The sequence below is a fragment of the Clostridium hydrogenum genome (assembly GCF_021432385.1).
GTDB classification, from domain to species: domain Bacteria; phylum Bacillota; class Clostridia; order Clostridiales; family Clostridiaceae; genus Clostridium_S; species Clostridium_S hydrogenum.
This window is the reverse complement of record NZ_JAEACT010000002.1, coordinates 2,465,172-2,898,020: the sequence shown is the minus strand read 5'-3', so window position 1 is coordinate 2,898,020 and position 432,849 is coordinate 2,465,172. Positions and strand designations below refer to the sequence as shown.

Annotated in this window: 386 protein-coding genes, 32 tRNA genes, 3 pseudogenes, 4 riboswitches and 3 other annotated features (1 of these 428 cut by a window edge); of the genes and pseudogenes, 319 read left to right on the top strand and 102 right to left on the bottom strand. The window is 30.3% G+C overall.

What is annotated here, in order from left to right:
- Window positions 1–31: 31 nt before the first annotated feature.
- From CUEA01_RS13240 to CUEA01_RS13220, 5 genes are read right to left on the bottom strand one after another with little or no spacing between them, the layout of a single operon-like run.
- Window positions 32–1,627 (bottom strand): HAMP domain-containing methyl-accepting chemotaxis protein, encoded by a 1,596-nt coding sequence (locus tag CUEA01_RS13240; protein ID WP_234122085.1) that lies wholly within the window; start codon window positions 1,625–1,627, stop codon window positions 32–34.
- A 22-nt stretch (window positions 1,628–1,649) separates the two neighbouring features.
- A complete protein-coding gene (locus CUEA01_RS13235; RefSeq protein ID WP_234122084.1) occupies window positions 1,650–2,117 on the bottom strand; it encodes a chemotaxis protein CheW in 468 nt (155 codons plus the stop codon).
- Window positions 2,118–2,141: 24 nt separating this feature from the next.
- The gene (locus tag CUEA01_RS13230) at window positions 2,142–3,182 is read right to left on the bottom strand and encodes a protein-glutamate methylesterase/protein-glutamine glutaminase (protein ID WP_234122083.1); all 1,041 of its coding nucleotides are present in this window, start codon (window positions 3,180–3,182) and stop codon (window positions 2,142–2,144) included.
- A gap of 23 nt (window positions 3,183–3,205) precedes the next feature.
- Window positions 3,206–5,179, bottom strand: a complete 1,974-nt coding sequence (locus CUEA01_RS13225; RefSeq protein ID WP_234122082.1) for a chemotaxis protein CheA — start codon at window positions 5,177–5,179, stop codon at window positions 3,206–3,208.
- A 35-nt stretch (window positions 5,180–5,214) separates the two neighbouring features.
- A complete protein-coding gene (locus CUEA01_RS13220) occupies window positions 5,215–6,021 on the bottom strand; it encodes a CheR family methyltransferase (protein ID WP_234122081.1) in 807 nt (268 codons plus the stop codon).
- A gap of 229 nt (window positions 6,022–6,250) precedes the next feature.
- On the opposite strand from CUEA01_RS13220, the gene CUEA01_RS13215 reads away from it, so the two are divergent.
- The 3 genes from CUEA01_RS13215 (at window position 6,251) to CUEA01_RS13205 (ending at window position 9,541) form a co-directional block, all read left to right on the top strand.
- Entirely contained in the window at window positions 6,251–7,996 is a 1,746-nt protein-coding gene (locus CUEA01_RS13215) for an ABC transporter ATP-binding protein (protein ID WP_234122080.1), read from the top strand.
- Between the two features lie 25 nt (window positions 7,997–8,021).
- On the top strand, window positions 8,022–8,738 hold the full coding sequence (budA, locus tag CUEA01_RS13210) for an acetolactate decarboxylase (protein ID WP_234122079.1): 717 nt from the start codon (window positions 8,022–8,024) through the stop codon (window positions 8,736–8,738).
- Between the two features lie 203 nt (window positions 8,739–8,941).
- Window positions 8,942–9,541, top strand: a complete 600-nt coding sequence (locus tag CUEA01_RS13205; RefSeq protein ID WP_234122078.1) for a hypothetical protein — start codon at window positions 8,942–8,944, stop codon at window positions 9,539–9,541.
- A 35-nt stretch (window positions 9,542–9,576) separates the two neighbouring features.
- On the opposite strand, the gene CUEA01_RS13200 is transcribed toward CUEA01_RS13205, so the two are convergent.
- Window positions 9,577–11,169, bottom strand: a complete 1,593-nt coding sequence (locus CUEA01_RS13200) for an ABC-F family ATP-binding cassette domain-containing protein (protein ID WP_234122077.1) — start codon at window positions 11,167–11,169, stop codon at window positions 9,577–9,579.
- Between the two features lie 123 nt (window positions 11,170–11,292).
- On the bottom strand, window positions 11,293–13,191 hold the full coding sequence (locus CUEA01_RS13195; protein WP_234122076.1) for an ArnT family glycosyltransferase: 1,899 nt from the start codon (window positions 13,189–13,191) through the stop codon (window positions 11,293–11,295).
- Between the two features lie 327 nt (window positions 13,192–13,518).
- On the opposite strand from CUEA01_RS13195, the gene CUEA01_RS13190 reads away from it, so the two are divergent.
- The 3 genes from CUEA01_RS13190 to CUEA01_RS13180 all read left to right on the top strand — a co-directional run bounded on the left by CUEA01_RS13190 (window position 13,519) and on the right by CUEA01_RS13180 (window position 18,800).
- Window positions 13,519–15,714: a DNA topoisomerase III gene (locus CUEA01_RS13190; RefSeq protein WP_234122075.1), complete on the top strand. Its 2,196-nt coding sequence runs from the start codon at window positions 13,519–13,521 to the stop codon at window positions 15,712–15,714.
- A 166-nt stretch (window positions 15,715–15,880) separates the two neighbouring features.
- Window positions 15,881–17,008 carry a glycosyl hydrolase family 8 gene (locus tag CUEA01_RS13185; RefSeq protein ID WP_234122074.1) on the top strand — a complete coding sequence of 376 codons (1,128 nt, stop codon included), beginning with the start codon at window positions 15,881–15,883 and terminating at the stop codon, window positions 17,006–17,008.
- 76 nt (window positions 17,009–17,084) lie between these two features.
- The gene (locus tag CUEA01_RS13180; RefSeq protein ID WP_234122073.1) at window positions 17,085–18,800 is read left to right on the top strand and encodes an SGNH/GDSL hydrolase family protein; all 1,716 of its coding nucleotides are present in this window, start codon (window positions 17,085–17,087) and stop codon (window positions 18,798–18,800) included.
- Window positions 18,801–18,909: 109 nt separating this feature from the next.
- Here the strand turns inward: CUEA01_RS13180 and CUEA01_RS13175 are convergent, their stop codons facing one another.
- The gene (locus tag CUEA01_RS13175; protein WP_234121630.1) at window positions 18,910–20,217 is read right to left on the bottom strand and encodes an IS110 family RNA-guided transposase; all 1,308 of its coding nucleotides are present in this window, start codon (window positions 20,215–20,217) and stop codon (window positions 18,910–18,912) included.
- 258 nt (window positions 20,218–20,475) lie between these two features.
- On the opposite strand from CUEA01_RS13175, the gene CUEA01_RS13170 reads away from it, so the two are divergent.
- The 11 genes from CUEA01_RS13170 to CUEA01_RS13120 all read left to right on the top strand — a co-directional run bounded on the left by CUEA01_RS13170 (window position 20,476) and on the right by CUEA01_RS13120 (window position 35,051).
- Window positions 20,476–21,555, top strand: a complete 1,080-nt coding sequence (locus tag CUEA01_RS13170) for an alpha/beta hydrolase (protein WP_234122072.1) — start codon at window positions 20,476–20,478, stop codon at window positions 21,553–21,555.
- A gap of 54 nt (window positions 21,556–21,609) precedes the next feature.
- Window positions 21,610–23,124, top strand: a complete 1,515-nt coding sequence (locus tag CUEA01_RS13165) for a carboxylesterase/lipase family protein (protein WP_234122071.1) — start codon at window positions 21,610–21,612, stop codon at window positions 23,122–23,124.
- 244 nt (window positions 23,125–23,368) lie between these two features.
- Entirely contained in the window at window positions 23,369–24,280 is a 912-nt protein-coding gene (locus CUEA01_RS13160; protein ID WP_234122070.1) for a sugar phosphate isomerase/epimerase family protein, read from the top strand.
- Window positions 24,281–24,293: 13 nt separating this feature from the next.
- The gene (locus tag CUEA01_RS13155) at window positions 24,294–25,259 is read left to right on the top strand and encodes a D-2-hydroxyacid dehydrogenase (RefSeq protein WP_234122069.1); all 966 of its coding nucleotides are present in this window, start codon (window positions 24,294–24,296) and stop codon (window positions 25,257–25,259) included.
- A 360-nt stretch (window positions 25,260–25,619) separates the two neighbouring features.
- Complete coding sequence (locus tag CUEA01_RS13150; RefSeq protein ID WP_234122068.1) at window positions 25,620–26,189, top strand: sigma-70 family RNA polymerase sigma factor; 570 nt, start codon at window positions 25,620–25,622, stop codon at window positions 26,187–26,189.
- A gap of 11 nt (window positions 26,190–26,200) precedes the next feature.
- Window positions 26,201–26,899: a PH domain-containing protein gene (locus CUEA01_RS13145; protein WP_234122067.1), complete on the top strand. Its 699-nt coding sequence runs from the start codon at window positions 26,201–26,203 to the stop codon at window positions 26,897–26,899.
- A 522-nt stretch (window positions 26,900–27,421) separates the two neighbouring features.
- Complete coding sequence (locus CUEA01_RS13140; RefSeq protein WP_234122066.1) at window positions 27,422–29,212, top strand: methyl-accepting chemotaxis protein; 1,791 nt, start codon at window positions 27,422–27,424, stop codon at window positions 29,210–29,212.
- Between the two features lie 526 nt (window positions 29,213–29,738).
- The gene (locus CUEA01_RS13135; protein WP_234122065.1) at window positions 29,739–30,965 is read left to right on the top strand and encodes a sugar ABC transporter substrate-binding protein; all 1,227 of its coding nucleotides are present in this window, start codon (window positions 29,739–29,741) and stop codon (window positions 30,963–30,965) included.
- Between the two features lie 69 nt (window positions 30,966–31,034).
- Window positions 31,035–31,952 carry a carbohydrate ABC transporter permease gene (locus tag CUEA01_RS13130; protein WP_234122064.1) on the top strand — a complete coding sequence of 306 codons (918 nt, stop codon included), beginning with the start codon at window positions 31,035–31,037 and terminating at the stop codon, window positions 31,950–31,952.
- Window positions 31,953–31,956: 4 nt separating this feature from the next.
- Window positions 31,957–32,835 (top strand): sugar ABC transporter permease, encoded by an 879-nt coding sequence (locus tag CUEA01_RS13125; protein ID WP_234122063.1) that lies wholly within the window; start codon window positions 31,957–31,959, stop codon window positions 32,833–32,835.
- A gap of 260 nt (window positions 32,836–33,095) precedes the next feature.
- Complete coding sequence (locus CUEA01_RS13120; protein ID WP_234122062.1) at window positions 33,096–35,051, top strand: amylo-alpha-1,6-glucosidase; 1,956 nt, start codon at window positions 33,096–33,098, stop codon at window positions 35,049–35,051.
- A gap of 264 nt (window positions 35,052–35,315) precedes the next feature.
- Here the strand turns inward: CUEA01_RS13120 and pgmB are convergent, their stop codons facing one another.
- Window positions 35,316–35,963 (bottom strand): beta-phosphoglucomutase, encoded by a 648-nt coding sequence (pgmB, locus tag CUEA01_RS13115; protein ID WP_234122061.1) that lies wholly within the window; start codon window positions 35,961–35,963, stop codon window positions 35,316–35,318.
- Between the two features lie 251 nt (window positions 35,964–36,214).
- On the opposite strand from pgmB, the gene CUEA01_RS13110 reads away from it, so the two are divergent.
- Complete coding sequence (locus tag CUEA01_RS13110) at window positions 36,215–37,219, top strand: LacI family DNA-binding transcriptional regulator (protein ID WP_234122060.1); 1,005 nt, start codon at window positions 36,215–36,217, stop codon at window positions 37,217–37,219.
- 363 nt (window positions 37,220–37,582) lie between these two features.
- Here CUEA01_RS13110 and glgP read toward each other — a convergent pair whose 3' ends face one another.
- From glgP to CUEA01_RS13095, 3 genes are all read right to left on the bottom strand, one after another.
- On the bottom strand, window positions 37,583–39,205 hold the full coding sequence (gene glgP / locus CUEA01_RS13105) for an alpha-glucan family phosphorylase (RefSeq protein WP_234122059.1): 1,623 nt from the start codon (window positions 39,203–39,205) through the stop codon (window positions 37,583–37,585).
- Between the two features lie 47 nt (window positions 39,206–39,252).
- Complete coding sequence (locus CUEA01_RS13100; RefSeq protein ID WP_234122058.1) at window positions 39,253–41,553, bottom strand: glycoside hydrolase family 65 protein; 2,301 nt, start codon at window positions 41,551–41,553, stop codon at window positions 39,253–39,255.
- Window positions 41,554–41,658: 105 nt separating this feature from the next.
- Window positions 41,659–44,022 (bottom strand): glycoside hydrolase family 31 protein, encoded by a 2,364-nt coding sequence (locus CUEA01_RS13095; protein ID WP_234122057.1) that lies wholly within the window; start codon window positions 44,020–44,022, stop codon window positions 41,659–41,661.
- Between the two features lie 458 nt (window positions 44,023–44,480).
- Here CUEA01_RS13095 and CUEA01_RS13090 point away from each other — a divergent pair, with 458 nt between their 5' ends.
- Window positions 44,481–45,356 carry an AraC family transcriptional regulator gene (locus tag CUEA01_RS13090; protein ID WP_234122056.1) on the top strand — a complete coding sequence of 292 codons (876 nt, stop codon included), beginning with the start codon at window positions 44,481–44,483 and terminating at the stop codon, window positions 45,354–45,356.
- 354 nt (window positions 45,357–45,710) lie between these two features.
- Here the strand turns inward: CUEA01_RS13090 and CUEA01_RS13085 are convergent, their stop codons facing one another.
- The gene (locus CUEA01_RS13085) at window positions 45,711–49,883 is read right to left on the bottom strand and encodes an Ig-like domain-containing protein (protein ID WP_234122055.1); all 4,173 of its coding nucleotides are present in this window, start codon (window positions 49,881–49,883) and stop codon (window positions 45,711–45,713) included.
- Window positions 49,884–50,127: 244 nt separating this feature from the next.
- On the opposite strand from CUEA01_RS13085, the gene CUEA01_RS13080 reads away from it, so the two are divergent.
- From CUEA01_RS13080 to alr, 10 genes are all read left to right on the top strand, one after another.
- On the top strand, window positions 50,128–50,760 hold the full coding sequence (locus tag CUEA01_RS13080; RefSeq protein ID WP_234122054.1) for a YczE/YyaS/YitT family protein: 633 nt from the start codon (window positions 50,128–50,130) through the stop codon (window positions 50,758–50,760).
- 24 nt (window positions 50,761–50,784) lie between these two features.
- Complete coding sequence (locus CUEA01_RS13075; protein WP_234122053.1) at window positions 50,785–51,618, top strand: 5'-methylthioadenosine/S-adenosylhomocysteine nucleosidase family protein; 834 nt, start codon at window positions 50,785–50,787, stop codon at window positions 51,616–51,618.
- Window positions 51,584–52,594 (top strand): SPL family radical SAM protein, encoded by a 1,011-nt coding sequence (locus tag CUEA01_RS13070; protein ID WP_234122052.1) that lies wholly within the window; start codon window positions 51,584–51,586, stop codon window positions 52,592–52,594. Before CUEA01_RS13075 ends, CUEA01_RS13070 begins: the two co-directional genes overlap by 35 nt.
- A gap of 14 nt (window positions 52,595–52,608) precedes the next feature.
- Window positions 52,609–53,316, top strand: a complete 708-nt coding sequence (locus CUEA01_RS13065) for an SDR family NAD(P)-dependent oxidoreductase (RefSeq protein WP_234122051.1) — start codon at window positions 52,609–52,611, stop codon at window positions 53,314–53,316.
- Window positions 53,317–53,405: 89 nt separating this feature from the next.
- Complete coding sequence (locus CUEA01_RS13060; RefSeq protein WP_234122050.1) at window positions 53,406–54,308, top strand: 3'-5' exoribonuclease YhaM family protein; 903 nt, start codon at window positions 53,406–53,408, stop codon at window positions 54,306–54,308.
- Between the two features lie 284 nt (window positions 54,309–54,592).
- Window positions 54,593–55,690: a tyrosine/phenylalanine carboxypeptidase domain-containing protein gene (locus tag CUEA01_RS13055; protein ID WP_234122049.1), complete on the top strand. Its 1,098-nt coding sequence runs from the start codon at window positions 54,593–54,595 to the stop codon at window positions 55,688–55,690.
- Window positions 55,691–55,774: 84 nt separating this feature from the next.
- A complete protein-coding gene (locus tag CUEA01_RS13050) occupies window positions 55,775–56,200 on the top strand; it encodes an Lrp/AsnC family transcriptional regulator (protein WP_234122048.1) in 426 nt (141 codons plus the stop codon).
- 529 nt (window positions 56,201–56,729) lie between these two features.
- Complete coding sequence (locus CUEA01_RS13045; protein WP_234122047.1) at window positions 56,730–57,572, top strand: D-amino acid aminotransferase; 843 nt, start codon at window positions 56,730–56,732, stop codon at window positions 57,570–57,572.
- Window positions 57,573–57,590: 18 nt separating this feature from the next.
- Entirely contained in the window at window positions 57,591–58,691 is a 1,101-nt protein-coding gene (locus CUEA01_RS13040) for a DUF4392 domain-containing protein (RefSeq protein ID WP_234122046.1), read from the top strand.
- Between the two features lie 112 nt (window positions 58,692–58,803).
- On the top strand, window positions 58,804–59,925 hold the full coding sequence (gene alr, locus CUEA01_RS13035; RefSeq protein ID WP_234122045.1) for an alanine racemase: 1,122 nt from the start codon (window positions 58,804–58,806) through the stop codon (window positions 59,923–59,925).
- A gap of 177 nt (window positions 59,926–60,102) precedes the next feature.
- Here alr and CUEA01_RS13030 read toward each other — a convergent pair whose 3' ends face one another.
- From CUEA01_RS13030 to CUEA01_RS13020, 3 genes are all read right to left on the bottom strand, one after another.
- On the bottom strand, window positions 60,103–60,717 hold the full coding sequence (locus tag CUEA01_RS13030; protein WP_234122044.1) for a manganese efflux pump: 615 nt from the start codon (window positions 60,715–60,717) through the stop codon (window positions 60,103–60,105).
- Between the two features lie 65 nt (window positions 60,718–60,782).
- Complete coding sequence (locus CUEA01_RS13025) at window positions 60,783–61,559, bottom strand: TIGR03915 family putative DNA repair protein (protein WP_234122043.1); 777 nt, start codon at window positions 61,557–61,559, stop codon at window positions 60,783–60,785.
- Window positions 61,560–61,764: 205 nt separating this feature from the next.
- Window positions 61,765–63,051, bottom strand: coding sequence for a putative DNA modification/repair radical SAM protein (locus CUEA01_RS13020; RefSeq protein ID WP_234122042.1), 1,287 nt, complete (start codon window positions 63,049–63,051; stop codon window positions 61,765–61,767).
- Window positions 63,052–63,201: 150 nt separating this feature from the next.
- Here CUEA01_RS13020 and CUEA01_RS13015 point away from each other — a divergent pair, with 150 nt between their 5' ends.
- The 12 genes from CUEA01_RS13015 to CUEA01_RS12960 all read left to right on the top strand — a co-directional run bounded on the left by CUEA01_RS13015 (window position 63,202) and on the right by CUEA01_RS12960 (window position 77,385).
- Window positions 63,202–64,554 carry an MATE family efflux transporter gene (locus tag CUEA01_RS13015; RefSeq protein WP_234122041.1) on the top strand — a complete coding sequence of 451 codons (1,353 nt, stop codon included), beginning with the start codon at window positions 63,202–63,204 and terminating at the stop codon, window positions 64,552–64,554.
- An 18-nt stretch (window positions 64,555–64,572) separates the two neighbouring features.
- Window positions 64,573–65,385 (top strand): NAD(+) diphosphatase, encoded by an 813-nt coding sequence (nudC, locus tag CUEA01_RS13010; RefSeq protein ID WP_234122040.1) that lies wholly within the window; start codon window positions 64,573–64,575, stop codon window positions 65,383–65,385.
- A 466-nt stretch (window positions 65,386–65,851) separates the two neighbouring features.
- Window positions 65,852–66,316, top strand: a complete 465-nt coding sequence (locus tag CUEA01_RS13005; protein ID WP_234122039.1) for a ribosomal protein L7/L12 — start codon at window positions 65,852–65,854, stop codon at window positions 66,314–66,316.
- A 267-nt stretch (window positions 66,317–66,583) separates the two neighbouring features.
- A complete protein-coding gene (locus tag CUEA01_RS13000; RefSeq protein ID WP_234122038.1) occupies window positions 66,584–67,336 on the top strand; it encodes a DeoR/GlpR family DNA-binding transcription regulator in 753 nt (250 codons plus the stop codon).
- Window positions 67,337–67,350: 14 nt separating this feature from the next.
- Entirely contained in the window at window positions 67,351–68,157 is an 807-nt protein-coding gene (locus tag CUEA01_RS12995; protein ID WP_234122037.1) for a Cof-type HAD-IIB family hydrolase, read from the top strand.
- A 197-nt stretch (window positions 68,158–68,354) separates the two neighbouring features.
- Window positions 68,355–70,229: a molecular chaperone HtpG gene (gene htpG, locus CUEA01_RS12990; protein WP_234122036.1), complete on the top strand. Its 1,875-nt coding sequence runs from the start codon at window positions 68,355–68,357 to the stop codon at window positions 70,227–70,229.
- 663 nt (window positions 70,230–70,892) lie between these two features.
- Window positions 70,893–71,135: a hypothetical protein gene (locus tag CUEA01_RS12985; protein WP_234122035.1), complete on the top strand. Its 243-nt coding sequence runs from the start codon at window positions 70,893–70,895 to the stop codon at window positions 71,133–71,135.
- A 66-nt stretch (window positions 71,136–71,201) separates the two neighbouring features.
- A complete protein-coding gene (locus tag CUEA01_RS12980; protein ID WP_234122034.1) occupies window positions 71,202–72,248 on the top strand; it encodes a hypothetical protein in 1,047 nt (348 codons plus the stop codon).
- Window positions 72,249–72,638: 390 nt separating this feature from the next.
- Window positions 72,639–73,694, top strand: coding sequence for an AEC family transporter (locus CUEA01_RS12975; protein ID WP_234122033.1), 1,056 nt, complete (start codon window positions 72,639–72,641; stop codon window positions 73,692–73,694).
- Between the two features lie 26 nt (window positions 73,695–73,720).
- On the top strand, window positions 73,721–74,719 hold the full coding sequence (locus tag CUEA01_RS12970) for a 2-hydroxyacid dehydrogenase (protein WP_234122032.1): 999 nt from the start codon (window positions 73,721–73,723) through the stop codon (window positions 74,717–74,719).
- 441 nt (window positions 74,720–75,160) lie between these two features.
- Window positions 75,161–76,714 carry an ATP-binding protein gene (locus CUEA01_RS12965; RefSeq protein WP_234122031.1) on the top strand — a complete coding sequence of 518 codons (1,554 nt, stop codon included), beginning with the start codon at window positions 75,161–75,163 and terminating at the stop codon, window positions 76,712–76,714.
- The gene (locus CUEA01_RS12960; RefSeq protein ID WP_234122030.1) at window positions 76,711–77,385 is read left to right on the top strand and encodes a response regulator; all 675 of its coding nucleotides are present in this window, start codon (window positions 76,711–76,713) and stop codon (window positions 77,383–77,385) included. Before CUEA01_RS12965 ends, CUEA01_RS12960 begins: the two co-directional genes overlap by 4 nt.
- 352 nt (window positions 77,386–77,737) lie before the next feature.
- Here the strand turns inward: CUEA01_RS12960 and CUEA01_RS12955 are convergent, their stop codons facing one another.
- Window positions 77,738–79,063, bottom strand: a complete 1,326-nt coding sequence (locus tag CUEA01_RS12955; protein ID WP_234122029.1) for a glycosyl hydrolase family 18 protein — start codon at window positions 79,061–79,063, stop codon at window positions 77,738–77,740.
- Window positions 79,064–79,481: 418 nt separating this feature from the next.
- On the opposite strand from CUEA01_RS12955, the gene CUEA01_RS12950 reads away from it, so the two are divergent.
- The 7 genes and pseudogenes from CUEA01_RS12950 (at window position 79,482) to CUEA01_RS12920 (ending at window position 89,856) form a co-directional block, all read left to right on the top strand.
- Window positions 79,482–80,186, top strand: coding sequence for an ABC transporter ATP-binding protein (locus CUEA01_RS12950; RefSeq protein WP_234122028.1), 705 nt, complete (start codon window positions 79,482–79,484; stop codon window positions 80,184–80,186).
- Between the two features lie 2 nt (window positions 80,187–80,188).
- Window positions 80,189–82,639: an ABC transporter permease gene (locus CUEA01_RS12945; RefSeq protein WP_234122027.1), complete on the top strand. Its 2,451-nt coding sequence runs from the start codon at window positions 80,189–80,191 to the stop codon at window positions 82,637–82,639.
- Window positions 82,640–82,696: 57 nt separating this feature from the next.
- Window positions 82,697–85,780, top strand: a complete 3,084-nt coding sequence (locus tag CUEA01_RS12940; protein WP_234122026.1) for a DEAD/DEAH box helicase — start codon at window positions 82,697–82,699, stop codon at window positions 85,778–85,780.
- Window positions 85,781–86,229: 449 nt separating this feature from the next.
- Window positions 86,230–86,940 carry a PadR family transcriptional regulator gene (locus tag CUEA01_RS12935; protein WP_234122025.1) on the top strand — a complete coding sequence of 237 codons (711 nt, stop codon included), beginning with the start codon at window positions 86,230–86,232 and terminating at the stop codon, window positions 86,938–86,940.
- Between the two features lie 358 nt (window positions 86,941–87,298).
- Window positions 87,299–87,967 (top strand): annotated as a pseudogene (locus CUEA01_RS12930) (ABC transporter ATP-binding protein); the annotation flags it as partial.
- A gap of 123 nt (window positions 87,968–88,090) precedes the next feature.
- The gene (locus tag CUEA01_RS12925) at window positions 88,091–88,837 is read left to right on the top strand and encodes an ABC transporter permease (RefSeq protein WP_234122023.1); all 747 of its coding nucleotides are present in this window, start codon (window positions 88,091–88,093) and stop codon (window positions 88,835–88,837) included.
- Entirely contained in the window at window positions 88,837–89,856 is a 1,020-nt protein-coding gene (locus tag CUEA01_RS12920; protein WP_234122022.1) for an ABC transporter permease, read from the top strand. The genes CUEA01_RS12925 and CUEA01_RS12920 overlap by 1 nt, the downstream gene beginning before the upstream one ends.
- 370 nt (window positions 89,857–90,226) lie before the next feature.
- Here CUEA01_RS12920 and CUEA01_RS25160 read toward each other — a convergent pair.
- Window positions 90,227–90,349, bottom strand: a pseudogene (locus tag CUEA01_RS25160) (HTH domain-containing protein); the annotation flags it as partial.
- 549 nt (window positions 90,350–90,898) lie between these two features.
- Between CUEA01_RS25160 and CUEA01_RS12915 the strand changes: the two are divergent.
- Window positions 90,899–91,138 carry a hypothetical protein gene (locus tag CUEA01_RS12915; protein WP_407929240.1) on the top strand — a complete coding sequence of 80 codons (240 nt, stop codon included), beginning with the start codon at window positions 90,899–90,901 and terminating at the stop codon, window positions 91,136–91,138.
- Between the two features lie 128 nt (window positions 91,139–91,266).
- Window positions 91,267–91,510: a binding site (T-box leader), on the top strand.
- Between the two features lie 67 nt (window positions 91,511–91,577).
- On the top strand, window positions 91,578–93,437 hold the full coding sequence (locus tag CUEA01_RS12910) for an alanine--tRNA ligase (protein WP_234122021.1): 1,860 nt from the start codon (window positions 91,578–91,580) through the stop codon (window positions 93,435–93,437).
- 761 nt (window positions 93,438–94,198) lie between these two features.
- Here the strand turns inward: CUEA01_RS12910 and CUEA01_RS12905 are convergent.
- Window positions 94,199–94,516 carry a winged helix-turn-helix transcriptional regulator gene (locus tag CUEA01_RS12905; protein WP_234122020.1) on the bottom strand — a complete coding sequence of 106 codons (318 nt, stop codon included), beginning with the start codon at window positions 94,514–94,516 and terminating at the stop codon, window positions 94,199–94,201.
- Window positions 94,517–94,635: 119 nt separating this feature from the next.
- Here CUEA01_RS12905 and CUEA01_RS12900 point away from each other — a divergent pair, with 119 nt between their 5' ends.
- The gene (locus tag CUEA01_RS12900; RefSeq protein ID WP_234122019.1) at window positions 94,636–95,403 is read left to right on the top strand and encodes a DODA-type extradiol aromatic ring-opening family dioxygenase; all 768 of its coding nucleotides are present in this window, start codon (window positions 94,636–94,638) and stop codon (window positions 95,401–95,403) included.
- An 81-nt stretch (window positions 95,404–95,484) separates the two neighbouring features.
- On the opposite strand, the gene fba is transcribed toward CUEA01_RS12900, so the two are convergent.
- Window positions 95,485–96,348 carry a class II fructose-1,6-bisphosphate aldolase gene (gene fba / locus CUEA01_RS12895; RefSeq protein ID WP_234122018.1) on the bottom strand — a complete coding sequence of 288 codons (864 nt, stop codon included), beginning with the start codon at window positions 96,346–96,348 and terminating at the stop codon, window positions 95,485–95,487.
- A gap of 349 nt (window positions 96,349–96,697) precedes the next feature.
- Here fba and CUEA01_RS12890 point away from each other — a divergent pair, with 349 nt between their 5' ends.
- The 14 genes and pseudogenes from CUEA01_RS12890 to CUEA01_RS24945 form a co-directional block, all read left to right on the top strand.
- On the top strand, window positions 96,698–97,138 hold the full coding sequence (locus tag CUEA01_RS12890) for a MarR family winged helix-turn-helix transcriptional regulator (protein WP_234122017.1): 441 nt from the start codon (window positions 96,698–96,700) through the stop codon (window positions 97,136–97,138).
- Window positions 97,138–98,340 (top strand): MFS transporter, encoded by a 1,203-nt coding sequence (locus CUEA01_RS12885; protein WP_234122016.1) that lies wholly within the window; start codon window positions 97,138–97,140, stop codon window positions 98,338–98,340. Before CUEA01_RS12890 ends, CUEA01_RS12885 begins: the two co-directional genes overlap by 1 nt.
- A gap of 149 nt (window positions 98,341–98,489) precedes the next feature.
- Complete coding sequence (locus CUEA01_RS12880) at window positions 98,490–99,551, top strand: N-acetylmuramoyl-L-alanine amidase family protein (RefSeq protein ID WP_234122015.1); 1,062 nt, start codon at window positions 98,490–98,492, stop codon at window positions 99,549–99,551.
- A gap of 123 nt (window positions 99,552–99,674) precedes the next feature.
- Complete coding sequence (locus CUEA01_RS12875; protein WP_234122014.1) at window positions 99,675–100,340, top strand: response regulator transcription factor; 666 nt, start codon at window positions 99,675–99,677, stop codon at window positions 100,338–100,340.
- Complete coding sequence (locus CUEA01_RS12870; protein ID WP_234122013.1) at window positions 100,334–101,740, top strand: sensor histidine kinase; 1,407 nt, start codon at window positions 100,334–100,336, stop codon at window positions 101,738–101,740. The genes CUEA01_RS12875 and CUEA01_RS12870 overlap by 7 nt, the downstream gene beginning before the upstream one ends.
- 412 nt (window positions 101,741–102,152) lie before the next feature.
- Window positions 102,153–102,665, top strand: a complete 513-nt coding sequence (locus CUEA01_RS12865; RefSeq protein WP_234122012.1) for a hypothetical protein — start codon at window positions 102,153–102,155, stop codon at window positions 102,663–102,665.
- A 29-nt stretch (window positions 102,666–102,694) separates the two neighbouring features.
- Window positions 102,695–104,059 carry an ABC transporter substrate-binding protein gene (locus CUEA01_RS12860; protein ID WP_234122011.1) on the top strand — a complete coding sequence of 455 codons (1,365 nt, stop codon included), beginning with the start codon at window positions 102,695–102,697 and terminating at the stop codon, window positions 104,057–104,059.
- Window positions 104,060–104,323: 264 nt separating this feature from the next.
- Window positions 104,324–105,670 carry an extracellular solute-binding protein gene (locus CUEA01_RS12855; protein ID WP_234122010.1) on the top strand — a complete coding sequence of 449 codons (1,347 nt, stop codon included), beginning with the start codon at window positions 104,324–104,326 and terminating at the stop codon, window positions 105,668–105,670.
- Window positions 105,671–105,951: 281 nt separating this feature from the next.
- Window positions 105,952–106,653 carry a response regulator transcription factor gene (locus tag CUEA01_RS12850; protein ID WP_234122009.1) on the top strand — a complete coding sequence of 234 codons (702 nt, stop codon included), beginning with the start codon at window positions 105,952–105,954 and terminating at the stop codon, window positions 106,651–106,653.
- Between the two features lie 22 nt (window positions 106,654–106,675).
- The gene (locus tag CUEA01_RS12845; protein WP_234122008.1) at window positions 106,676–107,791 is read left to right on the top strand and encodes a sensor histidine kinase; all 1,116 of its coding nucleotides are present in this window, start codon (window positions 106,676–106,678) and stop codon (window positions 107,789–107,791) included.
- A gap of 13 nt (window positions 107,792–107,804) precedes the next feature.
- The gene (locus CUEA01_RS12840) at window positions 107,805–108,377 is read left to right on the top strand and encodes a hypothetical protein (RefSeq protein ID WP_234122007.1); all 573 of its coding nucleotides are present in this window, start codon (window positions 107,805–107,807) and stop codon (window positions 108,375–108,377) included.
- A 128-nt stretch (window positions 108,378–108,505) separates the two neighbouring features.
- The gene (locus tag CUEA01_RS12835) at window positions 108,506–109,282 is read left to right on the top strand and encodes a DeoR/GlpR family DNA-binding transcription regulator (protein ID WP_234122006.1); all 777 of its coding nucleotides are present in this window, start codon (window positions 108,506–108,508) and stop codon (window positions 109,280–109,282) included.
- A gap of 49 nt (window positions 109,283–109,331) precedes the next feature.
- Window positions 109,332–110,633 (top strand): UDP-N-acetylglucosamine 1-carboxyvinyltransferase, encoded by a 1,302-nt coding sequence (locus tag CUEA01_RS12830; protein WP_234122005.1) that lies wholly within the window; start codon window positions 109,332–109,334, stop codon window positions 110,631–110,633.
- 6 nt (window positions 110,634–110,639) lie between these two features.
- A pseudogene (locus CUEA01_RS24945) lies at window positions 110,640–110,795 on the top strand (sodium:solute symporter family transporter); the annotation flags it as partial.
- 36 nt (window positions 110,796–110,831) lie between these two features.
- Here the strand turns inward: CUEA01_RS24945 and CUEA01_RS12820 are convergent.
- Window positions 110,832–111,209 (bottom strand): L,D-transpeptidase, encoded by a 378-nt coding sequence (locus CUEA01_RS12820; protein WP_234122004.1) that lies wholly within the window; start codon window positions 111,207–111,209, stop codon window positions 110,832–110,834.
- 701 nt (window positions 111,210–111,910) lie between these two features.
- Here CUEA01_RS12820 and CUEA01_RS12815 point away from each other — a divergent pair.
- From CUEA01_RS12815 to CUEA01_RS12765, 11 genes are all read left to right on the top strand, one after another.
- Window positions 111,911–112,804: a D-alanyl-D-alanine carboxypeptidase family protein gene (locus CUEA01_RS12815; RefSeq protein WP_234122003.1), complete on the top strand. Its 894-nt coding sequence runs from the start codon at window positions 111,911–111,913 to the stop codon at window positions 112,802–112,804.
- A gap of 239 nt (window positions 112,805–113,043) precedes the next feature.
- The gene (locus CUEA01_RS12810) at window positions 113,044–114,429 is read left to right on the top strand and encodes an ABC transporter substrate-binding protein (protein WP_234122002.1); all 1,386 of its coding nucleotides are present in this window, start codon (window positions 113,044–113,046) and stop codon (window positions 114,427–114,429) included.
- Between the two features lie 182 nt (window positions 114,430–114,611).
- Window positions 114,612–115,079 (top strand): tetratricopeptide repeat protein, encoded by a 468-nt coding sequence (locus CUEA01_RS12805; RefSeq protein WP_234122001.1) that lies wholly within the window; start codon window positions 114,612–114,614, stop codon window positions 115,077–115,079.
- 195 nt (window positions 115,080–115,274) lie between these two features.
- Window positions 115,275–116,165 carry a carbohydrate ABC transporter permease gene (locus tag CUEA01_RS12800; protein ID WP_234122000.1) on the top strand — a complete coding sequence of 297 codons (891 nt, stop codon included), beginning with the start codon at window positions 115,275–115,277 and terminating at the stop codon, window positions 116,163–116,165.
- Window positions 116,166–116,169: 4 nt separating this feature from the next.
- Window positions 116,170–116,997, top strand: coding sequence for a carbohydrate ABC transporter permease (locus CUEA01_RS12795; RefSeq protein ID WP_234121999.1), 828 nt, complete (start codon window positions 116,170–116,172; stop codon window positions 116,995–116,997).
- 9 nt (window positions 116,998–117,006) lie between these two features.
- Window positions 117,007–118,161, top strand: a complete 1,155-nt coding sequence (locus CUEA01_RS12790; protein ID WP_234121998.1) for an efflux RND transporter periplasmic adaptor subunit — start codon at window positions 117,007–117,009, stop codon at window positions 118,159–118,161.
- Window positions 118,162–118,165: 4 nt separating this feature from the next.
- Entirely contained in the window at window positions 118,166–119,356 is a 1,191-nt protein-coding gene (locus tag CUEA01_RS12785) for an ABC transporter permease (protein ID WP_234121997.1), read from the top strand.
- A gap of 131 nt (window positions 119,357–119,487) precedes the next feature.
- Window positions 119,488–120,672 carry an HD-GYP domain-containing protein gene (locus CUEA01_RS12780; RefSeq protein WP_234121996.1) on the top strand — a complete coding sequence of 395 codons (1,185 nt, stop codon included), beginning with the start codon at window positions 119,488–119,490 and terminating at the stop codon, window positions 120,670–120,672.
- Between the two features lie 81 nt (window positions 120,673–120,753).
- A complete protein-coding gene (locus CUEA01_RS12775; protein ID WP_234121995.1) occupies window positions 120,754–121,056 on the top strand; it encodes an MTH1187 family thiamine-binding protein in 303 nt (100 codons plus the stop codon).
- Between the two features lie 212 nt (window positions 121,057–121,268).
- A complete protein-coding gene (locus CUEA01_RS12770; protein WP_234121994.1) occupies window positions 121,269–121,727 on the top strand; it encodes a ribonuclease in 459 nt (152 codons plus the stop codon).
- 128 nt (window positions 121,728–121,855) lie between these two features.
- The gene (locus CUEA01_RS12765) at window positions 121,856–122,134 is read left to right on the top strand and encodes a barstar family protein (RefSeq protein ID WP_234121993.1); all 279 of its coding nucleotides are present in this window, start codon (window positions 121,856–121,858) and stop codon (window positions 122,132–122,134) included.
- A 99-nt stretch (window positions 122,135–122,233) separates the two neighbouring features.
- Here CUEA01_RS12765 and CUEA01_RS12760 read toward each other — a convergent pair whose 3' ends face one another.
- Genes CUEA01_RS12760 through CUEA01_RS12740 form a run of 5 tightly spaced genes read right to left on the bottom strand, consistent with a single transcriptional unit; the run spans window position 122,234 to window position 126,522 of the window.
- Entirely contained in the window at window positions 122,234–123,298 is a 1,065-nt protein-coding gene (locus CUEA01_RS12760) for an ABC transporter substrate-binding protein (protein ID WP_234121992.1), read from the bottom strand.
- Entirely contained in the window at window positions 123,295–124,077 is a 783-nt protein-coding gene (locus tag CUEA01_RS12755) for an ABC transporter permease (RefSeq protein WP_234121991.1), read from the bottom strand. The genes CUEA01_RS12760 and CUEA01_RS12755 overlap by 4 nt, the downstream gene beginning before the upstream one ends.
- A complete protein-coding gene (locus tag CUEA01_RS12750; protein ID WP_234121990.1) occupies window positions 124,071–124,901 on the bottom strand; it encodes an ABC transporter permease in 831 nt (276 codons plus the stop codon). The genes CUEA01_RS12755 and CUEA01_RS12750 overlap by 7 nt, the downstream gene beginning before the upstream one ends.
- Window positions 124,898–125,950, bottom strand: coding sequence for a spermidine/putrescine ABC transporter ATP-binding protein (potA, locus tag CUEA01_RS12745; protein WP_234121989.1), 1,053 nt, complete (start codon window positions 125,948–125,950; stop codon window positions 124,898–124,900). The genes CUEA01_RS12750 and potA overlap by 4 nt, the downstream gene beginning before the upstream one ends.
- Window positions 125,951–125,982: 32 nt before the next feature.
- Window positions 125,983–126,522 (bottom strand): helix-turn-helix domain-containing protein, encoded by a 540-nt coding sequence (locus CUEA01_RS12740; RefSeq protein WP_234121988.1) that lies wholly within the window; start codon window positions 126,520–126,522, stop codon window positions 125,983–125,985.
- Window positions 126,523–126,756: 234 nt separating this feature from the next.
- Between CUEA01_RS12740 and CUEA01_RS12735 the strand changes: the two genes are divergently transcribed.
- From CUEA01_RS12735 to CUEA01_RS12725, 3 genes are all read left to right on the top strand, one after another.
- Complete coding sequence (locus tag CUEA01_RS12735) at window positions 126,757–127,584, top strand: DUF4037 domain-containing protein (protein WP_234121987.1); 828 nt, start codon at window positions 126,757–126,759, stop codon at window positions 127,582–127,584.
- Window positions 127,585–127,613: 29 nt separating this feature from the next.
- A complete protein-coding gene (locus tag CUEA01_RS12730) occupies window positions 127,614–128,444 on the top strand; it encodes an AraC family transcriptional regulator (protein ID WP_234121986.1) in 831 nt (276 codons plus the stop codon).
- A 98-nt stretch (window positions 128,445–128,542) separates the two neighbouring features.
- Entirely contained in the window at window positions 128,543–129,763 is a 1,221-nt protein-coding gene (locus CUEA01_RS12725; RefSeq protein ID WP_234121985.1) for a multidrug efflux MFS transporter, read from the top strand.
- Window positions 129,764–129,918: 155 nt separating this feature from the next.
- On the opposite strand, the gene CUEA01_RS12720 is transcribed toward CUEA01_RS12725, so the two are convergent.
- Window positions 129,919–130,485, bottom strand: a complete 567-nt coding sequence (locus CUEA01_RS12720) for a flavin reductase family protein (RefSeq protein ID WP_234121984.1) — start codon at window positions 130,483–130,485, stop codon at window positions 129,919–129,921.
- A 445-nt stretch (window positions 130,486–130,930) separates the two neighbouring features.
- On the opposite strand from CUEA01_RS12720, the gene CUEA01_RS12715 reads away from it, so the two are divergent.
- Window positions 130,931–131,272 carry a winged helix-turn-helix transcriptional regulator gene (locus CUEA01_RS12715; protein ID WP_234121983.1) on the top strand — a complete coding sequence of 114 codons (342 nt, stop codon included), beginning with the start codon at window positions 130,931–130,933 and terminating at the stop codon, window positions 131,270–131,272.
- Window positions 131,273–131,380: 108 nt separating this feature from the next.
- On the opposite strand, the gene CUEA01_RS12710 is transcribed toward CUEA01_RS12715, so the two are convergent.
- Window positions 131,381–131,914 carry a nitroreductase family protein gene (locus tag CUEA01_RS12710; RefSeq protein WP_234121982.1) on the bottom strand — a complete coding sequence of 178 codons (534 nt, stop codon included), beginning with the start codon at window positions 131,912–131,914 and terminating at the stop codon, window positions 131,381–131,383.
- 257 nt (window positions 131,915–132,171) lie between these two features.
- Window positions 132,172–133,257 (bottom strand): aspartate-semialdehyde dehydrogenase, encoded by a 1,086-nt coding sequence (gene asd / locus CUEA01_RS12705; protein ID WP_234121981.1) that lies wholly within the window; start codon window positions 133,255–133,257, stop codon window positions 132,172–132,174.
- 125 nt (window positions 133,258–133,382) lie between these two features.
- Here asd and CUEA01_RS12700 point away from each other — a divergent pair, with 125 nt between their 5' ends.
- The 6 genes from CUEA01_RS12700 (at window position 133,383) to CUEA01_RS12675 (ending at window position 137,547) form a co-directional block, all read left to right on the top strand.
- Complete coding sequence (locus CUEA01_RS12700; RefSeq protein WP_234121980.1) at window positions 133,383–134,270, top strand: LysR family transcriptional regulator; 888 nt, start codon at window positions 133,383–133,385, stop codon at window positions 134,268–134,270.
- Between the two features lie 696 nt (window positions 134,271–134,966).
- Window positions 134,967–135,566 carry a zinc dependent phospholipase C family protein gene (locus tag CUEA01_RS12695; protein ID WP_234121979.1) on the top strand — a complete coding sequence of 200 codons (600 nt, stop codon included), beginning with the start codon at window positions 134,967–134,969 and terminating at the stop codon, window positions 135,564–135,566.
- A gap of 167 nt (window positions 135,567–135,733) precedes the next feature.
- A complete protein-coding gene (locus tag CUEA01_RS12690; protein WP_234121978.1) occupies window positions 135,734–136,099 on the top strand; it encodes a hypothetical protein in 366 nt (121 codons plus the stop codon).
- On the top strand, window positions 136,092–136,703 hold the full coding sequence (locus CUEA01_RS12685) for a DedA family protein (RefSeq protein ID WP_234121977.1): 612 nt from the start codon (window positions 136,092–136,094) through the stop codon (window positions 136,701–136,703). The genes CUEA01_RS12690 and CUEA01_RS12685 overlap by 8 nt, the downstream gene beginning before the upstream one ends.
- Window positions 136,704–136,765: 62 nt before the next feature.
- On the top strand, window positions 136,766–136,987 hold the full coding sequence (locus CUEA01_RS12680) for a YdbC family protein (RefSeq protein ID WP_234121976.1): 222 nt from the start codon (window positions 136,766–136,768) through the stop codon (window positions 136,985–136,987).
- An 80-nt stretch (window positions 136,988–137,067) separates the two neighbouring features.
- The gene (locus tag CUEA01_RS12675) at window positions 137,068–137,547 is read left to right on the top strand and encodes an S-ribosylhomocysteine lyase (protein WP_234121975.1); all 480 of its coding nucleotides are present in this window, start codon (window positions 137,068–137,070) and stop codon (window positions 137,545–137,547) included.
- A 339-nt stretch (window positions 137,548–137,886) separates the two neighbouring features.
- Here the strand turns inward: CUEA01_RS12675 and CUEA01_RS12670 are convergent, their stop codons facing one another.
- Window positions 137,887–139,005, bottom strand: coding sequence for an AAA family ATPase (locus CUEA01_RS12670; protein WP_234121974.1), 1,119 nt, complete (start codon window positions 139,003–139,005; stop codon window positions 137,887–137,889).
- A 314-nt stretch (window positions 139,006–139,319) separates the two neighbouring features.
- Between CUEA01_RS12670 and CUEA01_RS12665 the strand changes: the two genes are divergently transcribed.
- The 15 genes from CUEA01_RS12665 (at window position 139,320) to CUEA01_RS12595 (ending at window position 153,543) form a co-directional block, all read left to right on the top strand.
- Window positions 139,320–139,628 (top strand): hypothetical protein, encoded by a 309-nt coding sequence (locus tag CUEA01_RS12665; RefSeq protein ID WP_234121973.1) that lies wholly within the window; start codon window positions 139,320–139,322, stop codon window positions 139,626–139,628.
- Window positions 139,628–140,167 carry a GNAT family N-acetyltransferase gene (locus CUEA01_RS12660; RefSeq protein WP_234121972.1) on the top strand — a complete coding sequence of 180 codons (540 nt, stop codon included), beginning with the start codon at window positions 139,628–139,630 and terminating at the stop codon, window positions 140,165–140,167. The genes CUEA01_RS12665 and CUEA01_RS12660 overlap by 1 nt, the downstream gene beginning before the upstream one ends.
- Window positions 140,168–140,460: 293 nt before the next feature.
- Entirely contained in the window at window positions 140,461–140,997 is a 537-nt protein-coding gene (locus CUEA01_RS12655; RefSeq protein WP_234121971.1) for a GNAT family N-acetyltransferase, read from the top strand.
- A gap of 291 nt (window positions 140,998–141,288) precedes the next feature.
- Complete coding sequence (locus tag CUEA01_RS12650) at window positions 141,289–141,555, top strand: CD3324 family protein (RefSeq protein ID WP_234121970.1); 267 nt, start codon at window positions 141,289–141,291, stop codon at window positions 141,553–141,555.
- Between the two features lie 89 nt (window positions 141,556–141,644).
- Window positions 141,645–143,264: an RNA polymerase sigma factor gene (locus CUEA01_RS12645; protein WP_234121969.1), complete on the top strand. Its 1,620-nt coding sequence runs from the start codon at window positions 141,645–141,647 to the stop codon at window positions 143,262–143,264.
- The gene (locus tag CUEA01_RS12640) at window positions 143,251–144,969 is read left to right on the top strand and encodes an ABC transporter ATP-binding protein (protein WP_234121968.1); all 1,719 of its coding nucleotides are present in this window, start codon (window positions 143,251–143,253) and stop codon (window positions 144,967–144,969) included. The genes CUEA01_RS12645 and CUEA01_RS12640 overlap by 14 nt, the downstream gene beginning before the upstream one ends.
- Window positions 144,966–146,690, top strand: coding sequence for an ABC transporter ATP-binding protein (locus CUEA01_RS12635; protein ID WP_234121967.1), 1,725 nt, complete (start codon window positions 144,966–144,968; stop codon window positions 146,688–146,690). Before CUEA01_RS12640 ends, CUEA01_RS12635 begins: the two co-directional genes overlap by 4 nt.
- Window positions 146,691–146,754: 64 nt before the next feature.
- Window positions 146,755–148,302 carry an FAD-dependent oxidoreductase gene (locus CUEA01_RS12630; RefSeq protein ID WP_234121966.1) on the top strand — a complete coding sequence of 516 codons (1,548 nt, stop codon included), beginning with the start codon at window positions 146,755–146,757 and terminating at the stop codon, window positions 148,300–148,302.
- A gap of 579 nt (window positions 148,303–148,881) precedes the next feature.
- Window positions 148,882–149,298 carry a GNAT family N-acetyltransferase gene (locus CUEA01_RS12625; RefSeq protein ID WP_234121965.1) on the top strand — a complete coding sequence of 139 codons (417 nt, stop codon included), beginning with the start codon at window positions 148,882–148,884 and terminating at the stop codon, window positions 149,296–149,298.
- Window positions 149,299–149,322: 24 nt separating this feature from the next.
- Entirely contained in the window at window positions 149,323–150,378 is a 1,056-nt protein-coding gene (locus CUEA01_RS12620; protein ID WP_234121964.1) for a serine hydrolase domain-containing protein, read from the top strand.
- 14 nt (window positions 150,379–150,392) lie between these two features.
- Entirely contained in the window at window positions 150,393–151,271 is an 879-nt protein-coding gene (locus CUEA01_RS25155; protein ID WP_234121963.1) for a GNAT family N-acetyltransferase, read from the top strand.
- Window positions 151,252–151,959 (top strand): MBL fold metallo-hydrolase, encoded by a 708-nt coding sequence (locus tag CUEA01_RS12610; RefSeq protein WP_234121962.1) that lies wholly within the window; start codon window positions 151,252–151,254, stop codon window positions 151,957–151,959. Before CUEA01_RS25155 ends, CUEA01_RS12610 begins: the two co-directional genes overlap by 20 nt.
- A 282-nt stretch (window positions 151,960–152,241) precedes the next feature.
- The gene (locus tag CUEA01_RS12605) at window positions 152,242–152,715 is read left to right on the top strand and encodes a GNAT family N-acetyltransferase (protein WP_234121961.1); all 474 of its coding nucleotides are present in this window, start codon (window positions 152,242–152,244) and stop codon (window positions 152,713–152,715) included.
- Window positions 152,716–152,914: 199 nt separating this feature from the next.
- Window positions 152,915–153,121 carry a helix-turn-helix transcriptional regulator gene (locus tag CUEA01_RS12600; RefSeq protein ID WP_234121960.1) on the top strand — a complete coding sequence of 69 codons (207 nt, stop codon included), beginning with the start codon at window positions 152,915–152,917 and terminating at the stop codon, window positions 153,119–153,121.
- Window positions 153,118–153,543: a DUF2178 domain-containing protein gene (locus tag CUEA01_RS12595; RefSeq protein ID WP_234121959.1), complete on the top strand. Its 426-nt coding sequence runs from the start codon at window positions 153,118–153,120 to the stop codon at window positions 153,541–153,543. The genes CUEA01_RS12600 and CUEA01_RS12595 overlap by 4 nt, the downstream gene beginning before the upstream one ends.
- A gap of 303 nt (window positions 153,544–153,846) precedes the next feature.
- On the opposite strand, the gene CUEA01_RS24940 is transcribed toward CUEA01_RS12595, so the two are convergent.
- The 6 genes from CUEA01_RS24940 to CUEA01_RS12570 all read right to left on the bottom strand — a co-directional run bounded on the left by CUEA01_RS24940 (window position 153,847) and on the right by CUEA01_RS12570 (window position 158,953).
- On the bottom strand, window positions 153,847–153,969 hold the full coding sequence (locus CUEA01_RS24940) for a hypothetical protein (protein WP_268906162.1): 123 nt from the start codon (window positions 153,967–153,969) through the stop codon (window positions 153,847–153,849).
- 90 nt (window positions 153,970–154,059) lie between these two features.
- Window positions 154,060–154,398, bottom strand: coding sequence for a hypothetical protein (locus CUEA01_RS12590; RefSeq protein ID WP_234121958.1), 339 nt, complete (start codon window positions 154,396–154,398; stop codon window positions 154,060–154,062).
- 52 nt (window positions 154,399–154,450) lie between these two features.
- Window positions 154,451–156,307 carry a hypothetical protein gene (locus CUEA01_RS12585; RefSeq protein ID WP_234121957.1) on the bottom strand — a complete coding sequence of 619 codons (1,857 nt, stop codon included), beginning with the start codon at window positions 156,305–156,307 and terminating at the stop codon, window positions 154,451–154,453.
- The gene (locus CUEA01_RS12580; RefSeq protein WP_234121956.1) at window positions 156,297–156,755 is read right to left on the bottom strand and encodes a hypothetical protein; all 459 of its coding nucleotides are present in this window, start codon (window positions 156,753–156,755) and stop codon (window positions 156,297–156,299) included. Before CUEA01_RS12580 ends, CUEA01_RS12585 begins: the two co-directional genes overlap by 11 nt.
- 102 nt (window positions 156,756–156,857) lie before the next feature.
- Window positions 156,858–158,162, bottom strand: a complete 1,305-nt coding sequence (locus CUEA01_RS12575; RefSeq protein ID WP_234121955.1) for a type IV secretory system conjugative DNA transfer family protein — start codon at window positions 158,160–158,162, stop codon at window positions 156,858–156,860.
- The gene (locus CUEA01_RS12570; protein WP_234121954.1) at window positions 158,159–158,953 is read right to left on the bottom strand and encodes a zinc ribbon domain-containing protein; all 795 of its coding nucleotides are present in this window, start codon (window positions 158,951–158,953) and stop codon (window positions 158,159–158,161) included. Before CUEA01_RS12570 ends, CUEA01_RS12575 begins: the two co-directional genes overlap by 4 nt.
- A 173-nt stretch (window positions 158,954–159,126) precedes the next feature.
- Here CUEA01_RS12570 and CUEA01_RS12565 point away from each other — a divergent pair, with 173 nt between their 5' ends.
- Window positions 159,127–160,560 carry a zinc ribbon domain-containing protein gene (locus CUEA01_RS12565; RefSeq protein ID WP_234121953.1) on the top strand — a complete coding sequence of 478 codons (1,434 nt, stop codon included), beginning with the start codon at window positions 159,127–159,129 and terminating at the stop codon, window positions 160,558–160,560.
- A gap of 101 nt (window positions 160,561–160,661) precedes the next feature.
- Here the strand turns inward: CUEA01_RS12565 and CUEA01_RS25345 are convergent, their stop codons facing one another.
- Window positions 160,662–161,444, bottom strand: a complete 783-nt coding sequence (locus tag CUEA01_RS25345) for a MerR family transcriptional regulator (RefSeq protein WP_234121952.1) — start codon at window positions 161,442–161,444, stop codon at window positions 160,662–160,664.
- 83 nt (window positions 161,445–161,527) lie between these two features.
- Here CUEA01_RS25345 and trxB point away from each other — a divergent pair, with 83 nt between their 5' ends.
- Genes trxB through CUEA01_RS12545 form a run of 3 tightly spaced genes read left to right on the top strand, consistent with a single transcriptional unit; the run spans window position 161,528 to window position 164,530 of the window.
- Window positions 161,528–162,706: a thioredoxin-disulfide reductase gene (gene trxB, locus CUEA01_RS12555; protein WP_234121951.1), complete on the top strand. Its 1,179-nt coding sequence runs from the start codon at window positions 161,528–161,530 to the stop codon at window positions 162,704–162,706.
- Window positions 162,707–162,721: 15 nt separating this feature from the next.
- Complete coding sequence (locus tag CUEA01_RS12550; protein WP_234121950.1) at window positions 162,722–163,048, top strand: thioredoxin family protein; 327 nt, start codon at window positions 162,722–162,724, stop codon at window positions 163,046–163,048.
- 54 nt (window positions 163,049–163,102) lie between these two features.
- Complete coding sequence (locus CUEA01_RS12545) at window positions 163,103–164,530, top strand: aryl-sulfate sulfotransferase (RefSeq protein WP_234121949.1); 1,428 nt, start codon at window positions 163,103–163,105, stop codon at window positions 164,528–164,530.
- A 494-nt stretch (window positions 164,531–165,024) separates the two neighbouring features.
- Here the strand turns inward: CUEA01_RS12545 and CUEA01_RS12540 are convergent, their stop codons facing one another.
- Complete coding sequence (locus CUEA01_RS12540; RefSeq protein WP_234121948.1) at window positions 165,025–166,587, bottom strand: GxxExxY protein; 1,563 nt, start codon at window positions 166,585–166,587, stop codon at window positions 165,025–165,027.
- A gap of 547 nt (window positions 166,588–167,134) precedes the next feature.
- Here CUEA01_RS12540 and CUEA01_RS12535 point away from each other — a divergent pair.
- Window positions 167,135–168,232 (top strand): heparan-alpha-glucosaminide N-acetyltransferase domain-containing protein, encoded by a 1,098-nt coding sequence (locus CUEA01_RS12535; protein WP_234121947.1) that lies wholly within the window; start codon window positions 167,135–167,137, stop codon window positions 168,230–168,232.
- A 111-nt stretch (window positions 168,233–168,343) separates the two neighbouring features.
- Window positions 168,344–168,949 (top strand): DUF3137 domain-containing protein, encoded by a 606-nt coding sequence (locus CUEA01_RS12530; protein WP_234121946.1) that lies wholly within the window; start codon window positions 168,344–168,346, stop codon window positions 168,947–168,949.
- A 42-nt stretch (window positions 168,950–168,991) separates the two neighbouring features.
- Here CUEA01_RS12530 and CUEA01_RS12525 read toward each other — a convergent pair whose 3' ends face one another.
- The gene (locus tag CUEA01_RS12525; RefSeq protein ID WP_268906161.1) at window positions 168,992–169,498 is read right to left on the bottom strand and encodes an AAA family ATPase; all 507 of its coding nucleotides are present in this window, start codon (window positions 169,496–169,498) and stop codon (window positions 168,992–168,994) included.
- A 178-nt stretch (window positions 169,499–169,676) separates the two neighbouring features.
- Between CUEA01_RS12525 and mntA the strand changes: the two genes are divergently transcribed.
- Window positions 169,677–170,099, top strand: coding sequence for a type VII toxin-antitoxin system MntA family adenylyltransferase antitoxin (mntA, locus tag CUEA01_RS12520; protein WP_234121945.1), 423 nt, complete (start codon window positions 169,677–169,679; stop codon window positions 170,097–170,099).
- A gap of 290 nt (window positions 170,100–170,389) precedes the next feature.
- Window positions 170,390–171,964, top strand: coding sequence for a hypothetical protein (locus tag CUEA01_RS12515; protein ID WP_234121944.1), 1,575 nt, complete (start codon window positions 170,390–170,392; stop codon window positions 171,962–171,964).
- Between the two features lie 238 nt (window positions 171,965–172,202).
- Here the strand turns inward: CUEA01_RS12515 and sufU are convergent, their stop codons facing one another.
- The 8 genes from sufU to CUEA01_RS12475 form a co-directional block, all read right to left on the bottom strand.
- Complete coding sequence (gene sufU / locus CUEA01_RS12510) at window positions 172,203–172,625, bottom strand: Fe-S cluster assembly sulfur transfer protein SufU (protein ID WP_234121943.1); 423 nt, start codon at window positions 172,623–172,625, stop codon at window positions 172,203–172,205.
- Window positions 172,615–173,838: a cysteine desulfurase gene (locus CUEA01_RS12505; RefSeq protein WP_234121942.1), complete on the bottom strand. Its 1,224-nt coding sequence runs from the start codon at window positions 173,836–173,838 to the stop codon at window positions 172,615–172,617. The genes sufU and CUEA01_RS12505 overlap by 11 nt, the downstream gene beginning before the upstream one ends.
- Window positions 173,831–174,922, bottom strand: coding sequence for a Fe-S cluster assembly protein SufD (sufD, locus tag CUEA01_RS12500; protein ID WP_234121941.1), 1,092 nt, complete (start codon window positions 174,920–174,922; stop codon window positions 173,831–173,833). Before sufD ends, CUEA01_RS12505 begins: the two co-directional genes overlap by 8 nt.
- A 14-nt stretch (window positions 174,923–174,936) precedes the next feature.
- The gene (sufB, locus tag CUEA01_RS12495; protein WP_234121940.1) at window positions 174,937–176,343 is read right to left on the bottom strand and encodes a Fe-S cluster assembly protein SufB; all 1,407 of its coding nucleotides are present in this window, start codon (window positions 176,341–176,343) and stop codon (window positions 174,937–174,939) included.
- Between the two features lie 12 nt (window positions 176,344–176,355).
- On the bottom strand, window positions 176,356–177,102 hold the full coding sequence (gene sufC, locus CUEA01_RS12490; protein WP_234121939.1) for a Fe-S cluster assembly ATPase SufC: 747 nt from the start codon (window positions 177,100–177,102) through the stop codon (window positions 176,356–176,358).
- 192 nt (window positions 177,103–177,294) lie between these two features.
- Window positions 177,295–177,711 carry a DUF523 domain-containing protein gene (locus tag CUEA01_RS12485; protein ID WP_234121938.1) on the bottom strand — a complete coding sequence of 139 codons (417 nt, stop codon included), beginning with the start codon at window positions 177,709–177,711 and terminating at the stop codon, window positions 177,295–177,297.
- Between the two features lie 47 nt (window positions 177,712–177,758).
- Window positions 177,759–178,295: a permease gene (locus CUEA01_RS12480; RefSeq protein WP_234121937.1), complete on the bottom strand. Its 537-nt coding sequence runs from the start codon at window positions 178,293–178,295 to the stop codon at window positions 177,759–177,761.
- Window positions 178,292–178,771 carry a permease gene (locus CUEA01_RS12475; protein ID WP_234121936.1) on the bottom strand — a complete coding sequence of 160 codons (480 nt, stop codon included), beginning with the start codon at window positions 178,769–178,771 and terminating at the stop codon, window positions 178,292–178,294. The genes CUEA01_RS12480 and CUEA01_RS12475 overlap by 4 nt, the downstream gene beginning before the upstream one ends.
- A 173-nt stretch (window positions 178,772–178,944) precedes the next feature.
- Between CUEA01_RS12475 and CUEA01_RS12470 the strand changes: the two genes are divergently transcribed.
- From CUEA01_RS12470 to CUEA01_RS12375, 20 genes are all read left to right on the top strand, one after another.
- Window positions 178,945–179,292, top strand: a complete 348-nt coding sequence (locus CUEA01_RS12470) for a PadR family transcriptional regulator (RefSeq protein WP_234121935.1) — start codon at window positions 178,945–178,947, stop codon at window positions 179,290–179,292.
- Window positions 179,293–179,367: 75 nt separating this feature from the next.
- A riboswitch (cobalamin riboswitch) is annotated at window positions 179,368–179,542 on the top strand.
- A gap of 360 nt (window positions 179,543–179,902) precedes the next feature.
- The gene (gene cobT, locus CUEA01_RS12465) at window positions 179,903–180,970 is read left to right on the top strand and encodes a nicotinate-nucleotide--dimethylbenzimidazole phosphoribosyltransferase (protein WP_234121934.1); all 1,068 of its coding nucleotides are present in this window, start codon (window positions 179,903–179,905) and stop codon (window positions 180,968–180,970) included.
- On the top strand, window positions 180,967–181,497 hold the full coding sequence (gene cobU / locus CUEA01_RS12460; RefSeq protein WP_234121933.1) for a bifunctional adenosylcobinamide kinase/adenosylcobinamide-phosphate guanylyltransferase: 531 nt from the start codon (window positions 180,967–180,969) through the stop codon (window positions 181,495–181,497). Before cobT ends, cobU begins: the two co-directional genes overlap by 4 nt.
- Window positions 181,494–182,240, top strand: a complete 747-nt coding sequence (gene cobS, locus CUEA01_RS12455; RefSeq protein WP_234121932.1) for an adenosylcobinamide-GDP ribazoletransferase — start codon at window positions 181,494–181,496, stop codon at window positions 182,238–182,240. Before cobU ends, cobS begins: the two co-directional genes overlap by 4 nt.
- On the top strand, window positions 182,231–182,809 hold the full coding sequence (locus CUEA01_RS12450) for a histidine phosphatase family protein (protein ID WP_234121931.1): 579 nt from the start codon (window positions 182,231–182,233) through the stop codon (window positions 182,807–182,809). The genes cobS and CUEA01_RS12450 overlap by 10 nt, the downstream gene beginning before the upstream one ends.
- Window positions 182,810–182,879: 70 nt before the next feature.
- Complete coding sequence (locus CUEA01_RS12445; RefSeq protein ID WP_234121930.1) at window positions 182,880–183,647, top strand: sirohydrochlorin cobaltochelatase; 768 nt, start codon at window positions 182,880–182,882, stop codon at window positions 183,645–183,647.
- A gap of 25 nt (window positions 183,648–183,672) precedes the next feature.
- Complete coding sequence (locus tag CUEA01_RS12440) at window positions 183,673–185,133, top strand: cobyric acid synthase (protein WP_234121929.1); 1,461 nt, start codon at window positions 183,673–183,675, stop codon at window positions 185,131–185,133.
- Window positions 185,130–186,077, top strand: a complete 948-nt coding sequence (gene cbiB, locus CUEA01_RS12435; protein ID WP_234121928.1) for an adenosylcobinamide-phosphate synthase CbiB — start codon at window positions 185,130–185,132, stop codon at window positions 186,075–186,077. Before CUEA01_RS12440 ends, cbiB begins: the two co-directional genes overlap by 4 nt.
- On the top strand, window positions 186,061–187,101 hold the full coding sequence (locus tag CUEA01_RS12430; protein ID WP_234121927.1) for a pyridoxal phosphate-dependent aminotransferase: 1,041 nt from the start codon (window positions 186,061–186,063) through the stop codon (window positions 187,099–187,101). Before cbiB ends, CUEA01_RS12430 begins: the two co-directional genes overlap by 17 nt.
- On the top strand, window positions 187,098–188,435 hold the full coding sequence (locus CUEA01_RS12425) for a cobyrinate a,c-diamide synthase (RefSeq protein ID WP_234121926.1): 1,338 nt from the start codon (window positions 187,098–187,100) through the stop codon (window positions 188,433–188,435). The genes CUEA01_RS12430 and CUEA01_RS12425 overlap by 4 nt, the downstream gene beginning before the upstream one ends.
- An 8-nt stretch (window positions 188,436–188,443) precedes the next feature.
- Window positions 188,444–189,046 carry a precorrin-8X methylmutase gene (locus tag CUEA01_RS12420; RefSeq protein WP_234121925.1) on the top strand — a complete coding sequence of 201 codons (603 nt, stop codon included), beginning with the start codon at window positions 188,444–188,446 and terminating at the stop codon, window positions 189,044–189,046.
- Window positions 189,043–190,107 (top strand): cobalt-precorrin-5B (C(1))-methyltransferase CbiD, encoded by a 1,065-nt coding sequence (cbiD, locus tag CUEA01_RS12415; RefSeq protein ID WP_234121924.1) that lies wholly within the window; start codon window positions 189,043–189,045, stop codon window positions 190,105–190,107. The genes CUEA01_RS12420 and cbiD overlap by 4 nt, the downstream gene beginning before the upstream one ends.
- A gap of 2 nt (window positions 190,108–190,109) precedes the next feature.
- Window positions 190,110–190,706 (top strand): precorrin-6y C5,15-methyltransferase (decarboxylating) subunit CbiE, encoded by a 597-nt coding sequence (cbiE, locus tag CUEA01_RS12410; RefSeq protein ID WP_234121923.1) that lies wholly within the window; start codon window positions 190,110–190,112, stop codon window positions 190,704–190,706.
- Window positions 190,693–191,244 (top strand): precorrin-6Y C5,15-methyltransferase (decarboxylating) subunit CbiT, encoded by a 552-nt coding sequence (cbiT, locus tag CUEA01_RS12405; protein ID WP_234121922.1) that lies wholly within the window; start codon window positions 190,693–190,695, stop codon window positions 191,242–191,244. Before cbiE ends, cbiT begins: the two co-directional genes overlap by 14 nt.
- Window positions 191,241–191,900, top strand: coding sequence for a precorrin-2 C(20)-methyltransferase (cobI, locus tag CUEA01_RS12400; protein ID WP_234121921.1), 660 nt, complete (start codon window positions 191,241–191,243; stop codon window positions 191,898–191,900). The genes cbiT and cobI overlap by 4 nt, the downstream gene beginning before the upstream one ends.
- Window positions 191,893–192,648 carry a precorrin-4 C(11)-methyltransferase gene (cobM, locus tag CUEA01_RS12395; RefSeq protein ID WP_234121920.1) on the top strand — a complete coding sequence of 252 codons (756 nt, stop codon included), beginning with the start codon at window positions 191,893–191,895 and terminating at the stop codon, window positions 192,646–192,648. Before cobI ends, cobM begins: the two co-directional genes overlap by 8 nt.
- On the top strand, window positions 192,645–193,595 hold the full coding sequence (gene cbiG / locus CUEA01_RS12390; RefSeq protein ID WP_234121919.1) for a cobalt-precorrin 5A hydrolase: 951 nt from the start codon (window positions 192,645–192,647) through the stop codon (window positions 193,593–193,595). The genes cobM and cbiG overlap by 4 nt, the downstream gene beginning before the upstream one ends.
- A 2-nt stretch (window positions 193,596–193,597) precedes the next feature.
- Window positions 193,598–194,317, top strand: a complete 720-nt coding sequence (gene cobJ / locus CUEA01_RS12385; protein WP_234121918.1) for a precorrin-3B C(17)-methyltransferase — start codon at window positions 193,598–193,600, stop codon at window positions 194,315–194,317.
- Window positions 194,314–194,997, top strand: coding sequence for a precorrin-6A reductase (gene cobK, locus CUEA01_RS12380; protein ID WP_234121917.1), 684 nt, complete (start codon window positions 194,314–194,316; stop codon window positions 194,995–194,997). The genes cobJ and cobK overlap by 4 nt, the downstream gene beginning before the upstream one ends.
- Before the next feature lie 197 nt (window positions 194,998–195,194).
- Window positions 195,195–196,679, top strand: a complete 1,485-nt coding sequence (locus tag CUEA01_RS12375; protein WP_234121916.1) for a methyl-accepting chemotaxis protein — start codon at window positions 195,195–195,197, stop codon at window positions 196,677–196,679.
- 29 nt (window positions 196,680–196,708) lie between these two features.
- Here CUEA01_RS12375 and CUEA01_RS12370 read toward each other — a convergent pair whose 3' ends face one another.
- The 3 genes from CUEA01_RS12370 to CUEA01_RS12360 form a co-directional block, all read right to left on the bottom strand.
- Entirely contained in the window at window positions 196,709–196,915 is a 207-nt protein-coding gene (locus tag CUEA01_RS12370) for a helix-turn-helix domain-containing protein (RefSeq protein ID WP_234121915.1), read from the bottom strand.
- Between the two features lie 11 nt (window positions 196,916–196,926).
- On the bottom strand, window positions 196,927–197,385 hold the full coding sequence (locus tag CUEA01_RS12365; protein WP_234121914.1) for a DUF2975 domain-containing protein: 459 nt from the start codon (window positions 197,383–197,385) through the stop codon (window positions 196,927–196,929).
- 151 nt (window positions 197,386–197,536) lie between these two features.
- Window positions 197,537–198,889, bottom strand: coding sequence for an MATE family efflux transporter (locus CUEA01_RS12360; protein WP_234121913.1), 1,353 nt, complete (start codon window positions 198,887–198,889; stop codon window positions 197,537–197,539).
- Window positions 198,890–199,061: 172 nt separating this feature from the next.
- Between CUEA01_RS12360 and CUEA01_RS12355 the strand changes: the two genes are divergently transcribed.
- Window positions 199,062–200,405: an aminotransferase-like domain-containing protein gene (locus CUEA01_RS12355; protein WP_234121912.1), complete on the top strand. Its 1,344-nt coding sequence runs from the start codon at window positions 199,062–199,064 to the stop codon at window positions 200,403–200,405.
- Window positions 200,406–200,427: 22 nt separating this feature from the next.
- On the opposite strand, the gene CUEA01_RS12350 is transcribed toward CUEA01_RS12355, so the two are convergent.
- Window positions 200,428–201,297: a hypothetical protein gene (locus tag CUEA01_RS12350; RefSeq protein WP_234121911.1), complete on the bottom strand. Its 870-nt coding sequence runs from the start codon at window positions 201,295–201,297 to the stop codon at window positions 200,428–200,430.
- Window positions 201,298–201,437: 140 nt separating this feature from the next.
- On the opposite strand from CUEA01_RS12350, the gene CUEA01_RS12345 reads away from it, so the two are divergent.
- The 15 genes from CUEA01_RS12345 to CUEA01_RS12275 all read left to right on the top strand — a co-directional run bounded on the left by CUEA01_RS12345 (window position 201,438) and on the right by CUEA01_RS12275 (window position 217,688).
- Window positions 201,438–201,665 carry a hypothetical protein gene (locus CUEA01_RS12345; RefSeq protein ID WP_234121910.1) on the top strand — a complete coding sequence of 76 codons (228 nt, stop codon included), beginning with the start codon at window positions 201,438–201,440 and terminating at the stop codon, window positions 201,663–201,665.
- A 371-nt stretch (window positions 201,666–202,036) separates the two neighbouring features.
- Window positions 202,037–203,740 carry a ribosomal protection-like ABC-F family protein gene (gene abc-f, locus CUEA01_RS12340; protein ID WP_234121909.1) on the top strand — a complete coding sequence of 568 codons (1,704 nt, stop codon included), beginning with the start codon at window positions 202,037–202,039 and terminating at the stop codon, window positions 203,738–203,740.
- 7 nt (window positions 203,741–203,747) lie between these two features.
- On the top strand, window positions 203,748–204,500 hold the full coding sequence (locus tag CUEA01_RS12335; RefSeq protein ID WP_234121908.1) for a hypothetical protein: 753 nt from the start codon (window positions 203,748–203,750) through the stop codon (window positions 204,498–204,500).
- Window positions 204,501–204,603: 103 nt separating this feature from the next.
- Window positions 204,604–204,705, top strand: a riboswitch (purine riboswitch).
- Between the two features lie 69 nt (window positions 204,706–204,774).
- Window positions 204,775–206,097: a nucleobase:cation symporter-2 family protein gene (locus CUEA01_RS12330; RefSeq protein ID WP_234121907.1), complete on the top strand. Its 1,323-nt coding sequence runs from the start codon at window positions 204,775–204,777 to the stop codon at window positions 206,095–206,097.
- A gap of 2 nt (window positions 206,098–206,099) precedes the next feature.
- On the top strand, window positions 206,100–206,672 hold the full coding sequence (locus CUEA01_RS12325; protein WP_234121906.1) for a xanthine phosphoribosyltransferase: 573 nt from the start codon (window positions 206,100–206,102) through the stop codon (window positions 206,670–206,672).
- A 913-nt stretch (window positions 206,673–207,585) separates the two neighbouring features.
- Entirely contained in the window at window positions 207,586–208,080 is a 495-nt protein-coding gene (gene tpx / locus CUEA01_RS12320) for a thiol peroxidase (RefSeq protein ID WP_234121905.1), read from the top strand.
- A 184-nt stretch (window positions 208,081–208,264) separates the two neighbouring features.
- Window positions 208,265–208,627: a GNAT family N-acetyltransferase gene (locus tag CUEA01_RS12315; RefSeq protein WP_234121904.1), complete on the top strand. Its 363-nt coding sequence runs from the start codon at window positions 208,265–208,267 to the stop codon at window positions 208,625–208,627.
- Between the two features lie 242 nt (window positions 208,628–208,869).
- Entirely contained in the window at window positions 208,870–210,054 is a 1,185-nt protein-coding gene (locus CUEA01_RS12310; RefSeq protein ID WP_234121903.1) for a sensor histidine kinase, read from the top strand.
- Complete coding sequence (locus tag CUEA01_RS12305; RefSeq protein WP_234121902.1) at window positions 210,041–210,697, top strand: response regulator transcription factor; 657 nt, start codon at window positions 210,041–210,043, stop codon at window positions 210,695–210,697. The genes CUEA01_RS12310 and CUEA01_RS12305 overlap by 14 nt, the downstream gene beginning before the upstream one ends.
- 96 nt (window positions 210,698–210,793) lie before the next feature.
- On the top strand, window positions 210,794–211,735 hold the full coding sequence (locus CUEA01_RS12300; protein ID WP_234121901.1) for an ABC transporter ATP-binding protein: 942 nt from the start codon (window positions 210,794–210,796) through the stop codon (window positions 211,733–211,735).
- 12 nt (window positions 211,736–211,747) lie between these two features.
- Window positions 211,748–212,896, top strand: coding sequence for an ABC transporter permease (locus CUEA01_RS12295; RefSeq protein ID WP_234121900.1), 1,149 nt, complete (start codon window positions 211,748–211,750; stop codon window positions 212,894–212,896).
- 1 nt (window position 212,897) lies between these two features.
- Window positions 212,898–213,983: an ABC transporter permease gene (locus CUEA01_RS12290; protein ID WP_234121899.1), complete on the top strand. Its 1,086-nt coding sequence runs from the start codon at window positions 212,898–212,900 to the stop codon at window positions 213,981–213,983.
- Window positions 213,984–214,167: 184 nt separating this feature from the next.
- On the top strand, window positions 214,168–214,722 hold the full coding sequence (locus CUEA01_RS12285) for an ECF-type riboflavin transporter substrate-binding protein (RefSeq protein ID WP_234121898.1): 555 nt from the start codon (window positions 214,168–214,170) through the stop codon (window positions 214,720–214,722).
- Between the two features lie 432 nt (window positions 214,723–215,154).
- Entirely contained in the window at window positions 215,155–216,861 is a 1,707-nt protein-coding gene (locus CUEA01_RS12280) for an ABC transporter ATP-binding protein (RefSeq protein WP_234121897.1), read from the top strand.
- Window positions 216,858–217,688, top strand: coding sequence for an energy-coupling factor transporter transmembrane component T family protein (locus tag CUEA01_RS12275; RefSeq protein WP_234121896.1), 831 nt, complete (start codon window positions 216,858–216,860; stop codon window positions 217,686–217,688). Before CUEA01_RS12280 ends, CUEA01_RS12275 begins: the two co-directional genes overlap by 4 nt.
- Before the next feature lie 291 nt (window positions 217,689–217,979).
- Here the strand turns inward: CUEA01_RS12275 and CUEA01_RS12270 are convergent, their stop codons facing one another.
- From CUEA01_RS12270 to CUEA01_RS12245, 6 genes are all read right to left on the bottom strand, one after another.
- Complete coding sequence (locus tag CUEA01_RS12270) at window positions 217,980–219,332, bottom strand: FtsW/RodA/SpoVE family cell cycle protein (RefSeq protein WP_234121895.1); 1,353 nt, start codon at window positions 219,330–219,332, stop codon at window positions 217,980–217,982.
- Window positions 219,323–219,664 (bottom strand): PadR family transcriptional regulator, encoded by a 342-nt coding sequence (locus tag CUEA01_RS12265; protein WP_234121894.1) that lies wholly within the window; start codon window positions 219,662–219,664, stop codon window positions 219,323–219,325. The genes CUEA01_RS12270 and CUEA01_RS12265 overlap by 10 nt, the downstream gene beginning before the upstream one ends.
- A 584-nt stretch (window positions 219,665–220,248) precedes the next feature.
- On the bottom strand, window positions 220,249–221,397 hold the full coding sequence (locus CUEA01_RS12260; protein ID WP_234121893.1) for a hypothetical protein: 1,149 nt from the start codon (window positions 221,395–221,397) through the stop codon (window positions 220,249–220,251).
- Window positions 221,398–221,571: 174 nt separating this feature from the next.
- Entirely contained in the window at window positions 221,572–221,733 is a 162-nt protein-coding gene (gene rd / locus CUEA01_RS12255; RefSeq protein WP_234121892.1) for a rubredoxin, read from the bottom strand.
- Between the two features lie 26 nt (window positions 221,734–221,759).
- Window positions 221,760–221,990, bottom strand: coding sequence for a glutaredoxin family protein (locus CUEA01_RS12250; RefSeq protein ID WP_234121891.1), 231 nt, complete (start codon window positions 221,988–221,990; stop codon window positions 221,760–221,762).
- Between the two features lie 13 nt (window positions 221,991–222,003).
- A complete protein-coding gene (locus CUEA01_RS12245; protein WP_234121890.1) occupies window positions 222,004–222,936 on the bottom strand; it encodes an NAD(P)/FAD-dependent oxidoreductase in 933 nt (310 codons plus the stop codon).
- 198 nt (window positions 222,937–223,134) lie between these two features.
- On the opposite strand from CUEA01_RS12245, the gene CUEA01_RS12240 reads away from it, so the two are divergent.
- The 6 genes from CUEA01_RS12240 (at window position 223,135) to CUEA01_RS12215 (ending at window position 228,901) form a co-directional block, all read left to right on the top strand.
- Window positions 223,135–224,250 carry a CapA family protein gene (locus CUEA01_RS12240; protein ID WP_234121889.1) on the top strand — a complete coding sequence of 372 codons (1,116 nt, stop codon included), beginning with the start codon at window positions 223,135–223,137 and terminating at the stop codon, window positions 224,248–224,250.
- Between the two features lie 122 nt (window positions 224,251–224,372).
- Entirely contained in the window at window positions 224,373–225,065 is a 693-nt protein-coding gene (locus CUEA01_RS12235; RefSeq protein WP_234121888.1) for a DUF624 domain-containing protein, read from the top strand.
- A gap of 329 nt (window positions 225,066–225,394) precedes the next feature.
- Window positions 225,395–226,552, top strand: a complete 1,158-nt coding sequence (locus tag CUEA01_RS12230) for an ROK family transcriptional regulator (RefSeq protein ID WP_234121887.1) — start codon at window positions 225,395–225,397, stop codon at window positions 226,550–226,552.
- Window positions 226,539–226,709 carry a hypothetical protein gene (locus tag CUEA01_RS12225; RefSeq protein ID WP_234121886.1) on the top strand — a complete coding sequence of 57 codons (171 nt, stop codon included), beginning with the start codon at window positions 226,539–226,541 and terminating at the stop codon, window positions 226,707–226,709. The genes CUEA01_RS12230 and CUEA01_RS12225 overlap by 14 nt, the downstream gene beginning before the upstream one ends.
- The gene (locus CUEA01_RS12220) at window positions 226,687–227,568 is read left to right on the top strand and encodes an ROK family protein (protein ID WP_234121885.1); all 882 of its coding nucleotides are present in this window, start codon (window positions 226,687–226,689) and stop codon (window positions 227,566–227,568) included. The genes CUEA01_RS12225 and CUEA01_RS12220 overlap by 23 nt, the downstream gene beginning before the upstream one ends.
- Before the next feature lie 271 nt (window positions 227,569–227,839).
- Complete coding sequence (locus CUEA01_RS12215) at window positions 227,840–228,901, top strand: PTS transporter subunit IIC (protein WP_234121884.1); 1,062 nt, start codon at window positions 227,840–227,842, stop codon at window positions 228,899–228,901.
- Between the two features lie 249 nt (window positions 228,902–229,150).
- Here CUEA01_RS12215 and CUEA01_RS12210 read toward each other — a convergent pair whose 3' ends face one another.
- Both CUEA01_RS12210 and CUEA01_RS12205 read right to left on the bottom strand, forming a co-directional pair.
- The gene (locus CUEA01_RS12210; protein WP_234121883.1) at window positions 229,151–231,151 is read right to left on the bottom strand and encodes a methyl-accepting chemotaxis protein; all 2,001 of its coding nucleotides are present in this window, start codon (window positions 231,149–231,151) and stop codon (window positions 229,151–229,153) included.
- A gap of 17 nt (window positions 231,152–231,168) precedes the next feature.
- Window positions 231,169–231,630, bottom strand: coding sequence for a MarR family winged helix-turn-helix transcriptional regulator (locus CUEA01_RS12205; protein WP_234121882.1), 462 nt, complete (start codon window positions 231,628–231,630; stop codon window positions 231,169–231,171).
- Window positions 231,631–231,934: 304 nt separating this feature from the next.
- Here CUEA01_RS12205 and CUEA01_RS12200 point away from each other — a divergent pair, with 304 nt between their 5' ends.
- Window positions 231,935–233,338, top strand: coding sequence for an amino acid permease (locus tag CUEA01_RS12200; RefSeq protein ID WP_234121881.1), 1,404 nt, complete (start codon window positions 231,935–231,937; stop codon window positions 233,336–233,338).
- Between the two features lie 627 nt (window positions 233,339–233,965).
- Here the strand turns inward: CUEA01_RS12200 and CUEA01_RS12195 are convergent.
- Window positions 233,966–234,442 (bottom strand): HAD domain-containing protein, encoded by a 477-nt coding sequence (locus CUEA01_RS12195; RefSeq protein ID WP_234121880.1) that lies wholly within the window; start codon window positions 234,440–234,442, stop codon window positions 233,966–233,968.
- A 1,391-nt stretch (window positions 234,443–235,833) separates the two neighbouring features.
- On the opposite strand from CUEA01_RS12195, the gene CUEA01_RS12190 reads away from it, so the two are divergent.
- From CUEA01_RS12190 to CUEA01_RS12180, 3 genes are all read left to right on the top strand, one after another.
- Window positions 235,834–237,141: a helix-turn-helix transcriptional regulator gene (locus CUEA01_RS12190; protein ID WP_234121879.1), complete on the top strand. Its 1,308-nt coding sequence runs from the start codon at window positions 235,834–235,836 to the stop codon at window positions 237,139–237,141.
- Between the two features lie 14 nt (window positions 237,142–237,155).
- The gene (locus tag CUEA01_RS12185) at window positions 237,156–237,332 is read left to right on the top strand and encodes a hypothetical protein (RefSeq protein ID WP_234121878.1); all 177 of its coding nucleotides are present in this window, start codon (window positions 237,156–237,158) and stop codon (window positions 237,330–237,332) included.
- Window positions 237,333–237,743: 411 nt separating this feature from the next.
- A complete protein-coding gene (locus tag CUEA01_RS12180) occupies window positions 237,744–238,409 on the top strand; it encodes a class I SAM-dependent methyltransferase (protein WP_234121877.1) in 666 nt (221 codons plus the stop codon).
- 174 nt (window positions 238,410–238,583) lie between these two features.
- Here the strand turns inward: CUEA01_RS12180 and CUEA01_RS12175 are convergent, their stop codons facing one another.
- The 3 genes from CUEA01_RS12175 to CUEA01_RS12165 form a co-directional block, all read right to left on the bottom strand.
- The gene (locus CUEA01_RS12175; protein WP_234121876.1) at window positions 238,584–238,829 is read right to left on the bottom strand and encodes a hypothetical protein; all 246 of its coding nucleotides are present in this window, start codon (window positions 238,827–238,829) and stop codon (window positions 238,584–238,586) included.
- 119 nt (window positions 238,830–238,948) lie between these two features.
- Complete coding sequence (locus CUEA01_RS12170) at window positions 238,949–239,881, bottom strand: GNAT family N-acetyltransferase (RefSeq protein WP_234121875.1); 933 nt, start codon at window positions 239,879–239,881, stop codon at window positions 238,949–238,951.
- Window positions 239,878–240,180, bottom strand: a complete 303-nt coding sequence (locus CUEA01_RS12165) for a YciI family protein (protein ID WP_234121874.1) — start codon at window positions 240,178–240,180, stop codon at window positions 239,878–239,880. Before CUEA01_RS12165 ends, CUEA01_RS12170 begins: the two co-directional genes overlap by 4 nt.
- A gap of 109 nt (window positions 240,181–240,289) precedes the next feature.
- Between CUEA01_RS12165 and CUEA01_RS12160 the strand changes: the two genes are divergently transcribed.
- Entirely contained in the window at window positions 240,290–240,712 is a 423-nt protein-coding gene (locus tag CUEA01_RS12160; protein WP_234121873.1) for a GntR family transcriptional regulator, read from the top strand.
- A 38-nt stretch (window positions 240,713–240,750) separates the two neighbouring features.
- Window positions 240,751–241,602, top strand: a complete 852-nt coding sequence (locus tag CUEA01_RS12155) for an aminotransferase class I/II-fold pyridoxal phosphate-dependent enzyme (RefSeq protein WP_234121872.1) — start codon at window positions 240,751–240,753, stop codon at window positions 241,600–241,602.
- A 125-nt stretch (window positions 241,603–241,727) separates the two neighbouring features.
- Here the strand turns inward: CUEA01_RS12155 and CUEA01_RS12150 are convergent, their stop codons facing one another.
- A complete protein-coding gene (locus CUEA01_RS12150) occupies window positions 241,728–241,907 on the bottom strand; it encodes a flagellar biosynthesis protein (RefSeq protein WP_234121871.1) in 180 nt (59 codons plus the stop codon).
- A 192-nt stretch (window positions 241,908–242,099) separates the two neighbouring features.
- Here CUEA01_RS12150 and CUEA01_RS12145 point away from each other — a divergent pair, with 192 nt between their 5' ends.
- The 14 genes from CUEA01_RS12145 (at window position 242,100) to CUEA01_RS12080 (ending at window position 257,658) form a co-directional block, all read left to right on the top strand.
- Window positions 242,100–242,612: a methyl-accepting chemotaxis protein gene (locus CUEA01_RS12145; RefSeq protein WP_234121870.1), complete on the top strand. Its 513-nt coding sequence runs from the start codon at window positions 242,100–242,102 to the stop codon at window positions 242,610–242,612.
- A 107-nt stretch (window positions 242,613–242,719) separates the two neighbouring features.
- Window positions 242,720–243,523: a tetratricopeptide repeat protein gene (locus tag CUEA01_RS12140; RefSeq protein ID WP_234121869.1), complete on the top strand. Its 804-nt coding sequence runs from the start codon at window positions 242,720–242,722 to the stop codon at window positions 243,521–243,523.
- A 72-nt stretch (window positions 243,524–243,595) separates the two neighbouring features.
- Window positions 243,596–244,720, top strand: coding sequence for a sensor histidine kinase (locus tag CUEA01_RS12135; RefSeq protein WP_234121868.1), 1,125 nt, complete (start codon window positions 243,596–243,598; stop codon window positions 244,718–244,720).
- Window positions 244,710–245,342 (top strand): response regulator transcription factor, encoded by a 633-nt coding sequence (locus CUEA01_RS12130; protein WP_234121867.1) that lies wholly within the window; start codon window positions 244,710–244,712, stop codon window positions 245,340–245,342. The genes CUEA01_RS12135 and CUEA01_RS12130 overlap by 11 nt, the downstream gene beginning before the upstream one ends.
- Window positions 245,343–245,458: 116 nt before the next feature.
- On the top strand, window positions 245,459–246,394 hold the full coding sequence (locus CUEA01_RS12125) for an ABC transporter ATP-binding protein (protein ID WP_234121866.1): 936 nt from the start codon (window positions 245,459–245,461) through the stop codon (window positions 246,392–246,394).
- Between the two features lie 11 nt (window positions 246,395–246,405).
- Window positions 246,406–247,509: an ABC transporter permease gene (locus tag CUEA01_RS12120; RefSeq protein ID WP_234121865.1), complete on the top strand. Its 1,104-nt coding sequence runs from the start codon at window positions 246,406–246,408 to the stop codon at window positions 247,507–247,509.
- Between the two features lie 2 nt (window positions 247,510–247,511).
- Window positions 247,512–248,657, top strand: coding sequence for an ABC transporter permease (locus CUEA01_RS12115; protein WP_234121864.1), 1,146 nt, complete (start codon window positions 247,512–247,514; stop codon window positions 248,655–248,657).
- 79 nt (window positions 248,658–248,736) lie between these two features.
- Window positions 248,737–248,838, top strand: a riboswitch (purine riboswitch).
- A gap of 270 nt (window positions 248,839–249,108) precedes the next feature.
- Window positions 249,109–250,401: an NCS2 family permease gene (locus tag CUEA01_RS12110; RefSeq protein ID WP_234121863.1), complete on the top strand. Its 1,293-nt coding sequence runs from the start codon at window positions 249,109–249,111 to the stop codon at window positions 250,399–250,401.
- 456 nt (window positions 250,402–250,857) lie between these two features.
- Complete coding sequence (locus CUEA01_RS12105) at window positions 250,858–252,267, top strand: amino acid permease (protein WP_234121862.1); 1,410 nt, start codon at window positions 250,858–250,860, stop codon at window positions 252,265–252,267.
- A gap of 179 nt (window positions 252,268–252,446) precedes the next feature.
- The gene (locus CUEA01_RS12100) at window positions 252,447–254,456 is read left to right on the top strand and encodes a methyl-accepting chemotaxis protein (RefSeq protein ID WP_234121861.1); all 2,010 of its coding nucleotides are present in this window, start codon (window positions 252,447–252,449) and stop codon (window positions 254,454–254,456) included.
- Window positions 254,457–254,714: 258 nt separating this feature from the next.
- Window positions 254,715–255,206, top strand: a complete 492-nt coding sequence (locus CUEA01_RS12095) for a peptidylprolyl isomerase (protein WP_234122169.1) — start codon at window positions 254,715–254,717, stop codon at window positions 255,204–255,206.
- A gap of 422 nt (window positions 255,207–255,628) precedes the next feature.
- The gene (locus tag CUEA01_RS12090) at window positions 255,629–256,279 is read left to right on the top strand and encodes a TetR/AcrR family transcriptional regulator (protein ID WP_234121860.1); all 651 of its coding nucleotides are present in this window, start codon (window positions 255,629–255,631) and stop codon (window positions 256,277–256,279) included.
- 21 nt (window positions 256,280–256,300) lie between these two features.
- Entirely contained in the window at window positions 256,301–256,702 is a 402-nt protein-coding gene (locus tag CUEA01_RS12085) for an FMN-binding protein (protein WP_234121859.1), read from the top strand.
- Window positions 256,702–257,658, top strand: coding sequence for an FAD:protein FMN transferase (locus CUEA01_RS12080; protein ID WP_234121858.1), 957 nt, complete (start codon window positions 256,702–256,704; stop codon window positions 257,656–257,658). Before CUEA01_RS12085 ends, CUEA01_RS12080 begins: the two co-directional genes overlap by 1 nt.
- A gap of 427 nt (window positions 257,659–258,085) precedes the next feature.
- Here CUEA01_RS12080 and CUEA01_RS12075 read toward each other — a convergent pair whose 3' ends face one another.
- From CUEA01_RS12075 to CUEA01_RS12060, 4 genes are all read right to left on the bottom strand, one after another.
- Window positions 258,086–259,777 (bottom strand): FMN-binding protein, encoded by a 1,692-nt coding sequence (locus CUEA01_RS12075; RefSeq protein WP_234121857.1) that lies wholly within the window; start codon window positions 259,775–259,777, stop codon window positions 258,086–258,088.
- A gap of 2 nt (window positions 259,778–259,779) precedes the next feature.
- Window positions 259,780–260,790: an FAD:protein FMN transferase gene (locus tag CUEA01_RS12070; RefSeq protein ID WP_234121856.1), complete on the bottom strand. Its 1,011-nt coding sequence runs from the start codon at window positions 260,788–260,790 to the stop codon at window positions 259,780–259,782.
- A gap of 455 nt (window positions 260,791–261,245) precedes the next feature.
- Window positions 261,246–262,715, bottom strand: coding sequence for a sensor histidine kinase (locus tag CUEA01_RS12065; RefSeq protein WP_234121855.1), 1,470 nt, complete (start codon window positions 262,713–262,715; stop codon window positions 261,246–261,248).
- On the bottom strand, window positions 262,715–263,401 hold the full coding sequence (locus CUEA01_RS12060; RefSeq protein ID WP_234121854.1) for a response regulator transcription factor: 687 nt from the start codon (window positions 263,399–263,401) through the stop codon (window positions 262,715–262,717). The genes CUEA01_RS12065 and CUEA01_RS12060 overlap by 1 nt, the downstream gene beginning before the upstream one ends.
- A 202-nt stretch (window positions 263,402–263,603) precedes the next feature.
- Here CUEA01_RS12060 and CUEA01_RS12055 point away from each other — a divergent pair, with 202 nt between their 5' ends.
- Window positions 263,604–264,371 carry a YdcF family protein gene (locus CUEA01_RS12055; RefSeq protein ID WP_234121853.1) on the top strand — a complete coding sequence of 256 codons (768 nt, stop codon included), beginning with the start codon at window positions 263,604–263,606 and terminating at the stop codon, window positions 264,369–264,371.
- Between the two features lie 103 nt (window positions 264,372–264,474).
- The gene (locus CUEA01_RS12050) at window positions 264,475–265,344 is read left to right on the top strand and encodes a DUF1002 domain-containing protein (protein ID WP_234121852.1); all 870 of its coding nucleotides are present in this window, start codon (window positions 264,475–264,477) and stop codon (window positions 265,342–265,344) included.
- 392 nt (window positions 265,345–265,736) lie between these two features.
- Here CUEA01_RS12050 and CUEA01_RS12045 read toward each other — a convergent pair whose 3' ends face one another.
- Genes CUEA01_RS12045 through CUEA01_RS12035 form a run of 3 tightly spaced genes read right to left on the bottom strand, consistent with a single transcriptional unit; the run spans window position 265,737 to window position 270,215 of the window.
- Window positions 265,737–267,521 (bottom strand): ABC transporter ATP-binding protein, encoded by a 1,785-nt coding sequence (locus CUEA01_RS12045; RefSeq protein WP_234121851.1) that lies wholly within the window; start codon window positions 267,519–267,521, stop codon window positions 265,737–265,739.
- Window positions 267,472–269,214 carry an ABC transporter ATP-binding protein gene (locus CUEA01_RS12040; RefSeq protein WP_234121850.1) on the bottom strand — a complete coding sequence of 581 codons (1,743 nt, stop codon included), beginning with the start codon at window positions 269,212–269,214 and terminating at the stop codon, window positions 267,472–267,474. Before CUEA01_RS12040 ends, CUEA01_RS12045 begins: the two co-directional genes overlap by 50 nt.
- Window positions 269,211–270,215, bottom strand: coding sequence for a LacI family DNA-binding transcriptional regulator (locus CUEA01_RS12035; protein ID WP_234121849.1), 1,005 nt, complete (start codon window positions 270,213–270,215; stop codon window positions 269,211–269,213). The genes CUEA01_RS12040 and CUEA01_RS12035 overlap by 4 nt, the downstream gene beginning before the upstream one ends.
- A gap of 491 nt (window positions 270,216–270,706) precedes the next feature.
- On the opposite strand from CUEA01_RS12035, the gene CUEA01_RS12030 reads away from it, so the two are divergent.
- From CUEA01_RS12030 to CUEA01_RS12000, 7 genes are all read left to right on the top strand, one after another.
- Complete coding sequence (locus CUEA01_RS12030; RefSeq protein WP_234121848.1) at window positions 270,707–271,687, top strand: glycosyltransferase family 2 protein; 981 nt, start codon at window positions 270,707–270,709, stop codon at window positions 271,685–271,687.
- Between the two features lie 30 nt (window positions 271,688–271,717).
- Window positions 271,718–273,226 carry a glycan biosynthesis hexose transferase WsfD gene (gene wsfD / locus CUEA01_RS12025; RefSeq protein WP_234121847.1) on the top strand — a complete coding sequence of 503 codons (1,509 nt, stop codon included), beginning with the start codon at window positions 271,718–271,720 and terminating at the stop codon, window positions 273,224–273,226.
- 90 nt (window positions 273,227–273,316) lie between these two features.
- Window positions 273,317–273,670, top strand: coding sequence for a hypothetical protein (locus CUEA01_RS12020; protein WP_234121846.1), 354 nt, complete (start codon window positions 273,317–273,319; stop codon window positions 273,668–273,670).
- 686 nt (window positions 273,671–274,356) lie between these two features.
- Window positions 274,357–275,544, top strand: a complete 1,188-nt coding sequence (locus CUEA01_RS12015; protein WP_234121845.1) for an acyltransferase — start codon at window positions 274,357–274,359, stop codon at window positions 275,542–275,544.
- Window positions 275,544–278,120: a sensor histidine kinase gene (locus tag CUEA01_RS12010; RefSeq protein ID WP_234121844.1), complete on the top strand. Its 2,577-nt coding sequence runs from the start codon at window positions 275,544–275,546 to the stop codon at window positions 278,118–278,120. Before CUEA01_RS12015 ends, CUEA01_RS12010 begins: the two co-directional genes overlap by 1 nt.
- Window positions 278,121–278,810, top strand: coding sequence for a response regulator transcription factor (locus CUEA01_RS12005; RefSeq protein WP_234121843.1), 690 nt, complete (start codon window positions 278,121–278,123; stop codon window positions 278,808–278,810).
- A complete protein-coding gene (locus tag CUEA01_RS12000) occupies window positions 278,788–280,596 on the top strand; it encodes a HAMP domain-containing sensor histidine kinase (protein ID WP_234121842.1) in 1,809 nt (602 codons plus the stop codon). Before CUEA01_RS12005 ends, CUEA01_RS12000 begins: the two co-directional genes overlap by 23 nt.
- A gap of 116 nt (window positions 280,597–280,712) precedes the next feature.
- Here the strand turns inward: CUEA01_RS12000 and CUEA01_RS11995 are convergent, their stop codons facing one another.
- Window positions 280,713–281,381, bottom strand: coding sequence for a DUF1905 domain-containing protein (locus CUEA01_RS11995; protein WP_234121841.1), 669 nt, complete (start codon window positions 281,379–281,381; stop codon window positions 280,713–280,715).
- Window positions 281,382–281,398: 17 nt separating this feature from the next.
- Window positions 281,399–282,268 (bottom strand): AraC family transcriptional regulator, encoded by an 870-nt coding sequence (locus CUEA01_RS11990; RefSeq protein WP_234121840.1) that lies wholly within the window; start codon window positions 282,266–282,268, stop codon window positions 281,399–281,401.
- Between the two features lie 399 nt (window positions 282,269–282,667).
- On the opposite strand from CUEA01_RS11990, the gene CUEA01_RS25295 reads away from it, so the two are divergent.
- Entirely contained in the window at window positions 282,668–282,874 is a 207-nt protein-coding gene (locus CUEA01_RS25295; RefSeq protein WP_407929254.1) for a jacalin-like lectin, read from the top strand.
- 222 nt (window positions 282,875–283,096) lie between these two features.
- Window positions 283,097–283,942 carry an alpha/beta hydrolase gene (locus tag CUEA01_RS11980; protein ID WP_234121839.1) on the top strand — a complete coding sequence of 282 codons (846 nt, stop codon included), beginning with the start codon at window positions 283,097–283,099 and terminating at the stop codon, window positions 283,940–283,942.
- Between the two features lie 320 nt (window positions 283,943–284,262).
- On the opposite strand, the gene gpmA is transcribed toward CUEA01_RS11980, so the two are convergent.
- Window positions 284,263–285,009, bottom strand: a complete 747-nt coding sequence (gene gpmA, locus CUEA01_RS11975) for a 2,3-diphosphoglycerate-dependent phosphoglycerate mutase (RefSeq protein WP_234121838.1) — start codon at window positions 285,007–285,009, stop codon at window positions 284,263–284,265.
- Between the two features lie 110 nt (window positions 285,010–285,119).
- Here gpmA and CUEA01_RS11970 point away from each other — a divergent pair, with 110 nt between their 5' ends.
- The 8 genes from CUEA01_RS11970 (at window position 285,120) to hcp (ending at window position 291,793) form a co-directional block, all read left to right on the top strand.
- Window positions 285,120–286,412: an MFS transporter gene (locus tag CUEA01_RS11970; RefSeq protein WP_234121837.1), complete on the top strand. Its 1,293-nt coding sequence runs from the start codon at window positions 285,120–285,122 to the stop codon at window positions 286,410–286,412.
- 79 nt (window positions 286,413–286,491) lie between these two features.
- A complete protein-coding gene (locus tag CUEA01_RS11965) occupies window positions 286,492–287,910 on the top strand; it encodes a tetratricopeptide repeat protein (RefSeq protein ID WP_234121836.1) in 1,419 nt (472 codons plus the stop codon).
- 103 nt (window positions 287,911–288,013) lie between these two features.
- Entirely contained in the window at window positions 288,014–288,331 is a 318-nt protein-coding gene (locus CUEA01_RS11960; protein ID WP_234121835.1) for a LiaF transmembrane domain-containing protein, read from the top strand.
- A gap of 128 nt (window positions 288,332–288,459) precedes the next feature.
- Complete coding sequence (locus CUEA01_RS11955; RefSeq protein WP_234121834.1) at window positions 288,460–289,011, top strand: sigma-70 family RNA polymerase sigma factor; 552 nt, start codon at window positions 288,460–288,462, stop codon at window positions 289,009–289,011.
- Window positions 288,998–289,297, top strand: coding sequence for a hypothetical protein (locus CUEA01_RS11950; protein WP_234121833.1), 300 nt, complete (start codon window positions 288,998–289,000; stop codon window positions 289,295–289,297). Before CUEA01_RS11955 ends, CUEA01_RS11950 begins: the two co-directional genes overlap by 14 nt.
- Window positions 289,294–289,671, top strand: coding sequence for a zinc ribbon domain-containing protein (locus CUEA01_RS11945; RefSeq protein WP_234121832.1), 378 nt, complete (start codon window positions 289,294–289,296; stop codon window positions 289,669–289,671). Before CUEA01_RS11950 ends, CUEA01_RS11945 begins: the two co-directional genes overlap by 4 nt.
- Window positions 289,658–290,098: a hypothetical protein gene (locus CUEA01_RS11940; RefSeq protein ID WP_234121831.1), complete on the top strand. Its 441-nt coding sequence runs from the start codon at window positions 289,658–289,660 to the stop codon at window positions 290,096–290,098. The genes CUEA01_RS11945 and CUEA01_RS11940 overlap by 14 nt, the downstream gene beginning before the upstream one ends.
- 102 nt (window positions 290,099–290,200) lie before the next feature.
- On the top strand, window positions 290,201–291,793 hold the full coding sequence (gene hcp / locus CUEA01_RS11935; RefSeq protein ID WP_234121830.1) for a hydroxylamine reductase: 1,593 nt from the start codon (window positions 290,201–290,203) through the stop codon (window positions 291,791–291,793).
- 56 nt (window positions 291,794–291,849) lie between these two features.
- On the opposite strand, the gene CUEA01_RS11930 is transcribed toward hcp, so the two are convergent.
- Entirely contained in the window at window positions 291,850–292,611 is a 762-nt protein-coding gene (locus CUEA01_RS11930) for a PHP-associated domain-containing protein (RefSeq protein WP_234121829.1), read from the bottom strand.
- Window positions 292,612–292,966: 355 nt separating this feature from the next.
- Between CUEA01_RS11930 and galU the strand changes: the two genes are divergently transcribed.
- Entirely contained in the window at window positions 292,967–293,869 is a 903-nt protein-coding gene (gene galU / locus CUEA01_RS11925; protein WP_234121828.1) for a UTP--glucose-1-phosphate uridylyltransferase GalU, read from the top strand.
- A 226-nt stretch (window positions 293,870–294,095) separates the two neighbouring features.
- On the opposite strand, the gene yfcE is transcribed toward galU, so the two are convergent.
- Window positions 294,096–294,638 carry a phosphodiesterase gene (yfcE, locus tag CUEA01_RS11920; protein ID WP_234121827.1) on the bottom strand — a complete coding sequence of 181 codons (543 nt, stop codon included), beginning with the start codon at window positions 294,636–294,638 and terminating at the stop codon, window positions 294,096–294,098.
- 876 nt (window positions 294,639–295,514) lie between these two features.
- On the opposite strand from yfcE, the gene CUEA01_RS11915 reads away from it, so the two are divergent.
- Both CUEA01_RS11915 and CUEA01_RS11910 read left to right on the top strand, forming a co-directional pair.
- On the top strand, window positions 295,515–296,951 hold the full coding sequence (locus CUEA01_RS11915) for a DEAD/DEAH box helicase (protein WP_234121826.1): 1,437 nt from the start codon (window positions 295,515–295,517) through the stop codon (window positions 296,949–296,951).
- A gap of 49 nt (window positions 296,952–297,000) precedes the next feature.
- Complete coding sequence (locus tag CUEA01_RS11910) at window positions 297,001–298,296, top strand: LysM peptidoglycan-binding domain-containing protein (RefSeq protein WP_234121825.1); 1,296 nt, start codon at window positions 297,001–297,003, stop codon at window positions 298,294–298,296.
- Between the two features lie 234 nt (window positions 298,297–298,530).
- Here the strand turns inward: CUEA01_RS11910 and CUEA01_RS11905 are convergent, their stop codons facing one another.
- Window positions 298,531–298,956 carry a putative ABC transporter permease gene (locus tag CUEA01_RS11905; protein ID WP_234121824.1) on the bottom strand — a complete coding sequence of 142 codons (426 nt, stop codon included), beginning with the start codon at window positions 298,954–298,956 and terminating at the stop codon, window positions 298,531–298,533.
- A gap of 121 nt (window positions 298,957–299,077) precedes the next feature.
- Here CUEA01_RS11905 and CUEA01_RS11900 point away from each other — a divergent pair, with 121 nt between their 5' ends.
- The 10 genes from CUEA01_RS11900 (at window position 299,078) to CUEA01_RS11855 (ending at window position 315,603) form a co-directional block, all read left to right on the top strand.
- Window positions 299,078–299,821 carry an ABC transporter ATP-binding protein gene (locus CUEA01_RS11900; RefSeq protein ID WP_234121823.1) on the top strand — a complete coding sequence of 248 codons (744 nt, stop codon included), beginning with the start codon at window positions 299,078–299,080 and terminating at the stop codon, window positions 299,819–299,821.
- A complete protein-coding gene (locus tag CUEA01_RS11895) occupies window positions 299,808–300,551 on the top strand; it encodes an ABC transporter permease (RefSeq protein ID WP_234121822.1) in 744 nt (247 codons plus the stop codon). The genes CUEA01_RS11900 and CUEA01_RS11895 overlap by 14 nt, the downstream gene beginning before the upstream one ends.
- A gap of 31 nt (window positions 300,552–300,582) precedes the next feature.
- Complete coding sequence (locus tag CUEA01_RS11890; protein WP_234121821.1) at window positions 300,583–301,386, top strand: MerR family transcriptional regulator; 804 nt, start codon at window positions 300,583–300,585, stop codon at window positions 301,384–301,386.
- Window positions 301,387–301,437: 51 nt separating this feature from the next.
- Window positions 301,438–301,666, top strand: a binding site (T-box leader).
- Window positions 301,667–301,746: 80 nt separating this feature from the next.
- On the top strand, window positions 301,747–303,501 hold the full coding sequence (argS, locus tag CUEA01_RS11885; protein WP_234121820.1) for an arginine--tRNA ligase: 1,755 nt from the start codon (window positions 301,747–301,749) through the stop codon (window positions 303,499–303,501).
- A gap of 146 nt (window positions 303,502–303,647) precedes the next feature.
- Window positions 303,648–303,874 (top strand) — a binding site (T-box leader).
- Between the two features lie 140 nt (window positions 303,875–304,014).
- Complete coding sequence (gene argS, locus CUEA01_RS11880; protein ID WP_234121819.1) at window positions 304,015–305,769, top strand: arginine--tRNA ligase; 1,755 nt, start codon at window positions 304,015–304,017, stop codon at window positions 305,767–305,769.
- 789 nt (window positions 305,770–306,558) lie between these two features.
- Complete coding sequence (locus tag CUEA01_RS11875; protein ID WP_234121818.1) at window positions 306,559–309,738, top strand: NPCBM/NEW2 domain-containing protein; 3,180 nt, start codon at window positions 306,559–306,561, stop codon at window positions 309,736–309,738.
- Between the two features lie 159 nt (window positions 309,739–309,897).
- Window positions 309,898–311,181 (top strand): ABC transporter substrate-binding protein, encoded by a 1,284-nt coding sequence (locus CUEA01_RS11870; protein ID WP_234121817.1) that lies wholly within the window; start codon window positions 309,898–309,900, stop codon window positions 311,179–311,181.
- Between the two features lie 270 nt (window positions 311,182–311,451).
- The gene (locus tag CUEA01_RS11865; RefSeq protein WP_234121816.1) at window positions 311,452–312,387 is read left to right on the top strand and encodes a carbohydrate ABC transporter permease; all 936 of its coding nucleotides are present in this window, start codon (window positions 311,452–311,454) and stop codon (window positions 312,385–312,387) included.
- Window positions 312,388–312,500: 113 nt separating this feature from the next.
- Window positions 312,501–313,331: a carbohydrate ABC transporter permease gene (locus CUEA01_RS11860; RefSeq protein WP_234121815.1), complete on the top strand. Its 831-nt coding sequence runs from the start codon at window positions 312,501–312,503 to the stop codon at window positions 313,329–313,331.
- Window positions 313,332–313,383: 52 nt separating this feature from the next.
- On the top strand, window positions 313,384–315,603 hold the full coding sequence (locus CUEA01_RS11855; protein ID WP_234121814.1) for an alpha-galactosidase: 2,220 nt from the start codon (window positions 313,384–313,386) through the stop codon (window positions 315,601–315,603).
- A 44-nt stretch (window positions 315,604–315,647) separates the two neighbouring features.
- Here the strand turns inward: CUEA01_RS11855 and CUEA01_RS11850 are convergent, their stop codons facing one another.
- The gene (locus CUEA01_RS11850) at window positions 315,648–316,538 is read right to left on the bottom strand and encodes an AraC family transcriptional regulator (RefSeq protein ID WP_234121813.1); all 891 of its coding nucleotides are present in this window, start codon (window positions 316,536–316,538) and stop codon (window positions 315,648–315,650) included.
- A 215-nt stretch (window positions 316,539–316,753) separates the two neighbouring features.
- Between CUEA01_RS11850 and CUEA01_RS11845 the strand changes: the two genes are divergently transcribed.
- The 4 genes from CUEA01_RS11845 to CUEA01_RS11830 all read left to right on the top strand — a co-directional run bounded on the left by CUEA01_RS11845 (window position 316,754) and on the right by CUEA01_RS11830 (window position 320,906).
- Window positions 316,754–317,365, top strand: coding sequence for a LysE/ArgO family amino acid transporter (locus CUEA01_RS11845; RefSeq protein ID WP_234121812.1), 612 nt, complete (start codon window positions 316,754–316,756; stop codon window positions 317,363–317,365).
- A gap of 20 nt (window positions 317,366–317,385) precedes the next feature.
- Window positions 317,386–318,834, top strand: coding sequence for an aminotransferase-like domain-containing protein (locus tag CUEA01_RS11840; RefSeq protein WP_234121811.1), 1,449 nt, complete (start codon window positions 317,386–317,388; stop codon window positions 318,832–318,834).
- A 388-nt stretch (window positions 318,835–319,222) separates the two neighbouring features.
- Entirely contained in the window at window positions 319,223–320,272 is a 1,050-nt protein-coding gene (locus CUEA01_RS11835) for a MerR family transcriptional regulator (protein ID WP_234121810.1), read from the top strand.
- Window position 320,273: 1 nt separating this feature from the next.
- Window positions 320,274–320,906 carry a GNAT family N-acetyltransferase gene (locus CUEA01_RS11830; RefSeq protein WP_234121809.1) on the top strand — a complete coding sequence of 211 codons (633 nt, stop codon included), beginning with the start codon at window positions 320,274–320,276 and terminating at the stop codon, window positions 320,904–320,906.
- A 386-nt stretch (window positions 320,907–321,292) separates the two neighbouring features.
- On the opposite strand, the gene CUEA01_RS11825 is transcribed toward CUEA01_RS11830, so the two are convergent.
- Window positions 321,293–322,441, bottom strand: a complete 1,149-nt coding sequence (locus CUEA01_RS11825; RefSeq protein ID WP_234121808.1) for an SH3 domain-containing protein — start codon at window positions 322,439–322,441, stop codon at window positions 321,293–321,295.
- A 754-nt stretch (window positions 322,442–323,195) separates the two neighbouring features.
- Window positions 323,196–323,708 (bottom strand): hypothetical protein, encoded by a 513-nt coding sequence (locus tag CUEA01_RS11820; protein WP_234121807.1) that lies wholly within the window; start codon window positions 323,706–323,708, stop codon window positions 323,196–323,198.
- 187 nt (window positions 323,709–323,895) lie between these two features.
- Here CUEA01_RS11820 and CUEA01_RS11815 point away from each other — a divergent pair, with 187 nt between their 5' ends.
- From CUEA01_RS11815 to pepV, 5 genes are all read left to right on the top strand, one after another.
- Window positions 323,896–324,663 (top strand): histidinol phosphate phosphatase, encoded by a 768-nt coding sequence (locus CUEA01_RS11815; protein WP_234121806.1) that lies wholly within the window; start codon window positions 323,896–323,898, stop codon window positions 324,661–324,663.
- Window positions 324,664–324,678: 15 nt separating this feature from the next.
- Window positions 324,679–324,864, top strand: coding sequence for a DUF896 domain-containing protein (locus CUEA01_RS11810; protein WP_234121805.1), 186 nt, complete (start codon window positions 324,679–324,681; stop codon window positions 324,862–324,864).
- A 33-nt stretch (window positions 324,865–324,897) separates the two neighbouring features.
- Window positions 324,898–325,890: an alpha/beta hydrolase gene (locus CUEA01_RS11805; RefSeq protein WP_234121804.1), complete on the top strand. Its 993-nt coding sequence runs from the start codon at window positions 324,898–324,900 to the stop codon at window positions 325,888–325,890.
- Between the two features lie 38 nt (window positions 325,891–325,928).
- On the top strand, window positions 325,929–326,411 hold the full coding sequence (locus CUEA01_RS11800) for a hypothetical protein (RefSeq protein WP_234121803.1): 483 nt from the start codon (window positions 325,929–325,931) through the stop codon (window positions 326,409–326,411).
- Window positions 326,412–326,663: 252 nt separating this feature from the next.
- Window positions 326,664–328,055 carry a dipeptidase PepV gene (gene pepV / locus CUEA01_RS11795; protein WP_234121802.1) on the top strand — a complete coding sequence of 464 codons (1,392 nt, stop codon included), beginning with the start codon at window positions 326,664–326,666 and terminating at the stop codon, window positions 328,053–328,055.
- 156 nt (window positions 328,056–328,211) lie between these two features.
- Here the strand turns inward: pepV and CUEA01_RS11790 are convergent, their stop codons facing one another.
- Window positions 328,212–330,131 carry an ABC-F family ATP-binding cassette domain-containing protein gene (locus CUEA01_RS11790; protein WP_234122167.1) on the bottom strand — a complete coding sequence of 640 codons (1,920 nt, stop codon included), beginning with the start codon at window positions 330,129–330,131 and terminating at the stop codon, window positions 328,212–328,214.
- A gap of 320 nt (window positions 330,132–330,451) precedes the next feature.
- Here CUEA01_RS11790 and CUEA01_RS11785 point away from each other — a divergent pair, with 320 nt between their 5' ends.
- From CUEA01_RS11785 to CUEA01_RS11750, 8 genes are all read left to right on the top strand, one after another.
- Window positions 330,452–331,084: a redox-sensing transcriptional repressor Rex gene (locus CUEA01_RS11785; protein ID WP_234121801.1), complete on the top strand. Its 633-nt coding sequence runs from the start codon at window positions 330,452–330,454 to the stop codon at window positions 331,082–331,084.
- A gap of 456 nt (window positions 331,085–331,540) precedes the next feature.
- Window positions 331,541–332,326: a short-chain-enoyl-CoA hydratase gene (locus tag CUEA01_RS11780; protein ID WP_234121800.1), complete on the top strand. Its 786-nt coding sequence runs from the start codon at window positions 331,541–331,543 to the stop codon at window positions 332,324–332,326.
- Between the two features lie 13 nt (window positions 332,327–332,339).
- Window positions 332,340–333,479 (top strand): acyl-CoA dehydrogenase, encoded by a 1,140-nt coding sequence (locus tag CUEA01_RS11775; protein ID WP_234121799.1) that lies wholly within the window; start codon window positions 332,340–332,342, stop codon window positions 333,477–333,479.
- Between the two features lie 18 nt (window positions 333,480–333,497).
- Complete coding sequence (locus CUEA01_RS11770) at window positions 333,498–334,277, top strand: electron transfer flavoprotein subunit beta/FixA family protein (RefSeq protein ID WP_234121798.1); 780 nt, start codon at window positions 333,498–333,500, stop codon at window positions 334,275–334,277.
- A 17-nt stretch (window positions 334,278–334,294) separates the two neighbouring features.
- The gene (locus CUEA01_RS11765) at window positions 334,295–335,305 is read left to right on the top strand and encodes an electron transfer flavoprotein subunit alpha/FixB family protein (RefSeq protein ID WP_234121797.1); all 1,011 of its coding nucleotides are present in this window, start codon (window positions 334,295–334,297) and stop codon (window positions 335,303–335,305) included.
- Between the two features lie 84 nt (window positions 335,306–335,389).
- Complete coding sequence (locus CUEA01_RS11760; RefSeq protein ID WP_234121796.1) at window positions 335,390–336,238, top strand: 3-hydroxybutyryl-CoA dehydrogenase; 849 nt, start codon at window positions 335,390–335,392, stop codon at window positions 336,236–336,238.
- A gap of 304 nt (window positions 336,239–336,542) precedes the next feature.
- Window positions 336,543–337,421: a DNA-3-methyladenine glycosylase family protein gene (locus tag CUEA01_RS11755; protein WP_234121795.1), complete on the top strand. Its 879-nt coding sequence runs from the start codon at window positions 336,543–336,545 to the stop codon at window positions 337,419–337,421.
- Between the two features lie 23 nt (window positions 337,422–337,444).
- The gene (locus CUEA01_RS11750; RefSeq protein ID WP_234121794.1) at window positions 337,445–338,182 is read left to right on the top strand and encodes a TVP38/TMEM64 family protein; all 738 of its coding nucleotides are present in this window, start codon (window positions 337,445–337,447) and stop codon (window positions 338,180–338,182) included.
- A 158-nt stretch (window positions 338,183–338,340) separates the two neighbouring features.
- Here CUEA01_RS11750 and CUEA01_RS11745 read toward each other — a convergent pair whose 3' ends face one another.
- Window positions 338,341–339,054 (bottom strand): TIGR01906 family membrane protein, encoded by a 714-nt coding sequence (locus CUEA01_RS11745; RefSeq protein ID WP_234121793.1) that lies wholly within the window; start codon window positions 339,052–339,054, stop codon window positions 338,341–338,343.
- A gap of 289 nt (window positions 339,055–339,343) precedes the next feature.
- Between CUEA01_RS11745 and groES the strand changes: the two genes are divergently transcribed.
- On the top strand, window positions 339,344–339,628 hold the full coding sequence (gene groES / locus CUEA01_RS11740) for a co-chaperone GroES (RefSeq protein ID WP_234121792.1): 285 nt from the start codon (window positions 339,344–339,346) through the stop codon (window positions 339,626–339,628).
- A gap of 33 nt (window positions 339,629–339,661) precedes the next feature.
- Window positions 339,662–341,296 (top strand): chaperonin GroEL, encoded by a 1,635-nt coding sequence (gene groL, locus CUEA01_RS11735; RefSeq protein WP_234121791.1) that lies wholly within the window; start codon window positions 339,662–339,664, stop codon window positions 341,294–341,296.
- A gap of 42 nt (window positions 341,297–341,338) precedes the next feature.
- Here groL and CUEA01_RS11730 read toward each other — a convergent pair whose 3' ends face one another.
- Entirely contained in the window at window positions 341,339–343,090 is a 1,752-nt protein-coding gene (locus CUEA01_RS11730) for a GGDEF domain-containing protein (RefSeq protein WP_234121790.1), read from the bottom strand.
- Window positions 343,091–343,415: 325 nt separating this feature from the next.
- Window positions 343,416–343,513, top strand: a riboswitch (purine riboswitch).
- Window positions 343,514–343,599: 86 nt separating this feature from the next.
- Between CUEA01_RS11730 and guaB the strand changes: the two genes are divergently transcribed.
- The 4 genes from guaB (at window position 343,600) to CUEA01_RS11710 (ending at window position 349,806) form a co-directional block, all read left to right on the top strand.
- Complete coding sequence (gene guaB / locus CUEA01_RS11725; protein ID WP_234121789.1) at window positions 343,600–345,057, top strand: IMP dehydrogenase; 1,458 nt, start codon at window positions 343,600–343,602, stop codon at window positions 345,055–345,057.
- Window positions 345,058–345,291: 234 nt separating this feature from the next.
- A complete protein-coding gene (guaA, locus tag CUEA01_RS11720) occupies window positions 345,292–346,824 on the top strand; it encodes a glutamine-hydrolyzing GMP synthase (RefSeq protein WP_234121788.1) in 1,533 nt (510 codons plus the stop codon).
- A gap of 580 nt (window positions 346,825–347,404) precedes the next feature.
- Window positions 347,405–348,958, top strand: coding sequence for an AAA family ATPase (locus CUEA01_RS11715; protein ID WP_234121787.1), 1,554 nt, complete (start codon window positions 347,405–347,407; stop codon window positions 348,956–348,958).
- Window positions 348,955–349,806 carry an HNH endonuclease gene (locus CUEA01_RS11710; protein WP_234121786.1) on the top strand — a complete coding sequence of 284 codons (852 nt, stop codon included), beginning with the start codon at window positions 348,955–348,957 and terminating at the stop codon, window positions 349,804–349,806. Before CUEA01_RS11715 ends, CUEA01_RS11710 begins: the two co-directional genes overlap by 4 nt.
- An 835-nt stretch (window positions 349,807–350,641) precedes the next feature.
- Here CUEA01_RS11710 and istB read toward each other — a convergent pair.
- The 4 genes from istB to CUEA01_RS11690 are packed head-to-tail and all read right to left on the bottom strand — an operon-like array spanning window position 350,642 to window position 352,389.
- Window positions 350,642–351,400 carry an IS21-like element helper ATPase IstB gene (gene istB / locus CUEA01_RS11705; RefSeq protein WP_234121785.1) on the bottom strand — a complete coding sequence of 253 codons (759 nt, stop codon included), beginning with the start codon at window positions 351,398–351,400 and terminating at the stop codon, window positions 350,642–350,644.
- Window positions 351,401–351,408: 8 nt separating this feature from the next.
- Window positions 351,409–351,819 carry a Mu transposase domain-containing protein gene (locus CUEA01_RS11700; protein WP_234121784.1) on the bottom strand — a complete coding sequence of 137 codons (411 nt, stop codon included), beginning with the start codon at window positions 351,817–351,819 and terminating at the stop codon, window positions 351,409–351,411.
- Between the two features lie 42 nt (window positions 351,820–351,861).
- Entirely contained in the window at window positions 351,862–352,104 is a 243-nt protein-coding gene (locus tag CUEA01_RS11695; RefSeq protein WP_234121783.1) for a hypothetical protein, read from the bottom strand.
- A gap of 21 nt (window positions 352,105–352,125) precedes the next feature.
- Complete coding sequence (locus CUEA01_RS11690) at window positions 352,126–352,389, bottom strand: hypothetical protein (protein ID WP_234121782.1); 264 nt, start codon at window positions 352,387–352,389, stop codon at window positions 352,126–352,128.
- 485 nt (window positions 352,390–352,874) lie between these two features.
- Here CUEA01_RS11690 and CUEA01_RS11685 point away from each other — a divergent pair, with 485 nt between their 5' ends.
- From CUEA01_RS11685 to CUEA01_RS24930, 10 genes are all read left to right on the top strand, one after another.
- Entirely contained in the window at window positions 352,875–353,099 is a 225-nt protein-coding gene (locus CUEA01_RS11685; RefSeq protein WP_234121781.1) for a hypothetical protein, read from the top strand.
- Window positions 353,099–353,254 carry a hypothetical protein gene (locus CUEA01_RS11680; RefSeq protein ID WP_234121780.1) on the top strand — a complete coding sequence of 52 codons (156 nt, stop codon included), beginning with the start codon at window positions 353,099–353,101 and terminating at the stop codon, window positions 353,252–353,254. Before CUEA01_RS11685 ends, CUEA01_RS11680 begins: the two co-directional genes overlap by 1 nt.
- Window positions 353,255–353,257: 3 nt before the next feature.
- Window positions 353,258–354,013 (top strand): peptidoglycan recognition protein family protein, encoded by a 756-nt coding sequence (locus CUEA01_RS11675; RefSeq protein ID WP_234121779.1) that lies wholly within the window; start codon window positions 353,258–353,260, stop codon window positions 354,011–354,013.
- Entirely contained in the window at window positions 354,010–354,099 is a 90-nt protein-coding gene (locus tag CUEA01_RS25150) for a peptidoglycan-binding domain-containing protein (protein ID WP_329603993.1), read from the top strand. The genes CUEA01_RS11675 and CUEA01_RS25150 overlap by 4 nt, the downstream gene beginning before the upstream one ends.
- A gap of 49 nt (window positions 354,100–354,148) precedes the next feature.
- Complete coding sequence (locus CUEA01_RS11670) at window positions 354,149–354,436, top strand: hypothetical protein (RefSeq protein ID WP_234121778.1); 288 nt, start codon at window positions 354,149–354,151, stop codon at window positions 354,434–354,436.
- 1 nt (window position 354,437) lies between these two features.
- Window positions 354,438–354,560 carry a hypothetical protein gene (locus CUEA01_RS24935; RefSeq protein WP_268906159.1) on the top strand — a complete coding sequence of 41 codons (123 nt, stop codon included), beginning with the start codon at window positions 354,438–354,440 and terminating at the stop codon, window positions 354,558–354,560.
- 137 nt (window positions 354,561–354,697) lie between these two features.
- Window positions 354,698–355,825 carry a hypothetical protein gene (locus CUEA01_RS11665; RefSeq protein WP_234121777.1) on the top strand — a complete coding sequence of 376 codons (1,128 nt, stop codon included), beginning with the start codon at window positions 354,698–354,700 and terminating at the stop codon, window positions 355,823–355,825.
- 612 nt (window positions 355,826–356,437) lie between these two features.
- A complete protein-coding gene (locus tag CUEA01_RS11660) occupies window positions 356,438–357,880 on the top strand; it encodes an ATP-binding protein (RefSeq protein ID WP_234121776.1) in 1,443 nt (480 codons plus the stop codon).
- Window positions 357,881–357,944: 64 nt separating this feature from the next.
- Window positions 357,945–358,115: a type II toxin-antitoxin system Phd/YefM family antitoxin gene (locus tag CUEA01_RS11655; RefSeq protein ID WP_329603977.1), complete on the top strand. Its 171-nt coding sequence runs from the start codon at window positions 357,945–357,947 to the stop codon at window positions 358,113–358,115.
- The gene (locus CUEA01_RS24930) at window positions 358,112–358,237 is read left to right on the top strand and encodes a hypothetical protein (RefSeq protein ID WP_268906158.1); all 126 of its coding nucleotides are present in this window, start codon (window positions 358,112–358,114) and stop codon (window positions 358,235–358,237) included. Before CUEA01_RS11655 ends, CUEA01_RS24930 begins: the two co-directional genes overlap by 4 nt.
- A gap of 783 nt (window positions 358,238–359,020) precedes the next feature.
- On the opposite strand, the gene CUEA01_RS11645 is transcribed toward CUEA01_RS24930, so the two are convergent.
- Complete coding sequence (locus tag CUEA01_RS11645; RefSeq protein ID WP_234121774.1) at window positions 359,021–359,791, bottom strand: GNAT family N-acetyltransferase; 771 nt, start codon at window positions 359,789–359,791, stop codon at window positions 359,021–359,023.
- Window positions 359,792–360,254: 463 nt separating this feature from the next.
- Between CUEA01_RS11645 and CUEA01_RS11640 the strand changes: the two genes are divergently transcribed.
- The 4 genes from CUEA01_RS11640 (at window position 360,255) to CUEA01_RS11625 (ending at window position 364,463) form a co-directional block, all read left to right on the top strand.
- Window positions 360,255–360,857, top strand: a complete 603-nt coding sequence (locus CUEA01_RS11640) for a TetR/AcrR family transcriptional regulator (protein ID WP_234121773.1) — start codon at window positions 360,255–360,257, stop codon at window positions 360,855–360,857.
- Between the two features lie 867 nt (window positions 360,858–361,724).
- Window positions 361,725–362,126, top strand: a complete 402-nt coding sequence (locus CUEA01_RS11635) for an FMN-binding protein (RefSeq protein WP_234121772.1) — start codon at window positions 361,725–361,727, stop codon at window positions 362,124–362,126.
- A 66-nt stretch (window positions 362,127–362,192) separates the two neighbouring features.
- Entirely contained in the window at window positions 362,193–363,356 is a 1,164-nt protein-coding gene (locus CUEA01_RS11630) for an MFS transporter (protein ID WP_234121771.1), read from the top strand.
- A 54-nt stretch (window positions 363,357–363,410) separates the two neighbouring features.
- On the top strand, window positions 363,411–364,463 hold the full coding sequence (locus CUEA01_RS11625) for an alpha-E domain-containing protein (protein WP_234121770.1): 1,053 nt from the start codon (window positions 363,411–363,413) through the stop codon (window positions 364,461–364,463).
- 167 nt (window positions 364,464–364,630) lie between these two features.
- Here CUEA01_RS11625 and CUEA01_RS11620 read toward each other — a convergent pair whose 3' ends face one another.
- Window positions 364,631–365,383: a 3'-5' exonuclease gene (locus CUEA01_RS11620; RefSeq protein ID WP_234121769.1), complete on the bottom strand. Its 753-nt coding sequence runs from the start codon at window positions 365,381–365,383 to the stop codon at window positions 364,631–364,633.
- A 417-nt stretch (window positions 365,384–365,800) separates the two neighbouring features.
- Here CUEA01_RS11620 and CUEA01_RS11615 point away from each other — a divergent pair, with 417 nt between their 5' ends.
- From CUEA01_RS11615 to CUEA01_RS11595, 5 genes are all read left to right on the top strand, one after another.
- Window positions 365,801–366,586 (top strand): electron transfer flavoprotein subunit beta/FixA family protein, encoded by a 786-nt coding sequence (locus CUEA01_RS11615; protein WP_234121768.1) that lies wholly within the window; start codon window positions 365,801–365,803, stop codon window positions 366,584–366,586.
- Between the two features lie 122 nt (window positions 366,587–366,708).
- Window positions 366,709–367,653 (top strand): electron transfer flavoprotein subunit alpha/FixB family protein, encoded by a 945-nt coding sequence (locus tag CUEA01_RS11610; protein ID WP_234121767.1) that lies wholly within the window; start codon window positions 366,709–366,711, stop codon window positions 367,651–367,653.
- A 162-nt stretch (window positions 367,654–367,815) separates the two neighbouring features.
- On the top strand, window positions 367,816–369,411 hold the full coding sequence (locus CUEA01_RS11605) for an L-lactate permease (RefSeq protein WP_234121766.1): 1,596 nt from the start codon (window positions 367,816–367,818) through the stop codon (window positions 369,409–369,411).
- Window positions 369,412–369,455: 44 nt separating this feature from the next.
- Complete coding sequence (locus CUEA01_RS11600; RefSeq protein ID WP_234121765.1) at window positions 369,456–370,895, top strand: FAD-binding oxidoreductase; 1,440 nt, start codon at window positions 369,456–369,458, stop codon at window positions 370,893–370,895.
- Between the two features lie 39 nt (window positions 370,896–370,934).
- Window positions 370,935–372,077: an acyl-CoA dehydrogenase gene (locus CUEA01_RS11595; protein WP_234121764.1), complete on the top strand. Its 1,143-nt coding sequence runs from the start codon at window positions 370,935–370,937 to the stop codon at window positions 372,075–372,077.
- Window positions 372,078–372,224: 147 nt separating this feature from the next.
- Here CUEA01_RS11595 and CUEA01_RS11590 read toward each other — a convergent pair whose 3' ends face one another.
- Together CUEA01_RS11590 and CUEA01_RS11585 are read right to left on the bottom strand one after the other, a co-directional pair.
- On the bottom strand, window positions 372,225–372,512 hold the full coding sequence (locus tag CUEA01_RS11590) for a hypothetical protein (protein ID WP_234121763.1): 288 nt from the start codon (window positions 372,510–372,512) through the stop codon (window positions 372,225–372,227).
- Window positions 372,493–373,746 carry a HEPN domain-containing protein gene (locus CUEA01_RS11585; RefSeq protein ID WP_234121762.1) on the bottom strand — a complete coding sequence of 418 codons (1,254 nt, stop codon included), beginning with the start codon at window positions 373,744–373,746 and terminating at the stop codon, window positions 372,493–372,495. The genes CUEA01_RS11590 and CUEA01_RS11585 overlap by 20 nt, the downstream gene beginning before the upstream one ends.
- Window positions 373,747–374,447: 701 nt before the next feature.
- Here CUEA01_RS11585 and CUEA01_RS11580 point away from each other — a divergent pair.
- From CUEA01_RS11580 to mgrA, 8 genes are all read left to right on the top strand, one after another.
- Window positions 374,448–375,500, top strand: a complete 1,053-nt coding sequence (locus tag CUEA01_RS11580; protein WP_234121761.1) for a DUF262 domain-containing protein — start codon at window positions 374,448–374,450, stop codon at window positions 375,498–375,500.
- Window positions 375,500–376,729, top strand: a complete 1,230-nt coding sequence (locus CUEA01_RS11575) for an AAA family ATPase (RefSeq protein ID WP_234121760.1) — start codon at window positions 375,500–375,502, stop codon at window positions 376,727–376,729. The genes CUEA01_RS11580 and CUEA01_RS11575 overlap by 1 nt, the downstream gene beginning before the upstream one ends.
- Before the next feature lies 1 nt (window position 376,730).
- On the top strand, window positions 376,731–377,618 hold the full coding sequence (locus tag CUEA01_RS11570; protein ID WP_234121759.1) for a hypothetical protein: 888 nt from the start codon (window positions 376,731–376,733) through the stop codon (window positions 377,616–377,618).
- Between the two features lie 207 nt (window positions 377,619–377,825).
- Complete coding sequence (locus CUEA01_RS11565; protein ID WP_234121758.1) at window positions 377,826–378,020, top strand: DUF6904 family protein; 195 nt, start codon at window positions 377,826–377,828, stop codon at window positions 378,018–378,020.
- A 108-nt stretch (window positions 378,021–378,128) separates the two neighbouring features.
- A complete protein-coding gene (locus tag CUEA01_RS11560) occupies window positions 378,129–378,350 on the top strand; it encodes a hypothetical protein (RefSeq protein ID WP_234121757.1) in 222 nt (73 codons plus the stop codon).
- Complete coding sequence (locus tag CUEA01_RS25290; protein ID WP_407929253.1) at window positions 378,332–378,610, top strand: DUF6904 family protein; 279 nt, start codon at window positions 378,332–378,334, stop codon at window positions 378,608–378,610. The genes CUEA01_RS11560 and CUEA01_RS25290 overlap by 19 nt, the downstream gene beginning before the upstream one ends.
- Before the next feature lie 135 nt (window positions 378,611–378,745).
- Entirely contained in the window at window positions 378,746–379,249 is a 504-nt protein-coding gene (locus CUEA01_RS11555; protein ID WP_234121756.1) for a putative ABC transporter permease, read from the top strand.
- A 91-nt stretch (window positions 379,250–379,340) separates the two neighbouring features.
- Complete coding sequence (mgrA, locus tag CUEA01_RS11550; RefSeq protein WP_234121755.1) at window positions 379,341–380,330, top strand: L-glyceraldehyde 3-phosphate reductase; 990 nt, start codon at window positions 379,341–379,343, stop codon at window positions 380,328–380,330.
- A gap of 76 nt (window positions 380,331–380,406) precedes the next feature.
- On the opposite strand, the gene CUEA01_RS11545 is transcribed toward mgrA, so the two are convergent.
- Window positions 380,407–380,934 (bottom strand): nitroreductase family protein, encoded by a 528-nt coding sequence (locus CUEA01_RS11545; protein ID WP_234121754.1) that lies wholly within the window; start codon window positions 380,932–380,934, stop codon window positions 380,407–380,409.
- 140 nt (window positions 380,935–381,074) lie between these two features.
- On the opposite strand from CUEA01_RS11545, the gene CUEA01_RS11540 reads away from it, so the two are divergent.
- The gene (locus CUEA01_RS11540) at window positions 381,075–381,440 is read left to right on the top strand and encodes a winged helix-turn-helix transcriptional regulator (RefSeq protein ID WP_234121753.1); all 366 of its coding nucleotides are present in this window, start codon (window positions 381,075–381,077) and stop codon (window positions 381,438–381,440) included.
- Window positions 381,441–381,555: 115 nt separating this feature from the next.
- Complete coding sequence (locus CUEA01_RS11535; protein ID WP_234121752.1) at window positions 381,556–383,004, top strand: MDR family MFS transporter; 1,449 nt, start codon at window positions 381,556–381,558, stop codon at window positions 383,002–383,004.
- 737 nt (window positions 383,005–383,741) lie between these two features.
- Here the strand turns inward: CUEA01_RS11535 and recQ are convergent.
- Together recQ and CUEA01_RS11525 are read right to left on the bottom strand one after the other, a co-directional pair.
- Window positions 383,742–385,880: a DNA helicase RecQ gene (recQ, locus tag CUEA01_RS11530; RefSeq protein WP_234121751.1), complete on the bottom strand. Its 2,139-nt coding sequence runs from the start codon at window positions 385,878–385,880 to the stop codon at window positions 383,742–383,744.
- Window positions 385,881–386,008: 128 nt separating this feature from the next.
- The gene (locus tag CUEA01_RS11525; protein ID WP_234121750.1) at window positions 386,009–387,367 is read right to left on the bottom strand and encodes an alpha-amylase family glycosyl hydrolase; all 1,359 of its coding nucleotides are present in this window, start codon (window positions 387,365–387,367) and stop codon (window positions 386,009–386,011) included.
- A gap of 205 nt (window positions 387,368–387,572) precedes the next feature.
- Here CUEA01_RS11525 and CUEA01_RS11520 point away from each other — a divergent pair, with 205 nt between their 5' ends.
- Complete coding sequence (locus CUEA01_RS11520; RefSeq protein WP_234121749.1) at window positions 387,573–388,517, top strand: ABC transporter permease subunit; 945 nt, start codon at window positions 387,573–387,575, stop codon at window positions 388,515–388,517.
- 106 nt (window positions 388,518–388,623) lie between these two features.
- Here CUEA01_RS11520 and CUEA01_RS11515 read toward each other — a convergent pair whose 3' ends face one another.
- Entirely contained in the window at window positions 388,624–388,785 is a 162-nt protein-coding gene (locus CUEA01_RS11515) for an alpha-amylase family glycosyl hydrolase (protein WP_329603992.1), read from the bottom strand.
- Between the two features lie 159 nt (window positions 388,786–388,944).
- Here CUEA01_RS11515 and CUEA01_RS11510 point away from each other — a divergent pair, with 159 nt between their 5' ends.
- Entirely contained in the window at window positions 388,945–389,889 is a 945-nt protein-coding gene (locus tag CUEA01_RS11510) for an ABC transporter permease subunit (RefSeq protein ID WP_234121748.1), read from the top strand.
- Window positions 389,890–389,964: 75 nt separating this feature from the next.
- Here the strand turns inward: CUEA01_RS11510 and CUEA01_RS11505 are convergent, their stop codons facing one another.
- The 3 genes from CUEA01_RS11505 to CUEA01_RS11495 all read right to left on the bottom strand — a co-directional run bounded on the left by CUEA01_RS11505 (window position 389,965) and on the right by CUEA01_RS11495 (window position 390,932).
- On the bottom strand, window positions 389,965–390,243 hold the full coding sequence (locus CUEA01_RS11505; RefSeq protein ID WP_234121747.1) for a spore coat protein: 279 nt from the start codon (window positions 390,241–390,243) through the stop codon (window positions 389,965–389,967).
- A gap of 21 nt (window positions 390,244–390,264) precedes the next feature.
- Window positions 390,265–390,474 carry a hypothetical protein gene (locus CUEA01_RS11500; RefSeq protein ID WP_234121746.1) on the bottom strand — a complete coding sequence of 70 codons (210 nt, stop codon included), beginning with the start codon at window positions 390,472–390,474 and terminating at the stop codon, window positions 390,265–390,267.
- 176 nt (window positions 390,475–390,650) lie between these two features.
- Complete coding sequence (locus CUEA01_RS11495; RefSeq protein WP_234121745.1) at window positions 390,651–390,932, bottom strand: STAS-like domain-containing protein; 282 nt, start codon at window positions 390,930–390,932, stop codon at window positions 390,651–390,653.
- Between the two features lie 158 nt (window positions 390,933–391,090).
- Here CUEA01_RS11495 and CUEA01_RS11490 point away from each other — a divergent pair, with 158 nt between their 5' ends.
- Window positions 391,091–392,443 (top strand): glucose-6-phosphate isomerase, encoded by a 1,353-nt coding sequence (locus CUEA01_RS11490; RefSeq protein WP_234121744.1) that lies wholly within the window; start codon window positions 391,091–391,093, stop codon window positions 392,441–392,443.
- Between the two features lie 671 nt (window positions 392,444–393,114).
- Here CUEA01_RS11490 and pulA read toward each other — a convergent pair.
- The gene (gene pulA, locus CUEA01_RS11485; protein ID WP_234121743.1) at window positions 393,115–395,259 is read right to left on the bottom strand and encodes a type I pullulanase; all 2,145 of its coding nucleotides are present in this window, start codon (window positions 395,257–395,259) and stop codon (window positions 393,115–393,117) included.
- Window positions 395,260–395,512: 253 nt separating this feature from the next.
- Between pulA and CUEA01_RS11480 the strand changes: the two genes are divergently transcribed.
- From CUEA01_RS11480 to CUEA01_RS11450, 7 genes are all read left to right on the top strand, one after another.
- Window positions 395,513–397,516 carry a triple tyrosine motif-containing protein gene (locus CUEA01_RS11480; RefSeq protein ID WP_234121742.1) on the top strand — a complete coding sequence of 668 codons (2,004 nt, stop codon included), beginning with the start codon at window positions 395,513–395,515 and terminating at the stop codon, window positions 397,514–397,516.
- A 64-nt stretch (window positions 397,517–397,580) separates the two neighbouring features.
- On the top strand, window positions 397,581–398,246 hold the full coding sequence (locus CUEA01_RS11475; RefSeq protein ID WP_234121741.1) for a lytic transglycosylase domain-containing protein: 666 nt from the start codon (window positions 397,581–397,583) through the stop codon (window positions 398,244–398,246).
- A gap of 52 nt (window positions 398,247–398,298) precedes the next feature.
- Window positions 398,299–399,027, top strand: a complete 729-nt coding sequence (locus CUEA01_RS11470; RefSeq protein WP_234121740.1) for a pseudouridine synthase — start codon at window positions 398,299–398,301, stop codon at window positions 399,025–399,027.
- Window positions 399,028–399,341: 314 nt separating this feature from the next.
- A complete protein-coding gene (locus CUEA01_RS11465; RefSeq protein WP_234121739.1) occupies window positions 399,342–399,641 on the top strand; it encodes a YerC/YecD family TrpR-related protein in 300 nt (99 codons plus the stop codon).
- Window positions 399,642–399,760: 119 nt separating this feature from the next.
- Window positions 399,761–402,031, top strand: a complete 2,271-nt coding sequence (pcrA, locus tag CUEA01_RS11460) for a DNA helicase PcrA (RefSeq protein WP_234121738.1) — start codon at window positions 399,761–399,763, stop codon at window positions 402,029–402,031.
- Between the two features lie 26 nt (window positions 402,032–402,057).
- Window positions 402,058–404,064, top strand: a complete 2,007-nt coding sequence (ligA, locus tag CUEA01_RS11455) for an NAD-dependent DNA ligase LigA (protein WP_234121737.1) — start codon at window positions 402,058–402,060, stop codon at window positions 404,062–404,064.
- A gap of 73 nt (window positions 404,065–404,137) precedes the next feature.
- Window positions 404,138–404,431, top strand: coding sequence for a hypothetical protein (locus tag CUEA01_RS11450; protein ID WP_234121736.1), 294 nt, complete (start codon window positions 404,138–404,140; stop codon window positions 404,429–404,431).
- A 35-nt stretch (window positions 404,432–404,466) separates the two neighbouring features.
- On the opposite strand, the gene CUEA01_RS11445 is transcribed toward CUEA01_RS11450, so the two are convergent.
- Window positions 404,467–404,706, bottom strand: coding sequence for a hypothetical protein (locus CUEA01_RS11445; RefSeq protein WP_234121735.1), 240 nt, complete (start codon window positions 404,704–404,706; stop codon window positions 404,467–404,469).
- A gap of 190 nt (window positions 404,707–404,896) precedes the next feature.
- Here CUEA01_RS11445 and CUEA01_RS11440 point away from each other — a divergent pair, with 190 nt between their 5' ends.
- Window positions 404,897–406,513 carry a peptide ABC transporter substrate-binding protein gene (locus CUEA01_RS11440; RefSeq protein WP_234121734.1) on the top strand — a complete coding sequence of 539 codons (1,617 nt, stop codon included), beginning with the start codon at window positions 404,897–404,899 and terminating at the stop codon, window positions 406,511–406,513.
- Window positions 406,514–406,605: 92 nt separating this feature from the next.
- Here the strand turns inward: CUEA01_RS11440 and CUEA01_RS11435 are convergent, their stop codons facing one another.
- Window positions 406,606–407,997, bottom strand: coding sequence for a hypothetical protein (locus CUEA01_RS11435; RefSeq protein ID WP_234121733.1), 1,392 nt, complete (start codon window positions 407,995–407,997; stop codon window positions 406,606–406,608).
- Between the two features lie 100 nt (window positions 407,998–408,097).
- On the opposite strand from CUEA01_RS11435, the gene CUEA01_RS11430 reads away from it, so the two are divergent.
- From CUEA01_RS11430 to CUEA01_RS11210, 45 genes are all read left to right on the top strand, one after another.
- Window positions 408,098–409,084 (top strand): AIR synthase family protein, encoded by a 987-nt coding sequence (locus CUEA01_RS11430; RefSeq protein WP_234121732.1) that lies wholly within the window; start codon window positions 408,098–408,100, stop codon window positions 409,082–409,084.
- Between the two features lie 62 nt (window positions 409,085–409,146).
- Window positions 409,147–409,794 carry an XTP/dITP diphosphatase gene (locus tag CUEA01_RS11425; protein ID WP_234121731.1) on the top strand — a complete coding sequence of 216 codons (648 nt, stop codon included), beginning with the start codon at window positions 409,147–409,149 and terminating at the stop codon, window positions 409,792–409,794.
- 32 nt (window positions 409,795–409,826) lie between these two features.
- Entirely contained in the window at window positions 409,827–410,297 is a 471-nt protein-coding gene (locus CUEA01_RS11420) for a YfcE family phosphodiesterase (protein WP_234121730.1), read from the top strand.
- 116 nt (window positions 410,298–410,413) lie between these two features.
- Window positions 410,414–410,489: transfer RNA gene (locus CUEA01_RS11415), tRNA-Pro, on the top strand.
- A gap of 5 nt (window positions 410,490–410,494) precedes the next feature.
- Window positions 410,495–410,568 (top strand) — tRNA-Gly (locus CUEA01_RS11410).
- Between the two features lie 6 nt (window positions 410,569–410,574).
- A tRNA-Arg gene (locus tag CUEA01_RS11405) sits at window positions 410,575–410,651 on the top strand.
- Between the two features lie 6 nt (window positions 410,652–410,657).
- Window positions 410,658–410,733: transfer RNA gene (locus CUEA01_RS11400), tRNA-His, on the top strand.
- Between the two features lie 5 nt (window positions 410,734–410,738).
- Window positions 410,739–410,813 (top strand) — tRNA-Gln (locus CUEA01_RS11395).
- A 19-nt stretch (window positions 410,814–410,832) separates the two neighbouring features.
- Window positions 410,833–410,908, top strand: a tRNA-Lys gene (locus CUEA01_RS11390).
- A gap of 2 nt (window positions 410,909–410,910) precedes the next feature.
- Window positions 410,911–410,993 (top strand) — tRNA-Leu (locus CUEA01_RS11385).
- A 14-nt stretch (window positions 410,994–411,007) separates the two neighbouring features.
- A tRNA-Gly gene (locus CUEA01_RS11380) sits at window positions 411,008–411,082 on the top strand.
- Window positions 411,083–411,085: 3 nt separating this feature from the next.
- Window positions 411,086–411,159: transfer RNA gene (locus CUEA01_RS11375), tRNA-Gly, on the top strand.
- A 7-nt stretch (window positions 411,160–411,166) separates the two neighbouring features.
- A tRNA-Arg gene (locus CUEA01_RS11370) sits at window positions 411,167–411,243 on the top strand.
- Between the two features lie 36 nt (window positions 411,244–411,279).
- Window positions 411,280–411,353, top strand: a tRNA-Gly gene (locus CUEA01_RS11365).
- Window positions 411,354–411,359: 6 nt separating this feature from the next.
- Window positions 411,360–411,435 (top strand) — tRNA-Lys (locus CUEA01_RS11360).
- Window positions 411,436–411,456: 21 nt separating this feature from the next.
- Window positions 411,457–411,532 (top strand) — tRNA-Pro (locus CUEA01_RS11355).
- Window positions 411,533–411,538: 6 nt separating this feature from the next.
- Window positions 411,539–411,612, top strand: a tRNA-Gly gene (locus CUEA01_RS11350).
- A gap of 7 nt (window positions 411,613–411,619) precedes the next feature.
- Window positions 411,620–411,695: transfer RNA gene (locus tag CUEA01_RS11345), tRNA-Lys, on the top strand.
- A gap of 6 nt (window positions 411,696–411,701) precedes the next feature.
- A tRNA-His gene (locus CUEA01_RS11340) sits at window positions 411,702–411,777 on the top strand.
- A gap of 5 nt (window positions 411,778–411,782) precedes the next feature.
- Window positions 411,783–411,857 (top strand) — tRNA-Gln (locus CUEA01_RS11335).
- Window positions 411,858–411,872: 15 nt separating this feature from the next.
- Window positions 411,873–411,948: transfer RNA gene (locus tag CUEA01_RS11330), tRNA-Lys, on the top strand.
- A 2-nt stretch (window positions 411,949–411,950) separates the two neighbouring features.
- Window positions 411,951–412,033: transfer RNA gene (locus CUEA01_RS11325), tRNA-Leu, on the top strand.
- Between the two features lie 14 nt (window positions 412,034–412,047).
- Window positions 412,048–412,122: transfer RNA gene (locus tag CUEA01_RS11320), tRNA-Gly, on the top strand.
- 5 nt (window positions 412,123–412,127) lie between these two features.
- Window positions 412,128–412,204: transfer RNA gene (locus CUEA01_RS11315), tRNA-Arg, on the top strand.
- A 37-nt stretch (window positions 412,205–412,241) separates the two neighbouring features.
- A tRNA-Gly gene (locus CUEA01_RS11310) sits at window positions 412,242–412,315 on the top strand.
- Between the two features lie 25 nt (window positions 412,316–412,340).
- A tRNA-Arg gene (locus CUEA01_RS11305) sits at window positions 412,341–412,417 on the top strand.
- 737 nt (window positions 412,418–413,154) lie between these two features.
- A tRNA-Pro gene (locus CUEA01_RS11300) sits at window positions 413,155–413,230 on the top strand.
- Between the two features lie 6 nt (window positions 413,231–413,236).
- A tRNA-Gly gene (locus tag CUEA01_RS11295) sits at window positions 413,237–413,310 on the top strand.
- Window positions 413,311–413,315: 5 nt separating this feature from the next.
- Window positions 413,316–413,391, top strand: a tRNA-Lys gene (locus CUEA01_RS11290).
- A 6-nt stretch (window positions 413,392–413,397) separates the two neighbouring features.
- Window positions 413,398–413,473 (top strand) — tRNA-His (locus CUEA01_RS11285).
- Between the two features lie 5 nt (window positions 413,474–413,478).
- Window positions 413,479–413,553, top strand: a tRNA-Gln gene (locus CUEA01_RS11280).
- 18 nt (window positions 413,554–413,571) lie between these two features.
- A tRNA-Lys gene (locus tag CUEA01_RS11275) sits at window positions 413,572–413,647 on the top strand.
- Between the two features lie 5 nt (window positions 413,648–413,652).
- A tRNA-Leu gene (locus CUEA01_RS11270) sits at window positions 413,653–413,735 on the top strand.
- A gap of 14 nt (window positions 413,736–413,749) precedes the next feature.
- Window positions 413,750–413,824, top strand: a tRNA-Gly gene (locus tag CUEA01_RS11265).
- Window positions 413,825–413,829: 5 nt separating this feature from the next.
- Window positions 413,830–413,906 (top strand) — tRNA-Arg (locus CUEA01_RS11260).
- Between the two features lie 349 nt (window positions 413,907–414,255).
- Window positions 414,256–414,561 carry a hypothetical protein gene (locus CUEA01_RS11255; protein WP_234121729.1) on the top strand — a complete coding sequence of 102 codons (306 nt, stop codon included), beginning with the start codon at window positions 414,256–414,258 and terminating at the stop codon, window positions 414,559–414,561.
- 15 nt (window positions 414,562–414,576) lie between these two features.
- Entirely contained in the window at window positions 414,577–414,729 is a 153-nt protein-coding gene (locus CUEA01_RS11250; RefSeq protein ID WP_234121728.1) for a hypothetical protein, read from the top strand.
- A gap of 229 nt (window positions 414,730–414,958) precedes the next feature.
- Window positions 414,959–415,948 (top strand): biotin--[acetyl-CoA-carboxylase] ligase, encoded by a 990-nt coding sequence (locus CUEA01_RS11245; protein ID WP_234121727.1) that lies wholly within the window; start codon window positions 414,959–414,961, stop codon window positions 415,946–415,948.
- A 263-nt stretch (window positions 415,949–416,211) separates the two neighbouring features.
- Window positions 416,212–417,711: an APC family permease gene (locus CUEA01_RS11240; protein WP_234121726.1), complete on the top strand. Its 1,500-nt coding sequence runs from the start codon at window positions 416,212–416,214 to the stop codon at window positions 417,709–417,711.
- Window positions 417,712–418,078: 367 nt separating this feature from the next.
- On the top strand, window positions 418,079–418,873 hold the full coding sequence (locus CUEA01_RS11235; RefSeq protein ID WP_234121725.1) for a PP2C family protein-serine/threonine phosphatase: 795 nt from the start codon (window positions 418,079–418,081) through the stop codon (window positions 418,871–418,873).
- A gap of 51 nt (window positions 418,874–418,924) precedes the next feature.
- Window positions 418,925–419,272, top strand: coding sequence for a P-II family nitrogen regulator (locus CUEA01_RS11230; RefSeq protein ID WP_234121724.1), 348 nt, complete (start codon window positions 418,925–418,927; stop codon window positions 419,270–419,272).
- Between the two features lie 205 nt (window positions 419,273–419,477).
- Window positions 419,478–420,443 carry a serine/threonine protein kinase gene (locus tag CUEA01_RS11225; RefSeq protein WP_234121723.1) on the top strand — a complete coding sequence of 322 codons (966 nt, stop codon included), beginning with the start codon at window positions 419,478–419,480 and terminating at the stop codon, window positions 420,441–420,443.
- A gap of 284 nt (window positions 420,444–420,727) precedes the next feature.
- A complete protein-coding gene (locus tag CUEA01_RS11220; RefSeq protein ID WP_234121722.1) occupies window positions 420,728–422,818 on the top strand; it encodes a glutamine synthetase III family protein in 2,091 nt (696 codons plus the stop codon).
- A gap of 155 nt (window positions 422,819–422,973) precedes the next feature.
- The gene (locus tag CUEA01_RS11215) at window positions 422,974–423,726 is read left to right on the top strand and encodes an EFR1 family ferrodoxin (RefSeq protein ID WP_234121721.1); all 753 of its coding nucleotides are present in this window, start codon (window positions 422,974–422,976) and stop codon (window positions 423,724–423,726) included.
- A gap of 4 nt (window positions 423,727–423,730) precedes the next feature.
- Window positions 423,731–424,654 carry a pyridoxamine 5'-phosphate oxidase family protein gene (locus CUEA01_RS11210; RefSeq protein ID WP_234121720.1) on the top strand — a complete coding sequence of 308 codons (924 nt, stop codon included), beginning with the start codon at window positions 423,731–423,733 and terminating at the stop codon, window positions 424,652–424,654.
- A 97-nt stretch (window positions 424,655–424,751) separates the two neighbouring features.
- Here CUEA01_RS11210 and CUEA01_RS11205 read toward each other — a convergent pair whose 3' ends face one another.
- Window positions 424,752–425,378, bottom strand: a complete 627-nt coding sequence (locus CUEA01_RS11205; protein ID WP_234122166.1) for a DedA family protein — start codon at window positions 425,376–425,378, stop codon at window positions 424,752–424,754.
- Window positions 425,379–426,209: 831 nt separating this feature from the next.
- On the opposite strand from CUEA01_RS11205, the gene pyrB reads away from it, so the two are divergent.
- From pyrB to lepB, 8 genes are all read left to right on the top strand, one after another.
- Window positions 426,210–427,133, top strand: coding sequence for an aspartate carbamoyltransferase (pyrB, locus tag CUEA01_RS11200; protein ID WP_234121719.1), 924 nt, complete (start codon window positions 426,210–426,212; stop codon window positions 427,131–427,133).
- 1 nt (window position 427,134) lies between these two features.
- Complete coding sequence (locus tag CUEA01_RS11195) at window positions 427,135–427,566, top strand: aspartate carbamoyltransferase regulatory subunit (protein WP_234121718.1); 432 nt, start codon at window positions 427,135–427,137, stop codon at window positions 427,564–427,566.
- A 12-nt stretch (window positions 427,567–427,578) separates the two neighbouring features.
- Window positions 427,579–428,766 carry a dihydroorotase gene (locus CUEA01_RS11190; RefSeq protein WP_234121717.1) on the top strand — a complete coding sequence of 396 codons (1,188 nt, stop codon included), beginning with the start codon at window positions 427,579–427,581 and terminating at the stop codon, window positions 428,764–428,766.
- Window positions 428,767–428,780: 14 nt separating this feature from the next.
- Window positions 428,781–429,647 carry an orotidine-5'-phosphate decarboxylase gene (pyrF, locus tag CUEA01_RS11185; protein ID WP_234121716.1) on the top strand — a complete coding sequence of 289 codons (867 nt, stop codon included), beginning with the start codon at window positions 428,781–428,783 and terminating at the stop codon, window positions 429,645–429,647.
- A 33-nt stretch (window positions 429,648–429,680) separates the two neighbouring features.
- On the top strand, window positions 429,681–430,421 hold the full coding sequence (locus tag CUEA01_RS11180; RefSeq protein WP_234121715.1) for a dihydroorotate dehydrogenase electron transfer subunit: 741 nt from the start codon (window positions 429,681–429,683) through the stop codon (window positions 430,419–430,421).
- The gene (locus CUEA01_RS11175) at window positions 430,414–431,310 is read left to right on the top strand and encodes a dihydroorotate dehydrogenase (protein WP_234121714.1); all 897 of its coding nucleotides are present in this window, start codon (window positions 430,414–430,416) and stop codon (window positions 431,308–431,310) included. The genes CUEA01_RS11180 and CUEA01_RS11175 overlap by 8 nt, the downstream gene beginning before the upstream one ends.
- Window positions 431,311–431,565: 255 nt before the next feature.
- Window positions 431,566–432,270, top strand: coding sequence for an arginase (locus CUEA01_RS11170; RefSeq protein ID WP_234121713.1), 705 nt, complete (start codon window positions 431,566–431,568; stop codon window positions 432,268–432,270).
- Between the two features lie 75 nt (window positions 432,271–432,345).
- A protein-coding gene (gene lepB / locus CUEA01_RS11165) for a signal peptidase I (RefSeq protein ID WP_234121712.1) crosses the window boundary here: on the top strand, window positions 432,346–432,849 show its 5' portion. 144 nt of this gene lie beyond the right edge of the window; the window shows 504 of its 648 coding nt (coding positions 1–504); it begins with the start codon at window positions 432,346–432,348; its stop codon lies off the right edge, out of view.

Genomic DNA, 432,849 nt, shown 5'->3' with positions numbered 1-432,849 from the left:
TTTCTTTTAAAACATAGCTTATTTTTTAAATTTAAAAATCATCATCCTCATCTAAAGGTATTATATTTTCAGGATTTAATGCCGCTTTTTTGTTTTTATTTAAATTAAGCTTTTGGGTAGTAAAAGCAGCATGGTTATTTTTAGGTTTATTCACTTGCTTACTTGAAGTAAATTGATTTTTATTTAAAGCATTTAATCCTTTTACCATTAATGTTAAATTTTCAACCACATTTTCAAGTGTAGTAGCTTGCATTGTTAATTCTTCTGCGGCAGAGGCACTTTCTTCTGCAGTTGCAGCATTTTGTTGCGTAACAGATTCCATTTGACTTATAGCTTTATTTACTTGTTCAATTCCTTGAGCTTGCTCTTGGCTTGCAGCTGTTATTTCAGAAATAAGGTCATTTAATTTATTAACTCTAGTAGAAATATCAACTAATGAATTATTTACTTTTATTGAAACCTCACCGCCACGGCTTGATAATTGAATATTTTTTTCAATAATAGTTGCTGTGTTTTTAGCCGCATCAGCACTTCTTTGAGCCAAAGTTCTTACTTCTTCAGCAACAACTGCAAAACCTTTTCCGGCATCTCCAGCCCTAGCAGCTTCAACTGCTGCATTAAGTGCCAATATATTTGTTTGGAAGGCTATTTCATCAATTACTTTTATTATTTTTGAGATTTCAGAACTAGAATCTTTAATCTCGTCCATAGAAGTCATCATATCTTTCATTTCAGTACTTGCAATACCAGCTGCCTCATTTGCCTGATTTGCAAGAATTGAAGCTTGTCTTGTATTTTCAGTGCTTTGCATTACCATAGAAGAAGATTCATCCATGGTCGCGGAAACTTCTTCAATAGAGGCTGCTTGTTCTGAACTAGCCTCTGCAAGCTGCTGACTTGATGCAGATAATTGGATTGAAGCACCTGCAATCATTTTTGCAGCTTGATCTAGTTTATCTGAATTTATAGCTAATGGTTTAGTAATAGACAAAAGAATTAAAATATTGACTATTAATAATGCGGCAATTCCTACACATAAAAATATTAAAACAGATGTTTTAGTAACAGTATAAGTTGAGCTAAGAGCTTGACCATTATCATTTGCAAGTTTTTGATTAAAAGAAACTAGGTTATTTAAAGCTGAACTAGCTTCATCAAAATTAGAGGTTCCTTGCCCAGTCATAAGCGCCATTGCGGCATCTGTTTTTAAATCTCTGCTTAATGAAATAACTTGAGTGCTTATGCTCATATAATTATCCCATTTTGTTTTAACGGTATTTATTATTGCTCTATCCTGGTCATTTGTAATTAAATCGCTGTTATATCGTTGAATAAGTTGTTGTATTTGATTATTTTTATCGCTCATCATTTTTTCTAAATTTGCCATTTCATTTTTGTCAGTTGAAATGATATGTCTATATTGTAGAACCTCATAATCTGAAGTCAGTGTATTTATACTGTGTGCGGTATCAATACTAGGTATGCTATTTTTGACTATATAATCGGCATTTGTGTATACTTTACCAGTTGAGATAATGGCAACTAGGCCCATTGCTAGGAACATTACAAATGAAAGAACTATGCTTAATATGATTTTGTTTTTTACTTTCCAAGTATTAAAATTCATGATTTTTTATCCTCCGTTTATTTTAAGATTTTTGAAGACTTTCTTTTTCTTTTGCTGATAACATTTTTGTAGGGTCTAAAATTAAAATAACTTTATCTTTTATTTTGCCTATTCCTGTTAAATAATCTTCATTTGTATTTCCTAAGCATGCTTGTGGTAATTCTATATCATTATTATTTAACTCTAAAACTTCTGATACTGCATCAACTATAAGACCTATCAATCTAATTTTATCTGAAAAATCTATTTCTATTACTATTATGCAGGTTCTATTATTGTATGTTTTGCTTTCATTTCCTAGTTTTAATCTTAAGTCCATTACAGGAATAATTTTGCCCCTTAAATTAATGATACCCTTTATGAACTTAGGCATGCTTGGTACATGAGTTATAGTGAGCAAACCTATTATTTCTTTAACATTTAAAATTGGTATCCCATAATATTCATCGCCAAGGGTGAAAGTAAGGAACTTATTTAGATTTAATGACATTTTTTCGCCTCCAAACTTAATGAATTATTTACTTAAATTATTTATTATATCATCAACAATATGATTCAATGAAACAACTTTAGCTACTGCGCCTATTTCTATGGCTTCTTTAGGCATTCCAAAAACAACACAACTTTTTTCATCTTGGGCAATAGTATAAGCTCCTTCATTTTTCATGTGTAAAAGTCCTGAGGCACCATCCTTTCCCATGCCAGTAAGAATAACTCCAATTGAATTTCTTCCTGCATATTTTGCTACAGAATCAAAAAGTATTTCTACTGAAGGCCTTTGATGGTAAACAGTAGAACCTTGATTAAGCTTTACATAGTACACTGCACCACTTCTATTGAGTTCCATGTGCATATTGCCTGGTGCTATTAGCGCTTTTCCAGGTGATAGTATCTCCATATCTTCTGCTTCTTTTACTTCTATTTCACAAAGGTCATTTAACCTTTTGGCAAAAGATTTTGTAAAATGAGCAGGCATATGCTGTACTATTATTATAGGTGGTGAATTTGCTGGAATTCTTTCGAGTATTTCTCTTAAGGCTTCTGTTCCACCTGTAGATGCACCAATTGCAATAACTTTATTTGTAGTTCTTATAAGGGATTTTTTATTTGGTTTTACTAGATTATTAATTTTATTTTCCTTTATACCTATTTTCCAATTTGGTATTTTGGAAACCGCTATTATTTTTTCTTTAAGTTGCTCTATCATGTCAGTAACTGAATAAGAAACTGATGGTTTTGCTACCACTTCCAATGCACCATATTCTAATGCTTTAAGTGCTACGTCTCCTCCTTTTTCTGCGAGGGAGCTTACTACAATTACTCTAATTGGATAATATTTTAATAGTTTTCTTAAAAAAGTTAATCCATCCATTCTAGGCATTTCTATATCCAAAAGTACCACATCGGGTTTTAAACTTACTATTTTATCTCTAGCAAAATAAGGATCTATAGCCGTATCAACTACTACTATATGTTCACTTTTAGAAAGCTCAATGCTTAACATTTTTCTTACCATTGCGGAATCATCAACTACAAGAACTTTTATTTTATTCATGGAACTTACCACATCCCTACGTATTAATTGATTTTGAACATAGTCTCTACGTCTAATATAAGCGATACAGTGCCATCTCCAAGTATAGCTACCCCAGAGGCATAATTAATTGATGCAAATTCAGTATCTAGAGGTTTGGATACAATTTCTTGCCTTGAAAGTATCTTATCTACAGGCAATGCTATAAATTTTTGATCCATTTCTAGAATAACTACTTCTCTTTTTGATGATAATGCTTCATTTGCATCTATCCCCAATAGTTCAAAGGCACTAATGACAGGTATAACGCTATCTCTTATACGAAGAGCATGAGTTTTACCTTGCATACCAACCCAATTATCAGAATTTACTATATAAAATTCCTTAATAAATAGAGTTGGTATAATGTAGCGTCCACCAGCAACTTCAATAATTGTGCCATTGAGTACAGAAATATTCATAGGTATTTTTACTATAAAAGTACATCCGTTTCCTGGAGTATTTATAAAGTTAATTTTTCCACCCATGTGTTGAATTGTTTCTTCCACTACATTCATACCTACACCTCTACCTGAGATGTTATTTATTTCTTCCTGAGTAGAAAAGCCAGGTTTAAAAATAAACTTTATAATTTCATCGTCACTATATTCCTTGTTTTCATCAGCCATATTCAATTCTATAGCTTTTTTTAGAATTCTATTTGTATCTATACCTCTTCCATCATCTGATGCTTCAATGTATACATAGCCTCTTTTGCTATAGGACTTTATAGTTATATTTCCTTCTTTGGATTTACCAAGTTTTATTCTTTCTTCTTCATCTTCTATTCCATGAGAGACACCATTTCGAATCAAATGCATTAAAGGATCAAATATTTTTTCGGCAGCACTTCTATCAATTTCTGTTTCTTCACCTTCGATTACTACTGAAATATTTTTGTTTAATTCTGCAGCAGTATCCCTTGCAATTCGATGCAGACGATGTAGTGTAGGTTTTATTTCTATCATTTTAAGTGATAGAGATAGAGCTTGAACTTCTTTAATTAATTTAGAACTCCTTGACAAAGTAGTTGACATTTTAGTGTCATTTCCTAATTTCTCATGAAGCTGCTGTTCAAACTGTGAATTTAAAATAAGAAGTTCACTCAGCATATCCATTAAGCTATCTACTTTGGCTATAGGTATTCTTATGAAGCTGCCTTCTTGTTTTTCATTAGATTTATCTTGCTTTATATTTTTTAAAGTCGAAGTGTTTTTAGCATTTTCTATGTTTGGTTTAAATTGATTTGCATTCACTTCAGTTACTTCAGAAACAGTTAATAAAGCATTAACCAAGTCATTTATTTCTTTATCCGTGATGATTAGAAGCTTAATAGTATTACCGTTAAAATCAGAAGAAGCATCCTCTAAATTTTCTTCTGGAGAATATTTGGGTGTTGATTTTATTATGGAACCATGATTGCTAGCAACCTCAAATATAAGCCATGCACGAAGAGATTTAAGTAAGCAGCCAGAGTCTATTTCTATATCTATTATGTAAGGCATAAATCCTTTTTTTATATTTTCAGATATAAGAGCTAATAAATTGGAATCAAAACTAAATGACTCATCATCTAAATTTAAAATATCATTTTTTTCATCGTTTTTTAACGAAATACAATTTAAGGCTTTAATTATTTCGGTAATATCTATGTTTTTGTCAGAATTTTCCGAAATTATAACAGATAAACAATCGTTCAAAAAATCATTGCATGAATACAGAATATTGATAATTTTATCTGTCATTTCCTTTTTTTCGCTACGTACATCTTGAAGAATATCCTCCATTGAATGCATTACTTTTTCTATATTGCAAAATTCCATAGCAGCTGAATTGCCTTTTATAGTGTGTGCTACTCTAAAAGCGCTATTAATTACATTTTCAGAAGCACCATTTTTTTCGATTTTCATTAACGCTTCATTTAAGTTCATTAGATTTTCTCTTAAATCTTCTATGTAGCTTTCAAGTATTTGATTCATGTCTTTCCTTTCAACTCCTTGTAGTTAGGGTTAAGTTACTTCATATAGATTGCAGGACCAAGATATTTATAATTGTGTGTTTTATTTAATAAGCTTTCTGAATGACTAATAAATAATAGACCTCCAGGTATAAGCTGATTGTAAAATTTGTCTGCTAATTTTTGTTGAATAGCATTATCGAAATAGATCATTACATTTCTGCAAAATATAATATCAAAACCTTTTTTGAAGTTATAATCATTCATCAAGTTAAAATGTCTATATGTAATACTTTCCTTGATTTCTTCATTAACGGAAAAGGTCTCACCAGTTTTGTGAAAATATTTTAGCAAGATTGATTTTGGGATAGTCTCACAAGTAGCAAAGGAATATTTACCTTTAATGGCTTCTGATAATATCTTACTATCTATATCTGTAGCTAAAATTTTTACATCAATTTTGTTTCTAAAGCATTCCTTAAAAAATATTGATAAAGTGACAGGTTCTTGACCAGAAGAGCAACCTGCACTCCAAATTCTTATTTCACCTGAATTTAAAATCCTAGGATTATTTTTAAGAATTGTTTTTAAATTTTGTTCTATAAAATCAAAATGCTCTTTTTCTCTAAAAAATTCAGTGGTATTTGTAGTTATGTCATTTACAAATTGTTGAAAGTATTCTGCGGAATCTTTTTTTTGCAGATAACTTAAATGCTCATCGTAAGATTTAAGTTTTTGTTTTGCCATAGATTTATCAATTTTCATTTTAAATGTTTCACGTTTATTTTGGCTTATAAATATCCCTACTTTTTTATATAGTAAATCAGAATATTTTTTAAAGTGCATATCACTAAAGCTATCCATTATATCTCCAATCTATTATATAATAATTATTTCATACTAAATTTTCGTAATCTATGCGTATATCTGTATAGCATTGAGATAAAGTTAACAATGTAATTTTATGCATTATAGTTTTAAATAGGAAGGCTTTGCTGAAAAATATTATTAATTAATACTCAATATCATTAAAGTGGAAAGGTGAAAAAAACTATGATATAATTAAGAGCATATTAAGGGGGGACTTTATTTTATGAATATTTGGAAAAAGTTTTTAAAATACTATAAACCATATAGTTTTCTTTTTTTTATGGATATGTTTTGTGCAATAATTGTTTCTGTTATTGATTTATCTTTTCCAATTATACTTAATTATCTTTCAAAAACCTTTTTCTTAAAAGATAAAAGTATTATTTTAAATACAATTGGATATATTGGAATAGGTCTTGTTGTTATCTATATAGTAAAATATTTCTGTCAATATTTTATAGCTTCCTGGGGACATATTATGGGAGCTAGAATGGAAAGTAATATGAGGGAAGATTTATTTAACCATCTTCAAATACTTCCATTTTCATATTATGACAAAAATAATACGGGAGAAATGATGTCAAAGCTTATATCGGATTTATTTGATATATCAGAACTTGCACATCATGGTCCAGAAAATATATTTATTTCTGCATTAAAAATAATAGGTTCCTTTATTATTCTTTTTACAATAAATGTAAAAATGACATTGATTTTATGTGCAGTTACAGCAGTTATGGTGATTGTTGCTGTAGTTCAAAATAAAAATATGAAAAGAATATTTATGGAGAATAGAAGAAAGATTGCAGATGTAAATACAAGAATTCAAGACAGCTTATCTGGTATTAGAGTTGTAAAATCCTTTGCAAATGAAAAGCTTGAAAAGAAAAAGTTTAGTAAATCAAATGATAAGTATTTAGAAACAAAGGTAGAAAGTTATACAGCAATGGGAAAATATATTGCAGGAAATTCTTTCTTTCAAGGTGCATTGTATATATCAATAATAGTTTCAGGCGGAATATTTATAGCAAATGGATCGCTTAAAATTACTGATTTAGCTATTTATGCGCTATATATAAACATATTTATTAATCCTATAGATGTTCTTATTAATTTTACAGAGCAATTTCAAAAGGGATATGCAGGTTTTAAAAGATTTATTGAGGTTATGGAGACACAGCCAGAAATTAAGGATAAAGAAGATGCAGTAATATTAGAAAATGTAAAGGGAAATATAGAATTTAAGGATGTATCCTTTAGTTATGACCAAAAAGAATATGTACTTGAACATATAAATATAAACATACAAGCTGGTAAAAATATTGCTTTGGTAGGACCATCAGGCGGAGGAAAAACAACTCTTTGCTCACTTCTACCAAGATTTTATGATGTAACCAATGGTGCAATAATAGTAGATGGACAGGATATAAGAGATGTAAAGCTTGAATCTTTAAGAAACTCTATTGGGGTTGTCCAGCAGGATGTATACATGTTTGCTGGAACCATAAAAGAAAATATAGGTTACGGTAAACCTGGTGCTACTGATGAAGAAATAATTGAAGCTGCAAAAGAAGCAAATATACATGATTATATAATGCAGATGGAAAATGGTTATGATACTTATGTTGGAGAAAGAGGAGTTAGGCTTTCAGGTGGACAAAAGCAGAGAATTTCTATAGCAAGGGTATTCCTAAAAAATCCTCCAATATTGATTTTGGACGAGGCAACTTCAGCCTTAGATAATGAAAGTGAAAGATATATTCAAAATTCTTTAGAAAAGCTTTCAAAAAATAGGACTACAATAGTTATTGCTCATAGATTAAGTACCATAAGAAATGCAGATGAAATAATAGTTATTAACAATGAGGGAATACAGGAAAGAGGAAATCACAGTGAACTTCTGAAAAAAGAAGGAATATACGCGTATTACTACAATATGCAATTTGAGGGACTGGATTCAGTGAGTTAACTTATATAGTGAAAGGTTGATAAAGATGAATGAAGATAAAATTCCAAATCACATATACCAAATGTCAACCATAAATGCATTAGTCTCAGGGTTGTATGATGGCTGTGTGTCATTAAATAAGCTTCTTAAAAAAGGTGATTTTGGTTTAGGAACCTTTAAAGATTTAGATGGAGAGTTGACACTTTTAAATGGTATTTTTTACAGAACAAGACCAGATGGAAGCATGTATGTATGTGATAAAAATGTAACAGCACCTTTTGCTGTGGTAACCAAGCTTGAAAATTATAGTACATATGATATAGAAAAATGTGCTTGTTATAACGAGGTAAAGGAAAAGCTAGATAGTTTAATTGAAAGTAAGAATATATTTTATGCTTTTCATATAAAAGGAGAATTTGATTATATAAAAACAAGAACTGTTGTAAAACAACAAAAGCCATATAGGCCAATGGCAGAAGTGGTTAAAACTCAACCAATATTTGAATATAACAATATTGAAGGAGATATTATAGGTTTTAGATGTCCAGATTATGTAGAAGGCTTAAATGTCCCTGGATATCATTTTCACTTTATAAGTAAAGATAGAAAAATTGGTGGGCATATAAGTGAATGTGCAATAAAAAGTGCAAAAGTAATTGTACAAAACTGTTCTTGTTTTAGAATGGAGCTTCCAGAAAACGAAACCTTTTATAATATGGAAGCTGTGGATAGAAAAGATGAAATAAATAAGGTGGAAAGTTAGTATTGAGCTATAAAAAAGTGTTGGAATAAAAATCCGCACTTTTTTTATAGTTTTTTCATATTTAATTTGTATTTTTTATAAACTAAGTAACAAGTTTATACTTTGTTAATTGTATCTTAATTTAATTATTGATTTATAAATATATTGATATGTTAAAATTATGGAGAATTATATAAATTAAGATATGCAAAGGAGAAATGAATATGAGCACAGTAAGTAGTACAACAAATTCATCAAGCTTGTATAATGTTCAAGCTAATTCACAGGTTCAAGATGCACAAAGAGTTCATCATCACCATCATCATAAGAACCAATCACAGGATTCAGATTCAATTCAATTGAGTAACCAAACTTCTCAAGTATCAAGCACTGATCCTACTTCTAAAACACCAGGGATACTTGATAGTTTGGTAGCCAATGGAACAATCTCACAAGATCAAGAAACTGCTATTCAAAGTGCCTTTGAGGCTGCGAGGCAAGCAAATTCCATATCGTCAGGAGCATATGGTAGCAGTGGCAGCAAACCAACTAATCCAATAAGTGGTTTAGTAGCTAATGGAACAATTTCTCAAAATCAAGCAGATTCTATTCAAAGTGCTTTTAAGGCTTCACACCATCATCATGTAGCGCAGACACAAGATACAGTCCAAGCTGTAGACGGCTCAACTCAAGATGAAACAGATAGTTTAATACAAGCATTGAATAGTTTATCTCAGTCATCAGATACTTCATCAAGTGATGCAGATGACACTTTACTACAATCATTAGAGGATTTACCTCAAATTGATGCAAATAATTACTAAAAATAAAAGTGCGAAAAGTTTTCGCACTTTTATTTTTAGTTTCTACCCATAGCTTCTAAATATTCATCATAAGTCATTCTCTTATCAATTATTCCGCTGTCAGTTATTTCTATAATTCTGTTTGCAATAGTATCAATAAACTGATGGTCGTGTGAAGCAAATAAAAGATTACCTTTAAAATCACGAAGTCCATTATTTAAAGCTGTAATTGATTCAAGGTCTAAGTGATTTGTTGGCTGATCTAAAAGAAGAACATTTGCGCTGCTTAACATCATTTTTGAAAGCATGCATCTAACTTTTTCTCCTCCGGATAACACGCTCGCTTGTTTTAAAGCTTCATCTCCTGAGAATAGCATTCTTCCAAGGAAACCTCTTAGGTAGCTTTCTGATTTTTCATCTGAATATTGACGAAGCCAATCTACTAAGCTTAAATCGACATCATTAAAGAATTCAGAGTTGTCCTTTGGAAAATATGAAGTAGTTATAGTTATACCCCATTTAAAGCTTCCGCTGTCCGGTTCCATCTCACCAGTTAAGATTTTAAATAATGTAGTTATTGCAATTTCATTATCTCCTACAAAGGCAATTTTATCATCCTTTGAAACGATAAAGCTTACATTGCTAAGAACTTTTTCTCCATCTATTGTTTTGCTTATGCCATCCACTGTAAGTATGTCATTTCCAGCTTCTCTTTCAGGTTTAAAACCAACAAAAGGATATTTTCTGCTGGAAGGTTGAATGTCGTCTAAGTTGATTTTATCAAGCATTTTTTTACGTGAAGTTGCTTGCTTTGATTTAGAGGCATTAGCGCTAAATCTTGCGATAAAGTCTTGAAGTTCTTTAATCTTTTCTTCCTTCTTCTTGTTTTGATCCTTTGCCATTTGGAGAGCTAATTGGCTTGATTCATACCAGAAGTCGTAGTTTCCAACATATAATTTTATTTTTCCAAAGTCAACGTCTGCCATAGTAGTACATACTTTGTTTAAGAAATGTCTATCATGGGATACTACTATTACTGTACCTTCAAAATTTATTAAAAATTCTTCAAGCCAGTTTATTGATTTTATGTCTAAGTGGTTTGTAGGCTCATCTAGAAGAAGTATTCCAGGGTTTCCGAAAAGAGCCTGTGCAAGAAGAACTTTAACCTTTTCAGCACCGCCAAGTTCAGACATCATTTTGTTATGATAAGAAGTATCTATGCCAAGACCTTGAAGTAAGGTTGCAGCTTCAGATTCAGCTTCCCATCCGTTTAGTTCAGCAAATTCACCTTCAAGTTGAGAGGCTTTAATACCGTCTTCATCATTAAAATCTGGTTTTGCATATAGAGCATCTTTTTCCTTCATTATAGAATAAAGTCTTTCATTTCCCATTATTACAGTTTCTAAAACTTCATAAGCGTCATATTGGAAATGGTCCTGCTTTAAAACAGACATTCTGGTGCCTGAAGGAATTGATACATCACCTGTATTTGGTTCAATTTCTCCAGATAATATTTTAAGGAATGTACTTTTACCAGCACCATTGGCACCAATAACTCCATAGCAGTTTCCAGGGGTAAATTTTAAATTTACATCTTCAAATAGTTTTCTTTCTCCATATCTTAAACTTACATTAGTTACAGTTATCACAAGATTGTCCTCCCTAAATTTAAATTTTAGTGATATATAATCAATTTTGATAAAATTCCGCAGTTAGTTAAGATTATATCATAAAAACGTGAGGAATTCATCTTGAACTTTTATTTTGTGAAACTAAATTTTAATTGAATGTTTTAAGCTTAAATAATAGAGTTTGGATGGATTTTTTGAAATGGAATTTGTATTTTGCCATTTATGGTTTGAAACAATTTTTCCAGTTCTTTTTATCCAATTTATTATAGCTTTATTATTTCCTTTAATAGCATTATTTTGTGAAGATAGTATTGCGTATTTAATTTTTCCAGCATAAACTAGCTTTTTAAATTTATTTAAAGAAATAATTTTATCATTACCACTAAAGCCTCCAAAGGTCATTATAGGCTTATCTGTTTCAAGTATTAAGCTTGAGGCGTAGGTAGTTGCGGAAGGTACAGCTACAAGGTATTTTTCATGAGCAGAATTTTTTTCTAAATAAACGGCTAATTTTGAATTAGGGTTTGCAGCAGCTTTATTTTTAAATGGATGCGGATTATGATAAAGTTCAAGCCCTGCGGAAGGACTTCCAGAGTTCATATTTAAAAATATTGGCGTTGCCGACCAAATAGTTGGAGCAATTAAAATTCCAGCGAAGGCAAAACTAGCAGCTAACTTTGCGTTTTTATTACTTAAGGTATTTAATACGAAAATTGTGGAAAATATTAAACAGATTACAGCAGTCAATAGCATAATAGGTATATATCCACTTGATTTTGTATGATTATAGTATAAAATGGTTATTTCAATTATAGCTGTTAAGATTATTGACAATGGGAAAATTAAAACTTTTTTATCCTTAAAATTAATCATATCAATTGTACCTATTCCAGTTAGAGCAGCAATAGCTGGTGCCATAGTGGTTAGATAGTAAGTGTGGAAAGAACCTTTTGAGAAACTGAAAAATATAAATTCAGTTAAGAACCACATAAAAAACAAAAGTAAACTCATTTTTCGTTCATTATCAATGGAAAAACCAAGTTGCTCTTTTAAGGCCGCAGCTATAAATCCTAAAATTGCCATAGAGATAAGAAAACCTATTTGATCCGAAATATCATTATTTCCAATAAGTCTTGTGAAACCTGTTTGAGATTCATTACCTAAGCCAGACAAATTTGCATTACTGATTTTTGCACTTTTTAATTTTACGTTTGCTTTTCTATGGCTATGAGATGACTTGAATATATTTCCAAGCTTTAGCCTATCAAAACCATTATGACCTAAAATAAGTTCAGTAACTGTATTGTTTGTACTACTTCCAATAAAAGGTCTATTTTTTGCAGGTACAGCATCTACAGCTAAAGCCCAAGATAAAGAAACTACAATAAGTACAGCAGTGGCTATACATAAATTGATGGTTCTTCTTTTTAGACTTAAACGTGAATAAAGAAAATAGCTTAAATACAATGCAGGAAGTATGAGATAAGCTTCGGACATCTTTACATTAAAGCCCACTCCAATAAAGAAAAAACTAAGCAGAAGAAATCGCAAGCTACCACTTCTAACTGCTTTTATAATAAATAAAACTGATAGTAGCAGGCATAAAACAAGATCATTATCTATGGTGTTATTTCTGCTGGCAGCAACGAAAATAGGGGTTACTGATAGGCAAAGTGCAGCGAGTAAACCTTTATTTGTTCCAAAGGTATTCTTTATAATATAGTAAATTAGAAATACTGAAATAACTCCGCATAAGGCTTGAGGTAAAATTATGCTAAAGCCAGAAAAACCAAGAACTTTAGCACTTACTGCTTGAAGCCAAAAGCCTATTGGAGGTTTATCAATTGTTACAAAGCCAGATGGATCAAAGGATACAAAAAAGAAATTTTTAAAATTTAAAAGCATGCTTTTTACACCTGCTGCATAATATGTATTGCCGTAACCCTCAATACCTAAGTTAAAAAAATTTAGTATAAAGGATAGTAATAAAATTAAGTATAGATATATCCGTTCTTTTTTTAGATTAATTTTAGCTTTCATTTAAAGCCCCCTTATAAGGCATCTTAAAGAAAATAACAAGTCCAACTTTCGGCTATTTTTGCGTAATACTTCGTCAATATAACACGCTAAGACAACCAGTATTAACGTGTTACAGTTCCTCGTATTACACAAAACTATCTCTCAATTTGCACTTATTATTTTTTTAAGATGCCAAAAATATTTAAACCAATAAAATTATAATCAATATTTTATACAGAATTTATTATGTAGCAATTATAAAACTGTTAATAATCTGTATATAAATTTCTAATTATGAGTTTTCATAGTAATGTGATATTATTATGAGAGTGAAAGGATGATAACATTATGGGAAAAATATTAGTTTTAGCAGAAAAACCTAGCGTAGGAAGATCACTTGCCAAGGTTTTACATGCAAATATAAATAAAGGAAGTTATTTAGAAGGAAATAAATATATAGTAACCTGGGCGCTTGGACATTTAGTTACTTTAGCTGATCCAGAGGCATATGGAGATAAGTATAAGAGTTGGAGCATGGAGACTTTACCAATGCTTCCAAAACAAATGAAATTGAATGTTATAGGAAAAACCTCAAAGCAGTTTTCAGAGGTTAAGAAGGTCATGAATAGAAATGATGTGGATGAACTTGTAATAGCAACAGATGCTGGAAGAGAAGGAGAACTTGTTGCAAGATGGATAATTGAAAAAGCTGGTTTTAGAAAGCCGATAAAACGTTTATGGATTTCTTCTCAAACGGACAAGGCAATAAAAGATGGATTTCAAAATTTAAAACCAGGCAAAGCTTATGAAAATTTGTATGCAGCAGCACAGTGCAGGGCAGAGGCGGATTGGTTTGTTGGATTAAATGTTACACGTGCCTTAACTTGTAAGTTTAATGCTCAGCTTTCAGCAGGAAGAGTTCAAACTCCTACACTTGCTATGATTGTTGAAAGGGAAGAGGAAATAAAGAATTTTAAGCCTAGAACTTATTACAGTATTTCTGGAAAAGCTAAAGGTTATACGCTTCATTGGCAGGATAACCACGGAAATTATAATACTTTTGATGAAAATTTAGCTAAAAATGTAGAGGCTAAAGTAAAAGGTCAAAAGGGAAGAATTACAGATATATTGCAAAGCGATAAGAAAAAATATTCACCAGCTTTATATGATTTAACAGAGCTTCAAAGGGATGCAAATAGACTATTTGGATTTTCGGCAAAACAAACGCTATCTATAATGCAGAGATTATATGAAAATTATAAGCTTTTAACATATCCAAGAACAGATTCAAGATATATTTCTGAAGATATTGTACCCACACTTCCAGATAGATTGAAAGCAATTTCCGTAGGCAAGTACAGTAAATTTTCTGCTGAAATATTGAGAGGAAGAATAAAAGCAAATAAAAGCTTTGTCGATAATAGCAAGGTATCAGATCACCATGCCATAATTCCAACAGAGGAAAGAGTATCTCTTTCACTACTTGGAAGCGAAGAAATGAAAATATATGATTTAGTAGTAAAAAGATTCTTAAGTGTATTATTGCCACCATTTGAATATACACAAACAACTATAAAGGCAGAAGTCAATGGCGAAACCTTTACGGCATCAGGAAAAGTTGTTAAAGCAAAGGGCTGGAAGGCTGTGTACGACAAGGAAGAGGATTTTGAAGATAGTAATGAAAATGGAATGAAGGATCAAATACTTCCTGAGGTTAATAAGGGTGATGAGGTTGTATTTACAAATATAGATATAAATAAAGGACAAACAAAGCCACCAGCAAGATTCACAGAGGCTACTTTATTGTCAGCAATGGAGAATCCACAAAAATATGTTCGTATGGATAAAGCAAGTTCAAAAACATTAGGGGAAACTGGTGGACTTGGAACAGTTGCAACTAGAGCAGATATAATAGAAAAACTTTATAACACTTTTTACGTTGAGAAAAAGGGAAAAGAAATGGTTCCAACCTCAAAGGGAAAACAGGTTGTAGAACTTGTACCAGAAGATTTAAAATCACCACTTTTAACTGCAAAATGGGAAACTGAGCTTGAAGCTATAAGCAAGGGAAAAGTTAATGGAAAATCATTTATTGAAAAGATGAAGGGATATGCATCAAAATTAGTAGATGATGTTAAGGGAAGTAAGGACAAATTTAAACATGATAATCTTACAGGAAAGAAATGCCCTAACTGTGGTAAATATATGCTTGAGGTTAGTGGAAAGAATGGTAAGATGCTTGTGTGTCAGGATAGGGAATGTGGTTATAGAGAAAATTTAAGCAGATTTACTAATGTAAGATGTCCAGAATGTCACAAGAAGCTTGAGCTTAGAGGGGAAGGCGAAGGTAAAATATATGTCTGCACAACCTGCAGCTTTAGAGAAAAATATTCTTCTTTCCAAAAGAGATTTAAGGAAAATGGCAACAGTAAATTAAATAAAAAAGAAGTTGCAAATTACATGAAAAAAATGAAGAAGGAAGCCGAAGCTCCAATGAATAATCCTTTTGGAGATTTGGCAGCATTGTTTAATAAAGATAAATAATATAAATAGGGCTTTCTCACTAAAAATTAGTGAGAAAGCTTTTTTGTGCTTGTTTAGTGTTAAATATTAGAATACATCAAATCTTCATTAGAATGCATCATTGTTTATTAGAAATTAGTATTCTATAATTTGCTTATATTACAAATTATATTATAGGAGATAAGATATGGAAAGAGGCGCATTTTATACAGGTAAGTATAGAAACATGTTTGCAGAAATAGGCATTTCGGAAGAGCAAATAAATAAAAAAATTGACAATGCTTTTAATCAAATGTTTTTTGATTCTAAAGAGAAAATATATTTTGAAATGGGTAAAGATATGGGATATATTGTTGATACCGGAAATAATGATGTTCGTACAGAAGGCATGAGTTATGGAATGATGATGGCAGTGCAAATGAATCGTAAGGATATCTTTGATAGATTATGGCTATTTTCTAAAACTTATATGCATCAAAGTGAAGGTAAGTTTCAAGGATATTTTGCCTGGTCGGTAAGTATTAGCGGGGTTAAAAATTCAGAAGGACCAGCACCAGATGGAGAAGAATATTTTGCTATGGCACTGTTTTTTGCAAGTAAAAGATGGGGAGATGGCAAGGTACCGTTTAATTATAGTGTTCAAGCGAGAGATATATTGCACCATTGTATACATCAAGCTGAACTAACTCAAGAAGGACAACCTATGTGGGATAAAGCTAACTACTATATTAAGTTTGTACCTGAAGCACCGTTTTCAGATCCGTCCTATCATCTTCCACACTTTTATGAGCTTTTTGCACTTATGGCAGATGATAAGGATAGAAATTTTTGGAGAAGAGCTGCAGAAGAAAGTCGTAAATATATTAACATTTGCTGTGACAGAAACACTGGAATGGCACCAGAATATGCTGAATTTGATGGTACTCCCAAAATATTATTTCACGACTATGAATTTTATTCAGACGCATATCGTGTGGCTATGAATATAGGACTATATGCAGCATGGTTTAATAGAGAGGAAGCATTAGGAAATATAATAGATAAGCTTCAAAGGTTCTTTAACAAAAATACTACTTTAGGAAAGTATAATGCCTATACCATAAAAGGAGAGCCATTTGATGAGCTTGCAATGCATCCTAATGCCATTATAGCAACTACAGCTGCTGGTTCTTTGGCTACCAAAAGTGAAGATAGTCTTCAATGGGTTAAAGATTTTTTTGAACTTCCTTTAAGAAAGGGAACTCGCAGATATTATGATAATTGTCTACATTTCTTCTGTTTACTTATGTTAGCAGGAAGATATAAAATTTATTGAAAATATATTATTGTGAAAGTTTATTTGGAATGTATTGCGTTATGAGGTAAATAAGAATTGTGTATGGAGGAAAGATATGAGCGATGATGAAAAATTAGGACCTAAAGCACCAAAAGATCCACAGAAAAAACGAAGTGGTTTTTATATTTTAATAGATACGATTTTAGAAGCTACTCAACGATTGGGAGCAAAACCAGCACAAGAAATTTATCTTGATGAAGGAAGATTAGCACATAATGCTAAATTTGTTGGTAGTGTTGAGAAAGAAAATATTTTAGAACTTCTAAAGGATTGTGAAGGGGTTCATAAATTAGTTCACAGCATAGGAGTGTCTGTAACAGCAGCTGATGATGTTGGAAATATAGATTTTGTACTTAAAAACTATGGAAAAAAGGACAGACTTAATGGTGGAACGTCTATTAAAATACCATGCACTAAGGATGGGACAGAAGTAATTCTTAAACTAGAGGATTATGAGTGGTCTAAGGATGATGAAGTTGTTGGTAATATGGCTTTTGAATTTGAAAAATCAGGATTAACAGCAAAGGTAACAGTAAAGTTCTATCTTAATGATGGGTATGAAGTTCAAGAAATTGAAATTGATCCTCCAGTAGAATTTGACAGTGATAATTATAGAAATATGATTTCAAAATCTCTTTTAAAGCTTGGGAATAACAGAAGACTTAAAGCGGCGATAGATAAGGCAAGGAATGGTGAAGATGTAACCGTTGCCTATATTGGAGGATCTATAACTGAGGGTGCTGGGGCAAAGCCAGCCCATACAGAGTGTTATGCTTATAGGTCATATGTTAAATTCAAAGAGAAATTTCAAAAAGAAGGCAGTGACAATGTTCATTATATAAAAGCTGGAGTAGGAGGGACACCTTCTGAACTTGGAATGATACGATATGACAGGGATATTTTAAGGGACGGAAGGGTAAAACCGGATATTGTGATCGTTGAATTTGCTGTAAATGATGCTGGTGATGAAACAAATGGAGTATGTTACGAGAGCTTGGTTTTAAATATACTTTCAGCAGAAAATAAGCCAGCAGTAATTTTATTATTTGCTGTGTTTGAAAACGATTGGAATCTTCAAGAGAGACTTTCGCCTGTTGGAGAATATTATAATCTGCCTATGGTAAGTTTGTCCGATGCTCTAGTTGAACAATTTAAGCTTACGAAGGAGGAAGGAAATGTCATAACGAAAAGACAATATTTTTATGATGTTTTTCATCCAACAAATTATGGACATGAGATAATGGCAGATTGCCTTAATTATTTATTTAACCAAACATCACAAAATCCTTATGATAGAGAAGAAAGTATTCTAAATAAAGAACCAGTTATAGGTAATTATTTTACAGGTATACGCCTAATTGATAAGAAGGATAATGCAGCTGGTGCAGAAATAGAACAGGGAAGTTTTTGTGAGGAAGATGCAGAACTGCATTATGTTGAAATAGATGATGAAGCTGTTGGAACACCAGAATTCCCATATAATTGGATGCATACACCGAAAACTGGAAATGAAAGCTTTGTCTTGAAAATTAACAGTCGTAGTTTGCTGCTAATATTTAAGGATTCTGGAAGAATGGATTTTGGTAAGGCAGAGGTTTATGTAGATGGAAAACATGTGCTTACTGCTGATCCACGAGTAGTTGGATGGACACACTGTAATGCCGTTATTTTATATCATGAAGAAAGTAGCAGAGAACACCAAGTAGAAATAAAAATGTTAGAAGACAGTAAAGATAAATATTTTACTATTCTTGGATTTGGATATAACTAGAAGTATAACTTAACGAGGAGTGATAAGAGTGAAAAATAAGTTGAATTTTGAGGCGACTTTAACTAAAGGTTCCTAAAAACCTGTTTTTTACAGTATTAAGAAATTAGTATTAGTTATCGTTGCATTTAACTAATAAGGAAGTGTCATATCCTTTAGATTCAAGGTAAGCAAAAACATTTGTATCATTTAGAGTTACTTTTTGCTGATTAAAATGCGGATCCATCAATTCCGTATAATCAGTTGGAGTAAAAGATTGTTTTTCAGAAATCATGTGGTAGATGCATACCATCATCATTCTGGCAATTGCGATAATAGCTTTTTTGTGTCCACGACGTTTTTTAATGCGTCCATATTTTATTGCAAAGTAAGGTTGCTTTTTACTTTTAATTGCAGCAAGAGCACACTGTACCATCATAGGTTTTAAGTAGACACCTGCTTTTGCAATGCGTACAGATTTTTTCTTGCCAGCAGATTCATTGTTAGCTGGGGAAAGCCCACACCAGGAACAAAGGTGTTTAGCATCATCAAAGATAGCCATATTAACACCAGTTTCTGCAAGGATTATTGTGGCACTAAGTTCAGTAATACCAGGCAGAGAAGAAATGAATTTTACAAATTCATAGTAAGGTTTAATGCGTACGTAAAGCTCTATCTCAGTTTGAGAAATCATATTATTAAGATATTCAAGATGAGATCTGGCAAGTTTTAATTTTTTAGCTTGATCAGTTTCTATATTGTACCCTTTGATAGCATTAATAATTTCGTCAGATTTTGCATTAGCACCTTTTTTAATAAGTTTGCGAATTGCTTTATCTTCAATAGTATCAGAAGTGTTTACAAGCAAATAGGTCATAATTTCTGTTGCTGTTCTACCAAAAGGATCAGACAAGATACTTGCAATTCCAATATTTGAGACAGTCATACAGTTTTGAATTCGGTTCTTTTCAGAAGATTTCATACAAACAAGTTTAAAGCGATAGCGAGCCAGCTCACGCAATTGACGAAAATCTTTTGGTGGAATAAAAGAACATCTGACTAAATCAAATTTATAAAGGTCAGCAATCCACTTGGAATCTTTTTTGTCTGTTTTTTTACCCTTGATTGCTTTGACATATTTGGGATGTGTTAAACACACATCAATGTCAGCTTCAAGATAATTAAAAATAGGAATCCAATACTTACCAGTGGATTCCATACAGACATGTTTGCAGTTATTTTGAATTAGCCAGTTGTGAAACTTCTGAATATCAGAGTTGATGGTAGTAAAGGATTTTTGTTTGTACTCAGATATTCTATTTTTATCAGTAGAGACAATAGTTGCAACGATAACATTTTTGTGGACATCAAGTCCACAGCATATGGGGTAAATAAGCCTCATAATAACATCACCACCTAAATAAAAAGGAAATAGCAACATTGACTGTCATCCTACGACTAAATAAACATGGTTTATTACCAATGATAAGAGTCCGGGCTCAATGTCCCACTTGTTTGTGCTTGAAAGGATGACGGCACATATAATTATACGGGGTCGAAATAAATTCGCCACTTCTCCTCCCGTGCTCTGTAGTATATTGCTATTCCATAAAAAATATTATACCAAATGGAGGATAGGTGCAACAGTTTTTCATAACTTGTTTGTGCCTTGAGCGAAGCGAAAGGAATGAGATAAATTATGAAAAATATTGATATAACGGCTGTACCTGAACAATATAAAAGGGCAACTAAAAAGGAGCAGCAGGGTACTTTAACTGAGGCTTCTTATAGTATGAGAAACTATATTAATGCTTATAGACAGTTTGTGACAAACCAGAATATTGACTCTAAAGAGGTTGGAAGAGAAACTGTAACTGGAGATGCTATAACAAAGATATGTAACGTATATTTGCCAGCAGGTTACAATGAAGCTGATAAGAATACCAAATATAATGTAATGTATTTACTCCATGGAGTAGGTGGAAATCGTTATGAATGGTTATATGGTTATGGTAAGGTTGATGATAATTTTGTTATATGCAATATACTTGACAATCTTATTGCAAATGGCGATATAGATCCATTAATAGTTATATTTCCCGAGGGTAGAAGTGCACATGATTGGGATGATTCTTCATTTAATGCAGTAGGTACTAATCTTCTTGGGTTCTATTATTTTGATTATGAACTAAGATATGATTTGATTCCATTTATTGAAGCACACTACAACACATATGCAGATATAAAAGGTACTTCATCTGAAGAAATTGCATATAGCAGAATGCATAGGGCTTTTGCAGGTCTATCTATGGGAGGAATGCAAGCTTTAAATCTAGGCATTGGCGGTTACAGGTGTGATTCTGTAGAACATACTGGAGAAAAGGATGGTTTTAAAAACGGTCTTAATGTTACTGTCTCAGCATTAGGAATGGAAGATTTATTTACCTATGTAGGCGCTTTTTCAAATGCACCTACATCTAGCGATGGTAAAGTATTAGGTAGTAGTTTAGCAACACGTGGTTACAGAATTAATTTACTTTATCTTACTTGCGGGGATAAAGATGGCGTAGCAGGTGAAATGGGTTATGCAAAAGCAATTGATGGTCTAAAGGAAGCAGCAGGCAATAATTTAGAAAACTATTGTGAAGTAATTATAAAAGACGGTGTTCATGATTCACATGTGTGGAACAACGGTGCATATAATTTTATTCGTTTGGCGTTTAAAAACAGTGAAGGACGTGTAAAGCAGTATGTTGTTAAAAGTATAATTAATTCCTAAGTTTAAAATGTTAAAATTAGACCTTAAGGCTCGTAAAGGGAAGGAAGTTTTATCATGTTAAGAACAGTGAAAATTAAAAATGGTTTAATTCAGGGGCTGCCAGCAGCAGATCCACGTATAACAAGCTTCAAGGGTATTCCATTTGCTGCACCACCTGTAGGAGAAAATCGTTGGCGTGCACCGCAGCCTGCAAAGGACTGGAAAGGGGTTTTAAAAGCCTTTGAATTTGCACCAACATCTATGCAAGCGCCTACAGTTATAGATGTAAATAATATATATACAAGGGAATGGTCAGTTGATCCAGAGCTACCTATGGATGAGGATTGTTTATATTTAAACGTATGGACACCAGCTTGTAGTCCTAATGAGAAGCTGCCTGTATATGTATGGTATTTTGGTGGTGGGCTTCAATGTGGAAGTACAGCTGAGATGGAGTTTGATGGAGAGCGTATTGCACGAAGAGGCATAGTTGTCGTAACAGTAAATTATCGTCTAAATGTTTTTGGTTTTTTGTGCCATCCTGAAATAACCGCTGAAGCACCAAAGGCTCCTGCAAATTTTGGAAACCTTGATCAACAGGCAGGGACGCAATGGGTTAAGTGTAATATTGCCGCTTTTGGTGGTGATCCTGATAACATTACTATAGGAGGGCAGTCTGCTGGAGGCGGAAGTGTATTGAGCCAACTTACATCACCTCAAAATGAAGATTTTTGTCAGAAAGCAATTATAGAGAGTGGCGTGATTACTGAGCTTTATCCTGGCAATCCAGTACCTAGAGGTAAGTATAATTTAGCTGATGCAGAGCAGGATGGGGTAGAATTTTTTAAATTTCTTGGAGTTTCTTCACTTGCTGAAGCTCGCAGACTTGATGCTAAATATATACGAGATAAAGCAGTAAAATATAATAAGTTTTGGGGAACAGTTATTGATAATTCATTTTGTGTTGGTGATGCCTTTGAACTTTTCATTGAAAACAAGCGTTTAATGGTACCTGTACTTTTGGGGCACACTTCTTCTGAATTTTTTAATAAACCACAAGTTAAGAATCTTGATGAGTTTAAGGATATGGCATCTAAAATGTTTTGGGAGGATGCCAATGAGTTTCTTGCACTTTGTAAAGCTCAAACTAGCAGCCTTGAGGAAATACGAAAAAATGCTACAGTTAACTTTGTAGAATATGCGGCACGTATTGTTGGAGAGGCAAATGCTGATAATAAGCAGCCGCTATATTATTATAATTTTGATGCAGAAATACCAGGCTGGGATAATCCAGGTACTTTTCACTCAGTAGACCTTTGGTTCTTTTTTGAAACTCTTTCTAAGTGCTGGAGACCGTTCGTGGGAAAGCATTATGATCTTGCTCGTCAGATGTGTAACTATTGGGCTAACTTTATACGTTCTGGAAATCCTAATGGAAAAGATTCCACGGGTGAAGATATGCCTAAGTGGGAAATCTATACTAAAGAAGCACCCTATGGAATGTTATTTAGAGATAAAGCTGAGTTTTTAAGAGAGCAGCCTAGTGAGCTTATGAAGTTTTTAGTTAAGCAATATTTCAAGAAAAAATAAAATGATTATTTTAGAAAATAAAGTTTTTTAATGATAGGTGAAATAAGTTATCTGTGAGGATTTTAAGATGAAAAATAAAACCTTCTGTATTCAAAAGTTGAATATAGGAGGTTTTATTTATGGATATATAGGAGCATTGATTAATTGAATATACTTGGCATTTTTGCTTTTTACATTTGAAGTTGCTTATCTATATTAAAATAAACTATAATAAACTTAAAAGAATTTAATGGGGGTATTACAAATGAATGAGTCAATACACGATTATATGAAAGTTGGATTAATACACTTTATGGCATATCCAGAATGCGGAAGTGGTGAAGGTCCAATAGAAGAAACTCTAAAAAAAATAGCTAAGGATGATTATTTCGATGCTGTTGAAATTACTTGGATAAAAGATAAAAATGTAAGGGAAAATGCAAAGAAAATATTAGAGGAATCAAAGCTTGCAGTAGCGTATGGTGCACAGCCAAGATTACTTACAACAGGACTTAATATAAATGATTTGGATGAAGAAAAAAGGCTGGAAGCAGTAAAAACCCTTAAAGAGGGAATTGACGAAGCCTATGAAATGAATGCAAAAGGCTTTGCTTTTTTAAGTGGAAAATATCCTTTGGAAAGAAGAGGAGATGCTTTTGAAGCATTAATTGCATCTACAGAAGAATTATGCGCGTATGCAAAATCAAAAGGCGATTTAAAAGTTCTTCTAGAAGTATTTGATTATGATATAGATAAAAAGTCTCTTATTGGCCCTGCAAAGCTTGCAAAAATGTTTGCAGAAGCAATAAAAGAGAAATATGATAACTTTGGGCTTATAGTTGATTTAAGTCATATACCGCTGCTTCACGAAACAATAGAGGAATCCATATTGCCAGTACAAGAATACATACTTCATGCGCATATGGGAAATTGTGTAGTTAAGGACCCGTCAATGGAGGGGTATGGTGATCAGCACCCTGGTTTTGGATTTCCTAATAGTGAATGTGATGTTGAAGAACTTACAGAATATTTAAGAATACTAAAGTTCATAGGTTTTTTAAATAAAGAAAATCCACCAATAGTGAGCTTTGAAGTTAAACCTTATAAAGATGAGGATACAAAGACGGTAATAGAAAATGCAAAGAGAGTATTAAATGAAGCATGGGCAAGAGTTTAAGGAGGTATTTTAGGTGAAAATTGTAGTGTTAGATGGATATGCATTAAATCCAGGGGATTTATCTTGGAAGGAAATAGAGGAACTTGGAGATTTTAAAGTATATGACAGAACAGAAAATACTGAAAAGGTAATTGAAAGATCAAAAGGGGCAGAAGTACTTTTTACTAATAAAACTATTTTGACAAAAGAAATTATAAATAAACTTCCACATTTAAAATATATAGGAGTTCTTGCTACAGGATATAATGTAGTTGATTTGGAGGCGGCAAAGGAAAGAGGCATTGTAGTTACAAATATTCCGGCGTATGGAACAGAGTCTGTTGTTCAAATGTCAATTGCACTTTTACTTGAAATATGTGATAATGTTGGGCTTCACAATGAATCTGTTAAAAAAGGTGAGTGGGAAAATAGTGAAGATTTTTGTTATTGGAAAAAGCCTATTATTGAGCTTGCAGGGAAAACAATTGGCATAATTGGATATGGAAGTATAGGAAAAGCTATGGGTAAAGCTGCAGAAGCTTTAGGTATGAAACTTCTTATTAATACACCACATCCAGATAAAGCACTTGAAAATGAAAATTTGAGGTTTGCAGATTTAGATGATGTATTTAGAAATTCAGATGTTATATCTCTTCATTGCCCACTTTTTGAAAATAATAAAGGGGTAATAAACAAAGCTAGCATTTCAGAAATGAAGGATGGAGTTATTATTATAAATACTGCAAGAGGTGGATTAATTGTGGAAAAAGATCTTGCCGATGCACTTGAAAGTGGAAAAGTATATGCAGCAGCTGTTGATGTTGTGTCTGGAGAGCCTATACATAAGGATAATCCATTGAAATTTGCAAAAAATTGTATTATAACACCTCATATTTCATGGGCTGCAAAAGAAGCAAGGGAAAGACTTATGAGTATTGCAGCAGATAATTTAAAGAAATACCTTGATGGAAATGCGGTTAATGTTGTAAATAGGGGATAAATTTAAGACTTAATATTTAAATATTGCTACCTAAATCAATTCACAATTCACGATGCACAATTCACAATGAAGGATGATTTTCTTCCGCTTTGCTACAGAAAATCTTAAATTTAATTTTTTTATTGCTTTCGCAATAGCACCATTTATGGTGCTAAGCGAAGCTTATAATATTTAAATTTAAGATTTGGCTGACGAAAGGAAGGCAAATCATCCTTCATTGTGCATTGTGGACTGTGCATTGTGAATTGATTAAGTTGGTTCGCAATAATTTTATATTATGTCTTTATTTTTTTATTACTTATATGACAAAAAAAGCCACATCTTGAAGTATATATAAGTGAAACCAGGAGGTGATTAAGCATGGAGATTAAGGATGAAGAAATTGTTGATGGAATATTAAAAAAAGATAAATATGCTTTAACAAAATTAATAGATAAGTATGGTTCTTTAATTTATAACGTTGTTCAGTCTGTTCTTAGGGAAAGTTATGAACATGAAAGCATTTATGAATGTGTTGATGATGTATTAATGTGTTTATGGCAAAATATAGACTGTTTTTCAAAGGAAAAGGGAAATTTTAAGTGGTGGCTTATTGCTGTTACTAAAAATAAAGCATTAACTTATAAAAGGAAAATTAAAAAGACAGGCAATGACATTGATGTAGAAAGTGCAACTGTTAAAGCCTTAGATGATGTTGAAGCTCAATATCTAAATAGTGAAAATAGAAGAGAAATTTTCAGTTTATTAAATAATTTAGATGAAAAGGATAAGGAAATATTTATAAGAAGGTATTTTAGAGGAGATGATGTAAAGGATATTTCTAGAGAGTTTAATATTAGTACAATATCTGTTTACAATAGGCTTAGTAGAGGACGAAGAAAATTAAAAAAGATTATAAAAGAAAAAAATATAAATTTTAAATTTGAATAGGGGCGATAATTATGGAATATAGAGATATTCTTATGTCATACAATGATATTTCATTTACTGATGAAGAGATAGAAAAGTATGAAGCTACAAAAGTTAAGGAAGAAATTCTTAAAAAAATGAAGGATAGAATAACTTGTGTTTATTATAGAATGAATTTTGATGAAGGTTTATCAAAATTAGAAAATGAATTTGATGAAGGAGAAAAATCTGAGTATATATTTACAGCTGAATCCTATGGTGTTAATGGTGCAAAGATATTAACTGGGTGCGTTGGAACAACAACTATAACAGCAGGTGTTTGGAATGATTGGGGAACAAGAGGAGTTATACTTTTAACCAATAAAAGAATTTTTATAATTCATGCAAATGATGCATTTCAATTTTTAAATGTTAAAGCTTATAAATTTGATGAGCTTGAATCCATAGAAACAAAACAAATACCTTTTGAAAATAAGGTTGTTGTGCTATCTATAAAACCCATTAATGAAAAAGAAGTTAGATTTAATTTGTATAGTGATAATTACATGTATCTAATAAAATATGTAATGAATAATGCAGCTAATGTTAAAATTTACATTGAAAGAAGTAAATTTAAGGATAAGGCTATAGCAGCTGCTTTATGGGGAATATTGATTACAATAGTTTTAATGGGATTTTATATTTCAATAAGCATTCTTGTACAGCATCCAGAATTTATATTTAGGAAATAGAATTTAAATAAGACATCTTAAAGAAAATAAGGTTTTAAAGCGGGAAAATTGCCTTGATTTTGCCACAATTTTAAGTGAATTTTACGGAGATTACATTAGCTCGTTCATGATATATTTATAATACAAAAAATAACTTATAGATGATAGACAACCTGAAATATTAAAATTGCTTATACAAAATTCATCCTGATAAATTACAATTTTTAGAGCAGAGTACAAAGTACAAAGTACAGAGTACAATGAAGGATGATTTACCTTTCGTTTTACTCAGGTAAATCTTAAACTTAAATGGTGTCAGCTTCGCTGAGCGCCATCAATGGCGCGATTGCGCAGCAATAAAGAAAATAAGTTTTCAGATTTTTTCGCAGCGATAGCGGAGAAAAATCCTCCTTCATTGTACTTTGTACTCTGTACTTTGTACTTTGGCTTCTCCTCGACAAATTGTAATTTGTCAGGATAAACTTGGAATTTAAAATTTCAATGTTCCAAGTTGTACATCTATACACATGGGGAGTGAAGCTAATGAAATTTTTTAGAAATTTAAAACTTACAAAGAAAATTGGATTGCTATCGTTTTCTTTTCTATTGTTTTTGGTCATAATTGGTGTTACTTCGATAATGCAAGTTTATAATGTTAATTCTGAAATTAAAGAATTAAATAATTCGAGAATGGTTCCAATTATAAGTTTAGAAAATGTAAAATCAGATATTGAATATATTAGAACCGAGGGAAGTGCTATAATGGATGCACAAGATAGTGCATCCATAAAGACTATAGAAAGTTATATAGCCGCTCGTGTAAAAACACTAAATAAAGAAATAGCTCAATATAAAAATAATCCTGAGTATAAAAATAATTCAGAGTTTAAAACTCTTTTGAGTGATTATAATAAATTTATAGCAGCAAAGGATACATATCTAAAATCGGCAGAGTCAAGAGTAAAAGAACAAAGCAGTTTTACAGGTAGTAGCACAGGTACGAGTAATAATGGTGGTAATGAAAAACCTCGTGAATCACTAAAAAAAGGAAATAGTGATGTAACTAATTTTGATAATACTAAGACAAAGTTGATTTCAGATTTTGATAAACTTGTAAATGTTCATGTGAAAGCTGCAGCGAATACTTATAATGAGAGCCAAAGTCTCTTTAAGAGAACCATTGTGGAAATAATATTAATTTTAGTGCTTAGCATATTTATAAGTTTAATTTTGTCTATAATTATAGCAAGAGAAATTGTTGCACCAGTTAAAAAGGTTACTTCAAAGCTAAAAGAAATTTCAGAAAATGATGGTGACTTAACTCAAAGAATAGGTTATGACAGTAAAGATGAAGTTGGTGAATTGAGTAAGAACTTTGACTTATTTATGGATAAGCTTCATGCAATAATTAAAGAAGTATCTATATCAGCTAAGACAATAACGGATTTAAGCGGGAATTTGAACAAAGCTACTTTGGAGACAGCGAAGTCACTAGATGGTGTCTCAGCAACGATATCACAAATAGCATCTAGTACTTCAGATTCAGCAGCTGCTGTAGAGGAAACCACAGCGGCACTTACAGAAGCAGCAGAATTTTCAGAAGCAACGTTAGAGGCAACTAGGAATACTGCGTTAAATAGTAAAAAAGCAGAAGAAGCAGCAGAGGAAGGTGCTGCAAAAATATCTCAAGTTGTAACTTCAATAAACGAAATAGCTTCTTCTTCAAGGGAAGTATCAAGTATGGTAGATGACCTTGATAAATCCTCTAAGAAAATAGGCGAAATTATACAACTAATAACAGGTATATCGGAGCAAACAAATATGCTAGCGCTAAACGCTGCAATAGAAGCAGCACGTGCTGGTGAAGCAGGTAAGGGCTTTAGCGTTGTAGCAGAAGAAATCAGAAAACTAGCTGATGGAAGTAATGATGCTGCGGCGCAGATAGCAGAACTTGTTAAAGAAAATCAAGTAAAATCATCAACTGCAGTTAATTTAGTAGGAGAAGTTGAAAGAAAAGTGACTAATGGAGTTTCTAGAGCATCTGAAGTAGGAACTGCTATAGAGAGTATAATAGAAAATGTACAAAGCATAGTAGATCAGATAGAGCAAATAAATGAGGCTAATGATAAACAGGCAAGGAGCTCTAAAGAAATAGAAAAGGTTGTTACAGGTATAGCTGATGAATCAAGTGAAATAGCTAGTGGTACAGAAAATATAAATTCAAGCGTGCAGGAACAACTTGCAACTATGGACGAAGTAGAAAAAGCTACAGATGAATTGCTGAAAATGTCAAAAAAATTAAATCAAATTACAGAGGGCTTTAAATTAGTGTGAAGTAAGTGTATTGCAGGATATTAAATAAAAAGGCTATGTTTTAAATAAGTGTTGATTTTCACACTTATTTAAAACATAGCCTTTAATTTAAATTATCCTACAACACACTTACTTCGCAGCATACAGTAGTTTACGGAAAATTGGGCTATTGTAGAAATAAGGATTATTTAATTAAGGCATCTTCATTTCCTAATATTATTTTATTAACTATTAGGCAGGTTTATTATTATGATTTGTAATTAATTATGTAATACCTTAATATATATTGAATATAATATGTTTTTTTGACAAGATTGAGAAAGCGGTTGCAGGCAAAAAATTGAATTTTAGTATGTGTATGAAAGTTTATTTGTAACTATGAACAAATAAAGTTTACATTTATTACATAAAAAACGTTATCATAACACAAAAAAATATTGGCAAAGGTATTGACTAATTAAAAAATTGAATATATAATAAGGTTGTATTGCAAACGGTTGCACATTTTAAACATATAAATATAAATATAATTCAAGGGGGAATTAAAATGAAAAGATATGCAAAATTACTTACTACAGTTCTTACTGCTGCAGTTATAGGTACAAGTTTAGTTGGTTGTGGTTCAAGTTCAACTGCCTCAGATTCAAAAAGTGGAGGAAAAACATTAACTGTTTGGACTCATTTAACTAAGGATGAATTGCCTGCAGTTCAAAAGGTTGCAGATGAGTGGGGAAAGAAAACTGGTAATAAGGTTAAAGTTGTATTAGATGCTGATTCAAATTTCAAAACATTTACAGAAGCAGCTCAAAGCTCTAAAGGACCAGATATAGGTTTTGGTTATCCCCATAACAATGCAGGAGTTTATGAAAAAGAAGGACTTTTGGACGAGGTTCCATCAGGAGTTATTAATGATAGTGACTATAAAGTTAAATCAGTTTTAGATGGTGTAACATGGAATGGTAAAAAGTATGGTGTTCCAATAGCTATGGAAACATATGCACTTTTCTATAATACTGATAAAGTTAAACAAGCCCCAACAACAACAGATGAACTTATTGCTGATGCTAAAGCTGATGGTGGTTTACAGTATGATGTAAACAATTTCTATTTCTCATATGCATGGATTTTAAGTAATGGTGGATATATATTTAAGAATGATAATGGTACATTAAAGACTGATGATATAGGACTTGGCAACGCAGGTGCTATAAAAGGATATCAATTTATTCAAGATTTAGTAAAGAAATATAATTTCATGAAGGGCGATATCAAAGGTGATGATGCTAAAGGAGCATTTACATCAGGAAAAACTGCCTTTTATATATCAGGAGCATGGGATGTTGCGGCTTGTAACCAAGCAGGAGTACATTATGCTATAGCAAAACTTCCACAAGTTGATGGACAGCCAGGTAAATCATTTATGGGAGTGCAGATGGCTTTTGTAAATAGTAAATCAAAAAATAAAACTGAAGCTTGGGATTTATTAAAAGCATTAAATGATAAGGCTTATGATATTGTTTATAAAGCAGGTAAGAGAATACCAGTAAAAACTGCAGATTTAGATAAGGATGAAATTAAAAACGATAAAAATACACAAGCATTTATTGATCAATTGCAAAATGCTGAACCAATGCCTAATATACCAGCAATGGATGCTGTATTTACAGCAACAGGAAATGATTTACCTTTATTATCACAAGGTAAGTTAACTCCACAAGCAGCAGCTAAAACTATAGTTGATCAATGTAAACAAGGTATTGCAGCACAACAGTAGTGCTATAAATTATAAAAATAGGGGGTAATTCCCCTGTTTTTATAAAAAATAACATGTGGAGGTGTTTTAATGAATAACTCAAAAAGTCAGCGTAGTTCTTATGGTTTTTTAGCTCCCGCACTAATAAGTATTTTTATTTTTACGGTTTTACCTATTGTTTATAGTGTTTATATGTCATTTACAAATTATTCGCTAAATACTGTTAACAACTATAAGCTTATAGGACTTCAAAATTATAAAAGTGTAATATCAGGACCTTTTAAGAATAGTTTTATACCAGTTCTTGGTTGGAACTTTATTTTTGCATTACTATCAACTGTGGGTCCTTTTATATTAGGACTTATACTTGCATTGATACTTGCTAATAAAAACATGAAAGAAGCTTTTATATACAAGGCAATATTAATTATACCATGGGCACTGCCAGTAACTATAGCTATTATGTCTTGGCAGGGATTATTTAATACACAATATGGTGCATTGAATTTGTTTTTGATTAAGCTACATATAATACATCAGCCAATAATGTGGTTGGCTAATAAATGGATGGCGAGAATAGCGTTAGTAATTGTTAATATATGGCTAGGATTCCCTTATATGATGAATGTATCAATTGGGGCTATTTCAGCTATTCCAGACGTATATTATGAGGCAGCAGAAATTGATGGTGCTAGTAAATTTACTCAATTTATAAAAATTACTTTACCTTCGTTAGCAGCTACTTCATATCCTCTTTTGATATCCTCTTTTGCATTTAACTTTACAAATTTCGGATCAGCATATTTGATTACAAACGGAAATCCTCAAAACCCATTGAATCAATTTGCAGGTTACACAGATATATTGGTGTCAGTAACTTATAAATTGGCTATAAATAATAATCAATTCGCCATAGGAGCTACTTTAGGAGTGTTAATATTCTTTATAATTGGTACAATTTCATATGTTCAAATGAGGCTTTCTGGCCAATTTAAGGAGGCTAATTAATATTATGGTAGAATTAAATAAGAAAGAAATAATAGAGTATAAAGCAAAACGTTTGAAACCTTCTGAATTAAGAAAGCTATGGCTTTCAAGAATTTTTATTTGGGTAATTATTGTAATGATTCTTTTTCCACTGGTAGCAGTAATTGCTGCTTCATTAGCTAAAGGTCAAGCATTTTCACAAGCAGGAAGAATATTTCCTAAAGAGATTACTTTTGATAACTATATTAATGTTATAAAACAAACTGATTTCTTAATCTGGGTTAAGAATTCACTATTTTTATGCGTATCAGTTTCATTAATTCAATTGGTTATTACAGCTCCCGCTTCTTTCGCTTTCTCGAGATTAAAGTTTTGGGGGCGTAGAAAGGGGCTTATGTCTTTACTTATTTTACAGATGTTTCCACAGGTAATGGCATTACCATCTATTTTGGCTTTGGCATTTAAATTAGGTTTTATGGATCACCTAGGAGCATTAGTTATTTTAATGTGTGGTGGAAGTGCATATAATATATGGCTTTTAAAAGGTTTTATGGATGGCATTCCAAAGGAGCTAGATGAGGCAGCATATGTTGATGGAGCTTCAACTTTCCAAACTTTTATAAAAATAGTGCTTCCATTAACTAAATCAATGTTAGTAGTAATATTTATATTTGCATTTATAGGTACTTATGGTGAATTCATTTTAACAAGTGCCTTAATGAAGGATTCTTCTGTACAAACTGTTGCTACTGGTCTTCAGCAATTTGTAAACAATAAATTCTCAACAAACTGGACAGAATTTTCAGCAGCAGCGGTTATGGCATCTTTGCCAATTATGATAGTATTCTCATTATCACAAAAGTTTATTGCAAAAGGACTTGTGGCTGGTGCTGTTAAAGGCTAAACTTATTAATTAGTGGTATTTTATATATTGAAAATTAATTAAATACAAAAGGATTGCGAATCAAAATCAATGCACAATTCACGATGCACAATTCACAATGAAGGATGATTTTCTGTTGTTACAGAAAATCTCAAAACTAATTAGTTGTAAGATTTTTCGTAGCATTAGCGAAGAAAAATCATCATTCATTGTGGATTGTGAACTGTGAATTGTGCATTGTTTAAGTTTAAGCTAATAGATTTATAAATGGGGTGATTTTAGTGCGATTTGGCAAAAATGAATTAAAGGATTTTCAAACAGCTATTTCAAAAGAATACTTAATTACTAATGGCATTGGTGGATATTGCAATAGCACTATTTGTGGGGCTAATATAAGGAAATATAATGCGTTGCTTGTAGCTGCTATAAATCCTCCTGTAGATAGGAGAGTGCTTTTATCTAAACTTGATGAAACTGTATTTTTAGATGGAAAAGAGCACGTAATTTATTCTAATGAAAACATGGAGCAAATTAAAGATGATGGGTATAAATACGAAACTAGCTTTGAGAGTAGACCTTTTCCAAAGCAAAACTTTGTTGTAGATGGAGTTTTTATAAGCAAGAAAATTACTATGAAATATGGTGAAAATACTACCGTTATAAATTACAACATAAGAAATAATAATAAGCCATTTAAAATGAAGATACAGGCTTTAATAAATAATAGAGATCACCATGCTAATACAAAATTAGGGTGTTTTAGATGTAAGCAAAAAACTTATGATAGAGGAACTGTCATTAGTTTTGATATAAATTCTTTAAAATTATATTTAAAATCAGATAAAGCGAGCTATAAAAGGGATGAAGAATGGTATATGGGAATGTACTATGATAATGAAAATCGAAGGGGACTTCCGGATTTTGATAATCATTTTATTCCAGGATATTTTGAAGTGAGCTTAAAGCCTTATGAAACTAGTGAATTTAGTATTATTGCTTCAACTGAAAGTATAGATGAAGTGGATGGAAGAAAGTATTTTGAAGCTGAGCTGGAGAGACAAAAATTAATTTTAAGTAAGCTCAAATTTAGAGACGAATTCAGTGAAATGCTGGCATTAGCCTCAGATCAGTTTTTAGTTAAAAGAAAATCTACAGGTACGACTACAGTTATTGCAGGATACCCATGGTTTACAGACTGGGGAAGGGATACTATGATAGCTTTGCCGGGACTTACGCTTTGCACAGGTAGGTTTAAGGAGGCAAAGGAACTTCTTTTGACTTTTTCTAAGTATGTGAAAGATGGGTTAGTACCAAATATGTTTCCAGATACAGATGTAGAACCTATATATAATACAATAGATGCATCTTTATGGTATTTTAATGCAGTGTACGAATATTTGAAGTATACAGATGACTATGAATTTATAAAGAATAATATTTTTGAAACCTTAAGTACAATAATGGATTCTCATATAAAAGGAACTAAATACAATATTGGCATGGATCGAAAGGATGGTTTGCTAAAGGGTGGAAATAAGGATACACAATTGACCTGGATGGATGTTAAAATAGAAGGCTTTGCAGTAACACCAAGACATGGAAAGGCAGTTGAAATAAATGCCTTATGGTATAATGCTGTGTGTATTTATAAAGACTTGTGTGAAAAGTTTAATATAAACTGTGAATTTTATGATGAATTGAAAAATAAGATAAAGAAGAATTTTGTAAAGAAATTTTGGAATGATAAGAAGAATTATTTTTATGACTATATTGATGAGGATATTTGTAATGATCAAATACGACCGAATGCAATAATTGCTTTAAGTCTTCCTTATTCTATGGTAGATGAGAATATGGCAAAAATGCTTATTTCAGTTGCCTTAGAGAAATTATATACACCTTATGGATTAAGAAGTTTAGCACTAGATGATAAGCAGTATACAGGAAAATATAGTGGAAATTTATTAGAAAGAGATTTAGCCTATCATCAAGGAACTGTTTGGGCATGGCTTATTGGACCATTTATTTCAGCCGTTAAAAAATGGTGCAGGGATGATGAATTATGTAATAAGCTTATTGAGCCTTTTTATGATCACTTGAGTGATTGCTGCATTGGAACTATATCGGAGGTGTTTGATGGAGATGCTCCATATAAGCCTAAAGCATGTTATGCACAAGCATGGAGTGTTGCAGAAGTACTGAGAGAGTACTTGGAAGTAAAAGGGGGAACGCACTAAACATTTAAATATGCAAATTAAAAGTATTGGAACCATTAAATTAGAGTACAAAGTACAGAGTACAGTGAAGGTTCATTTACCTTTCCTTACGTCAGGTAAATCTTAAACTTATATGTTGTCAGCTTCGCTGAACAACATTAATGATGCGATTGCGTAAGCAATCAAAAATAAGTTATAAGATTTTCCGTAGTGAAACGGAAGAAAATCATCCTTCACTGTACTCTGTACTCCGTCATCTGTACTCTGAATAATGGTTCGTAATGTTTAAAATTGTATTAATTCCAGTGTTTGGTTTTCAAAACCCTTAATTACCTTGTCAGCTTCGTGTAGAATAGAAGAAGAGCCTATGCCTATTACTTTCATATTGGCAGCTTTTGCAGCTTGTACACCGGCTTCTGCGTCTTCAAAAACAACACATTCTTCTGGAGATAAGTTTAGCTCTTTTGCTCCAAGTAAAAATACCTCTGGATCTGGTTTTGCTTTTGAAACTTTATTTCCGTCAATGATTGAATCAAAACAATCTTTTAGTTTTAAGTTCTCCAATATCAGCATGGAATTTTTGCTTGCTGAACCTAAAGAAATTTTTATATTACTTTTTTTTAGTAACATCAAAAAATCCTTTACACCAGGGAGAATTTCAGAAGTATCCATTTTAGATATGTATTCAACATACCATTTATTTTTTTTATCTGCCAACTTAAGTTTTGTATCATCATCAAAGTTTTTATTTCCTACTTCAAGAAGTATGTCCAAAGAACGCATCCTGCTTACACCTTTTAATTTTTCGTTTTGCTTTTCTGTAAAATTAAAACCTAATTCCGAAGCAAGACGTTTCCAAGCTAAGTAATGATACTTTGCAGTATCCACAATTACACCATCAAGATCAAATATACATCCTTTAATATGAGTCATAGTAAACTCCTCCTAACATGCCAAAATGTACAAACGGTTGCATGAAGTTAATGTATATATAATAATTATATGCAAAAAGTTGAATTATAGCAATGGAAAAGTTGAAAATATTAATAAAAAATAAGGTATTGACAACACAAAAATTATAATATAGACTAATTATTGGTGAAATCGATTGCTTAATGCGAATAGATTTTTTATTTATACGATTTAAATATAAATATAATTTTTAAAACTAAGGAGGTGAAAGTATGGCAGTAACTATAAAGGATGTTGCAAAACTTGCAAAAGTGTCGCCATCCACCGTATCAAGAGTATTAACTAACAATGCTAAAATTAGTGATGAAACAAAACAAAGAGTATTTGAAGCAATAGAGAAGCTAGATTATCATCCTAATGCAATAGCTAGAAGCTTAGCTAGTCACTCAACGAATACTTTGGGACTTATAATACCTAATGAAGCAGAGGATTTGTTTAAGAATCCATTTTTTATACAAGCAATGACAGGTATAAGTCTTTGTGCTCATGAAAGAGGATATTATATAATGTATGCATTTAGCAGCAGCGAAGATGAAGAATTATCGTTTATTAATAAATATACTCAAAGTAAGCTAGTTGATGGAATAATTCTTTTGACATCAAGAGCAGAAGATAAATGTATAAAATTTTTAAAAGATATTGAATATCCTTTTGTTGTAGTAGGAAGACCAGAAGATTCTGAAGGTGTCATGTGGGTTGATAATGATAATTTTAAAGCCATGTATAACTTAGTAGATGAGTTAATTACAAGAGGGGCATCTTCTGTAGCATTTATTGGTGCAGATAAGAAATTAAACATGTCTAAGGACAGATTAGATGGCTATAGGAGAGCGTTAATTGCACATGGTGAAAATATTAAGGAAAATATTATAGTAGAACAGAAAAGTTTCAATGAAAATGAAGGTTATGAAGCTATGAAGAAAATATTAAAGTGGCAAAAACCTTCTGCTGTTGTTACAACTGATGATTTACTTGCCTTTGGGGCTTTAAAGTACTTAAGAGAAATTGGAGAAGAATCAATTTCTGTAGTTGGATTTAATAATACGCCTCTATCAGCATATCAAAATCCACCGCTAGCTTCGGTAGATATAAATGCAGATAAGTTAGGGTATCATTCAGCGGAGCTTTTAATAAACTTCTTAAAGAATTCTTCAAATTCAGCTCAGCACTATATAATAGATACTTTTTTACAAGAAAGAGAATCAATTAAATTGTAAACGAGCAATCCTAAGATTCCATAAAAGCCAACACATCATAGAAACATTCTTTTAAAAATAGCTAAAGGAAGCCATATTTTAAATAAGTGTTATTTTCACACTTATTTAAAATATGGCCATAAAAAAATGCTCATGTACCAATTTTCCGTAGGTACGGAGGAAAATTTTCCTTGATTTCCGTTAGAGGTTAAGTAGTAGTGTTTTGAGACGATTTAAAAAAAATCCAATAAATCTTAGAGAGTAAATCTTAAAAGACTTAGAACTTTCAATTTGTTTGAACGATAGTGAGTTATTGAAAGCTCTTAGGATTTTAAGATTTACTCTCTTAGATTTATGGATTTTTTTTAATGTCTCAAGATACTACTACTTAACCTCGTACATCTTTGTGTAGTATTCGTCAAGCATTCTTTTTACAGAGAAGAAGTCTTTTGTTGAAAGAATACTGTTTTTCATCATATCAACCCATTTATCTCTATTTGAATAGTAAGTTGGGATTACTTCATTGATTAATGTGTTATATAATGCTTTTGAATCATGATTGTCAATGAAGTCTATATCTTCAGATTCAACTCCATCGCCGAATTGCCATCCGTTAACACCATGATTGCAAGCTTCTGGCCACCAACCATCAAGTATACTTAAGTTAAGAACTCCATTCATAGCAGCTTTCATTCCAGAAGTACCACTAGCCTCTAAAGGTCTTCTTGGGTTGTTAAGCCATATATCTGAACCATGAGTAAGCATTCTTCCAATAGTCATATCATAATTTTCTAGAAATACTACTGAGTTTGGATATTTTCTTGAGAATTTAACTAAGTTTTCAACTATTCCTTTACCTGTATCATCTAGTGGGTGAGCTTTTCCAGAGAAAACTATTTGAATTTTTCCTTCTTTAAGAAGAGGATCTATTACTTCACTGTTTGTAAATATCAAATCGCTTCTTTTATAAGGAGCAGCACGTCTTGAAAAACCAATTAATAAAGCATCCGCATCAAGTTTTACACCATTTCTCTCATAAACAAAGTCTATTAATGCTTTCTTATTTTTCATATGATTATTCCATAATTCGTCTTTATTTTGATTTTCAGCAGCAACAATCATATCATTGTCAACCCAAGTAGGCAAGTGAATAGCATTAGTGATACCTATTATTTCTGATCTACCTTCAATATCTTTCCACATTTTATTTGAAGTTTCCTTGTGAAGCTGAGCAACTGCATTAGATATTCTTGAAAGTCTTAAAGCTCCAACTGTCATATTAAATGGAGAACCACCAAGAGAAACTAACTGTTCAATAGTAAGACCGTTATTTGCACCCATGTACAACATTCTATCTATTGGATGAGATTCGTTTCCTTGAACTATAGGTGTATGTGTTGTAAATACTATTTCCTCTCTTGAAGTTTTTACAGCTTCGTCAAAGGCTGCACCTGCATCGATTTTTTCCTTTATTAATTCAAAACCTGCGAAAAGAGCATGACCTTCATTAAAGTGATAAACATCAACATCGATGTTGAGTGCTCTTAAAGCTCTTACGCCACCTATACCAAGAACCATTTCTTGTGCAATTCTATCTTCGCCGAAACCACCATAAAGTTGTCCTGTTATCCAAGTATCTTGATTTTCTGGAATATCAGTATCAAGAAGGTATAGAGGAGCAACTCCAAATTTATCAACTAACCATACCTTACATACAACATCTCTTTGACGAATTTTAACTGTTACTTTAACTCCAGTATCCTTTAAAAAGTCATATTTATAATTGTGATATGAATCAAATGCGTGATCATTTTCATCTATCATTTGATCTGAATATCCTTGTTTCCATTTTATACCTATACCGACCATTGGATAGTCATAATCCTTAGCACCTTTCATATAATCGCCGGCAAGTATACCAAGTCCTCCAGCATAAGTTCTCATTGAAGCATCTATAGCATACTCCATACAAAAATAAGCTACCTTTGGAAGTTGTTTGTTTGACATAATTTAAACACACCTTTCTAGAGACAAACCATTTGAAACGGTTTATCTTATTTATTTATTGTTATAGTTTCATTTTCATGTATTGTATATCTTTTATTTTTTACTAATAGTGAGAAAGTTTCTCCATTTTGCTGTTCTAGAGTTATATTAGAGGCAGAAACAGAAACTTTTATAAGATGATTTCTAAATAGTACTTTAAATGAATACTTAGTCCAGGCTTTTGGAATAAATGGGTTTAAGCTAAGAGTATTATCTTTTATTCTTAGGCCCCCAAAACCATGAACTATAGACATCCATGTACCAGCCATGCTTGTAATATGAAGTCCATCAACAGTGTCATTGTTATAATTATCAAGATCTAATCTTGCTGTTCTTAAGTATAAGTCATAAGCTTTATCTTCATAGCCTACTTCAGCGGCAATAATTGAATGTATGCATGGTGATAATGATGATTCGTGAACAGTTCTTTGTTCATAAAAATCAAAATTACGTTTTTTAACTTCAACAGAAAATTTATCATCTAATAAGTACAAACCTTGAAGTACGTCAGCCTGTTTAATAAAGCAAGAACGTAAAATTCTATCCCAGGACCATTTTTGATTTAGAGGTAAATTTTCAGGTGACAAGTCTTTTACAAGTATTTGTTCTTTATCAAGATATCCATCTTGTTGAAGGAATATGCCAAGTTCCTCACTGTATGGAAAATACATTTTATTAATTACATCTTTCCACTGTTCTATTTCTTCAGCTTTAAGGTTTAATTTATTTTCTAGATTTTTGTATTCGGCAGAATATTTATCTTTTAATAATTCAATTACTTTAATTGTATATTTAAGATTCCAAGTTGCCATAGTATTTGTGTACCAGTTATTATTTACGTTGTTTTCATATTCATTAGGACCTGTTACACCAAGTATCATGTATTTGTCCTTAAATTTATTATAAGTTGCTCTTGATGCCCAAAAGCGGCTTGTTTCAACAAGTACATCTAATCCATATTCAGCGAGGTAAGCCTCATCACCAGTGTAATTTACATAATTGAAAATTGCATAGGGGATAGCAGCATTTCTATGAATTTCTTCAAAGGTTATTTCCCATTCGTTGTGGCACTCTTCTCCGTTCATGGTAACCATTGGATATAAAGCACCTTTTAATCCAAGCTTTGCCGCATTTTCTTTGGCTTTATCAAGTTGATTGTATCTATAAATAAGTAAATTTTTTGCTATAGCTGCTTCACGTGTGCTTAAATAGAAAGGAATACAATAAGCTTCAGTATCCCAGTAAGTACTTCCACCGTATTTTTCACCAGTAAAGCCTTTTGGACCTATATTCAATCTAGAATCTTCGCCAGTATAGGTTTGATTTAGTTGAAATATATTGAATCTTATTGCTTGCTCAGCAGAAGGATCACCATCTATAACAATATCGCCTTCATTCCATATTTGCGCCCATTTATTTGAGTGTTCTTGTAAAAGTTCTTCGAAACCTATTTTACTGGCTTCTTTTACAAGTTCATAGGCTTTTAGCGTTAGGTTTTCTTTTTCGTAATATCTGCTGCTGGTAACAGCAACGTATTTGAAAATAGTTATTGTGCTTCCAGCTTTAACTGGAGTTGATAGCTTATTTGCAACAAACTTTTCTTCAATTTGTAGTGCAGGACTAAATTCAATTTCAGAACCATCTATGAATAAATTGTATTTCATAGCTGTAGTAACTTCGAAATCTAATTTTTTGGTTTTAAGTGTTAAATGTCCTAAAGTACTGTCCACGTTTTTGTTAATAACATTCCAAAATTTTTCATCATAGTTTGAGTCTTCGTTGCTTATATCGCCATTTAAATAAGGAGTAAAACTTATAGTGGCATCGTTATCAATAGGAGTAATGCTGTAAGAAATAGCACCTATTTCACTTCTTGCCATACTTAAAAATCTTTTTACTTCAATTTTAAATTTATTATTTGAAGTATCTTCTACTACAAAGCTTCTTAGAAGATATCCGTTTTTCATATTAAGTGTGCGCTTAAATTCACATACTTTTGATTTGGCTAAATCTAAATTTTCGCCATTAAGTTCTACTTTTATTCCTATGAAGTCAGCAGCATTAATAACCTTAGCAAAATATTCTGGATAGCCATTTTTCCACCAACCAACTCTAGTTTTATCTGGATAATATACGCCAGCAATGTAAGTTCCTTTTAAAGAGTCACCTGTGAAATCTTCTTCGAAATTACCTCTAATGCCCATTTTGCCATTACCGATACTCATTATACTTTCATATATTCTATTATTATCAAGATGTAAGCCTTCTTCGATGATATTCCATTCATCTATGGTTACATAATTAGTCATTAATTCACCTTCTTTATAATATTGAAATAATACCAAACAGTGCAAACGGTTGCATATATATAATATATCATGTATTTCAGAAGACTTCAAGTATAATATACATTTTTATGATAATATTTTTAATTCACCATTTTTAGCGGGAATAGAGAAACTAATTTTGCTTCCATCGGTGTTAAAATTGATAAATTCATCATTAAGTTTTATGGAAGTTGCATTAGTTGCATTGATGATAAACTTAAATGAGGTATATTTTGCACTATAATTTGATTTTAAACTTTCAATATTTATAGAGAAACAATTGCTGTTTTCTGTAGTAAATTTATATAAATTATATTCTCCATTTTTATAGTTAAAGCTTTCACCATCATCCTCATAATGCAAGTATTCGCCATTTCCAGGATATACATCTAATATTAATTCATCAATTTTATTTTCGCCTATATAACTTTGATCAGGGTAGTTTGGAATTACACTTCCAGCTTTAATATAAATAGGGCATATATCCAAAGGTGCTTCCTTAACGATAAATCTTTCACCTTCAAATTTTTCTTTTGTAAAGTAATCAATCCATTCGCCTTTTGGAAGATATACTGCTCTAAATTTTTTACCCTGCTCTAGTATTGGTGCTACTAAGATGTTTGAACCAAATAAGAACTCATCATTAATTTCGTAAGTGTTTTCATCAGATGGATAATGAAGAACTAAAGGTCTCATAACAGGAAGTCCACTTTGCTCGCCTTTCCACATTAAGTCGTATAAGTAAGGTATTAATTTATATCTTAATTTGATATATTTTCTTGATATATTTAAAGTTTCATCATCAAAAGCCCAAGGTTCTTGATCTCTTGATTGAGCGGTAGAGTGATTTCTAAATAATGGAGTAAAGCAGCCAACTTGATTCCATCTGCATAATAGTTCGGCAGTGCAATCATACCCAAAGCCACCTACATCTGCACCAGTAAAAGCAAGTCCACTCATTCCAAGATTTAAAAACATAGGTATAGACATTCTTAGATGTTCCCAAAGACTTTGATTATCTCCAGTCCAACCAGTAGAATACTTTTGAGTACCAGCATAGCATGCACGTGTTATAACAAAAGGTCTCTTTTTAGTAGAATTTTTTATTCCATCATAGGTTGCTTTTGCCATTAAATGACCATAAACATTGTGAATTTCACTGTGGTCTGTTGGATTACCATCATTTTTAAATTGAACATCTAGTGGTAGTGGTCCATTAAAGCTAGCGGGTTCATTCATATCATTCCAAATTCCAGAAACACCGTTATCCATAAGACTTTTAACATTATTACCCCACCAATTTCTAACTTTACTGTCAGAGAAATCTGGGAAAAGGGAATCTCCTGGCCAAACTGCATTAACATATGGAATTCCATCTTTATCAGTAGCAAAGTAATTATTTTTTAAACCTTCTTCGTATACGGAGTAGCCTTTATCTTTTTTTACACCAGGATCTATTATAGTTACTAGTTTAAAACCATCTTTTTTTAAGTTTTGTATCATCTCTTGTGGTTTAGGAAAAGCATTTCTATTCCAAGTAAATACTCTGTAGTCATCCATGTAATCAATGTCTAAATAGAGAGCATCACAAGGGATATCGTTGCTTCTAAGATTTTCAGCTATTTCCATGAGTCTGTTTTCAGGAGAATAAGACCATCTGCATTGGTGATAACCTAAAGTCCACATTTGTGGTAAAGGCGTTTTACCAGTTAGGTTTGTATATCTAGTAATTACCTTATCAAACTCTGGCCCAAATATAAAATAATAATCAAGGTTTCCGTCATCCGAGCCAAAATAGTAGTAGTTTGAATTTTCTTTTCCTAAATCAAAATAAGTTTTAAAGGTATTATCGTAAAAAATACCAAAAGCTGAATTTTTTCTGAGATTAATAAAAAATGGTATGCTTTTGTAGAGAGCTTTATGACTTTCTAGATGAGCACTTGGATCATCTGTATTCCACATTTCATAACCATAGCCTTTTTTATTTAAAGGACCAGTTTTATCTCCAAGACCATAAAATTTTTCTTCTCCAAGCATTTTTTTTATGATTTCAATTTTATGATTTCCATTTTGACTATCAACCTTGTGACCTTCTTTTTCAAGTAATTCGTAGCCGTTTCCTCTTCGCTCAAAAGGCTCTCTATTTTCTCTATAATCTTCACATAAAATATTTCCCATTTTATCATAGAAATCTACTTTAAAGTCATCAAAAATTTTTACAGTAAGCTTTTCTGTCTTAATTTCGATATGATTATCGCTATTTGTTGCAGTTATATCACATTTTTCTATGGTTCTATTTTCTATTGCTTTAGAATAATGATCATCATATTTAAGTGGAGAAAATACATTTATAATCGAAGGACTTAAAACTTCTATTATTGCATTGCCTGTTTCAAAATTAATAAATACTTTGTTTTCTTTTAGCTTAAAATTTAATATGTGTCCAAACATGCCTTTTCACTCCTTTGTTAATAGGTTATAATAACATTATATAGACATATTTTATGAAATACTCGTTATATTTTAACTATAAATAACACGATTTTGACTTCATATAATTTAAGATGAACTTTTCTATATATGAAATTAACTAAAATTAAACATTGGGAACCTTTATTCAGAGTACAGCTGACAGAGTACAGAGTACAGTTAATGAAGATTTTACTCCGCTTTGCTACAGAAAATCTTAAAACTTAGTTTTTGATTGCTTACGCAACCACGGTTCTAATGTTGCTCAGCGAAGCTGACAACATATAAGTTTAAGATTTACCTGACGTAAGGAAAGGTAAATCCACATTCATTGTACTCTGTACTCTGTACTTTGTACTCTGGTTTAAAGCTTCGCAATAATTTTAAACTACGAAAAATGAGATTCATCCCAGAAATTATATATTGAAGGGGAGATAATAGTGGATTTAGAAAAAAGCAAACTTAGAGAAAATACCGTACATGGCGATGCTATGTTTCCTTTAAATGTTTATATGAATCAGCAAATAGCTGATGGCAGGGATCTGCACTGTCATTGGCATGAAGAGGTTGAATTTATATATATAGAAGCTGGAGAGGCTATTTTTAATATAGATATGGAAACTATAAAAGCTAAAAAAGGGGAGTGTATACTAATAAATAGTGAAAGTATTCATTCTGGATATTCAATTGATAAAAAAAAATGTTACTATCAAGCAGTGGTCTTTAATTTAAATTTTTTAAGTGGAGAGCTTTATGATGTTTGCCAAAGCAAGTTTATAGATCCGTTATTAAAAAAGTTATATAAATTTCCAATGCTATTAACTAATTCATCTAATAATAACAAAATCATTGATGAAATTAAGCAAGTAATTGATTTTTACAATAAAAAGAATTATGGATCAGAAATTTTGATAAAGGCTTCTTTACTAAGGATAATTGGATTAATTGCAAACAATGGTGAATTAAAAGGAGAAATAAAGTCACCTAAAAATTATAAAATTGAACTTATAAAGAAAGCTTTAAGTTATATTCAATTAAACTATAGTGAAAAAATATATATAGAAAATCTTGCTGAAGAAATAAATATGAACACTTATTATTTTTGTAGGTTTTTTAAAGCAATTACTGGAAAAACTCCAGTAGAATATATAAATCATTTTAGGATAGAACAAGCAGTTAGAATACTAAAAAACGAAGACAGAAAGGTGTCTGACGTTGCACTTGATGTAGGATTTGAAAATTTGAGCTATTTTATAAAAAAATTTAAAGAATATAAGGGATATACGCCAGCTAAATTTAAAAGCTTAGATAGATAGGACTTAAATATTACGAATTAAATCAATTCACAATTCACGATGCACAATTCACAATGAAGGTAGATTTTCTGTAGCAAAGCTACAGAAAATCTTAAAACTTATTTTTTTATTGCTTACGCAATAGCACCATTTATGGTGCTAAGCGAAGCTTATAATTTAAGATTTACCTGACGCAAGTTTATTAATATACAAAGTTTTATTGCACTACTATTGAAAGTACTTCTAATAAGTTAAAGAACCTACATGGGCTTTACGCCCAAACCCCTAGTATGTGTATCCTTCATTGTGCATTGTGAACCGTGAATTGTGAATTGATTAAATTAGTTTGTAATAATTTTAAAATGTGAATTTAAGTTATTTGGTTGCTTTTTTACTAAATAGTACCATCCCGATTCCTCCAAGTAAAAGTAATAGACCACAAGTAGTAAGAGTAACTAAATCTATCATACTACCTGTTTTTGGCAATGTATTTGCTTGAATTGAAGTCTTATTTGAACTATTAGTTGAGCCACTATTAGATTTAGCGGAAGTACCAGTTGAATTTGAAGTATTGCTTAATACAGTTACCGAGCAAGCAGCAGATTTACCACCATCTACTGAAGTGGCTATAATATTTGAAACTCCTGGTGCTAAAGCTGTAACTTTTCCATTTGCATCAACTGTGGCTACTTTTGTATTACTAGATGTCCAGGTTACTTGGCCTTGAGCTGCGGTTTGCCATGGGTTTTGAGTTGCAGTTAATACACTAGTGTCACCGGGTTTTAATGTTAACGAAGTATTATTAAGAGTAACAGAAGTTGCTGGTGTATAATTGCCTACAGAAATCCATGAAAGAAAAGGATTATCCGTGGAACCTTTGGAATTCAATACACTAACGGATAAGGTGCCATCAGTTACCTGTATATTATAGAAGGATTTTTTTACTTTATTATTTTTCATTAGAAATCCAGTAAGCTCTGTTTTCCCATTAATAACTATATCTTCAAGTCTTCCATTACTATTCCATGGATCATAGAAGCCCATATCTATATTGTAGGAGCCATTTGGAAGTTCAAATTTATAGGTAATGCCTTTTCCTTCTGTAGTTCCACTATACTGTCTTAAACAATTGTACTTATCATTTCCAGGTGTATCCTCTTGATTTTGAGACCAAGTGTCACCATTATCAGATAGAACATATCCCCATTTTTTACCTGTGACTGAATCTGTGCCATAGGGCTGATCTTCGTTACTGTTTAACTTAGGAATATCTTCACCTGCTTCAAAAACTGTAGGATCACTATCTCCAGCATTAACAAAGTATAACAGATTATAGCCCTTTACTACATTTACTGTACAAGTTCCTGTTGTACTTAAATCTTGGAAACTAACTGCTTTTATTGTTGCTGTACCATAACCTACAGGTGTTAATGTGCCATCCTGTGATACCTTTACAACTTTTTCATCACTTGAACTCCAGGTAACTGTTTTTACTGACGCATTTGAAGGTAAAACGTTGGCTGTTAGTTTTAAGGAATCATTTAAATTCATATTTATATTTGAGTAATTTATATTTATAGAACTTACAGGAACAGCAGCCTTTATTGGGGCAACTGTTAAATCACAAGTTGCTATAGCAGATGGATTATCCAAGCTAGTTGCAGTAATTTTAGTGGTTCCTTCTTTTAAGGCTGTTACAACGCCATTATTAACTGTTGCAATAGTAGGATCAGTAGAAGACCATTTGACATCTTTATATGGGGCATTATCAGGTTTTATTGTTGGGGTTAAGGTTGCAGTTTGTCCTCTTTCAACGCTAAGCGTATTTTTATTAAATGAAATAGTATCAACTTTGGTATACTTTTCAACTTTAATCCATGAAATAAGAGGCTTATCTGTTTTTCCATCTAAAGTAACAGATGATCTTTGAGCTCTAACAGTTAAAGTTCCACCACTTGTAGTTGTAATATAATAATTGGGTACCATGCCGATGGTATTTGGACAAAGTGCTTTAGCTACCATAGTTCCATTAATTACTATATCCTCGAGTCTTTGCGAATGCTGCCAAGGATCGTAGAAACCCATGGTTACAAGATACTTTCCATCTGGTACGTCAAATTTATAGGTTAAGCCTCCTTGAGGAAGGGTTCCATCGTATTGTCTTTCGCAGCCATAATTTGATTCTACAGAAGCTTGTATATCTTGGGACCAGCCAATGCCCTCATCAATAATGTATCCCCAGTTATATCCAGTCAAGGAATCCAAGCTATACGGCTGATCTTCATTACCATTATTTGTACCTAAGGTTTCCCCAGGCTCTAGTGAGTAAGGGGTTGAATCACCGCAATTTACATAATACAATAAATTTGGGTTTGCTGGCATGGCAGGTGTTTCAGACAATTCGTTTGAGTTTGCACTTTCGATGCCGTTAGTTGTGGCACTTACTGATATATAGTATTTAGTACCATCGTTTAGACCAGTAATTGTGTATGAAGTATCTTTCACATTAGGAATAACCTTTGTATAGTTTCCTTGTGAGGTTCCGTATTTTATGTTATATGAAGTTGCACCATCTACAGCAGTATATTTAATCCAAAGGCTGCCGTCTCTTGAGGTTACCTGATTAAGTTGAGGTTTTGGCTGAGTTATATTATCTGTGCTGTTTTGAACGGCTACAGCGCGATCAATGGAAACAAAAGTTGCACTGGAAGCAGCATTTTTATTTCCTGTAACTCTAACACTTACAGTATGACTTCCAGGCGGCAGTAATTTGCTAGTGTATATTAGAGCATTATCTTTTCTAATGCTGGAATACAAATCAACATTTGTTTCTGCGCTGCCGTCAATTGATATACCTGCTATTCCTGCATCAGGAGCACAAGCACCATAAAGTTTTATTCTATTGCCATCAAACTTAAATTTGCAATAGCTGTCAGCTGTATTTGAGTAATGAGTATCATTGCTATAAGCACCATCTTGTGAACTATAGTATGACCATGAATTACTATAATTAAATTGATTATTGTTTGTTCCGATAACGTTATCATTGACTGTAGTTCCTACTTCACCCTTGTAAGAAGCATTGGAGATAACGTAGGTTGCTATAGATTTTGCTGGTAAAGTATCAGCCAAAGCTCCATTTTTTACAGCTACTCCATTTGATATATCGGCAAGGCTTTCTTTTGAGCTAGTTCTATATGCTTTAATTGTAGCTTGGGAAGTATCAAATTTTGAAAGATCAAAGTTTAATGGTTTATCACTTGTAGAATTATTTCTCGTTACTAATACAAGTTTTTGTGATGTTGGATCAATTGCTGCTACAACATCAGGATTATTAGCATCAATAATTTTGTAACCTGGTCTTATGAATTTACTAAATTGAGCTAATGCGTAATATTGTTTTGTTATATAATACTTTTCGGCATTATCGCCTGACCAATAAGCACGAATAAGTCCATAATTTAGATTGTTGTTTTCATTTCCTGCTTCATCATCAACAGACTGCCATATATCCCATCCGGAGACTTTCATATCCCTTAAATCTTTAAAGATGTAGTCTGAAATTGCAAGTCCACTATCAATATAATTAGGATCACATGGTCCAACGCTTGTACATATTTCATCCATATATAATGGTTTCCCTAAAGAGGCAGCTAAATCTCTAAGCTGTGTCCTGGAACTTCCGCTATAATCATGAGTATTAAATTGGCTAATTGCTGAAATTGTATCTTTTGAAGCACTTTTTATAGTTTGAAGTGAAACATCAATACTAGTTTCATCAAAACCTGAAAGTTTTGTATTAAGTCCTTTATCAGTAAGATCCTTGCTCAAATCTTTAAAGATTGTATCTTTTTCAGCTGGGCTATCAAAATCGCAGCCTTCTTGATTTCCATCCTTTTTCCAGTAGTTAGTGCTAGGTTCATTCATAGGCTCAAGTGTGTTGAAGTTAATACCTAAGCTTGTTTTAAAATGCTGTACAACATTTGTTAAGTAATCAGCGAAATTTTGGTATTGGTCAGGTTTAAGGTTACTCTTTCCATCAACATTTCCTGAGGATTGCCCACTTATTGTCATAAAATATGGTGCTGAATTTGAAAATGCCTCAGCCTTAAATTCATTAGCGGCTATTCTTTTTTTTGCCTCCTCAAGCACCCATCTTTGTCCAGCATCTTTTGTCCAATCGTATGTGCCATCAGGTAATTCATAGGATTCAATGTCGGCACCTAGTCGTAAGTTTTTATCCTTTGGGCTAGTTGCACCGCCGATATTATACCTTACCATATTTAATCCAAGTCCTTTATCTGGATTAAATATTAAGTCCATAATTTGATTTTTTGAATCAGTTTTCCATTGACCCATTAGCTTTGCCCACCATGCAAGGGATGTACCCCATCCATCCATTGTCTGATATTGCAAAGAAGGGTCAATTGAAACAATATTGGCACTAGAAGCATGAACTGTATTGTTAGTTAATGGTATGCCTTCAATAGAGGAAGAAGCAAAAATTAATGCTAAAGATATAGGTAATATTTTTTTTAATTTAAACATGTATTCCCCACCCACTTTTTTTATTAGTTTTAAAAGAACATTAATAAAAAATTTTTATGATTTCACCTCCTTCTAGAAAACGTTTTCTAAAATGACATAAAACTACTAGCAATTAAATTCAAACCTATTATTACATAATAAGTAAAAAAATACAATAGTAAACCATAAATAAAAAATTTTGTGATATAATCGTTATATAACTATAAAAAATCTAATTTTAAATTAAGAATCGAGGCAAAGGTATATGAAAAATTTTTACAGAGGATTAGTATATTGTATTGGTATGGTGATACTTTCATTTGGAATTATATTAAATACAAAAACAGGTTTAGGTGTATCACCTATTATATCTATTCCGTATAGTATATCAAAGATTTGGAAGGTGAATTTGGGAAATGTTACTGCTATCGTATATATATTATGTGTATTTGGTCAGATAGTACTTAGGGGAAGGAAATTTCGTATATTTGATTTGTTACAAATTCCTATGAGCATTGTAATTAGTAGAATAATTAATTTTTTCAATGATATTATAGTTATAAATTGTAACAATTTAATAGTAAATTTAATTTTGCTTTTTATAGCAATCCTTCTTACTGGAATCGGTGTTGTCATGACTGTTGAAACAAAATTTGTTCCCAACGCAGCTGATGGTTTCACACAAGCATTTTCAGCTAAGTTTGGTATAGGACTTGGACTTGCAAAAAATATTGTGGATGTATCTAGTGTCATAACTACAGTAACAATTGGTTTCCTATTTGCAGGAAAAGTTGTTGGAATTGGAATTGGAACCTTGGTAGCTGTGCTTGGAGTTGGACGTGCAATTGCCTTAGTTAAAGTGCTAGTAAAGAATAAAATTGCTGTACTTGCAAGTTAAGCTTATAAGGTTGGGGTGAAGAATATGACTTATTTTTTAACTGCTTTATATTACGAAGCAAAGGGGATAATTTCACATTATAAGATGAAAAAAGTTGTAGAGGCAATAAAGTTTCAAGTTTTTAAAGGTGACAATGAAATGCTTATTATTGCTGGTACAGGTGGCATAAAAGCTGTAGTTGCAACGGCATATTTATTAAATTGTTTTGGATATAAGGAAAATGATATGCTTATAAATTTAGGTATTTGTGGTGCAGTTAAAAATAACTTTGATATTGGTGAAGTAGTTTTATGTAATAAGCTTATTGACGACTTCTCTAATAGATCATTTTATCCAGATATTTTATTTAAGCATCCTTTTAAGGAAGGAAGCTTACAATCTTTAAAAGGAGTTATGGGACAGGCAAATAAAGAGCAAATAGAAGGAGACATAATTGATGAAGAAGGTGCTTTTGTATATCAGGTAGCTTCCATGTTTCTTAAGCCTCACAATATTCATATAATAAAAATCGTATCTGATGTTTTAAATCCAACTTCTGTTACAAAAGAGAAAATACAAAGTTTAATGGAAATGAAAATGCCACAAATATTTAATTGGCTAGAAAATAGGACAGCAGTAAAAACTGAAGTAAGTAATATTATTAGTTTAGATGAGTATAAACTTTTAAGCGTTTTGACAACAAAAATGAAGTTAACTACTGCAATGAATATGGAATTAGAAAAGTTATTTAAGCAATATAAGGTAAGAAATGGACACGTCATGGATGTAGTTAGAGGGTTTGCCAAAATTCAATGTGAATCTAAAAATGAAGGGAAGCGGGTTTTTGGAGAACTTAAGCAAAGACTTATGGAATTATAAATTTTCTCATATTTACGTAGAAAAGGAGGCTTTAAATTATAAGCTTTCTTCTAAAATTCTCGAGTTTTTTAACCAAAGCAGGTTAGTTGAAATTGATCACTATAAAGATGTATTTTGCAGAAGTCATCAAAATTTTGTATTGCAGAAAAATAGTCCTAACCTTATATTAGCAGTAAAAAGGAATAATTTTGTATACCATGGTTCAGAAATGTGTGACAGCTTCGGAAATGATAATTTTTATTACACCTCAGCTGTGATGAATTGCATTTATAATTGTGAATATTGTTATTTGCAGGGCATGTATCCATCTAGTAATATTGTTATATTTGTAAATATTGAAGACACTATAGCAGAAATTGAAAAAATGCTTAAAATTCATCCTGTATATCTTTGCGTTTCTTATGATACGGATTTAATGGCCGTGGAAAAGGTGACTGGATTTTTACATAGGTGGATGGAAGTTTCGAGGGAACATGATAATTTAAAAATAGAGATTAGGACTAAAAGTGCAAACTTTAAAGCAATAGAGGAAATAGCTTGTCTACAAAATGTAATTTTAGCATGGACACTTTCTCCACAAAAGGTTATAGAAGAATTTGAAATCAATACTCCATCACTAGCTGCAAGATTAAAAAGTATATGTGCCGCAATAGATAAAGGCTGGAAGGTAAGGTTGTGTTTTGATCCACTTCTTTATATACACAATTGGGAAAAGCTTTACATGGAATGTGTTGAAACTACCTTTAATACTCTTTTTAAAAGAAAAGTTTATGAAGTAAGCCTTGGAGTGTTTAGAGTTTCAAAGGATTACTTAAAAATTATGAACAAATTAAGGGTAAATTCTAAAGTATTGGCATATCCTTTTGAAACTTCTAATGGTATTTGCAGCTATGATGAAAAGCATATTTGTCAGATGGTGAATTTAGTTAAGAATGAAGTGAAAAAGTATGTACCTGAAAATAAAATATATGTATGAGGAGAAAATCAAATATGAAAGTTGCAATAGTAACAGGAGCATCTTCTGGAATAGGACTCGCAATAGTAAAGGTTTTATTAAAAAATAAGTATAAGGTTTATGGTTTTGCTAGAGATTTTTCTAAGACGGAATTCGAGAACTCAAGATTTATTAAGGTGGTTTGCGATATTACAAAAACTTCAATTTTAGAAGAAAAAGTTAAATATATAATTGACGTTGAAAAGGAAATAGGCATGCTGGTTAATAACGCAGGAGTTGGATATTTTGGACCTCATGAAGAAATAAATACTAAGAAGCTCCATGAAATGATAGCAACAAATTTGGAGGCTCCAGTAATTTTAACTCATTTGCTTTTAAGAAATTTAAAGAATAATTTTGGATATATAATAAATATATCTTCAATAACTGCTAAGAAATCAAGTCCAATAGGTTGTGCTTATTCAGCAACAAAGGCTGGTCTTAGCCACTTTAGTGAAAGCTTATTTGATGAAACACGAAAAGCTGGTGTTAAGGTGATTACTATTCATCCAGATATGACCAAAACAAATTTTTATGCTAATGCAAATTTTAGAGAAGGAGATTTAGAAGAAAGCTATATTACAGGCGAGTGTGTAGCAAATGCTGTAGATATGGTTTTGAATCAAAGGGAGGGAACGGTGCTTACGGATATAACTATTAGACCTCAAAAGCATATGATTACCAAAACATCTATAAAGAAATAAAGTGAGCTTAATTGGCAGAATAAGTTATAAATCATAAGTGACCTTTTTACACATAATAAACTAAATCAAATTTAATTGGAGGAGTAATTATGGGCAAAAAGGAAACTTTTTTGGCAAACATAAAAAGTAAAGATACTATAAAAATATCATTAATGGTAATGAAAATATTATATAGAGAAAATGATAAGCTTACCTGTATATTAGCTGATAGGAGTGGTGATATAAAAGCTTTTATACCAGGCAAAGGCGGCGATATTAAGCAGGGAGTTGTGATAATAGTTACAGGTGTTAAAGGTGCAAATTTCGATGTGAAAAAATACACGGTTGTTTCAAATTATGATATAGCAGATTATCTTCCAACAGTAAAAAGACCTATTGATGATATAATGAAGGATATTGAAACCTATACAAATCAATATATTATATCAAGAGAAGCAAAAGCTTTAAATGATTGCTTTTTTAAAGATGAAGCATTTTTGGATAAGTTTAAAAGAGGTATAGGTGGAGTTTCTATGCATCATAATTACATAGGTGGACTTGCAGAGCATACCTTAAATGGTATGGAATTAACAATCAGGCTTTGTGAAAAATATCAATGCAGAAGAACTGAAATGGCGGTGCTAGCAGCAAAGCTTCATGACATAGGTAAAATTTATGAATATGATTATAATGGTCCTTTTAAATATACTCTTAGAGGTGAGATGGAAGGTCATATTGTTATAGGCGTAGAAATGGTAGACGAAGCCATTAAAAAAACTCCTGATTTTTATTCAGAGGATTTTGTAAATAGGATAAAGGGCTGCATTGTCCAGCATCATGGTAAACTTGAGTATGGTTCACCAAGAGAAATGAATATGGAGGAATCCTTTATAGTAAATTATGCGGATTCTGTAGATGCTACTATGAATAAGATTTATCAAATAAAGGAGAAAACAGAACCAGGAAATTGGTCAGAATTTGATAGAAGAATTGAGAAAAAGCTTTATTTGTAGAATAGAGAAAACAGGGCAAAGTAAAGGGGATGTTGCACTAAAAAATATTTAGCTACAATCTAAAATTATTGCGAACTAATTTAATCAATTCACAATTCACAGTTCACAATGCACAATGAAGGTTGATTTGCCTTCCTTTTGTAAGGCAAATCTTAAATTATAAGCTTCGCTTAGCACCATAAATGGTGCTATTGCGTAAGCAATAAAAAAATAAGTTATAAGATTTTCTGTAGCAAAGCGGAAGAAAATCCTCATTATTGTAACAAATGATGGGGGGACACAGTATGCAAAGTAAAAATGAAGACTGGCTTATACAAGCTGAAAAGGTTTTTGACAGAATAGATAAGGAAGTAAGTTTTAATAAGTACATAATGCCTGTAAATTTAAGAGAAGAAAATAATAAATTTAAAGAAAACTATGTATCACAAAAGTTGTATAACCCTAAATATATATATCGTGATACAAGTGATATTGATTTTGAAGTTTTGTATAAAAAACTTAATGAGTTATATTTTCCATGCAGTGCTATAGGAAAGATATATGAAGAAGAAAAAAATGTAAAGTATTATAGTTTGAAGTTATTTGAGAATATTGGTAAGGAAGATATGGTTACTAATATCGGAAATAAAATGCATGGAATCCCTAATAAATCATACATAAAAAAAGCTGAAGAGTTTTTGAATTTGGCTTCAAAGGAAGAAGTAAAAGAATATACTGCAGAGGAACTATCAGAAAGGGTTGGAAAGTGTTTAGAGGCTTATGGATTTCAGTGGGAAATTAATATTTCATGTGAAATGCCTGCTAAGGTAAGTGTAAATCCTGTTAAAAAGATAGTATATATAAATGGAAATCAAAAGTTTTCTAAAGGCGATATAGGAAGGCTTTGCGTACATGAAATATCAACACATGTATTAAGGATGGAAAATGGCGCTTGCAGAAAATACGAAATATTTAAAAATGGAACACCAAATTCTTTGGCAACAGAAGAGGGACTGGCATTGTATAACGAAGAGATATCAGGAAATATGAACGCTGATATGTTAAAGCTATATGCTGCAAGATTCATAAGTGCTATAAATATGAGTAATATGACCTTCTACGAAATGGTAAAGGAGATTGAACCGCATATAGGATTAGACAATGCTATATATGTGGTTGCACGTATTAAAATAGGACTAGAGGATACGAGTAAACCTGGAGGCTTTGTAAGAGATTATGTGTATTTTCAAGGATATGTTGATGTGAAAAATGCAATAGAAAAGGACAGAGCAGTGTATGAAAAATTATATTATGGAAGTATAGGTTTGGAAGATATTAATGAATTAGAAGAGGATATACAAAAGGCTATTATTAGCAAAAAAATAATATTGCCTAATTACTAAGATGCTTTATTATGCTATAATTGTAATAAAAAATATAGGATTATTTGTGAAAGTATAAAATACATTAATGACTGGGGGATGCATATGGATAGCATGGACTATAAAATATTAGAGTGTTTAAAAGTTAATTCTAGAATTAAAGCATCAGCAATAAGTAAAGAAATTCACTTATCAGTCTCAGCCGTTATTGAACGTATTCACAAAATGGAAGAAAATGGAATAATAAAAAATTATACAATAGTACTAGATGAAGGCAAGATGGGCAATGATACAAGTGCTTTAATGGAAGTTAGTCTTGATCATCCGAAATTTCATGAATCTTTTACTAAGGCAATTAAGGAAAATAAAAATATAGTTTTTTGTTACTATCTAACAGGCGATTTTGATTTTATGCTTAAAATACTTTGTAAATCATCAGAGGAGTTAGAAAAAGTCCATAATCAAATAAAAAGCTTAGACGGTGTATCGAGGACAAAAACTTATTATGTTTTAAAAGATATAAAAAATTAAATCAAAGTACAAAGTACAGAGTACAAAGTACAATGAAGGAGGATTTACCTTTCCTTACGTCAGGTAAATCTTAAACTTAACTGTTGTCAGCTTCGCTGACAACAGGAGTGACACGATTGCGTAAGCAATCAAAAATAAGTTATAAGATTTTCTGTGGTTTTGCTACAGAAAATCATCCTTTACTGTACTCTGTACTCTGTCAGTTGTACTCTGAATAAAGGTTTTTATTGAGACATTTATTTTAATGTCTTTTTTTTATGCAATGAATTTCGGTATTTAAGGTATGTAATTTAAAATTAGTAAACAGTAAATTTTTCGAATTATTTAACTTAAAACCAAAAATATTTCTGTTATTTACTAAATAAAAAATAAATCATATCTAAATCAAAAAAAATATTGAAAAAAATTATTTAATAATATATCATAAGTTTAAATTACAAATTGATAATTTAATACATATATTTATGACATAAATTTAAAAACAAGCTGTTTAGATTGATGATTTTTTAATTTTAGGAGGTAATGGTAAATGAAAAATTTAGGATATTACAATGGGGAATTTGATTTAGTTGAGAACATGAAAATACCAATGAACGATAGGGTATGTTATTTTGGTGATGGAGTTTATGATGCAACTTACAGCAGAAACCATAAAATATTTGCATTAGATGAGCATATTGATCGTTTTTATAATAGTGCAGGTTTGCTAAGAATTAAAATTCCATATACAAAGGAAACATTAAAAGAATTATTAACAGAAATGGTTAAAAAGGTTGATTCTGGAGAACAGTTTGTATATTGGCAGGTTACAAGAGGAACAGGAATGCGTAATCATGCTTTTCCACCAGAAGAAGTAAAAGCAAATCTCTGGATAATATTAAAGCCGCTAAATATAAAGGATATGTCTCAAAAGTTAAAATTAATCACTTTGGAGGACACTAGATTTTTACACTGTAATATAAAGACTTTAAATTTGCTTCCAAGTGTAATTGCAGCACAAAAAACAGAAGAAGCAGGTTGTCAAGAAGCAGTATTTCACAGAGGAGATAGAGTGACTGAATGTGCTCACAGCAATGTATCTATTATAAAAGATGGAATTTTTAAAACGGCACCAACAGATAATTTAATTTTGCCAGGTATAGCAAGAGCTCATATTATAAAAATGTGTAAGAAATTTGAGATACCTGTTAATGAAACAGCTTTTTCCTTAAAAGAATTAATGGAAGCAGATGAAGTTATAGTTACAAGTTCAGGGCAGTTTTGTATGGCTGCGTGTGAAATAGATGGAAAGCCTGTAGGTGGAAAAGCACCAGAACTTATTAAAAAGCTTCAAGATGCACTACTTAATGAATTTATAGAAGCAACAAATTAATTTTAGGGGGGAAGAGGTATGAATCAGGAAGAGTTAACAATATTGAATATAGGTGAAAACCTAGACAATTTAATGAATTTAGATCCTAGAGGATATGGTGTGTGTAGAATTTTATATAGAGCTGCAAGAGATTATGCTAAAGAACCTTTGACTATTAATAGTGCTAAAAAATTAGTAGATACCTTAGAGGAAGGCGACATCGTATATATAATGACAGGTTTCGTTCTACGTCCATTTAAAAAAGCTGAAATGGATGGGATTGTAAGTACAATGCTTTTGGCTAGAGCTTTGGTAAAAGGTTTTAACGTAAAACCTGTGATTGTGTGCCCAGAAGATAATCTAGAAGCAGTAAATAATTTGGCATATGTAATTGGACTTCATTTTCAAGGGAGCATTGAGGAATTAAAAGAATATCCATTATCAATAGCGTGTATACCATTTACAAAGGATAAAGAAAAAGCAGAAAGCGAGGCAGATGAACTTATAGCAAAAGGAATTCCAAGTGCTGTTATAAGTATAGAGTGCCCAGGAGCTAATTCAATTGGCGTTTATCATAATGCCGTTGGTTTGGATGTAAGTGAACTTGAAGCAAAACAGGACATTTTATTTACTAAATTACAAAAAAAAGGTGTTTTAAATATAGCCATAGGAGACTTAGGAAATGAACTTGGCATGGGAACTTTAAAAGAACATCTAGAAGAATATGTACCATATGCAGCAAAGGGAGGCTGTAATTGTGGTTGTGAGGGAGGAATATTAGCAAAGGTAGCAGCAGATAATGTTATAACGGCAACCGTTTCAGACTGGGGATGTTACGGACTTATAGCAGCCTTGGCTTATTTAAAAAAGGATTTAAATATAATGCATACAAAGGAAATGGAAAAAGAGGCCATGATTACAGCATCTAGAAGTGGCATGATAGATATGTATGGAGATTTAATTCCAGCAATAGATGGATGTAATTTGGAGATGAATATGTCAATAGTAAGCTTAATGAGAGAAACCGTAGAATCTGCTATGAAATTAGAAAAAACTTGTGCTACTTGGTTTGAAAAGGTAATTGAACTTGGATTTTATGATGAAAATTTCAGTGATGAAAAATTAAAAGATATAATTTGAGGTATGGTGAAAAGTTTAATATGTTTATTAAATATAGAATGCACACCAGCAGAAATATTTAATTGAAAAATCTATTTATTTAAGTGATAGATAAAGGGGGCTAGGGGTGTATATGAAAGAGTATCTTAGAACTTATGCAAAAATAGATTTAGCGGCTATAGAACACAACATAAATGAGGTTAGAGGAAAAATAGAAAGCAATGTAAAAGTTATGGCAGTAATAAAAGCTAATGGTTATGGGCATGGAGCTGTAAGGCTAGGAAATTTTCTTCAAGATAAAGTTGATTATTTTGCCGTTGCAACTATAGAAGAGGCAGTAGAGCTTCGAGAAAATGGTGTACAAATACCAATATTAATTTTAGGATATACGTCAAAAAGTCAAAATGATAAGTTAGTTAAATACGATATAACTCAAACTATTTATAATATTAAAATGGCGGAAGAGTTATCAAAATGTGCAGCTAAGCTTGATAAGAAAATAAAAGTTCATATTGCAGTAGAAACTGGAATGAATAGAATTGGTTTTAAAGTGAATAAAGAAAGTATTTTTGATATAAAAAAAATTGCAGGTATGGAAAATGTAATTCTTGAAGGAATGTTTACTCACTTTTCCTGTGCAGATGAAGAGGATAAAAGTTATACTAAAATGCAGGAAGCAGCATATGATGAATTTTTGAAAATGCTTGAAGACGAGAAAGTAAATATACCTATCAAACATGTTTGCAATAGTGCAGGAATCATGGAATTTAAGGATCATCGTTTTGATATGGTTAGGAGCGGTATAATTACATATGGTTTGTATCCTTCAGAGCAAGTAGATAAAAATTCTATTAAATTAAAGCCAGCTTTAACCTGGAAGGCTCATGTAATAAATGTGTCTGAAGTACCTGCTGGAAATGGTATTAGCTATGGAAAAACTTATATTACAAAAGAAAATACTAAAATTGCAACAGTCTCTGTAGGTTACGCTGATGGATATATGCGTGGACTTTCTTCAAAGGGGAGAGTTTTAATTCATGGAGAATATGCTCCTATACTTGGAAGAGTTTGCATGGATCAAATGATGGTAGATGTGACACATATAGCTAATGTTCAAATTGAAGATGAGGTGACTTTAATCGGCAAGGAAGGCGAAAATATTATCACCGTTGAAGAATTAGCAAATATGGCAGGGAGCTTTAATTATGAATTTATTTGTAACATAGGCAGAAGGGTAGCAAGGATTTACGAATAGTTCATGTGCTTTGATAAAAAAACAGATACTGCTTAAAATCTACTTTTACAATTAGATTTTAAGCAGTATCTGTTTATATAGATAAACCATTTCAACTATTAAAATTCATGTGCACCATAATGCCAAGAAACCGGCATTTTGATACAAATTAATTTTGAAGTTTCAAGTGATTTATCTTTAATTGAATAATTCAATAATGCCGAGTAATATAAGAATTATACCCGAAATTAAAGGAGCGTACTTTCCTAAAACTTTACCAATTACATGATTGCCAAGGGCTTCTCCAAGTAGAATTGTAATGATGCTTAATATAAATGTAAAAATAACCGTAAAGCCGATACTAACCCCAGTTACACTTGCAGCTATGCCTGTGCCTAAGTTATTAAAAGTTAGTCCAAATGACACAAGCAGTGCTTCTTTAATATCTATATCACCGGATTTATCTAAATCTGATTTCTCAGCATATTCAATCATATCATCGATGTCTTTTAAAGAAAGTTCTTTTGATTTAGTATTATTTATAAGTTTTATTATACTTTCAATTGCGAAATATATTCCAAGTATAATAATGGCACCAGCACCTAAAAAGTTAGCTAGATTGTGAGACAAAAATCTTGATATATAGTATCCAACAGACATAGATAAAAATGTTCCTGTAGATGTAACAATAGCTATTATAAGATTTGCAACTTTTCCTATTTTTATTTTCTTTATTCCGTAAGCAGTACCTACAACTAAATTATCTAAGTTGGAGGATAAGCTAAATAGTAAAGCAGATAAAACTAGCATCATGTGAGTCTTCCTTAATTATTAGTTACATTACTAATATATGATGCTTTATATTTAAGGTTCACAATCTATTTTGAAGGAGGCAGTGATTTTTGCATATAGCCAAATTCTGTTAAGTAATTCCAGTATCTTTTAGGCATATGGCTCATTCGACATTTAGGATTATGGCGTCCTTGAATTTCAATGGTTTTATAGAAAAGTCTCCATAAATCTTGAAAGTGTCTTTCATCATCATTTAATTCTGGAAGTGTTAATTCTTCTATTGGTATAATGGTTGATCTATAAGGTTTGTATATAAGTGCCATGCTATGCGTTTTATCATAAATTAAAAAATGTTCTTCTGGGTATCTTTCAGAAAAATGCTGTACTAAAAGAGGAAGAACATAATTTTTGGGCTCTATTTCTGAAACTAAAGCATTGTTAAAAATAGAAAATCGGATAAATCCTTTAAATAAGTGACTTTCATTGTGCAAATTTTTAACAGCTTTAAACAAGGTATTAACAACATCATTTGATAACATATTTATGACGGAGGGACCATAGGTGTAGCCCATTCGCAAGAATAAAAGAATATAAAGTTCTTTTTGTGAAAGGCATGTTAAAAAAGCGTTTTGCATAAATTCAAGGGCGGAAGAACCTATTTTTTTAGGTATAGATACTAAAACTCTATTAGATTTTTGCAAATCTGTTGCAATTTTTTTTGTTGGAAAAAGTGTTAGAGTACCTGAATCAATTAAGTTAATATCACATGGAATTTCTTTTTTTGCATAACTTTCAAATACGCAGCAAAGTAATCCTTCGAAGCTTCCATCATATTCGTAAACTAAATTTGATTCTTTAATCATTTTTGTATCCTCCTAATTTTGTAAACGTAAAAAGCACAGAGTAGAGAGCAAAGTTAAGACTAGATTTATATATATCGAGGGATATTTAATTAGTACTTTTAGTATAAAAATAAAATCGTAGTTTGATTAAAAAATATGGATATAAGGCTTTGGGCATAAGCCAATTAGGTAATTAATCCTCGCTTTACTCTCTACTCTCTAATCTCTACTGTAACTTAAGATTATCAAAAAAGGATAGTTGTTTTGCTTCTGGTTCTGGTAAAGTATTATGTCTATACATACTTAAAGTTTTTTCTGATAGCATGGAACGTAAAACAGAATCTTGTGTAATTTTGAGTCCATATATAATTTTACCGCTGCAGGTTATAAAGTATTGTGCTCGTTTGAGAACTACCCCAAGTTTTTTCAGTCCGTTAAAATCAAGTTTAACCGAGCGTCTAGCTGTAATAATACGTTTGGCGCTATTTACACCAATACCAGGTACTCTAAGTAAATCATTGTAGGAAGCTAAATTTACATCTACAGGGAATTGTTCCATGTGGTTAAGTGCCCAGTTGCATTTTGGATCTATATATGGATTAAAGCTTTGATTTTTTTCATCCAAAAGCTCTTTTGCAGAGAAGCCATAGAATCTAAGCAGCCAATCAGCTTGATAAAGTCTATGTTCCCTTAAAAGAGGAGGCCTTGTGCTTATTGCTGGCAGAAGAGGATTTTCAGCTACTGGCATATAGGCTGAAAAAAATACACGCTTTAGTTTGTACTTTTTATAAAGACTTTCAGTTAAATTTAAAATTTGGAAATCTGTATCAGGTGTAGCACCTATGATCATTTGAGTGCTTTGTCCAGCGGGAACAAATTTTGGTGCAGACTTATATTTTACAATATCGGTTGAGTTTTCTTGTATTCGGCTTTGAATATGTCCCATAGGTGTTAAAATAGAATGTTTTGATTTATCTGGAGCGAGCAACTTTAAACTATTTTGTGATGGTAGTTCTATATTTACACTCATACGATCTGCAAGCATGCCAAGTCTATCAATAAGCATTTTATCAGCACCAGGAATTGCTTTTGCATGAATATAGCCTGAAAATCTATAATCTTCCCTTAAAATCCTAAGAACTTCGATCATTTGTTCACAGGTATAATCAGGATTTTTTAATATTCCAGAACTTAAAAAAAGGCCTTCAATATAGTTTCTTCTATAAAAATTAATTGTTAAATCCGCAAGCTCTCGCGGAGTAAATGATGCACGTGGAGTATCGTTAGAAATTCTATTGACGCAGTATTGGCAGTTGTAGCAGCAAGCATTAGACATTAGTACCTTTAAAAGTGAAATGCAGCGTCCATCTCCAGCAAAACTGTGACATATACCACAAGCCTCAGAACTTCCTATTCCACCTTTAGTTGCTTTTCTGTTAACTCCACTTGAAGTGCAAGCTGCATCGTATTTTGCCGCATCTGTTAAAATTTTTAATTTGTCAAAAACATCCACGAAAAACATCTCCTTTGTTGAAATTATAGCATAGAACATGTGTTCGTGTAAAGAAAAAATATGAAATAAATCCAAGCTTTAATTTATGCAGGAATTAATATATAATTATACATAGTCGTTAGCGTGTGCAAAATTGGATGGTGATTAAATATGGCTACGGATATGACAAAGGGAAATATTTCAAAGCATTTAGTTAAGTTTGCTGTGCCGTTAATATTGGGAAATATTTTTCAGTTAACTTATAATGCAGCAGATTCTATTATTGTTGGGCGATTTGTTGGCAAAAATGCTCTAGCAGCAGTTGGTACAGCAAGTCCTATTATGAATATTGTAATCTTTTTTATTGTTGGAATTTGTATGGGAGCTTCAGTACTAATGAGTGAATATTTTGGCTCTCAAAACATAAAAAAATTGAAGCGTGAAGTATCTACGACAATGTTAGCTGGACTAGTATTTACAATAATTATGATTAGTTTATGTTTTATTATAACTAGACCTATTTTACAACTGATACATACACCTAATGAAATAATTAATGATTCTGTGTTATATCTTAGAATAATTTTTTGTGGGCTTATTTTTACTTTTTTATACAATGTTTATGCTGCGGCATTGCGTAGTATTGGAGATGCGAAAACGCCATTGATATTTTTAATTATTTCATCTTTTTTAAATGTGCTTATGGATATAATTTTTGTAGTGTATTTAAAATGGGGAGTTCCAGGTACTGCAATTGCTACGGTTACTGCGGAAATGCTTTCGAGTGTTTTTTGCATTACATATGTTTACATAAAGGTTCCAATGCTTCGTCTTTCAAGAAAAGAATTTATATTGGACAAGACTCTCCTGAAAATCACAGTGAATTATAGCTGGGTTACTGCTATGCAGCAGACTTGCTTATATGTAGGAAAATTTTTAGTACAAGGCGCAGTTAATCCGTTGGGCGTAGATAGCATTGCCACCTTTAATGCCGTTAATCGTGTGGATGATTTTGCTTTTACACCAGAGCAAAGTATAAGCAGTGGAATGACAACTTTTTTAGCTCAAAATAGGGGGGCCAAAAAGAATGAACGTCTAAAAAGGGGCTTTTGGTCCGGAATGATAATAGAGACATTATATTGGTGTATTTTGGTTGGAATAGTGTATTTTTCAGCTAGAGGGCTTATGAAGTTATTTGTGCCAAACGATGAGGGGAATGTTATAAAATTAGGAGTAAACTATCTTCAACTTATGGCATTTTTTTACTTGCTTCCAAGCTGGACAAATGGTATACAAGGCTACTTTAGGGGTATGGGAGATTTAAAGATTACTTTAATGTCAACTTTTTTACAAATTGTTGGTAGAGTAGTACTTTCTTATTTGCTAGCACCTAAAATGGGTATTGTAGGTATTGCATTAAGTTGTTTAGGTGGATGGATTATAATGCTTGCATATGAGGTGCCACTTTGTATTAAGCACAGAAAAGCGTATTTTCGTATACAAAAAAATAATGTTGCAAGTTAATGAAAGGATTTAATAGAGATGAGTAAATTTAAAATATTAAATGATGTTTTTAGAAAAAGTGATGTTTATGATTTGTGTTTTGTATTTTTTAAAGGAAGTTTATTGTTAAAAAAGGTTGAAGACAATTTATACGTACCTAATTTTGATGAAATAAAAGACTTAAATATTATATATGAGAATAAGTTTTTTATAGGTGAACTTGGAAATAAATCTTGTTTTACTGTTGAGATTTCTGATGAAATTGATTTGGCACAGAATTTTAAATTTTTAGCTTTACGTGAAGTTGGTGCACTCATGGAAGAAGAAATATTTTTAGCAGCAGGAAGAGCAAGTGAAGTATTAAATTGGGATAGAACGCATAAGTTTTGTGGGAAATGTGGTAATAAAACAGAAAACAAAAAAGACGAGATGGCAAAAGTTTGCCCTAAATGTGGAAATGTTATGTATCCTGTGATTTGTCCTGCTATAATAGTTGGGATTATAAAAGGAGACAAAATACTTTTAGCTCATAATAAAAATTTTGCAAATAATAAGTACAGCTTAATCGCAGGCTTTGTTGAAGCTGGAGAAAATCTAGAGGCTGCTGTTAAAAGAGAAGTATTTGAAGAGGTTGGAATAAAAATAAAGAATGTTAGATATCATAAAAGTTCAGCTTGGCCATTTCCAAATTCTCTTATGCTTGGTTTTTTTGCAGACTATGAGTCAGAGGAAATAAAAGTTGATGGTGAGGAAATATTAGATGCTAAGTGGTTTAGCAAGGATAATTTGCCGAATATACCCTTAAAGTTTACTCTTGCAAGAAAGTTAATTGAGGAATTTGTGAAGCAATAATATTGCAGGACATTAAATAAAGGTCATAAATCTAAGAAGCTAATTGTTAAAATCCTAAGAAGTTTCAATAACTCGCTGGGCGCTCAGACAGATTGAAACTTCTAAGGCTTTTAACAATTAGCTTCCAAGATTTATTGGCCTTTATTTAAATTGTCCTACAACATTATTGCTTCATAAAAACATGGGCTTAAGGAAAGAACATAGAGTACAGATGACAGAGTACAGAGTACAGTGAAGGATAATTTACCTTTCGTTTTACTCAGGTAAATCTTAAACTTAAATGGTGTCAGCTTCGCTGAGCACCATCAATGGCGCGATTGCGCAGCAATAAAGAAAATAAGTTTTCAGATCTTTCGTAGTGTTAACGGAGAAAAATCGTCCTTCACTGTACACTGTACTCTGTCATCTGTACTCTGCTCTAAAAATTGTATATAGTTTCGTAAGTATTAATTAGGGAGGGATAATTATGGAAAATATTATTTTGATAGTTTTAATTTGTATACTAATGGCGTTAATTGCATATAGAGTTGTTAATAAACATAGGGAAAGAGGACAAATTCAAGTACCGATTAATAGTAAAAATGGCGAGAATATAGATAATACTAGTACTAAAAATCATGTGAATATAGATGAGAAAATTGGAAAACTTATTTTAGAGAAACAAATGATTAAAGCTGTAAAAGAATACAGAATTGCAACAGGAGCTGGTTTAATGGAAGCCAAAAATCATGTTGATGCTTTAGCCGTAGCAATTAAAGAAGGAAAGCAAGTTGTTTTAGATAAGCAGCCGAAAGGTAATAAGGACGAATTAGATGCTAGGTTAAGGAAACTTCTTTCTGATGGACAAAAAGTTAAAGCAGTTAAGGTATGTAGAGAGGCAACAGGATATGATTTACTAAAAGCTAAAAGATATGTAGAATCACTAAATTGAATGCGAAACTTAAAAGGTAGATTCCAAGATTTTGATACAATTACTTAAAAGTGTTGATTTATTACTTAAAAATGCTTATAATAAAATTATGAGGATGAAGAAGATACTGTTATTAAAAGGCTGGCTGCGTTAAGTTAGGAGTGTTACTTGCTGAACATGAAAAATACGAAGCATCAGCTTTTGTAAAGGTTTTAAGCTAAAGGAATTTTAAGTTTATCTATATATGCGTAATAAATTGAAGAATGATATTTATTCATGGGAGGTCCTATGTATCAGGAAGAAAGACTTTTAAAAATACTAGAATATTTAAACAAGAACAACAGTATGTCAATACACACTATTTGTGAAATGTTTGGGGTAGCTAGGGATACTGCAAGACGTGATATTGTAAAGCTTATTGAACAGGGGGCAGCAGTTCGAAGCCGTGGAGGTATTAGTCTTCCAGTTTTAAAAAATACAATTAAAAACTATAGAGAGAGGCTTGAAGCGTACTCTGAAGAAAAAAAGAATATTGCAAAAAGGGCATTGGAGTTTATTGAAGCTGGAGAACATTACTTTTTTGATGTTTCCACTACAGTAAGTTTTCTTGCACAATATGTGGATAAAAGTATTACAGTATTTACTCATTCTCTTGATAATATTGAAATACTATCTGAAAAAAAAGATGTAAAACTATATTCAATGGGAGGATGTTTTAATAAGGAAAATAGATTTTTTTATAATCCAGATTGCATGAATTATGTTAAGGGAGTAAAGTTTGATGTTGCATTTTTGGGGGCTGCAGCTATAACAGAGGAGGGAATTTTTTATGCTGATGAAGAGGATGCTTATGTTAAAAATCAAGTTTGCAAAAATTCTTCTAAAGTTATAGTGCTTGCCGAAATTGAAAAGTTTAACAAATTAAGTTACTTTAAGGGATTAAATTTGGATGAAATAGATATCCTTGTAACTGATAGTATGCCACCAAGTGAATTTGTTAATATTATAAAAAGTAACAATATTAAACTTGTTACAATATAGGGGAGATGAGTAAAATGGGAAATTTTAAAATGATATGTTTGGACATTGACGGAACGTTATTAAATTCAAAGCACGAGATTACACCAGAGACAAAGAAAAAAATTCAACTTGCTTCAAAGGAAAAGCAAATTCCTGTAATACTGGTTTCAGCTAGAATGCCGAAGGGAATATTATTTTTACAGAGAGAACTTGAAATAGAAGAACCAATTATTTGCTATAGTGGAGCTTTAGTCTTGGATAAGGGTGGAAGAGTAATATCAAAGAATTTTATATCAGTTTCAAATATCAAGGAAGTGCATAAGAAGGCTCAGGAGCTTGGAGTTCATGTAAGCTTATACAAGGATAATGAATGGTATATAGAAAAAATGGATGAATGGGCAAAGCAGGAAAGCGAAATAACTAATATAACTCCGATTATAGTGAATTTTCAAGTTCTAATTGAAAAGTGGAAAAATGAAGGCACAGGAGTAAATAAAATTTTGTGTATGGCAGAGTCAAATAAAATAAGTTTATTAAAGGAAAAAATCAAAACTGGTGATTTAAATGTATACCCTTCAAAGCCAACATACTTGGAGATTATGCCAAAGGAAGCTTCTAAAACTTCTGCAATTAATGTTCTTAGAGAAAAGTTTAACATAGAGCAGAGTGAAATAATGGCTGCAGGGGATAATTACAATGATACGGATATGATAGAGTATGCTGGACTTGGGGTTGCAATGGGTAATGCGCCACAGGAAGTTAAAGCTTGTGCTGATTTCGTAACTTTAACCAATGATGAAGATGGAGTAGCAAGTGCTATAGAAAAGTTTTGTTTATCCTAACAAATAATTAAATAAATTGTAAAAACATATTGACAAAGTAGAAATAATTGTTAAAATAAAATTAGCACTCAGTTATTGAGAGTGCTAACAAAAATAAAAATAGCCACGCTGAAATAAGGGCGGGGTTTGTTTAGGCATGTAAAAGCCTTATAAATAGAATACTCTTTACATTTTTTATAATGAAAGGAAATGATAAAATGGCTACAAAACAATTTAAGGCAGAGTCTAAAAGACTTCTCGATTTAATGATTAATTCTATTTATACAAATAAAGAGATATTTTTGAGAGAACTTATATCAAATGCAAGTGACGCAATTGATAAAAGTTATTATCGTTCACTTGTTGATGAAAATGTAAGTTTTAATAAAGAGGATTTTTATATTAGAATTTCTGCTGATAAAGAAAAGAGAACACTTACCATTACAGATACTGGTATAGGAATGACAAAGGATGAACTTGAAAACAATCTTGGTACTATTGCAAAGAGTGGCTCTCTTGCATTTAAAAATGAAAATGAAGCAAAAGATGGAGTAGATATTATAGGTCAATTTGGAGTTGGTTTTTACTCATCATTTATGGTATCAGACTTAGTTACTGTTAAAAGTAAGTCTATAAATTCAGAAGAAAGCTATAAGTGGGAATCAAAAGGTGTAGAAGGTTATGAAATTGAACTAACAGAAAAAGCAGAAGTTGGAACTGAAATTACATTAAAAATTAAAGAAAATACTGAAGATGAAAATTATGACGAGTTTTTAGATGAATATAAAATAAAAGCTTTAATTAAAAAATATTCGGATTTTATAAAATATCCTATTAAGATGTTAGTAAAGAAAAGTAAATTAAAAGAAGGCAGTGACAAGGAATACGAAGATTATTTTGAAGATGAAGTTTTAAATAGTATGGTTCCAATTTGGAGAAAAAATAAAAATGAATTGAAGCAGGAAGATTACGATCAATTTTATATGGATAAGCACTTTGGCTTTGAAAAACCATTAAAAACAATTCATTCAAGTGTTGAGGGGTTAACAAGCTATACTACATTATTATTTGTACCAGCTAGAGCTCCTTATGATTTTTATACAAAAGAGTTCCAAAAAGGACTAGAGCTTTATTCAAATGGTGTGTTAATAATGGAAAAATGTGCAGATTTACTTCCTGACTATTTTAGTTTTGCACAAGGATTAGTAGACTCAGCTGATCTTTCACTTAATATTTCAAGAGAACTTTTACAGCATGATAGACAATTAAAATTTATTGCTAAGAAAATAAAAGATAAAATTAAGAGTGAACTTTTATTAATGCTTAAAAATGATCGTGAGAAGTATGAACAGTTCTTTGAAAGCTTTGGAAAACAACTTAAATATGGAGTTTATTCTGATTATGGAGCTAATAAGGAAGTACTTCAAGACTTATTAATATTCTATTCATCAACAGAAAAGAAACTTGTAAGTCTTGATGAGTATGTTACTCGTATGAAAGAAGAGCAGAAATATATATATTATGCAGCAGGCGAAAGCATAGAAAAAATCGATAAATTACCACAAACTGAAATGGTAAAGGATAAAGGTTTTGAAATTTTATACTTCACTGATGATGTTGATGAATTTGCAATCAAAATGATAATGAAGTATAAAGAAAAAGAATTCAAATCTGTTTCTAGCAAAGATTTAGGATTTGAAGCAGATGAAAAAGAGAGTAAGAAAGAAACAGAAGAAAATAAAGAGTTATTTGATTTTATGAAAGAAGCTTTAGGCGATAAGGTAAAAGAAGTAAAAGCATCAAGTAGATTGAAAACTCATCCTGTTTGTCTTTCTAATGACGGAGAACTTTCTATAGAAATGGAAAAAGTACTTAGTATGATGCCTGATAATAACAATGTTAAGGCTGATAAAATTTTAGAGGTAAACACAAATCATGAAATGTTTACTGCAATTAAAGAAGCTTTTGCAAATGATAAGGATAAATTAAAAATGTATGCAAACTTACTATATAATCAAGCACTTTTAATTGAAGGACTTCCAGTAGAAGATCCCGTTCAATTTGCTAATGATGTTTGTAAGTTGATTAAATAATAAGGATATGTTTTAAATAAGTGTGAAAATCAACGCTTATTTAAAACATAGCAATAATAAAAAAGAGTCATACGACAAATTTGCTCGTATGACTCTTTTTTATTTTAAAATATATAAATATGATTTTTATAATTGAATTTAAATCAAAAAATACATCTAAAGACATTCATAATATCCTTTAGATGCATTTTTTTGCATAAATTTAGTTTTAAAGTTTCAAAAATCAAAAAATTTATGTTTTTAAATATAAATATATTTGGTATAATAGTATATATTGATATTTTATTAACAATAAAGGATTGTTATAGATGTACAACTTGAAATATTGAAATTGCAAGTGCCAAATTTATCCTCACAAATTACAATTTAACACAGAGTACGGAGTACAGAGTACAGAGTACAACGAAGGATGATTTTTCTACGCGAGTGTAGAAAAATCTGAAAATTTATTTTCTTTATTGCTTACGCAATCGCACAATACATGGTGCTCAGCGAAGCTGACAACATTAAGTTTAAGATTTACCTAAGAGAAGCGAAAGGTAAATCATCATTCACTGTACTCTCCTCGACAAATTGTAATTTAACAAGATAAATTTGGTAGAGTCAATTTTAACTTTTCAAATTGATTATCTTTAGATGTATAAAGGGGAAGGTGGAAATTAAATGAATTGCGGTGAGAATAAGATTTTACAAAATAGGAAAAAGAATATTATAGTATCATTCCTCAAGTATATTTCTAATATTTTTATAGATGCAATTATTATAGCAAATATTACTATACCATTTTTATATTTTAATTTTCATATGAGTGCAGAAGATTTATTAAAAAGTTCTATAGTTTTTATTGTGATTTTTTTAGCATATGCCTTGGTGCACTGGTTTAAAGTATCAAAAAACGAAGTTTAGTTCGCGGTTGTATGGTATATCTATATGTTAAGAATTGAAGAAAATAAATTGAAATGAGGCAGGCTTATGAATATCCATGAAGAGCTTAAAGAAGTAAGAAGAAAATTATTTAAGGAAATAGATAATGTAGATTCATCAATGTTATTGTATGAAGTTCAGTATAAAATAGCTATTGAAATAATTAATTCAGAAAATAGCTATAAAAAAACTTTTAATGAAGAGTATAAAGATCATGCTAATTTACTGAGAAACTATGCAGATACTTTTGTATGGTTAATGTTAAATCCATATATTATAAGAGAATTGTATGATAAGAATAAAAGTCCTCGATTGATTACTGGTATGGAAAATGAATTCCTTTATATCCTAGCACAAGCTAGAAAATATGCCGAAAATGGGAGAATGGTTATCATTTCAACAATCACCAATTGTATCAATACTACTGATTTAGTTATATGTGATAATCCGAGTAAACCGTTATTAATAACCTGTAGGAAAGATGAGACAAGTACAAAAGAAGATATTGATTATGTAGATTTATATAAAATACCAAATAAATTAATAAAAAATAAGTATTTTAATAAAGTATATAAAGAATCAGATAAAGAATATTCTTGGAAACAGGTCAATAAAGTTGTGAATAATGCTATAAAACTTGGTAGTGATTTTGAAATTGTAGATGATGGAGATGTTATGTGGTCTTTTAAATACCAAAGTTCAATGCCAGAAATGCCGGGTGAAATTATTAACAAAATAGGAAGCTATAGAACAATAGTTATTGGTTGTAATCTTAGAGCTATTGAAGAAACAGAACTTTTAATAGCTCCGCCGTCTTGCTGGCCTATTGATTTTGAATGTAAGTTTGCTTTAATGGAAGGCGATATAGTCATAATGCACTATATAGATGCAGATTGTTTTAAAGATGTAAATGATTCTCATTGTGTTATAAAAGAAGTAATATGTGATGAAAGAACACTAAGAGAAGATTGCTTTGTTGTAGAAAGTAATGGTGAAAGAAAAATATTATCTAGTATGTTTTTAAATAATGTTGTATATGGGTACTCTACTATAAGTAGTATGGCAAATTTAATTTGTGAAACTGTAAAAAAGTAGAGTTGCAGAATGGAAAAAATATTTTTGCGAAGAAACACTTATTTTAATGTTTATAATGTTAAAATTGGTGTTTTTTTTATTAAGCTATGTTTTAAGTAAGTGTTGATTTTCACACTTATTTAAAACATAGCTTCCTTAAAACGATAAAATTCACTTAAAAAACTTAAAAAACTATTAAAAAAGCTAGAAAAATTGAAGTTAATACAAAAAATATTATAAACTGAGACTGTTGAAAAAAAGACAAGTTTAAAATTTTATTGTGGTTTTGCGCAATGAAAAGTTAAAAAATCTACAAACTTAGGCTAATTAAAGATAAAACATATTGAAACTTCAAATGGTTTATCTTTAGTAAAAAAAACAAGAGGTTAATTTTTAAGGAGGACTTATCACATGAATATGGCTCAAACTATAGGGAAAATTGTGAGTAACCCAAGTATTGTTGGTGCAATTGCATCATCAATTTTAATTATCTTATTTGGTTACTATCTTAGGAAAAAGGAAGTATTTAATAATACAACTTCAAAAATTTTAAGTAATGTTGTTCTTACAGCGGCACTACCAGCATTGGCATATGATTCATTTATGCAGGATATTAATCAGCATAATTTAAAGCAAGGAATTAATCTTCTAATTTGGGGATTTGCAATTTACATAATATTAATAGCAATAACTAAAATTTTGTACATTAAATTTAAAGGCGATAAAAAAGAAGTTTTAAGAGTTCTTACTATATTTGGTTCAACTACATTCTTTGGTATTCCAATAACTCAAGCAGTTTATGGAGCAACAGGAGTAATGTATGCTTCAATTTTTAATATAGCTTACAGAGTATTCTTGTATTCTTATGCATACATAAAAATGTCAGGAATGAAAATGGACAAGAATAACTTTAAAAAGATGATTTCAAATCCTATTATTATAGCAACTTTTGCAGGTATAATTGTTTGGATATTCCAGGCATCACTTCCACAAGTGAATGTTGTTGAGAAGGGTAAGGCAATGCATTTTGCGTTCTTAAGAATAGACAAAACTGCTTTATGGTTATTTACACCTTTATCATATCTTGAAAAATTATGTTCACCACTTGCATGGCTTAGTGTTGGTGCAAAACTTGCTGAAATCCCTTTTAAGGATGCTATAACTTCAAAAGATTCTTGGTATTATAGTTTCATGAAAGTAATAATAGTACCAGCATTAAATCTTGTTTGTTTATATGTTTTAACTGTAAGCGGAATATTACATTTTTCATTTATAGCAGTAGCTACAATTGTAATTGCAATGGCAACACCAACAGCTACTGTGGCAGCGGCCTATGCCATAAGCTTTGATAAAGAGGCGGTTGCAACATCAAATTGTTCATTATTATCTACGCTAGCTAGTGTAGTGTGCATGCCAATATGGATTGTTATACTTGAAGTTATTAAACAATCACATATATTTATGTAAAATTTAGATTTTAGGAGGAAGATAAAATGTCAACTAAATTAGTTTGTTACGGAGTAAGAGATATAGAAGTTGCTTTTTTTAACAAGTTAAATGAATATGGATACGAATTGGAGTTAGTAGGTGAAAACTTAAATCATGATAATGTATGTAAAGCTAAAGGTGCTGATGCTGTAATAATCAGAGGTACTTGCACAGCAGATAGACAAAATTTAGAGTACTTATCCGAGAATGGTATTAAATACCTATTATCAAGAGCTGCTGGAATCAACAATATAGATTTACAAGCTGCAAAAGAATTTAATTTAAGAGTAGCAAATGTACCAGCTTATTCACCAAATGCTATATCAGAACTTGCTGTTACACTTGCAATGATGCTTTTAAGAAATACAGCATATGCTACTAACAGAACAAAAGAAAAAGATTTTACTGTGGATGCAAAAATGTTCAGTAAAGAAGTTAGAAACTGTACAGTTGGAGTACTTGGAGTAGGTAAAATAGGATACACAACAGCAAAGCTATTTAAGGGACTTGGTGCAAAAGTAATTGGATATGATGTATTCCAAAGTGACATTGCAAAAGAAATAGTTGAATTTAAGACTTTAGATGAAGTACTTGCAGAGTCAGATATAATATCAGTTCATTTACCTTATTTTAAAGATAAGAACCATCATATGATAAATGCAGAATTTGTAGGAAAGATGAAAGATGGCGCTGTACTTATAAATACTGCAAGAGGAGAATTACAAGACAACATGGCTATATTAAATGCAGTTAAATCAGGAAAACTTGCAGGATATGGAACAGATGTATTTGAAGGAGAAACAAGCTTCTTCTCTAAAAATTTAAAGGGAAGAGAATTGGAAAATAAAGCTGTAGAACAATTGCTTAGTTTATTTCCAAAAGTAATAGTAACTCCACACATAGGTTCTTTTACGGATCAAGCTTTAATTAATATGGTTGGAATATCGTATGAAAATATGCATGAGTTCATAACTACTGGAAAATGCAAAAATGAAATAGCTTAGTATGTATAATAGCATTGAAGGGTTACCGCACAGAAATTTATGGTGGTAACCCTATAATGCGTAGAAATAAAATAGGCTATGTTTTAAAAGAATGTTGATATGAGCTTATAACATTAATGGACACTAAGAATTGCTCGTTTATAATTTGCTACCCATTTATATGCATCGTCCTGATGCATAAATGGCTTTGACCGTCCTAGTCAAAATTACGCAAATTATAAACGAGCAATCCTAAGAGTCCATAAAAGTGAGCACATCACATCAACATTCTTTTAAAAATAGCTAAACTTACTAAACGAAGCTATGTTTTAAATAAGTGTGAAAATCAACACTTATTTAAAACATAGCCATAAAATATTAAAACTAAAAAATAACTTATGGTTATAAAGTACTAATGAAATAGGGGTAATATTCTGTTATAATTACTTTTGGTGATAAATTATGAAAAATAAATTTGAAAAAAAAGTAGTGCTAGGAGCAGTACTTATTGCAATGATACCAATTATTATATCTTATTATATATTCTTGAATGATAAGTTAAATTTAATAGAAGCAAGGATAAAGGAAAATTTATATAATACTGCCGTTTTAATTGGTCAAGATAAATTAGTTTGTGATAAACTTGTGAGCAAGCAAAATGATTTAAGTATTCAAAAACATGTAATGGCATATTTGGGAAAGCTAAATGATGTAGATGTAATCGTAATCTGTGACATGAAAGGTATAAAATATGCTCACAATGACATAAAGCAAGTGGGACAAGCATTTAGAGGAGATGATAGAAAAGATATATTAAAAACTCCAAAAGGGTATTATTCTATAAAAAAGGGATCACAAGGGACTACATTAAGAAGATTTGAGCCTATCTTAAAAAATGGGAAACAGATTGGCTTTGTAATGGTTGGAAAGTCTTATAAAGAGCTTGAGGATTTAGATAGAAGTACACGAAATACATATTTAGCGTTGTTTTTTTTGGTTTTTATTATAACTATAATTTTTGCTTTATATTTTGCAAAAAGGATAAAAAAATCTATGTTTAATATGGAACCAGAAGAAATAGCAAAATTATATAATGAAAAAAGAATTATTATAAATAGCATTAGTAACGGAATTATAGCCTTAGATGAAAAGGATAATCCTGTTGAGGTTAATAAAAGTTGCTTTAATTTATTTGGAGGATTTTCTGTATATAGTATTATAGAAAGATTAAAGCCATATTTAGAAAATCGAGAATCCTTTGAAATGAAGGAAATGTGGATACAAAATAAAAGAGTTTTTGTAACGCTTTACCACAATATGCAAGGAGATAAATATCTTGGTGCAGTTATAACATTAATAGATAAAGTTGAAATAAAGAGGATTGCTAAAGAAATAACAGGAATAGATGAAGTGGTAAAAGATCTTAGGGCAAATGTACATGAATTTAAAAATAAGCTTCATGTAATATTAGGACTTATAAATATAAAACAATATGATGAAGCAAAGAAATATATATTGCAAATGAAAGAAATTGATGAAGCTTTAAGTCAAAAATATTCAAACATAGATGATTTTTATGTAAGGGCAATGTTGAGTGGTAGGGGTGCCATTGCAAGGGAAAAGAAAATAAAATTTATGTTAAAGAAAAATTCATTACTCTATGAAGAGCACGGTGGCATATGTTCTGATGATTTAGTTACGGTGATTGGAAACTTTATTGAGAATTCCTTTGATGCATGTATCGCTAATGAAAATGAAATTAAAGAAGTTACTGTGTTTTTATCAGAAAATGCCGAAAAAATATATATAGAGGTTGAAGATAATGGAATTAAGATACCTGAATACATAAAAGCATACATGTTTGAAAGAGGTGTTTCTTCTAAAGCTGAAGGACGTGGAACGGGTTTATATTTAGTAAAATCAAGGGTAGAGCTTTATAAGGGAGAAGTATTAATTGAGGAGCAAGATGGTAAAAAGAAATTTATGGTTTCATTATTTAAGGGTGGTAACGTATGAGAAATGTATTAATTGTTGAAGATGATCCAATGGTTGCATTAATAAATAAAAATTATGTTAAGTTAATTAAAAATCTAAATTATGTAGGATGTTCAATTGAAGAAGATGAAATAATAGAAATATTGAAAAAAAAGAATATTGATTTAATTATTTTGGATGTATATCTTCCTAAAAAAAATGGATTAGAATTGTTAAAAAGTTTAAGAAATAAAGGATATCTTGTTGATGTTATTATGGTGACGGCGGCAAATAAGGCAGATGATATAAAAACAGCGTTTGCGTATGGCGCTGTAGATTATCTTGTTAAACCATTTGAATTTGAAAGATTCAGTGAAGCAATAAATAAGTATTTGATAAAAAGCAATGTACTTAATGAGGATGACGTTATTGCTCAGGAAAAAATTGACAACTTATCTTCATGTACAAATACCATACACTCAGAGGAGCTTCCAAAAGGTTTACAAAAAAAGACTTTAGATAAAATATTGGGAATACTAAATTCTTTACAAGGTGAAATTTGGACTATAAGCGAATTATCATCAAAATCAGGTATTAGTAACGTTACTATTAAAAAGTATATGGATTATTTGGAAAATATAAAAAAGGTAGAAAGTAGACCGGTTTATGGAAATATAGGAAGACCTGAGTATAAGTATGTTTTTTGTGAATAAGGATAAAACACGGTTTAGGGTTGCCGCATAAAAAAATATTTAACTACAATATAAAATTAATGAGAATCTTTATTTAGAGTACAGAGTACAGATGACAGAGTACAGTTAAGGATGGTTTACCTTTCCTTACGTCAGGTAAATCTTAAACTTAAATGTTGTCAGCTTCGCTGAACAACATTAATGCCGCTGTTGCGCAAGCAATAGAAAAATAAGTTTTAAGATTTTCTGTAGCTTTGCTACAGAAAATCATCCTTCACTGTACTCTGTACTCTGTCAGCTGTACTCTGAATAAAGGTTCGCAATGTTTAAAATTTGTATATTAAATAATTTTGTGCGACAGCCTCTTCTTAAATTATCTATTAAATTTTGTTTTAATGCTTGTCCAATAATCAGCATTTTCAAGTCCAAGTCTCCAAATAGCTATGCCAGATAAATTATAAGAATTTACGAGATCAAGTTTGTAATTTAAGCTTTGAGAATTTTCAAACCATACAGTATGGCTTATGCCTGAAGCATCTACATAAGTAAAATATGGAGACTGAGATACAGAATCCCATAATATAGTTGCACCATAAGTTAAAGCTAAATTATAAATGCTTGAAATGCCATAAGCTTTAGTTCCATTTGATGACCAATCGTAGCCATAAGCAGCAGTTCCAAGTAGTAGTTTGCTTTGAGGTATAACGGTAACAGCATATTTTATTACGTTTTGAACCCAACCAATTGAAGCAATTGGACCAGGAGTTCCACCAGGATAATGCTCATCATAAGTCATAAGCACAACTTGATCGGAATAATTTGCAAGTGCGGTATAGTCATAGGCACCGTTCCAAGCTGATGTTGGACTGTCACTTGTTTTTGCTGGAACTGCTATAGTTACATAAAAACCTTGAGCATGGAGTGCAGTATAAAGTTCATTCATAAATGTTGTAAGGTAACTTCTATCATAATAATATACGCCTTCAAGGTCAACGTTTACACCTTTATAACCATTAATTTTCATGGCATTTAAAATATTAGTTATTAAAGCTTGTCTATTTACTGAACTTTCAAGCAAAGTTTGAGCTATACTTCCATCAAAATTATTTGTTATCATTGCAAGAGTCTTGATATTGTTACTATTTGCATAAGTTATCTGATTAGTTGGAACAAGGCCAGAAATATTTCCATAAGCATCTGTTGTATAAGTATCTGTTCCAATTTCATCCAAAGTTGAAGTATTAGCTGTCATAGAGTTATATGAAGAAGTATCACCAGAGTAATAATAAGTTGTATATCCTAAAACTAATTTTTTAGAAATTGTTACAACTTGGGAAGTTGTGATGTTTATGTGTGTAGAATCCGGTGAGGTACCGTAAGAATTATAAGCTCTAACGAAGTACCAATATTTTGTGCTTGAAGCTAATCCCGTATCTTTATAGCTATTAGTTGAAATTGTAGTTATTAAAGAATAGTTGGAATCATAAGGAGTAGCTCTGTAAATTTTGTAACCTGAAGCTCCGGAAACTGTTTGCCAGCTTAAAGTAACTCCATTTGTTGTTATTCCAGAAGAAGTTAATAAAGTTGGAGCAGTAGGGGCAGAACCTGATTTACTAGGCTTAGCAAATACAAAAGTAGTGTTTAGCATAAATGTTATAATTAGGGCAATGATGGTAAAAAGTTTTTTACATGATTTCAAAATAACTCACCTCTTTTAATATAAAAATTGTAACCATAGTTAACTTTAATAAAGATAAACCATTTGAAACTTTAAAATTAATTTGTATCAAAATGCCGTTTTTTGGGTATTATGATGCAAATTGATTTTAGTAGTTGAAATGGTATATCTATATGTACTAAACCACCAATAAAATTGTAATTTAGTACATACAATTGAAAGTTAAAGGGTTTAATATATATATCGACAAAATATACCGATAATCGACATGTAATTTATGGGTGTGTTGATAAAGATTACATGGGTACAGCGCATATTTACAAAATAATAATTTTAGGTTATCTTTAAAAAGAGATATGTTTATGAAATATATAGTCATTTATCAATGAAAATTATATAAAATATCTTTAGTAAATATGTTTAAAAAGGGAGGCGCTTTATGTCCAGTTTTATAGAATTCAAAAATGTAAAAAAATCATATCAAATGGGAGAAGTTGAAATTAAAGCAGTAGATGGGGTTTCTTTTTCTATAGATAAAGGAGAATTTGTAATTGTACTTGGTGCTAGTGGTGCTGGAAAGTCAACGATACTTAATCTTTTAGGCGGCATGGATCAAGTTACAGACGGAGATATATATGTTGGTGGAAAGGACATAAGCAAATATAGCAAAAAAATGCTTACTAAGTATAGAAGAGAGGATATTGGCTTCGTATTTCAATTTTATAATTTAGTTCAAAATTTAAATGCCATTGAAAATGTTGAACTTGCGGTTGAAATATGTGAAAATCCAATGAGTCCAGAAAAAATTCTTAAAAATGTTGGTCTTGAAGGAAGAATGTTAAATTTTCCATCACAACTTTCAGGCGGAGAGCAGCAGAGGGTATCTATAGCGAGGGCACTTGCGAAAAATCCAAAACTTCTTCTATGTGATGAGCCAACTGGAGCGCTTGATTATAATACTGGAAAAGCCATATTAAAATTATTATCAGATACATCAAAGCAATATGGGATGACAGTTGTAGTTATAACACATAATTCAGCAATAGCACCGATTGCAGACAAGATAATAAGTGTGAAAAATGGAAAAGTTGCAAATGTGGAAAGAAATCTCGAACCTACTCCAATAGAAAGCATAGAGTGGTAATTATGAAAAAGACATTTTTTAAAAATTTATTTAGAAGTATAACAAAGACATTTTCTAGATTCTTGTCAATACTTATAATTATAGCAGTTGGAGTTGCTTTTTATGTTGGAGTAAGAGCAACTAGTCCAGATATGAAAAAGTCAGGCGATTATTATTTTGACAAAACTAATTTTATGGATTTTAAATTGGTCTCAACATTAGGCTTTACAAAAGATAGTTTATCAAGTATAAAAAATATTAAGGATGTATCAAAGGTAGAAGGATCTAAATCAATTGATGCGGTTATTGAAAAAAATAAACGTGATTTAATTATTAATGTTAATTCACTTCCTGTTAGCAATGGTATAAATCAGATTATTATTACTAAAGGAAGAAAACCGAATAATTATAACGAGGTAGTAGTTGAGGAAGAGTTTTTAAAGAAAAATAACTATAAAATTGGTGATGAGATAGTAATTAAATCTGGAAATGAAACCAATATAAATGATGAACTTAAAAATAATAAATTTAAGATAGTTGGAACAGCCGATTCACCACTATATGTATCTGAACAAAGGCAGATTAGTTCTGTTGGAGATGGAGTTGTAAGAGGATTTGTGTATATACTTCCTTCAGTGTTCAAAAATGATATATATACAGAAGTGTATGTTAAAACAAACAAAAGTGAAGATAAAAATAGTTTGGATAATAATGATGATTATAAAAAAGCAAATAAAGATATAGAGAACAGTTTAAAAAAAGTTTTGGGCAATATAAATAAAGAAAGATATGAAGGAATAAAAACACCAGAATTCTATGTGCTTGGAAGGTCTCAAAATATTGGGTATGAATCATATAGGCAGGATAGCAATAGAATTGATGATATAGGAAAAGTGTTCCCGCTAATATTCTTTTTAGTTGCGGCTTTAGTAAGCTTAACGACTATGACAAGGATGGTACAAGAAAATAGAATAGAAATTGGAACTTTTAAAGCATTGGGATATTCAAAAATGGCAATAATATCTCACTATTTGATATATTCATTGGCAGCAAGTATTTTGGGGACTATAGTTGGAGTGATAATTGGCTTTAGATTATTTCCACCACTTATAATGAATGCTTATGAATCACTTTATAAGATTCCATATTCAATGACACCATTTAATTTGAGGGTATCACTTATGGCTTCTTCAATAGCAATATTTTTTATAGGTTTGGCAGCAGTGGCATCAACAATAGAGGAGTTAAGAGAAGTGCCAGCATCGCTTATGAGACCTAAATCCCCTAAGGCTGGTAAAGTAATTTTACTCGAAAGATTTACTTTTATTTGGAAGAGATTAAAGTTTACAAGTAAAGTTACAGCAAGAAATATATTTAGATATAAGCAGAGATTTTTCATGACGGTAGTTGGAGTAGCGGCGTGTACAGGATTAATAATAACTGGATTTGGATTGAAGAGTGGAATAAAGGGATCTGTTGCAAAGCAGTATGACAATATTTATAAATATGATATGCAGGTTAACTTAAATACAGGTGTAGGCTATAATGAAAAGGATGAAATAGGTAGCAAAGTTATAAAGGATTCGAATGTAAAATCAATAATGTTTATGTCCTTAAAAAATGGAACAATAACAAATGATGGCACTGAAACAGATGCCTATGTAGTAATACCAGAAAATAAAAACAGCTTAGGTAAATACATAAATCTCACAATGAAGGGTAAAAAATTAAGTCTCGAGGATAATGGAGTAATAGTAACACAAAAACTGTTAAAGCTTGCTCACAAAAGTATTGGCGATGATTTAGACATAACTATTGATGGAAAAATAATTAAAGTTAAAATAGCAGATGTTACGGAACAGTATATTGGAAATTATGTATATATAAGTCCTAAATATTATGAAAAAGTATCTGGAGAAAAGCTTGAATTTGATGGCTTTTATGGAGTGTTAAAAAGTACTGCATATAATGCTAAGAATAAAACTTTAAAAGAGATATCGGATATAGGAAAAGTAAGTTCAGTAAGTTTTAAAGATAATGCACGTGAAGATGCAATTGAGAGTATGAAAAGCATAGATTCGGTAGTAGTAATATTAATAGTTTCTGCAGGTGTTTTAGCATTTGTTGTAATATATAATTTAACAAATATAAATATAAATGAGCGAAAAAGAGAGCTTGCAACTATAAAACTTCTAGGCTTTTATAATAATGAGTTAGCAGCATATATATATCGTGAAAATATTGTATTAACTATTATAGGGAGTTTGGTTGGCATTATATTTGGAATTATTATTTACAATTTTGTTATAGTAACCGCTGAAACAAATCAAATGATGTTTTTAAGAACAATTAACCCAATTAATTATGTATATTCTATTTTATTTACAATTGGATTTTCTGTTATAGTAAATTTGGCAATGTACAGTAGATTTGATAAAATAGATATGGTCGAATCACTTAAAAGTGCAGAATAGATATCTATAATAAAAGTAAAGTATATTATAAGAGTTTGAATAATGAGAGGTGGAAAAGTGAATTTAAAAGAATTAGAAGAAATAATTCTCCAATCCTCCTCTAATTTAATGAAAAAATGGGGCAGGGAACTTTTTTTAAGTGGAGAAGTTTTAAATATTAAAGGTAGAAAAATAGATAATATATATCATATATATGGAGAAACAGTAAATGATACTGATTTAATTCATTATAAAACTCATCTAAAAATAGATTTGTTAAATAAAAAATTAGTTGGTGCAACTTGCAGTTGTGATGATTTTAAGTCAAATTCTATAGGTACACAAATATTTATGTGTAAGCACTTAACTGCATCTGCATATAAATTTTTAAATTCAGTATATAAAAAGAGTGGAGCAAAAAAATCTTCACAAGATGAAAATGGGAAAGCTTACGTAGGGATAGACGTAAAGCTTAGTACTATACCAAGCAAAGAAGAAATGAAATTTGAGACTGAATTTAGAGTGGGGGAAGGACATAAATATTTAATCACTAATTTGAAGAAGTTTATTTTTGCTTTAGAAAATAAAAAAGTTTTTTCGGTTAATAATCAATTTATTTATAGTCCTTCAAAATTTGATATTTTGCCTAGTGATAAAAAGGTAATAAATTTCATAAAGAATTATTGTAAAAAAGAAAATTTAGAAAGAAAGCTTATAATTAAAACTAGCAATTTAAGAGAATTTTTAGAGTGCATTGATGGGAAAAAAATTCAATTTAAATATAACGGATTAGAGTATAAAGCCCAAATTATTAAGGCAGATTTACCACTTAGTTTTACTTTGAAAGCATTAGATGAAGGTTTGATATTAACTACTCATAAGAAACTACCTATTCCTTTAAATGAAAGCAAATCAGTTTGGTTTTTTAAGGATAGCCTGTATTTACCTTCAAAAAATCAAATTTTAAAATACAGTTCTTTATACGACAAATTTGTGGTAAAAGAAAAAATCGCATATAACAAAACATTTAAAAATTACAATGCTTTAATTTATTTACTAAGCAGTATATCAGAAGATATTACAATTACAGAAGGTGTTAAAAAATTTGCAGCTAGCAATTTGAATTTTAATTTTTTTATATATAAATTTACAGATAAAATATATTGTAAGGTTTATGGCATTTATAATGGGAAAAATATAAATATATTAGAAAAAAACAGCACTAAAGCACAGCCTATGAGAATTTATGATGATGAAAATAAAGTTATCATGAAACTTGAAAGATATAAATTTATAAAAAATGAAGATAAGCTTGTTTTTAATGGAAGCTATAAAGAGCTCATGGGTATTTTAATTAAAAAAGGTACGGGAATATATAGCCTTGGAAATGTGACTTTAGGAAGTGGTTTTGAAGATTTAAGAATATATGACAGTACAAATATTGAGGCAAATTTATATGAGGAAAATGGAAGCTTTAAACTAAACTACAGTATTGGCGATATTGATAAAGATGAGTTTCAAAATATATTCAATTCATACAAAGCCAATGACAAATTTTATATGAATAAAAACAACAAATTAATAGATTTTGAGGAAGCTGGAATAAAGGAATTCTTTGATTTTATTGATCTTTTTAGTATGGATAAGGATAATAATTTAAATATAGAAAGAAGCAAGGGACTATTTGCAGTACAAACTTTAAAAAAGTTAACAAACGAAAATTTTAAAGGCAGTGAACTTTTAAAAGATATTGAAGATAAAATAGGCAGAATAAATAGTGGTAAAATTAAGCTCCCAAAGGATTTAAAGGCTTCATTACGAAAGTATCAGCTTGATGGCTTTAAGTGGCTTAAAAATTTAAAAGAACTTGGATTTGGGGGTATTCTTGCTGATGAAATGGGACTTGGCAAGACAGTACAAACTATAGCTTTTCTTACCTCAGAGCTTGGCAAAAAAGCATTAATAATAACGCCTACTTCACTTATATACAATTGGAAATCAGAAATTGATAAGTTTGCACCTATACTTAAAACTTATGTTGCACATGGAACTAATTCATTTTGTGAAAGCCATGGTGAATATGATGTGATTTTAACCACATATGGTACCTTGAGAAATAACATTGAGAAGTATAGGAATATTAAATTTGATTATTGTATTATTGATGAGGCTCAAAATATTAAAAATTATTCTGCTGAAACTACTAAAGTTGTAAAAGAAATTAATTCAAAAATCAGATTTGCACTTACAGGAACCCCTATTGAAAATAATTTATTGGAACTTTGGTCAATATTTGATTTTGTAATGCCAGGATACTTATATTCTAAGGATAAATTTTGTGAAAAATTTGTAGCAGGTTCTGAAATTGAACTTGAGGACCTTAAACTTTTAATTAAGCCCTTTATTTTAAGAAGAACTAAAAGTGAGGTTATAAAAGATTTACCAGATAAAATCGAAAAGAAAATGCTTGTACCTATGACAGCAGCTCAGAAGCTAGTATATAATTCTTATTTAAAAAGTGTAAGGGAGAAACTAAAAGCTAAGAATGATAAGGGAATAGAAATTTTATCTTATTTGATGAAGCTTAGACAGATATGCTTAGATCCAGCTTTGATTTTAGAAGATTATAAAGGTGGAAGTGGTAAATTTAAAGTTGTAATTGAAATGCTTCAGAAGCAGGTTGATTCAAATGGAAAAACATTGCTATTTTCACAATTTACTTCTGTGCTAAAAGAGATAGCTAAAATGCTTAAAGAAAAAGGAATTGAATATTTATATTTAGATGGGGCTATACCTCCAAAGGAAAGAATTAGCTTAGCAAATGAATTCAATAATAGTAGCAAGCCCATTGTATTTTTAATATCCTTAAAGGCTGGTGGAACAGGTTTAAATTTAACAGCAGCAAATTTAGTTATTCATTTTGATCCATGGTGGAATCCTGCCGTAGAAAATCAAGCAACAGACAGAGCTCACAGAATTGGTCAAAAAAATGTTGTTCAAGTTGTTAAATTAGTTGCAAGAGAAACCATAGAAGAAAAAATTGTTTTGCTGCAAGAAAGTAAAAAGGAATTAATAGAAAATGTTATAACTGGTGAGTTACAGAATGGTGATGTTTTGAATAAATTTACAAAGGAAGAAATAATGGAACTTTTTGAAAGGTAATGGAGCTGGCACACTAAATTTATTTTATACACAATTATTAAAGATTGCGAACCAAAAGACAGAGTACGGAGTACAGAGTACAAAGTACAGTGAAGGATGATTTTCTTCCGCTTTGCTACAGAAAATCTTAAAACTTATTTTTTAATGCTTACGCAATCGCGCCATTAATGTTGTTCAGCGAAGCTGACAACATATAAGTTTAGGATTTACCTAACGTAAGGAAAGGTAAATCATCCTTAATTGTACTCTGTCATCTGTACTCTGTACTCTGAATAAAGGTTCGCAATAATTTTATGTTACGTATTAAATAAGCTTATTGCGGCAGTCACGTTAATATTTTGCAATTAAGATGTTATATAGAATTTGTAAAGAAATTTTATAATCGTATTGACTATATCCAACGTTGGTTATATAATGAAATTACACAAATGTTGGATAAAGGAGAAAAAATGATAAAAGCATTAATTTTATTTTATTTAAGTATAAAACCGACACATGGTTATGAAATACAAAAGTTTATTCAAGTAAGTGGGCTAGATAAGTGGACCAAAATTCAATCAGGCTCTATATATTATGCTTTAGCTAAGCTTGAAAAAGACAAGTGTATTGAACTGGCTAGAGAGGATAAGATTGGTTCTAGAATTAGGAAAATATATGGAATAACTGAAAAAGGCAGGGAAGAGCTTGAAATTGCTTTAAGAGAAGAATTAGGCAAGGAAATTGCAAGTGTGGGTTCAGATAAGCTTTTCATATACACAATGTTTAATAGGATAAATAAAGATGAAGTGAAAGAAATAATAAAAAAACATATTAAGGAATTAAAAAAGAAATATGACTATTGGACATATTGGAAAAATATGAAGATAAATAAAAATAGCATGGAAGCAGAGATTATATCCTTTGACATGAGTATATCTAGTCTGGAGTATCAAATAAAGTGGCATGAAGCAATATTAAAAGATGTTGACAGATATATAGATATAAGCAGTAAACAAGAACAAATAATAAAGGATATTGATTTTGGTGAACTTGATGAAAAAGCTGAAATTAATGATTTAGAAATTAACCAAAGAATACAAAGATTAAAAGAAGAAATCGTAAATAATCCCCAAAATGCAAAAGAAAAAATAGATGAGCTTATTTTGATGTTAAAAAAGTAATTCATAAATTATAATTGACTTAAATTTGTGTGGTATGTATGGATATCTAAATATTTCATGGGGTCTATAGATAAACCATTTCAACTATTAAAATTCATGTGCACCATAATGCCCAGAAGACGGCATTTTGGTACAAATAAATTTTAAGTTTCACAGTGGTTTATCTTTATAGGGTTACCGACTCAACTATTAAGTTATGCATGCCTCATAATGCCCAGAACATGGCATTTTGAAACATGTATAACTTAAGTTTCGGTGCGGTAACCCTTTATAAAGCCATATGAAATTTTATTACAGCATATATCCAATGTTGGATAGTAAATGTTGTATATATAATAATTTTTATGGAGGAATAATAATGGAGAAAATATTAGAAGTAAAAAATTTAAAAAAATCTTATGATGGAAAAGAAGTAGTTAAGGGATTATCATTTTATGTTAATGAAGGGGAAATTCTTGGATTTCTAGGGCCCAATGGAGCGGGAAAGAGTACAACAATAAATATTATATCAACAGTAGCTACTTCAGATGGAGGAAATATAGATTTTTATAGTAAAGATATAAAATTGAACATTGATAAGTTTAAAAATAGTCTTGGAGTTGTTCCACAAGATTTTGCATACTTCTCAGATTTAACTGCTTATGATAATGTAAAATTTTTTTGTTCTCTATATGGCTTTAAAGGAAAGGAGCTTAAGGAGGCTGTGAAAACTGCTTTAGAGTTTGTGGGGCTTTGGGAAAGGAGAAAGGAGTATCCTGACGCTTTTTCTGGTGGAATGAAAAGAAGGTTAAATATAGCGTGTGGAATAGCTCACAAGCCTAAACTGATTATAATGGACGAACCAACTGTTGGAATAGATCCACAATCAAGAAACAATATTTTGGAGGCAATAAAAAAGCTTAATTTTATGGGAACGACTATTATTTATACATCTCACTATATGGAAGAAGTTGAGGAGATATGTTCTAGGCTTGTTATTATAGACAAAGGCGAAATTGTAGGAGAAGGAAATAAGGAAAAGATAAAAGATAAGTACAGAAAAATTGGAAAAGGTACTCTGGAAGATATATTTTTATATTTAACGGGCAAAGAGTTAAGAGATTAAATTATCTCTGTTAAAAATCAGGAAAGTATATATAGGAGTGAGAAAATGAAAAATTTTATTGTTCTATTTAATTTTAATATAAAAAGAAGACTAAAGGACTCGTTTATAATTGGCTATAGTGTTATATTTCCAATCATGCTTATTGGAATTTTAGGATACATTACAAGTAAACTATTTGATAATAGAATTGGAATATCATCATTTAATTATTATGCATTAGTAATAATTCCGCTAACTACATTTATGGGTATAATAACAATGATGTATGTTGCAAGAGAAGAAAGTAATTTTAAAGTTTCATTTAGATTTATATCAGCTCCTTTGAGGAAAACGGAAATATTGCTTTCGAAAATAATAAGTGGAGCTGTATCCATGAGTTTATGGAACGTTATAGTTTTATTTATTGTAAAGTTTTTATTTAATCTGCAATTTAAAGGAAAGCTATTGAATGTAGCATTGTTATTGGCAAGTGAAAGTTTTATGTCAGTAGCTATTGGAATTTTTATTGGATTATGTTTTAAAAACTTTAATACAATAAAAAATATAATTAATATACCAATATGCCTATTTGGAATGCTTGGAGGTGCATTTTTTCCTGTTGGTTCACTTGGGAAAACTTTTGAAACAATAAGTTATATTTCACCCTTAATGTGGATTAATAAGGGACTTATTTCAATGATATATGATAATGATTATTCATTTTATTTTATGTCTATAATTATTACTTTAACGGTTGCACTGATATTTACCTTATTTTCAATTAAATTTTTTAAAAAGGAGGCATTTTTGTAATGGGGATATTGTTAATAATAAAAAACAACTTTAAAAGAGAAACAAAAAATAAATTAAAATTTGTACTATATATAATGATACCAACTGTAGCAATAGTATTAACTATTATTTCAAATTCATTTATGAAACCATCTTATACTTTTGGAATAATTGGCAATGTAAATTCAAAGGGCAATGTTAGAATAATAAAGCTTTTAAAAAATACAAAAGATATAAAAGTAGAAAATGCGGACAAAAAAAGCATACAAACAGACTTGATTATGGGAAAATATGCAGCAATACTTGATTTTAAAGGACAAAGTAAGGTTGTTTATTCGGAAAAAAATAGTATATACCTAGCTTCAAAAAAATTATTAAATTACTATTCAACTAGTAATCAGCCAATTAAACTTCAGAAATTTTCAAACGAACTATTTAAAAATCAAATGAGTACAGCCGAAAGGATAATGGGATTTATAATAATGTGTCTATTCATAACAACTACAATGACAGCAGTGATTATGATAAGGGATAAGGAAAATGGTATTTTAACACGTATCAGATATTCCACAAATAAGATTTCAAAATATATTTTAGGAAATTTAATATACAATTATATTATAACGTACACACAATTACTTGCATCTGCAGCAGTTATTAGAATATTTAATATAAATATAGGTATAACTATAACTAATTTTTTATTAATTAGTTTGCTACTGACATTTATTTCAACAGCTTTTGGAACTTTTATGGCAGCTGCATTTAAAACTGAACTCAAAGCAAGTATAACAGCATCCAGCCTAGCACTTCTTACTACTCTACTTGGTGGTGGATTTTTATCAGTAAATAACATGCCTAATGGACTTAAAATTATAAGTAACATTACGCCAACAAGATGGATAATTAAATTTACTACTTATATTGAAAGTAATGATACTCTTACAAAAGGTATTACATCTTTGATATTTCTAATAGGTTTTGGAACAATATTGCTATTATTATCAACAGTATTACAGAAATGTTACAACAGGGATTAGTATAGATATACCAGTTCAACTACCAAAATCAATTTGTATCATGATGCCTAGAAGACGGCATTTTGATACAAATTAATTTTGAAGTTTCAAGCGTTTTATCTCTAATAAGAGTTTCACGAACCTACATGGGCTAAAGCCCAAACCCATAGAATTTGTTCTGCAAGTTCAAATAGCCAAAGCGTCAGCGAGCAATTGAAACAGCTCCATTACGAAAAAATTAAATTATCTACTTTTGTAGAGTTAACGGAGAAAAGTATTCCTTGCCTTACCGTTTAGAAGAGAAGTAAGAATATTGAAGAGACGATTTAAATAAATTTTGATAAATGTTGATGTGAAATAAAGGAGTACTTTTGAGTTTCTATTTTATAGCCTATGGTGTTTTCTTAAGTAAATAATGTAAAAATAAGCTTGATGTTGCTAACTTATATTTTTTTTCGTATGAAATAGAATTAGTGTCTTTCATGAAGCTTTGCAATTCTTCTAATTTGATTCCTTGGCTCATCTTTGATCATATCCATATTTTTTATCCATCCTAAAAATATGTAACATATATACTGATTATCCCACAAAAAGCATGAAATATCCCCCAATCGTAGCACATATAAATCCCATTATCAAAGAGAAGAAATAACTATAAACTTTTAACATTAACTAATGAACAATGGAGAAAGCTTGTTCATTTTGCTTTTAAACATGATGTTGATAGTTGGTATAATGAATGGAATATTTTTGATAGAAATGGATTTTATATAAAAGTATATACAAATAAAAAGCATAAAAAATATGATAGAGGTTATCACGCTTTTTTTAATCGAGAACTTGATGAAGATACAGTTTTACATCCAGAGCTTGCAGCGAAGAATACTTGTATTACATGGGAGTTAGTTGAAGACTTACAAAATACATATCACAACTCAGGATTTTTATGTTATAAGGAAAAATATATATTATTTTATATTACTATATGATTAGGAAATTTTATTGAAAAAGTATGCTGTTAATTTTGTAGAATGAAAATTCTTTTGATAAAAATGATTTAGATATGAAGTTTATTTCTTTCAATAGTTCAAACCACGTTGAGACGGTTGCTCTTTTGTCCCAACAAAAACCGAATGATAGGATTGCGGTTGATTTTGACTTGGATGAGTTGGATGTGACATCAGCTGAGAGCAAAGCTACTTATGCTAAGATAAAAAATTATGTGTTGAAAGATCATGGATTGAAGGTTTTTAATCTTTATATTTCACAGGTGAAAAGGAAAAGGCGATTGTTGATGCGTTAAAACATTTTGGGATGATATAAATAACATCAAAGCTGATGTCAGAATGGAGAGACTTATTTTGTATAAAAAAACAGGAAAATTAAATTGACAGAGCAAGTTGAGTGTGATAGTATTGATTTAACTTAAAACAAAAGGCTATGATGAGGAATAGTAAGTATTAGGGATTTCACAGAGAGAAGATGGTTGGTGTGAATCTTCATTGATCTAATATTGAAGCAGTCTCGGAGCTGTGAACCGAACGGAAAAATCTTAGTAGGCTTCAACGGAATTCCACCGTTATTCAGGAAACAATATCGGATATATCCCGTATTGATAGAGTGCAGAGAAATCTGAAATTAGGTGGTAACACGGAAATGATAGTTCGCCCTAAGTTGACAATAAAAATGTCAGCTTAGGGCTTTTTTGTTTTGAGAAAATAAATAAAACGGAGGTATTAAAAATGGTGAAAATGACACCAGATGAGTTAAGAAAATCATATATTGATTTCATGAAAAGAATAGGGGCTAGTCAAGTACCTTCTTCTAGCTTGTTACCAGAAAATGATCCCTCAACATTGTTTACTGGAAGTGGAATGCAGCCTATGGTTCCATATTTATTGGGGGAAAAACATCCAATAGGTAATGAGATAACAAATATTCAGAAATGCTTAAGAACAGTGGATATTGATGAAGTAGGAGATACCTCGCATTTAACATTTTTTGAAATGATAGGTCGATGGGAATTTAAAGCAAATGAAAATAACTATAAGAATAAGCAAATCGATGCGATATGGAATTGGCAAATTAACGAATTGGGAATTGATCCTAATAGACTATATATCAGTGTTTTTAAAGGAAGTCAGGATTTGAATATAGAAAAAGATACGGAAGCAATTCAAATCTGGTCAGAAAAATTCAAATCAGTTGGTATAGAACCTATAATTGAAGATAATCCATATAAATATGGGACATCTAGAGGTGGTAAAATATTTTTATATGATGAAAAAGAAAATTGGTGGAGTAGATCCGGAAGTCCTTTAGATATGCCTGTTGGTGAACCAGGTGGGCCTGATAGTGAAATGTTCTATGATTTTGAACCAGATGGTGATTCACTGGAGCATCCTGCTTCTGATAGCGGGAGGTTTTTAGAGATTGGGAACAATGTATTTATGTGTTACAAAAAACAAGACACAGGTTTTGTAAAAATGAAGAATCCCAATATTGATTATGGAGGCGGATTAGAAAGAGTCGCAACAGCTCTTAATGATGATAGGGATATTTATAATACGGCGTTCTTCCTTAATCCTAAGAAAAAGCTAGTGGAGTTAAGTGGAAAAGATTATACTGACGATTTAAAGTCATTTAGAATCATACTTGATCATGTGAGAGCTGCTACTTTTCTAATCAATGATGGTGCGGAGCCGGCAAATAGTGACGCAGGGTATATAACAAGAAGGTTATTAAGAAGGGCAATTCGTGCAGGTAAAAAAATTGGTATACAAGGAAGTTTTGTGGGTGAGTTGTCTGAAGTTTATATAGATGAAGCAACAGCTTATGAAGATTTGATTAGTAATAAAAAGAAAGTTATCGAAATAGTAAATAAGGAAGAAAAACTTTTCTATAAAACATTGCAGCAAGGAGAAATTGAAATACAAAAGCATCTTAAAAATAATGGCAAAGTTACAGGTGCAGATGCATTTTATTTTTACGAAACATATGGTTTTCCTTTGGAATTAACGGAAGAATTCCTAACTGAAAGTGGATATAGCATGGAGAACAAGGCATCTTATGTAGAGGCAGCAAAAAAACATGCAGAAAAGAGTAGAACAGCTTCTGTGGGTAAATTTAAAGGTGGATTAGCTGACCAATCGACGGAAACAACAGCACTACATTCTGTAGCTCATTTATTACTTGCTGGATTAAGGAAAGTTTTGGGTAATCATGTTCATCAAAAAGGAAGTAATATTACTTCAGAACGATTAAGGTTTGACTTTAACCATGATGAAAAACTTACACCAGAGCAGATAGCACAAGTGGAAAAATATGTAAATGATGCAATTTCATCAAAAGCAGTTACCTATATTTCAGAGATGTCTAAAAATGAAGCGAAAGAGAGTGGTGTTGAAGGTAAATTTTGGGATAAATACCCTGATATAGTTAAAGTGTATACAATTAAAGACAACAAAGGGAGAGTTTGGAGTAGAGAAGTATGTGGAGGACCTCATGTAGAAGATACTACAAAATTAGGAAAGTTCAGTATTAAAAAAGAACAATCTTCTTCTGCTGGAGTTAGAAGAATTAAAGGAGTTATTAGTAAATAATATCTAAACGGCATGATAATTATAAAAATTATAAGTTTTTATTTGTAGGTGCAATAGGAAATATAGGTTATGCATGGAAGGAAATATCCCCAACAAGTCTACAAAATCCTACTGATCCTGATGCTACTTATAGAAAAAAATATGGTGATAACATTGGCTACGTTGCTAATATAGTTGAAGTAATTAATGATGAATCAAGCATTATTACCAACTATGATTTAAAGCAGAATATTTATAGTGATTCAAGTTTTTCTGATGATGTTATAAAAGCGTTAGCTGCTAAGAAAAAGGAAGATGAAAAAGTTCAAGTTATTACTGATGGTGCCTACTATGAACAAGAAAAAGCAGAAAGGGCACTTGAACTATGAAGGAGCATTAATCCTTGCCTTATCGTTTAGAAGAGAAGTAAGAATATTGAAGAGACGGTTTAAATAAAAATCAATAAATCATAGCATGTGTTATTACAAGTTCAAATTGCCAAAGCGTCAGCGAGCAATTGAAACAGCTCCATTACGAAAAATTCAAGTTTTTTACTTTTCGTAGAGCTAACGGAGAAAAGTATTCCTTGCCTTACCATTTAGAAGAGAAGTAACAGTATTGACGAAATGATTTAAATAAAAATCAATAAATCTTAGGGGGAAATTCGTAAAATACTTAGAAGTTTTAATTGTTTGAGCGCTAGCGAGTTATTAAAACTTCTTAGTATTTTACCAATTTCCCCCTTAGATTTATGAATTTTATTTAATATTTCGTCAATGCTGTTACTTCTCTTCCGTCCACTTAGAGGCCCATTTTTGAATTTCATCCATAGCCTTTTCTAAGTCTCTTCCTTTTTCAGTTAATTCATATTCAATTCTTACAGGCATTTCTGGATACACTTTTCTTATTATAATTCCTTGCTCTTCTAATTCCTTGAATCTTTCTGTAAGCATACGTGCACTTAAATTTGGTATAATTTCTTGAATATCAGAAAATCTTTTAGCGCCATTTAATAAAGAACGTATTATTAATCCAGTCCAACGTTTGCCTAATAATTCAAAAGCAGCTTCAAAACGTGGACATAGATGAAATTTTTCCATAGATATCAACTCCTATTACTATTGTAGCACATTTACTTGACAAAAGTAAGTTACTTATTGTATCATACTTACATAAAGTAAGTTTATTAAATATATTTTAATGATAGGGGAGGATTTATATGATTTCACCGATATTTGTAGCACATGGGTCACCAACAATAGTTATAGAAGATAATGAATATACAAGAACTTTAAAAGAATTTGGAAAAAGTTTAAAACCTAAAGCAATAGTTGTATTTACAGCACATTTTGAAGAAGAAACAACTACAATATCAGCAATTGATGATACTTATAATATGATTTATGATTTTTATGGCTTCCCAAGGGAATTGTATGAAATGAGGTATCCTGCAAAAGGATCAGTAAAAATAGCATTAAAGCTTCAAGATATGTTTAACAAAAAGAATATTAAAAGTAAACTTAATACTAAAAGAGGCTTGGATCATGGAGCATGGACAATACTAAAATTAATGTTTCCAGAGGCTAATATACCAGTAGTTCAAGTTTCGGTTAATCAGGGTTTAGCTATTGAGGAACAATTTAAAATTGGAGAGGCAATACAAGAACTTGGAAATGAAGATATCTTAGTGGTTGGAAGTGGGTCAACAGTACACAATCTTTCAGAACTTAAGTGGGAGGCTGAAAAACCAGAAAAATGGCCTGTAGAATTTGATGATTGGCTTATTGATAAAGTTAAAAGCAGGGATGAAAAGTCTTTATTTCAATATAGAAAATTAGCTCCACATGCAAAATTAGCTGTACCAAGGCAAGAGCATTTAATACCATTGTTTATAGCTATGGGAAGCAGCAAAAACGAAGAATTACCTAAGGTATTAAGTCGAATTTATGAGTACGGAACACTCAGTTATATTTGCCTTCAATTTTAAATATTGATAAATTATTAACAATAAAAATCATAAAAATAAAAAAGAAAGGACTAAAAAGTCCTTTCTTTTTTATTTTGTTAATTAAGCTCTGTTTACTGAACCAAACAATACCATTTTTTCTTTAACTTTAGCTTTGATTGCTTCAAAACCAGGAGCTAATAATTTACGTGGGTCAAAGCCTTTTCCTTGTTGATCTTTTCCAGCTTCGATGTATTTACGAGTAGCTTCTGCGAATACTAATTGACATTCAGTGTTAACGTTGATTTTAGCAACTCCAAGTGATATAGCTTTTGCAATCATATCATCAGGAATTCCAGTACCACCATGTAAAACTAATGGCATACTTCCTACAGTTTTTTCTATTTCAGCTAAAACATCAAAGTGTAAACCAGTCCAGTTTGCTGGATATACGCCGTGGATATTTCCTATTCCAGCAGCAAGAATATCAACGCCTAAATCAGCGATTTGTTTGCATTCAGCTGGATCAGCAACTTCTCCGCCACCAACAACTCCATCTTCTTCACCGCCGATAGCTCCAACTTCTGCTTCAACAGAAAGTCCTTTTGCATTAGCAGCTTTTATAACTTCTTTAGTTTTTTCGATGTTTTCTTCTATACCATAGTGAGAACCATCAAACATTACTGAAGAGAATCCAGCTTCGATTACTTTAAAAGCACCTTCGTAGCTACCGTGGTCTAAGTGTAATGCAACTGGAACTGTTATGTTTAAATCTTGCATTAATCCATTAACCATTCCAACTACAGCGTGATAACCACCCATATATTTTCCTGCACCTTCAGAAACTCCTAAGATTACAGGGGATTTATTTTCCTCAGCAGTTAATAATATTGCTTTAGTCCATTCCAAGTTGTTGATGTTAAATTGACCAACTGCATATTTTCCTTCTTTAGCTTTTTTAACCATTTCTTTTGCTGATACTAACATATATATACCTCCAAAAATAAATTTTTTTTAGCTAAGACATATTTTAACCATATTTATAAAAATATATAGAAAAAATTTTTTCTTTCTACATATGTATTATAATCTAAAATTGTTAAAAATGAAACATGTATTTATTGATAAATTAAAAATTATAGGTAAAATTGTAGTATTTATATACTAAGTTAAACTAAGTAAAAGCATTAAGTCCTATTTGGCAAGGTTTACATATAATAAAAAAATAAAAATATATCTAAATATCATAAATAGTTATATTTGACGGTTTTAATTAGCAATTGTATAATTAGTATGTAAATAATTGATATACTAATTATTTGAAAGGAGATTATTTATGTCACAAGATGAAGAAATTGGAATGCTAACAAATAAAACAAATAGAAAGATGCTGAGGTTTTTAAATTCAAAGCTTCAAAAATATGATATTACACCTGAACAATGGAACGTGCTTTTAAGTTTATCTAAAGAGGAAAAAGTTAATCAAAAGCAATTATCACAAAAAGTAGATAAAGATCAGGCGACATTAGTTAGAATTTTGGACATACTTGAGAAAAAAGAATTAGTAGAAAGAAAATCAAGTAAGGAAGATAGAAGAGCATTTTTTATAGATGTAACTGATAAGGGAAGAGAATTAGTTAACAGGCTTATACCTTTTATATCTGGTACATTTGAGCAAATGTTAAATGGCATATCAATAGAAGAAATTGATACATATAGAAAAGTACTTATGAAAATTAACGAAAATATTTTTAATGCAAATGAGGGAGAAAATTAATGAGTGAAATAAAAAACAAGTTGTGGTCAAGAAATTATATTATTGCTTTATTAACAAATTTATTTATGTATTTAGCTTTTTATTTACTGGCACCTACGCTTACAAGCTATTCTAAGCAAATTGGTGGAACTAGTTTTCAGGCGAGTCTTGTAGTAAGTGTATTTTCAATTACTGGTCTTTTATGCAGGTTTAGTACGGATGCCATATGCAATAAAATGGGCAAAAAGCTTGTAATATTTTTTGGATTGTGTATTTTAGGATTGACTACTTTGTCATATGTTTTTGTGCCTATAGTTGGGGTGATTTTATTTCGTGCAGTGCAAGGAGTTGGCTGGGGTATAGGATCTACTGCTATAGCAGCAGTGTTTTCTGAAATAGTCCCTGAAAAAAGAAGAGGAGAGGGAATGGGATACTATTCTTTATCAATGATTGTTTCAATGTCTGTAGCAACGGTTATTGCAATTATGGTAATGAATAAGTATAATTTTAATGTTATTGCAGCATTATCTATAACATTTGTGATAATTTCAGTTTTATTATTACAAGGGCTTGCAATTAATAAAGGAGAAAAAGTTAAAAATAATACTGTTAATAAAAAACCATTTTCTATTGCAGATGTATTTGAAAAAAAAGCTCTGCTTCCATCATTCCTTTGTTTTTTATTAGCCATAACATTTTGTGGAATTATGAGTTACATAATGATATATGGCAAAGAAATCAAAATGAATAATATATGGCTGTATTTCGCAGGCCATGTTGTTGCTATTCTAATAACTAGACCTTTTATAGGAAAAATACTTGATAAAAAAGGACATGCTGTGGTTATTTTACCGGGTGCAGTTTCTATGATAATTGGACTTATTATTTTATCTTATGTACATTCAATTCCTACATTAGTTGTTGCTTCACTATTTTATGGATTTGGGTACGGTGCAGTTCAGCCATCACTTCAAGTTTGGGCAGTAAACAGATCACCGGAAGATCGTAAAGTGGCTGCTAATGGAACTTTTTTATCTTCAATGGATTTAGGTTTCACCTTTGGAGCCATCATACTTAGCTTTATTGCAAATAGTAAAAGTTATGCCATGATGTATAGAGCATCTAGTATTTTTATGCTTATATTCTTAGCTGTATATGGATACAACTTGATTATGGCAAGAAAAACTGGAAATATGGAAGATGAAGAAGAACAGGCTAGTTAGAAATATATATTGTAAGATTAATTTTAAATGCTTTTTTTTATAAAAAATATATACTATAATGAGAATATGAAAAATAATATAAATACAAAAATTTAGAAATTGTATTTTGTTACCACAAAGATCATTAAGGGTGTAAAGGAGAAGAAAAAATGCATTTAAAATTATTTGACAATGGAATAAAGAAAAATTGTATAGTTGTATCATCCTTTATGCTCATTTTATTAATAATTTTAGCAGTAGCTGTCTCGGTTAATCATGGAAAAGAAAATAAAAAAGTTGGAACAGTAGTTTATGGAGATACCTTAAATGGTAAGGCAAATACTGTAAAGCTGCAAAAAGATAAAAATGGAAATGTAAACATAGAAGAAAATAAATTATTTAAAAAATATACAATAGTTGTTCCAAATACAAATAATAATGTACCATATAAGCAAACGAAAAATTATTTGCAGATTGATTTTGATAAGAGTGTAGAATTAAAGTTAAATTCACAAGTTAGCAGTAGTATTTCAAAAGACATATTTTTAACTAAGGATAGTGCTAAGAAGGAGTTAATTGTAGCAACAAAATATAAAAATAATAATTTCGTTGTTATAAATAATCAAAATACTGCGAATAAAATTGTTATATTAGTAAGTAAAGTGAAAAAACCATTCAATCGTAAAGTTGTATTAAATGCAGGACATGGTGGCATCGATCCAGGCGAGATTTTTGGAAATATTAAAGAAAAAGATATAACTTTAAAAATAGTGAAACTTATGGAAAGCGATTTGCAATATGCAGGTATACAAGTAGTTCTTACAAGAGATAAAGATGTAGCACAAGATCTTAATGATATAGGAGCTTTTGTTAATAAAGTTAAGCCAGATGCATTTATGTCAGTTCATATTAATGCTATGGATACAAATCGTAATAGTTATCAGGGAATAGGTGCTTATTATTATGATGAAAACGGCTTTCAAAGGGATGAAAGAATTAAATTTGCAGATACAGTATTAAAGCATACAGTTCACAAGGATGGGTGGATTGACGATGGAGTAGTTAGAGATAGGCTCAGGGTACTTAGGTTAAGTAAATATCCGTGTGTATTAGTGGAATGTGGTTATTTAACAAATGATAATGATAGAGCAAGATTATTAAATGATACAATACTAGGAAACTTAGCAAATAATTTATCAGAGGGTATAGTTGAATTTCTTGGTAAAAAATAAGATAAGCGTCTATAGATTTGAAGTATGGAAATCTATAGACGCCTTTTTAGATTAACGTTGTCTTAACATTGCTTATGATATTATTGGAAATAATTGTACATTTAAATAAGGATGGTGTGTTTCGTGCATTTATTAATAGTGGAAGATGATAAGGATTTATGCGATATATTAAAAAAAGGTTTGAAAAAATATGATTATAGTTGTGATATCTCTTATGATGGAGAAGAAGGCTTATATAATGCAGAAATAAATGAATATGATGCAATTATTTTAGATATAAATTTGCCTAAGATGGATGGCATTTGTGTTTGCAGGCATATTAGAAGCAAAGGAATAGATACCCCGGTGCTTATGCTAACAGCTAGGACGGATACGGATGACAGAGTTTTAGGTCTTGACAGCGGAGCAGATGATTATTTAGGAAAGCCCTTTGAATTTAAGGAACTACGAGCGAGGCTTCATGCGCTTATAAGGAGAAATTACAATAAAACATCAAATGAAATTATTATAAGAGAACTTAATATTGATACTAAGGCAAAATTAGTAAAACTGTCTGGAAATAAAATAGAATTAACTGCAAGAGAATACGATATACTTGAACTCCTCTGTTATAATTATCCGAGTTTAGTTTCAGCAGAAGAAATTATAGAGCATGTATGGGGCAGCGATGACAGCCAATTTTCAAATGTAATAAGGGTGCACATTGCAAATTTAAGGAGAAAGCTTAAACTAGAAAATGGAGAAAGTTTAATTGAAACCCTAAAGGGAAAGGGATATAAAATATGTTAAAAATAAAAAGTAGGATAGCACTTTTATATAGTATGCTTACGATATTTCTTGTTGTTATGTGTGCAGTTTTATTCTATGCAATTTTTAACGTTTATGCTAATAAGGAACCAATATTACAAACTGCAGAAAATTCAGTAACTGAAAAAAAATCTGTAACACAAGTTATAAAGCATCAAAAAAGTGGGCAAGCAACATCGGAGGATAATACTGTCCAAAATTATTTTAAAATTGTGTTTGATGAAAAAAACAATATTATTTATTCAGAAAAAGATATATTTTCTGATGGTCTATTAGAAAAGCTTTTAAAAAGAGAGCATATAACTAAAAATATAAGCTCTAAAAATGAAATTTCACTTAAAGATTTTTTAAATAAACATAATAGTGGCAAAGTAGAGGTATTAACAGATGATGACAATAGGGTAATAGGCTCAAAGATATTAAGTCCAGGGGAAGCTCGAGATATAGTTGGTGAAAATTATAGTAATAATCAGTTTAAAATAAGTTTAGGAGAATTTGAAAAAGCAATTCTAGAGGTACTTTATAAGAGGGCTGTTTATATAGCTATTGCACTAATATTAATAATTATAATTATTAATTTTATTTTAAGTAAAAAATATGCAGTTTTTGCCTTAAAGCCATTAATTCAATTTACAGGTAAAGTAAAGGAACAAAGTGAATTTAAAGGTATAAAGCTTATTGAAATGCCGGAGGTAAAGGATGAAATATATGATTTGACTTTTGCTTATAATGAAGCTATGAGCAAAGTAAAAACTTCCTATGAAAATTTGCAGAGATTAAATTCATATGCGTCACATGAACTAAGAAATTCTTTAGCTGTTTTGAGAGCAAAAATTGAAATGGATGAGAATACAAGTGAAATAACTTCATATATTGATAGACTTACTGGTGTCACAAACGATATATTGGCAATGTCAACATCGAAATTGTGCGATAATGGCGAAAAAGTAGATTTAGCATTGATTTGTGCTGAGGTAGTTGATGAGTATTCTCAGATTTTCCCAAATATAGAGTTAAAATTGCCAGAGGATGGAATAAACTTAGTTAGTGGAAAAGAAATGTGGATAGAGAGATGCGTTGTTAATCTTATAGATAATGCTATAAAATTTGCAGATAAAAATAAACAGAATAATAAAATAGTTATAGAAGTATCAGAGGATGATAGTACGGCTACTATTGAAGTATATGATAATGGAATTGGAATAGAAGAATCTAAAATGGCAGAAATATTTAAGCCATATTATGGAACAAATAGCCGTGTAAGCACAGGTATAGGACTTGCATATGTTAAACATGTTATGGATTTGCATGGAGGGAAGGTTACAGTTGAAAGTAAGCCTTTTGAATATAGCAAGTTTTTACTTGTATTTAAGAAAAATTAGATAAGGGGCTGTCGCACTAAGATTATTTAATACGTAATTTAAAATTATTGCGAACCTTTATTCAGAGTACAGAGTACAGATGACAGAGTACAGTTAAGGATGATTTACCTTTCCTTACGTTAGGTAAATCCTAAACTTATATGTTGTCAGCTTCGCTGAACAACATTAATGGCGCGATTGCGTAAGCATTAAAAAATAAGTTTTAAGATTTTCTGTAGCAAAGCGGAAGAAAATCATCCTTCACTGTACTTTGTACTCTGTACTCCGTACTCTGTCTTTTGGTTCGCAATATTTATTATTTGCGTATAAACTAATTTTGTGCGATAGCCCCTTATTAACGTTATCTTAATATTATTTCTAATAAAATTAAGATAATAAAATTTTTTCAAATAATTATATTGGAGGGGAAAGCGTGAAGTGCAGACATATTTTTAAAATTATCTTAATTACATCAATTCTTTTAATAACTATTAGTGGATGTTCAGTTTCAAATAAAAGTCGACAAGATAGTAGCAGCGCTGTAAATAAATCAAATGTACAACAAGATAGTAGCAGCACTGTAAATAAATCAAATGTACAACAAGATAAAGAAAGTAGTAACTTAGAGGAAAAACCTGATTTGGAAGGAAGAGTTTTAAGCATAGGTGAAAATGAAATTACAATTGCTAAGGCAAGTTATAAAGGAAATAATATTATGACATGCCCAAAGAAGGGAGCAGAAGTTAAGCCAAAGGATATGGAAAAAATTAAAATTACAGGTACTACTAAAATTATAGTTAGAAATTGTTATAATAATGGATTAAAGTATGAAGACAAAGCGGCAGGAAAAGAAGATATAAAAGAGGAGGACTTAATTGGCATTTGGGTTGAAAAAAATGACGAAGATTCGGCCAAGGACATATGTGTATATATTTTTAACAAGTAAGTTAAGCTGTGAAAGGAGTAAAAAAATAAATGAAGTTATTTAAAAGAAAAACAATAGTTATTGTTTTTGCAGTAATTGTTTTATTATTAGCTGGAGTATATCCAATGCTTCATAAAAAAAATGCAGTTTCGGAAACGTCAAACACCTTAAAAATATATGCTACAGGTAGCAATGGTCGTATTAGCAATCAGCTTCAATATACTATAGATGAATTTGAAAAAAAATATCCAAATATAAAAATTCAAAAGGTCTTATTTGATGTCAATGATATTGAAAAATATGAAAAAACCCTACTTAGTGATACTTTGGCAGGAAAAGGTCCAGATATATTGTATTTGAGTTCAAGTGATGCTAAAAATCTTCAAAAATCAGGAATGCTTGAGGATTTAAAACCACTTATAGAGAAAGATAAATCATTTAATAAAGGAGATTACAATACTAAAATTATAAATGCAGGCATGTATAATGGCAAGCTAACCTTGATGCCACTTGATTATTATGTTAATCAATATACAACTACAAAAGAACTTTTGAGTAGTAATAATATACAATTGACGAAAAATTGTTCGGAAAAGGATTTTACACAATCAATAAATTTAAATAATAGTAAAAAATTATTTTCAGCAGTTGGTTTAGATGATGAAGATAATATGTCATTAAGTAATTTTTTAGCTGGTAGTGGATGTGAATTTATTGATTATGAAAATAAAAAAGTGCATTTTGATACTCCTGAATTTAAACAATTAATAGAAGATTATAAAAAAATTTATAAAGCATCATCAAAGAAAGCAGCTGGAGAAGGAACTAGTGGTGATGAAGGACTTCAGGCACTTAAAAGTGGAGCAGCAATATTTTCAAACGATAGAATGGATAGCTTTAAAGATTTTTTAGCATCAGAATCTTTAATACAAGGAATAACGAAAGAAACAACTATTATTAATAATATGCCAATGTATGAAGGTGGAAACAAGGCAGTTGGTATTGTTGATTATGGCATGGCAATTAATAAGAATACAAAAAATAAAAATGCAGCGTATTTATTTTTAAAGTGCGCTTTATCCAAGGATGTGCAAACTAAAGCATCAAGGGCAACGGCTCTCATACCTGTAAATAATGAGGCTGTAAAAGCTTTGGAGGATGAATATAATAATACTGAAATTGGGAAGAGTTATGAGTATGATAAGAATGATATAGTGGTACAAAAACCATTATCAAATGATTTTCAAAGCTATATTAATAAAATAACAAATAATATTGAAAAAGGGACAATAATAGATGATTCGGTTAATAAACTGATGATGGAATGTTTAACACCATATTTTGAGGATAAGATATCATATGAAGATGCAATTAAAACTCTGGAAAATAAGGTCAAACTGTATATTAATGAATAGTAAGTTAAAATAAACAGGATATGCAGAATAGAACCGGACAAGAAAGATTGGCTGTCTGGTTCTAAAGGGTTACCGTACTGAAACTTAAGTTATACATGTTTCAAAATGCCATGTTTTAGGCATTATGATGGATATATAACTTAATAGTTGCGTCGGTGACCCTATATTTTTAAACTTTATTTTTCTTAAGATTTATTTAAAAATATTTTAAGTTAATTCATTTAAAGTTATCTATATAAATCTTAAGGAAAGAGGGAAAGAGTTGTGGGCAATAAAAAAATAATAGTGGGTGTGCTTATTGTGATTGTTATTGCAATAGGCGTGTATCCAGTAATTGGTCAAAAATTTTTAAAGTCAAGAGATCCAAATTCATTAACCATCTATGCGTTAGCTTATAATGGTAAGCTTAATTTTGATATAGAACCTATTGTAAATGTGTTTAAAGCTAAGTATCCTAATGAAAAATTAAATATTGTAAAATTTGATTCTGGAAGCGAATTCCAAAAGTACAATGAGAGAATTTTAAGTGATACATTGGCGGGAGAGGGCCCAGATATAATATATTGTGATACAGAATTTACTAATGCAAGAGCTTTCCAAAAGTCTGGATTGCTTGAAGATTTAAAGCCATATATAGAAAAAGATACAGGTTTCAACAAAGAAGATTATGACTCAAAGCTTTTAAATTCAGGAATATATAAAGGAAAATTAACGTTTATACCTGTAGATTATTATGTGCCAGCTTATATAACTACAAAGGAACTATTGGAAAAAAACAATGTAAAAATTGATAGCAACATGACTCAAAATAATTTTATAAAATCAGTAGACGATTATAGTGCTAAAGCCAAAAATACTAATGGAAAAACTCTTTTTGCAGCACCAATAGATGTAGGGCAGTTTATAGCAAGTAGTGGATTTGAATGTATAGATTATGATAATAAAAAAATGTATTTTGACAAACCAGAATTTAAAAATATAATGGAAAATTACAAGAAAATATATAATTCAACACCTAAACATTCTAATAATAGTAGTGGAGAAGAAGGAATTCAAGGAATAAAGAATGGCTCTACACTTTTTTCCACAGATGAAATTTCAACATGTGGTCCAGATATCTTTAATTCTGAAGCGGTAATAAAAGGTCTTACTGGACAAACTCAAATTATTAACAGTTTTCCCACATATGATGGTGGAAATAAAACAATTGCAATTGCGGGAGATTTAATTGGCATAAGTAAGAAAACAAAAAATAAGAAAGCAGCCTATAATTTTATAAAAATAGCTTTATCGGAAAAAACGCAGTCAGGAGATAAGGTTTATGCTCCTCCTATAAATAAAAAATCACAGTTAGATATAAAAAATCAATACTTAAAGAATTGGGTAGGAAAGCCAGATAGAGAAACAAAAGTGATATTGAAAGCACCATCAAAGGATTTTGACAATTACTATGACAAAATAACAAATAAAGTAGATGAAGTTAAAATTTTAGATAGTGATGTAGATAAACTTATAGAAAATTGTATGACATCATATTTTGAGGGGAAAGTTTCTTATTACAGTGCACTTAAAACTCTAGAAAATAAGGTTAAACTGTATATTAATGAATAGTAAGTTAAATGAAGAAAGGTATTTTGTGTGAGATATTAAATGAAAAATAAAAGAAATTATAGCATATTTATAAATTCGTTAATAATAAGCTTTTTAATAGCTATCTTAGGATGCATAGTTTTAAATAGTTTTGATACTTTTAATTTGAATTACAGATATCAAATTATACAGCCACCCAATAATAAAAAATGAATCTTTATAATTCTTAAGATTTATTTATTAGCATTTTAGACAAATTTTAGTTTATAATTATTATATGAACTTTTGTCTGAGGTGGTAAAATGAATGAAAAAATTTTAATTGTGGATGATGATAAAGAAATTCTTAATTTGATTTCAATATATTTGAATAATGAGGGTTACACGGTTATTAAAGCAACTGATGGAAATACAGCATTGAAGCTTGTAGAGGAAGAAAGACCTCAGCTTGTAGTTCTAGATATTATGATGCCTGGCATAGATGGGCTTGAGGTTTGCAAAAGAATACGTCAAAGCCTTAGTATACCAATTATAATGCTTAGTGCTAAGGTTCAAAATAATGATAAAATTGCAGGACTTTTAACGGGAGCAGATGATTACATAACAAAGCCTTTTGATGAACTAGAATTTGTTGTTCGTGTAAAAACTCTCCTTAGGAGAACTTATTTATTTGATAAAAAAGATGAGAAAAAAAGTGATGACGATTTATTGCAATTAGGGGATTTAACTATAAAAAAATCAACTCATTCTGTATTTGCACGTGATAAACAGATTACGTTAACTGCAAGAGAATTTGATATATTATTTTTATTAGGAAATAATCCAGGAAGGGTTTTTAGTGCAGAAGAAATATTTGAGAGAGTTTGGAAGGAAAAATATTTTCAATCCAATAATACTGTTATGGTTCATATAAGCAATCTTAGGGATAAAATTGAAAGCCACCTTGAAGGAGAAAAACTTATTCATACAGTTTGGGGAGTTGGTTATAAAATTGAAAGACCATAATGATATTAGAGGAGTAAAAATTATGAAGGTAAAAAAGTTTGATATTTATAAAATGGAACTGAAAATTATTCTTCCAGTTGCAATAGCAATAGTTCTTACGATTATAACTGGAGGTTTAATTGGAAGCATTAGGAATATAATAAAAAAAATATTAGAGTTATATAATATTAATCTTCACCTTTCAAGTATAAGATATATTTTAAGTCCGATAATTGATGTGTTTGGAAGTGAAAGCGTAGAATTTTTTTTGTTATTAATTATATATTTTCATTTAATATTTAGAAAAAAAGTAATATCATTTTTAGAACTAGATAGAGCTGTAAAAGCTATGGCAAATGGTGATTTTAAAACCCGCATTCAAAACAATTCAGAAGATGATTTAGGCAAGCTGTCTCAAAATATTAACAAGGTTATGGATAAATTTAATTTGGTATTGGAAGAACAAAAAGAAGCTGAACAGACAAAAATAAATTTAATAACAAGTATTTCTCATGATCTTCGTACTCCTCTTACATCAATATTAGGTTATTTAAAGCTTGCAGATAATGATGAATATGACGATGAATTTACACTTAGGAGTTATGTAAATATAGCTTTAAATAAGACAAAACGATTAAAGGTTTTAATTGATGATCTTTTTGAACTTACAACCTTAAATAATTATGGAATTAAAATTTCTAAGGATAAAGTAAATATTGCAGAATTAATTAAGCAGTTGGCAGTAGAACATAGAATTAATTTTGCAAATGCAAACATTGAATGTAGGTTGAATATATTAGACGAAAAATTCTATGTTTTAGGTGATGTTAATAAGCTTGTAAGAGCCTTCGAAAATTTGATTTTTAATTGTATAAAATATTCAAAGTCAAGTAAGTTTATGGATATATCATTAAATAAAATTGATTCTAAGGCTATTTTAGAGTTTACAAACTATGGAGATCCCATACCGCCTATGGATATACCATATATTTTTCAAAGGTTTTATAGGGTGGACAAATCAAGGTCTAGTGAAACTGGTGGCTCAGGTCTAGGACTTGCCATAGCAAAAAATATAGTAGAATTGCATGATGGTAGGATTAGTGTAGAAAGCAATGCTTGTAAGACTACCTTTAAAATAGAACTTCCATGTTTTAGTTAGGAGGAATCAATTTATGATTAAAATAAAGGATAAGAAAAAATATATTATTATAGTTTTAACTTTAATCGTTGTAATAACAGCTTTTAAAATAGTAAGTTTATATTTAAAAAGGCAATCTCTTGAAAAAGTTTCCGTAGCAACTGTAAGTTATTTAAGTGTTACTTCTAATAGAAGAAAAAATATAGATGAAGCAGCTAGATTAAATAGTGGAAGCTATACCAATACTTGTGTTTATTTTGCATCTGGTGCGCTTAGGGCAGCTGGGCTTGATGTGCCTAAAAGTGTTGCAAATACAACTCAACTTACAGAGTTTTTACAAAAGGAAGGATATAAAAAATACTACGATTTAGGTAAGCTTAAGCCAGGTGATATTTGTTTTGCAGCTCCCTCTGGAAATATAAATGAAACTCCAGATCATACTTATATATTTAAAAAGTGGACAGATAGTTCACATAAAGATGCTTATATATTCGACAATCAGTTAACTGAGTATGGTAGTTGCTATCATGTGAGAAATATAACTTATAAAACTGTTCGTAATGGCAAAAGCAAAAGCCAAGCGATTTACTTTATGAGAGCAAAATAGCTAAAACATAGATGATATAGCTATATATAAACAAAGTATCACAAAGGTTCACAGTTTGATATTGAAAACTGTGAACCTTTGTGATATTATGTGAATTATAATGATTAAAACTTATAAGGAGTTTATATATGTTTATAGAAGAAAGGCATCAATCTATATTAGATTATATTAATAAAAATGGTAGAATAGCAACAACTGAAATACAGGATATGTTTCAAGTATCATTTGATACAGCTAGACGAGATTTAAGAATACTTGAAGAAAAAGGACTTATAAAAAGAACACGCGGTGGTGCAATACCTGTACATCAAATAGGTTTTTCTAAGCCACCTAAAATGACAGTTCGTGATGTAGTAGAGATCAAGGAAAACTATTTTGCTATAGCACAGAAAGCAGTATCTATGATAAAAAGTCATGATGTTATTTTTATTGTCTCTGCTACAGTTGGATATTTTATGACACAAAATTTGCCCAAAGATATTTTCATTACAGTTGTTACAAATTCCATAATTATTGCTGATGAATTAAGAAAACAAGATAATATTCGCGTCATTATTACAGGCGGAGAAATGGATGGTAAGGGAAATTGCTATGATCCATTTACTATAGAGACTATTAAAAGGATGCGTTTTGATAAAGCCTTTTTAACCTCAGCTAGTATATCTGCTGAATTTGGATTATCAATACAGCGAAGCAATCATGTCGAATTTGTTAATGCAGTTATCAATAGTTCAAAATGTTCCGTGGGATTGTATCCTACTGAGAAAATAGGATTTGAGTCAATTATAAGCATATGTCCCGCTAATAAACTTGACATTCTTATAACTGATTGGGACGCATCAGAGGAAGAATTAAAAAAATTTGAAGAGCAAGAAATAGAGATTATTGTTGTAGAAAAAAAATAGTATTTTTATCAAGGTACAAGAAAAAAATATTTAATATTGGAGGAATTTTATGGAACAATATATTATAAAGGGTGGAAAAGCTCTTCAAGGTGATGTTAAAATTAGTGGAAGCAAAAATGCAGCTCTTCCCATATTAGCGGCTACAATTATGTCAGATGACACAGTAACCATATATAATGTACCTGATGTAAATGATGTTTCTGCATTATTAGAAGCTATTGAAGAATTAGGAGCAAGTGTTCAGCGTATAGATACTCATACAGTAAAAATAAATGGGAATGCAATTAATACATATCATGTTGATAATGAAGCAATTCATAAAATACGGTCTTCTTATTATCTCGTAGGGGCATTACTTCCAAAGCGTGGGAGAGCACAAATTCCTCTTCCAGGTGGATGCAACATTGGTATTAGAGCCATTGATCATCATATTAAAGCTTTTAATTTATTGGGTGCTAATATTAACATTGAGCACGGTTTTATTGATGCTAAAACTGATGGTCTAGTTGGAAACCATATTTACTTTGATGGAATAAGCGTCGGCGCAACTATTAACGCAATATTAGTTGCTGCAAAAGCAAAAGGAAAAACAATTATAGAAAATGCAGCAAAGGAACCTCATGTTGTAGATGTAGCAAATTTTTTAAATAGTTTAGGGGCTAATATTAAAGGAGCTGGTACTGATACAATCCGAATTACAGGGGTAAAAAAACTTCATGGCGGTGAATATTGTATTATCCCGGACCAAATAGAAGCTGGTACCTTTATGATAGCTGCTGCTGCAACAAAAGGAAATGTATTAATAAAAAATATTATTCCAAAACATTTAGAAGCTATTTCAGCTAAACTAATTGAAATAGGAGTTAACGTTACAGAATTCGATAATTCAATTCGTATTAGTGTGAATGGTCAATTAAAATGTACAAACGTAAAAACTTTGCCATATCCCGGATTCCCAACTGATTTTCAGCCACAAATCACCACTTTGTTGGCTATATCTTCAGGTTGCAGTACTGTTACTGAAACGATTTTTGAAAGTCGCTTTGGATATGTCAAAAGTTTAATTAGTATGGGAGCAAATATTAAAGTGGAAAATGGTACAACAGCCATAATTGATGGTGTTGCCAAATTAACTGGTGCTCCAGTATGTGCTTTAGATTTACGTGCTGGGGTAGCAATGATAATTGCAGGATTAGCGGCGGATGGATATACTACTATTAGTCAGATTGAATACGTTGAACGTGGATATGAAGATATTATTAACAAATTACAATCTTTAGGTGCAAACATTGATAAAATTCCATTAAACGATAAAAAAGCAGTTCAAAAATTTAAATTAAGAATTAGTTAGGTCTTAATTTTATTTCATCCTTTTATAACTGGAACTATATTGTTAGCAGTTTTAGCTGAAATTATGAGCACACTTTCTTCTCAACTTTTAGTATGCTCAAGTTCTATTACAAAGTATTTTTACCTTATTTTCTTCAATAAAGAAGCTTTTCAAAGAAAACAAACCACTAGATGGAATTGGTATTTTTTTGAACAGACCTTAAATAATTGTAACTACAGTTCCTATTGGGACAAGGTTACTGAGTTCAATAACTTGATCGTTAAACATTCGTATGCAGCCATTGGAAACACTTTTTCCGATAGAAGAGGGGTTGTTTGTACCATGGATTCCGTAATCTCCGTTTGGTGCATTTAAGCCAAGCCATCTTGCGCCAAAAGGACCACCTGGATTTATAGCACGGTTAATTATTTTAAAAGTTCCCTTAGGGGTTGGTGTAGATGGTTTACCTGTGGCAACAGTATATGTTTTGTAAATTGAATTATTATTAAATAAGATAAGGCTGTGAGTATTTGTATTTATAAGTATGCGATATACAGCTCTATAAGCGTTATAATATGGATATAAGCAATAAAACATAAATTTTGACTCCTAAAAAATAACTATATAAACATAATATTTATGAATATACTGATTTGTGAACAAAAATACTGGCTGAAGATAATTTTCGGCCAGTATTTTTGTTTTTTGCAATTAAGGCATCTTAAAGAAAATAACAAGTCCAACTTTCGGCTATTTTCACGTAATCCTTCGTTACTATAACACGCCAAGACAACCAGTATTAACGAGTTACAGTTTCTTGTATTACACAAAACTATCTCTCAATTTGGACTTGTTATTTTTTTAGATGCCTTAATCTTTATTTTTCTTAAGTTTTAATTAAAAGTATTTTAAACTATAGGCTTTAAAATTATTTATAGAATAATGTGAAAAAAGGTATTACATGATTATAAAGATACAACAGTTGAAACAGCCAAATTACAATTTAACTCAGAGTACGGAGTACAGAGTACAATGAAGGATGATTTTTCTCCGCGAGCGTAGAAAAATCTGAAAACTTATTTTCTTTATTGCTGTGCAATCGCGCCATAAATGGTGTTCAGCGAAGCTGACAACATTAAGTTTAAGATTTACCTGAGAGAAGCGAAAGGTAAATCATCATTCACTGTACACTGTACTCTGTCATCTGTACTCTGCTCCCCAAATTGTAATTAACGTTATCTTAAGGGGTTACTTGATAACATTAAATAAGAATATTAGAAAAAGGAAGGATAAAGATTATGAAACGTATATTAAAAGGTATAATTGGAATTTTTATAATAATGTTTGTGTGGGTTTTATTTAGTGGGAATATGGGGAAAGCAGTTCAGGTGTTTAGTTCAAATGGCACAAAAACTTTTATTGAAACGCAAGAATCAATTACAGAAGAAAGCAAATCTAGTGATACACCTTCAGTAAGTGCTATTGCGGCATTAACACTAGATGTATCTAGCAATAAAATAATATATGCTAAAAATATACACAATCGCATGTACCCAGCAAGTACTACTAAACTTTTAACTGCGCAGGTATTTGCTGATAATGAAAATAAAAACAGCGTAATAACTTATACAAAGGATTCAAAAATGCAGCCTGCAAATAAGCTGGATTTAATAGTAGGTGAAGAACTAAAAGGTGATACAGCAATGAAAGGGATGCTTATATATTCCGCTAATGATATTGCTGAAGCTATAGGAGAAAATGTGGCAGGAAGTATACCAGCTTTTGCTGAAAAGATGAACGAAAAAGCTTCTTCACTTGGACTTAAAGAAAGTCACTTTGCAAATGCTAACGGATTGCCTAATGAAAATCATTATACAACTGCATATGATCTTAGTAAAATTGCTAAAAATGTATATAATTATCCTTGGATAATGAATATCCTTGGTGAGAAGAGCGATGATATTAAAACAAGAGGAAAGGATATTCAATTAGAAAATACTAATAAACTTCTTGGTATTGATGGATGTATAGCAGGGAAAACAGGTTACACAGCGGCAGCGGGTAGATGTTTAGTTGCTTATTATGAAAGAAATAATAAAAAAATGATAGGAATTGTATTAGGTTCAGCTAATGAAGAAACTGTAGATAGTGACATGGAGAAAATTATTGATTGGAGCTATTCGAAACTGTAAAGGCATTATCTAGTTTAAACTTTCATAATATAATTTATATCATAAAGAGGTCATTATATTATGAAATTAGTTTAAATTAGTTCAAGTTGTCTATACATAAATAAGCTGTCTAAATATTATTTTTAGGCAGCCTATTTATTTTTTGTTTTAAATTAAAATATTTAAGTTTCTTAAGGTTTAATTAAATTTATTTTAAACAAAAAGTTTTAAAGTTATTTATAGAAGAGGTGGTAATATCAATGAAAATTAGTAAAAAAAAATTAATAATTGCAGGTATTATAGTTATTGTCTTAGCGGCAGCTGGTGTATATCCTATTCTCAATAAAAGTGGTGTTAAAAGTATTGGTATAGGTAAGTCCAATGTTTTGAGTATATATACATTGCAAGTAAATGGGAAAAACAGTATACAGATGCAGACTTGGATAGATAATTTTAAAAAGAAATATCCCAATATAAATATTAAAGAAACACCTATTGGTATAGAAAATAATGAGTATTCCAAAAAACTTTTAGCAAATAGTTTATCCGGAAATGGCCCTGATGTGTTGTACTTTAATCCAGAGGAACTTAATGTGCATTCAATGCAAAAGTCACAAATACTTGCTGATTTAAAACCATTTGTTGAAAAAGACAAGGATTTTGATGCAGAAAATTATAGCAAAGCTGTATTAAATGCAGGTAAACACAATGGGAAAATCACATTTATACCATTAGATTATTATGTTGATAGCTATATAACTACGGATAAATTATTGGAGAGTAGTGGTGTTAAGTTAGGGAATAATATGTCTCAAAATGACTTTATTGAAGCAGCTAGCAAATATATATCTTCAATAAATAGAAGCAAGAATAAAACATTATTTGCTTATCCAATTAGTATTACTAACTTTCTAGCAAGTAGTGGAATTGATTTTGTTGATTATGAAAATAAAAAGACTTATTTTAATAAACCTGAATTTAGGAAAGTAATAGATAATTATAAAAAAATATATAATTCTTCTCCAAAGCAAACTGAAATTACTGCTACTTCTGGTGAAGAGGGATACGATGCAATTAAGGCAGGAACTACACTTTTTTCAGATGATAGATTATTTCTTAGTGATCTTCTTGAATCAGAATCTAAAATAAAGGGAGTAACAGGAGAAACACAGATTATAAATAGCATGCCAACATATAATGGCACAGATAAAGTAATTGCAATGGCAGGAGAATGTATGGCAATTAATAAAAGTTCAAAGAACAAAAAAGCAGCGTACGATTTTATAAAAACTGCATTATCTACAGAAATAAAAGTAAAGTCGAAGGGTAATTTTGTTCCTCTTGAGTATATACCAGCTAGTAAAAAATCTAGGGATATAACTTTTAATCAGTATTTGGAAAATGAAGTAGGTAAAACTGAGCAGATTAGTAAACATGATGGAAGCATAACTATGTTAAAACCATCTAATGAACTTCAAGCTTACTATAATAAAATAACACAAAATATAGAAAAAACTGAAGTATATGATCCTACCTTAGACGATTTAATGATGAAATGTTTAACACCATATTTAGAGGGTAAAGAGTCTTATGATAGTGTGCTCAAAGATTTACAAGAAAAAGTAAAGGTGTATTTAAATGAATAGCTATTTTTAAAAGAATGTTGATATGAGCCAACACATCATAGAAACATTCTTTTAAAAATAGCCAAACGTACTAAAGGAAGCTATGTTTTAAATAAGTGTGAAAATCAATACTTATTTAAAACATAGCCAAATGAATAAAGATAAACCAACTTGAAATGGGTTATCTATAGAGGAGTGAAAACATGAAGACTATAGCAAAGGTATCAATTGCAGGTGTAATAATTTTAATAATAGCTGTTTTTGGCTATAAAATTTATATAGCACATACAGCTAATACTTCACATACAGCTAGCACATCAAATGCAGCAAAAATGGATGATTTAGCTATTATAAAGGAATATGGAAATTTATATGGTTATGTTAATAAGGTAGATAATGAAATTTTTACAGTTGATAAGCTGGAAACTGTTAAACAAGGCAAGGGAACTATGGATAAAGATACAGGGAAAATGGTGAAATTTAAATGCAATAAAGATACTAAATTGATAAAAAGAACTTTTAATAGGATTAGCAATAGTAAGACAGAAGCAAAAGATGAAGCTGGAAGTTTAAGTGATATAAAAGTAGATAAATTAGTTAGTGTGTGGGGGAAAAGTGGAGCTGACGGTACTATTACAGCTGAAACTGTAGTAGTAATGGGATTTAATTAAGTGCATTTTGGAGGAGATATAAGAGTGAATTAAAGTTTGGAAGATTTATAACTATTTTTGGTGAAAGTGATGGTACAACTATTACAGCTAAAAATATAAGGATACTAGAAGTTAAGCAGGCTAATTAACGTTATCTTAATGATAGCATTGTTAATATTAGAATAGAAATTAAATAATGAGGAAGGAGGTTTTTAGGTGGAAAATTGTAAAGAGCTTGTCAAAATAGAAGATTCAAGCTTAAAGAAAAAGGAAAATATTATAGGATATATTTTTGCAGGACCATCTATATTAGGATTTTTATTGTTTTTCGCAATTCCATTTTTAATAAGCTTAATGTATTGTTTTACGGAGGGAGCGGGAGATTTAGAATTTGTTGGCTTTCAAAATTTTATAGATTTGTTTCAAAATTCTTCTTTTAAATTAGCGGTAAAAAACACTCTGCTATTTAATTTAGCGGCGGTTCCACTTGTAATTGTTATATCTCTTGGAGTTACTCTTATATTAAATAGCAAAATAAAAAAAGCCTCATTTTTTAGAACAGTACTTACTTTTCCGTTAGTTATACCCATAGCTTCAGTAATACTTGTATGGCAAATATTTTTTGCTGAATCAGGCATAGCTAATGGAATGCTTTTGAAATTTGGAATTGTAGGACCCGATTATCTTAAAACAGGCTGGTCATTTTTCATACTTGTTTTATTATATGTATGGAAAAATTGTGGATATAACATGATAATATTTCTTGCTGGATTAAATAATATACCAAAAGAATACTATGAAGCAGCATATATGGATGGCTGCAGCGAAACAAAAGCTTTCTTTAAGATAACTTTGCCGATGCTTGTACCAACAATATTCTTTGTATTTATAATTTCAATAATAAACTCACTTAGAATTTACAGAGAAGCTTATTTACTTTCTGGTGCATACCCAGATTCAAGCATATATATGTTGCAGCACTTTATGAATAACAATTTTACAAATTTAAATTATCAAAGACTTTCAACAGCATCTGTGATAGTTTTTATATTTGTAGGGGCCGCAGTTTATTATTTGTTTAAGTTTCAAAAGAAATACGAGGTATAAGTTTATGAAAAGAAAAAATAAAATTATATCAATTATTGAATATTTAGTACTAATTATTTTTGCTTTGTGTGCAATATTTCCGGTTATATATATGATTTCGAGTTCCGTAATGGGTGAGGATGAGGTAACAGCCGCTATTCAAAATTTTAAATTTCACATTATACCAAATGGCTTTACTATGATTCAATACTATACTATTTTACTTAGAAAGCCTGATTTTTTAATGAAGTTTTGGAATTCCGTAGTATTAACTGTACCAGCAGTTATTGGACAAATACTAATATCAATTTTAGGAGCTTATGCTTTTGCTAAAATAAGATTTAAATTTAAACAGCAAATATTCTTTATGTTTATCTTACTTATGATAATGCCTTATCAAGTAACACTTGTGCCGATATATATTATTATGAAAAAACTCAATTTAGTTGGTTCCTATGCATCAGTTATATTGCCAGCAATGTTTTCAACCTTTGGAGTATTTTTGATGACTCAATTCTTGAAAGCCATTCCAGATGAAGAGTGTCAGGCTGCAAAGGTTGATGGAGCAGGTCATCTTCAGATTTTATTTAAAATTATTATTCCTCAATGCAAAGGAGCAATAGTTTCCCTTGCAATACTAAGTTTTATTGATAATTGGAATATGATTGAGCAGCCTTTAATTTTACTTGGAAGCCAAAAGCAGCCGCTTTCAACTTTTTTGTCTCAAATTAATAGTAATGAATTTGGAGTTGCTTTTGCTTGCGGCGTAATGTTTATGCTGCCACCAATATTTATGTTCTTGAAAGGAGAGGAGGAACTGCTTAAAGGAATACAACATTTAGATAGTAAGTGAGGTAAGAATATGAAAAGTAAAAGAAATAAAATAGTAAGTATAAGTATTATAGTGTTTATAATCATAGTTGTACTTTGCACATATTTTTCGAAAACTGTAAATAATATGCTCCTTCCAGAAGTCACTGTTGCTTATTTAAAGCCTGGTACAATAGGTGACAGTTTTGAAGGTATGGGAACCGTAGAGTATGAAAATACACACAAAATATATTCAATGCCAAACTGGTCCATTAAAGAAATTGATGTAAAGCTAAATCAAAGCGTAAAAAAAGGAGATGTACTTGCTAAGGTAGATAATGATGCAATAAATTTAAAGGAAAGGGAAGAAGAAATGATAATAATGCAGCTTCAAGATGAAATTGATACCTTAAAAAAAGCAGCAACTCCAGATCAAGATAAAATCAAAGAAGATCAGTATAAGCTCGACACGGAAAATTTAAAATACAGTGAAATAAGAAAAGGACTAACTGCTGATGGAAGCATTCTTTCAGATGTTGATGGCAAAATAGTGAATATAAATTCAAAAAATGCTGCAAGTTCTTCTGACAGTGCAGATGAAGATTCAATTGGAGCTTCAGCGGATCAGGCTGGCTCAGGGGCAGGAGAAGATTTAGGTGGAAGTAGTGATGCATTATTTGAAATTGTAAGTAATGAGCCTAGTCTTTGTGTAAGGTTTACAGTTTCATCTAAAGATGCTGATAAGTTTTCAGCTGGCAGCAAAGTAAATGTTATAAGTGGTGATGATGAAACTTCAAAAGCTACAGCGGTAGAAGCAGTAGTTTCAGAAAAAAAGTATAAAGCTAGCACCGATGAATATGAAATTTCGGCAGATATAAGTGGTAATACTGATTTAAAAGAAGATGATAAGGTTACAGTAGCCACCGAGGAAAATGCTAAACGATATAATAATGTTATTTCCAAAAGCTGTTTAGTTGAGGAAAATGGAATAGATTATGTATATGAGGTTAGTACTGGCAATGGTAGTGCATTAGGTAGCGAAAGTTCTGTTAAAAAAGTGGAGGTACAGGTGGTTGCTTATGATAGTATAAATTGTTCAATTAAAGCAGCAAATAGCTCAGAAATAAGTGGTGGAATTGTAACTAATACCTCTAAACCTATTAGTGATAATGATGAAGTAAAATGCACTTTTACAGCTTCGAGGTGATTGCATGTATATAAGAAAAATTATTAAAATTAGATTAATAGTAAGCTTTAGTGTTTTAATTTTTTTAATTATTGTAAACAATTATCTTAACTTCAATATAATAAATAATGTTTCAAATATAATTGAATATAAAAATGTAAGTAGTGGTAATGAAGGTATTAGCTTTGATGAACTTAGTAAAGTAAAAGATAACTATAGAAATATAGAGTTTACTGGCTGCAAAGAAATAAAAGCTAATGTTACAAATAAATATGGTGTTTCTCCGGAAAAAGAAATAAAAACAAAAATAGTACTTACAGATCAAAATTATTTTGATTTGTATCCATTTAAAGTTGTAAGGGGGGGAAAGATTGATCCCTTAAGTGTAAAAAATGGGGAGAGGGTTGCAATAATAAGCGATGTGCTTGCAGATTCACTATTTAAAAGTGTTGATGTAATTGGTAGTACATTAAATATTGGAAGTTCAAAATATAAAATTGAGGGAGTGTATAAAGAAAATAAGTCATTACTCTACAGTGCAGCAGAAGATGGATATGAAAGAATCTATATTCCATATACAGCTTACCAGGATGTAAATAAAAAGGATAAGCTGTGTCTTGATACAATGGCAACTAAGGAAACAAAACAATATGATGAAAAGGCAATAAACGATAAGTTGAGCAAAGTTTTAAATGATAAATTAGCCTTGTATAAATCTGTGAATTACACAGTTTCAAAAAATATAGTGCTACAAACTGTAAAGATACTGTATTTTATGATTGGAATTATTATCATTAGCTTTTTAATAAAAAGGTTAGTGAAGCTTATTTGCAAGGCTAATTTGCTTTTAAAAGAAAATTTGAAAAGCAATTATTTAAAAGAAGCACTGCTAAACAATAAAAAGCAATTTTTCATTTTTGCTGCTAGAATAGTTATATGTATTTTAGCCATGGTTATGGTATTTAATATCGTTAAATTTAATTTAGTAATTCAAGATAGGTACTTACCTTCAAACAATATTTTTGATGTTGATTTTTATAGAAAAGCAATAATTTCAAATATGCAGTTAAATAATGCAAATGAGAATGGCATAGAAAATGTATATAGTAGATATATAACTATTGTAGGGAATGTAGAAAAAATTATATTTTGTGCAGAAATATTTACAATTGTGGAAGTAATCATAAATCAAAAGATATACCATTGTGAAACTTGAAATTTATGTGTACCCAAATGCCGTTTTTTGGGCATTTTGGTACACATAAATTTTAATAGTTGAGCTGGTGTATATATGTACTGCCTTAAAATTTTATAGTATAATTTATAGCGTAAAGAGGTGATTGTATTATGAAATTTAGTTTAAATCAATTTTTAATGTCTGTATCACTTGCACTTGATTTTGTAGAAATGGATATAAGAGAAAAAAGTACAAATCACGGCAAAAGAGTTGCATATGTCGCTTTAAGAATAGCTCAAAATATGAATTTTGATGATAAAGATTTATATGATATAGTTTCACTAGCTATTTTACACGATAATGGTATTTGTGAGGCAAGTGGTAGTTTAAAAAATGAATATGAACGGAAAAGAGATCATTGTATAATAGGAGAAGAAAATATAGTTAATTATCCGTTCTTGAAAAAAAGATGCAATATAATAAAATATCATCATGAAGCATATGATGGGAGTGGATTTTATAAACTCAAAGGTTCTGAAATTCCAATGATATCCCAGATTATATTTTTTACAGATTACATAGAGAATAGATTTCAATTTGATAAAATAGGTTCCAGTAATAGAGAGAATATACGTAATTTTGTAAAAGATCAAAGTGGAAAATTATTTAATCCTGAAATATGTAGTATATTTTTAGAGATATCTAATAATGAAAGCTTTGTATTAGATTGCAAGGATAGTTTTATAGATTTTGCATTGAACAGTAAAATGAATAAATTTTATTCAGATTTAAGTTTAGGGGAGATACTAAAAGTAACAGATGTTTTTTCAAGAATAATCGACTCAAAGTCAGAATTTACAAGAAGACATTCAAAAGGAATTGCAGAAAAAGTTGCCATAATGGCTGATTATTATAAATATGATAAAGAGCAAAAAATAAAATTGATTATTGCAGCTAATTTGCATGATTTAGGTAAACTAGCTATTCCAAATACTATACTGGATAGTCCTAAAAGCCTTACTGAAGATGAATTCAATATAATAAAATCACATACATATTATACGAGAATGGCATTGGCACAGATTGAAGGTTTTGAGGATATAACAGAATGGGCTTCAAATCACCATGAAAAATTGAATGGAAATGGATATCCTTATGGCAAAAAAGGATACGAGCTAGATTTTAATTCAAGGCTTATGGGTTGTGTAGATATCTATCAAGCACTTACAGAAGAAAGGCCATATAGAAAACCGCTAAAGCATCCTATAGTAATGAATATAATGAATGATATGGTTCAAGGTGGATTTATAGATGAAAGCATAGTAAAAGATATTGATTATGTTTTTTCAAAATAAATGCTGCATTATAATTTGAATAAATGCATAAGTTGTGCTAATGTAAAAATTGAAAAATAAATTAAATAAAGGGATGATATTATGGCAATTGCAGAGGCTACTATATTTCCTGTTGGTACAGGCTCAACAAGCTTAAGTAGTTATGTTGCTGCTTGTGAAAAAGTATTACAGGAGGAAACTAGGATAAAATATGAACTTACACCTATGGGAACAATTTTTGAAGGTGAACTGGATGTAATTTTAGAGGTTATAAGAAAAATGCATGAAGTTCCTTTTGAAAATGGAGCTAAGAGGGTAGAAACTTATATAAAAATTGACGATAGAAGAGATAAAAAAGCATCTATGAGTCAAAAATTAGAGTCCGTAAGAGAAAAGCTAAAATAGATAATTTATTTTTATTGGTTTAAACTAAAACATACCCAATAATAAAAAAAATAAGTTCCATATTTAAGAATTGAAAAATAGCAAGAAATTTAGAGATAAATGATGTTTTTAAATTTTCTTGCTATTTTTTTACGTAAAATTAACATTAAAGTAATTTAATTATTTTACATATTAGTGTATAATTTTGTTTAAATGTTAAAGGAGGAATTGTTATGAAAAAAAGGTTGACTAGCTTCTTAATCTGCATGTCATTAATTATATCTTTTTTAGGGATTATACCTGGTAATTTAGTAAATGCTAAAAGTGTTGCTATAACATTAAATAGACACAGTTATAGTAAAAGCACTGCAATTACAACTTTCCAAGGTGTTGCAGATTATATACACAAATATGGTGTTTTGCCAAGTAATTTTATTACTAAAGAGCAGGCTGAAGATTTGGGATGGGAACCAGGTGAAAACCTATGGGCCTATGCTTATGGAAAAAGTATAGGAGGAGACATATTCACTAATTCAGAAGGAAGCTTACCTGATGCGGAAGGTAGAGTTTGGCATGAATGTGATATAAATTATCACGGTGGACATAGAGGCGCTGATAGGTTAGTATATTCTAATGATGGGCTAATTTATGGAACATCAGATCATTACGAAACTTTTACACAATACTATTAAAGATAAACCGCTTTAAACTTCAAAATCAATTTGTATCAAAATAGCGGTTTCTTGGCATTATGATGCAAATTGATTTTGGTAGTTGAAATGGCAAATCTCTAAATTAAAAAGTATAGGAGACATAGAAGATGAAAACAATTGTTATAGAGGGGAAAAACTTTAAGGATAGAGAAAGTTTTCATGCGTTTTTAAAATTACAAATGAATTTTCCAGAATACTATGGCAATAATTTAGATGCACTTTGGGATTGCCTTACAGGAGAAATTAAATTACCCTTAAAAATTGTTTGGAAGAACTTCAATATTAGTAAAATCACTTTAGGGGATTATGCAGATAAAGCAGCTGAGCTTTTTATTAAGGCAGAAAAAGCGTTAGATAAGAAATTTATTTTTGAAATTATCAATTAAAAAGCTATACTTTAAATAAATGTGAAAATCAACACTTATTTAAAGTATAGCCTGATAAAAAGAATTGTACTAAAATCAATTCCTACGAGCATGTTTTTTTTATTTTTTAGCAGTAATTGTTACCCAAGCGTCAGTATATTCTTTTCTGGCATTTCCAAGATCAAGAAATACTTCGGAATTTTTTAGAGTAGTACTATCAGGATAAGAGGTTTTATTATTTTTTTCAGCTTCCGATAATAAATTATAAGTTGCCCTGTTTGGTGTTCCATATCCAATATAGTCTACATTTTTCTTGTTGACCTTTGCATCAAGCAGATAATTAAGGAATTTTTCGGCAGCTGCTTTATTACGAGCATTTTTAGGAATAACCCAGCTATCAAACCAAATATTTGTTCCTTCTTTTGGAATAACATATTCGAATTTTCCTGGCTTCTCCTTCATGAGGACGGCTGCATCTCCAGAATAAATAACGCCTATAGGCTTTTCTCCATTTCTAAGAGAATCTTTTATTTCATCGCCAATGTATACTGGTTTTACTTTATCTTTTTGTTTAATAAGTGCATTAGTTGCCTTTGCTATTTGTTTAGTGTTTTTGGAGTTCAAGGAATATCCAAGTCTTTTCAAAGAAATACCCATAGAATTTCTCATATCATCTGACATAAAAATTTTGTTTTTATATTTTGGATTCCAAAGAACATTCCAACTGTCGATTTTATCTTTTATTTGAGTTTTGTCATAAATTATTCCTATAGTCCCCCACATGTAAGGTACGGAATACTTGTTATTGGGATCAAAACTTAAATTCCTATACTTGCTACTTATGTTGGAGTAATTTAGTAAGTTTCTGAAATCCATAGGCTGTACTAAATTTTCTTTTATCATTCTATCAACCATATAATCAGAAGGACAAATAAGATCATAGCTATTAGTGCCTGATTTCACTTTTTCATACATTTCTTCATTTGTTGAAAAAGTTGAATAATTTACTTTTATACCAGTTTTCTTAGTGAAATCCTTGACGATGCTGGGATCTATATACTCTCCCCAGTTAAAAACATTAATAGTTTCCTTTGCGAAGCCTGGTTTTAAGCTGCAACCACTTAAAACAGAGGCACTTATCATAAAAGTTAATGCAAGGGAGATAATTTTTTTTATAGTTTTCATCTATTCTCCTCCTTAGAAAAAAGTTCTTTTCCATTTGCAAGGAATAGTAATATTAAAATAGTTATAAACATTAAAGTAGATAATGCATTTATTTCAGGGCTTAAGCCCCTTCTTGCCATGGAATATATCTCAATTGAAAGATTAGTGACATCATCACCAGTATTAAAAAAGCTTATTACAAAGTCATCAATAGACATTGTAAAGGCAAATAAAAAACCGGCTATAATTCCTGGTTTAATTTGAGGTAGTATAATTTTTCTCATAGTATAGCTTGGTGTTGCACCTAAATCCAAAGAAGCTTTAACTAAATCTTTTGGAAGCTGCTTTAGTTTTGGAAGCACAGATAGTATTACATATGGTGTAGAAAAAACAATATGGGCAATAACTAAAGTAAGAAGTCCAAAAGGTATTTTGAAAAATATAAATAATGTCATAAGTGATACAGCAGTTACTATATCAGGGTTTAGTACTGGTAAGTTATTTATATTTAATAGAGTCTTTTTTGGAAGTCCAGACATTTTATCAATACCAATAGCTGTAATTGTTCCAAAGATTGTAGATACTATGGAAGAAATAATAGCAACAAGTACAGTATAATAAAGCGCAAGAAGTATTCTATCATCACTTAATAAAGCACTGTACCATTTTAGTGAAAAATGCCCAAAGTGAGAAGAAAATTTTTCTGAGTTAAAAGAAAACACCATTAAAAACACTATTGGGGCATATAAAAAGATGTAAGTTAAAGCTAAATAGAATCTTTTAAGCCACTTTCCTACCATAGACGTCCACCACCTTTTACGTTGTTTTTATTATCAAATCTTGAAAGAATAGCCATTGAAATGAGTATTATTAACATCATTAAAATAGAAATGGCTGAACCAAAATACCAATCATAAGCAGTCGTAAATTGTGATTCTATCAAGTTACCTATAAGCATATATTGTCCACCGCCAAGGAGATTTGAAATTACAAAGGTGGAAACAGCAGGCATAAATACCATGCTAATACCAGACATAACTCCTGGTATACTTAATGGAAATATAACTCGTCTAAAAACAGAAAGCTTATTTGCTCCAAGATCTGAAGCAGCCTTTATAACGTCTTTATCAATTTTTATTAATACTGTATATATCGGAATTATCATAAAAGGAAGAAAATTATACACCATTCCAAGTACTACAGCAGCATCAGTATATAAAATGTCAACTGCAGGAAAACCTAAAGCAGTAATTATAGTATTTATAATACCGTTTTTTCCGAGTATGGACATCCAAGCATAGGTTCTAAGCAAAAAATTCATCCACATGGGGATTACAAGGAAAAGCATTAATATATTTCTAGTTTTTACCTTTGCTCTTGAAAGAATATAAGCCACAGGATAACCTAGAAAAAAGCATATAAGTGTAGATATCAATGCTAGTTTTATTGAGTTGAAAAATACTAACATATATAAAGAATTAAATAATTTTTTGTAGTTGTCTAAGGTAAAATTACCATCACTATTTGTAAAGCTGAAGTAGGTCACTAGAAAAATTGGAATAACTATAAATAATGCACTCCATAAGATATAAGGATATTGAGCTAAGGAATGTTTCTTTTTCATGTTTTGTCACTAGCCCTTCTCATAATGTGTATATCATCTGGAAAAATATTAATTCCAATTTCTTCTCCAACTTCGGCATGCTTAGTGTTGTGAATTATCCATTCTCTATTATTTATTTCAACTATAATTTCATAGTGTACACCTCTAAATACAACAGAAATAACTTTTCCATAAAGTTGTCCTTTTTCTTTAGAAACAATTTTTATATCTTCAGGTCTTATTACAATTTCAACAGCTTCGTTATCCATAAAACCTTTATCTACGCATTTAAATTCTATACCTTCAAATTTTACATTGTAATCTTTAAGCATAATTCCATCAATAATGTTACTTACACCAATAAAATTAGCTACAAATTTATTTTTAGGTTCATTATATATATCTTCAGGAGTTCCTATTTGTTGAATTTCTCCTTTATTTAGTACAACTATAGTATCAGACATAGTAAGTGCTTCTTCTTGATCATGAGTTACAAAAACAAATGTAATTCCAAGCTGCTTTTGTATATTTTTTAATTCTATTTGCATTTCTTTTCTTAGTTTTAAATCCAAGGCGCCAAGTGGTTCATCAAGAAGTAAAAGTTTAGGTTCATTAACAAGAGCTCTTGCTATAGCAACTCTTTGCTGTTGACCTCCACTAAGTGAATCTGTAGAACGTTTCTCAAAACCCTCAAGATCAACAAGTTTTAGCATTTTTTCTACTTTTTCTTTAATCTTTTTTTGTGGAAGTTTTTTTATTCTAAGTCCAAAAGCAATATTTTCGTATACATTCATATGTGTAAAAAGAGCGTATTTTTGAAAAACTGTGTTAATCTGCCTTTTATATGGTGGTACAAGGTTAATTTCATTGCCTTCAAATACTATACTTCCTTCATCAGGAGTTTCAAAGCCTGCAATTATATTTAAAGTAGTTGTTTTACCGCAGCCGCTTGGACCAAGTAAAGTAACAAATTCATTCCTTTTTACTTCAAGATTTAAATTTTTAATAACTATGTTATCAGTATATTTTTTTGTGATATTTTTTAAATTAATAAGTATATCTTTTTCCATAATAAATAAATCAGCACCTCTTTCATGATAATTTAAAATGAGGGAGGACTACTTATCCATATTATTCTGGATGATGTTTTCCCTGCATTATATATTTGATGGTTTACATTTGATTTAAAGTAGAAGCTTTCACCTGTTTTTACTTTAAACTTTTTGTTACCAAGCTTAACTATTATTGAACCTTTTAAAACATATCCAAATTCTTCTCCTACATGAGGTTCATCTAAAGGATATTTACCGCTTTCTTCAAGGGTGAGCATAACTGGTTCCATGGAGTCTTTTTGTGAATTTGAAACAAGCCACATGAGCTTATATTTTAATTCGTCATCAGAAGTTTCACACATATCTTCCTTTGTGAAAACTATTTTTTCCTCACAGTCTTCTTTAAAAAATTCAGTAAGATTAGTTCCAAGGGCAGCTAATATATCCGTAAGTGTTGCTATAGAAGGTGAGGTTAGATCCCTTTCTATTTGAGATATAAAGCCTTTAGATAACTCACATCTATTTGCTAATTCTTCCTGTGTTAATTGTTTTTCAATCCTTAGTCGTTTGATTTTTTCACCTATTTCCATAATTCACCTACTTATATGATATAATAGTATATGTAAACTCTGAGTTTAAATATACTAAACTAACAATAAATAATTATACAAACTTTTTTTTAATAAATCAATTGTTTATTAGATTTTTTGGAAAAAATTTTTTGCAGAGGTAATACAAGTTAGCTAGGATGCTGACAAGAGATAAAAATAGTAACAATATTTTGACAGAAGGAAACATATTATTAAAATATTGAGGTGATAGTTATGATAAAGAAAATCAATGATGAGAATCTTAGTAATATGCTAGATGAGTTTGCAAGGTTAAAAGATGTAGAAGGCATTTTACTTGCAGGGTCTAGAGCTGTAAAAGCTGATGATAATTTTTCGGATTATGATGTGTATATTTATGTAAATAAAGATATAGAAGTAAGTGTGAGAAAAGAGATAACTGATAAATATTGTGAGTATATGGAGCTAGACAATTGCTTTTGGGAAACAGAGGATGATGGAATATTAAAGGACAGTAGTATTCAAGTTGAAATAATATATCGAGATTTAAAGTGGATTAATGATTCATTAAACAGAACTATTATAAAATGTGAAGCTAATGTTGGCTATACTACTTGCTTTTGGGCAAATATAAAAAATTCAATTTTATTGTATGATAGAAATGGTGAATTAAGTAAATTGAAAAGTAAATGTAACGTAAAGTATCCACTTAAATTAAAGAAAAATATAATAAAGAAAAACTACCCGCTGCTTAAAATGCAAATGCCTGCTTATTACAATCAAATTGAAAAAGCATTAAAAAGAGAGGATTTTATTAGTGTAAATCACAGAATAGCGGCCTTGCTTGCAAGTTATTTTGATATAATTTTTGCAATAAATGAAACATTGCATCCAGGTGAAAAAAAGTTACTTAAAATTATAAGAGAGAAGGGGCTTAAAGTTCCGAAAGATATGGAGACAAACGTTAATAATATATTAAAGTTCTCAGCAGATAGTAATTCTAAAATATTACAGGAAATAGATGTACTGGTATATAATTTAGATGTATTATTAAAACAAGAAGGACTATGGACAAAGAAATAGAAAAATTTCATAGTAAATAGGAGTTATATATGAACATAAATAATTTAACCTTTTACATTCACTATTGTGCTAAAAGGGATATTACAGATGTTGGTAGATTGCAAAAGACGATTTCTAGAAAAATAAATCACCATGAATTAATGCTCATAACTGGTGGAAAAGGAAGTATAACTATTTTAAATAAGATGTATAAGGCAGAAGAAGGAATGCTGTTGTATTTAAAACCTAATATTTTTCATTCCATTAAGCCAGATTTAAAGGAACCTTTAAAATTTATATCAGTGCATTTTAGTTTTGTCAATGTAGAATTTGATAATAATAAATGGAGGATAAAAGAAGAAAAAGAAGGTTTAGCATTGCATGAAGTTCAAATTATGCATAATTATTATAGTATTAAGGGCCTAATGAAAAGCATGTTAGACGTTTGGTATAAAAAGTTTCCAGGGTATGAGTTTGTTTGTAAAACAATGTTTCAACGCATTTTATTTAAAATAATAAGGAATGCAGAAGTTAATGCTGGAAACTATTCAAATTCTTTAAAGGTAAAAACAGTTATAAAATTTATGACTGATAATATAGATAAAAAGTTGACCTTAAGTGAATTAGCCAAGTATGTAAATTTATCACCTACATATCTATCAAGAGTTTTTAAAAAAACTACTGGATATTCAATAATTGAATTTTTTAATAAAATGAAAATAGATAAAGCTAAAGGGCTTATTACAGAAGGAGATAAGAAGATAAAAGAGATTGCAGAAATTGTTGGTTTTAAGGATGAATTTTATTTTAGCAGGATATTTAAAAAAGTTGAAGGAGTAAGTCCTAAAGAATTTTATGGCAAGAATGTCCATGAAGATTGATATATTGCATGGTATTACTTACATTTAAGAATTATAATTTGGATATAATCATCACAAAACGAAATTATTTTACGCAAATGAAGGAAGGGATTATATCCATGATATTATGGAGGAGAAATTTGGTGGTTTGCTGGGTTGGAATGTTTATAACCGCCATTGGAATGAGTCAAATTGCCCCTATATTGCCCCTATATGTAAATCACCTTGGTGTGCATAACATTAATAATATAGAGCAAATATCTGGAATTGCTTTTGGTGTTACATTTATAGTATCAGCAATTTTTTCGCCAATATGGGGTAAAGCAGCAGATAAATTTGGAAGAAAACCTATGCTTTTACGTGCAAGCTTTGGTATGGCTATAGTTATAGGTTCTTGCGGTTTTGCAACAAATATATATGAGCTTATAGGTCTTAGACTTTTACAGGGTGTAATCACAGGATACACAACAGCTTGCATAACTTTAATTGCAACCCAAGCAGATAAAGACCATGCGGGATGGGCACTTGGAACACTTTCAACGGCTTCAGTATCAGGGGCATTATTAGGACCTATAATAGGTGGAGCTATAGATGAACTTATTGGACCACAGGGTGTTTTTTTTCTAACAGGAAGTCTTATGGCTGTGGTTTTTATAGCTACTTTAATATTTGTAAAAGAAGACTTCAAACGTTCAGATAAGAAAGTTATGAGTACTAAAGAAGTTTGGAGTATTTTGCCTGATAAAATGATAATTATAATTATGTTTATAACGGCTTTTATAGTTCAGTTAGCGCTTTACTCAATAGAACCAATAGTTACAGTTTATATTAAACAACTATCAAAGAGTGCTTCACATATTGCATTGATTTCTGGTTTGGCATTTTCAGCTTCTGGATTTGCTAGCATAATTTCTGCACCTAGGCTTGGAAAACTCTCTGATAAAATAGGGGCACGAAAAGTTATATTGGGTTCACTTATTGCTGCTGCAATATTTTATGTACCTCAAGCTTTTGTAAGTACTCCATGGCAACTCATGGGACTTAGGTTCTTACTAGGTCTTGCTACGGCAGGATTAATACCATCTGTTAATACATTAGTAAAGAAGCTATCTCCGGAAGCTGTTACTGGAAGAATATTTGGTTACAGTATGTCAGCTCAATATTTAGGAACCTTTTCTGGATCAGTATTTGGAGGTCAATTAGCCTCACATTTTGGAATTAGAAGCGTATTTTTATCCACTAGTGCATTATTATTATTAAATGCAATATGGGTATACAAGATGGTCTATAAAAAGTTAGCGAAAAAATATGATAACGGAACTTTTCAACAATGTAGTTAAATAATTAAGTTTATTTGGAGTACGGTGAAAGTGTCAGTATTCTTGAGATTTTCACTGTACTCCATAAAACTATTTCTCAATGTGGACTTATTATTCTTTAGGCTATGTTTTAAATAAGTGTTGATTTTCACACTTATTTAAAACATAGCCTTTTTTTAGATGTCTAAGCTTTTTCCTACATTCCAGGCTTTACCTATTTTTTCACCGACGCAGTAATAATTAAGTTCAGATACAGAAAAAAGTATGGGATGTATTTTTTTTATATCTAAGGTATTGTTGGAAAAATATTTTTCTTCCGTATAAACATCTATTACTCTTCCTATAAAAGTAATGTTACTTCCTCCCAAGTCTAATTCTTGAATTAACTCACATTCAATATTAACTGGACATTCCTCAATCATTGGAGCATTTTTTAGTTCTCCGTAAAAATTATTAAAAAGTTTTGATTTATCAACATTTTTTCCAGATACTATACCACAATAATCTGTTAATGTTAACATTTTTGTTGATGGAAGGTTAATACTAAAACAGTTATTTTCTCTAATTCCATCACAAGTATAATGAGATCTATTAAGAGAAATTGACATCATACAAGGAACTCGATTTACCATTCCGCAATATGAAACATTTAAATAATTTGGAGTGCCATTTACTTTTGCACCAACGAGCACTGTAGGTAGCGGGTAAAGGCATACTTTATTTTCAATTTTAATTTTATTCATTTATAAGCATCTTCCTTACATTTTGTGTATAAATTTTGATCCATGAACCATATATTTACTGTATATTAAAAATGTTTATTGTACAAGTACCTACATTTTTGTATAATACTATACAAAAGGTAAGTGTACATAGTTATACAATGTGAAAAATTAAAATTGCAAATACGAAGAGTATGATAATAAATTACAATTTAACACAGAGTACGGAGTACAGAGTACAGAGTACAACGAAGGATGATTTTTCTACGCTAGCGTAGAAAAATCTGAAAACTTATTTTTTTATTGCTGCGCAATCGCCCCATAAATGGTGCTCAGCGAGGCTGACAACATTAAGTTTAAGATTTACCTAAGCAAAGCGAAAGGTAAATCATCATTCACTGTACTCTGTCATCTGTGCTCTGCTCTAAAAATTGTAATTTATATAAAAATTGGAGATGTGCAGTTTATGGTAGTAAACAATAAAAAAGTATACAATTGTCCTATAGATTTCACTATTGATTTAATTAGTGGAAAGTGGAGCATGTGGATTTTATGGACTTTGAAAGATGGAAATGGACCTTTACGTTTTGGACAAATTAAGCGCAGCATACCTAATATAACTGAAAAAATGCTGATGCAGGAACTGAAGAAATTTGAAAATTATGGCATTGTAAATAGAAAAGTATATCCAGAGGTACCACCTAAAGTTGAGTATTCCTTGACTGAAGCAGGAGAAAGTTTAAAGCCTATAATGATGTTAATAGAAAAGTGGGGAAATGAACATTTATGCATTCAAGAAAAATTGTAAAATAAAAAACTGGATTTTATCATAAGTATTGCACTAGGTTTATACTTTTTTTCTTCTTTACAATTATTTACACTAAGTAATCTTTTAAAAATAGCTGTTCATTAAATATTACCAAAATTCATAATGCACTATATCATCAAAAACTTTTCTTGGACGAGGACTAGGAGCTTCATTAGGGTAACCGACCGTTATAACGCCAACTACATATTTATCAGAAGGGATATTTAGGATTGGTCTAATTTCTTCTTGTGTAAATTCTGCAACCCAACAAGCTCCCAAACCTAAATTATTCGCCTGTAAGAGCATGTAGCCTGTTGAAATTGATGTGTCTCTAATTATGCGTTTCACTTCATTTTCAGGACTGTTGTCGTTTATTGATATGCCCTTTTTTATTCTGCAGCGAACATCTGCAACACTTATAATAAAAACAGGAGCTGTTAGCATCCATTTTTGATTGTGAGAAGCCTCCATTATTTTTTGTTTCATTACTTTAGATTTAACTACTATGTAGTGCCATGGTTGGGTGTTATCCCCTGATGGAGCTAATCTTCCACTTTCCAATATTTCAACTATTTTTTCATTTTCCACTGTTTTGTTAATATAATTTCTTATGCTTCTACGCATTTGAATTTCGTTAATCATCCATTTGCCTCCACTTATACAATTTATTATCTTACTTAAATTTCTTACATTAAAATAATGAAAAGTAATAACATCTCAGAATATTAAATAAAATTAAGAATTTTATTTAAACGATTCTTTCAATGTTATTACTTAACTGAACCAATCTAAATTCCGTAGGTATTGGGGAATTTATTATTGAAAGTGTTTTGGTATTGTTATATAAGGATAATTGGTTTGCACTTAAACTTCGTGTATCTGTATGCGACGAAGTATTGTTACTTTGCAGTTAAATATCCTTGGGCTTTTAAAAGTTCAGCGGTTAATACTCCACCGCCGGCTGCACCTCTAAGAGTGTTGTGGGAAAGGCAAACAAATTTATAATCATAAAGCTTATCTTCTCTAAGTCTTCCCATAGATATTCCCATTCCATTTTCATAGTCTCTATCCAATTTAGTTTGTGGTCTGTTATCTTCAGTAAAGTAGTGTAAAAATTTCTTTGGAGCGCTTGGAAGATTAGCAACTATTTCTGAAGCTTTATAATTTTCCCAAGCAGCTAGTATTTCTTCTTTTGAAGGCTTTTTCTCAAAGCTTACGAAAACAGCGGCTAAATGGCCATCAGCCACAGGAACTCTTATGCATTGAGTTGTTATAATTGGATTTTCTGCATTTACAATCTTATCATTTTCTATTTTACCCCATATTTTTAATGGTTCATTTTCACTTTTTTCTTCTTCACCACTAATGAAAGGTATTACATTGTCAATTATTTCAGGAAAATCATCAAAGGTTTTACCAGCACCTGATATAGCTTGATAAGTGCAAGCAAGTATGGTTTTAGGTTTGAAATCAAGCAGTGCACTTATTGGAGGAACATAACTTTGAATTGAACAGTTTGGTTTAACTGCAATAAAGCCTCTTTTTGTTCCAAGACGTTTTTTCTGAGCTTCTATTATAGCCGTGTGATCTTCATTTATTTCAGGTATAACCATAGGAACATCAGCAGCATATCTGTTGGCAGAATTGTTTGAAACTACTGGTGTTTCATGTTTTGCATATTCTTCTTCTAGTTTTTTTGTTTCTTCTTTGTTTAGTGAAATTGCACAAAATACAAAATCAACTTGGCTGCAAATTTCATCAACATTTAAAGCATCTTTAACTACGAGTTTCTTTACCTTTTCAGGGATAGGTTCATTCATTTTCCATCTATCTTTAACTGCTTCTTCATAAGTTAATCCAGCTGATTTTTTACTAGCAGCGATAACCGTTACTTCAAACCAAGGATGATTCTTTAAAAGGCATGCAAATCTTTGACCTACCATGCCAGTACCGCCTATTAATCCAACTTTTAATTTACTACTCATAATGACACCTTACCTTTATTTATAATTTGAATCTCTCTAATAACTATGCTATCATATGTTTAAGAATTAGTAAAATTGATAATTTTAATTGCAATAATCAATATTTTTGATAGAAAGGTGATAGTATGGATTTTAAACAGCTTAATGCATTTGTAACTATAAGCAGACTTCATAGTTTTACAGGGGCAGCAGAAATGCTTGGATACGCTCAATCAACAATAACCAATCAAATTAAGCTTCTTGAAGATGAACTTGGTGTAAAGCTTTTTGAAAGAATAGGGAAAAGTGTAACTATGACTCATGAAGGAAAAAAACTATTACCCTATGCAAAACAAATGATGAAATTATCTGAGCAATTTAAAAATGCTGCTTTTAGCGAGGAAAAACCAACAGGTACGTTAACTATAGGAGCAGCTGAATCACTTTGCGTTATAAGGCTCCCAGGAATACTCAAAGAATATAGAAGACTTTATCCAGAAGTTGAGGTTTCTCTAAAGTTTGGAAGCTGTGCTGATTTTAGACACTTTTTAAAGAATAATATAATTGATGTTGCATTTTCTCTTGGTACAAAGATTGATTCAGAGGATTTTATTAATGAGGTCCAATTTGATGAGCCTATGCTGTTACTTGCATATCCAGGTCACCATCTCATAAGTAAAGAAAAGGTGTATCCAAGGGATATTGCGGATGAACCAATGGTGCTTACAGAAATGGGCTGTAGCTATAGAGCAGCTTTTGAAAATATTTTAAGTGAATATAATGTAAAATCTAATTTAGTATTAGAAACTGGTAGCGTTCAGGCAATAAAGCAATTTACCATGAGTGGACTTGGGATTACACTTCTTCCTAAGGTGGCGGTTGAAGATGAATTAGAATCCGGAAGATTAATACCATTAAATTGGGCAGGGCCAGATTTTGGAATAGTATCTCAAGTACTTTATCATAAGGACAAATGGATTTCACCTGCACTTAAAGCCTTCTTAGATTTATCAAAGAATATTATGTCTAAGTAAGTGTATTGCAGGATATTAAATAAAATTAATAAATCTAAGGCAAAAAACTTTAAAAGCCTAAGAAGTTTCAATAACTCGCTGAAAGTATGCTCAGACAATTGAAACATCTAAGGCTTTTAAAGTTTTTTACCTAAGATTTATAAAATTTTATTTAAATCATCCTACAACACACTTACTTCGCAATGTACACGGTTTTAAAGGTAAAAATTCCTTCGTGCCTACGGAATTTTGGTTTAGTACAGAAACAATATTTATTGCTAAAATCTTTAGAAGTACTATATTAATTTGTTATAAAATAATTATATATTGTGAAACAAATCTGTAGCGGATTAATTAAAGAACCTTTGGCAGGTGTAGGAAAAAAATGATGTTAGGGAATAGTGGCGAAAAAATTTCTAAAATAAAATTGTATAAAATTTACCGCTTAGTTTTATTAATTTTATTTAGGATTTTGAGCCGCTATTCACTAACATTATTTTTCTACACCTGCCAAAGGTTCTTTGATTTTGCACTACATTTTGCTTCACAATGTTTAAGGTATGCGTATAAATATTTCTCAATAATAGAAAATAAAAAGGTGTGTAACTTGTTAATAGAAATTTACAGTAGTTTATAAATAATTAACATAATTTAGGTTTCAAAGCACTACATAAGGTAATAATATTATAATAAGAATAAAAAGAAGAGAGTGATGAAATGATTACAAATACGCATATTATATTTTCACAAATTTTATATGAAAATTGTCTAAAAAGTCTAAATTTTAAACTTAATAAACGTAGATTCATGTATGGAAATATTAAGCCTGATATATTTTGTAATCACTTAAAAGATAATCACACCTTAGATGGAAGTATAGAACTTGTAGCTGAATACTCAAAAAGGTTAATGGAATGTAAATTTGATATAAGTAGGTTTTCTGTTGATTTGGGTGTAATATGCCATTATGTTTGCGACTATTTTTGTATATATCATACAAATAAGTATGCTGGTAGGAATATTTTTAAGCATATTAGCTATGAAAGGAAACTTCATAATAAGTTACTTGATATGATAAAAGAACAAAAAATCGAAGTTAAAAGCAATTCTAGCCTGTATGAAAAAGATATAGTGAAATTTATATATTGTATGCAGGAGAAGTATTTTAATGAAAAAGAATCAGTAGCAAAAGATATTACGTATGCATTAAAAACTGCTAATACGGTAACTCAAGCAATTGTATACAATAGTCCTTTGAAGATATTAGAATATTCAGCAAGTGACAAAGCAGTAAATAATTTAGGAAAGATATCTTAAAAATATTTGTTTTAATTTTATACTGCTAAAGATAAATCACATTGAAACTTAAAAATTATTTGTACTAAAATGCCAGCTTCTAGGCACCATGATAATTGATTTTTATAGTTGAAACGGTATATATATATGGATTATAATGATTATAAAAAATATGAAACGGGTGCTATATGAACAGAAAAGAGAAATTAAGTATACTGTCAATATTAATTATTATAATTCTTATTTTGATGACAAGGCAATCTGTACAGCTTCACAGGCAAATTAAAAAAATTAAGAGACCTACAATTGAAAATAGGCAATTTGGAAATATGAGTGTTTATAAGTGGGTAACAGTGAGGGATTTGGCAAAAAGGCATAATTTAAAAGAAGAAAATATTTTTAAAGCTTTAGAAATTAAGCCTGAAAAAGGCGATGAAAATATGCCAATGGGGGAATTAGCAAAAAAGTATAATAAAACTCCACAGCAAATTGAAACTGATTTAAAGAAAATAATAAAGAAACACAAGAATATAGAGGGCCTAAGATATGAATAGTTTTACACAATTGTTAATACAATATTTCAGACAGTATAATATACTGGTTTTAAGTATTCTGATGATATTGCAGGGAATTGGAATTCCTCTTAGCGTATCTATTATAGTAATAGCGTGTGGAGCGTTTGCATATACTGGTGAGTTTAATATATTAACTATAGTTTTAGAAGTATGGTTTTTGGCATGGCTTGGCGATTGCATAGGATATTTTTTTTGGAGAATAATTGGATACAGATTGTTAGAGAAGTTCCCTAGATTGAATAAATATTTTGATCCCAAACTTGTGAAAGCTCATAACTATTTAAATAAGCATGGTAAAGCTGCTGTTTTTTTAACAAGATTTGCAATTTCACCTATGGGGCCTTTTGTAAATATAGCAGCAGGTGTTGTAAATTATGATATAGTTCCATTTAGCTTATTTGCGCTATTTGGAGAACTATTTTGGACAGGTATGTATGTTGGCCTAGGATATTGGTTTGGTGATTCATGGGAAAATATTGTCCCAATAGTATCTGAATTTGGGCAAATAATTACATATGGGGTTGTTTTAGCAATAGTCGTATATATGTTTATCAAGATAGTTAAAGGCAAAAGTAAAAAATAGTGTGAAAGAAAATTGTATATTTAAGTATAATAATGGTAAGCTTGTTATAGGAGGTGTTTTAAATGGCTAGTATAAAATATGAAATTAAAGAAAATGCAGGAGTTCTTTCAGAATCAGCTAAAGGCTGGAGAAAAGAATTAAACTTAGTAAGTTGGAATGACAATGCTCCTAAATTTGATATAAGAGATTGGTCAAAAGAACATGATAAAATGGGTAAGGGAGTAACTCTTACTACAGAAGAATTAAAGGAACTTAAGAATATTTTAAATAATATGGAGCTTTAATCCAGAATACCTATATCAGTACTACTTGAAATGATATATGATAAATGGTACTATACAGGTATGTATAGGAGGTAATTATTATGGAAAAAATTGCGAGTTTTACAGTTGATCATTTAAAATTGAAACCAGGTGTTTATGTTTCAAGAAAAGATAAGTTTTCTGATGTTGTTATAACTACTTTTGATATAAGAATGACAAGCCCTAATGATGAGCCTGTTATGAATACAGCTGAAATGCATACTATTGAGCACTTGGCTGCAACATTTTTAAGAAATCATAAAGATTATGCTTCAAAGACAGTATACTTTGGACCAATGGGTTGCAGAACAGGATTTTATTTAATTTTACATGGAGATTATAAATCCAGCGATATAGTAGATTTATTAAAAGAAATGTATAAATTTATTGCAGACTTTGAAGGAGAAGTACCTGGAGCTGCTGCAAAAGATTGTGGAAACTACTTAGATATGAATTTACCAATGGCAAAATACTTGGCAAAGAAATTTTTAGCTGAAGTTTTAGAGAACATAGGGGAAGACAGACTTAATTACCCAATATAAAATTAATGCGAAGCATTAAACCAAAGTACAAAGTATAAAGTACAAAGTACAAAGAAGGATGATTTTCTTCCGCTTTGCTACGGAAAATCTTAAAACTTGTTTTTTTGATTGCTTACGCAATCGTTTTATTATTGTTGTCAACGAAGCTGACAACAGTTAAGTTTAAGATTTACCTGACGTAAGGAAAGGTAAATCATCCTTCTTTGTACTTTGTACTCTGTACATTGTACTTTGGTTTAGTTGCTTCGCAATATTAAACATGTACTGCCATTATTTTCTTACCATTTATTTCAATGAGCTCTTCTTTAAATTCTTTAGTTTTATTAAAATTAAAAACAACTAAAAATCCTTATGTTTAGTTTTAATTTTTGAAAGCAGGTAGTTATAAATTATTTCTTCAAATATTTTATTGCTTATGACAACAGTATTGTTTTCTTCTCTGAAAAAGCCGTAGGTTAGACCTAAATTAATTAATGGGTCTAGGGCATTAAAAATTATATTTTCACCTTGAACTAAAATTCTACTTACAAGCTCATATAATTCTGCATTGTTTTCTAAATTTTTAATTAGGCTTTCAAACAAGGTGTTAACCTCAGAAATAATACTTTTTACAGCTTTATCTATATCTTGCACTAACCAAGGAAGTTTTTTATTTGTATAAAAATCCTCATCGATTATTTGGCATACTCTACTTACTAAAAATGGATATCCATTTGTAAAATAATAAATTCTTTCTGATAGTTCCTTTAAGTTCATAGAAAGCTTATTACAATCTGAATAATCCATGAGCATAGTTTCGATTTCAGAAGTGTTAAAGCTTAAATCTATCTTGAAGTTAACGGCTATATTCCAGGGAGAATTGTATTTAGTATCTTCATCATTTCTTATTTTAAGTTTTAAAGTTTTAATATCATGAATTCCAGCTAAAATAATTGATTTAAAGGTATAATCTTCTTCAGCTTCTCTAAGTAAATATTTATTTCTAAGCATACCTAAGAAACTTAAAAATAGTTGATTGTTAGAAGATTTATCTACTTCATCTATAATTAAAACAACTTCTTTTTCTAGTTTTGAAACAAATTTAGTTATAACATTAGATAACTCTTCAAAATCATTAATTTCACTATATAAATTTAGTAAGATTTCACTGGCAGTTTCATCAGATAATTTTATGGATTTTACCATTAAATTTAGAAACTTATTTGAAAATAATTTTTCATCTTTAAACAAAAGATCTCCAATGCCATCAAAACTAAGGGAAATGACCAAATATTTTGAGGCAAGATATTTTTTTAATTGATTTAATGTAGTTGTTTTCCCATATTGTCTTGGCCTGTTTATTAGAAAATATTTTTCTTCATCAATAAGTTTTTCTATTTGCTTTACCTTATTATCTATATTAACCATATAATGCTTTCTTGGAACACAAAGACCGGTGGTATTAAAGCACTTATTCATTAACTTCACCTCAATGTTATACATACATATACCGGCTCAACTAATTAAAATTCATGTGCACCAAAATGCCCAGAAGACGGCATTTTGGTACAAATAAATTTTAAGTTTCACCATGGTATATCTTTAATTATATCAGAACTTATATTTTTTATACACATTAATGTTTGGTATAAAAAATAATATAGAATCATTTTTTATCTTTATTTTAACAGAGTTTGGCATTAACATTATAGGTGGTATAGATAAGCAATTTGAAAAGTTAAAATTGCTTATCCATAAATGAGGTGAGGTATACGGAAAGTGCTTGCATAGAGTTGAAAAAAAGGGATTACGAAATAGTTAAAAAGTTTTTTGCTGATAAGAAGTATAGAGTGCCAGCTATGGCAATGTTAAATGGAGATTTCCCGGGAAAAGTATTTGTAGATAATATAGACAATCCTGAAATTGTAGTAGTTTGGGCTTTATCGAGATGGTCATATATTTCTTGCAGGGAAATTTCAAATAAGCATGAAGAGTTTATTAAAGAAATAATTATTAATAAAGTTAGTCCTATATTAAATAAAGTAGGAGAAAATAACTTTGAAATTCATGTTGATAAAGCTGACTTGAGAGGTGAAATTTAATGAATGTTGAAACTAGACTCGCAAATAAGGAAAACGCGGATATAATTAAAAACTTATACCCATTGTATTTATATGATTTATCTGAAATTTATGGAAATGTTCCAAATGAATATGGAATTTATGAAGAAGAGCCAATAAAAACCCTAGAAGAACAATATAATTTGCAGAATATATGGTTTGAGAAGCCAGAAAAGCTTTTTCCTTTTATAACTTTTCTAGATAATAAACCAGCAGGATTTGCTTTAGTTGCAAGTGAAGAATATGCTCCTAAAAGTACTGACTATTATATGTATGAGTATTTTTTGCTTAGACCATACCGTGGAAATAACATTGCTGAAATTGCAGCAAAACAAGTTTTTGATAAATTTCATGGTAAGTGGGAAGTTTATACAAACCCGACAGAGTCAAATAAAAGGGGAAAACCATTTTGGCATAAGACTATTAATAACTATACTTCGGGGAATTTTCAAGAATTTTTTGGAACAACTTTTGATGGAGAAAAACTAATATTTAAATTCAATAATAAGGCTATGTTTTAAAAGAATGCTGATATGAGCTTATGACATTAATGGACTCTAAGAATTGCTCGTTTATAATTTGCTACCCATTTAGATGCATCGTCCTGATGCCTAAATGGCTTTGACCGTCCTAGTCAAAATTACGCAAATTATAAACGAGCAATCCTAAGAGTCCATAAAAGTCAACACATCACATCAACATTCTTTTAAAAATAGCCAAACAGACTAAAGGAAGCTATGTCTTAAATAAGTGTGAAAATCAACACTTATTTAAGACATAGCCAATAATAAAGTATTTAAGGGGGAAGAGAATAATGAAAACAATAGAAACTGAAAGATTATTAGTAAGAAATTTTAAAATTGAAGATTGGAAAGATCTTAAAGAATACATTTCTAATGAAGATGCCTTTGAATTTGAACCAAGATGGGATTCAAGTGATGAAGCCTGCAAAAAAGAAGTAGAGAATTTTTCAAAGGGAAATACTTTTTTAGCGGTACAATTAAAAGCAACTGGCAAAATGATAGGACATGTTTATTTTTCAAAGGAAGGACCAGAAGAATTTATGACTTCAGAGCTTGGCTATATATTTAATCCTTTATATTGGGGAAATGGATACGCGGCTGAAGCTGCAAAGGCAGTAATTCAATATGCATTTGCTGAACTTAATATGCATAGGGTAATAGCAAAGACTAGTCCAGAAAACACAAGGTCGTGGAAGTTAATGGAGAGATTATCTATGAGACGTGAAGGGTATGCTTTAAAGGCAGTAACCTTTAAAAAGACAGCAGATGGAGAGCCAATATGGTGGGATGAATATCAGTATGGAATCTTAAAGGAAGAGTGGCAGTAACTTACTATAAATAGTTTAAGCGTTGTGATATAATAAATGGAAAATGGTACTGGGGGTGTGTTAATGTCATTAAACTTACGAGGCTCTGTGCAAGGTCTGTAAATATGACAAACCTATACAGAGATGTAGAGATATACCAGTTAAACTACCAAAATTAATTTGCACCATAATGCTTTGAAGATAGCATTTTGGTACAAATTAATTTTGAAGTTTCACAGGGTATATCTTTAGTAGAGCATATATGCAGACTTTGCACTTCTAATTTGAAATATAAATTAGGAGTTGAGTTTTGTGAAATATGTTAAAGCTGAAAATGTCTTACCAGATACATTACTTAAGGAAATTCAAAAATATATTCAAGGCGAATATATGTATATTCCTGCTGAGCTTAAAAAAAGAAAAAAGTGGGGAGAGAATTCTGGAAATAGACAATATATGAAGATAAGAAATGAAACTATAAAGCAAAAATATAAGAGTGGCAGCACTATAGATAAATTAGCGGAAGAGTTTTTTCTATCTGTTCACAGCATTAAAAAAATTATATATGATAAAAAGTAAATAATTTTTTGGATAGGTTAAAGTTTTTTTGAAAAAGACCTATCCTTTTTTTGTTTTTTGGTATTTTATATATATGAGGTGACTTTTCCATGGAAAATCAAATTGTAATTAATAAACAGATGATAGATACACTTATAAATAAGAATTTAGAAAAAGTTTTTGGCTTTGCAGTTAAGCGTACAGAAAACAGCAATGAAGCTGAGGATTTAACACAGGATATACTTTTAGAAGTCTGTAGATCATATGTGAAAATTAAATATTATGAAGGTAAAGAAGCTTTGGAGGCGTGGCTATGGACTGTGGCAAAATATAGATATTATAAGTGGCTAGGAAGAAAAAATAAAAATTCAATTACCTATATAGAGGGAATTGGAACAGAAAAATTAAAATTAGAAGTTAATATAGATGAAAAGATTATAAAAAATGAAGAATACAATTGTTTGCGAAGGGAAATAGGACTGCTATCTAAAAGCTATAGAGAAGTTGTTGTTAGTTATTATGTGCATGAAAAAAAATGCAGTGAAATAGCAAAAGAAATGGACATGTCAGTGGCAACAGTAAAATGGAGACTTCATGAAGCTAAAAGAATGTTAAAGGAGAGAATTGAGGAAATGAAAAATTATACAGAAAGAACTTATTCACCAGGAAAGCTTAATCTAGTTACAAAAGGAAATTTTACATCTCCATATTCCTCTTTTTATGTAAAGGCTAAGGCAAAAAGCTTACTTAGACAAAATATACTTATTTACGCATCAAAAGCAGCAGTAACCATAGAGGATATAAGTCTTGAACTAGGTGTCCCACGAGTGTATTTAGAAGAGGATATTGAAACACTTGAAGAAGAAGAACTTTTAAAAAAATTAAGTAATAATAGATATAAAACTAACTTCATTATAGTAACAGAAGAAAGTCAAAAGTTTATAAAGCCATTATTAAAAGAAGCCGCTGAACTTTTATGTGAAAATATAATGGGGCTATTACAAAAAGAGGATTTCCATAGCAAATTAAAAAGTATTGATGCTAAAAAAAGCTTTAAAGAAATAGTTTGGATTATTGTTCCGAGACTACTCGCAAGTTATTTTGATGATGAAAAAATCAACAGAGAAATGCCTATGAGGCCTCATGGAAATACCTGGCGTATTATGGGCTTTGAAGGCGGAGAGCTATTTCAAAAAGATAGAAATAAATGGATATCAATTAGATATACGAAAGCTGGATTATTACAAAGTGTATATGGGGAGGAAAGTGTAACTAAAAATATGCTTTCTTCAAGTGAAATAAAATTGTTTGCCAAAGTTATAAGAGAGAAAAGCAGTGTAGAAGGTTTAAGTAAAGATGAGGAAGAAACTGCAGCTGAGCTTTTAAACTGCAATATAATCAAAATTCAAGAGGGGATTTTAAAATCTAATGTAACAGTTTTTACTAAGGAGCAATATGAAAGCTTTGAAAGTGAAATTAAAAAATTGGCAGATAAATTAAATACTAGCATAGTTAAAAGTTTTTTTAATAAGGTAGCAGTTGAATTAAGCAATTATTATAAAGATATGAATAAAAAAGAAATAGAGGCAGATGCGTGTATATTTTTTGATATTTTGAATGAATACGCTTTGGAATATTTAAAGGTTAATGATTTAATAAGTATTCCAAAGAAGCTTACAGATACTATGTATTTTGTTATAGAAGGAAATGATGAAAATGAAAAAAGGTAATCTAAAAGGACTTGTTTTAAGTTTAAAACCTTATTATTTAATTATGCTTGTATGTGCTGTAATTTTAATTTTAGATGCAGTCGTAAAGATTGGAATTCAATATGGGCTTCAAAAGGTTATGGATAATGCAGTTAGTAAGAAAAGTGATATTTTTGTAAAATATTTATGTTTTTCAATAATTTTAACAGTAATAGGCATGTTTACAGCTTATTTTTCAAAATACCTTTCAGAAAAGTTTTGTAAATCCTTTAATTATGATGTCCAAAACAAATTAGTTTCACATCTGCAAGAGTTGCCACTTCATATCTTGGAAAGGTACTCTAATGGTGATTTAGTTTCAAGAATAAATAATGATTTACAAATATTAGTTCAATTTTTAAATGGAATTTTACAGTTTGTATCAAATGCTGTGTTAATGCTTTTGGCTTCAGCATATATGATTTATGTTAGTCCTAAACTTTTCTTAGTTACTTTTATTTTAATGCCTGTTTCAACTGTAATTTATAATAAAATCAATAAACCAGTGCAAAGCCACTCAAAAAAATTGATGGAAAATGCTTCAAATATAAATGATATACTTCAAGAGGTTATCAATGGAATATATATTTTAAAAGCTTTTAAACTTGAAATATTGTTTATGAAAAAATATGAACAGGTTTCAAATAATATAAAAATTAAAAGACTTAAAATAGACAAAATATCTTCATGGCTAACACCAATTTTTTTAATAGTTAGGCTGGCACCTCAGCTAATATACGTAACTTATGGAGGATATCTTGCTATTCACAAGGAAATGTCAATTGGAAGTCTTTTTGTATTTTCTACTCTTGTTGTTTATGTACTTGGACCAATAGAAAATATTTTAAACTTTGTAGATAATATGAGACAGTCTGTTCCGGCTTTAAAGAGGATATTTGAAATTATGGATTTAGAGGCTGAAGAAAATAATGAAAGTGATATAAAGATTGATGTTAATAGTACTGCAATTGAATTTAAAGAGGCGGCATTTTCATATGATGGAGAAAATAATGTTTTTGAAAATATTTCATTTGAAGTGCCTAAGGTAAGTTATACAGCTTTAGTTGGAAGTAGTGGGATTGGGAAAAGTACAATATTAAAGCTTATATGCGGATTTTACAATTTAAGTGGCGGAAAGATAAAGATATTTGGAAAGGCTATTGAAAATGTAAATATTAAAAGTGTGAGAAAGCTTATAACTTATATGTCACAAGAAAGTTATCTCTATCCTGTTACAATTTCAGAGAACATAGCTATGGGAAAAGAAAATGCTTCTTTGGAAGAAATAATAAATGCTGCTAAGCTTGCCAATGCCCATGAATTTATAGAAAAATTGCCAAATGGGTATGACACTATACTTGGAGAAGGTGGAGGTGGACTTTCTGGAGGTCAGTGCCAGAGAATAGCTTTAGCTAGGATGATAATAAAAGATGCACCTATAATACTTTTGGATGAACCAACAGCAGCACTAGATGCGAAAGCAGAGGCAGCACTTACTCAAACCTTAGAAAGCGTAACAAAGCACAAAGCTGTAATAGTTGTAGCACACAAGTTATCAACTATAAAAAATGCTTCCAATATAATTGTTTTTAACAAAGAAGGAATTGTAGAAACTGGAACTCATGAAAAATTAATAAAAAATGGAGGAGTTTATGAAGAACTATATAAGGCAGGTTTTACAGTATGATTAATGGTGAATTAAGTAGAATTTTATCACTTATGGGAAAGAGAAAAAAGCTGTACATTTTTTCAATGACGGTAGAAAATTTAGTAACTTCATTTTGCTTTAATATAATAATTGCTTTTATTACCCAGGATATATTTAATGGCATAATATATGGCAAAATGGGATTAATTAAAGAAGCAGTTATACTTGCAATTGCATCCTTTGCAATAGGAACTATAATATGTCCTATTGCCTCATATGTTAGGCGTCTATGTATTAGAAAAACTATGTATGAAATAAGAAATTCAACTTTTAATAAATTAGAAAAAATTAAAATAAAAGAGCTTGATAGGGAACATAGTGGAAGGTTTATTTCAATCTTAACCAATGACATCAATAATATTGAAGCTGCATATGTAAGCCAAATAAGGATGCTATTTTTTGCGGTAATACACAGTTTTACAGCTCTTGCAATTATATTTTACATGCAGTGGCAATTGGGATTAATTATAATTGTATTTGGATTTATAACAATAATTGTAAATAAAGTTTTGTCGCTTAAAATTAGTATATTAAATGATGATATGCAGGAGATGCTTGGAAGAATTACGGAAAGAATAATAGATTTAATAAATAGTACTGCAATCACAAAAATGTTTTTAGCGGAAAGAAAAGTATATGGTTATTATAAAAAAGAAAGTGACAAGGGTTATGATGTTTCAATGAAGCTTACAAAATTCGATGCTTTATTTGAGGCAGCTAATGTATTTTTATCAAGTTTTCAATATATAGGGGTTTTAGGTGCTGCCCTTTACATGGTATATAAAGGATATATTATTATTGGAACCGCCGCAGCAGTAGTGCAGCTTATGGGAAATGCAAATTATGTATTTGAAAGTATTGGAAGCTTTATGAAAGACATTAAAAAATCAGCTTCATCCTTAAAAAGAATTAAAGAATTTATGAAATTAGAGGAGGAAGATTTAAAAATCGCAGAAGTAGAAAATAAAGAAGAAAATTTTGATATAAAGCTAAAAAGTCTATATTTTGGGTATGAAGATAATTCTATATTAAAGGGAGTTGATTTAGTAGCCACAAAAGGGAAAATGACTGCGGTTGTTGGCTCCAGTGGATGTGGTAAGAGTACTATAATAAAACTTTTGCTAGGCTTTTATAAGGTAGATAAGGGTAATATTTATATGAACAACAGTGACTTATCAAAAGTAAATTTAAGTTTTATTAGAGAAAAAATTGCATATGTTGCTCAAAAGCCATATTTGTTCAATGCAACTATTGGAGAAAACATAGGCTATGGAAAAGAAAAGGCTTCAAAGGAAGAAATAATAAATGCAGCAATAAAGGCTAATGCCCATGATTTTATAATGGAACTTCCAAATGGATACGACACTTTAATAGGTGAAAATGGAGGTAATTTATCTGGAGGGCAAAAACAGCGTATAGCTTTAGCAAGAGCAATTCTTAAGGATGCCCCTATAATGCTTTTAGATGAGCCAACCTCAGCATTGGATTCAGAAACAGAAGCTTTGATAGTAAGTGCTCTTGATAAATCCTGCAAAGATAAAACTTTAATTGTGATAGCACATAGATTGAACACAATAAAAAATGCAGATATGATATATGTTATGGAAAATGGAAGGGTAATTGAAGAAGGAAAGCATGAATATCTTATGGGAAAACCATCTATATATAAAAAATTGTATGAATTGCAGTATGCAAACTGAATAATTTAATGTAAATATCAAATGCTAGAATAATAAGTAAATTTATTTGAAGAGGAGAATTTTTATGGAGAATTCAACTGATAAATATTTAAAATCTTATTGGATAGCATCAACAAAAAGTACGAATTATCCTTCTTTAAAGGAAGATATAAAAGTAGATGTTGCAATTGTAGGTGGTGGCATTGTTGGTATAACAGCAGGTTATCTTTTAAGGGGACAGGGAATAAAAGTTGCAATACTAGAAGCAAGTAGAATACTTCAAGGAGCTACGGGTTTTACTACTGCAAAAATTACATCACAGCATGGATTAACTTATGATAAACTAATAAGTTCCATGGGAATAGAATGTGCAAAGGAGTATGCTGAAGCAAATGAAAGCTCTATAGATTTTATTGAAAATACAATAAAGGAATTAAACATTAATTGTGATTTTGAGAGATTGCCAGCAGGTATATATACAAATGATGATAATTATGCTAGGGATATTGAAAAGGAGTTAAAGGCAGCGGAAAGAGTTGGAATAAAATCAAAATGTATAGATAGGCTGCCCATTGACATACCCATAAAATCTGCACTTATTTTTGAAAATCAAGCTCAATTTCATCCTAGAAAATATTTAATGCCTTTAGCAGAAAAAATAATTGAAAGTGGAAATCAAATATATGAAAATACAGAAGTATATGAAGTTCAGCATGGAAATCCAATTGTACTAGTTATAGCCAATGGTAAAAGGGTAACTGCAAAGAAAGTTATTATTTGTTCTCATTTCCCATGCTATGATGGAATGGGACTTTACCTAACAAGGCTTAAACCAGAAAGATCCTATGCAATTGCTGCAGATATTGAAGAAAAGTTTCCAAAGCTTATGCTAATAAATGCAGAAGATCCTACGCGTTCTTTGAGGGCCCAAAGGGATGGGGGAAGGGAACTTGTACTAATTGGCGGAGAAAATCATAAAGTGGCTCATGGCGATAATTTAAAGGAGCATTATGATAATTTAGAGAAGTTTGCATCAGATATATTTACGGTTAGGGATATTCCTTATAGATGGTCGCTGCAAGACTACATAGCAATAGACAATGTTCCGTATATAGGCAACATAACTGATTCAAAGGAAAATTTATATGTAGCAACAGGCTTTAGAAAATGGGGCATGACAAATGGAACGGCAGCAGCTAGGATACTTGTAGATAGGATTTTGAGTATAGACAATCCCTGGAGGGATGTATTTAATCCATCTAGAAAGTTTACGAAAGAAGCGTATTCAAAATTATTTACTGAAAATTTTGATGTGGCAAAAGAACTTGTTATGGGGAAATTAATGTCCGGTGAAGCTGAAATAAATATTGAAAAAGGGGAGGGAAAAATAGTTAAACTGGAAGGCAAAAAATATGGAGCCTACAGAGATGACGAAGGTGAATTACATATTGTAAATACAACTTGTACCCATGTGGGCTGCCAGCTGAAGTGGAATAATGCTGAAAAATCCTGGGATTGTCCTTGCCATGGTTCTAGGTTTACTTATGATGGAGAAATATTAGAGGGCCCAGCAACTCATAGATTAAATCACTATAAGGCAAGGAAAAATAAAATAGATCCAAACTTAAATTAAGATGCAGTTATTTATATGTAAGACTTAAATATTTCGAAACAAAGTGTAGTGCAAAATCAAATAACCTTTGGTAGGCGTAGAAAAATTATGTTAGTGAATAGCGGCTCAAAATCCTAAATAAAATTAATAAAACTAAGCGGCAAATTTTTTAAAGCTTAAGAACTTTCGATAACTCGCAAAGATTAGCTCAGACAATCTAAAGTTCTAAAACTTTAAAAAATTTTCCACTAAGTTTTATACAATTTTATTTTAGAAATTTTTTCGCCACTATTCCCTAACATCATTTTTTTCCTACACCTACCAAAGGTTATTTGATTAATCCACTGCAGTTTTGTTTCACAATATATAATTAGTTTCTAGCAAATTAACAGAGTAATTTTAATGGTTTCAGTAATAATTATTGTTTATGCACTATACCAAAATGCTCTTACTTAGCAATATTTTTTAGTGTGATGGCATCTTTAATGTAGAAAATAGTGCAGAAAAAAGTTTTACCTATAAATTACCATGATTTTGGCGTAAAATTATAAATGAATATGGATGAAAGTTTGTTAATTAAAATAGGGGGGAGAAAACAGTATGGCAGGAAAATTTTTAATTAAGGAATTAACTGATAAGGACGTTGAAGTTCTGGAAGAAAAACTAGATACTTATGATAGGGAGCATGTAACATATAAACTAAATGGTGAAGTTTCTATTGGAATTAAAGATGGTGATAAATTAATTGCTGGAGCTTATGGATGCATGACTGATTTTAAAATACTTTATGTGGAAACTGTATATGTTGATGAAGAATATAGAAGACAAGGCGTAGGAAAAAGGCTAATTGAAGAAGTTGAAAGAAGAGCAAGGGGACTTCAAGCTAATATAATTCGTTTGGATACATATAATTGGCAGGGGAGAGATTTTTATAAGGCAATAGGGTTTGAAGAGGTTGGAAGCTATGAAAGTAAAGAAGATGGTTTTTCTGAACATTTTTTCTTAAAAAGGCTTTAAGATGTTTAAAATGAGGTGACATATATGAAATTAAATAAAGAAATAGAACAAATAACTAATAAATATGCTAAAACTAAAAATTTTTCGGGAACAGCTTTAGTAAAAAGGGGAGAAGAATTAATTTATTCTGGTGCTTTTGGTTATGCACATAGAGGTTTTAAAATTGCTAATAATATAGATACAAAATTTGATATAGCATCAATAACAAAAACTTTTACAGCGGTAGCAATAATGCAGCTTGTAGACCAAGGAAAAATAAACCTTCAAGCTAGCATAACTAAATATGTGGATTTAAAGGGAACAAGGATAGGAGATAAGGTAAAGATATTTCATTTATTAACTTATAGTTCTGGAATTGCAGATGATGCAGATGAAGAAGCAGGTGAAAGTTATGAGGCAATTTTTAAAAATAAGCCAACCTATTCAGTGCGTAATACTATAGATTTTATTCCACAGTTTGCATACAAGGAACCAGTTTTTGAACCTGGAACAGGAGTTCGTTACAATAATTGTGCCTTTGTACTTTTGGGATTGGCTATTGAGAGCGTTACAGGTATGAGTTATAGGGAGTATGTAGATAAAAATATTTTTAAAGCAGTAAATATGCAGCACACAAAATTTTGTGCTATGGATGATGTAAATGAAAATACAGCAGAAGGATACAATCCAGTAGAAGATAAAGAAGGAAATATTATATCTTGGAGAAAGAATATATTTTCATATCCACCAATAGGTTCACCTGATGGAGGAGCGTATTCAACTGTAGGAGATTTAGATATATTTTTTAGGGCGTTGAAGGATGGAAAATTATTATCAAAAAAATCCACAGAAGAAATATTAAAACCACATGTACTTCAAAAGGAACTTCCAGATAAAACTCTCATGACAGGCTATGCCTTCTTTTTTAGATTAGATAAAAATAAAAGAGTATATCGTATATCTAAGGAGGGGGAAAATGTAGGAGTTCAAGCAATGTTTGGATATTATCCTGAGATTGATACAACAAGCGCTATTTTAGCTAATCAGCCGTGTGAACTGTGGAATATGTATTATGAAATTGAAGCTTTACTTATTAAATGAAAGGGGTAAGGCTTGTGATTATAAAACAATTGTGTAAAAAAGATATTAAGCTTACAGCAAAGTTTATAGAAAGTAAAAATAAATATGAAGAAAGTAATGTTGGGTATTGCAGCGATACCTACGAAGAAATATGTGAAGATTTAATCGATGAACTTGAAGAAGCTTCTCATGAAAACCCATTTATTTTAGCTTATGAAGAGGATAAAATTGTTGGAGTAGTTGGACTTGATTATGATGATGAAAATAAAAGTGCTGAAGTTTGGGGACCATTTGTAGAATATGAGAACTGGCAGTATTGTGCAATGGAAATGTGGAAAGAGCTTGTAAAAAGAATTCCAAAGAAAACGAAATTTACATTTTTTTATGCAGCTCAAAATGTAAATTGTATAGAGTTTGCAGAAAAGCTCAATACAAAAAATATCGATTGTTATTTTATAATGGAACTTAATAAAACAAGTTTGAAGCTTAATGCTTATGAAGACGGATGCAAGGAATTAAGTAACGATTTTTATGAGGATTTTATAAAATTTCATGAATACACATTTAAAAATTCATATTATACAGGTAAGCAAATAATTGAAAAAATGAGTGATAATAACAAGGTCTTTATTATGCAAGAAGCAAATGATTTAAAAGGATATATTTATGTTGAAGCTAATACTGAATTTAAAGAAGGAAGCATAAATTTTTTAGGGGTAAAAGCTTCAGAAAGAAATAAAGGTTTTGGAAAAAAGCTTCTCGCATGTGGAATTAAGTTTTTGATACGCTGCCATAATATAGATAAGATAGAATTAACCATAAGAAAGGGAAACACACGAGCAATGAATTTGTATAAAGCTGCTGGTTTCATAATTAAAAAGGAGTTAAAGGCGTATGAAGGAAGAAATAATTAATTTTATAGGTACAGGAAGTGCTTTTAATACAAAGCTTGGCGATAATAGCGCTTTTATAAAAAAAGAAAATAGCTTAATTCTAATAGACTGCGGCGGAACTGTTTTTAGTAGATTGAGGGAGCTTAATCTATTGGATGGAGTAGAAAATTTGTATATTGCAATTACTCATACTCATCCAGATCATGTTGGAAGTCTTGGAGATTTGATATTTTATTCATATTATATTTTAAAACATAAGGTAAAGATATTTTTTCCAGAAAAGCAGGTAATGGAAAGTTTTTTAACTAATGTAGGTGTAAGTAGTGAGCAGTATGAATTTAATAGTTCAGCATTTGCAGAAATAAATGATTCTAATTTGGGAAAAATAAATATAAAATTTTTGCCTGTTACACACACAGATACAATACCAACCTATGGTTTTATAATGAATTTAAATGGAAGTGCCTTTTACTACAGTGGTGATTCAAATAATTTAAGCATGGAAATAATTGATAAGCTTAAAAGTGGAGAAATTAAAAGAATTTATCATGATACCTGTGGATTAGATTATGCTGGTAATCCTCATTTATCTATTAAAAAGCTTTGCGAAATAGTCCCACAGGAACTTAGAAATAGGGTTTACTGTATGCATCTTGATGAAAACATAACTGAGAAGCAGATAATTGATAGTGGATTTAATGCGAAGTAAGTGTATTGCAGGATATTAAATAAAATTAATAAATCTAAGGCAAAAAACTTTAAAAGGCTAAGAAGTTTCAATAACTCGCTGAAAAGACACTCAGACAATTGAAACATCTAAGTCTTTTAAAGCTTTTTACCTAAGATTTATAAAATTTTATTTAAATCATCCTTCACTGTACTTTGTACTCTGTCTTTTGGTTCGCAATATTTAAAATTTGTGTATAAAAAATTTTTGTGCAACAGTCCCTATGGTATGATTAAGTATTTTAAATGAAGAGGAGATATGAATATGAAGATAGTAGAAAAAGATCCAAACTCGCAAGATGCTTTTGAAATGATAGAGGAATTATCAGAAACTTTAATGAAAATAACAGGTAACAGTGGAAAAGGTTCCTTTAATACTCAGGATATTTCTGATGTTCGTGCTGTATTTGCAGTAGCATATAGTGATGAAGGAGAGCCTATTGGTTGTGGGGCAATACGTCCAATTGATGAACATATAGCTGAAGTTAAAAGGATGTATGCTAAAAGTAAAGCTAAAGGTGTTGGAACTGCGATTTTAGCTTATTTAGAGAGACAAGCTAAAAGGTTAGGATATTCTAAATTATGTCTTGAAACTCGACTAATAAATAAAAGGGCAGTAGCTTTTTATGAGAGAAGAGGATATCACCGTATAGCTAATTATGGGAAATATGCTGGTAGAGAAGAAGCAGTATGCTTTGAAAAAGAAATTAAAAATGTAAAAGACACAAGAAAATTATAAAAATTCATTGAAACGGTGTGTGTTAATATTTTATGGCTAAAACAATAAAATTTAATAAGAAGTATCACAAAAAGAGCATTAATAAGGATAGTATTAGTGCTGTTTTTTTTGTATTATGGAAAGTTTACTTGACATAAAGTAGTTGCAATGATAATATTTATGTAAAGCAAACTTTCCATAAGATTAGGAGTGATAATTTTTGAAAAATAGGTTAGAAGAAATACGAAAGCAACGAGGTATTAAGCAAGAAGAACTAGCTTCTGCTTTAGAAGTTTCACGGCAAACAATAGGTTCTCTTGAAAATGGCAGATATAATCCATCAATATTATTAGCATTTAAAATAGCTAGGTATTTCAATATGTCAATTGAAGAAATTTTTATTTATGAGGGGGAAGAATTGAAATGAAACAAAAAAGATTTTTATTTGTAATTTTATCAATAGTAGGGATAGTATTGTTAGTCTTATCGAGTCTAGTATTAACATCAGATAAATTAAAAATGGTAAATGGTTTGTTTAGTGGTTTTGGTTCTGCAATGTTGGTATTGGGAATTGGAAAATTACTTGAATCTTTTATAGTATCAAAAGTAGAAGATGAAAAAATTAAACGATTAAAAGAAATTGAGGTAAATGATGAACGTAATACAAAAATTAGGGAAAAAGCAAGTCATACGACACTAAAAATTATGAATTATATAATTTTTATTTTAATATTGATATTAGCATATATGAAGGTAAATAAAATATTTTTGATTATTTGTGTTTCGTTAATAGTTGCGGAGTTTATATTACTTATTTTATTTTCAAATTATTATGCGAAAAAAATGTAAATATAGAGGATGATAGGTTTTTAGATCAGGTGAGATTAAAAGCTTTAATTTCAAATATATAGTAATAAAGAATTTGATGTAGAAAATTTAAATAGTTGCTTTAAACATAAATAGCAACTGTATTTTTACCACCAATTGAGGCAAAATATTACTCTGAAGTTGTTAAATCCAAATTGGTATAAATAGAAAACTAGCTGTTTTCATTTCGCTTATTATAATAAGGAGCAACCTGTAACCCCTGACATAAGTTTATTGAATTTAAACTCATCTAATGTCATAAAGTAATTTCCAACAGCTCCAGCTTTAGGACCTTCTAACGTTTAATGTATAATTTTCAACTTTATCAATGCTAGGATAACCTTTTTGTGCTTGATTTAGCTTATTATATTCAATTGGGTCATAGGTATATACATTATTAACAGTCATATTTCAACTTAACTTCCAGCACTGGAATATTAATATTACCGTAAATTTCTACACGACCCCACTTGAATTGCAATTCATTTTTTAATTCTGCTACCTGCAAAGTTTTTTAAGAAATTCTCTATATAACTCATCTAATTTAAGAAATTCTTCTTTACTCACTCCTGTATTATAAATATCTGATGCTTCATCAAGTTGCATTGTAACTTTAAATACTTTGTTTGAAAGCACATTAATATCAATATACACCAAATAACCATCTGTATGTATTGGCTTAAACAGAAAATACGTTTCACTATCTATTTCTTCTAAATTTCTTTCTCTTAAAAGTTCCTTTACCCTAGAATTTTTTATTTCATCTATGGTCATTCCTGCCTTTAAAACTATATTACCGTCAAATATTATATCTCCCGTTTTCTTATCTATTCGCATAAATCTAACTCCTTTCTAAGTATTTTTATTATTAATATTTTGACTAAATAAATCAATAATCATAAAATTCATCTTCGTCTTCATCTAAATTTTCGTCTGATTCCTTGATAGATGCTGTACTATTACAATTAACTGAGCTTCCAATTGTCGCTTCATCACAATTTTCATTGTCCAATTTTTCTAAATTATCATCGAAACTTAACATATCATTATTATAATCGTTAGCATTTAATTCACTATTATTTGTTTCTTCATTATGTTCTATATCTACTTTTTCTGCTTCTCTAGCAATTTCAGCTTGCTGATCTTTTTCTGCTTGTATACTTTCTACTATTGACATGTCACTATGGTAATCTGCCGTTTTGCTTGTCCCAAAGTTTTCATCTTCACAATTTTGATTTTGTTCTAAATTTTCGTTTGGAACTTTTATGACACTATCTTCTTCAGAAGATTCACTAGCCGCTGCTTCATCCATTATTTTAATTTCATCATTTTCAATATCTACCTTACTATCATTAACTAAGTTTTCTTCTAGAACCTTGCTATTTTCTGTTTCTTCATTAGTCAAATAATTTTGGTTTTGCACTTTTTCCAAAGCCTCTTCTGAATTTATCACTTCATTCTCATCTATATTTTGTTCTTGCATTTGACTCGAAATTTTTTTTGAATCCATTGTATTATCGTTACTTAGTTCTAAGCTTGTGTTATCATTCTTATTTGAATTTTCCTCATACAGCTGGTCCTTTTCACCTAAAGCTGTCCTTCTTCCATCAGTATCTTCATTCTTATCCCTTTCAATAGGCGTATATATAAGATCCCTATTTACTATATCTTCTGGATCAAGGCTTGTATAATTTTCATAATCTTCTTTTATGCTTCCCTCTAATTTAGTGTTCTCTTTAAAATTATTTAATTTATCATTAGACGCATCATCCTCAATGTTTAACAATCTTTTTTCATCATAACTTAAATTTTTCTCAAGATCAGAGGCTTTTGCTTTTAGATATTCTGATTTTTCTAGTGTTTCTTTTGGACAGCAGGTATCTGCGCTTAACATATGCTCTTTTTGTTCAACAGTAAAACCATCTAATAAGGATTGGTCTCTATTAAATGTTTCTCTTACCTTTAGTAAATTTTGCTTATCAAATTGTAAATCTTTGTTATTATGATTAATACTATCTTTTATTTTACCAATATAATTACTATCTTTATCTTTCTTTTGTAGTTCATCAGTATATTCTTTGATTAAACAATTATTTGTAACAGTTAGTTCATGAATTTCAGTTCTCATTTGGATTAAGTCATATGCTTGTTCAGATATAACCTTATTATTAAGCTCTATGCTTCCATCATCACTTAAATTATCAGAAAATTTATTCTTAACGCTATTTAATCCTTCCTTTGTATTTTCTGAAAGTCTTTCATCATTTTCAAACTTATTTAAATCTATTGGTATTATAGTATCATTTAAACTATGCTTATTATTTCTGTATGTTTCTTTTATCATTTCACTGCCATTAGGTACTACTATTTGCTGCAATCCGCCTTTACCATAATTAGTATTAGCATTTATAACACCTTCTGCAGATAATATATCTTCATTAATGACATAAAATCTTGCATTAGTCTTATACTGAGGCTGGCTATTTTCATTTTGATAATCATAATATGGATTAACTTGTAAACCTTGACACAAATTTATTGAATCTAAATTGCCATTTTTAAAATCCTCTAATGTCATAAAGTAATTTCCACCTGCTCCAGCTTTAGGACCTTCTAATGCAACTAATATTGTGCCTTTTTTTAATGTATAATTTTCAACTTTATCAATCCCAGGATAACCTTTTTGTGCTTGATTTAGCTTATTATATTCAATTGGGTCATAGGTATATACATTATTAACAGTCATATTTCAACTTAACTTCCAGCACTGGAATATTAATATTACCGTAAATTTCTACACGACCCCACTTGAATTGCAATTCATTTTTAAATTCCTCTACCTGAAAAGTTTTTTTTAGAAAGTCTCTGTATAATTCTTTTATTTTACAAAACTCTTCTTTACTCATTCCTGTATTGTAAATATCCGCCACTTCATCAAGCCTAATTATTATTTTATAAACTTTACTTGAAATCGTATTAGCATCTATATATATTAAGTAATTATCTGTACAAATTGGTTTAAATAACAAATGAAGTTTGCTATCTATTTCTTTTAAACTTTTTTCTCTTAAAAGTTCCTTTACACTAGAATTTTTTATTTCATCTATGGTCATTCCTGCCTTTAAAACTATATTATCGTCAAATATTATATCTCCCGTTTTCTTATCTATTCGCATAAATCTAAATCCTTTCATTTATAGATAAACCGCTTCAACTACTGAAATTCATGTGCACTATAATGCTCAGAAGATGGCATTTTGGTACAAATAAATTTCAAGTTTCAAGGTGTTTTATCTTTATTTATAAAGTAACGGCTGAAAAAAGAAGGGTTCCTCATTTAATAGGGACACAATGCATTGCCCTACATTTAATTTTACAATATCCCAATCCTCTATTGCATTCATAATCATTAAAGAATCATTTACTCCTTTGAAATAATTTGATGACATAACACCAACTTTTCTTCTATTTTTGCCATGTCTTTCAGAAATTATTTTTCTACTATTTTCATCAAACAGTTTAAAGCAGAAAAATGTTCCAAAACCGCTTAGTAAGCTTTGAGCCAGTGGTTTAGAATATGTATTTTCAACTTGACCTATATTTTGAATTCCTGCTATAACCTTTACTCCTAAAGATCTTCCAAAGTTAAGTGCATTGTCCATATAATTTAATTTGGGAATCAAGGGGAACTCATCCAAAATAAAAAATACATTTCCTTTAGTTTTATTTTGTCCAAGAGCCTCCTTCATAGCTAAATCAATCAATACAGTATATATTGCTTGGAGCACATTACCGTTTGCTATATCGTACTCTAAGAAAATAGATTTACCACCTTTATTTTGAATAGCTTCTCTTATAGAAAAATTGCCTTCATCTGCAAAAGAACCAGTAAAAACCTCTTGAGCAACCATGAAAAGAGGTGATAAATAACTTTGTGTAGTTGGACTCTTATCATTCATTATATACGAAGTTGCCCAAAGTAAATCATCATATTTAGATATATTTTCCCGCAAGTCTTTTGCCACGGATTTATTTAATAAATCTTTTAATTTTTTATTATTCCATGTCACATTCTTGTCTTTCATTTCTCTCAAGTGGCAGGTGATTAATGCCGTCAGTATATCCCTTGCTCCCATTATAAAGGTTGGATTTTGTGAGGAATCTATATATTTTTTAAACAGAGATGATGTAATTTCTCTTATAGTATCTAATTGTTCTTCCTCTGGTGACATAATAATATCCTTATAAATATTCCATAAGGCTACATTATATTTACTATGAAGCCTATTTTTATTACCTATAACTAAATCATCTTTTCTATAAAATTCAGATAAATAATCGCCTTTTGCATCAAAAAAAACAATAATATCATTTTCAGTAACACTTCCTATTATTGAATTTACTATGTGATACATTAGATTTGACTTTCCACTTCCTATGGAGCCTAGTGCTAGAATATGCTTACTTAGTAACTCGTCATCAAGGACTATGCCAGTATTATTTTGTCCACGAATTCCACGTGCAGCCTTGCCTTTCCGTATTATAGTTCCGGGTTCTATATGTTTTAACTCTTGTCCTTCTACAACTTCACTGAATATCATTTAAAAAACTCCTCATCACTTTTTTCACAAGAAGTACTGCTTTTCTCTTTTTCAATTTTATCCTGACTACTTTTTATTGTTATATCTGGGGCCCATTTTTCAATTGCATGATCTCCCATTGATTTAAAATCAAGTATTATAGCTCCAATTTCTCTCATAAGTTCTACAGTATCTTCTGATGGAAATGCTGATATAGTTGCAGCGGCACCTTGCCCAGTAAGTTTATTTCCAAAGCTTCCATCTCCAAAATTTATTGGCGAACCATTTGCACCTGTTGAATAGACTGAAAGTTCATAGCTTACCTTTCTAAACTTAAGAAGAAATACTATAGCTAAGGTTAAAAATATAGCTAAAGGTATTATTGAAATTTTAGAGCCAAATTCTGAAAATACACCCCAGGTTTTATTAAACATAAAGAATAGACTAATTAAACTAAACAATATTCCTAAAACAAGTTCCATTATATTTATTCCTGTTCCAAAGTATGTACGAACTCCGCTTATTGTTTCTATAGGCACTTCACTAACTAATTTGCTGCTGCCCCCACCAGATTTTCCAAAAGCATGAAAAATAACTCTCTTATTAGTAACTGTAACAAAACCTTCACCTTGAGGTTTCTTTAAGGTTGTACAATGGTACGTTTTAACCTTAACCTCTCCTTCACTAAGAGCCACAAAAGTTTTGTAGTCTAAGCTACTTTTATTGGAACTACTATTAATAGGTGCCCCGCATTCTCCACAAAAAGTGTCATTTTCATTGTATTCTGCTCCACAATTTGAACAATTTGACATTTTAAATGCCCCCTTTACAATTAATAGCTTGATTATACTAAAATAGTAATATATTATCAATATTTGAAAGGAATTATCTTTACATTTTACTACATTTTTTAAATTTTGTAGAGGAAAACCAAAATTTATGTAGAATATAGAATTATAAATATTTAGGAAAGGAATTTAATCATATGAAATATTGCAGAAATTGTGGAGCGGAAATAGATGAAGGTAAAAAGTTTTGCAAAAATTGTGGAACTAAAGTAGTAATTGCTTCTACAAAGGTTGAAAATAAAGAAAATTATTCTTATGAAAAAGAAAATTTCTATTCACCTTCAATATCTAATAGGTTTTATACATATTTAAAAAGTAAAAAGTTTTCTCGTAAGCATAAAATACTAATTGTATTAATATGTATTGTATTAATTTTCTCTATAATACTGATAAAAATTGGTCAGTCATATACAAGTAAGAATAGGCAAATATCAGAATTTACTGAAGCCTTAGCCAATAACAACACTTCTAAGCTTGAGAAAATAATGAAATCATCAGATCCTAGACTAATTATTAATACTTCAAATGTTGAGAATTTTATTAAGCTTATAAAAAAGCATCCATCGTATTTAAAATCCTTAACAAATTCATTAAATAATGAAACAGATAATGCTAATGATGTAATAACAGTAAAAAAAGAAGGTAAAAAATTTTTGTTTTTTGATAATTATGTTTTTGAAGTAAGTCCGTATTTTATAAATATAAATTCAAATTGCTTAGATGAGGAAATTTTTATGAATGGAAAAAAGCTTTATAAAATTGATAATAAAAGCTTTACTAAACAAATAGGTCCGCTTATGCCTGGAGCTTATGAGCTTAAAGGTATATGCAAAGAAAAGTATACTACGCTAAGTAAGAATTTAGATTTAGACGTATTTGATAGTAATATAGTAAATGCTGATTTAAATGTCGATGAGAAATTTATAAACGTATCTTGTGACAATGATGATGCCTATCTTTATGCAAATGGAAAAAATACAGGCTTGAAGGTCAATGACATAGATGATTTTGGTCCAGTATCGACAGATGGATCAATTTCTATATATGCTGAAGTTACTTTTCCTTGGGGAACTGCAAAAAGTGAAAAGGAAAAAATAGTTGATACTAATCCTATTAATTTAAAGATAAAGCTAACTGATGATAAAATAGAATCAGCTCTCATGAATACCATAAATGATTATAATAAAGCTTGGATGCTTGCTATGAATAGTCTTGATTCTAGTAAACTTGTTGACTGTTCTCCTGATGAAAATAATAAGCTTACATCAAATATAAGCAACATGCAGGCTTCAAATCAGCTTTACAACGGTAAGTTGACTAAAACAAATTTTGATTTAAATAGTATAAAAATATATAAAGAAGATAGCAAATATTATGCAAACATTGATGATTCAGAGTATATGAATGAAGTTTATTACAATAAAACCGATACAAATAATGCACTAAAGCCAGCAAACTATAATTGGGAATATACATTATATTATGACGAAGCCTCAAAGAAATGGCTTGTACAAGGCAACAGTCCAATAAGTGGTTTAAGCTCAGATAATATTAAAAGTTTTAATTTTTAAAATATTTCCATAGTATCAGTAATCATAAAATTCATCTTCTGGGGAAATATTAACGAATCGGTCAGGGGATTGCGTATCTCTTGGCCGATTTGTTGATTAAATCATTTTGTGCAAAAAATCTGTAATTCGCTGGGTTTTGTATCAAAGCTATATTTGGGAAGTTTGATATTATCAACAATAATAGTTTTTCCATGCATGTTTTGCTCTTGTACAAATCTCAAGATTTCCCTATCCCTTAGTATGGTCTGTAAACAGTCATAATCCCCTTGAGGAATAATGGTAATGTTATCATTCTGAACATCTGTATTTAGAATCTCCAGAAATAACCGAAGACTTATTTTTCCGTCCGTTGTAATTTTGATGATTTTTCCTGCTGGAAGCATTGGTACTAAATCATTTTTTAAAGCATATTTATAGAGAACTGCGATCCGTCGTACGATTTCCTTGTCATCCAATTCCTCAGAAATGAAATCAGAAGTAATAATTCTGCGTTCCTTTATCTGTCTGACATATTTGCCTTGCATATTTTCAAAGGTCTTATTTTTTTCGATGCTCTCTAACATATGTGAAATCATATTCAGGTTGTTCTGAATTTCTTTCATTTTAAGGAGAGCCATGATCTGCCCCTGTTGTAGCAGTTCCTTTGAATTTAATTTTCCATCGTTGCCTATATAATGTTTTAATTCTTTGAGCGGAATACCAATAGTGATGCAGAGAATTATCTGATTTAGAATAAGAAGTTGTTCTGTGGAGTAATAGCGGTAATTGGTCTGACTGTCGATATAAGCAGGTTTTAAAACTCCTATTTTCTCATAATAGCGCAGGGAATTAATGTTAATGCCACGTAAATCTGCAAATTCACTTATTGTAAAATATTTATTCATTTTCATTTCTCCTATTGACTCTATTATTATAACAGGGTTTACGATTATTATAAAGAAAATTTGCAATAAGGAGGTAAAAATCAATGCGTGAAGATTACGATCTGATTATTATTGGAAGTGGTCCAGCAGGGCTTGCAGCTGCAATTTACGGCGGACGCGCAAAGCTTAAAACGCTGGTTCTGGAGAAAAGTGAAGTAGGTGGAAGAGCACATACAACCCGTGAGATTGTCAACTATCCCGGAATTAGCAATATAACTGGTCCGGGATTATCTGAGAAGATGGAAGCACATGCCCAAAAATTTGGTGTTGAAATCCGTAGACAGAATGTGAAATTAGTTAATTTAAAGGGAAATGACAAAATTGTTATTTCAAAAAAAGGTGAGTATCATGCTCCTGCTGTTATTATAGCGAGTGGTACATCAGCAAGAATCTTAGATATTCCAGGTGAAAAGGAATATACAGGTATGGGTGTTAGTTATTGTGCGACCTGCGATGCTGAATTTTTTCAGGACCAAGAGGTAGTCGTTGTGGGATCAGGGGATCAGGGTATTGAGGAAGGAATGTTTATTGCCAAGTATGCCTCTAAAGTTACTGTTGTTGTTTTGCATGATGAGGGAATCTTGGATTGCAACAAACAAGCTGCCCAAAAGGCATTTGCTCATCCTAAAATGAATTTTATTTGGAACAGTGTCGTTACTGAAATCAAGGGAGATGGAAATGAGGTAACATCAGTACGTATTAATAATGAAAAAACCAAGGAAGCATACGATTTTTACTGCAATGGCATCTTTTTCTTTGTTGGCATGGTGCCTGTAACAGATTTTCTGAAAGATCAGATTAATCTAGATGACAGAGGCTGGATTCATACAAATGAAATGATGGAAACGGATATCTCAGGAGTATATGCGGTAGGGGATGTTCGTGCCAAGTATTTAAGACAAGTAGTAACAGCAGTAAGTGACGGAGCAATTGCAGCAAGTGCAGCTGAGCGTTACATTGAAGAGCAAAAGGATTTTAGACATGATGTTATGGAGAGTGATATACCAGTATTTCTAGGGTTTTGGAGCCCTGAGATAGAAGGAAGCCTTGATAGAATGAATTCTATGCGTACAGAAAGAGAAACGACAGAGCAATCAAGCAAGTTTATAGAAATTGATATATCACGAAAGAAAAGTATTGCATCATTCTATGCTGTCGAACTGACAAAGGCTCAGCCATCTGTGATTATAAAAGTAGAACATGGAAAAGTAGTGAATAGATAAAGGGGAAAATGAAACATGGAGAGAATTAACTCAAATGAATTTGATGAAAAAATTAATGACGAAGGTGAAAAATGCTTGGTATTATTTTCAAGAAAGTCCTGTCATGTATGTCAAGAAGTTCATCCAATGCTTGAAGAAATCGAAGAAGATTATAAAGATAAAGAATTTGGATTCTATAATGTGGATGTTGAAGAACAGAAAGATCTGTTCAACAAATTCGCATTGAAGGGTGTGCCACAAGTTTTGTTTTTTGATAATGGTGAATGTATATACAAGGTTGGCGGGAAGCAGCAAGAAGATGATTACACAGATAAAATTAATGCGATATTAGGTGCTAATTAACGCGATATTAAGTGCTAAAAAATAAATATGTAGAAAAAGGAGATTGAATAAATTATGGGAACAAGTGTATATCCAATGGGTGTAACAAGATATAATCCAGATAAAGCATGGAATGGTTACACATTGATGTCAGTGAATGGGGTTGGTACAGTATTAATTGATATGAATGGTAATGTGGTAAAGACATGGGTTGCACTTCAGGGATTTCCAAGTAAACTTCTGCCGGGCGGGAGAGTGTTTGGTTCATTGGGAAGACGTGAAAATCAGTATGGATATCAGGATATGTCTGATCTGACACAGGTTAACTGGGATGGAAAGATTGAATGGACATTCAATAGGTTGGAGGAACTTCATGATGGAGACAAAACATATTGGATGGCTCGTCAACACCATGATTTTCAGAGAGAAGGAAATCCGGTAGGATATTTTGTGCCAGGTATGGAGGCAAGTGTAGATAGAGGGAATACGCTAATTCTCTGCCATGAGGATAAATATAATAAGCGTATTTCTGATAAAAGATTACTTGATGACTGTATCATTGAAGTTGATTGGGAAGGAAACATTGTATGGAAATGGAGTGCTAGTGATCATTTTAATGAATATGGTTTCTCAGAGACTGCCAAGAACGTTTTATATAGAAATCCAAATGTCCATGAAAATGGCGGAGGTCAAAGCGACTGGCTGCATATTAACAGTATGTCAGTGCTTGGTCCGAACAAATGGTATGATGCAGGTGATGAACGTTTTCATCCTGATAACATTATATGGGATTCAAGAGAGAGCAATATTTTAGCTATTATTTCGAAAAAAACTGGAAAACTTGTATGGAAAATTGGCCCGGATTTCACTGAAACAAAGCAACTTCGTGCAATAGGACAGATAATAGGACAGCATCATGTGCACATGATTCCGAAGGGTCTTCCAGGGGCGGGAAATATTTTAATATTTGATAATGGTGGATGGGCAGGATATGGTGCACCTTCCAGAACATCGAAAGATGGTACAAAGACAGATCTTCGTGATCATTCCAGAGTTATCGAATTAGATCCAGAAACCCTTAAGGTGGTATGGCAGTTTGATGGTTCGGTATTTGGAGGTATGATGGATATTACAGCAAAGAGCCAGTTCTATTCTCAGCTGATATCATCTGCACAAAGATTGCCAAATGGAAATACACTGATTGATGAAGGTTGTAGTTGCAGAATGCTAGAAGTGACTCCGGAAAAAGAAATCGTATGGGAGTATATTGCGCCATTTAGGTCAGAAATGCCTTTTATTTATCGAGCATACCGTTATCCATATAGTTATGTTCCACAGCTTGAAACACCAATTGAAACGCCAGTGGTACCATTAGACAACCATGATTTCAGAGTTCCTGGAGCGGCAGTTGGTAACATTAATCATATAACAAAGGTAGAGGGAACCTGGGGTATGGAAGGCAAGATGGATGCCTGTGTAACAGAAGAACAGATTGTGGATTAAGAACTGTATTTCAGGCTTGGGCGTAAGCCCATTAAGATTCTTGAACCTATATTATTAATTTCTAGTGCTCCATTTCAAAGACATAAATTAATCAAGAATATTAGTGTGCCTACGGAATTTTGGTATAGTTGAAAAACTTTTATTATTTAAGTAATAATATATTTTGAGGTTATAATTAGTATATTAATTGATCAACTTATTTAAACATTGTAAAACAAAGATGTAATGGATTAATCAAATAGCCTTTGGTAGGTGTAGAAAAAAATGATGTTAGGGAATAGCATTGAAAAAATATTTTAAATAAAATTGCATAAAACTTAGTGGAAAATTTTTTAAAGATTTAGAGATTTAGATTGTCCGAGCATCTTCTTGCGAGTTATCTAAAGCTCTTAAGCTTTAAAAAATTTGCCGCTTAGTTTTATTAATTTTATTTAAGATTTTAAGATGCTATTCACTAACATCATTTTGTGCGACATCCACGTTTAATTATTACTTTAAACATAAACAGCAACTATATTTTTACCACCAATTTCAATACTTTCTTCTTTATATTCCTTATTTTTATTAAAATTAAATATAACTAAATATCCTTCATCTAGTCCGTTAATATCAAGATAATCACATAATTGCTTAATGCCCTTTTCATGATATTCTTTTCCACGCCATAGTTTTAGTTCAACAATATATTTAAAATTATTATAAGTAATAACAAGGTCTAGACGTTTTTCTTCAGAAATTTGAACTTCTTTAAAATCAAAGCCAATTCCGTTTATTATAGGTTTTACAAAGGCAAGAAAAAGAAGTCTTCCATTGTTTTCGATAAAGTTTAAATCTTTTATAGAGTATTGTTCTTTAATGAACTGCTGAAATCTACTTAGAATTTTTGGAAAGTTTAAGCTTCCGTTTTCTTCTATAAAATTGTATTTGAAATTGTAATTATCTATATCCCTTGTTTTAGTAATCATTTTTGAAAGCATATAATTATAAATTATTTCCTCAAATATTTTATTGCTTATAGCAACACTTCCGTTTTCTTCTTTAAAAAATCCATAAGTTAAACCTAGATTGATAAGTGGATTTAAGGCATTAAAAGGTATGTTTTCCCCTTTAACTAAAATTCTGTGTGCAAGGTCATATAAATCTGAATTATTTTCTAAATTTTTAACTAAACTTTCAAATAATGTGTTAACTTCGGCAATAATATTTTTTACAGCTCTATCTATATCTTTAATGGTCCAAGACCGTTTTTCATCCGCATAAAAATCTTCATCAATAATTTGACAGATTCGGCTTACTAAAAATGGATATCCTTCAGTAAAATAATAAATTCTCTCGGAAAGTTTCTTTAAATTCATAGAAAGCTTATTGCAAGTGGCATAATCCTCTAGCATAGTTTCTATTTCAGATGAATTAAAGCTTAAATCAATATTAAAATTAACTGCTATATTCCAAGGTGAATTATATTTTGAGATTTCTTCATTTCTTATTTTAAGCTTTAAGTTTTTTACGTCATGAACACCAGCTAAAATTACAGATTTAAAAGTACAATCTTGCTCTGCATTTCTAAGTAAATATTTGTTCCTAAGCATGCCTAAAAAGCTTAAAAATAGCTGGTTATTAGAAGATTTATCTACCTCGTCTATTAAAAGAATAACTTCTTTGAGAGAGGAATTTACAAACTTAGTTATTGCTTTAGACAGCTCTTTTAAACTTGATACCTTTTTAGATAACTCTCTTAGCGTTTTAGCTTTTTCATCATCCGATATTTCTAAGGCATCAGCCATAATATCTAATACATTGGGGCAAAATAGTTTTTCGTCTGTAAAAATTAAATCTCCAATTCCTTCAAAACTAATAGAAATAACTACATATTCATTTTTTAAATGATTTTTTATTTGATTTAAGGTAGTAGTCTTTCCATATTGTCTTGGTCTGTTAATTACAAAATAACTTTCTCTATCAATAAGTTTTTTTATTTGTTTTATTTTGTTATCTATATTAACCATATAATGTTTTCTTGGAACACAAAGTCCGGTAGTATTAAAATGTTTTTCCATTGCCATCACCTCGATAATTCTTTAGTGAAACTAGCGTAGCTACAAAATATATATGTAATATAATCCGCTATACGACTTGTATTCTTGGAACATAAATAGTCTAAATTTCGCGACAGTTTCACTATAGATTATAGCAGAGTATTAAGATTTTATACATTAATTACATTTAAAGTGACAGAAAAATATATTTTAAAGAGTATATATAGATAAGCGATTTGAAAAATTACAATTTGTCGAGCAGAGTACAGATGACAGAGTACGGAGTACAGTGAATGATGATTTACCTTTCGCTTTGCTTAGGCAAATCTTAAACTTAAATGGTGTCAGCTTCGCTGAGCGCCATCTATGGCGCAATTGCGCAGCAATAAAAAAATAAGTTTTCAGATTTTTCGCAGTGATAACGGAGAAAAATCGTCCTTCATTGTACTCTGTACTCTGTACTTTGTACTCTGAGTTAAATTGTAATTTGTCAGGATAAACTTGGTATGTATAATTTACCTGTTTCAAGTTGCCTATCTATATGTTAAAAAGAAATGGGGGATTCATTTTGAAGGAAAGAGATTATTCATTGGATTGTATTAAAGGAATTGCGTGTATATTTATGATATTAATACATGCAATAACCTTAGTTACTGTTGGAAAATCAGCTGTTGGTGGTGTTTTTGGACTATTAGCTTTTTTTGGAGGAACAGCTCCAGTACTTTTTTTTGCTGTTTCAGGAATAACATCTTCGGTTTTTCAGGCTAAAAAATCTATAAAAGTAATTATTCCAGCTTATTTAATATTTGGATTGCTGGGGGTATCTTACATTGGCATATGGAGAGCCAATATTTATAGCAGTAGTTTGTGCGATATACTGCAAATGATGGCTATGGCGGTTATTATTATAGTATTGATTGAAAAAAGTATAAAACCAAGTAAAACATTTTATTTAGTTGCTTCAATAGCAGTGTTTCTTATACATTATTTTATAACATCAAAAATACCTACATTCCCAGTAAAAGATTTTTTATTCGCACCAGCTGTATTTCCTGTATTTCCATGGATATCTATGGTGTTCTTTGGAATTTTCTTATACAGAATAGATAAAAAGCTAAATTTATTAATAGGAAGTTTTACATTTGCAGTGTTTATTTTAGCTTCAATGGTTACGAAAGTGGATTTTTCAAATAAATTTAATATGTCTGCTGGCTATTTTGGTGTTAGTATTTTTATAATGAGCATAGTTTTTTATATTTCAAGGACAATAAAATTTAAGAGTTTAAATAATCCAATATTATATTTTGGAAAAAATTCTTTGTTATTTTTGTATGTGCATTTGCTAGCTATAAAAGTATTTGCACCATTCACTAATAATGTTTTATTAAGATGGTTAGTTGTTTTAATTCTTTCTTATTTTTTAATGCTAGGTATAAGTTTTATTAATAGATATGTAGAAAAAGCATTTTGTAATATTATAATTTGGCTTTTAATGATAGTGGCAGTAGTTTTGATACCGTTATTTGGTTTGAATGCAAATTTGATTTTTTCTTTAGAGATGTTAATTGGAATATTGTTTTCTGTTAATTACCATAAATTGTCTGGAATTATAGAAAAAACTTTTTCACACAAATTAAATTTAGTTGGTTTAAAGATGAGAAGCTGAATGTAAAGTATTAGTATTTGGTTTTTATGATTACGAAATTTTTTTGATTTGCTTAATGGCACATTTGAACAAAACAAATGTGCCATATATTTTAATGGAGGAGTGAAATATATGGAGTTATTTGGAACTAGTAAAAGAGAGGTTTGGAAAAAGTTCGCAGAAGAAATTAAAGGTAATTATGTACAAGGAGTTCTTCGGAGAGGAGATAAAGTTGAAGCATATGTAGATAATTGGCTTGTTATATTGGATACCTATACAGTATCTACAGGAAAATCATCAATTACGCATACTAGGATGAGAGCCACTTTTGTAAATTTAGATAACTTTTATTTTAGGATATATAGAAGTGGAGTTTTTAGCGAAATGGGAAAAATGTTAGGTATGAAGGATATTAGTATTGGGTATAAAGAATTTGATGATACTTTTGTAATAAAAAGCAACAATGAAGAAAAAATAAAATTATTGTTTGAAAATGAAAGCATAAGAAGTTTGATGGAAAATCAGCAACATAGTAATCTTCAGATAAAAGGTAATGGTGGTAGAGGTAAAAAACATTTTACAGATGATGTTGATGAACTCTATTTTGAAGTTATTGGAGTTATAAGGGATATTGAAAGGCTTAAAGAATTGTACGAGCTTTTTGCAAAAGTACTGCAGGAGTTGTGTAATATAGGAACTGCAAGTGCTGAAACTCCAAAAGTTGATTTTAGAGTTTAATTTCATGCTCGAAAATTACGTCCAACCTCCAAACTTTAGTTGCTAACGGTTTCTAGTTATTTCCTTTATTTTTTTTACAACTTCATCAGTGGAGATTTCACTTGTATCAATTTTTATAGTGTTCATATTTTTATATAGAGGTATGCGCTCTAAACTTCTATTTATACATTCTTCGTCTCTTAGGCCATTTGCTACGTCTATTGATATTCTTCTCTTTAAGCTTTTTTCATTGCACATAAGGGTTATTTTTATTACTTCAAATTCTAAATCATTTAATTTGTTTAAAATTAAATCAAATATTTCTTCTAAATGTATTACCCAGTTGAATATTACATAGTCAAAATTAGAATTAGTTAAAAAGCTTCTTAATAGATATGTAATATTTTTTTCGACCATTAATTTGTTTTCCTCATTGGCTATAAAAGGATTCATCATCCAGCACCAGTCTCCGTCAAGCCATACTGAATTTTGAAGCTCTTTGTTTAGTTTTTTACAAGTGGCAGTTTTACCTACGCCCATGGGTCCATTCACTATTATTAGCTTTTTCAATTTAAATCGCCTCTTAGAGATGTATTTCTATCTACATTTATAATAGCATAAACCTATAATAAAATGTTGCGCTTGTTCTTTTATTAATTAAGGAATCTTAAAGTAGTGAATAAATTTTGTTTAAATGGACAGAAGAAATACTGTATAATATATATATAAATAAAAAAGTGGTGATAGTATGAGTATTGTAGATGAAAAGCGTAATATATTAAATAAGCTTAATTCATCTGAGTTTAGTGATTTTATAAGTAAGTTTGGTATTTCTACTGTTATTATTTTTGGCAGTATTTGTAATAATGAATTTAATGAATTTTCAGATGTTGATATAGCTGTTTTAAGTGAGAATAAGTTAAAGCTAGATAATATTTTAGATATAGAGTTATTTTTAGAAAAATTTTTAAAAAGAGAAATAGATGTTATAGATTTAAAAAGTGATAATTTGGATATGTTTATTAAAATCAATATCTTGAATGATGGAAAGCTTATATATTGTAATGATAATAAAAAAGAATTTGAAAAGTTTTGCGACGAAACTGATTGGGTTTATAGGGAAAATGAAAATTTTATTTATTTTAGGAAGGTTGATTTGTTATCAGATTGATTAAGAGGTACATATTTTTGTTCAAAAATCACGTTTAATGCGAAATAGAATTTTACACAGGTATGAATAACCAAGTCATGAAGAACTATTTTTTCATATTGTTAGAGATAAGGATAAAGTTGCAAGTAATTATTCAAAATGATTATAAGAACATGCATAAGTTTTAATTTGTGCATGCTCTTATTTTTTATATATTTTTGTGTAATTATATGGAGGAATATACATCTTGATGTAGAATATTAAGTATAATACTAATTTTACATTAAAAATAAAGGGGGACAAAATTAATTATGAAAAAAAATCTAAAGAATGGAATAATGACGGCAAGCATATTTTATATAGTATTTTTATTAGTTATAAATATTCCATTTGTAAGCTCTAAGGCAGCAACTAGTGATAGTAACTGGATAACATTGGATGAGGTAAGTAATGTACCAGTAAACAAGGAATTTGTGGTAAATTTTTCTGATGAAGTTCAAAATGACAAAATAGATGGAATTGTCATAGAAAAAGATAATACATATATTCCAGTTGAAATTAAAAAACTTGATACAAACAAAATAAAAATAATACCAGTAAACAATTATGATTTTAATTCAAGATATTGCATTAAGATTTTTTTAAGCAATGGTAAAAAATATTGTAAGTATTTTAATACTGTAAGCGCTACTATCTCCAATCAAACGGAAAATTTATTAAATAAAACTAACACCTGTGCTTCTCTTAAAGATGGGGACAAGTATCCTATAGAATTATCTGAAGATGGAAATATTAACATCACATTTAATCACAATAAATTAGTTGGAGAAACTGATGCAGTATGGGATATAAGGGTTACTGACGAAGATGAAACAACTACTATAAAAGAAATATATGTAAATGGAATTGAAGATAAAACTATTACTCCATTAGGATTAAAAAAGGGAAAGTATAATGTTATTGTAGAACCATATTTTAGAGTGTCTGATTCATGGCTGATTGGTAATCCTCAATATTATTCGACTTATGTTTTAAAGGTTCCGTACAGCGTTTCTGTAGATTTTACTAAATCTGAATATTTTGAGCAGGAACCAGATGATGACATGATGGGTGCTCAAGTTATAAATTTAAATCAGCAGTACACAGGATATTCAAGTTCAGTTACAGATGATGATTATTATGAAATACAAGTTAACGAAGACGGATATATTAATGTGAATTTTGCACATGACAAATTTGTAGGAGAAACAGATGGTGATTGGAAAATAACTGTTATGGATGAAAGTAAAAATGTATTTATGACATTGATTTCAAATGGAGTAGATACAAATATAAATAGATATCTTGGGCTTTCAAAAGGCAATTATTATATAAAGGTGGAACCGTATTTAAGGTCCGATTCATGGCTTGCCGGTAATCCAAAGTATTATTCGAAAAATATTTTAGATGTTCCTTATAATTTAACTGTAAACTATACTAAATCTGATAATTATGAAAAGGAATCTAATGATAGTTTGGATAAAGCAACTAACATAAATTTAAATGAAATGTATATGGGGAATTCTAATACATTAACGGATGATGATTATTATAGTTTTTCTGTGAAAAATGAAGGGGATTTTAATGTAGAATTTTCACATGATAAATTTAATGGGGATTTAGATGGTATATGGAAGATAACTGTTTTAGATGAATATAATAAAGAAATTAAAACTTTTACATCAAATGGTCTTCAACAGGATTTAAAAGAACAAGTGAATTTGCCTGAGGGGAACTATTATGTAAGAGTAGAACCATATTTAAGATCTGATTCATGGCTTGCAGGTGATCCAAAGTACTATTCTCAAAATGTATACAATCAGTATAAAATAGGGGTTTACCAGTAACAAAAATAGATTCCTTTAGTATTTTCGGCTATTTTTAAAAGAATGTTTCTATGATGTGTTGGCTTTTATGGACTCTTAGGATTGCTCGTTTATAATTTGCGTAATTTTGACTAGGACGGTCAAAGCCATTTAGGCATCAGGATGATGCATCTAAATGGGTAGCAAATTATAAACGAGCAATTCTTAGAGTCCATTAATGTCATAAGCTCATATCAATATTCTTTTAAAAATAGCCAATTTATTTTATACACTCATCCAAAGTATGCCAAGCAAGCACTGCACATTTTACTCTAGCAGGCATGTTTGAAACATTTTTAAAGGCTAGGGCATCTTCAAGTGCTTCAAGTTCTTTTTCGTCTGTTATTTCTCTTTTTATCATTCCTATGAAGGTGTGAGTAAGCTCTTTGGCTTCTTCAACGGTTTTACCTTTTATAAGATCAATCATAATAGAAGTAGAAGCCTGGGAAATAGCACAGCCAACTCCTGTGAAAGATGCATCTTCTATTATGCCGTTATTTACCTTAAGTTGAAGGGTAATTTCATCTCCACAGCTTGGATTGTGACCATTTTCAACTATGTTGGCACCTTCAAGTTCATGCTTATTGTGCTTTGAAGCATTGTGTTCTGTTATTATTTCTGTGTATATAGAATTAAGATCCATAGCCTAACCACTTCCTTACATTTTTTAATCCATTAGCTAAGTCATCAATATCTTCTTTTGTGTTGTAAAAATAAAAGCTCGCTCTGCAGGTTGCATTTACTTGCATGTAACGCATAAGAGGATTTGCACAGTGATGTCCTGTTCTAATGCCAATGCCGTAGGAATCAAGTATTGTTGCAACATCGTGCGGGTGAACATCATCTATATTAAAGGATATTACACCTGCTTTTTTTGCTGCATCCTTTGTTCCATAAATTGTGATATGAGGTATTTCACTTAATTTTTCAAGAGCATAGCTTGTGAGTTCTTTCTCGATGGCTTCAATTGTTTCAATGCCAACTTTATTTATATACTTAATAGCTTCTGTAAGACCAACTGCACCACCAACATTTTGAGTACCTGCTTCAAATTTTTGTGGAACTTCAGCGAAGGTAGTTTTCTGCTCCCATACGTATTCAATCATGTCACCACCGCAAAGGAAGGGTGGCATTTTTTCAAGTAAAGCTTCTTTTCCGTATAATACACCTATTCCCATAGGGGCAAGCATTTTATGTCCTGAAAAAACTGCAAAGTCTGCATCTAAGGAAGTAACATCTACCTTCATATGAGGAACACTTTGAGCCATATCAACAATAGCAATAGCACCAACGCTGTGAGCCTTTTCTATTATTTCTTTGACGGGATTTATTGTACCAAGTACATTTGAAACCTGTGTTACAGAGACTATTTTTGTGTTTGAAGTTATTTTGCTTTCAATTTCTTCCTTTGGTATTATACCTTCTTCATTTAGATATAAATATTTAAGCTCGGCTCCTTTAGCTTTGGCTACTTGCTGCCAGGGAACTAAATTTGAATGGTGCTCTGCTATGGAAATTACAATTTCATCTCCAGGGTTTAAAAAAGTAAGTCCGTAGGAAAAAGCTATAAGATTGAGAGCTTCTGTGGCATTTCGTACAAATACTATTTCTTTGCTTTTTTCTGCGCCTATGAAATCACGAACCACTTCTCTAGCACCTTCATAAAGTTCTGTTGCTTTTACACTTAGAGCATAAGCACCTCTATGTGGATTGGCATTGTTTTTTCTATAATAATCATCTATAGCATTTATAACAGAAACGGGTTTTTGAGTAGTTGCTGCATTATCCAAATATACAAACCTGTGTCCATTGAATTCTTGATTTAATGCTGGAAAATCTTCTATATATTTATTCATCGGAAAGTTTCCTCCTAATACTATTAGAAATACTAGTTTTTAATTCTTCTGAAGGAATTTTATCTATTATAGGATTAAAAGTTGCTTCTATAATAAGTTTTTTTGCCTCAGCTTCACTAAAACCTCTGCTCATTATATAAAATAATCTGTTTTCATCTATTCGTCCAGAACTTGCTGCATGCTGACCATCAACATCTTCTTCGGTACATAGAAGTATTGGAACAGATTTGTTTGTTACCTTAGGACTTAAAAGAATAGTGTATTCTTCTTCTTTGCCCTTTGATTTATTAGAACCTTTTTTAAAATCAAGAGTTCCTTTAAATACTTTTTTACTTTCATCAAGAAGTGCGCCTCTAGCTTCTATATCACTTCGAGTTTCTTTTCCATAATGATTTATAAGATAATTTATATCTAAGTTTCGTTCTTTATCGCCTAGGTAAATTGTTTCTATATTTCCGATGCTTTTATAACCTTTTAAGTCTGCTTTATAATTTGTAATGCTGTATTGACTGCCTAAGGTTACTTCTGTATAGTTTACAACAGCATTATCTTCTGCTTGAGCTAGGTTTGCATCAAGGTGAGTACTAGTATCTGAAAATTCCTGTATTTTTATTAGATTTACAATTGAACCTTTCTTTGCATAAATTTGAGTAAGTCCATTATGAAAGGCAGGAACTTTGGAGTTATAATTTATAACTACAGTCAATTCGCTGTTTTCTTCGGCGATTATCAAATTATTATCTATTATTAAATTGTTTTCTTCATCAGCCTTATAATTTATAAATATAGGTCTTGACGCTTTTTTATCAATAATAGAATTAACATAAATCCCCGTATTGTAACTATTTTTGCACTGCTCAAGAGAAGCTTCATTTAAACCTTCGTATTTTGAAGGAATAAATTCTGAGGAAATATTTTTGCTCATTAATTTTATCTTAACTTCATTGTTTTCAGTTTCACCTAGTATATTTAAATTGTATTCTTTTGATTGTGGCAGGGCTTCATCAACAGTTACATTATTGACACCAAGCCATCTCCAAGTTCTCATTGGAATGTTATTTATTTTATTTAAAGTATTAATCATAACTGCATCACCGCCTATCCTATGTTTCCGTTAAGTTCAAGATTTATAAGTCTATTCATTTCAACTGCATATTCAAGAGGAAGTTCTTTGGATATAGGTTCAACAAATCCTCTTACTATCATTGCTCTTGCTTCTTCTTCGCTTATTCCCCTTGACATTAGATAAAATATTGCATCATCGCTTATTCTTCCTATTTTTGCTTCATGACCTATATCTACTTCATCATTTTGTATATCAAGAGCTGGGATTGTATCTGAACGAGATATATCATCAAGCATTAAAGATTCACAGGAAACTGTTGATTTTGAATGATGAGCATTTGGCAAAACTTTAACTGAACCTCTGTAAATTGCAGTACCATCACCTTTGGAGATTGACTTTGAATTTACTGTTGAAGATGTATAAGGGGCAGCGTGAACTACTTTTGTACCTGTATCCAAAAATTGTCCTTTTCCTGCAAAGGTTACTCCAGTAAATTCGGATTTTGCACCTTCACCTTTTAATATACTCATAGGATAAAGCATGGATTTTTTTGAGCCGAAAGAGCCAGATATCCATTCAATTGTTCCATTTTTTTCAACCAAAGCACGTTTAGTGTTTAAATTAAGCATATTTTTAGACCAATTTTCTATAGTTGAATATCTTAAAGTAGCACCTTCTTTTACGTAAAGTTCAACACAGCCCGCATGAAGATTTGTTACATTGTATTTTGGTGCAGAACAGCCTTCTATAAAGTGAAGCTTTGCTCCTTTTTCAACTATTATAAGGGTATGTTCAAATTGACCTGCTCCCGGAGAATTGAGTCTAAAATAGGACTGAAGAGGTATATCTACGTTAATGCCTTCAGGTACATATACAAAAGAACCTCCAGACCATACAGCACCATGCAGTGCTACAAATTTGTGGTCACTTGGTGGAACGAGCTTCATAAAATATTCTTTAACTATAGGCTCATACTGTTTTATAGCTGATTCCATGTCTGTGTATATTACGCCTTGTTTAACTAATTCCTCTTTTATGCTGTGGTACACAACCTCTGAATCGTATTGGGCTCCAACACCAGCAAGCGATTCTCTTTCAGCCTTTGGTATACCAAGCTTTTCAAAGGTATCCTTTATGTCATCAGGGACATCCTTCCAATTACCTTTCATATCTGTATCTGGTCTTACGTAAGTTACTATGTTATCCATATCAAGTTCTTCTAAAGAGGGGCCCCAGGTTGGCATTGGTGTTTTATTGTATGTTTCAAGTGCTTTAAGCCTGAAATCAAGCATCCACTGAGGATCATTTTTTTCTTTTGATATTTTTCTTATGGTATCTTCCGTCAAGCCTTTGTTTACCTTATAGCTGTATCTATCTTCATTTTTTATATCATATACGCCTCTTTCGAGATCATCTATATAAGTTTTTTCGCTGCTCATTAGTAAACCTCCTTATACCATTTCTCTAAATGAAGCAAAACCTTTTGTGTTTATTTCCTCCATCAAGGAAGCGTCTCCTGTTTTTACTATTTTTCCATCCAAAAGTACATGAACAAAATCAGGTTTTAAATATTGAAGTATTTTGCTGTTGTGGGTTATTATAAGTATAGAATTATTTTCGTTCTTAAACTCGCTTATTCCCTTTGAAACTATCTTAACCGCATCTACATCAAGACCAGAATCTGTTTCGTCAAGTATAGCAAGCTTTGGGTTTAGCATTAACATTTGTATTATTTCATTTTTCTTCTTCTCTCCGCCAGAGAAACCTACATTTAAATATCTTTCAGCGTAGCTTTCCTTCATTTCTAGAAGAGCCATTTTTTCTCTTAATTCTTTTCGAAAAGCCATGAGTTTTATTGGTTTTCCAGAGCGTTCTGTTCTTGCACCTCTAAGTAAGCTTTCTACAGTTATTCCTGGAACTTCTTCTGGATTTTGAAAGGAAAGAAATATTCCTTTGTTAGCTCTTTCATTAGTTTTTAATTTTGTTATGTCGTCGCCTTCAAAATTAATGGAACCATCTGTTACTTTATATTTAGGATGACCCATAATTACGTTCATAAGAGTAGACTTTCCAGCTCCGTTGGGTCCCATAATTACATGGATTTCACCTTTATTTACTGTTAAGTTAAGACCTGTAAGTATTTCTTTTTTATCTGCTTCTGCATGTATGTTATTTATTTCTAAAAGTTTTTCTAACATAAAATTCACTCCTGACTTTATAGAGATAAACCGCTTGAAAATCAAAATTGCCTTTATAAAACAAATCCGACTAATTAACTCGGGTTTTCTATTTACATTTTATAGCTATATTTTTATGTTGTCAATAATAATTATTAAAAAATATAATTTCTATTGGGCAATTCTTAATATAATAAGGCGAACGTAATTCTTTTAAACATCTTCTGAATCAATTACTTCATAGCCTCTTTCAATTAATGCTTTGGCAAATAATCCATTGCCTTTAATTAATTTTCCATTAAAATTTCCATCATATATTTTATTAACTCCACAAGTAGGACTTCTTGACTGTAGAACTGCTAAATCAATATTTTCATCTTTTATACTCTCTAATGCTAGTTCAACACCTTTTTCATATTCTTTATGAACATTCTGACCATTACATTCAGTAACATATCCATCTACTATTTCAGCAGAAGCTCTTGGAATACTCATTCCCGCTAAGATTTCAGGACAAATTTCAATTATTTCTTTGTCCTTTAGAAATTCTACAACTTTTGGATTTAAATTGTTTCCGCCATTATATTTGCAGTTGCATCCTGTAATACAGGCACTAACCAATACTTTCATCTTAATCAACCTTCCAAATTTCTATATTAATATTATGCATGAATCTTTTATTTAAGCGATTTAACATTTTCATAAATACTTTCCTTCTCGTTTTGCGGAATAATTTTATCAATAATATATGCTATTAGAACAATAGCAGGTATATCAATAATATATCTAGTAACCATAAATCTCCATCCCATGACAGACGCTTCAAATAATGATATTGGTATTTTGGTAGCAGACCATGCTCCTATGAAAATTAATACATTAAATAATTTGCTACCCTTTTTTAACAACATTCCTGCGAAAGGAAATGAAACATATAATGGTCCAGCTGCAACAGAGCCAAGTAGAAAAGCAATAGCAATACCTCGAATATTTGAACCTTCGCCCATAAGCTTTGTCATTGTTTCTTTTTCAACCCAAATATCAAGAAGTCCAAGTAAAATAAAAATTGGCGGCATGATTCCAAGCATTTCTTTTAAATTATCTGCTGTTCCTTTTAATGAATTTATACCTAATTGAGGTTTAAATAGTAGTAATAATAGGTTAATCGTTAATATAACAGCTACTATCTTATATCTTTTAAATATTTTTATCATTTTAATATCACTCCCATCACAAAAGCTATAGCAAAGGAAAATATAATTGCAAGAAAATTTCTAAGATAAGTTACTTTTCTTCTGAAATACCTTATTTCAACAGGAATGGTAATAACTCCGACCATAACAGATGTTGATATAAATACTATTATCTGAATCATTCCTGCTCCATTTTTCAATAATGTAGCTGCCAATGGAAAAGTTACAAAACCAGGTATTACTGTGCATGAACCAATTATTGCAGCAAATACTATACCAATTATCCCTGACTGTTGACCAATTAACTTTGATATAATTTGAGGACTTAACACAGCAAATATGATTCCTATAATCAATAATATTGATAGAAATAGCGGCAATATATTTTCAAAAGACTTCCATCCCTTTATTATTGCCATTTTAGTTTTCTCACGGCTCTTTATTAAAGATACCAACATAAGAATAAACGTAACAATATACAAGCCAACTGTAAACATAAAATTTCCTCCTTAAAAATAAAATCATTGATTTGTGTTGCATACACTATACTGTTAATTACAGTATTAGTATATAACTAAGTCTACCATAATGTCAATAATATTACTATGTTGTTTGCAAATAACTGTTTACAACAGTATAATATTTTTATATACGGAAAGGAGGCATAGTTATGAGTAGCAAAAAGCCTAACAAGCATCGCCATTTACCAGCATTCATTCTCTTAGCATTAGCAGAAAATTCTTCTCATGGAGGTGCTATATATACTTCACTTATAGAAAAACTCCCCAATTTTCAATGTGATACTGGTGCTATATATCGTACGCTACAAAAACTTGAAGAAGATAAAGCAGTAACATTTTCATGGGATACAACTAATTCTGGACCAGCTAGAAAAGTGTATACTATTACTGATATTGGATTGATTCAACTTGATAATTGGAAGCAAGATATTGAAGATAGAATTACGATTTTACAATGCTTTTTAAATGAGTATAATCATTTAAAAGATAATCAATAAGCTATATTAAGCTTGAAAATGACTAATATAATTTATTGACGCAAGGTTAAATCTATAGTAACATCTAAATTATAATTGAATAAAGTGGTTTTAGGTATTTTATATTTAAATGGGAAAGTGGTGAAAATCCACTGCAGCCCCCGCTACTGTATACGGGAACGAATCCAAAATTACCACTGGCATTTTTGCTGGGAAGGTTGGAGGAGAATGATCCGTGAGTCAGGAGACCTGCCTAAAATAACAGTATTGCCTCGGAGGGAGGTAAAGTATTATGGACATACCAGTTCAAATAGAGAAATTAGAAATGAAAAATCAGAGTACAGATGACGGAGTACAGTTAAGGTTGATTTACCTTTCGCGCTGCTTAGGTAAATCTTAAACTTAAATGTTGTCAGCTTCGCTGAGCACCATGTATGGCGCGATTGCGCAGCAATAAAGAAAATAAGTTTTTAGATTTTCTGTAGCAAAGTGGAAAAAAATCATCCTTCACTGTACTCCGTCATCTGTACTCTGAATAAATTAGTTTGTCTATCAACAAGTGTTAATTTGTTTACAAAACTCCGAGAATATCGGGGTTTATTTTTTTGCTTTAGGAGGTGTTTGTTTAAAAATGGAAAAATTAAATCAGTGTCTTAATTCAATAGAACCAAGTGATAAAGAAAAAGAAAAATTGGCTATGAAAAATATAGATAATTTAGCAAAGCCACTTGGAAGTTTAGGAACTCTTGAAAATATAGTTTCTAGGGTAGTAGGTATTACAGGTAAATTTGATTATGAGATAAAAAAGAAAAATATCATAGTAATGTGTGCAGATAATGGGGTTGTAGAAGAAGGTGTTAGTACGTGCCCCAAAAGTAGTACAGCAGTGCTTACAAATAATTTAACTAAGGATGCTACAGGTGTTATGATTTTATCTAAATTTACAAATACAGGAGTAACAGTTGTAGATATAGGCGTAGATGCAGTATTTCATAATCCTAAAATTATAGACAAAAAAGTTGCAAGGGGTACAAGGAATATCGCAAAAGAACCAGCTATGACAGGGAAGCAGGCTATTAAAGCTATTGAAGCCGGAATTGAAATTGTAGATGAACTTTGCAAAGAAGGCTGTGACCTTTTTGGAACAGGAGAAATGGGAATAGGAAATACAACTACAAGTGCAGCGGTTTTAAGTGTGCTATCAGGCCTACCCGTAGAGGTAACAACGGGGAAAGGGTCTGGTTTAACAGAAGCACAATTTATAAATAAAAAAGAAATAATAAAAAAAGCTATAAGTATAAATTCACCAGATAAAAATGATGTGATTGATGTTTTAGCAAAAGTCGGAGGTTTTGATATTGCAGGACTTTGTGGATGTTTTTTAGGAGCTGCAAAAAATAAAAAGCCAATTGTAATTGACGGCTTTATAGCTTTAGCGGCTGCATTGTGTGCTGTAAGACTAAACAAATATGCAAAGGATTATATGTTCCCATCACATTTATCTGATGAGCCTGGAGCAAAATATATGCTGGAGGAAATAGGTTTAGAGCCAATGCTAAATTTGCATATGAGACTTGGAGAAGGTTCTGGCTGTCCACTTGCCTTTCAAATAATTGAAGCTGCCCTTTATACACTAAATAACATGCCAACCTTTAAAGAAGCGGAGATTAATTCAAAGGATTATGTGGACATAAGATGATAACTTTAGTTACGGGTGGGGCAAGGAGCGGAAAAAGTTCCTTTGCAGAAAATATTTATAAAGGTAAAAAAGATGTAGTGTATATTGCAACATCAAGGGCAGAGGATGTTGAGATGAAGGAAAGAGTAAAAAAACATAAAAGTGGAAGACCGGATTTTTGGAGAACCTATGAAGGAACTTATGATATAGAAAAAGCAGTTGGCAGTGAGGAAAATTATATTTTAGATTGTATAACCGTGCTTACCTCTAATGTAATGTTTGATATGTCAAAAGATTTAGAAAGAATAAGCGGTGAGCTTGAAAAAAATATAGAAGATAGGGTTGTAGAAATAATTGAAAAGCTTATTAAAAAAAGTGCAGATAAAAATATTGTTATGGTAACAAACGAGGTTGGGAGTTCTATAGTACCTGAAAACCATATTGCTAGGGTTTTTAGAGATATTGCGGGAAGGGTAAACCAAAGAGTTGCAGCGCTTTCAGATGAAGTGTATGTGGTTTTTTGCGGAATTAGTCTTAAATTAAAATGATAAAGGGACTTATTGCTGCACTTCAATTTTTGACAAGAATTCCCGTAAATATATCTGTAGATTTTAATAAGAAAAACCTTTCAAAAGCAACTTTTTTCTTCCCATATGTTGGCATGCTTATAGGTTTAATTGCAGGAATAGTAGGATACTATATGAGGCTTTTAGGTGGAGATGAAATTGGAGCTGTTTTTGCAGTACTTGCTTTAGTGGTTGTAACAGGTGGACTACATATAGATGGTCTTTCAGATACTTCAGATGGATTCTTTTCTGGAAGAAGCAAGGAGAGGGTGCTTGAAATAATGAAAGACAGCAGAACTGGTACTTTTGGAGTTGTTGCTGTTGTTATGGATTTACTTCTTAAATTTGTAATTATATCAAAGCTTAGAACCTCAATGTTTATACCATCTCTTATGCTGGCCTCTGGAAATGCAAGACTTACTGTAGTTATGCTAATGGCTTATATGAAAAACGCAAGACCCGGAGGTATGGGGAGTATGTTTTCTGATAGTAAGCCTCAAAAGTATTTTTATGCAGCACTTATAATTTATCTGATAGTTATAATATTTGGTTTTGGGTTAAAGTTTTTAATACCTTTAGGGATTGCCTTTATAACTTCAGGACTAATAACTTTAAAAGCTTATAAAACTATAGGTGGACTTACAGGGGATGTTTATGGAGCTAATATAGAAATATGTGAAATAGTAAGCTTGTTTACATTTATGGTGGCATCAATATGGATATAGTTTTTATAAGGCATGGTGAAGCAGAAGGAAATACAAGAGGTGTATATCATGGGAGACTTGATTTATCTTTAACCTTGGAAGGCAAAAAAGCAGCACTAAAGGCAGCAGAACTAATTAAAACTGCTGACTTTGATGGAATTTATATAAGTCCACTTAAAAGAACAAGGGAAACTGCAAAATTTCTCGGAGTAAAGGGAGAAATTGATGAGAGGCTTTTAGAAAGAAATTTTGGTGTATTTGAAAATTTGAGCTATAGAGAAATTTTGAAAAACTACCCTAAAGAAGCCGAAGAATGGGAAAGGGATTTTGTAAATTATAAAATACCAAAAGGTGAAAGCCTAAAGGAAGTTTTTGAAAGAACTAAGGAATTTATAGAAGAAAAATCACAGGAGAAAGACAAAATACTAGTCGTTACGCATGATGGAGTTATAAGATGTGCACTTACTTCAATTTTTAATGCACCTGAGCAGTTTTTTAAATTTAAAATAGATTATTTAAAGTTAACACAAATTACAATAGATGAAGGTTATAGTTATATAAAAGCTATAAATTCTGTTGAAATATATTAAGGCAGCCTAAAGAAAATATGAAATAAAACTTTCGATTATTTTTTGGATGCCTAAGCTGGAGGAGAACAAAGTGAAAAAAGCAATACTTGTTGTTAGTTTTGGAACAACTTATGCAGATACTAGAAAGCTTACGATAGAAGCTGTAGAAAAGAAAATAAAAGATGAATATATGGATTATGAAGTAAGGAGAGCGTTTACCTCAAAGGTAGTTATAAAAATCCTTAAAAATAGGGACGGAATATTTGTAGATACACCGGGAGAAGCACTTGAAAAACTTTATGAAGAAGGTTATGAAGTAGTATATGTGCAGCCACTTCATTTAATACCAGGCAGTGAATACAATGCTTTAAAGGAACTCACTGAAGAATTTAAAAGAAAAAGTTTATTTAAAGAGATTAAAATAGGAACACCAGCTATTTATAAGCGCAAGGACTATGAAAGCATAATAGAAGTAGTAAAGGATATAGTAGAAGGAAAAAAAGCAGTGGTTTTTATGGGGCATGGGTCTTATCACTATTCAAATGCTTGCTATTCAGAACTTCAAACTTCTCTTTGGGATAAGGGCTATAAAAATGTATTTATAGGAACCGTGGAAGGTTATCCATCTATAGAAAATGTACTAAATTGGATTAAAGAAAACAATATAAAAGAGGTAACACTTGCACCATTTATGCTGGTAGCAGGAGATCATGCACAAAAGGACATGTGTGGTGAAGAAGATTCCTGGAAGAGCATTCTTGAAAAGCAAGGTATAAAGGTAGATATTTATCTTCATGGACTTGGAGAATTGGAAAAGTTTCAGAAAATTTATTTAGAACACTTAAAAGAAATAATATAAACCAGAGTATGGTGGAGGTGATAAAATGTCAAGCATAATGATTCAAGGTACGGCTTCTTCAGCAGGTAAAAGTTTGATTTCAACGGCACTTTGCAGGATTTTTGCAAATGATGGTTATAAGGTATGTCCTTTTAAATCACAAAATATGTCACTCAATTCCTATGTCACAATGGAAGGACTTGAAATGGGAAGAGCACAAGTGCTTCAAGCGGCGGCGGCAAAGGTTGAACCGGCTGCATACATGAACCCAATACTTTTGAAGCCAACCTCTGATAGAAAAAGTCAAGTTATTATAAATGGAAGACCGTATAAAAATATGGATGCAGTAGAATATTTTCAATTTAAAACAAAGCTAAAGACCATGATAAGTGAAACCTATAAAAAAATTGAAGAAAAATTTGATTTTGTTGTTATAGAAGGTGCGGGTAGTCCTGCGGAAATTAATTTAAAGGAAAATGATATTGTAAATATGGGCATGGCAGAAATTGCAGCTTCTCAAGTGTTACTAGTTGCAGATATAGATAAAGGTGGAGTTTTTGCGGCTATATATGGTACAGTCATGCTTTTAGAGGAAGCTGAAAGAAATAGAATTAAAGGCATAATAATAAATAAATTTAGAGGAGATAAAGCTATTCTTCAAAGTGGAGTTGATATGATAGAAAAGCTTGTAAACATTCCTGTAGTTGGCATAATTCCATATATGAATGTAAAACTTGATGAGGAAGATGGTGCTTCTGAAATAAAAAATTCTGTAGGTGGAGCTGTTCAAGTATCAGTTATAAGGCTTCCAAGAATATCAAATTTTACAGACTTTGATGCCTTTAAATTTGATGAGGATGTTACAATAAATTTTATAACTTCACCACTTGAAATTGGAAAGGCAGATATTTTGATAATTCCAGGAAGCAAAAATACTATAGAAGATTTAAGATGGCTAAAAAGCTCTGGCTTTGATTATGCAATAAAAAAATTTGATGGAATTGTTTTTGGTGTATGCGGTGGATATCAAATGCTAGGCAGAAAAATAGTAGATGTTGAAGGTTGGGAAGTAAAGAAAGGTGAAGTTGAGGAAGGGCTTTCAATTTTTAATACAGAAACTTATTTTGAAGGTGAAAAAATAACTCAAAATGTTGAAGGTACTGCACTTGGTTGTAAGGTTTATGGATATGAGATACATTCAGGAAGGACAAGTGGAAATAAAAAGCCTTTTGTGAATATAAAAAAGAAAACTGGGGAAATGGTGAACTATTTTGACGGAGATATGTTACTAGATAAATATTATGGGACCTACCTTCATGGCATATTTGATTCTAATGAATTCAGGGCAAAAATATTAAATAGCATAAGAAGAAAGAAAAAGCTTGAAGAAAAGGTCAGTGCAGATTTAAGGGAAAAGAGAGAAGAAGAATTAAATAAACTTGCAGCGATAGTTAGAGAAAATATAGATATAGAGTATGTGTACAAGCTTTTAGGAGAGGGAAAATGATAGATTTTTTAATAGCTTTAATATTAGATTTTTTAATTGGCGATCCATATTTTCTTCCACATCCAGTAAAACTTATGGGCAATATAATAAGCTTTGAGGAAAAAAGTGTAAGAAAACTTGCTAAAAGTAATAAAATGTTAAAATGCTTTGGCGGAAGCATAGTTCTTATAAATTTAATTTTAGCCTTTTTAGTGCCATATGTAATACTTAAAATTTTAAAAAATTATAACCTTGCCTATCATATTGTAAACACATATTTTTTATATACCTGCATTGCAGCTGGGTGTCTTCAAAGAGAAGGTATGAAGGTGGCTAAGGCTTTTGAAAAAGGAATAGCTGAAGCAAGATTAAGACTTTCTTTTATTGTTGGTAGAGAAACTAAAAATCTAAGTGAGAGTGAAGTAATAAGAGCAGACGTGGAAACAATAGCAGAAAATACTTCTGATGGAGTTATAGCCCCAATGCTTTATGCAGCAATTGGTGGAGCACCTTTAGCCTTTTTATATAAAATGGTTAATACAATGGATTCAATGCTTGGATATAAAAATGAAAAGTATCTTTATATAGGCTTTTTTCCTGCAAAAACAGATGATGTTTTTAATTTTATACCAGCACGTTTAACAGGCGTTTTAATGTGCATTGCTTCAATATTTAGATTTGATGCTATAAATGGTCTTAAAATTATGCTAAGAGATAGAAAAAATCACAAAAGTCCTAACTGCGCTTATCCAGAAGGAGCTGTTGCAGGACTGCTTAAAGTTCAACTTGGTGGAGATAATGTTTATTTTGGCGAAGTGATGAAAAAGCCTAAAATAGGAGATAAAAAGAGAGAACTTGAAATAGAAGATGTTAAAAGAACTGTTGAAATAATGTATAGAGCAGAAATTTTATTTGCAATAATTTATTTTGTTATAGGAGGTATTTTTAATGTTTCATGGTGGTGATACCTTTAGTTATAAAGGCAAATTTAATGGGAAAATAATTGATTACAGCAGTAATATAAATCCAATGGGACCTCCAAAAGCGCTTAAAGCTGAACTTTTAAAGGCTTATGAAGAGCTTACTAGCTATCCAGATATTCAATATAGAGAGCTTAGACACAATATTGCAAAATATTTAAAATGTGATTATAGAGAAGTAATAGTTGGTAGTGGTGCAATGGAGCTTATAAGTAATATGTGCCTTTTATTTAATAGAATTGTAGTGTTTGTTCCATGCTTTGGAGAATACATAAAAAGACCAAAAGTATTGGGAAAAGAAGTAATAACATTAAAAATGGATGAGAATTTTAAAATTACTTTTGACAGCCTTAAAAATACTTTGAGAAAAGATGATTTGCTTATTTTGGGAAATCCCAATAATCCTACAGGACTTAGGATAGAAAAAGAAGTTCTTTTAAAGCTATATGAAATTGTGAAAGAAAAAGATGCATTTTTACTTTTAGATGAGGCTTTTTATGAATTTTGTCCAGAGGATTATGACAGCATTGAACTCTTTAGGGAGGAAGAAAAGGTATGCGTAGTACGTGCGGCAACCAAATTCTTTGCACTTCCAGGAATACGACTTGGTTATGCATTTGTAAATGAAACTTTTAGAGAAAAATATATAAAAATAGAAAGTCCTTGGAGTGTAAACTCATATGCAAATGCAGCAGGAAGGGTAATATTTAAGGATAAAGCCTATATTGAAAAAGTAAAAAGAGAAACGGAAAAAGAAAGAAATTTTATGTTAAATAAGCTTTCAAATATAAATTGGATAAGGTCATTTGAAAGTCATACAAATTTTATTCTCATAAAGCTTTTAAAAGGTGAGGAAGATGAAATTTTCGATAAGCTTATTTATAAGGGATTTATGATTAGAAAGGCTTCCAGTTTTGAAGGCCTTGATAAAACATATATAAGGCTTGCGGTAAAGGACAGAGAAAGCAATGAAGCTTTAATAAGAGCTTTAGAGGAGATAAAGCTATGAAAGGAATAATGATTACAGCACCAAGTAGTGGCAGTGGTAAAACAACTATAACCCTTGGAATAATAAGAGCACTTTTAAATAGGGGCATTGAGGTATCTGGATTTAAAACGGGACCAGATTATATAGATACTGCTTTTTTAAAATTAGCCTCAAAAAAACAGGCGGGAAATTTGGATATGCATTTGCAAGGAAGAGAGGGTATAAAAAAATCAATAGCCCTGGCGGAAAGTCAAACTATAGTAATAGAGGGTGCCATGGGATACTTTGATGGGATTTATAACACCTTTGATAATTCAAGCTATGATATAGCAAAAGAGCTTAAGGTAAATGCAGTGCTTGTATATACTCCAAAGGGAGAAATGTTCTCTGTAATTCCAAAGCTAAAGGGCATGGCAGAATTTCAAGCTTCAACTATTAAAGCTGTAATTTTAAACCGAGTATCAGAAAAAATGTATAAAATGCTAAAGGAGCAAATAGAAAAATATACGGAGCTGGTGGTACTTGGATATATACCTAAAATAGATGAAATAGAAATAAAAAGTAGACATTTGGGACTTATTCAAAGCAGTGAAATAGAGGATATAGAAGAAAAAATAGAAAAAGCTATGGAAGCTGTAGAGCAAAATATAAATATGGAGCTTTTAATTAAGCTTATGTCTAATATTAACTGCTCTGCAAAATTTAAATTTCCAAATAAGAAAAAAATAAAAGTAGCAATAGCTTTAGATAAGGCTTTTTCATTTTATTACAGCGAAAATATAAAACTTTTAGAAAGTTCCGCGGAAGTTGAATATTTTTCCCCATTAAGTGATTTAAAACTTCCAAACTGTGACTTATTATATTTTGGCGGTGGATATCCTGAGGTATACAGAGAAAAGCTTTCAGAAAATAAAAATATGCTAAAAGCTATAAAAAATTTTGGAGAAGCTGGAGGCTGCATTTATGCAGAATGTGGTGGCTTTATGTACCTTATGGAGGCTATAGAGGATAGTAAAATGGTTGGGCTTTTTAAAGGAAAAAGTATGCTTACAAAATCCCTTCAAAGGTTTGGCTATATAGATATAGAATTGGAGAAAAGCTGCATGCTTGGAGAAAAAGGTGATAGTTTAACAGCTCACGAATTCCATAAATCAATAACAGAAATAAATGAAAAGGCTGTGTTTAGTATAAAAAAGACTATGGGAGATAAGGCTTGGAAATGTGGTTATAGCTATAAGAATGTTCTTGCTGGTTATCCCCACATAAGTTTTTTAGGAAATTTAAAAGCCTTTAATAATATGTTAGCCTTTGCTGAAAAAGCAAGGAACAAAGGAGATGGAAGGTCTTGTATATAAAAAATCCTATGTTAATTGAAAAAACGAGCATGGAAATAATAGATGAAGAGATAAAAAATAATAATTTTAAAGAAGAAGAAATTCCAGTGGTAAAGAGAATGATTCATACCACAGGTGATTTTGAGTATAAAAACATAATTAGTTTTAAAGGTGAAGCCGTAAAGCTTGGAATAGAGCTTTTAAAAAATAAAAGTAAAATTTTTACGGATACACGCATGGCTTGGTCTGGAATAAATAAAAAAGCTATAGAAAAGTCTGGCTCTAAGCTTTTGTGTTATATAGATGATAAAAGAGCCTTTGAAATGGCCAAGGAAAGAGAAACCACAAGATCTTCCGCCTGTGTTGATATTGCAGTTTCAGAGGGAGCAGAAATTTTTGTGGTTGGAAATGCACCAACTGCGCTTTTTAGACTTGGAGAGCTTATAACAGAAGGAAAAGTAAAGCCTAAGCTCATAATCGGAGTACCTGTTGGCTTTGTTGGAGCGGCAGAATCAAAGGAATATATACGAAATTTTGATGTACCAAGTATAACTACAATAGGAACAAAGGGAGGAAGCAATGTGGCAGCTGCTGTAGTAAATGCACTTTTATATATGGCGGTGGGAAGATGAAGGAGCTGTATGTTGTAAAGGAAGGTAAAAAGCTAAGATGCGGCTATACTACAGGAAGTTGTAGTGCAGCGGCAGCAAAAGCAGCAGTAAGTATGTTTATTAATAAAAAGCTAATAAATAGAGTCAAAATAGATACACCAGCTAATATAGTTTTGGAGCTTGAGGTTATGAAGCCTGTAATAAAGGAAGATTATGCAGAGTGCTGTATAGTAAAAGATAGTGGTGATGATCCTGATGTCACGGATGGTATTGAAATTTATGCAAGGATTTCAAAGCGTAAAGATAACCTAATTACTATAGATGGTGGAGAGGGTATAGGTAGAATTAAAAGAAAGGGGCTCTTTGGAGAGATTGGCGAAGCGGCTATAAATCCTGTACCAAGAAGGATGATAGAAGAAGAAGTAAGAAAGGTAACCGAAGAAGGCTTTGATATAGTTATTTATGCACCAATGGGAAAATTAATTTCAGAAAAAACCTTTAATAAAAATATAGGTATTGAAGGTGGAATATCCATAATAGGTACTACTGGAATAGTTGAACCAATGTCTGAAAAAGCACTTTTAGATACTATATACCTTGAAATAGATACTGTATATAATGAAGGACTTAGAGAAATAATTTTATATCCAGGCAACTATGGTGAAAAAATGCTTGAAAGCTTAAAGCTAACAGGTAGAAAGGTTAAAATTTCAAATTATGTTGGAGATGCAGTGCTTTATTCAGTTTACAAAGGGTTTAAAAGTATAACACTGCTTGGACACATAGGTAAGTTTTCAAAAATTTCTGTTGGAGCCTTCAATACTCACAGTAAGGTTTGTGATGTAAGGATGGAAGCTTTTGTTTACTATTTAGCACTTAGAGGTGCAAAACTAGAGCTTTTAGAAAAGGTCAAAAATTGCATTACAACAGAAGAAGCCTTAGAGCTTGTTTATGAAAATGGCTTTAAAATTGCAATAGAGGATATGAAAAAAGGAATTGAAGCTAGAATAAGAAAGTATATAAAAAATGATGAAGTGAAAGTAAAAATATATATGTATTCAATGAAGTATGGGGTGCTTTAATTATGATAAGGGTTGTTGGAATGGGACCAGGAAATATAAAATACTTGTCAATTTATGCCTTAGATATAATAAAAACTTCAAAGCATTTAGTTGCCTTTGGTAGGCTTTCAAAGGATGTGGAAAAGGTAGGGATAAAGACTCAGGCTGTAAATACTGTAAAAGAAGTTTTAAATATAATTAGTAAAGAAGAAAATGTAGATATACTCGCTTCTGGAGATCCGGAGTTCTATGGAATAGTTGAATATTTAAAAAGAAATGGTGTAGAAATAGCTGAGGTTGTACCTGGAATATCTTCTTTTCAATATATGATGGCAAACCTTCAAAAAAGCTGGCAGAAATTTAAGTTTATGAGCCTTCACGGTAGAGAGGAAGATATAAAACAAATAAAGCAGGGTAAGGATTTTGTTATTTTAACAGATAAAATTAACACTCCCAAAGAGATATCAAGAAAACTTTATGAACTTGGAGTGAGGGGAAAAATTTATGTGGGTTTTAATTTGTCCTATGAAAATGAAAAAATAATAACTGGGAGAATAGGAGATAGTATTGAAGATATTTCAAAGCTTTCTGTGGTGGTGATAGAAAATGAAATGGATTAAAGACGAAGAATTTTTAAGAGGAAAGGTTCCCATGACAAAATTTGAAGTTAGGACAGCAGTGATGGGTGCTTTAGAAATAGGTGAAGATGATATTTTAATAGATATCGGTGCAGGCACAGGTTCTATAGCTATTCAAGCAGCACTTTTTGGAGCTGAGGTTTATGCGGTAGAGCACAAAGAAGAAGCAATAAATTTAATTAAAGAAAATAATTTTAAATTCAAGACAGAAGTTAAAATTATAGAAGGAGAGGCTCCGGAAAAGCTTTCAGAAGTGAAAAGGTATAACAAGGTCTTTATAGGAGGCAGTAGTGGAAAGTTAGAGGAAATTTTAAACTGTGTAAATAAAAATATAGAAGCTGGAGGAATTATTGCAGCTAATTTTATAACTATGAATAATTTAAATACCTTTTTAAATTTTATAAAAGCAAATAATTATGAGGACATAGATGTAAAACTGATACAAGTATCTTATATGGACAGGATAGGGCTTTTGAAGGCAAATAATCCTGTATTTTTAGTTAGGGGGAAAAAACCATGAAAAAAATATATGGAATTGGAGTTGGACCAGGTGATAAAGAACTCATAACACTTAAGGGCTACAGACTCATAAGGGAAGCTGATGTAATCTTTGCCCCCAAAAGCAAAGGCATAAGCACGGCTTTAAAAATTGCAGAAGAATTTATTTCTGACAAGAAAATAGTAGAACTTGAATTTCCCATGGGTGAGGATAATAGCAGTAGATATAAAGAAGCGGCAGAAATAATAAGAAAAACAAGCGGAGAAACAGGAGCTTTTTTAACCCTTGGAGATCCAATGGTTTACAGTACCTTTATATATCTTTTAAGTGAATTGGATAAAATTGGAGTTAACGCAGAGGCTATACCAGGGATAACTTCCTTTGGAGCAGCTTCAAATATAACAAAAACTCCACTAACGCTTAAAGGGGATAATTTTTATCTTTGCGATGGAGAAATTAATTTAGATATATTAAAAAATAGTCAAAGTGTAGCTGTGCTTAAAACCTACAAAGATAAGAAAAAAATACTTTCAATACTTGAGGAAAATGGTTTTGAATATGTATATGTAAAGCGCTGCAGCACGGAAAATGAAGTTATTTTACGAGATAGGACTGCAATTTTAGAAGATAAGGATTACTTGTCCTTAATAATTGGAAGGAGAAGGAACAATGGTTAGTTTTGTTGGAGCGGGTCCTGGTGATGTAGATTTAATAACTATTAAAGGAAGAAAAAAAATTGAAGCAGCAGAGGTTGTAATATATGCGGGATCACTTGTTGCAAAGGAGCATATGAATTTTTGTAAGGCTGGTGCGGAAATTTATAACAGTGCAACAATGACACTTGAAGAGGTTATTTTTGTTATGAAAAAGGCCAATGAGGAAAATAAAAATGTAGTGCGTTTACATACAGGAGATCCAAGTATATATGGTGCCATAAAGGAACAAATGGATAAATTAACGGAGCTTAAAATAGAATTTGAAGTAATACCAGGTGTTAGCTCTTTTACAGCTAGTGCGGCTGCTATAAAAAGGGAGTTTACACTTCCAGGAATTAGTCAAACGGTTATAATAACTAGAATGGAAGGAAGAACACCTGTACCAGCAAAAGAAAGCTTAGAGCTTTTGGCAGCACACAAGGCATCAATGTCAATATTTTTGTCGGCGCAAAGTATTGAAGCTGTTGTAGAAAAGTTAAAAGAAGGGTATGAGAGAGAGGATGTGCCTATAGCAGTTGTGTACAAGGCAACTTGGGAAGATGAAAAAATAGTTGTTGGAACACTTTTGGATATAGTTTCTAAGGTTAAAGAAGCAGAAATTAAAAATTTTGCACAAATTTTAGTTGGAGATTTTATTGATACGAATTATGAAAGATCAAAACTTTATGACCCTACCTTTGCACATGGTTTTAGGGAGGCTTCAAAATGAGAATTGCAGTGATTTTTTTTACAGATAAAGGTGAAAAAATTGCTCTTAAAATAAATAAAGCTATAAAAGAAAGTGTGATTTTTAGAGGCAAGTCAGATATTAAAAATATTTTTGAAAACTACCAGGGCATAATTTTTATATCTGCAGTTGGAATAGCAGTGAGGCTTATAGCACCATATTTAAAGTCAAAAGTAAAAGATCCAGCAGTAGTTGTTGTAGATGATATGGCTAGATTTTCTATAAGTCTTTTGTCAGGGCATATAGGTGGTGCAAATGAACTTGCATTAAAGGTTTCAAGCTTAATAAAAGCAGAACCTGTAATAACAACAGCATCAGATGGAAGGGGTATTGAAGCACCAGATTTGTTTGCAAAAAAGTGTGGGCTTTTAGTTGAAGATATGGAGGCATTAAAAGATATAACTTCAATTATGGTAAATGGAAAACCAATAGCTTTTAAATCAGAAGTAAAGGAAAAAATAAACTATGGTGGTATAGTAGAAGAAGATTATGAAGGAGCTATATATGTTACTTCAAGGGAAAGCATAGAAGAAAAAAAGCCATATTGTATTTTAAGACCTAGAAATTTAGTACTTGGAATAGGGTGTAAAAAGGGAAAAACAATGGAGGAAATTTTAAGTTTTATAGCTAACATTTTTAAGAAGAATAATTTAAGTATAAAAGCTATTGGACTTATATGTAGTATAGACATAAAGAAAAATGAAAAGGGAATAGTAGAGCTTTCAAAGAAGCTTAAATGTGATTTTAAAACTTTTTCTGTAGAGGAAATTAAAACAGTAGAAGATAAATTTGATAAAAGTGCTTTTGTAAATTCCAGTGTTGGTGTTAGCTCTGTTTGTGAACCAACGGCATATCTTGGCAGTGGGAAAATAGTAGTTAAGAAAACTGCACAAAATGGAGTTACAATTGCAGTTGGAAGGAGAGAATAGCTGTGGCAAAACTTTATGTAATAGGAATAGGTCCAGGAAGTATAGACAACATGACGTTAAGGGCTGTAAAAGCAATAGAAAAATCGAAAGTTGTTGTTGGATATAGTTTTTATATAGAAATTTTAAAGGAACTGCTTGAGAAAAAAGAAGTAATAAGCACTGGTATGAGAGGCGAAATTGAAAGATGCAAAATTGCAATTGATAAGGTCAGGGAAGGAATTGATACAGCAATAATAAGCACAGGGGATGCAGGACTTTATGGAATGGCAGGCCCTATTTTAGAACTTGCTTCTGATATTGAAGTTGAAGTGATTCCAGGAGTGACAAGTGCCTTTGCAGGGGCTGCTGAAATTGGAGCACCAATAATGCACGATTTTTGCACTATAAGTTTAAGTGATTTATTGACACCATATGAATTAATACAGGAAAGAATAAAATGTGCAGCAAAAGGTGATTTTGTAATAGCAATTTATAATCCGAGAAGCAAAGGTCGTGAAAATTATTTAAAAAATGCAGTTAAGCTTATTATGGAGTATAAAAGCCCTAATACACCTGTAGGAATAATTAAAAATGCAGGTAGAGCTGAAAATGAGAAAATTGTAACTACTCTTTCAAGTATAGATTACGAGTTTGTAGATATGAAAACCGTGGTCATTATAGGAAATAAAAATACTTATATTAAAGCTGGAAAAATGATAACGCCAAGAGGCTATAAAATATGATTTGGATAATAGGGGGAACCTCTGAAGCCGTTGAATTTGTAAAAAGGATAAAAAATAAAAGGAAGTATGTAATAACAGCAGCTACAATTTCTGAAAGAGAATTTTTAGAAGATGAAAATTTAATAATAGGCAGAATGGATGAGGCCGATATGGAGATGTTTATAAAAAAGTACTCTGTAGATACAGTTTTGGATATGTCGCATCCTTATGCTGTTGAGGTTACACAAAATGCAAAGGAGGCTTCTAAAAATTGCGGAATAAAATATAAAAGATATGAAAGACCAAAAGCAAAATATAGTTATAAAAATTGTATTTACCTTACTTCATTGGAGGCTTGCAAAAATTACTTAAGCGACCTTAAAGAAATAAGTGGAAGTGTATTTTTTACAACTGGATCTAAGAATATAAAGGATTTTGAAACTGTACGAGGCAGCAATCGATTTGTATATAGAGTTTTACCGGCTGCTAGGAGTATTAAAATTTGCAATGAAAATAAGGTTAAAATGAAGGATATTGTCGCTGCACTTGGTCCTTTTAGTGAGGAAATAAATATAGCTTTATTCAAGGAATATGCTGCTGAAATTGTAGTTATGAAGGATAGTGGCAAAACAGGAGGAACTTTAGAAAAAATAGAAGCGTGTAAGAAACTTGGTATTACTGCAATTGTGATTGGAAGATAAGCTCATATAAATTTTCTTTTAAAACATAGCCTTTTATTTAAATAAAGGAATAATTGCATTTATGGAGAATTATTAATTTAATGTAAAAATATTATAAGTTATCACTAAAGCAGATATGTAAGGAATATAGAGAATATTTATATCAACTTAATGTAAATTTAATATGTATGACTTATAATAAAAGCGGAGGGGAGCTTATGATGAATAATTGTGAAAATAAATTTGAAACCTCAAGAATTAATAAAATCAATTTTAGGATTTTATGGAGTGTTTGTATTATATTAGGTATTGAACAATTAGCGCTTTATAAAGGAGGAGCAATTAAGGTTACATCCATAATAATGGGATTAGCTGTAGTAGGAACAATTGTTTATTTATGTCCTATTAATAATTCAATTAAAGGATTAATTATATGCCTTTTACCATTGTACATGTGCATGTATTTGGATTATTTATTTAAAGGATCGGCTATAATGCTTTTGACGTTTTTGGGCGGATTTGCAATGAGTACTTTATATTTTAAGGATAAAATTGTTATTATATATGCTATAATCATGAATATTTCATTGACAATATTTTTTATAATCTCACCTAAAGGTATGCTTGGGACTAAGGCTGCTATAGACCAGTTTATTCAAATAGTATTCATAATAGATGCTATAGTTGTTATTTTATATTTTCTCACAAAATGGGGAAATGGATTAGTTAACTCGGCAGTAGAAAAAGAAAAGAATTCAACTGAGTTATTAGAAAAGCTGCAAAATACTATGTCTCAAATTGAAAAAAGTACTAAGATACTAAGTAATGGAATTTCAAATTGCAATGAAAATATAACTATAACTGATAATGCAGGTAAAAATATTTGGAGTGCAGTTGAGGAAATTGCTAAGGGCGCTGGAGTTGAAGCAGGTAATGCTGCTAATATAAGTGTAGCTGCTAAAAATGCTGTAAGTGTTGTTAAAGAAACTAGCAATATGTCTAAGGAAATGAACAAAAATATAAATGAAGTAAATGATGTGGTTAAAGATGGGTTAGGCGAAATAAAAAACATGACGAGCCAAATGGAGACTGCTAGTAAGGCAATGCAGTCGGCATATTCTACTGTAAATGAATTGAATAGTAGTATCACTAAAATTAATGAGTCTTTAAATTTAATAGTTGAAATTTCAGAACAAACTAATTTGCTATCATTAAATGCATCAATAGAAGCAGCTAGAGCAGGAGAAGCGGGAAAAGGGTTTGCTGTTGTAGCTTCAGAGGTTCAGAAATTAGCAGATGCTAGTGGAGAAGCAGTAAGTAAAATATCACATATAATTTCTACTATAAATCAAAAATCTTATGAAACTTTTAAAGTTGTTGAGGAAGGAAATATTGCTATAAATAGTGGAAAAGAAACCGTTGAAAAAGTTTGCTTGGATTTTGAAAAGGTGGATAAATCTTTTAATAAAATAAATACTATTATGGTAACAGAACATGAACTCATAGATAAAATACATAATACATTTTCGGCAATAGAAAATCAAATTTCAGAAGTTGCAAGTATTTCACAGGAAAATGCTGCTTCTACGGAAGAAATATCCGCAGAAGTTGAAGAACAAAGCAGTAAGATATCAAATATAAAACAATCAATTTTAGAATTGGACAACTTATGCAAAGAATTAGAAACAATTAAGCTTGAATAATTTCGATATTTTAACTGGTATAGCCATATTTAATCTTCAATGTATTCAAGCAAATCGCCAGGTTGACATTTCAATTCACGGCAAAGTGCATCCAGTGTTGAAAAGCGTATTGCCTTGCCTTTATTATTTTTCAATATTGACAAATTAGCAGGAGTTATGTCGACTTTTTTAGATAGTTCCGAGAGAGAAATTTTACATTTTGCCATTGCTACATCTAAATTAACAATTATAGCCATAGTAGCCTCCTTTAAATTGTAAGGTCATTTTCAGTTTTTATTTTCAATGCTAATTTAAATATCTCAGCTAAAATTAAAGACAAACATCCTAATATTATATAAATAAAAATAGAAGCATTTATGCTAAAACCAAAAAAATCAAAAATTGTTGGGGAATTTTTTGGATGGTCAATAATACTAACTATACCTAAAAAGAAAATGCATTTACTTATATTTTTAAACTTTTTTATGTTTTTTTCAGAAAAAGGATTTCTATTTATTATTGTACAAACGATATTTCTTAAATCATAAAGTAGAAATAAAAATGTACCAAATACTAAAGCTCTAATAAAAGTATACGTTATAGCATGTGCAAGTGATTCATTACTAAAGGTAATAATTGAGATTGTTATAAAGAAAAGAAATGTTAATATCATTAATAGGCTTAAGCATGCTCTTAAAAATTTACATACCGACTCACTGTTATCCATTATTATACTTCCTTTCAAAATTTAATTATATTGAAAGTATAACATGCTGTTTATCGTTTTTCAATATATTTTTTATGAATATCAATAAAAAAGTAGGAATAGATATTTTTCATATTTTAAGTTGGTTAAGTTTCACAGTGGTTTATTTTTATCATAAGCTAGCACGTTTTTGAGGAGTGTAATTTTGATGTTTATCTGAAGTATACCTTAAATAAAAGAAAAATCTTATTGCAAATCCAGATAGCCAGCCAGCCGGGATTCCAAACCATATACCGCTTAATCCAATTTTGTGAGATAAAAATATAGATATAGGAAGCTGAATACACCATAAGGATACTATAGTTGAAATCATTCCAGCAACAGAATTTTTAGTACCAAGCAAAAAACCATTAGTTACATTCATAGCTGAATATGCTATATAAAATAAACCAACTATCGTAAGATAGCCCATTCCTATTTTAATGACGGACATGTCTTTTACAAAGAGACTCATCAGTTGTTTAGAAAATAATATGACTATTAAAGAAATAATTGTGCAAATAACAGAGCCGATTATAAAGGTTGAAATATATCCTTTTTTAACCCTACTAGGTTTATTTGCACCTATATTTTGAGCTGTAAAAACAGACAAGGCATCACCTAAGTTAGCTGCGGGCATTTGTGCAAAGGAATCTAGTTTTGAAGCGGCTGCAAAGGCTGCCATGGAAGTTGCACCAAAACTATTTATTAAAATTTGATTAATTAGTATACCACCAGATAAAAATAGTTTTTGAAGTGCAGCAGGTAAACCTATTCTTAGGCTTAATTTAAGTATATTCTTATCAAAACATACATTCTTTATATTAAATTTAAATTGAGAATAAAATTTATTAAAATAAATAAAAATTCCTATGAAGGAAAAACTTTGAGATAATATAGTGGCTAGGGCAGCTCCAGAGGCTCTAGATTTTAAAAGAGTTATAAAGATTAAATCTAAAATTATATTTATTAAGGTTGAAGCCATTAAAAAGTACAAAGGTGTTTTTGAATCACCAATGCCTCTTAAAATGCTGCTTATAGCATTGTAGCCAAAAGATGAAATGGTTCCAATAAAAAGAATTCTAAGAAATATGGTTGCTTCAGATAATATTTCTTCTGGAACATTGAAAATAACTAAAATGTATTTGCTGAATATAATCCCTAAAGTAGTTATTAATAATGATAAAATAAATAAAAATATATATGAAGTATCAATGGCTTTTTTTACTTTATAAGTATCTCTTGCACCGTAATATTGTGCAATTAGAATGTTTGTACCGAGGGTTAGACCCATAATTATGAGTAAAATTGCAAAAGTTATACTAAAACAGGAACTTACCACAGCTAAAGCATTTTTACCTAAGAAATTTCCAACAATAATACTGTCAATTGTATTATATAGTTGCTGAAACAAGTTACCAAGTAATATTGGTAAAGTAAATTTTAATATGACTTTATGTTCACTTCCAACAGTTAAATCCTTCATAATAATTTCTCCTTAAGTTTCACAATGGTATATCTTTATTTATAGTGTAAGACATAAGAAGAAAGTAAGGCAATGATAGAAATTTATGGCTGGACTAGTACAGATTGAATTTAAGCAAGTTTACAAATGTCAGAAATTAAAGATATTATAAGATGTGAGGGGTGGAATTGCTTTGACAAAATATGAAGCTATTATAAATTATATTAAAAGTGAAATATCAAATTGTAATATAAAATCAGGTCAAAAATTACCGTCAATAAGAAATGTTTCTGAAAGGTTTAGTTGCAGTAAAGCAACAGTGGTTAAGGCTTATGATTTAATGGAGAGGGAACATATTGTCTATTCAATAGCTAAAAGTGGCTATTACCTTGTTGAGAGCAATTTCAAAGCGGAAGTTAAAGAAGATGATGCTAAAGTAGACTTTGCAACAGCTGCTCCAGATGAATATATATTACCATATGAAGAATTTCAGCATTGCATTAATATGGCAATGGATTTATATAAAGATAATCTCTTTAATAATTCAAATGCGGAGGGGCTGCCCAGTTTAATCAACATTGTAATAAAACAGCTCCAAAATTATCAAGTTTTTGCAAGTAGGGAAAATGTATTTATAACCTCTGGTGCTCAACAAGCAATAAATATACTAACAATGATGGATTTTAATAATGGACGGAGAAAAGTGCTTGTAGAACAGCCAACATATCATGGAGTTTTAAAATCCTTAGAACTTAATCATGTGGAGACTATTGGAATTAGGAGAATATATGAAGGAATAGATTTTAATGAACTTGAAAATATATTTAAGTATGAAAATATAAAGTTTTTTTATACCATACCTAGGTTTCATAATCCAACAGGTTTTTCATATTCAAATAGGAATAAGAAAAGAATACTTGAGCTTTGTAAAAAATATGATGTATATATAGTTGAAGATGATTACCTTTCTGATTTAGAGGTAAATAAAAAATCAGATCCAATTTATGCCTTTGATATGGATTCAAGAGTCATATATTTAAAATCATATTCCAAAGTCCTTCTTCCTGGACTTAGAATTTCAGCAGCCGTAATCCCAAGTACACTTACAAAAAATTTTAGAGAATATAAGAAGTGGAATGATTTAAATACATCTGTGCTTGCGCAAGGTGCTTTAGAGATTTATATAAAAAGTGGCATGTTTGATGAAAATATTAAAAAATTTAAAGAAGTGTATACTGAAAGAATGAAGTATCTCAGTGAAGTAGTTAAAAACTATGGTAGCAAGAAGATAAAATGGCACATTCCAAAGTCCGGTTTTTTTGCAAGCTTTGAATTAAATGACAATATAAATATAAATTCTATTATTGAAAATTTAAAACTAAAAAATATATTAATGGCTGATACATCTAAATTTTACTTAAGCAATAGTAGTAAAAAAATTATGAGAATTAGCGTGAGCAGAACTAATCCCCATAAAATAAAAAAAGGTATTTTGGAAGTTATAGAGGAAGTAGAAAAGGCTGGTATTAATAATTAATTACCCGTAATATTTACATTTATTACAACAGCCCTTTATTAAAGGGGCATCTAAAACAATTAGAATTTATGTGGTTACGCCTTTGCAAACACTTGTTTACATCTATTACTATGGGCTGCCAATTTCCGCTGTTGTCTTTTACAAATTGGCCAACTTGAACATCATTACCATTAGTCAGCTGAAAAAATTCAATTTTGTATTCCTTACCATCTGTACCTAAAAAATAAACATTTTTAACATATCCTTTTTGCTCAATTGGATGCATTACTTTTATAAGCTTACACCAATCACCATAGGTTATGTTTACATAGCTTTCAGCATCGTGAGACCATCCATGATATGCGGCACATAAAAAGTCTTCTCCACGTATATCTATATCAGAAATTTTATAGTTTTTACCATCCATTTTTAAATACATAAACCCATAATAGTAAGCGAAGCTTGTATTGCCATTTGTAGAGGGTTCTATTGTTTCAATTTCAAAAAAATATTTATAGTTATCTTTAGGTGTAGTTGAATTAGTTAGGTCATTGAGTTTTACTAAATTTATATGTCCAATATCATTGAAGGTTTTCAAATATTCTGAGTATGGAAAACTATTTTGATATTCTTTCGTAAAAAAATTATATGAAATTGGGTATGGCGCTTTTCCATCACCAATACTCCCACAGCCACCTTTTGATATACTTTCTGCTTCACGGAGTATGCTGAAGTAATTTAAAATTGTATTTTCTGGTGAAGAAAATAAATAGTCAGGTAGTGTTATTTTTGTATAATCTGCATTTGAGTATTTATCATAAAAAGTATAGTCGAAATATCTTATGTTTAATGCAGGGTATTTTGAGGGTCTAAAATATCGTTCATTGATTTTAAAAACATCATATTCATCCAAAATTTATACACTCCATATTAGTAATTCATAATAGTAATATATTCAGTTTAAGCATAAAGTGGGTAAAGAATTTATTGATGTATATTAGCTTTAAATTATAAATATAATGTATAGAAGTTTTTTTAGAGAAGGGAATATACATGATTTATTTTAGAAATCCATATGAAAATTATGAAATGAGGGCTTTGAATAGTGTAAAAATTGTAAAACAAAAACTTATTCCAGAGAAATTCACTATAGAGTATCCGTTTATTCCAAATGATAATAGTGATAAAATTTTCTTAAAAATAAACAATTATATTATAGATGAGGTGAGCAAACTTTTTAAAAGTCAGGTTTTACTCCCAATCAGTAGACTTAGCTTATAAGAATGATTGACATTTATAATAATACTTGTTAATATGTACATGTAAATAAATATATTGGAAACTAAAATATTGATATAAATTTTGAGGTGTGAAATGAGCATAAGTGTTTTTTAACTATTAATTTAATATAGATATGAGGAATATAAAATTTATTAAAGTGCATACTGTGATTTCATTTTGTTTTTTGACAGCATAAATGAGTTTATTTTGTGTACATTAATTTAGAATTTTGCTTACTTGTATCTAAATAATGTTAAAAAGCACTATTCACATTTTATATAAAATTTAATTATATATAAATATATGGTTATTAAATTGTGAAGCAGCGGTTAAGCTGTTTTTTTTATACCCCAAATTAAGGAGATGGTATTTTGAGGATATACTTTAAAGAATTAAGTAAAAGTTATTTGGAACAAAAAGTATTTGAAAATTTGCAAGGAAGTATAAATGAAGGAGATAAAATAGGAATTGTAGGTATAAATGGAGTTGGAAAATCAACGCTTGTAAAAATTATAGCGAATAAAGAAAACTGTGATTCAGGAATAGTCAAAAGAGAACCTTCAAATATAAAAATAAAATATGCTATGCAGGATATTTGTATAGAAGAGAGCAAATTGGTAAGTGAAATTTTACTAACTAATAATTTAGGAATAAAGATTAAAAAGTTATTAAATGAACTTAATTTAGAAGAAAAAATTTTAGAAGAAAAATTTGAAAATTTAAGCGGTGGGGAAAAGACAAAAATAAAATTAATAAGTACGTTATGTGGTGATTTTGATTTCTTATTTTTAGATGAACCAACAAATCACCTTGACATGAAAGCTACAGAATGGTTAGAAAAGCATTTGAGAAAATTAAATAAAACTATAGTTATTGTGGCTCATGATAGATATTTTTTGGATAATGTAGTCAAAAAAATATGGGAACTTACAGATAAAGGATTAAAAATATACGAAGGGAATTATACTGATTATGTTAATCAGAAAGACATAGAGGTGAAGACACAGACTAGAGAATATGAAAATCAGCAGGATAAAATAAGGAGTTTGGAAAAAATCATTAGTGATAGGACAGAGTGGTTTCATAGGGCACATGACGCTGCTGGACAAAGTGATTTTTTGAGGGCAAAGGCAAAAAAACAAATGCAGGTTGTAAAATCAAAGGAAAAAGAACTTGAGAAGGTAAAAGAAAATGCAGTAGGTAAACCAAAAAAGGATATAGCAGCAGCTTTTAACATAATAAATAGAAATATAATTAATATGAAAACAGCAAAGTATCTTATAAAGGTAGACAATCTTAGAAAAAGCTTTGGAGAAAAATTAATATTAAAAAATGAAACCTTTGAAGTTGAAAGAGGGGATAAAATAGCTTTAATAGGTGAAAATGGAACTGGAAAAAGTACTATTTTAAAAATGATAATGGGCTTAGACAATGAATATGATGGTGAAATAGCAGTGAATCCATCAATAAAGATAGGATATTTGTCTCAAGAATTTGAGGATATGAAACGTAGCAATACAATTCTTGATGAAGTGCTCCAAATAGGAACAACTAAAAATGATGCAAGAATGTTACTAGCATGTTTAATGTTTAGAGGGGAAAATGTTTTTAAGAAAATTGATGATTTGAGCCTTGGTGAACGAAGCAGAATTGCTTTTGCAAAGTTAATTCTATCAGGAGCGCAACTTTTAATTCTTGATGAACCTACAAATTATATGGATATAGTATCCTGCGAAAAAATTGAAGAAGTTATGCTGGAGTACCAAGGAACGATTTTAGTTGTATCACATGATAGATACTTTGTAAAAAAGTTAGCAAATAAAATATTTGAACTTAAAGAAAATAGAATATTTAAATTTGATGGAGATTATGATTACTATTTATCAAAAGCAAATCAAAAGGAAGAAAATAAGGAAAATTTAAAAATAAAGGATAGAATAAGAATCCTTGAATATGAGGTGACTTCAATAAATTTAAAAATTGACAGGATATTGGATTTGGATGAGAAACAAAGGTTAACGGATGAATTTATTAAAAAGTCTCGTGAACTAAATGAATTAAGAAATAGGGGGTAGTGGTTTTATGAAATTAAAATTTGAAAAAGCAACATTTGAATATACTTGTAAATCAATTTCAGAATTTTTTGGTGAAGGGGCGATGGAAGATTTTCAAGAATATATTTGCGAAGTTTATCCGTCAATCATTTTAAATGAGATTAAAAGGTTAAACGGTGCTGAAAAGGAAAGTTATATAAAAAACAAAATAAGAGGAATATATGATAAAGAAAAAAGTATCATGGTTGAAAAGGCTAGAGAATATCAGGAGAAATGGGACGAACACGGCATTGAGATTGTAAATTGCTTTAGCGAGATTTTGGGTTATGACGCTAATAATGTTATGAATGAAATTAAAGTGAGGGTTGGAATTAATCCTATATGTCCAAGATATCTAGAGGAAGGTGAATTTGATACCTATTATAAATTAAATTCAAAGCAAAATATTACTAATTGTATACATGAACTTACACATTTTGTTTGGTTTGATTGCTGGAAGAAAACTTTTAAAGATTATAAAGAGGAGTCATTTGAGCACCCCAATATAGTTTGGATTTTTAGCGAAATTGCAATTGATCCAATTTTAAGGGATGATAGGATTAAAAAGTTTTGCTCTTTGGAAAAGCCAGCCTACGAATGTTTTTATGGAATTCAAATAGAAGATAAAAATATGATAGAAGAAATAAGAAAGCTGTATAAGAATAACTCTATTGAGGCTTTTATGAAAAAAGGAATAAAGTATTGTAATTTACATGAAAATATTTTGAAAAAATATATTTAGCCAATTATAAAATGGAGCTGTTGCACAAAGCTTAATTTGCAAATAAATTTTGGCACAGCTTTATTTTTATAGGATTTTTTGTGAAAATATGATACAATTTTAAAGTAAATTTATACATAAAACTCGTATATAATCGGTAATATGGTCCGAATGTTTCTACCTGCTAACCGTAAATAAGCAGACTACGAGGTAGTATTTGGAGTAATAATATCATTTTATCAAATATACCTCATAGATGTGAGGTATATTTTTTTTTAGTTTAAAGGAGGTCAATATGGAAGTTAGAAACGAAAGCCATGAGGAAATGGAATTGAGTTATGGGGTAGATGATAAGCCAAAGCTATTATCTCAAATTTTATTAGGATTCCAACATATTTTTGCTGCATTTGGTGGGATTATACTTGTACCCATAATGATAGCATCTTCATTAAAATTTAGTCCAGCTATGTCTACTGCTTTAATAAGTTCGGCTATTCTTGTAGCTGGAATTGCTACATTTATACAATCAAGAGGTATAGGGCCAGTTGGAGCAAGAGTAGCTTGTATTATGGGAACTGACATTACGTTTGTTGCACCAGCTATAGTTATAGGCAAAAAATTTGGAATTCAAGGTATATTAGGGGCAACAATTTTGGGTGGTTTTATGGTTATTATATTAAGCTTTTTTATAAAATACATAATGAAACTTTTTCCTGAATTAATAACCGGAATAGTAGTTTGTCTTATAGGTCTTACATTGATTCCAGTTTCAATAGACTGGGCAGCTGGCGGATCAGGAGCTCATGATTACGGAAGTTTAAGAAATATAGGAATTGCTTTAATTGTTACTGTGGTTACTTTACTATTAAATCATTATGGTAAGGGACTTTTAAGTAGTGCATCAATTTTAATTGGAATGATAGTTGGTTATGTTATTTGTATAGCATTTGGAATGGTTGATTTTGCATCGGTTTCAAAGGCAAGCGTTATGACTTTGCCTAGAGTTTTTAACTATGGGGTTAACTTTAAATTGGATGTTCTATTGCCGTTTATTCCAGCTTATTTTGTTTCTGTAATAAGCACAGTTGGTAATCTTAGAGCAATTAATGAGATATCAGGAATAGAAAATGGTGATGATAGAATTTCAAGAGGTGTACTTTCAGACGGAATTGGAAGCGTAATTGCAGGAGTATTTGGAACAATGCCAAACACTTCATTTAGCCAAAATGTAGGATTAATTCCGCTTACAAAGGTTGCAAGTAGGTTTGTTACTATGATGGCGGGAATAATACTTGTTGTTTTGGGGTTATTTCCTAAATTTGCAGCTATTATAAATGTAATGCCACAGCCTGTACTTGGTGGTGTTGGAATTGTTATGTTTGGAACAGTTGCTGCTGCTGGAATACAAACTTTAAGCCGCGTTAAATTGGACAACAGAAATATACTTATAATAGCAGTATCAATTGGACTAGGGTTAGGTGTTACATTTAGACCTGAAATTTTATCTAATCTACCAGAAGGTTTAAAAATGATTTTCTCATCTGGAATTTCAACTGGAACTATTGTGGCACTTATACTAAATCTTATACTAAGAAAACAAAAGAATGCGAGGTGCTAGTTATGGAAGAATTGCGTAAAAGAATATTAGAAGAGGGACATGCACTTAATAAGGATGTATTAAAAGTAGATTCATTTTTAAATCATAAAGTGGATACAAAACTAATGTATGAGATAGGTACATATTTTAAAAGGTATTTTGAAAATAAAGGTATTACAAAAATTTTTACTATTGAAAGTTCGGGAATTGCACCAGCTGCTATGACAGCTTTGCAAATGAATATACCTATGGTTATATTAAAAAAGCAGCCATCAAAGGTATTAAATTTAGATGTGTGTCAAACTACTGTTCACTCGTTTACTAAAAATTCAGATTACGAACTTACTTTATCTAAAAAGTATATATCTGAAGCTGATAAAATACTTTTAATTGATGATTTTTTGGCAAATGGTGAGGCTGCACTAGGCGTAGAAAGATTGGTAGAAGGTATTGGTGCTAAATTAGAAGGAATAGGAATCGTTATTGAAAAATCTTTTCAGCCTGGTCGTAAAATTTTGGAGGAAAAGGGTTATGATATATATTCTTTAGCAAGAATAAGTAAGCTTGATAAAGATGTTATCGAATTTGTTGATTAAGTGATGAATTTTATGTTGATGCAGAATATGTTGGACCATTTAAGGAAGGCTTAGCAAGAGTGTATGTGAGAGGAGCAGGTAATAGTTACTATATAGATAGAACTGGTAAGAAAGTTTTTTAGCCAAATTCTTCTTTTGACAGCATATGCGATTTTGAAAATGGTTTAGCTAAAGTATTATACAATGGTAAAGATGCATACATTGATAAAACAGGAAAAATAATTTGGCAAGAAAATTAAATTTAATATATACCTAAAAAATGGGGCTATCACACTATTTTAATGTGATAGCCTCATTTTCATTTAGGCTATGGTTTAAGTAAGTGTTGATTTTCACACTTATTTAAACCATAGCTTCCTTTAGTAAGTTTAGCTATTTTTAAAATAATGTTGATGTGATGTGTTGGCTTTTTGGACTCTTAGGATTGCTCGTTTATAATTTGCGTAATTTTGACTAGGACAGTCAAAGCCATTTAGGCATCAGGACGATGCATCTAAATGGGTAGCGAATTATAAACGAGCAATTCTTAGAGTCCATTAATACCATAAGCTCATATCAATATTATTTTAAAACATAGCATTTATTTATAATTAAATTAGATAAAGGGAATAATATTTCTGATTTTATTTAGAATATTTTATAAATGCTATTTACAAAACATCACTTTAGTAGTATTATTTATTTAACGACAAATGTTATTAAGTAATAACAAATATTAATTGAATCGAGGTGAGATAGTTTATCTAATTAAATTAAAAATTTATGGGGAAATATTGGTGAAAAATATATAAGCTAAATTAAGTTTAATTATAATAACTATTGATTAAGCACTAATCTCCCAAAACAAAAGATAAATAGAAATATATTTTTACTTGTTTCCCCATAAATAATTTAATTAGATAAACTAATTTATATGAAAGTTAAATTTCAAGGAAATGAAGTTACATTAGTAGGAAATGAAGTAAAGGTTGGAGATAATTTTCCTGACTTTTCAGCTTCAGATAATTCTCTTAAGGAAATATCATTAAAAGATACAAAAGGAGTTAGAGTATTTCTAACAGTTCCATCCTTAGATACACCAGTATGTGATCTTGAGGTAAAAACTTTTAATAAAAGGGCATCAGAAATAGAAGGAGTTACTGTATATACAGTATCTATGGATTTACCTTTTGCACAGAGCCGCTGGTGTGGAGCAGAAGGAGTTAAAAATGTAATTACGCTTTCAGATTATAAAGATAGAGCTTTTGGTAATAATACTGGTACTTATGTAAAAGAACTTGGATTATTAGCAAGAACATCTTTTGTTGTTGATAGCAATAATAAAGTAACTTACGTTGATTATTTAAATGAGATGACAGATTATCCAAATTATGATGAAATTTTAGAAGCCGCTAAAAAGGCAAAGTAATTAAAATCAGAGTACAAGGTATGAATTAAAGCTAGGGGTAACTCGTTGTTATCTCTAGTTTTTTTGTTTTAGGAAAATAAATACATAAATTCACAAATATTTAAAGGAATATTTATCATATATATAGAATAAAATTAATTAAATTTGATAAACTAAATAAATATAAAGAATGGAGTGATTTGAATTGTACAATATCAAAATGGCAAATTTGAATGACGAAAATAAGCTTATAAATTTAGTTAAACCGAAGTTGTTAAATGAAAAAAATGATAAAAATGCTAAGAATATATTAGATGAATTCCTTAATAATAATAAATTTAGGGTTTTTGTGCTTAGAGAAGATGAGGCACTAAAAGGTTTTTGCAGTATTGAAATCAAAGCGGCATCAGATGGTAATAAGGGAGAATCAGCAGAAGTTGTTATGCTAAATGTTGCTGGTGATTCAAAAGAAAAAAGTTATAAAAAGATGTTAATGGAATATATTGAAGATTATTTAAAGCAGATAGGTATTAGAGGAATGTATTCAAAGCTATGGAGAATTGCATAATGCAAATATTATATGTTAAGTAACCGTATTCAAATAAAAATGAATATGCATAAATTGCAGAGTTTTAATTTTCTCTGCAATTTTTTTGCATATATAGATATACCAGCTCAACTATTAAAACTAATGTGCACCAAAATGCCTAGAAGACGGCGTTTTGGTACAAATAAATTTTAAGTTTTACAATGGTATATATTTAATTCATGATATAATATTTATAGTATTAATTTGAATGTGGAGGAAATATGGATAGTAGAAAAACGTTTATAATTATGCGATATGTAATTATTTTATTTATGATAATTGGAATAGCCATAAATAATAAAAGTTTCAATAGCCTGATTTTAATTTTCATACTTATACTCATAATAAATAATCAACTTAGGTTTTTTTCATTAGACAAGTCTTGGCAAAGAAAGTTATCACTAGCTGTAGAAATTGCACTTACGATTTTTGCAAATATGTATATTGGAGGATACCTTTTTACATACCTAATTTTGCTTGCCATAGATAGCAATATTCTTTTCAAAAAGTTTGATGCAGCTATTTTTGATGTTTTAATAATTATTGAAGGAATATATTTTTCCATGAATTATAGTCTAAACATGAAGTTTACAAACCTTGGAGTTTCCATATTAATTATTGCTATATTATATTTTACGAGGGATGAAAATGATAAAAAGTTAAAAGCACAAAATCTTTATGATAGACTTAGGATATCAGAAGAAAAATTAAAAATAGCAAATAAAGAATTAGAAATGTATGTATCATCAATTGAAGAAGTAACATTATTAAGAGAAAGAAATAGAATATCAAGAGAAATACATGATAGCGTTGGACATGCACTCTCGACAATGGTAATACAACTTGGAGCTGTAGAAAAAATGATAAAAAAGGATCCAGCTACGGCAGAGCAGCTAACAAAAAACTTAAGAAAATTTACGCAGACAAGTTTAGATGAAGTTAGGATGGCGGTTAGAGAAATTAAGCCTAAGGAATTTGAAGAATACGAAGGTATATTAAACATAGAAGAACTTATAAAGAACTTTAAAAAAATGACAGGTGTAGAGGTGAGATTATCTTTTACTAAGGAAAAGTGGCCATTAAATTCAGATCAATCACTTGTTATTTATAGGATAGTTCAGGAATTTTTATCGAATAGCGTTAGGCATGGAAAAGCAACAATAGTACATATTATTATGGCATTTACTGGGGAAAACCTTGTAATAACTTTAAAAGATAATGGACAAGGATGCGATAAGTTAGTAGAAGGAGTTGGAATTAAAAGTATACGAGAAAGAGCTAAGGAATTAGGCGGTTATTTTGAATATAATAGTAAGAGGAATGAAGGCTTTTTAGTTAAAATACAGATACAAAGGCAAGAAAAGCTTAAAGCATATTCAGGGGGAAGTAGTAATGAGCAAGATTAAAATTATATTGGTAGATGATGAAAAGTTAGTTGTTGATGGTCTTAAAATAATACTTGAAACTTATGAGGATATAGAAGTAGTTAACACAGCTTTGAATGGGGAGGAAGCCTTGAAAGCTTGCAGAGAAAAGGAAGCGGATATAGTTTTAATGGATATAAGAATGCCTAAGTGCGATGGTGTAATGGGTACTAAGCTAATAAAAAAGGAATTTCCAAAAGTAAAGATACTTATTTTAACTACTTTTAATGATGTTCTATATATACATGAGGCACTTAAATATGGTGCATCAGGATATATTTTAAAGGATAGTGATTATGATCTTATCTATGAAGGTATTAAGGCATGTTTTAAAGGTAATATTGTAATTAACCCAGAGGTAGCTTCAAAAATATTAAGTGAAAATGGTGATTATAATAAGAAAAATTCAATTGAAAATATTAAAAAAGATTATGGTTTGAGTGAAAAAGAAGTCAATATAATAGTAGAAGTTGCTAATGGGCTGTCCAATAAGGAAATAGGAGAAAAACTTTTTTTAACAGAAGGTACTATAAAAAATAACATAAGCACAATATTATCCAAGTTGTCACTTAGAGATAGAACTCAACTTACCATATTCGCGTTTAAAAATAATTTAGTTACCTAAGTCATTTTTTTAATTACTATTGAAACTATATGTATTGGTAAAAATAATGTAAAATACAGAGTATAGAGGATAGTGAATTTGTATTGGAGAGATTAGATGGACAATAGTGTTAAAGTAAATAATATTACTAAAAGATTTAATGATAAATTGGTACTTGACAATATTTCTTTTGAAGTAAAAAAGGGAGATATATTTGGATTTATAGGACCTAACGGTGCTGGAAAATCAACTTTAATTAATATAATGACAGGGCTTATAAGACCAAATAGTGGAGATATTGAACTTGGAGGATACTCTATTTTAAAAGATCCAATAAAAGCAAAGGAATTAATAGGACTTGTACCACAGGAGCTAGCTCTTATGGATACTTTTTCTGCTTATGATAATTTAGAGTACTTTGGTGCATTCTATGGGCTCTCGGGAAAACTTTTAAGGGAAAGAATAAAAGAAGTGCTAGAGATTGTTGGATTAACTGATAGAAAAAAGGATAAGATTAAAAAATTTTCTGGTGGAATGAAGAGGAGACTTAATCTTGCAGCAGCCATAATGCACAGACCTAAGATTTTAATAATGGATGAACCTACAGTTGGTGTAGATCCACAATCTAGGAACTGCATTTTTGAATTTATAAATAAGATAAATAGAGAAGAAAAAACCACAGTTATATATACTTCTCATTACATGGAAGAGGTTGAAACTTTATGTAATAACGTGTTTATTTTAGATTTAGGACGTGAAGTTGCATGGGGAACAAAGGCTGAAATTAAGTCTATGGCTAGTATTCATGGAACCATAAGATTTAAAGTTGATGATTTTAGTGAGGAATTTATTTTAAGGATAAAGGAGCTTAATGGAGTAATAGATAGCTATTTTTCCGAGGACACTATTAAAGTACTTATAGATGAAAGAAAATTTAATCTCGAGAATTTACTTAGTATTTCAGCAAAATCAAATAAAAGGATAAGAAGTTTTAATGTTGAAGAAGCCTCACTTGAGGAAGTTTTTTTATCACTTACAGGTAAAAAGTTAAGAGATTAGGAGACTCATAAAATGAAAGTAAGAGCAACAATTATTTTGGCACTTAAGGGTTTTATTGTAAACTGGAAACAAGTAGTACTTGCATATGTTCTATTTCCATTGTTAATGGCAGGTGCAATGGGATATTTTCAAAGAGATAGTTTTGAAGCAGGAGCTCAAATAGATAAAATAAATATAAGTATAGTTGATAATGACAATAGTGTAAGCTCCCGTGAATTTAAAGAACTATTTAAGGTTAAAGGTATTAAGGAACTTTTTAATGTGTCGAACAAGGGTGATTATATAATAAAAATACCAAAAGGATATGAGACTAAACTTCATGAGCTAAAAAACGTAACAATAGAAGTTTATGAAAAAAAGAGAGTTTCTTCTGATGATGAAACAATAATAAAAAAAGTTATAAATGAGTATGGCAAAAGTACTGGAGAAGCTTTGGCAATTTCAAATAAAGTTAGAAAATTAAATAATAGTGAAATTAAAATCATGTATAATAACATCAGTAATAAGATAAATAGTACAAAGGCATTGAAGGATAATATGCTGAAAAGTAAAAGAAATTTGACTTCCTATGAAAACCAAGCGGCAACTTTAATTACATATATGCTGGCAATGATGCTTATGAGTTGTAGTGGTGCACATGCTTTAGACAAAGAAAGCGGTAGGTTTAGAAGATTAATATCATGCCCTATAACTAAAGAAACTTTTTTTAAATTAGATCTTGTTTGCTTTTTTGTTTCAAGTTTGGGTTTTGGAGCAATTTATATATTAACTTTTTTAATTTCAGATTTCGCGTTTAGGGGGGTAAACCCTATTAACTTAATCTTAATATTAATATGCCAAAGTATATTAATAACATCATTTTCCGGGCTTACAATAGCTTTCTTGGGGAAAGAAGCATCGAAGCTTGTGGGTATTGCTTTATTATATTTTCAAATGCTTTTTGGTGGTGCGTTTATGCCAATTAAAGAAGTTACAAATAGCACATATATAGAGTTATGCAAAATTGCACCGGGAAATATCGTATCAGAAGCATATAAAAACAGTATTATTTTTAATACTTTGAGCAGTATATCAAAAGATTTAATTATAATGGTAATAATATCAATTTTTATGTATGCAATATCAATAGCTAAGGTTAGGATAAGATGGGAGGAAGTTTAGAGTGAGGTTCGTATTAATGGTATTTGCAAATAGCAAAAAATATTTTAAAAATTATAAAACCATTTTACTAATGCTTGCCATGCCTATAGCTGTAGCTAGTTTAGTGTGCTTTTTAGATAATAATAGCCAAAAAGATAGCTATGTAAAAGTTGCTATTATAAATTTGGATAGAGGTAAATACGGAAATGAATTAATAAAAGCTTTGGGTGTTAATGATGTTTTTGAAAATAAAGAAAAAGCTATACTTCAATTGAAAGAAGAAAACTATGCAGCAGTATATGAAATACCAAAAGGTTTTTCAGAGGATGTAGGCAAAGAAATAAAACCTATTATAAATTCTTATAAAATTGAGAAGGGAAATAAAACGGAAGTTTTTGAAATAAGTTTAGAAAAATGCATAAATAAAATTTTACAAACTAACATTTTAAAGAAAAATCATATTATTAGAAATGAAAAAGAATTAAATAATAATATTTTCAATGTAGATTATGTTTATAGTAAAGGAACATTTGATAAATCAAATTCCTTCCCAGTGATTACAATTGTTTTCTTAATGTTTATATCATCCAGCGGTTATAGTGCTGATTTATTAAATCTTAGGAAAAGCAGAATTTTGGAAAGGCTTACTTCAACTAGTAACAGGGGGTATGCTATAGTAGGCAGTATTTATACTTCTATGTTTATAGTGCAAGTATCTTTATATCTTCTATCATCTTTAATTATTCAAATAGTATTTAAATATGAATTTTATGATTTTAAAATAATGTTGTTGAATATTGTATTTATGAGTTTTATATCTATAAGCACGGCAATTTTATGTGTGAGAATATTTAAAGAAGCTGCTATATCATCTTTTGTTATTTCATTAATAGGTATGCTCATGTTTTTTATATATGCTTTTGATGAAATATCACCTAAAGAAAATTATATATTAATAATTTTGAAGAAGTTTACGCCGTTTTACTGGATTGCAGATAGTATACAAAAATCTGTAATATTTCCAAATGCACTAATATTAATTTTAATGGCACTTGTACTAATTACAGCTGGAAGTATTAGATATTCTAATTTTGCTAAAGAAGAATAATTAAATAATTTTTTAGGCTCCTAAAACTATATTCATATTAAACCTATATATTTAATTGACAATTGTTAAAATAGGAAGTATACTTTATACAAATATATTTAATATTAGCAATCATTTTTTACGTTATAGTACGAATATTAAATAATAAAAAATTATCAAATGTTTGTATAAGGGGGAAATTACAATGGAAAACAGCAAATTATCAATTAAAACAATTGTTGCTATTGGAATTGGTGCAGCAGTATTTATAATCTTAGGACGTTTTGGTTCCATTCCATCTGGAATTCCAGATACCAATATTGAAACTACCTACGCTTTTCTTTCACTTATGTCAGTTATATTTGGACCAATTGCAGGATTAGTTATAGGTCTTGTTGGACATACTTTAAAGGATGCTATATTCTATGGTTCACCATGGTTTAGCTGGGTAATTTCATCAGGCGTGTTTGGCTTCTTAGTTGGCCTTGCAGGAAAGAAAATCAATATTAGTGAAGGTGAATTTGGGGTAAAGCAAATTATAATTTTTAATGTTACTCAGGTTATTTCAAATGTCATAGCATGGTTCTTGTTAGCGCCGATATTAGACATGGTAATATATGCTGAGCCAGCAAGTAAAGTTTTTGTTCAAGGAGCAATTGCTGGAATATCAAATGCAATCACAGTTGGAATAATTGGTACATTATTGCTTTTTGCTTATGCTAAGACAAGAACAAAAACTGGAAGCTTACAAAAAGAATAGGCTATATTTTAAAAGAATGTTGATATGAGATTATGGCATTAATGGACTCTAAGAATTGCTCGTTTATAATTTGCTACCCATTTAGATGCATCGTCCTGATGCCTAAATGGCTTTGACCGTCCTAGTCAAAATTACGCAAATTATAAACGAGCAATCCTAAGAGTCCATAAAGGTGAGCACATCATATCAACATTCTTTTAAAAATAGCCCAAAATACTAAAGGAAGCTATTTTTTAAATAAGTGTGAAAATCAACACTTATTTAAAAAATAGTGTTTTTAGTTGACTTGCAAGTGCTATCCAAGTAATATTATATTGGATGCACTTGTGTTTTTTTTATTGTTTATCATAACACTTTTATTCTGTTGCAACTAATGGAAAGGCATCTAAATTAATAACAATACTCTACGAATGTATAAAGCAGGTGATATTTATGAAAAAGAAAGTAATTGAATTTGATAATTTTAGTTTTCAATATAAAGCTCAAGCAAAGCCGACTTTACAGGATATAAATTTAACTATATATGAGGGTGAAAAAGTTTTGATAGTTGGTCCTTCTGGTTCTGGGAAAAGTACTTTAACTAATTGCATTAATGGACTTGTACCATTTCATTATCAAGGAACTATAAGTGGTAGCCTAAAAATAATGGGCAAGGAAGCAAAAACAATGAATATAGCTGAGATATCTAAATATTGTGGTACGGTTCTTCAAGATCCTGATAGCCAATTTATAGGTCTTACTGTAGCAGAAGACATTGCTTTCAAGCTTGAAAATGATTGTGTACTTCAAGAGGAAATGATTGACAAGGTTAAAAAGGTTTCTGGCATAGTTGGCATGGATGCTTTTTTAGAAGCAGCACCTCAAAGGCTTTCAGGTGGACAAAAACAGCGTGTAACACTTGCAGGTGTAATGGTTGACGATGTGGATATACTTTTATTTGACGAACCTTTAGCAAACTTAGATCCAGCAACGGGCAAAAGTGCTATGGAATTAATAGATGATTTGCAGAAAAAATCAAATAAAACAATAATTATAATAGAGCATCGTCTTGAAGATGTACTTCACTCAGATATAGATAGAATTATTGTTGTAAATGATGGTGGAATTATTGCGGATATGTCACCGGACGAATTACTAGCAACAAATATTTTAAAACAGTGTGGCATAAGAGAGCCTCTTTACATAACAGCACTAAAATATGCAGGTTGTACAATTACTCCAGATATAAAGCCAAGCAACTTAAATAGTATAAATTTAGAAAACTGTATTGAAAAGTTGAAGGAATGGTATGGAAAATCCAAAGCAGTAGAGGAAAAATATGAAGATAATACGCTTCTTGAACTTGAAAATCTAACTTTTTCTTATAACGGAAAAAAGGACATACTTAGAGATGTATCTTTTAAAATTAAGCAAGGTGAAATGGTTAGTATAGTTGGACGAAATGGTGCGGGAAAATCAACTATATCTAAATTAATTTGTGGACTTTATAAGCCAAGTACAGGGAAAATTTTGTTTGAGGGAAGAGATATATTTGATGATACTATAAAAGAACGTTCAGCCTATATTGGTATGGTAATGCAAAATCCAAATCAAATGATATCAAAGGTCATGATATTTGATGAAGTAGCGTTTGGGCTTAGGGCAAATGGAGTAAAAGAAGAGGAAATAAAGGAAAGAGTACATAAAGCATTACAGGTGTGCGGTTTATATGAGTTTAGGAATTGGCCTATTTCAGCTTTGAGTTTTGGTCAGAAAAAAAGAGTTACTATAGCTTCAATATTAGTTATGAATCCAAAACTAATATTATTAGATGAACCAACAGCTGGACAAGATTTTAAACATTATACAGAAATAATGGAGTTTCTTGTAGAACTAAATAAAAAAGGTATTACAATAGTAATGATTACACATGATATGCATTTAATGCTTGAATATACGAAGCATGCTATAGTTTTATCAGAAGGGTGTAAGCTTGCAGATGATACTTCAGTCAATGTTATAACAAATGAAGAAATAATTGAGGCAGCTAATCTTAAAAAAACCTCTATATTCGAATTGGCACTTAAAACGGAACTTAAGGAGCCTAGGGAATTTGTAAGAAGATTTATTACTTATGATAGGGAGGAAAGAAAAATATGAAAGAAGCTATGCTGTCATACATAAAAAGAGATTCTATTGTACATAAGCTTACAGGAGCTACAAAGTTAGTGTTTTTCATATTTTGGGCACTTGCATCAATGATAACATATGATACAAGATTTTTAATTGCACTACTTGTAGTTAGTTTTGTAATATTTAAAGTTTCAAAAGTAAAATTTAAAGAAATATCTTTTGTATTTTATTTTATATTGTTTTTCTTAGTTATGAATAGTTTATTCATTTTTATATTTGCACCATATCAAGGTGTAAAAATATATGGAACAAGACATAATTTGTTTCATATTATAGGCAGCTATTATTTAACTAGTGAGCAGCTTTTTTATCAGATTAACATTATGATAAAGTATTTTTCCGCAGTTCCAATGGCTATTTTATTTATTGTAACTACTGAGCCTAGTGAATTTGCAGCATCACTTAATAAGCTAGGAATAAGCTATAAAATTGCGTACTCTGTTGCTATAACACTTAGATACATTCCAGACATACAAAATGAATACCACGATATAGCTTTTGCACAGCAGGCAAGAGGAATTGATATGTCTAAGAAAGAAAAGTTTACAAGAAGAATAAAGAACTCTGCTGCCATATTAATGCCACTTATATTTTCAAGTTTAGATAGAATAGAGACAATTAGTTGTGCTATGGAACTTAGATCTTTTGGAAATAATAAAAAACGTACCTGGTATAGAAAAAGAGAATTTACTAAAAGTGACTATTTTGCAATGGGAGTAGCAGTTGTTTTGTTCATAATTTCGCTTTCTCTTAATATTCATAGGGGAAGTAGATTTTATAATCCGTTTATTTAGTGTAGAGAGGAATTAAGGTATTGTATTAATAATTAATTTAGACATAATATAAAATTATTGGAACCATTAAATCAGAGTACAAAGTACAGAGTACAGTTAAGGATGATTTACCTTCCCTTGCGTCAGGTAAATCTTAAACTTAAATATTCTCAGCTTTGCTGAGCACAATATATTGTGCTATTGCGTAAGCAATAAAAAAATAAGTTATAAGATTTTCTGTAGCAAAGCGGAAGAAAATCATCCTTCACTGTACTTTGTACTCTGTACTCCGTACTCTGAATAAGGGTTTTGCTAAACTTTAGATTTCTTATTGTAACGAGAAAACAAGTTTAATTCAAATCTCGGCTCTTTGCTTTGTAAGGAGTTGTGCAGGTTTTTTCGTGCATAGATACTGTTAATAAGACCTATTAATAGCATATTTATTAGTGTAGAAGTTCCAGAGTAACTTATAAATGGTGTTGTTATAGATAAAATAGATGATAAATTTAAATTCAGCAATATAGATTGCAAAAATTCAAATGCAAATAAAGCTGAAATTGATAAAAATAAGGTCTTTCCATAATTGTTTTTAATAAATTTTATCTTAATAAATAGATTTACTAATAAAATTAATACTAGTGAAAAAATTAATATTCCAGCAGCCCATCCAAAAGCGTAAATTATATAACATATAGTAAATGTAGAAGTAATGCTTGGAAGTAGCTTAAATGCTTCAACAGATACTCCTTTTCCAAATAATGTAGCAGATGATAGCAATTCATGAATTTCATAATTTATATAACCTATGTTATCTTTAAATTGATTATAGTTAATGAAGGAGGTAAGTTTATATCTATATTGAACTGAAGTAAATGCGTGGCAAAATAGTGCGAAAAATATTATTAATGAAAAAGCTAGAATGTATTTTTTTGAATATCCTAAATAAACGAGCATTACCAAAAATACTAATGTGAAAAATATGATGTAAGGGAAGTTTTTTGTAAGTAGTATTAAAAAAGCACATAAGGCATATATAGAAACTATTTTAATCTTGTAATATTTAGTTGTACGAAGTTTTGGTAAAATACCACATAACGAAATTATATATAGTATTGTTGCTATAAAAGCTATGTCTAATCTAAAATTAAAAAAAATAAAAAATTTAACACCATTTACTGGAGTGCCAAATGCCAATAAAAAAATTATTAATATGTTAGCGAATACAAATAGTTCTTTTGAGTGAATTTCAATTTTTCTATAGTCGAAAAAATATAAGCCTGCTGCACAAATAATCCCTAAAATATTAGAGATAAATATATGTGCGAAAGAGATATGCGCTAAATTATAAGGTATGTTTTTGCTTATTATAAGTTGAACTAAAATACCGAGAGTTACAAGAATGCAAGTAACAATTAAGGTCCTGTATTCTGGTCTTTTTCTGTAGATTTTATCTAAGTCAAACCCGATTTTTTCACTATCACCCATATGTGCTACAGCTTGCCTTTCTGCTTCTTCTAAACTTGCTCCCTGCATAATGTATTCTTCTTTGATTTCTTCTAGGTGATTGGTTAATTCTTCCTTTATTTCAGAATGAACTTCTTTGCATTTGATTTGAGAACAAACTTCATCAGTGTACTTTTTAAAAGCTGTGTGTTTTATGCCCAACTAAATCCCTCCCACAAAAATTTATCTACTGCACCCTTGTATGCAGTCCATTCTTCTTCCTTTTCAGCCAAATGCTTTAATCCATCTTTTGTAATTCTGTAATATTTCCTTTTTCTTCCCTCAGAACTTTCTTCCCAGTAAGCTTCAACATAATTATCATTTTCAAGTCCATGAAGTATTGGATATAAAGTTCCTTCTTTAAAAGCAAAAATTCCATTAGATTTTTCATCAATTGCTTTTATCATTTCGTAACCATACATAGGTTTTTGCTTTAGTAAGCCTAAAACTAATATTGTAGTACTACCTTTCAAAAGTTCTTTATTTATTTTCATTTTAACCTCCTTATAATACATAGTATATCTAGGTATATATACATAGTAGTCCTAGGTATTTGAAAAGTCAATATTATTTTGCAATAATAAGTGGTTAATAAGTAAAATTTAAACATTAAGAAGCAAAATGTAGTGCAAAATCAAAGAACCTTTGGTAGGCGTACAAAAATGATGTTAGTGAATAGCGGCTCAAAATCCTAAATAAAATTAAGCGGCAAATTTTTTCCTTACACCTACCAAAGGTTCTTTGATTAATCCACTACATTTTTGTTTTACAATATATAATTGTTATTTAACAACTTAATAAAGTAAATTTAATGATTTCAGTAATAAATATTGTTTCTGTGCTACACCAAAATTCCGTAGGCACGAAGGAATTTTTTCATTTAAAATCATGTGCATTGTGAAGTAAGTGTGTTGTAGGATGATTTAAATAAAATTTTATAAATCTTAGGTAAAAAACTTTAAAAGCCTTAGAGGTTTCAATTGTCTGAGCTTGTTTTCAGCGAGTTATTGAAACTTCTTAGGCTTTTAAAGTTTTTTGCCTTAGATTTATTAATTTTATTTAATATCCTGCAATACACTTACTTCACAACTTCTTCTAAGGTGTCGTATATTTTCTCAACACCATCACCCCAATGCGGGTCTTCGGCATATTTTCTATTTATCCAGTGAAAGGCTTCTTTATCATTGGGCCTGTCCTTACATAAATTAATTACAGTTCTGCTTGCTATTTCAGCAGCATCTTTTAAATTTGTGTTATATTCTTGCCAGCTGTGAAAAACATTAAAAGGGTTATTTACAATTTTGCTAGAACTTGAAGCATTAGCTGGAACAAAGCCTTGCTCCTGACCAGTAATTGCAAATAAAACCAAAGGATTTAAATCAAATTCTTTTGCAACGTTTATAAGTGTTGAAAAATAAGGTTCTTTTATCAAAAGTGAGTTCTTGCTAGCTAGGTAGCTTTTTAATTTGTCTTGATTTATTTTTTTATATTTAAAGTATTGTGGTAAATTAGAAGAAATTGCTTTATTTGAAGCAATTTTTTCTTGATTTTTTACAATTGGTTTTGCAGAAGAAATATTGTTAGTGTAAACATTTTTATGAGGTAGATTTTTACTAAAAACGTATTTATATTGAAATAAAAAAGATGCAACCAAAAGGACACAAGCCGCACATTTAACTTTCTTTGAGGTGACAATATGCTTTGCTTTTTCTAATACATTTGTAGATTCAATTTCTAAAGTCTCTTTTAATTCTATAGCATTAGGTTTAATATTTTCAATTGATGTAGTTGCATCGGTCTTTATTACTTCAGCAGCCTTATTTTGAATATCGTACTTTTCTTCAAATTTTAAGTTGAATTTTTTAAGATCCTCTTCTGAAGCCTTATTATCGACATGTGAATTTATCCAATTTAGAATGCTTTCGGAAAAATCATAGGTTCCATCTTGAAAAGAAATGGAGGTATTGAATATATCTATTAGAAATATAGTTCGTCCATCTTTTAGTAAGGTAGTTTTTAATAGTGATTGCCTAATTGTTTCAGCATATTCTTTTTTTATGCCTTCAATGTTTTTATCAAGAACTTGGTTAATTGAAGTGGTTAAAACATGCAACTTTTGTGCAGGAGAATGGTCAGCATATTTTGTTGCAATATACTTTTTAAGAATTATTATATCATCTTTAGATAAAATTTTTTTACTTTCTAATTCTTTAATAAAATTCTCCATTAAATTACCACCCATACTACCATAAAAATCTATAATATAAATATATTCTCCATGAATATACTAAAATCCTCTTAATTGCTAGAAAACAACTATATATTAAAATAACATGGGAAAGATGTATTTTTTTAATGCACCTTTCCCATGTTATTTCATTTTACACTATACTTTAATTTATTACTTTACTTCTTCAAATTGATCTTTTCCAACACCACAAAGTGGGCAAAGCCAATCATCAGGAATGGCTTCAAAAGAAGTTCCAGGAGCTACACCGTTATCTGGATCACCTTCTGCAGGATCATAAATATATCCACATACTACACATACATATTTTTTCATTTTAAATTCCTCCTAAGCTTTATTTGCTATTTATTAAATAAGAGATTATCAATTGCAGGCTTATCAAAACCAACAATTATATTTCCATCTATGTTTATAACAGGAACGCCTCTTTGCTTAGATAAATTAATCATTTCTTCTTGAGCTTCCATATTTTCTTGAACATTTAAATCTTCAAAAGCAATATCCTTTGATTTTAAATACTCCTTAGCCTTTTTGCACCAAGGACAAGATGTTGTAGAATAAACTTTAACCATAATAAATTCCTCCTTAATATTGTAATCCATTTATATATTTTTCAGCCGCTAATGCAGCTATAGATCCGTCGTTAACGGCTGTTGTTAATTGCCTAATATCTTTATACCTTACATCACCAGCAGCAAAGACTCCTTTTATATTTGTTTCTAAATTTTCATTTGTTTTTATATGCCCTGAACTAGTCAAATTTATATAATCTTTGAATAGTGCTGTTGTAGGTTTAGTGCCAATATATACAAATATACCATCGGCCTTTAAAGAGCCATTTTCACCAGTTTCTGTATTTTCAAATAAAATATCTTTAATTGAATTTTCACCAAGTACATGCTTGATTTCTGTATTTAACATTAGTTTTACATTTTTGTTTTCAAATAGTTTGTTTACTGTTATTTTTTCAGCTTTTAAATTAGCCGAATGATGAACTAATGTGATATTTTTAGCATATTTAGTTAAAAATATTGCTGCATTTATAGCAGAATTTCCACCGCCAACTACGACTAAATCTTTTCCACCATACATTGGTCCATCACATAGTTCGCAATAATGTATGCACTTTCCATGTAGAATATTTTCTTCAGGAACTGGAAGTGGTCTACTTTTTGAACCAGTTGCAATAATTACAGCCTTGGGCTTATAAATAAAATCGTCTGTTTCTATTATTTTTTCAGTGTCGGTTAATTTTATTGAATTTATATTTCCAAATTCATCGATTTTTGCACCAGATTTAACTGCATGATCTTGCATTTTATCAGCTAAATCAGAACCAGAAATTGAAGTAAAACCAGGAAAGTTTTCAATCCATGGACTTTCACGTATTTGACCACCTACAAGCTCGTTTTCAAGAATCATTAAGTCTAAGTTTGATCTAGAACCATAAATACCTGCCGTAAGCCCAGCTGGTCCGGCGCCAATTATTATTAAATCAAGTTTTTTTTCAGTTTTCATAAATATCAATCCTCATTACTAATTTTATAGATAATTCATATTATTTAATAATTGTTATTTCTTAATTATTAGTATACTACTAATTTAGAAATAATCAATAGCCTTTAGTATTTTTTTTTATATTTGTTTACAATGCTATTATATATAGTATAGAATTAAATTAGCTGAACTATACATATAAGAGTGAGGGAAGTTTTAATGAAAGATGGAAATAAAGCCTCAAAAATATTTATCTATATAGCTTTGTGCGCAGTATCTATAATGATTATGACATTTTTTTCGTATAAATCAGGATATCTTAATAAAATTAGTATAGTATCCAAGAATTCTAAAAGTACTAAAAATATTATTAAGAAAGGTACTGTGAAGAAAAATATGGAGACAGATGTAGTTTTGACTAGTGCTGGCGATTGTACAATAGGTACAGACCCAAGGTTAGACGAATCGACATCTCTTATAACAATAGTCCGAAATCATAATAATGATTATTCATATTTATTTAAGAATGCATATAATTTGTTTAGTAAGGACGATATTACTACAGTAAATCTTGAATCCACTTTTACAAATTCAAATGTTAAAGCTAATAAAACTTATGCTTTTAAAGCACCACCGGAGTTTGCCGAAGCTTTAAAGGATGGTTCAATTGAAGGTGTAAATTTAGCTAATAATCATACAATGGATTATTATGAGAAAGGCTTCAATGATACTTTAGAGGCTTTAAAAAAGTATAATATAAGTTATTTTGGTATGGATAATAAGTGGATAAAGGATGTTAAAGGTGTAAAAATAGGATTTTTAGGCTATGAGGGTTTTGAATATAATAATGAAGTAAAAAATAAAATAAAATCTGATATAAGTGAATTAAAAAATAGTGGTTGTGCTGCAGTTGTTATAAATTTTCACTGGGGAATTGAAAGAAGTTATTATCCTAATTCAGTTCAAAAAGCTTTAGCACATTATGCAATTGACCAAGGAGCTGATTTAATCGTCGGGCATCATCCTCATGTAATTCAAGGTATTGAACAATATAAGGGGAAAATAATAAGTTACAGCTTGGGAAATTTTTGCTTTGGTGGAAACTCCAATCCGACGGATAAGGAAACCTTTGTACTTCAAACTAAGTTTTATTTTAAAAATGGAGCGCTTTTAAAGTATAATGTGAGGGCGGTACCTTTTAGAATTTCATCTGTTAATAGCAGCAATGATTATTGTCCTACACCTTTAAATGGTTCAGATAAAGAAAATGTCATTAATAAAATTAATAATTTATCAAAAGGCTTTGGGTTTAACATAAAAGATTCATTTGATTAAAAATATCCCGACATACTAAAGGAAGCTATGTTTTAAATAAGTGTGAAAATCAATACTTATTTAAAACATGCCAATTAAAAATACTTATTTTAAATTAAAAAATATTACGTGGGTGGTGGAATATGACAAATAATGATTTACAAGAGAGTAGATTTTATGTTATGGGGAGTTATTTATGGGTATTTCTTGTTAGTAGCATATGGTTTTTAGTTTTTAATATACCAGTTTTATTAGCTATATTAGTACAAGCTGCCTTTAAAAATGGTTTGTTTGAAATCGTATTACTAGTGGTGTCAATTTTTATTGGACCAAACTTAATAGCACTGTTTTATACGGTTAATAAAGCCCGTAGAAGCGAAAATATAATGGAAAATATAAGTAAAAATTATTTGAAAGGATATAAAAATAATTTTTTTGAAGGTATGTTTTATTGGGTATTTTATTTAGCAATATTTTTAATTTTTAATTTTAATAGGTTATATTTTTTAAAATTAGGTGGTTCTATAAAGAATGTTTCATACATATTTAATGTGCTTCAAATTATTTTAGTATCCGTAGCTATTATGAATTTTGTTATAATATCAAGATTTTATCTAAGTATAAAAAATGCATTAAAAATATCTATTTATGAATCTTTTAAAAATATTGGTGTGTTTTTAAAGATACTAGGGGTTGTTGTTATATATGGATTCTTATACAAGTATTTAGGAAATTCTATGCTTATACTTATAAGCTTTGTAGCATATGCAATTATTATATTGCTTCAGCCAGTGCTGGAAGATGTTCAAAGTAGATTCACAAATAAAAATCAATAATTTGTACGAGCATGCAAAAAACATAGGTATTCTTTTTTATGAGCCGCTCATAAGGTTTTAGGTGCGGTATAGTAAAATTTAAAGGATACCTTTCTTTATGTACGCCTGTAGTGTAATAATCACATGCGTATATCTTTTGTGATAACTTGAAAAATGAATACGTTTTCATAGTTAAAACAACAAAAAATTAGGTTTTGAGGAGTTGCTTTGTAAAATATATTTATGAAGCTAGGAAAGTGTGATAATATATGAATGTAAGATTTTAAGGAAATAAAAGAATAATTAGAATCAATTATAAATAAAATGTAATTTATGAGGTATGGTGAGTTATGTCTAGTATAGCAAGAAATCAAACTAAGGAAAGAATATTAAGTTTAATTTACAGAAAGAAACAATTAACTAAACAGGATATTGCAAAGGAAATGAATGTAAGTATACCTACTGTAATATCTAATGTAAATGAGCTTTTACAAGAAGAAATTGTTGAAGAAAGCGGGGTAGCCGATTCAACTGGTGGGAGGAAACCAGTAATTGTAACCTTTTTGCCAAATAGTAGGTTCACCTTTGGCGTTGATATAAATCCAGAAAAAGCTAGAGTTATATTAACAAATTTAGATCTCAATATCAAATATGATGAAGAATTCCTCATTAGTGGTTTAAAGGACATGGATACTATAATGAAGGAAGTTGCAAAAATAATTGAAAATGCTCTTAAAGTTACTGGTGTTGAAAGAAATAAGATTCTTGGAATAGGATTTTCACTGCCTGGAACTGTTAATGAAGAAAAGCTTCTATTGGAGTTAGCGCCTAACATAGGAGTAAGAAATGTAGATTTTAAAAAGTTTGAAGGATATTTTAATATGCCTATGTTTATTGAAAATGAAGCCAATGCAGCGGCACTTGCTGAACTCAACGTTGGACTAGTAAAGGATAAAGAGGATTTAGTGTATATTTCAATTACTAGTGGAGTTGGTACAGGGATAATAGTTAAAGGACTTCTATATAAAGGTAAAAATAAGAGGGCTGGTGAGTTTGGACATATGACTTTGGTACCAAATGGAAAGCAGTGCGGATGTGGAAGAAAAGGTTGCTGGGAATTGTATGCATCACAAAGAGCATTATTAGAAGGCTTCAATGAAATTAGTAATATGAAGATTAATAATTTGTCTGTATTTTTTCAAGCTTTAAAAGTCGGAGATGAAATTGCGAGAGATCATTTTGATAAATATTTAAATATATTAGCAGCAGGAATACAAAATATAGAACTTGCCTTAGATCCGAGATATATAGTTTTAGGTGGAGAAATAAGTGAGTACTCAGAATTATTTATGGAAGATTTAAAAAAGAAAATCTTTATAGAAAACAGTTTTTATGACAAGAATGATTTAAAGCTTATGGCATCGAAGCTTAAGAAAAACTCCGCTATAATTGGAGCAGCATTATTGCCAATAAAATCAGCTTTTTTTATGAAGGATGAGATATTGTAGAGATGTTAAAGTGAAACCGGATGCATTTGTTATGCATGAAGAAGAATGGGAGCTTTTTCAAAATATAAATTTTATGAGAGAAAATGAAGGGGAAATAACCAGTATAATTAACAAAATTAAAGGTGGGGATTTGAATGAAAAGATATATTGCATTTGATGTTGGTGGAACTAAGATAAAACATGGTATTTTAAACGAAAAGGGAGACATAATTGAAAAGGGAAAATATAATACAAAATATAAGCAGTTAGATGAATTTGTTGATATGATGGAGAAAGTTATAAAACAATATATATCAAAATATGATATTGAAGGTATAGCAATAAGTTTACCTGGATTTATAGATTATAACACGGGTTACTCTGTGAAAGCTGGTGCTATTGAGTGTCTAAACGGAAAGAATTTAAAAGAAATACTTGAAAAAGAATTAAATCTACCAGTTGAAATAGAAAATGATGCAAATTGTGCAGGGCTTGCAGAAAAATTTAATGGAAATGCAGTTGGGTGTAATGACTTTATATGTATGACTGTAGGTACTGGAATTGGAGGAGCTGTCATTGTAGATGGTAACATAGTTCATGGACACGGTTTTAGAGGCGGAGAACTTGGATTTATGATAAACAATGATGATAAGTTAATGATGAATGAAAATTCTTCTACTGGAACACTTGTGAGGGAATATAAGAAATATAAAAAAATGGATGAGGAATGTTTAGTAGAAGGATATGAGGTCTTTAAAGAAGCAGAGAAAGATGAAAATGTTAATAAAATGATTGAAAATTTGTTTGATAGAATTAGCAGGGGAATATTTAATTTAGCAGTTATACTAGATCCTGAAAAAATACTTTTAGGTGGAGGTATAAGTGAAAGGGAAGGCTTCATTGAAAAGATTGAGGAAAAGTTATACGGATACAAAGAATGGGAAAATGTTAAAGTTGATATAGGCTTGTGCAAGCATGGAAATGATGCGGGATTAATAGGGGCGGTATATAACTTTATAAAGAGACATGGTAAATAAAAAAGAGGAGAAGTAATAGCTTCTCTTTTTTTGTATACTAAAACTCATAGTGCTTGTAAGGATATACTATTGTGAAACTTAAAATTCATTTATAATAGTTGAGATGTTATATCTATAGTAAAAAGTCAATATAAAACGTTTTTATTTTTTAAAAAGTATATGTATACAATTTCAAATTAATTAATTCACAAAAAATAAATAAAATACTATACCAAATAAAAAAAAAGATTTAATATCTAAATACGCTAAGTTCTTGAGGAGATGAGTAGAAATGGAAGGCGCAAAAGAAATTGAACACCAATATGTTCAAGACGTAGACGGAAAAGACTCCATAAAGGAAATGGCATATAAAGCGGCTGCTGGCATTGCAAATTCAGTACTTGTTATGCTGGGAATAGGACTTTTATGTGAAACCATAGGAAAGTTTATTCACTGGCCTGCATTTGTAGGAATAGGAACCATTGCAAAATCAATGCTTGCACCTGCAATTGGAGCTGGAATAGCATATCAGCTTGAAGGTAATACTCTTATTATATTTAGTGCAATGATTGCGGCTTCAGTTGGAGGAAATGCAGCGCATATTACACCAGCAGGAATTACATTTGTATCAGGACAGCCGATAAGTGCAGTAATAGCAGCTGTTATTGCGGTAATTGTAGGTAAGAAAGTTACGGGAAAAACGAGACTTGATATGATGGCAATACCATTTTCAGCAGTTGTAGTAGGTGGAATCGCTGGACTTGGTCTTGCGGCAGTAACTACGCCTGCATTAAATTGGTTAAGTGCTCAAATTGCATATTCTGTTAAAGTATCACCACTTATTGGTTCAGCCTTAGTATCACTTGCCTGGAGCATACTTTTAATGACGCCAGCATCATCGGCAGCAATAGCAATTGCACTTAAACTTGATCCAGTGTCTAGCGCAGCAGCGCTTATAGGGTGTACGGTTCAATTTGTTGGATTTACAATAATGTCTTTTAGAGAAAATGAAGCAGGTGCAAATATAGCACAAGGGCTTATAACTCCTAAGGTTCAATTTCCTAATATAATAAAGAATCCAAAACTTGTAATACCAACCTTTATAGCATCTTTTGTGTGTGCACCTATAGCAACAGTTTTGTTTAAATTTAGTTCAAGCTATGAGTTAGCAGGACTTGGATTGAATTCGCTTATAGCACCGCTCAATATTGCAGCTACAAAGGGAGTTAAAGGAATTCTAATTTATATTTTTACAGGTATCATTTTACCATCTGCAATAGTTATGCCAATTTATTTTGCAATGAAAAAATCTGGCTTAATAAAATCGGGCGACATGCATATGGAAATACAATAGCATTAGCATAAATATACCAGTTCAACTATTAAAATTCATGTGCACCATAATGCCCGGAAGACGGCATTTTGGTACAAATAAATTTTAAGTTTCACAATGGTATATATTTAAAAAAGGGGCTTACGATAAATATTTTTAGTTTGCGGGGGCAGATGAAGAAATTAAATTTTCATCATTTTTAAACTAAAAAGTCAAATAGCAATGCCAGAAGCTAAATAGTTTCTGGCATTGCTATTTTTTTAAGATGCCTTATATTTTAAATTTGTCTATTTGTGTAGTCATATCTTTTGTCATAGAATTTAAATTTTCTGCAGCTAAGGACACTTTAGAGGATAAATTATTCATTTCATCAGCAGAAGCTGTTATTTCCTCAGAGGAAGCAGAAATTTCTTCAGCAACGGCAGAGGCACTTTCTATTTTTGTAACTATGCTATCCTTTTCTTGTTTTATCTCTAAAGTAGATGAATTTACAGATTGAATTTTAGGAATTACAATTTTAATTACACCAATAATCTTTTCAAAGGAGCTTAAAGTTTCATTTATCACATTTACTTGTCCATCTAAACCAGTTTTCATTTCACTTGTATTTTTGGTTATAATTTCAGTGTTTTCGGAAAGTGAGCCTATTAAATTTGTTATATTTTGTGACGAAACTTTTGTTTGTTCAGCAAGTTTTCTAATTTCGTTAGCAACAACTGCAAAGCCTTTTCCAGTTTCACCAGCACGTGCAGCTTCTATAGAAGCATTTAATGCAAGTAAATTTGTCTGATAAGCAATAGAGTTTATCATATTAACTATGCTGGATACATCTTTAATATTCTTATTAAAATTGAGAATTTTTTCTTCTAAATTTTTGAAAGAAGAACTAATACTACTTACGGCTTCTACAAGTAATGACATGTCGCTATTGCTGCTATTTGCAAGATTATTCATGGTTAAGGTATTGCTATTAATTTCTTTTATATTATTTACTATATATTCTAGTTTATCGCTAAATAAGTTTAATGAATTTGTAATTTCAATTAGATCATTTGCTTGATCACTAACACCATTTGCAACTTCTTGTATAGCCAAAGATACATTGCTTGATGAAGAACTCATATGCTGAGATATATCAGATAGGCTATTTGAATTATCACTTATTGTGTTTGAGGTGCTTTTAAAAGAATTAATCATATAAGCAATAGAGGTTTTCATTGATTTCATTGAATTTGACATATCACCTATTTCATCTTTATAATTTAAATGTTTTTCATCAACATTTTTAGAAAAATCACCTGTAGACAGAATGTTTAAAAATTTTGCAGAGTATTTAATACGTTTAGAGAGTTTATCAGCAATAAAGTAAGTTACTAAAAGTCCTAAAATTAAAAATGCCAATGAAGATATTAAAACTGATTTTTTTAAGTCATTTAATTCCGATAAAAGTTCATCTTTTTCAAGAATTACGACAATTGACCAATGCTCTTTTTTTACAGGTGCAAAACCGCCGTAGGATTCCTTACCACCAAAGGTATACTTACTCAAGCCTTTTTCACCAGCAATCATTCTTTTTTGCATAGCTGCGATACCAGCAAGACTTGGATCCTTTTTAGCTTCTTCTATAGAATTATATTTATTTAGAGGCATACTTTTATCCTTGTACGCAATGCTTTCAGATTTACTGTTTATCATATACGCACTTCCAGTTTTACCAAAGGAAATTTTCTTAATCATGTCACTTAATTCAAGGGCGTCTCTTACAGAAACTAAAACGCCTGTAACAGAATTGTTGCTTTTTATAGGCACAGCATATTCCATAGAAATTGATTTTTTATCATCAGCTACAACTGGATCAGTTATGTAAGTGTCGCCAGACAAAGCTTTTTGAAAATAAGTTGTATCTTTAATATTTTCACTAGTACCATCTGTATAATATATTTCTCCATCAAGATTTGCATAGCCTATTTTTATACTTCCAGTTAAAGTATTTTGATCTTTTAAAATTGATAATTTATCATTTATAGAAACTGAATTGCTTTTTAAATCGTCATTTGATGCAACTATTTTTAGTTCATTAATATGACTGTCAAGTGAGGCTTGTACGGTATTGGCAGCTTGTGTTGCTATTTGCGGAAAGGTTTTTGTTATATTGGAAACTAGAGCCTTTGAAGAGTTAATGTAAGAAATACTTCCAAGACCTATACTTAATACTATAAGTAGACTTCCTATAAGAATAATTAATTTTGATTTTATAGATTTTGTAATCATGATAAAACTCCTTTCTTTCAAACTTTAGTATTTAAATTTCTCATTTTTAAAAGTATATTTGTTAAGTTTGAAAATGCTAGTGTTAATTGTTCTATTTCTTCCTCAGAAAGAACAGCAAACTTTTTTAAAAATTTTTCTTGGGACGAGTAAATTGATTTTACAATTAATGCTAAGCCTTTTTCCGATAGCGTCAAATAAACAATTCTTTTATCATTTAAGTCTTGCTTTTTATTTATATACCCTAATTTATAAAGCGCATTTACACTTCTGCTTGTGTTAGGAACAGATAAATTTAATTTTTTGCTCAAGGAAGAAGAAGTTGTAGAACCTGTATTGTGAATCTCATTTAACATTCTAGAAAGCAGTGGGGTAACCTCTGAGTTATTTAAATTGGGCATTAAGTCCAGAAATTGGCTTTCAAATAGAGTATGAAAGTTCACCATCTTTAATATTAAATTTTCAGCTTTTTCTTTATCCATAATAAAATCCTCCTAAGATATGGTTAGCCTGATAAATTTAATATAACACAATAGTTAACAAAAAACAACTATCTTATGATAATTATCTTTTGTTATGTATAATGTATTAAAATTCTATTAATGTATATTAAATAAAATTTATTAAGTTATTGACTAATGTATAAAATTGCAGTAAAATGCAATAAACATAAAAAATATATTAACAAACAGTTAAAACATGTTTCGCATTTATGATATATTAATATGAAATGAAAAGTAAAAGTATCAATATGACAAAAAACTAGAATTTGAGGGGGCAAAAAATTTGGACGTATTTAGAAAAAAGACAGTAATTAATTTTAAAAATGATGCTAGTAAAAGTGGACTTAAGAAAAAACTTACGAGCTTTGATCTTGCAGCGGTAGGGATAGGTTGTGTTGTTGGCACGGGGATTTTTGTATCTACAGGTCAGGGAGCTAAGCTTGCAGGACCAGCAGTTATAATTTCTTTTTTGTTAGCAGCAATAACAAGTGGCTTGTGTTCACTTACGTATTCTGAACTTACTTCGATGTTTCCTGTTTCTGGAAGCACGTATTCTTATTCATATATTGCATTTGGAGAAATTGTAGCTTGGATAATAGGTTGGGATTTAATGCTTGAATATTTAGTAGCTGGAGCATCGGTGGCTTCTGCCTGGTCTGGAACCTTTATGGGCATATTAAGTAATTTTGGTATAAAAATTCCGATTAGCATTACTAAAACTCCAATGGCTGGTGGAATTTTGGACTTGCCTGCTGTTTTAATAACTTTAGCGGTAACGCTGCTTTTATATAAAGGGGTTTCTGAAAGTGCAAAAATAAACAATATGATAGTAGGATTAAAAATATTTATAATATTATTATTTATCTTCTTTGGTGCAATGCACATTAAGGTAGCTAACTATCATCCTTTTGCGCCTTATGGAGCAGGTGGTGTTATGTCAGCAGCAGCCATAATATTTTTCTCCTTCATAGGTTTTGATGCTATAGCAACTGCAGTGGAAGAAACTAAAAAACCGGAGAGAGATGTTCCAAAGGGTATTATGATATGTTTTGTGGTAGTAGTTGTATTGTATATGTCTGTTGCTTTGGTTCTTACAGGAATAATACCATTTAAAAAAATAGATATAAATAATGCACTTCCCGGTGCTCTTTCGTATATAGGAATAAATTGGGGGTCAGCGCTTGTTGGTGCTGGAGCTGTAGTAGGAATGATTTCTACTCTGTTAGTTGTTTTGTATGGACAAGTTAGAATTTTTATGGTTATGTCAAGAGATGGTCTTTTACCTAAAGTATTTTCACACGTAAATGAAAAGCATGGAACTCCAGGCTTATGCACAGTAATTACTGGAGTGCTAATTGCTATTCTATCAGGTGTTGTACCACTTAATATAATAATGGAACTTTGTAATATAGGAACATTATTTGCATTCATTTTGGTTTCCTTGGGAATTATAGTTTTAAGAAAAACAATGCCAGATGTAGAAAGAAAATTTAAATGTCCAGGGGTTCCTTTTACGCCTGCACTTACAATAGTTTTTTGTATTTATTTAATGCTTGGATTAAAACCAGTTACTTGGATAAGATTTGTAATATGGCTATTACTAGGGCTTATTGTATACTTTGCATATGGACACAAACATAGTGTTATTAGAAATCAAAAAGTGGATGAGGAAGAAATTGGAGTATAAAGAGGTTGGGGTTATTCCTAACTTATACAAAATGGAGTCACGGAACATTTAATGATGAAAGAAATAATTCACTAAACAAATATTGATATTCGGTAAAAGTGTTTCAATCCATTGAATTATAATAATTTCAGGCACTTTCTATATAATTTTTTCAAAAAGTGAAAATGGGAAAGTTAATCTATAGGAGCATGTGAAAAATATAGATATTCTTTTTTACGAGCAGCTTATAAGGATTTATGTACAGTATAATAAAAATTATAGAATGTCTTTTTTAACATCCTTCTATATCTTAAATTATTATGTAAAATCAATAGACATGTTTTGACTAACAAAAAATATTTTTATTAGTGGCTATGTTTTAAATAAGTGTTGATTTTCACACTTATTTAAGACATAGCTTCCTTTAGTAAGTTTAGCTATTTTTAAAAGAATGTTGATGTGATGCGTTGGCTTTTATGGACTCTTAGGATTGATTGTTTATAATTTGTGTAATTTTGACTAGGATGGTCAAAGCCATTTAGGCATCAGGACGATGCATCTAAATGGGTAGCAAATTATAAACGAGCAATTCTTAGAGTCCATTAATGCCATAATCTCATATCAACATTCTTTTAAAACATAGCCTTATTAGTTAATCATATCAATAACACATCGTGCATCTTCTTCAGTAATACCTACTTGTCCATTTATTTTAACTAAATGAGCATTAATTTCTTCATTTTTTAAATCTAAATCATCTATCACAACATATTTTTCTACAACCTCATGATCATTTAGCCATGCAGTAATTTCTTTGGCTTTTACGTGACTAAAAGTTTTTCTAGTTCGTATTTCTTCGGTGCTGAAATCAGGTGTTTTCCCAAATAATTTTATATTAAACTCACACAAAATTTCATATAAACATTGAGAATACCCATCCTGTGGCAACATATTGTCATCAAACCATAATCTCCAGCCTGAAGACATAACAATAACAGCTCCTGTTTTATCAACTATGTTTTTTAAAATACCTACGCCCTTTCTATCAATTGCTTGGTTTGGGTTATTATTTAAAAATCCTTCTGAATTAAGAACACCATCTATATCAAGGAATATAACCTTCATAAAGTACCTCCATTTGGTGATTTTATATAAATATTAGAATTTAATTAGCTTACAGTTGTTTATTTGATTAATTATATATCATACAAATATAGGATTGCAAATATTTTAAACTTAGATATCAACTTTATTCTCACACTTTTTATATGCTTTTTTCAAAAAATCAAAATCGGTTGGGAAAATTTTGAGGGAATCCTTTAATAATGCGGCTTAAGAGAGTATAATAAAATGGAAAATGGCTTATTTACAGTGGTACACATCTAGAGTTTGCGCGCGAGCGCATATGACTTCATGAAGTAAATACTAAGCTGTCAAAAGAAATAATGCACAAAACAAATTTATAATACAAATTAAATTAGAACTTATATTAGAGTAAGATACTGTTAATGAGTAAAATATATACACTGAAAAATTAAGTATAAAAACTAATAATGGTATTGATTTTTCTAACCGACAGAATAAATCAAAGTGCCTCAATCTATGGTAAATCAATACTTTGAGGCGTTTTTTACATGCTTTTTTCAAAAAATGAAAATCGGTTGAAAAAATTTTGAAAAATCCTTTAATAATGCGGTTTAAGAGAGTATAATAAGTTTAAGAAATGACTTATTTACAGTGGTACACATCTAGAGTTTGCGCGCGAGCGCATATGACTTCATAAACCCAATACTTAGATGCAAAAAGGATAAAGCACAAAACAAATTCATAGTACAAATTAAATTTATCTTCTTATTAGCGTAAACTTTAACATAAGATGTATTTAAATTCTACGGTTTTGCAACGTTCTTTGCATAATTTTTCAGTTTAACATTAACATAAGATGTATTTAAATTCTACGGTTTTGCAACGTTCTTTGCATAATTTTTCAGTTTAACATTAACATAAGATGTACCCATCTAGAGTCTGCACGAGAGTGCATATGACTTCATGAACCTAATATTTAGATGTAAAAAAGATAATGCACAAAACGAATTTATACTAGAAATAAATGAGATCTTATATTAGAGTAAGGCATGGATTAATAAGTAAATATATATGCACTGAAAAAATTAAATATAAAAAATAATAATGGTGTTAATTTTTCCAACCGGCAGAATAAATTAAAGTGCTTCAATCTATTGCAAATCAATACTTTGAAGCACTTTTTATATGCTTTTATAGGAAAATTTAATAAGAGAATTTTAATAAAATTAATCATTAATGAGGAATGTTAGGTGTAATCAAAATACAGAATATATTGGTTACATGAACTAGTTGCAAATCAGTTTGTGGAAAATCGATAAAATAAATACATTAAATTACAAAATGTAAGTTTTAATATTTACAAAAAAGTTTGAGCTTGTTATAATTAATGGTAGTGAATATAAGTTATATAAATGCGGAGGTTTTAAAATATGGAAAAAAATACAGTGATATCGGATGGTGATAAATTAAGATTGATTCGAGAAAAATATTGTTTAAAACAAGATGAGATTTCGGGAAATGATATAACAAGAAATTTAATAAGTGAAATTGAAACGAATAAGGCAAATATAACTAAAAATACAGCAGAGGTAATAATAAAAAATTTGAATGAACTAGGTAAAAAAAGACATTTTAAAGTTACAGAAACAGTTGAGTATTTGCTTGAAAACACAAATAGTCAAGCTAATAAAATTCTTAGTGAATATATAGAAGAATTGAAAGCTGTAGCTATATGTAAAGATGATAGTTTTGCTAAAATACTTATAGAGATAGAAGAATTCTTAGTTAATTGGGATATCACAAGTAAAAAGATACAAGTATATGAGATGGCAGGAGATTATTTTTACAACAAAAATGAAATATATAAAAGTGTTTTATATTATGAGAAAGAATTGACTTTAATTGATAAAAATATCTTAAGTAGAACTTTGATAACAGTATTGAGAAAATTATCTATGGTTTACACTTATATTGATAAGTATGAAGAAAGTATTAAGTGTTGCGAATTTGCATTAACACATTTTAGAGAACTGCCAAAAGAAGATTCTGTTATTTTTAGATTCAATAGAGCATTATGCTACAAAAAGATAGGAAAATTTAAACAAGCTATAGAAGATATTGAAATGGCTGAAGAATTAGTAGATAAGGTTAATAAGGTATCAACATATGTTAATATTTTGATAAATAAATCAAATTGTTTATATAGATTAAATACGTACGATGAGGCACTCAGTATTTTAAATGAAATTTTAAACTTGATAGACAAAAATGATTTAGAAAAGCAAATACTTATACGCATAAACATTATTAATAATTATATAAAAGTTGAAAATATTGAAAAGGTTAAAGAGGAACTTAAAATTATACTTAAATGCTTAAAAAATTGTACGCTATCAATTGAATATGGGCAAGAGATTTATTACGAGATGGGAAAGATATATAAATACGTAAATGAAAACAATTTAGAAGAAGAATATTATTTAAAAGCTTTAAATTTAGCTGAAAAGCAGAAAAATTATACTTTGGTAAATGAAGTAATATGTGATTTAATAGATATGTATAGTAGGTTAAATGAATTGAAAAAAATGAATGATATAAAAAATAAGGTGTTTTTTATATCAAGCATAATAGAATCAATAAATGAAAAAATAATGTTTAAATTAATATCTTTTTATTCAAAAAATGGTGACAACTTTAAGACTAAAGAAATTGCTGAATTTTCTTTGAAGTCACTATAGAGGGAGGTGTTATGATGATAAAGAAAAATAATAAAGTAAAAATTTTATTATTAGGACTATTAGCTGTAGTAAGTGTTATAGGTATAGCTTCATTTTCGACTTCTGTTGCAAGAAATTTGAGCGAAATTGATATTCATGCGATGTGTTCTACTGGAAAGTATTTTGGATTTTTAAACATATTTATATCATAAGAGAATCAGTAAATCTGGTTCTCCTTTATATAATATTTTGATTTATATAAAGAATGCAAATAAAATTTATTCTTTGATATAAAATTAGAGATAACAGAGAATTGAACATTAACATAAGGTACCCATCTAGAGTTTGCGCGCGAGCGCATATGACTTCATGAACTCAATACTCAGCTGTCAAAAAAATAATGCACAAAACAAATTTATACTACGAATTAAATAAGAGTTTGCGCGCGAGCGCATATGACTTCATGAACCCAATAATAAGATATAAAAATAAATAGTGCATAAAATAAAATTTATCTATTGAGATTGCCAAGCAATAGGATGAAAGCTGTTTAGGCAGCGGTATGGTGAAATTTTCACATGAAATTACATTTTTAATATAGTTTAAAATTAAAGGGGACAATTATGGAAAGCAAATATGACAAATGCGTAAATGAATGGAATAATATTTTTTCAAAGGAAACACCTAATGCACCAGTTAAATCGACTTCTGGAAATGAAACTATTGATAAGGGAATTAAGTGGGTTTGTAATGGGACGAAAAAAATTCTTGATTTTGGATGTGGAAACGGAACAATGCTATTTTTGTGTGCGATGAATGGAACGGAACACAACATAGGAATTGATTTGTCTGAAAAAGGAATTGAAAGTGCGCAAAAAAGAGCGGAGCAAATGCTAGAAGGCGAGTTTCATTTTATTCAAGGTGGTATTGAGGCATTAAAAAATATAGATGACTCATATGTGGATGCAGTGGTTTTATCTAATATTATAGATAATTTGTATCCAGATGATGCAGAAGCTTTAATGAATGAAGTAGAAAGAATTTTAAAAATCAATGGTAAAGTTTTAGTTAAACTAAATCCATATATAACCAAGGAACAAATAATAGAATTCAATATAAAAGTTATAAAAGATAATTTGCTAGATGATGGGTTGCTTTTGTTAAATAACACAACAGATGAATGGACAAAATTTCTTAAAGAAAAGTTTAATATAGAACATTATGAAGAAATTTATTATCCACAATATGAACAGTATAATAGAATGTTTTGGCTAGCTAAAAATAGCTAAACTTACTAAAGGAAGCTATGTTTTAAATAAGTGTGAAAATCAACACTTATTTAAAACATAGCCAATAAATAATAAAATTACTTACAAAAAGTTAATACGCAGCCCTCGTGCAATATTTTATAATATGCAAAGGCTGCGTGTATTTATAATTGTTAAAAAATCAATCAAAAACTATTACTTCATATCAATAGTCTTTACTACTACAGTATCGACATCTTCTAAATCGTGAATCATAGCTTTTAATTTTTCTTCCTTGTCTCTGAAGTTTAAAGTGATGAGTCCATGCTCTTTTTCACCTGGATCATGGGTCCCAAATCTAGAAATAATGCTATCACCGTATTTTGTTAATATTTCTTGAACCTGTGGGGCAGACTTTGTTCTCTTATCAACAAGGATTCCAACTATACTTAATTTATCCAAAATGAATCATTCTTCCTCTCCTCTTTAATATTCTATTATTATATCCAAATTTTGCATTAAATATTCAGTCACAGTTGCATACAGGAGTAGGTAAAGAACAACACTTAGGAATTAATAAGCTATCCAGCAAGTCTAGTGAGTAATAGTACAGTTTTGCTGTCAAAAGGATTATCCTTACCCATAACCATCATTACAAGGGGGTTCTGTATTTTAAAAGCATGCTTTGAAATTAAATGGTTGCATATTTTTGTGTTACAGGTATTGCAGTCTATAGTGATGCTTTCATAACCAATACTTTTGGCATAATTGGAACAAGCTATGATAATAGAATCTATGGCCTTTTTATAGTCAATATTGCCATCTATAATGGCTAATTTTATGTGCATATTTTTGCTTAAGCTTCCCCTTATAGGTTTGGTGTAGCATAATATAATACCTTGAATATTACCATTAGTTTTTAATTCAAAAGCAGTTCCAAATTCTTTTGTTTTTATAAAGCAAAGTTCAGAAGTTAAGTCAAAATCTTTAAATATTCTATTAGACATGGTTTTTAAATTATCTTTTAAGCTGGAATAATCAGTTTCATTGCTTAGGGTTACTTCACTTGTAACATAATCGCTTGGAATTAGCAGGTTATTATAAAAATTAAGTTCCTTTTTTAAAGTTAGAGTTAGTTTAAGAGGAATAAAACCAAGGGACATATAAAAACCAACATTATAACTTGATTCTGGCATGGTGTTAAGAGCAATTGTAGATATCTTATAATCTTCTTTTAAAATTTTTATTGTATGATTAATTAAAGCTTTCCCAATACCCTTATCTTTATATTCTGGATGAACGCCAAGTGGTCCAAACCAAGCAAAAGAGCCCCATAGATGTATAAAGTTATATCCAATGATCTTGTTATCTAATTCATAAACAAGGCTAGAACTATTACTTGCTTCAAGGTAGCCTTCAATTCCAATAGAATTTCTTGCAAATTTAGTTTTAAAGCATAATTTATCTATCTCTTTTATAGCGTCAATATCTTTGGATTGCATGTTCCGTATCATTCTAAAGCCCCCAATACAGCAAATTTTTCAAAACCTTCAGCATATTTGCTTGGTGTAAATTGGATTATTTCATAGTTTGCTATATCATTTATATAAAAAGGGTCTTCCTTAATAATTGAATTTACGTCCTCTTTGCTTTTTGCATTACATAATATTATGCCTCCTGTTCTAGGTTCTTGCCTTCCAGAACATATAAATTTGTTTTGTAAATAATATTTTTCAAGAAAAACTATGTGGTCATCTAAATGATTTATAACCTCATCAATTGATTTTTTATAATTTAAAATTATTACGAACATAAAAATACCTCCTAAAATAAATATGTGGTACACTTATAGTGTAAGTTACAAGATAAGCTAACTCAATAAACAAAAAAGAAGATTGTACTAGTACAAAGCAGGTGTATTGATGAGCAAATATAGAGAGATAGTAGAGTTTATTAATGATGAAATAGAAAGCAGAAATATAGAACACGGTGAAAAAATGCCAACCATAAGGGAATTGTCAGAAAAATTCAAGTGCAGTAAGCAAACAGTTGTACATGCTTATGAAAAGCTTCAAGGTGATCATATTGTATATTCAATACCTCAGAGTGGATATTATTTGGTAGACAAAAAAGAAATTCATGAGAGTAAAAAAAACAAAGTGATAGATCTTTTGGGAGGCTCACCAGATGAGAGTATTTTGCCATATGAAGAATTCCAACACTGCTTGAATCAAGCTATAGAGATATATAAGGCTTCGCTTTTTGATTATTCATCTCCAAAGGGACTTCAAAGTTTAATTGAAATTTTAAAGGTACACTTTGAAGAATATCAGATATTTTTATAACTTCTGGTTCTCAGCAGGCAATAAATATACTTTGCAGTATGCCTTTTCCTAATGGTAAGAGTAATGTGCTTGTTGAACAACCAACTTATAATGGGGTATTAAAAGCTGGTGAAATTACTAAAACTAGCATTGTTGGTATACAAAGAAAATTTAATGGTATAGATTTTCATGAGCTTGAAAGAAGTTTTGCTAATGACAATATAAAATGCTTTTATACAATTCCACGGTTTAGCAATCCACTAGGGATAAGCTACACTAATGAGGAAAAAAAGCAAATTTTAAAATTGGCAGAAAAATATGATGTTTATATAATTGAAGATGACTATCTTTGCGATTTAGAACTTGAAAGCAATTCTTTCCCAATGTATTATAGTGATGTTTCTTCAAGAGTTGTATATCTAAAAAGTTTTTCAAAGATACTTTTGCCGGGTCTTAGAATAGCAGCAGTGGTACTTCCAAAGCTTCTTAGAAATACATTTTATGAATACAAAAATGGCATGGATTTAAGTACAGGGGTATTGTCACAAGGAGCACTTGAAATTTATATAAAGAGTGGTATGTTTAAGGCTAATAGAAAGTCCATTAAGAAAATTTATAGTAATAGGATGAAGGCGCTAAAAGAAGTTGCTAGTGAAATTGATTTGCCAAATATAAAGTGGCACATACCTGATACTGGATTTTATGCTTGCATAGAATTTTTAAATGAAATTAATATTGAAGGATTGATTAAGGCATGCGAAAAAAAGAATATATTGATTAGCAATATGAGAAAATATTATTTAAGAGATTATTTTAGTAATGATATTTTAAAAATTAGTGTTAGTAAGGCTGAAATAAATAATATAAAAAAGGCTACTGCGGAAATTTTAAAGATAATAAATCACTTCTAAAGATAAACCACTTGAAACTTGAAAATTAATTTGTATCAAAACGCCGTCTTCTAGGCATTATGATGCAAAGTAATTTTGGTAGTTGAGCCAGTATATCTATAAAATACAGCAAACCCACGAATAGTTTACTGCTTTTTATTTTTATTGTAGCTTAGATAAGCTGCTAGAGCAAAAAAGCCGCAGCATATAAAATAAAGGATATTTGCATTTGGAAGTTTTTTCTTTGAAGCAATAGAAGCAATTAGAAAAAATATGCCTCCAAAGCATAGTAGTAGTGAAATATAGTAATTTTTATCTTTTTTCAATGAAATAGCACCTCGTAAAAGAAATTATTAGTTAATTATAAAGTAAATATTAACAAATTTCAACAAATTACTGCTTGCAATATTAACAAATTTATTATAACTTTAAATAGTATGATATAATATATTTTTTAATTTGTTCGATAATAAAGGATAGAGACAAACTGTTTTAAAAATTGGAGGAGGAATTAGATTATGAATGAAAATACTAAAAGCAATTTACTTGAAATAGGGGAGTCAATTCAATCATCTTCGCAGCAGTTATCAGCAGCTTCACAGGAAATTGCAGCATCTGCTCAAACACTCATGACTAATGTAATGGAAGTTCAAAAGGATACAGACGATATATCTAAGTATATAAATGAAACTCATAAAATATTAGAAATTGTTAACAAAATTGCTAAAAATACAAAACTCTTAGGACTTAATGCTTCTATTGAAGCAGCAAGAGCAGGAGAATATGGTAAGGGATTCTCAGTTGTAGCTGGACAAATTCAAAAAGTATCAACAGAAAGCGCTGATGCAGTAAAGAACATAAAAGAAATATTAGATAATATAAGCAGCATATCTGGAACATTAGCAGAAAGAGTAAGCAGAACTACAGAAATAGCTACTTCACAAGCATCTGCTACAGAGGAAATTTCATCTTCTGCACAACAGCTTACTGAGGTTACTGGAAATATTACTAAGATTGCTGAAGAACTATAATAAAAATATATTGATTAAAATGTTAACTTTCTGTTAAAATGTTTATTACATGTATATTAGGATATATAATATATAATGTAATTGATATTGGATAGAGGTGGACTTTTATGGCAAAGAAAAAATTACTCATAAACGTTTTGATTTTTGCAGTTGGCATTATTTCTTTTACATATATAAATAGGCTGCTAGGAATAGTAATTATAGCTTTGTTAGCTATATTAAGCGGGTTACCGGTAGCATTAATGATTTTTGGAAATAATGCTTATAAAAGAGAACAATATGATAAGGCGCTTAAGTTATATAAAAAAGCAGCTAATAGTTTGTTCGCATCAGCAAAAATAAAAATAGGATATGGGTATTTTTTGATAAAAAATGGTTATGTTGATGAATCAGAAGCTTTACTAGAAAAAATGTTTCATAAGCAATTATCTAAGGATGATGAAATGAGATTAAAGTCAACCTACGGAATTGTTCTTTGGAAAAAAGGAAAGATTGACGAAGCAGTAGAAATGTTAACTAAATTTAGTGAGAATTATAAATCAATATCTGTTTATGAAAATTTAGGATATTTTCTTATATTACAAGGAAATTATGAAAAAGCGTTAGAGTTTAATAAAGAAGCTATTGAATATGATGATTCAGATGTTGGAATTTTGGACAACCTAGCTTTGAATTATTATTTTCTAGGAGATCACAAGAAGGCATTGAAAACCTATGAAAAATTTATTGATAGGTATCCTGAGCTTGTAACTTCATATTATTTTTATTCTCTTTTACTAATAGAAAATGAAGAATATGATAAAGCTTTGGAATTCTTGAATATGGCATTACATTGTAACTTTTCTTTTATAAGCCTTATACAAAAAGAAGAAGTTGAAAGTAAAATTTCAGAAATTGAAAATTTAAAATAATTTATGGATGTAGGGTTATCATTAGGTGTCTTGTGGTAACCCTAAAATCATTAAGGAGCAAGCAATTAAGTTATGGAAAATTTTTTGAATCTTACTAAGCTTGTTGTTTTGGCATATTGTACTTATGAAGCTTATGTTTGCAAGGTGAAGAATATATATGAGATTATTTTATTTATTCTTGCATATATATGTTTAAATACTATGATATATTTAGTGAAAAAAAGTTTTTTTAAAGTAATAACATTATCATTGTCAGCTGTGATAATAATTTTAGTATATTTAAATACGAACTCAATTTTCATTTTACTTTTACCTTTAAATATCTTTGAAATATCTGTGAAATTCACTACAAATTTTAAAATTGCAGCTGTGGCGCCAGTTATACCAGTATTTTTTATTAATACAAATGCAAAAGTGGAATATTTATTTGTAGGCTTTTTAAGCTGTACTATATATGTACTTTTAAAGTCTTATTCAATTAGAAAATCTGATCTGCTTAAGGAAAATGATGTTTTAAGAAAAAAAGTATACAATACTTCAATAAAACTTGATAAAAATTTGGAATATAAAAAGCAGATAAAATACTTATCAAAGCTTGAAGAGAGAAATAAGATTTCCCAGGAAATACATGATAAAATAGGTCATACAATAGCCGGAAGCTTAATACAAATTGAGGCGGCTAAGCTATTCCTAAATAAAGATACGGAAAAATCAAAGGAAATACTTGATAAGGTAACAAATATACTTAGGGTGAGTAATGAAGAAATAAGATTGTCTCTTAAAAATATAAAGCCACCATTGGAGCAAATGGGACTAAATAGGATTAAGCTTACCTTGGATGAATTTTCAGTAAATAATGATATAAAAAGCAATTTGATTTACACAGGATTAATAGAGAAGGTATCGCATATGCAGTGGAGAGTTATTTATGATAATTTGGGGGAGGCGCTTACAAATATTCTTAAGTATTCTAAGGCGACGAAGGTTACGGTAAAAATAGATGTGTTTAATAAATTTATTAAATTTGAGATAAAGGATAATGGGGTTGGTGAAGAGAATATAAAAAAGAGTCTTGGCATAAAAGGAATGGAGGAACGCTGCAGTAATTTGCATGGAAAAGTAATTGTAGATGGCTCTAATGGTTTTTCTGTTATAAATATACTGCCTTTTGAGGAGGTACCTAAGAATGGCAATTAAACTTTTGATAGCTGATGATGACGCATTTGTGCGAGAAGGATTTAAAATGGTTCTTTCTATGGATGAAAGCTTTGAAATAGTAGGGGATGCTCAAAATGGAGAGGAAGCTGTAAAATTTTGCGAGAATAATATTGTTGATGTTGCACTTTTGGATGTTAGAATGCCCATAAAAAATGGTGTTGAAGCAACTAAAGAAATATGTGAAAAATCAAAAACAAAGGTGCTTATACTTACAACCTTTGATGATGATGAGTTTATAAATGATGCAATAAAATTTGGAGCTAAGGGATATCTTTTAAAAAGTAATCCACCGGAAAAGATAAAGAATGCAATAAAAATGGTAAATGACGGCAATGCGGTTATTGAAAATGTAGTACTTGATAAAATAAAACAGAATCTAAAAAGTTCTAGTACAGGTAAAATTGATAAAACCCTATTTTCAGAGAGAGAATTTCAAATAATAGAAAGCATATCAAGAGGGCTTTCAAATAAAGAAATATCAAAAGAACTTTTTATATCTGAGGGAACTGTCGCAAATTATATAACATCAATACTTAGCAAAACAGGGCTAGAGCATAGAACTCAAATTGCAATATATTATTTAAATAATGGAGCAATATGAAATTTCTCATGTTTATAAAGTGAAAATCTTCATAATAAAAAGGTGAACTTATGTACTATCATAGGGTGACCTTTTTTTTTATAATTAAAGCATAGTTAATTATTAGGGAGGAAATTATGAAGATAGTTAAAATTGAAAATCTAGTTAAAAAATTTAATGATGCAGTAGCAGTAGATAATATTTCACTTGGAATTGAAGAAGGTGAAGTATATGGTTTGCTAGGACCCAATGGAGCAGGAAAGAGCACAACAATAAATATGATTTGCGGACTTTTAAGAGCTAATGAAGGTACTATTGAAATTTTAGGAAAAGATGTAAATAAAAATAAAATATTTGCAAAGAGAAATATAGGCATTGTACCACAAGATATAGCTATATATGAAGAACTTACAGCTTATGAAAATGTACGGTTTTTTGCTGGACTCTATGGTTTTAGAGGAAAAGAGCTTCACGAAAGAGTAGAGGAAGCTTTGAGCTTTGTTGGACTTTTAGATAAAGCCAAAAACTGCCCAGAGGATTTTTCAGGAGGGATGAAAAGAAGACTTAACATTGCCTGTGCTATTGCACACAAGCCTAAACTTATTATAATGGATGAGCCAACCGTTGGAATAGATCCTCAATCTAGAAATCATATACTGGAAGCTGTTAAAAAATTAAATGAAATGGGAAGTACCATTATATATACAAGTCACTATATGGAAGAGATAGAAGCTATATGTACAAGGATAGGCATAGTTGATCATGGAAAACTCATAATAGAAGGGACTAAAGAAGAACTTAAAAATAGTATAACAAATGTAAATACTATGTGTATAACAGCTGCATCGGCAAAAAACATCAATGAAGATGAAATTAAATTGATTAATGGAGTTATTAGTGCTGAAATAGATGATAATGTTGTAACTATAAATAATTCAACAGATATAAATAACCTAGACAAAATAATTTTTTATTTTACTCAAAAGGATATTCATATAAAAAATCTTGAAATAAAAACTCCAGATCTTGAAACTGTATTTTTAACGCTTACTGGCAGAAAGTTAAGGGATTAGGGGGGATAAAAATGAATATAATTTCAATTACACTTAATACGATAAAATTAAATTTGAAAAGCAAGGCAGCATTTTTTTTAGAAATATTATTTCCTATAGTTCTCATATTTGTTTTTGGAACGGTACTCAATGGAGCTATGGATAGTTCAAAAAATTTTAAGGATATAAAAGTAGTATATTGTGTTAGTGAAACTTCAAATACTTTATTTAAGGAGCTTAAGGAGGAAGGAAGTAAACTCGGAATAGATTTTGTAAAAAAGGATAAGGCTAGTGGAATTAAGGCTGTTGAAAATGGTAAATATACCTGCCTTATTGAAATGAAAAATAATAAAATCAATCTTTATAAAAATAGTAATAATGAATTTAAAGCAGAGCTAATAGAAGCTTTTATTAAAACATTTTTGAATAGATATAATACTATGCAAAAAATACTAATTGTAAATCCGATAGGTCTAAAGAGTTTGAATTTAAGCGGCGGTGATAAGAGTTTTCTAAAGGATATATCGATTAGCGGTAAAGGAAATCCAGGAGCCTTAGACTATTATGCAGTAACTATGCTTACCTATATATTAATGTATTGCATAATAAATGGTATGAACTCAATTGCGGGACATACATCTACTATGAATAGACTAATTTGTTCTCCAGTAAAGAAAAGTGAAATATTGATAGGCAGAATTATGGGGGCAACTGTGTTTTCTATAATGCAAATACTTATTATAATATTTTTTAGCAAATTTGTATTTAATGCGTATTGGGGTCAGCATATAGGTAGTGTATTTTTAATAGCTTTAGCTGAAAGTATAATGGCAATAAGCATTGGTATGGGAGTTACTTTTATATTTAAAGACAAAGAATCCATAAGTACTGGTTTAAATGTAGTTGTAATGATATTTGGCTTTTTAGGGGGATGCTTCTTTAAGCTTTCCAATATGGGTAAAATCGCAGAGCTTGCATCTGATATATCTCCAATAAAATTAATTAATAATGCAATATTTAAAGTTATTTATGCAAATGATTTTAGTTTAATGCCAGTTTCAATTGCGGTATGCTTAATAATAGCAGCTGTATTTATAGCGGTAACAACCTTTTCGTATGGAAAGGAGGCTTTTTAAATATGAAAAATGTAGTATGGTTAGCATTAAACACTTTAAGATTAAATTTCAGAAAAAAGAGTAAAATATTAAGTATCATAATATTACCAATACTTTCGGTTTTAGTTTCAATATTGGTTAATAGTGTTTCATCAAGTAAGCCTGTCCAGGTTGGCATTTTAGATAAAGATAAAAGTACAATATCTAAAGCGTTTATAAAAGATATAAGTAAAGAAAAAAAGTTTAATATTAGTAATATTGAAGAAGATAAGATTAATAATTCAATTACCTCCGGAGACAAAGATTGCGTTATTATAATTCCACAGGGGTTTGAGAAAAGTATTTATAGTGATGAAATAAAAGAGTTTCAAGTAAAGTCTTTAAAAGGCAGTGCTTCTACTGCATGGGTAGATAATTATTCAGACACGTATTTAAACAGCATAATGGATATGTGGAGAGCAGCTAACGGAAATAAGCTACTATTTGAAAAAACCTTTGAAAGTAAGCAAAATAAAGAAATGATATTTAACATTAAGGATATAAGGGATACAGCAACAGATAAAGAGGTTACCTCACAAAGCATAGGCTTTTTAATTATGTTTTTATTGCTTAATGCAAGTATTGCAGCTGGATTTATTTTAAGTGAAAAGAAAAACAGAACTTATTTTAGAATATGTTCTTCTCCAGTAGATTCTAAAGTTTATGTTCTAGGTAATGTCTTGGCAAGTTTTTTTATAGTTACAATACAAATTTTAGTGGCGCTTTTAATTTTGATATACATGTTTAGTGTAAAAACGTATATACCTTTCTTTGAGCTCTTTTTTATACTTTTGTGCTTTGGAATTACAGCTATAGCCTTTGGTTTGATGGTGGTTGCATTTGCAAGAAATTCAAGTGAATTAGATTACATGATAACGTTAGTTATTACACCTACCTGCATGATTAGCGGATGTTTTGTTCCATACGATTTAATGCCTAAGACAATACAAAATATAGCGTACTTTTTACCGCAGCGATGGACTTTTGATGCCATTGAAAAACTTCAGAATAATAGTGGCCTTGCTGGAGTATATTTAAATATAATTATATTAATTGGTTTTTCGTTTACATTCTTTGTAATTGCTGCATATAAATTCAGTAGAAGCAATAATGTTCAAAATTTTGTGTAAGATGCTTAATAAAAAGTTAACAAAATATCTTGATTTAATTAATAAAATGTTGTAACATATACGTTGGATAAGATGAATTATAAGTTATTTTAGCATAACCTGTATATACTTAGAAATATGGTCTAAGCGTTTCTACCAGACTGCCGTAAATGGTCTGACTATGGGTGTTTATAGATATTTTGCGTATGTATAAACTCCATAATTTTTATTATGGGGTTTTTTTATTTTTGTGATTTCATAAAAAATGCAAAGTTCTATCTATATTGTATAAATTTATAGGTAATTAAGCTTAATGCTTTTATCTTCAATATGTATATTTTTTGAAAAAGTGTACAATCTACTAAAGCTTGAGAGATATTTTGATTACAAAAATAATTTTACAATAGATGCCATATTTACGCATGAACATAATTTTTATTCATAAAATTTAATAAAATCTAGGGAGGTACTTATGTTAGAAAAGGTTTTTCACTTATCACAAAACAAAACAAACATTAAGACAGAAGTCTTAGCAGGTTTTACAACATTTATGACAATGGCATACATACTTATAGTTAACCCAGGAATTTTGGGCAAGACTGGTATGCCTGTACAGGCGGTTTTTGCAGCTACAGCGCTTGCTTCATTTATTGGAACTTTAATTATGGCACTTGTAGCAAACTATCCTTTCGGAATGGCACCAGGAATGGGTCTTAACGCATTATTTACTTATACAATATGTATTACAATGCATTTTTCATGGCAAACAGCTCTTGCAGCATCGTTTATCGAAGGTATCATTTTCTTATTATTAAATGTTTTTAAAGTTAGACAATTTATTATAGACAGTGTTCCTCAAACTCTTAAATATGCAATTAGCATAGGAATAGGTTTCTTTATAACATTTATAGGACTTCAAGATGCAGGAATTATAGTAAAGTCAGATGGAACATTGGTAACACTTGCAAATTTAAAAACACCATCTGTTTTACTTGCACTAATAGGAGTTTTATTAATAGCTGTACTTTATAATAGGGGTGTAAAAGGTTCATTTATAATAGGCATGATTGTTATATATGTAATAGGCATTATTTTTGGAGTTGCAAAAGCACCAGCTGGCATTTTGGGAGCACCTCCATCAGTAGCACCAGTATTTTTAAAATTTGATTTTTCACATGCAATGACATATAAAATAATTCCAGTTATACTTTCTATGTTATTTGTAGATATATTTGATAGTATAGGTACATTAATAGGATTAGCATCAAAAGCAGGTTATCTTGACAAAAATGGTAATGTTAAAAATGCAGACAAGGTTTTAACAGCAGATGCTGTTGGTTCAACTTTAGGTGCATGCCTTGGTACTTCAACACCAGTTGCATTCGTGGAATCTGCTTCTGGTATAGCTGAAGGTGGAAGAACAGGTCTTACTGGTATTGTAATAGCAATATTATTCTTATTATCAATTTTCTTCTCTCCACTATTAACAGCAATACCTTCTTTTGCAACAGGTCCAGTATTAATAGTTCTTGGAGCAGTAATGATGGAACCTATAGCTAAAGTTGATTTTTCAGATTTTACAGAAGCATTTCCTGTATTTATAACACTAATACTTATACTTTTAACATACTCAATCACAGATGGTCTTGCATTTGGATTTGTATCTTATGTTGTAATTAAATTATTTTCAGGTAAGGTAAAAGAAATACCGGTAGCTTTATATGTAATTTCGTTCTTATTTATAATAATGTTTGCAATTCAATAGTAATTTTTTAAATTAATATGAATTAAAAATAAAATTTATTGATATATTAAAAAAGGAGCAATATTATTGCTCCTTTTTTAATTACAAATATATGTATAAATATAAAATTAACAATTCGATATGGCAAACGTTTTCAATATGTAAAAATAAACCATAAACTGCAGCGTTATTATAGTATAAATATGCAAGTTAGTCTTTAAAATATATATAAATGCATATATAATATTATAGATAAACCAGTTCAACTATCAAAATCAATTTTCATCATAATGCTTAGAAGATAGCATTTTGATGAAAATTAATTTTGAAGTTTCAAGTGGTTTATCTTTAAAGATGTACACCTTGAAACAGCGAAATTACAATTTGTAAGGATAAACTTTGTATTTGAAATTTTGATTTTTCAAGTAGTATATCATATATACAATTTTATGTTTTTTACAACAGGAGGACGCATTTATGAAAATTTTAAGAAAAAAATCGCTGGAAAGTATGCTTGTTAGTGCGGAAAAAACGCATCTTAGTAAAACACTTAAAGCGAAAGATATTGCTGCTTTAGGTATAGGAGCAGTTGTTGGTGTTGGTATATTTGTTGCAACAGGAACGGGAGCTCATATGGCCGGACCTGCTATAGTAATTTCCTTTATATTAGCTGCTATAGTAGCCTGTCTTTGTGGATTAAGTTATTGTGAACTTGCAACAATGTTTCCAGTAGCGGGTAGTACATATTCATATACATACATAACTTTTGGAGAATTTGCAGCAGCAATAATAGGCTGGTGTTTAACTGCCGAATATCTAGTTGCTTGCAGTGCAGTTGCATCTGGCTGGTCTGGAACTTTAATTGGTATATTGAAGAATGCTGGAATAACTCTTCCGCAGGCAATTGTTGCTTCACCTAGTAAGGGTGGAATTGTAGATTTACCAGCGGTACTTATAACATTAACATTAACGTACATGCTATATTATGGAATGAAAGAAAGTTCACGTGTTAATAATATTATTGTAGTTGTTAAGATAGCTATAATACTCATATTTTTGGTGTTAGGAGCAACACATATAAATCCAGCAAATTATACACCATTTATGCCTTTTAAAATTAAGGGCGTTCTTCTTGGAGCTTCAACAGTATTCTTTTCTTATATAGGGTTTGATGCAATTTCCACTACTGCAGAGGAAGCAGAAAATCCAAGTAGAGATGTATCAAGGGGACTTATAATTTGTTTAGCTGTTGTAAGTTTTCTGTATATTTCCGTTGCTTTTGTATTAACAGGTATGGTTCCATATAAAGAAATAATATCTGAGAATGCAGTGCCAGGTGCTCTTGCAAGAGTAGGAATTAAATGGGGATCAACATTAGTTGGAGTTGGAGCTATTCTTGGTATGATTTCCACAATGATAGCAGTTCTTTATGGACAAATAAGGGTATTTATGGTTATGTCAAGGGATGGACTTATTCCTAAATTTATTTCAAAGGTTCATCCAAAGCACAATACACCATATGTAGCAACTCTTTTAACAGGTATCACAGCGGCTATAATAGCAGGAGTTTTACCACTTGATATTATTGTTGAATTTTTAAGTGTTGGTACACTTTTGAGTTTTTCGGCGGTATCACTTGCAGTTATTGTGCTTAGAAAGAAAATGCCTAATTTAGAAAGAAAATTTAAGTGTCCAGGAGTTCCTTTTACACCAATAATTACTATAATAGCATGTATATTCTTACTTACAACATTAAGAGCTATAACTTGGATTGGTTTTCTTGTATGGTTATGTATTGGAGTAATTATATATTTTACTTATGGAATAAAACATAGTTCTCTTGAACAAGAAAAATCAGAAGTAAATAGAAAACAAGATGTAAATTAATAAATAATTATAACAAAGTGATAATTTATGGATGCATAAATTATCACTTTTTCTATAAAACTCTCTTTTAATTGACAATTTTCATGAAAATGCCGTATAATTACAATAAATATTTAAAGTTTAAATAGCGACATATATATTATTTGTATAAATTTACTTGCATATAAAGGAGAGATAGTATGAGAAAACTAAGGACAAAATTAATTATTTATATGTGCTCTTTATCCGCAGCAGTGCTTATAATATTATCTTTAATAAGTTATTATGTAGCACATGATATTATTTTTAAAAGCTATACAGATAAAATGAGAACAACTTCAGAGAAATATGGTGAATTTATAAATGGATGGCTAGATGGTCAAGCTAAATCATTTGATGAATTTGTATATGGTATTGAAAATTCTAAAGATATGGATAATACTGAACTTATAGCTTATATGGGAAAAAAATTAAAAGCTAATCCTAATATATCTGATATATATGTTGGACTTATAAATGGTAAGTTACTTGATGGTTCAGGTTGGACACCACCCTCGGATTATGATGCAACTAAAAGAGACTGGTATAAAAATGCCATAGATGAAAATAAATTAGTATATACACCGTACTATGATTTGGTAACAAAAAAAATGGTTGTATCTATTGCAGAACCAATAACTAAAAATGGAAGATTAATTGGGGTAATAAGTATAGATTTAAAACTAGATGTAATTACAGATGAAATAAAAAAAGCGAAACCAGTTAGTAATAGCTATGGATATTTGATTGATGATAAGAATGAGGTGCTCGTTCATCCAGCTTCAATTTTTAAGCCAGATAAGGATAAGCTTAGAGATATAAATTCTTCTGCAAACGGAAAATATAATAAAATTGCAACTGAAACTACGGGAGCGTTTTTTAAAATTAAAGATTATGATGGCACTCAAAGATATTTTGTACCTACAAAAATTAAGGCTGCTAATTGGACAGTTGGATTTGCGATTCCAGTAAGTGAGTTTGATAAAGATTTAAATCCAATGATAAAGTATTTTTTAATGGCATTTTTATTATGCTTTGTAATTACTTTGATTGTAGCATCATATGTGGGAAATAGAATTGCAAAGCCTATTGTTTTTGTAACTGAAGAAATTAAAAAACTAAATGATATGAATTTAAAAGATATGGATGATAAGTTAATTAAAGCATCTAAAAGTAGTGATGAAGTTGGAAGTATCGCTTTAGCAGTTTTAAATTTAAGGAAAACATTATTAGAAGTAATTAGAACGTTAAAAAATAGTTCTGATACATTACTTAGTCATTCCAAAGATTTATCTAAATCCCTAAATGAAAATTCTAAGGCAATAGATGAAGTTTCAAAGGCAACGGGGGAATTAGCAAAAGGTTCTACAATTCAAGCTAATAAATCAGAGATAGGTTTAGAAAAGCTAAATGAACTTTCAAGAAAGTTAAATACTATAGTTGATAGTGCTAATGAAGCTAAAAAATATTCATATTCAACGAAAGAAGTAAGTTATATTGGTGAAACTTCGATAAAAAATTTGATTGATAAACTTTCTGACAATAATAATGCATCTCAAAAAGTATCAAAGAATATAGAAGTTTTATCGGAAAAATCGCATTCTATAAATCAAATAATAAGTGTGATACAAGAAATATCGGAGCAAACGAATTTACTAGCGTTAAATGCCGCAATTGAGGCTAAGAGAGCTGGTGAAGCTGGTAAGGGTTTTGAGGTAGTTGCAGATGAAGTAAGAAAATTAGCTGATGAAACTACATTAGAAGTTAAAAATATATATAATGCCATAAAAGAAATACAAGATGAAATTAATTCTGCTAAATTGCATATGGATAATGCAGAAAATACAAATGCAGAGGCAAATGAAAGTGCTGTTGAAAGCAAAAAATCTTTTATAGCAATAGATAAAGCTATAAAGGATATGATTTTAAATATGGAAAATTTGGGCACGGAAATAGCAGAGGTTAGTGAGAATAAGCAAATAGTTGTTGAAGCAATTGAAGAAATATCGGCTGTAGCTGAAGAGGCAGCAGCTGGAACAGAAGAAGTTTCCGCATCTATGGAAGAGCAAAGTTCTGTTACTGAAAATATATTAGAAGGTACAAAACAGCTTGAAGATATTGCAGGTAATTTACATGATATAGTTGACAAATTCAAAATTAACGCGAATTAGAGCGTGGTGCTAAAATAAATAACAATTATGTTCTACATTAGCTTAAAATTCCGTAGGTACAGAGGAATTTTTTCATTAGGCTATGTTTTAAATAAGTGTTGATTTTCACACTTATTTAAAACATAGCCATTTTATTTAACATCCTGCAATACACTTACTTCGCAATTGTGGATATATTTATTATAGTTTGGTATAATAATATAACTAAGATGAAAATTGGAGGCGTTAATTGTGAAGAAACCAGTAGTTACAATTGAGATGGAAAGTGGAAATAAGATAGAAGTTGAATTATATCCAGAAGTAGCACCTAATACAGTGAATAACTTTATTTCTTTAATTAATAAGGGATTTTATGATGGAACAATATTTCATAGAGTTATCCCTGGTTTTATGATTCAAGGTGGTGACCCAGAAGGTACAGGTATGGGTGGACCAGACTATTCAATAAAAGGAGAATTTTCTTCAAATGGCTTTAAAAATGAACTTAAGCACTCAAAAGGAGTAATTTCTATGGCGAGAACTGCATACCCTGATTCCGCTGGATCACAGTTTTTTATAATGGTAGAAGATGCACCTCATCTTGATGGAGATTATGCTGCTTTTGGAAAGGTTATTTCCGGAATAGAAGAAGCTGATAGAATAGTTTCAGTAAAAAGAGACTATAGTGATAGACCATATGAAGATCAAGTAATAAAAAAAATGACAGTAGAAACTTTTGGAGAAACTTATCCTGAAGTTGTAAAGGCATAGGAATATATATAAATAATCTGGAACATTAAAATTGCTAATACCAAGTTCATCCTGACAGCAATATTTTCAATTCGCAGTTCACGATGCACAATTCACAATAAAGGATGATTTACCTTTCGTTTCTCTCAGGTAAATCTTAAATTTAAATATTATTAGCTTCGCAAGCACCATATATGGTGCTGTTCTGTAAGCAATAAAAAAATAAGTTTTAAGATTTTTCTACGCTTGCGTAGAAAAATCATCCTTCATTGTGAATTGTGAACTGTGAATTGAAAATATTAGCATAAGGATAAACTTGGTGTTTATAATTTCAATTTTTCATATAGTATATCTATATTAGAAGAGTTGACTTTTTTTTTGCAATCAAGTATACTTTGGGTATACTAAATAAACTTATGGTGTACTAAATTAAGGAGACAAAAATGAAAATAGCTGAGCGTAAGGAAAAAGAGAAATTAAATAGAAGAAACAGTATAATAGATGCAGCAGAAAAGGTGTTTTTTAAATATGGATTTGAGTTGACTACAGTTGATAACATAGCAGTAGAAGCTGGATTTACTAAAAAAACTATATATTCATATTTTAATAGCAAGGAGGAGATATATTATAGCATAATGATAAGAGGGTTTAATATAATCAATGCTAAGTGTGAAAAAGCCATAAAAAATGTTGAAATCGAAAGTGAAATTGAAAAAATAAGAATTATGGGAAAATGTTTTATAGATTTTAGTTTAGAATATCCAGGATATTTTAAGAGTATTGTGGACTATGAAAATAATGATATTGAGGCTATAGATGATTTAAAAAATTCTGTACTTCAAGAATGTTATTTAGCAGGAGAGTATTGTTTTGAACTTTTAAGAAGTATTATAAAAAAAGGTGTTGAAAAAAAAGAAATAATAGATAAAAAGGATGTTAATACAATTGCACTCACTCTTTGGGCGGCTATTGTCGGAATTATAAATATTTTAGATAAAAAAGAATTATACATAAAAAAATATCATAAAAAAGCGGCACCTGAAGTCTTAGAGGATGGATTTGAGATAATTTTGGAAGCAATTAAAAAAAGGTGATTTTAGAAGGAGGAAAATAGTATGGTAGTAAAAAAAGTTATTATGATAGTTGCTGGTTTGGTTTTAGCGGGAGGTATAGTAATTGGGGCTAGGTATTTAATATCTGTAAAGGAATACCAAAAAGCGGTGAAGGAAATTAGTATAAAAAATGTAGATTTACTTAAGGTAGCAGATGGAAGTTATATTGGAAGTTGTGATGTGAATTTTGTTGCTGCAAAAGTTAAGGTTGATGTGGAAAATCATAAAATTATAGATATAGATCTTTTGGAGCATAAAACTGAAAGAGGAAAAAAGGCAGAAGTAATACCTAAGAAAGTTGTACAAGCACAGAGCTTAAAGGTTGATACTATATCTGGTGCTACTAATAGCAGCAAAGTAATTTTAAAATCCATTGAAAATGCTCTTGAAAAGGGAGAAAAATAATGAGTGATTTTCAAGTTAGTGAAATAATTTGTATGGGAACTAACATTATTCAAAAGGTGTATGGAGAAAATGCAAATAAGGCCTTATTAGAGGTTGAATGTAAAATGAGGCAAATTGAAGATAGTATGAGTTTTTTTAAGGAAAGCAGTGAAATAGGAAGGCTTAATAATTCTGCAGGCATTAAGGAAGTTCAACTAAGTGAAGAGGTTTTATATGTTTTAAAGGCTGCAAAACATTTTTCTGAAAAAAGCAATGGAAGTTTTGATGTTACTGCTGCACCACTTATAGAGGCTTGGGGAGTATTTACTCGTAATGAAAGAATACCATGTAATGATGAGATAAATGAAAAATTAAAGCTTATAAATTATAGAGATTTAGAAATAAATGAAGATAAAAAAACTGCTAAATTATTAAGAAGAGGTCAAAAAGTAGATTTGGGAGCAATTGCTAAAGGATATGCAGCAGATGCAGCTATAGAAATTTATAAAAAAAATTGTGTTGACGGTGCTTTTATAAATCTTGGCGGTAATGTACTTGTTTACGGAGAAAAGCCAGATAAGTCACCATGGGGAATAGGAATACAAAATCCTTTGCTTAAAAGAGGAGAAATTGTAGGAATTGTCAATGTAAAAAATAAGTCTGTAGTTACATCTGGAGATTACGTTAGATTTTTTGAAAAAGGAAATGTAAGATATCACCATATTTTAGATCCTAAAACTGGCTATCCTTCAAATTCAGGAATTTCCAGTGTTACTGTGATTTCGGAGAATTCTATGGAGAGTGATGCATTATCTACAGCTGCTTTTGTGCTTGGGATATATAAAGGCTTAGAATTAATTGAAAATACATTGAATGCTGAAGCTATATTTATAACTGATACTAAAGAAATTTATGTAACAGAAGGAATAAAAGAAGACTTTTATTTCATTGAAGAAAGCGGATTTAAATATAATTAATATAATAATGTATCAGTGTGCCTACGGAATTTGGGTTTAGTACAGAAACAATGCTTATTACTGAAATAATTAAAATTATTGTATTAAATTGTTAGAAAATGATTATATGTTGTGAAATAAAGATATAGTGGATTAATCAAAGAACCTTTGGCAGGTGTAGGAAAAAAATGATGCTAGGGAATACACCTACTTGGGGTTTGGGCTTTGCCCATTAAGATTATTGAACCTGTTCTTATTAATTTCTAATGTGGCATCAACAATATAATTTACAACTAAGCGTCAATTTTTCTAAGGCTCTTAAGCTTTAAAAAATTTGCCGCTTAGTTTTATTAATTTTATTTAGGATTTTGAACCGCTATTCACTGACATCATTTTTCTACACCTGTGAAAGGTTCTTTGGTTTTGCACTATACTTTAGTTTTCAATATTATTGTGCGTTGCTTAGAGCATCAGAAACGGCCATCATGATACCATTACTGCTTCTAGTTGCTCCTGATACAGCATCAACTTGAGTAGATTGAGCTTGCACAATTTCACTAGGAACTACACTAGCTGCGCTATTGAAAAATTGTGGTGTGTCTTCATTTGACAACATTTGGATATTTGCTATTTTACCATTTTTAATTGTTACAGAAACTTTTAAATTAGGCCTAAAACCTTGACCAACACCAGTATATGTTCCATCTTTGTATTTACTACTTGTATTAGAGGGTGCTGTAGCATTGTTTGAGGAACCATTGCTAACGTTAGCTGTTGTAGAAGGCGCTGCATTGTTGCTAGCATTAGTTGTGCTAGAAGGTGCAGCAGTATTGTTAGTATTAGTTGCTTTAGAAGCTGGTGCAGTAGTACTTGAAGAACTATTAACAGTATTTGATTCTTTATTGTTATTGTTTGATGCTTCAGAGTTAGTAGTAGAATTATTATTTGAAGCTGTTGTAGTACTGCTTGTTGAAGAAGAACTTAATTTTGCGTTTTTTAAAGCATCTGTAACAGCTTCCATGATACCATTACTACTTCTAGTAGCACCAGATACAGCGTCGACTTTAGTAGATTGAGCCTGTATGATTTCATTAGGTACTACTTTTGATGCTTGGTCGAAATATCCAGCACTATCGTTAGTTGATGTTATATCTATACTTGCTATTTTATTGTTTTTAACTGTTACAGTAACGTTCATGCCAGGTTGAAAACCAGTACCAGTACCAGTATATGTTCCATCTTTATATTGTCCTTTAGCCGTACTTGCAGATGAACTTATGGTTGTTGTATTTTTAGTTACTGCATTAGCTACAACATTGCTTGTAGCATATAGGCCGGCAAAAGCAGCTATTGCAACTGAACTTGCTAAAGCTGGATTTATGTTTTCATCAGCAACACTTAATTGAGTATTCTTTCTTGGACAAACATCAAGGCATTTAAAGCAATTTATACATTCACCACTAGTAACTTTATTAACTTTATAGAGATCTATGCCCATAGAGCATTTATTAGTACATAATCTGCATTTTCCACATTTGTCATTAGGTTTATTGATTTTGAAAAATCTTAACTTTGATACAACTGCAAATATTCCACCAAGGGGACATAGATATCTGCAGAAAAATCTTTCAATAAACATTGCGCCAACAGCAATAAGAGCAAGTATTATAAAACCTAAGGTATATTCAAATATAGCACTTTTGAAGTTTGTTATTTGAGCAAAAGCGTTCCAAGGACTAAAATTATTCAAGGTTGTACTGCCTAATGTCCAAACAAAAATTAGGACAAAAATTAAAACTACATATTTTAATAACTTGAGCATACGGTCAGTTTTTTCATTTACCTTGAATTTTATTTTAAACACCTTACTTGATATGGTGTAGAGAATATCATTCATAGTTCCGAAAGCACACATCCAACCACAGAAGAATCTTCCAAAAATTATTGTAACAAGCATAGTTACAAACATTGTCGTTAAAAATGGAAGTGTAGAAGATAAGCTAAAGGTTCCTTTTATAATTGATGAATATAATTTTCCAACTTGGCTAAAGCTTAAAGTGAATAGACCTGGTAGTAAGAATAAAAATATAATTTGTGATGCAAAACGAGCTATCTGTATTTTTGATATTTTCTTTTTCATATTTATAAGTCCTCCTGTAAATTAAAATTAGTATCTGTAAGTTTGAAATTATTCTTGATTCCAGAAGTTATACATACCTTTTTATCTTTAGTTATGAATACAGCATCTATACCGGCTGTTTCCTCTATTAATTTGAAGCCTTTCTTAAGTCCTAATATGTAAACTCCAGTGGATAGACCATCACCATCTATTGAATTATCTGAAATTATTGTAGTGCTTATAATCTCATTTTCAGCAGGATATCCTGTCTTTGAATTTATTATATGGTGAAATACTTTATTATTCTTTAAGGAATATCTTTCGTAACCTCCAGAAGTAACAACAGATTTATCATATAAATTTAATATTCCTACAAATTGACCTCTTTCGTTTAGTGGGTTTTGAACAGCTATGTTCCAGTTTTGATTATTTATTTTTTTCCCAACAGCATATATATTTCCGCCTAAATCAATTAACGCACTTTTTACTCCATACTTTTTAAAGATTGCTTTAATTTCATCGGCAGCATAACCTTTTGCTATTCCACCAACATCAAGACATTGATTACTTTTTCTTAGCATTATACTTCTGTTTTCATCATTAAAAAGAATATCTTCATAGTTTACAAGCTTTATTGCTTCTTTAATTTCATAATTAGTTGGAATTTTAAAATTGTCTTTTCCGATGTTCCATAGTTTTACTAATGGTCTTATAGTAGGATCAAAAGTTCCTTCAGAAAGTTTACTATAATATGCAGCTTTTTTTATTACAAAATAAGTATCAGGACTAACAACTTCAAATTTTTTGCCTGCACTGTTATTTATTTTTGAAAGTTCACTATAATTTTTAAAAGCAGACATTTTATCATCTATGTTATTAAGTCTTTTTTCTGCTTCATTTATTGAACGTTCAGCATATTTGCCATAAGCTGTAAGATTTATTATTGTTCCAAGGCAATAAAATTGTTTTGAAAAGGAAGGTTGTTCTATAGTAGATTTTTTAAAAAATGAATTTTTAAGTTTTTCTATAAGCATATCTCAGTTTCACCTCCAAAGGTTATTAAAGATAAATCTCTGTGAAACTTAAAATTTATTTGTACCAAAATGACATCTTCTGGGCATTATGGTTCAAATAAATTTTAATAGTTGAACTGGTTTATCTATATGAGTATATTTTAAATTATGAAACTTAGAAGAACTTTAATATTAGCTTAGAACTTGCTGAGAAAAATGAAAAGCAATTAGAACAGAGTACAAAGTACAGAGTACAGAGTACAATGAAGGAGGATTTACCTTTCCTTGCGTCAGGTAAATCTTAAACTTAAATTTTGTCAGCTTCGCTAAGCACCATATATGGTGCTTAGCGAAGCAATCAAAAAATAAGTTATAAGATTTTCTGTAGCAAAGCGGAAGAAAATCATCGTTCACTGTACTTTGTACTCTGTACTCCGTACTCTGAATAATGTTTAAAATTAGCACTGAATAATTTTTTATTGTAAAAGCCCTTGCAAGTATATATAAAAAGTAGTTCCTTGCCCTAAGGTGCTTTTTACATCAATTTTGCCATTATGGCTATCCACTATAGATTTTACAATAGATAATCCAAGACCGTAACCGCCGTACTGCCTTGAACGGTGAGACTCACTTCTAAAAAATCTATCAAATATTTTTGTTAAATCACCTTCTGATATGCCGGTTCCATTATCAGTTATTTTAAGAACTAATGAATTTTTATTTTCCATAACTTCTGAATCTAGTGAAATTGTAATGATACCTTCTTTTTCATCAGTATGATTTATGGCGTTTTGTACAAGATTGAAGATAACTTGCTTTATTTGATTTTTGTTTCCTAAAAAGTAAGCATTTCCATTTAAATTAAGATTTATTTTTCTAGTTTTAGCAAGCACATTTAATTGAGGATAAACTTCTTCTATTATGCTTTTCATATTTTCCTTTGACATTTCTACTTCTGCTTGCCTATCTAATCTAGTTAGCATTAAAAGTTCATTTACAAGTTCAGAAAGACGTTCACTTTCAGATAAAATGCTATTTAATGCCATATTTAGTTTCTTTTCATCTTTGGCAGCGCCCATAAGTAAAACTTCAACAAAGCCTCTAATAGATGTAAGTGGTGTTCGAAGTTCATGTGAGGCATCCGAAATAAATTGCTGCATTTTTAAATTTAAAGCATTTTCTTTTTTAAAGGAAGTTTCTATACGTTCAAGCATTCCATTAAAGGCTATTGATAAACTGTCTATTTCTAATTGCTTGTTGTTAATTGGAAGTCTTTTATTTAGTTCTTGAACGGTAATTTGTTCTACTGTATCTGTCATGCTATATAAAGGGGTTAAAGTCTTTTTTAGTACTGCACCACCTACGATACTACCTAAAATTAAAATAACAAGACAAGCTAATATGTAAGTAGAAAGTTGTTTATAAAGTATAGATAGAACAGGTTCTGCCTCGGTACTTAATTGAATTAGCCCAGAACTAGAATGTATATTGCCAATTTTTCGGAAGATAACTACATCTAGTTTGCCATTTATATTTTTTACTAATGTATATCCTTCAAGATTTCCTTCTTTATTCATTAATTTGATATAATCGTTTTTGCTAAGTTTTGGAGCTGGAATACCGTTTTTATACTTGCTTTCGGAATCTATTATATTTCCATAACTGTCTATAACGGAAGAAGTTATGTTAATATCAATGCTGTGTTCTATAAGTTCTTCTGAAACATTTATTACATCTTCTTCGGATTGAATGTTTGGTAAAACATTAGATAAATTGTGAATACGTGATTCTAATACTTGTTCTTTGCTTTTGCACAGGTATTGTTTCAAAGAAAAGTATTGAAATATTTCTATAGCTACAAGAAAGAGTATTAATAGTAAAAACATTCTTGATAAAAGTTGATATTTTAAGCTTTTTCTTTTAAATAAGTTAGTTAGAATTTTCATTATACAACCACCTTATATCCAACACCTCTTACAGTACGAATAATATTATGTTCTTTATCACCAAGTTTATCTCTTAAATACCTAATATAAACCTCAACAATATTTTCTTCACCGTTAAAGTCGTAACCCCAGACTTTTTCTAGAATAATACTTTTACTTAACACAAGACCATTATTATTAAGTAAATATTTCAGTAAGTTGTATTCTGTAGGTGATAAATTTAATAGCTCATTATTGAAACTTATTTCATGGGCTCCATCATCTACAATAAAATTTCCTATTGTAGTTTTGCTAGATACTTCTGGTGAAATAGTTCTAAGCCTAGCATTGATTCTTGCAAGTAGTTCTTTAAAGCTAAAAGGTTTAACCATGTAATCATCAGCACCAAGATTAAGACCAAGTACACGGTCGTCAATACTATCCTTTGCTGTTAACATTATAATGCAAACATTAATAGATTGCTTTATTTCACTGCAGACATCATAACCATTCATACCTGGCATCATTACATCAAGTATTATTAATTGGGGCTTTATCTCTAAAGCTTTAGATAATGCATCAATACCATTGCTGGCAGTATGTACAGTATAACCTTCATTCTCAAGTCCCATTTTTAAAAAGTCAACTATGTGTTCCTCGTCATCAACAACTAAGATATTAATTTCGCTTTTATTTAATAAAGACATAATTACTACTCCTTTTTAATTCTGATATATTCTTATTAACCTATTTTATCAAAATAATTTTGTATTTGTAACTTTTTTTATACTCTTTATTATTTTTTTTGTTATATAATTATGGATAAAGCATATTAAAGAAAATATCCGAAAGTTGGACTTGTTATTTTCTTTAATATGCCTAATGATAAATTTATAGGGAGAAAGTGTTATGAAAAGTAAACTTGGTATATTTTATTTAATATTAGGGTCATTATGTATTCTTTACTTCATAGGGTGCTTATGTTCCTTTGGATTTATAATTAATTTTTCTTCATTTTTTGCATTTGTTGGTTTAATGTTTATGGGAATAGGAATTTTTAAGCTGAGGATTAATGAAAATGAGATTGAAGGAGGGCTCATATACTTTATAAAAGGTTTTAAAATAATAGGAATAGTTTTTTTAATTTCCTTTGTTTTAATTGAAGGTGCTCTTGCATATAATTCTTTTGGTAGGTATAATAAAAAAGCTGATTTTGTAGTCGTGCTTGGTGCGGCAGTTAGAGGAAAAACTATGACCTTAGCATTATATCAAAGAATGGAGAAGAGCCTAGAATATTTAAATAAGTATCCAGATATAAAAGTTGTTGTTTCTGGTGGAAAAGGCCCGGGAGAGGATATACCAGAAGCTAAAGCTATGAAAGATTTTTTATTAGAACATGGTATAAGTGAAAATAGAATAATTGTTGAAGATAAATCTAAGAATACTATGCAAAATTTGAAGAACACCAAAAAAATACTTGATAAGTTATATGGAAAGCGTAAGTTTGAAATAGCCTTAGTTACAAACAACTTTCATATATTTCGTTCAAAAATGCTTGCAGAAAGATGTGGCTTTAAGGCTCATGGGGTACCTGCGCCAATTCATCCAGGAATTATACCTAATTCATATGTTAGAGAGTACTTTGCTGTAATAAAATCTTTTATATTTGATAGGTAAGGCATAATATATTTGTAAATTTCCTTACATTTATTATTGTTTTTTTTAGTGTATAATGTATAAAGTGTATTTTTAGATAAGAAAGTTTAAAGGAGAAATGATTATGAAATTTAAAACAAGTGTAAGTAAATTATTAGTAGTTATTGTTGCTGCATCGGTAATCGTTAGTGTACCAGTAAAAAAGGTTAATGCAGATGCTTTTAAAAGTGTTACTCTAGGTGGAGATTTATCCGATCAGCAAAAATCGGACATGCTTAAGTATTTTGGAGTTACAAAAAATGATGCAAATGTAATAGAAGTAAATATAGATGAAGAGAATAAATATCTAGGAAATGTTGCAACTAAAGCGCAGATAGGTACCAAATCAATATCATGTTCTTATGTAGTTCCAACAAGTAGTGGTGGATTAACTGTAAGTACACATAATATATATTGGGTTAATGCTAATATGATAAAAAATGCGTTAATTACAGCAGGCATACAAAATGCAGTTGTTGTAGCAGCAGCGCCTTTTAATGTATCTGGTACAGCTGCACTTACTGGAATATTAGAGGGTTTTGAAAGTAGTAAAAGTGGTACAAAGATAAGTGAAGCAAATAAAGAAGCAGCTAATCAGGAATTAGTAACTACAGGTGATTTGGGACAAAAGATAGGTAAAGATAAAGCAGCAGGACTCATGAATGAGGTTAAAAAGCAAGTAGTAGAACAAAAGCCTGAGAATAGTGATGAAACTAAAAAAATAGTGGAAAAGGTATTAAATGGTTATAACTATAATTTAAGTGATGCTGATATTAATAAAATAACAGATACAATGGACAAAATAAGCAAATTAAATTTAAATTATGATAAGATAAAAAATCAGTTAAATAGTGTTGCAGATAAGTTAAAAAGCACTTTAGAAAGTGACAAGGCTAAGAGCTTTTTTAGTAAGGTTTGGGATTCGATAACTGGATTCTTTTCAAGTCTTTTTTAAATAAACTATTATTCAAAGTACAGAGTACAAAGTACAAAGTACAGTGAAGGATGATTTTCTTTCGTTTCACTACAGAAAATCTTAAAACTTATTTTTTTATTGCTTACGCAATAGTACCATACATGGTGTTCAGCGAAGCTGACGACATTTAAGTTTAAGATTTACCTGACGTAAGTTTAGTGATATACAAAGTTTTATGGCACTACTATTGAAAATACTTCTACTAAGTTAAAGAACCTACATGGGCTTTACGCCCAAGCCCATAGTATGTGTATCCTTCATTGTACATTGTGAACTGTGCATTGTGAATTGAGTTAGTTCGCATTAACTGTTAAAGAAGAAATTAATAGAAAAGGGTTAAGGAACCTACATGGGCTGGTCAGCCCAAACCCCTAGCATGTGTGGGTGCTTTCTAAAACTAGCTGCCTATAGTACCCATCTTTTTTCATTAGTTCCGCGTGGTTTCCCATTTCAATAATTTCACCGTGTTTTAAAACAATTATTTTGTTAGCATTTCTTATGGTTGAAAGTCTGTGGGCAATAACTAAGGTTGTCTTTTCTTTTGTTACATTTTCAATTGCCTTTTGAATTAGTTTTTCAGTATGAGTATCAATATTCGCAGTTGCTTCATCTAGCACAAATATTGATGGATTGTGAGCTAAGGCCCTAGCAAAGGATAAAAGCTGTCTTTGTCCTGCTGAGAAGGTAATTCCTCTTTCCATGACTGGTTCATGAATTTTTCCAGGCATTTTATCTATAAAATTAGATGAGTAGGAGCTTTCAAGGGCTCTTTTTATAGAAACCTTATCTATGGAATCATTTAAAGTAATATTATTTTCTATATCCCCGGAAAATAAGAATACATCTTGTAGTACTACTGCCACGTTTCGTCTTAAATCTTCTAATTTTATATCATTAATATTTATACCATCAATTAGAATCTCGCCTTTTTGAATTTTATAAAATCCGCTTATAAGACTTATAATAGTGGTTTTACCTGCACCGGTTTCACCTACAAAAGCAGCGGTTTGACCTTTGTTTAGAGTAAAATTAAGATTCTTAAGTATCCAATCTTTATCATTGTACGAAAACCAGACGTTTTTAAACTCTATTTTCCCTTCCATGTGTTTCATTGGAGTTCCAAAATCAAGTTTTTCTAAGATATCTTTTTGATCTAGAAGTTCAAAAATTCTATCAGCTGATACCAAGGCGGATTGAATTGTAGTGTAGTTATCAGCAAGATCAGAAATGGGATCAAAAAATTGCCTTATGTAGCTAGTAAAGGCATATAAAACACCTATTTGAAGGGTGTGATTTTGAATTTTACCCATGCCGTACCATAAAATAAGTGCAATAGCTAAGTTTTGAAATACAGTAGATGCTGGTTTTAAAAAGCTGTTGAGCCAAACTTGAAATAAAGTTGCATCAAAATATTCATTATTAAGCTTAGTGAACTCCTCTTTTTTTTCTTTTTCACCTCTAAAAATTTGAACGAGTTTCATGCCAGATATATTTTCTGCCATAAAGCCATTTATTTTTCCTATTAAAGTTTTCATTATTGCAAAGTTCTTCTTAATTTTGGTTTTTAGCAAAAATATTACAAGAAACATAATTGGCACTACGGAAAGTGAAATTAAAGATAACTTTATATTTAAAGCGAGCATTGCGTAGATAATTCCAATTAGTAAGAAGATGTCTTGAAATAAACTTATTATTACATCCGTGTACATTTCGCTTACAGCTTCTACATCATTTGTGGCCCTTGTTATTAGACGTCCAGAGGATGTTTTATCTATATATGAAAGAGGAAGAAGCTGAATTGTTTTAAAAACATTACTTCTTAAGTTTTTCATAATTAATTGAGCTGCTGTGTTTATTAAATTGGCTTCACTTATTGCAAAAAATCCACCTAAGGCTACTATTACAAAATATAAAATTCCCATAGAAGTTATAGAATATAAGCCGTGCTGATGATGTTTGGCAACTAAAAAGTCATCAATTACCACCTTTAATATATATGGTTTTAGTAATTCGGCGGCATTTACTAAAAGAACACAAATTGCTGCAAGTATTATTTTTTTCATATGTGGTAAAGTTAACTTTAAAAGGCGTTTAAGCCCTTTAACCTTAAGAGGCTTCTGTGGTTTCGTTTTTGAATTGTTCTTTGTAGATATCATAGTATATGCCTCCTTTACTTAAAAGTTCATCATGGGTACCGCGCTCCTGTATAGTGCCTTCATTTAAAACAATTATTTCATCTGCAGCTTGAACTGCGGATAATCTGTGAGCGATTATTATTGAAGTTTTTTCTGCACGTAAATTTCTAAGGTTTTTTAATATTTTAGTTTCAGTTACAGCATCTACGGCTGAAAGTGAATCATCAAGTATTAATAAAGAAGGATTTTTAACAAGAGCCCTTGCGATGGAGACTCTTTGTTTCTGCCCTCCAGAAATATTTACTCCCCTTTCGCCAAGTATTGTATCAAAGCCATTTGGAAGTTCTACTATACTTTCATAAATGCAGCTTGCCTTGGAGGCATTTTCTACTTCTTTATCTGAATAAATATTTTTAAAGAATTTTATATTATCTTTTATACTAGCAGAGAATAAGAAATTATCTTGTGGAACGTAGCCAACGTCAGTTCTTAAAGCTTCAAGGGTATAGTCATTTATATCAGTGTCTGCTAGAATTATCTTATTATTTTCAACATTATACATTTTTAAAATAAGATTTATAAGTGTAGTTTTTCCCGAACCAGTTTTACCTACAATTCCAATGGTAGAACCCTTTTTTATATTAAGATTTATATTTTTCAAGACTTCTTTATTTGAACCTGGATATGTAAAGCTTAGATTATTAATTTTAATATCACCATCCACAGATTTATTTATCATTGCTTTACCATCAACTACGGAAGGCTTTACTATAAAAATTTTATTCAATCTTTTAAGGGAAGCCATTCCTCTTTGAATAACAACAATTACACGTCCTATAGACATGATTGGTGACATAATCATGGCAATATATGTGTTGAAGGCAACAAAATCTCCAAGGGATACACTGCCTTTTAAAACCATATTCCCACCTATGATTAAATTAGCCACAAAGCTTATGGTAAAACTAAGTTCTATTATTGGAGAAAGTGCGGAAGAAAGTCTAACCATTTTTAAATTTGCATTCATCATTTTATCATTAAGTTTTTCGAATTTTTTAACTTCAGCGTCCTCTTGGACATAAGCTTTTATTACTCTAATACCATTTATGTTTTCTTGAACTCTATCAGAGATATCAGCAAAGCTTTCCTGTACTTTTCTAAATCTTTGTTGAATGAGTTTGCTTATTCTTAACATTAAAATTACTATAAATGGTATTGGGATTAAACACATCAAGGTTAGTTTTAAGCTTACATCTGTTACCATAGAATAAATTGAAGATACACATATTACAAAGCCATTTATTGACATTGCAGTAGCTGGACCAAAGGTCATTCTGACAGCTGAAATATCGTTTATGGCATAAGCAATTAGATTACCTGTTTTTTGATTGTTATAGAACTCTGGAGATAGCTTTTGAAAGTGATCAAAAAGTTTTTCTCTTATATGATTTTCAAGTTTTCTTCCGCCGCCCATGATCATATTTCTCCATATGTAGGTTGAAACAAAGGTACAAAGAGCTATAAGTATAATGTAAAATATGTTTGTTTTAACTAACTTTTCGTTAAAATTATTTTGCTTTAGAATATCTATAGTATTTCCAAGCACTTTGGGAAATAACGTCTGTATATATGAAGAAGCCAGCATGAAAATAAAGCCTACAAAATATCTAAGCTTATTTTTCTTAAAAAAATTTAATATTATATTTTGTTTCATAAATTACCTCCCTTTGAAATGTTTTTAACAGAGTCTCTTTGCACTAAAAATCCATTTATAGTTATATTTTCATAGGGTTTCTGCGGATTATTAATTCTTTTTATGAGTAAATCTACGACGCTGCTACAAGAATATTCTATATTGGTATCTATAGTTGTAAGTGCAGGTATTGATATAGATGATATTTCGTGATTGCCGATACCTATTATAGATACATCCTCTGGTACCTTAAAATTATTTTCATGAAGCAGTTTTATTATTTTTAGTGCAGTTAAATCACCCTGACACATTAAAGCTGTTGGTCTATTTTTTTGACCTAATATTTTTAATAAAGTTTTATCAAGGTCATTACTTTTAATATCAATAAAAAAATCTGTATTTATTGGAACGTTACATTTATTCATAGCTGTTTTCATTCCAAGTAATTTTTCACCGCATATGTATGTGGATAAGTTTCCAACAAAACCTATATTTTTATGTCCATTGCTAAGCAAATAATTGCATTGTTTATATGCAAGGTTAGTATAATTAAATCTCACAGTATCGCAATCAAGGGAAGGGGAATAGCCTTTAAATAAAACTTGGCAAGGTATTTTTTCTTTTAAAAAATTAATATAATCTTCATTGAATTTACCTAGAAATAGTAGTCCATCAAAAAAGTTACCTTTTAAAATTTTACATGGAATTTCTTGTCCATTTTGTTTATTCTTTGGAATAAATTCTATGCTATACTCAGCATGTCTCTTTTGGAGTTCTGTTTCTATATATTGCAGAGTGAGGTTAAAATTTGAGTTGTCTTGTAAGTCTTGTTTTTCATGAAGAATTAAAATACTAACGTTATTTTTTTGCTTATAATAACCTAAAGCTTTAGCCTTAAAAATGATTTTATCTCTAAGTTCTTTGCTTACGCCTTCTTCACCTCTTAGAGCTCGGCTAACTGTAATTGCGGATACTTGCATTTCTTTAGCTATATCAGATATAGTGACTTTTTTATACTTCAATATGCTAAATACCTCCTTTAAGATGTCTTAATTAAATCTATAGATTTATTATAGATAATTAATTATAAAAAATCAACGTTAAAAATATTTGAAATATAACGTTAAGTTCACTGCTTAATTAAAACATAGGAAAAATTAATTTTCGATAGAGCGATAGATAATAGGGATAGGTTTCGTATATATAGATGTAAAGATATACCAAGGTGAAACTTAAAATTCATTTGTATAAAAATGCCGTCTCCTGGGCATTATGGTGCATATGAGTTTTAGTAGTTGAGCTGGTATAGCTATAAAGATAAAACTTTTGTTAAGAAAATCTTAATAATTTTATGTGTAGGTTTTTAACTTTTATAATTTATAATTAATTATGTATTATGGAATTATTGTAAATAATATATTATAATTGTCAAGAATATATTATAAATGAAACTTTTATGGTAGTTAAAGTATCTAATATTTGGATGGAAAAACATATTTGAGAGGAGAAGTAGATGGAAAATAGAGAAGTATATTCAATTATAGTGCCTTTATATAATGAAGAAGTTGTAATTGAAGAAAGTTACAGAAGGATAAAGGCAGTAATGGAATCAACCAAGGAAGGTTATGAAATCATATTTGTAAATGATGGAAGTAGGGATAAAACAAGATATATAGCTGAAAATTTATGCTTGGAAGATAAAACTATAAAACTTATTAATTTTTCTAGAAATTTTGGTCATCAAGCAGCTATAACAGCAGGTATGAATGAAGCATTAGGGGATGCAGTTGTTGTAATTGACGCAGATTTGCAGGACCCACCAGAAGTTATATTAGAGATGATTAAAAAGTGGAAACAGGGGTATGACGTTGTATATGGTAAGAGAACAAAAAGAGAAGGAGAGAAGTTTTTAAAGAAATTTACTGCAAAAGTATTTTATAGAATACTTAAAAACATGACAAGTGTAGATATACCAGTTGATACAGGAGATTTTAGACTTATAGATAGAAAGGTATGTGATGCATTAAATTCGCTGCCAGAGAAAAATAGATATGTAAGAGGACTTGTAAGTTGGGTAGGCTATAAGCAAACCTTTGTGGAATTTACGCGTCAAGGAAGATTTGCAGGAGAAACTAAGTATCCTTTCAAAAAAATGATCAAATTGGCTTTAGATGGTATAACCTCTTTTTCATATAAACCAATTACAATGATAGGAAGTTTTGGTGGTTTCATTTTCTTTATTGGAATTATTTCTACCCTTGGTGTTTTAATAAAAAATATATCTTCAAAAACAGCTGTATTAAGTTTAGGTTTAATTATGGCAGTTAATTTTATTATGTTTGGATTAATATTTATAAGCATTGGTATTATGGGAGAATACATAGGTAGAATTTCAGATGAGGCTAAGGAAAGGCCAATGTATATAATAGAAAGTAAAATAAGTTATGAAAATAAAATGAATTTATACAATACTGAAAAAAATGAGGTGTCATAAAAATTTTTTGTTTTGAAAGGATATTGACTAATGAAATTAGTACTACAAAAATTAAAGTATATAAAAAATAATTATTTAATTGAGACAATAATTTTAATTATAATAGGAATTATATTGTTAAATACACTATTTATTTACCCTGTAATGGGGAGATTTAACAATGGAGATTTTGATAGGCTCATGGTATATGGCGGCTTAAGTGAAATTGCAAATAAATATAGTAAGATTTATGATAACTTTTTTCATATTAAATATGTAATAACAGATCCAGGTGTGCTTTTACCTTTTTACTGGGATTGGGTTTCTGAAGCTATACTTGTAAAAATAGCAGTAATACTTTCTTTAGTTGCCCATGCCTTTACATCTAAGGTATTTGACATTAGATTTTTAGCATTTATTTATTGTGCAATATTTTTAACTGGAAATTTTTTGATATTAAGTTATAAAAGATTTTCTAAAGTAACTAAAATTGTAGCAGGAGCATTTATTATTTTATTTTTTACTAGTACATGCTATATTGCATATTTTAATTCTTTTTATGGAGAAGCTGCAACAATAGTTTTTTTCTTTCTCAATATAGGAACTTATTTATATTTAATAACTAGAGACAAGCCCAAAATAAAAGATTTTATCTGCTTTTTTATAGCATCGGGAGCATTTTTAACTGCTAAATCACAAAATTTGCCCTTGCTTGTTTTTATGCTAATTATATATGGAAGCTTGTACTTTTTCTATAGAGAAGCAAACTATAGAAAAAGTATTTTAATAGGCTCCATAGTTGTAGTTGCATTTTGTTGTATTTCATATGGGTCATTAACAGATACGATTAAAGAAAATAACATATTTCAATCAGTTTTTAGAGGGATTCTTCTAAACTCAAAGCACCCTGAAAAAGATTTGCAGGAACTTGGCATAGATAAAAAATTTGTGGCATATGATGGACATTCTTTTTATAATAAGGACAAAGGACTTGACCCAATGGGAAAAGATATGTTAAAAGAGTTTTACCCTAAGGTCTCTAACTTAAAAATACTTGGCTTTTATTTGAGACATTTAGATGTAACCTGGGAAAGGATAAAAGATGCAGCAAATAATACGTATGCTTTCAGTGATCCAGGAAAGTGGAGTTTTCAAAAAGGTCAATTTGATTCTAAGAAAATGGTCAATAATTTTAGAACTAAGCTTATAGACAAATTTGATAATCTTCATAAGGGTGATTATTTATACAAATTTCATGATTTTTATAAGAATGTTTATGTATATATAGTATTTTCAATTATTTATTTAGGTATTTCATTATTCTATCTTATAAAGAGTAAAGAAAGGGATATAAAGCTTTTAAATTTGATGCTGATATTTATTTTAATTACTGGATCATCTCAGTTTATATTGCCAATGATAGGCGCTGGACATGGAGATTTTGGAAAACACTTATTTTTGCTTAATTTATCTTATGATATAATGCTCGGTATTGCTGTAGCTTGGTGCACACAAATGCTTTCAAGAGTATTTATTTTTTTGAAAGGTTTATCTAAATAGATATGCAACTTAGAAATTAATGGAGAGCTGTGGGATTCAGAGGAAATAGCAATTTTTGCTGTAGTAGCAGTCTTTGTAGTTATACTGATTTTGTTTGAATTCTTAATTCTTTATTTTGCCGTATTTAGACGATTTAAAAAAATAAGTGTGGAATTAACTGATGAGGCTATTATATATAACAACATTAAAGGGACGACAGTTATTCCGTATAATGAAATAACTGAAGTTAAATTTATGCTAGTTATTCTTTCATATATACTTCCTATTGTTGTATTTGTTATTTGTGAAATAATATTAGGCAGAAATATAGCTAAAAAATCTAATAGAGAAAATTTTTACGTTCCTAATAGGGACAAGGCTCTTGAGGCTAAAGTATATATAAGGGCATATGTAATATATTCGATTATATATGTAATAGGAGCGGTAGTATTGCTTATTGCATAGACATATAATAAAAATACAATAAAGTGGCTGTTGCACAAAATTATTTTATACACAAATTTTAAATATTGCGAAGCAACTCAAGTGAAGGTTTTTAACTATGCTTTGCACGTTAAAAGGTTAACTTTTTCACTATGTGAAAAGTGAAGGGTTTGACATAGCTACGCTTGTCAAAGGTGAAGGATTTTGCCTTCGGTAAAAAGTAAATGTTGATTTTCCTCCGCTTTGCTATGGAAAATCTTTAATTTATAATTTTTCCGTAGCAAGACGGAGGAAAAATAACCTTAACTTTCGGCTTTAGGTCTGTAGTCTACTGAGTTTTAGTAATGTTACTATTTAAAGTACTTATCTATGGTTAAAGAACCTACATGGTCTTATGCCCAAACCCCTAGTATGTGTACCTTTAACGTGTATAGCATTGTTAAACCCTTCACTTGATTTAGTTCGCAATAATTTTGAGTTGTGTATTAAATAATTTTAGTGCGACAGCCTTTTTATTGTGTGTTTTTTTCGGGCTATTGCTTAAATAAGTGTTGATTTTCACACTTATTTAAGCAATAGCTTCCTTTAGTATGTTAGGCTATTTTTTTATAACGTTCTTAAGAAAATCTTAATAATCTTTTATGCTAATTTGTAATTTTTCATACCTAAAATTTAAAGTGAAGAGTAAAGTTTAGGATGTGAAAATTATGAAAGCTATAGTGTTAAACAGTAATAAGAGATTAAAAGAAATTGATATACTAAAGGCTGCTGCATTTGTATTTGTAGTAGCTCAGCATACTATTGGAGGATATTCTAATGGTAAAAACTTAAGCCTTTTAGAATATTCTATTTTGAAATTTTTATATGTTTCTGCAAAGCCAGCTGTACCTATATTTTTATTTATAAGTGGGGTTTTATTTTTTAAAGTATACGAAGAAAAACTAGATATAAAAAAATTTTATTTAAAGAAAATTAAATATATACTTATTCCATATATAATTTGGTCTAGTTTAAATATGTATTTTCTGAAAAACACAGACCGTTTTAAAGATTTTATTATTGAAATTATTGGGGGCAATGGAGCTTATCATCTTTGGTATATGGGAATGATTGTAAGGCTTTATTTAATATTTCCCTTGATTTTTTACGCAGCTAAAAAAATTCATAAAAGCAACATTGTAATTAGAATGGTTACTTTTATAAGTCTTATTGTGTTGTATTATGAGGTAAGCAAATACAACAATGTAATAAGTGATTATGTTGGAAAAATGATATTTGGAAAGCCAACAGAGCTTGAGATGAGAATTGTGAATATTTCTTTTATATTTTGGTATTTGTATTTTGCACTTGGTATATATGTAGGTTTAAATTATGATTTTATCAAACAAAAGTTGCTTAAGTCCAAGCTATTGATATTTATAATTTATGTATTTCTTTTAATTTATGCATATTTAAATGAAACTAACTCAATTGGTTTTATAAGAAGTTTATCTATAGCATATTATTGCTTTTCAATATTAGCAGTTTATTTGGGTTCTATAATGCTTTCGGAAAGGATAAAAATATATAAAATTATGAGTTTTGTAAGTAAGTATTCGTTTAGTGCATATATGTTACATATTATAGTTATTAACTATGTAGTACAATATTTAAGGAGCAAATTGTTTATGAGTGATTATTTGATGCTAGGAATTTTATCATGTATTTTAGTGGCTATAATTTCACCAATTATAATAAAATGTTTGAGTTTTGTTCCTTTTTCAAGTTACATTACTGGAGTTAAATGTTCAAAAATTAAGTTAAGTAATTATGGATTTGAAATAAAAATTTGGAGAAATACGCAAAAGGGTAGTAGAATTATTTATAAGGCTGGAAGTTATAAAGTTGAAGGGTAGTGGATGGATTGCTCTCTAGGTTAAAGAAAATTTTTATAGGAAGTATTTTGAGAAGAGTTGTTTTGATTATAATACTATTGGTAATAGCAGCTATAGTAAGCTATGATTTTTATTCAAGCGGAAAAGTTATGTATCTAGAAAGTAAAAATGAAATATTAGAATATAAATTAAACAGTATGATTGATGGATATGAAAAAAATTTAGATAAATATATGAGATGCTGGGAAGTTGAAGATCCAGTTGGCATATGGGAATGTTATATAGATAGTAATTTGAACAGGATTAAACCAATAGCTGGAGTTAGGTATGTTGCTGTAAATAATATAAATGGTAAATTATTTTGGGACTATTGGCCAATGAAATATTATCTGCAATATGGAACAAAAGAAGCTAGTTTTAATAAAAATAATATTGAAACTTATATAAGCAAAAATTCTTATAAGTATATTAAATATGGATATAGTGGAAGTGAATATATTAAAAAGCTTCCCCAAAATTCATCAGATAAGAAAATTGCTACTGCAAATTGGACAGTCTATTATTGGTTTGATAAAAGGGATAACTCAGTAGATAAGGTGTTAAATGATATAAATTCAAATGTACATAATGCACGCAAGACCATGGCATTAATATGTGTATTGTATATAGCTATAGCAATATATTTGATTTCATTTCTTGTTTATATAAAAAGATTTGGTATAAAAGGAATATTAATTGAGATAAAAACTAAAATTAGAAAAATTAAATTTATGCTTGGGAAACTATTTTTTTGGAATACATTAAAAAAATTATTGAGAATTATTGAAAAAATTTTTGTGGGCAGTCTATTAAGAAGGATTGTTATAGTTGTTATTTTATCCATAGCAGCAGGAACCACAAGTTATAATTTTTATAAAAGTAGAAATTATGAAAATTTAAAAGATAGAAATCTAATATTAAAAGAGAAATTACATGAATTGAGTCAAGAATATAACAAGGCATTTTATAAATATACAAATTATTTTTGGAATATTTCAGATGGTAAAATTAAGGAGAAAGATTTTGAGAAACATGATTTTAGTGATGCTGGTAAAGATACTTACATGATTAGGTTTGTAATTATAGATAATAGAAATGGCAATGTATATTGGGATTATTGGGCACTTGCAAATATGAAAATATATAAAGAAGATAAAAATGTGATTGATAAAAATATTGAAGGATATGTAAGGAAAAATTCACAAGTGTATAATGTGGAATCAGATGGAAGTGCGGCTTCTATTCCAAGCCCTAAATATACTGAACTTACAGGAGCACAAATTGAAGTAAGCGATTTAACAATATATTACTGGATTGATAAAAGGGATGCTGCTGGAGATACTTTAATATTTAATGTAGATTTAAAAATTGAGAAGGCACATAAAATTGTAAAAATAATAAGTATACTAGTTGTAATTGATTTTTTATATTTAATATTATTTGTTATATATATAAAGAAATTTGGCATAAAAAAGTTTATTAAAAGTGTTGTAAATGATGCTATACAATTAAAGGAAAATTATAATTTAGTTTGTGAAAAACTATCCTTCCAAGGACCATATAAAAAATCTTGTATTATATTCATGACTACAATAATTTTTTATTTATTGGTTAAAAATTCTTTGTATCCTGATGGAGAAGCAACGTTGCATTTTTTATTTATAATTTTCGTTTTTGCATTATTTTTACTATCGTTAAAAAAGATAAAGTATTTTAAGTTTGTTTTAGAATATACAGAGAAGCTATCAAATGGTAATTTATCGCTTAATATTGAAAAAAACAAGGATTCTGATATGGACAAGCTGACTAATAGTATAAACTCAATAAAACTTGGTTATGAAGAAGCTTTTAAAAATCAAATAAAAACTGAAATTGCAAAAACAGAACTAATAGCAAATGTTTCACATGACCTCAAAACTCCACTTACATCAATATTATCCTATGCGGATTTGATTAAAAGGGACAATTTATCTCTTGAAGAAAAGCAGGATTACATGAAAATAGTAGATATGAAGACTGAAAAATTAAGCATACTTATAAATGATTTAATCGAGGTTTCTGAAGTAAATAATGGGAAAATACAGCTTCATAAGGAAGAAGTAGATATAATAGCTTTAATATATCAGGTTATAGGGGAATGTTCAAATTATCATGAAGAGAAGAAGATTAAATTTAAAGTTAAGAGCTTTGATGAGAAGGTTATGCTTTGTGTTGATGGAAAGAGGATGTCGAGACTAATTGGAAATGTTATATCTAATTCAATAAAGTATTCTATGCCAAATACTAATGTTTATGTAGAAATAAAAAAGGAAAGTGACCAAATAATAATAGCGTTTAAAAGTATTTCAGAAAATGAGATGCAATTTGATGTGAAGGAGATTTTTGAAAGATTTAAAAGGGGAGATGAATCTAGAAATTCAAAGGTTGAAGGTTCTGGGCTTGGTCTTGCTATTGCAAAGGGTATAGCTGAACTGCATGGGGGAAGAATGTATGCTGAAAAAGAAGGGGATATGTTTAAAATGTATCTTATATTAAAACAGGATTTGGAGGCAGATTAAATGAAGCAAAAAGTACTTATTGTAGATGACGAGAAGGAAATAAGAGATGCTATTGAAATATATTTGAGGGGAACAGAAATCGAAGTTATTAAAGCTGAAGATGGAATTGAAGCCCTTGAAATACTAGGAAAGGAAGATATTCAATTAATAGTTTTAGATGTTATGATGCCTAAGCTAGATGGAATTAGGACATGCCTCAAAATAAGAGAAAGCAAGAATATCCCCATAATAATGCTCTCTGCAAAAACTGAAGATGTTGATAAAATTTTGGGACTTAATGTTGGTGCGGATGATTATGTAACTAAACCCTTTAATCCCTTGGAACTTATTGCAAGAATAAAATCTCAGCTTAGAAGATATCTAGTGCTTGGAGAAGGAGAAATAAGTAGTGATGAAATAAAGATAAAGGGCTTAGAAATAAGCAGGGAGAAAAATAGAGTTGTTGTTGATGGCGAGGAAGTTAGTTTAACCCCACTTGAATTTAAAATACTTCTTTTACTTGCAGAAAATCCTGGAAGAGTTTTTTCTATAAGACAAATATATGAAAATGTGTGGAATGAAACATTTTATAAAAGTGAAAATACGGTTACGGTGCATATAAGAAGGATAAGAGAGAAAATAGAAATAAATCCTAAGGAACCTAAGTACATAAAGGTGGTGTGGGGAGTTGGATATAAGATGGAAAAGTAAGTTTAAAAGGATGCTTATTGGGGGTGTTATAAGGCAGATAATTGTAATTATAATTTTATCTATTGTCGGAGTAACAGCTTTGACAAGGCTTATTATCAGTGATAGACAATATTTAAAGTTTAAAGATGATTTAAATTTAGATTATATTTTAAATGTAAGTGATAAATTAAGTGAGGAAATAGGACAATATGTTAATTGGTATGACGATATAATTGACGGGAAAATTAGTCAAAATGAGTTTGGAAAACATTCATTTAAAGATAGTAGGGTAAAATATAATTATATCAGTTTTGCGTTTGTAGATAGGAAAACGCAAAAAATATATGTAAATACTAGTGATTATAGTTTTGAAAAAGATGAGTTACAGAATGATTTAAATCGAACTAAGAATATAGAAGCGTATATAAAAAAATATGCTTTGATTTATTATAAAGCTGATCATATAGATACATTTTCACCATTTGGCGAAATTTATATAAGGAAAGACCATGAAAAAATCAAACCGTACAGTAAGAAGCTCCAAAGGTTTACAGAATATTATTGGCTTGATAAAAGAAATACTGATAATCAAGATAGTATCTATAAGTTATACGGTAATATGTACAGAGCTTGGATAGAACTTGCATATAGCATGTTGTGGTTTCTTATTTTAATTTTTTTTATTATACATTTAAGAAAAAAAGGATTTGAAGAGATAAAGTTAAGTACAAAAATAGAAATCCAGTCATTACAATTAGCCTTAGAGGATTCAATATTAGCAACTAAACGGATTGGAAAAATATCAATTAAAGCACTAAATTTAGTATTGGAAAAGCTTATAATACAAAATTTAACTTTAAGATATATTTTAATGCTAATTTTAGCAATTGCTTTTTTTACAATTTCATTGATTGCTTTTTCTTTAAATTTTTTTGAGAATTATGCAGTAGATGCTTTTATAATTTATTTAATTCTACTTTTCTTCTATGTAATGAAAAAGGTAAATTATTTTAATTATATTTTAAAAAGCACACATAAAATTTCGACAGGAGATTTTTCAATAGAATTAAAGGAAAAAGGAGATAAAGATTTAGTAAAACTTGCTCATAACATAAACTTAATAAAGGGTAATTATGAACAGGTATTACAAGAAAGAATAAAGGATGAAAAATTAAAATCAGAAATTGTCCTAAATGTATCTAATAATTTAAAATTACCAGTAAACTCTATAAAAAATTATATAAAGCTTTATCAAAATGAAAATGCTTTAGAAGTGGAAAAGAATGAATATATAGATATTATCTACAATAAGGCAAAAAAATTAAAGTTCCTTATTGAAAATTTATTTGAGGTTTCAAAGCTAAATAGCGGAAAAGTTGAACTTCACAAGGAAAAAATAGATATTGTAGCACTTATATATCAAGTAATAGGAGAGACTTCCTTTGATTACACTGAAAAAAATATTAAGTTTATAGTAGACAGCTTTAAGGAAGAAATTATTATTAATGTTGATGCTAAGAAAATATCAAAGCTTATGGAAAACTTAATATCAAATGCACTAAAGTATTCGGTAGCAAATACAAGAGTTTATATTGATATAAATCAGGAACAGGATAAGATCAAAATCTCAATAAAAAATGTGGCAGATTATGAATTGAATGCTGATGAAAATAAAAAAGTAAAACTTAAAAATCCTGGTTTTGGACTTGTTATAGCAAATGGTATAGCAGAGCTTCATGGTGGAAGTGTTAAGATTGAAGGTGAAGGGGACTTGTTTAAGGTGTATTTAAAGATAAAGTACTGTTAAACTTGAAACTTGCAAATTACAATTTAATCAGTTGATAGTTGACAGAAGACAAATATCCACTATCAACTATCATCTTCTCATCGGTAAATTGTAACTTTTATATTTCAAGTTACAACTTATGTTATACTAATTTCTATATAACTAATAATGTTTTCATATTGATAGTTGTCCATAATATCCACTGATGGGTCATAAAATATACCATCAAAATAAACTAAAAGATGATTTTTTTTATTGCCTCTTGCATTTATAATACAACACTTTGGAAATTGAATTTTTTGACCATGAGTATAAACAGGTTTATTATGCGAAATTCCAAAATAATCAAGAGTTTCGAGAACCTTACTTATACTAGCCTGATATTTTGTACTTTTCATTATTTTTACTACTTCATCAACAGAAATACCAGCAAGCATCGCAACACATGTTTGCCCACAGTAGCCACTCTTTTCTTGTTTTAAATATTTGATTTTATCTATACGTCTTATAGGGTTGTCCTTAGTATAGAGGCTACTATTGTTTATTCTTGTTAATTGATCTAATATATTAAATTGAACGGAATATTCATTACTTAAACTTAATTTGTTAAAAACATCTTTTGCAACTGGAATTACATAATTTCCATTACCCTTAGGAATAAGCTTACATTCAAAACTTATTTTCTCAACAAAAACTTTAACAGGAATCAGACCTTTTTTACCACAAGTATCCCAAACATTAAAAGGGATTTTTATAAATATTCTGTTACCATCCTTATAATACCCTGAATTAAATGAATAGATCATATTATATTACCTTTCTGCTATTTTTTAATAACTGCAATCCAAACTTCTTGACGATTTTCCTGCATATAACATTCGATAACTGGAAGGTCAGCCAATTCATATTGTGAATTAGGAAGCCATTCACTGTAAAATTGTTTATAAACCTTTTGTGTTGCATCTGGTAATTCTCCATTAGCTTCAAAAATTGCCCATGTTGCAGTAGGATAAGAAAATTCCTTCATTCCTTCAAGTAGTTGAACATGTTTACAGTTTGGGGCATCAACATGATTTGTTACTGCAATAATATATTCCATTTCCTCTGATGATCCCCATTGCCCTCCTTGAGCGATTCCTAAAAATCCTGCTGGTCTATAGTCAGGAAAATTCTCAAGAAACATTTTCATAGTTCCAGCTTTCCATGAGTTTTCCCAAATCTGTGGGATTACTTCAAAAGCTTCTGATGTTTTTATTTTGTGTGATACTCCCATTACTTTAAATGCTGGCCATTCTTCAATTTGATAATTCATATAATTTTCTCCTCGTATCGTAATTTGGAAGGAAAGCTTAGGACAGGATTTCAATTGAACTGTTTTGTTTCGAACATTTGAAGGCAGTACTCCATGAAAATTTTTAAATGCTCTTGTAAATGAATCTTGAGATTCATATCCATACTTTAAAGAAATATCAACTATTCTTTCTGTACTATCTAATAAATCAAAGGCTGCCATTGTCAATCTTCTATTTCTTATATATTCAGATAATGGCTTTTCTGCTATATATGAAAACATTCTTTGAAAATTATAAACAGAGCACATGGCAATTTTTGAAATAGTTTCATAGGATATTTCACCTGCAAGGTTTTCTTCTATGTAGTTTATTGCATCATTTAATTGCTTAACCCAATCCATTCTTATCACTCCCAATTCAATCATATCTTTTTCAAGATAACTTTACTCGACATTTTGTGCCGCATTTTGTAGCTTCATAAATTTTGATTTATCTTGCTTTAATTTATCGTTATTTTAGATAATGCTTATTATAACATATTTTAGAAAACACCATATAAGTTACATGATTTTTATCTGAAATATTTCAAATAAAGTACATTTTTTCAAAGAAAATGGTGTAATAAGTAAAAAATAAATTTAATTTTATATTTAGATTTTTAGCTTAAATATCAAGTAGTAGGAGGTTACTTATGAAATTTAACAAGAAATTAAAACTAATCTTTACTTTAAGCTTATCAGTTATGAAGCAAGACGTGATAATATAGTTCAACTTCATTTACGTACGGAGATAGTACTGAAATATATAACGGTGGTACAGGCAGGGATAGAATATTTTATGCTAAATTTACAACTAATAAGGGACAAACTTTAGAAGGCGGTACACAAACTGATGATAGAGTAACTTTTACAGCACTAAGTGGATGGTATATAGCAGGATTATTTGGACGTTCTGAGGATGAAGTAGATAAACTTGGAGTTATTTATAACCAATTTCACAGTCTTTAAATATTGAGAACCTTTATTTAGAGTAGAGAGCAGAGTGAAGGATGATTTATCTTTCGCGATTTTGAAGTTTCAAGCGGTATATCTCTATAAAACTTGGAAAGTAATTGTTTTTATGAAAGTCTATGTTTTTAAATAAGTGTTAAAATCAATACTTATTTAAAACATAGATTTATGATAAAATAAATGTGTAAAAGTTCAAGCCAAAAAGAAAGGATTTAATATATGGTACAAAATGAAGGCTACTTCAATTCTTTTGATGGAACAAGTATATTTTATAGAAAAGATATAACACCAAATATAAAAGAAATAGTACTTATAGTTCATGGAATTGCTGAACATTCTGGAAGGTATGAGTATGTTAAAGACAAGCTTCTAAAGGCTGGATATGGTGTGTACAGATTTGATCATAGAGGACATGGAAAATCTGGCGGGAAAAAAGGTTATGTAAGTTCATTTGACAATTTTCTGAAAGATGTTGATTGTATTGTGAATATGATAAAAAGAGAACATTCAGGATTTCCACTATATATTTTGGGACATAGCATGGGAGGGCTTATTACAGCGTGTTATGGAATAGAGTGCGGTGAGAAGATAAATGGGGAAATAATAATAGGTGCACCTACAGGATATATATCTTTAAAAACAAAGCTTCAGAGTATAAGTTTTCCTTATATTTTAAAAGGACAAGTTCCTAATTCCTTAAGCAAATTAATTTGTAGAGATCCTAAAGTTGTAGAGCAATATAAAAATGATGAATTTGTTTTAAAGGTTACAACAACTAAATTAAATTTAGAACTTGCAAGTAATAGTTCAAGGATAAGGAAGAATTTAAAAAAGTACAAATGTCCTTGCCTAATTTTGCATGGAAAGGATGATAAAATAGTTTCGTGTTTTAATTCTTCTAATTTTTATGAAAAAATATCATCTGAAGATAAAGAATTAAAAATTTATGACGGCTTGTATCATGAAATATTAAATGAAGTTTGTAGAGATGATATTTTAGAAGATATATGTGGATGGTTGGATAGAAAAGTAAATATGGAATATAGTGATAAAATAGTACTATAGAATGACATGAAAAGTATTTTATACACAAATTTAAATATTACGAATTAAATCAATTCACAATTCACGATGCACAATTCACAATGAAGGATGATTTTCTTCCGCTTTGCTACAGAAAATCTTAAATTTAATTTTTTTATTGCTTTCGCAATAGCACCATTTATGGTGCTAAGCGAAGCTTATAATATTTAAGTTTAAGATTTACCTGACGCAAGGAAGGCAAATCATCCTTCATTGTGCATTGTGAACTGTGAATTGTGAATTGATTAAATTAGTTTGCAATAATTTTAAGTTACGTATTAAATACTATTAGCACTACACCTTTATTTTGATATAACAGGAATATTTTTGGCGATATCATTTTCATTAAGTTCACCATTTGCACCTAGGTAGTAATGTCGAATTGGCTTTAAATCATCATTAAGTTCATATACAAGTGGAGTTCCAGTTGGTATATTTAAGTTTACAATACCATTGCTTGGGACTTTGTCTAAGTATCTAACAAGTGCCCTTATAGTATTACCATGAGCTGCTATAATAACTTTTTGATTAGCTTTCATTTTAGGAACTATAGTTTCAAACCAATACTTTAAAACCCTTTTTTCGGTATCATCGAGATTTTCGGTTAAGGGTAGTTCTTCCTTACTCAAAGAATGATACTTATATTCCCGTCCAGGATATCTCTCATCGCTTATTGTCAAAGCAGGTGGTCTTACATCAACAAATCTTCTCCATTTATAAACTTGTTCTTCACCGTATTTTTTTATTGTTTCATCTTTATTTAAACCCTGCAGGGCACCATAATGTCTCTCATTTAGCATCCATGATTTGTAAACAGGTATCCATAAAAGATCCATTTCATGAAGTATAATTTGTATAGTTCTTACGGCTCTTTTTAATACGGAAGTGTAACCTATATCAAAAGTATAGCCATTTTCATTGAGAATTTTTCCAGCTAATCTAGCTTCGATAAGGCCATCAACAGATAAATCTACATCCGTCCATCCAGTAAATCTATTTTCCTTATTCCACTCGCTTTGTCCATGTCGTACTAAAACAAGTTTTATCATTGCTTGAGCTCCTTTCGTGTGGGTAAACTATTTTTTACATAAGCTTAATATACCCATAATCTATTTAGAATATAATTAAACAAAGATTAATTATTGGAGTGAGGTATTTAATGGTTAAATATAATAAAACAGAAAAAAGTTGGATATTATATGATTGCGTTATTTCAACCTACAGTATGATAATTATAACAACTATACTTCCTATATATTTTAGAATGGTATTTAAAAATGCAGGAGGTTCCGCGGCAATGTCAACAGCGTATTGGGGATATTCAAATTCTGTAGGAAGACTTTTAGTTGCTCTTGCAGCACCAATACTTGGAACTATAGCTGATTATATGGGATATAAAATGAAATTCTTTAAAGTATTTTGTGTTATAGGAATAATTTTTACTGCGCTTCTTTCCGTAGTTCCAAATTCAGCGTGGCTGCCACTTGTTATAGTGTTTATAATAAGTACAATTGGAAATGCTGGAAGTAACATTTTTTATGATGCATTTTTAGTTGATGTAACATCCAAAAAGAAAATGGATATGCTTTCGGCTATTGGATATTCAGCAGGATATTTAGGAAATATATTAGCATTCACAATATGTATGGCTATAGTTATAATGGCCCAAATGCATATAATTCCAATATCTATTATGACGGCTTGTAAGCTTACATTTGTAATAACAGCAATATGGTGCGCAATATTTTCTATACCTATAATAAAAAATGTTAAACAAGTTTATGGGATAAAGAAAGAGGCTAAAGTTGTAGCAAGCAGTGTTAAAAGATTAGTATCAACCTTTAAGAACATAAAGGAACATAAAAATTTAATGATATTTTTAGTAGCATATTTCTTTTTTATTGATGGGGTAAATACTATTATAACAATGGCCACTTCTTTTGGTTCCGATCTTGGAATAAATTCAACAACCTTGCTAGTTGTACTTTTGTTTACTCAGTTTGTAGCTTTTCCAAGTGCAATAATATTTGGCAAGCTGTCAGAAAAATTCAAAGGTAAAACAATGCTTTATGTTGGAATAATAGTGTATTCAATAATTTGTGTGTATGCAAATTTTATTCATAATATTATAGGGTTTTGGGTATTGGCAATGCTTGTAGGAACATCACAAGGAGGAATACAAGCCTTGAGTAGATCGTATTTTGGAAAACTTGTACCTAAGGAAAAAAATAATGAGTTCTTTGGATTTTTTAACATATTCGGAAGATTTGCTTCGATTTTAGGACCATTAATAGTTGGCGTAGTTACTCAACTAACGGGAAAATCCACTAATGGAATATTTAGTATTTTAATTTTATTTGTTGTTGGCGGGGTAATATTAACTAAAGTTAAGGATGCTACAGTTTCTGATGGTGAAGAAATTCCCACAAATAAAATTACAGTTGCAGAATAAAATTATAATATTTTCAGATGAAATTGAATATAATATATTGTTGATTTTGGGAATCACAGTATGCTAGTGAGGGGATTTCATGGAAAATGAAAATATTATTGATGTTGCAGAAGGAAATGTATTTGAAGAATTTTCTGATGATAAAGTTATACTCGTTGGAAGTAATTTATCGGCGAAAAATGAATTGATTAAAGATTTGGAGCTTATAGTAAGAACGGTTAATGGCAACAAAAATATAAGTATAAATGTTTCGTACAGTGGATATAATTTTAAATTGTTTTTGGGGGATTTTAATGGCGACGGAAAAGATGAGATAATGCTTCGGGGAACTTTAGGGGGAAGCGGAGAGTTTCAAATAGCAGTTATATACGGTTATTTTGATGGAAGGTTAGCCGAAATATTTAATCAGGATATGTTTATTTCAAAATATAAGCTTAATGTAAAATATTTAAATAGTTACAAAGTTGAAATAAAAGCAGAAGAGCTGAAAGAAAAATTTATTATGGATATCTCTAATAAAACTTTAGATATGGTGTACGATAGTAATGGAAATGTTAAAGAGGAAGCTAAACCTTATATAGCTAAGATTAGTGGAGCATATCCAATAGATTCTTTACATAAGGAAACTTATAAGATTTTCGTTCAGCAAAAAATAATGGGTTCGGTAAACGCAGATGTCTTGGGTATTGTTGAGAGTCTTCTAGATTTAACAGATAATAAAATTAATATTATTAAAATGGGCGTATTAAATTTGGGACAAAAAGAAGAGGTTGAAGAAAAACTTTCTTCGGATGAGATATTGAGAAAATTGCCAAGTGGTGCTGAACTTATATCCTTAGATAGATTTGGTGGGAAGTATAAAGTAATTAGTGTTGATTTGGATGCCGATGGGAAAAAAGAAATTTTAGCTGCATACACATTAGATAGTGTCCCATATGTTGCGGTGTTTGAAGATAATGTTTTGGCTGATTGCTTTGAAGGAGAAGGTTATAGCTTAGAAGACATGAAAATCATTCCAATGAAGGATGCTAAAATTATTTTAGTTGGCTTTAAAATTGAGAAAAAATCAAATAAATTAGAAATACTGAAATTTGAAGATGGAAAGTTAAAAAAGACCTTTAAAAATGAATTTCCAATATATGCAGAAGCATATGTAGAAGATATAAGAAAAGATGGTAATATAGAGTTGATACTTTGGTTTCATGATACTGGAGAAGCCTATACCGTTAGTATTTATAATGTTGAGGGTGATGAATTCAAAGCTACAAATGAGTATGATTCGGTATATTTTAAGAAGGTAGTAGCTTATTATAAAGAGTTGTTGAAAAATAATAAAAAGTCGTCTACTTATTTATATTATTTAGCTTTAGCCTTAGAAAAGACGAGAGATTATGAAGAAGCAATAAATTCAATAGAGAAAGCTCTAGAAACAGAGTATCCATATCCATCGGTTAAGGAATTAAATAAAATTAGAAATAGATTAAGGAATTTTTATTAAAACTTATGACTTAAGTCATATGCAAGAGGTTACAAAACTCACTTAAAAGCATCATTCTTCGATTGTATAATAATATCATAAAATACATTGAGGAGTGATTGAAATGAAATCAAGATTATTTTTGGGAATTATATTTATTGTATGTGGAATGGCAGCATTTTGTAATCAATTAGGAATTTTAAATGTTAGTAATATAAGTTCAGTTTGTTGGCCTTTAATATTGATAGTTATAGGGGCTGAGCGTTTATATAAGATTAAAAGATTTAATATTGGTGCTTCAATTATGCTTTTGTTCGGAATATTATTTGAATTGCAAGCACTTCATATTTGTTCACAAAATATATATGACTTTGTTGCACCTTGTGTTATTATAATTGTTGGTATATTTATGATATTGCGAAGAGAAAAAGCAATTAGGTAGTGAAAAATGAGTGTATCACAGGAGGTTAAATAAATCCTGTGGTACACTTATTTTTTGATATTATGAAAATAAATGAACTTTTTTTAATTTGAATTGTCTTATATATAAAAAGAAATGGAGGGATGTTTTTGGAAGAAAGTGAACTTATAAAAGAAGCTCAAAATGGCAGCAGAAATGCAATGAATATACTATTTCAACAAAACTATAAAACCCTCTATGGATTTTTAATTAAGTTAACAGGGAATTTGAATTTTTCTGAGGATTTGGTTCAAGAAACTTTAATGAAAGCTATGATTCATATAAAAAGTTTTAGAGGAGAAAGTAAGTTTTCAAGTTGGCTTATTCAAATATCATTAAATCTTTATAGAAATGAAATTAAGAAAATAAAAAGATTTGAAACGAGCAATATTGAGGAAAAAAGCTTTTTAGAAAGCGAAGTAAATGTTGAAAATACAGTTTTTGATAAACTTCAAGTTGAAAAGGCACTTAAAGAACTTCAAGCTATGAGTTATGAGAAGAGAGTTACTTTTATTTTAAAACATTATTATGGGTATAGCATGGAAGAAATAAGTGGCATTATGAATTGTTCAGAAGGAACTGTAAAATCACGATTGCATAATACTATAAAAAGATTAAAGGACATTTGTAATAAAGAGAGGTGGGACTATGAAAAAAGATGAAAGTGTTTTTGATGACAATCTTCAAAAAATGGGCTTTATTAAAGAAATAGATACTTTAAAATTAATAGAAAAGGTTGAAAAAAGTAATAGAAGAAAACTATTGATATTACAAGATTGTGCGTATGCTTTTGTTGCATTTATTATAATTATGTTTGAAGTAATAGCTACAGTAAAATTAGGAGTAGCTGCAGTTATACTTTTAAACTTTTTAATTGTTTTACCAGCTCCAATTTTAATTTTACTTAAACCAATAAAAATATATGGAAAGGATAATGATGTAAGATGAGTTCAATTTATGGGTCGCTAATTGGCTTTGCAATTTTATTTATAATTTTGCTTTTATGGCTTGGACAATCACTTTGGATATATCTTGATGCAAGAAATAGAAATAATAGATTTGCAGTACTGTGGGGGATACTTGGTTTATTTAATTGTCCTATTCCACTTATTGTATATTTAATTGTTACAAGAGGTAATGAAAAAAAATGTCCCAATTGTAAAAAAGCTATAGAAAAAAATATGGGCACATGTCCACACTGCGGATATAGATTAGGCAAGGAATGTAAAAAATGCGGAGCTTTTATGGAAGAAGAATGGGAATATTGCCCTAAGTGTGCTGCAAAGTACGAAGGAGGAGATAACAGGGATGGATATATTTAAAAAACATAAAATTGTATGGATGATATTTATTGCTGTTGTAATTTTGTCAGCTGCGATTATTGCTATTGTAATAAACATTATTTCAAAAAATGGATTTATGTCTGATAGCTGTTTTACGACAATGTCTGTTGAAAATTCTACTTTTAATAGTTGGGATATGAAATATGCTTATCTAAATGGAACACAGCATAGAAATATAAAACTTAATTCTGGTGAGGAATTATCAGTAAACTATTCATCAAGGGTAAAAAAAGGGGCTCTCAAGATATTGCTACTAAGCCCTGAAAAGAAAAATGTAAAAAATCTGCTTGATGACAATAGTGGAAAATTTGAATATAAAGCTAGTGAATCAGGTACGTTTTATTTAAAAATTGTAGGCAATAAAACAGAAGGTCAATTTAATTTAGATTGGAAAATAAAAAAATAGCAAAAAAATAATAATTAATTTGTAACCTAGGTTACCGATTAAAATCTCATAACACAATATAATCTAACCATAGAAAATTAATTTACATGGAGGTTATAAATTATGAGTATGTTTTGTTATCAATGTCAAGAAGCAGCTGGCTGCAAGGGTTGTACTGTTAGAGGAGTATGTGGAAAAACTGAGGATTTAGCGAGAAAACAGGATTTATTAATATATACTTTAAAAGTTGTTTCGTTGTACAATTTAAAAGCAACAAGTTTAAATATAGTAAATAAAGAAATAGATAAATTTGTTATGGATAGTCTTTTTGCAACTATAACAAATGCAAATTTTGATGAAGATATATTTTCTACAAGAATATCAAAAGGACTTGAATTAAAGGAAGAATTAAAGAAACAAATTTCAGCAGCAGGGGAAAATGCAGATTTAGATGAAAAACCTAATGCTGTTGGGGTACTTTCAACTGAAAATGAGGATATAAGATCTTTAAGGGAACTTTTAACTTATGGAATTAAAGGTATGGCTGCTTATATGAAGCATGCAACTAACCTAAATTATGATGATGAAAATATACATGCATTTATGCAAAAAGCTTTAGCAGCAACTTTAGATGATACTTTAGGGGCAGATGAATTAGTAGCTTTAGCTTTAGAATGTGGTAAATATGGTGTGGATGCAATGGCACTTTTAGACAAAGCTAATACATCTACTTATGGAAATCCAGAAATAACAAAGGTCAATATAGGTGTTAGAAATAATCCTGGAATTTTAATAAGTGGACATGACTTAAAAGATATAGAAGAACTTTTAAAACAAACAGAAGGAACTGGAGTAGATGTATATACTCACAGTGAAATGTTAGCTGCAAATTACTATCCTGCATTTAAGAAATACAGTCACTTTGCTGGAAATTATGGGAATGCATGGTGGAAACAAAATGAAGAATTTGAAAGCTTCAATGGACCAATACTTATGACTACAAACTGTATTGTTCCTCCAAAAGCATCTTATGTAGATAGAATGTACACAACAGGAATAACAGGGTATCCAGGAGTAAAACACATTGAAGATGGAGAGCCAAAGGACTTCTCTGCAATAATTGAACATGCAAAGAAATGTCAATCACCAACTGAAATAGAAAAAGGTGAAATAATAGGAGGCTTTGCACACAATCAAGTTATAGCTTTAGCAGATAAAGTTGTGGAAGCAGTTAAAACTGGAGCTATTAAAAAGTTCTATGTAATGGCAGGTTGTGACGGAAGAGCAAAGAGTAGAAATTACTACACAGAATTTGCAGAAAAGCTTCCCAAGGATGCAGTTATACTAACAGCAGGTTGTGCTAAGTACAAATATAACAAGTTAAACCTTGGTGACATAGGTGGAATTCCAAGAGTACTTGACGCAGGACAATGTAACGATTCATATTCATTAGTTGTAATAGCACTTAAGTTAAAAGAAGTATTTGGACTTTCAGATATAAATGAACTCCCTATAGCATATAACATAGCATGGTATGAGCAAAAAGCTGTAATAGTATTACTTGCATTATTACATCTTGGAGTTAAAAACATTCACCTTGGACCAACACTTCCAGCATTTTTATCTCCAAATGTTGCTAAGGTTCTTGTAGACAACTTTGGTATTGGTGGAATAACTAATGTAGACGATGATATAAAAATGTTTGAAAATCTATAGAAATTTATTTGTACCAAAATGCCGTCTTTTAGGCATTTTGGTGCACATGAACTAGGTCAAATTTTATAAGTTTTTCCTTTAGCTACTCTTTCAAATTCGCCTTCCCAATTTCCGGTAATATCATGATAGTAGCTTTTATTTTTACCTTCTTTGATTAATTGTTTAATTAACAGTTCCTTTTTATTTACCTCATCATTATGTTTTCTAATTCTTTCTGAATCTGAACAAATTTTATAAGCACCTTTTTTTAGCATTTCGATTAGTTCTTTTTCGCTATTAGGTGTATTTATTAAATCATTATAATAAATTCCAACATTAGTGTAATGATGTGCATCTGAGTTACCAATTAAATTAGTATTAATTTTTGCGGCTAATTGTTTGATCTTTTGGTTATCGTCTATTCCTATATTAGTAGAATGTACTTCTATGGCATCGGGTACAAATTTTTCAAGATCTTCTTTTATAAAATCCTTAAATCGAAAAGGATGAGCGAATGCTATATATCCATTATTTTGTTTAACATAAGAATACAAATCTTCATAAACCCATTTTTTGTCTTGAAGTATTTTATCATGTAATCCAAGAACAAGAATATGTTCATGAGTATCCTGCATTTCAATTTCAATTCCACTATATATTTTAAATGGTTTATATTTATTATTAAGTTCTTTTATATGTTCTAATGGTGATAGAATATTATGATCTGTAAATATTAAGCCATCTAAACCAAATTTTATTGCTGCCATAATTTGTTCATCTTCACTTGATTTACTACAAGATGAACGCTCTTTATCGTGAACATGTAAATCTATTTTCATATAAGCACTTCCATTCTATAAAATTATCTTAATTACATCTAATTTTATAAACATTTTTTTTCTTATGTCAATATTTTTAGCAAGTTGAAAAGTTAAAATTGCTTATCTGGATATAGATAAATCAGTTCAACTATTAAAATTCATGTGCAACATAATGCCCAGAAGACGGCATTTTGGTACAAATAAATTTTAAGTTTCGCAGTGGTCTATCTTTAATTAACTCTTGCCATATTTTTGCCACAGTATTTTCATGACTTTTTAACATTTATAGTTTATTATATAATTAAGGATATGCCACTTGAACTTTAAGATGGTATATATGGAAAAGGATAAATGCAGAAGGGAAGTTTTATATATGAAAGTAAAAAAAGCTATTATTCCAGCAGCTGGTCTTGGAACTAGATTTTTACCAGCAACAAAAGCGCAGCCTAAAGAAATGCTTCCAATAGTTGATAAGCCAACTATACAATATATTATAGAAGAAGCCGTAGCATCTGGTATAGAAGAAATACTTATAATAACAGGAAGAAATAAAAGAGCCATAGAGGATCATTTTGATAAGTCTGTAGAACTAGAAAATGAGCTTGAAAGTAAGGGAAAAGAAGATCTTCTTAAGATAGCTAAAGATATATCTAATATGGCTGAAATTTATTACATTAGGCAAAAAGAGCCAAAGGGACTTGGACATGCTATTAGTTGTGCTAAGACTTTTGTTGGTAATGAGCCATTTGCAGTTATGCTTGGTGATGATGTAGTAGATTCAAAAACACCATGTTTAAAGCAGTTAATGGATTGCTATAACCAGTATAAAACAACTATAGTTGGTGTTCAAAAGGTAAAACATAATGATGTATGCAAATATGGCATTATAGATTCCATGCATATAGAGGATAATGTATATAAGGTAAAAGATTTAGTTGAAAAGCCTAAAGTTGAAGAAGCACCTTCAGATATAGCCATTTTAGGAAGATATATAATAACGCCAGCAATATTTAATATATTAGAAAATACTAAGCCAGGTAAGGGCGGAGAAATACAATTGACTGATGCTCTTAAAAGTTTAATGCAGCTTGAAGCTATGTATGCTTGTAGTTTTGAAGGCAGAAGGTATGATGTTGGAGATAAGCTTGGATTTTTAGAGGCCACTGTTGAGTTTGCTTTAAAGAGGGATGACCTTAAAAATGATTTTGTAAAATATTTAAAGAGCTTAGAGGAAAATAAAAAATTTAAGAATCTGTTTCTAGATAAGACAAAATAATTAGACCAGAGTACAAAGTACAGAGTACAGAGTACAATGAAGGATGGTTTTCTGTAGCAAAGCTACAGAAAATCTTAAAAATTATTTTTGATTGCGTAAGCAATCGCGGCATTAATGTTGTTATATATAAACCGTTTGAAGTTTCAAGCGGTTTATATATAACAACATTTAAGTTTAAGATTTACCTGACGTAAGGAAGGTAAATCAACCTTAACTGTACTCTGATTTAAATATGCAATTCCATAAAAGTATTTCCATCCAAATCTTTTATTTTAAAAATATCATCTTCTAAAACACCATATGAATTAGGATTATTTTCTTTTGGCATAGAAATGGAACCTGGGTTTATTATGTAGATGGTATCTTTTTTCTTAGCAACAGGAATATGTGTATGACCGTAAATTAGTACATCCCCATCCTTAAGTTTAGGTAAATTGTCTTCTCCGTATATATGTCCATGTGTTAAAAATAATCTTTTGTCCTTGTAAAGTATTGAGGAGTAGGTAGACATTATTGGAAAATCTAAGACCATCTCATCAACTTCACTGTCACAATTTCCTCTTACAGCAATTATCCTATCACTATATTTATTTAAAAGGTTAGTTACTTCTTTAGGATTATATCCTTCTGGAAGAGGATTTCTTGCACCATGATATAGTTCATCTCCAAGAATAACTATAAAATCGGCTGCTTCCTTTTCATAATTTTCTATGGCCTTTTTTAGATAATGGATTGAACCATGAATATCGGATATAAAAAATAATTTCATAAATTTACACTACCTTTCTTATTTTATGGTTAATACATCGAATACTTTTGATAGGTATTCATTGTTTTTAGAATCATGAAAGCTATAGGTACTTTTATTTATAGTAGCACGCCAAAAGCTATTTAGGTATATGCTGTGTTTACCATTTTCGCAACCTAAATCTAATATTTTTTTGCAGTTGTTTGCTATTAAAAGATCTTTCGTCTTTTGAATAAAAGGTGAAATAGATAAATCAATAAAGCCGTATTCATTTGTGAGGGCAAGTTCGTATTCTTTCCAGGTATCGTTAATTTTAAAATTTTCTTTTAAAATAATATCACTTCCATAATAATTTTTATAGATAAGTTAATTATAACTTATTGCCATGTTTTACTTCTAGCTTTAAAATTAAAAAAAGGTTATGTTTTAAATAAGTGTGAAAATCAACACTTATTTAAAACATAGCCAAACAAATAATAAATGTACCTAGTATTAATTTTTTTAAGATGCCTAAAGTGGCGGTATTCGTGGTATACTATGATAGATGAAATTATAAATACTGAAAATGTATACGGGGAAATTACAATTTGAATCAGAGTAGAGAGTAAAGAGTAGAGAGTAGAGTGATGGTTGATTTTTCTCCGTTAGCACTACGAAAAATCTGAAAACTTATTTTTTTATTGCTGCGCAATTGCGCTATTGATGGCGCTCAGCGAAGCTGAGAACATTTAAGTTTAAGATTTACCTGAGCAACGCGAAAGGTAAATCATCCTTCACTGTACTCTGTACTTTGTACTCTGCTCTAAAAATTGTAATTTGTCAGGATGAACTTGGTATTTGCTATTTCAATGTTTCAGGCAGTTTACATATATAAAATTAAAGGTTTGAGGTAAAAAAATGAGTGAATTAAATTTTAAAGATTTAGGATTAAGTACAGAAATTTTAGAGGCTATAGAGAAATTGGGATATAAAAAGCCTTCAGAGGTTCAGGAGAAGGTTATACCCTTGATTCTTAAAAATAAGGATGTTATGGCAAAATCGCAGACGGGAAGTGGAAAAACAGCTGCTTTTGCTATACCTATTTCAGAAAAACTAGAGCTTGAGGAAAGAAAGATTCAAGTATTAGTGCTTGCACCAACTAGGGAGCTTGCATATCAGATTAAAGAGGATTTTCATAATATAGGAAGATTTAAAAGATTAAGATGTGCTGCAATTTTTGGAAAGCAGCCAGTAAGTGTTCAATTAAATGAACTTAAGCAAAGGGTTCATGTTGTAGTTGGTACGCCTGGAAGAACTTTTGATCTTATAGAAAGAGGGGCTTTAGACGTTTCAAAAATAAAATATCTTGTTATAGATGAAGCTGATGAAATGCTTAATATGGGATTTATTGATCAAGTTAAGGATATAATAAAAAAGCTTCCAAAGAAGAAACTAACACTTTTATTTTCTGCAACTATGCCAGAGGAAATATTGGAGCTTAGCAGTACATATATGAAAGAACCTATTAATATAGAAATTCAAGCTAAAAGTTCAGTAGCGGAGAGGATAAAGCAAACTTATTATGAGTTAGAAAATGATAAGAAGTTCAATTTATTAGACAAATTAATATGTGTAGAAAAACCAGATTGTGCAATGATATTTTGCAGAACTAAAGAAAATGTAGAGAAACTAGCTTCACAAATGAGAGCTAAAGGATACTCTTGCAATGCACTTCATGGTGGAATGCTTCAGGCTGATAGAACTAGTATGATGAACAAATTTAAAAGGGGAGAATTTACTTTTCTTGTTGCTACGGATATAGCAGCTAGGGGAATTGATGTAGAGAATGTTACACATGTTATAAATTATGATATACCGATGGAAAAGGAAAGCTACATTCACAGGATGGGTAGAACTGGTCGTGCGGGCAGCGAAGGAAAGGCAATAACATTTGTAACTCCAAGAGAATATAGGTTTTTGCAGGAAATTGAAGAAAAGTTTAAGCTTGAAATTGTTAAAGGAGAAATTCCATCAGAAGAAGAGGTTAAGGCCGGAAGAGAACTATATAATAAAAAAGTTGTAAAGCCTAAGAAAAATAAAACTAAAGAGATAAATAAGGAGATAACAAAGATATATATTAGTGCTGGAAAAAAGAAAAAAATAAGACCAGGAGATATAGCTGGAACTATTTCAAGTATAGAAGGTGTAAACCCAGAGGATGTCGGAATAATCGATATACAAGATAATTTTTCATATGTTGAAGTACTTGGTGGGAAGGGAAATATTGTATTAGAAGCGCTTAAAAATAAAACAATAAAAGGAAAAACTATAAGAGCTGAAAAAGCACAGAAATAAAAATTGTGAATATATTGAGTAGTGGAAGAATTTTAATGAAGGTAATTTTGTGAGAATTTATGTAGTCAAACCTGGAGATAATGTGTGGTCTATTGCTAAAAGATTTGGAGTCACACCAGAAAGTATTATATCAGCAAATGAAATACCAGAAAATAACGAAGTGGTAGTTGGTCAGTCACTTGTTATACCAAGCACTGAAATATCTTATAGGATTAAACCTGGAGAAAATTTATGGTCAATTGCAAATAGGTTTAAGGTTTCTGTAGATAGTATTGCAAAATTAAACAACATATCCAATCCGGCAAGTGTTTATCCGGGACTTGTAATTAGAATACCTGAAAATGCAAAAAATTATGGATATATTGAGGTTAATGCTTTTATTCAACCATCTAACCCTCAAAAGGAAACGGCAGTTCTAAATGATACTATACAATACTTAACCTATGTGACACCCTTCAGCCATCATGTAACAGCAGATGCTGGGCTTACACCACTTGATGATGAAACAATAATTGCAATTGCTAAAAAAAATAAAGTGGCACCAATGCTTTCTGTAACAAATATATCAGGTACAACAGGTGCAAACTTTGATAGCCAACTTATAAGTAATATACTAAACAGTGCTTCGATGCAGGAGACTTTGATAAATAATATTTTAAATTTAATAAAAACAAAAGGATATTCTGGAGTTATAGTTGATTTTGAAAGAATTCCACCAGAGGATAGAGAAAAATATAATAATTTTCTAAGGAAGCTTGTAAATGCACTTCATCCAAATTACATTGTAGCAACAGCACTTGCACCAAAAACTTATGATGTAAAAGAAGGAGCATGGCATGGTGCACATGATTACAAAGCACATGGAGAAATTGTAGATTTTGTTATAATAATGACTTATGAATGGGGATGGTCTGGAGGCCCACCAATGGCTGTCGCACCAATAAATGAAGTTGAAAAAGTTATAAATTATGCGGTAAGTGTTATTCCTCCTAAAAAAATTATGATGGGAATTCCACTGTATGGGTATGATTGGACACTACCATATATGCCTGGTGGTGAATTTGCAGAAAGTATAGGAAATCAAGAAGCTATAAATAGAGCAGGAAGTGTTGGAGCCACTATACAGTATGATGCAAAATCAGCATCGCCATATTATAATTATACAGATAAGAATGGAAGGCAGCATGTTGTATGGTTTGAAGATGCTAGAAGTGTTGAAGAAAAATATAAACTTGTAAGTAAATACGGACTTAGAGGAGTAAGTTACTGGGTATTAGCAAAACCATTTCCTCAAAACTATAGAGTACTTGATAATATGTTTAATATTGAAAAAGTTGTAAAATAAAAAAATTACTATACAAATTGCAAATGTTTAAAATTTGTTTATAAGTAGTTAACAAATAATACTTTAGTTTGACATAGATTTGTAACAAATATAGGATATTATATAAATATAGAAAAGCTAATAACTTGTAAATATAAATTTTAAGATAGTTGGTAAGTCCCCCTTCCAACTATCTTTTTTATGTTTTAAAGGCTGATTAAAATTGTAAGTTACATGATGTAAATTTTTTAATTTTCATTGTATGGTTGATTGACTTGTAATTTGATGAAGTTTTACTAATTCATCATGAAGTTTTTCAAAAAGTAAACCTGCGATAAACCAGAATGGTGCATAGTCAAGTCTAGTAATTCCAGCAATTGTAATACCTTTGTCATAATACCATGGACAGGCTCCTATTATAAGGCGCAAAATTGAACCGGTGCAAAATTCAACTACCAAGATAAGAATAGCATATATACCTCCCCGTATTAAAATTGGCCAGTGCCTTATAACATTGTGTATTGGTTCCATAAAAATGGCAAGACCGTAAATGAGAAACATCCACATACTGGTCCAAGCATGCATTGCCATGTCGCCGCTAAGTAATGAACCAATTCCAGTCCAGAATATTTCTAAACACCATCCCATTAGACCATAAATTATAAATCTTAAAATTTTCATACATTTAGTTTTCCTTTTTAAAGAAGAACTATTCATGTTTTTTTCATAAAAAAGAAAAAAATTCATCTATTGACTTTAACCTTAGGGTAAGCTTTAGAATTCTATACAAGGAGTTGATAGAATGGTAGAGAAAAATATTGTTTTAGAAGTATCTAATCTTACAAAAAGATATAAGGATTTTGTAGCTGTAAATAATTTAAGTTTAAAAATATCACGAGGAGAAATATTTGGACTTCTTGGACACAATGGATCAGGAAAGACTACTACTATTGAGTGTATTCTTGGAACTAAAAAATTTGAAAAAGGGAAGGTAAGTATTCTTGGAATGAATCCAATTGAAAATAGAACTAAGATATTTGAAAAAGTAGGAGTACAGCTTCAACAATCTAGTTATCAAGATAAAATAAAGGTTAAGGAAATATGTGAAATGACAGAAGCATTATATACAAAACCCAATAATTATGAAGATATTTTAAAGGATTTTAAACTTTACGATAAAAAAAATAATTTTGTCTTTGAACTTTCAGGTGGTCAAAAACAAAAGCTATCAGTTTTACTTGCACTTATACCTAATCCTGAAATTGTATTTTTAGATGAACTCACAACGGGATTGGATACTAAGGCAAGAAGAGAGATATGGGGTTATTTAAAGAAATTAAAAGCTAAAGGAATATCGATTTTTTTAACATCACATTATATGGATGAAGTTGAGTATCTATGTGATAGAATTTGTATTTTAAAGAATGGAAATATGGTTATTTGTAATACTCCAGAAGAAGTAATAAAAAGCAGTGGAAGAAAAAAGCTTGAAGATGCTTATTTGTATTATACGGATGAGGAGGAGTTAGAATATGAGAGCGTTTAAGACAATGCTTAAAGTTGAAGCAAAACTGGCTATTAGAAGTGTAGATAGCATTTTTTTCGGAATAATTTTTCCAATGGTGGTTGTGCTATTAATTGGAATGATATATGGAAATAAATTAGCATTTAAAGGTTCAAGGTATACAATGCTACAAGCTTCCTTTGCAGGAGTGATAGTTATAGGAATTTGTGCAACAGGACTTATGGGATTGCCAATAGTCCTTTCAGATTATAGAAATAAAAAAATATTAAAGTGGTTTAGTGTTACACCAATTAGTCCTATGAAAATAATATTTGTTCAAATGATAATATGTTTTATAATTGCGGTAATATCAGCTCTTGGGGTTTTTTTAGTATCTAGTCTTGCCTTTGGCTATAAAATGAGGGGGTCAGAACTTAGATTTGTACTTGCATTTTGTTTAGTTACAATATCTATTTATAGTATAGGTGGACTTATTGCCAGTTTATCACCTAATATAAAAATAGCAAATTTAGTGTGCAATGTATTTTATTTTCCGATGCTAATTTTATCTGGTGCTACAATTCCATATGAAATATTGCCTAGTAGTGTAAAGCTAGTTTCTAATGCATTGCCGCTTACTCAAGGAATAAAGCTTTTAAAAGCTACTTCATTAGGTCAGCCATTAAATAATGTAACATTCTCAATTTTATTTATGATAATTATATCGATTTTGTGTATAATTATATCAATAAAAACATTTAGATGGGAATAAAAAGGGGCTGCGTTAATTGTATTCAATAGGTATGTTTTCAAAAATAAATAGAATAACTACAAAAACCTTAAGACATTATGATGAAATAGGACTTCTTAAGCCGGAGCATGTTGATAAGTTTACTGGATATAGATACTATACAACAAGGCAACTCCCAAGGTTACATGAAATATTAGCATTAAAGCAAATGGGATTGTCACTTCAAAATATAAAGGAAATAATGGATAATCCTAAAGCTTTAGAGTTGTTTTTAAAATTGAAGGAAGAGGAAATAAAGAGCAATATTAAAATGGAAGAGATGAAATTACTACAGATAAAAAATTTCGCCAGTATTTCACAAGGTAGTATTAATATCATGTATACGCCTATTATCAAAGATATCCCCAAGATTATAGTTGCTTCTATAAGAAAAACTATAAGTAACTATGAAGAATTGTATTATATAAGCAAAAGTATTATGGAAAAGGAATTGAACAGACTTCAGTGCGAAAAATTTAAACCTAATTATTGTTTTACTATTTATCATGATGGTGAATATAAAGAGACAAATATAGATGTGGAAGTATGTGAAAGAGTTGTTTCTAAAAAAGTGGGAAGTGGACCAATAAAATTTAAAGAACTTGATAAGGTAGAAAAAGCAGTTTGTATACTTCATAAAGGCAGCTATTCTAAATTTAGAGAAGCCTATGCTTTTATTTTTAATTGGATAGAGGAAAATGATTATGAAATTATAGGAAGTGTTCGAGAATCTTATATTGATGGTATTTGGAATAAAGAAAATGAAAATGAGTGGCTTACAGAAATTCAAGTCCCTATAAAATATAGCCTAAAATAGAGTGCAAGTTTAATAGGTGTTGACATATATTGTTTGTAAGTATATAATTTAATAAATTCTAAGATGAGAAAAGTACTAATTAAAAATTCTAACAGCGATCAAGAGAATGGTGGAAGTCTTGAAAGAATATTAACTAGGAAAAGGGCCTCGGAGAAGCTATCTGAGCAAATTTAATTTGTAAGGATAAGTCGTAAGCTGCGTTAAAGCATTGAGAGAATCATAGACAAATTGTATATGATTAAATTGAGTGGTACCGCGGAATATAGCATCCGTCTCTATAAAAAGAGATGGGTGTTTTTTTATTGTTAGATAGACAACTTGAAATATAGAAATTGTCTATTTATGAGAAAGGGTGGAAATATGAAAACATTTATAAATGAAATAAGTAATATCATATCTGAAAAATTTGAGCAGTGTGGATATGACAAGGAGTATGGAAAGGCAATTGTATCTAATCGTCCAGATCTTTGTGAATTCCAATGTAATGGAGCGCTTGCAGCAGCAAAAAAATATAAAAAAGCTCCTAGAGCTATAGCAACTGAAGTTGTAGAAGCTTTAAATTCTAATGAGGTTTTTGAAAAATTGACTATAGAAGGACCAGGTTTTATAAATATTAATATAGCAAATGATTTTTTAAATAAATACATTAACTATATGTATAGTGATAAAAAATGTGGTTGCGAAGAGACTTCAAATCCAAAGAAAATAGTAGTTGATTATGGTGGGGCTAATGTAGCAAAACCACTTCATGTAGGTCATCTTCGTTCGGCAATAATAGGAGAAAGTATTAAAAGAATTGCTAAATTTTTAGGCAATGAGGTAATAGGAGACGTTCATTTAGGTGATTGGGGCTTACAGATGGGAATGGTAATCTCAGAGCTAAAAAGACGCCAGCCAGGACTCACATATTTTGATTCAAATTTTAAGGGGGAATATCCAAAAGAATCTCCAATTACAATAGATGAACTTGAAGAGATGTATCCATATGCAAGTAAACTAGCAAAATCTGATGAAAAAGCTATGGAAGAAGCTAAAGAAGCAACAGTTGAACTTCAAAATGGTAGACCAGGATATATGGCATTATGGAAGCATATTTTAAATATTTCTGTAGCTGACTTAAAGAAGAATTATGGTGAATTAAATGTAAACTTTGAGCTTTGGAAAGGTGAAAGTGATGCTAATAACTATATACCTGATATGGTAGATTACCTTAAAAAGAACAACTACGCACACACTAGTCAGGGTGCATTAGTAGTAGATGTTGCAAGAGAAGATGATAAATCTCCTGTTCCTCCATTTTTAGTCTTAAAATCAGATGGAGCAGCCTTATATGGAACTACAGATTTAGCAACTATAGTACAAAGAGTGCAGGATTATTCACCAGATGAAATAATATATTTGGCAGATAAAAGACAAAGTATGCATTTTGAGCAATTATTTAGAGCAGCTAAAATGACTAAAATTGCCGGGGAAGATTTAAAATTACAATTTGTAGGTTTTGGAACTATGAATGGTAAAGATGGTAAGCCTTTTAAAACAAGAGAAGGCGGAGTTATGAGACTTCAAGATTTAATATCAATAATTAAATCAGCAGTTAAAACTAAATTGGATGAAAGTAAAACTATTAAGGAAGATGAGGTAGAAGAAGTTTGCAGAAAAGTAGGACTTTCAGCACTTAAATATGCAGACTTATCAAATCAACCTACAAAAGATTATGTATTTGATATAGATAGATTTGCTTCTTTTGAAGGTAGCACAGGACCATATATACTATATACAGTAGTAAGAATAAAATCCATACTAGCAAAAGTAGCAAAAGCTGATGATGATAAAATATTAAGCCCATATAGTGATACAGAAAGAAAACTTATGCTCCAACTTGTAAAATTCAGTGAAATGGTTGAGCTTAGCTATAACAACAAATTACCAAACAAAATATGTGAATATATATACGATTTATCCAACGCCTTCAATAAATTTTATGCAAATAACAAAATAGTCACAGAGGAAGACTTACAAAAACAAGCTTCCTGGATAAACCTACTAAACCTAACACAAAAAGTTCTAACAACAAGCCTCGACCTACTAGGCCTAGAAACTTGTGAAAGAATGTAACCCTACGGTGGGTTTGGGCTATGCCCATTAAGATTCTTGAACCCGAGCCTATTAATTTCTAAGGCAACAGCAGAAAACTACGTTTAGAACAAAATAAATGTCCTGGGGCTTGGGCTATGCCCATTAAGATTCAAGTATATAATTTAATAAATTCTAAGATGAGAAAAGTACCAATTAAAATTTCTATCAGCGATCAAGAGTAGAGTGGAAGTCTTGAAAGAATATTAATTGAGAAAAGGGCCTCGGAGAAGCTGTCTGAGCAACTTAAGTTTGTAAGGATAAGCCGTAAGCTGCGTTAAAGCATTGAGTGAATTATGAATAAATTTTATAATTAAATTGAGTGGTACCGCGGAATGTAACATCCGTCTCTATAAAAAGAGATGGGTGTTTTTTTATTGTATGATAAACCGTTTCAACTACCGAAATTTATATGCACAAAAATGCTCAGAAGATAGAATTTTTGTACATATAAATTTGAAGTTTCAAATGGTTTATCTCTAGAAAGGTGGAAATATGAAAACATTTATAAATGAAATAAGTAATATCATATCTGAAAAATTTGAGCAGTGTGGATATGACAAGGAGTATGGAAAGGCAATTGTATCTAATCGTCCAGATCTTTGTGAATTCCAATGTAATGGAGCGCTTGCAGCGGCAAAAAAATATAAAAAAGCTCCTAGAGCTATAGCAACTGAAGTTGTAGAAGCTTTAAATTCTAACGAGGTCTTTGAAAAATTGACTATAGAAGGATCAGGTTTTATAAATATCAATGTAGAAAATGGCTTTTTAAATAAATACATCAACTATATGTATAACGATAAAAAATGCGGTTGTGTTGAAAATGCGAATCCAAAGAAAATAGTTGTTGATTATGGTGGTGCTAATGTAGCAAAGCCACTTCATGTAGGTCATCTTCGTCCAGCTATAATAGGAGAAAGTATTAAAAGAATTGCTAAGTTTTTAGGAAATGAAGTAATTGGAGACGTTCATTTAGGGGATTGGGGCTTACAGATGGGAATGGTAATTTCTGAATTAAAAAGGCGCGAGCCAGGACTCACATATTTTGATCCAAATTTTAAGGGGGAATATCCAAAAGAATCTCCAATTACAATAGATGAACTTGAAGAGATATACCCATACGCAAGTAAACTAGCAAAGTCTGATGAAAAAGCTATGGAGGAAGCTAAAGAAGCAACAGTTGAACTTCAAAATGGTAGACAAGGATATATGGCATTATGGAAGCATATTTTAAATATTTCTGTAACTGATTTAAAAAAGAATTATGGCGAATTAAATGTAAACTTTGAACTTTGGAAGGGTGAAAGTGATGCTAATAAATATATCCCTAATATGGTAGATTACCTTAAAAAGAACAACTACGCACACACTAGTCAAGGTGCATTAGTAGTAGATGTTGCAAGGGAAGATGATAAATCACCTGTTCCTCCATTTTTAGTTTTAAAATCGGATGGAGCATCTTTATATGGAACTACAGACCTTGCAACTATAGTTCAGAGGATTCAAGATTATTCACCAGATGAAATAATATATTTAGCGGACAAAAGACAAAGCATGTATTTTGAGCAATTATTTAGAGCAGCTAAAATGACTAAAATTGCCGGAGAAGATTTAAAATTACAATTTGTAGGCTTTGGGACTATGAATGGTAAAGATGGTAAGCCTTTTAAAACAAGAGAAGGCGGAGTTATGAGACTTGAAAATTTAATATCAATAATTAAATCAGTAGTAAAAACTAAGCTAGATGAAAACAAAACTATTGATGAAAATGATGTAGAAGAAGTTTGCAGAAAGGTTGGACTTGCAGCACTTAAGTATGCAGATCTATCAAATCAACCTACAAAAGACTATGTGTTTGATATAGATAGATTTACTTCCTTTGAAGGTAGCACAGGACCATATATACTATATACAGTAGTAAGAATAAAATCCATACTAGCAAAAGTAGCAAAAGCTGATGATGATAAAATATTAAGCCCATATAGTGATACAGAAAGAAAACTTATGCTCCAACTTGTAAAATTCAGTGAAATGGTTGAGCTTAGCTATAACAACAAATTACCAAACAAAATATGTGAATATATATACGATTTATCCAACGCCTTCAATAAATTTTATGCAAATAACAAAATAGTTACAGAAGAAGACTTACAAAAACAAGCTTCCTGGATAAATCTACTAAACCTAACACAAAAAGTTCTAACAACAAGCCTCGACCTACTAGGCCTAGAAACTTGTGAAAGAATGTAACCCTACGGTGGGTTTGGGCTATGCCCATTAAGATTCTTGAACCCAAGCATACTAATCGCTAATGCTCCATTTCAAAAAAATGAATTAATTAAAAATATCACCATGCCTATAGAATTTTGGTGTAGTGCAAAAAAATAGTTTTTAAACTGTTATAATTACTGTTTTAAAAGGCTATGTTTTAAATTAGTGTGAAAATCAACACTTATTTAAGACATAGCCTTTTAAATTAGAAAACATTTATATATTGTGAAACAAGGATATAGTGGATTAATTAAAGAACCTTTGGCAGGTGTAGGAAAAAAATGATGTTAGGGAATGGCGGTGAAAAAATTTCTAAAATAAAATTGTATAAAACTTAGTGGGAAATTTTTTAAAGATTTAGAGCTTTAGATTGTCTGAGCGTATTTTTGCGAGTTATCGAAAGCTCTTAAGCTTTAAAAAATTTGCCGCTTAGTTTTATTAATTTTATTTAGGATTTTGAACCGCTATTTACTAACATCATTTTTCTACACCTGCCAAAGGTTCTTTGATTTTGCACTACACCTTTGTTCACAATATTTATTCCACACTTCCATATTAAGAAAATGAAATCTCACATTATTCTATAAATATAAAACATGGCTCCATTTTAAAGTAAGTTAAAATAGCTTAATATTAACTTATGAATTGATAACGTTTTCGAAAACGCATTGATTAACATAAGTTTAATTTGCCAAAAGTTGATAAACACATGGATAAAGTATTTAGAGGAATTAAATATATTTATTTGAAAGGAAAGTGGTTGTTAAATTGGTTAAACTAAGAAAAATAGTTGCTTCTTTTTTAAGTACAGCGATGATTGTAAGCTTAATTCCAAGTATTCCTGTTTCAGCAAGTACTTTAAACATGACAGTTGATATATCAAAGAGTACAGGTAAGCTAAAATATGGTGCAACAGGATGGCTGTATGGTTTAGGAAATGCAGGAATACCATCAGATAACATGATTTCATCACTAAAGCCTCAAGTTGCTGGACAGAAACCACCAAATGGATTACAGCATCCAAATGGAGATGCAATGGAAGTTGCAGGAAATTTCAAGAATGACGGTGGAAAGCAGATACTTATTAATATTCAAGATATCTATAAAGAATGGCCATATCAAAAATTAGGTATTGATGATTATCTTGCGAAAGTTGAAACCGTTGTAAAATCAGTTGTTTCAAATAAAAACAGAGAAATTTTTGTGTACAATCCAATTAATGAACCAAATTGGATTTGGTATGGAACTACAGGAGCACCAGAACAAGAGCTGTTTAGAGATTGGAAAAAGATATATGATAAAATTCGTTCACTTGATAAGACTGGTAAAATAGCAGGACCAAGTCTTTCATACTACAATTCACAATTTTACAAAGAATTTATGACATTTTGTAAAGAAAATAAATGTTTACCAGATATAATTACCTGGCATGAATTGGATGACAATTTTTTTACAAGCTGGGATAATCAGTATAATGATTTTAGGAATATCGAAAAAGGACTAGGCTTATCGGCGCGACCTATATGTATAAATGAATATGGAAGAATAAATACAGATATACCTGTGCCAGGGCAATTGGTACAATACATTTCAAAATTTGAAAAAAGCAAAGTTGATGCTTGCTTAGCTTATTGGACTACAGCTGGAGGATTATGTGATTTAGTAGCAGCTGGTTCAAGTAATAAGCCAACTGGAGCATGGTGGTTATATAAATGTTATGGAGAAATGACTGGAAATACAGTAGAAGTAACTCCACCAGATTGGAATACTAATGGATTTCAAGGGGTAGCTGCTTTGGACTCAAAGAAAAAACAAGCTAGGATGATTTTTGGTGGTTCTGATGGAAATAACAATATTAAAGTTAAAGGATTTGATAGTAAAAAAGAGTTTGGAAAACTTGTGCATGCCACTATATGGGAAATAGCTTCTACTGGTAAAAATGCTTCTAGTGGGCCAGTACTGAAACAAGAAGGTAATTATCCAGTAATTAATGGTCAGATAACTGTTCCTGTTAGTAGTATGGTTAAAACCTCAGCATATCAGATGATTATAACGCCTAATAAACTTCTTGTTAACGATAGTGGAAATAGTAATCGATATGAAGCTGAGTATGCAGCACTTTCTGGATCGGCTAAAATTAGCAGCAAATATGTTAATTATTCTGGTACAGGATATGTAAAAGAAAATAATAAAAAGGCTGCAGATACTAAATTCGTTGTATATGTAAATCAAGATGGCTATTACGATGCTGCATTAAGGTATTCTGCTGGAGATAAAAAGAATGCAGCTGATGATAGAAAAGTAAAAATGGTTATTAATGGGGTTGACTCAACTAATGTAACTTGTAACAGCACTTATAATTGGGACACATGGAATACTGCAAATAGTAAAGTATTTCTTAGTGCGGGAATAAATACAATCGAGTATAAGAACGATGGAAAGGACAAAGATAATTCAATAAATATAGATTATATGGATTTATCAACTGCTGATAATAATTCGGTTACAAGCTATGAAGCTGAAGATTCTAATAATACTTTAGGCGGAACAGCTAAGGTTGAAGAAGTAAATAATGCATCAGGAGGTAAGGACGTAACGAGTATTGGAAATGGAGCCGATAATTATTTGCAATTTAATAATGTTAAAGTTTCTAAGGCAGGAATATATAAAATGGTAGTAACTTATGCCAATGCTGAATTAGGGGCTGGAGCGAGCAACTATAATTCTAATATAGTTGACAGGTATGCAGACATAAGTACAAATAATTCAAGTATAGAAAAGGTTTACTTTAGAAACACTTTGGGTTGGGATAAATTTGGAACTTGTGTAACAGAAATAAAACTTAATGCAGGAAACAATACTATTAAATTTTCAAATTCATCAACAGGCTTTGCACCCAATATAGACAAAATACAAATTGCGGCGCCAACAGAAGAACTTCCAAAACCAGTAGTACCAAAGGATATTGATGCAGACAAAATTGCAAAGGGAATAACCTCAATAATTGCGCCTGCAAAGGATGCAGAAAGCTTGACTCTGCCAACAGTTCAAGAAGGATATATTGTAAGTATCAAATCAGCAGCTCCAAGTGGGGTTATTGGATTAAATGGAAAAATAAAACCAAAAGAAGTAGATACTAAAGTTTCAGTAGTATTAACAATAAAAAAATTAAAAGATGGTACTACAGCAGATACATTGCCTATAGATGTTATAGTTCCAGCTAAGACTTCAATGGCAGCAAGTAGTGATGCAACGTTGGAGAGTATTTCAATAGATGGAGTTAATTTAGATGGTTTTAATGCTAATGATACTTCATATACTAAAGAACTTCCTTTTGGAACTAAAAATGTACCTCAAATTACAGCAGTTGCAACGGATTGTAATGCATCACTGGAAATAACTCAGGCGAAAACTTTGCAAGGACAAACTCAAATTACAGTTACTGCACAGGATGGAGTTACTAAAAAGACTTATGTGGTTAACTTTAAATTGGCGGCAGCTGCAGTAGATACGTACTTAAGCGATATGGATTGGGTAAGTGCAACTACTGGATGGGGAACAATTCAAAGAGATAAATCTTTAGATGGTAACAAAATAACATTAAATACAACTGATGGCATTAAAACTTTTGACAAGGGTATAGGAGTAAATTCACCTTCAGAAATTGTATATGATATTGCAGGAAAAGGCTTTAAAGAATTTACATTTACAGCTGGAAGAGATCAAGAAGTGAAAGCCAATAACAGCAAAATAGATTTTGAAGTATTATTAGATGGCAAGGTAGTTTATAAGCTTGAAGGAGTTGACAACAGCACAATTTGTCAAACTGCTACTATAAATGTTGTTGGTGCCAGTGAACTTAAGCTTGTTGTAGGAATTTCGTCGGATAACTCAAATGCTTATGATCATGGTGATTGGGCAGATGCAAAACTTATTGCAGGAAATTAAGATAGCTTTAGGTACAATATTTTATATAAATTTTGTGTAAGTATTTAAAATAAAAGTAATATATTGTAAAATAGATGTATGGAAATTATATCCAGTACATTTGTCGAAATAAATTTTAAATTTATTGTTTAATTTTTGAAAATATTGGAGGGGATTATTATGAAGAAAAGAGCAATAGCATTAAGTTTAGGATTAATGCTAGCACTAGGAACCTTTGCAGGTTGCGGAAGTCAATCTAATAAAACTGGAGAAGGCAGTGATGCATCGAAAAATGGTCCAGTAACAATTACGTATGGAATTTGGGATTCAAACCAGGAAAAGGGACTTAGGAAAGTAGCAGATGAATTTGAGAAACAGAATCCTAAAATTAAGATTAAAATTCAAGTAACTGGTTGGGCAGATTATTGGACAGCACTTGAAGCAGGTGCTACAGGTGGATCATTGCCAGATACCTTTTGGATGCATTCAAATGAAATTTATAAATATGGATCAAATGATATACTACTTAATTTAAATGACAGAATTAAATCAAGTAAAAAAGTAGAAATGGACAAATTTCCAAAAGGATTGGTTTCTATTTATAACATAAAGGGAAATCAGTATGCCATCCCAAAAGACTATGACACAATAGGCCTTTGGTACAACAAAACTATGTTTGATAAGGCGGGACTTCAATATCCAAATGATAAATGGACATGGAAAGATTTATATGATGCAGCTAAAAAATTAACAAAGCCTGATAAATCACAATATGGAATTCTCACACCACTTCATAATCAAGAAGGATATTATAATTTTGTATATCAAAATGGAGGAACTATTATTACAAAGGATAAAAAGTCAGGGTATGATGATCCTAAAACAGTCGAAGCCATGAAATTTTATGTTAATTTTGTAAAAGAAGGACTCTCACCTCAAGAATTTGGTGATGCTGAACGTGCTACTGATATGGAAAGTGGAAAATGTGCTATGGGTTTCTTTGGATCATGGAATTTATCAGGATTTACCTCAAATGATTATATGTCAAAGAATTTTGGTGTAACTGTATTACCAGCTGCTAACGATGGCAAAAGGGCTTCCATATTTAACGGACTTGGAAATGCAATATCTAAAACTACTAAACATCCAGATGAAGCATGGAAATGGGTTGAGTATTTAAGTTCAAAAGAAGGACAAACGAGACAGGCAGAATTGGGTATAGCTATTTCAGCTTATGACGGAGCTGCAGATGCATGGGTAAAATCAAATAAAACATTTGATACTAAAGTTTTTATAGATATGGTTAAATATGCTCAAATTAGACCATATTCAAATTCAACAACTGTATGGGAAGATAAAGCATATGAACAATTAAAAGGTGCATTTACAGGTGAAAAAACAGTAGAACAGGCATGTAAAGATGCTGCAAAAATAATGAATGAAAATCTTGCACAAGAAAAATAGAAATAAAGAGAAACAACTAAATCAGAGTACAAAGTACAGAGTACAATGAAGGAAGATTTACCTTTCCTTACGTCAGGTAAATCTTAAACTTAACTGTTGTCAGCTTTGCTGACAACAGTAATAATGCGATTGCGTAAGCAATCAAAAATAAGTTATAAGATTTTCTGTAGTGAAACGGAAGAAAATCATCCTTAATTGTGCATTGTGAACTGTGAATTGTGCATTAAAAAAGCAATTATAAAATTTATATAAGGTAGGGGATTGATAGCTGTGGAAAAAACGAACTTAGCAGAAGTTAAATTGAAAACAAAAACGAAAATACCAAAACGTAAGCTAAATGAATGGTTTTGGGCTTGGTTTTTAGTTGCACCAACAATTATCGGACTTTTAATATTAAATATAATTCCAATTTTCCAAACTTTATACCTAAGCTTTTTTAAAAGCGGAGCTTTTGGAAAAGGCAATATATTCGTAGGTTTAGATAATTACAAAAATATGTTTCAAGATATGCAGGTTTGGGATGCAGTAGGGAATACATTAAAATATACTTTGATTGTTGTTCCTTTTACGGTTATATTTTCATTAATTATTTCAGTTCTACTAAATGGAAGTATCAAGGGGAAATATACTTATCGTACTATTTATTTTATTCCGGCAGTTGCCGCTCCTGCAGCAGTAACAATGGTATGGAAATGGTTATATAATCAGAATTTTGGTTTGATTAATGTATTATTAAAAAAAGTAGGTTTAGCATCAGTTGATTGGATAAACAATCCTAATATATCGCTTATTTCAATAGCTATTATTGGAATATGGAGTACAGTTGGTTATAACATGATATTATTATTGGCAGGCTTGCAAGAGATACCAAAGGATTATTATGAGGCATCAACTATAGATGGCGCAAATCCTATAGTTCAGTTTTTTAAAATAACTTTACCCTTAGTTTCACCAACATTGTTTTTCGTTGTGGTAACAACAGTTATTCAATCTCTGCAAGTATTTGATGTTATTTATATGATGCTTGATGTTACTAGTCCAGCATATAATAAGACAGTATCTTTGGTTTATTTATTTTATAACAATTCCTTTAAGTATTCTAATAAAGGATATGGTTCTGCTATTGTAATGTTGCTACTTGTAATCATTATGATTATCACAGCAATTCAAATGAAAGTGCAGAAAAAATGGGTTAATTATATGTAAAGATATACCATTGTGAAACTTAAAATTTATTTGTACCCAAATGATGTCTTCTAGGCATTATGGTGCACATGAATTTCAATAGTTGAACTGGTATATCTATAGGAGGATAAAAAATGAAGTCTAAAATTAGCTTTAAAAAAATACTTATTCATATATTCTTAATACTAGGCGCATGTATAATGATTTTACCATTTGTTTGGATGCTTTTAACCTCGTTTAAATCTGTTACAGAGTCTACTTCAATGAATCCTTTTGTTATTTTTCCATCAAAGTGGCGAGTAGAAAACTTCTTAGAGGTAATTAAGCAAAATAATTTTGGAATATTATATTTTAATACATTTGCAATGGTAATTTTAAGAGTACTTTGTGCCGTTATATTTAGTGCAATGGCTGCATATGCCTTCGCAAGGCTTAAATTTCCAGGAAGAAATTTTTTATTTGGATTAGTACTATTTCAAATGATGGTGCCTACGCAGATATTTATTATACCTCAATATTTAATGGTAGATAAGCTTGGAATGAGAAATACTATATTTGCATTGGTATTTCCAGGATTAGTAAGTGCCTTTGGAACCTTCTTACTGAGACAATTTTTTATGGGATTACCAAAAGAATTAGAAGAAGCAGCGCTTTTAGATGGATGTAATATTGGTCAAACTTTTGTTAAAGTGATGCTACCTTTAGTAAAATCGGGTTTAGTTGCACTTGGCATATTTACAGCTTTATTTTCATTTAAAGATTTAATGTGGCCATTGATAGTAAATAGTGATTCAAATGCAGCGGTATTATCATCATCTTTAGCAAAAATACAGAGTGCATATTCTATAAATTACCCAGAATTAATGGCAGCAGCAGTACTTGCTATATGGCCAATGTTATTAATTTATATTATATTCCAAAGGCAGTTTGTAGAAGGTATAGCAACATCAGGAGGCAAATTGTAATTAATATTTAGCGTATAAGTTAAATGTATTCTAGACAAATTAGGAGGAAGCTATGGCAATTATTTTTCATGAGGATTCAGGAGAATTTCATATATATAATAAAGAAGTAAGCTATATTATTAAAATTTTGGATAATAAGCAGCTTGGAAATTTATATTATGGAAAGAAGGTACATGATAAAAAATCGTTTGATTATCTTTTGGAAGGGAAACTTAGACCTTTAGCAGCGTATGTATTTGAAGAAAACTATTCATTTTCACTTCAATATATAAAACAAGAATATCCATCATATGGTACTACAGATTTTAGATATGGTGCTATTGAAATTAAACAAGAAAATGGTAGCAAAATTACAAACTTTGAATATAAATCGCATAAGATTTTTAAGGGAAAAAAGCAATTAGAGGGTCTTCCTAGTACTTATGTTGAAGCTGATAGAGAAGCAGAATCTTTAGAAATTATTCTATATGATTCATTAATAGATATTGAATTAATTCTTAGTTACACGGTTTATGATGATTTACCTGTAATAACGAGAAATGCTAAGGTTATAAATAAAAGTAAAAACAGTATTGTTATAAATAAGGCAATGAGCGCATGTGTAGATTTACCTGATTGTAATTTTGAAATGGTACATTTAGCCGGTGCATGGAGTAGGGAGCGATATATAAAATGTAAAAGATTAGATCAAGGCATACAAGGGATTTACAGTATGACTGGTACAAGTAGCTCAGAACATAATCCCTTTATTGCTTTAAAAAGGCAAAATACCGATGAATTTAACGGTGAAGTATATGGATTTAGCTTAATATACAGTGGAAATCATTTAGAACAAGTAGAAGTTGACAATCATGATATGACAAGGGTGTTAATAGGAATTCATCCAGATACCTTTGAATGGAAATTGCATCAAGGGGAAGCTTTTCAAACACCAGAAGTAGTTATGGTATATTCGGATGGTGGTATAAATAAAATGAGCCAAGCCTACCATAAGTTATATAGAACAAGATTAGTTCGTGGGAAATGGCGAGATAGGGTAAGACCAGTTGTAATTAACAATTGGGAAGCAACGGGAATGGAATTCAACGAAGAAAAAATATTAAGTATTGCAAGAACTGGAAAACAACTTGGCATGGAGTTATTTGTATTGGATGACGGATGGTTTGGCAATCGAGATAATGATAAAGCAGGTTTGGGTGATTGGTATGTTACTAATTATAATAAATTGCCTGAAGGAATTATTGGCTTGGCAAATAAAATTGAAGCTATGGGAATGAAATTTGGACTTTGGTTTGAGCCAGAGATGGTTAATAAAGATAGTGATTTATATAGAGCACATCCAGATTGGATTTTAGCTACACCAGGGAGAAGAAAATCCCATTGTAGAAACCAATATGTGCTGGATTTTTCAAGGAATGAAGTGCTAGAATATATATTTAATTTAATGGAAAAGGTGCTAGGTGAAGCAAAGATATCCTATGTAAAGTGGGATATGAATAGATATATTACGGAATGCTATTCTATAGCAAAAAATGCAGATGCTCAAGGTAAAGTATTTCATCAATATGTTTTAGGAGTTTACAATTTATATGAGCGTTTAATTTCTAAATTTCCAGATATTTTATTTGAATCGTGTTCAAGTGGTGGAGCAAGATTTGATCCGGGAATGCTGTATTATGCGCCGCAAACGTGGACCAGTGATGATTCAGATGCAATTGAAAGATTAAAAATTCAGTATGGTACATCTTTGGTTTATCCAATTATCAGTATGGGAGCACATGTTTCAGCAGTTCCTAATCAGCAAGTTGGAAGAATTACGCCAATTGAGACAAGGGCAAATGTTGCTTACTTTGGTGCTTTTGGATACGAACTTGACTTAAATAATTTATCCGATAATGAGAAGAAAAAAGTCAGAAAACAGGTTGAATATTATAAAGCCCACAGGCAATTAATTATGAATGGAAGATTTTATCGTATTTCAAGCCCATTTAAGGGAAACATTACGTCATGGATTGTTGTTTCTGAAGATAAGAGAGAAGCCATTGCAGCATATTATAAGGTGTTAAATGATACGAACAAAGGCTATAAAAGATTCAGATTAAAGGGATTGGATATTAATAAAAAATATATAATAAATGATAACGAGAACGAAGTGTACTATGGTGATGAGCTAATGAATGTAGGGATTGTTATAGATGAGGAAAACTTTTGTGCAAAAGGTGTTGATTTTTCATCTATGATATATTATTTAAAGGAATTTAGTGAAAAGTAAGATTAAGAGTACAGATTACAAAAACTGTACTCTGGTTTGTACATCTATTCTTCTTCCCTTTTGGTAGAGTAAATAAGTTCTTCATTTTGAGTTCTATAGGTTGTAGGGCTGACATGAAAAAAATTTTTAAATACTTTTGAAAAGGTTAGAGGATCATCATAGCCAACTTTATAAGCAATAGTACTTACAGGAAAAGTAGTGCTTTTTAATAAACTGCAGGCTTTATCAAGTCTATAATTTACTAGGTAACTTTGAGGTGATAAATTAAGACTTTTTTTAAAAATACTTGATAGATAGCTTCTACTTATACCAATATAATTAGCTATATCGTTAATTTTAATATTCTTTTCGTAATTATGTTCTATATACTGCATAGCATGTTCGACATATACTTGATATGGATAGTCATGAATTTCATCATTCTTATTAGAACTTTTATGAGTCTCGTTAATTAAAGCTGAAAGAAATAAAAAAAGGTAGCCTTCACGCTTTAAATCATTTGCATAAGTTAATTGGCTTGAATTTAACATGCCATTAATATAGTCTAATAAAAGGTTTTTACAGTTAAAGCTGCATATTCTGTTTTCTTTACTGAAAGAGATATAGTTTAAATAAGTTTCAGCTTTAACTCCATCAAAACCTATCCAAATATAAGACCAAGGGTCTTCCTTATCCGCTTCGTAATAGGTTATTTCATTAGGATATATAATGAAAGCATCATGTTTTTTTAAATGATAAGTTTTTCCGTCAACTTGATAAATACCATTTCCACTTAATATATAATGGAGTAGATATTCTGTACGTTTAGTTGGACCGTATGAATGGGAGCGTTGACATTCTTCCATACCGCAATAACTTAAGTATAAATCAACAGATTGTTTTTTTAAATATTCAAGACATTTGTATTGTGCTGAATTTGTATATTTTGTTTTCATATTGGCCTCCCAATAGTAAGTTAATTGCTACATTATACAAAAAGTACATACGTTTACATTAGTATTATACCATATTTGGCGATTCAATCCACATGGAATAATATAATTAATAGACATCATATTTATCTTTTGGTTGGTATAAAAACTAAAAATATGGTTGAAGACAATTAAAAATTTAATGGATATAATTTAAACATGTAAAGGGGAGGATTTATATGCTTAAATATTATATTCAAGGTTTAATACTTGGTTTAACCTATGTAGCACCAATTGGAATGCAAAATTTATATGTTATCAATTCAGCATTAACAAGTAGTGTGTATAAAGCAATACAAACTGCGCTCATAACTGTATTTTTTGATGTTTCACTTGCAATTATTTGTTTTTTTGGTGTTGGAGCTATATTAGAAAAATCGTATTTTTTAAAACAAGTAATTCTTTTGGTTGGTGCTATAATAGTAATATATATAGGAATTAGTTTAATAAGGAATACTCCAAGCAGTTTAGAAAAGGTTAATAGTGAAAAAAGCTTTGTAAGAATTGCAGTATCATGTTTTGTTGTTACTTGGTTAAATCCTCAAGCAATTATTGATGGCTCATTACTTTTAGGAAGTTTTAGATTAACACTGCCAATAGAAGCTTCAAAGTTTTTTATATTTGGAGTATGCAGTGCATCTTTTATATGGTTTAATGGACTTGCATTTGTCGTGAATTTATTTAAGAAAAATTTTAGCTTAAAGTTAGTCACAATAATTAATAAAGTATGTGGAGTTATAATAATTTATTATGGGTTAAAGCTTGGATATAGTTTTTTTAAACTTATATAGAATAAAAAGGATTTGTTATTATGTTAAATATTGATTGGAAACCAAAGAAAGGTATTTCTGAACCGGTTTATAGGCAAATTGTAAACTATGTAAAAAGTAAAATTGCTTCTGGAGAGTGGAATGTTGGATTAAGACTTCCAAGCCAAAGGGAAATGGCAAAGATATTTGATGTAAATAGAAGTACGGTAGTAGAGGCCATGGAAGAACTTAAAGCAGATGGATTAATTGCTGCTAAAAGCAAAGGGGGAACTGTGATTATTAATAATACGTGGTCACTTTTAGCTTCAATTCCACCGCCAAATTGGGAGTCTTATATAAGAAGTGGAATGCATGAACCTAATATAAAAACAATTCAAGTCATAAATAAATTGGAATATGAAGATAGTATAGTAAGACTTGGAACTGGCGAACTTTCTCCAGAACTTTTACCAAAAGAAATGATAAGAAAAGTTATTTTAAATGTTTCTAACAAAATGATTTCACTTGGTTATGAAAGACCTAAGGGATCAATTGAATTACGACAAGCTATAAGCAATTATGTTAAAAAATTTGGAATAGAGGCATCCCCAGAATCAATATTAATTGTATCTGGATCACTTCAAGCTCTTCAGCTTATATCAATGAGCATATTGCATAAAGGATCAAGTGTACTAATTGAAAGACCGTCTTATGTAAAATCACTGCATGTTTTTGAATCGTCAGGTATAAAGTTAAAAGGATTAGCTATGGATAATGATGGGGTGAGACCAAGTGAAATACTTAAGAATACAAAGGAAGCATCGCTTTTGTATACTATACCTACCTTTCATAATCCTACAGGTAAAGTCATGTCTCAAAAAAGAAGAGAAGAAATTTTAAAACTGTGTACAAAAGAAAGACTCCCAATAATAGAGGATGATGCTTATAGAGAGTTATATTTAGAAGGTAACCCGCCACAGAGTTTAAAGTCTATGGATAAAAATGGAATTGTACTTTATATGGGGACAATTTCAAAAGTTTTAGCAGCAGGTATGCGTATAGGTTGGCTAATAGGTCCAGAAGCAGTTATAGAACGTCTAGCTGATGTTAAAATGCAAACAGATTACGGGGCAAGTTCTCTTTCTCAATATTTTGCAACTGAATGGATTTCAAGTGGATTACATGAAAAATATTTACAACAGTTAAGGGAAAAACTTAAAATAAAAAGAGATTTTACAATAAGTATACTTAATATGTATTTTAAAGATATAGCAGAATGGAATGTACCAAGTGGTGGATTTTATATATGGCTAAACTTAAAATATAAAATTGATATTGAAAAATTATTTTATGATGCATGTAAAATCGGAATACTTATTAATCCAGGATACATGTATGATTTCAATAAAAACTACAATATAAGAATTTCATATTCATACGCTTCGGTTAAAGAAATAGAAGAAGGGCTAAAAAAGCTTTCATGGTTGATAAAGAAGCGTAAATATAGATAAGAAATTTGAAAAATTAAAATTGCTAATAACAAATTCATCATGATAAATTACAATTTAATACAGAGTACGGAGTACAGAGTACAGAGTACAACGAAGGATGATTTTTCTCCGCGAGCGTAGAAAAATCTGAAAACTTATTTTTTATTGCTGCGCAATTGAGCCATTGATGGCGCTCAGCGAAGCTGACAACATTAAGTTTAAGATTTACCTGAGAGAATCGAAAGGTAAATCATCATTCACTGTACTCTGTACTCCGTCATCTGTACTCTGATTCAAATTGTAATTTGTCAGCATAAACTTCATATTTGCAGTAAAATATTTTCACTGTACATTTTGGAATTGACTTAGCCCTTTGGGCAGGGTGTATATTTAATCTGAGGTGATAAGAATGAATACTAAGGAAGTATGTGAAACATTAAATATATCTTCTAAAACTCTTCGAATATATGAAGAGAAAGGGCTTGTACAGGCGCAAAGGGGCGAGAATAATTATAGAAATTATAGTGACAATGATATTGTTAAAATAAAACACATAATGTTTTTAAGGGAACTTGGGTTTTCTATTAAAGATATTAAAAAACTCATTGAAAAAAGTGGGTATAATAATGAATTTTTAAGAAATTTATATATTCAATATAAAGCAGTTAAGGCTAAAATTAATGAACTAGAAAATATAAAAAGTACTCTCAAGGTTAGTATTAATGATATTTTTTCTGAAGGTGAGGAAAAAAGCAAATTTAGTTATTTGAAAAAAATGAATGATGTATTAGATGAAAATAAAAATGTTCATAAAGAATGGATTGATCAGTGGAATTTTGATTCATGGGCAAAAAGTTATGATGCTTCTGTGCTAGATAATACTCAGGATGAACTGAAATTATTTGATGGATATAAAGATATAATGAATAAATTAAGAGGAATTATTAAAGAAAATAATGCTGAAAAAGTTTTAGATATTGGATGTGGCACAGCAAATCTTTGTGGAGTCTTAAGCGAAAAACTAGATATTACAGGAATGGATCAAAGTGTAGAAATGCTTATTTTAGCACAAAAAAAGTATCCTAAAATGAAGTTTAAGTTTGGAAATTTTTTAGATGTTCCATTTATAGAAAATGAATTTGACATTATAGTTTCGACATATGCATTTCACCATTTAACAGCACAGGAGAAAAGAAAAGCGTTAGATATAATGCTAAAATATTTAAAACCTAATGGTAAAATAATTATAGCAGATTTGATGTTTTTAAATAACGAAAAAAAGGAAGAATGTAAAAGAAAATTTCAAAATGAAAATAGATTAGATTTGTGGGAAGAAATTGAGGATGAGTATTATACGGTAATAGAAGATTTTAAATCCTATGCCGAATTTTGTGAGTGTAATTTTTATTATGAGCACTTGAAAAACTTTACTTGGCTTATTGAGATAAAGTTTAGCTAAAGTGATTGTATATAAAGATATAGTTTTAAAGGAAGTTGATAATATGAAGAATGAAATTATTGAAAATACTTTTAAAATGGTCAATAAAGGCATAATTTTAAGGGATATGACCATTGAGGATATTGATGATTATGTAATTTGGAATACAAATGAAATTGAATGGCAGGATTGGGATGCTCCTTGGGAAACAAAAGATGCCATAAATACTGAAAATTTAAAAAGTAAATTCTTTCAAAGGTTAAATAGGAAAATGCCAAAAGCACGAAGCAGGTTGGAAATATGTACAATACATGGAGAACATGTCGGATGGGTTACGTCTTATCATGTTGATGGAAATGAAAAACAATTGGCTATAGGAATTGATATTCCATCCAACAAGTTTAGAGGCAAAAAAATGGGAGAATTGGCTTTTACGTTATTCATTTCATACTTGTTGAAATCAGGAGTTGTCTTAGGAATATATACACAAACGTGGTCAGGTAATTACAGGATGGTAAGACTTGCACAAAAATGTGGATTTAATGTCGTTAATAGAGAAGTTAATTTTAGAGAAATCAGGGGAAAGCTGTATGATGGATTAACTTTTAAATTAGATGAAAGTTTATTTTGGAATAGATTCGAGCATCTAAAATAAGAATGTTAATAATTAGATTGTAGAAATATAAGTGTTGTTAAAATATCAAAATAACATTAAAATACTATTATTTATTGTGAAATAAAGATGTAGTTGGATTAATCAAAGAACCTTTGGTAGGTGTAGGAAAAAAATGATGTTAGGGGATAGTGGCGAAAAAATTTCTAAAATAAAATTGTATAAAACTTAGTGGAAAATTTTTTAAAGCTTTAGAGATTCCGATTGTCTGAGCGTCTTCTTGCGAGTTATCGAAAGCTCTTAAGCTTTAAAAAATTTGCCGCTTAGTTTTATTAATTTTATTTAGGATTTTGAGCCGCTATTCACTAACATCATTTTTCTACGCCTACCGAAGGTCCTTTGATTTTGCACTACACTTTGCTTCACAATTAATTTATATATTGAAGGTATTTTGCAGAAGAGTATCCTGTTATGCCATTTACGCTAATTTTATACCAGCTTCCATCAGTTGATACACCAAGCACTGTTGCATATTGTCCTTCACTTAGTACTCCAAGAATTTGAGAAGTTGAAGATGCAGCTAATCTTATATTTAATTGAGATACATTATTTACAGTTACATAAGTGTTAGCAGGAACTGAAGCTATTAAATTTCCATATATCCAACCTGTTTGACCATTGTAAGATACATTATACCAACCAGAATTTGAAGCTAAAAGTTTTAAAATTGTACCCTTTGGTATTGTGCCAAGTAATGCAGAACTTGTAGATGGATTCGATCTAAAGTTAGCATAAGAAGTTACATTAGAAACTATACCATAAGAATTTGAAGTTGGTACGGGATCTGGTGTAGAAGTATCATCAATAATATAATTATATCTTGCAGGAATATAGCCTGAGTTAATTTCATTCATAGTTATAAAATATTTTTTTGTACCTTGTATTCCACCGTAAGTTTGATCTGGTGTAGATTCGTAAGTATAGGCACCTTGTACTCCATTTAAAGATCCCCACTTGTCAAATATAACAACATGATCACCAGGGTGGTCTAAAATATCCATATGTTTTAAGTTGCTTAAACTAATTGGTGTAAAATAATTATTAATTAAGGTAGAAGTTGATTGTTTATAGTCTTTAATATTAAAAGTAGCTTGTACAAAACCAGAACAGTCAATTCCAGCAGTTCCTTGAATATATCCATAAGGAGCAGAAGTATTAACATTTCCAGCAAAGGCACCATTGTTTATTGCAGTTAAAAAGCTTGTCCAAGGAGCTCCATCAGATGAAGTGTCTAAGCTATCCAAACCACCCCAATCATATGGGATACCAGTCATAGTTGCAGTTGTTACATTTTTAAATTGAGAAGGTTGTGTAACACTGTTTCCATTAATTGAAGGTAAAGTAGAATTTTTGCTACTTGAGTATGTCCAATTTAAATTTACAATGCTTAAAGCCCTTTGTTCGGCTTGAGTTCTTGAAATAGAAGTTTGAGTAGTGGCAGCATATGCTTTTGGTGCAGAAAATAAAAGTACACTTGCAGAAAGAATTGAAGCCATTAAGTAGTTTAATCTTTTCATACAATAAATCCCCCTAAAATTCATATTACGTGTCATTACAAGTTCATATTATACAGGGGACATGGGTAGAGTTCAATGAATAAGTATAGGGCAAAACTCCACAAATTGGATTGTAACAATTCGAAGTAAGTGTATTGCAGGATATTAAATAAAATTAATAAATCTAAGGCAAAAAACTTTAAAAGCCTAAGAAGTTTCAATAACTCGCTGAAAAGAAGCTCAGACAATTGAAACATCTAAGGCTTTTAAAGTTTTTTACCTAAGATTTATAAAATTTTATTTAAATCATCCTACAACACACTTACTTCGCAATGTACATGAGTTTAAGGAAAAAATTCCTCCGCGCCTACGGAATTTTTGTGCAGTACATAAACAATAATTATTACTGAAATTACTGTATTAATTTGTTAGAAAATAATTATATATTGTGAAACAAAGAGATAGTGGATTAATCAAATAGCCTTTGGTAGGTGGAAGAAAAAATGATGTTAGGGAATAGCATTGAAAAAATATTTTAAATAAAATTGTATAAAACTTAGTGGAAAATTTTTTGAAGATTTAGAGATTTAGATTGTCTGAGCGTCTTTTCGCGAGTTATCTAAAGCTCTTAAGCTTTAAAAAATTTTCCACTTAGTTTTATTAATTTTATTTAAGATTTTAAGATGCTATTCACTAACATCATTTTCTCCACCTACCAAAGGCTATTTGATTTTGCACTACACTTTGCTTCGCAATATTGTAATAATTAAAGAATTTATCTGCAAACAAAAGATTCTATTCTTCTTAAGTCAAGTCCAAAGTAAACCCATCTTCTTCCAGTCCATCTATAACCGGATATGGATCTTCTACCAACAAAGGTAATGTAAGTCCAGTAAGATCTACCATTGGTTTCCCAAATAAAGGTGTATTTATATCTACAAAATCTTATTGCACCGCTGTCTACTGCTTTTAGAGATGGGTTACCACCTTGTAATTGCATGTTTTTATTTGGAGTGTAGGTTGGTGGAGGTCCAGGTGGCATTTGACCAGGGCCTTGACCTTGACCAGGCATCTGTCCAGGTGGCATTTGACCGGGGCCTTGACCAGGCATCTGACCTGGGCCATTAGGTAGACGAGGGTCATCAGTTATATATCCCATTCTGTAAGTAAAAGGGCATCCCCTTAAAAAGGGACAAACGAAAGGTACTTCATCGATATCATCATTATCATCAAATTCATCATCTTCAAATCTCATAGGATCAAAATCATAATCGTTATCGTAATACATAAAGTTCTCCTTGAAAATTATTATGGGTAAATTTTACCCTATGTTAATAAGTTATGTTTTAGTGAAAAAATTGTTACTATAATTAAATTACTTCTGTTATAATTAGATTAACGACGCTGTGGGCACTAAAAGATGTATATAAAATAATTTTAGTGAATAGTTAATTGCTAATTAAGAGGTGGTAAAATTGATATTTGATAGTCATGTGCATACTGAATTTTCTACAGATTCCAAACTTAAGCTTGAAGAAGCATTAAAAACTGCAGGAGATTTAGGTATAGGAATTATTTCTACAGATCATATTGATTTAAATTATCCAGAGAAAGATAAGTTTATTTTTGATATAGATGAGTATTTTAATAAATATTATAAATATAGAAGCGATAAATATTTTCTTGGTGTAGAAATTGGAATGACGGACGAGTTTTCTAAGGAAAATAGGAATATTAGTGAAAAATATGATTTTGATTATATTATTGGATCTATTCATTTTGTAGATGGGATTGACATTTTTGATAAAGAACTATATAAGGATAGGGATAAAAAGTATGTTTATGAAAGATATTTTCAAAATATGATAGAATGTATTAAAACACATGAATATATTAATTCGCTTGCACACATTGATTATATATGTAGATATGCATCATATAAAAATACTGAAATAAACTATAATGAATATAGTGATTTAATAGATGAGGTTTTAAGGCTTATTGTTAGTAGAGAGATAGCGTTTGAAATAAATTTAAGAAGACTCAGTAACATGGCTGCCGTAGAAAATTTAATTCCAATCTATAAGAGATATAAGGAAATTGGTGGCAGTTTAGTTACTATTGGCTCAGATTCGCATAATAGTGAAAGTATAGGGCTAAATTTAAAGGCTGCTTTTTATATAGCTGAAAAATGCAAATTAAAACCTGTGTACTATAAAAACAGAAAACCAGAATATTTTTAATGGAGGACACAACTAATGGAGATGAAAGAGCTTATAGCTAGAATTAATTTTTTGTATAAGAAAAAGAATGAAGAAGGACTTACAGAGGAAGAAGAGAAGGAAAATCAGATTTTAAGAAGAGAATATATAGATGCTGTAAAAGGCAATGTTAGAGCGCAACTAAATACAGTTAAAAGGGTGCCAAGTAAAAAATTAAACTAAATATTGAGTTAGCCAAGATGGTGGCGATGTTGTATGGTAATAAGAAAAAGAATAAAAAAAGTAATTTTAGTTTTTATACTAATTTTATTTATAATTATAAATATTTCGGGTTTTTATATTGGAAATATATTTTATAATAAAGTATGTGTAATGCAGTTTGATAGAAGTGATAGTGATTATAATAATTTTAAATATACTTTTGATTATGAGGAATTTAACTTATTAGATAAAAAGGATGTACTTATAAATTCTAATTTTGGATATAAGCTTTCAGGTACGTATATTAAAAACTTTGTAAATACGGGCAATACAGTTATAATTGTTCATGGTATTACAGGAAGCAGATGGGAGTCAATGAAGTATGCGGATATATACTTAAAGCTTGGCTTCAATGTACTTGTTTATGATTCACGATATCATGGAACTAGTGGAGGAAAAAATATAACCCTTGGATATTTTGAAAAATATGATTTAAATAATTGTGTTCAATGGGTAAAGGAGCAGAATCCAGGTGGTATCATAGGAATTCATGGTGAATCTATGGGAGCAGCTACAGCGCTTTTACATTCGAATATGAATATAAGAACGAGAGATGTTTCATTTTATGTTGTTGATTGTCCTTTTTCAGATTTGCCAGAACTTTTTAGTGAAAAACTAACATATGAAATGAAAAATCACGGTAAGATTATAGCTAATGCTATAGTATTTTATTCAAGTATGGTAGCGCTTTATAAGTCTGGTTTTTCTCTTTATTCAATATCACCTAAAAAAGCTATAAAGGATGTTGAAACACCAATAATGTTTATTCACGGTGCAAATGATGATTTTATTCCACCAACTATGTCCTTAGATTTATATCTTGAAAAAAAAGGTCCTAAATATTTATATATTGCACCAAATGCAGGACACGCGCAATCATATTTAAAAAATAAAGTAGAGTATACGGCCAAGGTAAAAGAGTTTTTGATGGAAAACAACATTATAGATAATAAGACTGATCCAAATGAAACTGTAAAAATGTACTGAAAACAGAGTACAGAGTACTTTGGTATAGGTGGTGTGTAATGAATAATAATGAAAAGAAGTTCTTTGAGAACTTGTGTAAAATGTGTATTTCAAATTATCAGGTGTTAAATAATGCTGATATGATAAGTACGTTAATAAGTCAAGTTTGTAGGATAAAAGATATGGATGTTCCATTTGTCAAAGGTATTTTGTATGTAGAGGTAAATAATTATAAAAGACAATATGCACACTGTTTCAATATGTACATGGGAAATGTAATTGATGCAGGAATATATCAATTTGCAATTATGAACAAGAAGATTGAAGAACTTTTTCCAATGTATATAGCTGGAAATGAACCTAATCATATAGAATATAAAGTTATGTCAGAGGTTAAACTTGATGTACAATTTAAATTTAAAAGAGAATTCTTAATTGAAGTGATTGAAAAGGCGTATCAATATGATGACATTGAGATAAATAAATTTAATGAAATTGAAGATAGTAAAAAAAGCAACCTATTTTATTATAGGAGGATGTGAAAAAAGGTATTCTATAGGTTTTACTATACTGCACATAAAGCTTATAGAGCTTCTCATAAAAAAGAATACCTATATTTTTCACATGCTCATGTAGATAAAACAGTTAAATTAATAAAATTAGCTTGTACCAAAATGCTCAGAAGATAGCATTTTGGTACAAATTAATTTCCAAGTTTCAAGTGTTTTATCTTAATAAATGGTGTAAAATATTATTTGGTAAGTTTTATAATAAATTTGAATGGAGGAATACAGATGGATATAAATAATCAAGTGGATTTATTAAAAGACGAATTAATTAAAGCAACTCAAAAGGTTTTACAAGTAAAAAGTGTTCAAGGAGAAGCAAAGCCTGGTATGCCATATGGAGAAGGACCAGCTAAAGCATTAGAATGTGCACTTCAAATTGCAAAGAGTTTAGGCTTTAAGACTGCTAATATTGACAATCAAGTAGGATATGCAGAATATGGTGATGGAGAAGAATATATTGGTGTACTTGGTCATCTTGATGTAGTTCCAGAAGGTGATGGATGGGAGTTCCCTCCATATGCTGCGGAAATACATGATGGAAAAATATTTGCAAGAGGTGCAACAGATGATAAGGGACCTATAATGGCAGCTTTATATGGCCTTAAGGCAATTGTAGATTTAGGTTTTACAATGTCCAAAAGAGTTAGAATTATTTTTGGTACAAATGAAGAAACTGGAAGCAAAGAAATTGGATATTATTTAAAAAAGGAAAAACCACCTGTAGCAGGTTTTACCCCTGATGCAGAATATCCAATTATAAATGGTGAGAAAGGCGTAGTTGTATTTGATTTACATAAGGAGTTTTCTGTAAAAGCAGATGGAGAAACAAATGTTGTTTATGTAAAGGGTGGTAATGCCCATAATATAGTTCCTAATTTCTGTGAAGCTGCAGTAAGAACTTCACTTAAAAGCACAATAATAGATAAATGTGAGGAATTTTCAAATAGAACTGGTTATGAATTAAAGGCAGAGGAAAATGGCGAGTTAGTTATTATAAAGGCATATGGAATAGCGGCTCATGGAAGTATACCTCATGAAGGAAAAAATGCAATATCAGAAATTTTAGCTTTTCTTGGTGAGTTAAATTTAGAAAAAAGTGATCTTTCCGATTATATAACTTTCCTCAATAACCACATAGGAATGGAAACAGATGGTGAATCTTTTGGAGTTGCAATGAAGGATGAGATTTCGGGAAAACTTTCATTTAATTTTGGAATAATAGATTTAAATGAAAATAGCGGAAGAGCTACAATTGATATAAGATATCCAGTTACTTGCAAGTTTGAAGAGTTATCTAAAAATGCCAATGCTGCAGTTGAAAATACAGGCATTAAGATAGAAAATATGGATCATGCGAAGCCTTTATATTTCCCTAAAGATAGTGAACTTGTAAAGACACTTCAGAAGGTCTATAAGGAACAAACTGGTAATGAACCAAAACTTTTAGCAATAGGCGGAGGAACATATGCAAAGGAAATGCCTAATATAGTTGCTTTTGGACCAATATTTCCAGGTGAACCAGATGTGGACCATAAAGTAAATGAATACATTAAAATAGACGATCTTATTTTAAATGCTAAGATTTATGCACATACTATTTACGAATTAGCGAAGTAAGAGCCTATGGGTAAAGCAATTCACAATTCACGATTCACAATGCACAATGAAGGAGGATTTACCTTTCCTTACGTCAGGTAAATCTTAAACTTAAATGTTGTCAGCTTCGCTGAACACCATTAATTGTGCATTGTGAACTGTGAATTGTGCATTGGCTTAACTGTTGAGTTCTTCCCACTCTTCGTAAAGTTTATCTATATTTTCTTGCAAATTTGATATACTGTTATTTACTTCTACGCTTTTTTCTGGATTTGAATAAACTTCTTCAAGGCAAAGCTGGTTTTGAAGATCTTCCATTTGAGTTTCAAAGTTTGCAATGGAATCCTCTATATTTTTTATCTTAAGTTTCTTTTCTTTTTCTAGTTTTTGTTCTTCTCTTTTTTTCTTTTTGTCAGCTTGTATTTGTGTTTTTGTTTTTCCTTCTGAAATTTCTTCTTCATATTGAAATCGTGTTGGATTTTTCTTTTTTTCTACATAATAACTGTAGTTTCCTAAGTATTGTTTTGCCCCATCAATATTTAACTCATATATTTTTGAAACTACTTTGTTTAAAAAATATCTATCATGTGAAATAACTAACACAGTCCCATCGTAATTGAGAAGAGCGTCTTCTAAGGCCTCACGCGATACTATGTCTAAATGGTTTGTAGGCTCGTCAAGCAAAAGAAAATTATTTTTAGATAACATCAGTTTAAGTAAGTTAATTCTACATTTTTCTCCGCCGCTTAGTTTTGATATTGTTTTGAAAACATCATCTCCAGTAAATAAAAAGGCAGCAAGGGCGGTTCTAACTTCTGTTGTTGTAAGCTCGGGAAAATCATCCCATACCTCATCGATTATTGTTTTATCCATACTCAAATTTGACTGCTCTTGATCGTAATAACCAATAAACACGTTTTTGCCTAAAATTTTAATTCCTGAATCACTTTTTATTTTATCAAGGAGTATTTTAAATAAGGTTGTTTTACCACGACCATTTTCTCCTATTATTGCTGTTTTTTCTCCACTTTTAATATCAAAATCTAAGTTTTTAAATAATAAATAATCTCCAAAACTCTTAGATAGATTTTCAACATGAAGTACATCATTACCGCTTTTTATCATTGTTTCAAATCTTATTTTAGTAACGCCGGTTTCTTTATCTGGTGCTTTAATTCTTTCAACTTTATCTAAAGCTTTTTGACGGCTTTCAGCAGCTCTTATGCTTTTTTCTCTATTAAAGGAACGATAACGCTCAATTATTGATTCTTGTCTTTTAATTTCTGCCTGTTGAAGTTCATAGGCTTTAAGCTTAATTTCGTAATCTTTTTTCTTCAAATCTAAAGCTTTAGTATAATTTCCGTTAAAACAATTTATATGACCATTTATAAGTTCAAAGATTTTATCGGTTATGCAATCCAAAAAATATCTATCATGTGATATTATAAGAATTGTACCCTTATAAGCTTTAAGATAATCTTCAAGCCATTCTATTGCATCTAAATCCAGATGGTTGGTTGGTTCATCTAACAGCAATATTTCAGGTTTTATAAGAAGAAGTTTACAAAGGGCTACCCTTGTTTTTTGTCCCCCACTTAGTATATTAATTGATTTTTTTGAATCTTCCTCAGAAAAGCCAAGACCTTTTAAGACCCTTCCAATTTCGCCTTTATAAGAATATCCACCCTTAGTATTATAAAGTTCAGTATAAGTTGTGTAATCCTTTATTATTTTATTATGATAATCTTCTTTTGCGGGATCATATGGTTCACCCATTTTAATTTCAAGTTCTTTAATTTTATTTTCAATTGATATTAATTCATTAAAAACCGAAGTTAGTTCTTCAAATATTGTATTAGAACTATCAAGATCTAGATGCTGTGCTAAGTAACCTAATTTTTTATTTTTATCTATAAATAAATCACCATTATCGTGTTCAAGCTGTCCTGTAAGTATTCTAAAAAGTGTGGATTTTCCAGCACCGTTTGGCCCGATTAAGCCTATTCTTTCACCTTCATTTATACTAAAAGTAACATCTTCAAGTATGACATCTATTCCATAACTTTTTTGGAGATTTTTACAGCTCATAACTATCATATAATTCACCTGCCATTAAAGATAAACCGCTTGAAACTTGAAAATTAATTTGTACCAAAATGACGTTTTCTGGACATTTTGGTGCAAATTGATTTTGGTAGTTGAAACGGTTTATCTATATATTCTTTACCAGTAAATATTAAAACATTAAAATGTATATTGTCAAATAAAAATAACTTTAAGATTATTTAAATAAAAATAACTACTAAAATAATTAGTGTAAAAATCAAATAATGTGGTAGAATATAAATATTGAGTTGAAAATTGTGTACTACAAATTATAATTAATATGTAGTATATTGCAGTAAGGGGTGCGTTTCGTGGAAAAGAAGAAAAATATATCTATGGCAGTAATAAGACGTTTGCCTAAGTACCATAGATATTTAAACGATCTGAGGAAGAATGAGGTCGATAGAATATCTTCAAAAGAACTAAGTGAAAAAATAGGTTTTACAGCTTCTCAAATACGTCAAGACTTGAATTGTTTCGGGGATTTTGGACAACAAGGATATGGATATAATGTAAAGGAGCTTTGTAAGGAAATAGATGCAATTTTAGGACTTACAAAAGAGTATAAAACTATAATAGTTGGTGCAGGAAATATTGGCCAAGCAATTGCAAATTATATAAATTTTGAGAAATTAGGCTTTTGCTTGAAGGGAATATTTGATATAAATCCAAAGCTATTGGGGCTTAAGATTCATGACATAGAAATTCAAGATATTGATTGTTTGGAAGGATTTTTGAAAAATGAACAAATAGACATTGGGATTATATGTGTTCCTAGTAAAAGTGCTCAAAAGGTAGCAGATATTGTTGTTAATAATAATGTTAAGGGGATATGGAACTTTGCACCTATAGATTTAATTACCAAAAATGATGTTATAGTTGAAAATGTTCATTTAAGTGATAGTCTTCTTACTTTAAGCTGTTTACTTAGCGATAAACTATAGAAATATAACATGAAAAGCAGAGTACAAAGTACAGTGAAGGATGATTTTTCTACGCGAGCGTAGAAAAATCTGAAAACTTATTTTTTTATTGCTGCGCAATTGCGCCATATATGGTGCAGAGAGAAGCTGACAACATTAAGTTTAAGATTTACCTGAGAGAATGGAAAGGTAAATCATCCTTTACTGTACTCTGTACTCTGCTCTACAAATTTTGGGGTTACATGTCTATCATGCCGCTAAAAAATTATATATGCCAAAGCCATTGAAAATTGGTGCTTTTGAACAAAAAAATTTAAGTTTCGTGGTAGTTTCACCATAATTATACTTATTAACAGTTGAAATATGAAATAAATCATTATATAATTATAAACGAGGCATAACGCTTCAAAAAATTTTGACCCTCTTTGTTAGAATATTAACAAGGAATAAATAATATTTTGTTTAGGAGGATAAGTCATGGAATTAAAAAATGTCATCCTTGAAAAGGAAGATAAAATTGCTGTAGTTACTATTAACAGACCAAAAGCATTAAATGCACTTAATAGCGATACCTTAACTGAATTAGATTATGTTATAGGTGAAATTGAAAATGATGATGAAGTCTTTGCTGTAATTTTAACAGGTGCAGGAGACAAGGCATTTGTAGCTGGTGCAGATATTTCAGAAATGAAAGATAAAAGTGTAATAGAAGGAAGAAAGTTTGGAATACTAGGTAATAAAGTGTTCAGAAGATTAGAACTTTTGGAAAAACCTGTAATTGCTGCTGTTAATGGTTTTGCATTAGGCGGTGGATGTGAAATTTCAATGGCTTGCGATATAAGAATAGCTTCAAATAAAGCTAAATTTGGTCAGCCTGAAACTGGTCTTGGAATAACTCCAGGCTTTGGTGGAACTCAAAGACTTGCAAGACACGTTGGAGAAGGAATGGCTAAAGAATTAATATATACTGCAAAAATAATAAAAGCAGATGAAGCCTTAAGAATAGGACTTGTAAATAGGGTAGTAGAACCTGAAGAATTAATGAGTGCAGCAAAGGAACTTGCAAAAACAATTGCAAACAATGCTCCAATAGCTGTTAAATTAAGTAAACAGGCTATTAATAGAGGTATGCAGTGTGATATCGATACTGCATTATCATTTGAATCAGAAGCATTTGGAGAATGTTTCTCAACAGAAGATCAAAAAGATGCAATGTCAGCTTTTGTTGAAAAGAGAAAAATGGAAGGTTTCAAAAATAGATAGGAGGTAAGTTTATATGGATTTTAGTTTGACAAAAGAACAAGAATTAGTAAGACAAATGGTTAGAGAGTTTGCTGAAAATGAAGTAAAACCAATAGCTGCAGAAATCGATGAAACAGAAAGATTCCCAATGGAAAATGTAAAGAAAATGGCTCAATATGGTATGATGGGAATTCCATTTGCAAAAGAATACGGTGGTGCAGGTGGAGACGTATTATCTTACATACTTGCAGTTGAAGAATTATCAAAAGTTTGTGGTACTACAGGCGTTATTCTTTCAGCTCACACATCTCTTTGCGCTTCATTAATAAATGAATTTGGTACAGAAGAACAAAAACAAAAATATTTAGTGCCTTTAGCTAAAGGTGAAAAAATAGGTGCTTATGGTTTAACTGAACCAAATGCAGGAACAGATGCTGCAGGACAACAAACAGTAGCTGTACTTGAAGGAGATCATTATGTAATTAATGGTTCAAAAATATTCATAACAAATGGAGGAGTTGCAGATACTTTCGTTATATTTGCAATGACTGATAGATCTAAGGGAACAAAAGGAATATCAGGCTTCATAATAGAAAAAGGCTTTAAAGGCTTCTCAATTGGTAAAGTTGAACAAAAGCTTGGAATAAGAGCTTCATCAACAACTGAACTTATATTTGAAGACATGATAGTACCAGTTGAAAATATGATAGGAAAAGAAGGAAAAGGCTTCTCTGTAGCAATGAAGACTCTTGATGGAGGAAGAATTGGTATAGCTGCTCAAGCTTTAGGAATAGCAGAAGGTGCTTTCAATGAAGCAAGAGCTTACATGAAAGAAAGAAAACAATTTGGAAGAAGTCTTGATAAATTCCAAGGTCTTGCATGGATGATGGCAGATATGGAAGTTGCTATAGAATCAGCTAGACATTTAGTATACAAAGCTGCATGTCTTAAGCAAGCAGGTCTCCCATATACAGTTGATGCTGCAAGAGCTAAACTTCATGCTGCAAATGTAGCAATGGATGTAACAACTAAGGCAGTACAATTATTTGGTGGATACGGATATACAAAAGATTATCCAGTTGAAAGAATGATGAGAGACGCTAAGATAACTGAAATATATGAAGGAACTTCAGAAGTTCAAAGATTAGTTATTTCAGGACATATTTTCAGATAATTTAAGGAGGTTAAGAGGATGAATATAGTTGTTTGTTTAAAACAAGTTCCAGATACAGCGGAAGTTAGAATAGATCCAAAAACAGGAACACTTATTAGAGAAGGAGTTCCATCAATAATAAACCCAGATGATAAAAACGCACTTGAAGAAGCTTTAGTATTAAAAGATAATTATGGTGCACATGTAACAGTTATAAGCATGGGACCTCCACAAGCAAAAAATGCTTTAGTAGAAGCAATAGCTATGGGAGCTGACGAAGCAATACTTTTAACAGATAGAGCATTTGGAGGAGCAGATACACTTGCAACTTCACATACAATTGCAGCAGGAATTAAAAAATTAAAATATGATATAGTTTTTGCTGGAAGACAGGCAATAGATGGAGATACAGCTCAAGTTGGACCAGAAATAGCTGAACATCTTGGATTACCTCAAATAACTTATGTTGAAGAAGTTAAGGTTGAGGGAGATACTTTAAAAGTTAAAAAAGCTTGGGAAGATGGATATGAAATTGTTGAAGTTAAAACACCAGTTCTTTTAACAGCAATTAAAGAATTAAACGTTCCAAGATACATGAACATAGGAAATATATTTGGAGCATTCGACAAAGAAATAAAAATGTGGACTGCTGATGACATAGATGTTGATAAAACTACTTTAGGTCTTAAAGGATCACCAACTAAGGTTAAGAAATCAGGAACTAAAGAAGTTAAGGGACAGGGAGAAGTTGTTGATAAGCCTGTTAAAGAAGCAGCAGCATATGTTGTTTCAAAATTAAAAGAAGAGCACTATATTTAGTTAGGAGGGATTTCTCAATGAATAAAGCAGATTACAAGGGCGTATGGGTCTTTGCTGAACAAAGAGACGGAGAATTACAAAAGGTATCATTGGAATTATTAGGTAAAGGTAAAGAAATGGCTGAAAAATTAAACGTTGAATTAACAGCTGTTTTACTCGGAAGCAATACTGACAAAATGTCAAAAGAATTATTAGCTCATGGAGCAGATAAAGTTTTAGCAGCAGATAGCGAACTTTTAGCACATTTCTCAACTGATGGTTATGCAAAAGTTATTTGCGATTTAGTTAATGAAAGAAAGCCAGAAATATTATTTATAGGAGCTACTTTCATAGGAAGAGATTTAGGCCCAAGAATAGCAGCAAGACTTTCAACTGGTTTAACTGCTGATTGTACATCACTTGATATAGATGCAGAAAACAGAGACTTATTAGCTACAAGACCAGCATTTGGTGGAAACTTAATAGCTACAATAGTTTGCTCAGATCACAGGCCACAAATGGCAACAGTAAGACCTGGCGTATTTGAAAAATTACCTGTTAATGATGCAAATGTTTCAGATGCTAAAATAGAAAAAGTTGCAATTAACTTAACAGCAGCAGACATAAGAACAAAGGTTATCGATGTTGTTAAAGTTGCTAAAAATATTGCAGATATCGGAGAAGCTAAAGTATTAGTTGCTGGTGGTAGAGGAGTTGGAAGCAAAGAAAACTTTGCAAAACTTGAAGAATTAGCAGAAGTACTTGGTGGAACAATAGCAGCTTCAAGAGCAGCAATAGAAAAAGAATGGGTTGATAAAGACCTTCAAGTAGGTCAAACAGGTAAGACTGTAAGACCACAGCTTTATATTGCTTGCGGTATATCAGGAGCAATTCAACATTTAGCCGGTATGCAAGATTCAGATTACATAATTGCTATAAATAAAGATGCAGCAGCACCAATAATGCAAGTTGCTGATTTAGCTATAGTTGGTGATTTAAATAAAGTTGTACCAGAATTAATAGCTCAAATAAAAGCAGCTAATAATTAATATATATATATGCCAAAATACTTCTATAAGTATTTTGGTGTAAATTTATGCTGATATTTTTTAAATTTAAGGAGGTTTGTTTAAATGAAAAAAGTATGTGTAATAGGTGCAGGTACTATGGGAGCAGGAATTGCTCAAGCATTTGCAGCTAAAGGATTAGAAGTAGTTTTAAGAGATATTAAAGATGAATTTGTTGATAGGGGATTAAAGACTATAGACAAGAATCTTTCAAGATTAGTTACAAAAGGTAAAATAGATGAAGCAGCTAAAGCTGAAATATTAACAAGAATTACAGGAACAGTTGACCTTAACTTGGCAGCTGATTGTGACTTAGTAGTTGAAGCAGCAGTTGAAAGAATGGACATAAAGAGACAAATATTTGCTGATCTTGATAACATATGCAAGCCAGAAACTATTCTTGCATCAAATACATCATCACTTTCAATAACAGAAGTAGCTACAGCAACTAAGAGACCAGATAAGGTTATTGGTATGCATTTCTTCAATCCAGCTCCTGTTATGAAGCTTGTTGAAATTATAAAGGGAGCAGCTACTTCAAAAGAAACTTTCGATGCAATTAAAGAAGTTTCTGTTGCAATAGGAAAAGATCCTGTAGAAGTTGCAGAAGCACCAGGATTTGTTGTTAACAGAATATTAATACCAATGATAAATGAAGCAGTTGGAATTTATGCTGAAGGAATAGCTTCAGTAGAAGATATAGATAAGGCTATGCAACTTGGAGCTAATCACCCAATGGGACCATTAGCTTTAGGAGACTTTATAGGTCTTGATATATGTCTTGCTATAATGGAAGTTCTTTTCACAGAAACTGGAGATCCAAAATACAGACCTCATACATTATTAAAGAAATATGTAAGAGCTGGATGGCTTGGAAAGAAATCAGGAAAAGGTTTCTACGATTATTCAAAATAATAAAATTGCATAGGGCATTGAGCCCTTATAATTGATATGCCTTCATTAAATCCATTTTTATTATATAAAATCCTCATGAAAATTGAGGATTTTTTTTCTTTTGTGGTACAATATTAATAAATAGAAGTAATTCAATTCACAATTCACGATGCACAGTTCACAATGAAGGTTGATTTTCTGCTTGTGCAGAAAATCTTAAAATTTATTATATTTAGACTTTTCTCCGCGAGCGGAGAAAAATCAACCTTCATTGTGCATTGTGAACTGTGAATTGTGCATTGAATTGAGCATTGGAGGTATAAATATGGATTACAGTACAATAGAAGAATTTGAGAATGGAATTACAATAAAAGATGTTAAAAATTTTGAATTAAATCATATTTTTGATTGTGGTCAGTGTTTTAGGTGGAATAGACTCGAAAATGGAAATTATATTGGAATTGCATTTGGAAAGGCTATTGAAGTAGAAAAGAAGGAAAATAACGTTATAATATATAATATTAATGAAGAAGAATTTAATAGCGTTTGGAAGGGATACTTTGATTTAGATAGAGATTATGAAAAAATAAAAAGGGTATTAAGTGAAGATAAACTTTTAAAGAAGTCTGTAGATTTCGGATATGGTATTAGAATTTTAAAACAGGAACCTTTTGAAATTTTGCTTTCCTTTATAATTTCGGCTAATAATAGAATACCAATGATAAAAAGAGCTATTGAAAATATAAGTAAGAAGGCTGGGGAAAAATTAGAATACAAAAATGAAACATTTTATGCATTTCCATCTATAGAAAGATTGAATAAATTCACAGAACAGGATTTTGAAGAATGTGGAGTGGGATTTAGAGCGAAATATTTGAAAGATACAGTGGGGAAAGTATACAGGGGTGAATTTGACCTGAACAATATCTCTGCTTTAAATGATGATGAGTGCCATGCTGCACTTCAACTTTTTATGGGTGTAGGTCCAAAGGTAGCAGATTGTATTATGTTATTTTCTATGGGAAAATATACTGCATTCCCAGTTGATGTTTGGGTTAAGAAGGCTATGATGAAATTTTATGTAGCTCCTGATGTGTCACTTAAGAAAATACGTGATTTTGGAAGAGATAAATTTGGTGAGCTTTCAGGATTTGCCCAACAATATCTTTTTTATTATGCAAGGGAGAATAAAATACAAGTTTAAGCTTGTGAAATGGTTGGTGCATTATGGCTAATGTTTTTTTTAGTAAAATATTAAAAAATATTAAGCATATACTGAAGAAAATTAAAAAATATAAAATGCAAATAGGTATATTGGTGTTATTGATTTTTTTAATAGCATGTGGTTATTTATATTACACTAAATTTTTCTATATGATGAAGGATGCTCACAAATTAAAGCGATATATACTATCTTATGGTAAATATAGTGTTTTAGCATTTTTTGCTATGCAAGTTATACAAGTAGTTGCATTTTTTATACCAGGTGAAATAGTTCAAATTGCTGGTGGATACATATTTGGAACTGTTGAGGGTTCTATAATATCTGCAATTGGCATAACAATAGGAAGTATTGCGGCATTTTTTGTAGCCCGTTTGCTTGGTAAGGCTTTTGTTGATAGAATAATTTCAGAAGGTAAAGTAGCAGGAATAAGAAAATTTTTAAAAAGTGAAAAAGCAAACTATGCTATATTTCTAATATATTTAATACCGGGATTACCAAAGGATATTTTAGCATATCTTTGTGGAGTATCAGAGGTAAGAGCAAAAAGCTTTATTATATATTCAACTGTTGGAAGATTACCAGGAATAATCACTTCGGCATACTTCGGAAATAAGCTCACAAAGGGCGATTTAGTAGTTCCTATAGTAATAGCAGTAGTGATGAGTATTTTGTTTATTGTAGGGGCAATTAAGGGGGAAAAAATAATAAAGAAAATGATTGAGAAGAAACACAAGGGCTAGAGTACAGAGTACAAAGTACAGAGAAGGATAATTTTCTGCTTGGGCAGAAAATTTACAGCTACATGGGCTTGCGCCCAAACCTGTAATATGTATTTTTGTTCAGCTAGCTGAACAGAGATTCTTTTATAAGTTAAAGATTTATTCCGACGTAAGGAACTTCACTGTATTTTGTATTTTGTACTTTGTACTCTGTTTTTTAGTTTGTCAATTATTAAAAATGCAATTCCAGTAATTAAAGTGCCTCCAATCAATATTTCTCCGCAATGCATAAAGAACTCTTCTGGTAAAAGCAAGATAATTGAATCTGTTCTTGGATCAAATATCCAAAAGTCATTGTTAAAAAATAATTTATGAAAATAGTCAAAAAAAACGCTAAAATTTAGTGCCGCCATAATTAATGATACAAGGGTAATTAATAAAAGTTCTATGCCACTCCATTTTAAGTAGGAATTTAAACCGTTTTTTTTGCATATTAATATGCTTATAACAATAAATAAAATGGATACCAGCATTACATATCTAATACGGTTAATAAGTGCTCTAACGTCTTTAAAATGTTCCCTGCCACCGTTTGAAGAAGGTATTGTTGGAAGGTTAAAATTATCAGAATAATTTCCATTAATGTAGCTAATCATATAATTGTAATTTTTTTTTAGTAAAATTGAATTTAAAGGTTCTACGTTAATATTATATTCTTGGGTATAAGTATTAAAGTCATCAATTAAATTTAAATTTAATGCATCATAGTAGTATATGGGCTTAAAGTTTATAATATATTGAATGAAAAACAAAATGGTGAATAATGTTATAAACAAAGATAATAGCATTTCTAATATTTTAGACATAAGTTTCAAATTATCAATCCTTTTCATGAAAATCAGCTTTTAAACAATAAATAACCTCATTAGGTATTATGTACCTATTTGTGATATATATACAAATCAAAGTACATAGAAAAAATGAGAAAAACAATGAAATATTGATATATTTAATTATAAATTCATCCTATCTCAACTATTGCCTGATTTATTAATGATTTTGAATTTGCTAATATTTTAACTATTAATTATTATAATAATTGTGTTAGCACTCAATATTAATGAGTGCTAATAAATAAAATTATGTTTATAAAATATTTATATATTTAAGGAGGGGTTTAAAATGAAAATTAGACCACTTGGCGACAGAGTCGTTATAAAAAGATTAGAAGCAGAGGAAACTACAAAAAGCGGAATAGTTTTAACTGGTTCAGCTAAAGAAAAACCACAGAAGGCAGAAGTTTTAGCAGTAGGTCCAGGAGGAATTTCTGATGGAAAAGAAGTTAAAATGGAAGTAAAAGTAGGAGATATAGTTTATTTCTCAAAATACAGTGGAACTGAGATTAAACTTGATGGTGAAGAAGTAATCATATTAAAACAAGATGATATTTTAGCAGTAGTTGAATAGTAAGAAGTTTTATAAATTTAGGAGGGATTTTAGATGGCAAAGCAAATATTATACGGAGAAGATGCAAGAAGAGCTATGCAAAAAGGTGTAGATAAACTTGCTAATACAGTTAAGGTTACACTTGGACCAAAGGGAAGAAATGTTGTTTTAGATAAAAAATTTGGTGCACCACTTATAACAAACGATGGTGTTAGTATAGCAAGAGAAATCGAACTTGAAGATCCATATGAAAACATGGGAGCACAACTTGTAAAAGAAGTTGCTACAAAAACTAATGATGTTGCAGGAGATGGTACTACAACAGCAACACTTTTAGCACAGGCTATAATAAGAGAAGGTTTAAAGAATGTTACAGCTGGAGCTAATCCAATGCTTATAAGAAACGGAATTAGAAAAGCAGTTGAAACTACAGTTGCAGAATTAAAGAAAAATTCTAAGCCTGTAGATGGAAAAGAGGATATAGCAAGAGTTGCTTCAATTTCAGCAGCAGATCCTGAAATAGGAAAATTAATAGCTGATGCAATGGAAAAAGTAGGCAACGAAGGCGTTATAACTGTTGAAGAATCAAAAACTATGGGAACTGAACTTGATGTTGTTGAAGGAATGCAGTTTGACAGAGGATATTTAAGCCCATACATGGTTACAGACAGTGAAAAAATGGAAGCAGCACTTGACGATCCATATATCTTAATAACAGATAAAAAAATAGGAAACATACAAGAAGTTCTTCCAGTACTTGAACAGATAGTTCAACAGGGAAAGAAGCTTTTAATCATAGCTGATGATGTTGAAGGAGAAGCTTTAGCAACATTAGTAGTTAACAAATTAAGAGGAACTTTCACTTGTGTTGCTGTTAAAGCGCCAGGTTTTGGCGATAGAAGAAAAGATATGTTAAGAGATATAGCTATACTTACAGGCGGAGAAGTTATATCAGAAGAATTAGGAACTGAATTAAAGGATGTAACTTTAGACATGCTTGGTAGAGCTGAAAGTGTTAAAATATCAAAAGAAAACACTACAGTAGTAAATGGAAAAGGTGACAAAACTGCAATACATGACAGAGTTGCTCAAATAAGAGCTCAAATTGAAGAAACTACTTCAGATTTTGATAGAGAAAAGCTTCAAGAAAGATTAGCAAAACTTGCTGGTGGAGTTGCAGTTGTTAAAGTTGGAGCTGCTTCAGAAACTGAACTTAAAGAAAGAAAATTAAGAATAGAAGATGCTCTTGCAGCAACTAAGGCAGCTGTTGAAGAAGGTATAATAGCTGGTGGTGGTACAGCTTATGTAAATGTATTACCAGAAGTAAAGAAATTAACTGATGAAGAACCAGATGTTCAAGTTGGTATAAATATAATAGTAAGAGCACTTGAAGAACCAGTTAGACAAATTGCTCAAAATGCTGGACTTGAAGGTTCTGTAATAATAGAGAAAATAATACACAGCGACAAAGGAATTGGATTTGACGCTTTACGTGAAGAATATGTTGATATGATTAAAGTTGGAATTGTTGATCCTACTAAGGTTACAAGATCAGCACTTCAAAATGCAGCTTCAGTTGCTTCAACTTTCTTAACAACAGAATGTGCAGTAGCAGATCTTCCTGAAAAAGAAAAACCAATGGGACCAGGAGCAGGTGCACCTGGAATGGGAATGGACGGAATGTATTAATTCCATAAAAATTAAGCAGACATTAATTTGTCTGCTTAATTTTTATATATTTTCAATTACATAACTGCTGTGTTTTATCTTTTTGCTTTTTTTCTTTAATTTAGAAACATATAGTGCTAAATCATCGCTGGTTTTAAAAAGGTTTGTATTGCCACATATACCTGCTATGGAAATGGAAGTTAAATTAAAAATATCTTTATTGCCATTCCGATCAAAAGCTTCTATATATCCATTTAACCTATCTTGCTCATTGAAAAAGGTAAGTATGCTGGTGTCAAATTCATTTATTATAATATCACTTAGTTTTTTACAGCTTTCTATTGAAGTTTCAATTATACATACGAAATCATCACCGCCTATATGTCCTACGAAACTGCATGCAGGAAATAAAGCAGTCACTTGTTCTTTTATTAAATTTGCTGTGAATTTTAATAATTTATCCCCATTTTCAAAACCATAATTATCATTATAAACTTTGAAATTATCTAAATCAAAATACAAAATTCCCAAAGTATTATTTGATGTTAAAGCCATGTCAAATTTTCTTTGGATTATTACATTCCCTGGTAGACCTGTTAATGGATTTAATTCTTTAGCATATTCTTTTTCCATAGCTGTTGTAAATTCTAATAAGTTTTTAATGGTAACAATGCCATAGTATTTACTGTTGTTTGTGACTATTACATAATCATATAAGCTTTCATTTGACCGCTGCATTGCCATTTTTACTACAGCACTCACATTTGTATTGTAATCCACTGTGAGGGCGTGTGAGTCCATAATTAAGTAAACAGGACGTTTGTTGAATACAGCTACACCATATTGTGTTGCAAGCATAGAATCTAATGTATGCTTCATAACAAGGCCTACAGGGATATCGTTGTTAATTATGCAGGCACCAGATGCAGCTTCCAAAGAAAAGTATTTTTTTATTGTGCAGCATAGTGTAGTTATTTCAAAAGCTTGATGATTTTCAGCTATTTCGCCTATTTTACTATTTGTTATGTCAAAAGAATTGGTTTTTATATTATTGTATTTAATGATAGTATCTTTTATGTAAGGTGGAATTTCATGAAAATCCTCAGAAGGTCTTTTTAGAAAGAAACCTTGGCCGGCATAGACATCCATTGCAATTAAAGTTTTCAATTCGGCCTCAGTTTCTATTCCTTCAGCAATTAGCTTTGTCTTTGTAGTTTTTGAAAATTCAACTAGTGCTTTTACTAAAGCTTGTTTAAAGGAATCTGTATCAATGTTTTTTATAAGTTCTATATCAATCTTAATGTAGTGAGGTTTTGTTTCACATAATGTTTTAAGACCAGAATAGCCAGCACCGGTATCATCTATAGCTATTTTATAACCTTGCTCAGTATAGTTTCTTAATATTTTAACAAAGTTTTTGTAATCTGATATTGCTGTTCTTTCTGTAATTTCAAATATTATAGAGTCAGGTGAAATATTATTTTTTACGAGAAATTCTTTTGTTAAACCTTTTTGAAATTTTTTATCTTTAATTATTTTAGGATCTACATTTAAAAACAAAAATTTATCATTAATTAGGTTTTTGGAACGTTCTATAGCCTTGGTTCTGCATGCAAGTTCCAAATCCCAAGTCTTGTTAAATTCTTCAGCAGTTGAAAATAATTTATCTGGAGAGTAGAGTGGAGAGGTTTCAGGCCCTCGACTTAGGGCTTCATAGCCTATAATTGAACCATCTAAGAGTGAAACGATAGGTTGAAATACTGTAGTTATATTTTCGTTATTTAATATTTTTTCTAATTCATGTAGAGAGTTCATATTTTCACCTCTATTAAGCTAATTTGTAGTTTTTTAAAATTAGCATGATTTACTTTTAATTACAATTAGTTTAAGCTTACAATTTTTTTGTTTAATAAATGTAAATATAACGTTAAATCTAAGTTATATGTTATAATATATAAAATAATATGAAAGTAAAAAAATGAAATTTGTAATTTTGGCTTCATTTTATAAATTGAAAAGAAAGTTTTTAATCAGAAATGAAATATTTATGATTGACAAAATGCAAAATTTTGAATAAAATAGAGAATAAAATAAATTATAATAAGTTAAACAAGAGAACTTGCAAATATTGTAAATGTAAATTTATAATAGCTGGTTTACTCATATATACCTTGGATATGGCAAGGAGTATCTACCGAAAACCTTAAATTTTCGACTATGAGTGATTTTGGTATGTTATTTAAGGCATGCTGATTTTCACTTTAAGGAAAATTAGTGTGCTTATTGTTTATAAAAAAATATTATCTGAAAGGAAGTTATATATAATGGGAAAAATTATTAAAAAAGCCTATACTTTTGACGATGTGTTACTAGTTCCTAATAAATCAGAGGTTTTACCTAGAGAGGTAGAATTAAAAACAAATTTAACTAAAAAAATAAAGTTAAACATCCCCCTTATGAGTTCTGGAATGGACACTGTAACTGAATCTAAAATGGCTATAGCAATGGCTAGAGAAGGCGGAATAGGAATAATCCACAAAAATATGACTATTGAAGAACAAGCTAATGAAGTGGATACAGTTAAGAGACAAGAAAACGGAGTTATAACAAATCCATTTTCACTTTCTCCAGACAATTTAATTCAAGATGCCCTTGATGTTATGAAAAGATATAGAATTTCTGGTGTACCTGTAACAAATGAAGACGGAAAGCTTGTTGGAATCATTACAAACAGAGATATTGTTTTTGAAAATGACTATACAAGAAAGATAAAAGAACTTATGACTTCTGAAAATTTAGTTACAGCTGCAGAAGGAACAACTTTAGAAGAAGCAAAGAATCTTCTTAAAGAACACAAAATCGAAAAACTTCCTTTAGTAGATGATGAATACAAGCTTAAAGGACTTATAACAATAAAAGATATTGAAAAAGTAAGAATATATCCAAATGCAGCTAAAGATGATCAAGGAAGATTATTGTGCGGTGCAGCAGTTGGAGTTACAAACAATATGATGGAAAGAGTAGAAGCACTTGTAAAGGCATCTGTTGATGTTATAGTTCTTGATACAGCACACGGACATTCACAAGGAGTTATGGAAGCTGTAAAGAAAATTAAAGCTGCTTATCCAGAACTTCAAGTAATTGCAGGAAACGTAGCAACAGGAGAAGCAACAAAAGACCTTATTGAAGCTGGAGCTGATTGCGTAAAAGTAGGAATTGGACCTGGATCAATATGTACAACCAGAGTTGTAGCAGGTGTTGGAGTTCCTCAGCTTACAGCAGTTATGGATTGCGTTGAAGTTGCAGACAAGTTTGGAGTTCCAATAATCGCTGATGGTGGATTAAAATATTCAGGAGACGTAGTAAAGGCTCTTGCAGCAGGTGCTAAAGTAGCTATGCTTGGATCAATGTTTGCAGGTTGTGCTGAAGCTCCTGGAGAAATTGAAATATACCAAGGAAGAAGCTATAAAGTGTACAGAGGAATGGGTTCCCTTGCAGCTATGGCATGCGGAAGTAAGGATAGATATTTCCAAGAAGGAAACAAAAAGTTAGTTCCAGAAGGTGTAGAAGGAAGAGTTCCATTTAAAGGTTCAGTAACTGATACAATATTCCAGCTTTTGGGGGGAATAAGATCAGGTATGGGATATCTTGGTTCTAGAACACTTCCTGAATTAGCAGAAAAAGCTACATTTGTTGTCCAATCATCATCTGGACTTAGAGAAAGTCATCCACATGATATATCAATAACTAAAGAAGCTCCGAATTACAGTGTTAATCAATAGGGATAAATAACTTGAAAATTAATTTGTGCCAAAATGATATCTTTTAAGCATTTTGGTGCAAATTAATTTTGTTAATTTAGGCGTTTTAGTGTAAAATAATTATACATATACCGGCTCAGCTATTAAAATTCATGTGCACCAAAATGCCTAGAAGACGTCATTTTGGTACAAATAAATTTTAGTTTCGCAATGGTATATCTTTATATAATGGATTTTAAATTTAGGAGGATAACAATGGAAAGACAATTAGTATTGGTTATTGACTTTGGTGGTCAATACAATCAACTTATAGCCAGAAGAGTTAGAGAACATAATGTATACTGTGAAATAGTTCCATATACTTATTCATTGGATAAAATAAAAGAAAAAAATCCTAGTGCAATAATTTTCACAGGTGGACAAAATAGTGTATATGGTGAAGGTGCACCAAAGGTTGATAAAAAAATATTTGAACTTGGAGTTCCTGTACTTGGCATATGCTATGGTCACCAACTTATAACTTATACACTTGGTGGAGAAGTTACTAGTTCAGAAATAAGAGAGTACGGAAAAGCTGAAGTTAGTTTAAGTAGTGCGTGCAAATTATTTGATGGTATAGAAGAAAAAAATTCTTGCTGGATGAGTCATACAGATACAGTTGCAAAGGTTCCAGAAGGTTTTAAAATTGTAGGAAATACAAAAGTTTGTCCAGTAGCAGCCATGATAAATGAAGAAAAGAATATATATGGAGTTCAATTCCACCCAGAAGTTTTACATACACCTTTTGGAAATCAATTTTTCTCAAATTTCTTATTTAAGATTTGCAATTTAAAGGCTGATTGGTCAATGTCTGCTTTTGCAGAAGAAAAAATTGCACACATTAAAAAAATAGTTGGCGACAAAAAAGTTTTATGTGCTCTTTCAGGTGGAGTAGATTCATCTGTTGCAGCGGTTCTTGTACATAAAGCAATTGGTAAGCAGCTTACATGTGTATTTGTTGACCATGGTCTTCTTAGAAAAGATGAAGGAGACCAGGTTGAAGCTATATTTAGAAAACAATTTGACATGAATCTTATAAGAGTTAACGCCAAAGATAGATTCCTTGGAAAATTAAAAGGCGTTTCTGATCCTGAAAGAAAGAGAAAGATAATAGGAGAAGAATTCATAAGAGTATTTGAAGAAGAAGCAAATAAGCTTGGAGAAATAGATTTCTTAGTTCAAGGAACAATTTATCCAGATGTTGTTGAAAGCGGAACAGCTACTTCAGCAACTATAAAGAGTCACCACAATGTTGGAGGACTTCCAGAAGATATGCAATTTAGCCTTATAGAACCTTTAAGAGAATTATTTAAAGATGAAGTAAGAGCTGTTGGAGAAGAACTTGGAATCCCTCATAAACTTGTATGGAGACAGCCATTCCCAGGACCAGGACTTGGAATAAGAGTTCTTGGTGAAGTAACTGAAGAAAAGCTTGAAATAGTTAGAGAAGCAGATGCAATTTTCAGAGAAGAAATTGCAATTGCAGGTCTCGAAGAAAAAATATGGCAGTACTTTGCATGCCTTCCAAACATCCATTCTGTTGGAGTTATGGGTGACGGTAGAACTTACTGTGAGACTATAGCTTTAAGAGCTGTAACATCTTCAGATGCCATGACTTCTGAATGGGCTAGAATACCTTATGAAGTTTTAGACAAAGTTTCAAGAAGAATTGTTAACGAAGTTCACGGTGTTAACAGAATTGTTTATGACATAACTAGTAAACCACCTGCAACTATTGAGTGGGAATAAACCATAAAATAAAAATGAAGTTTTTACGCTGATGTTATAGGAATTTGCGAGTTATAGAAAGGTTAATTTTATTTAAAACCAATTAATTTCCCGCCAAAATCCCCACCAAAAATCTGGTGTAGTATGAAAGCTTACACTCCTGTTGAGATTTAACAGGGGTGTTTTTTTAATCTTTTGTAAAATAACAAAATGCGAAAATTAGAAAAAGAGTTATAAGAATATGCAATGGGAAAAAGACTAAAGTAAGAATTTTTGCTTAACAAATCTAATTTTCTTCAGATAAATGGAGAAGATTAATAATATATGGAGTATAATTGAATATATGATATTTCGTATATGTAGAATATTGCGCCATAAATTTATGACTGTTTACAAAGATAATTCGCAATATTTATTAATTAAAAACCAATGATTATTTCTATTTTCATGAAAGAGTTTATATAGAAAATCTAATTCCATTTGGCTAAAGTATACAGGATGCAAAGTTTTGAGTTTTTAGTTGAAAGAATATATACATAATACATAGTATCATGAATTTAAATCTTATTTTATAAGTTTGTAGAAATGAGGAATATGCACTATGAATTTTATTATAACGGATGCTTCTAATTATGATAGTGATTATAATAATGTTTATCTTAAAAATAATAATTGGGACGATTGGTTTGAATTTGAAACTCTTTATGAAGTTTACTATTTAAAAAAATATATCGGAAGTATTAAAATTGGAAGGAAAGGACAAAATGAACGTCGTGCTTCACTTCCAGAATCTTTTGAGTGCTTGCCAGAAGGTTTTTTTTCATTAGGTATAAATACAAGCTATTATGCAAATTTAAAAAGCTGCGATAAAAGAATTGAAATATTGATGGGATTAAAAGATGTGGCATATGATTTAGATTTATTTAATGAAATTGTTAATCAGAGAGTAACTCAAGTTTCTTTATTAAGAGATATATCTAAAAGTACAGTTAAAGGTCAATTTCACAGAATTGCGGATGGTGGAGCAGTATTAACAGACTATGATTTTAAATATATTTTACCGGATATAGACTTTGTTACGGGAGAAAAACAAAGTCTTGATTTCCATGTGGATGCAGAAAATAATACCCCTTCTAGTAATATTCACGTTTTTATCGGAAATAATGGCATTGGTAAAACCACCATAATAAAAGGGATACTTCATGCTTTGTTATTTGATGATGAAGTTGAAAAGTATGGAGTTATTGAAACTGGATGGGGCGAAACTTTTTCAAATATTGTAAATATTACGTTTAGTGTTTTTGATGATCCAATCTGTCAAGGGGATATTCCTAATAATAAAATTCCATATACGTATATTGGATTAATCTATGCACAATATGATGAAGATGGAAACAGAAATAAATATGCAAAATATAATCAACTCTCTCATTTATTCTTTGAAAGTTATTATCAAATTATTAAAAGCAACATCAAAAAAGAGTTATGGAATCGTTCAATTGACATTCTTCAATCAGATAGTACGTTCAAAGATTTAAATATTAAAGATTGGAATAAATATACATTAATTCGAGAGAAAATTTCAAAGGAAATAGATGAAACTGAAACTCAATATAAAAATCGGGTTGAACGTGAATACTATAAAACAATAGTATATGAAAAATTTTCTTATCTTAGCTCAGGGCATAAAAATATTTTATTAACGCTTGTCAGTTTGGTTAACTACGTTGAGGAAAAAACTTTGGTTATACTAGATGAACCAGAAGAACACCTGCATCCACCACTTGTAGCTGCTTTTATCCGTGCGCTTTCAGTGCTATTAACATATAGAAATGGTGTTGCTATCATAGCCACACATTCACCAGTTATTGTACAAGAAGTACCCAAAAAATGTGTTTGGAAAATTCGAAGAAAGGGAAAATATCGTATTTTTGACCGCCCTGAAATTGAAACATTTGGCGAAAATCTGGGAGAACTTACTACAGAAATATTTAGTTATGATGTTGAAAAGTCTGGTTTTCATGCCTTATTGAAACAAGCTTCGGAAAAAGCAAATTCATATGATGAAGCATTATCATCATTTAATGGAGAACTTGGAAATGAAGCAAAATCAATATTAAGGGCCTATATGTACGATAAGGAAAATGCAAAATGAAGAAAATAAATAAACCCAAGAATGATATTATCGTCATTTTAGATAATTGCATTGCAAATATGAATAATCCAAGAAAAGAGCATATTGAAAAAGTTAAAACATCAATTATCGAACAAACAACTAAATATGATAATTTAGCAACAGTAGGACAACTTTTTACAATTCATGAACATGATAATGTGAATCATATCGCAACAAAAGATGATATGGAAGCATTATATAAGCAGAAATTTGTACCCAAAGATCAACCCAATAGAGAATTTTATGATAAAATAATGCTTTTAGCTCCAAATGGCAAATGTCCTTATTGTAAACAGAATATTGCTAACAATTTAGATCATTTCTTACCAAAATCAAAATATGTCACATTTACTGTTACTCCCTATAATTTAGTTCCATCTTGTTCAGCTTGCAATACGGACAAGCTAGCTTCAACTTTTTCTAGCTATTTGGAGCAACCTTTTCACCCATACTATGATGATTTTGATGATTCCGTTTGGTTAAAAGCTAAATTAATTGAAAATGAAGACGTTTCATTTCAATTTTATGCTGATCCGCCTTCATCTATAGATGCTTATAAAGCAGAACGTATAAAGCAGAGCTTTTCAATTGATGGTTTTGGACTCAATAATATATATAAGGTTCATGCTCCTGAAGTATATCAATCTTGTTTTCATCGAATAAAAATTTTATTTGATAAGGGAGGGAAAAGCTTAGCTGTAAATAGGCTGATAGAGTATATAGAGGATGAGCAATCTATTAATATTAATTCGTGGAAAGCAGCTATGTATCAAGCAATGATCAATAGTGATTGGTATTGGGATATATATTTACCTAGACTTGTATAGTTTTCCAATTGTGTCAGCAGAGTCAATATAGATAATTCTAACTTAGAGAAGAAAAGATTTGTTATTCTGAAATTGGAGATTGAGAAAATACCGTGTGTCGGTGTGGAAACAGAAAAGGATCTGATATGTGGGATATAATACTGTAGATTCATTGGAAATTATAGTACAATAATAATAACGATTACTTGTTTGGAGTGGTGTACGATGATTAAACAGATTTATGAGTACGGATTTGGCAAAATGAATTAGCCTTTAGCGAGGAGAAATGAAAGGCTAATCCTAAGTATTATATTGATTCAGCACTTGAAAAGCGAGATAGGACAGATCAATTTGATTTAGTGAAACGAATGAAACCATAGGTGAGTTTATGGTGTTTATGAAATATCGGTATAAAGAAATTGGTGTAAGAATTAAGGAATTTCGTAGGGTGCATTCGCCATAAAGCTTGTACGAATGACATAAGCCAGAAGAGAAAAAACCTCCTTGTCCGATAGGGAGTTTTTTGTCATATAAAATTAGTTTTCATATGTATGAAAATTTTGCTCATATATTCTTTTTCTTTCACGGTATTATTTTTTAAGTCTGAAATCAGAAATTCAAGTATTGCCTTCTATTTTCCATCAGCAATAACTAAAGATTTTCTCAAAGATTCTTGAGTATGATACCGATGTTGAAATTTAAATCTTGATTCTGCGAAAATCATACCTTGACCTATCTCTGTTGTCGTAAAAAGTTTATAGCAATATTATTCTAATTATAACATGTAAATGTCAAGGTCAAAATGCAGAAAAGTTCCAACATGAAAATGCATAAATATTGCAAGGTTAATTTCTAATTATCTAGTTCCTTTTTCTTGTTGAATTAACTCATAAACATCCTTGGTCCTGTATGAAGGAACAATTATTTTTACGATGTGAGAATGATGTAGTAATCTATCTAATATTGCATTAGCTAAAGTTACATCTGAAAAAACATCACCCCATTTACTAAAAGGTTGATTAGTTGTTACTATTGTAGAGGTATGTTCATACCTCTTTGTTATAAGTTGAAAAAATAAATTAGCACCTAATTGATCGATTGGAAGGTATCCTATTTCATCAATTATTAGTAATTTATATTTATTATAATGTTTTAATCTTACTTCCAATCGATTTTCTTCATATGCTTTTCTTAAATTTTGAATTAAATCATGGCAAGTGATAAAATAAGTAAGATATCGCTTACTTGCTGCTTCAACGCCTATTGAAGTAGCTAAATGTGTTTTGCCAACTCCTGATGTTCCATAAAATAATGCATTTTCTTTATTTTCAATAAATCTTAGAGAACATAAATCTTTAATTTGAGACTTGTTAACCGAAGGTTGAAAATCATAATCAAATTGTTCTGATCTCTTTACAAAAGGAAATTCTGCTACAGTTATCTGTATTTTAGAAGCTATTTCATTTTTATATTCAATTTCTTTATCAGTTAGATGCACAAGTGCATCTAACACAGAAATTTCTTCTTTTACAACAGTATCTAAATAATTAGGAATATATGAATACATTTTTTCTAATTTTAGTGTTTCTAAATTATTTAATAATTTTGCATACATAAAAATCTTCACTCTCCTAATAATATGTCCATCATAGACATATTTTCTTTTATAAATTCATCTATCTTTTCATCTGTTAGATGCTTACAAGCATCTGAGTTCAGTATTTCATGCATATGTCCAATTTTATAATTATATTTATTTTCACTAAGCGGATGACATACAATAAAATCTTGGTTATAATAAATACTGATGTTACCATCGGATGTTTCGGTAACATTAAATTTTGAACCAATATATTTGGTTGGGACAGAGTATTTTTTACCTTTGTAATTAACCATAGATTCTTTTTCGCAGGAGACGTATGATATTAACAGATCTAGTGGGGGCAATGGTTTAAAATACTCTAATTCTTTATTTAAGCGACTTAGTGGTTTTTCATTTATTGCTTGAGATACTTCGTTATTTATTTCTTCCATAAAATTCTGTACTATTATTTCTAAATCATCATAGCTTTCAAATTATCCATTATAAACGGATAAACGATTAGTAAGACGTGCAAGGGATTCTACTTTTCCTTTTGTTTGTGGTCTATATGGTCGGAAGGCAATAGGAATAAAGCCAGCATCATCTGCAAAGTATTTTAAAATTTTATTAAATTCAACGCTAGAAAATGTTGATTTACTTCTATCTACTACTGTTTTCATATTATCAAATAATATTTCTTGCGGTATTCCACCAAAATATTTAAATGCAGAGATCATGCATTTGAATAGTGTCTTTTGTTATCTATCTGTTGTTAATTGTACATATTTTATCCTTGAATAACCAAGCACCATAAGAAAAATATTTATCTTAAAAATCTCACCATTTTTATTTATCATAGTTAGATTTTCTTTCCAATCCACCTGGGCTTGCAGCCCTGGAGTTGTTTCAAATCTAATAGTCGCTTTTTGTGTTTCAACTTGCTCATGTTTTTTTACAAATGCAGCTACAGTACTATATTTGCCAGCATATCCTTTTTTCTCAATAAACTTATACACTGCCATGGCAGTGGCACTATAATTATCTACTTTCTCAATAATGGTAGATTTATAGCTATCAATTAGGGACTTATAAATTCTTGATGAATTTTTAGCTTGTAGTTTCTTAGAATTGATTTATATATATCTATCAACTGTTCTTGAATCGCAATTAAATCTTCTTGCTAATTCACTTTTATTCAATAGGCAATGCTCCTCTCTTGTATATTTTTTTAATTTGTTATGTACATCTTTTCTCAATTATAATTGCACCTTCTTTATTAGAAGTTTTATACAATTATAACTAAAAAATGGCACATAAAAAGTGCATAAATCCTTACATTTTCATGTTGGAACTTTTATGCACTTCCATATTAACATTTACAAGTGAGTGTAAAGATTGTATACAAGTTAAAAATATTCAAGAAGACATAAAGGATATTTACGAAAGACTTCGAGAAGTTTAAAAATTCTCCTTGAGTGGCAGTGAACAAATCAAGATGATTTTTAAAATGCTTAATGAAATTAGGGGGAGCATAGATAAAATAAGTGATAAGATTGAAATTATAAATAAAACTGCCGTAAATAATGAAAAAGTACAAGATATTGAAAGAGAAATAGAAAAAATAAAATTCAGATCTACAGAAGATTACTCAAAAATTAAATTAGCAGTTACAACCTCAATATGTACCGGAATTATAGGTACCATACTGGGGTTTATTTTTTCAAAGAAATGATGAAAGGAAATGATCTTATGAATATTAATCAAATAAATTTAAAAAAGAATGGTTCCTTAAGCTATGGTAACAGCCCAAATAAAATTATATTACATCATGCGGAAATGGATGGGGATATACAAGCAGTTAATCAGGTACATTTAGATGATGGTTAGACTATGATAGGTTACAACTATTACGTGTGTAAAGATGGCTCCGTTTGGGAAGGTAGACCCACAGAAGCAATAGGGGCACATTGTTATGGTCAAAATGCAACTTCAATAGGGATTTGTTTTGAAGGTGATTTTATGAAAGACGTTATGGATGAGGCACAATTCAATTCAGGTGTGGAGCTCTGCAAATATTTATTACAGCAGCATTCAGGAATTAAGGAAATTGGAGGTCATAAAAAATACTATGATGCGGATTGTCCAGATACTAATTTCCCATTATATAAAATGATTAATGCCGCATTAGCTGGTGGTTCTGTTAATGTTATTGCTGTAGCAAATACATCAAATAATATACTGAGATTATGGAGTACTGGTGATGCTGTAAGGGATTTGCAAGTAAAGCTTAATAAGTTAGGTTATGGTTTAGCAGTAGATGGAATATACGGGCAAAATACATTTAATGCAGTAGAGCATTTTCAATCAGCTCATGGTCTCAGTGTAGATGGTATTGCTGGACCTAAAACAATGGAAGCCATCAATTCCATATCTGCTGTATTTACTCCTAACGGTTCAATTAAGAAATTACAGGGTATTGTAGGAGCTGTACAAGATGGTATTTCTGGTTTCGAAACTTTAGGGAAATGTCTTATGTTACAAGTAGGCAGTCAGGGCGATATTGTTAAGTGGTTACAGTATGTATTAAACAGTTTATGCCATGAAGAACTTGCTATGGATGGGATTTTGGAACAGCTACAAAAATAGCAGTTCAGAACTATCAAGCTAGTAAGGGGTTAGTGTCAGACGGTATTGTCGGACAGGGAACGTGGAAGAAAATCTTAAGGCTATAAGTTAAATCTTATGGTCTTTTTTTATATAAAATTTTGGAGGTAATGAATCATGAATATTAATGTAAATCAAACTATTGCGTATCTTTTATATCTTATTGCTATCGGAATTGGTGGTTATGTAACTAAGGTTTGGAAAGCTAACAGTAGCAAATTACTTAAGTTAAAAGCTAAAGAAGATGAGAGGGCAGAGAAGTTACTTGGTCAGCAGAATTATAACGCTGCTAAACAAATTGTGGTTGATAGTGTTTATAAGGTTGAGCAGTTAGCAAAGGAAGCGGTAGGAGAACAATGGAACTTTAGACAAGCATTCAAAGGCTATTCAATTTGTAAGCTCTGAATTGAATAAAGCTGGGCTAACACTTTCTGAGGAAGATATCTACAGTATAATTAAAACTACGGTTGGATATATAAACGCTGGTAAAGTTGAAGCTACAGCAAATGTAAATACAGTTGGATTATAATTTCATTTTAATAGGGGTATAAAAAATAGCGCATGCACATTTTAAAATAATTTTTATTTTTTTAAAAATTAGGTAGGAATAATTGGATTTTTGAAGAATATCTACTTATATTAATAGATTATGGGGGAGTGAAATAGATGAAAAGTATGTATATTTATGACGCATTAATTGATATAAAAAAAATAATATTTACAGAAAACAATTTACTAGATAAATATAATAAATTAATTAATTCATTGAATTATGCAATTAATAGGGCTAATAAGTTAGATATAATAAAAGAACCACTTAATGATTTTTATTCAGCTAATGATAAAATAGAAAGGGAATTAAGACAAAGCTATAGTGAATACTATAAAAAAACAATTGAAGTTTATGAAATAAATAAAATTGTAGGGGATATATTTTGTGATGAATTAAGAATTATTATTGAAAATAATGGGGTTTCAAGTCCAAATACAATCAACACACTTATTGCTCAGCTTAGTAGTAATTCAAATAGGCTAAATTTGTTATTGACTGAATTAAATAAAATTATAGAATTGTTAAATGTTACAAGAGAAATACAGTATGGTGAATTTAAAAAGGATTTTCCTGAAAAGTTTGTTTTGGAATTTAAGATAAATAATGAGGTGCGTAGTATTGATGGTGTAAAAAATAATATAGATATGGTGGATAAAATAGCAAAAAATTTTGCAAGGCTAACAGAGGAAATTTCGCCCGAAAAAAACATTGTTTATTCTTTAGATGATGGTTCAGTTATTTTAGGACTGGTAATAACTCATGTAAGCCTTCTTGCAATTTTACAGTGTGTTACGGAATTTTATAAAATTAAAAAGGTAAGGGAGGAATTTAAAAGGGAGTTTCAAAAAAATATTTTGTTTAAGGAGCTTTCCGATGAGCTAAAAGAGAAAATAAGACAGGAAAAAGAGCCTAAAGTTAGTGTTGAAAATTTAACCAATATACTTATGACAGAATTCTACACACCGCAAAAAGGTGAAAACGAGAATGAATTGAATACATTAATAAATAAAACAATAAAAGATATTGGCAATATTATAGAAAACAATGGGCAAATTAATGTACTTAAAGAAAGTAAGGATGAGATATTATTAGAAGCAAGTGGCAATGAAGAATTTGATAAATTAAAGCAAGTAATAGAAGATAATAATAAAGCTATAAAAGAACTAAAAGATTATAAAAAATATATTAATAAGTTAGATTGCAATGATGAAAATATTAAAAGGCTAGAAAATAAAGATTAGGCTTAAGCTATTATTGTTACTTGAAAAGTTATAATTAATATTTTCAATACTGGTTTCTAAGTTGGAGTTAAAAAGCGTACTAAAAACGTACTAGAATTTTTTCAAAACAACAAAAACACAATATTTTTTGAATAATATATATAATGAAAACACGTAGTATCAGCATTTGACACTACGTGTTTATTTATATTGATAGAGTGGAAATAGAATATATAAAGTTCGCAAGTCTTATAAAATAATGGCTTGCGGACTTTTCTTTTATGCTATGATTCAACTTTAAATTTTCAAGAACATCTACCACTTTATTTTGGTACCGAGAGAAAATGCATCTTACGTATGAGTCATTTATTGAATTAATTAATATACTAATTTTTATTTTAATTTAAAAACTTTAGAGGTATAATTTAGAGATAAACCGCTTGAAACTTCAAAATTAATTTGTATCAAAATGACGTCTTCTAGGCATTATGATGCAAATTGGTTTTGGTAGTTTCAGTATATATTCATAGAAAATTGATAAATTAGAATTGTTATTAAATATAAGACGGTATGAATCAGTGAAAAAAAGTAATTAAATCAGTTATTTTATAATAAGTGCAAGGAAGTGAGTTTTTGAGTATTACAGAGTTAATAGGTGAAGCTACAGAGTATGATAAAAAGAAGGCTTTAGAAGTAAAGAAACCAAAGAGTTGGTGCAAGAGTGTAAGTGCATTTGCAAACGGAATTGGGGGAGCATTGATTTTTGGCATTTCAAATGAGGATGAAGTCGTTGGTCTTATTGATGCTGAACATGATGCAGAAACCATAAGCGAACAAATAAAAGAAAGACTTAATCCAATTCCAAACTTTAATTTAAGATTTCATAAGACAGAAGATGGAAAGAAATTGATAATTTTGGATGTGTATGCTGGAGATCAGACACCATATTATTATGAAGCGGATGGATCATTAATGGCATATTACAGACTTGGCAATCAAAGTGTACCGGCAACACCAGCAAAGTTAAAGGAACTTGTACTTAAGGGAAGTGTTGCTTCTTATGACAGTTTAAAGTCAAAATACAGTTTTGATAATATGGCATTCACGAAATTGAAATCAACTTATAAGATGAGGACAGGGATACAGTTTGAAGATTCTGATTATGAGTCATTTGGTATTATTGATGAGGAAAAAAATTTAACAAATGCTGGAGCATTACTTGCTGATGAATCACCTATTAGATATTCAAGATTATTTTGTACACGTTGGAATGGATTAGATAAGGCACCAGGAATAGTGGATGCAATTGATGATAAGGAATATTCAGGTGGATTAATAAATCTTTTGCAGGATGGAACAGATTTTGTTATTAATAATTCAAAAAAAGCATGGAAAAAGACTACTGATGGAAGAATTGAAATGCCTGATTATCCTGAAAGAGCTGTTTTAGAGGGCCTTGTTAATGCTTTGATTCATAGAAATTATTTAGAAGTTGGAAGTGAAGTGCATATTGACATGTTTGATAATCGCATTGAAATATATTCACCTGGAGGAATGTATGACGGTACTAAGGTGCAAGAAAGAGATTTAATGCAAATACCATCTAGGAGAAGAAACCCGATTATTGCAGATATTTTTAATCGTTTGAAATATATGGATCGTAGAGGCAGTGGATTTAAGAAAATTCTTGGTGACTATAAAATCCAGCCACAATATCATGAGAGCATGCAACCGAAATTTAATTCTGATAATGATTCTTTTTTGCTTGTTTTGAAAAATCTAAATTATGATAAATCAAAAGAAACAAAAAGCGGCGATAAAAAAGCGGCGATAAAAGGCGGCGATAAAAAAGCGGCGATAAAAAGTGGCGACAAAAAAGTTACTAAGAAAACGCAGCAACAGTATGATTTTATTCTAGAATTCATGAACTATGGAAAAGAGTATGGTATACAAGATTTTTGTGATTTATTAAAACTGAAAAAGAGTCGAACCAAAGTGATTTTGAAAGGTCTGATTGATGAAAACAAAATTGAGATTTTTGGTGCAAATAAGGATAGAAAATATAAGTTAAGGTAGCAATTCGAAAAATCTAGTATCTATGACAGAAGCAAATCAGAATTTTTCCAGAGTTGCTAAGCTTGTGGATGAGAACGGAGCCGCAGTTATTTTAAAAAACAATGCATCGAGATATATTGTCATTGAATATAGTAAAGTTCAGAAAAATGAAAGTGCAGATGATCAGATGGTTGAAGATGTGGCAAAGCAAATACTTGCAAAACATGCAAAGGCATTCGAGGAACTGTCTAAATGATAATATGCCATGTATGTGGAATGTTCAGACAAAGAACTGGTACAGTTGGGTTAGGAGTTGCTTCTGATGCTATAAATCAAGAAGAATTGGTGTCATGGATTATCACTCATACAGATAAATAGAATAAGTAAAAGAGCAAGCAATTGTGTGTATAGATAGTATATATTTATACACGAGCATGCTCATTTTTTTATTTTTCCTTATATACAAATTGCCTAGTTTTTCCCATAATATAGGCAAACTTTATTATAGATTTCTCTTCTTCTGACATTTCTCTATTATAAATTTTTTAAAACTGATTTATTAAGGCAAGCAGTGCATGGTCATATTGTGTTTTCGCGCAAGTTCTGTCAGTTAATCAAGTTATAGTTAACTGTGGTATCGGAGAATTTGATTTAGGATATCTTTCAACAGATGAGAGGTTAATTTACAATAGCAAAAACACAATATTTTTTTATAGGCTATGTTTTAATAATATATATAATGAAAACACCTAGTATCACCGTTTGACACTACGTGTTTATTTATATTGATTGAGTAGCAATAAAGAATAAAACAAAATTGAAGTTTTTACGCTGATTTAATGAGGATTTACGAGTTATAGGAAGGTTAATTATAATAAAAATTAATTGGTTCTCAGCCAAACTCCCCGCCTCAAATTAATGATGCATGAAACAATCTCCTTATCTTAACCAGATGAGGAGATTTTTGTTTTAACTATATATTCCTAATTAATTTTTATTTTAATTTTGAAATAACTCTCATTATATTCTTTTTCTTTTATAGAATAATTTTTTAAATATAATCTAAGAACTTAATAATTAGATTTATAAAAGAACATCAATGGAACTTCCTTTGTTTCATAAAAAATAAAGATTGTGACTTAGAACAATATATTATTGTTTTTATAAAAGCGAATAAACATCAAATGCCTTATCAAAATGATAGCCCAATTTTTCCGATAAAGCTACTGAATCCATATTTGATGCTTCCCATTCAGGGTAGATGCCTCTATCAAGGCAAGTCAAAATTAAGCTGGCGGCACAGGCTGCAGCAAGTCCCATTCTTCTATGTTCTTCTAAGGTTCCTATTGTTACTCCAATGGTATTTTTATATGTATTATATGAGGATGCAATGCAAACAATTTGTCTATCTTTGCATACAACATATCCCAAACCATTTTTCTTGAAATCCTCATATGACCTAAAAAAACAGCATCCGTCAGCAGCCCAACCTATATTTAGAACTTCCTTGTATATATCATAATCAATTTGCTTAATTTTATATGCAGGCTTAATTTTCTTAATTAATTGTTTTAAAGTATTCTTATCAAAAACATTGGGTTCATGCTTTATAGCATACCTCTTGTAGCAGCGAACTTTTTCGGAAAGGTATTCATTCAAATATTTAGCCCACTGCAGTGTACATGGGATAATAATCTTAGATCGAGCATTCTCCTCTAATGTCTGCATCATTTTATCAGGGTGTTTTACCTTACCCAGAAGGTAGCAAAAATCCGCCGCAATAACAACAGCTTCTTCTGGATGTACTACATCGTCCACCCATGCAGCACAGTAGGGATTACCTTCAAGAAACCATAACAACATAGTATCATCTTTTTTGTAGGAACAAAGTTCCTTTAAATAATGTCTGTCGGAATCATCAATTTTTATCATAACGCATCTCTTCTCTCTTATTTATTTTCATAAATTTATATAATTTAAATAATAAATTAGCCTTAATTATATCATTACAAAGAGCATCTTTTTATATTTAACTAATACGCGATAACCGTCTAATACGCATTAATTAACAAGTGCGACTCAATTATATTTTACACATAATGGATAAGGTTGTAAATAAGGCCTGGCGAAGGGTGAAATCATCATGTGAATAGGTGGATTTCAACTGTAAATCGCGGGCTCAATATAGCTTCAATATCGACTTTTAAAACAATATTCAAATGCATGTTCTCTGCATTTGGCAATAGATATTGTACATTTGATGAGAATAAGCCAAAAAATATATTGCTTATATATATATTAAGTAATATAATGAAATTATAATATATAACAGTGTTATATATTATAACTATGCTATATATTAATGAATAACATTTAATTTTGAGGTGATTCAGATTTGGGAATAAAGGAACGACGTGATAAGGAAAAGTTAGAATTGAAAAATAAGATAATTAGTGCAGCAGAAGAATTATTTGCTGATGCTGGATATCAAAATATTTCAATGAGGAAAATAGCAAATAAAATTGAATATTCATTACCAACAATATATCAATTTTTTGACAAAAAGGCTGATATATTATTTTATATTTACAAAAAAAATAATGGTAAATTATTAGATCTTTTTATGGAAATAAGTGAGAGCCAAAATGATTCAATAGAAAAGCTAAAGGATATGAGCAGAACTTATATAAATTTTGCCATTGAGAATCCTCACTATTATGAGCTTGCCTATATGAGTAATGCAGTAAGATATGAAAAAGATCTAGCTTATCATGAGCCACAATCTCCAGGATTTAAAGCCTATGAAATAATTTTATCAACTATAATAAAATGTAAAGAAGAAGGTTATTTTCAAGATAAGGAGGTTGAAGTAATAGGTCAATGCTTGTGGGCAGGAATACACGGTTTAAGTTCATTGTTTATAGGACATAATGAATTCCCATGGAAGGATAAAAAATGCTTAATAGAAAATATGATAAATTCTTTAATAGGCAAGTAATGCATTTATTCATGTTAATTATTATTCACAAGAAGCTGATATGATTTTGGTAGTTGAACTGGTTTATCTATATTTTAGATAAACCAGTTCTGTAAATTAATTATGTTAAGATTTCAAATGGCTTATTTTATGTATACATAGATAAAGCAGCTCAACTATTGAAATTGATGTGCACCAAAATGCCCAGAAGACGGCATTTTGGTACAAATAAATTTCAAGTTTCACAGTGGTTTATCTTTATAATAACAAGGAAAGAAGGTAGATGTTAATGATAATACAAAACGATATTTTAGGGTGGGCAGCTTTTATTGTTGCAATATTTAGCTGTAGTTATATTTTATTAAAAAGATTAAAAATGCATAATCGAAATTTTAAGATTAATTTGAGAAAATTATTAGGTTGTCACTGTTACTTAGGTATAATTGCAACAATCATAGCTTTTATACACGTGGGAGACAATCTCTATTCAATTAGTTTTACGCCTGGTTACGTATCCCTATTTTTTATGGTCTTATTAAGTATATCAGGTATTATTTTGAAATATATGAAGGGACATAAAAAAATATGGAGATACATTCATATTGTATCAGCTATAATTTTTGCAATTTCTTTGATGTTTCATATCTTGGAATATCATTTCTTTAGTTAATTTCTATGTTATATTCCATTTCAATTATTAATTTTTGCTTTTAAGTTTGAAAAGTTGCTTGTTAACTTATTTATTTTTTATTTAGATTAGTACTAGCTATGTATAATTTGAATTATTTATAAAAAAACTATTGATTTGTAAATAGTTATAAAATATAATAAAGTTATATAATATAACAGTGTTAGATTATATAACTTTATTATATTGGAGGAGTGAATATGGGAATTGGTAAAAAAGTTTGTTTAGTTTTAGTAAGTTTGTGTATTGTTGTAGGGATATTTTTTGGAGTAAATTATTTGCTTAATTACGAAAAGTATGAGAATGCAATAAAAAAAATATCCATAAGAAATGTTGACTTATCTAAAGTTTCAGATGGTACTTATAAAGGATCTTATGATGCAGTGATGGTTGCGGCAGATGTAAGTGCCACAGTTAGAAATCATAAAATAACTGATATTAAAATATTACGTCATAAAAATGAAAGAGGACAAAGAGCGGAAGTTATTCCACAAAGGGTTTTAGCAGCTCAATCTTTAAAGGTGGATACAGTTTCTGGAGCAACAAATAGTAGTAAGGTAATTTTAAAAGCTATTGAAAATGCTTTAGAGTCAAAAAAATAAGGTGCTTTCAGAGTATAAAATTAGGAGGGATATTTACAGATAATAAAACATACAGAGGTGAAGTGATTGAGTAAAAATATAAAGTTTACAAAATTATTCAATAATAATAAAGGGATAATCTATTTGATGGCATTTCTTATAGGTAGTGCTATTGGCATTATAATTCCACTTACTACTACGCATATGTCAAAAAATCATGTTAGTAATGTCTTTATCGGAGTTATTGAATCTGTATACTTTCTAACTATAGCTTTAGGTACAATTTTAATTAACAAAAAAATGAAAAATAGAGATTTAAAGAAACTTATATCATTAGGATTATTAGTCAGTGCCATAAGCACATTAAGCTTTCCTATGGTATCGAGTGTAGCAATATGGTTTGTTCTTATGGGGGTTATGGGATTTGGTGTAAGCTTTCATTTGGTAGGTACTCAAACAGCATTGCATAGTTTTACTGAAGACTCCGTAAGAGGGGTTGTAAGTGGAGTATATACGCTTTTTTTTGCATTTGGATTCGCTTTTGGTACAATAGTGGGACCTAAAATATATGAAGAAAATATATGGTTATCATTTATAATAGGTGCCTTGTTTCTAGCTAGTGCAGCACTCTTACTCTATTTAAAAATAAAAACAAAACTAACAATATCAGCCAGTTCAAATAAAAATGTAATAAAAAAAATATTTTTATCTTTACAAGGGGCATTTTTATACGGATTTATAGAAAATACTATTGCTTCAATGTATCCTTTATTTTTATTACAACACAAATTTACCCTTTCTCAAATGGGATATGCTTTAGGTATGTTTGTAATTGGAGGAACAGTTGGAACTATACCAATTACGTATATTGGTGATAAGATTGGAAGAGAAAAGGGACTGATAATAAGTGTTATAATTTCCATCTTAGCATTTTTGGGGATAATAATATTTGATGAATTAACGTATAAATTACTATTTTCATTTATTTCAGGAATAGGTATAGGTGCAATATATCCTATATCTATGGCAATGGGAGTTCAAGGTTTAGATAATGATGAAATTATATCAGCAGCTTCAAATTTCAACTTGTTTTATAGTTTTGGATGTGCTGCTGGGCCGGTATTATCCTCAATAGCTATGAATATACTTGGCAATAACTATTTGTTTAGTATAAGTTTGATACTTTTAATAGCATTTTTATATAATTTGTTTTCAAAAATAAAATATGTTTCTAATGGGGTTAGTATTTAAAACATAGCCATTTGAAAAAGAAATATTGTGTAATGATAAGGGAGTATAGGAATTATGTCAAAAATGAACTTAAATTCGCCAAAAAGAGATAAGTTTTTAAGTAATCTTTCTATAAATCATGAACTCAAAGAAATAATCTATTATGGGACGTTGGCACCAAGCAGCCATAATGCGCAAATGTGGAAAGTAAAAGTTATTTCTGATTATGAAATAATGGTTTGCATAGATGAAAATAATATATTAAAAGCCTTAGATCCTACTAATAGAGAGTCCCTCATAGCTATAGGTGGATTTATTGAAAATATTGTTCAAGCAGCGCCTAAATATAATCTAACTGCAAAGCTTGATATAATTTCAGAAAATTGTAGCGATATAAATGTTGCAAAAATTAAATTTGAAAAATCAATTAATAGTGAGAATCTAGATAAGAAAATGTTCATTATTGAAAATAGAATGTGTATTAATGATGCTTATATTAATAAAAAACTTAATACCAAAGATGTTACATCTTTATTAGCAGAAATTGAAGAAGAAAGTGGTTATTACTTTGATGTTAATAGCAGAAATGGTCAGTATATTCAGCGAAATTTAATTACTGCTATGAAGAATCAAGCTCTTGACAAGGAAAAGCAGGAGGAACTTGCAAATTATATGCGCTTATCCGATGAGGAAGCAAAGGCTAAAAAGAATGGAATAACAGCTGAAATGATTGGACTCACAGGATTAAAGAAGTGGTTCTACTATACTTTTACTACAAAAAAATCAATAACTTCTGATAATTTTATTAAGCTAACTGTTAATAAAGTAAAAAGCCAAGTGAATAATTGTTCGGGATTTTTTATTGTAACCAGTAATGATAATTCTCCAGAAGCTCTGATAAAAGCAGGAAGAAATATGGAGCGGTTATGGCTTAAGGCTACAGAACTTAAGGTAGCATTGCATCCTATGAGTCAGATAATTGAAGAAAAACCCTGGAAAGAAGAGATAAATGGAATATTAAATATAGATAGTCCTATTCAAGTAGTTATGAGAACAGGCTATGTAAAAAAATATGGATGTCCAGTCAGCTTAAGAAGAAGTGTTAATGATATTGTGATTTTTGATTAGGCTATGTTTTAAAAGAATACTGGTATGAGCTTAAGAGATTAATTGACTCTAAGAATCGCTCGTTTATAATTTGCTAATATGATGCAACTTCAAACCACTTGCAAATATCAAGTTGGAATAGAAAGTATAAAGTCTACAATACTTGAGGTATAGGGAATTGTAGACTTTTATTTTACCTTATCTACAAATTGTCTAGTTTTTCCCATAATATAAGCAAGCTTTATTATAGATTTTTCTTCTTCTGACATTTTTCTATTGTAAATTTTTTCAAACTGATTTATTAAGGCAACAGTATCAATTTTTTCTTTGGGCTGTGTAATTCTTTTATGAAAATTAGGCTCGTAGATGCTAGGTTTTATAGAATCATCATAAATATGCTTAAAAACTTCTGCGGTATAATAAGCGTCATTAAAAGCATCATGAAATTCACCACTAGCCTGTATATTTAAAAGTTCTATAGCTGTTTTTAAGCCAATTTTAGATTTATTAGGGGTATTAAGATATTTTGAAGCATACTTCTGAACATCAATGCTGAGTTTAGAAATTGATGAAGTTGATAAATTATAAAACTTTATATTTCTTAGGAGCTCTTTAATATCGCCTGTGCCCCAAACACATAATATTGTTTCATCGTTATCAATAAATTTTAAAAAATCTTCATAAACAGCTACAAAGCTTTTGCATGAACTAACTTTATCATTATTTATTTTAGTTAAGCTTTCTACATAAGGATGAATGTTAGGATAAACAGTAGGTTTAATGAGAGCGTTAAAGTTAGAAATTGTTTCGAAGTTTTCATTAAGCTTTAATGCTCCAATTTGGATAATTTCAAAGGGTAAGCTTGAAGCATTATTAGATTCAGCTTCATCAGAAGCTAAGTATTTTTGATTAAATTCTAAATCATATATTATATAATTCATGGTTACTCCTATCTTAAAAGAATTAATAAAATTATAAATATGCATTTATATAGTACCATATTTGGAATCGTTTGTCATATTGCTGCGGAATGTTTTGTATGTTTTGCTTTAAATTTTCAGGAATATTTAATACTTTATTTCGCTATATATATTAGTGTACAAATGAGAGTATACATGGTGAAATAGATATGTCAAAATTATGAATTAAATAATAAAATTTCATAAGTTATTGTATTGCTTTAAATAGTGTGATAAAATTAACTAAATTGGTAAGACCATTGCACCATTAAATGATATTTTTTTACAAATTAATCAAAACAATTTTTATAAAATGGTACTTTATAAAGATTTAAATACATTTATGGTTTTATCAAAAAAAATAGCTAGATAATGCAAAGGTGTAAAGGAGAGAAAAGTATGAATATTCTGTTGTGTGTAAAACAGGTTCCAGATGATTCTATTGAAATTCATTTGGATAATAAAACGAAAAAGCCTAATTTGAATGGAGTAAGTTTAGTAGCAAATGCATTTGATACATATGCATTAGAGTTAGCAGTTCGTTTTACAGAAACTAATGGAGGAAATGTTAGTGTATTAACTATTGGAGCAGATGATTCTTTAAATACATTAAAAAATTGTCTTGCTGTAGGAGCTAAAGAAGCATTTTTTGTAAAAGATGATTTATATGCAGATTTAGATGCTATTGGAGCAGCTAGTGCTCTGGCAGATGCTATTCATAAAATTGAAAAAGACAAAGGTGAAAAATTTGATTTAATTCTTTGTGGAAAAGAATCCACAGATGAAATTACTGGTCAAGTAGGAGCAATGCTTGCTGAAAAATTAGGGACAGGCTTTGTTAGCAATGCAATTGTAATCGATTTGAAAGATAATGGCGTTGAAGTTCATCAAGAAATTGAAGAAGGATATAATTTAGTTTCTATAGAAGCCCCAGCTGTAATAACTGTAAGTAAGCCAAATTACGATCCTCGTTATCCTACAATTAAAACTAAAATGGCAAGCCGTAAGGCAGTCATTCCAACTTATTCAGCAGCAGAAATTGGGGAGGTAAAACAACCCAAAGTACGTTGCATTGAATATGTTGAACCTCCTAAGAGAGAGGCTGGTATAAAAATTGAAGAAAAGGATGCGCTACTAGCAGTAAGTGCTGCTATGGAGCAAATGAAAAAAGATAAGGCAATCTAATTAAAGATAAACCACTTGAAACTTCAAAATTAATTTCTATCAAAATGCCGTCTTCTAGGTATTATGATGCAAATTGATTTTGGTGGTTGAACTGGTATATCTATAAGGAGGAAGAAGAAAGTATGAAAGCATTATTGTTTATTGAAACAGATGGAGAAAAAGCAATAGGCGGAAGCCTTGAACTTATAAGTGCAGTAAAAGCATTAGAGGCAGAAGGAACAGCTCTTATAGTAGGTAACAGGTCTTTAGCAGATACTGTGGCTGATTTTGGAATCCCAGTTGTTTGTACAGACACTGCCACAGATTGTGATACTTTAACAGAAGTATTATCAGAAACTATTAAAGAACAAAATCCAGATATTGTTTTATTAGCAAACACAGAACTTACTAAAGATGTTGCACCACGTGTTGCAGGACGTATGTCTTTAGGCTGTGTAAGTGATGTAATAGGAATTAGTAAAACCGATGGCAAAGTTGTCTACACTAGACCAGCTTATGGTGGTACAGTTTTAGAGCATATCGAAGTAGAAGGAACAGCAGTAGTTACGGTTAGAAGTGGAAGCTTTTCAAAGCCAGAAACTACTTCAAATGTAGGCGTTACAGAGAAAAAAATAGAAATTCCAGCTAGTGCTGTTAAAGCAAAAATTGTTGATAAGGTAAAAGAAATTTCAGAGGCTGTCAATTTAGAAGAGGCACAAGTTATTGTTTCTGGTGGACGTGGAATGGGAAGTGCAGAAAATTTCAAGCTTGTTGAAGAATTAGCAAATGTACTTGGTGGAGTAGTAGGTGCAACAAGACCACCAATTGAAGATGGATGGATTTCACGTGCGCATCAAGTTGGACAATCAGGAAAGATTGTAGCACCAAAACTTTACATTGCATGTGGTATTTCTGGAGCAACACAACATACATCTGGAATGTTAGGCTCTAACTATATAGTAGCAATTAACAAAGATGAAGAGGCTCCAATTTTTGAAATTGCAGATGTAGGTATTGTTGGAAATGTAACTGAAATTCTTCCGGTTATGATTGAAGAAATGAAGAAAGCAAAAGAAAAAGCAAAATAAAGTTTTTTATGTACCTTAAGCTAGTAGCGAAAACAAAATTGTGACATTGATTAACAAAAGATTAACTGTATCTATAATTAGGGGAAAAGTTATATGATCAAAATATAAATGGTTTATCTTTAAGAAGGTATTACCATAAAAATTGAATGAGGGGATAAAAAAATGTTATTTTTAAAATTTTTAATAGCAATATTACCAATTATTTGCCTCATAATTGCATTGAGTGGTTTGAAAATGCCGGCGCATAAAGCTACTTCTATTGCACTTGTTATTACAATGTTTTTAGGTATTGTTTTCTGGAAGCTGAATGTATTTTATGCTGCGTCAGCTGTATTAGAGGGAATACTCAACGCCTTATGGCCAATTTGTTTAGTTATTGTTGCGGCTTTGTTTACGTATAATTTAACTTTACGTACAGGTGCAATGGAATCTATAAAAAAAATGCTTGCAGGAGTCTCTCCTGATAAAAGAGTTTTGACTTTGATTATTGGATGGGGCTTCGGTTGCTTCATGGAAGGAATGGCAGGCTTCGGTACAGCCGTTGCAATACCAGCCTCTATGTTAGCTGGTATTGGATTAAATCCACTTGCAGCAGTTGTATCATGTTTGGTTGCTAATAGTACACCAACTGCTTTTGGATCAGTGGGAATACCTTTAGTAACACTTTCATCAGTAACTGGAATTTCATCACATACCTTGGCAGCAAATACTGCAATGATTGAAGTAATTCTTGCTTTTATTAGTCCATTTATTATGGTATGTGTTGTAGGTGGTGGAATAAAGGCATTAAAGGGAGCAGTTCCTATTACTTTAGTTGCTGCATTATCATATGTGGTACCTTGGTATATTACAGCAGTGGTAGTTGGTGCAGAACTTCCAAATATAGTAGGCTCAATTTGCTGTATGGCATGTACAGTTATTGCGGCAAAAATTTTTAATAGCAAACCTGAAGCTGAATATTCCATTGAAACTCTAGATAATAGCGAAGAATCAACTTTATTAGTAGCTAAAGAAGAAATATCAGCAAATAGGGATAAAGGAGAAGCTATATCATTTAGTAAGGCATTACAAGCATGGTGTCCATTTATTCTAATATTCATAATGTTGCTGTTTACATCAACTTTATTTCCAGCAATTAATCGTTTGATTGCACCAATTAAGAGTGTTGCAGTTGTATATGCTGGTAAAGGCGGAAGTAAGCTAGCCTTTAGCTGGATTAATACACCTGGTGTTATAATTTTTGTTGCTGCAATTATTGGCGGCTTTGTTCAAGGTGCCAAAATCTCAACCATGATAGAAGTATTGTTTTCTACGTTAAAATCAAATTGGAAAACAATTGTTACAATTTGTTGTGTTATGTCAGTAGCAAAGGTAATGGGGTATAGTGGAATGATTGCAGATATTGCAAGCTTTTTAGTTGTAGCTACAGGAAGCGCATATCCACTTATTTCACCACTAATTGGAGCCGTTGGAGGCTTTGTTACAGGGTCGGGTACATCAACCTGTGTTTTATTTGGAGGTTTGCAAGTAAAAACAGCTCAAAATCTTTCACTGGCGCCAGCATGGATAGCAGCAGCAAATGTTCTTGGAGGAGGCATCGGAAAGATGATTTGTCCTCAAAGTATTGCAATTGGTGCAAGTGCAATTGATAAATCTGGCTCGGAAAGTAAAATTTTAGGAAGTGTATTTAAATATTTTTTATGCTATGTAGTTATCGCTGGTATTATATGTTTCTTAGGCACATTGTTTATAAAGTAAAATATATCCAAATAAAAAATTACATTTAGAAAGGAAGTATTAATATGGCTCAATATAATCAATTGACAGAAGAAATAATCTCAGAATTGCAGAAGGCAGCTCCAGGTCATATTTTAACAGGGGATGATATCAATGTAGATTATTGTCATGATGAAATGCCTATTTATGGGAAAAAAGCTCCTCAAGTTGTATTAATGGCACACTCAACAGAGGAAGTTGCTGCAGTGGTAAAAGTATGTAATGAAAACAAAATACCAGTAACTCCAAGAGGTGCAGGAACAGGACTTGTAGGAGGAGCAGTTCCCCTTTTAGGAGGAGTTTTAATTGATATTACAAAGATGAATAAAATACTTTCTTATGACTTAGAAAATTTTGTTGTTCATGTAGAGGCTGGTGTTTTGTTAAAAGATCTTGCAGAGGATTGTGCAAAACACGGGTTATTATATGCTCCAGATCCTGGTGAAAAGTCAGCTTGTTTAGGTGGAAATGTTTCAACAAATGCTGGTGGAATGAGAGCTGTTAAATATGGTGCAACACGTGATTATGTACGTGCAATGACTGTGGTTCTTCCAACAGGAGAAATTACTCACTTTGGAGCTACGGTATCAAAAACAAGTTCAGGTTACAGCCTCTTAAATTTAATGATTGGTTCAGAAGGTACACTTGGAATTATTACAGAACTTACTTTGAAAACTATGCCAGCACCAAAGGTAGTTGCAAGTTTAATTATTCCTTTTGAAAATTTAGATGATTGTATTTCTACTGTTCCTAAATTTAAAATGGAGCATATGAATCCAGAAGCATTAGAATTTATGGAAAGAGAAATTGTTTTATCTAGTGAAAGATATATTGGAAAGAGTGTATTTCCACAAGTAGTTGATGGAGTAACTGCAAATGCTTATTTACTTGTGACTATAGATGCAAGCAATGAAGATGAATTGAATAACCTTATAGAACAAGCAAGTGAAGTAGTATTAGAAGCAGGAGCAATTGATGTTCTTGTAGCTGATACACCTGCAAAAATAAAAGATGCATGGGCTGCACGTTCTAGTTTCTTAGATGCAATTATGGCAGAAACAAAATTATTAGATGAATGTGATGTAGTAGTTCCAGTAAATAAAATTCCTTCTTATCTTACTTTTGTAAATAAAACTGGTGAAGAGTGTGGAATAACTATTAAGAGCTTTGGACATGCAGGCGATGGAAATCTTCACATATACGAATGTAGCAACGATTTAGAAGAAGCAGAATTTAAAGAAAGAGTTAATAAATTCTTTGATATTATTTATGAAGAAGCAACAAAATGTGGTGGCCTTGTTTCAGGAGAACATGGAATTGGTAGTGGAAAGATGAGCCATTTAGCAGATAGCGTTGGAGAAACAAATATGGAATTAATGAGGGGCATTAAAAAGGTGTTTGATCCAAACTCTATTATGAATCCAGGTAAAGTATGCTGCCCATTAAATGGAGCTAGCTATAAATAATTGATATACACATATAAGAGAGAAAGGTAGGAAATTAATATGAATTTTAAACAAGATGAAAATCATGAACAATTACAACAAATGTATCGTGAGTTTGCAGAAAATGAGGTAAAACAAATTGCAAAGGAAATTGATGAAAGCATGCGTTTTCCAAAAGAAAATGTAGAAAAAATGGCTGAAATGGGCCTACTTGGAATTCCATTTCCAGAAGAATACGGTGGAGCTGGAATGGATACTTTAAGTTATGTACAATGTGTAGAAGAATTATCAAAATGTTGTGCTACAACAGGTGTTATAGTATCAGCACATACAAGCCTTTGTGCAACACCAATTTATAAATATGGTACAGAAGCGCAAAAAGAGAAATATTTAAAACCACTTGCTTCAGGAGAAAAGTTAGGTGCATTTGGATTAACAGAACCTGCTGCTGGAACTGATGCTTCTATGCAAAAGACAACAGCAGTACTTGAAGGAGATCATTATGTATTAAATGGTAGTAAGATATTTATTACTAATGCAGGATTTGCAGATATATATATTATTCTTGCTATGACAGATAAGAGTAAGGGAACAAAGGGAATTTCAGCATTTATCGTTGAAAAAGATTTTCCTGGTTTTTCTGTTGGAAATCATGAATTAAAGATGGGAATTAGAGCATCTTCTACATGTGAGCTATTCTTTGATAATTGCATAGTTCCAAAGGAAAATCTTTTAGGAGAAGAAGGCAGAGGCTTTAATCTCGCAATGGCAACTCTTGATGGTGGTCGTGTAGGTATTGCTGCACAAGCTCTTGGTATTGCAGAAGGCGCAATAGATGAAACAGTTAAATATGTAACAGAACGTGTTCAATTTGGACGTCCTATTTCAAAATTCCAAAATACACAATTTGAACTTGCACAGATGCGTGCAAATACAGAAGCAGCAAAACTTTTAGTATATCAAGCTGCATGTGCAGAGGATGATAATGAAAGATTTTCACATTATGCTGCTATGGCAAAATTAGTTTCTTCTAGAAATGCTAGTGATGTAACAAGACGCTGCTTACAATTATTTGGTGGCTATGGATATTCAAGCGATTATCCAATTGAAAGAATGATGCGTGATGCAAAAATAACAGAAATTTATGAAGGAACATCAGAAGTTCAAATGATGGTAATTTCCGGATGGATGGGTGTTAAATAATAGATAACTAAAAATAAACACTTATTAATTGAAGATAATATTAGGTAGCATCATGGAATAGAATGCATAAAGTTAGTTAGCAAGCTCTATAAAATGAGGGGGACTTGCTAACTTTTTATGATATGATTCTAATTTAAAATTTAAAAGTTAATCATAGTCGAAAAGATTGTAATCTGGTTCTTCAAGAATTTCAGCACCTTCTATGACTTCTTCGCAATTATTTATGGCACCTTCTGGATATTCCCATGTTGATAATTTAATATATATACAATTGCCACATTTGGGACAATTTTCATCAAGGATACTTTCATATTCTCTTTCGGTTCCCATTTCCCTTTCATATGAAGAAACACATTCAATATCAGTTTCAACTTCAATTATTTCATCGCATTCGTTACACTTTATGAGAATTGGTTTATTTAATTTCATTATCATCTATCTCCTTCTCATTAAATTCCAAGTTCTTCTTTTGAAAATATGAAGTATATTCATTTATTAAGTTAAGCATTTGATAAATTTCATTATCTGGAATATGGGAGTCTTGATGAACGATTTTATTTCGCTTATAAGTAATTAACTTTAGCTTGTTATAAACTGTATCGTCAATTAAACCATTTTTTAATAGTTGGTACAATAATTTGGATGAAAGTAGAGGCATACGCGTATCGCTTATTTTATTTTCAGGAAGTACATTAATAAAAAAATTATGAATTTCCTTATCAAGTTTATTATATGCCAATATAAGTGACCCTACTTGCTCATTGGTAGTACGTGCAAAGCTTTCTGAAACACTCTCCTTTACATCATCAGCTATTTTTATAGAATCTAATTTATCTAATGCTTTTTCTAAAATAGGTTTTAAATCAGCAACTATAGATTCCACATTTTTATAATCTGATATTGTAAACATGTTATTATGTGCAATTTTGCATCTTAATATGTATAATTCATTCCATTTTTTTTTCAGATGTTCATTTTCTACTAAAACAATTTTGCTAAAATATCTCTCCCAATTTGATCGTGCTATAAAATCATTCATCAATGAAAAAGGAATATCTTCTTTTTTTTCAACTTTCTTTTTTAGTTCATTTAGATTGTTGTTTAATGAATAAGTATCAAATAGGAATGTAGATAATTCTATGAAGTCCAATTGATATAATAATCCGTTACCGAGATTAATATCTTTTTCCTTGTTTTTGGATTTAGAAATTTTTGAGGGTATATTTTCTTTTTCCCATTTTGAACCAACATTTATTAACATAAATTTTGTTAGTAGTTTTCGCATTAAATTTTCAATCTTATATATTAATGGGTATGCTTTTTGTGAACAATTGAAACTTATATCATCCCATAAGATTTCTATATCTGTTGAGCACTTAAATAATATAAAACGAATATCTCGTAGTAAGTTTTGGTATAATTGTAAATTTGCATTGTTAAAAGAGAAGTCTTCTATAGTGCACTCTATGGTAATATGATAACAAATATAAGATGTGTTATTGATGTTGTTATACTGAATTGTATATTTATATTTTTGAGAAAAATAAGTAATCGCATTTTTATTAATTTTTATATTGGGATTAGACATAAGCAAATTATTGAAAGAATACATATCTATTGCAACATTATTTTTTTTATCTATTGTAATCAAATATTCTGTTTTTAGCACAAAAAATCCTCCTTAAGTATCTAATTTTTATTTTTAACTTTCTACAATTATCACAAGTATCTAGCAATTGTTTTATATTGAGCGATTGAATTAATTACACTTTTTTTATTTACACAAATCATAATGAGTCTCCATTATTTCATATTTTTAAATTTGTGAACAAGACTAAATTTTACTGATTATTGTTTAAAAATCATCATCTTTTTCAAATTATACTACTAACAATATAAAGGGTAAACAAGAAAGCAATAAATTTATTTTGTTTAAAATTGGTAAATATCATTGAAGACAAGATATATTTTTAAGTGAGTGTTTGTTTTTATGGATTTATGAATTGAAATATTTAAATAAATATATTAAATTTTATATGTTTGGGCAGGAGATACTAATAAAATATAAAAGCAATGTTTTATATGATATAATTACTATAAAAATTTGTCATAAAATTAATTTAATAGAGGTTATCTAGTATAGATATAGAATTAGTGAAGCAATATTTAGTTAGTAAGCATGGAAAGAGAATTTTATGATTATTATAAGCAAGTTATAAAAGAGAACAATAAAAGAGCAAAATTAAATGATGAAATGAAAAATAAAATTGGAAGATTATAATATTTAAATTGTTAATAGCGAGAATTTTTAAATATAGTATTGTATAATATATAATGAATTGTGTTAAAAATTTATATGGGGGGTTGAAAATGTTTGAATTTCAAAGTGAAAAGATGCAACCTCAAAAAATAAATATAGCTCAACTGAATTTTTCGGTCTTTGAAATAGTAAGAAAAGTTGAAAGAGGAGATATTTCTTTGGGGGCAATTTTTCAAAGAAATCCTAAGTGGAAAAACGATAGAAAATCAAGGTTAATAGAATCTATAATTTTGGATATACCGATACAAGCTATATATTTATCAGAGGAAGATGACAATAGATATGAAATAATTGATGGTCAGCAAAGGATTAGAACTATAAATGAATTTATTAATAATAAGTTCAAATTGATAAATACAAATTTTTGTAAAGGGTATGCATATTTTAAGGAGCTAGAACCTAGTATTCAGAGGAAAATTGAAGATTTTCAAATGGTTATTTTTGTTGTTAAAAAGGATAATTTACCAGATGTAAAATTTGAGATTTTTGAGAGAATTAATACTGGTGCTGTAAAATTAAATTCTCAAGAATTAAGGAATTGCATGTATAGAAATAAAGGAATACCTTTTATAATAAGATTAGCCAATGAGGAAATTTTTAAAAAAATTATAAAAGATAAGAGAGTCAATGTAAATGCGATGCAAGACCAAGAGCTGGTATTAAGGTTTATGTCTTTTTATTATAAAGGAATAGAAGAGTATACTGGAAATATGAAAAGATTTTTAAATGATACTTTGGATAGGTACGATGAATACAGAGGGAGAGAAATAGAATTTAAAAAAGTATTTATTAATGTTATGAATACTGTATATGAAGTTTTTGAAAATGATGCATTTATTATAAAATCAAAAAATGAAAAAGATGGAAAAAATAAAATTAATATAGCTTTATTTGAAATTCTTACTTTTTCTTTTTCACGTTATACTGGAAGTGAGGTGAAAAATAATAAGGATGCTATTAAACAAAAATTATCATATTTAATAGAAAATAATACTTTGTTTAGACAATCTATTACAAGTGCATCAACAACTACTAAAGTTAAAACTTATGAAAGATTTCAAATATGGGAAACAAGTCTCAAAGAAATTTTGGGAGGTAAATGATGATAAAAAAATATTCTGTTGACAATTTTAAAATTCATAAAGAAGGATATAATTTTAATTTAGAGGGATTTACTGTTTTAACGGGAACTAATAATTCGGGTAAGTCTTCCTTAACACAAAGTATTAGATTACTTTCAAAAATAAATGGTAATTCGATTAGTTATCCAAGACTTCCATTTGAAGAAGTACATGAATTGGGTGATTTCTCGAGTACCTTAAATAAAAAGGTAAGTAGAAGTGAAAGCATAAAGTACATTTTATCACTATATGTAAAGGACTTGAAGTTTTGTAATGTTGAATTAGAATTTGACTCTATATATAATTATGACAACTTTTTTATTGATATGCTAGACCAAGCAATATTGAGAAAAATGGATATTTATTTTGAAAATAAAAATGGAATTTTAAAAAATTATGAATTTGTTATAAATATAGATGGAAGTACACCTATAACGTATAATTTGAATGAAATTATGTTAGATAATCAGAAAAAAAGAATTTTATTGCAAGATAGAATTTTATTTAGAGGTATAGTTTTAAATTCTATTTTGTCATTGAATCAAGATGGAATTTCAGAATTAATAAATGTATGTACTTGTTTAGGTAATATAAATGAAAGTTCAATAAAATATATACCAGCAATCAGGAGTGTTGAAACTAGCAATATACCAAGTACTATTGAAAATAGCAGGGATAGGGTTACTTTTGATGGTAAAACTTCGTTAATAAATGCATTTAATTATTGGACTAATAAAATTTTAAATTCTGAGTTTAAATTAAAAATAGAAAGCAATAAGCCTAAACTTGTGGCATTGGAAAATAATATAGAATTTGAATTATCACAAATAGGATTTGGAAATAATCAAATAATTCCTATTCTTGTAGCTATATTAACTGCTAAAAAGGGAGATTTAGTTATAATTGAAAATCCTGAAGTTCATTTGCATCCGAAGTGGAAAACAAATTTAGTGAAATTGTTTTATTATGCAGTTAAATATGGAGTTAATATTCTCATTGAAACTCAAAGTTTGGAGATTATTAATAGAATAAGAGTTTATGTTAAGAAAGATAATAGTCTAAAAGATATTACATCACTTTATTTCTTTGAAAAAAATGGATTAGAAGCAAACGTGCAAAAAATACAAATAGAGGAGACAGGAAGCTTAGATTTATGGCCAGATGATTTTGTTGATAAAGTAACCATAGAAGACAGCTTCAAATTATTATAGTATGGATTTTTATTTGAATGAAAATCAACTGGTTTCAGATTTTGTTGGAATAGTGGAAAATTTAAAAGAAATAAAGGAAATATATGATTTAGCAAAAGCAAGAAATTATAATATATGTATTAAAGAAAATATGGATATTAATTATGAAAAATTTTATAATAAACCTCAAATATTAATGGCATTAGGGCTGTTAAAACATTTTGATATTATAAAAGCGGATGGATTTGAGCTGTTAAAATTTTCTCAAATATCACCATGCATAGAAAATGATTACTTTATTGAGTTAATAAGTTTATGTTATAAAAATCAAAATAATAGAGTGTTTTCTTTATCAAGTGAAAGAGAAATAATAAATTTCGAGTATAGTGTAAACGTACTTGAAAATGTCTTTAAGATAGTAAATATTATAGGGAAAAATGAGTTCGAAAAATATTTACAGTTTAATCCTGTACCTCAAAGTATAAGTGAGGTTTTTGAAAAGGCTGAGAATGAATTTAGACATATTAAATTTACGGATAAAGCTTATAAAACAGCGAACCCAAGAAATGATATATATAAGCAGATAGGATTTTCAAAAATATTAAATGTATTTAGTGTTTTGGAAAAGTTAATATATCCTTTTTTTAGAGGAACACTAAATGGGTTTACTCAAGATAGTATACAAGGCGAATTTAAAAAATTAACATATGGAATAGAGTTTTCCAATGAATCTGTAAAAACTATGAAAAAATATGGAGAACAAAGATCAGTTACCATTAACGGTAGAAAGTTTGTTATGAGTTATCATATAAAAATTAGTAGTGATAATAGAATTTATTTTATCTATGATAAGGAAAGTGATTATATATATATAGGTCATAGTGGAAAACATCTGCAAGTTGCAGGATAGAGTGATGAATAAATTAAAAAAGTAGCTTACTAGTCGCGAGAATGGGCTACTTTTTTGATTCTTTTACAAGTCTAATTCGCTAAAATGTTAAATATATCCACCTCCGTTTTTTTATTGATAGGATATACAGGTTTATGGATGTTTTTAGTTTAACTATTTTCAATGAGAAATTTTAGATTATTAAAAAGCAAGTGAGGAGAAATTAAAATGCTAAAAGTTAAAAGCACAAAGAATAATACAGGAATGACTATTAGTGGAGATTATAATGATCTTTCTGAATTGTATGAAAGTATAGGAGAACTTATTGGGACAGAAGAAACTTATCCTAGTTATGAATGTGTGAATCTTAACTGTCTAGGCTTTGCTTATGATATAAGACATGCTTTTATGGGATATAGGTAAGTAAAGTTAGCAGACAATGGAGTTAGCCGTGAGATGCAGAAATACCATTCAACGATTATGCCTAGTAGAAATTTATATTTTTCAGTAAATGTGATTTGGACATAAGTAATGTTTATAGTATTAGTCATGAATGATTACATAGAGCTTGCTGAGGATTCTAAAACATATTTGAAAAGGTTAAAAGATCTTCCAGAAGAAGTTTTAGAAGAATATAAGAAAAAAATTACATATTCAATAGCAGTGATAAAATTATTTCAAGCTATAGTATGGCAAGAGTTTAGAAACTTTGTTGGAGCAACAGATTTAACAGGATATATAAGAAAACTTTAAAAGAATATGATTTCATAAAAAATATTCAGTATAATGGATTTTGCACGCAGTATCTTGAGGAGTTAACTGTAAAATATATTAATACTTCAGTTGCGAAAATACCAGCAAAACTGGCAGTATGCATCCGCAGCGTAGTTGAAAAATCTGATGAATACTTAGTTTTGGAACAAGAGATTAAAAAGTTTGCACGTCAAAATGATATTCCTATATCTGAAGTTAGATTAAAAGATGTTGAGTACTCTGAAGAAATTGAATGGTAGACAAAATGAGAATATTAAAATTATTGGTATTATTATATGATATTAAAAAATATCTACAACTTGCAGGAATTTATTACTAGCACACGAATACAATAACTAACATAAGGTGTTTAGGTATATAAGGGGGAATAACCTGTGAGATATGCTAAAAATAAAATAATTCATTTTTTAGTCTTTGGCGGTATTTACATGGACATAGAAGTTCTTGCAAGAGCTATTGGGGACCAGCTTGTAGGGTATGACGGCATAAAACCTTTATCACTTATAGGATATACAAGTTTATGGATGTTTTTAGTTGGAGGTATATGTGGAGTTTTAATAGGAAATTTAAATGATCATCCTCGTTTTTATGATAAGAAAATTTGGCAGCAGCTATTAATAGGCGGTACCCTTATAACTTTAGCTGAACTATTTTCAGGTATAATATTAAATTTAATTTTAGGCTTAAATATATGGGATTATAGTAAAGATGCTTTTAATTTCATGGGACAAATTGAATTGAAGAATTGCATATTATGGTATTTTTTAGTTACTCCACTTGTAATATGGTTTGATGATATGCTTACTTATTATTTGTATAGAGAAGGAAAGCCATATAATATAATTAGCATATATATAAAATTATTAACCTTAAGATAGACCTTAATTGGTCTTTTTTTATTTTGTATATGATATAATAAAAAAATAAGTAGCATGGATTTTATTTTATAAGAGTAAAGGAGCGAGGAATATGCGATATGCAGCAGCAAAAAATAGGTATGAAGAAATGAAGTATAGTAAATGTGGAGAAAGTGGGTTAAAACTTCCAATGATATCACTTGGGCTTTGGCATAATTTTGGAAGTAATGCAAGTTACGATAATATGAAAGAAATGTGTTTTACTGCTTTCGATAATGGAATAACACATTTTGATTTAGCAAATAATTATGGATCAGTTCCGGGAAGTGCAGAAGAGAATTTTGGACGTATTTTAAGGGATGATTTAGGTGCATACCGTGATGAATTACTTATTAGCACAAAAGCCGGCTATAAAATGTGGGATGGACCTTACGGAGACTGGGGAAGTCGTAAATATTTATTGGCAAGTTTAGATCAGAGTTTAAAACGTATGGGAATTGAATATGTAGATATATTTTATCATCATCGAATGGATCCAGATACTCCACTAGAAGAGACAATGATGGCTTTAGATACTGCTGTAAAAAGTGGAAAGGCACTTTATGCAGGTATCTCAAATTATGATGGAGAAACAATGAAGAAAGCAGAAGCAATTTTGAAGGAATTAAAATGTCCATTTATAATAAATCAAAATAAATATTCCATTTTTGACAGAACAATCGAAAATAATGGATTAAAAAAAGCAGCAAAAGAAAGTGGAAAAGGAATTATTGCTTTTAGTCCATTAGCACAAGGTACATTAACAGATAAATATTTAAATGGCATTCCTGAAGATAGTCGTATTAAAGTAGATGGCAGATTTTTAAGCGCAGATGAGTTAACAGAAAAGAAGTTAGATCAGATTAGAAAGCTAAATGATATTGCTATAAATAGAGGTCAGACACTTGCACAAATGGCACTTAGCTGGGTACTAAGAGATGGAGATGTGACAAGTGTATTGATTGGAGCGTCAAAAGCAACGCAAATTATTGAAAATATTGGTATAGTTCATAAGATTGAATTTTCGGAAGAAGAATTAAAAATGATTGATGCAATATGTTAGTATGAAGATAGGGAGGCTGTCGCATTAGCATAAAAGATATGCTAATGCGACAGGCCTTTTTGGTTCAAAGAGTTTTTTAAATTTTATTAAGTTTTATAGTTGACTTTAATTCTTTTTCTTGTGATAGCGGTTCGGTTGGATAACCTAATGAGATACCCGAAATAGGAACAAATCCATCTGGTAAATCTAGTTTTTTTAGCAACTCTTTATCTGCATTAAAAGCGCATAGGGCTCCTAAAATGTATACACTACCTATGCCGGCATCTGTTGCAGCAAGAGTCATATTTTCTATGATACAAGCTGCATTAGCAAGTTCAACATTAGGAAATTGCTTATTTGGTATGCTGGAGACTATTATTAATGTTGGTGCACCATATAATGGATTAGTGTTAGGATTTCCAAATATGTTTGCAGCGGTTTTTGATATTTTATTTAGAAGATCAGAATTTTGAATAATTGTTAAATGAACTGAATCGTAAGCTCCATTTCCTACTGGTGCAGCACATCCAGCACTGATTATGCTTGTTAAAGCTTTATCACTAATTTGTTCAGTTTTGTAACTTCGTGTAGATTTACGCATTGCTATTACCTTCATTGTTTCCATGACCATTATCTCCTTTTCAACATATCATTTACTCAAGTGAATATACTTGGTATAATTATTATACTTATACTGTTGTATGTTAACAAGTACGCAGAAATTTTTAATCAGGTATTATTTTTCTTACCAAGGGGGGAATTAATATGGCTAATGAACAAAAACTTCAGGAATACTTAAATCTACTAAAAGAACTGGAAAACGATGATGAATGTCCTGTAAAATGCACATTAGATATAATTGGTGGCAGGTGGAAGCTTAGGATATTATTACAGCTGCTAAAAAAAGATATTGTTCGTTTTAATGAATTGAAAAGAGGAATATCGGAAATAACTAATACAATGCTTTCTAGCTCGTTGCATGAATTAGAAAATGATAGATTAGTTAAAAGGGTTCAATATAATGAAATGCCTGTAAGAGTAGAATATTCTTTAACTGATTATGGGAAAAGTCTTTTACCTTTGTTTTATGAGATAGCTGTTTGGTGGAATAAGTATTGTGAAAGAATATAGAAAACTATTTTTCTGTTCTAGATAAGCGGAGCCATTTTTTATATTTTGATAAAAAATAGTACAGGCTGGTATATTTATAATATAAAGGTAGTTATTGAGAGGAAGGTTATATAATATGGATGCTAGAAAGAAAGGCATAATTATTTCGTTAATGGTTGCTATGTTTCTAGGAGCTGTTGAAGGGACAGTTGTTACAACAGCAATGCCAACCATTGTTAAAGATTTAAATGGCTTTGATAAAATTAGTTTAGTTTTTTCTATGTATTTACTTACATCAGCAATTTCAACTCCTATATATGGTAAAATTGCTGATTTGTATGGAAGAAAGAGAGCTTTATCAACAGGAATTATAATATTTTTAATAGGAAGTGCTTTGTGTGGTATTTCTACAAATATGTATGAACTTATTTTATTTAGAGCATTTCAAGGGATTGGTGCTGGAGCTATTTTTACTGTGGCATATACTATAGTTGGAGATGTATTTTCTGTTGATGAAAGGGCAAAGGTTCAAGGATGGATAAGTTCTGTGTGGGGAATAGCAAGCCTTCTTGGACCATTCATAGGTGGATTTTTTATAGACAAGCTGTCATGGCATTGGATTTTTTATATAAACATTCCATTTGGTGTGTTTTCATTAGTATTGCTTGAGAAAAATTTGAATGAGAAGGTACAAAAAAAAGAAAAGCCCATAGATTATTTGGGAATAGTAATATTGGCAGTAACAATAATTATATTTTTGTTTACTATTTTAGCTATAAATGAAAATACTAAAGTTTATTCCTTAAAAATACTAATGCCGCTAATACTTACAGTTGCCTTACTATTTATCTTTTATTTTGTTGAAAAGAAAGCTAAGGAGCCACTAATACCATTTGATATATTTTCAAGACAAATTAATATTGTAAATATAATAAGTTTCTTAGTATCTGCAGTGTTAATAGCAACAGATGTATATTTGCCTGTGTACATACAAAATGTGCTTGGATTTAATGCAACAATATCTGGACTTTCGCTGGCGTCAATGTCTATATCGTGGATTTTATCATCTTTTATACTTTCAAAAACTATGCAAAAGTATGGTGAAAAAATAATAGTATTTATATCAATATTTATTATTTTAATAAGTAGTGTGTTATTTTACACCTTAAATGTTAATTCTCCGCTTATTTTAGTTATTATATATGCTTTTATAATAGGCTTTGGATATGGAGGAACCTTGACAACACTTACGATTGTAATCCAAGAAGCCGTTACTCATGAAAAAAGGGGAACTGCAACAGGAGCTAATTCACTTCTAAGAACTATGGGGCAAACTATTGGAGTAGCTATTTTTGGTGTTGTGTTTAATTTGAATATTTCAAGGTATTTATCGAGAGTTGGCATTAAAGGAATAAATGTAAATAGCTTATATGGTGCGAAAAGTATAAACCTAGGAATTGGATTAGACAAGGTAAAAGCGTCACTTAATTTTGGCATTCATAGTTTATTCATAGTGCTTATAGTTATATCAATTATATGTGCTATTATGGCTATGATGATGGAAAATTCACTTAAGAAAGATTAGACCAAAATTATTGCGAAGTAAGAGCATTCTAGAACATTAAATTGCATCAATAAATCTAAGAGGAATATTTTTAAAAGCCTAAGAACTTTCAATAACTCACTACCGTTCAGACAATTGAAAGTTCTAAGTCTTTTGAAAATATTCCTCTAAGATTTATAAGATGCCATTTAAATCGTTCAAAAACGCTCTTACTTCGCAATTGCAGTGGTTTAAGGAAAGAACCCATACCAGAGGCTTGGGCATAAGCCCATTAAAATTCTTGAACCTATATTATTAATTTCTAGTGTTCCATTTCAAAGACATAAATTAATCAAGAATATTAGTGTACCTACGGAATTTTGGTGTAGTACAGAAACAATATTTATTACTGAAATCATTAAATTTACTTTATTAAGTTGTTAAAGAACAATTATATATTGTAAAACAAAGATGTAGTGAATTAATCAAAGAACATTTGGAAGGTGTAGGAAAAAAATGATGTTAGGGAATGCACCTACTTTGGGTTTGAGCTTTGCCCATTAAGATTATTGAACCCATGGCTATTAATTTCTAATGTGGCATTCAGTATATAATCTAAAACTAAGCGTTGAGTTATCGAAAGCTCTTAAGCTTTAAAAAATTTGCCACTTAGTTTTATTAATTTTATTTAGGATTTTGAGCCGCTATTCACTAACATCATTTTTCTACGCCTACCAAATGTTCTTTGATTTTGAACTACACTTTGCTTTGCGACACTTTTAGCTTGCTGTATTTTTTAATTTATATTTACAAATAGCAGCTTTAATAGCCATATAATCAACGTCAGGCGGTAGAGCTTCTTTTATAGGTTTTAATTTTGCTGTACCTAATTTTTTTATATTAGTATATATGAGATCTGCATATTCGTCTGGAATAAAATTATCCAAATTTATAGCTAATCCTTCTTCAGCGCATCTAATTAAATGTTCTTGAATGGTGTTTATGTTTAGATTTCTTTCCTTAGCAATACTTTTTAAGGATTCCCCTTTTTTATAAAGATCTAAAGTTATTAAGTGAGTTTTGGTTTTTGTAGAGCCAGTGCTTGAGCTGTTTGTTATTATTATATCTTGGGATACTATGTTATTTTCTTCTACATAATCAGTTATAACAGCTTGGAATTTTTCACCGTATTTATCATATTTAATTTCACCAATTCCCTTTAATTTGAGCATATTATCTTTAGTTGTAGGGTAGTACTTGCACATTTCAACTAGCACGGCATCTGAAAAAATTATGTATGGAGGCACATGTTCCATAGAAGCAAGTTCTCGTCTTAAAGCTTTTAATTTTTCGAATAAATCTTTGTCTGCACTTAAAGTTTTTTCCTTAACAATTATAATTTTTCTCATAACCTTTTCGGAACCCTTTAGTACTGAATAGCTTTTTTCGGTAAGCTTTATTACCGGATATTCGGATTCTGTCATTGCTAAATATTGGTCTGCAATTAGACCATTTATTAAATCGGTGATGTCTTTAAGTTTATATTCGCTCATTATGCCATATGTCGATAAATTTTCAAAATTAGATCTTATTATTCTTTGGTTTTTAGAGCCCTTTAGTACTTCAGAGATTAAAGTAACTCCATAATTTTGATTCATTCTGTATACGCAGGAAAGTATTTTTTGAGCTTCAAGAGTTATATCCACTAGTTCTGAATCATTTGTGCAGTTACTGCAATTTGCACAGTTGTCTTTTTCGTATTCTTCACCAAAGTAATTTAAAATAAATTTTCTAAGGCAAGAAGTTGTTCTGCAATAGTCAACCATGGCATTTAATTTTTGAAGTTCAATTCTCTGTCTTTCATAAGAAGGTATACTTTGTTGTATAAGGAATTTTTGAATGTGAATATCCTGACCTCCGAAGAGAAGAATACATTCACTGTTTTCACCATCTCTACCAGCACGGCCAGCTTCTTGATAATAGCTTTCCATGTTTTTGGGCATGTTATGATGAATTACAAATCTAACATTTGATTTATCGATTCCCATACCAAAAGCATTTGTTGCAATCATTATTTTTATATCATCATACAAAAAGTCATCCTGCATTTTTGATCTTTCATCATCTGATAGACCTGCATGATATCTACCAACAGAATAGCCGTTCCTTAATAATTTTTCATATAGTGCATCAACTTCTTTTCGTGTAGCTGCATAGATAACTCCAGAATCACCTGCATTTTTTGATAAATATCTAAGTATAAAATCAAGTTTATTTTCATTTCTTATAACGGAGAAGAATAAATTTTTCCTATCAAAACCAGTTATAAAAGTATTAGGGCTATTGAGACTTAAAAGTTCTATTATATCATTCTTTACCTTTGGTGTTGCTGTAGCAGTAAAGGCGGCAACTACCGGTCTTTTATCTAAGCTCTCTATAAAAGGAGCTATTCTCTTATAGCTAACTCTAAAGTCATGTCCCCATTGAGATACACAGTGAGCTTCATCTATGGCAACCATTGAGATATTTAAACTTTTAACTGTATTTTTAAAATAGTCTTGTTCAAGTCTTTCAGGTGCAACATATAAAAGTTTGCAGTGACCAGAAATTGCACTAAAAATAACTTGATTTACTTCTTTTGAAGAAAGCGTGCTGTTTATAAATGCGGCATTTACACCACTGGATTTAAGTGTATCAACTTGATCCTTCATTAGTGAAATAAGAGGGGATATTACAATTGTTATTCCATCCATAGCAAGGGCTGGTACTTGATAGCATATTGATTTACCACCGCCAGTTGGCATTATGGCAAAGGTATCCTTTCCATTAAGTATGCTGTTAATTATATTTTCTTGTCCTTCCCTGAAGGTTGAATAACCAAAGTACTTTTTTAATATGTTAACTGGGTTTATATCCATTAAATATTTACTCCTTTAAGTATAGTTAAAGAGTTTCGGTAACTCTATAAAGATAAATTTGTCTTTGTAAGCTATTTTACCTACTATTTAATTATAATCAAAAATGCAAATAAATAAACTAATATTTTTTAAATTGTACTCTGTTTCAATATGATTGCTTCATTACCATGAAGTGTTAATGTGATTTTTTGGTTTTCAACCTTGATTTCTTCATCATTTAACAAATTTAAAAGTGAACCAGAATTTGTATCAATTGAAAATGATATAGTTTGTATATCTTTAGAGCAATTTACAGCTGTTATAATACTTTCATTTTCGCATTTCCTTAAAAATGCAAATTGCTTATTTGAAATAAATAATTGCTTATACGAGCCAATTTGAAGAGCAGTAGAACTTAGTCTAATGTGTGAAAGCTTAGATATAAAATTGCATAATTTTTGACTTTCTTTTGAGTTAACGAAATCATCTAAGTTTAGTTTTGGTCTTAAAGGGGCATCGGTATCCTTTTGTTTAACCCCAAGTATTCCAAATTCACTGCCATAATATATTGATGGAACTCCAGGCATAGTAAAAAGTAAAGTATATAATGGATAAATATTATCTTTATCTTTAAGTGTACTCATTATTCTACTTACGTCGTGATTATCAACAAAATTGTATAGAGGTATATTTTTATATATTCCGCCATCACCAAATTGTCTATTTAAGGAGTAGGCTATTTCAAAATAATTTAGTTCATTGTGACTAGAATAAAGACCTTTATAACATTCGTAATTTGTTACTGTATCAATAGAGTCCTTATTAGCCCACCTGTTATAATCACCGTGTATTACTTCACCAAGAAGAAGTAAATCATTTTTAATGCTTCTTGCATAATAGGAAAGTTCTTTTAGAAAGTTTAAATCAAGGCAATCGGCAGCATCAAGCCTAATTCCATCTATGTCAAATTCGGTTACCCAAAATTTAATTATATCAAAAATATATTTTTTTACATCGGGATTGTAGGTATTTAATTTTACAAGATTAAAGCAGCCATTCCATGAATCATAGGAAAAGTCATCATTATATGGACTTTTACCATTAAAATTAATACCAGAAAACCATGAAACGTATTTAGAATTTTGCTTTTCTGAAACTAAATTTTTAAAATTTTCAAAATCACGTCCTACATGGTTAAACACGCCATCAACTATGACTTTTATATCATTTTCATGTAGTTTTTCTACGAAATCTTTAAAGGTTTCATTAGTTCCGAGTCTCCTGTCTATTTTAAAATAATCTATAGTATCATATCCGTGTGAGGTTGATTCAAAAAGAGGACCTATATATATAGCGTTTATTCCAAGAAATTTTAAATGTGGAATCCAATCTTCTAATGTTTTTAATCTAGGCACAGGCTTTAAATTTAAATCATTATTTAAAGGAGCACCACATAAGCCTAAAGGATATATATGGTAAAAAATTGATTTATTAATCCATGAATTCATAATTTATTACCCCCGTAATATTTATAAAGTATATATAATATTATATAACTTAATAATATTTTTGCTTTAATGATTATTTACAAAAAAATATATAGAAAATATAACAATATATAATAATATGCATAAAAAAAATAGCGTTTTAATGTAAAATGGTTAATAATGTGGTATAATTTTTAACATAAGCATATAAAAGGAAGCGGTATTTATGAAAAAATATATTTTAAAAAGAACACTATTACTTATACCAACTTGTATAGGTGCATTTATTTTTTTATTTTTAATATATAGTACTATGCCAGGAAGTGTTCTTGATTCTACTTTATATAGCATTAAAAATCAAGACAAGATTGAGGCAAAATATAATATAAACTCACCTAAGTATGTTAAGTTTATTGTAATGACTAAAAAAATATTTACTGGCAAGCTTGAAATGTATAACTTGAGGATTGCAGCACATCCATTTTATGTTATGCCTGTAATATTAACACTGGCGAAATCGAATTTGATATTAATATTTTCAGTTATAATTGTGGGCATCATAGTTTCAATACCTCTTGGAATAATTCTTTCAAGAAAAAGAAATTCGATAATTTTAAGATTAATCATTTATTTTTTTATGAGTATACCATCATATGTATTGGCAATTGTTATCAATAACATTTTTAAAAATGGGAGCATTTATTATAATTATGTAAATTCGCATAGTACTATGCAAATAGTAAATTTTGATGATAAATTAAAGAATTTTATTATATGTTTTACTTTAAGTATTATGTATATTGCGCATTTCACAAAGCGTGTTAATGTAGCAATAAATGATGTAAAAACAAAGCAATTTGTTACAACTGCAATTGCATATGGTTTTAGTAAAAGACTGATTGAGTATAAATATATTTTAAAAAATATATTAGTTTCTATAATAACGTTTGTAGGTAGTTCTTTTAGTGTAATATTTGCAGAACTAATAGTTGTACAAAGTATATTAAAGGATAATGATGGATTTGGGGCGTTTTTTTTAAATATGACATTTGATAGGCAATATGATGCAGTATTTGCATGTCTTATAATTATTATGATAATTGTGGTGGTTGGAAATTATCTTGCGGATTTATTTTATTTTGCTGTAGATCCTAGAATTAAGGCAAGCTAGTATTAAAATATAAATAAGTGTTTTATCTATAAATGAAAAAATGGAGCTGATATAAAATCAGCTTCATTTTTTTATTTAACATAATTCCTTAGCCATAAAACATGCATCATTTTTTACTTGCTGAATCTACGAAATCTTTAAAGGTATCATTAGTTCCGAGTCTCCTGTCTATTTTAAAATAATCTATAGCATCATATCCGTGTGAGGTTGATTGAAAAAGAGGACCTATATATATAGTGTTTATTCCAAGAAATTTTAAATGTGGAATCCAATCTTCTAATATTTTTGTTTTAATGATTATTTACAAAAAAATATATAGAAAATACAACAATATATAATAATATGCATAAAAAATAGCATTTTAATGTAAAATGGTTAATAATGTGGTATAATTTTTAACATAAGCATATAAAAGGAAGCGATATTTATGAAAAAATATATTTTAAAAAGAACACTATTACTTATACCAACTTGTATAGGTGCATTTATTTTTTTATTTTTAATATATAGTATTATGCCAGGAAGTGTGCTGGATTGTAGTTTAAATAATATTAAAAATCAAGACAAGATTGAGACAAAATATAATATAAACTCACCTAGGTATGTTAAGTTTATTGTAATGACTAAAAAAATATTTACGGGCAAGCTTGAAATGTATAACTTGAATATTGCAGCAGATCCAGTTTATGTTATGCCTATAATATTAACACTAGCCAAATCGAATTTGATATTAATATTTTCAGTTATAATTGTGGGTATTATAGTTTCAATACCTCTTGGAATAATTCTTTCAAGAAAAAGAAATTCGATAATTTTAAGATTAATTATTTATTTTTTTATGAGTATACCATCATATATATTGGCAATTGTTATCAATCACATTTTTAAAAATGGGAGCATTTATTATAATTATGTAAATTCGCATAGTACTATGCAAATAGTAAATTTTAATTATGGATTAAAGAATTTTATTATATATTTTACTTTAAGTGTTATGTATATTGGGCATTTCACAAAGCGTGTTAATGTAGCAATAAATGACGTAAAAACAAAGCAATTTGTTACAACTGCAATTGCATATGGTTTTAGTAAAAGACTGGTTGAGTATAAATATATTTTAAAAAATATATTAGTTTCTATAATAACGTTTGTAGGTAGTTCTTTTAGTGTGATATTTGCAGAACTAATAGTTGTACAAAGTATATTAAATGATACTGATGGATTTGGAGCGTTTTTATTAAAGATGACATTTGATAGGCAATATGATGCAGTATTTGCATGCCTTATAATTACCATGATAATTGTGGTGGTTGGAAATTATCTTGCGGATTTATTTTATTTTGCTGTAGATCCTAGAATTAAGGCAAGCTAGTATTAAAATATAAATAAGTGTTTTATCTATAAATGAAAAAATGGAGCTGATATAAAATCAGCTTCATTTTTTTATTTAACATAATTCCTTAGCCATAGAACATGCATCATTTTTTACTTGCTGAACATCACTGTCAGGAGCATCTTTAGTAGGATACCAACCTTTTTGTTTCATTGAATCAAATATTTTATATTGTACTTCTTCAGAACTCTTGAAATTGTTTAAAAGAGTGTTTCTTAAATTTTCACAGGAACTTTCAGTAATTCCAGTACTGTAAGCTGAAATTGTCTGTTTTTCAGTTGCAAGCAAATCTTGCATAATTTCTTTTTCAGATAAATTAGTTGTAGTATTCATTTTATAGCCTCCTTAATTTTGTTATTGGTGTGAATCCAAATAAGTTTTTAAAGAATTAAAATTTTGCTTGTGAGTTTGACTAGCCTGATTGCATAGGCTTTTTAGTTGCTGGTCTGTACAAAGCTCACTAGCTTGATGAAATTTTTTGTTAAGGAGAGCTTCATATCCAAGTTGATCCTTAATAACCTTAAGATTATTTGCTTCTATTTGTTTATTAGCAGTAGCAATCATATTTGTTCCTCCCTTGTATTTTAAAATAACTACTTTAATAGAATTAGCTTTAAGGAGAAAAAATATGTGTGGAAAATCTTTATAAAAAAAGGCTGTGTTTTAAAATAAGTATGAAAATCAACACTTATTTAAAACATAGCCTTATAAAAAAAGACTGCCATAGGTTGGCAGCTATTTTATGAAACTAATGTAGTCCCACGAATTACCTTATTATAATCTTCGATATTTGACAAATTTTTAACTTTAACATGTTCTAATAAATATTTTCTGTTATTGATATATAACAGTTCGGAGAACAAATTATAAAAAAAAGTAGTTGGAACACTTTTTATTCCATTAAAATCCAACACAACATCATTTTCCAAGTTATTAGAAGTTAACTCACTTCTAAGTAGTATAGCATCTTGACATGAGAAGGTAGTTCCTATAACATTCTTTACAATTATTGTTTTTTCCATAATAAAATCCTCCAATAAATTTATTTCTTGATTGTATTATATAACAGTTTTTTATAATTGTCAAACTTTTAACAATGAAAATGTTGATTTATTTTTTTATTTAGACTAAAATTGTATAAGTAAAACATAATATAAATAACATGGAGGGAAAAGAAATTATGTCTAAATTTTTAACACTTGATTTGAAGAATACTAAGCCATATCTTGAAGATACTGAATTAGAAAATTTAAAGCCTATGGTAAAGGCTGCAACTGAACTTTTACATAATAAGAACGGTGCTGGTAATGACTTTTTAGGATGGATTGATTTACCAGTTAATTATTGCAAAGAAGAATTTGCTAGAATAAAAAAAGCTGCTGAAAAGATTCAAAAAGATTCTGATGCCCTTATTGTAATAGGAATAGGTGGATCTTATCTTGGTGCAAGAGCCGCTATTGAAATGCTTTCTCATAGTTTTAGTGCAAGCGTTTCTAAAGAAGTTAGAAAGAGCCCTGAAATTTTTTATTGTGGAAACAATATAAGTTCAACTTATTTAGCAGATTTATTAGAAGCTGTAGAAGGAAAAGATGTATCTGTTAATGTAATATCAAAATCAGGTACTACTACAGAACCTGCTATTGCATTTAGAATTTTTAGAGAACTTTTAGAAAAGAAATATGGTGTAGAAGAAGCAAGAAAGAGAATATATGCTACAACTGATGCTAAAAAGGGTGCTTTAAAAACTCTGGCTGATTCTGAAGGATATGAAACTTTTGTTGTTCCTGATGACATTGGAGGAAGATTTTCAGTATTAACAGCAGTTGGATTACTACCAATAGCAGCAGCAGGTATTGATATAGATGAAATGATGAAAGGTGCAGCAGAAGCAAGAGAAGCTTATGCTGAAGAAGATTTTGATAAAAATGATTGCTATAAATATGCAGCAGCAAGAAATGCACTTTACAATAAAGGTAAATCTATAGAAATGATAACTAACTTTGAACCAAGTCTTCATTACTTTGGAGAATGGTGGAAACAATTATTTGGAGAAAGTGAAGGAAAAGATAACAAAGGATTATTCCCAGCAGCAGGAGATTTCTCAACTGACTTACATTCTATGGGACAATATATACAACAAGGAAGAAGAACTTTAATAGAAACTTTCATAAATGTTGAAAATCCTAGAAAAGAAATTACAATAGGAGAAGATTCAGAAAATCTTGATGGTTTAAACTTTGTTGCAGGAAAAACTATTGACTTTGTTAATAAGCAAGCATTTAGAGGAACAGTACTTGCACATAATGATGGAGGCGTCCCTGTTATTATTGTAAATGTTCCACAATTAACAGCTTATAATTTTGGATATATGGTATATTTCTTTGAAAAAGCATGTGCAGTAAGTGGATACTTATTAGGAGTTAATCCATTTAATCAACCAGGAGTTGAAGCATACAAGAAAAACATGTTTGCACTTCTTGGAAAACCAGGATATGAAGATATGAAAAAGGAATTAGAAGAAAAATTAAAATAGTAACGATATGTAAAATGAGAAGTTACAAAAATTAAACATTGCGAAGCAAAGTGTAGTGCAAAATCAAAGAACCTTTGGCAGGCGTAGAAAAATGATGTTAGTGAATAGCGGCTCAAAATCCTAAATAAAATTAATAAAACTAAGCGGCAAATTTTTTTAAGCTTAAGAACTTTTGATAACTCGCAAAGATTAGCTCAGACAATCTAAAGCTCTAAAGCTTTAAAAAATTTCCCACTAAGTTTTATACAATTTTATTTTAGAAATTTTTTCGCCACTATTCACTAACATCATTTTTTCCCTACACCTACCAAAGGTTCTTTGATTAATCCACTACATCTTTGTTTCCCAATGTTTAGATAAGTTGATTAATTGATATACCAATTAGCATCTTTTAATACATTATTTGGTAAAAAACGGAGCTTCTGCACTAGCCCAAAATTCCGTAGGTACGGAGGAATTTTTACCTTAAACCTCTGTAAATGCGAAGTAAGTGTAGTTCAGAATGATTTAAATAAAATTTTAATAAATCTTAGAGCGAAATATTTAAAAGACTTAGATGTTTCAATTGTTTGAGTGATTTTTACGAGTTATTGAAACGTCTTAGGATTTTAAATATTTCACTCTTAGTTTTATTAATTTTATTTAATATTCTGGACTACACTTACTTCGCATTAATTCTTATAAAGAACATTAATGCTTATTGCTTCTATATTATAGTTACCACTAACAGTAGTTATGCACGAATTGCCGGCTTTGTACTTATTTACGCAAACATTCCAAGTTCCATCTGGAAGCCAAACATTAATAGGATAGTTGTTTGCATTATATATAACCATTATTTTATTCCATATATCAAAATTTGCATTATCCTTTAGAATAAATCCGACTGAGTTTTTAGGCATATTATTAATAAATTCAAAATGCCTTTTAAGATTTTCACCTTCAGCAAATCTAAATGCGGAATGATTTCTTCTAAGACTAATCAAGGACTGTATATAATTAGTACAATTAATAAATCTATTTTTTAATTTCCAATCAATCCAATTTATTTCATCAGGTGAATTATAGCTATTCTCAATTCCTTTTTTGTTTCTGCAAAATTCTGAGCCGCAGTGAATAAAGGGAATACCTTGACTTGTTAAAACAATACCAAGACCTAATTTTATTCTTTCAACTCTTAGTTCATCAGAATCCTCAGGTAATGAAATTTGAAGTTTATCCCATAAGGTGTAATTATCGTGGCACGAAATATAATTTATAGATTGCACAGGTGATTGAAATGGACCGCTTAATCCTTGAGAATAATTTATGCAACCAACAGAAACAAGTTTTATAGCATTTTCAAGATTTTCTTTCCCTGAGATAAAGCCTTTTTCTTTTGCGTTGAAAACTGTTCCTTTTATAGAATCTCTTATAATATCGTTAAAATGACCTATTTGAGGCATTTTAAATGAATTATACATTATTGCTTTTTTTTCATAAGAAAGGTTAGTGTTTAAATCCCAGCCTTCACCATAAAGCATTATTCTTCCGTCGATTTGATTTAATGCTTCTCTTAATTTATTCATTGTTTCAAAATCATGAATTCCCATTAAATCAAATCTAAAGCCATCAATATGATATTCTTTTGCTAGGTAAATTACAGCATCTATTATAAATTTTTTCATCATTAAATTTTCAGAAGCTGTATCATTTCCACAACCACTGCCATTTGAAAAGCTGCCATCATCATTTTTCCTAAGGTAATATCCTGGAAATATTTTTTCAAAGTTGTTTTCTTTTGTACTCCATAAGTGATTAAAGACAACGTCAACATTTACGCACAAGTTGCTTTTGTGGAGGGATAAAATCATTTTTTTTAATTCCTTAACTCTTAATAATGGATCATATGGATTTGTACAATAACAGCCTTCAGGAACAATATAATTTTCTGGGTCATATCCCCAATTATATTGTATTGGATTTTTTTCATCGATACTTTTATAGGAAAAGTCAAATATAGGCATAATTTGAATATGTGTTACTCCAAGATTAGATAAATAACTAAGACCTGTTTCTAGATTTTCACTTGTTCTTGTATTTTCTTCAGTAAGTCCTAAAAATTTGCCTTTATTGATTATTCCACTGTTTGGATTCGAGGAAATGTCTCGTATATTTATTTCATATATTATGGCATCTGTAAATTTAATTATGTTTCTTGGCGGCATATCTTTATCCCAGTCAATTGGATTTGTCTCGGCTAAATCAATTATTGCTCCTCTAAGACCATTTATTCCTGTTGACTTTGCATAAGGATCAACTGCTTCATTTATCTTATTACTTAAGGTTATTTCATAATTATAAAAATAGTTTTTTAAATCTCCTTTGATAGTAATGCTCCATAGTCCTGTATCTTCATATAAAGGTATGGAAAACTTTGCAGGTTCATTAATCGGTTCTCCACCCTTGTATAATAAAAGTTTAACGTTTAATGCAGCTGGTGACCATAATTTAAAGGTTGATTCCTCTTTAGAATAAGTAACACCAAGTTTGTCATCATAATAATACCTATCATTAAATTCTTTTGAGGTATATAGTCTAAAATAATTACATTTAAATTTTTGATCTTCATTTAAATATACAAAACAATCATACTTTATGGTGAGTTCCCTCGAAAGCTCGATATATATAAATCCGTCTGATATAAAGCTATTAATTATATTAATTTCTAAATTACTATTTATAACATGAAGTTTTGAAAAATCAAAAGAATTTAAATCATCTACTTTGAATTGAATTTTATTAAAGTTGATAACTAAAGGATTTATAATTTGCATGTGTGCCTGTGCCTCCTATAAATATGCTACCTAAAAGCAGTTTTGCTAAAGATATACCATTGTGAAACTTAAAATTTATTTGTACCAAAATGACTTTTTCTTGACATTATGGTGCATATATAGTTTATAGCTGAGCTAGTTTCGCTCTATAATATATAATATAGAAAAAAGAAATAAATGTAAATATAAACACTGTTACAAATAATGGAAATATAGTATAATAAAGTTATCAAAATTTGAGGAGATGGAATTAATGGAGGAGTTAGAAATAGTATTTGATAAACAAAGTCCTCAATGTAAAAATCAAGATATTAATATAAAAATAGAAAACTATATAAATAAAGATCTTTTATATAAATTTATAATAGGACATAATGGTAAATGGAATATATTGAAGGACTTTTCAAAGGAAATATTTGCAGTATGGTCGCCTAAAACTGATGGTATATATACTGTAATGATTCAAGCAGTTGAAGAAAATGATAGTAAAGCTTTTAGTTATATGGATAAAACAGACTACATAATTGGTAAACTTGAAAAAAATTTAATTAAAAATCTTATTCTTGATAAAAAAGAAGTGAATGTTAATGAAAAAATAAGTGCAACTGCTCATAGCATTGTAAGCGATGTAGTATTTAGATATAAAATAAAATATGGGGATGAGTACATAATTTTAAAAAATTATACTACAGATAATACAGTGTCATGGAGACCGCAAAAAATTGGAAAACAAGAACTTATAGTTGAATGTAAAAGGCCATCTTCAAAACAGGAAGCAGATAGTACTAAGAAAGTGGAATACAATGTAAGACCAGTGGATAAAGTTGAAATAATTGATTTTAAATGTTTAAGTGATGAGATGTTTGTGAATAGAGAAATTATGTTTAAAGTTGATGCTATGAATAATGATAATAAAATGATTTTGTATAAGTTTTTAAAAATAAATTCTGAGGGAGAAGCGCAATGCTTACAAGATTACTCAAATAAGAGAATTATAAGTTATGTTGAAAATGAAGATGGTAATTTTAAACTTTTGTGTATGGTTAAAGATATGTATTCTAAAAGGGAATTTGATGACAGGGCAGTGATTTTTTATAATATAAAAAAATATAAAGATATAGAAGTGAAAAGCTTTGCTGCAGACGTTACTTCACCACAATTAGTTAATACACAAATTAATTTAAGAGCTATAGTTACTGGTGGTAAAAAAATTTTATATAGATATTTAATTGATGGTAATTACAGCGAAGATAGTGGGTATTCGTATAATAAAGATTATGTTTGGAAGGCTAAAATGCCAGGAATATATAAGTTGAAACTTATGGCTAAAGATGAGTCTTTTGAAGGTGATTTTGAAGCTTATGCGGAAATGAATTTTATAATTGAAGAAATAAAAAAAATTCCTGTAAAGATAAAGAAAATAATACAGAGCAAAAACGAAAATATATTAAAGGGTGAAAAAATAAATATTGATGTTGAGGCTGAAGGTGGTATATCCTTAATATATAGTTTTTTAGTAAAGCGTGAGGAGTCTGTAATTAAAAGAGTGGATTATGAAACTTCTAATATTATAGATTTTGTTCCTGAAGTATCAGGAGATTATAAAATAGAAGTTAATGTTAAGGATAAGTATTCTAAAAAAGAATTTGATTGTCATTCTGAAATTACAATTCAAGTTTTGGATTATATACCAGCAAAAATAAATCATATATTTCCGAAAGTTAAGGATTATTACATGGTAGGAGAAAAGATAAATGTAAATGTAATAACTATGAATACTAAAAATACATTAGTTAAATATGTGATTAAACTAAATGGACGAAAAGTGGAACAAATAGATTTTGGATTGGAAAAAAGCTATGAAATTGTTCCTAAATGTGCAGGTGATTATGAGGTTATTATATATTCCTTAAATAAAGACAGTTCCGATAAATTTGATGATAAAAGAATAATTAAGCTTCGTGTGAGGGATGCGAAACCTATAACAGAAATGACTATAAAATGTGATAGGGAGTTGCCGAAAATAAATGAGGCAGTAACTTTTAATGTAGATTGTACAGGCGGTAAATGTGTTATATATGAATTTTATATTAGAAGAGGCAGCGAATGGAAGCTTGTTCAAAAGTACAGTAGAAAAAGTTTTTATACCTTTATGCCATTTGAAAAAGGAAATTATGAAATTTTAGTGTTTTGTAAGAGTCAATTTTATAGTGAGAAAAGCTATGAAGCTTACAGTATTTTTGAGATGAAGGTATAAAGTTCAGTGAAATGTTTACGAAAACAAAAATATAGTATATATAATAAAGGTATGGGGTGGTATTGTGTCTCAAAACAGCAGTTCGAATATTAATGGTATGCAAAATTATTTGCAGCTTATGATGATGCAGCAAATGTTTAAAAGTGGAATGTCAGAGGATTCAGATTCGTCACAGGCTTTTAATCTTGCATTTGAGAGTATGTTAGATGCAGCTTCTCAAAATAATGGAACTTTGGATTTGAGTAAATTGAATATGTTTGGAAACGCTGACTTAAGTAAGCTTGGTTATGGAAATGGTTTGCTTATGAATAATACATTAGATTATGTTAAAAATAAAGTAACCACTGGCAATATTTCTATAAATGAAGCAGTGGATTCGGCAGCCCAAAAATATGGTGTAGATAAAAATCTTATATTATCTGTAATAAAGCAAGAATCTGATTTTAATCCTAATGCGACGTCTAATGCTGGAGCAGAAGGATTAATGCAGTTGATGCCAAGTACAGCAAGTGAACTTGGTGTTACTAATCCGTATGACATAGAACAAAATGTAGATGCGGGAACAAAATATTTAAAAGAACTTCTTAATACATTTGGAAACACTAGACTTGCAGTGGCAGCTTATAATGCTGGCCCAAATGCAGTTAAACATAGTGGCGGTAATATGAGTGAGCTTCCTTCAGAAACTCAAAATTATGTGACGAAAGTTCTAGGATACTATAATACATAAATGATATATAATAATCTTTACGATAATTAAATTTGTATAGCGAGGTAAAGATATGGAGAGACTTGATAAGGTTTTGGCTAATTTAGGGTACGGTTCAAGAAAAGATGTAAAAAAGATAATAAAAAGTGGAGCGGTTGAGGTCGATAATGTAATAGTAAAAGATAATAATATGCAAATTGATCCATATAAAAGTATTGTTAAAGTTGATGGAGAAGAGATTTCTTATAAAAAATACATATATTTAATGATGAATAAACCAGATGGTGTAATATCTGCAACCTTTGATGACTATGAAAAGACAGTAATCGATCTATTAGGAGAGGAACACAAGGCATTTGAACCATTTCCGGTTGGAAGATTAGATAAAGATACAGTAGGACTTCTTTTACTTACAAATGATGGAGATTTAAATCACAGATTAATATCACCAAAGTGGCATGTAGATAAAATTTATTATGCTAAGATAAATGCGCCTTTAAATGAAGAAGATGTCAAAGCCTTTGAAGAAGGTATAGTTTTGGATGATGGATATAAATGTATGCCGGGAAAACTAGAAATAATTAAATCAGATGAAAATGAATCGGAAGTCAAAGTAACAATACAGGAAGGAAAGTATCATCAAGTAAAAAGAATGTTTGAAAGCCTTGAAAAAAAAGTTGTTTATCTTAAGAGATTGACTTTTGGAGGACTTAATCTTGATGAAAATTTAGATGAAGGTCGATATAGGGAACTTACTGACATGGAAATCAGTTTTTTAAAGAATATATGTAAGATGAATTAAGAATTTATGAAGGAATAGCATTCATGTTAATAAAATATTTACAATAAAATTATCATTTTTCTATTGCTTTTTGATTGTATGTCTAATATAATATGATGGTAAGGTAAATAACAAGGAATGAATAGCCCCCTTTTTATTTATTGTGAACAGCCCTGCCCCAAGGGCTGTTTTTATTTTTTGTATAATCAATATGAAAGAAAACAATTAATTTGCATTTTAAAATGAAAGTATTAATTCGCCACATGAAAAGATTTTGTGGCATTTTATAATATAAGATGGTAGAATATAAATTAATGTTGAAAGAGGTGGGATTAATGTCTGAATATAAATCTAAATTAAAAAGTGAGCAGATGGATTTTTTATGTGATGCAGTGCTTAGTTTAAAAAATAAGCAAGAATGTTATAGATTTTTTGAAGATATTTTTACTATAAATGAAATAAAAGCAATAGAGCAAAGGCTTCAAGTTGCTAAAATGCTTAAAGATAAAAGAACCTATGCGGATATAGCAACAGCTACTGGAGCAAGTACAGCTACTATAAGTAGAGTTAATAGATGTATAAATTATGGAGCGGATGGGTATAATATAGTTTTAGCAAGACTTGAGGAAAAGTAGGCTATGAATTTTAATAGTTGAACTGGTTTATCTATATTACATAAAAGATTGTCAGTATAAGAAAAAAACTTATGCTGATTTTTTGTTTAAAATATCTAAGTTTCAAGGAGTGGAGTTTTATGGATTTAAAAAAATTACTAAATAGTGAGCAATATGATGCAGCAACCACAATAGATGGACCACTACTTATACTAGCTGGTGCTGGAAGTGGTAAAACACGTGTACTTACTTATAGAATAGCTTATATGCTCGAAGAACTCGGAGTTTATTCTTCTCAGATTCTTGCAATAACCTTTACAAATAAAGCAGCAGCAGAAATGAAAGAAAGAATAAAAGGTTTAATAGGCAGTGAAAAAGTAAGTAGTATGTGGATAGCAACCTTCCATTCATGCTGTGTTAGAATTTTAAGAAGAGAAATTGATAAAATTGGCTATAATAAAAATTTTACTATATATGATAGTGATGATCAAAAGGTTTTAGTAAAGCAATGTATGAAAGAAATCAATATTAATGATAAAGATATAACAGATAAAGAAGTTATATCAAAAATAGGTGATGCTAAAGATAAGCTTATAACAGCACAACAGTTTAAAAATCAAAATTCGGATAATTATAAAATGAATAAAATAGCAGATGTATATCTTTTGTATCAGAAGAAGTTAAAGGATAACAATGCTTTGGATTTTGATGATTTGATTTTTAAAACAGTTGAATTATTTAAGAAAGTTCCTGAAGTACTTGAGTTTTATCAAAGAAAATTTAAATACATAATGATAGATGAGTATCAGGATACAAATAAATCTCAGTATGAGTTTGCAAGACTTTTGGCATCAGCTACTAAAAATATTTGTGTTGTTGGTGACGATGACCAGTGTATCTATGGCTGGAGAGGTGCAGATATTAGAAACATATTGGATTTTGAAAAAGAATATAGAAATGCTAAGGTAATAAAACTTGAAGAAAATTATAGATCAAAGGGAAATATACTTAAAGCAGCAAATGAAATAATACAAAATAATCCTCATGAGCATTTAAAAATGCTTAGGACAAGAAGTGAGAATGGCTCAAAAATAAAAGTACTTAGAGCTGGTTCAGATATTGATGAAGCTGCTTTTGCTGCTTCGGAAATAAAGAAACTCATGGAAGCGGAAAAAAGAAACTACAGAGATTTTGCAATATTATATAGAACTAATGCTCAGTCACGTATTTTTGAAGATGTATTCATAAAAAGAAATATACCGTATAGAATTATAGGAGGATTAAAATTCTATGACAGAAAAGAAATAAAAGATATTATGGCATATTTAAAAGTTATAAGTAATCCTCTAGATAATGTAAGTTTAAAGAGAATAATAAATGTACCTAAGAGAAGTATTGGAAATACAACTGTTTCTAAAATTGAAAACTTTGCAAATGAAGTTGATGAATGCCTTTATAATGCACTTTTAGATGTTAATAATATTCCAGGGTTGTCACAAAGAACAGCTACCTCAGTAAGCAAGTTTGCAAGTATAATAAATAGTTTTATAATAAGAAAAGATGAGATAAAAACCTCTGTATTAATAAAAGAGATACTAGAGCAAACAGGATATTTTGAAGAACTTAAAAAGTCAGAGGATATTCAAGATGAAGCAAGAATTGAAAACCTTAAAGAATTAGTAAATGCTGCTGTTGACTTTGAAAATATTTCTGAAGATAAATCACTTGCAGCCTTCTTAGAAAAAACTGCACTTGTTGCGGATGTGGATAATTACGACGAAGATGCTGATACCATAGTTATGATGACAGTTCATAGTGCTAAAGGACTTGAATTTCCGGTAGTATTTATGGTTGGAATGGAAAACGGCATATTTCCGGGAAATGCGTCTTTCTCAAGTAATTACGAAATGGAAGAATCAAGACGTCTTGCTTATGTAGGGGTAACGAGAGCTAAGGAACAGCTTTACATGACTTCTGCTAGAATTAGAAAAGTTTTTGGAAGAACAGAAGCATTTCCAGAGTCAGATTTCATAAGTGAAATAGATGACAACTTAAAGGAAAAGGTTGATTTTGGCGGGAATGCTAGAGAAATTTCCGGTAATCAATTTAAAAAGCAAAGTGATTGGAATGTAAATTTTACACCAAGAGAAATACCACCTAAAAATATACAATTTAATGATTTTAAAAGTGAAATATCTAGACAAAGTATTATTGAAAATAGTAAAAGTAGTGGCGTAAAACTTACTGAAAGTGATGTATCTAAGGGAACTAAAGTAAAACACTCTAAGTTTGGAAAAGGTACTATAATAAGTATGAATAAAAGCGATGGACATGTAAATCTTACAATTGCTTTTGATAATATGGGAATTAAAAATTTAAGACTTGATGTGGCGCCATTAGAACTTTTATAAATTATTTAAAATGAGGTAGTAGAATTATGAGTGAAAAAAATCAAAAAGTTTTACAGATGGAAACTCTTATTGAAGAATTAAATAAATATGCACATGAATATTATGTTTTGGATAATCCCAGCATTTCTGATAAAGAATATGATGTTAAATATGATCAATTAAAAAGGCTTGAACAAGAAACTGGAGTAGTATACCCATATTCACCTACTGTAAGGGTTGGGGATACGACACTATCAAAGTTTCAGAAGTATACGCACAAAGGAAAGTTGTGGAGTTTGGATAAAGCACAAAGCTTTGAGGAACTAATAGAATGGCATAATAGAAATATAAAAGCTTTAAATGAATATAACAGCACTCACGATGATAAACTTCCAGAATTAAAATATATACTCACAAAAAAATTTGATGGACTAACAATAAATTTAACTTATGATGAAAGTGGAGTTATGATAAAGGCAGCAACAAGGGGAACAGGAGAAATTGGTGAAGATATAACTATGCAGGCAAAAACCATAAAATCAATTCCCCTTAAAATAGACAATGAAGCAGTTATTGAAGTACATGGCGAGGCTATAATGACTAAGGAAGCTTTTGAGGCATATAATTCAACTGCGGAGGTACCGCTTAAAAATTTAAGAAATGGTGCGGCAGGCGCACTTAGAAACCTAAATGTTAAGGAAACTGCCAAAAGAAATTTATCTGCATTGTTTTATGACGTAGGATACAATGAAGGAAAGCCTTTTAAAACTTATATGGAAATGATGAACTTTTTAAAGGAGAAGGGCATTCCTGTCGATGACTATATTAGAGAATGTACAACTATGGAGGAAATAAAAGAGCAAATAAGTTATGTTGGAAGCATAAGAGAAGAACTTAATTATGATATAGATGGTGTTGTAATAGTAATTGACGATTTTAAAACTAGGGAATATCTTGGGTATACAATAAAATTTCCTAAATGGGCAATAGCTTTCAAGTTTGAAGCACAGGAAGCTACTACAGAGCTTTTAGATGTTGAATGGAATGTTGGTAGAAGTGGAAGAGTTACACCTACTGCAATTTTAGAACCAGTTGAAATTGCTGGAGTAGTAGTAAAGAGAGCTACTTTAAATAATATGGATGATATAAATAGAAAAGGCGTAAAAATAGGCTCAAGGGTATTTATAAGAAGATCCAATGATGTTATTCCAGAGATAATGGGAGTTGCAGGTGAGGATGATGGAAATACCAAGGAAATTGAAGCACCTACTGAATGCCCATATTGCGGCAGCGAAATAATACAAGAGGGAGTTCATTTGTTTTGCGAAAATACACTCTCATGTAAGCCGCAAATGGTAAAAAGTATAGTTCACTTTGGAAGCAGAGAAGCAATGAATATTGAAGGGTTTAGCGAAAAGACAGCGGAACAGTTATTTGAAAAATTAGATATAAAAAGTATTTCGGATTTATATAGAATTAACAAGGAAGATCTTTTACAATTAGATAAATTTGCAGAAAAAAAAGCAGCAAACTTAATTGCAGCTATAGAAAATAGTAAAAATTGTGATTTGTCATCTTTTATTTATTCATTGGGAATACCTAATGTTGGTAAGAAAACTGCTAATGATTTAGTTAAAAGATTTAAGAACTTTGACGGAATAAAAACTGCAACTTTTGAAGAGCTTACTTCTGTACCTGATATAGGAGATATTGTTGCAGAGAGTATAGTTGAATTTTTTAAGCAAGATAAAATAATAAAGACTATTGATGAGCTTTTTTCTTTAGGTGTAAGTCCAAGTTATGAGGAAAGTGAAATTATAACTAGTATTTTTACTGGAAAAACAGTGGTGCCAACAGGAACTTTAAAAAATTATTCAAGAACTTCAATAAAAGAAAAACTTGAGGAACTTGGAGCGAGTGTTGCTGGAAGTGTAAGCAAAAAAACTGATTATGTAATTGCTGGTGAGAATGCAGGGTCTAAGTACGATAAAGCTCTAAAACTTGGAGTTAAGATAATAAACGAAGAAGAATTTGAAAATATGATAAAAAGTTAAAAAAATATATTTTTATTTACAAAAGTATAAAAATAATATAATATATTTAGTAGAGTTTTAGGGAGGAAGTATTATGCTTAAAAAAACTGTTGGTTTTTTAGGGTGGGCACTTGTTGCATTCACTATACTAAGTCTTATTTTAACTGTGCTAACTACATATCAAATTATCCCAATACAGTTTACGCCAATAAAGTATATCAACTTTAATAATTATAAAATATTAGATATACTGATTATTTGTACAATGATTGTTTGGGCCATAAATTTTTATGATAATAGCGAAAAATCTAGGAATCTTTTGTTTTCAGCAGGATGTGCGTTTATAGCACTTGGAACTTTGTTTTTTATGTATATGGGAATCGTTTAGTAAAGAGCCTTATTTAGGCTCTTTTTTCGCATTTATTAAAACTTTATAGTGTCATTATCCATATTTTCGTCTTCGAGAGAATTAGAAGTATCATCTATTTGTGAATCATCAGTTTTCTTTGAAGTTAGAATTATGCTTTCAATTAACTTTTCCATTAAATAATTCTTATACTTTGCTTGATTTAATAGCTGTTTCAATATTATAAAACCCCATATGCCTATAAAAGAAAAAATAATCATCGTAATAAGCCCAACTATGCCTAATGCTATTTCCATCGCTGTAACCTCCAAATTGTTTATATATTATCGTAATAGCTGCTACGAAATGTATTATAGCATAAATAATTACTAAATATAACATATTTAAAGCAAAAGCAGAAATAGAAAAAATTAAAAATGTTTATTTTGTCTTTATTTTGTAAATAATTAAAGTATGTAATATTTATGGGAGTTTGGAGTAAAGATGATGAAAAAATATTATAAAATTATTATATATATAATAATCATGAATTTTGTATTAAGTGGCTGCGTTGAAAAGAAAAGTGAAGAATTTCAAACATCGAATAAAGAAAGTTATTTGGTTTATGATATTGGCGAGGTACCTGAAAGTTTTAGTAAATTTAATGAATACAATTCTAAAAGTAATGAAATTTTGAAAGCGCTTTTTACAGGGCTTGTATGTGAAGACAGTAATACTATGCAAATCAAATCTGCATTAGCAGAAAAATGGGATGTCTCAAAAGATAAAACAGAATACACATTTCATATAAAAAATGATGCAAAATGGAGTGATGGAACTGGTATTACTGCAAGTGATTTCGTTGATTTTTTTAAAAGTATATTGTCTTCAAAATATGGAAATAGTTATGCCTATGAACTTAGATTTATATATGGAGCTAAAGCCTACAATCAAGGAAAAGCTGATTTTAATGATGTTGCTATAAATGCTCTAGATGATAAAACGCTCAGGATAAGGTTAAATAATCCCTGTAATTATTTCTTGAGCATTTTATCAAGACCAGAGTTTACTTTAAGAGAATTTAATGGTAGCTTAGAAAACTGGAAAAAAGAATATAAAAAAATAAAGTATACTGGTCCATATACATTAACAAATGTGTCGGAAGATACTTTATTGATTACTAAAAATCAAAATTATGCTATGAAAGATGAAGTTATCAGTAATAAGTTGAAGCTAAAATTTTATAATAAATTAACTAATATAAGTGCATATTCAATTACTGATTTTGATTCTGATACAATCGATATGTTTTCAAATCCGCCAACAAGTGAAATTGAAAGGTTAAAAAAGGATAATCAAGTTAAAATTTTTCCGACTTTTAATGTAGATGCTATTTATTTTAATCTTAAAAATTCATCGGTAACAAATTCAGTAGATTTTAGAAGGGCAATAAGTGCAGCTATTGATAGAAAAAATTTGATAGATAATTTACCACAGGGGGTTATATCACCATGTTATAACTTTGTTGATAAGAAAATTCAAGGGAATATAACTTCTAGTGATTTATTTGGAAAAATGGACTTGAAGGAGATAGCTAGCGAATTAACTAAAAGTGGATATGCAAATCCAAATAAGGTTACTGTTGTTTTTGAAGAAAGTTCACTGAATAGGAAAATGTGCCAGTTAATTACTGATAACATAAATAAAAATATAAAGGATTCTGGTGCTAATGAAAAAATAAATTTTGATTTAAAAGGATATAATAGAAAGGATATAAATGAAATATTAAAAAAAGGTGAGTATGATATTTACTTTGGACAATATAACATTGCTTATAATAATCCTGAGAGTTTTTTAGAAATGTGGAATTCAAACTCACCATTTAATATAACAGGGTATTCTAATATTGCATATGATGATTTTATGTATAGTTTAAGCGTTTCTACTGATAAAAATAAAATTGATGAATATAGCCGTAAAATGTATCAGCAGCTATTTTTTGATATGCCAATGGTTCCTATATGTTATAAAAATAATATGATATGTGCTAAGAAATTTATTGGTGGAATAAGTGAAGATAAGTATGGCGCTTTAATTATTTCCCAATTAAAGTACCATAAATAAATATATAGCGTTATGAGCTGTCACGCAAAATTATTTTATAAACAAATAATAAAAGCTACGTATTAAACAATCTTAGTGGGATAGTTACGCCATTAGCAGTTAAAATTACCTTTAAACAAATGAATTAGTATAAAAAATATAAACATATTGTTATCACTATAAAAAGATTGCTTAGGCGAGTCAAAAACTCTTTTTTTCTTATTAAAGGTGATTTCTTTAAAGAAAATTGGGGCTATTTCGCTAGCAGCAGGGGTTGCCAGTGTTGGCATTTTAAAGTTATTTTCTTCAAGTAAATCCTCTGATTTTAGTGAGAAATTTTTGTATCTTTCAGGATCGTCTAAAGGAGGAACTTCTGGCCAAGATGGTATTATACCAGATTCTAATATTTGGTGTTTAAATACATCTAATACTATTGAAATATACATTTCTTTATTTTCACATAACTTATTTGCTAGTATTGAATTGACAAGATATAATATTATTTCTGTTGAATAAAAGCTGCAATCTTTTTTAGGAGTTTCCTTTATAAACATACCATATTCAGGATTGTATAGGTTAGCTAAGTTCTCGTATATGTTTAAAGCTTGAGATTTAAATTTTAGTAAGTTAGAGTTTTTGTATAGAATTAACGAATTAAGGCATGTTAAACATGCATTTGTAACATTATTGCTATATTCTATAACATGATTTTCTGTAAGATATTCAAATAAATCAATTAGTAAGCTATAACATTTAATGTCTTTACTGTAATCAAAAAATATATTTAGAGCTAAAACTAGTTTGTTTAATTCTTTTGCTGATAAATCATATAATTCATCTTTGAATTGTAAGAACATTTTTAAAATATCGAATGAAAAATTTTTGTATTCTATGGAGTACTTTTCATCGGATAAAGTTGAAAATTTATAATATGCACACATTAGCAAAGCTTGGTCTGAAAATTTAAAAGGCTTACCCTTTTCTTCTAGTTTTATTTCTGAGCTAAGATCATTAGAAATATCTTTTTTATCTATAAAAACTCCATCTACATTTCTAAGATTTGCTGCATAAAAGTCAAGCTGCTTTTTTGCAGTATTACAATATAAACTTCTATAGTAGAATTTTTTAGGATATGTTGATTTGAATTTTGAAAAATATTCAGCCAATTCTAATAAGGATAAAGTCATATAAGAATTGCTTGATATAAGTATGTGCATTTTCGCTTTGCTTTCATCCCAACATAAGTGCTTATCTAAATTATATAAATTACAATTAGATTTTTTATATAGGCACAGCAGTGGAGAAAATGATTTAAATATGTTAATATCATTTACAGGGATATCTTTTATTTTTAGTTCCTTAAATGGAATTGTTATTCCGCACTTGGAATTAAAAACTATATCTTTTACACTTTCTTTTGAAAGGTGAAATAATTGATTTGCAATATTATTTTTTGTTAAGGAGTTTGATCTAAAAAAAGGACCTATATATTTCAAAACATGCACCGCCTTGATAAAATAATCTACTTTATATATTATGATTTAAGATTGCTAATTGTGAATAAATATTAAATAAAATTATACTGACTTTAAGGAGATTGTAATAATGGACATTGGTAAATTAAATTGGGATGATTTAAAAACAATTATAGATAGTAATAGAGGAAATATACGTAGTGACGTGATAGTAAGTGGTGGTATTGGTGAAGATTGCTCTATAGTAAATTATGGAGATTATGAATGCATATTGTCTACAGATCCGATAACTGCGGCGGAAAGTGGAATTGGAAAATTGGCAGTTAATATCAATTGTAATGACATAGCTTCATCTGGTGCAGAGCCAGTTGGAATTTTAGTTACAATAATGGCACCTCCATCAGCTTCAATAGAGGACATAAAAGAAGTTATGGTAGAAATAAGCCTAGAATGCGAGAAATTAAATATTCAAGTTCTAGGAGGTCACACAGAAGTTACGGATGCTGTAAATAGAATGGTGATTTCTTGTACGGCTGTAGGTAAAGCAATAAAAGATAAAACAGTTCTTACATGTGGTGCTCATGTTGGTGATGATATAATAGTCACAAAAAGTATTGGTATGGAAGGAACATATATTGCAATTAATGAAAAATTTAATAAACTAGAGAAATACCTTTCTAAAGATGAAATTGAAGAAGCAAAGTCCTATGGTGAAAAATTAAGTGTTGTAGAAGAGGGTAAAATTGCAGGGAAATTTGAAGTTAGCAGTATGCATGATATAACAGAGGGTGGTGTACTTGGTGCACTATGGGAAGTTGCAAAGGCTTCTAATGTTGGGTTTAAAGTGTATAGCAATAAAATGCCGGTGAGCAATGTTACAAAAAAAATCACAGAAATATTTAATATAGACTGCTTAAGGTTTATATCATCAGGAAGCATGCTTATATGTGTTAAAGATGGAAACAAGCTTGTAGAAAATTTAAAAGATAATGGAATAAATGCAGTTATAATTGGAAAAATAGTTGAAAGCAGAGGAATATTGGTTGAAGGTACAGAAGAGATTGAAGTAATACCTCCTAAATGTGATGAGCTTTTTAAAATATATAAGGCAGATTAAAGAAAATAACAAGCCAAAGCTTTGGCTATTTTTGCGTAATTTAAATAGAATGGTGGAATAAAATGAATAATGTGATAATTGCAAGTAATAATAAAAATAAAATAAAAGAAATAAAAGAAATATTAAAGGATTATAAGGTTAGTATTCTTTCTCAAAGCGAAGCAGGAATAGATATAGAGGTAGAAGAAAATGGACAGACTTTTATGGAAAATGCATATAAAAAGGCTGCTGAAATTCATAAATTAAAAAATGGTTCAATGGTGATTGCAGATGATTCTGGTCTTGCTGTAGAAGTGTTAAATGGTGCACCTGGAATTTATTCTGCCAGATTTGCAGGGGAACATGGAAATGACAGCAAAAACAATGAGAAATTATTAGAAATGTTAAAAGGAGTACCGTTTGAAAAAAGAAAGGCAAAATTTATATGTGCAATTGTTTTTATAATAGATGACAATAATATTATAAAAGTACAGGGAGAAGTTGAAGGATACATAGCTGAAAAAGAAGCGGGAAAAGATGGATTTGGATATGATCCTTTGTTTTATATGCCTAAATATAATAAAACCTTTGCAGAAATAGCTTCTGAGGAGAAAAATAGTATAAGTCATAGAGCGATAGCTTTAAAAAAATTACTTGAAGAAATAGCCAAACATACTAAAGGAAGCTATGTTTTAAATAAGTGTGAAAATCAACACTTATTTAAAATATAGCCAATAAAAAATATATTATGGGAGTGATGAAAATGCGCATAGCTGTTATAAGTGATACACATAGAGGTAAGCAAATGATAAAGAAAGCGTGTACTCATACAAAAGATGTGGATTTATTAATACATTTGGGAGATAATGTAGATGATGTTAAGGAAATTAAGAAATATTATAACGGAAAAATCATAAATGTTATGGGAAATTGTGATTTTATGTGTGATGCTCCTATGGAAGTTGTTGAAAATATAGGTGGGAAAGTTTTTTTAATTACACATGGACATAGATATGGGGTAAAGTATGATTTAAATAAATTAAGATACAGAGCTATGGAAGTGAAGGCAGATGTTGCCCTTTTTGGGCATACTCACGAATCACTTTTAATAAATGAGTATGGAATTTTATTTATTAATCCAGGAAGTGCATCATTATCCAGGAAAGGTCCCAATAGTTTGGCTTTCATAGACATTGAAGGGGAAGAAATTAATGCCTTAATAAAAAATATATAAAAAAAATAAAAAAAGGGGTTGACGTATTCGACAGGATAGTGTAGAATAGTCTCTGTCGTCAGGCGAGCGACAAACAAACAACAAGTCAGATGCCTGATGAAAATAAGATTACTCGCCGGGGTGTGGCGCAGATGGGAGCGCGCGTGGTTTGGGACCATGAGGTCGCAGGTTCAATCCCTGTCACCCCGACCAAATATGCGGGTGTAACTCAATGGTAGAGTGCTAGCCTTCCAAGCTAGTTACGAGGGTTCGATTCCCTCTACCCGCTCCAAAATGTGCGTTTTTAGCTCAGTTGGATAGAGCAACGGCCTTCTAAGCCGTGGGCCAGGGGTTCGAATCCCTTAAAACGCACCAAATATGGTGGATATAGTTCAGTTGGTAGAGCGCCAGATTGTGGTTCTGGTTGTCTAGGGTTCGAGTCCCTATATCCACCCCAAATGCTGGGATGTCGCCAAGCGGTAAGGCACAGCACTTTGACTGCTGCATCCGTAGGTTCAAATCCTGCCATCCCAGCCAACTTAAAAAAATAGTACATGGTTTATTAGCTCAGTTGGTAGAGCACATGACTTTTAATCATGGTGTCCGGGGTTCGACTCCCCGATAAGCCACCAATGCAGGTATGGCGGAATTGGCAGACGCGCTAGACTTAGGATCTAGTACTTCGGTGTGTGGGTTCGACTCCCTCTACCTGCACCAACAAAATAAAACATGCGGGAGTGGCTCAGTGGTAGAGCGTCACCTTGCCAAGGTGAACGTCGCGAGTTCGAATCTCGTCTTCCGCTCCATATGCGGGTGTAACTCAATGGTAGAGTGCTAGCCTTCCAAGCTAGTTACGAGGGTTCGATTCCCTCTACCCGCTCCAAAAATGTGCGTTTTTAGCTCAGTTGGATAGAGCAACGGCCTTCTAAGCCGTGGGCCAGGGGTTCGAATCCCTTAAAACGCACCATATATTAAAATTATTTATTAGTTTGAAACAAGATATGCGGGTGTAACTCAATGGTAGAGTGCTAGCCTTCCAAGCTAGTTACGAGGGTTCGATTCCCTCTACCCGCTCCAAAATGTGCGTTATTAGCTCAGTTGGTAGAGCACCTGACTCTTAATCAGGGTGCCCGGGGTTCGAGTCCCCGATGACGCACCAATTTAAAATAAAATTATTCGCCGGGGTGTGGCGCAGATGGGAGCGCGCGTGGTTTGGGACCATGAGGTCGCAGGTTCAATCCCTGTCACCCCGACCAAGATATGCGGGTGTAACTCAATGGTAGAGTGCTAGCCTTCCAAGCTAGTTACGAGGGTTCGATTCCCTCTACCCGCTCCAAAAATATGCGTTATTAGCTCAGTTGGTAGAGCACCTGACTCTTAATCAGGGTGCCCGGGGTTCGAGTCCCCGATGACGCACCAAATGTGGTGGATATAGTTCAGTTGGTAGAGCGCCAGATTGTGGTTCTGGTTGTCTAGGGTTCGAATCCCTATATTCACCCCAAATGCTGGGATGTCGCCAAGCGGTAAGGCACAGCACTTTGACTGCTGCATCCGTAGGTTCAAATCCTGCCATCCCAGCCAATTTAAAAAATATATGGTTTATTAGCTCAGTTGGTAGAGCACATGACTTTTAATCATGGTGTCCGGGGTTCGACTCCCCGATAAGCCACCAATGCAGGTATGGCGGAATTGGCAGACGTGCTAGACTTAGGATCTAGTACTTCGGTGTGTGGGTTCGACTCCCTCTACCTGCACCAATAAAATAAAACATGCGGGAGTGGCTCAGTGGTAGAGCGTCACCTTGCCAAGGTGAACGTCGCGAGTTCGAATCTCGTCTTCCGCTCCAAGTATGCGTTTTTAGCTCAGTTGGATAGAGCAACGGCCTTCTAAGCCGTGGGCCAGGGGTTCGAATCCCTTAAAACGCACCATATGTTTGAAACCATTTAGTGATTTCAAACAAGACATGCGGGTGTAACTCAATGGTAGAGTGCTAGCCTTCCAAGCTAGTTACGAGGGTTCGATTCCCTCTACCCGCTCCATTTTTGTATCTAAAAGGCGTATTGAGCGCCCATAGCTCAGTTGGATAGAGTGACAGACTTCGAATCTGGAGGTCGTGGGTTCGACTCCCTCTGGGCGCACCAAATATACATATAAATTAAGGCATTGCGTAAGGTTGATAGTAGCTTATCAGCCTTATTTTTTTTATAAAATAAAAGAACTTGTAAACTCACTGAATAATTAAGTTTATCAAAGCTATTAAAAAAGATAGATCAGAAAAAACTACTATAAACATCTCGTACATATGTATACATTCCTTGTAAAAGGAATATCAATTCCAGCCTCTCACGCACAACTATGTCGAATTGCATGTAAGTAGCTTAAAATAATAAGATATCTATACTAATATAATTTCACCGATTATAAAGGCATATAGAACAAATATAATAAAAAATATTATAGATATACTAATAAAAATAAAACACATTTATAGAGCTAATATGCAGTTTTAAATGCATATCGAAATTACCTGAAATCTAATATTTTAAGCACAGAATGAAATAAAGATATACCATTGTGAATTTTAACAGTTGAGCAGGTATATCTATAATACAACCGAAAGTGAAAAACTTATTTTTTAAATTGATTACGTAATTGTTTTATGTATGGTGTTCAGCGAAGCTGACAACATTTAAGTTTAAGATTTACCTGACGAGAGGAAGGTAAATCCACCTTCATTGTACTCTGTACTCTGTACTTTGTACTCTGTTTGAAATAAAAAGCTTGACGTATTCGACAAAATAGTGTAGAATAGTTTTTGTTGTCGCGTGAGTGGCAAACAATGGTTCAATTGCTTAATATAGAAATTCAAATTACTCATCGGGGTGTGGCGCAGATGGGAGCGCGCGTGGTTTGGGACCATGAGGTCGCAGGTTCAATCCCTGTCACCCCGACCAAGATATGCGGGTGTAACTCAATGGTAGAGTGCTAGCCTTCCAAGCTAGTTACGAGGGTTCGATTCCCTCTACCCGCTCCAAATATGCGTTATTAGCTCAGTTGGTAGAGCACCTGACTCTTAATCAGGGTGCCCGGGGTTCGAGTCCCCGATGACGCACCAAATGCGGTGGATATAGTTCAGTTGGTAGAGCGCCAGATTGTGGTTCTGGTTGTCTAGGGTTCGAGTCCCTATATCCACCCCAAATGCTGGGATGTCGCCAAGCGGTAAGGCACAGCACTTTGACTGCTGCATCCGTAGGTTCAAATCCTGCCATCCCAGCCAATTAAAAAAATAATATATGGTTTATTAGCTCAGTTGGTAGAGCACATGACTTTTAATCATGGTGTCCGGGGTTCGACTCCCCGATAAGCCACCATTGATGCAGGTGTGGCGGAATTGGCAGACGCACTAGACTTAGGATCTAGCGCTTAGGCGTGGGGGTTCGACTCCCTTCACCTGCACCAACAAAATAAAATATGCGGGAGTGGCTCAGTGGTAGAGCGTCACCTTGCCAAGGTGAACGTCGCGAGTTCGAATCTCGTCTTCCGCTCCAAGTATGCGTTTTTAGCTCAGTTGGATAGAGCAACGGCCTTCTAAGCCGTGGGCCAGGGGTTCGAATCCCTTAAAACGCACCATATATGTATATAAAGGTTGATAATTTTTATCGACCTTTATTTTTTTTATTTGGCTATGTTAAAAAACACTTTACAAAACAGAAAAAATATGTAAAAATATTACAGTAATATCTGAATTGAAATCATTATATAAATGTAACATATTATAAATTAATTAAATAAAATAAATATAAGGATTAGTTTCTTTAATATGCTTTAATTTATTTCGGATATCTAAAGTATAGATAAACCAGTTCAACTATTTAAATTCATGTGCGCCAAAATGCCCAGAAGATGTCATTTTGGTACAAATAAATTTAAAGTTTCAATTTGGTTTATCTTTAGAGAGGAAGTTGATTTTAATTTGGGTATGCAGGTGTATCAAAAAAATCAATATAAAATATATAGAGTCGGAAATGGATTTATAGTTCATAACAGTAACTATGATTTTGTAAGTAAACATACACACATTAAAAGTTTTAAACAGGCTAAAAATCTTATTTATTTTGTAACAAATAAAAAGGTACCTAGGTGGGTATCTTTTTACTATTTGGAAAGTCTTATAAGAATATCAGATGATAAAAATTATATAAAAAGAGTTAATAAGCTTATAGAAGTAAAAAGAAGAAAACCAAAGGTTAAATTTAAACAGTGGAATCGTCAAATTTTTAAATGAATGGGGAAGATATAAATGTATATGATATTTTTGTTGCTTCTTACAGCAAGCTCCATAGTAGTTTTAGCAAGCTGTATGTTTTTTTGTTTTTCGTCTGTAACTAAACAAGATAAGTGGTCAGCAGAGATTATAGAGAAAGAATGTAAAAAATATAATGAGAAGCTATAATAAAAAATAAAATTCAGTTGCAAAATTATGCAATTTAAAGTGTATAAATTAAAGCTAAGCATAAATTAAGTGTATGTACCAGTACCATTGAAAGTAAAATTGTTGTATAATAAAATTAGTACAGACAATGGGAAGTACATATGCTTAAATTAAAAGTTTATTTATACTGAAATTTTATACAATTATACTATCAGGTAAATAGCTTTTTTAATACAGAGAGGTGCTTAGTGTGAAAGGGAAAATACTTGACATATTAAAGAGTAATTCTGATGATTTTGTATCTGGTCAAAGTATTAGTCGCAATTTAGGAGTTACGAGGGCGGCTGTGTGGAAATACATAAACAAATTAAAAGAAGAAGGATATTTAATTGAGTCTGTTTCTAAAAAAGGCTACAGATTAAAATCGTGCCCAGATTTACTTACATACGATGAAATAAAAGATATACTTAACACTAGGTATATAGGAAGGCACATAGTATATTATGATTCAATAGGATCGACAAATGATGAGGCTAAAAAATTGGCAATAGAAGATAGCTGTGTTGATGGAACTGTGGTAATTGCGGAAGAACAAACTTCTGGAAGAGGAAGATTTGATAGAAAGTGGGCATCTGCAAAATATAAATGCATAAACATGTCTATAATACTAAAGCCTAATATAGAAGCTTATAATGTAGCCTTGATAAGTAGTATTGCTGCTGCGGCCGTGGGCATGGCGATTGATGAATGTGGAATGAAAGCAAAAGTAAAATGGCCTAATGATATTGTAGTGAATTGGAGAAAAGTATGTGGAATATTAGCTGAAGCAAGTGGTGAGATGAATAGATTAAACTATGTAATTGTTGGAATAGGCATAAATGTAAATCAGGAAAGTAAAGATTTTTCAGAAGAAATTTTAGATAAGGCTACGTCTATAAAAATAGAAAAAGATAAATGTGTTTCTAGAAAGATGCTATTATGCAGTTTGTTAGATAAATTTGAAAAGTTATATGATGAATTTTTAAAAAGTGAAAATGCGGAAAGGTCATTAAAATATTGCAAAGAAAATTCTATTCTTATTGGAAGAAAAATTGAGGTAATAAGAAAAAATCAAATAACAGTTGCAAAAGCAGTTGATATAGATGAGATGGGAGCATTAGTGGTAGAAAATGAAAATGGAGTTAGGGAACGACTGATTTCTGGAGAAGTATCACTTCATAGAGTTTATCATGCAAATTGATTTTGGTACTTGAACTGGTTTATCTATAAATGAAAATATGCATATGTTAAAACTTGAAATATAAGTTTTAACATATGCATATTTTTTTAGTTCATTAAAAATATAAAAATAAATAAATAAATATGCAAAAAAAATGTTGATTTTTTTCTTAAATATAGTATTATGTATAATATAACTGATAAATCAATAAAAATAAAGGACGTTATATGTAAAACTGTTAATCAAACTACGAAAAATTATAAATTATTGGAGGGGGATGTATCATGTCAGAAAACACAGAGCTTAAAAAAACATTAAACTTAACAGGAGTTACAATGAACGCCATGGCGTTGATTGCACCAGGTGCATTTTTGTGGCTTACATTTCAAATGCAGGCTTCACAGGTAAACAGTTCTGGTAAAACTACAGCCATGGATATGTTTGCAGGTCTTGTTTTGGCTCTAATTTTAGCTTTTTTAACAGCTATTTCGTATGCAAAGCTTTCGGAGTTATATCCAGAGGCAGGTGCAGGAAGCTCATATTATTTTGCAGGTCGTGCACTTAGTAACGATCCTTCAAAATTATCTGGTTTATCGAGAATCGTTAAGTATGTTATAGGATGGTTTGCTCACATATACTATTGGGTTTATCCAGGTGTTTTAGTTGCAATGATGGCTACACTAATAACGTATATATTTGGTGAATTTGGAATAAATATTCCGGTTCTAGGTCAAGTATTAATAGCCATTGTATTTGCTGGATTAACTGGTGCAGTTGCATATAGGGGAATAAATGGTTCGACTTTATCAAGCATAATAATAAATATCATACAAATTGTAACACTCGTATTTACAACTATACTTGCAATTGTATATAGAATAACTAATCCACAACATGTCCAATTTGTTCATAAAAGTTTTGCCTCGGTAATTATGCCTCACAATTTTTCTAATATATTGTTTCAGGCAACCATTTCAATGCTACTCTTAGTTGGTTTTGAATCAGCTACAGCACTTGCTGGGGAAGCAAAGTCTCCAAAGCATGTAAGTAGAGGAGTAATTTTGTCATTAGTATTTCAAGGACTTATATTTTATATATTTGAATATAGTGGTGCAATTGCATGGTTAAATACATCATATAAAGTAGGAAATAAGACTGGAATTGATGCAGCAGCAGCATCTAGTGCACCAATTGGGGATATGGTTAAAATTCTTGGTGATTCCCTTTTAAACCACACTGGTTTTGCTCTTATGATAATAGTAGCAATCTCGGTTGCTATAGCTGTTTTTGGAAGTACACTTGCATGTATGAATACAGGAGTGAGAATAACTTATGCTATGGCTAAGGATCAAGAAGTACCGTCAGTTATGGGGATGCTTCATCCTAAATATTCAACACCTCATACTGCAGTTTGGGTAATTACTATTGTATCGGCTATTATAGGGGCGATAGGAGCAGTATCAGTAACAAATTTAACCGCTGTTACATTGATATCAAATGTTGGAACATTTATTTTATATGGAATGACAAACTTAGTTGCAATAATAGCGTTTGCGCATAGTGAAAAACGTAATATTTTGACACACGTTATTATTCCAGTGCTTGGATTTGTTGCAAATTTAGGCATGCTTATTGCAATTTTTTATTTGGGTATTTCAGGCGGAGGTTCAACTCAGGTATCAGCTATAGCTGCAATTATTGCAACAGTTGTATGGCTTGCTGTTGGTGTTGTATATTTCGCATTTAATAGTAAAAAGCAAGGTCGATCTATTATTGTAGACTAGAATATACCAAGTTTATCCTGATAAATTACAATTTATCGAGGAGAAGCCAAAGTACAAAGTACAATGAATGAAGGACGGTTTTTCTCCGCTAACGCTACGAAAAATCTGAAAACTTATTTTTTTATTGCTGCGCAATTGCGCCATCGATGGCGCTCAGTGAAGCTGACACCATTTAAGTTTAAGATTTACCTAAGCAACGCGAAAGGCAAATCATCCTTCTTTGTACTTTGTACTCTGCTCTAAATTTGCTATTTATAATTTCTATATTTAAAGTCATCCATCTTACAGAAATGTATCCAAGTTGGAACAGATTAATATTCGTTTTGATTTTATTAGAGTCTGCGTGTGTTTACTTGGAGGTGATATATTGTATAATTCAATTATTAAATCAAAAGGAGATATGAACTCAAAATTTTTTTTAGTACAAAGCTGCACTGATAAGGGAAAAATTCGTGATAATAATGAGGACTATCATAAGTATCATGTACCTAATGATAAAAATTTAATAGAGAATTTTGGAAGTCTTTTTATTATTTCTGATGGTGTTGGTGGAAATTCAGCAGGTGAGGTGGCAAGTGCTGAAGCAGTGAATGTGCTATTGCAAGAATATTATTTTGATACTAGCGCTAAAAAGCTGCAAGAACGTTTAAAAGGTGCTTTTCAGCGTACAGCTATGCATATATACGATCTTTCAACTAGTAATACGTCAATGAATAGTATGAAGTGTACACTAAGTGCACTATTAATTAAACAAGATAAATTTTTTATTACCCACATAGGAGATTCAAAAATATTTTTATTGAGGTCTAATAAAATGGTACAACTAACAAAAGATCATAGTCTTGTTGGAAAGCTGGTAAGGTTAGGACTCATATCACCGCAAGAAGCGAGAAATCATCCTAATAGACATGTTATTCTTAAGGCTATGGGTGATCAACCAATAATGCTGCCGGATTTTTATTCTGGGCGTGTTATGGTGAATGATATGTTTTGCTTAATAACAGATGGTATATTAGAACATTTAACTGTAGATGAATTAAAAACGTTTTTGATTAAGGATGGCACTGAAATAGGGTTGAAAAATATAATTAATGAGAGTAATAAACGTGGTGGATATGATAATATGACAATAATGACAGTCAAGGTAAATGGTATAATATGATTATCGACATTGGATTTTTTATCTGTTATATTATATAAAGGTGGTGCTTTTATGACAAAAATAGAATGTATATTACAACCAAACAAAGTAAGGGAAGTAAAGGATTGTCTTGGGAAAATAGGTGTAAAAGGTATGACTGTAACAGAAGCTATTGGCTGTGGATTACAAAAAGGTCATGCGGATATGGATCTTGAAGTTTTTGAAAATGAACTGGATATTGCCCTTTTACCAAAAACTAAAATTGAAATGGTTGTTGCAGATGCAATGGTGGATAATGTTATTGACACCATTATAAAGGCTGCAAGAACAGGTAAGGTTGGTGATGGAAAGATATTCACTTATCATATAAAAGATGCTATTCGCATACGTACAGGTGAAACCGGAGAAAAAGCAATATGATTCTACTGTGTTATTATAGATAAACCATTTCAACTATTAAAATCAATTTGCATCATAATGCCCAGAAGATGGCATTTTGATACAAATTAATTTTAAAGTTTCAAGTGGTTTATCTTTAGTACCTTGAAACTAAGAAATTAGTTGCTAAAATTTGGTTGCTTCACGACAATCCATTTTTCCTAGACAACGTGAAGGGAGGGTATATATGATAGATGAAGTTGGCACTGTTTATGATCAAAGATATAAAATTATAAAATTTTTAGGCAAAGGTGGATTTGCAAGCACATATTTGTGCTGTGATTTGGAGACAAATGAAAAAGTAGTACTTAAATTTCCGGATGTAACTCAATTAGGAGATCCAGCGGTGTACGAAAGATTTAAAAGAGAAATATCTATTGGTAAATTGATGTCACACCCTGATTTGCCAATTGCAATAGCTTATTCAGAAGGAACTCCTCCTTATTTAGTAATAAAGTATGTTGATGGAGAATCATTAGATAATATAATAAATAAAAAGGGAAAATTCCAAGTTGATGAAGCTATAGAGTTAATAGCTAATTTATTAGATACACTACAGTACTGTCATGAACATGGAGTTTTTCATAGGGATATAAAACCTGAGAACCTAATGCTTGGAGCAGATGGTCATCTGAAAATAATAGATTTTGGAATTGCAAGTGTGCAAGGTGCACCAAGAGTAACGTATAGAGGTTTTTCAGGGCTTATGGGCACGCCGGAATATATGTCTCCAGAGCAAATAAAAGGTGAAAGAGGCGGTGCTAAAAGCGATATATATTCTGTAGGCTGTGTTTTATATCATATGCTGGCGGGTAGCCCACCTTTTACTGGAGATAATCCATTGACTACAATGTATCAGCATATGACAGCAGACATTAAACCACTTACTGATATTAGAAAAGATGTTAAAGTGGGGATGTGGTCAGCAATAAAAAGATCTTTAAGAAGGAGAAAAGAAGAAAGGTATGATTCTGCTAAAGAAATGGCTTACGATTTAAGGAATCCAGATAAAGTTGATTTAAGTTGGATTGAAAAAAATGATCCTCCTTTAGTTTCAGTTGCGACTACTAAGAAAAGCAAGTGGATAATTCTTACTATAGCTATAATAATTATAATTATATTTATGGTTTTAATATTAATTTACAAAAAGTAGATATGGAGTTGCTTTGCAATTTTTTGTTTATTTGGCTATGTTTTAAATAGGGCTGTTTTTTATGCTTATTTAAAACATGGCCATTTGTTTTAAAATAATGAAAATTATAATAATTTGCTTTTTTATAATAATATTAAAAAAAAATAGGACAAATATTAAAAATTAAATATTTTATATTGCAATTTATTGATAATTATATTATAGTATAGGTATTGAAGCGATTAAACTATTATATTAAATATATACTAAATTTTGAAATATTGTATTTTGAAAGGGGATAAATAATGAAGAAGTTAGATAAGGTTTTTGGATCTAGTGTATTTAATGAATCAGTTATGAAGGAACGTCTTACAAAGCCAGCTTTTAAGGCTTTAAAGAATACTATAGAGAAGGGTTCTCCACTTGACGTATCAGTTGCAGATGAAGTTGCAAATGCAATGAAGGATTGGGCAGTTGAACAAGGGGTTACTCATTACACACATTGGTTCCAACCATTAACAGAAACAACTGCTGAAAAGCACGACGCTTTTGTTTCACTTCCAACTGAAGGAAAAACTATTCTTAAATTTTCAGGTAAGGAATTATTAAAAGGAGAACCTGACGCATCATCATTCCCTTCAGGTGGCCTTAGACAAACTTGTGCAGCAAGAGGATATACTATATGGGATGCTACTTCACCAGCATTTATAAAGAATAATACTCTTTGCATACCAACTGTATTTTGCTCATATACTGGTGAAACTTTAGATAAGAAAGCTCCACTTTTACGTTCAAGCGAAGTTTTATCAAAAGAAGCAATGCGTGTATTAAAAGCAATTGGAAATACAACTTCAAAAAGAGTTTTAACAACTGTTGGACCTGAACAAGAATATTTCATAGTTGATAAGAAGACTTATGATGAAAGAGAAGATTTAATATTCACAGGAAGAACATTATTTGGTGCAATGCCTCCAAAGGGACAAGAACTCGAAGATCATTATTTTGGAGTTATAAAAGATAGAGTAGCAGCTTTCATGAGCGAAGTTGATGAAGAACTTTGGAAACTTGGAATTACTGCTAAAACAAAGCATAATGAAGTTGCTCCTGCACAACACGAATTAGCAACTATATTTTCAGATGCTAATTTAGCAGCAGATAATAACCAACTTGTTATGGAAACATTAAAGAAAGTTGCATTAAAGCATGATCTTGTTTGCTTACTTCATGAAAAACCATTTGCAGGTGTTAATGGTTCCGGAAAACACAACAACTGGTCAATGGCTACAGATGATGGAATTAACTTATTAGATCCAACAGATGCTCCACATGACAACAAACAATTCTTATTATTCTTCAGTGCTGTAATAAAAGCAGTAAATGAATATTCTGATTTACTTAGATATTCAGCTGCTAATGCAGGAAATGATCACCGTTTAGGTGCAAACGAAGCTCCTCCAGCAATAATATCAATATTCGTAGGAGAACAGCTTGAAGATGTATTAGAGCAAATTGAAAAGGGTGCTTTAACAGGATCAAAGACTGGAAGCAAACTTGATTTAGGAATTACAACAATACCTGTTGTTACAAAAGATGCAACTGATAGAAATAGAACATCACCATTTGCATTTACAGGAAATAAATTTGAATTTAGAATGCCACCATCATCAGCACCAGTTTCAACTGTTAATTGCATGCTAAATTCAATAGTTGCTGAAATTTTATCAGAAGTAGCTGCTAGACTTGAAGGTGCATCAGATGTAGATGCAGAAGTTTCAAAAATAATTACTGAGTTCGTTAAAGAAAACAGAAAAGTTGTATTTAACGGAAACGGATACTCAGATGAATGGGTTGTTGAAGCTGAAAAGAGAGGTCTTCCAAATGTAAAGACTACTGTAGAAGCTACAAAAGCACTTATAAGTGAAAAGAATATAGCTCTTATGGAAAAACTTGGAGTAATGAGCAAGATTGAAATGGAATCACGTTATGAAATTTCACTTGAAAATTATTCAAAGATTATAAATATTGAAGCACTTACAATGGTAGATATGGCTTCAAAGAAAATACTTCCAGCTGTAATAAAATATGCAACTGATATAGCAGCATCAATAAACACTATAAAAGCAGCAGTAGCTACTGCAGATGTATCTGCACAAACTGAACTTGTAACTGAAATTTCTTCACTTACAGCTGCTCTTAGTAAGAACATAGCTGCACTTAAAGCTTCAACAGCAGAAGCAGCAGCTAAAGCAGATGCTTATGATCAAGCTTATGCATATAAATTCGATGTTTTCGAAAAAATGAGTGCATTAAGGGAAGTTGCTGATAAACTTGAAGTAATAGTTGGAAAAGAAGCATGGCCATTCCCAACTTACTCAGATTTATTATTTAACGTATAATAGTTATAAAAAATAAAAGGATTTTCCTAAATTGGGAAAATCCTTTTATTTTCTTTAAGATGCCTTATTTAAAACATAGCCTTTTTCTATAGATAATTGTAATAAAATGTATTATCATATGATTTATAATATATAAATATATAGAGGTGATATTTTTGAAAGGACTAATAGCATTTTTTTCTGGGACAGGTAATACGGAATATTTAGTAAAGTTTATTGCAAATGAGTTTGAAAAAAGAAATATTGAATGTGAATTATTTAATGTAGAGAATAATGAAGAATTAAAAGATGAATACGATTTTTATATTTTCGCATCTCCAATTCATGTTGAGGTTTTCGCTAAAATATTTACTGATTGGTTATCATCTAAGGCACCAGAAGTTGATAATAAGAGATGCATTCTACTATCAACTCAAGCCTCGGCTCTTGGATATGGTGGAAGACAAGTTAGTAAGATGCTAGAAAGAAAAGGCTACAATATAGTATATATGAAATCAATTTCAATGCCTAATAATTACTATTTGGGTAAGTTTAAAGCAACTACTGAAGAAAAAAAGAAAGAAATTTTAAGTGAAGTGCCACTAGAGGTTAGCAATATGGTGGAAAGCTTCTTGAAAGATGAAGTATATATAGAAAAAGAATCTCTTTACGTTACAGAATTGTGTAAGCTTGTATATAAAATATATATGCCAACCCTAAATAAATTTGCAAAAAAGAATCTTACAATTGATGAAGAAGTGTGCGTAAAGTGCAAGAAGTGTGAAAGGGAATGTCCAGTAGGAAACATAAAATTTGATGAAAAGATATCCTTTGCTGATAAGTGTATAGCTTGCCAAAGATGTGTACAAAAGTGCCCAGTTAATGCTTTTAAATATCAAGGAAAACATTTTAAGCAGTTAAAACTTTAAGGGGATGGTCATTATTAAGAGTATATTATATATTTATGAAGCTGATAATAAATTAATTGAAGGCGCTGTTAAGGATATTGCTCTTATCACAGGACCTTCAAGGTATTGTAAAACTGCTGAATTTAAAGAGCAGTATAGCAAATTTGATTATATTTGTTTTGTCTTAAGTGAAAATAAATGCAGTTCTCAAATTTTGGAGTTTATATATAACAATATAGGCTGGTTAAAAGAAAAGAAAACAGTTTTATTTTATAATGCTCATGATAGTAAAATCCATATATCTTTATGTATCAAAGAAATTCATAAGCTATTAGATAAAAATTTAATATATGAAGATTGTTTCTATTTTGATAAAGATGAATTGAAAATTAAGAAATTTAACAATAAACCTAAAGAGTATGGATATAAGTTAATGGAATTAAAGGAGCATTTTATTAAATATGCAGCTGATATAAGAAGCATAATGGAAGATGACATAAAAAAATATCCAAAAGAACTTTTAAAAAATAAAGTAGAGGAGTTTTTGAACCTTCATAGTACATGTACCCTTTGTACCGCAAGTAATGATATGGTTATAGGTACGCCAATAGAATACATTTATGAAAATGGAAAGATATATATTATTACTGAGGGTGGCAGAAAATTTATTAATTTATTACGAAATGATAATGTAAGTATTGCGGTTTATGAAAACTATTCAGGATTTGCTAATTTAGAAGGCTTACAGTTGAGCGGCATAGCAACTATTATAGATTATAATGATTATGAATATGATGAAATAATTAAGCTGAAAAAATTGGATCCTAAAAATATAAAGAAACTTAATATGCTTATGAATGTAATAAAAATAGACTTATATAGAGCAACTTTTTTATCTGCTGATATAAAAAAAGAAGGATACGAGGCAAAACAAGTAATGATATTTTAATCATAAATATACTTTTATATTTGATTGATTATAACATTGTTAAAATGCACAATTGCAGTAAACGGTATAGTATACTGCAATTGTGCATTTTATAAAATTAAGCTGCTTTTTTAGGGCTTTTTAACTTCTTAAATATTTTATATGCTATAAATAATACTATAACACCAGCTACTATGTAATCTGCTATGTGGAAAAGTGGACGAATAGCCCCCCAATTTTTTCCCATTACATATCCAACATATCCTAAAACCACACTCCAAAGAGCAGAACCTAAAGATGTATATACTACAAATTTAGTAAAATCCATTTTTGCAATTCCAGCTGGAAGAGATATGAAGGTTCTTATTATAGGTAAAAGTCTTGAAAAGAAAACTATTTTATCTCCATATTTTGCGAAAACAGCATCGCTTTTAGCTATTTTTTCTTTAGATAAATGAAGCTTGCTAGCGTATTTTTCTACAAGAGGTCTGCCGCCTCTAGCACCTATTTCGTAAGTTACTATTGAACCTAATATACCACCTATGGTTCCAACTAGTATCATAAATATTAAATTTAATTTTTGGTTTGCTGGTGCTGCGGAAGAACTTAGATATCCACCGAAAGGTAGGATTGCTTCGCTGGGGATAGGAATACAAGCACTTTCAAAAAACATTCCAAAAAAAACTCCTGCATAACCTAATTTACCGAGTATAAGAATTACTATGTCTATAAGTTTTTCGACCAAAATTATCCCTACTTTCATTAGTACTTTGATTTAAAGATAAACCACTTGAAACTTCAAAATTAATTTGTATCAAAATGCCATCTTCTAGGAACTATGATGCAAATTGATTTTGGTAGTTGAACAGGTTTATCTATAATTGCGTTTATCTCTAATGCGATTATATCATAAAATCTAAAATTTAACCTTAGAAATAATAGGGATTTACTTAATGTTAATATTTTCAATTCACAATTCACAATGCACAATGAAGGCTACACATACTAGGGGTTTGGGCGTAAAGCCAATGTAGGTTCTTTAACTTAGTATAAGTACTTTCAATAGTAGTGAAATAAAACTTTGTATATTAATAAACTTTCGTCAGGCAAATCTTAAATTATAAGCTCCGCTTAGCACCATAAATGGTGCTATCGCGTAAGCAATAAAAAAATAAGTTTTAAGATTTTCAGCAGCAAAGCGGAGGAAAATCCTCCTTCATTGTGAATTGTGCATCGTGAACTGTGAATTGAAAAACATTGCTGTCAGGATAAGCTTGGAATTTGCAATTTTTATGTTCCAAGTTATCTATCTATGATAATTAAATCAAACAAATTTTGATGTAATAATACTTGCGTATTGACAAGGCAACTTTAAGGTGTTAGTATAAACTAAGAATATTTAAGACCTTTAATACTGGTCCTGTGAGGCTAGGAAGGTATATAGAGATAATCTATAGTGGCACATTATACCTTCCTGTAAAATGGAAGGTTTTTATTTTATAAAGAAAAAATTAAAATTAGTTTCCATAGAATACCTTTAAATTTAGTTCAGCGAAACTAAGAAGGAGGATTAATTATGTTAAAAGGAAGAAGTTTAATAGACCCAATGGATTTTACTAAAGAGGAATTAGAAGAAATTTTTGAACTTGCTGAGAAGATAATAGAAAATCCTAAGGAGTATAGTCATGTTGCAGAAGGAAAAATTTTAGCAACACTTTTCTATGAACCAAGTACAAGAACAAGACTTAGTTTTGAAGGGGCAATGCTTAGACTTGGTGGTGAAGTTTTAGGCTTTTCTGAGCCAAATTCAACTTCAGTATCTAAGGGAGAAACTATTGCCGATACAATAAGAATCGTTTCATGTTATGCAGATATTGTAGCTATGAGGCATCCAAAAGAGGGAGCGCCTAAGGTTGCATCAATGTATTCTAAAATTCCTGTCATAAATGCAGGTGATGGTGGACATCAACACCCAACTCAAACGCTTACAGATCTTTTGACAATGAAAACTATAAAAGGAAAACTTTCAAATATGACAATAGGTATGTGTGGAGATTTAAAATTTGGAAGAACCGTTCATTCACTTATCAAAGCTATGTCAAGATATAAAAATAATAAAATAATTTTAATATCACCAGATGAATTAAAAATACCAGAATACATTAAAAAAGAAATTCTTGAGAAGAATAATATCGAATATGAGGAAGTTAAGAGAATTGAAGATGTAATTGATAAACTTGATGTTTTATATATGACAAGAGTTCAAAAGGAAAGATTTTTCAATGAAGAGGATTATATAAGACTTAAAGACAGCTATATAATTGACAAAAATAAGCTTTCAATGGCTAAAGATGATATGATAATACTTCATCCACTTCCAAGAGTAAATGAAATAGCTTATGATGTTGATAATGATAAAAGAGCATGCTATTTTAAGCAAGCACAATATGGAATGTATGTTAGAATGGCCTTGATGGCTAAGTTAATGGGGGTGTGCTAATATGCTTACAATTAATAGTATAAAAAACGGAATAGTAATAGATCATATAAAGCCAGGACATGGTATAAGAATATATAAATATCTTAAGTTAGATGAAGCGGATTTTCCAACAGCCCTTATAATGAATGCGGTTAGTAAAAAAAATTCAGAAAAAGATATGATAAAAATAGAAAATGTTATGGATTTAAATTTAGATGTACTTGGATTTTTAGATCCAAACATAACAATTAATATAATAAAAGACGAAAAAATAAAAGAAAAAATACAATTAAAGTTACCAGAGCAGGTTGAAAATGTTATTGTGTGTAAAAATCCTAGATGTATTACATCAGTAGAAAAATATATTCCGCATAAGTTTAGGCTTGTAGACGAAAAAGCTGGAGAATATAAATGCGAATATTGTGATGAAATATATAAAAAAAATAATTTATAGGAGATGAGAGTAATGGATCTTTTGATAAAAAATGCAAGAATTGTTGATTTTGCAAAGGACTTCGTTGGAGATGTATATATAAAAAATGGTATTATAGAGAAAATAGGAAAAAATCTAATGGAGAATGCAGAAGTATTAGATATACAGGGATATACTTTAATGCCTGCATTTGTAGATTTGCACAGTCATTTCAGAGATCCAGGGCTCACTTATAAAGAAGATATAGAAACGGGAAGTAGGGCAGCAGTAAGAGGCGGATATACAACTTTAAATTTAATGGCAAATACAAAACCAGTATGCAGTACAATGGAAACAGTTAAGTATGTCGAGGATAAAGCTAAAAGGATAGGACTTATAGATGTAAGTCAAGCGGTAAGCGTAACAAGGAATATGGAAGGAAAAGATATATCACATTTAGATGATTTAAGTGATGAAGTTATAGCAATTTCAGAAGATGGAAAAGGTGTAGAAAGCAGTAAAGTAATGCTTGAGGCTATGAAAAAAGCAAAAGAAAAAAATTTTGTTTTGATGGATCATGAAGATGATAAAGAAATATTTTCGGTAGATAGTAGGCTTGGAGAAAATTTGGCTACCTTTAGAGATATAGAACTTGCAAAAGTAGCTGGTTGCAAATTTCATGTATGTCATGTTAGTACAAAAGAAGCTATAAGCTATATAATAGAAGCTAAAAAAGCGGGATATGACAATATAACTTGTGAAGTAACACCACATCATATAGCACTTAATGATAAAATTGATTTTAGAGTAAATCCGCCACTTAGGGAAGAAGAGGATGTGGAAGCTTTAATAAAAGCAATAAAGTATGGATTTGTGGATGCAATAGGAACAGATCATGCACCCCATTCCACAGAAGATAAGAAGAAAGGCGCACCAGGCATGACGGGTATAGAAACTTCATTTTCGGTGTGTTACACAAAACTTGTGCATGAAAAGAATATAAGTTTAAATAAACTTTCGGAAATAATGTCAAAAAATCCTGCGGAAATACTTAGAGTTAATAAAGGCAGAATAGAAGTTGGATTTGAAGCAGATTTAGTAGTACTTGATTTGGATAAAAAATATGAAATTAACTCAAATGAGTTTCAATCGAAGGGTAAGAATACACCTTTTAATGGAATGGAAGTTTACGGAGAAGTGTTAAGAACTTTAAAGAGTGGAAAAACTGTATATGTTAAATAATAGGAGTGATATTTTTGATTATAGATAAGCTTTATGAAAGTGTTAAAAAAAATGGGCATGTTTGTTTAGGATTGGATACAGATTTAAGTTATATACCTAAGAATTTTTTAGATAAATATGAAAATATAGAAGATGCAATATTTAATTTTAATAAGAAAATAATAGATGAGACTTTAGATGTTGTTTCGTGCTATAAAGTTCAAATAGCATATTACGAAGCATATGGTCTTGCTGGACTTATGGCATATAAAAATACTTTGAAATATATTAAATCACAAGATGCAATTTCTATAGCAGACATAAAAAGAGGAGACATTGCAAAAACAGCAGAAATGTATGCAAAAGCACATTTTGAAGGTGATTTTGAAAGCGATATTATAACTTTAAATCCATATATGGGAATGGACAGCATAGAGCCTTATTTACCTTATATGAAGGAAAAAGAAAAAGGTGCATTTGTACTTTTGATAACATCAAATAGGGGCGCGGAAGATATTGAATACATAGAAACTGCAAGTGGAAAAAGAGTTTATGATGAAGTTGGAGAAAAAATATATTCAATTGGAGAAAGTTTAAGAGGAAACTCAGGATACTCTTCTATAGGTGCAGTAGTAGGATGTACTCACGTGGATGAAGGAATAAAAATAAGGAATAATTTTAAGAATATGTTCTTTTTGATTCCTGGTTATGGTGCACAAGGCGGTACAGCAAAGAATATAAGTTTATATTTGAGAGAAGGTAACGGAGGAGTTGTAAATTCTTCAAGAGGAATACTTCTAGCTTATAAGAAAAAAGAAGGCGGAGAAGGGAAATTTGAAGTTTGCGCTAGAGAAGAAGCGATAAATATGAGAGATAGTATATTAGAAGCAATTCACAATTAACAATTCACAGTTCACAATGGAGGAGAATTATTTATGAAAGAAAAGTATACTATAGAAAAAGTATATGAAAATATAAAAATTGAAGATGGAATATATAAATTAAGTATAAAGGGAAAATTTGATGTAAAACCAGGTCAGTTTTATTTGTTAAGGGCTTGGGATATGGAACCAGTATTATCCAGACCAATAAGTATACATGATGTTGACGAAGAAAAAATATCATTTTTATATGCAGTAGTTGGAAAAGGAACAAAAATTTTATCAGAACTTGAGGCTGGAGATGAAATAAAAATAACAGGACCTCTTGGAAATGGATTTGATGTAGAAAAGATAAAAGGTAAGGTTGCTATTGTTTGCGGCGGAATAGGTGCTGCACCAATGCTTTATCTAGCCAAGCAATTAAAAAAGTGCTCAGTAGATTTTTATGCAGGCTTTAGAACTGTGAGTAAAACTGTGGATAATGTGGAAAAATATGTTAACAATGTGAAGTTATCCACAGAAGATGGAAGTATTGGGCACAAGGGATATGTTACAGATTTACTTAAACCAGAAGCTTATGATATGGTTTTATGCTGTGGACCAGAGATTATGATGTATAAAGTTATAAAAATGTGTCAGAAGACTAGCACTCCTGTTTTTGTATCTATGGAAAATAAGATGGCTTGTGGTATAGGAGCATGTCTTGTGTGTACATGCAAAACTAAGGATGGAAGAAAAAGAACATGCAAAGAAGGTCCAGTATTTTTAGGAAGTGAGTTGATTTTAAATGACTAATGTAGATATATGCGGCGTTAATTTTAAAAATCCTGTTATTGCAGCTTCTGGAACATTTGGTTTTGGTCAGGAATATGCAAATTATTATGATGTATCAAAACTTGGAGGAATATCTTCTAAAGGTCTTACGATTAATCCTAAAGAAGGAAATGACGGATATAGAATTTTTGAAACTGCAAGTGGAATAATGAATAGTGTTGGACTTCAAAATCCTGGCGTTAGACATTTTATACAAGAAGAACTTTCTGAAATGAAACAATTTGAAACAGTTTGTATAGCAAATTTAGGCGGAGGCTCGGAAGAAGATTATATAGAGGGAATAAAACTTTTAAATGATACTACGGTTGATATGATAGAACTTAACATATCATGTCCTAATGTCAAACATGGTGGAATGGCTTTTGGAATAAAATCGGATGTAGCATATAAGGTCGTTTCTGAAGTAAAAAAAGTATGTAAAAAACCGCTTATGGTTAAATTATCTCCTAATGCAGAGGATATAGTCGATATGGCAGTTAAATGTGAAGAAGCAGGGGCAGATGCTATTTCTCTTGTAAACACTTTTAAAGCTATGGCTATAGACGTAAAGAGAAGAAAACCTGTTTTTGATAATGTATCAGCTGGACTTTCAGGTGCTGCTATAAAACCAATAGCTTTAAGAATGGTTTATGAGGTATGCAAGGCTGTAAAAGTTCCTGTTGTTGGAATGGGAGGAATAACAACCACCCAAGATGCAATTGAATTTATAATGGCAGGAGCACATGCAATTCAGGTCGGCACAGCAAACTTTATAAAACCTGATATATGTCTTGATATAATAGATGGAATAGAAAACTTCATGAAAAAAGAAGGAATAAATGATTTAAGTGAAATAAGAGGAATTATATAAGGCAATGCACAATTCACAGTTCACAATGCACAATGAAGGTTAATTTTTCTCCGTAAGTGGAGAAAAATCTAAAATTAATATATTTCAAGATTTTCTGCGATAACAGAAAATCCACCTTCATTGTGCATTGTGCATCGTGAATTGTGAATTGAATAAGTTGGGGTTGCTGCAAATATTAAATTACCATAAATTTTGCAGCAATCTTCTTTTATATATACAAAATTGTAGTATAATTATAACCAGAGGTGATTGCTGATGGTTAAGACCTTGCTTAGCATAGATTGGGATTATTTTATACCGATTAAAAGGGAATGGTGTGGTTCGTATTATGAGAGCGTAAAAAATATACAAGCCATTTGGTATAAAAGATATTTTAAGAGCAAAGAAATTGGACAAGATATAGTTAAGGAAGTTGTTCCGGGAAATATGTTGAATGTTTTTTGGAGAAAAGCAAAAGATAGATTTAATATTAAAAAAAATATCAATGTATATGTAACAGATTCACATAAATGGTCTTATGATATTGCAAAGGAAAATAACTGCAATTATGTTATTAATATAGATGCTCATTCTGATTTGGGATATGAAGGGCTTAATTCTTTTATGTTTGAGGTTAATTGTTCAAATTGGCTTGGAAAACTTTTGTATAACAAAATTGCAAAAAAATCTCTTATAATGTATAGTCCGTATACTTATGAAGATAAAAATGAATTTGAGGTGATAAATAAAAAATTCCAAGTTAACTATGTTGATTTTAATACAATAAAAAAAGATATTGATATTGATACTATACATATATGCAGATCAGGTATGTGGACACCACCATGGCTTGATGAAAGGTTCTATAGTTTTGCTAATGAAATAGAAGGAGAACATATTGTAGAACGTTGTCCGTATAGAAAATGGCAGGTTAACAATATAACACTATCTGAAAAGCTTGATTATTTATATTGCTCTTAATAATAAAAAAGTCGTATAATATAAAATAGCACTCAGCATGTAGAAATTTAACTATGAATAATGGAAGGTGAATAAATGGAAACTAACAATAAAAAATCTAGCGATAATGAAACTAATAACGAGGAATCTAAGATTGAAGAAATCAAAGCTAAAGAAGAAAGTAAAGAAGAAATTGAGAATAAGCCAAAAACTAAAAATGTTAAAAAAGAAGTAATGGGATATGTAATATCTATAGCCGTTGCAATTGTAGTTGCATTGTTATTTAGAACTTATGTGTTTGCTAGAGCTAATGTAGATGGACCATCAATGATGTCTACACTTCAAGATAAAGATGTAATATTTGTTGAAAAGCTTAGCTTGTATGCTGATAATATAAGAAAAGGTGAAATAGTTACTTTTGATTCTGGAAATCCAAATCATGATACATATGTAAAGCGAGTAATAGCTACTGCTGGTGACGAAGTAGAATTAATAGGTGGAAAAGTTTATTTAAATGGAAAGGCATTAAAAGAAACATATCTTGATCCAAACACATTTACACAAGGAGAAGGTTTCTTACACGAAAATCAAAAATACAAA

Excerpts from the sequence above, each read along its gene's own strand:
- CUEA01_RS13220 (WP_234122081.1), bottom strand. The coding sequence starts at position 6,021 with ATGGATAGCTTTAGTGATATGCACTTTAAAAAATATTCTGATTTACTA.
- CUEA01_RS12580 (WP_234121956.1), bottom strand. The coding sequence starts at position 156,755 with ATGAAAGGATTTAGATTTATGCGAATAGATAAGAAAACGGGAGATATA.
- CUEA01_RS11540 (WP_234121753.1), top strand. The coding sequence starts at position 381,075 with ATGGCTAATGAACAAAAACTTCAGGAATACTTAAATCTACTAAAAGAA.
- pcrA (WP_234121738.1), top strand. The coding sequence starts at position 399,761 with ATGGATTTAAAAAAATTACTAAATAGTGAGCAATATGATGCAGCAACC.
- CUEA01_RS11220 (WP_234121722.1), top strand. The coding sequence starts at position 420,728 with ATGAAGAAGTTAGATAAGGTTTTTGGATCTAGTGTATTTAATGAATCA.
- CUEA01_RS11840 (WP_234121811.1), top strand. The coding sequence starts at position 317,386 with ATGTTAAATATTGATTGGAAACCAAAGAAAGGTATTTCTGAACCGGTT.
- CUEA01_RS13125 (WP_234122063.1), top strand. The coding sequence starts at position 31,957 with ATGGTAGAATTAAATAAGAAAGAAATAATAGAGTATAAAGCAAAACGT.
- CUEA01_RS12040 (WP_234121850.1), bottom strand. The coding sequence starts at position 269,214 with ATGAAACAAAATATAATATTAAATTTTTTTAAGAAAAATAAGCTTAGA.
- CUEA01_RS12565 (WP_234121953.1), top strand. The coding sequence starts at position 159,127 with ATGAAATATTGCAGAAATTGTGGAGCGGAAATAGATGAAGGTAAAAAG.
- CUEA01_RS12055 (WP_234121853.1), top strand. The coding sequence starts at position 263,604 with ATGAAAAGTAAACTTGGTATATTTTATTTAATATTAGGGTCATTATGT.
- CUEA01_RS11545 (WP_234121754.1), bottom strand. The coding sequence starts at position 380,934 with ATGGAAACAATGAAGGTAATAGCAATGCGTAAATCTACACGAAGTTAC.
- CUEA01_RS11750 (WP_234121794.1), top strand. The coding sequence starts at position 337,445 with ATGGCTAATGTTTTTTTTAGTAAAATATTAAAAAATATTAAGCATATA.
- CUEA01_RS12210 (WP_234121883.1), bottom strand. The coding sequence starts at position 231,151 with ATGATTACAAAATCTATAAAATCAAAATTAATTATTCTTATAGGAAGT.
- CUEA01_RS11450 (WP_234121736.1), top strand. The coding sequence starts at position 404,138 with ATGCTTAAAAAAACTGTTGGTTTTTTAGGGTGGGCACTTGTTGCATTC.
- CUEA01_RS13185 (WP_234122074.1), top strand. The coding sequence starts at position 15,881 with ATGGAAAGAGGCGCATTTTATACAGGTAAGTATAGAAACATGTTTGCA.
- CUEA01_RS12335 (WP_234121908.1), top strand. The coding sequence starts at position 203,748 with ATGAAATTAAAATTTGAAAAAGCAACATTTGAATATACTTGTAAATCA.
- CUEA01_RS12645 (WP_234121969.1), top strand. The coding sequence starts at position 141,645 with ATGGAAAATCAAATTGTAATTAATAAACAGATGATAGATACACTTATA.
- CUEA01_RS11425 (WP_234121731.1), top strand. The coding sequence starts at position 409,147 with ATGAATAATGTGATAATTGCAAGTAATAATAAAAATAAAATAAAAGAA.
- CUEA01_RS12215 (WP_234121884.1), top strand. The coding sequence starts at position 227,840 with ATGGAAGGCGCAAAAGAAATTGAACACCAATATGTTCAAGACGTAGAC.
- CUEA01_RS11890 (WP_234121821.1), top strand. The coding sequence starts at position 300,583 with ATGTTTTCAAAAATAAATAGAATAACTACAAAAACCTTAAGACATTAT.
- CUEA01_RS11945 (WP_234121832.1), top strand. The coding sequence starts at position 289,294 with ATGAGTTCAATTTATGGGTCGCTAATTGGCTTTGCAATTTTATTTATA.
- CUEA01_RS11850 (WP_234121813.1), bottom strand. The coding sequence starts at position 316,538 with ATGAAAACAAAATATACAAATTCAGCACAATACAAATGTCTTGAATAT.
- tpx (WP_234121905.1), top strand. The coding sequence starts at position 207,586 with ATGAAAGTTAAATTTCAAGGAAATGAAGTTACATTAGTAGGAAATGAA.
- CUEA01_RS13085 (WP_234122055.1), bottom strand. The coding sequence starts at position 49,883 with ATGTTTAAATTAAAAAAAATATTACCTATATCTTTAGCATTAATTTTT.
- CUEA01_RS12105 (WP_234121862.1), top strand. The coding sequence starts at position 250,858 with ATGAAAATTTTAAGAAAAAAATCGCTGGAAAGTATGCTTGTTAGTGCG.
- CUEA01_RS11445 (WP_234121735.1), bottom strand. The coding sequence starts at position 404,706 with ATGGAAATAGCATTAGGCATAGTTGGGCTTATTACGATGATTATTTTT.
- CUEA01_RS12185 (WP_234121878.1), top strand. The coding sequence starts at position 237,156 with ATGATAAAGAAAAATAATAAAGTAAAAATTTTATTATTAGGACTATTA.
- istB (WP_234121785.1), bottom strand. The coding sequence starts at position 351,400 with ATGTATGCAAAATTATTAAATAATTTAGAAACACTAAAATTAGAAAAA.
- CUEA01_RS11170 (WP_234121713.1), top strand. The coding sequence starts at position 431,566 with ATGGTTAAGACCTTGCTTAGCATAGATTGGGATTATTTTATACCGATT.
- CUEA01_RS12530 (WP_234121946.1), top strand. The coding sequence starts at position 168,344 with ATGGAGTTATTTGGAACTAGTAAAAGAGAGGTTTGGAAAAAGTTCGCA.
- yfcE (WP_234121827.1), bottom strand. The coding sequence starts at position 294,638 with ATGAAATTATTTTTTATATCCGATATTCATGGTTCAATCCATTATCTA.
- CUEA01_RS12850 (WP_234122009.1), top strand. The coding sequence starts at position 105,952 with ATGAATGAAAAAATTTTAATTGTGGATGATGATAAAGAAATTCTTAAT.
- CUEA01_RS12805 (WP_234122001.1), top strand. The coding sequence starts at position 114,612 with ATGAAGACTATAGCAAAGGTATCAATTGCAGGTGTAATAATTTTAATA.
- trxB (WP_234121951.1), top strand. The coding sequence starts at position 161,528 with ATGCGTGAAGATTACGATCTGATTATTATTGGAAGTGGTCCAGCAGGG.
- CUEA01_RS12345 (WP_234121910.1), top strand. The coding sequence starts at position 201,438 with ATGATTTATTTTAGAAATCCATATGAAAATTATGAAATGAGGGCTTTG.
- CUEA01_RS12470 (WP_234121935.1), top strand. The coding sequence starts at position 178,945 with ATGAGTAGCAAAAAGCCTAACAAGCATCGCCATTTACCAGCATTCATT.
- CUEA01_RS13075 (WP_234122053.1), top strand. The coding sequence starts at position 50,785 with ATGACTTATTTTTTAACTGCTTTATATTACGAAGCAAAGGGGATAATT.
- CUEA01_RS12250 (WP_234121891.1), bottom strand. The coding sequence starts at position 221,990 with ATGGTTAAAGTTTATTCTACAACATCTTGTCCTTGGTGCAAAAAGGCT.
- CUEA01_RS12280 (WP_234121897.1), top strand. The coding sequence starts at position 215,155 with ATGAAAAAGAAAGTAATTGAATTTGATAATTTTAGTTTTCAATATAAA.
- CUEA01_RS11960 (WP_234121835.1), top strand. The coding sequence starts at position 288,014 with ATGAAATCAAGATTATTTTTGGGAATTATATTTATTGTATGTGGAATG.
- sufU (WP_234121943.1), bottom strand. The coding sequence starts at position 172,625 with ATGGATCTTAATTCTATATACACAGAAATAATAACAGAACACAATGCT.
- CUEA01_RS12635 (WP_234121967.1), top strand. The coding sequence starts at position 144,966 with ATGATTAATGGTGAATTAAGTAGAATTTTATCACTTATGGGAAAGAGA.
- CUEA01_RS12515 (WP_234121944.1), top strand. The coding sequence starts at position 170,390 with ATGAAAAAAAATCTAAAGAATGGAATAATGACGGCAAGCATATTTTAT.
- CUEA01_RS12675 (WP_234121975.1), top strand. The coding sequence starts at position 137,068 with ATGGAAAAAATTGCGAGTTTTACAGTTGATCATTTAAAATTGAAACCA.
- groES (WP_234121792.1), top strand. The coding sequence starts at position 339,344 with ATGAAAATTAGACCACTTGGCGACAGAGTCGTTATAAAAAGATTAGAA.
- CUEA01_RS12505 (WP_234121942.1), bottom strand. The coding sequence starts at position 173,838 with ATGAATAAATATATAGAAGATTTTCCAGCATTAAATCAAGAATTCAAT.
- potA (WP_234121989.1), bottom strand. The coding sequence starts at position 125,950 with ATGGAAAAAGATATACTTATTAATTTAAAAAATATCACAAAAAAATAT.
- CUEA01_RS12975 (WP_234122033.1), top strand. The coding sequence starts at position 72,639 with ATGAATATGGCTCAAACTATAGGGAAAATTGTGAGTAACCCAAGTATT.
- CUEA01_RS12585 (WP_234121957.1), bottom strand. The coding sequence starts at position 156,307 with ATGACTGTTAATAATGTATATACCTATGACCCAATTGAATATAATAAG.
- CUEA01_RS11230 (WP_234121724.1), top strand. The coding sequence starts at position 418,925 with ATGACAAAAATAGAATGTATATTACAACCAAACAAAGTAAGGGAAGTA.
- CUEA01_RS13080 (WP_234122054.1), top strand. The coding sequence starts at position 50,128 with ATGAAAAATTTTTACAGAGGATTAGTATATTGTATTGGTATGGTGATA.
- CUEA01_RS12240 (WP_234121889.1), top strand. The coding sequence starts at position 223,135 with ATGAAAGATGGAAATAAAGCCTCAAAAATATTTATCTATATAGCTTTG.
- CUEA01_RS11440 (WP_234121734.1), top strand. The coding sequence starts at position 404,897 with ATGAAAAAATATTATAAAATTATTATATATATAATAATCATGAATTTT.
- CUEA01_RS13160 (WP_234122070.1), top strand. The coding sequence starts at position 23,369 with ATGAATGAGTCAATACACGATTATATGAAAGTTGGATTAATACACTTT.
- CUEA01_RS13015 (WP_234122041.1), top strand. The coding sequence starts at position 63,202 with ATGGCTACGGATATGACAAAGGGAAATATTTCAAAGCATTTAGTTAAG.
- CUEA01_RS25345 (WP_234121952.1), bottom strand. The coding sequence starts at position 161,444 with ATGAATAAATATTTTACAATAAGTGAATTTGCAGATTTACGTGGCATT.
- CUEA01_RS12620 (WP_234121964.1), top strand. The coding sequence starts at position 149,323 with ATGAAATTAAATAAAGAAATAGAACAAATAACTAATAAATATGCTAAA.
- CUEA01_RS11710 (WP_234121786.1), top strand. The coding sequence starts at position 348,955 with ATGAAGAAAATAAATAAACCCAAGAATGATATTATCGTCATTTTAGAT.
- CUEA01_RS12325 (WP_234121906.1), top strand. The coding sequence starts at position 206,100 with ATGGAAGAATTGCGTAAAAGAATATTAGAAGAGGGACATGCACTTAAT.
- CUEA01_RS11420 (WP_234121730.1), top strand. The coding sequence starts at position 409,827 with ATGCGCATAGCTGTTATAAGTGATACACATAGAGGTAAGCAAATGATA.
- fba (WP_234122018.1), bottom strand. The coding sequence starts at position 96,348 with ATGTTAGTATCAGCAAAAGAAATGGTTAAAAAAGCTAAAGAAGGAAAA.
- CUEA01_RS12890 (WP_234122017.1), top strand. The coding sequence starts at position 96,698 with ATGTCACAAGATGAAGAAATTGGAATGCTAACAAATAAAACAAATAGA.
- CUEA01_RS12590 (WP_234121958.1), bottom strand. The coding sequence starts at position 154,398 with ATGCGAATAGATAAGAAAACGGGAGATATAATATTTGACGGTAATATA.
- CUEA01_RS12610 (WP_234121962.1), top strand. The coding sequence starts at position 151,252 with ATGAAGGAAGAAATAATTAATTTTATAGGTACAGGAAGTGCTTTTAAT.
- CUEA01_RS11810 (WP_234121805.1), top strand. The coding sequence starts at position 324,679 with ATGGAGATGAAAGAGCTTATAGCTAGAATTAATTTTTTGTATAAGAAA.
- CUEA01_RS12640 (WP_234121968.1), top strand. The coding sequence starts at position 143,251 with ATGAAAAAAGGTAATCTAAAAGGACTTGTTTTAAGTTTAAAACCTTAT.
- CUEA01_RS11470 (WP_234121740.1), top strand. The coding sequence starts at position 398,299 with ATGGAGAGACTTGATAAGGTTTTGGCTAATTTAGGGTACGGTTCAAGA.
- CUEA01_RS12710 (WP_234121982.1), bottom strand. The coding sequence starts at position 131,914 with ATGATTAACGAAATTCAAATGCGTAGAAGCATAAGAAATTATATTAAC.
- CUEA01_RS11500 (WP_234121746.1), bottom strand. The coding sequence starts at position 390,474 with ATGATTGCTACTGCTAATAAACAAATAGAAGCAAATAATCTTAAGGTT.
- CUEA01_RS11210 (WP_234121720.1), top strand. The coding sequence starts at position 423,731 with ATGGTCATTATTAAGAGTATATTATATATTTATGAAGCTGATAATAAA.
- CUEA01_RS12275 (WP_234121896.1), top strand. The coding sequence starts at position 216,858 with ATGAAAGAAGCTATGCTGTCATACATAAAAAGAGATTCTATTGTACAT.
- CUEA01_RS12140 (WP_234121869.1), top strand. The coding sequence starts at position 242,720 with ATGGCAAAGAAAAAATTACTCATAAACGTTTTGATTTTTGCAGTTGGC.
- CUEA01_RS13190 (WP_234122075.1), top strand. The coding sequence starts at position 13,519 with ATGGGAAAAATATTAGTTTTAGCAGAAAAACCTAGCGTAGGAAGATCA.
- CUEA01_RS12060 (WP_234121854.1), bottom strand. The coding sequence starts at position 263,401 with ATGTCTTTATTAAATAAAAGCGAAATTAATATCTTAGTTGTTGATGAC.
- CUEA01_RS11695 (WP_234121783.1), bottom strand. The coding sequence starts at position 352,104 with ATGATCTCTGCATTTAAATATTTTGGTGGAATACCGCAAGAAATATTA.
- groL (WP_234121791.1), top strand. The coding sequence starts at position 339,662 with ATGGCAAAGCAAATATTATACGGAGAAGATGCAAGAAGAGCTATGCAA.
- CUEA01_RS12700 (WP_234121980.1), top strand. The coding sequence starts at position 133,383 with ATGGATTTTAAACAGCTTAATGCATTTGTAACTATAAGCAGACTTCAT.
- CUEA01_RS12775 (WP_234121995.1), top strand. The coding sequence starts at position 120,754 with ATGGCAATTGCAGAGGCTACTATATTTCCTGTTGGTACAGGCTCAACA.
- CUEA01_RS12005 (WP_234121843.1), top strand. The coding sequence starts at position 278,121 with ATGAAGCAAAAAGTACTTATTGTAGATGACGAGAAGGAAATAAGAGAT.
- CUEA01_RS12540 (WP_234121948.1), bottom strand. The coding sequence starts at position 166,587 with ATGGAAAAACATTTTAATACTACCGGACTTTGTGTTCCAAGAAAACAT.
- CUEA01_RS12900 (WP_234122019.1), top strand. The coding sequence starts at position 94,636 with ATGATTTCACCGATATTTGTAGCACATGGGTCACCAACAATAGTTATA.
- CUEA01_RS11780 (WP_234121800.1), top strand. The coding sequence starts at position 331,541 with ATGGAATTAAAAAATGTCATCCTTGAAAAGGAAGATAAAATTGCTGTA.
- CUEA01_RS11605 (WP_234121766.1), top strand. The coding sequence starts at position 367,816 with ATGTTATTTTTAAAATTTTTAATAGCAATATTACCAATTATTTGCCTC.
- CUEA01_RS11805 (WP_234121804.1), top strand. The coding sequence starts at position 324,898 with ATGGTAATAAGAAAAAGAATAAAAAAAGTAATTTTAGTTTTTATACTA.
- CUEA01_RS12360 (WP_234121913.1), bottom strand. The coding sequence starts at position 198,889 with ATGAAGGATTTAACTGTTGGAAGTGAACATAAAGTCATATTAAAATTT.
- CUEA01_RS12760 (WP_234121992.1), bottom strand. The coding sequence starts at position 123,298 with ATGAAAACTATAAAAAAAATTATCTCCCTTGCATTAACTTTTATGATA.
- CUEA01_RS13130 (WP_234122064.1), top strand. The coding sequence starts at position 31,035 with ATGAATAACTCAAAAAGTCAGCGTAGTTCTTATGGTTTTTTAGCTCCC.
- CUEA01_RS12575 (WP_234121955.1), bottom strand. The coding sequence starts at position 158,162 with ATGATATTCAGTGAAGTTGTAGAAGGACAAGAGTTAAAACATATAGAA.
- cbiT (WP_234121922.1), top strand. The coding sequence starts at position 190,693 with ATGAAATGGATTAAAGACGAAGAATTTTTAAGAGGAAAGGTTCCCATG.
- CUEA01_RS13045 (WP_234122047.1), top strand. The coding sequence starts at position 56,730 with ATGAAAAATTTAGGATATTACAATGGGGAATTTGATTTAGTTGAGAAC.
- CUEA01_RS24930 (WP_268906158.1), top strand. The coding sequence starts at position 358,112 with ATGATAATATGCCATGTATGTGGAATGTTCAGACAAAGAACTGGTACA.
- CUEA01_RS11255 (WP_234121729.1), top strand. The coding sequence starts at position 414,256 with ATGCAGGTGTATCAAAAAAATCAATATAAAATATATAGAGTCGGAAAT.
- CUEA01_RS12860 (WP_234122011.1), top strand. The coding sequence starts at position 102,695 with ATGAAGTTATTTAAAAGAAAAACAATAGTTATTGTTTTTGCAGTAATT.
- cbiD (WP_234121924.1), top strand. The coding sequence starts at position 189,043 with ATGAAGGAGCTGTATGTTGTAAAGGAAGGTAAAAAGCTAAGATGCGGC.
- CUEA01_RS12420 (WP_234121925.1), top strand. The coding sequence starts at position 188,444 with ATGTTAATTGAAAAAACGAGCATGGAAATAATAGATGAAGAGATAAAA.
- CUEA01_RS11770 (WP_234121798.1), top strand. The coding sequence starts at position 333,498 with ATGAATATAGTTGTTTGTTTAAAACAAGTTCCAGATACAGCGGAAGTT.
- CUEA01_RS11560 (WP_234121757.1), top strand. The coding sequence starts at position 378,129 with ATGTTTATAGTATTAGTCATGAATGATTACATAGAGCTTGCTGAGGAT.
- CUEA01_RS11950 (WP_234121833.1), top strand. The coding sequence starts at position 288,998 with ATGAAAAAAGATGAAAGTGTTTTTGATGACAATCTTCAAAAAATGGGC.
- CUEA01_RS11845 (WP_234121812.1), top strand. The coding sequence starts at position 316,754 with ATGCTTAAATATTATATTCAAGGTTTAATACTTGGTTTAACCTATGTA.
- CUEA01_RS13230 (WP_234122083.1), bottom strand. The coding sequence starts at position 3,182 with ATGAATAAAATAAAAGTTCTTGTAGTTGATGATTCCGCAATGGTAAGA.
- hcp (WP_234121830.1), top strand. The coding sequence starts at position 290,201 with ATGAGTATGTTTTGTTATCAATGTCAAGAAGCAGCTGGCTGCAAGGGT.
- CUEA01_RS11620 (WP_234121769.1), bottom strand. The coding sequence starts at position 365,383 with ATGAATTATATAATATATGATTTAGAATTTAATCAAAAATACTTAGCT.
- cbiE (WP_234121923.1), top strand. The coding sequence starts at position 190,110 with ATGATAAGGGTTGTTGGAATGGGACCAGGAAATATAAAATACTTGTCA.
- CUEA01_RS11990 (WP_234121840.1), bottom strand. The coding sequence starts at position 282,268 with ATGGATTGGGTTAAGCAATTAAATGATGCAATAAACTACATAGAAGAA.
- CUEA01_RS24940 (WP_268906162.1), bottom strand. The coding sequence starts at position 153,969 with ATGACTGTTAATAATGTATATACCTATGACCCAATTGAATATAATAAG.
- CUEA01_RS11760 (WP_234121796.1), top strand. The coding sequence starts at position 335,390 with ATGAAAAAAGTATGTGTAATAGGTGCAGGTACTATGGGAGCAGGAATT.
- CUEA01_RS12125 (WP_234121866.1), top strand. The coding sequence starts at position 245,459 with ATGAAGATAGTTAAAATTGAAAATCTAGTTAAAAAATTTAATGATGCA.
- CUEA01_RS12755 (WP_234121991.1), bottom strand. The coding sequence starts at position 124,077 with ATGGTAGGAAAGTGGCTTAAAAGATTCTATTTAGCTTTAACTTACATC.
- CUEA01_RS12720 (WP_234121984.1), bottom strand. The coding sequence starts at position 130,485 with ATGAATAAAATTAAAATTGAAAATAAAGTATGCCTTTACCCGCTACCT.
- CUEA01_RS12195 (WP_234121880.1), bottom strand. The coding sequence starts at position 234,442 with ATGAAGGTTATATTCCTTGATATAGATGGTGTTCTTAATTCAGAAGGA.
- CUEA01_RS12220 (WP_234121885.1), top strand. The coding sequence starts at position 226,687 with ATGAAAAGATATATTGCATTTGATGTTGGTGGAACTAAGATAAAACAT.
- CUEA01_RS12190 (WP_234121879.1), top strand. The coding sequence starts at position 235,834 with ATGGAAAAAAATACAGTGATATCGGATGGTGATAAATTAAGATTGATT.
- CUEA01_RS12570 (WP_234121954.1), bottom strand. The coding sequence starts at position 158,953 with ATGTCAAATTGTTCAAATTGTGGAGCAGAATACAATGAAAATGACACT.
- CUEA01_RS12885 (WP_234122016.1), top strand. The coding sequence starts at position 97,138 with ATGAGTGAAATAAAAAACAAGTTGTGGTCAAGAAATTATATTATTGCT.
- CUEA01_RS12660 (WP_234121972.1), top strand. The coding sequence starts at position 139,628 with ATGAATGTTGAAACTAGACTCGCAAATAAGGAAAACGCGGATATAATT.
- CUEA01_RS12690 (WP_234121978.1), top strand. The coding sequence starts at position 135,734 with ATGAACAGAAAAGAGAAATTAAGTATACTGTCAATATTAATTATTATA.
- CUEA01_RS11690 (WP_234121782.1), bottom strand. The coding sequence starts at position 352,389 with ATGGCAGTGTATAAGTTTATTGAGAAAAAAGGATATGCTGGCAAATAT.
- CUEA01_RS12815 (WP_234122003.1), top strand. The coding sequence starts at position 111,911 with ATGAAACGTATATTAAAAGGTATAATTGGAATTTTTATAATAATGTTT.
- pgmB (WP_234122061.1), bottom strand. The coding sequence starts at position 35,963 with ATGACTCATATTAAAGGATGTATATTTGATCTTGATGGTGTAATTGTG.
- CUEA01_RS11895 (WP_234121822.1), top strand. The coding sequence starts at position 299,808 with ATGAGAGCGTTTAAGACAATGCTTAAAGTTGAAGCAAAACTGGCTATT.
- asd (WP_234121981.1), bottom strand. The coding sequence starts at position 133,257 with ATGAGTAGTAAATTAAAAGTTGGATTAATAGGCGGTACTGGCATGGTA.
- CUEA01_RS11510 (WP_234121748.1), top strand. The coding sequence starts at position 388,945 with ATGAAAAAATATATTTTAAAAAGAACACTATTACTTATACCAACTTGT.
- CUEA01_RS12205 (WP_234121882.1), bottom strand. The coding sequence starts at position 231,630 with ATGGATAAAGAAAAAGCTGAAAATTTAATATTAAAGATGGTGAACTTT.
- CUEA01_RS12945 (WP_234122027.1), top strand. The coding sequence starts at position 80,189 with ATGAAAAAGACATTTTTTAAAAATTTATTTAGAAGTATAACAAAGACA.
- CUEA01_RS12375 (WP_234121916.1), top strand. The coding sequence starts at position 195,195 with ATGATGAATAATTGTGAAAATAAATTTGAAACCTCAAGAATTAATAAA.
- CUEA01_RS11610 (WP_234121767.1), top strand. The coding sequence starts at position 366,709 with ATGAAAGCATTATTGTTTATTGAAACAGATGGAGAAAAAGCAATAGGC.
- CUEA01_RS13165 (WP_234122071.1), top strand. The coding sequence starts at position 21,610 with ATGTTAAGAACAGTGAAAATTAAAAATGGTTTAATTCAGGGGCTGCCA.
- CUEA01_RS12965 (WP_234122031.1), top strand. The coding sequence starts at position 75,161 with ATGAAAAATAAATTTGAAAAAAAAGTAGTGCTAGGAGCAGTACTTATT.
- CUEA01_RS11645 (WP_234121774.1), bottom strand. The coding sequence starts at position 359,791 with ATGATAAAAATTGATGATTCCGACAGACATTATTTAAAGGAACTTTGT.
- CUEA01_RS12300 (WP_234121901.1), top strand. The coding sequence starts at position 210,794 with ATGGACAATAGTGTTAAAGTAAATAATATTACTAAAAGATTTAATGAT.
- CUEA01_RS12225 (WP_234121886.1), top strand. The coding sequence starts at position 226,539 with ATGAGATATTGTAGAGATGTTAAAGTGAAACCGGATGCATTTGTTATG.
- CUEA01_RS12365 (WP_234121914.1), bottom strand. The coding sequence starts at position 197,385 with ATGGATAACAGTGAGTCGGTATGTAAATTTTTAAGAGCATGCTTAAGC.
- CUEA01_RS12075 (WP_234121857.1), bottom strand. The coding sequence starts at position 259,777 with ATGAAAAAGAAAATATCAAAAATACAGATAGCTCGTTTTGCATCACAA.
- CUEA01_RS11195 (WP_234121718.1), top strand. The coding sequence starts at position 427,135 with ATGCTTACAATTAATAGTATAAAAAACGGAATAGTAATAGATCATATA.
- CUEA01_RS12550 (WP_234121950.1), top strand. The coding sequence starts at position 162,722 with ATGGAGAGAATTAACTCAAATGAATTTGATGAAAAAATTAATGACGAA.
- CUEA01_RS11675 (WP_234121779.1), top strand. The coding sequence starts at position 353,258 with ATGATAGGTTACAACTATTACGTGTGTAAAGATGGCTCCGTTTGGGAA.
- CUEA01_RS13025 (WP_234122043.1), bottom strand. The coding sequence starts at position 61,559 with ATGATTAAAGAATCAAATTTAGTTTACGAATATGATGGAAGCTTCGAA.
- CUEA01_RS11490 (WP_234121744.1), top strand. The coding sequence starts at position 391,091 with ATGTCTAAATTTTTAACACTTGATTTGAAGAATACTAAGCCATATCTT.
- CUEA01_RS13140 (WP_234122066.1), top strand. The coding sequence starts at position 27,422 with ATGAAATTTTTTAGAAATTTAAAACTTACAAAGAAAATTGGATTGCTA.
- CUEA01_RS12985 (WP_234122035.1), top strand. The coding sequence starts at position 70,893 with ATGAATTGCGGTGAGAATAAGATTTTACAAAATAGGAAAAAGAATATT.
- CUEA01_RS12330 (WP_234121907.1), top strand. The coding sequence starts at position 204,775 with ATGGAAGTTAGAAACGAAAGCCATGAGGAAATGGAATTGAGTTATGGG.
- CUEA01_RS12935 (WP_234122025.1), top strand. The coding sequence starts at position 86,230 with ATGATAAAAGCATTAATTTTATTTTATTTAAGTATAAAACCGACACAT.
- CUEA01_RS12605 (WP_234121961.1), top strand. The coding sequence starts at position 152,242 with ATGAAGATAGTAGAAAAAGATCCAAACTCGCAAGATGCTTTTGAAATG.
- CUEA01_RS11765 (WP_234121797.1), top strand. The coding sequence starts at position 334,295 with ATGAATAAAGCAGATTACAAGGGCGTATGGGTCTTTGCTGAACAAAGA.
- CUEA01_RS12480 (WP_234121937.1), bottom strand. The coding sequence starts at position 178,295 with ATGATAAAAATATTTAAAAGATATAAGATAGTAGCTGTTATATTAACG.
- CUEA01_RS11535 (WP_234121752.1), top strand. The coding sequence starts at position 381,556 with ATGGATGCTAGAAAGAAAGGCATAATTATTTCGTTAATGGTTGCTATG.
- CUEA01_RS11595 (WP_234121764.1), top strand. The coding sequence starts at position 370,935 with ATGAATTTTAAACAAGATGAAAATCATGAACAATTACAACAAATGTAT.
- mgrA (WP_234121755.1), top strand. The coding sequence starts at position 379,341 with ATGCGATATGCAGCAGCAAAAAATAGGTATGAAGAAATGAAGTATAGT.
- cobI (WP_234121921.1), top strand. The coding sequence starts at position 191,241 with ATGAAAAAAATATATGGAATTGGAGTTGGACCAGGTGATAAAGAACTC.
- argS (WP_234121819.1), top strand. The coding sequence starts at position 304,015 with ATGAAAACATTTATAAATGAAATAAGTAATATCATATCTGAAAAATTT.
- CUEA01_RS11190 (WP_234121717.1), top strand. The coding sequence starts at position 427,579 with ATGGATCTTTTGATAAAAAATGCAAGAATTGTTGATTTTGCAAAGGAC.
- CUEA01_RS12845 (WP_234122008.1), top strand. The coding sequence starts at position 106,676 with ATGAAGGTAAAAAAGTTTGATATTTATAAAATGGAACTGAAAATTATT.
- CUEA01_RS13040 (WP_234122046.1), top strand. The coding sequence starts at position 57,591 with ATGAATCAGGAAGAGTTAACAATATTGAATATAGGTGAAAACCTAGAC.
- CUEA01_RS13170 (WP_234122072.1), top strand. The coding sequence starts at position 20,476 with ATGAAAAATATTGATATAACGGCTGTACCTGAACAATATAAAAGGGCA.
- CUEA01_RS12155 (WP_234121872.1), top strand. The coding sequence starts at position 240,751 with ATGCCTTTTCCTAATGGTAAGAGTAATGTGCTTGTTGAACAACCAACT.
- CUEA01_RS11430 (WP_234121732.1), top strand. The coding sequence starts at position 408,098 with ATGGACATTGGTAAATTAAATTGGGATGATTTAAAAACAATTATAGAT.
- CUEA01_RS12135 (WP_234121868.1), top strand. The coding sequence starts at position 243,596 with ATGGAAAATTTTTTGAATCTTACTAAGCTTGTTGTTTTGGCATATTGT.
- CUEA01_RS13235 (WP_234122084.1), bottom strand. The coding sequence starts at position 2,117 with ATGTCATTAAATCTAAATAAGTTCCTTACTTTCACCCTTGGCGATGAA.
- CUEA01_RS13175 (WP_234121630.1), bottom strand. The coding sequence starts at position 20,217 with ATGTTGCTATTTCCTTTTTATTTAGGTGGTGATGTTATTATGAGGCTT.
- CUEA01_RS13060 (WP_234122050.1), top strand. The coding sequence starts at position 53,406 with ATGGGCAAAAAGGAAACTTTTTTGGCAAACATAAAAAGTAAAGATACT.
- CUEA01_RS12715 (WP_234121983.1), top strand. The coding sequence starts at position 130,931 with ATGGTAGTAAACAATAAAAAAGTATACAATTGTCCTATAGATTTCACT.
- CUEA01_RS12995 (WP_234122037.1), top strand. The coding sequence starts at position 67,351 with ATGGGAAATTTTAAAATGATATGTTTGGACATTGACGGAACGTTATTA.
- CUEA01_RS11755 (WP_234121795.1), top strand. The coding sequence starts at position 336,543 with ATGGATTACAGTACAATAGAAGAATTTGAGAATGGAATTACAATAAAA.
- CUEA01_RS12095 (WP_234122169.1), top strand. The coding sequence starts at position 254,715 with ATGGAAAGTGGAAATAAGATAGAAGTTGAATTATATCCAGAAGTAGCA.
- CUEA01_RS13100 (WP_234122058.1), bottom strand. The coding sequence starts at position 41,553 with ATGACTAATTATGTAACCATAGATGAATGGAATATCATCGAAGAAGGC.
- CUEA01_RS12145 (WP_234121870.1), top strand. The coding sequence starts at position 242,100 with ATGAATGAAAATACTAAAAGCAATTTACTTGAAATAGGGGAGTCAATT.
- CUEA01_RS12165 (WP_234121874.1), bottom strand. The coding sequence starts at position 240,180 with ATGTTCGTAATAATTTTAAATTATAAAAAATCAATTGATGAGGTTATA.
- cobS (WP_234121932.1), top strand. The coding sequence starts at position 181,494 with ATGATAAAGGGACTTATTGCTGCACTTCAATTTTTGACAAGAATTCCC.
- CUEA01_RS12680 (WP_234121976.1), top strand. The coding sequence starts at position 136,766 with ATGGCTAGTATAAAATATGAAATTAAAGAAAATGCAGGAGTTCTTTCA.
- CUEA01_RS12050 (WP_234121852.1), top strand. The coding sequence starts at position 264,475 with ATGAAATTTAAAACAAGTGTAAGTAAATTATTAGTAGTTATTGTTGCT.
- CUEA01_RS12545 (WP_234121949.1), top strand. The coding sequence starts at position 163,103 with ATGGGAACAAGTGTATATCCAATGGGTGTAACAAGATATAATCCAGAT.
- CUEA01_RS11495 (WP_234121745.1), bottom strand. The coding sequence starts at position 390,932 with ATGGAAAAAACAATAATTGTAAAGAATGTTATAGGAACTACCTTCTCA.
- cobU (WP_234121933.1), top strand. The coding sequence starts at position 180,967 with ATGATAACTTTAGTTACGGGTGGGGCAAGGAGCGGAAAAAGTTCCTTT.
- ligA (WP_234121737.1), top strand. The coding sequence starts at position 402,058 with ATGAGTGAAAAAAATCAAAAAGTTTTACAGATGGAAACTCTTATTGAA.
- mntA (WP_234121945.1), top strand. The coding sequence starts at position 169,677 with ATGAGTATTGTAGATGAAAAGCGTAATATATTAAATAAGCTTAATTCA.
- CUEA01_RS13145 (WP_234122067.1), top strand. The coding sequence starts at position 26,201 with ATGGAATATAGAGATATTCTTATGTCATACAATGATATTTCATTTACT.
- CUEA01_RS12045 (WP_234121851.1), bottom strand. The coding sequence starts at position 267,521 with ATGATATCTACAAAGAACAATTCAAAAACGAAACCACAGAAGCCTCTT.
- pulA (WP_234121743.1), bottom strand. The coding sequence starts at position 395,259 with ATGCAAATTATAAATCCTTTAGTTATCAACTTTAATAAAATTCAATTC.
- CUEA01_RS11860 (WP_234121815.1), top strand. The coding sequence starts at position 312,501 with ATGAAGTCTAAAATTAGCTTTAAAAAAATACTTATTCATATATTCTTA.
- guaA (WP_234121788.1), top strand. The coding sequence starts at position 345,292 with ATGGAAAGACAATTAGTATTGGTTATTGACTTTGGTGGTCAATACAAT.
- sufB (WP_234121940.1), bottom strand. The coding sequence starts at position 176,343 with ATGAGCAGCGAAAAAACTTATATAGATGATCTCGAAAGAGGCGTATAT.
- CUEA01_RS12820 (WP_234122004.1), bottom strand. The coding sequence starts at position 111,209 with ATGTTTTATTGCTTATATCCATATTATAACGCTTATAGAGCTGTATAT.
- CUEA01_RS12765 (WP_234121993.1), top strand. The coding sequence starts at position 121,856 with ATGAAAACAATTGTTATAGAGGGGAAAAACTTTAAGGATAGAGAAAGT.
- CUEA01_RS11180 (WP_234121715.1), top strand. The coding sequence starts at position 429,681 with ATGAAAGAAAAGTATACTATAGAAAAAGTATATGAAAATATAAAAATT.
- CUEA01_RS12670 (WP_234121974.1), bottom strand. The coding sequence starts at position 139,005 with ATGAATAAGTGCTTTAATACCACCGGTCTTTGTGTTCCAAGAAAGCAT.
- CUEA01_RS11900 (WP_234121823.1), top strand. The coding sequence starts at position 299,078 with ATGGTAGAGAAAAATATTGTTTTAGAAGTATCTAATCTTACAAAAAGA.
- CUEA01_RS13205 (WP_234122078.1), top strand. The coding sequence starts at position 8,942 with ATGAGCACAGTAAGTAGTACAACAAATTCATCAAGCTTGTATAATGTT.
- CUEA01_RS11250 (WP_234121728.1), top strand. The coding sequence starts at position 414,577 with ATGTATATGATATTTTTGTTGCTTCTTACAGCAAGCTCCATAGTAGTT.
- CUEA01_RS11665 (WP_234121777.1), top strand. The coding sequence starts at position 354,698 with ATGAAAAGTATGTATATTTATGACGCATTAATTGATATAAAAAAAATA.
- pyrB (WP_234121719.1), top strand. The coding sequence starts at position 426,210 with ATGTTAAAAGGAAGAAGTTTAATAGACCCAATGGATTTTACTAAAGAG.
- pepV (WP_234121802.1), top strand. The coding sequence starts at position 326,664 with ATGGATATAAATAATCAAGTGGATTTATTAAAAGACGAATTAATTAAA.
- CUEA01_RS12740 (WP_234121988.1), bottom strand. The coding sequence starts at position 126,522 with ATGGAAATAGGTGAAAAAATCAAACGACTAAGGATTGAAAAACAATTA.
- budA (WP_234122079.1), top strand. The coding sequence starts at position 8,022 with ATGAATGAAGATAAAATTCCAAATCACATATACCAAATGTCAACCATA.
- CUEA01_RS11520 (WP_234121749.1), top strand. The coding sequence starts at position 387,573 with ATGAAAAAATATATTTTAAAAAGAACACTATTACTTATACCAACTTGT.
- CUEA01_RS13215 (WP_234122080.1), top strand. The coding sequence starts at position 6,251 with ATGAATATTTGGAAAAAGTTTTTAAAATACTATAAACCATATAGTTTT.
- CUEA01_RS12920 (WP_234122022.1), top strand. The coding sequence starts at position 88,837 with ATGGGGATATTGTTAATAATAAAAAACAACTTTAAAAGAGAAACAAAA.
- CUEA01_RS11930 (WP_234121829.1), bottom strand. The coding sequence starts at position 292,611 with ATGAAAATAGATTTACATGTTCACGATAAAGAGCGTTCATCTTGTAGT.
- CUEA01_RS11800 (WP_234121803.1), top strand. The coding sequence starts at position 325,929 with ATGAATAATAATGAAAAGAAGTTCTTTGAGAACTTGTGTAAAATGTGT.
- CUEA01_RS11465 (WP_234121739.1), top strand. The coding sequence starts at position 399,342 with ATGTCTGAATATAAATCTAAATTAAAAAGTGAGCAGATGGATTTTTTA.
- CUEA01_RS11745 (WP_234121793.1), bottom strand. The coding sequence starts at position 339,054 with ATGAAAAGGATTGATAATTTGAAACTTATGTCTAAAATATTAGAAATG.
- CUEA01_RS12770 (WP_234121994.1), top strand. The coding sequence starts at position 121,269 with ATGAAAAAAAGGTTGACTAGCTTCTTAATCTGCATGTCATTAATTATA.
- cobT (WP_234121934.1), top strand. The coding sequence starts at position 179,903 with ATGGAAAAATTAAATCAGTGTCTTAATTCAATAGAACCAAGTGATAAA.
- CUEA01_RS12130 (WP_234121867.1), top strand. The coding sequence starts at position 244,710 with ATGGCAATTAAACTTTTGATAGCTGATGATGACGCATTTGTGCGAGAA.
- CUEA01_RS12245 (WP_234121890.1), bottom strand. The coding sequence starts at position 222,936 with ATGAAAACTGAAAAAAAACTTGATTTAATAATAATTGGCGCCGGACCA.
- CUEA01_RS12485 (WP_234121938.1), bottom strand. The coding sequence starts at position 177,711 with ATGAAAGTATTGGTTAGTGCCTGTATTACAGGATGCAACTGCAAATAT.
- CUEA01_RS12910 (WP_234122021.1), top strand. The coding sequence starts at position 91,578 with ATGGTGAAAATGACACCAGATGAGTTAAGAAAATCATATATTGATTTC.
- CUEA01_RS12840 (WP_234122007.1), top strand. The coding sequence starts at position 107,805 with ATGATTAAAATAAAGGATAAGAAAAAATATATTATTATAGTTTTAACT.
- CUEA01_RS12695 (WP_234121979.1), top strand. The coding sequence starts at position 134,967 with ATGATTACAAATACGCATATTATATTTTCACAAATTTTATATGAAAAT.
- CUEA01_RS12115 (WP_234121864.1), top strand. The coding sequence starts at position 247,512 with ATGAAAAATGTAGTATGGTTAGCATTAAACACTTTAAGATTAAATTTC.
- CUEA01_RS11790 (WP_234122167.1), bottom strand. The coding sequence starts at position 330,131 with ATGATAGTTATGAGCTGTAAAAATCTCCAAAAAAGTTATGGAATAGAT.
- nudC (WP_234122040.1), top strand. The coding sequence starts at position 64,573 with ATGAGTAAATTTAAAATATTAAATGATGTTTTTAGAAAAAGTGATGTT.
- CUEA01_RS12960 (WP_234122030.1), top strand. The coding sequence starts at position 76,711 with ATGAGAAATGTATTAATTGTTGAAGATGATCCAATGGTTGCATTAATA.
- CUEA01_RS12905 (WP_234122020.1), bottom strand. The coding sequence starts at position 94,516 with ATGGAAAAATTTCATCTATGTCCACGTTTTGAAGCTGCTTTTGAATTA.
- CUEA01_RS11775 (WP_234121799.1), top strand. The coding sequence starts at position 332,340 with ATGGATTTTAGTTTGACAAAAGAACAAGAATTAGTAAGACAAATGGTT.
- CUEA01_RS12065 (WP_234121855.1), bottom strand. The coding sequence starts at position 262,715 with ATGAAAATTCTAACTAACTTATTTAAAAGAAAAAGCTTAAAATATCAA.
- CUEA01_RS12425 (WP_234121926.1), top strand. The coding sequence starts at position 187,098 with ATGAAAGGAATAATGATTACAGCACCAAGTAGTGGCAGTGGTAAAACA.
- galU (WP_234121828.1), top strand. The coding sequence starts at position 292,967 with ATGAAAGTAAAAAAAGCTATTATTCCAGCAGCTGGTCTTGGAACTAGA.
- CUEA01_RS11855 (WP_234121814.1), top strand. The coding sequence starts at position 313,384 with ATGGCAATTATTTTTCATGAGGATTCAGGAGAATTTCATATATATAAT.
- CUEA01_RS12295 (WP_234121900.1), top strand. The coding sequence starts at position 211,748 with ATGAAAGTAAGAGCAACAATTATTTTGGCACTTAAGGGTTTTATTGTA.
- CUEA01_RS12725 (WP_234121985.1), top strand. The coding sequence starts at position 128,543 with ATGATATTATGGAGGAGAAATTTGGTGGTTTGCTGGGTTGGAATGTTT.
- CUEA01_RS12685 (WP_234121977.1), top strand. The coding sequence starts at position 136,092 with ATGAATAGTTTTACACAATTGTTAATACAATATTTCAGACAGTATAAT.
- CUEA01_RS11685 (WP_234121781.1), top strand. The coding sequence starts at position 352,875 with ATGCTTAATGAAATTAGGGGGAGCATAGATAAAATAAGTGATAAGATT.
- CUEA01_RS11915 (WP_234121826.1), top strand. The coding sequence starts at position 295,515 with ATGAGTGAATTAAATTTTAAAGATTTAGGATTAAGTACAGAAATTTTA.
- CUEA01_RS11480 (WP_234121742.1), top strand. The coding sequence starts at position 395,513 with ATGGAGGAGTTAGAAATAGTATTTGATAAACAAAGTCCTCAATGTAAA.
- CUEA01_RS11570 (WP_234121759.1), top strand. The coding sequence starts at position 376,731 with ATGGATTTTTATTTGAATGAAAATCAACTGGTTTCAGATTTTGTTGGA.
- CUEA01_RS13050 (WP_234122048.1), top strand. The coding sequence starts at position 55,775 with ATGGATAGCATGGACTATAAAATATTAGAGTGTTTAAAAGTTAATTCT.
- CUEA01_RS13150 (WP_234122068.1), top strand. The coding sequence starts at position 25,620 with ATGGAGATTAAGGATGAAGAAATTGTTGATGGAATATTAAAAAAAGAT.
- CUEA01_RS13135 (WP_234122065.1), top strand. The coding sequence starts at position 29,739 with ATGAAAAGATATGCAAAATTACTTACTACAGTTCTTACTGCTGCAGTT.
- sufD (WP_234121941.1), bottom strand. The coding sequence starts at position 174,922 with ATGATTAATACTTTAAATAAAATAAATAACATTCCAATGAGAACTTGG.
- CUEA01_RS12980 (WP_234122034.1), top strand. The coding sequence starts at position 71,202 with ATGAATATCCATGAAGAGCTTAAAGAAGTAAGAAGAAAATTATTTAAG.
- CUEA01_RS11870 (WP_234121817.1), top strand. The coding sequence starts at position 309,898 with ATGAAGAAAAGAGCAATAGCATTAAGTTTAGGATTAATGCTAGCACTA.
- CUEA01_RS12655 (WP_234121971.1), top strand. The coding sequence starts at position 140,461 with ATGAAAACAATAGAAACTGAAAGATTATTAGTAAGAAATTTTAAAATT.
- CUEA01_RS11680 (WP_234121780.1), top strand. The coding sequence starts at position 353,099 with ATGAAAGGAAATGATCTTATGAATATTAATCAAATAAATTTAAAAAAG.
- argS (WP_234121820.1), top strand. The coding sequence starts at position 301,747 with ATGAAAACATTTATAAATGAAATAAGTAATATCATATCTGAAAAATTT.
- CUEA01_RS11825 (WP_234121808.1), bottom strand. The coding sequence starts at position 322,441 with ATGAAAAGATTAAACTACTTAATGGCTTCAATTCTTTCTGCAAGTGTA.
- CUEA01_RS11730 (WP_234121790.1), bottom strand. The coding sequence starts at position 343,090 with ATGAACTCTCTACATGAATTAGAAAAAATATTAAATAACGAAAATATA.
- CUEA01_RS11835 (WP_234121810.1), top strand. The coding sequence starts at position 319,223 with ATGAATACTAAGGAAGTATGTGAAACATTAAATATATCTTCTAAAACT.
- CUEA01_RS13065 (WP_234122051.1), top strand. The coding sequence starts at position 52,609 with ATGAAAGTTGCAATAGTAACAGGAGCATCTTCTGGAATAGGACTCGCA.
- CUEA01_RS11600 (WP_234121765.1), top strand. The coding sequence starts at position 369,456 with ATGGCTCAATATAATCAATTGACAGAAGAAATAATCTCAGAATTGCAG.
- CUEA01_RS13005 (WP_234122039.1), top strand. The coding sequence starts at position 65,852 with ATGGAAAATATTATTTTGATAGTTTTAATTTGTATACTAATGGCGTTA.
- cobM (WP_234121920.1), top strand. The coding sequence starts at position 191,893 with ATGGTTAGTTTTGTTGGAGCGGGTCCTGGTGATGTAGATTTAATAACT.
- CUEA01_RS11940 (WP_234121831.1), top strand. The coding sequence starts at position 289,658 with ATGGATATATTTAAAAAACATAAAATTGTATGGATGATATTTATTGCT.
- CUEA01_RS12170 (WP_234121875.1), bottom strand. The coding sequence starts at position 239,881 with ATGATACGGAACATGCAATCCAAAGATATTGACGCTATAAAAGAGATA.
- CUEA01_RS12080 (WP_234121858.1), top strand. The coding sequence starts at position 256,702 with ATGAGTGATTTTCAAGTTAGTGAAATAATTTGTATGGGAACTAACATT.
- CUEA01_RS12835 (WP_234122006.1), top strand. The coding sequence starts at position 108,506 with ATGTTTATAGAAGAAAGGCATCAATCTATATTAGATTATATTAATAAA.
- CUEA01_RS11905 (WP_234121824.1), bottom strand. The coding sequence starts at position 298,956 with ATGAAAATTTTAAGATTTATAATTTATGGTCTAATGGGATGGTGTTTA.
- CUEA01_RS12230 (WP_234121887.1), top strand. The coding sequence starts at position 225,395 with ATGTCTAGTATAGCAAGAAATCAAACTAAGGAAAGAATATTAAGTTTA.
- CUEA01_RS11590 (WP_234121763.1), bottom strand. The coding sequence starts at position 372,512 with ATGATAATGAAATTAAATAAACCAATTCTCATAAAGTGTAACGAATGC.
- htpG (WP_234122036.1), top strand. The coding sequence starts at position 68,355 with ATGGCTACAAAACAATTTAAGGCAGAGTCTAAAAGACTTCTCGATTTA.
- CUEA01_RS12450 (WP_234121931.1), top strand. The coding sequence starts at position 182,231 with ATGGATATAGTTTTTATAAGGCATGGTGAAGCAGAAGGAAATACAAGA.
- CUEA01_RS12430 (WP_234121927.1), top strand. The coding sequence starts at position 186,061 with ATGTTTCATGGTGGTGATACCTTTAGTTATAAAGGCAAATTTAATGGG.
- CUEA01_RS12070 (WP_234121856.1), bottom strand. The coding sequence starts at position 260,790 with ATGCTTATAGAAAAACTTAAAAATTCATTTTTTAAAAAATCTACTATA.
- CUEA01_RS12310 (WP_234121903.1), top strand. The coding sequence starts at position 208,870 with ATGGATAGTAGAAAAACGTTTATAATTATGCGATATGTAATTATTTTA.
- recQ (WP_234121751.1), bottom strand. The coding sequence starts at position 385,880 with ATGGATATAAACCCAGTTAACATATTAAAAAAGTACTTTGGTTATTCA.
- CUEA01_RS12870 (WP_234122013.1), top strand. The coding sequence starts at position 100,334 with ATGTTAAAAATAAAAAGTAGGATAGCACTTTTATATAGTATGCTTACG.
- CUEA01_RS12730 (WP_234121986.1), top strand. The coding sequence starts at position 127,614 with ATGAACATAAATAATTTAACCTTTTACATTCACTATTGTGCTAAAAGG.
- CUEA01_RS12950 (WP_234122028.1), top strand. The coding sequence starts at position 79,482 with ATGTCCAGTTTTATAGAATTCAAAAATGTAAAAAAATCATATCAAATG.
- CUEA01_RS12475 (WP_234121936.1), bottom strand. The coding sequence starts at position 178,771 with ATGTTTACAGTTGGCTTGTATATTGTTACGTTTATTCTTATGTTGGTA.
- CUEA01_RS11625 (WP_234121770.1), top strand. The coding sequence starts at position 363,411 with ATGTCAAAAATGAACTTAAATTCGCCAAAAAGAGATAAGTTTTTAAGT.
- CUEA01_RS12630 (WP_234121966.1), top strand. The coding sequence starts at position 146,755 with ATGGAGAATTCAACTGATAAATATTTAAAATCTTATTGGATAGCATCA.
- CUEA01_RS13240 (WP_234122085.1), bottom strand. The coding sequence starts at position 1,627 with ATGAATTTTAATACTTGGAAAGTAAAAAACAAAATCATATTAAGCATA.
- CUEA01_RS13000 (WP_234122038.1), top strand. The coding sequence starts at position 66,584 with ATGTATCAGGAAGAAAGACTTTTAAAAATACTAGAATATTTAAACAAG.
- CUEA01_RS13225 (WP_234122082.1), bottom strand. The coding sequence starts at position 5,179 with ATGAATCAAATACTTGAAAGCTACATAGAAGATTTAAGAGAAAATCTA.
- CUEA01_RS13095 (WP_234122057.1), bottom strand. The coding sequence starts at position 44,022 with ATGTTTGGACACATATTAAATTTTAAGCTAAAAGAAAACAAAGTATTT.
- CUEA01_RS11970 (WP_234121837.1), top strand. The coding sequence starts at position 285,120 with ATGGTTAAATATAATAAAACAGAAAAAAGTTGGATATTATATGATTGC.
- CUEA01_RS11980 (WP_234121839.1), top strand. The coding sequence starts at position 283,097 with ATGGTACAAAATGAAGGCTACTTCAATTCTTTTGATGGAACAAGTATA.
- CUEA01_RS12625 (WP_234121965.1), top strand. The coding sequence starts at position 148,882 with ATGGCAGGAAAATTTTTAATTAAGGAATTAACTGATAAGGACGTTGAA.
- CUEA01_RS13180 (WP_234122073.1), top strand. The coding sequence starts at position 17,085 with ATGAGCGATGATGAAAAATTAGGACCTAAAGCACCAAAAGATCCACAG.
- CUEA01_RS11670 (WP_234121778.1), top strand. The coding sequence starts at position 354,149 with ATGAATATTAATGTAAATCAAACTATTGCGTATCTTTTATATCTTATT.
- CUEA01_RS12440 (WP_234121929.1), top strand. The coding sequence starts at position 183,673 with ATGTCAAGCATAATGATTCAAGGTACGGCTTCTTCAGCAGGTAAAAGT.
- CUEA01_RS13055 (WP_234122049.1), top strand. The coding sequence starts at position 54,593 with ATGCAAAGTAAAAATGAAGACTGGCTTATACAAGCTGAAAAGGTTTTT.
- CUEA01_RS12015 (WP_234121845.1), top strand. The coding sequence starts at position 274,357 with ATGAAAGCTATAGTGTTAAACAGTAATAAGAGATTAAAAGAAATTGAT.
- CUEA01_RS11700 (WP_234121784.1), bottom strand. The coding sequence starts at position 351,819 with ATGGAAGAAATAAATAACGAAGTATCTCAAGCAATAAATGAAAAACCA.
- CUEA01_RS12790 (WP_234121998.1), top strand. The coding sequence starts at position 117,007 with ATGAAAAGTAAAAGAAATAAAATAGTAAGTATAAGTATTATAGTGTTT.
- CUEA01_RS13195 (WP_234122076.1), bottom strand. The coding sequence starts at position 13,191 with ATGAAAGCTAAAATTAATCTAAAAAAAGAACGGATATATCTATACTTA.
- cbiG (WP_234121919.1), top strand. The coding sequence starts at position 192,645 with ATGAGAATTGCAGTGATTTTTTTTACAGATAAAGGTGAAAAAATTGCT.
- CUEA01_RS12880 (WP_234122015.1), top strand. The coding sequence starts at position 98,490 with ATGCATTTAAAATTATTTGACAATGGAATAAAGAAAAATTGTATAGTT.
- CUEA01_RS12780 (WP_234121996.1), top strand. The coding sequence starts at position 119,488 with ATGAAATTTAGTTTAAATCAATTTTTAATGTCTGTATCACTTGCACTT.
- gpmA (WP_234121838.1), bottom strand. The coding sequence starts at position 285,009 with ATGATAAAACTTGTTTTAGTACGACATGGACAAAGCGAGTGGAATAAG.
- CUEA01_RS12305 (WP_234121902.1), top strand. The coding sequence starts at position 210,041 with ATGAGCAAGATTAAAATTATATTGGTAGATGATGAAAAGTTAGTTGTT.
- CUEA01_RS11615 (WP_234121768.1), top strand. The coding sequence starts at position 365,801 with ATGAATATTCTGTTGTGTGTAAAACAGGTTCCAGATGATTCTATTGAA.
- cbiB (WP_234121928.1), top strand. The coding sequence starts at position 185,130 with ATGATAGATTTTTTAATAGCTTTAATATTAGATTTTTTAATTGGCGAT.
- CUEA01_RS12595 (WP_234121959.1), top strand. The coding sequence starts at position 153,118 with ATGAAACAAAAAAGATTTTTATTTGTAATTTTATCAATAGTAGGGATA.
- sufC (WP_234121939.1), bottom strand. The coding sequence starts at position 177,102 with ATGTTAGAAAAACTTTTAGAAATAAATAACATACATGCAGAAGCAGAT.
- CUEA01_RS12030 (WP_234121848.1), top strand. The coding sequence starts at position 270,707 with ATGGAAAATAGAGAAGTATATTCAATTATAGTGCCTTTATATAATGAA.
- CUEA01_RS12370 (WP_234121915.1), bottom strand. The coding sequence starts at position 196,915 with ATGGCTATAATTGTTAATTTAGATGTAGCAATGGCAAAATGTAAAATT.
- CUEA01_RS12265 (WP_234121894.1), bottom strand. The coding sequence starts at position 219,664 with ATGAAAATAAATAAAGAACTTTTGAAAGGTAGTACTACAATATTAGTT.
- glgP (WP_234122059.1), bottom strand. The coding sequence starts at position 39,205 with ATGTCAAACAAACAACTTCCAAAGGTAGCTTATTTTTGTATGGAGTAT.
- CUEA01_RS11820 (WP_234121807.1), bottom strand. The coding sequence starts at position 323,708 with ATGTATTACGATAACGATTATGATTTTGATCCTATGAGATTTGAAGAT.
- CUEA01_RS11965 (WP_234121836.1), top strand. The coding sequence starts at position 286,492 with ATGGAAAATGAAAATATTATTGATGTTGCAGAAGGAAATGTATTTGAA.
- wsfD (WP_234121847.1), top strand. The coding sequence starts at position 271,718 with ATGAAATTAGTACTACAAAAATTAAAGTATATAAAAAATAATTATTTA.
- CUEA01_RS12795 (WP_234121999.1), top strand. The coding sequence starts at position 116,170 with ATGAAAAGAAAAAATAAAATTATATCAATTATTGAATATTTAGTACTA.
- CUEA01_RS12285 (WP_234121898.1), top strand. The coding sequence starts at position 214,168 with ATGGAAAACAGCAAATTATCAATTAAAACAATTGTTGCTATTGGAATT.
- CUEA01_RS11580 (WP_234121761.1), top strand. The coding sequence starts at position 374,448 with ATGTTTGAATTTCAAAGTGAAAAGATGCAACCTCAAAAAATAAATATA.
- CUEA01_RS11175 (WP_234121714.1), top strand. The coding sequence starts at position 430,414 with ATGACTAATGTAGATATATGCGGCGTTAATTTTAAAAATCCTGTTATT.
- CUEA01_RS12090 (WP_234121860.1), top strand. The coding sequence starts at position 255,629 with ATGAAAATAGCTGAGCGTAAGGAAAAAGAGAAATTAAATAGAAGAAAC.
- CUEA01_RS11240 (WP_234121726.1), top strand. The coding sequence starts at position 416,212 with ATGTCAGAAAACACAGAGCTTAAAAAAACATTAAACTTAACAGGAGTT.
- CUEA01_RS11525 (WP_234121750.1), bottom strand. The coding sequence starts at position 387,367 with ATGAATTCATGGATTAATAAATCAATTTTTTACCATATATATCCTTTA.
- CUEA01_RS11505 (WP_234121747.1), bottom strand. The coding sequence starts at position 390,243 with ATGAATACTACAACTAATTTATCTGAAAAAGAAATTATGCAAGATTTG.
- CUEA01_RS11995 (WP_234121841.1), bottom strand. The coding sequence starts at position 281,381 with ATGATCTATTCATTTAATTCAGGGTATTATAAGGATGGTAACAGAATA.
- CUEA01_RS11715 (WP_234121787.1), top strand. The coding sequence starts at position 347,405 with ATGAATTTTATTATAACGGATGCTTCTAATTATGATAGTGATTATAAT.
- CUEA01_RS12925 (WP_234122023.1), top strand. The coding sequence starts at position 88,091 with ATGAAAAATTTTATTGTTCTATTTAATTTTAATATAAAAAGAAGACTA.
- CUEA01_RS12915 (WP_407929240.1), top strand. The coding sequence starts at position 90,899 with ATGAAGTTTATTTCTTTCAATAGTTCAAACCACGTTGAGACGGTTGCT.
- CUEA01_RS11225 (WP_234121723.1), top strand. The coding sequence starts at position 419,478 with ATGATAGATGAAGTTGGCACTGTTTATGATCAAAGATATAAAATTATA.
- rd (WP_234121892.1), bottom strand. The coding sequence starts at position 221,733 with ATGAAAAAATATGTATGTGTAGTATGTGGATATATTTATGATCCTGCA.
- CUEA01_RS12100 (WP_234121861.1), top strand. The coding sequence starts at position 252,447 with ATGAGAAAACTAAGGACAAAATTAATTATTTATATGTGCTCTTTATCC.
- CUEA01_RS12260 (WP_234121893.1), bottom strand. The coding sequence starts at position 221,397 with ATGGAGAATTTTATTAAAGAATTAGAAAGTAAAAAAATTTTATCTAAA.
- CUEA01_RS13110 (WP_234122060.1), top strand. The coding sequence starts at position 36,215 with ATGGCAGTAACTATAAAGGATGTTGCAAAACTTGCAAAAGTGTCGCCA.
- CUEA01_RS11565 (WP_234121758.1), top strand. The coding sequence starts at position 377,826 with ATGCTAAAAGTTAAAAGCACAAAGAATAATACAGGAATGACTATTAGT.
- CUEA01_RS12160 (WP_234121873.1), top strand. The coding sequence starts at position 240,290 with ATGAGCAAATATAGAGAGATAGTAGAGTTTATTAATGATGAAATAGAA.
- CUEA01_RS12110 (WP_234121863.1), top strand. The coding sequence starts at position 249,109 with ATGTTAGAAAAGGTTTTTCACTTATCACAAAACAAAACAAACATTAAG.
- CUEA01_RS12785 (WP_234121997.1), top strand. The coding sequence starts at position 118,166 with ATGTATATAAGAAAAATTATTAAAATTAGATTAATAGTAAGCTTTAGT.
- CUEA01_RS13030 (WP_234122044.1), bottom strand. The coding sequence starts at position 60,717 with ATGATGCTAGTTTTATCTGCTTTACTATTTAGCTTATCCTCCAACTTA.
- alr (WP_234122045.1), top strand. The coding sequence starts at position 58,804 with ATGAAAGAGTATCTTAGAACTTATGCAAAAATAGATTTAGCGGCTATA.
- CUEA01_RS11635 (WP_234121772.1), top strand. The coding sequence starts at position 361,725 with ATGGGAATTGGTAAAAAAGTTTGTTTAGTTTTAGTAAGTTTGTGTATT.
- CUEA01_RS12735 (WP_234121987.1), top strand. The coding sequence starts at position 126,757 with ATGATAAAGAAAATCAATGATGAGAATCTTAGTAATATGCTAGATGAG.
- cobK (WP_234121917.1), top strand. The coding sequence starts at position 194,314 with ATGATTTGGATAATAGGGGGAACCTCTGAAGCCGTTGAATTTGTAAAA.
- CUEA01_RS12810 (WP_234122002.1), top strand. The coding sequence starts at position 113,044 with ATGAAAATTAGTAAAAAAAAATTAATAATTGCAGGTATTATAGTTATT.
- CUEA01_RS12085 (WP_234121859.1), top strand. The coding sequence starts at position 256,301 with ATGGTAGTAAAAAAAGTTATTATGATAGTTGCTGGTTTGGTTTTAGCG.
- CUEA01_RS12970 (WP_234122032.1), top strand. The coding sequence starts at position 73,721 with ATGTCAACTAAATTAGTTTGTTACGGAGTAAGAGATATAGAAGTTGCT.
- CUEA01_RS12235 (WP_234121888.1), top strand. The coding sequence starts at position 224,373 with ATGACAAATAATGATTTACAAGAGAGTAGATTTTATGTTATGGGGAGT.
- guaB (WP_234121789.1), top strand. The coding sequence starts at position 343,600 with ATGGGAAAAATTATTAAAAAAGCCTATACTTTTGACGATGTGTTACTA.
- CUEA01_RS12180 (WP_234121877.1), top strand. The coding sequence starts at position 237,744 with ATGGAAAGCAAATATGACAAATGCGTAAATGAATGGAATAATATTTTT.
- CUEA01_RS12120 (WP_234121865.1), top strand. The coding sequence starts at position 246,406 with ATGAATATAATTTCAATTACACTTAATACGATAAAATTAAATTTGAAA.
- CUEA01_RS11575 (WP_234121760.1), top strand. The coding sequence starts at position 375,500 with ATGATAAAAAAATATTCTGTTGACAATTTTAAAATTCATAAAGAAGGA.
- CUEA01_RS12750 (WP_234121990.1), bottom strand. The coding sequence starts at position 124,901 with ATGAAAAAGAAACATTCCTTAGCTCAATATCCTTATATCTTATGGAGT.
- CUEA01_RS12830 (WP_234122005.1), top strand. The coding sequence starts at position 109,332 with ATGGAACAATATATTATAAAGGGTGGAAAAGCTCTTCAAGGTGATGTT.